General features: G+C 65.5%; 427 protein-coding genes, 4 tRNA genes, 1 other RNA gene, 55 pseudogenes and 2 riboswitches (1 of these 489 cut by a window edge). Of the genes and pseudogenes, 268 read left to right on the forward strand and 219 right to left on the reverse strand.

The annotated features are described in order from the left end of the window. The 5 genes and pseudogenes from KZO24_RS01400 to zwf all read right to left on the reverse strand — a co-directional run. Positions 1-156 (reverse strand): annotated as a pseudogene (locus tag KZO24_RS01400) (phosphoenolpyruvate carboxylase); it reaches 2656 nt to the left of the window's first position. Beyond that, on the reverse strand, positions 156-782 hold the full coding sequence (gene eda, locus KZO24_RS01405) for a bifunctional 4-hydroxy-2-oxoglutarate aldolase/2-dehydro-3-deoxy-phosphogluconate aldolase (RefSeq protein ID WP_271184555.1): 627 nt from the start codon (positions 780-782) through the stop codon (positions 156-158). The pseudogene KZO24_RS01400 and the gene eda overlap by 1 nt, the downstream one beginning before the upstream one ends. After that, positions 782-1759 carry a glucokinase gene (locus KZO24_RS01410; protein WP_271184556.1) on the reverse strand — a complete coding sequence of 326 codons (978 nt, stop codon included), beginning with the start codon at positions 1757-1759 and terminating at the stop codon, positions 782-784. Before KZO24_RS01410 ends, eda begins: the two co-directional genes overlap by 1 nt. After that, the gene (gene edd, locus KZO24_RS01415) at positions 1756-3570 is read right to left on the reverse strand and encodes a phosphogluconate dehydratase (protein WP_271184557.1); all 1815 of its coding nucleotides are present in this window, start codon (positions 3568-3570) and stop codon (positions 1756-1758) included. The genes KZO24_RS01410 and edd overlap by 4 nt, the downstream gene beginning before the upstream one ends. A 145-nt stretch (positions 3571-3715) precedes the next feature. Beyond that, a pseudogene (gene zwf / locus KZO24_RS01420) lies at positions 3716-5159 on the reverse strand (glucose-6-phosphate dehydrogenase). A gap of 313 nt (positions 5160-5472) precedes the next feature. On the opposite strand from zwf, the gene KZO24_RS01425 reads away from it, so the two are divergent. The 10 genes and pseudogenes from KZO24_RS01425 (at position 5473) to phoB (ending at position 13865) form a co-directional block, all read left to right on the forward strand. After that, positions 5473-6462 carry a sensor histidine kinase gene (locus KZO24_RS01425; RefSeq protein WP_271184558.1) on the forward strand — a complete coding sequence of 330 codons (990 nt, stop codon included), beginning with the start codon at positions 5473-5475 and terminating at the stop codon, positions 6460-6462. A 184-nt stretch (positions 6463-6646) separates the two neighbouring features. Beyond that, complete coding sequence (locus KZO24_RS01430) at positions 6647-7963, forward strand: porin (protein WP_486486745.1); 1317 nt, start codon at positions 6647-6649, stop codon at positions 7961-7963. Next, a complete protein-coding gene (locus tag KZO24_RS01435; protein WP_486487201.1) occupies positions 7845-8105 on the forward strand; it encodes a hypothetical protein in 261 nt (86 codons plus the stop codon). The genes KZO24_RS01430 and KZO24_RS01435 overlap by 119 nt, the downstream gene beginning before the upstream one ends. A 114-nt stretch (positions 8106-8219) precedes the next feature. Further along, a pseudogene (locus KZO24_RS01440) lies at positions 8220-9268 on the forward strand (substrate-binding domain-containing protein). Positions 9269-9432: 164 nt separating this feature from the next. Then, the gene (pstC, locus tag KZO24_RS01445; protein ID WP_271184561.1) at positions 9433-10806 is read left to right on the forward strand and encodes a phosphate ABC transporter permease subunit PstC; all 1374 of its coding nucleotides are present in this window, start codon (positions 9433-9435) and stop codon (positions 10804-10806) included. Then, positions 10799-10903 (forward strand): annotated as a pseudogene (locus tag KZO24_RS01450) (phosphate ABC transporter permease PstA); the annotation flags it as partial. The gene pstC and the pseudogene KZO24_RS01450, both read left to right, overlap by 8 nt. Before the next feature lie 21 nt (positions 10904-10924). Continuing rightward, on the forward strand, positions 10925-11686 hold the full coding sequence (pstA, locus tag KZO24_RS01455; RefSeq protein ID WP_486487202.1) for a phosphate ABC transporter permease PstA: 762 nt from the start codon (positions 10925-10927) through the stop codon (positions 11684-11686). Between the two features lie 4 nt (positions 11687-11690). Beyond that, on the forward strand, positions 11691-12452 hold the full coding sequence (gene pstB, locus KZO24_RS01460) for a phosphate ABC transporter ATP-binding protein PstB (protein ID WP_008828291.1): 762 nt from the start codon (positions 11691-11693) through the stop codon (positions 12450-12452). Positions 12453-12477: 25 nt separating this feature from the next. Continuing rightward, the gene (gene phoU, locus KZO24_RS01465; protein ID WP_271184563.1) at positions 12478-13179 is read left to right on the forward strand and encodes a phosphate signaling complex protein PhoU; all 702 of its coding nucleotides are present in this window, start codon (positions 12478-12480) and stop codon (positions 13177-13179) included. Then, a complete protein-coding gene (gene phoB, locus KZO24_RS01470; protein WP_008828293.1) occupies positions 13176-13865 on the forward strand; it encodes a phosphate regulon transcriptional regulator PhoB in 690 nt (229 codons plus the stop codon). The genes phoU and phoB overlap by 4 nt, the downstream gene beginning before the upstream one ends. A gap of 166 nt (positions 13866-14031) precedes the next feature. Here phoB and KZO24_RS01475 read toward each other — a convergent pair whose 3' ends face one another. The 3 genes from KZO24_RS01475 to KZO24_RS01485 all read right to left on the reverse strand — a co-directional run bounded on the left by KZO24_RS01475 (position 14032) and on the right by KZO24_RS01485 (position 19284). Beyond that, positions 14032-14607: a TMEM165/GDT1 family protein gene (locus tag KZO24_RS01475; RefSeq protein WP_036526437.1), complete on the reverse strand. Its 576-nt coding sequence runs from the start codon at positions 14605-14607 to the stop codon at positions 14032-14034. Positions 14608-14622: 15 nt separating this feature from the next. Then, positions 14623-14821, reverse strand: a riboswitch (yybP-ykoY riboswitch). Between the two features lie 98 nt (positions 14822-14919). Further along, entirely contained in the window at positions 14920-17595 is a 2676-nt protein-coding gene (locus KZO24_RS01480; protein WP_271184564.1) for a TonB-dependent receptor domain-containing protein, read from the reverse strand. A 90-nt stretch (positions 17596-17685) separates the two neighbouring features. Continuing rightward, positions 17686-19284 carry a hypothetical protein gene (locus KZO24_RS01485; RefSeq protein ID WP_271184565.1) on the reverse strand — a complete coding sequence of 533 codons (1599 nt, stop codon included), beginning with the start codon at positions 19282-19284 and terminating at the stop codon, positions 17686-17688. Between the two features lie 316 nt (positions 19285-19600). Here KZO24_RS01485 and KZO24_RS01490 point away from each other — a divergent pair, with 316 nt between their 5' ends. From KZO24_RS01490 to virB11, 8 genes and pseudogenes are all read left to right on the forward strand, one after another. Further along, positions 19601-19975, forward strand: a complete 375-nt coding sequence (locus tag KZO24_RS01490) for a hypothetical protein (protein WP_486486746.1) — start codon at positions 19601-19603, stop codon at positions 19973-19975. Positions 19976-20259: 284 nt separating this feature from the next. Next, positions 20260-20604 (forward strand): TrbC/VirB2 family type IV secretion system protein, encoded by a 345-nt coding sequence (locus KZO24_RS01495; RefSeq protein WP_008831074.1) that lies wholly within the window; start codon positions 20260-20262, stop codon positions 20602-20604. 18 nt (positions 20605-20622) lie between these two features. Beyond that, positions 20623-20904, forward strand: a complete 282-nt coding sequence (locus KZO24_RS01500) for a VirB3 family type IV secretion system protein (RefSeq protein ID WP_008831075.1) — start codon at positions 20623-20625, stop codon at positions 20902-20904. 31 nt (positions 20905-20935) lie between these two features. Continuing rightward, entirely contained in the window at positions 20936-23353 is a 2418-nt protein-coding gene (locus KZO24_RS01505) for a VirB4 family type IV secretion/conjugal transfer ATPase (protein WP_486486747.1), read from the forward strand. A gap of 5 nt (positions 23354-23358) precedes the next feature. After that, positions 23359-24604, forward strand: a pseudogene (locus tag KZO24_RS01510) (TrbL/VirB6 family protein). Then, positions 24601-25470: a TrbG/VirB9 family P-type conjugative transfer protein gene (locus tag KZO24_RS01515; protein WP_271184568.1), complete on the forward strand. Its 870-nt coding sequence runs from the start codon at positions 24601-24603 to the stop codon at positions 25468-25470. Before KZO24_RS01510 ends, KZO24_RS01515 begins: the two are co-directional and overlap by 4 nt. A gap of 3 nt (positions 25471-25473) precedes the next feature. Beyond that, positions 25474-26574 (forward strand): TrbI/VirB10 family protein, encoded by a 1101-nt coding sequence (locus tag KZO24_RS01520; RefSeq protein WP_008831079.1) that lies wholly within the window; start codon positions 25474-25476, stop codon positions 26572-26574. A gap of 6 nt (positions 26575-26580) precedes the next feature. Then, a complete protein-coding gene (virB11, locus tag KZO24_RS01525) occupies positions 26581-27630 on the forward strand; it encodes a P-type DNA transfer ATPase VirB11 (protein ID WP_271184569.1) in 1050 nt (349 codons plus the stop codon). Positions 27631-27748: 118 nt separating this feature from the next. Here virB11 and KZO24_RS01530 read toward each other — a convergent pair whose 3' ends face one another. From KZO24_RS01530 to KZO24_RS01545, 4 genes and pseudogenes are all read right to left on the reverse strand, one after another. Next, positions 27749-28816 (reverse strand): Ppx/GppA family phosphatase, encoded by a 1068-nt coding sequence (locus KZO24_RS01530; RefSeq protein ID WP_486487212.1) that lies wholly within the window; start codon positions 28814-28816, stop codon positions 27749-27751. Between the two features lie 42 nt (positions 28817-28858). Then, positions 28859-28924: pseudogene (locus KZO24_RS01535) on the reverse strand (hypothetical protein); the annotation flags it as partial. 80 nt (positions 28925-29004) lie between these two features. Further along, positions 29005-29256 (reverse strand): annotated as a pseudogene (locus KZO24_RS01540) (Ppx/GppA family phosphatase); the annotation flags it as partial. A 191-nt stretch (positions 29257-29447) separates the two neighbouring features. Continuing rightward, positions 29448-31619, reverse strand: a complete 2172-nt coding sequence (locus tag KZO24_RS01545; protein ID WP_008831082.1) for an RNA degradosome polyphosphate kinase — start codon at positions 31617-31619, stop codon at positions 29448-29450. 123 nt (positions 31620-31742) lie between these two features. Between KZO24_RS01545 and KZO24_RS01550 the strand changes: the two are divergent. The 3 genes and pseudogenes from KZO24_RS01550 to KZO24_RS01560 all read left to right on the forward strand — a co-directional run bounded on the left by KZO24_RS01550 (position 31743) and on the right by KZO24_RS01560 (position 38645). Further along, positions 31743-35110 (forward strand): annotated as a pseudogene (locus KZO24_RS01550) (transglutaminase family protein). 165 nt (positions 35111-35275) lie between these two features. Then, positions 35276-37764, forward strand: a pseudogene (locus KZO24_RS01555) (circularly permuted type 2 ATP-grasp protein). Further along, positions 37764-38645, forward strand: coding sequence for a transglutaminase family protein (locus KZO24_RS01560; RefSeq protein WP_271184572.1), 882 nt, complete (start codon positions 37764-37766; stop codon positions 38643-38645). The pseudogene KZO24_RS01555 and the gene KZO24_RS01560 overlap by 1 nt, the downstream one beginning before the upstream one ends. Positions 38646-38835: 190 nt before the next feature. On the opposite strand, the gene KZO24_RS01565 is transcribed toward KZO24_RS01560, so the two are convergent. From KZO24_RS01565 to ccmA, 6 genes are all read right to left on the reverse strand, one after another. Continuing rightward, positions 38836-39282 (reverse strand): hypothetical protein, encoded by a 447-nt coding sequence (locus KZO24_RS01565; protein ID WP_008831086.1) that lies wholly within the window; start codon positions 39280-39282, stop codon positions 38836-38838. A gap of 456 nt (positions 39283-39738) precedes the next feature. After that, positions 39739-40359, reverse strand: a complete 621-nt coding sequence (locus tag KZO24_RS01570) for a carboxymuconolactone decarboxylase family protein (RefSeq protein WP_271184573.1) — start codon at positions 40357-40359, stop codon at positions 39739-39741. Positions 40360-40373: 14 nt separating this feature from the next. Then, positions 40374-41186 carry a sulfotransferase family protein gene (locus tag KZO24_RS01575; RefSeq protein WP_486486748.1) on the reverse strand — a complete coding sequence of 271 codons (813 nt, stop codon included), beginning with the start codon at positions 41184-41186 and terminating at the stop codon, positions 40374-40376. Then, positions 41075-41500 (reverse strand): hypothetical protein, encoded by a 426-nt coding sequence (locus KZO24_RS01580; RefSeq protein WP_486486749.1) that lies wholly within the window; start codon positions 41498-41500, stop codon positions 41075-41077. The genes KZO24_RS01575 and KZO24_RS01580 overlap by 112 nt, the downstream gene beginning before the upstream one ends. Positions 41501-41621: 121 nt before the next feature. Then, positions 41622-42266 carry a heme exporter protein CcmB gene (locus KZO24_RS01585; RefSeq protein ID WP_271184782.1) on the reverse strand — a complete coding sequence of 215 codons (645 nt, stop codon included), beginning with the start codon at positions 42264-42266 and terminating at the stop codon, positions 41622-41624. A gap of 8 nt (positions 42267-42274) precedes the next feature. Next, positions 42275-42856 carry a heme ABC exporter ATP-binding protein CcmA gene (gene ccmA / locus KZO24_RS01590; protein ID WP_271184575.1) on the reverse strand — a complete coding sequence of 194 codons (582 nt, stop codon included), beginning with the start codon at positions 42854-42856 and terminating at the stop codon, positions 42275-42277. A 47-nt stretch (positions 42857-42903) separates the two neighbouring features. Here ccmA and KZO24_RS01595 point away from each other — a divergent pair, with 47 nt between their 5' ends. Continuing rightward, a complete protein-coding gene (locus tag KZO24_RS01595; protein WP_008831091.1) occupies positions 42904-43194 on the forward strand; it encodes a 4a-hydroxytetrahydrobiopterin dehydratase in 291 nt (96 codons plus the stop codon). Positions 43195-43686: 492 nt separating this feature from the next. Beyond that, positions 43687-44541, forward strand: a complete 855-nt coding sequence (locus KZO24_RS01600; RefSeq protein ID WP_486486750.1) for an OmpA family protein — start codon at positions 43687-43689, stop codon at positions 44539-44541. Between the two features lie 57 nt (positions 44542-44598). On the opposite strand, the gene KZO24_RS01605 is transcribed toward KZO24_RS01600, so the two are convergent. Next, positions 44599-45216: a DNA-3-methyladenine glycosylase family protein gene (locus tag KZO24_RS01605; RefSeq protein ID WP_271184576.1), complete on the reverse strand. Its 618-nt coding sequence runs from the start codon at positions 45214-45216 to the stop codon at positions 44599-44601. A gap of 108 nt (positions 45217-45324) precedes the next feature. On the opposite strand from KZO24_RS01605, the gene KZO24_RS01610 reads away from it, so the two are divergent. The 34 genes and pseudogenes from KZO24_RS01610 (at position 45325) to KZO24_RS01775 (ending at position 81781) form a co-directional block, all read left to right on the forward strand. Further along, complete coding sequence (locus KZO24_RS01610) at positions 45325-45642, forward strand: 2Fe-2S iron-sulfur cluster-binding protein (RefSeq protein ID WP_008831094.1); 318 nt, start codon at positions 45325-45327, stop codon at positions 45640-45642. Between the two features lie 64 nt (positions 45643-45706). Then, positions 45707-46733: pseudogene (locus KZO24_RS01615) on the forward strand (cysteine synthase A). A 39-nt stretch (positions 46734-46772) separates the two neighbouring features. Next, positions 46773-47156, forward strand: a complete 384-nt coding sequence (locus KZO24_RS01620; RefSeq protein WP_271184578.1) for a hypothetical protein — start codon at positions 46773-46775, stop codon at positions 47154-47156. 97 nt (positions 47157-47253) lie between these two features. After that, positions 47254-48015 carry a Gldg family protein gene (locus tag KZO24_RS01625; RefSeq protein WP_430097426.1) on the forward strand — a complete coding sequence of 254 codons (762 nt, stop codon included), beginning with the start codon at positions 47254-47256 and terminating at the stop codon, positions 48013-48015. A 354-nt stretch (positions 48016-48369) separates the two neighbouring features. Beyond that, positions 48370-48876, forward strand: a complete 507-nt coding sequence (locus KZO24_RS01630) for a division/cell wall cluster transcriptional repressor MraZ (protein WP_008831098.1) — start codon at positions 48370-48372, stop codon at positions 48874-48876. After that, positions 48873-49835, forward strand: a pseudogene (gene rsmH / locus KZO24_RS01635) (16S rRNA (cytosine(1402)-N(4))-methyltransferase RsmH); the annotation flags it as partial. The gene KZO24_RS01630 and the pseudogene rsmH, both read left to right, overlap by 4 nt. A gap of 448 nt (positions 49836-50283) precedes the next feature. After that, positions 50284-50439: a hypothetical protein gene (locus KZO24_RS01640; RefSeq protein ID WP_486486751.1), complete on the forward strand. Its 156-nt coding sequence runs from the start codon at positions 50284-50286 to the stop codon at positions 50437-50439. Further along, entirely contained in the window at positions 50436-52211 is a 1776-nt protein-coding gene (locus tag KZO24_RS01645; protein WP_271184580.1) for a peptidoglycan D,D-transpeptidase FtsI family protein, read from the forward strand. The genes KZO24_RS01640 and KZO24_RS01645 overlap by 4 nt, the downstream gene beginning before the upstream one ends. Further along, positions 52208-53669 (forward strand): annotated as a pseudogene (locus KZO24_RS01650) (UDP-N-acetylmuramoyl-L-alanyl-D-glutamate--2,6-diaminopimelate ligase). Before KZO24_RS01645 ends, KZO24_RS01650 begins: the two are co-directional and overlap by 4 nt. A 3-nt stretch (positions 53670-53672) precedes the next feature. Then, positions 53673-55128: pseudogene (locus KZO24_RS01655) on the forward strand (UDP-N-acetylmuramoyl-tripeptide--D-alanyl-D-alanine ligase). Positions 55129-55145: 17 nt separating this feature from the next. After that, entirely contained in the window at positions 55146-56216 is a 1071-nt protein-coding gene (mraY, locus tag KZO24_RS01660; RefSeq protein ID WP_036526256.1) for a phospho-N-acetylmuramoyl-pentapeptide-transferase, read from the forward strand. A gap of 13 nt (positions 56217-56229) precedes the next feature. Then, positions 56230-57582 carry a UDP-N-acetylmuramoyl-L-alanine--D-glutamate ligase gene (gene murD, locus KZO24_RS01665; RefSeq protein WP_271184583.1) on the forward strand — a complete coding sequence of 451 codons (1353 nt, stop codon included), beginning with the start codon at positions 56230-56232 and terminating at the stop codon, positions 57580-57582. Next, positions 57582-58772, forward strand: coding sequence for an FtsW/RodA/SpoVE family cell cycle protein (locus tag KZO24_RS01670; RefSeq protein WP_271184584.1), 1191 nt, complete (start codon positions 57582-57584; stop codon positions 58770-58772). The genes murD and KZO24_RS01670 overlap by 1 nt, the downstream gene beginning before the upstream one ends. Further along, positions 58769-60028 (forward strand): undecaprenyldiphospho-muramoylpentapeptide beta-N-acetylglucosaminyltransferase, encoded by a 1260-nt coding sequence (gene murG, locus KZO24_RS01675; protein WP_271184585.1) that lies wholly within the window; start codon positions 58769-58771, stop codon positions 60026-60028. The genes KZO24_RS01670 and murG overlap by 4 nt, the downstream gene beginning before the upstream one ends. A 121-nt stretch (positions 60029-60149) precedes the next feature. Beyond that, positions 60150-61572: pseudogene (gene murC / locus KZO24_RS01680) on the forward strand (UDP-N-acetylmuramate--L-alanine ligase). Further along, a complete protein-coding gene (gene murB / locus KZO24_RS01685; RefSeq protein ID WP_271184587.1) occupies positions 61569-62468 on the forward strand; it encodes a UDP-N-acetylmuramate dehydrogenase in 900 nt (299 codons plus the stop codon). Before murC ends, murB begins: the two are co-directional and overlap by 4 nt. Continuing rightward, positions 62465-62980, forward strand: a complete 516-nt coding sequence (locus KZO24_RS01690) for a DUF4262 domain-containing protein (RefSeq protein WP_008830199.1) — start codon at positions 62465-62467, stop codon at positions 62978-62980. The genes murB and KZO24_RS01690 overlap by 4 nt, the downstream gene beginning before the upstream one ends. Beyond that, complete coding sequence (locus KZO24_RS01695; protein WP_271184588.1) at positions 62977-63921, forward strand: D-alanine--D-alanine ligase; 945 nt, start codon at positions 62977-62979, stop codon at positions 63919-63921. Before KZO24_RS01690 ends, KZO24_RS01695 begins: the two co-directional genes overlap by 4 nt. After that, positions 63918-64856 (forward strand): annotated as a pseudogene (locus KZO24_RS01700) (cell division protein FtsQ/DivIB); the annotation flags it as partial. The gene KZO24_RS01695 and the pseudogene KZO24_RS01700, both read left to right, overlap by 4 nt. A 13-nt stretch (positions 64857-64869) precedes the next feature. Continuing rightward, complete coding sequence (gene ftsA / locus KZO24_RS01705) at positions 64870-66150, forward strand: cell division protein FtsA (RefSeq protein WP_008830196.1); 1281 nt, start codon at positions 64870-64872, stop codon at positions 66148-66150. Positions 66151-66330: 180 nt separating this feature from the next. Further along, the gene (ftsZ, locus tag KZO24_RS01710; protein WP_271184590.1) at positions 66331-67854 is read left to right on the forward strand and encodes a cell division protein FtsZ; all 1524 of its coding nucleotides are present in this window, start codon (positions 66331-66333) and stop codon (positions 67852-67854) included. Between the two features lie 247 nt (positions 67855-68101). Then, a complete protein-coding gene (locus tag KZO24_RS01715) occupies positions 68102-70054 on the forward strand; it encodes an SPOR domain-containing protein (protein WP_271184591.1) in 1953 nt (650 codons plus the stop codon). A 165-nt stretch (positions 70055-70219) separates the two neighbouring features. After that, complete coding sequence (locus KZO24_RS01720) at positions 70220-70738, forward strand: type III secretion system chaperone family protein (protein WP_285020092.1); 519 nt, start codon at positions 70220-70222, stop codon at positions 70736-70738. A 136-nt stretch (positions 70739-70874) separates the two neighbouring features. Further along, a complete protein-coding gene (gene proC / locus KZO24_RS01725) occupies positions 70875-71684 on the forward strand; it encodes a pyrroline-5-carboxylate reductase (RefSeq protein WP_271184593.1) in 810 nt (269 codons plus the stop codon). 161 nt (positions 71685-71845) lie between these two features. After that, positions 71846-72592, forward strand: a complete 747-nt coding sequence (locus KZO24_RS01730) for a Bax inhibitor-1/YccA family protein (RefSeq protein WP_008830191.1) — start codon at positions 71846-71848, stop codon at positions 72590-72592. A 163-nt stretch (positions 72593-72755) separates the two neighbouring features. Beyond that, complete coding sequence (locus tag KZO24_RS01735) at positions 72756-73526, forward strand: hypothetical protein (protein WP_156799823.1); 771 nt, start codon at positions 72756-72758, stop codon at positions 73524-73526. Between the two features lie 118 nt (positions 73527-73644). Further along, positions 73645-73720, forward strand: a tRNA-Ala gene (locus KZO24_RS01740). A gap of 168 nt (positions 73721-73888) precedes the next feature. Next, a complete protein-coding gene (gene obgE / locus KZO24_RS01745) occupies positions 73889-74947 on the forward strand; it encodes a GTPase ObgE (RefSeq protein ID WP_486486752.1) in 1059 nt (352 codons plus the stop codon). 185 nt (positions 74948-75132) lie between these two features. Next, a pseudogene (proB, locus tag KZO24_RS01750) lies at positions 75133-76273 on the forward strand (glutamate 5-kinase). Further along, positions 76270-77207, forward strand: a pseudogene (locus tag KZO24_RS01755) (NAD-dependent epimerase/dehydratase family protein). Before proB ends, KZO24_RS01755 begins: the two co-directional pseudogenes overlap by 4 nt. Positions 77208-77223: 16 nt before the next feature. Continuing rightward, positions 77224-78198, forward strand: coding sequence for a bile acid:sodium symporter family protein (locus tag KZO24_RS01760; protein WP_271184596.1), 975 nt, complete (start codon positions 77224-77226; stop codon positions 78196-78198). Between the two features lie 195 nt (positions 78199-78393). After that, on the forward strand, positions 78394-79566 hold the full coding sequence (locus KZO24_RS01765) for a hypothetical protein (protein ID WP_271184597.1): 1173 nt from the start codon (positions 78394-78396) through the stop codon (positions 79564-79566). Positions 79567-79577: 11 nt separating this feature from the next. Continuing rightward, positions 79578-80768, forward strand: coding sequence for a sulfotransferase family protein (locus KZO24_RS01770; RefSeq protein ID WP_271184598.1), 1191 nt, complete (start codon positions 79578-79580; stop codon positions 80766-80768). After that, positions 80765-81781, forward strand: a complete 1017-nt coding sequence (locus KZO24_RS01775) for an alcohol dehydrogenase catalytic domain-containing protein (protein ID WP_271184599.1) — start codon at positions 80765-80767, stop codon at positions 81779-81781. Before KZO24_RS01770 ends, KZO24_RS01775 begins: the two co-directional genes overlap by 4 nt. Positions 81782-81786: 5 nt before the next feature. On the opposite strand, the gene KZO24_RS01780 is transcribed toward KZO24_RS01775, so the two are convergent. Together KZO24_RS01780 and KZO24_RS01785 are read right to left on the reverse strand one after the other, a co-directional pair. Further along, positions 81787-82383 (reverse strand): hypothetical protein, encoded by a 597-nt coding sequence (locus KZO24_RS01780; protein WP_486486753.1) that lies wholly within the window; start codon positions 82381-82383, stop codon positions 81787-81789. After that, a complete protein-coding gene (locus tag KZO24_RS01785) occupies positions 82338-83147 on the reverse strand; it encodes an MFS transporter (RefSeq protein ID WP_486486754.1) in 810 nt (269 codons plus the stop codon). The genes KZO24_RS01780 and KZO24_RS01785 overlap by 46 nt, the downstream gene beginning before the upstream one ends. A gap of 300 nt (positions 83148-83447) precedes the next feature. Between KZO24_RS01785 and KZO24_RS01790 the strand changes: the two genes are divergently transcribed. From KZO24_RS01790 to KZO24_RS01810, 5 genes and pseudogenes are all read left to right on the forward strand, one after another. Continuing rightward, entirely contained in the window at positions 83448-84749 is a 1302-nt protein-coding gene (locus KZO24_RS01790; RefSeq protein ID WP_486486755.1) for a CaiB/BaiF CoA transferase family protein, read from the forward strand. A 9-nt stretch (positions 84750-84758) separates the two neighbouring features. Then, positions 84759-85285: pseudogene (locus tag KZO24_RS01795) on the forward strand (Csu type fimbrial protein). Next, positions 85285-85983, forward strand: coding sequence for a fimbrial biogenesis chaperone (locus KZO24_RS01800; protein WP_271184603.1), 699 nt, complete (start codon positions 85285-85287; stop codon positions 85981-85983). The pseudogene KZO24_RS01795 and the gene KZO24_RS01800 overlap by 1 nt, the downstream one beginning before the upstream one ends. Before the next feature lie 20 nt (positions 85984-86003). After that, positions 86004-88322, forward strand: coding sequence for a fimbria/pilus outer membrane usher protein (locus KZO24_RS01805; protein ID WP_370425127.1), 2319 nt, complete (start codon positions 86004-86006; stop codon positions 88320-88322). Positions 88323-88324: 2 nt separating this feature from the next. Continuing rightward, positions 88325-88804 carry a Csu type fimbrial protein gene (locus KZO24_RS01810; RefSeq protein WP_486486756.1) on the forward strand — a complete coding sequence of 160 codons (480 nt, stop codon included), beginning with the start codon at positions 88325-88327 and terminating at the stop codon, positions 88802-88804. Positions 88805-88932: 128 nt separating this feature from the next. Here the strand turns inward: KZO24_RS01810 and KZO24_RS01815 are convergent, their stop codons facing one another. The 4 genes from KZO24_RS01815 to KZO24_RS01830 all read right to left on the reverse strand — a co-directional run bounded on the left by KZO24_RS01815 (position 88933) and on the right by KZO24_RS01830 (position 91551). Continuing rightward, positions 88933-89706, reverse strand: coding sequence for a sulfite exporter TauE/SafE family protein (locus tag KZO24_RS01815; RefSeq protein ID WP_008830177.1), 774 nt, complete (start codon positions 89704-89706; stop codon positions 88933-88935). 157 nt (positions 89707-89863) lie between these two features. Then, positions 89864-90040 (reverse strand): YezD family protein, encoded by a 177-nt coding sequence (locus KZO24_RS01820; RefSeq protein WP_008830176.1) that lies wholly within the window; start codon positions 90038-90040, stop codon positions 89864-89866. A 102-nt stretch (positions 90041-90142) separates the two neighbouring features. After that, positions 90143-90595, reverse strand: a complete 453-nt coding sequence (locus KZO24_RS01825; protein ID WP_486486757.1) for an RrF2 family transcriptional regulator — start codon at positions 90593-90595, stop codon at positions 90143-90145. A gap of 209 nt (positions 90596-90804) precedes the next feature. Then, positions 90805-91551, reverse strand: a complete 747-nt coding sequence (locus KZO24_RS01830; protein ID WP_271184605.1) for an energy transducer TonB — start codon at positions 91549-91551, stop codon at positions 90805-90807. A gap of 150 nt (positions 91552-91701) precedes the next feature. Here KZO24_RS01830 and KZO24_RS01835 point away from each other — a divergent pair, with 150 nt between their 5' ends. The 4 genes from KZO24_RS01835 (at position 91702) to KZO24_RS01850 (ending at position 94651) form a co-directional block, all read left to right on the forward strand. Then, positions 91702-91971, forward strand: coding sequence for a GlsB/YeaQ/YmgE family stress response membrane protein (locus tag KZO24_RS01835; RefSeq protein WP_008830173.1), 270 nt, complete (start codon positions 91702-91704; stop codon positions 91969-91971). 129 nt (positions 91972-92100) lie between these two features. After that, a complete protein-coding gene (locus tag KZO24_RS01840) occupies positions 92101-92376 on the forward strand; it encodes a hypothetical protein (RefSeq protein WP_008830172.1) in 276 nt (91 codons plus the stop codon). Between the two features lie 256 nt (positions 92377-92632). Beyond that, positions 92633-93235: a superoxide dismutase gene (locus KZO24_RS01845; RefSeq protein ID WP_008830171.1), complete on the forward strand. Its 603-nt coding sequence runs from the start codon at positions 92633-92635 to the stop codon at positions 93233-93235. Between the two features lie 237 nt (positions 93236-93472). Then, positions 93473-94651, forward strand: coding sequence for an MFS transporter (locus KZO24_RS01850; protein WP_036527212.1), 1179 nt, complete (start codon positions 93473-93475; stop codon positions 94649-94651). Here the strand turns inward: KZO24_RS01850 and KZO24_RS01855 are convergent. Together KZO24_RS01855 and KZO24_RS01860 are read right to left on the reverse strand one after the other, a co-directional pair. Beyond that, entirely contained in the window at positions 94629-95177 is a 549-nt protein-coding gene (locus KZO24_RS01855; protein ID WP_008830169.1) for a sigma-70 family RNA polymerase sigma factor, read from the reverse strand. The genes KZO24_RS01850 and KZO24_RS01855 overlap by 23 nt on opposite strands. Further along, positions 95170-95262 (reverse strand): NepR family anti-sigma factor, encoded by a 93-nt coding sequence (locus KZO24_RS01860; protein ID WP_486486758.1) that lies wholly within the window; start codon positions 95260-95262, stop codon positions 95170-95172. The genes KZO24_RS01855 and KZO24_RS01860 overlap by 8 nt, the downstream gene beginning before the upstream one ends. Before the next feature lie 364 nt (positions 95263-95626). Here KZO24_RS01860 and KZO24_RS01865 point away from each other — a divergent pair, with 364 nt between their 5' ends. After that, positions 95627-97309, forward strand: a complete 1683-nt coding sequence (locus KZO24_RS01865) for a CHASE domain-containing protein (RefSeq protein ID WP_271184606.1) — start codon at positions 95627-95629, stop codon at positions 97307-97309. Between the two features lie 89 nt (positions 97310-97398). Continuing rightward, positions 97399-97746, forward strand: coding sequence for a PilZ domain-containing protein (locus KZO24_RS01870; protein ID WP_486486759.1), 348 nt, complete (start codon positions 97399-97401; stop codon positions 97744-97746). A gap of 158 nt (positions 97747-97904) precedes the next feature. Here KZO24_RS01870 and KZO24_RS01875 read toward each other — a convergent pair whose 3' ends face one another. Further along, positions 97905-98696 carry a response regulator gene (locus KZO24_RS01875; RefSeq protein WP_008832962.1) on the reverse strand — a complete coding sequence of 264 codons (792 nt, stop codon included), beginning with the start codon at positions 98694-98696 and terminating at the stop codon, positions 97905-97907. 456 nt (positions 98697-99152) lie between these two features. Between KZO24_RS01875 and KZO24_RS01880 the strand changes: the two genes are divergently transcribed. The 3 genes from KZO24_RS01880 to KZO24_RS01890 all read left to right on the forward strand — a co-directional run bounded on the left by KZO24_RS01880 (position 99153) and on the right by KZO24_RS01890 (position 100594). After that, on the forward strand, positions 99153-99818 hold the full coding sequence (locus tag KZO24_RS01880) for a sigma-70 family RNA polymerase sigma factor (RefSeq protein WP_008832963.1): 666 nt from the start codon (positions 99153-99155) through the stop codon (positions 99816-99818). 25 nt (positions 99819-99843) lie between these two features. Then, a complete protein-coding gene (locus KZO24_RS01885) occupies positions 99844-100254 on the forward strand; it encodes a response regulator (protein WP_036527291.1) in 411 nt (136 codons plus the stop codon). Between the two features lie 79 nt (positions 100255-100333). Then, the gene (locus tag KZO24_RS01890) at positions 100334-100594 is read left to right on the forward strand and encodes a hypothetical protein (protein WP_271184608.1); all 261 of its coding nucleotides are present in this window, start codon (positions 100334-100336) and stop codon (positions 100592-100594) included. 205 nt (positions 100595-100799) lie between these two features. Here KZO24_RS01890 and KZO24_RS01895 read toward each other — a convergent pair whose 3' ends face one another. Together KZO24_RS01895 and KZO24_RS01900 are read right to left on the reverse strand one after the other, a co-directional pair. Beyond that, positions 100800-101264, reverse strand: coding sequence for a pyridoxamine 5'-phosphate oxidase family protein (locus KZO24_RS01895; RefSeq protein ID WP_271184609.1), 465 nt, complete (start codon positions 101262-101264; stop codon positions 100800-100802). Positions 101265-101367: 103 nt separating this feature from the next. Continuing rightward, on the reverse strand, positions 101368-101850 hold the full coding sequence (locus tag KZO24_RS01900) for a hemerythrin domain-containing protein (protein ID WP_008833645.1): 483 nt from the start codon (positions 101848-101850) through the stop codon (positions 101368-101370). Between the two features lie 115 nt (positions 101851-101965). Here KZO24_RS01900 and KZO24_RS01905 point away from each other — a divergent pair, with 115 nt between their 5' ends. Further along, positions 101966-102964 (forward strand): DNA topoisomerase IB, encoded by a 999-nt coding sequence (locus KZO24_RS01905; protein WP_271184610.1) that lies wholly within the window; start codon positions 101966-101968, stop codon positions 102962-102964. 80 nt (positions 102965-103044) lie between these two features. Here KZO24_RS01905 and KZO24_RS01910 read toward each other — a convergent pair whose 3' ends face one another. After that, positions 103045-103473: a hypothetical protein gene (locus KZO24_RS01910; protein ID WP_486486760.1), complete on the reverse strand. Its 429-nt coding sequence runs from the start codon at positions 103471-103473 to the stop codon at positions 103045-103047. Beyond that, positions 103374-104243, reverse strand: coding sequence for an MFS transporter (locus tag KZO24_RS01915; RefSeq protein ID WP_486486761.1), 870 nt, complete (start codon positions 104241-104243; stop codon positions 103374-103376). Before KZO24_RS01915 ends, KZO24_RS01910 begins: the two co-directional genes overlap by 100 nt. Positions 104244-104501: 258 nt before the next feature. On the opposite strand from KZO24_RS01915, the gene KZO24_RS01920 reads away from it, so the two are divergent. The 5 genes and pseudogenes from KZO24_RS01920 (at position 104502) to KZO24_RS01940 (ending at position 109075) form a co-directional block, all read left to right on the forward strand. Then, positions 104502-104993 carry an asparaginase domain-containing protein gene (locus tag KZO24_RS01920; protein ID WP_008833648.1) on the forward strand — a complete coding sequence of 164 codons (492 nt, stop codon included), beginning with the start codon at positions 104502-104504 and terminating at the stop codon, positions 104991-104993. A 304-nt stretch (positions 104994-105297) separates the two neighbouring features. Beyond that, on the forward strand, positions 105298-106818 hold the full coding sequence (locus KZO24_RS01925) for a sensor histidine kinase (RefSeq protein WP_486486762.1): 1521 nt from the start codon (positions 105298-105300) through the stop codon (positions 106816-106818). Next, entirely contained in the window at positions 106808-107278 is a 471-nt protein-coding gene (locus tag KZO24_RS01930; protein ID WP_008831436.1) for a response regulator, read from the forward strand. Before KZO24_RS01925 ends, KZO24_RS01930 begins: the two co-directional genes overlap by 11 nt. 35 nt (positions 107279-107313) lie before the next feature. Next, positions 107314-108872 (forward strand): annotated as a pseudogene (locus KZO24_RS01935) (putative bifunctional diguanylate cyclase/phosphodiesterase); the annotation flags it as partial. Between the two features lie 50 nt (positions 108873-108922). Further along, positions 108923-109075 carry a hypothetical protein gene (locus tag KZO24_RS01940; RefSeq protein WP_486487213.1) on the forward strand — a complete coding sequence of 51 codons (153 nt, stop codon included), beginning with the start codon at positions 108923-108925 and terminating at the stop codon, positions 109073-109075. Positions 109076-109307: 232 nt separating this feature from the next. Here KZO24_RS01940 and KZO24_RS01945 read toward each other — a convergent pair whose 3' ends face one another. The 3 genes and pseudogenes from KZO24_RS01945 to KZO24_RS01955 form a co-directional block, all read right to left on the reverse strand. Beyond that, a complete protein-coding gene (locus tag KZO24_RS01945) occupies positions 109308-110318 on the reverse strand; it encodes an HWE histidine kinase domain-containing protein (RefSeq protein WP_486487131.1) in 1011 nt (336 codons plus the stop codon). A 111-nt stretch (positions 110319-110429) separates the two neighbouring features. Beyond that, positions 110430-111973 (reverse strand): annotated as a pseudogene (locus KZO24_RS01950) (GAF domain-containing protein); the annotation flags it as partial. Then, on the reverse strand, positions 111864-112457 hold the full coding sequence (locus KZO24_RS01955; protein ID WP_271184615.1) for a biliverdin-producing heme oxygenase: 594 nt from the start codon (positions 112455-112457) through the stop codon (positions 111864-111866). The pseudogene KZO24_RS01950 and the gene KZO24_RS01955, both read right to left, overlap by 110 nt. 263 nt (positions 112458-112720) lie before the next feature. Between KZO24_RS01955 and KZO24_RS01960 the strand changes: the two genes are divergently transcribed. Then, complete coding sequence (locus tag KZO24_RS01960; protein WP_271184616.1) at positions 112721-113473, forward strand: Crp/Fnr family transcriptional regulator; 753 nt, start codon at positions 112721-112723, stop codon at positions 113471-113473. Between the two features lie 139 nt (positions 113474-113612). Further along, positions 113613-116072, forward strand: a complete 2460-nt coding sequence (locus tag KZO24_RS01965; protein WP_486486763.1) for a PhoX family protein — start codon at positions 113613-113615, stop codon at positions 116070-116072. Between the two features lie 226 nt (positions 116073-116298). Here the strand turns inward: KZO24_RS01965 and katG are convergent. Continuing rightward, positions 116299-118579, reverse strand: a pseudogene (gene katG, locus KZO24_RS01970) (catalase/peroxidase HPI). Positions 118580-118827: 248 nt separating this feature from the next. Here katG and KZO24_RS01975 point away from each other — a divergent pair. The 3 genes from KZO24_RS01975 to KZO24_RS01985 all read left to right on the forward strand — a co-directional run bounded on the left by KZO24_RS01975 (position 118828) and on the right by KZO24_RS01985 (position 120652). Beyond that, positions 118828-119544, forward strand: a complete 717-nt coding sequence (locus KZO24_RS01975) for an aromatic ring-hydroxylating oxygenase subunit alpha (protein ID WP_486486764.1) — start codon at positions 118828-118830, stop codon at positions 119542-119544. Next, on the forward strand, positions 119466-120254 hold the full coding sequence (locus tag KZO24_RS01980; protein WP_486487132.1) for an SRPBCC family protein: 789 nt from the start codon (positions 119466-119468) through the stop codon (positions 120252-120254). The genes KZO24_RS01975 and KZO24_RS01980 overlap by 79 nt, the downstream gene beginning before the upstream one ends. 77 nt (positions 120255-120331) lie before the next feature. Beyond that, the gene (locus KZO24_RS01985; RefSeq protein ID WP_486486765.1) at positions 120332-120652 is read left to right on the forward strand and encodes a hypothetical protein; all 321 of its coding nucleotides are present in this window, start codon (positions 120332-120334) and stop codon (positions 120650-120652) included. 89 nt (positions 120653-120741) lie between these two features. Here KZO24_RS01985 and KZO24_RS01990 read toward each other — a convergent pair whose 3' ends face one another. Both KZO24_RS01990 and KZO24_RS01995 read right to left on the reverse strand, forming a co-directional pair. Further along, entirely contained in the window at positions 120742-121347 is a 606-nt protein-coding gene (locus KZO24_RS01990; protein ID WP_271184620.1) for a hypothetical protein, read from the reverse strand. Positions 121348-121676: 329 nt separating this feature from the next. Next, complete coding sequence (locus tag KZO24_RS01995) at positions 121677-122498, reverse strand: DUF7946 domain-containing protein (RefSeq protein ID WP_370424442.1); 822 nt, start codon at positions 122496-122498, stop codon at positions 121677-121679. Between the two features lie 80 nt (positions 122499-122578). On the opposite strand from KZO24_RS01995, the gene KZO24_RS02000 reads away from it, so the two are divergent. The 5 genes from KZO24_RS02000 to tuf all read left to right on the forward strand — a co-directional run bounded on the left by KZO24_RS02000 (position 122579) and on the right by tuf (position 128289). After that, positions 122579-123244 carry a hypothetical protein gene (locus tag KZO24_RS02000; RefSeq protein ID WP_271184622.1) on the forward strand — a complete coding sequence of 222 codons (666 nt, stop codon included), beginning with the start codon at positions 122579-122581 and terminating at the stop codon, positions 123242-123244. A gap of 499 nt (positions 123245-123743) precedes the next feature. Further along, a complete protein-coding gene (gene rpsL, locus KZO24_RS02005) occupies positions 123744-124115 on the forward strand; it encodes a 30S ribosomal protein S12 (RefSeq protein WP_007011879.1) in 372 nt (123 codons plus the stop codon). Between the two features lie 185 nt (positions 124116-124300). Then, a complete protein-coding gene (gene rpsG, locus KZO24_RS02010; protein WP_008828242.1) occupies positions 124301-124771 on the forward strand; it encodes a 30S ribosomal protein S7 in 471 nt (156 codons plus the stop codon). Positions 124772-124888: 117 nt separating this feature from the next. Next, positions 124889-126973 (forward strand): elongation factor G, encoded by a 2085-nt coding sequence (fusA, locus tag KZO24_RS02015; protein WP_008828241.1) that lies wholly within the window; start codon positions 124889-124891, stop codon positions 126971-126973. 125 nt (positions 126974-127098) lie between these two features. Beyond that, positions 127099-128289, forward strand: coding sequence for an elongation factor Tu (gene tuf / locus KZO24_RS02020; RefSeq protein ID WP_008828240.1), 1191 nt, complete (start codon positions 127099-127101; stop codon positions 128287-128289). A 194-nt stretch (positions 128290-128483) separates the two neighbouring features. Here the strand turns inward: tuf and KZO24_RS02025 are convergent, their stop codons facing one another. After that, positions 128484-128984, reverse strand: a complete 501-nt coding sequence (locus tag KZO24_RS02025; RefSeq protein ID WP_271184623.1) for a hypothetical protein — start codon at positions 128982-128984, stop codon at positions 128484-128486. 213 nt (positions 128985-129197) lie between these two features. Here KZO24_RS02025 and rpsJ point away from each other — a divergent pair, with 213 nt between their 5' ends. From rpsJ to KZO24_RS02200, 35 genes and pseudogenes are all read left to right on the forward strand, one after another. Next, positions 129198-129509, forward strand: coding sequence for a 30S ribosomal protein S10 (rpsJ, locus tag KZO24_RS02030; protein ID WP_007011873.1), 312 nt, complete (start codon positions 129198-129200; stop codon positions 129507-129509). Between the two features lie 334 nt (positions 129510-129843). Continuing rightward, entirely contained in the window at positions 129844-130599 is a 756-nt protein-coding gene (gene rplC / locus KZO24_RS02035) for a 50S ribosomal protein L3 (protein ID WP_008828238.1), read from the forward strand. 2 nt (positions 130600-130601) lie between these two features. Beyond that, entirely contained in the window at positions 130602-131228 is a 627-nt protein-coding gene (rplD, locus tag KZO24_RS02040) for a 50S ribosomal protein L4 (protein WP_008828237.1), read from the forward strand. Continuing rightward, complete coding sequence (locus KZO24_RS02045) at positions 131221-131529, forward strand: 50S ribosomal protein L23 (RefSeq protein WP_008828236.1); 309 nt, start codon at positions 131221-131223, stop codon at positions 131527-131529. The genes rplD and KZO24_RS02045 overlap by 8 nt, the downstream gene beginning before the upstream one ends. A 6-nt stretch (positions 131530-131535) precedes the next feature. Next, on the forward strand, positions 131536-132372 hold the full coding sequence (rplB, locus tag KZO24_RS02050) for a 50S ribosomal protein L2 (protein ID WP_008828235.1): 837 nt from the start codon (positions 131536-131538) through the stop codon (positions 132370-132372). Between the two features lie 6 nt (positions 132373-132378). Further along, complete coding sequence (gene rpsS / locus KZO24_RS02055; RefSeq protein ID WP_008828234.1) at positions 132379-132660, forward strand: 30S ribosomal protein S19; 282 nt, start codon at positions 132379-132381, stop codon at positions 132658-132660. Next, positions 132657-133034 (forward strand): 50S ribosomal protein L22, encoded by a 378-nt coding sequence (gene rplV, locus KZO24_RS02060; protein WP_008828233.1) that lies wholly within the window; start codon positions 132657-132659, stop codon positions 133032-133034. The genes rpsS and rplV overlap by 4 nt, the downstream gene beginning before the upstream one ends. 3 nt (positions 133035-133037) lie before the next feature. Continuing rightward, positions 133038-133733: a 30S ribosomal protein S3 gene (gene rpsC / locus KZO24_RS02065; protein WP_008828232.1), complete on the forward strand. Its 696-nt coding sequence runs from the start codon at positions 133038-133040 to the stop codon at positions 133731-133733. Positions 133734-133755: 22 nt separating this feature from the next. Further along, the gene (rplP, locus tag KZO24_RS02070) at positions 133756-134190 is read left to right on the forward strand and encodes a 50S ribosomal protein L16 (RefSeq protein WP_008828231.1); all 435 of its coding nucleotides are present in this window, start codon (positions 133756-133758) and stop codon (positions 134188-134190) included. Beyond that, on the forward strand, positions 134190-134393 hold the full coding sequence (gene rpmC / locus KZO24_RS02075) for a 50S ribosomal protein L29 (RefSeq protein ID WP_008828230.1): 204 nt from the start codon (positions 134190-134192) through the stop codon (positions 134391-134393). The genes rplP and rpmC overlap by 1 nt, the downstream gene beginning before the upstream one ends. Before the next feature lie 11 nt (positions 134394-134404). Then, positions 134405-134673, forward strand: a pseudogene (gene rpsQ / locus KZO24_RS02080) (30S ribosomal protein S17). A 195-nt stretch (positions 134674-134868) separates the two neighbouring features. Next, positions 134869-135237, forward strand: a complete 369-nt coding sequence (rplN, locus tag KZO24_RS02085; protein ID WP_008828228.1) for a 50S ribosomal protein L14 — start codon at positions 134869-134871, stop codon at positions 135235-135237. Beyond that, positions 135237-135554, forward strand: a complete 318-nt coding sequence (gene rplX / locus KZO24_RS02090) for a 50S ribosomal protein L24 (RefSeq protein WP_271184624.1) — start codon at positions 135237-135239, stop codon at positions 135552-135554. The genes rplN and rplX overlap by 1 nt, the downstream gene beginning before the upstream one ends. Further along, positions 135547-136128, forward strand: a complete 582-nt coding sequence (gene rplE / locus KZO24_RS02095) for a 50S ribosomal protein L5 (protein ID WP_008828226.1) — start codon at positions 135547-135549, stop codon at positions 136126-136128. Before rplX ends, rplE begins: the two co-directional genes overlap by 8 nt. Positions 136129-136154: 26 nt before the next feature. Beyond that, complete coding sequence (gene rpsN / locus KZO24_RS02100) at positions 136155-136460, forward strand: 30S ribosomal protein S14 (protein WP_008828225.1); 306 nt, start codon at positions 136155-136157, stop codon at positions 136458-136460. A 12-nt stretch (positions 136461-136472) separates the two neighbouring features. Then, positions 136473-136868 carry a 30S ribosomal protein S8 gene (gene rpsH / locus KZO24_RS02105; RefSeq protein WP_008828224.1) on the forward strand — a complete coding sequence of 132 codons (396 nt, stop codon included), beginning with the start codon at positions 136473-136475 and terminating at the stop codon, positions 136866-136868. Then, positions 136868-137401, forward strand: a complete 534-nt coding sequence (gene rplF, locus KZO24_RS02110) for a 50S ribosomal protein L6 (protein ID WP_008828223.1) — start codon at positions 136868-136870, stop codon at positions 137399-137401. The genes rpsH and rplF overlap by 1 nt, the downstream gene beginning before the upstream one ends. Next, the gene (rplR, locus tag KZO24_RS02115; RefSeq protein ID WP_008828222.1) at positions 137401-137739 is read left to right on the forward strand and encodes a 50S ribosomal protein L18; all 339 of its coding nucleotides are present in this window, start codon (positions 137401-137403) and stop codon (positions 137737-137739) included. The genes rplF and rplR overlap by 1 nt, the downstream gene beginning before the upstream one ends. Before the next feature lie 2 nt (positions 137740-137741). Further along, positions 137742-138476, forward strand: a complete 735-nt coding sequence (gene rpsE / locus KZO24_RS02120) for a 30S ribosomal protein S5 (protein WP_008828221.1) — start codon at positions 137742-137744, stop codon at positions 138474-138476. Between the two features lie 5 nt (positions 138477-138481). Next, positions 138482-138658 (forward strand): 50S ribosomal protein L30, encoded by a 177-nt coding sequence (gene rpmD, locus KZO24_RS02125; protein WP_008828220.1) that lies wholly within the window; start codon positions 138482-138484, stop codon positions 138656-138658. A 181-nt stretch (positions 138659-138839) separates the two neighbouring features. Next, a complete protein-coding gene (locus KZO24_RS02130) occupies positions 138840-140147 on the forward strand; it encodes an ankyrin repeat domain-containing protein (RefSeq protein WP_271184625.1) in 1308 nt (435 codons plus the stop codon). A gap of 398 nt (positions 140148-140545) precedes the next feature. After that, on the forward strand, positions 140546-141025 hold the full coding sequence (gene rplO, locus KZO24_RS02135) for a 50S ribosomal protein L15 (RefSeq protein WP_271184626.1): 480 nt from the start codon (positions 140546-140548) through the stop codon (positions 141023-141025). A gap of 242 nt (positions 141026-141267) precedes the next feature. Further along, positions 141268-142636: pseudogene (gene secY / locus KZO24_RS02140) on the forward strand (preprotein translocase subunit SecY). Positions 142637-142676: 40 nt separating this feature from the next. After that, on the forward strand, positions 142677-143324 hold the full coding sequence (locus KZO24_RS02145; protein ID WP_008831160.1) for an adenylate kinase: 648 nt from the start codon (positions 142677-142679) through the stop codon (positions 143322-143324). A gap of 172 nt (positions 143325-143496) precedes the next feature. After that, positions 143497-144195 carry an SRPBCC family protein gene (locus KZO24_RS02150; RefSeq protein WP_271184627.1) on the forward strand — a complete coding sequence of 233 codons (699 nt, stop codon included), beginning with the start codon at positions 143497-143499 and terminating at the stop codon, positions 144193-144195. 351 nt (positions 144196-144546) lie between these two features. Next, complete coding sequence (gene rpsM / locus KZO24_RS02155; protein ID WP_008831162.1) at positions 144547-144915, forward strand: 30S ribosomal protein S13; 369 nt, start codon at positions 144547-144549, stop codon at positions 144913-144915. 60 nt (positions 144916-144975) lie between these two features. Continuing rightward, entirely contained in the window at positions 144976-145365 is a 390-nt protein-coding gene (gene rpsK / locus KZO24_RS02160) for a 30S ribosomal protein S11 (RefSeq protein ID WP_008831163.1), read from the forward strand. Positions 145366-145470: 105 nt separating this feature from the next. Beyond that, entirely contained in the window at positions 145471-146538 is a 1068-nt protein-coding gene (locus KZO24_RS02165; protein ID WP_036527247.1) for a DNA-directed RNA polymerase subunit alpha, read from the forward strand. A 127-nt stretch (positions 146539-146665) separates the two neighbouring features. Beyond that, the gene (locus KZO24_RS02170; RefSeq protein WP_051586956.1) at positions 146666-147082 is read left to right on the forward strand and encodes a diacylglycerol kinase family protein; all 417 of its coding nucleotides are present in this window, start codon (positions 146666-146668) and stop codon (positions 147080-147082) included. 126 nt (positions 147083-147208) lie between these two features. Beyond that, on the forward strand, positions 147209-147631 hold the full coding sequence (gene rplQ / locus KZO24_RS02175) for a 50S ribosomal protein L17 (protein ID WP_036527248.1): 423 nt from the start codon (positions 147209-147211) through the stop codon (positions 147629-147631). Positions 147632-147836: 205 nt separating this feature from the next. Further along, positions 147837-149956 (forward strand): annotated as a pseudogene (locus tag KZO24_RS02180) (prolyl oligopeptidase family serine peptidase). Positions 149957-150043: 87 nt separating this feature from the next. Beyond that, on the forward strand, positions 150044-150622 hold the full coding sequence (locus KZO24_RS02185) for a hypothetical protein (protein ID WP_271184628.1): 579 nt from the start codon (positions 150044-150046) through the stop codon (positions 150620-150622). A gap of 160 nt (positions 150623-150782) precedes the next feature. Further along, positions 150783-152348 carry a class I adenylate-forming enzyme family protein gene (locus tag KZO24_RS02190; RefSeq protein ID WP_271184629.1) on the forward strand — a complete coding sequence of 522 codons (1566 nt, stop codon included), beginning with the start codon at positions 150783-150785 and terminating at the stop codon, positions 152346-152348. Positions 152349-152446: 98 nt separating this feature from the next. Next, positions 152447-153280: an IclR family transcriptional regulator gene (locus tag KZO24_RS02195; RefSeq protein ID WP_271184630.1), complete on the forward strand. Its 834-nt coding sequence runs from the start codon at positions 152447-152449 to the stop codon at positions 153278-153280. Positions 153281-153456: 176 nt separating this feature from the next. Beyond that, a complete protein-coding gene (locus KZO24_RS02200; protein ID WP_271184631.1) occupies positions 153457-154506 on the forward strand; it encodes a phosphotransferase family protein in 1050 nt (349 codons plus the stop codon). On the opposite strand, the pseudogene KZO24_RS02205 reads toward KZO24_RS02200, so the two are convergent. Then, positions 154503-155104 (reverse strand): annotated as a pseudogene (locus KZO24_RS02205) (trimeric intracellular cation channel family protein). The gene KZO24_RS02200 and the pseudogene KZO24_RS02205 sit on opposite strands and share 4 nt — an antisense overlap. A gap of 105 nt (positions 155105-155209) precedes the next feature. On the opposite strand from KZO24_RS02205, the gene KZO24_RS02210 reads away from it, so the two are divergent. After that, a complete protein-coding gene (locus tag KZO24_RS02210; protein WP_271184633.1) occupies positions 155210-156523 on the forward strand; it encodes a cytochrome P450 in 1314 nt (437 codons plus the stop codon). 39 nt (positions 156524-156562) lie between these two features. Here the strand turns inward: KZO24_RS02210 and KZO24_RS02215 are convergent, their stop codons facing one another. The 12 genes and pseudogenes from KZO24_RS02215 to KZO24_RS02270 form a co-directional block, all read right to left on the reverse strand. Beyond that, positions 156563-157525: a quinone oxidoreductase family protein gene (locus KZO24_RS02215; RefSeq protein ID WP_271184634.1), complete on the reverse strand. Its 963-nt coding sequence runs from the start codon at positions 157523-157525 to the stop codon at positions 156563-156565. 106 nt (positions 157526-157631) lie between these two features. Next, on the reverse strand, positions 157632-158516 hold the full coding sequence (locus KZO24_RS02220) for a TorF family putative porin (RefSeq protein ID WP_486486766.1): 885 nt from the start codon (positions 158514-158516) through the stop codon (positions 157632-157634). Then, positions 158410-158835 carry a hypothetical protein gene (locus tag KZO24_RS02225; RefSeq protein ID WP_271184636.1) on the reverse strand — a complete coding sequence of 142 codons (426 nt, stop codon included), beginning with the start codon at positions 158833-158835 and terminating at the stop codon, positions 158410-158412. The genes KZO24_RS02220 and KZO24_RS02225 overlap by 107 nt, the downstream gene beginning before the upstream one ends. A 109-nt stretch (positions 158836-158944) precedes the next feature. Then, the gene (locus KZO24_RS02230; RefSeq protein ID WP_271184637.1) at positions 158945-160411 is read right to left on the reverse strand and encodes a DUF4403 family protein; all 1467 of its coding nucleotides are present in this window, start codon (positions 160409-160411) and stop codon (positions 158945-158947) included. A gap of 68 nt (positions 160412-160479) precedes the next feature. Continuing rightward, positions 160480-160824 carry an endonuclease domain-containing protein gene (locus KZO24_RS02235; protein ID WP_271184638.1) on the reverse strand — a complete coding sequence of 115 codons (345 nt, stop codon included), beginning with the start codon at positions 160822-160824 and terminating at the stop codon, positions 160480-160482. 209 nt (positions 160825-161033) lie between these two features. Beyond that, positions 161034-162443 carry a dihydrolipoyl dehydrogenase gene (lpdA, locus tag KZO24_RS02240; protein ID WP_036527261.1) on the reverse strand — a complete coding sequence of 470 codons (1410 nt, stop codon included), beginning with the start codon at positions 162441-162443 and terminating at the stop codon, positions 161034-161036. A 115-nt stretch (positions 162444-162558) separates the two neighbouring features. After that, positions 162559-163790: pseudogene (gene odhB, locus KZO24_RS02245) on the reverse strand (2-oxoglutarate dehydrogenase complex dihydrolipoyllysine-residue succinyltransferase). An 8-nt stretch (positions 163791-163798) separates the two neighbouring features. Further along, a pseudogene (locus KZO24_RS02250) lies at positions 163799-166647 on the reverse strand (2-oxoglutarate dehydrogenase E1 component). Positions 166648-166975: 328 nt separating this feature from the next. Next, positions 166976-167866, reverse strand: coding sequence for a succinate--CoA ligase subunit alpha (sucD, locus tag KZO24_RS02255; protein ID WP_008832364.1), 891 nt, complete (start codon positions 167864-167866; stop codon positions 166976-166978). A gap of 136 nt (positions 167867-168002) precedes the next feature. Next, a complete protein-coding gene (gene mdh / locus KZO24_RS02260) occupies positions 168003-168965 on the reverse strand; it encodes a malate dehydrogenase (RefSeq protein WP_008832363.1) in 963 nt (320 codons plus the stop codon). A gap of 455 nt (positions 168966-169420) precedes the next feature. After that, on the reverse strand, positions 169421-169765 hold the full coding sequence (locus KZO24_RS02265) for a hypothetical protein (RefSeq protein WP_008832361.1): 345 nt from the start codon (positions 169763-169765) through the stop codon (positions 169421-169423). Positions 169766-169915: 150 nt separating this feature from the next. Beyond that, positions 169916-171094, reverse strand: coding sequence for a cell wall hydrolase (locus tag KZO24_RS02270; protein WP_271184640.1), 1179 nt, complete (start codon positions 171092-171094; stop codon positions 169916-169918). 287 nt (positions 171095-171381) lie between these two features. Then, positions 171382-171573, forward strand: a riboswitch (cobalamin riboswitch). Positions 171574-171679: 106 nt separating this feature from the next. Between KZO24_RS02270 and KZO24_RS02275 the strand changes: the two genes are divergently transcribed. The 4 genes and pseudogenes from KZO24_RS02275 (at position 171680) to KZO24_RS02290 (ending at position 176366) form a co-directional block, all read left to right on the forward strand. Beyond that, positions 171680-173524 (forward strand): TonB-dependent receptor domain-containing protein, encoded by a 1845-nt coding sequence (locus KZO24_RS02275; RefSeq protein WP_271184641.1) that lies wholly within the window; start codon positions 171680-171682, stop codon positions 173522-173524. A gap of 325 nt (positions 173525-173849) precedes the next feature. Further along, positions 173850-174383 (forward strand): annotated as a pseudogene (locus KZO24_RS02280) (helical backbone metal receptor); the annotation flags it as partial. Positions 174384-174657: 274 nt separating this feature from the next. Beyond that, positions 174658-175623, forward strand: coding sequence for a FecCD family ABC transporter permease (locus KZO24_RS02285; RefSeq protein ID WP_486486767.1), 966 nt, complete (start codon positions 174658-174660; stop codon positions 175621-175623). Continuing rightward, positions 175620-176366, forward strand: coding sequence for an ABC transporter ATP-binding protein (locus tag KZO24_RS02290; RefSeq protein ID WP_008833418.1), 747 nt, complete (start codon positions 175620-175622; stop codon positions 176364-176366). Before KZO24_RS02285 ends, KZO24_RS02290 begins: the two co-directional genes overlap by 4 nt. Before the next feature lie 3 nt (positions 176367-176369). On the opposite strand, the gene KZO24_RS02295 is transcribed toward KZO24_RS02290, so the two are convergent. Together KZO24_RS02295 and KZO24_RS02300 are read right to left on the reverse strand one after the other, a co-directional pair. Continuing rightward, positions 176370-176531: a hypothetical protein gene (locus KZO24_RS02295; RefSeq protein ID WP_327195323.1), complete on the reverse strand. Its 162-nt coding sequence runs from the start codon at positions 176529-176531 to the stop codon at positions 176370-176372. 46 nt (positions 176532-176577) lie between these two features. Continuing rightward, on the reverse strand, positions 176578-177165 hold the full coding sequence (locus KZO24_RS02300; protein WP_271184644.1) for a septal ring lytic transglycosylase RlpA family protein: 588 nt from the start codon (positions 177163-177165) through the stop codon (positions 176578-176580). A gap of 119 nt (positions 177166-177284) precedes the next feature. Here KZO24_RS02300 and KZO24_RS02305 point away from each other — a divergent pair, with 119 nt between their 5' ends. Beyond that, positions 177285-178820, forward strand: a complete 1536-nt coding sequence (locus tag KZO24_RS02305) for an ABC1 kinase family protein (protein ID WP_271184645.1) — start codon at positions 177285-177287, stop codon at positions 178818-178820. A 137-nt stretch (positions 178821-178957) separates the two neighbouring features. On the opposite strand, the gene KZO24_RS02310 is transcribed toward KZO24_RS02305, so the two are convergent. The 3 genes from KZO24_RS02310 to KZO24_RS02320 all read right to left on the reverse strand — a co-directional run bounded on the left by KZO24_RS02310 (position 178958) and on the right by KZO24_RS02320 (position 180522). Next, on the reverse strand, positions 178958-179350 hold the full coding sequence (locus KZO24_RS02310) for a hypothetical protein (RefSeq protein WP_309299004.1): 393 nt from the start codon (positions 179348-179350) through the stop codon (positions 178958-178960). 107 nt (positions 179351-179457) lie between these two features. Further along, complete coding sequence (locus KZO24_RS02315; RefSeq protein ID WP_271184646.1) at positions 179458-179865, reverse strand: hypothetical protein; 408 nt, start codon at positions 179863-179865, stop codon at positions 179458-179460. 114 nt (positions 179866-179979) lie between these two features. Continuing rightward, complete coding sequence (locus KZO24_RS02320) at positions 179980-180522, reverse strand: hypothetical protein (protein ID WP_486486768.1); 543 nt, start codon at positions 180520-180522, stop codon at positions 179980-179982. A gap of 609 nt (positions 180523-181131) precedes the next feature. Here KZO24_RS02320 and uvrA point away from each other — a divergent pair. From uvrA to KZO24_RS02340, 4 genes are all read left to right on the forward strand, one after another. After that, entirely contained in the window at positions 181132-183732 is a 2601-nt protein-coding gene (gene uvrA, locus KZO24_RS02325; RefSeq protein ID WP_486486769.1) for an excinuclease ABC subunit UvrA, read from the forward strand. Beyond that, positions 183726-184130: an ATP-binding cassette domain-containing protein gene (locus KZO24_RS02330; RefSeq protein WP_486486770.1), complete on the forward strand. Its 405-nt coding sequence runs from the start codon at positions 183726-183728 to the stop codon at positions 184128-184130. Before uvrA ends, KZO24_RS02330 begins: the two co-directional genes overlap by 7 nt. A gap of 454 nt (positions 184131-184584) precedes the next feature. After that, positions 184585-185910: an antiviral reverse transcriptase Drt2 gene (gene drt2 / locus KZO24_RS02335; RefSeq protein ID WP_486486771.1), complete on the forward strand. Its 1326-nt coding sequence runs from the start codon at positions 184585-184587 to the stop codon at positions 185908-185910. Positions 185911-186608: 698 nt separating this feature from the next. After that, positions 186609-187349, forward strand: a complete 741-nt coding sequence (locus KZO24_RS02340) for a hypothetical protein (RefSeq protein ID WP_486486772.1) — start codon at positions 186609-186611, stop codon at positions 187347-187349. Between the two features lie 60 nt (positions 187350-187409). Here the strand turns inward: KZO24_RS02340 and KZO24_RS02345 are convergent, their stop codons facing one another. The 6 genes from KZO24_RS02345 to KZO24_RS02370 form a co-directional block, all read right to left on the reverse strand. Continuing rightward, complete coding sequence (locus KZO24_RS02345; RefSeq protein ID WP_271184652.1) at positions 187410-187874, reverse strand: septal ring lytic transglycosylase RlpA family protein; 465 nt, start codon at positions 187872-187874, stop codon at positions 187410-187412. A 155-nt stretch (positions 187875-188029) separates the two neighbouring features. After that, entirely contained in the window at positions 188030-189250 is a 1221-nt protein-coding gene (locus tag KZO24_RS02350; RefSeq protein WP_271184653.1) for an argininosuccinate synthase, read from the reverse strand. A gap of 75 nt (positions 189251-189325) precedes the next feature. Then, positions 189326-190573, reverse strand: a complete 1248-nt coding sequence (locus KZO24_RS02355) for a class I SAM-dependent methyltransferase (protein WP_271184654.1) — start codon at positions 190571-190573, stop codon at positions 189326-189328. A 64-nt stretch (positions 190574-190637) separates the two neighbouring features. Continuing rightward, complete coding sequence (locus KZO24_RS02360; protein WP_271184786.1) at positions 190638-191375, reverse strand: SDR family oxidoreductase; 738 nt, start codon at positions 191373-191375, stop codon at positions 190638-190640. A gap of 288 nt (positions 191376-191663) precedes the next feature. Beyond that, entirely contained in the window at positions 191664-191990 is a 327-nt protein-coding gene (locus tag KZO24_RS02365) for a glycine zipper 2TM domain-containing protein (protein WP_008833099.1), read from the reverse strand. A 232-nt stretch (positions 191991-192222) separates the two neighbouring features. Then, complete coding sequence (locus KZO24_RS02370) at positions 192223-192645, reverse strand: glycine zipper 2TM domain-containing protein (protein WP_008833098.1); 423 nt, start codon at positions 192643-192645, stop codon at positions 192223-192225. Positions 192646-192808: 163 nt separating this feature from the next. On the opposite strand from KZO24_RS02370, the gene KZO24_RS02375 reads away from it, so the two are divergent. Next, positions 192809-193651: a PhzF family phenazine biosynthesis protein gene (locus KZO24_RS02375; RefSeq protein ID WP_486486773.1), complete on the forward strand. Its 843-nt coding sequence runs from the start codon at positions 192809-192811 to the stop codon at positions 193649-193651. A 134-nt stretch (positions 193652-193785) separates the two neighbouring features. On the opposite strand, the gene KZO24_RS02380 is transcribed toward KZO24_RS02375, so the two are convergent. The 3 genes from KZO24_RS02380 to KZO24_RS02390 form a co-directional block, all read right to left on the reverse strand. Next, positions 193786-194949 carry an FAS1-like dehydratase domain-containing protein gene (locus KZO24_RS02380; protein WP_271184656.1) on the reverse strand — a complete coding sequence of 388 codons (1164 nt, stop codon included), beginning with the start codon at positions 194947-194949 and terminating at the stop codon, positions 193786-193788. 8 nt (positions 194950-194957) lie between these two features. Then, positions 194958-195473 carry a nitroreductase/quinone reductase family protein gene (locus tag KZO24_RS02385; protein ID WP_271184657.1) on the reverse strand — a complete coding sequence of 172 codons (516 nt, stop codon included), beginning with the start codon at positions 195471-195473 and terminating at the stop codon, positions 194958-194960. 248 nt (positions 195474-195721) lie between these two features. Continuing rightward, positions 195722-196339 carry a TetR/AcrR family transcriptional regulator gene (locus KZO24_RS02390; RefSeq protein WP_430097389.1) on the reverse strand — a complete coding sequence of 206 codons (618 nt, stop codon included), beginning with the start codon at positions 196337-196339 and terminating at the stop codon, positions 195722-195724. A 65-nt stretch (positions 196340-196404) separates the two neighbouring features. Between KZO24_RS02390 and KZO24_RS02395 the strand changes: the two are divergent. The 5 genes and pseudogenes from KZO24_RS02395 to KZO24_RS02415 all read left to right on the forward strand — a co-directional run. After that, positions 196405-197127 (forward strand): annotated as a pseudogene (locus tag KZO24_RS02395) (TolC family protein); the annotation flags it as partial. A 169-nt stretch (positions 197128-197296) separates the two neighbouring features. Continuing rightward, positions 197297-197857, forward strand: a complete 561-nt coding sequence (locus KZO24_RS02400) for a TolC family protein (protein ID WP_486486774.1) — start codon at positions 197297-197299, stop codon at positions 197855-197857. Further along, complete coding sequence (locus KZO24_RS02405; protein ID WP_069708137.1) at positions 197850-198989, forward strand: HlyD family efflux transporter periplasmic adaptor subunit; 1140 nt, start codon at positions 197850-197852, stop codon at positions 198987-198989. The genes KZO24_RS02400 and KZO24_RS02405 overlap by 8 nt, the downstream gene beginning before the upstream one ends. Continuing rightward, on the forward strand, positions 198989-200539 hold the full coding sequence (locus KZO24_RS02410) for a DHA2 family efflux MFS transporter permease subunit (RefSeq protein WP_271184659.1): 1551 nt from the start codon (positions 198989-198991) through the stop codon (positions 200537-200539). Before KZO24_RS02405 ends, KZO24_RS02410 begins: the two co-directional genes overlap by 1 nt. Positions 200540-200705: 166 nt before the next feature. Then, positions 200706-201309, forward strand: a pseudogene (locus KZO24_RS02415) (DUF938 domain-containing protein). Here the strand turns inward: KZO24_RS02415 and KZO24_RS02420 are convergent. Both KZO24_RS02420 and KZO24_RS02425 read right to left on the reverse strand, forming a co-directional pair. Beyond that, positions 201296-202621 (reverse strand): MATE family efflux transporter, encoded by a 1326-nt coding sequence (locus KZO24_RS02420; protein ID WP_271184660.1) that lies wholly within the window; start codon positions 202619-202621, stop codon positions 201296-201298. The pseudogene KZO24_RS02415 and the gene KZO24_RS02420 sit on opposite strands and share 14 nt — an antisense overlap. Before the next feature lie 90 nt (positions 202622-202711). Beyond that, a complete protein-coding gene (locus KZO24_RS02425; protein WP_289357396.1) occupies positions 202712-202909 on the reverse strand; it encodes a hypothetical protein in 198 nt (65 codons plus the stop codon). Between the two features lie 249 nt (positions 202910-203158). Here KZO24_RS02425 and KZO24_RS02430 point away from each other — a divergent pair, with 249 nt between their 5' ends. Then, the gene (locus KZO24_RS02430; protein WP_271184661.1) at positions 203159-204043 is read left to right on the forward strand and encodes an alpha/beta fold hydrolase; all 885 of its coding nucleotides are present in this window, start codon (positions 203159-203161) and stop codon (positions 204041-204043) included. 4 nt (positions 204044-204047) lie between these two features. Here the strand turns inward: KZO24_RS02430 and KZO24_RS02435 are convergent, their stop codons facing one another. Continuing rightward, on the reverse strand, positions 204048-205253 hold the full coding sequence (locus KZO24_RS02435) for a cytochrome P450 (protein WP_486486775.1): 1206 nt from the start codon (positions 205251-205253) through the stop codon (positions 204048-204050). Positions 205254-205319: 66 nt separating this feature from the next. Continuing rightward, the gene (locus KZO24_RS02440) at positions 205320-205646 is read right to left on the reverse strand and encodes a 2Fe-2S iron-sulfur cluster-binding protein (protein ID WP_271184663.1); all 327 of its coding nucleotides are present in this window, start codon (positions 205644-205646) and stop codon (positions 205320-205322) included. A gap of 123 nt (positions 205647-205769) precedes the next feature. Between KZO24_RS02440 and KZO24_RS02445 the strand changes: the two genes are divergently transcribed. Next, entirely contained in the window at positions 205770-206177 is a 408-nt protein-coding gene (locus tag KZO24_RS02445; protein ID WP_486486776.1) for a TetR/AcrR family transcriptional regulator, read from the forward strand. Continuing rightward, a complete protein-coding gene (locus KZO24_RS02450; protein ID WP_486486777.1) occupies positions 206174-206413 on the forward strand; it encodes a hypothetical protein in 240 nt (79 codons plus the stop codon). Before KZO24_RS02445 ends, KZO24_RS02450 begins: the two co-directional genes overlap by 4 nt. A gap of 124 nt (positions 206414-206537) precedes the next feature. On the opposite strand, the gene KZO24_RS02455 is transcribed toward KZO24_RS02450, so the two are convergent. From KZO24_RS02455 to KZO24_RS02470, 4 genes and pseudogenes are all read right to left on the reverse strand, one after another. Further along, positions 206538-207215, reverse strand: coding sequence for a putative bifunctional diguanylate cyclase/phosphodiesterase (locus KZO24_RS02455; RefSeq protein WP_486486778.1), 678 nt, complete (start codon positions 207213-207215; stop codon positions 206538-206540). 151 nt (positions 207216-207366) lie between these two features. After that, a pseudogene (locus KZO24_RS02460) lies at positions 207367-208488 on the reverse strand (diguanylate cyclase domain-containing protein); the annotation flags it as partial. Positions 208489-209000: 512 nt separating this feature from the next. Next, on the reverse strand, positions 209001-209171 hold the full coding sequence (locus tag KZO24_RS02465; protein WP_008833082.1) for a hypothetical protein: 171 nt from the start codon (positions 209169-209171) through the stop codon (positions 209001-209003). Positions 209172-209395: 224 nt separating this feature from the next. Further along, positions 209396-210982, reverse strand: coding sequence for an isocitrate lyase (locus tag KZO24_RS02470; protein ID WP_069708130.1), 1587 nt, complete (start codon positions 210980-210982; stop codon positions 209396-209398). A gap of 148 nt (positions 210983-211130) precedes the next feature. On the opposite strand from KZO24_RS02470, the pseudogene KZO24_RS02475 reads away from it, so the two are divergent. Further along, a pseudogene (locus tag KZO24_RS02475) lies at positions 211131-212529 on the forward strand (helix-turn-helix domain-containing protein). 129 nt (positions 212530-212658) lie between these two features. Here KZO24_RS02475 and KZO24_RS02480 read toward each other — a convergent pair. The 5 genes from KZO24_RS02480 to KZO24_RS02500 all read right to left on the reverse strand — a co-directional run bounded on the left by KZO24_RS02480 (position 212659) and on the right by KZO24_RS02500 (position 218340). After that, positions 212659-213975, reverse strand: coding sequence for a cytochrome P450 (locus KZO24_RS02480; protein ID WP_271184666.1), 1317 nt, complete (start codon positions 213973-213975; stop codon positions 212659-212661). Continuing rightward, positions 213975-215174 (reverse strand): amidohydrolase family protein, encoded by a 1200-nt coding sequence (locus tag KZO24_RS02485; RefSeq protein WP_271184667.1) that lies wholly within the window; start codon positions 215172-215174, stop codon positions 213975-213977. The genes KZO24_RS02480 and KZO24_RS02485 overlap by 1 nt, the downstream gene beginning before the upstream one ends. A gap of 204 nt (positions 215175-215378) precedes the next feature. After that, positions 215379-216338, reverse strand: a complete 960-nt coding sequence (locus tag KZO24_RS02490) for a thiolase family protein (RefSeq protein WP_486486779.1) — start codon at positions 216336-216338, stop codon at positions 215379-215381. Positions 216339-216742: 404 nt separating this feature from the next. Further along, positions 216743-217132, reverse strand: a complete 390-nt coding sequence (locus KZO24_RS02495; RefSeq protein WP_271184669.1) for a Zn-ribbon domain-containing OB-fold protein — start codon at positions 217130-217132, stop codon at positions 216743-216745. Continuing rightward, a complete protein-coding gene (locus KZO24_RS02500) occupies positions 217132-218340 on the reverse strand; it encodes a CaiB/BaiF CoA transferase family protein (RefSeq protein WP_271184670.1) in 1209 nt (402 codons plus the stop codon). Before KZO24_RS02500 ends, KZO24_RS02495 begins: the two co-directional genes overlap by 1 nt. Positions 218341-218457: 117 nt before the next feature. Between KZO24_RS02500 and KZO24_RS02505 the strand changes: the two genes are divergently transcribed. Beyond that, complete coding sequence (locus KZO24_RS02505; protein ID WP_486486780.1) at positions 218458-219153, forward strand: hypothetical protein; 696 nt, start codon at positions 218458-218460, stop codon at positions 219151-219153. Next, a complete protein-coding gene (locus KZO24_RS02510; RefSeq protein WP_486486781.1) occupies positions 219150-219521 on the forward strand; it encodes a phosphotransferase in 372 nt (123 codons plus the stop codon). The genes KZO24_RS02505 and KZO24_RS02510 overlap by 4 nt, the downstream gene beginning before the upstream one ends. A gap of 231 nt (positions 219522-219752) precedes the next feature. Here the strand turns inward: KZO24_RS02510 and KZO24_RS02515 are convergent, their stop codons facing one another. Together KZO24_RS02515 and KZO24_RS02520 are read right to left on the reverse strand one after the other, a co-directional pair. Beyond that, positions 219753-222305, reverse strand: coding sequence for a TonB-dependent receptor (locus KZO24_RS02515; protein WP_271184672.1), 2553 nt, complete (start codon positions 222303-222305; stop codon positions 219753-219755). 337 nt (positions 222306-222642) lie between these two features. Next, positions 222643-223362: a dienelactone hydrolase family protein gene (locus tag KZO24_RS02520; protein ID WP_271184673.1), complete on the reverse strand. Its 720-nt coding sequence runs from the start codon at positions 223360-223362 to the stop codon at positions 222643-222645. Between the two features lie 118 nt (positions 223363-223480). On the opposite strand from KZO24_RS02520, the gene KZO24_RS02525 reads away from it, so the two are divergent. The 6 genes from KZO24_RS02525 to KZO24_RS02550 all read left to right on the forward strand — a co-directional run bounded on the left by KZO24_RS02525 (position 223481) and on the right by KZO24_RS02550 (position 228127). After that, on the forward strand, positions 223481-223774 hold the full coding sequence (locus KZO24_RS02525) for a hypothetical protein (protein ID WP_486486782.1): 294 nt from the start codon (positions 223481-223483) through the stop codon (positions 223772-223774). Positions 223775-223836: 62 nt separating this feature from the next. Further along, positions 223837-224205: a TonB family protein gene (locus KZO24_RS02530; RefSeq protein WP_486486783.1), complete on the forward strand. Its 369-nt coding sequence runs from the start codon at positions 223837-223839 to the stop codon at positions 224203-224205. A 91-nt stretch (positions 224206-224296) separates the two neighbouring features. Continuing rightward, positions 224297-225343, forward strand: coding sequence for a mannose-1-phosphate guanylyltransferase (locus KZO24_RS02535; protein ID WP_271184675.1), 1047 nt, complete (start codon positions 224297-224299; stop codon positions 225341-225343). A 10-nt stretch (positions 225344-225353) separates the two neighbouring features. Further along, on the forward strand, positions 225354-226190 hold the full coding sequence (locus tag KZO24_RS02540; RefSeq protein WP_271184676.1) for a class I mannose-6-phosphate isomerase: 837 nt from the start codon (positions 225354-225356) through the stop codon (positions 226188-226190). A gap of 18 nt (positions 226191-226208) precedes the next feature. Next, positions 226209-226649: a DUF2721 domain-containing protein gene (locus tag KZO24_RS02545; RefSeq protein WP_430097381.1), complete on the forward strand. Its 441-nt coding sequence runs from the start codon at positions 226209-226211 to the stop codon at positions 226647-226649. Positions 226650-226873: 224 nt separating this feature from the next. Next, the gene (locus KZO24_RS02550; protein ID WP_271184678.1) at positions 226874-228127 is read left to right on the forward strand and encodes an MFS transporter; all 1254 of its coding nucleotides are present in this window, start codon (positions 226874-226876) and stop codon (positions 228125-228127) included. Positions 228128-228180: 53 nt separating this feature from the next. On the opposite strand, the gene KZO24_RS02555 is transcribed toward KZO24_RS02550, so the two are convergent. Further along, the gene (locus KZO24_RS02555) at positions 228181-229941 is read right to left on the reverse strand and encodes a fatty acyl-AMP ligase (protein WP_271184679.1); all 1761 of its coding nucleotides are present in this window, start codon (positions 229939-229941) and stop codon (positions 228181-228183) included. A gap of 150 nt (positions 229942-230091) precedes the next feature. On the opposite strand from KZO24_RS02555, the gene KZO24_RS02560 reads away from it, so the two are divergent. From KZO24_RS02560 to KZO24_RS02580, 5 genes and pseudogenes are all read left to right on the forward strand, one after another. Then, complete coding sequence (locus KZO24_RS02560; protein WP_271184680.1) at positions 230092-230667, forward strand: regulatory protein RecX; 576 nt, start codon at positions 230092-230094, stop codon at positions 230665-230667. Beyond that, on the forward strand, positions 230668-231159 hold the full coding sequence (locus tag KZO24_RS02565) for a DUF192 domain-containing protein (protein WP_271184681.1): 492 nt from the start codon (positions 230668-230670) through the stop codon (positions 231157-231159). Positions 231160-231334: 175 nt separating this feature from the next. Continuing rightward, positions 231335-232081, forward strand: a complete 747-nt coding sequence (locus KZO24_RS02570) for an SDR family oxidoreductase (RefSeq protein ID WP_271184682.1) — start codon at positions 231335-231337, stop codon at positions 232079-232081. Between the two features lie 59 nt (positions 232082-232140). Beyond that, positions 232141-232548: an NADH:ubiquinone oxidoreductase subunit NDUFA12 gene (locus KZO24_RS02575; protein WP_008830824.1), complete on the forward strand. Its 408-nt coding sequence runs from the start codon at positions 232141-232143 to the stop codon at positions 232546-232548. Between the two features lie 241 nt (positions 232549-232789). Next, positions 232790-232972: pseudogene (locus KZO24_RS02580) on the forward strand (DUF2155 domain-containing protein); the annotation flags it as partial. A 35-nt stretch (positions 232973-233007) separates the two neighbouring features. Here KZO24_RS02580 and aat read toward each other — a convergent pair. Further along, a pseudogene (aat, locus tag KZO24_RS02585) lies at positions 233008-233773 on the reverse strand (leucyl/phenylalanyl-tRNA--protein transferase). A 158-nt stretch (positions 233774-233931) separates the two neighbouring features. Between aat and KZO24_RS02590 the strand changes: the two are divergent. From KZO24_RS02590 to KZO24_RS02625, 8 genes are all read left to right on the forward strand, one after another. Continuing rightward, positions 233932-234007, forward strand: a tRNA-Trp gene (locus KZO24_RS02590). 248 nt (positions 234008-234255) lie between these two features. After that, a complete protein-coding gene (locus KZO24_RS02595; protein WP_271184684.1) occupies positions 234256-235791 on the forward strand; it encodes a hypothetical protein in 1536 nt (511 codons plus the stop codon). Between the two features lie 133 nt (positions 235792-235924). After that, positions 235925-236119, forward strand: coding sequence for a preprotein translocase subunit SecE (gene secE / locus KZO24_RS02600; protein ID WP_008830820.1), 195 nt, complete (start codon positions 235925-235927; stop codon positions 236117-236119). A 28-nt stretch (positions 236120-236147) separates the two neighbouring features. Further along, complete coding sequence (gene nusG, locus KZO24_RS02605) at positions 236148-236684, forward strand: transcription termination/antitermination protein NusG (RefSeq protein WP_008830819.1); 537 nt, start codon at positions 236148-236150, stop codon at positions 236682-236684. Positions 236685-236838: 154 nt separating this feature from the next. Next, positions 236839-237852: an acyltransferase family protein gene (locus tag KZO24_RS02610; protein ID WP_486487133.1), complete on the forward strand. Its 1014-nt coding sequence runs from the start codon at positions 236839-236841 to the stop codon at positions 237850-237852. A gap of 168 nt (positions 237853-238020) precedes the next feature. After that, positions 238021-238452, forward strand: coding sequence for a 50S ribosomal protein L11 (rplK, locus tag KZO24_RS02615; protein WP_008830816.1), 432 nt, complete (start codon positions 238021-238023; stop codon positions 238450-238452). Positions 238453-238456: 4 nt separating this feature from the next. Beyond that, on the forward strand, positions 238457-239155 hold the full coding sequence (rplA, locus tag KZO24_RS02620; RefSeq protein ID WP_008830815.1) for a 50S ribosomal protein L1: 699 nt from the start codon (positions 238457-238459) through the stop codon (positions 239153-239155). A gap of 286 nt (positions 239156-239441) precedes the next feature. Continuing rightward, positions 239442-240290 (forward strand): TauD/TfdA dioxygenase family protein, encoded by an 849-nt coding sequence (locus KZO24_RS02625; RefSeq protein ID WP_271184686.1) that lies wholly within the window; start codon positions 239442-239444, stop codon positions 240288-240290. Positions 240291-240394: 104 nt separating this feature from the next. On the opposite strand, the gene KZO24_RS02630 is transcribed toward KZO24_RS02625, so the two are convergent. From KZO24_RS02630 to rimO, 4 genes are all read right to left on the reverse strand, one after another. Further along, positions 240395-240958 carry a hypothetical protein gene (locus tag KZO24_RS02630; RefSeq protein WP_430097377.1) on the reverse strand — a complete coding sequence of 188 codons (564 nt, stop codon included), beginning with the start codon at positions 240956-240958 and terminating at the stop codon, positions 240395-240397. After that, positions 240948-241709, reverse strand: a complete 762-nt coding sequence (locus tag KZO24_RS02635) for a competence/damage-inducible protein A (RefSeq protein ID WP_271184688.1) — start codon at positions 241707-241709, stop codon at positions 240948-240950. The genes KZO24_RS02630 and KZO24_RS02635 overlap by 11 nt, the downstream gene beginning before the upstream one ends. 244 nt (positions 241710-241953) lie before the next feature. Next, positions 241954-242616, reverse strand: coding sequence for a thiaminase II (gene tenA / locus KZO24_RS02640; RefSeq protein ID WP_271184689.1), 663 nt, complete (start codon positions 242614-242616; stop codon positions 241954-241956). Positions 242617-242906: 290 nt separating this feature from the next. Continuing rightward, a complete protein-coding gene (rimO, locus tag KZO24_RS02645) occupies positions 242907-244250 on the reverse strand; it encodes a 30S ribosomal protein S12 methylthiotransferase RimO (protein WP_486486784.1) in 1344 nt (447 codons plus the stop codon). A 166-nt stretch (positions 244251-244416) separates the two neighbouring features. Here rimO and KZO24_RS02650 point away from each other — a divergent pair, with 166 nt between their 5' ends. After that, positions 244417-244809, forward strand: a complete 393-nt coding sequence (locus KZO24_RS02650; protein ID WP_008833528.1) for a DUF1761 domain-containing protein — start codon at positions 244417-244419, stop codon at positions 244807-244809. Positions 244810-244973: 164 nt separating this feature from the next. Here the strand turns inward: KZO24_RS02650 and KZO24_RS02655 are convergent, their stop codons facing one another. The 4 genes and pseudogenes from KZO24_RS02655 to serS all read right to left on the reverse strand — a co-directional run bounded on the left by KZO24_RS02655 (position 244974) and on the right by serS (position 249302). Further along, on the reverse strand, positions 244974-245999 hold the full coding sequence (locus KZO24_RS02655; protein WP_008833527.1) for a potassium channel family protein: 1026 nt from the start codon (positions 245997-245999) through the stop codon (positions 244974-244976). Further along, positions 245996-247078 carry a LysM peptidoglycan-binding domain-containing M23 family metallopeptidase gene (locus KZO24_RS02660; RefSeq protein ID WP_271184691.1) on the reverse strand — a complete coding sequence of 361 codons (1083 nt, stop codon included), beginning with the start codon at positions 247076-247078 and terminating at the stop codon, positions 245996-245998. The genes KZO24_RS02655 and KZO24_RS02660 overlap by 4 nt, the downstream gene beginning before the upstream one ends. Then, complete coding sequence (gene surE / locus KZO24_RS02665) at positions 247078-247839, reverse strand: 5'/3'-nucleotidase SurE (RefSeq protein ID WP_008833525.1); 762 nt, start codon at positions 247837-247839, stop codon at positions 247078-247080. Before surE ends, KZO24_RS02660 begins: the two co-directional genes overlap by 1 nt. 181 nt (positions 247840-248020) lie before the next feature. Beyond that, positions 248021-249302 (reverse strand): annotated as a pseudogene (gene serS / locus KZO24_RS02670) (serine--tRNA ligase). A 177-nt stretch (positions 249303-249479) separates the two neighbouring features. Here serS and KZO24_RS02675 point away from each other — a divergent pair. The 3 genes from KZO24_RS02675 (at position 249480) to KZO24_RS02685 (ending at position 251606) form a co-directional block, all read left to right on the forward strand. Then, positions 249480-249683 (forward strand): hypothetical protein, encoded by a 204-nt coding sequence (locus KZO24_RS02675; protein WP_155986174.1) that lies wholly within the window; start codon positions 249480-249482, stop codon positions 249681-249683. Between the two features lie 242 nt (positions 249684-249925). Then, positions 249926-251056: a hypothetical protein gene (locus KZO24_RS02680; protein ID WP_486486785.1), complete on the forward strand. Its 1131-nt coding sequence runs from the start codon at positions 249926-249928 to the stop codon at positions 251054-251056. Next, the gene (locus tag KZO24_RS02685; protein ID WP_486486786.1) at positions 251034-251606 is read left to right on the forward strand and encodes a DUF1643 domain-containing protein; all 573 of its coding nucleotides are present in this window, start codon (positions 251034-251036) and stop codon (positions 251604-251606) included. Before KZO24_RS02680 ends, KZO24_RS02685 begins: the two co-directional genes overlap by 23 nt. Before the next feature lie 153 nt (positions 251607-251759). Here the strand turns inward: KZO24_RS02685 and KZO24_RS02690 are convergent, their stop codons facing one another. Then, a complete protein-coding gene (locus KZO24_RS02690; RefSeq protein WP_486486787.1) occupies positions 251760-252014 on the reverse strand; it encodes a hypothetical protein in 255 nt (84 codons plus the stop codon). A 123-nt stretch (positions 252015-252137) separates the two neighbouring features. Here KZO24_RS02690 and KZO24_RS02695 point away from each other — a divergent pair, with 123 nt between their 5' ends. Beyond that, entirely contained in the window at positions 252138-252626 is a 489-nt protein-coding gene (locus tag KZO24_RS02695) for a hypothetical protein (RefSeq protein WP_486486788.1), read from the forward strand. A gap of 140 nt (positions 252627-252766) precedes the next feature. Here the strand turns inward: KZO24_RS02695 and KZO24_RS02700 are convergent, their stop codons facing one another. Then, on the reverse strand, positions 252767-253162 hold the full coding sequence (locus tag KZO24_RS02700) for an SOS response-associated peptidase family protein (protein ID WP_486487134.1): 396 nt from the start codon (positions 253160-253162) through the stop codon (positions 252767-252769). Continuing rightward, complete coding sequence (locus KZO24_RS02705) at positions 253111-253395, reverse strand: hypothetical protein (protein ID WP_486486789.1); 285 nt, start codon at positions 253393-253395, stop codon at positions 253111-253113. The genes KZO24_RS02700 and KZO24_RS02705 overlap by 52 nt, the downstream gene beginning before the upstream one ends. Positions 253396-253510: 115 nt before the next feature. Here KZO24_RS02705 and KZO24_RS02710 point away from each other — a divergent pair, with 115 nt between their 5' ends. Then, the gene (locus KZO24_RS02710) at positions 253511-253777 is read left to right on the forward strand and encodes a hypothetical protein (protein WP_486486790.1); all 267 of its coding nucleotides are present in this window, start codon (positions 253511-253513) and stop codon (positions 253775-253777) included. Between the two features lie 311 nt (positions 253778-254088). Beyond that, positions 254089-254502, forward strand: coding sequence for a hypothetical protein (locus KZO24_RS02715; RefSeq protein WP_486486791.1), 414 nt, complete (start codon positions 254089-254091; stop codon positions 254500-254502). Between the two features lie 22 nt (positions 254503-254524). Here the strand turns inward: KZO24_RS02715 and KZO24_RS02720 are convergent, their stop codons facing one another. The 6 genes from KZO24_RS02720 to KZO24_RS02745 form a co-directional block, all read right to left on the reverse strand. Then, positions 254525-254707, reverse strand: a complete 183-nt coding sequence (locus tag KZO24_RS02720) for a hypothetical protein (protein ID WP_486486792.1) — start codon at positions 254705-254707, stop codon at positions 254525-254527. Positions 254708-254910: 203 nt separating this feature from the next. Continuing rightward, complete coding sequence (locus tag KZO24_RS02725; RefSeq protein ID WP_486486793.1) at positions 254911-255471, reverse strand: hypothetical protein; 561 nt, start codon at positions 255469-255471, stop codon at positions 254911-254913. Further along, positions 255468-255815, reverse strand: a complete 348-nt coding sequence (locus KZO24_RS02730) for a ubiquitination-like system serine protease family protein (RefSeq protein WP_486486794.1) — start codon at positions 255813-255815, stop codon at positions 255468-255470. Before KZO24_RS02730 ends, KZO24_RS02725 begins: the two co-directional genes overlap by 4 nt. Then, positions 255812-256519 carry a glycoside hydrolase family protein gene (locus KZO24_RS02735; RefSeq protein WP_486486795.1) on the reverse strand — a complete coding sequence of 236 codons (708 nt, stop codon included), beginning with the start codon at positions 256517-256519 and terminating at the stop codon, positions 255812-255814. The genes KZO24_RS02730 and KZO24_RS02735 overlap by 4 nt, the downstream gene beginning before the upstream one ends. A 46-nt stretch (positions 256520-256565) precedes the next feature. After that, complete coding sequence (locus KZO24_RS02740) at positions 256566-256949, reverse strand: hypothetical protein (RefSeq protein ID WP_486486796.1); 384 nt, start codon at positions 256947-256949, stop codon at positions 256566-256568. Positions 256950-256969: 20 nt separating this feature from the next. Beyond that, on the reverse strand, positions 256970-257725 hold the full coding sequence (locus KZO24_RS02745) for a hypothetical protein (RefSeq protein ID WP_486486797.1): 756 nt from the start codon (positions 257723-257725) through the stop codon (positions 256970-256972). A gap of 75 nt (positions 257726-257800) precedes the next feature. Between KZO24_RS02745 and KZO24_RS02750 the strand changes: the two genes are divergently transcribed. Further along, a complete protein-coding gene (locus KZO24_RS02750) occupies positions 257801-258322 on the forward strand; it encodes an SGNH/GDSL hydrolase family protein (RefSeq protein WP_486486798.1) in 522 nt (173 codons plus the stop codon). Here KZO24_RS02750 and KZO24_RS02755 read toward each other — a convergent pair. Genes KZO24_RS02755 through KZO24_RS02770 form a run of 4 tightly spaced genes read right to left on the reverse strand, consistent with a single transcriptional unit; the run spans position 258295 to position 263202 of the window. After that, positions 258295-260910, reverse strand: coding sequence for a hypothetical protein (locus KZO24_RS02755; protein ID WP_486486799.1), 2616 nt, complete (start codon positions 260908-260910; stop codon positions 258295-258297). The genes KZO24_RS02750 and KZO24_RS02755 overlap by 28 nt on opposite strands. Beyond that, entirely contained in the window at positions 260903-261289 is a 387-nt protein-coding gene (locus tag KZO24_RS02760; RefSeq protein WP_486486800.1) for a hypothetical protein, read from the reverse strand. Before KZO24_RS02760 ends, KZO24_RS02755 begins: the two co-directional genes overlap by 8 nt. Positions 261290-261307: 18 nt before the next feature. After that, entirely contained in the window at positions 261308-261700 is a 393-nt protein-coding gene (locus KZO24_RS02765) for a hyaluronate lyase N-terminal domain-containing protein (RefSeq protein ID WP_486486801.1), read from the reverse strand. 2 nt (positions 261701-261702) lie between these two features. Continuing rightward, complete coding sequence (locus KZO24_RS02770) at positions 261703-263202, reverse strand: hypothetical protein (protein WP_486486802.1); 1500 nt, start codon at positions 263200-263202, stop codon at positions 261703-261705. Between the two features lie 35 nt (positions 263203-263237). Between KZO24_RS02770 and KZO24_RS02775 the strand changes: the two genes are divergently transcribed. Then, a complete protein-coding gene (locus KZO24_RS02775; protein ID WP_486487214.1) occupies positions 263238-263564 on the forward strand; it encodes a hypothetical protein in 327 nt (108 codons plus the stop codon). Here the strand turns inward: KZO24_RS02775 and KZO24_RS02780 are convergent. Beyond that, positions 263493-263885, reverse strand: a complete 393-nt coding sequence (locus tag KZO24_RS02780; protein ID WP_486486803.1) for a DUF6950 family protein — start codon at positions 263883-263885, stop codon at positions 263493-263495. The genes KZO24_RS02775 and KZO24_RS02780 overlap by 72 nt on opposite strands. A gap of 53 nt (positions 263886-263938) precedes the next feature. On the opposite strand from KZO24_RS02780, the gene KZO24_RS02785 reads away from it, so the two are divergent. Continuing rightward, positions 263939-264274: an NINE protein gene (locus KZO24_RS02785; RefSeq protein ID WP_486486804.1), complete on the forward strand. Its 336-nt coding sequence runs from the start codon at positions 263939-263941 to the stop codon at positions 264272-264274. Between the two features lie 5 nt (positions 264275-264279). Here KZO24_RS02785 and KZO24_RS02790 read toward each other — a convergent pair whose 3' ends face one another. The 37 genes and pseudogenes from KZO24_RS02790 to KZO24_RS02970 form a co-directional block, all read right to left on the reverse strand. After that, positions 264280-264855, reverse strand: a complete 576-nt coding sequence (locus KZO24_RS02790) for a hypothetical protein (RefSeq protein WP_486486805.1) — start codon at positions 264853-264855, stop codon at positions 264280-264282. Further along, on the reverse strand, positions 264852-265520 hold the full coding sequence (locus KZO24_RS02795; RefSeq protein WP_486486806.1) for a hypothetical protein: 669 nt from the start codon (positions 265518-265520) through the stop codon (positions 264852-264854). The genes KZO24_RS02790 and KZO24_RS02795 overlap by 4 nt, the downstream gene beginning before the upstream one ends. Further along, positions 265513-267771, reverse strand: a complete 2259-nt coding sequence (locus tag KZO24_RS02800) for a phage tail protein (RefSeq protein ID WP_486486807.1) — start codon at positions 267769-267771, stop codon at positions 265513-265515. Before KZO24_RS02800 ends, KZO24_RS02795 begins: the two co-directional genes overlap by 8 nt. Beyond that, positions 267702-268982, reverse strand: a complete 1281-nt coding sequence (locus KZO24_RS02805) for a phage tail tape measure protein (RefSeq protein ID WP_486486808.1) — start codon at positions 268980-268982, stop codon at positions 267702-267704. Before KZO24_RS02805 ends, KZO24_RS02800 begins: the two co-directional genes overlap by 70 nt. Then, positions 268979-269158 (reverse strand): hypothetical protein, encoded by a 180-nt coding sequence (locus KZO24_RS02810; protein ID WP_486486809.1) that lies wholly within the window; start codon positions 269156-269158, stop codon positions 268979-268981. Before KZO24_RS02810 ends, KZO24_RS02805 begins: the two co-directional genes overlap by 4 nt. A 92-nt stretch (positions 269159-269250) precedes the next feature. After that, positions 269251-269580 (reverse strand): hypothetical protein, encoded by a 330-nt coding sequence (locus KZO24_RS02815; protein ID WP_486486810.1) that lies wholly within the window; start codon positions 269578-269580, stop codon positions 269251-269253. A gap of 110 nt (positions 269581-269690) precedes the next feature. Continuing rightward, entirely contained in the window at positions 269691-270122 is a 432-nt protein-coding gene (locus KZO24_RS02820; RefSeq protein WP_486486811.1) for a phage tail tube protein, read from the reverse strand. A 31-nt stretch (positions 270123-270153) separates the two neighbouring features. Next, positions 270154-270438 (reverse strand): hypothetical protein, encoded by a 285-nt coding sequence (locus KZO24_RS02825; protein ID WP_486486812.1) that lies wholly within the window; start codon positions 270436-270438, stop codon positions 270154-270156. Between the two features lie 13 nt (positions 270439-270451). Continuing rightward, positions 270452-270730 (reverse strand): DUF3168 domain-containing protein, encoded by a 279-nt coding sequence (locus KZO24_RS02830; RefSeq protein ID WP_486486813.1) that lies wholly within the window; start codon positions 270728-270730, stop codon positions 270452-270454. Continuing rightward, positions 270727-270870: a hypothetical protein gene (locus tag KZO24_RS02835; protein WP_486486814.1), complete on the reverse strand. Its 144-nt coding sequence runs from the start codon at positions 270868-270870 to the stop codon at positions 270727-270729. Before KZO24_RS02835 ends, KZO24_RS02830 begins: the two co-directional genes overlap by 4 nt. A 3-nt stretch (positions 270871-270873) precedes the next feature. Further along, positions 270874-271275, reverse strand: a complete 402-nt coding sequence (locus KZO24_RS02840; protein ID WP_486486815.1) for an HK97-gp10 family putative phage morphogenesis protein — start codon at positions 271273-271275, stop codon at positions 270874-270876. 8 nt (positions 271276-271283) lie between these two features. Then, positions 271284-271631, reverse strand: a complete 348-nt coding sequence (locus tag KZO24_RS02845) for a phage head completion protein (RefSeq protein ID WP_486486816.1) — start codon at positions 271629-271631, stop codon at positions 271284-271286. Continuing rightward, the gene (locus KZO24_RS02850; protein WP_486486817.1) at positions 271631-271912 is read right to left on the reverse strand and encodes a head-tail connector protein; all 282 of its coding nucleotides are present in this window, start codon (positions 271910-271912) and stop codon (positions 271631-271633) included. Before KZO24_RS02850 ends, KZO24_RS02845 begins: the two co-directional genes overlap by 1 nt. Continuing rightward, positions 271912-273054, reverse strand: coding sequence for a hypothetical protein (locus KZO24_RS02855; RefSeq protein WP_486486818.1), 1143 nt, complete (start codon positions 273052-273054; stop codon positions 271912-271914). Before KZO24_RS02855 ends, KZO24_RS02850 begins: the two co-directional genes overlap by 1 nt. Next, on the reverse strand, positions 273047-274429 hold the full coding sequence (locus KZO24_RS02860; protein WP_486486819.1) for a phage portal protein: 1383 nt from the start codon (positions 274427-274429) through the stop codon (positions 273047-273049). Before KZO24_RS02860 ends, KZO24_RS02855 begins: the two co-directional genes overlap by 8 nt. Beyond that, positions 274429-274623, reverse strand: a complete 195-nt coding sequence (locus KZO24_RS02865) for a hypothetical protein (RefSeq protein WP_486486820.1) — start codon at positions 274621-274623, stop codon at positions 274429-274431. Before KZO24_RS02865 ends, KZO24_RS02860 begins: the two co-directional genes overlap by 1 nt. Next, on the reverse strand, positions 274616-274912 hold the full coding sequence (locus KZO24_RS02870) for a hypothetical protein (RefSeq protein ID WP_486486821.1): 297 nt from the start codon (positions 274910-274912) through the stop codon (positions 274616-274618). Before KZO24_RS02870 ends, KZO24_RS02865 begins: the two co-directional genes overlap by 8 nt. A gap of 74 nt (positions 274913-274986) precedes the next feature. Beyond that, the gene (locus KZO24_RS02875; RefSeq protein ID WP_486486822.1) at positions 274987-276369 is read right to left on the reverse strand and encodes a phage major capsid protein; all 1383 of its coding nucleotides are present in this window, start codon (positions 276367-276369) and stop codon (positions 274987-274989) included. A 4-nt stretch (positions 276370-276373) separates the two neighbouring features. Continuing rightward, entirely contained in the window at positions 276374-276997 is a 624-nt protein-coding gene (locus tag KZO24_RS02880; RefSeq protein ID WP_486486823.1) for an HK97 family phage prohead protease, read from the reverse strand. A 14-nt stretch (positions 276998-277011) separates the two neighbouring features. Then, complete coding sequence (locus tag KZO24_RS02885; RefSeq protein WP_486486824.1) at positions 277012-278613, reverse strand: terminase TerL endonuclease subunit; 1602 nt, start codon at positions 278611-278613, stop codon at positions 277012-277014. 255 nt (positions 278614-278868) lie between these two features. Then, positions 278869-279273 carry a hypothetical protein gene (locus KZO24_RS02890; RefSeq protein WP_486486825.1) on the reverse strand — a complete coding sequence of 135 codons (405 nt, stop codon included), beginning with the start codon at positions 279271-279273 and terminating at the stop codon, positions 278869-278871. Positions 279274-279374: 101 nt separating this feature from the next. Then, positions 279375-279644 (reverse strand): hypothetical protein, encoded by a 270-nt coding sequence (locus KZO24_RS02895; RefSeq protein ID WP_486486826.1) that lies wholly within the window; start codon positions 279642-279644, stop codon positions 279375-279377. Beyond that, complete coding sequence (locus tag KZO24_RS02900) at positions 279626-279799, reverse strand: HNH endonuclease (RefSeq protein WP_486486827.1); 174 nt, start codon at positions 279797-279799, stop codon at positions 279626-279628. Before KZO24_RS02900 ends, KZO24_RS02895 begins: the two co-directional genes overlap by 19 nt. Positions 279800-280044: 245 nt before the next feature. After that, a complete protein-coding gene (locus KZO24_RS02905) occupies positions 280045-280449 on the reverse strand; it encodes a hypothetical protein (RefSeq protein WP_486486828.1) in 405 nt (134 codons plus the stop codon). 415 nt (positions 280450-280864) lie between these two features. Beyond that, positions 280865-281401, reverse strand: coding sequence for a hypothetical protein (locus KZO24_RS02910; protein WP_486486829.1), 537 nt, complete (start codon positions 281399-281401; stop codon positions 280865-280867). Continuing rightward, positions 281398-281724, reverse strand: a complete 327-nt coding sequence (locus tag KZO24_RS02915; RefSeq protein ID WP_486486830.1) for a hypothetical protein — start codon at positions 281722-281724, stop codon at positions 281398-281400. The genes KZO24_RS02910 and KZO24_RS02915 overlap by 4 nt, the downstream gene beginning before the upstream one ends. Then, a complete protein-coding gene (locus tag KZO24_RS02920) occupies positions 281721-282077 on the reverse strand; it encodes a hypothetical protein (protein ID WP_486486831.1) in 357 nt (118 codons plus the stop codon). The genes KZO24_RS02915 and KZO24_RS02920 overlap by 4 nt, the downstream gene beginning before the upstream one ends. Then, positions 282074-282424, reverse strand: coding sequence for a hypothetical protein (locus KZO24_RS02925; RefSeq protein ID WP_486486832.1), 351 nt, complete (start codon positions 282422-282424; stop codon positions 282074-282076). Before KZO24_RS02925 ends, KZO24_RS02920 begins: the two co-directional genes overlap by 4 nt. After that, complete coding sequence (locus KZO24_RS02930) at positions 282424-283419, reverse strand: TPM domain-containing protein (protein WP_486486833.1); 996 nt, start codon at positions 283417-283419, stop codon at positions 282424-282426. The genes KZO24_RS02925 and KZO24_RS02930 overlap by 1 nt, the downstream gene beginning before the upstream one ends. After that, complete coding sequence (locus tag KZO24_RS02935; protein ID WP_486486834.1) at positions 283416-283886, reverse strand: hypothetical protein; 471 nt, start codon at positions 283884-283886, stop codon at positions 283416-283418. Before KZO24_RS02935 ends, KZO24_RS02930 begins: the two co-directional genes overlap by 4 nt. Beyond that, a pseudogene (locus KZO24_RS02940) lies at positions 283865-284266 on the reverse strand (hypothetical protein); the annotation flags it as partial. The gene KZO24_RS02935 and the pseudogene KZO24_RS02940, both read right to left, overlap by 22 nt. Next, positions 284263-284499: a hypothetical protein gene (locus KZO24_RS02945; RefSeq protein ID WP_486486835.1), complete on the reverse strand. Its 237-nt coding sequence runs from the start codon at positions 284497-284499 to the stop codon at positions 284263-284265. The pseudogene KZO24_RS02940 and the gene KZO24_RS02945, both read right to left, overlap by 4 nt. Continuing rightward, complete coding sequence (locus KZO24_RS02950; RefSeq protein ID WP_486486836.1) at positions 284496-284933, reverse strand: hypothetical protein; 438 nt, start codon at positions 284931-284933, stop codon at positions 284496-284498. The genes KZO24_RS02945 and KZO24_RS02950 overlap by 4 nt, the downstream gene beginning before the upstream one ends. A gap of 15 nt (positions 284934-284948) precedes the next feature. Then, the gene (locus tag KZO24_RS02955; RefSeq protein ID WP_486486837.1) at positions 284949-285749 is read right to left on the reverse strand and encodes a hypothetical protein; all 801 of its coding nucleotides are present in this window, start codon (positions 285747-285749) and stop codon (positions 284949-284951) included. Continuing rightward, positions 285746-286114: a hypothetical protein gene (locus tag KZO24_RS02960; protein WP_486486838.1), complete on the reverse strand. Its 369-nt coding sequence runs from the start codon at positions 286112-286114 to the stop codon at positions 285746-285748. The genes KZO24_RS02955 and KZO24_RS02960 overlap by 4 nt, the downstream gene beginning before the upstream one ends. A 10-nt stretch (positions 286115-286124) precedes the next feature. Continuing rightward, on the reverse strand, positions 286125-286361 hold the full coding sequence (locus KZO24_RS02965; protein WP_486486839.1) for a hypothetical protein: 237 nt from the start codon (positions 286359-286361) through the stop codon (positions 286125-286127). After that, positions 286358-286870 (reverse strand): helix-turn-helix domain-containing protein, encoded by a 513-nt coding sequence (locus KZO24_RS02970; protein ID WP_486487135.1) that lies wholly within the window; start codon positions 286868-286870, stop codon positions 286358-286360. The genes KZO24_RS02965 and KZO24_RS02970 overlap by 4 nt, the downstream gene beginning before the upstream one ends. On the opposite strand from KZO24_RS02970, the gene KZO24_RS02975 reads away from it, so the two are divergent. Next, a complete protein-coding gene (locus KZO24_RS02975; protein WP_486487215.1) occupies positions 286784-287275 on the forward strand; it encodes a hypothetical protein in 492 nt (163 codons plus the stop codon). The genes KZO24_RS02970 and KZO24_RS02975 overlap by 87 nt on opposite strands. A gap of 5 nt (positions 287276-287280) precedes the next feature. Here KZO24_RS02975 and KZO24_RS02980 read toward each other — a convergent pair whose 3' ends face one another. The 4 genes from KZO24_RS02980 to KZO24_RS02995 form a co-directional block, all read right to left on the reverse strand. Continuing rightward, a complete protein-coding gene (locus KZO24_RS02980; RefSeq protein WP_486486840.1) occupies positions 287281-287733 on the reverse strand; it encodes a hypothetical protein in 453 nt (150 codons plus the stop codon). 128 nt (positions 287734-287861) lie between these two features. Continuing rightward, complete coding sequence (locus KZO24_RS02985) at positions 287862-288623, reverse strand: GP88 family protein (protein WP_486486841.1); 762 nt, start codon at positions 288621-288623, stop codon at positions 287862-287864. After that, positions 288620-288931: a hypothetical protein gene (locus tag KZO24_RS02990; protein WP_486486842.1), complete on the reverse strand. Its 312-nt coding sequence runs from the start codon at positions 288929-288931 to the stop codon at positions 288620-288622. Before KZO24_RS02990 ends, KZO24_RS02985 begins: the two co-directional genes overlap by 4 nt. Before the next feature lie 255 nt (positions 288932-289186). Further along, entirely contained in the window at positions 289187-289384 is a 198-nt protein-coding gene (locus KZO24_RS02995) for a hypothetical protein (RefSeq protein WP_486487216.1), read from the reverse strand. A gap of 26 nt (positions 289385-289410) precedes the next feature. Between KZO24_RS02995 and KZO24_RS03000 the strand changes: the two genes are divergently transcribed. Both KZO24_RS03000 and KZO24_RS03005 read left to right on the forward strand, forming a co-directional pair. Then, positions 289411-289659, forward strand: coding sequence for a hypothetical protein (locus KZO24_RS03000; protein WP_486487217.1), 249 nt, complete (start codon positions 289411-289413; stop codon positions 289657-289659). Then, positions 289652-289972 carry a hypothetical protein gene (locus tag KZO24_RS03005; RefSeq protein ID WP_486487218.1) on the forward strand — a complete coding sequence of 107 codons (321 nt, stop codon included), beginning with the start codon at positions 289652-289654 and terminating at the stop codon, positions 289970-289972. Before KZO24_RS03000 ends, KZO24_RS03005 begins: the two co-directional genes overlap by 8 nt. Here the strand turns inward: KZO24_RS03005 and KZO24_RS03010 are convergent. The 3 genes and pseudogenes from KZO24_RS03010 to KZO24_RS03020 all read right to left on the reverse strand — a co-directional run. Beyond that, positions 289939-290055 (reverse strand): annotated as a pseudogene (locus tag KZO24_RS03010) (LexA family protein); the annotation flags it as partial. The gene KZO24_RS03005 and the pseudogene KZO24_RS03010 sit on opposite strands and share 34 nt — an antisense overlap. Beyond that, positions 290052-290303, reverse strand: coding sequence for a hypothetical protein (locus KZO24_RS03015; protein ID WP_486486843.1), 252 nt, complete (start codon positions 290301-290303; stop codon positions 290052-290054). The gene KZO24_RS03015 and the pseudogene KZO24_RS03010, both read right to left, overlap by 4 nt. After that, positions 290300-290500 (reverse strand): hypothetical protein, encoded by a 201-nt coding sequence (locus KZO24_RS03020; RefSeq protein ID WP_486486844.1) that lies wholly within the window; start codon positions 290498-290500, stop codon positions 290300-290302. Before KZO24_RS03020 ends, KZO24_RS03015 begins: the two co-directional genes overlap by 4 nt. On the opposite strand from KZO24_RS03020, the gene KZO24_RS03025 reads away from it, so the two are divergent. Next, a complete protein-coding gene (locus KZO24_RS03025; RefSeq protein ID WP_486486845.1) occupies positions 290499-291197 on the forward strand; it encodes a S24 family peptidase in 699 nt (232 codons plus the stop codon). The two genes, KZO24_RS03020 and KZO24_RS03025, sit on opposite strands and share 2 nt — an antisense overlap. On the opposite strand, the gene KZO24_RS03030 is transcribed toward KZO24_RS03025, so the two are convergent. Further along, the gene (locus KZO24_RS03030; protein ID WP_486486846.1) at positions 291151-291570 is read right to left on the reverse strand and encodes an HIRAN domain-containing protein; all 420 of its coding nucleotides are present in this window, start codon (positions 291568-291570) and stop codon (positions 291151-291153) included. The genes KZO24_RS03025 and KZO24_RS03030 overlap by 47 nt on opposite strands. A 158-nt stretch (positions 291571-291728) precedes the next feature. On the opposite strand from KZO24_RS03030, the gene KZO24_RS03035 reads away from it, so the two are divergent. The 25 genes from KZO24_RS03035 to KZO24_RS03155 all read left to right on the forward strand — a co-directional run bounded on the left by KZO24_RS03035 (position 291729) and on the right by KZO24_RS03155 (position 308253). Further along, on the forward strand, positions 291729-292028 hold the full coding sequence (locus KZO24_RS03035; RefSeq protein WP_486486847.1) for a hypothetical protein: 300 nt from the start codon (positions 291729-291731) through the stop codon (positions 292026-292028). A 97-nt stretch (positions 292029-292125) separates the two neighbouring features. Further along, entirely contained in the window at positions 292126-292443 is a 318-nt protein-coding gene (locus tag KZO24_RS03040) for a hypothetical protein (RefSeq protein WP_486486848.1), read from the forward strand. Continuing rightward, entirely contained in the window at positions 292440-292721 is a 282-nt protein-coding gene (locus tag KZO24_RS03045) for a hypothetical protein (protein ID WP_486486849.1), read from the forward strand. Before KZO24_RS03040 ends, KZO24_RS03045 begins: the two co-directional genes overlap by 4 nt. A gap of 184 nt (positions 292722-292905) precedes the next feature. Continuing rightward, complete coding sequence (locus KZO24_RS03050) at positions 292906-293106, forward strand: hypothetical protein (RefSeq protein WP_486486850.1); 201 nt, start codon at positions 292906-292908, stop codon at positions 293104-293106. Positions 293107-293121: 15 nt separating this feature from the next. After that, positions 293122-293526, forward strand: a complete 405-nt coding sequence (locus KZO24_RS03055; protein WP_486486851.1) for a hypothetical protein — start codon at positions 293122-293124, stop codon at positions 293524-293526. Next, positions 293523-294617: a DNA polymerase III subunit beta gene (dnaN, locus tag KZO24_RS03060; protein WP_486486852.1), complete on the forward strand. Its 1095-nt coding sequence runs from the start codon at positions 293523-293525 to the stop codon at positions 294615-294617. The genes KZO24_RS03055 and dnaN overlap by 4 nt, the downstream gene beginning before the upstream one ends. A gap of 11 nt (positions 294618-294628) precedes the next feature. Next, entirely contained in the window at positions 294629-294991 is a 363-nt protein-coding gene (locus KZO24_RS03065) for a hypothetical protein (RefSeq protein WP_486486853.1), read from the forward strand. Then, complete coding sequence (locus tag KZO24_RS03070) at positions 294988-295326, forward strand: hypothetical protein (protein ID WP_486486854.1); 339 nt, start codon at positions 294988-294990, stop codon at positions 295324-295326. Before KZO24_RS03065 ends, KZO24_RS03070 begins: the two co-directional genes overlap by 4 nt. Continuing rightward, the gene (locus tag KZO24_RS03075; protein WP_486486855.1) at positions 295326-295832 is read left to right on the forward strand and encodes a hypothetical protein; all 507 of its coding nucleotides are present in this window, start codon (positions 295326-295328) and stop codon (positions 295830-295832) included. Before KZO24_RS03070 ends, KZO24_RS03075 begins: the two co-directional genes overlap by 1 nt. After that, the gene (locus KZO24_RS03080; RefSeq protein ID WP_486486856.1) at positions 295829-298123 is read left to right on the forward strand and encodes a DNA cytosine methyltransferase; all 2295 of its coding nucleotides are present in this window, start codon (positions 295829-295831) and stop codon (positions 298121-298123) included. The genes KZO24_RS03075 and KZO24_RS03080 overlap by 4 nt, the downstream gene beginning before the upstream one ends. After that, the gene (locus tag KZO24_RS03085; protein ID WP_486486857.1) at positions 298063-298215 is read left to right on the forward strand and encodes a hypothetical protein; all 153 of its coding nucleotides are present in this window, start codon (positions 298063-298065) and stop codon (positions 298213-298215) included. Before KZO24_RS03080 ends, KZO24_RS03085 begins: the two co-directional genes overlap by 61 nt. Continuing rightward, complete coding sequence (locus KZO24_RS03090) at positions 298212-300935, forward strand: DNA methyltransferase (RefSeq protein WP_486486858.1); 2724 nt, start codon at positions 298212-298214, stop codon at positions 300933-300935. Before KZO24_RS03085 ends, KZO24_RS03090 begins: the two co-directional genes overlap by 4 nt. Next, on the forward strand, positions 300932-301303 hold the full coding sequence (locus tag KZO24_RS03095; protein ID WP_486486859.1) for a hypothetical protein: 372 nt from the start codon (positions 300932-300934) through the stop codon (positions 301301-301303). Before KZO24_RS03090 ends, KZO24_RS03095 begins: the two co-directional genes overlap by 4 nt. Beyond that, entirely contained in the window at positions 301300-301638 is a 339-nt protein-coding gene (locus KZO24_RS03100; RefSeq protein WP_486486860.1) for a hypothetical protein, read from the forward strand. Before KZO24_RS03095 ends, KZO24_RS03100 begins: the two co-directional genes overlap by 4 nt. Then, positions 301635-302042 carry a DUF7694 domain-containing protein gene (locus tag KZO24_RS03105; RefSeq protein WP_486486861.1) on the forward strand — a complete coding sequence of 136 codons (408 nt, stop codon included), beginning with the start codon at positions 301635-301637 and terminating at the stop codon, positions 302040-302042. Before KZO24_RS03100 ends, KZO24_RS03105 begins: the two co-directional genes overlap by 4 nt. Before the next feature lie 14 nt (positions 302043-302056). Beyond that, positions 302057-302284: a hypothetical protein gene (locus tag KZO24_RS03110; protein ID WP_486486862.1), complete on the forward strand. Its 228-nt coding sequence runs from the start codon at positions 302057-302059 to the stop codon at positions 302282-302284. Further along, positions 302284-302784, forward strand: coding sequence for a hypothetical protein (locus KZO24_RS03115; protein WP_486486863.1), 501 nt, complete (start codon positions 302284-302286; stop codon positions 302782-302784). The genes KZO24_RS03110 and KZO24_RS03115 overlap by 1 nt, the downstream gene beginning before the upstream one ends. Next, positions 302781-303137, forward strand: a complete 357-nt coding sequence (locus KZO24_RS03120) for a hypothetical protein (RefSeq protein WP_486486864.1) — start codon at positions 302781-302783, stop codon at positions 303135-303137. The genes KZO24_RS03115 and KZO24_RS03120 overlap by 4 nt, the downstream gene beginning before the upstream one ends. Beyond that, positions 303134-303766, forward strand: a complete 633-nt coding sequence (locus KZO24_RS03125) for a phiTE_072 family protein (RefSeq protein ID WP_486486865.1) — start codon at positions 303134-303136, stop codon at positions 303764-303766. Before KZO24_RS03120 ends, KZO24_RS03125 begins: the two co-directional genes overlap by 4 nt. Then, positions 303763-304080: a hypothetical protein gene (locus tag KZO24_RS03130; RefSeq protein WP_486486866.1), complete on the forward strand. Its 318-nt coding sequence runs from the start codon at positions 303763-303765 to the stop codon at positions 304078-304080. Before KZO24_RS03125 ends, KZO24_RS03130 begins: the two co-directional genes overlap by 4 nt. Then, complete coding sequence (locus tag KZO24_RS03135; protein ID WP_486486867.1) at positions 304077-304427, forward strand: hypothetical protein; 351 nt, start codon at positions 304077-304079, stop codon at positions 304425-304427. The genes KZO24_RS03130 and KZO24_RS03135 overlap by 4 nt, the downstream gene beginning before the upstream one ends. After that, entirely contained in the window at positions 304424-305032 is a 609-nt protein-coding gene (locus KZO24_RS03140; RefSeq protein ID WP_486486868.1) for a hypothetical protein, read from the forward strand. The genes KZO24_RS03135 and KZO24_RS03140 overlap by 4 nt, the downstream gene beginning before the upstream one ends. Further along, on the forward strand, positions 305023-306078 hold the full coding sequence (locus tag KZO24_RS03145) for an SNF2-related protein (protein WP_486486869.1): 1056 nt from the start codon (positions 305023-305025) through the stop codon (positions 306076-306078). Before KZO24_RS03140 ends, KZO24_RS03145 begins: the two co-directional genes overlap by 10 nt. A gap of 35 nt (positions 306079-306113) precedes the next feature. Continuing rightward, positions 306114-306857 (forward strand): hypothetical protein, encoded by a 744-nt coding sequence (locus tag KZO24_RS03150; protein WP_486486870.1) that lies wholly within the window; start codon positions 306114-306116, stop codon positions 306855-306857. Positions 306858-306993: 136 nt separating this feature from the next. Further along, positions 306994-308253 carry a tyrosine-type recombinase/integrase gene (locus tag KZO24_RS03155; RefSeq protein WP_486486871.1) on the forward strand — a complete coding sequence of 420 codons (1260 nt, stop codon included), beginning with the start codon at positions 306994-306996 and terminating at the stop codon, positions 308251-308253. Here the strand turns inward: KZO24_RS03155 and KZO24_RS03160 are convergent. Beyond that, positions 308232-308306, reverse strand: a tRNA-Val gene (locus KZO24_RS03160). The two genes, KZO24_RS03155 and KZO24_RS03160, sit on opposite strands and share 22 nt — an antisense overlap. 78 nt (positions 308307-308384) lie before the next feature. On the opposite strand from KZO24_RS03160, the gene KZO24_RS03165 reads away from it, so the two are divergent. Beyond that, positions 308385-308714, forward strand: a complete 330-nt coding sequence (locus KZO24_RS03165) for a DUF3297 family protein (RefSeq protein ID WP_271184693.1) — start codon at positions 308385-308387, stop codon at positions 308712-308714. Positions 308715-308779: 65 nt separating this feature from the next. Here the strand turns inward: KZO24_RS03165 and KZO24_RS03170 are convergent, their stop codons facing one another. Further along, positions 308780-309448 carry a CHAP domain-containing protein gene (locus tag KZO24_RS03170; protein ID WP_271184694.1) on the reverse strand — a complete coding sequence of 223 codons (669 nt, stop codon included), beginning with the start codon at positions 309446-309448 and terminating at the stop codon, positions 308780-308782. A gap of 297 nt (positions 309449-309745) precedes the next feature. Here KZO24_RS03170 and der point away from each other — a divergent pair, with 297 nt between their 5' ends. Further along, entirely contained in the window at positions 309746-311125 is a 1380-nt protein-coding gene (der, locus tag KZO24_RS03175; protein ID WP_008833521.1) for a ribosome biogenesis GTPase Der, read from the forward strand. Positions 311126-311284: 159 nt separating this feature from the next. Here the strand turns inward: der and KZO24_RS03180 are convergent, their stop codons facing one another. The 6 genes and pseudogenes from KZO24_RS03180 to KZO24_RS03205 all read right to left on the reverse strand — a co-directional run bounded on the left by KZO24_RS03180 (position 311285) and on the right by KZO24_RS03205 (position 315839). Beyond that, a complete protein-coding gene (locus KZO24_RS03180) occupies positions 311285-311791 on the reverse strand; it encodes an AI-2E family transporter (RefSeq protein ID WP_486486872.1) in 507 nt (168 codons plus the stop codon). A gap of 115 nt (positions 311792-311906) precedes the next feature. Beyond that, positions 311907-312440 (reverse strand): annotated as a pseudogene (locus KZO24_RS03185) (AI-2E family transporter); the annotation flags it as partial. A gap of 234 nt (positions 312441-312674) precedes the next feature. After that, positions 312675-313163, reverse strand: coding sequence for a bacterioferritin (gene bfr, locus KZO24_RS03190; RefSeq protein WP_008829349.1), 489 nt, complete (start codon positions 313161-313163; stop codon positions 312675-312677). Between the two features lie 72 nt (positions 313164-313235). Continuing rightward, positions 313236-313430 carry a (2Fe-2S)-binding protein gene (locus KZO24_RS03195; protein WP_271184787.1) on the reverse strand — a complete coding sequence of 65 codons (195 nt, stop codon included), beginning with the start codon at positions 313428-313430 and terminating at the stop codon, positions 313236-313238. A 67-nt stretch (positions 313431-313497) separates the two neighbouring features. After that, complete coding sequence (locus tag KZO24_RS03200) at positions 313498-314793, reverse strand: DUF418 domain-containing protein (RefSeq protein WP_271184697.1); 1296 nt, start codon at positions 314791-314793, stop codon at positions 313498-313500. Next, positions 314772-315839, reverse strand: coding sequence for an SPOR domain-containing protein (locus tag KZO24_RS03205; RefSeq protein ID WP_271184698.1), 1068 nt, complete (start codon positions 315837-315839; stop codon positions 314772-314774). Before KZO24_RS03205 ends, KZO24_RS03200 begins: the two co-directional genes overlap by 22 nt. A gap of 218 nt (positions 315840-316057) precedes the next feature. Here KZO24_RS03205 and KZO24_RS03210 point away from each other — a divergent pair, with 218 nt between their 5' ends. Then, positions 316058-316777, forward strand: coding sequence for a ParA family protein (locus tag KZO24_RS03210; RefSeq protein ID WP_271184699.1), 720 nt, complete (start codon positions 316058-316060; stop codon positions 316775-316777). 15 nt (positions 316778-316792) lie between these two features. Beyond that, a complete protein-coding gene (locus KZO24_RS03215) occupies positions 316793-318079 on the forward strand; it encodes an SPOR domain-containing protein (RefSeq protein WP_271184700.1) in 1287 nt (428 codons plus the stop codon). Between the two features lie 172 nt (positions 318080-318251). On the opposite strand, the gene KZO24_RS03220 is transcribed toward KZO24_RS03215, so the two are convergent. Both KZO24_RS03220 and KZO24_RS03225 read right to left on the reverse strand, forming a co-directional pair. After that, positions 318252-319505: a dihydroorotase gene (locus KZO24_RS03220; protein ID WP_271184701.1), complete on the reverse strand. Its 1254-nt coding sequence runs from the start codon at positions 319503-319505 to the stop codon at positions 318252-318254. Beyond that, positions 319502-320481: pseudogene (locus KZO24_RS03225) on the reverse strand (aspartate carbamoyltransferase catalytic subunit). The gene KZO24_RS03220 and the pseudogene KZO24_RS03225 overlap by 4 nt, the downstream one beginning before the upstream one ends. A gap of 155 nt (positions 320482-320636) precedes the next feature. On the opposite strand from KZO24_RS03225, the gene sppA reads away from it, so the two are divergent. The 3 genes and pseudogenes from sppA to tig all read left to right on the forward strand — a co-directional run bounded on the left by sppA (position 320637) and on the right by tig (position 324801). Then, positions 320637-322535, forward strand: coding sequence for a signal peptide peptidase SppA (sppA, locus tag KZO24_RS03230; RefSeq protein WP_486486873.1), 1899 nt, complete (start codon positions 320637-320639; stop codon positions 322533-322535). A 541-nt stretch (positions 322536-323076) separates the two neighbouring features. Next, positions 323077-323161, forward strand: a tRNA-Leu gene (locus KZO24_RS03235). 76 nt (positions 323162-323237) lie between these two features. Then, positions 323238-324801, forward strand: a pseudogene (gene tig, locus KZO24_RS03240) (trigger factor). Positions 324802-324906: 105 nt separating this feature from the next. On the opposite strand, the gene KZO24_RS03245 reads toward tig, so the two are convergent. The 3 genes from KZO24_RS03245 to KZO24_RS03255 all read right to left on the reverse strand — a co-directional run bounded on the left by KZO24_RS03245 (position 324907) and on the right by KZO24_RS03255 (position 327947). Beyond that, the gene (locus tag KZO24_RS03245) at positions 324907-325551 is read right to left on the reverse strand and encodes a hypothetical protein (RefSeq protein ID WP_271184705.1); all 645 of its coding nucleotides are present in this window, start codon (positions 325549-325551) and stop codon (positions 324907-324909) included. Positions 325552-325694: 143 nt separating this feature from the next. Then, positions 325695-327158, reverse strand: coding sequence for an amidase (locus KZO24_RS03250; protein WP_271184706.1), 1464 nt, complete (start codon positions 327156-327158; stop codon positions 325695-325697). A 261-nt stretch (positions 327159-327419) separates the two neighbouring features. After that, a complete protein-coding gene (locus tag KZO24_RS03255; RefSeq protein ID WP_370424476.1) occupies positions 327420-327947 on the reverse strand; it encodes an RES family NAD+ phosphorylase in 528 nt (175 codons plus the stop codon). A gap of 338 nt (positions 327948-328285) precedes the next feature. Between KZO24_RS03255 and clpP the strand changes: the two genes are divergently transcribed. The 4 genes from clpP (at position 328286) to KZO24_RS03275 (ending at position 331682) form a co-directional block, all read left to right on the forward strand. Beyond that, positions 328286-328954: an ATP-dependent Clp endopeptidase proteolytic subunit ClpP gene (gene clpP / locus KZO24_RS03260; RefSeq protein WP_008828343.1), complete on the forward strand. Its 669-nt coding sequence runs from the start codon at positions 328286-328288 to the stop codon at positions 328952-328954. A 120-nt stretch (positions 328955-329074) separates the two neighbouring features. Next, a complete protein-coding gene (gene clpX, locus KZO24_RS03265; protein ID WP_008828342.1) occupies positions 329075-330337 on the forward strand; it encodes an ATP-dependent Clp protease ATP-binding subunit ClpX in 1263 nt (420 codons plus the stop codon). Positions 330338-330403: 66 nt separating this feature from the next. Further along, positions 330404-330736: a phosphotyrosine protein phosphatase gene (locus KZO24_RS03270; protein ID WP_309299005.1), complete on the forward strand. Its 333-nt coding sequence runs from the start codon at positions 330404-330406 to the stop codon at positions 330734-330736. A 94-nt stretch (positions 330737-330830) separates the two neighbouring features. Beyond that, on the forward strand, positions 330831-331682 hold the full coding sequence (locus KZO24_RS03275) for a VOC family protein (RefSeq protein WP_271184707.1): 852 nt from the start codon (positions 330831-330833) through the stop codon (positions 331680-331682). A gap of 1 nt (position 331683) precedes the next feature. Here the strand turns inward: KZO24_RS03275 and KZO24_RS03280 are convergent, their stop codons facing one another. Further along, entirely contained in the window at positions 331684-332643 is a 960-nt protein-coding gene (locus KZO24_RS03280; RefSeq protein WP_271184708.1) for a cation diffusion facilitator family transporter, read from the reverse strand. A 356-nt stretch (positions 332644-332999) separates the two neighbouring features. Here KZO24_RS03280 and KZO24_RS03285 point away from each other — a divergent pair, with 356 nt between their 5' ends. Then, positions 333000-335618: a TonB-dependent receptor gene (locus KZO24_RS03285; RefSeq protein ID WP_271184709.1), complete on the forward strand. Its 2619-nt coding sequence runs from the start codon at positions 333000-333002 to the stop codon at positions 335616-335618. A 448-nt stretch (positions 335619-336066) separates the two neighbouring features. On the opposite strand, the gene mtgA is transcribed toward KZO24_RS03285, so the two are convergent. Then, positions 336067-336732, reverse strand: coding sequence for a monofunctional biosynthetic peptidoglycan transglycosylase (gene mtgA / locus KZO24_RS03290; RefSeq protein WP_271184710.1), 666 nt, complete (start codon positions 336730-336732; stop codon positions 336067-336069). 252 nt (positions 336733-336984) lie between these two features. On the opposite strand from mtgA, the pseudogene KZO24_RS03295 reads away from it, so the two are divergent. Both KZO24_RS03295 and KZO24_RS03300 read left to right on the forward strand, forming a co-directional pair. Further along, positions 336985-337272 (forward strand): annotated as a pseudogene (locus KZO24_RS03295) (MFS transporter); the annotation flags it as partial. Between the two features lie 88 nt (positions 337273-337360). Then, entirely contained in the window at positions 337361-338155 is a 795-nt protein-coding gene (locus tag KZO24_RS03300) for an MFS transporter (RefSeq protein WP_486486874.1), read from the forward strand. A 57-nt stretch (positions 338156-338212) separates the two neighbouring features. On the opposite strand, the gene rpoH is transcribed toward KZO24_RS03300, so the two are convergent. Together rpoH and KZO24_RS03310 are read right to left on the reverse strand one after the other, a co-directional pair. Next, positions 338213-339118, reverse strand: a complete 906-nt coding sequence (rpoH, locus tag KZO24_RS03305; protein WP_271184712.1) for an RNA polymerase sigma factor RpoH — start codon at positions 339116-339118, stop codon at positions 338213-338215. A gap of 90 nt (positions 339119-339208) precedes the next feature. Then, a complete protein-coding gene (locus tag KZO24_RS03310; RefSeq protein ID WP_271184713.1) occupies positions 339209-340150 on the reverse strand; it encodes an RluA family pseudouridine synthase in 942 nt (313 codons plus the stop codon). An 18-nt stretch (positions 340151-340168) separates the two neighbouring features. Here KZO24_RS03310 and KZO24_RS03315 point away from each other — a divergent pair, with 18 nt between their 5' ends. The 4 genes and pseudogenes from KZO24_RS03315 (at position 340169) to rnpB (ending at position 342439) form a co-directional block, all read left to right on the forward strand. Next, positions 340169-340519, forward strand: coding sequence for a M67 family metallopeptidase (locus KZO24_RS03315; protein ID WP_486486875.1), 351 nt, complete (start codon positions 340169-340171; stop codon positions 340517-340519). A gap of 81 nt (positions 340520-340600) precedes the next feature. Then, positions 340601-341243: pseudogene (locus KZO24_RS03320) on the forward strand (histidine phosphotransferase family protein). Positions 341244-341264: 21 nt separating this feature from the next. Then, on the forward strand, positions 341265-341969 hold the full coding sequence (locus tag KZO24_RS03325) for an N-acetylmuramoyl-L-alanine amidase (protein WP_008828331.1): 705 nt from the start codon (positions 341265-341267) through the stop codon (positions 341967-341969). A gap of 9 nt (positions 341970-341978) precedes the next feature. Next, positions 341979-342439, forward strand: an RNA gene (gene rnpB / locus KZO24_RS03330) — RNase P RNA component class A. A 25-nt stretch (positions 342440-342464) separates the two neighbouring features. On the opposite strand, the gene KZO24_RS03335 is transcribed toward rnpB, so the two are convergent. Next, on the reverse strand, positions 342465-343253 hold the full coding sequence (locus KZO24_RS03335; protein WP_370424477.1) for a metallophosphoesterase: 789 nt from the start codon (positions 343251-343253) through the stop codon (positions 342465-342467). Between the two features lie 245 nt (positions 343254-343498). Between KZO24_RS03335 and KZO24_RS03340 the strand changes: the two genes are divergently transcribed. Continuing rightward, positions 343499-344263: a TorF family putative porin gene (locus KZO24_RS03340; protein WP_271184716.1), complete on the forward strand. Its 765-nt coding sequence runs from the start codon at positions 343499-343501 to the stop codon at positions 344261-344263. Positions 344264-344316: 53 nt separating this feature from the next. Here KZO24_RS03340 and KZO24_RS03345 read toward each other — a convergent pair whose 3' ends face one another. Beyond that, complete coding sequence (locus KZO24_RS03345; protein WP_271184717.1) at positions 344317-345072, reverse strand: SIMPL domain-containing protein; 756 nt, start codon at positions 345070-345072, stop codon at positions 344317-344319. A 95-nt stretch (positions 345073-345167) separates the two neighbouring features. Between KZO24_RS03345 and KZO24_RS03350 the strand changes: the two genes are divergently transcribed. From KZO24_RS03350 to KZO24_RS03375, 6 genes and pseudogenes are all read left to right on the forward strand, one after another. Beyond that, on the forward strand, positions 345168-345599 hold the full coding sequence (locus KZO24_RS03350; RefSeq protein ID WP_271184718.1) for a VOC family protein: 432 nt from the start codon (positions 345168-345170) through the stop codon (positions 345597-345599). A 136-nt stretch (positions 345600-345735) separates the two neighbouring features. Further along, positions 345736-347151 (forward strand): glycosyl transferase family protein, encoded by a 1416-nt coding sequence (locus tag KZO24_RS03355; RefSeq protein ID WP_486486876.1) that lies wholly within the window; start codon positions 345736-345738, stop codon positions 347149-347151. Between the two features lie 451 nt (positions 347152-347602). Next, positions 347603-348232 carry a hypothetical protein gene (locus tag KZO24_RS03360; protein ID WP_486486877.1) on the forward strand — a complete coding sequence of 210 codons (630 nt, stop codon included), beginning with the start codon at positions 347603-347605 and terminating at the stop codon, positions 348230-348232. A gap of 46 nt (positions 348233-348278) precedes the next feature. Continuing rightward, positions 348279-349193, forward strand: a complete 915-nt coding sequence (locus tag KZO24_RS03365; RefSeq protein ID WP_036523649.1) for a sulfite exporter TauE/SafE family protein — start codon at positions 348279-348281, stop codon at positions 349191-349193. Further along, positions 349190-349942, forward strand: a complete 753-nt coding sequence (locus tag KZO24_RS03370) for a TIGR02186 family protein (protein ID WP_008828323.1) — start codon at positions 349190-349192, stop codon at positions 349940-349942. The genes KZO24_RS03365 and KZO24_RS03370 overlap by 4 nt, the downstream gene beginning before the upstream one ends. 91 nt (positions 349943-350033) lie before the next feature. Continuing rightward, positions 350034-351694: pseudogene (locus KZO24_RS03375) on the forward strand (ATP-binding protein). A gap of 377 nt (positions 351695-352071) precedes the next feature. Here KZO24_RS03375 and KZO24_RS03380 read toward each other — a convergent pair. The 3 genes and pseudogenes from KZO24_RS03380 to KZO24_RS03390 all read right to left on the reverse strand — a co-directional run. After that, a pseudogene (locus tag KZO24_RS03380) lies at positions 352072-353136 on the reverse strand (MATE family efflux transporter); the annotation flags it as partial. After that, complete coding sequence (locus tag KZO24_RS03385; RefSeq protein ID WP_271184723.1) at positions 353133-353879, reverse strand: 7-carboxy-7-deazaguanine synthase QueE; 747 nt, start codon at positions 353877-353879, stop codon at positions 353133-353135. The pseudogene KZO24_RS03380 and the gene KZO24_RS03385, both read right to left, overlap by 4 nt. A gap of 381 nt (positions 353880-354260) precedes the next feature. Beyond that, a pseudogene (locus tag KZO24_RS03390) lies at positions 354261-356953 on the reverse strand (valine--tRNA ligase). 272 nt (positions 356954-357225) lie between these two features. Here KZO24_RS03390 and KZO24_RS03395 point away from each other — a divergent pair. The 5 genes from KZO24_RS03395 to KZO24_RS03415 all read left to right on the forward strand — a co-directional run bounded on the left by KZO24_RS03395 (position 357226) and on the right by KZO24_RS03415 (position 361685). Further along, positions 357226-358341, forward strand: coding sequence for an ABC transporter permease (locus KZO24_RS03395; protein WP_486486878.1), 1116 nt, complete (start codon positions 357226-357228; stop codon positions 358339-358341). Further along, complete coding sequence (locus KZO24_RS03400) at positions 358338-359246, forward strand: ABC transporter ATP-binding protein (protein WP_271184725.1); 909 nt, start codon at positions 358338-358340, stop codon at positions 359244-359246. The genes KZO24_RS03395 and KZO24_RS03400 overlap by 4 nt, the downstream gene beginning before the upstream one ends. Before the next feature lie 11 nt (positions 359247-359257). Further along, positions 359258-360196, forward strand: a complete 939-nt coding sequence (locus KZO24_RS03405; protein ID WP_271184726.1) for an MlaD family protein — start codon at positions 359258-359260, stop codon at positions 360194-360196. An 11-nt stretch (positions 360197-360207) separates the two neighbouring features. Next, a complete protein-coding gene (locus KZO24_RS03410) occupies positions 360208-360801 on the forward strand; it encodes an ABC-type transport auxiliary lipoprotein family protein (protein ID WP_271184727.1) in 594 nt (197 codons plus the stop codon). 335 nt (positions 360802-361136) lie between these two features. After that, on the forward strand, positions 361137-361685 hold the full coding sequence (locus tag KZO24_RS03415; protein WP_486486879.1) for an outer membrane protein: 549 nt from the start codon (positions 361137-361139) through the stop codon (positions 361683-361685). 84 nt (positions 361686-361769) lie between these two features. On the opposite strand, the gene KZO24_RS03420 is transcribed toward KZO24_RS03415, so the two are convergent. From KZO24_RS03420 to KZO24_RS03450, 7 genes and pseudogenes are all read right to left on the reverse strand, one after another. Beyond that, a complete protein-coding gene (locus tag KZO24_RS03420) occupies positions 361770-362477 on the reverse strand; it encodes an ATP12 family chaperone protein (protein WP_271184728.1) in 708 nt (235 codons plus the stop codon). After that, entirely contained in the window at positions 362474-362701 is a 228-nt protein-coding gene (locus tag KZO24_RS03425) for a hypothetical protein (RefSeq protein WP_008832571.1), read from the reverse strand. The genes KZO24_RS03420 and KZO24_RS03425 overlap by 4 nt, the downstream gene beginning before the upstream one ends. After that, positions 362698-363348 carry an HAD-IA family hydrolase gene (locus KZO24_RS03430; protein ID WP_008832570.1) on the reverse strand — a complete coding sequence of 217 codons (651 nt, stop codon included), beginning with the start codon at positions 363346-363348 and terminating at the stop codon, positions 362698-362700. Before KZO24_RS03430 ends, KZO24_RS03425 begins: the two co-directional genes overlap by 4 nt. Then, positions 363345-364626 (reverse strand): annotated as a pseudogene (locus tag KZO24_RS03435) (RluA family pseudouridine synthase). Before KZO24_RS03435 ends, KZO24_RS03430 begins: the two are co-directional and overlap by 4 nt. Next, positions 364623-365030: a fluoride efflux transporter CrcB gene (gene crcB / locus KZO24_RS03440; protein ID WP_069708082.1), complete on the reverse strand. Its 408-nt coding sequence runs from the start codon at positions 365028-365030 to the stop codon at positions 364623-364625. The pseudogene KZO24_RS03435 and the gene crcB overlap by 4 nt, the downstream one beginning before the upstream one ends. A gap of 41 nt (positions 365031-365071) precedes the next feature. Then, entirely contained in the window at positions 365072-365458 is a 387-nt protein-coding gene (locus tag KZO24_RS03445) for a type II toxin-antitoxin system VapC family toxin (RefSeq protein WP_069708081.1), read from the reverse strand. Next, positions 365455-365688 (reverse strand): type II toxin-antitoxin system Phd/YefM family antitoxin, encoded by a 234-nt coding sequence (locus tag KZO24_RS03450; RefSeq protein WP_008832566.1) that lies wholly within the window; start codon positions 365686-365688, stop codon positions 365455-365457. Before KZO24_RS03450 ends, KZO24_RS03445 begins: the two co-directional genes overlap by 4 nt. Before the next feature lie 223 nt (positions 365689-365911). On the opposite strand from KZO24_RS03450, the gene rpsU reads away from it, so the two are divergent. From rpsU to gatB, 8 genes are all read left to right on the forward strand, one after another. Then, positions 365912-366118 (forward strand): 30S ribosomal protein S21, encoded by a 207-nt coding sequence (gene rpsU, locus KZO24_RS03455; RefSeq protein ID WP_008832565.1) that lies wholly within the window; start codon positions 365912-365914, stop codon positions 366116-366118. Between the two features lie 165 nt (positions 366119-366283). Next, the gene (locus KZO24_RS03460; RefSeq protein ID WP_271184729.1) at positions 366284-366859 is read left to right on the forward strand and encodes an FKBP-type peptidyl-prolyl cis-trans isomerase; all 576 of its coding nucleotides are present in this window, start codon (positions 366284-366286) and stop codon (positions 366857-366859) included. Further along, a complete protein-coding gene (locus tag KZO24_RS03465; protein ID WP_008832563.1) occupies positions 366856-367344 on the forward strand; it encodes an FKBP-type peptidyl-prolyl cis-trans isomerase in 489 nt (162 codons plus the stop codon). The genes KZO24_RS03460 and KZO24_RS03465 overlap by 4 nt, the downstream gene beginning before the upstream one ends. A gap of 202 nt (positions 367345-367546) precedes the next feature. Next, complete coding sequence (gene gatC / locus KZO24_RS03470) at positions 367547-367849, forward strand: Asp-tRNA(Asn)/Glu-tRNA(Gln) amidotransferase subunit GatC (RefSeq protein WP_008832562.1); 303 nt, start codon at positions 367547-367549, stop codon at positions 367847-367849. Positions 367850-367983: 134 nt separating this feature from the next. Continuing rightward, complete coding sequence (gatA, locus tag KZO24_RS03475) at positions 367984-369468, forward strand: Asp-tRNA(Asn)/Glu-tRNA(Gln) amidotransferase subunit GatA (protein ID WP_271184730.1); 1485 nt, start codon at positions 367984-367986, stop codon at positions 369466-369468. Positions 369469-369504: 36 nt separating this feature from the next. Continuing rightward, on the forward strand, positions 369505-369828 hold the full coding sequence (locus tag KZO24_RS03480; RefSeq protein ID WP_271184731.1) for an AbrB/MazE/SpoVT family DNA-binding domain-containing protein: 324 nt from the start codon (positions 369505-369507) through the stop codon (positions 369826-369828). Next, positions 369825-370235: a type II toxin-antitoxin system VapC family toxin gene (locus KZO24_RS03485; RefSeq protein ID WP_271184732.1), complete on the forward strand. Its 411-nt coding sequence runs from the start codon at positions 369825-369827 to the stop codon at positions 370233-370235. Before KZO24_RS03480 ends, KZO24_RS03485 begins: the two co-directional genes overlap by 4 nt. Continuing rightward, complete coding sequence (gene gatB / locus KZO24_RS03490; protein WP_271184733.1) at positions 370228-371730, forward strand: Asp-tRNA(Asn)/Glu-tRNA(Gln) amidotransferase subunit GatB; 1503 nt, start codon at positions 370228-370230, stop codon at positions 371728-371730. Before KZO24_RS03485 ends, gatB begins: the two co-directional genes overlap by 8 nt. Positions 371731-372183: 453 nt before the next feature. Here gatB and KZO24_RS03495 read toward each other — a convergent pair whose 3' ends face one another. The 3 genes from KZO24_RS03495 to KZO24_RS03505 all read right to left on the reverse strand — a co-directional run bounded on the left by KZO24_RS03495 (position 372184) and on the right by KZO24_RS03505 (position 376030). Continuing rightward, a complete protein-coding gene (locus tag KZO24_RS03495) occupies positions 372184-372489 on the reverse strand; it encodes a hypothetical protein (protein WP_271184734.1) in 306 nt (101 codons plus the stop codon). Beyond that, a complete protein-coding gene (locus tag KZO24_RS03500) occupies positions 372486-375164 on the reverse strand; it encodes a M16 family metallopeptidase (RefSeq protein ID WP_486486880.1) in 2679 nt (892 codons plus the stop codon). The genes KZO24_RS03495 and KZO24_RS03500 overlap by 4 nt, the downstream gene beginning before the upstream one ends. Before the next feature lie 410 nt (positions 375165-375574). Next, complete coding sequence (locus KZO24_RS03505) at positions 375575-376030, reverse strand: nuclear transport factor 2 family protein (protein ID WP_271184736.1); 456 nt, start codon at positions 376028-376030, stop codon at positions 375575-375577. Positions 376031-376302: 272 nt separating this feature from the next. Between KZO24_RS03505 and clpB the strand changes: the two genes are divergently transcribed. After that, positions 376303-378882 carry an ATP-dependent chaperone ClpB gene (gene clpB / locus KZO24_RS03510; RefSeq protein ID WP_271184737.1) on the forward strand — a complete coding sequence of 860 codons (2580 nt, stop codon included), beginning with the start codon at positions 376303-376305 and terminating at the stop codon, positions 378880-378882. A 179-nt stretch (positions 378883-379061) separates the two neighbouring features. Here clpB and KZO24_RS03515 read toward each other — a convergent pair whose 3' ends face one another. From KZO24_RS03515 to KZO24_RS03525, 3 genes are all read right to left on the reverse strand, one after another. Beyond that, positions 379062-379847, reverse strand: coding sequence for a hypothetical protein (locus tag KZO24_RS03515; protein WP_271184738.1), 786 nt, complete (start codon positions 379845-379847; stop codon positions 379062-379064). A gap of 121 nt (positions 379848-379968) precedes the next feature. After that, a complete protein-coding gene (locus KZO24_RS03520) occupies positions 379969-383142 on the reverse strand; it encodes a TonB-dependent receptor domain-containing protein (RefSeq protein ID WP_271184739.1) in 3174 nt (1057 codons plus the stop codon). Positions 383143-383436: 294 nt separating this feature from the next. Then, entirely contained in the window at positions 383437-386442 is a 3006-nt protein-coding gene (locus KZO24_RS03525; protein ID WP_486486881.1) for a TonB-dependent receptor plug domain-containing protein, read from the reverse strand. A 468-nt stretch (positions 386443-386910) separates the two neighbouring features. On the opposite strand from KZO24_RS03525, the pseudogene KZO24_RS03530 reads away from it, so the two are divergent. The 4 genes and pseudogenes from KZO24_RS03530 to KZO24_RS03545 all read left to right on the forward strand — a co-directional run bounded on the left by KZO24_RS03530 (position 386911) and on the right by KZO24_RS03545 (position 389855). Beyond that, positions 386911-387697, forward strand: a pseudogene (locus tag KZO24_RS03530) (SDR family oxidoreductase). Positions 387698-387703: 6 nt separating this feature from the next. Then, positions 387704-388342, forward strand: a complete 639-nt coding sequence (locus KZO24_RS03535) for a TetR family transcriptional regulator (RefSeq protein WP_271184742.1) — start codon at positions 387704-387706, stop codon at positions 388340-388342. After that, on the forward strand, positions 388342-388623 hold the full coding sequence (locus KZO24_RS03540) for a hypothetical protein (protein ID WP_271184743.1): 282 nt from the start codon (positions 388342-388344) through the stop codon (positions 388621-388623). Before KZO24_RS03535 ends, KZO24_RS03540 begins: the two co-directional genes overlap by 1 nt. Before the next feature lie 8 nt (positions 388624-388631). Then, positions 388632-389855 carry an acyltransferase family protein gene (locus tag KZO24_RS03545; RefSeq protein WP_271184744.1) on the forward strand — a complete coding sequence of 408 codons (1224 nt, stop codon included), beginning with the start codon at positions 388632-388634 and terminating at the stop codon, positions 389853-389855. Between the two features lie 9 nt (positions 389856-389864). On the opposite strand, the gene KZO24_RS03550 is transcribed toward KZO24_RS03545, so the two are convergent. From KZO24_RS03550 to KZO24_RS03580, 7 genes and pseudogenes are all read right to left on the reverse strand, one after another. Then, entirely contained in the window at positions 389865-390878 is a 1014-nt protein-coding gene (locus tag KZO24_RS03550; RefSeq protein WP_271184745.1) for a type II secretion system F family protein, read from the reverse strand. A 10-nt stretch (positions 390879-390888) separates the two neighbouring features. After that, positions 390889-391860 (reverse strand): type II secretion system F family protein, encoded by a 972-nt coding sequence (locus KZO24_RS03555; RefSeq protein ID WP_271184746.1) that lies wholly within the window; start codon positions 391858-391860, stop codon positions 390889-390891. A 30-nt stretch (positions 391861-391890) separates the two neighbouring features. Then, entirely contained in the window at positions 391891-393159 is a 1269-nt protein-coding gene (locus KZO24_RS03560; protein ID WP_271184789.1) for a pilus assembly protein CpaE, read from the reverse strand. Between the two features lie 5 nt (positions 393160-393164). After that, positions 393165-393803, reverse strand: coding sequence for a CpaD family pilus assembly protein (locus KZO24_RS03565; RefSeq protein ID WP_271184747.1), 639 nt, complete (start codon positions 393801-393803; stop codon positions 393165-393167). A gap of 18 nt (positions 393804-393821) precedes the next feature. Then, on the reverse strand, positions 393822-395315 hold the full coding sequence (locus KZO24_RS03570) for a type II and III secretion system protein family protein (RefSeq protein ID WP_486486882.1): 1494 nt from the start codon (positions 395313-395315) through the stop codon (positions 393822-393824). Between the two features lie 47 nt (positions 395316-395362). Then, positions 395363-396374: pseudogene (gene cpaB / locus KZO24_RS03575) on the reverse strand (Flp pilus assembly protein CpaB). A gap of 102 nt (positions 396375-396476) precedes the next feature. Continuing rightward, a complete protein-coding gene (locus KZO24_RS03580; RefSeq protein ID WP_271184750.1) occupies positions 396477-397187 on the reverse strand; it encodes an A24 family peptidase in 711 nt (236 codons plus the stop codon). 97 nt (positions 397188-397284) lie between these two features. Here KZO24_RS03580 and KZO24_RS03585 point away from each other — a divergent pair. The 3 genes and pseudogenes from KZO24_RS03585 (at position 397285) to KZO24_RS03595 (ending at position 399609) form a co-directional block, all read left to right on the forward strand. Beyond that, a pseudogene (locus KZO24_RS03585) lies at positions 397285-398251 on the forward strand (alpha/beta hydrolase). A 5-nt stretch (positions 398252-398256) separates the two neighbouring features. After that, positions 398257-399342, forward strand: coding sequence for an NAD(P)/FAD-dependent oxidoreductase (locus KZO24_RS03590; protein WP_271184752.1), 1086 nt, complete (start codon positions 398257-398259; stop codon positions 399340-399342). Positions 399343-399425: 83 nt separating this feature from the next. Continuing rightward, positions 399426-399609, forward strand: a pseudogene (locus tag KZO24_RS03595) (YegP family protein). A gap of 3 nt (positions 399610-399612) precedes the next feature. Here KZO24_RS03595 and KZO24_RS03600 read toward each other — a convergent pair. From KZO24_RS03600 to ispH, 4 genes are all read right to left on the reverse strand, one after another. Then, positions 399613-400653: an FUSC family protein gene (locus KZO24_RS03600; protein ID WP_486486883.1), complete on the reverse strand. Its 1041-nt coding sequence runs from the start codon at positions 400651-400653 to the stop codon at positions 399613-399615. 202 nt (positions 400654-400855) lie between these two features. Beyond that, a complete protein-coding gene (rnhA, locus tag KZO24_RS03605) occupies positions 400856-401290 on the reverse strand; it encodes a ribonuclease HI (protein WP_271184755.1) in 435 nt (144 codons plus the stop codon). After that, the gene (thrB, locus tag KZO24_RS03610; protein WP_271184756.1) at positions 401287-402273 is read right to left on the reverse strand and encodes a homoserine kinase; all 987 of its coding nucleotides are present in this window, start codon (positions 402271-402273) and stop codon (positions 401287-401289) included. Before thrB ends, rnhA begins: the two co-directional genes overlap by 4 nt. Positions 402274-402276: 3 nt before the next feature. Continuing rightward, positions 402277-403251, reverse strand: a complete 975-nt coding sequence (gene ispH / locus KZO24_RS03615; protein WP_008830353.1) for a 4-hydroxy-3-methylbut-2-enyl diphosphate reductase — start codon at positions 403249-403251, stop codon at positions 402277-402279. 68 nt (positions 403252-403319) lie between these two features. Between ispH and KZO24_RS03620 the strand changes: the two genes are divergently transcribed. Continuing rightward, positions 403320-403979, forward strand: coding sequence for a hypothetical protein (locus KZO24_RS03620; RefSeq protein WP_008830354.1), 660 nt, complete (start codon positions 403320-403322; stop codon positions 403977-403979). A 130-nt stretch (positions 403980-404109) separates the two neighbouring features. Here the strand turns inward: KZO24_RS03620 and KZO24_RS03625 are convergent, their stop codons facing one another. The 6 genes from KZO24_RS03625 to KZO24_RS03650 form a co-directional block, all read right to left on the reverse strand. After that, entirely contained in the window at positions 404110-404874 is a 765-nt protein-coding gene (locus KZO24_RS03625) for a lysophospholipid acyltransferase family protein (RefSeq protein ID WP_271184757.1), read from the reverse strand. A 4-nt stretch (positions 404875-404878) separates the two neighbouring features. Beyond that, positions 404879-405322, reverse strand: a complete 444-nt coding sequence (locus KZO24_RS03630) for a Fur family transcriptional regulator (protein WP_008830356.1) — start codon at positions 405320-405322, stop codon at positions 404879-404881. A gap of 191 nt (positions 405323-405513) precedes the next feature. After that, positions 405514-405960, reverse strand: a complete 447-nt coding sequence (locus KZO24_RS03635) for a Ros/MucR family transcriptional regulator (protein ID WP_271184758.1) — start codon at positions 405958-405960, stop codon at positions 405514-405516. Between the two features lie 166 nt (positions 405961-406126). Continuing rightward, positions 406127-406585, reverse strand: a complete 459-nt coding sequence (locus KZO24_RS03640) for a GNAT family N-acetyltransferase (RefSeq protein ID WP_271184759.1) — start codon at positions 406583-406585, stop codon at positions 406127-406129. Then, positions 406582-407211 (reverse strand): tRNA (adenosine(37)-N6)-threonylcarbamoyltransferase complex dimerization subunit type 1 TsaB, encoded by a 630-nt coding sequence (gene tsaB, locus KZO24_RS03645; RefSeq protein WP_271184760.1) that lies wholly within the window; start codon positions 407209-407211, stop codon positions 406582-406584. Before tsaB ends, KZO24_RS03640 begins: the two co-directional genes overlap by 4 nt. A gap of 34 nt (positions 407212-407245) precedes the next feature. After that, complete coding sequence (locus tag KZO24_RS03650) at positions 407246-407821, reverse strand: NifU family protein (protein ID WP_271184761.1); 576 nt, start codon at positions 407819-407821, stop codon at positions 407246-407248. A 129-nt stretch (positions 407822-407950) separates the two neighbouring features. Between KZO24_RS03650 and KZO24_RS03655 the strand changes: the two genes are divergently transcribed. The 4 genes from KZO24_RS03655 to KZO24_RS03670 all read left to right on the forward strand — a co-directional run bounded on the left by KZO24_RS03655 (position 407951) and on the right by KZO24_RS03670 (position 414729). After that, positions 407951-408730 (forward strand): M16 family metallopeptidase, encoded by a 780-nt coding sequence (locus KZO24_RS03655; protein ID WP_486486884.1) that lies wholly within the window; start codon positions 407951-407953, stop codon positions 408728-408730. Beyond that, positions 408696-410909 (forward strand): insulinase family protein, encoded by a 2214-nt coding sequence (locus KZO24_RS03660; RefSeq protein ID WP_486486885.1) that lies wholly within the window; start codon positions 408696-408698, stop codon positions 410907-410909. Before KZO24_RS03655 ends, KZO24_RS03660 begins: the two co-directional genes overlap by 35 nt. Positions 410910-411190: 281 nt before the next feature. After that, complete coding sequence (locus KZO24_RS03665; RefSeq protein ID WP_036523741.1) at positions 411191-412564, forward strand: class II 3-deoxy-7-phosphoheptulonate synthase; 1374 nt, start codon at positions 411191-411193, stop codon at positions 412562-412564. A 272-nt stretch (positions 412565-412836) separates the two neighbouring features. Beyond that, positions 412837-414729: a CocE/NonD family hydrolase gene (locus KZO24_RS03670; RefSeq protein ID WP_271184763.1), complete on the forward strand. Its 1893-nt coding sequence runs from the start codon at positions 412837-412839 to the stop codon at positions 414727-414729. A 124-nt stretch (positions 414730-414853) separates the two neighbouring features. Here the strand turns inward: KZO24_RS03670 and KZO24_RS03675 are convergent, their stop codons facing one another. Further along, positions 414854-416605: a chloride channel protein gene (locus KZO24_RS03675; protein WP_370424749.1), complete on the reverse strand. Its 1752-nt coding sequence runs from the start codon at positions 416603-416605 to the stop codon at positions 414854-414856. Positions 416606-416779: 174 nt separating this feature from the next. After that, complete coding sequence (locus tag KZO24_RS03680) at positions 416780-417574, reverse strand: SDR family oxidoreductase (RefSeq protein ID WP_271184764.1); 795 nt, start codon at positions 417572-417574, stop codon at positions 416780-416782. Between the two features lie 182 nt (positions 417575-417756). Here KZO24_RS03680 and KZO24_RS03685 point away from each other — a divergent pair, with 182 nt between their 5' ends. Then, positions 417757-418554, forward strand: coding sequence for a transporter (locus tag KZO24_RS03685; protein WP_271184765.1), 798 nt, complete (start codon positions 417757-417759; stop codon positions 418552-418554). Positions 418555-418564: 10 nt separating this feature from the next. Here the strand turns inward: KZO24_RS03685 and KZO24_RS03690 are convergent, their stop codons facing one another. From KZO24_RS03690 to KZO24_RS03725, 8 genes and pseudogenes are all read right to left on the reverse strand, one after another. Beyond that, entirely contained in the window at positions 418565-419008 is a 444-nt protein-coding gene (locus KZO24_RS03690) for an Rrf2 family transcriptional regulator (RefSeq protein WP_271184766.1), read from the reverse strand. A 135-nt stretch (positions 419009-419143) separates the two neighbouring features. Next, positions 419144-419797, reverse strand: coding sequence for a YjbE family putative metal transport protein (locus tag KZO24_RS03695; protein ID WP_271184767.1), 654 nt, complete (start codon positions 419795-419797; stop codon positions 419144-419146). Further along, on the reverse strand, positions 419794-420120 hold the full coding sequence (locus tag KZO24_RS03700; RefSeq protein WP_486486886.1) for a hypothetical protein: 327 nt from the start codon (positions 420118-420120) through the stop codon (positions 419794-419796). The genes KZO24_RS03695 and KZO24_RS03700 overlap by 4 nt, the downstream gene beginning before the upstream one ends. Beyond that, positions 420090-420863: a hypothetical protein gene (locus KZO24_RS03705; protein WP_486486887.1), complete on the reverse strand. Its 774-nt coding sequence runs from the start codon at positions 420861-420863 to the stop codon at positions 420090-420092. The genes KZO24_RS03700 and KZO24_RS03705 overlap by 31 nt, the downstream gene beginning before the upstream one ends. Continuing rightward, positions 420856-421929 carry an AbrB family transcriptional regulator gene (locus KZO24_RS03710; protein ID WP_069708054.1) on the reverse strand — a complete coding sequence of 358 codons (1074 nt, stop codon included), beginning with the start codon at positions 421927-421929 and terminating at the stop codon, positions 420856-420858. Before KZO24_RS03710 ends, KZO24_RS03705 begins: the two co-directional genes overlap by 8 nt. Before the next feature lie 280 nt (positions 421930-422209). Then, positions 422210-423511, reverse strand: coding sequence for a CitMHS family transporter (locus KZO24_RS03715; RefSeq protein ID WP_271184769.1), 1302 nt, complete (start codon positions 423509-423511; stop codon positions 422210-422212). A gap of 41 nt (positions 423512-423552) precedes the next feature. Then, a pseudogene (locus KZO24_RS03720) lies at positions 423553-425036 on the reverse strand (porin). Further along, a complete protein-coding gene (locus KZO24_RS03725) occupies positions 425033-425941 on the reverse strand; it encodes an ABC transporter substrate-binding protein (protein WP_486486888.1) in 909 nt (302 codons plus the stop codon). Before KZO24_RS03725 ends, KZO24_RS03720 begins: the two are co-directional and overlap by 4 nt. A 284-nt stretch (positions 425942-426225) precedes the next feature. Here KZO24_RS03725 and KZO24_RS03730 point away from each other — a divergent pair, with 284 nt between their 5' ends. The 4 genes from KZO24_RS03730 to KZO24_RS03745 all read left to right on the forward strand — a co-directional run bounded on the left by KZO24_RS03730 (position 426226) and on the right by KZO24_RS03745 (position 430509). Then, complete coding sequence (locus KZO24_RS03730) at positions 426226-426903, forward strand: response regulator (RefSeq protein WP_271184771.1); 678 nt, start codon at positions 426226-426228, stop codon at positions 426901-426903. 78 nt (positions 426904-426981) lie between these two features. Then, positions 426982-428343: a sensor histidine kinase gene (locus KZO24_RS03735; protein ID WP_271184772.1), complete on the forward strand. Its 1362-nt coding sequence runs from the start codon at positions 426982-426984 to the stop codon at positions 428341-428343. Positions 428344-428447: 104 nt separating this feature from the next. Further along, complete coding sequence (locus KZO24_RS03740; protein WP_211150292.1) at positions 428448-429125, forward strand: response regulator transcription factor; 678 nt, start codon at positions 428448-428450, stop codon at positions 429123-429125. Beyond that, positions 429073-430509 carry a sensor histidine kinase gene (locus tag KZO24_RS03745; protein ID WP_486486889.1) on the forward strand — a complete coding sequence of 479 codons (1437 nt, stop codon included), beginning with the start codon at positions 429073-429075 and terminating at the stop codon, positions 430507-430509. The genes KZO24_RS03740 and KZO24_RS03745 overlap by 53 nt, the downstream gene beginning before the upstream one ends. A gap of 255 nt (positions 430510-430764) precedes the next feature. Here the strand turns inward: KZO24_RS03745 and KZO24_RS03750 are convergent, their stop codons facing one another. Next, complete coding sequence (locus tag KZO24_RS03750) at positions 430765-433263, reverse strand: TonB-dependent receptor (RefSeq protein ID WP_271184774.1); 2499 nt, start codon at positions 433261-433263, stop codon at positions 430765-430767. A 462-nt stretch (positions 433264-433725) separates the two neighbouring features. On the opposite strand from KZO24_RS03750, the gene KZO24_RS03755 reads away from it, so the two are divergent. From KZO24_RS03755 to KZO24_RS03765, 3 genes are all read left to right on the forward strand, one after another. Then, a complete protein-coding gene (locus tag KZO24_RS03755) occupies positions 433726-435048 on the forward strand; it encodes an MFS transporter (protein WP_271184775.1) in 1323 nt (440 codons plus the stop codon). 234 nt (positions 435049-435282) lie between these two features. After that, the gene (locus tag KZO24_RS03760; RefSeq protein WP_271184776.1) at positions 435283-436194 is read left to right on the forward strand and encodes a pirin family protein; all 912 of its coding nucleotides are present in this window, start codon (positions 435283-435285) and stop codon (positions 436192-436194) included. Between the two features lie 11 nt (positions 436195-436205). Continuing rightward, a complete protein-coding gene (locus tag KZO24_RS03765; RefSeq protein WP_271184777.1) occupies positions 436206-436589 on the forward strand; it encodes an OsmC family protein in 384 nt (127 codons plus the stop codon). 272 nt (positions 436590-436861) lie between these two features. Here the strand turns inward: KZO24_RS03765 and KZO24_RS03770 are convergent, their stop codons facing one another. From KZO24_RS03770 to KZO24_RS03780, 3 genes are all read right to left on the reverse strand, one after another. After that, on the reverse strand, positions 436862-437869 hold the full coding sequence (locus KZO24_RS03770) for an alpha/beta hydrolase family protein (protein WP_271184778.1): 1008 nt from the start codon (positions 437867-437869) through the stop codon (positions 436862-436864). Positions 437870-437946: 77 nt separating this feature from the next. Further along, on the reverse strand, positions 437947-438369 hold the full coding sequence (locus KZO24_RS03775) for an aldo/keto reductase (RefSeq protein ID WP_486486890.1): 423 nt from the start codon (positions 438367-438369) through the stop codon (positions 437947-437949). A 7-nt stretch (positions 438370-438376) separates the two neighbouring features. Next, positions 438377-438700 carry an aldo/keto reductase gene (locus tag KZO24_RS03780; protein WP_486486891.1) on the reverse strand — a complete coding sequence of 108 codons (324 nt, stop codon included), beginning with the start codon at positions 438698-438700 and terminating at the stop codon, positions 438377-438379. Positions 438701-438852: 152 nt separating this feature from the next. On the opposite strand from KZO24_RS03780, the pseudogene istA (KZO24_RS03785) reads away from it, so the two are divergent. The 5 genes and pseudogenes from istA (KZO24_RS03785) to istB (KZO24_RS03805) all read left to right on the forward strand — a co-directional run. Next, positions 438853-439809: pseudogene (gene istA / locus KZO24_RS03785) on the forward strand (IS21 family transposase); the annotation flags it as partial. Positions 439810-439990: 181 nt separating this feature from the next. Beyond that, entirely contained in the window at positions 439991-441496 is a 1506-nt protein-coding gene (gene istA / locus KZO24_RS03790) for an IS21 family transposase (RefSeq protein ID WP_486486538.1), read from the forward strand. Then, entirely contained in the window at positions 441493-442362 is an 870-nt protein-coding gene (gene istB / locus KZO24_RS03795) for an IS21-like element helper ATPase IstB (RefSeq protein ID WP_211152302.1), read from the forward strand. The genes istA (KZO24_RS03790) and istB (KZO24_RS03795) overlap by 4 nt, the downstream gene beginning before the upstream one ends. Positions 442363-442434: 72 nt before the next feature. Next, a pseudogene (locus KZO24_RS03800) lies at positions 442435-443002 on the forward strand (Mu transposase domain-containing protein); the annotation flags it as partial. Beyond that, positions 442992-443771, forward strand: a complete 780-nt coding sequence (gene istB / locus KZO24_RS03805) for an IS21-like element helper ATPase IstB (RefSeq protein WP_271184779.1) — start codon at positions 442992-442994, stop codon at positions 443769-443771. The pseudogene KZO24_RS03800 and the gene istB (KZO24_RS03805), both read left to right, overlap by 11 nt. A 159-nt stretch (positions 443772-443930) precedes the next feature. On the opposite strand, the pseudogene KZO24_RS03810 reads toward istB (KZO24_RS03805), so the two are convergent. Continuing rightward, positions 443931-445078 (reverse strand): annotated as a pseudogene (locus tag KZO24_RS03810) (IS3 family transposase). Positions 445079-445267: 189 nt separating this feature from the next. Beyond that, positions 445268-446027: pseudogene (locus KZO24_RS03815) on the reverse strand (IS5 family transposase). Between the two features lie 177 nt (positions 446028-446204). Between KZO24_RS03815 and KZO24_RS03820 the strand changes: the two are divergent. Beyond that, the gene (locus tag KZO24_RS03820; protein WP_059150834.1) at positions 446205-447416 is read left to right on the forward strand and encodes an IS256 family transposase; all 1212 of its coding nucleotides are present in this window, start codon (positions 446205-446207) and stop codon (positions 447414-447416) included. A 580-nt stretch (positions 447417-447996) separates the two neighbouring features. On the opposite strand, the gene KZO24_RS03825 is transcribed toward KZO24_RS03820, so the two are convergent. After that, a complete protein-coding gene (locus KZO24_RS03825) occupies positions 447997-448389 on the reverse strand; it encodes a tyrosine-type recombinase/integrase (RefSeq protein ID WP_271184195.1) in 393 nt (130 codons plus the stop codon). A gap of 222 nt (positions 448390-448611) precedes the next feature. On the opposite strand from KZO24_RS03825, the gene KZO24_RS03830 reads away from it, so the two are divergent. Then, positions 448612-449712 (forward strand): glycoside hydrolase family 43 protein, encoded by a 1101-nt coding sequence (locus KZO24_RS03830; protein ID WP_271184196.1) that lies wholly within the window; start codon positions 448612-448614, stop codon positions 449710-449712. Positions 449713-449736: the final 24 nt, after the last annotated feature.

Below are 449736 nucleotides of genomic sequence, written 5' to 3' on the forward strand. Positions count from 1 at the left end.
CATCTCGCCATTTTCCAGTGCCCGCGACAGTTCCAGCCCAAGCTGGAACACCGGGTTGAACAGCGGCGTCACCGCCGTGAGCTTGTGCAACTCCTTGAGGCGGGCGTCGAGAGCATCGACGGTGCCCAGCGCCAACTGGCCCGACCCGGCCGCCATCAGCGGGCGAGGCCCGCTGCGAGGCGTGCTTCGGCCTCGATCCTGGCGACGTCCGGCTTGCCCTTGGGGACCATCCAGCTGCCGCCGACGCAGATCACCGCGTCCAGCGCCAGCCATTCGGGCGCGTTCTGCGGAGTCACGCCGCCGGTCGGGCAGAACTTTGCGGCCATCAGCGGGGCCGAGATCGCCTTGAGCGCGGGCGGGCCGCCGGCTGCCATCGCCGGGAAGAACTTCAGGCGATCGAACCCGCATTCCAGCGCGAACATCACGTCGCTGGCGTTGGCGGTGCCGGGAAGGAAGGGGATCTTCGACTTGTAGGCGGCTTCGGCCAGGTTCGGCGTCAGGCCGGGCGAGACGATGAATTCGGCGCCCGCGTCGATCGAGCGCTTGAGGTCGTCCGGCGTCAGCACGGTGCCGGCGCCGACGACGGCGCCGGGAACCTGCTTCATGATCCTGATCGCCTCGATCGCGCATTCGGTGCGCAGCGTCACCTCCAGCGCGGGCAGGCCACCGGCGACGAGCGCTTCGGCGATCGGCAGGGCGTGCTCGATGTCCTCGATGACCAGCACCGGGATCACCGGGGCGAGGCGCATGACCTTTTCGACGGCTTCGGATACGGTAGTCATTACTGGAGGTGCTCCATTGCGAATGCTGCCGCCGCGCCGAACAGGCCGGGCTGCGGATGAGTGATGAGCTTGACGGGCAGGGTGGCCATCAGGCCGGCGAAGCGGCCCTTGGCGCGGAACCTTTCGGCAAAGCCCGAGGTCTTGATGGTCTCGCGGATGCGGTAGCCAAGGCCACCGGCGATGACGACGCCGCTCGCGCCCTGCGCCAGCGCGCAGTCGCCCGCCGCCGCGCCCAGCGCGAGGCAGAAGCGGTCCACGGCGGCGACGGCAAGGCTGTCCGTGCTCTCTGCGGCGGCGGTCCAGATCTGCACGTCGGTCAGTTCGTGGATGGCCTTGTGCTCCATCGCGGCAAGCGTCGCATAGATATCGACGATACCGGGGCCGGAGACAATGCGTTCCACCGAGACGCGGGTGTGGCGCTTGCGCAGGCGGGCGAGGATCGCGTCCTCGATCAGGTCGAGCGGGGCGTAGTCGGTGTGGCCGCCCTCGGTCGCCTGGACGTGGTAGTTGCCCTTTCCATCGCGGTAGAGGTGCGCCACGCCAAGGCCGGTGCCGGGGCCGAGGATGCTGAGCGTGCCCGATGCGGGCAGTGCCTCGTCCGGGCCGGTCAGATAGAGGAAGTCGCTCTCGTCCGCGCAAGCGACGGCGTGGGCGACGGCCGCGAAGTCGTTGATGATGGTCTGGCGCGTGGGGCCAAGCATCTCCTGGATCTTCGCGGGGCGCAGGATCCAGGGGTTGTTGGTGAACTTGATGACCTCGTTGCCGACCGGGCCTGCCACCGACATGGCGACGGCATCGGGCAGGGTGCCGCCGTTCATGGCGCGGAACGCCTCCCACGCCAGCTGGAAGCTGCCGTGGTCCTTGGTGTGCAGCGTGGCGGGTTCGCCAAGCGTGATCCGGCCGTCATCGCCGATGGTGGCGATGGCGAAGCGGGCATGGGTGCCGCCGATGTCGACGGCTACGATTTCCGTCGTCACAGCCCGGCAACCTCCAGCATCGACGAGCCGCCGTGTTCGGCGCTAGACGCGTTGATGCGGAACATCGCGAAGAGTTCGCGGCCGGTGCCCATCGCGGGCGGCGGGGTCGGCGCGGGTTCGCGGCCCGAAAGGTCGGCGGTGGTGGAGATCGTGCCGTCCTCTGCCGAGAGACGCACGATATCGCCATCGCGCAGGTACGCCAGCGGGCCGCCTGCGAAGGCTTCAGGGGTGACGTGAATGGCGGCGGGCACCTTGCCCGAAGCGCCCGACATGCGCCCGTCCGTCACGAGCGCGACCTTGTGGCCGCGATCCTGCAGGACGCCCAGCGGCGGGGTCAGCTTGTGCAGTTCGGGCATGCCGTTGGCGCGCGGGCCCTGGAAGCGGACGACGACGATCACGTCCTTGTCCAGCTCACCGGCCTTGAATGCCTTCGCCACGCCTTCCTGATCGTCGAACACGCGGCACGGGGCCTCGATCGTCCAGCGTTCGGCATCGACCGCGCTGGTCTTGAAGGTGCCGCGGCCCAGGTTGCCGTCCACCAGACGCATGCCGCCATCGGGCAGGAACGGGTTGGAGACCGGGCGCAGCATCGTGTCGTCGCCGCTGACCGCCGGGGCGGGGGTCCAGCCGAGTTCGCCGTCCACCATCACCGGTTCGTCCGCGTAGGCGCTCATGCCGCCTTCGGCCACGGTCAGGATGTCCCGGTGGGCGAGGCCGCTGTCGAGCAGCTCGCGGATCACCCAGGCCATGCCGCCCGCCGCGTGGAAGTGGTTCACGTCGCCCGAACCGTTGGGATAGGCGCGGGTGATGAGCGGGACTACCGACGAAAGCTCGTCCACGTCCTGCCAGTCGATCAGGATGCCGCCCGCGCGCGCCATGGCGGGCAGGTGGATCGCGTGATTGGTCGAGCCGCCGGTGGCGAGCAGACCGGCGATGGCGTTGACGATCGCCTTCTCGTCCACGACCTTGGCCATCGGGCGATAGTCCTCGCCCTTGCGGGTCATCGCCGCCAGACGGTGCGTGGCCGAGCGGGTCAGCGCGGTGCGCAGCGGGGTGTTCGGCGGCACGAACGCTGCGTTCGGCATGTGCAGGCCCATCATCTCCATCATCATCTGGTTGGAGTTGGCGGTGCCGTAGAAGGTGCAGGTGCCCGGCGAGTGATAGCTGGCGCTTTCGCTGGCGAGCAGTTCCTCGCGGCCGACCTTGCCTTCGGCGTAGAGCTGGCGGACCTTCTGCTTCTCCTTGTTGGAGATGCCGGTGGGCATCGGGCCGGACGGCACGAAGATCGCGGGCAGGTGGCCGAAGCGCAGCGCGCCGATGACGAGGCCGGGGACGATCTTGTCGCAGATGCCCAGCAGCGCCATGCCGTCGAACATCGCGTGGGACAGGGCGACGCCGGTGGACAGCGCGATGACGTCGCGGCTGAACAGCGACAGCTCCATGCCGTCGAAGCCCTGCGTCACGCCGTCGCACATGGCGGGCACGCCGCCCGCGACCTGGGCCGTGGCGCCCACTTCACGCGCGAACAGCTTCATCTGCTCGGGGTAGCGGCCGTAGGGCTGATGCGCCGAGAGCATGTCGTTGTAGGCGGTGACGATGCCGAGGTTGACCGCCTTGTTCCCGGCGATCGTCGCCTTGTCCTCGCCCGAGGCGGCGAAGCCGTGCGCGAGGTTGGAGCACGAGAGGAAGCTACGGTCGGAATGGCGGTCCGTCTCGCGGGCGATCATGTCGAGATAGCGCGCGCGGCTGTCCTTCGACCGTTCGATGATACGGTCGGTGACGCGCGCGACCACCGGGTGGAGGTTGGTCATGGTCTACTCCTGGTCTTTCGCGACATCCGGCTTCTTCCCGCCCCGCATGTGCGCGGGACGGTAACCGGTGTCAATCGCTATATTCCGGCCCGCATGGGCCTGCTCAAGCAAACTTCGGTGCTGGCACGAGGTCACTCGTGCCCACTCATTCGTGCCAAGTTACTCCGTCGCGTTCGGCGAGGGCGATCGCGGCGGACGGCCCCCAGCTTCCTGCAGTGTAAGTCTTGGGCTCCTGCGCCTGTTCCTCCCAGCCGGAGCGGATCGCGTCGATCCATTCCCATTGGGCTTCCACTTCGTCGCGGCGCACGAACAGGGTCTGGTCGCCTTCGATGAGGTCGAGCAGCAGACGTTCGTAGGCGATGCGGCGCTGGTGGTCGGCGAAGGCGTCGGGGCGGGTGATCGCCAGCGGCACCGAGCGCAGGCCGTAGCCGTCACGGTCCAGCCCGGGCACCTTGGCCATGAGCGAGAGGGTGATGTTCTCTTCCGGCTGGATGCCGATGACGAGGCGGTTGGGCACCGTCTTCGCGCCGCGGCCGTGGAAGATCGAGTGCGGCACGTCGCGGAACTGCACGACGATCTCGGTCGTACGCTTCGGCAGGCGCTTGCCGGTGCGCATGTAGAAGGGCACGCCCTGCCAGCGCCAGTTGTCGATGAAACCCTTGATCGCGACGAAGGTTTCGGTGTTCGAGATCCTTGCCGAGTTCTTCATCATAGCCGGGCACGGCCTTGCCGGTGATCGCGCCTGCGCGGTACTGGCCGGTGACGGTTTCCTCGGGCTTCACCTTGCGCAGCGAGTGGAGGACCTTGACCTTCTCGTTGCGGATCGAAGTGGCATTGTACGAAACCGGCGGCTCCATCGCCACGAGCGCGAGCAACTGGAGCATATGGTTCTGCACCATGTCGCGCAAGGCGCCGCTGTCGTCGTAGTAGGCGACGCGCGATTCGAGGCCCACGGTCTCGGCCACGGTGATCTGCACGTGGTCGATATGCGCGGCGTTCCACAGCGGCTCGAACATCAGGTTGGCGAAACGCAGCGCCAGGATGTTCTGCACCGTCTCCTTGCCGAGATAGTGGTCGATCCGGAAGATCCGGTCCTCGGGGAAGGCGCTGGCCACCGCATCATTGATGACCTTGCTCGATGCGAGGTCCACCCCGAGCGGCTTTTCGAGCCCGATGCGCACGTTGCCGCTGGCAAGGCCGCTCTTCTCCAGACCGTGGATGGTCGGTTCGAACAGGCTGGGCGCGGTGGACAGGAAGATCGACAGGCCCTGCTTCGGGGTGCCCACTTTCTCGGCCAGAGCGTGAAAGCTGTCGATGTCATTGGCGTCGAGCGGCTGGTAGCTCAGCCGGTTGAGGAACTGCGCCAGGCTGCCTCGGCGACCGGCGGGCAGGAACTGCTCCAGCGATCTGCGCGCGAAGTTGCGGAAGCCCTGGTCGTCCATGTCCGACCGGGCCGTGCCGATAATTTCGATATCAGGACCCAGCAGGCCTTCCGCGTCGAGCGCGCAAAGCGAAGGGAGGAGCATCCTGCGTGAAAGATCGCCCGTGGCGCCGAAGAGGAGCAGGCGATCGGAAGTGAATTGCGTCACGGTACCCTTTCCACCGGACGACCGCGCTCCTCCTCGCAGCCGTTGATGATTGTTCTCAAGGCTGCACGGCGTCATGTCCACTTGTGGGCGGACCGCCATGCGGTTGCGCCATAACAAAGGCCGCCGCCGAGCGCTAGGGCGCTGAAGGCATGCAAGCACGTTTTCCAAACTCGCCGAGGGGCGAATGGACACGGAAATGTCATTTCCGGCGTTGGTGAATACGAATGTTGCAACAATAGTGTCTTGGAACCATGTCACGCGCGGATTTGAATCTTCGGTGCACACCCACCGCGACCTCAGGAGCATTACAGGCATGAGCATCGAGGGCGTCCACCTCCTCGAACATCTCCAGACCCCCGCGATGATGATCGTGCGGGGGCAGGTGCGCTTCGCCAACAGCGCGGCGAAGGCACTGCTGGGCGCCCATATCGTCGGGCAGGACGTGCGCATCGCCATTCGCGAGCCGCGCGCGGTCGCCGCGATCCTCAGCGACGAGGGCGGCTCGGCGCGGGTGAAGGGGCTGTCCACCGGCGGGTCGGTATGGGAAGTCGACTGCAAGGTCGTCGGCCTCTACGAGCGGCTGGTCAGCCTCTACGACTTGTCCGAGCGAGTCAGCGTGGCCAAGTCCCACGCCGACTTCGTCGCCAATGCCAGCCACGAACTGCGCACCCCGCTCGCCAGCGTCATCGGCTATTGCGAGACGCTGATGAACCCCAAGGCGGGCGGCGACGAGGCCTTGCGCAACCGCTTCCTGGGCACCATCCGCCATGAGGCGCAGCGGATGCAGGCGCTGATTTCGGACCTCATGTCGCTTTCGCGCATTGAGGCGGTGAAGCACGAGGCGCCTTCGGACACCGTCGATGTCGTCGCACTGGCGCATGAAGTGGCAGGAGAGTTCAAGGGCACGATGGAAGTCCATGTCCGGGCCAACCAGTCCGAAGCGGTCATCGCGGGCGATCGCGGCCAGCTTTCGCAGGTCCTGCGCAACCTCATCGACAATGCGCGCAAGTATGCGAAGCCCGAAGGCCCCGTGGAAGTTTCTGTGGAGGCCGCCAGCACCGGCTGGGTGCTCGTCACCGTGCGCGACGAGGGCGAGGGCATCGGCCCCGAACACCTGCCGCGCGTGACCGAGCGCTTCTACCGCGCCGATACCAGTCGCAGCCGCGCGGTGGGCGGAACCGGGCTGGGCCTGTCGATCGTCAAGCATATCGTCGAGCGCCACCGCGGCCGCTTCGACATCGAGAGCCGGCAGGGCGTAGGGACGACCGCCTCGCTGATGCTGCCGCTGCGCGCGGAGGGCTGATCGCGCGGGGGCCGGTGTTGCCCCCATCCGGCTAACTCGCTTCGCTTGCAAGCTTTCCGCCCCTCCCGCTTGCCGGAGGGGTTGGAGTGGGAAGCTTGACGTCATCAAAGTGTCATTCGATGGACATATTCGCGTCATCGAAATGACGCGAATCCTGAACCCAATCGTGATGCAATCCGCAGCCATGCGAAGATTGCCCGTTTCCGCCATAGCGCTCGTCGTCGCCCTGGGCTGGGTTTCCCCGGTCCTAGCGCAGTCCGCCGATTCGGTCACCCAGGCCGACCTCGCCGCCATGCGCGCGCAGATGGAGGCGATGGCGCAGCGCATCACCTCGCTCGAAGGGCAGCTTGCGGCGGCGAAGGGCTCGGCGTCGCAGATCGCGACGCCGCTTCCGAATGCGGCCGCGACGCCGGTTCCGGCTCTCGCGGCAGGGCCGGCCACGCCCGCTGAGGCTCCTCCGCCCGCCCCGGCAGCCAGCTCGATCCCGGCGAAGCTCGCCAAGACCGCGAGCGGCATCAAGCTGCGCGGCTACACCCAGATGCGCTTCAACGAGATCATCTCGGGCGACAAGGACGCGCCTTCAGGCCGCTCGCGGCTGCGGTCGGTGCAGGACGGCAGCATCGGCCCGGACAGCAACTTCTTCTTCCGCCGCATCCGTCTCGTGATGCAGGGCGACCTCGGCCACGGCGTCTCGTTCTACCTGCAGCCCGATTTCGCCAGCGCAGTCAACAACCAGACTTCGGGCGAGCGGCGCGACAACTTCCTGCAGCTGCGCGATGCCTACGTGGACGTTGCGCTCGACAAGGCGCAGCGCCTCAAGGTGCGTTTCGGCCAGTCCAAGGTGCCGTTCGGGTGGGAGAACCTGCAGTCCTCCTCCAACCGTGTGCCGCTCGACCGCACCGACGCGATCAACGCCGGAGTGCCTAGCGAGCGCGATCTCGGCATCGTCGCCTACTACACGCCCGACCGCGTGCAGGCGATCTGGGACGAACTGGAAGCGGGCGGGCAGAAGCTTTTCGGCAATTACGGCGCCTTCGGCTTCGGCGTGTTCAACGGGCAGGGCGTCAACCGGCAGGAACGCAACGAGAGCCTGATGTCGGTGGCGATGGCGACATGGCCGATGCGGCTCGATGGTATCGGGCTGGACGGGCAGGTGCTCGAAGTGGGCGGCTCGCTGATGCACAACAAGGTGAAGCCGGAAGTGCGCGCGGGCGGGGTCACGGCGCAGAACTTCACCGAACGCCGCGCGGTGGCGCACGCGATCCTCTATCCGCAGCCCTTCGGCATCCAGGCCGAATGGACTTTCGGGCGCGGGCCGCAGTTCGATACCGGAACGCAGACGATCGAGATCGCACAATGCCAGCGGCGGCTACGTGATGCTGATGTACCGCGTGCCGGACTTCGGCGCGGGCCGGGTGATCCCCTATGCGCGGTGGGAACGCTACAAGGGCGGCTGGAAGGGGGCGGTCAATGCGCCGCGCCTCGATACCAACGACATTGAACTCGGCGTGGAATGGACGCCGGTGAAGCCGATCGAGTTCACGCTCGCCTATGCCCGCATGAAGCGCGCCGAGGCCGACGAACGCCGCGCCGGACAGGCCGAAGGCGACGTCCTGCGCGCCCAGATCCAGTGGAATTATTGAGGCCTGCGCGCAGGATTTTCGAGACACTCCCCATTTAGTCACGTTATTGACGCAAAAGTGTCATCAAAGACCAATAGGGGGCAGTTCAAGATCAAAGCCCAAGGGGGTTTACCAATGCGTTCGACCAAGACCTTCATTTTCGCCGCCGTCTCGCTTGCCGCGCTCAGCGCTTGTGGAGGTTCGGGCGGTTCCTCGGCCGGATCGCGCGATTTCGTGCGCGCCGTCGGTTCCTCGACCGTCTACCCCTTCGCCACCGCCGTGGCCGAGGGTTACGCGAAGGCGGCGGGCGTGAAGTCGCCGGTCATCGAGATCGACCGGCACCGGCGCGGGCATGAAGCTGTTCTGCGCCGGTGTCGGCGCCCAGCACCCCGATATCGAGGACGCCTCGCGCCGGATCAAGAAGTCCGAGTTCGAGGAATGCCAGAAGAACGGCGTCAAGGAGATCGTCGAGGTCCAGGTCGGCATCGACGGCATCGCCTTCGCCGAGATCGAAGAGCGGCCCCGGCTTCCAGCTGACCCCAACCGACATCTACAAGGCGCTGGCGGCCAACCCCTTCGGCAAGCCCAACACCGCGAAGACCTGGAAGGACGTCAATCCGTCGCTCCCCGCCGAGCCGATCCTCGTCTACGGCCCGCCCTCGACCTCGGGCACGCGTGACGCGCTCAAGGAACTGATCCTCGAGGCCGGTTGCAAGACCGATGCCGCCACCAAGGCGCTCAAGGACAGCGACAAGAACAAGTACGAGGCGATCTGCCACGACATCCGCGAGGACGGCCCTTACGTGGACGCCGGCGAGAACGACAACCTGATCGTCCAGAAGATCTCGCAGAACGCCAAGGCCATCGGCATCTTCGGCTACTCGTTCCTCGAAGAGAACCCGGACAGCCTGAAGGGCATCCCGATGTCGGGCGTGACCCCGACTTACGCGACGATCTCGGACTATTCCTACCCCGGCGCGCGTCCGCTCTACATCTACGTCAAGAAGCAGCACCTGGGTCCGATCAAGAGCCTGCAGGGCTACGTTGCCGAGTGGGTGAAGTCGTGGGGCGCCGACGGCCTCCTGCAGAAGAAGGGCATGGTCATCGCGCCCGAGGACGTGCGCAAGAAGAGCGCCGAAATCGTCGCGAACATGACCCCGCTCGATCCGTCCGAGCTGAAGTAAGAACCCACTACGGTGCTTCGATCCCTTGCATCGTCATTGCGAGCGGCGCAGCCGCGCGGCAACCCAAGGCAGGTGCAAACCGCCCTGGGTTGCTTCGGCCTGCGGCCTCGCAATGACGGCGTGGATGGAGCGCCCGGTATGAACAAGGGGCCGATGGGCCAGTCATGATACTTACCGGAGTTCTCCTGGCCGTCCTCGGCCTCGGCCTTGTCGGCTGGTTCGCCGCGCGCGGCCGGGCGCGGCTGCTCTATACCGGCCGGGGGTCGATGCACTCGATGCCCGCCTATCACGGCTGGCATCTGGCGCTGTGGATCGTCGTCCCGGCGCTGGTCGCCTGGCTGGTATGGCAGGCTGTGATGCCGGGCCTCGTCCAAGGCGCGGTCTTCGCCACCCCCGCCGCGCATGGCCTGCCTACCGATCCGTTCCAGTTGGGCGCCATCGTCGCCGAGGCGCAGACCATCGCCTCCGATCCGGGCGCCGTCGCCTTCAACCCGGAGGCGCAGGCGCTGGTCGAGCCGTTCCGCGCGGCGCAAGTGAAGTTCGGCCTGATCGGCGCGGTGATCGTGCTGATCGTCGCCTTTGCGGGCGGCGCCTTCGGCTTCACGCGCATCCGCCCGAACTTCAAGGCCCGCACCCATGTCGAGCGCTTGGTGCTGGGCGTGCTGCTGGCAGCCTCGCTGCTGGCGATCCTGACCACCTTCGGCATCGTCGCCTCGCTGGTGTTCGAGGCGGGCATGTTCTTCAAGGACGTGTCGCCGATCGCCTTCCTCACCGGCACCCACTGGTCGCCCGCGAGCACCATGGGCGACAACATCAACAACAACTTCGGCGCGGTGCCGCTGTTCTGGGGCACGATCTATATCGGCGCGATCATCGCCATGGTCGTCGCGATCCCGCTCGGCCTGATGAGCGCGATCTACCTGACCCAGTACGCCACGCGCGACGTGCGCAAGTGGGTGAAGCCGCTGCTGGAGATCCTCGCGGGCATTCCCACGGTGGTCTACGGCTACTTCGCCGCGCTGACCGTGGCGCCGCTGATCCGCGACTTCGCCGCCTCGCTGGGCATGGCCAACCCCTCGACCGAGAGCGCGCTGGCCGCTGGTCTGGTGATGGGCGTGATGATCATCCCGTTCGTCTCCTCGATGGCCGACGATGCGCTCGCCGCCGTGCCCCGCGCGATGAGCGACGGTTCGCTGGCGCTCGGCGCCACCCGTTCGGAGACGATCAAGAAGGTGCTGCTGCCCGCCGCTCTGCCCGGCATCGTCGCAGGCGTGATGCTGGCGATCAGCCGCGCCATCGGCGAGACGATGATCGTCGTCATGGCCGCCGGTGCCGCCGCCAACCTTTCGGCGAACCCGTTCGCCTCGATGACCACGGTGACGTACCAGATCGTCCAGATGCTGACCGGCGACCAGGAGTTCAACAGCCCCAAGACGCTGTCGGCCTTCGCGCTCGGCCTGGTGCTGTTCATCGTCACCCTCATCCTCAACATCGTCGCCCTGCGCGTCGTGAAGCGGTTCCGCGAAGCCTATGAGTAAGTCCGACTGGAATTCGCCCGAGGCGGTTCGCCGCCTCGCGAAGCGCCACGCCGCCGAGAAGCGCTTCAAGCTCGTTGGGCTCGGCGCGATCGTCCTGAGCCTCGGGTTCCTGGCGCTGCTGCTCGTCATCATGCTGAAGAACGGCGTCGCCGGGCTCGACTGGGACTTCCTGTCCGGGTCTGACTCGACCGATGCCACCACCGCAGGCGTGTGGGGCGCGGCCAAGGGCTCGCTGCTCACCATGCTGGTGACGCTGCTGCTCAGCTTCCCGATGGGCGTGCTCGCCGCGATCTATCTGGAAGAGTTCGCGCCGAAGAAGAAGTGGATCGAGTGGGTCGAGGTGTCGATCAACAACCTCGCCGCCGTGCCCTCGATCATCTTCGGCCTGCTGGGTCTGGCGGTGTTCATCAACACCTTCCAGATGCCGCGTTCCTCACCGCTGGTCGGCGGTCTGACGCTGGCGCTGATGACGATGCCGGTCATCGTCATCTCGGGGCGCAACGCGATCAAGGCCGTCCCGCCCTCGATCCGCGAGGCTGCGTACGGCATCGGCGCCAGCAAGGTGCAGACGACCTTCCACCACGTCCTGCCGCTCGCGCTGCCGGGCATCCTGACCGGCACCATCATCGGCATGGCCCGCGCGCTGGGTGAAACCGCGCCGCTGCTGATGATCGGCATGCGTGCCTTCGTCGTCACCCCGCCCGACAGCCTGACCGCCCCGTCGAGCGTGCTGCCGATGCAGATCTTCCTGTGGTCCGACGAGATCGACAAGGCCTTCGTCCAGAACACTTCCGCCGCCATCATCGTGCTGCTGGTCTTCCTGCTCGCCATGAACGGCATCGCCATTTACCTTCGAAACAAATTCGAAGTCCGCTGGTAGAACCATGACCGAAGCAAAAATCACGGCTCGCAACGTCGACGTCTTCTACGGACAGAAGAAGGCGATCAACGACGTCTCGATCGACATCGACAACGGGATCGTCACTGCCTTCATCGGCCCCTCGGGCTGCGGCAAGTCGACGTTCCTGCGCACCCTCAACCGCATGAACGACACGATCGCCGGTGCCCGCGTCGACGGCCAGATCCTGCTCGACGGCGAGGATATCTATGCGTCCACCATGGACTCGGTCGCGCTGCGCGCCCGCGTCGGCATGGTGTTCCAGAAGCCGAACCCGTTCCCCAAGTCGATCTACGAGAACATCGCCTACGGCCCGCGCATCCACGGCCTCGCCAGCGCGAAGTCCGACATGGACCGCATCGTCGAGAACGCGCTGACCAAGGCGGGCCTCTGGGAAGAGGTCAAGGATCGCCTGACCGACGCCGGCACCGCGCTTTCGGGCGGCCAGCAGCAGCGCCTGTGCATCGCGCGCGCCATCGCCGTGAGCCCCGAAGTCATCCTCATGGACGAGCCGTGCTCCGCGCTCGACCCGATCGCCACCGCGCGCATCGAGGAACTGATCGACGAGCTGAAGGAGAGCTTCGCCATCGTCATCGTCACCCACTCGATGCAGCAGGCCGCGCGCGTGTCGCAGCGCACCGCCTTCTTCCACCTCGGCAGCATGGTGGAGTACGGCGAGACCGACCAGATCTTCACCAATCCGCGCGAAACGCGCACCAAGGACTACATCACCGGCCGCTACGGCTGAGTGTTGGCATAAGCAGGGACACGCCATGGTAGACCATACCGTCAAGGCCTTCGACTCCGAGATCGGGCAGCTTCGCGGCCTCGTCGCCGAAATGGGCGGGCTCGCCGAAGTCGCGATCCGCGACGCCATCACCGCGCTCGTCCATCATGACGAGGAACTGGCCGCGCAAGTCGTCGCCGCCGACGCCCGGCTTGATGCGCTGGAGGCCGAAGTGGACCGTCTTGCGGTTCGCACGATCGCCCTGCGCGCGCCGATGGCCGACGATCTGCGCGACGTCATCGCCGCGCTCAAGATCTCGGGCGTGATCGAGCGCATCGGTGATTACGCCAAGAACATCGCCAAACGCGTCAATGCGCTGGAAGGCCGCACCAAGATCGATCCGGTCACGCTGGTCCCGGCCATGGCCGAGATCGCCGAGTCCATGGTGCGCGATGTATTGAACGCCTACGGCTCGCGCGATGCGCAGCTGGCGGTGGAGGTCATCAAGCGCGACCAGAAGCTGGACCAGTTCTACAACACGCTGTTCCGTTCGCTGCTGACGCACATGATGGAGAACCCGGCGACGATCACCAGCGCCGCGCAACTTCTCTTCATCGCCCGCAATCTTGAGCGCATCGGCGACCATGCCACCAACGTGGCCGAAATGGTCTACTACGCCGCGACCGGCGAATACTGCACGGAGCGCGACTCTTTGACGGATGATACCAGCTCGGGAATGCTGTCGTGAGCGCGGCCTCGATCCTCGTCGTCGAAGACGACGTCGCCCTCAGCGAACTGCTGACCTGGAACCTCTCGGCCGAAGGCTACGACGTGCGTTCCACGCCCGACGGTGAGGAAGCCCTCGTCATGGTGCGCGAGCAGACGCCCGACGCCATCGTGCTCGACTGGATGATCGAGCAGGTGCCCGGCATCGAGGTTTGCCGCCAGCTGCGCAAGGACAAGGAAACCGCCTCGGTCCCGATCATCATGCTCACCGCACGCGGCGAGGAAGAGGACATGATCCGCGGTCTCAAGACCGGCGCTGACGACTATGTCACCAAGCCGTTCTCGCCGCGCGAGCTGATGGCCCGCATCGAGGCGCTGCTGCGCCGCGCGCGCCCGTCGCTGGCGGGAAGTGTGCTGTCGTGGGGGGATATCGAACTCGACGCCACCAGCCACCGCGTGCGTCGCGGCGGCGAGGCGCTGCATCTGGGCCCGACCGAGTTCCGCCTGCTGCGCTACTTCATGGAGCGTCCGAACCGCGTGGTCTCGCGCCAGCAGATCCTCGACGGCGTCTGGGGTATGGACTCCGACATCGACGAGCGCACGGTGGACGTTCACATCCGCCGCCTGCGCAAGGCGATCAACCGCGACGGCGAGACCGATCCGATCCGCACCGTGCGTGCGGCGGGGTATGCGATGGACGTGGCCTGATCGCTCGACGTCCCGGACCTGTCCCGGGACGGGTGGCGGCGAGGCACTAGGATCGCCTGAATACTTTCGTCATTGCTTCGCTGCGCTCGCAATGACGATAGGGTGGCAATCGTGGCTGGGGTATGATGAAACGAAGGGGCCGCCTTGCCGCGGCCCCTTCGTCGTTTCAGCCCAGCAGGCCCGCCGTCTGTGCGAGCAGCCACAGGCCGATCACCAGGAACAGCAGCGCCGCCACCGTACGCACGACGTTCAGCGGCACCTTCTTGATGAGGGCATTGCCGAGGAACACCGCCGGCACGTTGGCGATCATCATGCCGATGGTGGTGCCCATCATCACCGGCACCACGCTCTGGAAGCGGGCGCCCAGCGCGATCGTGGCGATCTGGGTCTTGTCGCCCATCTCGACCAGGAAGAAGGCGATGGCGGTCGCCAGGAAGGGGCCGAAGCGGCTCGGCTTGGCCTCTTCGTCTTCATCGAACTTGTCGGGGATCAGCGTCCAGCCGGCCATCAGAATGAAGCTGGCGGCGACGAGGTAGCGGAACCACTGCCCGTCGAGGAAGGCGGCCGCCTGCTCGCCCACCAGTGCGGCAAGGAAATGGTTGGCGATCGTCGCCACGAAGATGCCCGCCACGATCGGCCAGGGCCGCTTGAAGCGCGTGGCGAGGACGATGGCGAGAAGCTGGGTCTTGTCGCCGATCTCGGCGAGGGCGACCACGGCGGTCGATGTAAGCAGGGCTTCCAAGGTCATGGTTCTTTCGGGCCGGGCGGAAACGAAACGCAACGACGCATTCGGTAATCCGCCCGGCCGAGCGAAACCGCATGCGTCATTGGTCTCGCCCGAACGGTATTCCCGTCCTCCTGCGCGCCATGGCCTCTCGACCAAGTGTGTTGACGGCAGGTCCCGCGAAATGCGCGGGCGGCTACTCCCCAGATGACTGACCCGCGCTTACCGGTGTTTGCCGACTTTGCAAAGGGCAAAGAAGGGCCCGGTCGCTGGGCGACCGGGCCATGAGGTTGCCGTCGGGAGGGCAGGTGCCTCCCCGGAAAAGACGGCTTAGAAAGTGACCGAAGCCGAAAGCGAGAACACGCGGCCCACGTCGTACGTATTGACCTGGATGCGGCCGCCTTCGAAGTCTTGGTATTCCGAGTGTTTACGCCCCGTGAGGTTGCGCGCCTCGAACTTCAGTTCGACCTCTGTACCCGCCAGTTCGATGCCCTGGCGCGCCACGAAGTCGATCGTGAAGCCGGGGTTCTCGAAAATGTCGTTCTGGCCCGACTGATTGAGGCCGCGGCTCGTCACGCGCTTGCTGGCGTAGTTGAACAGGAAGGTCTGCTGCGAGAGCCCGTCCTGCTGCTCGAGGCCGAGCTGCACGTTGGCGATATGCTCCGACTGGCCGGTGAGCGGCGCGCCGTCGCGGAAGTAGTCGAGCGCATTGTTGGTCGAGGCGCCGTACACCGCCGTCGTGTCACCCTGCTTCACGCTGAGCTTGGACTTGGTGTAGGTGTAGTTCGCCGCCAGCAGCAGGCGGCGATCGGCGAAGAGGTCGAAGTATTTCTGCAGTTCGACTTCGGCACCGTATAGGTTGGCCGAGGGCGCGTTGGCATACGTCGTCACGAAGTCGCTGCCCGGACGGACCAGGAACGTTTCGATCGGGTTTTCCAGACGCTTGAAGAAGGCGCCGACCGAGACCTTGTCCTTCGTGCTCATGTAATACTCGAAACGCGCCTCGGCGTTGTAGAGCTGGCTGTCCTTCAGCAGCGGGTTACCGCGATAGCTGCGGTTGCTGTCGGGGTCGAAGAAGGTTTGATAGAGCAGCTCGCGGAATTGCGGGCGCGCGATCGTCTTCGAACCGTTGACGCGCAGCTGCATGCCCGGCTGCAGCTCGTACGTGAGCGTCAGTGCGGGTAGCCAGTATTCGCGTTCGAGGTTGGTATCGGGGATGGCCGTGCCGGTGGCAGCGATGGGCACTACACCCGCGAACTGGGTGGCGTATTCCCAGCGTACGCCGAGATCGAAGCTGAGGGCGTCGGTGACCTGGCCGTTCAGCTTGGCATACCATGCATGGTTGTTCAGCTTGGCGTCGAATACCGCACCGGCATAATCGATCTCGTTGGTCAGCAGGTGGTAGTCCACCGCCCCGTCGGTCGCCTGGTCGATGAAGAACATGCCGGGCTGGAACAGCACGTCCGGCCGCAGCAGGCCGAAGGTGCTGATCAGGCGCGTATCGCCCTGCGCACGGATCTGGAACGAGCGGCGCGAGGTACGGCGATCGTTGAGCTGGTAGGCATAGCCCACCGTGCCTTGCCAGCCCGCACCGAAGGTGTGCGACAAGTCGGCACCCGCCGACCAGACGTCTTCGTCGAGGTTCGAGAAGTCGACCGTCGCGTCACCCTGGTTGCCGCCGTCGAGGCGGTTGATGAACTGGTCGCCGTTGGTGCCGCTGTTGAGGCGGACGTATTGCAGCGAGATCTCGTAAGGCGCCTTGCGCTTGGAGTTGGCGTAGCCGCCGCGCACGTCCAGCTCGGTGTCGCTGCCCAGCTTGAACTCGCCCACCAGCTGGGTGTCCATCAGCTGACGCTCGTACCAGCCGGTATCCTGGTACAGGTAGTCGATCGTCGGCGTGGCGTTCTGGTAGCCCAGCGAAAGCGAGGCGCGCTTGACCGTGTCGTGGATGTACACGTTGGTCCAGCGGATCTTGTTGTCGCCCCACTCGAGGCCGACGCCGAGCATGGCGTTGGCGACGATGCGGTTCTCGGTGACGACTTGCTGGAAGTCCTGCTCGCGCGTGTCGTAGTCGAGACCGGCGATGCGCTGGGTGGTGATGTCCTTGGTCTGCAGCTTGTTCGAGTAGCTGGCCGCTCCGATCACGCCGAGGCGGACCTCCCCGATATCGGCGTAAGTACCCGCCGAAAGGCTGCCCGAGAAGTTGACCGGGAGGTGATCGTCCCTCTGGACCACGGCGTTGCGGCCGTTGAACAGCGTGCTGCCGATGGCGCGCGCCTGGTCGCTCGTGCCGTCGAGCAGGGTTCCGCTGCCGAGATAGTCCTTCATCTCGACGGACTTGTTGCGGTTGCCGTTGTCGTAGCCCGTCCAGTCGGTCTTGCTGCCGTAGTAGGTGTAGCCGAGCTTGTTGGTCGTCTCGGTATCCCACGAGGCGCCGCCGCCGATCGTCAGGAACGGCTTGTCGGGCACGGCGCGGGTGGTCAGGTTGATGACGCCGCCGCCGAATTCGCCGGGGAAGTTCGCCGAGTAGCTCTTCTGGACGAGCGAGGAGGCGATGATGCTGGTGGGGAACAGGTCCAGCGGGACGACGCGCTTGAGCGGCTCGGGGCTGGGCAGCGGCGAGCCGTTGAGCAGGGCCAGCGAATAGCGATCGCCGAGGCCGCGCACATAGACGTAGCCGTTGCCGACCACCGAAAGGCCGGTCACGCGGCCGAGGGCGCCGGCGATGTCGCCTTCGCCGGTGCGCGCGATTTCCTCGTTCGAGAGGACCGAGACGACCTGCGGGGCATAGCGCTGCACATTGCGCGAGCGCTGGCCGGTGACGAGAATCTCGCCGCCCGGGATCGAGACGTCGGGGGCGTCGCCCTCTTCCGGATCCTGGTCGGCGGGCGCTGTGCTGCCGGTCGAGGTGTTGTCGGTCGTGGTGCTGTCCTGCGCCCATGCCATCGTTGGCATGGTCATCGCGCTGGAAAGCAGCAGCGCCGCTACGAGCCGCGGCTTGGTCATTTGGTGTCCCCCTAGAACAGAGAAATTGGATGCAAATGAGGGGACGGCCTTCGCGGACCGCCCCCTTTCGTTCGACTAAGGGCGGTTGCCTCAGGTGACCGGCAGGGCCGTGCAGGCGCTGTTCGAACCGAAGTTCGCGGTCGCGGTGTCGCAGGTCCAGCCGCGATACCAGATGTCGGCAGCGTCCTTGACGGCGCCGATGTAGGTTACGGCGTCGAAATAGCTCGAGAGCGACTTGATGTTGGCATAGGCCACCACACCGGCTTCGTTGGCGCCGTTCACGAACGTGCTCGCCAGCGTCGAGGTGAAGGCGGCGTTGTTGTTCGAACCGGCGTTGAAGGCGGCCTGGACGTCGGCGTTGGCGTAGCTGCCGGTGCCGAGGAACGCGCCCGAGCTGGCGCAGGTCATGACGACCGACTGCGCGGTCAGCGTCGCACGGGTGGCGGTGGTGCCGGTGCCGTTGACGCGGATGCACTCGTCCTGCGGCGCGTAGACCACACCGTTGACCAGGGTGAGGTCGGCGTTGCCGCGTGCGAAGATCGCCGCGTTGTTCGAGTTGTTGTTCACGCCGGTCTGGATGGCGGTGAAGTTGGCCACGACGGTGCGCTGGCGCGGCGTCTGGTCTTCGTTGTTGTTGCTGTCGACTTCCATCAGCGAGTCGCCGTCGGCCGCGCGCTGCGCGATGATGACGTACTGGAAGTTGCCCTGCAGGCCGGTGTCGATGTCGAGGCTGTCGTCGTCGGCGTTGACGGCGATGTAGTGCTTCATGTTGACCGCGCCGCCGAAGAATTCAGCGCCGTCGTCCGAGCTGTTCACGCTCTGGATGTATTCCAGCGTAGTGCCGGTGCCGGTGCCTTCGGTCGTCAGCGCCTGCAGTTCGGTGTTCGAACCCAGGACGTAGCCCGAGAAGCGGATCTGGACATACTTCATGATGCCCGCGTTGTAGGTGTTGTCCTTGCCGCCAAAGACAGCCGGGTTGGCCGAACCTTCGGTGTCGCGCTCGCAGGTTCCGGCAGTGGTGGAACCGCCCGCGGTGCAGTCGGTGATGATGCCGCGGCCCATCAGCACGATGCCGCCCCAGCGGCCGTCGGTGGCTTCGGTCGCAGTGCCGCGCACGTTCTCGTACGTGGTGAAGATGATCGGCTGCGCGAGGGTACCCTCGGCGTTGATCTTGTTGCCGCGGTTGACCGCGAGCCATGCCGGGTCGGCGCCGTTCTGGCCGTAGACGATCACGCCCGGCTCGATGGTGAGCGTGACGTTGGTGTCTGCGGTCAGCGAGCGGCCACCGCAGCTCAGCGTCGTGGTGGAGAACGGGGCACCCGTGGTCGGGGCGGTCAGGCCGCCGTCGCAGCCGACATCGACGCGGCCGTTCATGCGGTAGAGGACGCCGTCAACCTTGGGCAGCGTGGTGCTGGCGTCGATCAGCGAGGGCAGGGTGCAGACGCGCCAGGTGCCTTCCGGACCGCTGACGGTGCCGCTGTTGGTCAGGCCGCCGGTGGCGCCGATCGCCGGGCAGTCCGTCGCCGCCTCGACCAGGCCGGTGCCGGGGGTCGGAGTGGGGGTCGGCGTCGGATTGGTGATGTCGACATCGATCGAGCCGGCGCCCGGCGAGGAGATGTCGTCGGCGCCGCAGCCGGCGAGAGCGAGAGCGCTGCAGCCCATGAGCAGCAGACCGGAAATTTTCTTCACGATGAATCCCCGTGTGTTCAGGCGTGTTCAGGTCGAACAGATCGAACGGGGGCGATCACGATTCCGCCCCTCGCTGATCGAGGCCTCTAGGCCGCGCGAGTGACGCTTTGTTGGCATTACAATGACATTAATGTGCACTTACACGACGGTGATGTGACGTTGCGAATTAGCCGCAGGTTAGCTGCCCATCGAGTCGGTGGTGATTTTTGCGATCACAGGTTGATTGCAGTTTTATGACACTAGCGTCATTTTGTTGATGGGTGGCGATTTCCGGCAGACGATGACGGGGTCGACATAGTCCACGGGAGAAATCGCAATGTCCCTTACCGCACTCGCCGCCGCCGTTCTGATGGGTCAGTCTGCGTTTTCGCTCGTCGTCGAGCGGCCGGCATCGCAGGCCCATGACGTCGCCTATGCGGAACTCGCCTCGGGCCGCACGCAGCAGGCGATCACCAAGCTCGAGGCCGACGGCGGCGCCAGGTCGGACGATCCGGCCACGCTCATCAACCTCGGGGCCGCCTATGCCCGCACCGGAATGAGCGGCAAGGCGCTGTCCGCCTTCCGCGCGGCGGTATCGACGCCGGTGCGCTACGATCTCGAACTGGCTGACGGAACCTGGGTCGATCCGCGCTTCGCGGCGCGGCGTGCGCTCAGCGGCCTGCTGGCGGCGAACCGCATGGCCTCACGCTGACATCCGGTTTCCGGCGGGGATGAGGGGGCGTTCCGAAAGGGGCGCCCCTTTTCCTCGCCCTCTCCCGATCATTGGCTCGACGATCCCCGGTGCACAAGCCGGGTCCTTCGAGGTCGCAGCAGCCACGACGGCGTCCCCATATGTATAAAGCCAGTCGCCGCGTGGCTGCCCTGAAATAAAACCGTCATCCGTTCATCATCTGCGACGAGATTTGCGACGGCTTGGCAGCACTGTCGTCACACACCTGTCATCCTGCTAGCGCACTGCGCGCTCATACGGAGGGTATGGTGATTCGATACGCACATCTTCGCAGCCGTTTCGCGCGCTGCTTCTACGCAGTTTCAGCCGTGGTCGCGGCCCAGCTTTCGCCTTCGCTGGCCCATGCTCAGGCCGTTGCGGCCGATCCTGCCGGTTCCGGCCCCATCGTCGCGGCACTCGGCTGGCTGCAGGGTACGCTGCTCGGCAACGTGGCGACCGCGGTTGCCGTCATGGCGGTGGCGGCCGTCGGTTTCATGATGCTGACCGGCCGGATGAACTGGCGCTTCGGCGCGACCGTGATCATCGGCGTGTTCATCCTGTTCGGCGCGGGTGCGATCGTGACCGGCATCCAGTCGGCGGCAGTGGGCTGAGCGCATGAGCCCGATCCTATGACTTTGGCCCGCTATCCGGTTCACCGCGCGCTGACCCGCCCGCAGATGTTCGCGGGCGTGACTTACAGCTTTTTCATTATCAATTTCGCCGTGGTGACCGAGATATTCCTCATCACCAAGAGCTTCTGGACGCTGCCGGTCATGCTGGTGATCCACGGCATCGGCTATCTCGCGTGCCTGCGCGAGCCGCGGGTGTTCGATCTGTGGATCGCCAAGGTCAGCAAGTGCCCGCGCGTCGCCAACTGGCAGCGCTGGGGCTGCAACAGCTACGCGCCGTAAGCGACTGCGTGCGCGGGGGACGACAGTTTTTATGGCCAAGAGCTTCAAATCGCCGTTGAAGGGCTGGGGAGCCAAGGAAGTGCTCGCCGGCGACCGCCTGCCTTACGCCGGGCTCGTGGACGATAACGTCGTGCGCCTGCGCGACGGCTCGGTCATGCTCTCGCTCATGGTGCCCGGCCTCGCGTTCGAGACCGCCGACAGCGACGAACTCAACGCTCATGTCGCCACGCGCGAGGTGCTGCTGCGCTCATCGCTCGATGCGCGCTTCGTGCTCTATCACCACGTCATCCGCCGCCGCGTCGAGATCGAGATGGCGGCGCAGTTCGACGATCCGCTCGCCGCGCATATCGACGCGCGCTGGCGGGCGCGCACGGGTTCGGGCGCGCTGTTCGTCAACGACCAGTTCATTACCCTGGTGCGCCGTCCGGCGCGCGGCAAGGCGGGCTGGGCGGACAAGCTCAGCCGCTTCATGAAGAACAAGGGTGCGGAAAACGCCGAGGTCGATCCTGGCGACGTTCGAGCGCTCAAGGCCGCAGCTGCGGCGATGGTCGCCTCGCTTGGCGCCTATGGAGCGCGCCTGCTGGGCGACTACGATGCGCCTGCGGGCCGCTGCTCGGAAGTGCTCGAACTGCTCTCGGCGCTCTACAACGGCGAGATGCGCCCGGTGCGTCGTCCCTCGGACGAGACCGACATCGGCCACATGCTGCCTTACCGCCGCGTCAGCTTCGGCATGGACGCGCTGGAACTGCGCGGGGCGACCGGCGGTACCTTCGGCTCGATCGTTTCCCTGAAGGACTATCCCGATTCGACTGCGCCGGGCCTCACCGACGCACTGCTGCGCCTGCCTTGCGAAATGGTGCTGACCGAAACATACGCTCCGGCCGACCGCCAGATCGCGCGCGAACGCATCGACCTCTCGATCCGCCGCCTGCGCAGCGCCGATGAGGAAGCAGTGGCCGAGCGCCGCGAAATGTCCGCCGCGCGCGATGCGCTGGGCACCGGCTCGGTCGGTTTCGGCGATCATCACCTCTCGGTTCTGGTCCGCGCCGATCTGCTCGATGCGCTGGACGAGGTTACCGCGATGTGCGCCGCCTCGCTGGCCGATGCGGGCGCCGTCGCGGTGCGCGAGGAAGTGAACCTCGAACCCGCGTTCTGGGGCCAGCTTCCCGGCAACGAGAGCTTCATCGTGCGCCGCGCGCTGATCTCCAGCGCCAACATGGCCTGTTTCGGCTCCTTGCACGGTTTCGCGATGGGGCAGGCGAGCGGCAATCACTGGGGCGACGCGGTCACGCTGCTGTCCACCACCAGCTCGACGCCGTTCTTCTTCAACTTCCACCAGGGCGACCTCGGTAACTTCACCGTCATCGGTCCGTCGGGTTCGGGTAAAACGGTCGTCATGAACTTCCTCGCCGCGCAGGCGCAGAAGTTCGGCCCTCGCACCATCCTGTTCGACAAGGACCGCGGCGCCGAAGTGTTCCTGCGCGGTATCGGCGGCACCTACAGCCGCGTCGCGGCGGGCCATCCGACGGGGTTCAACCCGCTCGCGCTGCCCGATACCGCCCACAACCGCGCCTTCCTGCGCGACTGGCTCGGTGTCCTGCTCGCAGCCAAGGGACCGGAAGAACTCTCGACGATCGCCAGTGCGGTCGACGCGGCCTATCACAACGATCCGTCGCTGCGCCGCCTCTCGCACTTCCGCGAGCTGCTGGCGGGCGCGCGCCGTCCGGAACCGGGCGACCTCGCCTCACGCCTCGACGCCTGGCTGCAGGGCGGCGAGCATGGCTGGCTGTTCGACAACCAGCACGACCGTCTGGACCTGAGCCAGCGCGTGCTCGGCTTCGACATGACCGCGCTGCTGGAAAGCCCGCGCCTGCGCACGCCGGTCATGATGTACCTGTTCCACCGCATCGACGAGCGCCTCGACGGCGAGCCGACGATGATCCTGATCGACGAGGGTTGGAAGGCGCTCGACGATGAGGTCTTCGCCGCGCGTATCCGCGACTGGCTCAAGACGCTGCGCAAGCGCAACGCGCTGGTCGGCTTCGCGACCCAGTCGGCGCGCGACGCGCTGGATTCGAAGATCGCCACCGCCCTTGTCGAGCAGACCGCGACGATGGTGTTCATGCCCAATTCGCGTGCGCGGGCCGAAGATTATTGCGAGGGCTTCGGCCTGTCGCAGCACGAACTCGACGTCATCCGCACGCTGCCCGCGCATTCGCGCTGCTTCCTGATCCGCCAGTCGGACTCCTCGGTGGTGGTCCGCCTCGACCTTTCGGGCATGCCCGAGGTGCTCACCGTCCTGTCGGGCCGCGAGAGCACCGTGCGCAAGCTCGACACCCTGCGCGAACGCTACGGCGATGCGCCGGAAAGCTGGTATCCGGTGCTCACCGGCATGCAGTGGCCGGGGGAACTGGACGAAGACGCGCCCTGGACGGCGGCGGCGGAGTAAGCCTCATGGCGAACGCCTGCGAACAGCTCACCGAATACGCTTCCGCCGGGGTCGCCCCGGCGCTGCGCGCGGTCGATTGCGTGGCGAACGAGATGGCGGCGGGCGCCTTCGGGCGGCTGTTCGGGGCAGGGGCGCGATGGCCCCGGTGCTCACGATCGTGCTGACGCTCTACATCGCGTTCTTCGCGTTCTCGCTGCTGACGGGGCGTTCCAGCCTCGGCATCTCGGCACTGAGCCCACGCATGCTGCGGCTCGGCGTGGTGCTGACCTTCGCGACGAGCTGGGTTGCCTATCAGGGCGTCGTCTGGAACCTCGCGATCGGCGGGCCGGACTGGGTCGCCGGCATGCTGATGGGCGCCAAGGGCTCGGCGACGCAGCTGTTCGGCGACCGCATCGACATCGTCTTCTCCGCGATCAACCAGATTTCCGAAGCGACCTCGCAAGGCGCGCAGGCGGCCAAGGAGGGCGGCGAAGCTGCTGGCGGAGCCGCAGGCGCGGCCATCGCCGCCAAGGGCGCGGGCGGGCTGTTCACGCCCGAAAGCGTCATGTGGATGGGCGCGCTGTTGCTGCTGCTCGGCACCGTGGGCGTGCTGCTCACGGCGCGCATCGCGCTGGCGGTGCTGCTCGCGCTCGGGCCGATCTTCGTGGTCATGGCGCTGTTCGGCGGCACGCGCGGCCTCACCGCGGGCTGGCTCCGCGGCGTCGTGCTGACCGCGATCACGCCGCTCTTCGTGGTGCTCGGCGGCGGTATCACGCTGGAACTGCTGGTGCCGATCATCTCGGGCCTGGTCGAAAGCGCCAATGCGGGCGAGATCGACGGGCGCGGTGCGATGGCGTTCTTCCTCGTCGCCTCGGTCCACGTCGCGCTGATGGTCATGGTGGTGAAGGTCGCCGCGACGATGGTGACCGGCTGGCAGGTCTTCGGCCTTGGCGCTTCCGAGCGTGATCGCGACGCGCCGCAGGGCCACGCCGCTGCTCCGGCCCCGGCCGCCGCGCCCGCATCCTCTGTATCCGCCTACCAGAGCCGCACCTCGACCGTATCTGCCGCTGCCGCGGCGGCGGGTGCTTCGGTGACGGGTGGCGAGAGTGCAGCACGTTCAAGCGACCGGCGAACCGTGGTAACCCAAGTCGTGGGCGGGGAATCGAACCTCTGCGTCAGGGCGATTCGGCCACGCGCGCCAAGGGGATCGGCAGCCGGTTCCGCAGTGCCTCGAACGACACCGGCAAGTTGCCGAAGGAGAAGACACGATGACCCGCGCAACGCTGCGCAAGACCGTCCTTGCGGGCAGCCTGATGGCGCTCGCGCTGGCGGCTCCCGCCCGGGCGGACGACCGCTTGCTCGCCCACGCCTACAGCGAGAGCGAAGTCGTGCGCATCGACGGCAAGGCCGGCGTGCAGGCGACCATCGCCTTCGGCGAGGGCGAGGCGATCGAGAACGTCGCGGTCGGCGATTCGCAGGCCTGGCAGATCACGCCGAACAAGCGCGCCGACCTGCTCTTCGTGAAGCCGCTCGAAGCCACCGCGCGCACCAACATGACGGTGGTGACCAACCGCCACACCTATTTCTTCGACCTCGTCGCCTCGACTAAGGCGAGGCCGCTCTACATGCTGCGCTTCACCTACAAGGATGAGCCCAAGCCGCAGGCCGCGCCTGCCGCGGCAGGGCTGGATGCATCCGAGGCCGGGCTGGCGCTGGGCGACCCTTCCGCCGTGCCCGCCGATCCGGCTGCGCTGAACTTCGCATGGAAGCGCGTCGGTCCGGAAAAGCTGCTGCCTTCGCGCATCTATGACGACGGCCAGTCGACCTACCTGCTGTGGCCGGAGCAGACTTCGGTTCCCGCGATCCTCGTGACCAACGAGAAGGGTGACGAAGGCCCGGTGAACTATGCGGTGCGGGGCGCGACGATCGTGATCGACGACGTGCCGAACACGCTGATCCTGCGTTCCGGCAAGACCAAGGCGGAACTGGTGAACACGCTGCCGCTCTCCTCGCGCCCGGCCAAGCCCCAACCTGCGTCGGTCGCTCCAGCAACAGCGCCGACTGTCGCGGCGAATTCGCCTGCACCGCAAGCTGCGCCGACTGTCGCTCCCACTGCACCCACGTCACAGGGAAACTGATCCATGGCGCCGAATTCCTCGTCCAACTCGGCCTTTCGTGAGCGCTTTTCCGGCGATGCGGCTACCGACCCGCGTGAGGGCGAAGGTGCGCAGGTCATCGATCTGGCGACGCGCAACGTCCTGCCGCAAGTCACCCAGCGCAAGAAGGCCGACGGCCTCGGCCTTGCCGCCGGTGTGCTGATCGTGGCGGCGCTCGGCGGCCTGACGCTGTGGTCGATGGATTCGGCCCGCAACGGCACTGCCGACCTCAAGCCCGCCGCACCCGCGCCGCAGCCCGCAGCGCCCGTCGCCGTCCCCGCGGCCGTGGCGCCTGCCGTTCCGGCCCCGATGCCCGCGCCGCTTCCGGCCCCTGCGCCCGCCCCGGTGCTGGCCGCCGCGCCGGGGACCGAGATCGCACCTCAGGCCAACCGCTTCGCCAGCCCGACCGTCGTGTTCGACGCGGGCACCGGCGCTGCCGTGCCCGTCGCGGGTGTCGCCGGAGAAGTCGCCAAGGCAGGCGGCGGGACCGCCAACGACGACTTCGCTGCGCGCATCGGCGGCCCCGGCTCGACCGCATCGGCCGCACGTTCGTTCGATCCGGCCACCACGGTGACGCAGGGCACGCTGATCCCCGCCGTGCTGGAAACCGCGATCGACACCGACGTCCCCGGCTACGTGCGCGCCATCGTCTCGACCGACGTGCGCAGCTTCGACGGCAAGCGCGTGCTCGTCCCGCGCTCCTCGCGCCTGATCGGCCAGTACAAGAGCGGGCTGACGGCGGGCCAGAAGCGCGCCTACGTGATCTGGAGCCGCCTGATCCGTCCGGACGGCGTCTCGGTGAACCTCGGCTCGCCCGCCATCGCGTTCGGCGGCGAGACCGGCCTGCCGGGCAAGGTCAACACGCACTTCTTCGAACGCTTCGGCTCGGCGATGCTGCTCTCGGTAGTCGGCGGGCTGACGACGCTGGCGTCGAGCGGTTCCAACGTCGTCATCGGCGGCGGCACTTCGGCGGCCTCGGCGGCGGTGCAGAGCGGGTCGAGCATCGGCCCGACCATCCGCGTGCGCCAGGGCGAGCCGATCCGCGTGTTCACCGCCAAGGACTTGGACTTCAGCGCGGTTCAGTGAGCGATCATGGCCGAAGTCCTCACCTTGCAGCCTGCTGCTGCGCATGCGTCCGTGACTGTGGCGCCCATGGCTGACACGCCCATCCATGCGGAGCCGCGCAGCGTCTATCTCGACGCCTACCTCGCGCCGCTGCGCCCGTGGCTCGACAAGGAGACGGTGACCGAAATCCTCGTCAACCGCCCCGGCGAGATCTGGGTGGAAGACGCGGCGCTGTCCGGCATGCAGTGCATCGCGCTGCCGCAGATGGACAACCGCCTGCTGCAGCGTCTCGCGGAGCAGGTCGCGCGGATCAGCCACCAGGGCATCAATCGCGAGCATCCGCTGCTCTCGGCGACGCTTCCGGCTTATGGCGGGCACTCCGGCGCGCGTATCCAGCTGGTCGGGCCGCCCGCCACGCGCGCGAACTGGGCGCTGGCGATCCGTCGGCATCGATTGCTGGAACTGCCGCTCGACGCCTACGATCGCGGCCCGATCCCGCCGCATATCGAGGAACCCGCGCCCGACGCCATGCTGGAGCCGATCGCCTTCCTGCGCGACGCGATCCGGCGGCGTCGGACGATCCTGATCTCGGGCGGCACTTCGACCGGCAAGACGACGTTTCTCAATGCGATGCTGTCCGAAATCCCGCAGCATGAGCGCGTGGTGCTGGTGGAGGATACCGCCGAACTGCGCCTGCCGGGCGCGAACGGCGTCGGCCTCATCGCGGTGAAGGGCGAACTGGGCGAGGCCAAGGTCTCGGCCAACGACCTCCTGCAAGCGGCGCTGCGCCTGCGTCCCGACCGCATCGTGCTGGGCGAACTGCGCGGCACCGAGACGGTCAGCTTCCTGCGCGCCATCAACACGGGCCACCCGGGTTCGTTCTCGACCGTCCACGCGAACACTCCGCGCGGCGCGCTGGAGCAGATCGCGCTGATGTCGATGCAGACCGGTATCGGCCTGACCCGCGCGGAGACGCTGGAATATGCGTCCTCGGTGATCGACATCGTGGTGCAGCTCGACCGCAGCGGCGGCAAGCGCGGCATCTCGGCGATCGCGGAGAGCAAGACGCTGGTGTAAGCGGCAAGCGCTCGTCATTGCGAGCGTAGCGAAGCAATCCAGTGCAGTTGAACGCCGCCCTGGATTGCTTCGCTATGCTCGCAATGACGAAAGTGGGGGAGAAGGCGCTCGGGTGGGGTTATCCCTCGATCACAGCCCCTTGCGCATCCTGCACCCGGCATCCCAGCCCCAGCCAGTCGGCCAGCGCTTTCAGGTCCTTGCCGTTGCCCGCGCCGTAGAGCGGCCGCACGGCGTCCTGCACGGTCAGCACCAGCGTGCCCTGCTCCACGGCCAGCGAGGTCGCGGCAAGACCGCCCGCAACGCCGCCGGTCAGGCGTCGGCACAGTCGCACCGCGAGGCCCCAGCCGATCGCGCGGCGCAAGTCCTCGTCGCTGGCCAGCTTGGTGAACTGCGGCGGCACCTCGGTCTCGCCGGAGTTCGCAAAGACGGTCATCGCCATCATGCCGCGCCCGCGCATGTCGAGGCCGATCCAGCGCTTGCGCAGGGCCCAGGTAAGCGCTTCCTCGGTGCGCATGTTCGGTTCGGTGCGCATCGCTGCAAGGGCGAGCAGGCTGGCGGCCTTGCGCAAGTCGGCGTCGGCCCGGGCCTGCGTGCAGGCGGGGGCAGTCCATTCGGCGATGCGCACGGCGTCGTCGGCGCTGACGCGGGCGGTCTGCGCGAAGTCGGCGACGCTCGCCAGCATCGGGCTTTCCTGACGGATGCTCTCGGGAAGCTGCATGTGCAGCAGCCCTTCGCGCAGGCCCCACGACGAGAAGATCAGGCGCGAGGGATGCAGTTGCCCGACCATCTGCGCCATCAGCGCGGCGGCGTCGGGCAGGGTGGTAAGGCGCGAGGCGGAGATGCGCGGATCGGGGTTCTCGAGCTTGCCCTTGGCGAACTGCCGGGCGAGATGCATCGCCTCGGACGGGGCGAGTTCGAAGCCGTGCGGATCGTCCACCGGCCAGTCGAGCACGCGCATCGCCTGCAGCGCCAGCGCGCGCCACGAACCGCCGACGATGTAGAGCGGTATCCCGCGGCCGCCGTGGTGACCATTGACGCCCCAGCCCCGCGCGGAAAGGCCGTCGCGCACGGCAGCGGCGAACTTCTGCTGGCCCAGCGCGCGCAGGTCCGGCAGGCGCAGGGTGCCGAAGGGAAGGGTGATCCCGCCCGGAGCGATGCCCCCGGGCACCGCCGCGTCGATCTCCACCAGTTCGAGGCTGCCGCCGCCGAGGTCGGCCGCGATGCCGCGCGCGCCGGGGAAGGCGGCGATGACGCCGGTGGCGCTGGCGCGGGCTTCCTCCTCGCCGGAAAGCAGGCGGGGGAGAGACCGAAGCCGCGCACGGCCTCAAGGAATGCTGGTCCATTGGAGGCATCGCGCGCGGCGGCGGTGGCGACGCATTCGACGTCGTCCACCCCCTGCAGCCGCAGCAGCGTGGCGAATCGCGCCAGCGCGGCGAGGGCCGTGCGCATCGACTTCTCGCCGATCGCGCCGGTGCGGCCGAGGTCCTTGCCGAGTCGGGCGTTGACCTTCTCGTTGAGCACGACGACCGGCGAACGCGGCGGCCCGTTGTAGACGACGAGGCGTACCGTGTTCGATCCGATGTCGATGATGGCGCGCCGGGCGCTGGACTGGCTGATGCCGATCATTCTGGTCAATACTTACCACAAGGGCCCAAGGTTGCGAGGCGCTCTTTAGAGCGGCGCTGACGCAAGGTGAAGTGTGAGGGGCCACATTTGTCCCCTCTCTCGTCATCTTTGCGCGGGAATGTGAACCTGTCGTTCGTCATTGCGAGCGCGGCTTCGCTGCGCTCGCAATGACGAAGGGGCTGGGCATCGTGTCAGATGTTGCCACGCCTCAGCGACAGCTTCGGCACCTTTCGTCCACTGTCGAGTGCCGCGCCGCGTCCGGAGAGTGACGGGTTGGTCATGAAATAGCGGTGGAGATTGAAGGGGTTCTCCACTTCGCCGACGCGGTCGTAGGACCCGTCGGGTGCCAGATCCCACGACTGTTCGGAGTCCAGCAGGTTCGCCAGCATGACCTGGTCGAGCACCTGGTCGTGCACCGTCTTGTTGCGGATCGGCAGCAGCACTTCGACGCGGCGGTCGAGGTTGCGGCTCATGCCGTCGGCCGAGGTGATGAACAGCTTGGCGCGACGGTTCGGCAGGTAGGCGCCGTTGGCGAAAGCCCAGATACGCGCGTGTTCGAGGAAGCGGCCGATGATCGACTTGACCGCGATGTTCTCCGACAGGCCCGGCACGCCCGGACGCAGGCAGCAGATGCCGCGCACGACGAGGTCGATGTCCACGCCCGCCCGGCTGGCGGCATAGAGGCGGTCGATCAGGTCGGGGTCGGTCAGCGAGTTCAGCTTGGCCCAGATCGCCGCGGGCTTGCCGGCTTCGGCATTGGCGATCTCGGCGTCGATGCAGTCGTTGAGGGTCGAGCGCAGCGAGATCGGCGAGATCGAGAGCATTTCGAGGCTCTTGGGCTCGACGTAGCCGGTGATGAAGTTGAACAGGCGCACCACGTCGCGTCCCGCCGCCGGTTCGGCGGTGAAGTACGACAAGTCGGTATACACGCGCGCGGTGATCGGGTGGTAGTTGCCGGTGCCGAAGTGGCAGTAGGTCCGGTACGAACCGTTCTCGCGCCGCACCACCGCCGAGACCTTGGCGTGGGTCTTCCAGTCGACGAAGCCGTAGATCACCTGGACGCCCGCGCGTTCGAGCTGGCTGGCCCAGAGAAGGTTCTGTTCCTCGTCGAAGCGGGCTTTCAGTTCGACCACGGCGGTCACCGACTTGCCCTGCTCGGCCGCCTGGATCAGCGCCGAGATGATCGCCGACTGCTTGCCCGCGCGGTAGAGCGTCTGCTTGATCGCCACCACGTCCGGGTCGAGCGCGGCCTGGCGCAGGAAGTCGATGACGACCTCGAAGCTCTCGTAAGGATGCTGGACGACGATGTCCTTCTCGCGGATCGCCGCGAAGATGTCGCCGTCATGTTCCAGGATGCGCTCGGGGTAGCGCGGGGTGTAGGGCTCGAACTTCAGCTCGGGCCGGTCCTCGTCGCAGATCGCCGACAGGCCCGAGAAGCCGATGATGCCGTCGGTCTTCATGATGAGGGCCTTGTCGAGGCCCAGCTGCGTGCGCAGGATTTCCTCGGCGGCCGGGTCGAACTTGCCCTGCAACTGCAGCACGATGACGAGACCGCGGCGGCGGCGCTGGATCGCGGTGCGGAAGTAGCGCACGAGGTCCTCGGCGTCTTCCTCGACCTCGAGGTCGCTGTCGCGCAGGATGCGGAACACGCCGTGGCCGTTGAAGCGGAAGCCGGGGAACAGTTCCTCGGTGTTGCGGCAGATCAGGTCCTCGATCGAGATCCAGGATGCCTCGGCGCCCGGAATGCGCACGAAGCGCGGCAGCGGCGAGGGGATCAGCACCATCTCCATCACCGATGCCTCGTCGGCCTCGCGCGTCAGCGAGAACAGTACGCCGATGCCCTGGTTGGCGACGAAGGGGAAGGGGTGCGCCGGGTCGATCGCCTGCGGGGTGATCACCGGCATGACCTGTTCGATGAAGTATTCGCGCAGCCACTTCTCGCGCTCGCGGTCGAGCTTGTCATCCTCGCCGACGACGGTGATGCCTGCTTCGCCAAGCTGGGTCTTGAGGGTGGACCAGGTTTCCTGCTGGATTCGCTCCAGCTCCATCACCTTTTCGTGCGTGACCGCGATCGCCTGCGACGGGGTGAGGCCGTCCATCGAGATTTCCTCGATCTGGCGGCGCACCTGAGCGTGGAAGCCGGCAACGCGCACCATCAGGAACTCGTCGATGTTGTTGCCCGAGATCGACAGGAAGCGCAGTCGCTCCAGCAACGGATAGTTCGGGTTGCAGGCCTCGGCCAGCACGCGCTCGTTGAAGGCGAGCCAGCTCAGTTCGCGGTTGAAGTAGCGCGAAGGCAGGGTGGCGAGGTCTTCGGTTTCCTCCACGTCCTGCGCGGGTTCGTTGGCGGTCAGCATGTCCATGGTATTCACGAGAAGCCCTTTCGCACGCAAGAATGACACAAGTGCGACGGTGTGGGGAAGGTTTTACGCCCACTGTTGAACAATCGTTGCAGCGCAGCATTGAATCGCGCACACTCCGTTTCGATGATCAAGGCAGCCCTGCACCATCTCACCCGCTACCGCTATTCGCGGCGCATCCGTCTCGGCCCCCAGGTCATCCGGCTTCGCCCGGCGCCGCACAGTCGGACGGAGGTGCCCAACTACTCGCTGAAGATCAGCCCGCCCGAGCATTTCCTGAACTGGCAGCAGGACCCGCACGGCAACTGGCTGGCGCGCGTGGTGTTTCCCGATCCGGTCGATCATTTCTCGATCGAGGTCGATTTGCTGGCGGAACTGGCCGTCATCAACCCGTTCGACTTCTTCGTGGAGCCGGAGGCGGAGGAATATCCCTTCGCTTATTCGGAAGGCATGAAAGCGGACCTTTCCGCCTATTTCGAGGTCGAGGAGCAAGGCCCGCTGTTCGAGGCGCTGGTGGCCCAGCATGCCGACTACGAAGGCCGCACGGTCGATTTCCTCGTCGACATCAACAGCCGCCTGCAGCAGCGCATCGACTACGTGATCCGCATGGAGCAGGGCGTGATGACGCCCGAGGAGACGCTGAAGGTCGGCATCGGATCGTGCCGCGATTCGGCGTGGCTGCTGGTGCAGCTGCTGCGCCGCCTCGGCTTCGCGGCGCGGTTCGTGTCCGGCTATTCGATCCAGCTGGTCGCCGACGTGCTGCCCAAGGAAGGGCCGGTCGGCGTGCTGGAGGACGTCACCGACCTCCACGCCTGGGCCGAGGCCTATGTCCCCGGCGCGGGCTGGATCGCGCTCGACGCGACGTCCGGCATGTTCGCGGGCGAGGGGCATATTCCCTTGTGCGCCGCGCCGCATTACCGCTCCGCCACCCCGATCGAGGGCATGGCCGAGCCCGCCGAAGTCGATTTCGACTTCAAGATGAACGTCAGCCGCATCGCCGAAGCGGTGCGCATCACCAAGCCTTTCACCGACGAGCGCTGGGACGGCCTGCTGGCGCTGGGCGACAAGGTGGACGCGGACCTCACCGCCTGGGGCGTCAACCTGACGATGGGCGGCGAGCCGACCTTCATCGCCGCCACCGACTTCGAGGCGCCCGAGTGGAACAGCGCCGCGGTCGGCCCGACCAAGGCTGCCTATGCAGACAAGCTGATCCGCCTGCTGCGCGCGAAGTTCGCGCCGGGATCGCTGCTCCACCACGGGCAGGGCAAGTGGTATCCCGGAGAGACGCTGCCGCGCTGGGGCTACTCGATCTACTGGCGCAAGGACGGCGTGCCGATCTGGCATGACGACAGCCTGATCGCGGGGAGAAGCCGCTGGAGAAGGACGGCGATCCCGATCCGGTGCCCACCATCGACGTGCTCGCCGCCGCCAACCTGCTGGCCGGCGCGGCGCAGGGGCTGGGGCTGGAGCGCGGCTACGTCCAGCCGGTGTTCGAGGATCGCGGCGTCTGGATGCTGCGCGAGGACGAACTGCCGGTGAACACCACGCCGCTCGACCCTGCGATCGAGGACGAGGAACTGGCCCGCCGCTTCCGCCGCACGTATCGGCGCGGGGTGGAGCAGCCGGTCGGCGTCGTCCTGCCGGTGCAGCGCTGGAACGCGAAGGACAAGTCCGCGCCGCGCTGGAAGAGCGAATACTGGCGCGTGCGCAAGGGCGTGCTGACGGCGGTTCCGGGCGATTCCGCGCTGGGTTATCGCCTGCCGCTGGGCTCGCTGCCCTATGTGGCGCCGGCCGACTTTCCCTACATCCACCCGCGCGACACGGCAGAGCCGCGCCAACCCCTCGCCGATTTCCGTCTCCAGGCGATCGAGCGCGGCAATCAGGGGCGCGAGGTCGGCACGGCGCAGCGTTCCCAGGCGGTGCCGGAGCCGCACAGCTTTACCGGTCCGGCGGTCGATCAGGACATCATCGAGGGCGCCGTGCGCACGGCCGTCACGGTCGAGCCTCGCGGCGATTACCTGGCCGTGTTCATTCCCCCGGTTGAGGCGCTGGAGGACTACCTCGAACTCGTCGCCGCGATCGAGGCGGTGGCCGAGGTGCAGAAGCTGCCGATCCGGATCGAGGGCTATGCGCCGCCGCCGGACCCGCGCCTAATGGTGCTCAAGGTCACGCCCGATCCCGGCGTCATCGAAGTCAACATCCATCCTTCCGCCAGCTGGCGCGAGACGGTGGAGATCACCGAGACGCTCTACGACTGCGCGCGCGAGATCGGGTTGACCGCCGACAAGTTCATGGTCGACGGCCGCTCGATCGGCACCGGCGGCGGCAATCACATCGTGCTGGGCGGGCCGACCTTGCTCGACAGCCCGTTCATCCGCCGCCCGGACCTGCTCAAGAGCTTCGTCACCTACTGGCAGCGGCATCCCTCGCTCAGCTACCTGTTCTCCGGCCTGTTCATCGGCCCGACCAGCCAGGCGCCGCGCATCGACGAGGCTCGGCACGACGCGCTCTACGAACTGGAAATCGCGCTCTCGCAGGTGCCCGGTCCGCACATGCAGCAGCCCGCGCCGTGGGTGGTGGACCGCCTGTTCCGCAACCTTCTGGTGGACGTGACCGGCAACACCCACCGCACCGAGATCTGCATCGACAAGCTGTTCTCGCCCGATGGCCCGACCGGCCGCCTCGGCCTCGTCGAGTTCCGGGGCTTCGAGATGCCGCCCGAGGGCCGCATGTCCTGCGCCCAGCAGCTGCTTCTGCGCGCGCTGACGGCGTGGTTCTGGCGCGAGCCGGTGGAAGGCCCGCTGGTGCGCTGGGGCACGCAGCTGCATGACCGCTTCATGCTCGGCCATTACGTCTGGGCCGATTTCCTCGACGTGCTGGATGACCTGCGCCGCGCCGGGTACGACTTCGACCCGTCGTGGTTCGAGGCGCAGCGCATGTTCCGCTTCCCGGTCCACGGCGAGGTCGAGGGCGGCGGCGTCAACCTCCAGATCAGCCACGCGCTCGAACCGTGGAACGTGCTGGGCGAAACCGGGGCGATCGGTGGCACCGTGCGCTACGTGGACAGCTCCACCGAGCGCCTGCAGGTCAAGGCGACGGGGCTTGTCGAAGGCCGTCACGTCATCACCTGCAACGGCCGCCGCGTGCCGCTGACCAAGGTGGCGCACGGCGAAGGCGTGGGCGGCGTGCGCTACAAGGCGTGGTGGCCGTCGGAGAGCATGCATCCGATGCTGCCGCCGCATGCGCCGCTGACCTTCGACATCTACGACTTGTGGAACGGCCGCTCGCTGGGCGGCTGCGTCTATCAGGTCGCGCATCCGGGCGGGCGCAGCTACGACACGGTGCCGGTCAACGACTACGAGGCCGAGGCCCGGCGCAAGGCGCGGTTCCAGGATCACGGCCACTCTCCGGGGCCGCTGCCGGTGCCTGCGGAGGAACTGCCGAGTGAATTTCCCTACACTCTCGACCTCAGGCGGCCCTCGCGGCTAATGTAGGGGCATGTTCGAGGGGTGCAGCGCGCATAGATCATTCGTCGTCCCGGACTTGATCCGGGACCGCTGGCTGTCTTCAGGCAGGTGCCATCGGCAAGGCGCCCCGATGCCAAGCGGGCTGGTCACGGCCAGCGGTCCCGGATCAAGTCCGGGACGACGAGGTTTGCCATGGTGACCCGTCCTGCTTCCGGCCCCGATCTCGCCCCGACCGCGAGCTGGCTTGACGGCTATGCCGCGGAAGCCTCGCGCGGGGACCTGTTCGGCGATGCCAGCCGTCCGGTCGCCGACGTGTGGCGCAAGGTGGCGGCCGGGCTCGCCGCGGCGACCGATGGCGACCCTTCGGCGCTGCAGGATGCCACCGCGCGCCATGCCGCCGATCTCGGCCTCGCCTTCCGCCTGACCGGGGACGAGGACGAGCGTTCCTGGCCGCTCAACGCGATGCCGCTGATCGTCGGTGCGCAGGAGTGGAGCCAGGTCGAACGCGGGCTGATCCAGCGCGCCGAGCTGATGGAAGCGATCGCCACCGACATCTACGGCGAGCAGAAGCTGGTGGCGGACGGCCATCTTCCCGCCGCCGTCGTCGCCGGCAGCCCGTTCTTCGCGCGGCGCATGATCGGGCGCACGCCTCATGAGGGCCGCTTCATCCACGTCTACGCCGCCGACCTTGCACGCGGGCCGCGCGGGCAGTGGCGGGTGCTGCAGGACCGGGTGCGCGTGGCCGGCGGGATCGGCTATGCGCTGGAGAACCGCCTCGCGATGTCGCGCGCGATCGGCAACCTGCTGGCCGATGCGCATGCGCGGCGCCTGTCGGAGTTCTTCTCGGGCATGGTGGAGGGCATGGCCGCCGCCTGTCGCCGGGAGAATCCGCGCATCGCGCTGATGACGCCCGGTCGTTTCAACCAGACTTATGCCGAGCAGGCGCACCTCGCCCGCTACCTCGGCCTGCCGCTGGTCGAGGGGCGCGACCTCACCGTGCTCGACGAAAAGCTCTACGTCGGGACCATTGCCGGGCCCAAGCGCGTGGACGCGGTGTGGCGCTGGATCGATACCACCGCGCTCGATCCGCTGTCGTTCGACGCGAAATCGCAGCTGGGCGTGCCCAACCTGTTCGGGGCGTGGGCGGGCGGCGGCGTCGAGATGGTCAACTGGCCGGGCGTGGAGGTGCTCGAATCCGCGGCCTTCGCGGCCTTCATGCCGCGCCTGTGCCGCACCCTGCTGGGCGAGGCGCCGATCCTGCCCAACGTCGCGACATGGTGGTGCGGACAGGCGGTGGAAAGCTCCACCGTTGCCGCGCGGCTTGAGGAACTGGCGCTGGTTCCCGCATTCGGGCAGCCGGTGGAGGCGCTGGCGAACCGCAATCCGATCGCCGGGGCCGGGCTCGACGGCAAGTCCCGCGTCGCGCTGATCGACGCGCTGTGGCGCCGCCCCATGGACTATTGCGGGCAGGAGATCGTCCACCTCTCCACCACGCCCGCGATCATCGACGGGCAGATCGTGCCGCGCCCCTTCACCGTCCGCGCCTTCGTGGCGCGCACGGCCGACGGCGGCTGGACGGTCATGCCCGGCGGCTTCGCGCGCCTGTCTTCCAGCACCGCGCTGCCGACCTCGCTAATGGGCGACGGCGACTTGTCGGCGGACTTGTGGGTGGTGGACGACAAGCCCGCCGCCGCCCACCTCGGCAGCCGCGTGGCCGGAGAGCCGCCGATCTCGCGCGGGGGCGGCATCCTCGCCAGCCAGGCGGCGGACAACCTGTTCTGGTTCGGCCGCTACAACGAGCGCGCCGAGGCGATGGTGCGGGTGGTGCGCGCGATCCTCGCCAACCCGGCGGACAGCGACGGCAACGTCGATGCCGAAGGCGCCGCGCTGCCGCGCCTCGCCGCGCTCCTGGTCGAAGGCGGGGCGATCGAGGCGGCGACGGCGAAGCTCCCGATCGCGAAGATCTGCGCCCGCGCGCTTACCGAGACGCGGCTGGCCGGCGGCGTCGCCACGCTCATGCGCCGCCGCCAGCAGGTCGGCATGGCCCTGCGCGAGCGGTTCGCCCGCGATTTCTGGCGCATCGTCAGCCGCCCGATGCCCTCGATCAACGTCGAGCGCCCGCAGTCGATGCTGTCGAGCGCGCGCTGGCTGACCGAGCATTTCAGCGCCCTCGCGGGGCTGATCTCGGAGAACATGGTGCGCTCGGCCGCGTGGCGCTTCCTCGAGATCGGACAGCGGCTGGAGCGCGCGCAGGCGATCTGCCGCACCGCGCGGCAATTGACGAAGGCGGGCGACGTCACCTCGCTCGGCCTCCTGCTCGACTTGTGCGACAGCCAGATCATCTATCGCAGCCGCTACCTCACCGGGCCATCGCTCAACCCGGTGCGCGATCTCGTGCTGCTCGACCCCGACAACCCGCGCGCGCTGGTGTTCCAGGTGGCGCAAGTCGTCGCCCACCTTTCCGCGCTGCCGTCCTCCCGCGACGACAATATCCCCGAGCCCCCTTGCGCGCCGCCCGCGCGCTGCTGGGCGAACTGCAGGCGCTGCTGGCGACCGACATGACGCCCGAGCGGCTGGCGGCGATGGAAGCGCAGTTGCTGGCGCTGTCGGATGCGATCTCGCTGCGCTACTTCCTGCAGCTGGACAACGAGGACGCCGAACGCAGGACCCCGCTGCTCTGATGCGCTATTCCGTAAGCCATATCACCACGCTCAAGTACGCGCAGGCGGTCAGCATGGCGCAGTTCAACGTGCGCCTGAAGCCCGCCCCCTGGAACGGGCAAGTGGTGAGCGACTACAAGCTGACGCTCGATCCCTCACCTGCGCAAGTGGTGGAGGGGCAGGGCGGCTACCACGTCAACGAGGCGCGCTTCGCGCTGCGCGAGGTGACTTCGCAGGTCCAGATCGAGAGCCGCTTCACGGTGGAAGTCGAGCCGTTGCCGTTCTTCGTCGAGGATGCTGCCGGGCCGGGTCTTGCCGAACTGCGCGAGCGGGCGATGAAGAAGCCCGACCTCTCCGATCTCGCGCCCGCGTCGTACATCTTCGCCTCGCCGATCGCGCAGCCGCAGCACGAAATCGCGCGGTGGGCGGGGTCGCTGCTCAATGAGGCGATGCCGGTGATGGAGGCCGGGCGGGCGCTGATGTCGGCGATCCACGGGGAATTCACCTTCGATGCGGACGCGACCGAGACCGACACGCCGCCGATCGAGGCGTTCAACCGGCGGCACGGCGTCTGCCAGGACTTCAGCCACATCATGATCATCGCCGCGCGCGCGCACGGCATCCCGGCAGCCTACGTCAGCGGCTACTTGCGCACGCTGCCGCCGCCGGGGCAGGAGCGGCTGGTCGGCGCCGACGCCATGCACGCCTGGGTCAACTTGTGGTGCGGCGAGGAACTGGGCTGGGTCGGTTTCGATCCCACCAACGACAAGCTGGCGGACACCGACCACATCTTCCTCGGCATGGGACGCGACTATTCGGACGTGGCGCCGCTCGACGGCCGGTTCCGGGGCGCGGGGACGCAGGCGATGTATGCCTCGGTGGATGTCGCGCCGCTGGATTGAGCCACCCCGTTTCGTCATTGCGAGCGTAGCGAAGCAATCCAGGGCGGTTTGCTCGGCTCTGGATTGCTTCGCTACGCTCGCAATGACGGCGGGAGGGAGGAGGCTTCGCGCAAGAGTGAAGCCGGACCGCGTCAGCGCCTATCTAGCACGGCCCGACTCCACTCTTGCGCGAAAGGGTCAATGGCTGATTTCAGTGACTGCGGCCGGGATTGGCGACGGGCTCGCCTGGAAAGATCCCCGCAATGGCGAGCGCCGCGCCGATCTTCGACAGCGTTTCGAGCATGTCGCCCACGCTCTCCTCGGTCACCACCAGGTCCAGCGTCTCGCGAGTCGCGGTGGGGCCGCGATCGCGCAGCGAGGTGATCAGTTCGAGAATCACCGCCTCGTGTTCCGACACATGGCTGCAGCCCATCGGGCAGAACGCCAGCGTATCGAGCGCGTCGCGGTTGAGCAGCACCATGGCGCGGTGGAAGGGCTGCAAGCCCCCGATCATGCGCCAGCGCGCAAAAGCCGGGGCGAGAAGCTGCGCCGGGCACCGCTTGTGGCCGATCGCGGTGACCCACGCCCGCATGGACCAGACGAGGAACCGGCAGCCTTCGTCGAGGCTGCTGAGCGGGCGGTCGACGTACTTGTACATGGCGGGTCTCCTTTTAGGGCTTGCACATGCGAATGATTATCATTAGCTAGTGTTGCGCGGCTTGCTCCTCTCGTCAAGCCTGCACCAAGCCCGGAGAAACGCTTGTCATGGGGCGTTTCTCCCATCCTGTGACCTTGGCCGGGGCGGCTCCTTGCCTTGCCCGCCCCGGCCGTCTTTTCTTCAGGGTCACGGAGACGGCGAAAGGCCGCCAATTTCGCCAACATCGGCCAAATGTCGGCCGGATTATCGCCCAATTGCCGTCATCCCAGCGAAGGCTGGGACCGCTATCGGTCTTTAGGCGCGAACCGTCGTGAGAAGGATTACCACGCCAAGTGGGCTGTTCGCGGCCAGCGGTCCCAGCTTTCGCTGGGATGACGGTTCGATTATGCTCCGATTGTCCGCTGCTTATCCACAGGGGTTTCAACAGAATCGGCCACAGCGTCGCCCACCGCCGAATCAGCGGTAGTCGAAACCGCCCTTTGGCTGAATCTTGAGCGAATTCTGCTGCAGCGCCGTCATCAGGTACGAGCCGACGAGCAGCGGGAACTCCAGCATCTGCTTCTCGTCCCAGCTTTTCGCCAGCGTCGCCCATGTCGAATCGCTCAGGCAGTGGTCGGCGACCAGTTCCTCCACGCCGCGCAGGACCGCCGATTCGTGCTCGGTCCAGCCGGGCGCGGCGGAGCCTTCCAGCACGCGCTCGATTTCCTCGGCCGTGACCCCGAAGGCCTTGCCGATATCGACGTGCTCGCTCCATTCGAAGGGCGCGCGGGCGAGCCAGGCAAGGCGCAGGACTGCCAGTTCACGATCGCGCCCGGGAATCGCGCCCTTCGCCAGCTCGATGCCGAGTACCATCTGGCCCTTGAACATGCCCGGATGGCGCAAGGTGATGAGGCTGACGTCGGGGAAGGGGCGGCTGTCGGGGATGGAGAACGCGGCGCGGATGACCTGCACCTGCTCCATGCCCTCGGGGGTGACCTCCTCCAGCCGCAGCGGCGCGTAGCGTGGGCCATTGGCGACGGTCTGCGCCATGCGCGCGTCGGCGTCGAAGTCGTACTTGCCGGTGATCGGTTCGGGCATTCGGGTTCCTCTTGTCAAGCGGCCCACTGGTCCATGTGGTTCAGGTAATCGGCGAAGCGCGCGCGCACGGCCTGCGGGTCGAGGCCGAAGCGGGCGGGATCGGGCTTGGCCATGCGCTCGGCGGCGGTGTTGCTCTCCCACCATGCGGCCATGGCCTGCGCGAAGGCGGGCGAGATCGTCTCGCCCAGCCAGTCGTAAAGGCGGCGCACTTCGCCGAGCGGGTCGGCCTGCATGGCGCGGAAGTGGATGTCGAAGAAGCGATGGTCGTTGTCGGCCTCGCGAAAGGCGATGGCGCGGGTCATCGCCTCCGACCAGCACTGGACGTTGAGTTCGCCGATGTAGGCATGGTCGACATGGTCGGTGAACTTGCCGATGATTTCGGCATAGACGGTTGCGACCGAGAGCATCACGTCGGTCGGATCACGATGCGTCATCACGAAACGCGCGTCGGGATAGGCAGCGTCGAGCGCATTCAGATAGAGCATGTGCGTCGGCGCCTTGAGGCGCCATGGCCGCGCGGGCTCACCCCACTGCAGGAGCCTTAGGGTACGCTTATGGTACGCGTAGGTGCCGCTGTGTGCCGTCTCCAGCAGCCACTGCGAGTAACTGGGCACCTGGGCGAAGGCCTGGAAGATCTGGCTGCGGAAATCGAGCGCCATGAGGTCCTGGCACTCCATGGCCCCGTCGATTCCGGAAGGCGTGCGGCTGCCGCCCTTCAGCGTCTCGTCTGCGGCGCTGGCCGAGGCGCCCCGGCGCGGGTCCGGTCCATCGACCGTCGAAGGCGGCGGGCAGGGCTGCGAACTCTCCCAGACGCGCAGGTAACGCACCCCGGATCGCTGGAGAGCAGGTAGGACAGCGCCGAGGAACCCGTGCGCGGCAGGCTGACCCCGAACAGGGGGCTGCGAATGTCCTCGTCGTCGATCTCGGGGTGGCGGGCGTACCAATCCTCCACCATCAGGCGCTGGCGCAAGTGCAGCAGGATGCGGTCGCGCAGCGCATGTTCTCCGGCCGAGGTAAGCCGCGCCTCGGTGTTCAGCGCCAGGACCAGCCGTTCGAGGCCCTCGCGAAAACCGTCATCACCGAAATCGGCGAGCCCGGTCTGGCCTTGCGCGGCGGCCATCAACTCTGTGGCGATTTCCATGGCGCTCTCCCTCGGTGGGCCGATGTACTCGGCTCGGGGAGGCACTATGCGCGGGGTCGGAGAGAGCGCCAAACGCTGCGGCGATTTCGCCTCGTCGTCCCGGATCAAGTCCGGGACGACGTCAGCCGCGCGAGGCTCTGACCGCAGCCCCGCCCGCGAACGGCGCGATGGCGATCAGTACGAGGCTGGCTGCGGCAGTGAGGGCAAGGCCGCTCTCGCCGCCGGTGCCGAGACTTCCCGCGCCAAAGATCAGCACCGGGATGGCCATCGGGATGACCAGAAGGCCCGAAAGCGCCGCGCCTCCGCGCAGGCCGGACGTCAGTGCCGCCACCGTCACGCCGAGCGCCGCAAGGCCGGGAGTTCCCGCCAGCAGGCCGATCTCGACGATGCGCAGGCTATGGCCGTCCAGCCCCAGCAGGGCGGCGGCGGGAAGGGCGGCAAGCATCAGCGGCGGCCCGAAGCTCAGCCAGTGGGCGAGCACGCGCACCGCGATCACCAGTTCCTCGGAGATGCCGCGCAAGGGCCACTGGTCGAACAGGCCCTGTTCGATGTCGGGTTCGACCAGTCGGTCGAGCGGCAGGATCGCGGCGAGCAGCGCGGCGACCCAGATCACCCCGCCGCCGGTCTTCGCCAGCAGCGGTGCATCCGGCCCGACCGCGAAGGGGTAGAGCATCGACACCGAGAGGAAGAACAGCACCGGCAGCAGCGCCCCGCCACCGCGCCCGCCTAGCAGCAGCCGCGCAAGGTCGCGGCGCAGCAGCGCCATGCCCCGACTCACGCGGCGAACTCCGAGACGTGGAGCGTGCGCAGGCCCGGCAGGCGGAACGGCTGGTGCGAGGCAATCACCGCCACGCCGCCGCTCGCGCAGTGCTCGGCGGTGATGGCCTCGGCGAGTTCGACGGCGTGCCCGTCGAGGCCGTTGAGTGGCTCGTCCAGCAGCCAGACTTTCGCCCCCTGGCCAAGCAGACGTGCAAAGGCGGCGCGCTTCTTCTGACCGGTGGAGAGGTAGCGCACCGGCACGTCGAGCAGCGTGGTGAGGCCGAGCCGCCGGAGATGGTCCTCCCCGCCCGCTCCGTCGAGCCGCTGCCAGAATGCCAGCGCGCGGCCCAGCGGCAGTGCCGGATCGAGGGCAGGGCGCTCGTCGAGCAGGCCGACGGCGCCGTCCACCGCGATCGTTCCCTCGAACGCAGGCGCAAGCCCGGCGAGAATGCGCAGCAGGCTCGACTTGCCGATACCGTTGTGGCCGGCGATCTGCATGGCCTCGCCTTTGCCAAGCGCGAGCGAAAGCCCGGCAAACAGCAACCTGTCGCCCCGACGGCACGCGAGATCGGTTGCGCTGACCACTGCCCCTTGCATGGGCGGGAGCCTTAGGGGAAACGCTGCGGGCTGCCAAGGAGACCGAAATGGCTATTGTTCGCCTCACCGACGCCCAGCGCGATGCCGCGCTCGCCGAATTGCCGCGCTGGAACTTGCGGGCCGACGGCCTCGCCATCGAAGCCGAGCTTAAATTCGGCGATTTCAACGAGGCGTTCGGCTTCATGACCCGCGTGGCGATTTATGCCGACAAGGCCGACCACCACCCGGAGTGGTTCAACGTCTATTCCACCGTGCGCGTGACGCTGACCACGCATGATGCCGATGGCCTCAGCGAAAGGGACGTGGCGATGGCGCGTTTCATCGACAGTATTGCCTGAAGTCGCGGGTGCCGTCCGCCTCTCGTATCGGGCGGGTGGTCAGCAGTGCTGTCGATTTAATGGGGCGTGTCTCGCGATGCCGCACTATTCGTGAAAATCCAAAAGGTTGCATCATGAATAAAAAATATAATGCTCATCGGACTCGCTACTCGTTGAATCGACCTGCGAACCAGCGAAGCAATGCTGGCCAGATATAGTGATCGATAGTCCCGGGGCATGATCCGATGCTTGTCGGGACACAGTCTGCAACGGTTCGTCGCACGTTGCTCTCCCATTACCGGCCTCGCGCTGCTGTTGCGGCGCGCGTTCATCTGCCCGCAAGGTGAACCTGAACACGCAGAACATCCATGGTCAGGTGTCGCTCCGCCGCACATCTTACGAAGCTGAATGGACGGGTTCCGGCAACCCGGGGCGCTTTCAAGCGCTAGGTGGCCGGACGAGAAAAGCTGCGACCCCGCAGGCCCGATTGGTCGTGTTTGAAGGAGTAACGCAATGAGTGTCATTTCAAAGAGCCCCCGGTTCCTCCTGATGGCTGCCCTGCTGGGCGGCGCCGCGTCGGTCAGCGTTTCGGCGCAAGATTCCGATCTCGCGGTACAGGTTACCGATACCAGCCCCGAAATGGTCAAGGGGCCGGAAGTAAAGGGCATCATTTCCGCACGTAGCGGTGACCGCATGCAGGTCACCTCGGACGACGGCACCAAGACGGTCGTGACCATCAATGATGCCACCAAGATCAAGGCCAGCAGCGGCTTCCTGGGTCTGGGCGGCAGCCGCATCGCCGCGACTTCGCTGCTCAACGGCATTCCGGTCGAGGTCGAGACGCTGCAGGGCGGCGGCGGTCTGCTTGCCAGCAAGATCGATCTGAAGGGCAAGGACTTCAAGACCGCCAAGATGATCCACAACGGCACCGACCAGCGCTTCGCCTCGAACGAGGCGGCCACCGAAGGTCTGAAGGCCCGCATGGGTGACATCGACAAGTACAACATCAAGGGCACGACCAACGTGAACTTCGACACCGGCGTGTCCAAGCTGTCGCCGGAAGCGAAGGCGAACCTGTGTCAGGCTGCGACCCAGGCGGAAGGCATGGACAATGCCCTCCTGCTCGTCGTCGGCTACACCGATCTGACCGGTCCTGAGGAAGTGAACCAGGTGCTCAGCGAGAAGCGCGCCAGCGCAGTGGTCAATTATCTGCAGCAGGCCTGCCACTGGAAGCCCTATCGCATGCTGACGCCAACCGGCATGTCGATGGCCGATCCGGTCGCCGACAATTCGACCGAGGAAGGCAAGGCGCAGAACCGCCGCGTGGCGGTGAACATCATGGTCAGCAAGGCCGTCGACGGCATCTGACGAGGTGTGCGGGGCGGGCAGTGCGATGCCCGCCCCGTTTCGTTCAAGGTTACGGCGTCAAAGCGCCGGATTGTTGTAGCAGTGCCAGGTGAAGATCGCCGCCGCCCCGCGATGCGGGCGCCAGGCTTCGGCGAGTTCCCGCGTCTGTTTTTCGCTCGGCCGCTCCGGCAGGTCCAGCAGTTTCCCCAAGCCCACCTGCACCGCCAGATCGCCCGCCGGCCAGATGTCGGGGCGGCCTTCCGCGAAGAGCAGGTAGATTTCCGCCGACCACCGGCCGATCCCCTTGATCTGCACGAGATGCGCGATCGCTTCCTCGTCGTCGGCGGGAAGACTGTCGAAGTCGAGGCTACCCGCCACCACCAGTTCGCACAGCGAGCGCGCATAGCCCTGCTTCTGGCGCGACAGGCCGCAGCCGCGCAGGGCGTCGAACTCGGCCGCCAGCAGCGCTTCGGGTGCCATCGTCTCGCCCAGCAGGGCCTCCAGCCGGTTCCATACCGAGGCGGCCGCGGCGACGCTTACCTGCTGGCCGACGATCGTGCGCAGCAGCGTCGCATAGCCGGTCGCGCGGATGCGCGGTTCGGGGTAGCCCGCCATTGCGATCGCGCGCGCGATCGCGGGTTCCTTCCCGGCGATGGCGTCGAGGCCAAAGCGTAGTTCGTCTGCCGTCAAACCCATGATTTTCGCCACCTTGCAAAACGGGGTTGCAGCCTTTAGCAGCCTGCGGCAAGTCCGCATACAAAGACAATTACGATACAGGGTGTATCACAAGGGGAATCGAGAGCCATGCCGCAGATCATCGTCGTCAATCATGCTGGTGAAGAGAAGTCCGTAGACGCTGCCGAGGGTCGCACCCTGATGGAAGTGATCCGCGACGACGGCTTCGACGAACTGCTGGCGCTGTGCGGCGGCTGCTGCTCGTGCGCGACCTGCCATGTCTTCATCGACCCCGCCTTCGCCGACAAGCTGCCCGCGATGAGCGAAGACGAGAACGACCTGCTCGACAGCTCTGACCACCGCAACGAGACCTCGCGCCTGTCGTGCCAGGTGCCGGTTACCGCAGACCTTGAAGGTCTGCGCGTCACGATCGCTCCCGAAGACTGATTTTGTGGGCCAGCGAGGTGCAAATCATTTGCACCTCGCGCCTTGGCTTCCTAACTGTCGCGCCATGACCGCGACTTTGGCCACTGCCCCGCAACCCCGTGCTTCCACGCTCGACCTGATCGGCAATACTCCGCTGGTGCTCCTGGAGGGGCCGAGCGAGGCCGCCGGCTGTGAGATCTGGGGCAAGTGCGAATTCGCCAACCCCGGCGCCTCGGTGAAGGACCGCGCGGCGCTGTGGATCGTGCGCGACGCCGAGGAGAAGGGCCTGCTCGAGCCGGGCGGCACGATCGTCGAGGGGACGGCGGGCAACACTGGCATCGGCCTTGCGCTGGTCGCCAACGCGCTGGGCTACAAGACCGTCATCGTCATGCCCGAGACGCAGTCGCGCGAGAAGATGGATACCCTGCGTGCGCTCGGCGCCGAACTGGTGCTGGTTCCCGCCGCGCCGTTCTCGAACCCCGGTCACTTCGTCCACACCTCGCGCCGTCTGGCCGAGGAGACCGAAGGCGCGATCTGGGCCAACCAGTTCGACAACATCGCCAACCGCAAGGCCCACATCGAGATCGACCGCACCGGAAATCTGGGAACAGATGGGCGGCCGGATCGACGGCTTTACCTGCGCGGCGGGCACCGGCGGCACCATCGCCGGCACCGGCATGGGCCTGAAGGCCTTCGACGAGAACATCATCGTCGCCCTGACCGACCCGCACGGCGCGGCGCTCTACAACTACTACGCCAACGGCGAACTCAAGGCCGAGGGCAACTCCGTAGCCGAGGGTATCGGGCAGGGGCGCATCACCGCCAACCTCGAAGGCGCGCCGATCGACACCCAGTTCCGCATCTCGGACGAGGAGGGCCTCGAATGGGTCCGCCGCCTGCTGAGCGAGGAAGGGTTGTGCCTCGGGTTGTCGTCCGGCATCAACGTGGCGGGCGCGGTGGCGCTCGGCCGCAAGCTGGTGGAAGAAGGCCGCGAGGACCCGCGCGTCGCGACGATCCTGTGCGATACGGGTTTCCGCTACCTCTCGTCGCTCTACAATGCCGAGTGGCTGGAATCCAAAAGCTTGCCGGTCTTCCCTTGGCTGGCGAGGTGATGTAAACCTGTCACACACGGCAGGAAAACGTCCGCCTATATGATCGAGTCGCATTCAATTCTTGAGCCCTTGCAGACGGCGCAGCACTTCACGCCGCCCACTACCCGTGAACTGAGGTCGCAGGCCGTCTATCGGTTGCAGATCGGGCTGTTCGGTTTGTGCGCGATGCTGCTGATCGTCGGCCTTGCCAACGTGATTCGCGACAGGATTCGGCTCACCGATACGGTGGACCCGATCCAGGATGTGGTCGCGGTCGATGCCAAGCCGACGAAGACTGCCAGCGATCCGCTCGCGGACATCGGCGTGGTCCCGGCGGCCGATCCCAGCCCTACGCCGACGCCCACCCAGAATCCGGGCGCCTCGACGTCCCCGACGCCGGGTATGGACATGACCGGCTCACCCTCGGCGCAGACGTCGCCCTGACCATCTTCAGTCATTGCGAGCGCAGCGAAGCAATCCAGGGTATCGCAAGCCGCGCTGGATTGCTTCGCTGCGCTCGCAATGACGAAGGGGTGTTGGGATGAAGGGCTGGCGTGCGAGCCCTTTGATTGCGGGGCTTCTGCTTGCCGCATGCGGGCAGGGTGCTGTGCCCCGGCCGCAAGGCGAAGAGGTCATCGGCCTCTACTCCAGCCTGCCGATTGCGTGGAACGAGAGTAAGGACATCAAGGGGCTTCTTGCCGACGACAGCGCGCCGCACTGGGCGCTGGAGATCCTGCGTGCGCAAGGTCGCGCGATTCCGCTCGATACGCTGGCCAATGCGCAAGGCGGGCTGCCGCTGCCCGAGAATGGCGTGCTGGTGCTTGCCCAGCCGCGTCCACTGACGGCGCAGGAGAACGTCGCGCTCGATGCCTGGGTGCGTGGGGGCGGGCGAGTGCTGCTGTTCGTGGACCCGATGCTCACCGTGCATTCCCGGTTCGGCCCCGGTGATCCCCGGCGGCCGCAGGACATCGCCATGCTCTCTCCGATCCTTGCGCGCTGGGGACTACAACTGCAGTTCGACGACACGCAGGAGGCCGGAGAGCGGCTGGAAGGCGGCATTCCCGTCAATCTTGCAGGCCGGTTCAAACCTTTGGGGAAATCCGGGGGCGGCTCGGGGCAAGCCGGGGATGCGGTTGCCGAGTGCCGAATCGAGGCGCGGGGATTGCGCGCCGACTGCGTCTCGGGGAAGGGGCGCATTCTTGCGCTGGCAGATGCGGCCGTGCTCGAAAATCCTGATGAATCGGCAGATTTGGCCGCCAGGCAGGCGCTTCTGGCCGATTTTCTGCATCGTCTCGCCAAGTAGCAACCCGCCGGGAATATTGGGGACGAACTCCCTGAAACCGGGGATGGTGCGGGATCAGCGCGGGAAAGACGGAATCTTTCTGATTCTCAACGATATTGTGCGATAGTCGGCGCCCCGGATTCATGAAACGTTCCGCCACGGTTCGCCGCAAGTCCCACATTTCGGCGCAAAAGTGCCCGTTCATCCCCATATTTCCCTTTAATCCCCGACATTCCCGATATAGAACCACTGTCAATCGGAAAGGCTGATTCCTGCCGTGCCCGCCTTGGGTCACGGAAACCGGCGCGCATGCGTCGCCGGGCGAGGGGGTCTTCATGTTCCGGGACGGCAACTTAGGGGCGATTTCGGACAGTCATGGCGGGGCAGCCATACATCTACAGCGGACCGGGCTTCTCGCTTCTGCGCGACAAGAACCGCTTCGTGCTGCCCAAGGAGCTTCGCTCTCCCGTACGGGATTCGAGCGGCAAGGACGTTCTGTGCCTTGCCAAGCACGCCGACTGGAAGTGCCTCGTCGGTTTCGGCCTCTCCCGTGTCGAGGATTTCGAAACCCAGCTCGATGCCGAGCAGGTGCGTGCAGACACCGCCGGCAAGCCCTTCAATCGCGATAGCCGCGCGATGCAGCTCTACAACTTCCAGCAGGTGCCCTTCGACGGCAGCGGCCGCTTCACCATGCCCGAGGCGCTCGCCGGTCTCGCCGCCGTGGGGGAGCAGCTGTTCTTCCAGGGCATCGGCCGCACCGGCATCCTGATCTGGAACCCCGACGAACTCTACAAGCACGCCGAAGACCCTGCGTTCGAGGCCGCCATCGCCACCTGCCGCTCGTTGCAGGAAGCCGAAATCGCAAAGGCCAAGAAGTCGTGAGTGCCCCCGGAATTCCCCATATTCCCGTGCTCCTTGAGGAGGTGGTCGCCGCCCTGAACCCCCGGGGCGGCGACCTCATCGTCGATGCGACGCTGGGTGCCGGTGGCTATACCCGCCGCCTGCTCGACGAGGGCGCGACGGTGCATGCCTTCGATCGCGATCCCGATGCGATCGCCGCTGTGCAAAACAATCCGGGGAAATGGCCCGAACTCGCCAGCAATCCGCCGCGCCTCGTGTTGCACGCCCGCCGCTTCTCCGAAATGGTCGAAGGCCTTGGAGATGTGGGGGTCGACAAGGTTGACGGCGTGGTGATGGACATCGGCGTGTCCTCGATGCAGCTCGATCAGGCGGGGCGCGGGTTCGCGTTCGGTTCTGACGGCCCGCTCGACATGCGCATGAGCCAGGACGGCATGTCCGCCGCCGACTTCGTCAACGAAGCGGACGAGGCGCAGATCGCCGACGTGCTCTACCTCTATGGCGAGGAACGCCAGTCGCGCCGTCTCGCCCGCGCCATCGTGGCCGCGCGGCCGCTGGAGACGACCGGTGACCTTGCCCGCGTGGTCCGCAAGGCGCTGGGGTACAATCCCGCCTACAAGGGCAGCAATGCGCCCAAGGACCCGGCGATCCGCACCTTCCAGGCGATCCGCATCCATGTAAACGGCGAACTGGACGAACTGGACGCGGCGCTGGAGGCTTCCGAGACGCTGCTGCAGGGCGGAGGGCGGCTGGCGGTGGTGACGTTCCACAGCCTCGAGGACCGCAAGGTGAAGCGCTTCCTGCGCGATGCCAGCAGCGCCGGTCAGTCCACCTCGCGCCATCTGCCGCAGACGGCCACCGCGCCCGCACCTTTCGAGAAGGTGTCGAAGGGCGTGCGTCCCGGCGAGGCGGAGCTGGAAGTGAACCCGCGCTCGCGCTCCGCCACGCTGCGTAGCGCGGTCCGTACAAGTACCCCCCAGGAATCCAAGCTCACCCGAGCCTTATGGCACCCCCGGCCGAAGGAAAGTCGCATGAACCTTACCAGTGATCGGATCCGATCGATCGGCTGGGTCTCGGTCCTCGTTGTCTGCTTTGCGGGCACCGTGGGCCTGACGCTGCGCGTGAACGCGGTGAAGAGCCAGGTCCACGATACCGACAAGAAGATCGTCTGGGTCAAGCGCGACATCGACTTCCTCCAGACCGAGTTCCAGACCCGCTCCAACCAGCAGGCGCTGCGCGACGCTCAACGATCTGGAATTCGGCTACAAGGCGCCCACCGCCGGCCAGTACATCGAAGGCGAGCGCCAGCTGGCCGCGCTCGGCGTGCCCGCTGGGCCGGGTGCGCCGGCGCCGATCCGCTATGCCAATGCCGAAGTGCCGGGTGGCGCTTCGGGCGATGGTTCGAAGGGTGAGGGCGGCTCGCTGCTCGCAATGGTTTCGCCGGTCGCGGGGGCGACGGCGGCTGCCATTACCGACAAGCCGAAGTCGGAAACCCGCGACCCGGAGCGCGAGGCGATCGCGCGTGACGCCGCGGCGCTCGGCAAGCGCCTGGCCCGCATCGAAGTGGCGGAGGCTGCCCAGCAGTGAACGCCCCGGCGTTTCCCCTCGGGACGATCCCCACCACTGTCTCGGTCGGCCGCCGCCGCCTGGTGAACGTGCGCCAGCGCTCGCTGCTCACGGCGAAGGCGCGCATGCTGTGGATCCTGGCCGTCTTCATGCTGGTGACGGTGCTGGCGCTTTTCCGCATCGTCTATCTCGGCTTCACCGGCGTCGGCCCGCGTCAGGGCGATCTGGCCGACATGCTGATCCCCGCGCGCGGCGACATCGTCGACCGCAACGGCGTGCCGCTGGCGCGCGACTTCCGCGTCTATTCGCTCTGGTACAACCCCAAGGCGATGACCGAGGGCTCGGCGCTGATCCACTCGCCGGAAGAGGTGACCGCGGGCCTGCTGCGCATCTTCCCCGATCTCGACCGCGACGAAATCCTCGCCAAGCTGCGGGCCGGAAAGCCTGCGTACCTCCGCAAGTCGCTGTTGCCCGAGGACGCGAACAAGGTTCACGCGCTGGGCGAACCGGCGCTGGAATTCCCGCTGGAGGCGACCCGCTTCTACCCGCAGGGGTCGATGGCGGCGCACGTGCTCGGCTATGTCGACAGCTACGGCAAGGGCAAGGTCGGCATGGAGGAGGCCTTCAACGACCAGCTCATCAGCCCCGAAGGCCGCACCGGCCACGCGACGCTGTCGATCGACTTCCGCGTGCAGAGCGCGCTGGAGGACGAACTGGCCCGCGCGATGCAGCTCAGCGCCGCCAAGGGCGCGGCGGGCGTGGTGCTCGACGTGGACAGCGGCGAGATTCTCGCGCTGGCCTCGCTGCCCTCGTTCGATCCGAACCACGTGAAGCCGACCGACATGGTGATCTCCGCCGAGGAAGCGCGCAACGGCGACGTGCCGCACGGTTTCAACCGCGTGACCAACCAGGTCTACGAACTGGGCTCCACCTTCAAGCCGATCACCGTCGCCGCCGCGCTCGACGCGGGCGTGGTGACCGATCTTGGCAAGCAGTGGCCCGCGACGCCGCTGCATGTCGGCCGCTTCACCATCCACGACCTGCACAACTACGGCGCCTCGCTGAACGTGCCGGAGACGCTGATCCATTCGTCCAACACGGTGACCGCGCGCATCGCCGACGAACTGGGCGGCGTGCGGCTCAAGAAGACGATGGAAGCGCTGGGCATGAACCAGCGGCCTTACGTGGAACTGCCCGCGAAGGGCTTCCCGATCTGGCCGCGCGGTGAGTGGCCGCGTTTGCGCACGATGACCGTCGCTTATGGCCACGGCATCGCGGTGACGCCGCTGCATCTGGCCTCGGCTTATGCGGCGCTGGTCAACGGCGGCATCTGGCGTCCGGCCACGCTCAAGAAGCTCGCCCCTGCCGACGTGCCCGCGGGTCGCCGCGTGTTCACCGCCGCTACCAGCGCCCGCGTACGTCAGCTGCTGCGCATGATCGTGCAGTACGGCACCGGCCGCAAGGCGGACGCCCCGGGTTTCCGCGTCGGCGGCAAGACGGGTTCGGCCGAGAAGCCGGGCGTGGGCGGCTATCGCCATCACTCGCTGATCGCGACGTTCGCCTCGGCCTTCCCGATGGACAAGCCGCGCTACGTCGTGATCGCCATGATGGACGAGCCGCAGGGCACTGCCGCCACCTCGTACCAGCGCACCGCCGCCTGGAACGCCGCTCCGGTGATCCAGCGCGTGGTCCCGCGCATCGGGCCTTTGCTGGGCGTCATGCCCGACGAGACCCGCGACATCGACACTACCGATCTGCGGCCGCTGGTGCCGCAGGGGAGCGACGGAGAATGAAGCTTTCGGCCCTTTGTGCTGCAGCCGGACTGCCTGCGATTGACGGCGACGCCAACGTCACCGGTTTCGCGATCGACAATCGCAAGGTCGCACCGGGCACCGTGTTCGGCGCATTTCGCGGCACGAAGTTCAATGGCGAGGATTTCATCGCCGCCGCCGTCAAGGCAGGCGCGGTGGCGATCGTCGCGCATCCTGATGCGGTGGTCGAAGGCGCGATCCACTTCGCGGACGAGGAGCCGCGCCGTCTGTTCGCGCAGTTGGCAGCGCCGTTCTTCGCGCCGGTGCCCGATACGCTGGTGGCGGTGACCGGCACCAACGGCAAGACCTCCACCGTGGAACTCACGCGCCAGCTCTGGCGCATGGCGGGCGAACGCGCCGCCTCGATCGGCACGCTGGGCGTGACGACAGGGGACGAAACCGTCTCCACCGGCCTGACCACGCCTGACATCGCGACCTTCCTCGCCAACCTCTCGGGGCTGGCGCGCGAGGGTGTCACGCATGTCGCCTACGAAGCGTCGAGCCACGGGTTGTCGCAGTTCCGCATCGAGGGGCCGCGAGTGATGGCGGGCGCCTTCACCAATCTCAGCCGTGATCACCTCGACTATCATGCGACGATGGACGAGTACTTCGCCGCGAAGATGCGTCTGTTCGACGAAGTCGTGGTTGACGGCGGCACGGCGGTCGTCTGGGCCGACGATGTGTGGTCAGACAAGGCGATCGAGCATGCGAAGGCGCGCGGCCTCACGCTATTCACCGTGGGCGAGAAGGGTGAAGCGATCCGCCTCGTCAAGCGCACGCCCACGAGCCTCGGCCAGACGCTGGAGATCGAATTTGAGGGCAAGGCGCGCAAGATCGACTTGCCGCTGATCGGCGCTTATCAGGCCGCCAACTCGCTGGTGGCAGCGGGGCTGGTGATCGCCAGCGGCGGCGATGCCGACGCGACGTTCGACGCGATGAAGCGCCTCGTAACGGTACGCGGCCGGATCGAGCGGGCGGGTCTCAACACGAACGGCGCGCCGATCTACGTCGATTACGCGCATACGCCCGATGCTTTGGAAGCCGCCATCGCGGCGCTACGTCCGCATGTGACGGGCAGGCTCATCGCCGTGTTCGGCGCGGGCGGCGATCGGGATCAGGGCAAGCGCCCGGAAATGGGCAAAGTGGCGAGCGCGGGGGCGGACCTCGCCATCGTCACCGACGACAATCCGCGCGGGGAAGACCCGGCGACCATCCGGGCGATGATCCTTGCCGGGATGGAAGCGGGTGCGCGGGAAGTGGGCGACCGGCGCGAGGCGATCTCGTCTCGCTGTCGCCGAGGCCGGTGCGGGGGACGTCGTCCTCATCGCCGGCAAGGGGCACGAACAGGGGCAGATCATCGGCAGCGGGGACACTGTCCGCGTCCTGCCATTCGACGACGTCACCGTGGCCAGGGAAATGGCCGGTTCACTGGGAAGGTAGGACATGAACGCCATCACCCGGATACTCGACTGGCCCGCCGCGCCGCTGGAGGACAATCCGCTGGTCCTGTGGGACGCAGACGCCATCGCGCGCGCGGTGAAGGGGAGGCGAGCACGGACTTCACCGTTTCCGGCGTCGAGATCGACAGCCGCGACGTCCAGCCCGGCGACCTGTTCTTCGCGCTCAAGGGCGAGGCGATGGACGGCCACCGCTTCGTCGAGGCCGCCTTCGCCAAGGGCGCGGCCGCCGTGGTGGTGGACCGCCCGGTCGATGGCCCGCATATCCTCGTCGAAGACACGATGGAGGCGCTCGAACGCCTCGGCGCGGCGGCTCGCCTACGCGCGCGTGGCCCGATCATCGGCGTCACCGGCTCGGTCGGCAAGACGGGTGTGAAGGAGATGATCTTCGCCGCGCTCGACCGCTCCAGCCGGGGGACGCGCACCGTTCGGTCAAGAGCTACAACAACCACGTCGGCGTCCCGCTCAGTCTTGCTCGCATGCCCAGTCGCGCGCGCTACGGCATTTTCGAGATGGGCATGAACCACGCGGGTGAGATCGCCGCGCTGACCCGGCAGGTTCGCCCGAACGTCGCGCTCATCACCACGATCGCGCCCGCGCACATCGAGATGCTCGGTTCCGAAGAGGCCATCGCCGACGCCAAGGCGGAAATCTTCGAGGGACTGGAAGAGGGCGGCACCGCCGTCATCCCCGCCGACAGCCCGCACTTCCTGCGCCTGCGCGATGCGGCGCTGGCCTTGGGTGCGAAGGTCGTGTCGTTCGGCAAGGCGGCGGATGCGGACGTACGGCTGCTCGATGCGGTGCCCGCGATCGGCGGCGGCTCGCTCGTCACCATCGACATGGGCGACCGGCGCGTGTGCTACACCGTCGCCGCGCCCGGAGAGCATCAGGCGATCAACTCGCTGGCCGTCATGGCTGCGGTACGTGCCGTTAAGGGCGATCTGGGTGCCGCTGGGGTCGCGCTTGCCGAGATGGGCGGGCTGGCCGGTCGCGGCGCGCGGATGGAGATCGATGTAGAGGGCGGTAAGGCCCTGCTGATCGACGAAAGCTACAACGCGAACCCCGCCTCGATGCGCGCCACGCTGGCGCAGCTGGGGCGCACGCCCGCCCATCGCCGGATCGCCGTTCTCGGCGCGATGAAGGAACTGGGCAGCCACGGTCCCGACTACCATGCCGGCCTTGCCGAACCGATCCGCGAGGCGGGTGTCGACTACGCGATTCTGGTCGGCGACGAGATGACCGCATTAGCGGTGGAACTGGGGAAATCCGGGGCTTCCGGCCTTGGCAAACCGGTGGCATTCGCCCATTGCGCAAGTGTGCGGGAAGCTGTCGAAACCTTGCGCGCTTTCGGCCTCGAACGGGATGACGCCATCCTTGTGAAGGGCTCGAATTCGGTGGGTCTGGCAGCACTCGTGACGGCGCTAGGAAAGACGGAAGGGTAGGGGCGAAAGCCCGCAAGATGCTGTATCTCATCGCAGAATGGTTCCACTACGAGGGACTGTCCAACCTCTTCCGCTACCAGACGTTCCGTTCGGGCGCCGCCTTCATGACGGCGCTGGTGATCGGCCTGATCATCGGCCCCAAGTTCATCAACATGCTGCGAGTCCGCCAGGGCAAGGGCCAGCCGATCCGCGAGGACGGCCCGCAGAGCCACCTCGCCAAGCGCGGCACGCCCACGATGGGCGGGTTGATGATCCTGACCGCGCTGATCGGCTCGATGATCCTGTTCATGGACGTGACCAACCCGTTCGTCTGGGCCTGCGTGGCGGTGACGGTGGGCTTCGGCGCGATCGGCTTCCTTGACGACTACGACAAGGTGACCAAGCGCCACCACGCCGGATTGTCGAGCAAGATCAGGCTGCTGTTGGAATTCGTGGTGGCGGGCATCGCGTCCTACATCATCGTCAGCCAGCTGAATACGAACCTTTACGTGCCGTTCCTGTCGGGCCGCTACATTCCGCTCGGCCCGTTCTACTACGTCTTCGCCGCCGTGGTGATCGTGGGTGCGGGCAACGCGGTGAACCTGACCGACGGCCTCGACGGCCTCGCGACGATGCCGGTCATCATCGCGGCGGGCACTTTCGCGATCATCTGCTACCTCGCGGGCCGCGTCGATTACGCCACCTACCTCGGCATTCCGCACGTTCCGCGCGCGGGTGAACTGGCGATCTTCTGCGCCGGGATCATGGGGGCGGGCCTCGCCTTCCTGTGGTTCAACGCGCCGCCTGCGGCCGTGTTCATGGGCGACACCGGCAGCCTCGCCCTCGGCGGCGCTTTGGGGTGCATCGCGGTCGCCGCGCATCACGAGATCGTGCTGGCGGTGGTCGGCGGGCTGTTCGTGCTGGAAGCGGCCTCGGTCATCATCCAGGTCTTCTGGTTCAAGCGCACCGGCCGCCGCGTGTTCCGCATGGCGCCGATCCACCACCACTTCGAGCAGAAAGGCTGGAAGGAATCGACCGTCGTGATCCGCTTCTGGATCATCTCGATCGTCCTTGCGGTGCTGGGCCTCGCCACTCTGAAACTGCGTTGAGGAGGGCAGGCGCGTGATCGTCTCCCCCATCTTCGCCGGCAAGCGCTACGCGGTCCTCGGCCTTGCGCGTTCGGGCCTTACCGCCGTCGCCACGCTGGTGGAGAGCGGGGCGAACGTCATGGCCTGGGACAGCCGCGACGAAGCGCGCCAGCAGCTGTGCGAGTGGACCGACTGCGGCAAGGTGGAACTGGCCGACCCGGTCAGCGCCGACATTACCGGCTATGACGGCGTCGTCGTCTCGCCCGGCATTCCGCTGAACCGCCACCCCATCGCCGAAGCCGCAGAGCGGGCGGGCGTCCCAGTGATCGGCGACATCGAACTTTTCGCGCTGGCCCGCGCCAGCCTGCCCGCGCACCGCGTGGTCGGCATTACCGGCACCAACGGCAAGTCCACCACGACCTCGCTGGTCTGCCACCTTCTCGAAGTCGCGGGCGTTCCGGCGCGCGCGGGCGGCAATATCGGCGTGCCGGTGCTCGGCCCTGAGCCCTTGCCCGAGGGCGGCGTCTACGTGCTCGAACTGTCGAGCTACCAGATCGACATCACCCGCAGCCTCGACTGCGACGTGGCGGCGCTGCTCAACATCACCCCCGACCACCTCGACCGCTACGAGGGGTTCGAGGCTTACGCCGCCTCCAAGGGGCGCCTCTTCTCCATGCAGGGGCGCGAGCGGCAGGCCGTGTTCGGTGTCGGCGACAAGGAGACGCGGTCGATCGCCCATATCGAGGCCGCGCGCCGCGCGCCCGGTCTGGTTCGCTTCGCGGACGGGGCCGACCTCGTCGAGATCCAGAAGGAATGGCCCTCGCTGCAGGGGCCGCACAATCTCCAGAACGCCGCCGTGGCCGTCGCCATCGTCGAGGCGCTGGGGGTGAAGAAGGCGCAGTGGCGCAAGGGCCTGCGCACTTTCAGCGGATTGCCGCACCGCATGGAGCGCGTGGCCGTCGCGAACGGCGTCACTTACATCAACGATTCCAAGGCGACCAATCCGGCCTCCACCGCGCCCGCGATCGCGGCGTTTCCGCCCGATCCGGAGCCGCGCATCCACTGGATCGTCGGGGGCCTGCCCAAGGGCGACAACCTCGACGAATGTGCACCGTTCTTCGGCAATATCGCTGCCGCCTACACCATCGGTGACGCGGGGCCGCTCTTTGCGGAAATCCTCTCGCCCTACACGCAGGTCCATCGCAGCGAGATGATGGCCGAGGCGATCCGTCAGGCGATGGTCGCGGCGAAGCCCGGCGACGTCGTCATGCTGTCACCGGCCTGCGCCAGCTTCGACCAGTTCCGCGACTATGAGGCGCGGGGTGACGTGTTTCGCCAGATCGTCGAAGCGCTTTTGGCCGAAAACGCCAAAGGGGAGCAGGACTGATGGCCACCCTTGCGCAAGGCCCGAACGCGCAGCGCTACAATCGTAACCGTCGCAGCCAGATCGCGATCTGGTGGCAGGAGATCGACCGGCCCACGCTGGTCCTCGTGCTGATCCTGATGGCGATCGGCGCGGTGGCGGTGGCGGCAGGATCGCCCGCCAGCGCTAAGCGCCTGTCGACCTCGGCGGAGCAGCTGCGTTCGCTGCACTTCTTCTACCTGCACATGCGCTGGCAGTTGCTGGGGCTTGCGGCGATGTTCTGGGCCTCCAGCCTGACCAAGGAGAGCGCCCGGCGCTTCGGCATCCTGCTCGGCGCGGCGATGCTGTTCGCGCTGGTGCTGGTGCCGATCGTCGGGTCCGAGGTGAACGGCGCCAAGCGCTGGCTGCGGTTCGGCATCTCGCTCCAGCCGTCGGAATTCCTCAAGTGCGGCTGGCCGATCCTGCTGGCATGGATCGTCTCGTGGCGCGCGCGTGATCCGCAGATTCCGGTCGTCGGCATCTGCTTCGCGGTTATGGGTCTGCTTGGTGCGCTGCTGATGCTCCAGCCGGACTTCGGCTCGACGATGCTGTTTTCCGGCGCGTTTCTGGTGATGATCCTGCTGTCGGGCATCGACGTGAAGCGCATCGGCATGTTCGCGGGCGCAGGCATCGCGGGCCTTGTCCTGATGTATTTCACTTATGACAACGGCCGCAACCGCATCGACAACTTCCTGTTCGGCGGCTCGGCATTCGACCAGGTGGACCTCGCCCAGCGCACGCTGCTCAACGGCGGGTGGACCGGGCTCGGCTTCTGGATGGGCACGCGCAAGATGGCGCTGCCCGAGGCGCATACCGACTACATCTTCTCCGTCATCGGCGAGGAGTTCGGGTTGCTCGCCTGCATGGTCATCGTGGTGCTCTACCTCGCGATCCTGACGCGGGTGATCCTGCGATTGGTGGACGAGGAAGACCTGTTCACGGTGCTCGCCGCATCGGGCTTCGCCGCGCAGTTCGGCGGGCAGGCGTTCATCAACATCCTCGTCAATCTGCAGCTGTTCCCGTCCAAGGGCATGACCCTGCCGCTTATCAGCTATGGTGGTTCGTCCACCGTGGCGATGTGCCTGAGCATGGGCCTGCTGCTGGCGGTGACGCGGCGCAACCCGTTCATCCAGCGCGAGAAGTTCAGCCTGCGCGCCATCGGAGATATGTCATGAGTTCGGTTTCGCGCCACTACGTGCTTGCGGCCGGCGGCACTGGCGGACACCTGATTCCCGCCTTCGCGCTCGCCGCCGAACTGCACGCACGCGGCCACCACGTGGCGCTGGTGACCGACGAGCGCGGCGCCGCGATCCCCGGCAAGCCTGACTACCTGACCACCCACGTCCTGCCGCAGGGCCGCATCGCGGGGAAGAACCCGCTTGGCTGGCTCAAGGGCGCGAAGGGCGTGCTGGCCGGTCGCCGCATGGCGCTGCGCCTGTTCGAGAGCTTCGAGCCGACCGCCGTGGTCGGCTTCGGCGGCTATCCGGCGATGCCGACGATGCTGGCCGCGCGCGCCGCGAAGCTGCCGATCGTGCTGCATGAGCAGAACTCGGTGCTGGGCCGCGTGAACCGCTGGTTCGCCAAGAAGGTGGACGCTATCGCCACCTCGGCCGAGAAGACCGAGAAGCTGGATCCGGCGCTGGCCGGCAAGGTCACCGTCGTCGGTAACCCGGTGCGCGAGGACGTGCTGCGCCTGCGCGAGCAGCCGTACCCCGAGTTCACCGAGGACAGCCTGTTCCGCATCCTCGTCACCGGCGGCAGCCAGGGCGCGCGGGTGCTGTCGGACGTCGTGCCCGAGGGGCTGGCGATGCTGCCCCCGGCGCTCCGCTCGCGCCTTCAGGTGATCCAGCAGGCCCGCGCCGAGGACATCGAGCGCGTGCGCGAACGCTACGCCGCGCACGGCATTCCGGCGGAACTGGCGACCTATTTCGAGAACATGGCCGAGCGCCTTGCCGGTGCGCACTTGTTCATCGGCCGCTCGGGCGCCTCGACGATCGCGGAGCTGACCGCCGTGGGCCGTCCTGCGATCCTGATCCCGCTGCCTTACGCGATGGACGACCACCAGAGCGTCAACGCGCGCGAGATGGTCGCGGGCGGGGGCGCGCGGGTGATCCGCCAGCCCGCCGTCACCACCGAGAATCCCGACGCCTACAAGGGCGACAAGCGCAATGCGCTGCTCAGCGAACAGGCCGAGGTCCATCAGAAGATGGCCAAGGACTTGTGCCTGCAGATCCAGGCGATCGCCCAGCATCCTGAGACGCTGGCGAACGCCGCGCATGCCTCGTGGAACTGCGGCTATCCGAACGCCGCGCGTGATCTGGCCGACCTCGTCGAGAGCTTCGGCGCGGCGCCGATCATGGACGTCATTCGAATGGAAAAGGCTTCTGCGCCGCAAGGTGGCGAGGCTTTGGCGCGGGAGTCTGCGCTGTGATCCTTCGACAAGCTCAGGATGAGCGGAACTTTGTGTATTTGGCGGATATGAATATCATCCACGTTCTCTCCACCCCGCTCATGCTGAGCTTGTCGAAGCACCATCGGCAAGGCGCCCCCGCATGAAGGGCGTCGGCACCGAAATCGGGACCATCCATTTCGTCGGGATCGGCGGCATCGGCATGTCGGGCATCGCCGAGGTCATGCACAACCTCGGCTACTCGGTGCAGGGCAGCGACATTGCCGAGGGCTATGTCGTCGAGGGCCTGCGCGCGCGCGGCATCAAGGTCTCGATCGGCCACGCCGCCGAGAACGTCGAAGGCGCGGCGGTGGTCGTCACCTCCACGGCGGTGAAGCGTGAGAACCCCGAGGTCGTCTACGCCCTCGAACACCGCATCCCGGTGGTGCGCCGCGCGGAAATGCTGGCCGAGCTGATGCGCCTCAAGAACACCGTCGCGGTGGCGGGTACGCATGGCAAGACCACCACGACCTCGATGGTCGCGGCGCTGCTCGATGCGGGCGGCGTGGACCCGACGGTCATCAACGGCGGTATCATCAACTCCTACGGATCGAACGCCCGCCTCGGCGCCTCGGACTGGATGGTGGTCGAGGCCGACGAGAGCGACGGTTCGTTCCTGCGCCTCGACGGCACGATCGCCATCGTCACCAACATCGATCCCGAGCACCTCGATCACTACGGCTCGTTCGAGAGAATCAAGCGAATCCTTCGTCGAATTCATCGAGAACGTGCCGTTCTACGGCGCGGCGATGCTGTGCATCGATCACCCCGAAGTGCAGGCGATCATCCCCAAGGTGCGCGACCGCCGCGTGGTGACCTATGGCTTCTCCGCCCAGGCCGACATTCGCGGCGAGAACGTGACCCCGATCCCCGGCGGCAACCGCTTCGACGTGGCGCTGCGCCAGCGCGACGGCAGCTTCCGCCGGATCGAAGGCATCGAACTGCCGATGCCGGGCCGCCACAACGTCCAGAACGCGCTCGCCGCCGTGGGCGTGGCGGTGGAGATGGGCTGCTCGGATGCCTGCATCCAGACCGGCTTCTCCAAGTTCGGCGGCGTGAAGCGGCGCTTCACCAAGGTCGGCGAAGTGGAACTGGATGGCGGCTCGGTCACCGTGATCGACGACTACGGCCACCACCCGGTCGAGATCCGCGCCGTGCTCGCCGCCGCGCGCGAGGGCGTCCAAAACCGCGTCATCGCCGTGGTGCAGCCGCACCGTTTCACCCGCCTGCGCGACCACATGGAAGACTTCCAGGGCGCCTTCAACGACGCCGACGTGGTCTATGCCGCGCCCGTCTACGCGGCGGGCGAGCAGCCGATCGAGGGCGTGGACAGCGCGGAGATGGTCTCGGGCATGAAGGCGCGCGGGCATCGTTCGGCGCAGATCATCGCGGGCGCGGACGCGCTGGCGGAGGTGCTGGCGGGCTCGATCCAGCCGGGCGACATGATCGTGTGCCTCGGCGCGGGCGACATCACCAAGTGGGCCGCCGGCCTTGCCGACAGCATTCGCGTGCGGAGGGCGGGGTGACACTCACGTTCGATCAGACGGCGGTTCGGGGCAAGCTGACGGCCAATGCGCCGCTGGCCCCGCTCGTCTGGTTCAAGGCGGGCGGCCATGCGCAGTGGCTGTTCGAGCCAAAGGATCTGGCCGACCTGCAGGATTTCCTGCGCGCGCTGGACCCGGCGGTGCCGCTGATGGCGCTGGGGCTCGGCTCCAACATGATCGTGCGCGATGGCGGCGTCCCCGGCGTGGTGATCCGGCTGGGCAAGGCCTTCGCCAAGGTCACCAAGGTGGATGACGTCACGCTCGACTGCGGCGGCGGGGCGAGCGGCATCCTCGTTTCCTCCACCGCGCGCGATGCGGGAATCGCGGGCGTGGAATTCCTGCGCTCGATCCCCGGCACCGTGGGCGGTTTCGTGCGGATGAACGGCGGCGCTTATGGCGGCGAGGTCAAGGACATCCTGATCGACTGCGACGTGGTGCTGCGCTCGGGCGAACTGGTGACGCTGGGCAATGCCGATCTCGGCTATACCTACCGCCATTCGCAGCTGCCCGAAGGCGCGGTGGTCGTCTCCGCGCGCTTCAAGGGCCGCCCCGGCGAGCCTGCCGCGATCCAGGCCGAGATGGACCGCATCTCCGCCGCGCGCGAGGCCAGCCAGCCGCTGCGTTCCAAGACTGGCGGCTCCACCTTCAAGAACCCCGAGGGCCACGCCGCGTGGAAGCTGGTGGACGAGGCTGGCTGCCGCGGTCTGACCATGGGCGGCGCGCAAGTGAGCGAGAAGCACACCAACTTCCTGCTCAACACTGGCGAGGCCACCAGCGAGGACATCGAGAACCTCGGCGACGAAGTGCGCCGCCGGGTGAAGGACAAGTCCGGCGTCGATCTCGAATGGGAAATTCAGCGGGTAGGAACCCGCCCATGAGAGATGATCGCCTGTCCCGCCACGAACAGCAGATTCTCGACAACATCGAGGAATTCGGCTGCCACATCACCGTCGTCACCCCGCCCGACGAACCGGACGAGGACGACGAGGATGAGGGCGAGGAACGCTTCGCCTATTCGGTCGGCTTTCGCACCAGTGTCAGCCAGCCCGAGGTGATCGTCTTCGGTTTCTCGACCGAACTCTCCGCCGCCGTCATCAACGGCTTGCTCGACATGTGCCGCGAGGGCTTCGAGATGGAGGACTGGAAGGTCGTCGATGGTCTCCTCAAGGGCCACCGCTGCGTGCTGCGCGAAGTCGAGCCGGAATGCCTGATCCCGCACTACTTCAACTCGGCGATGTGGTACGCCGAGCATGAGGGCGAGGAAATGTCCCGCGCGATGCAGATCGTCTGGCCGGGCGTGGACGACGGCCTCTTCCCCTGGGACAAGGGCTGCTCCGAAGCCGTCCGCGACCTGCAAACCCCGCTTTACCGAACGAGTCTGAATTCATGAGCCTGAATCCCTTGCATGTCGCGGTCCTGATGGGCGGTTGGTCGAGCGAACGCCCGGTCTCGCTGATGAGCGGCGAGGGCGTGGCCAAGGCTCTGGAATCGAAGGGCCACACCGTCACCCGCATCGACATGGACCGCGATGTCGCGCTGCGTCTGGCCGAGGCGAAGCCCGACGTCGTGTTCAACGCCCTCCACGGCGCGCCGGGCGAGGACGGCACAGTGCAGGGCATGATGGACCTGATGGGCCTGACTTACACCCATTCCGGCCTCGCGACTTCGGTGATCGCGATCGACAAGGAACTGACCAAGCAGGCGCTGGTCCCGCACGGCGTGCCGATGCCGGGTGGCCGCGTGGTCAAGTCCGCCGACATTCACGTGGCCGATCCGCTGCCGCGTCCTTATGTGCTGAAGCCGGTGAACGAGGGTTCGTCGGTCGGCGTCGCCATCGTCACAGCCGAGGGCAACTACGGCAACCCCATCGCGAAGGACGTGACGGGGCCGTGGCAGGAGTTCGACGAACTTCTGGCCGAGCCCTACATCCGTGGACGCGAACTGACGACCGCCGTGATCGGCGACCGCGCTCTGCTGGTGACTGAACTCAAGCCCAAGTCGGGTTTCTATGATTTCGATTCCAAGTACACTGACGGCATGACCGAGCACGTCTGCCCGGCGGACATTCCTGACGAGATCACGCAGGCCTGCAAGGACATTGCGCTGCGCTCGCACCAGTTGCTGGGTTGCAAGGGCACCAGCCGTTCGGACTTCCGCTGGGACGACACGCAGGGGATCGAGGGGCTGTTCCTGCTGGAGGTGAACACCCAGCCGGGCATGACCCCCTTGAGCCTTGTGCCCGAGCAGGCGCGCGCCTGCGGTATGGACTATCCCGAACTCGTCGAGGCGATCATTGCCGAGGCGCTAAGCGACAAAGCAAAGGCCAAATGAGCCAGACCATCCGGCGCAAGGGCACCACCGCCCGCAAGGCCGCCGCGCAGGCGGGCGCGCAGCGCAAGGTGCGCGTGGCCAAGGCGCGGACCGGGTCGGCACTCGATCAGGTCATGGCCTGGCTGCCGTTCTCCGAAGGGCAACTGCACAAAATCTTCCTCGTTGCCATCCTCGGCGGCGCGGCGGCGCTCGTCTGCGTGGTGGCGAGCTTCGCCGGACTGCCGGGGCTGGCCGGGCACCAGATGGCGCTGGTCGCGGGCCAGACCGGCTTCGAGGTGAAGCGCGTCGAAGTGCGCGGCGTCAAGAACATCAACGAACTCAAGGTCTATGAGAAGGCGCTGGCGGAGCGTGATCGCGCCATGCCCCTGGTCGATATCGAAGCGCTGCGGCAGGATCTGCTGACACTGTCGTGGGTCAAGGACGCGCGCGTCTCGCGCCAGCTGCCCGATACGCTCGTGATCGATATCGTCGAGCGCGAGCCGCATGCGGTGCTCCGCAAGGCCGATCGCTTCGTGCTGATCGACGAGACGGGCCATGAACTCGAAGCCATCAGTCGCAAGGATGCGGGCGGCAAGCTGATCGTCTCCGGCCCCGGCGCGGGGCAGCAGGTGATCGCGCTCGGGCACTTGCTGGAGGCCGCGCCTGCGATGAAGCCGCGCGTCGCCGAGGCGGAATGGATCGGCAATCGCCGCTGGAACCTGACGTTCCAGTCGGGGCAAGTGCTTGCGCTGCCCGAGGGAGATCGCGAGTCCGCCGGGGCGCTGGTCACGTTCGCGCGGCTCGACGGCACCAACCGCCTGCTCGGCGGCAAGGTGACGGCCTTCGACATGCGCGCGAAGGACCGAATCTACATGCGCGTGCCGGAGCAGGACGGGCAGGAACTGGCCTTGAAGGCGGGCTCGGTTCCGCATACCGGCGCCACCGAAACGACGGCGGGGAAGAACAGTAATGGCCAACCAGCGCATCACCCGCGTGTTCGGCGCGGTCAACATCGGCTCCTTCCGCATCTCCGCGATCGTTGCGGGCATCAACGAGGTCGGCGACATGGTCGTGCTCGGCTCGGGGCACCGCGCCAGCCAGGGCATCAAGCGCGGCTTCGTCACCGACATGGCGGCCGCGACCTATGCCGTGCGCGACGCCATCGACCGGGCCGAGAAGATGGCCGACACCGCCGTCCAGAAGGTCTGGATCGGCTGCTCGGGGGCAGGGCTCGCCAGCCGTATCGACCAGTTCGACGCCGAAATCGGCGGCCGCCGCATCGAGCAGGAGGACATCGACCAGTTGCTCATCTCCGCCAAGGACGTGATCCAGCCGGACGGGCGCATGGTGCTGCACGCGCAGCCCGCGCAGTACCGCCTCGACGGCGCGCACGGGGTGATCGATCCCAAGGGCCTCCATGCCGAGCGCCTCGGCGTCGATATCCACATCATGCTGGCGGACGGCGCGCCGATCCGCAACCTGACCGAGGCGGTGCAGTCCGCGCACCTTGAGGTGGAGGCCGTTGTCGGCTCGCCCATCGCGGCGGGGCAGGCGTGCCTTTCGCCCGAGGAGCGCGATCTTGGCGTCGCCCTCGTCGAGTTCGGCGGCGAAGTCACCAATGTTGCGATCTACGAGCAGGGCATGCTCAAGGACATGATGTCGATCCCGATGGGCTCGGCGGATATCACCGACGCCATCGCCTCGGCCTTCGGCATCCGCCGTTTCCAGGCGGAGCGGCTTAAGTGCGTCAACGGCTCGGCCATCGCCAGCCCGCACGACCACCGCGAGATGATCCCCGTCAACGCCCCGGGCGAGGAAGGCACCGGCCCGATCGCGCGCCATGCCGACGACAAGAACCGCATCCCGCGCGCCGAACTGATCGGCGTCATCACCGGCCAACTCGGCATGCTGATGGAGGAGGTGAACAAGGCGCTCAAGACGATGCGCTTCACCGGCCAGCGCGGCAAGCAGGTGGTCTTCACCGGCGGCGGCGCGGAACTGGTGGGCCTGGCCGACTATGCGCAGGCCGCTATCGGCAAGCCCGTGCGCATCGGCCGCGTGGCGCACCTTTCGGGACTGGCCGAGGCGCATGTGAAGCCGGGCTTCTCGACGCTGGCAGGGTTGGTGCTCTACGCCGCTGCCGACCCGCAGGACATCCGCTCGCTGGGGCGCAGCCACCAGAGCACTGTTCGCCTCGGCAAGCTGGGCATGGTGGGCCGTGTCTATCAGGCTTTGCGCGAATACTTTTGACCGTTTCGAAGGCCTTGAAGACCAGCCGTGCAAACCGGACGACAAACGCGGAGGAAATGGCGGAATTGGCGGCTTTGGCTGTGGACAAAGGTTTATGATCCTTTGCCTAGACGAGATCGAAGCGTGCAATCAGAGTGGTCAAGGAATTTTCTTCGCGCGACGTGCCTGCAGGAGAGCGAAATGAGCATTAACATCGGACCGCCGGCTATCGAGGAGCTTCGTCCTCGCATTCTCGTCATCGGCGTCGGCGGTGCGGGCGGAAACGCGATCGCCAACATGATCGGCGCCCAGATCGAGGGCGTGGACTTCGTCGTCGCCAACACCGACGCACAAGCGTTGAACAACTCGATCGCGGAAACGCGCATCCAGCTCGGCCCCGAGATCACCCAGGGCCTCGGCGCCGGTGCCCGCCCCGAAGTGGGCCGTGCGGCGGCTGAGGAAACCCGTGAGGAGCTGGAGCGCCTGCTCGACGGCGTCCACATGGTCTTCATCGCGGCCGGCATGGGCGGCGGCACCGGCACGGGTGCGGCCCCGATCATCGCGCAGGCCGCGCGCGAGAAGGGCGTCCTCACCGTGGGCGTCGTCTCCAAGCCGTTCATGTTCGAAGGCACGCGCCGCATGCGCGCCGCCGACTCGGGCATCGAGGAACTGCAGAAGCACGTCGACACGCTGATCGTCATTCCCAACCAGAACCTGTTCCTGGTGGCGAAGGCGGAAACGACCTTCAAGGAAGCCTTCACGCTCGCCGACGAAGTGCTGCAGCAGGGCGTGCGCTCGATCACCGACCTGATGATCATGCCCGGCCTCATCAACCTCGACTTCGCGGACGTCCGCTCGGTCATGGGAGAGATGGGCAAGGCGATGATGGGCACCGGTGAGGGCGAAGGCCCCAACCGCGCGCTCGAAGCCGCCGAACGCGCCATCGCCAACCCGCTGCTCGACGGCGTGTCGATGCAGGGCGCGAAGGGCGTCATCATCTCGATCATCGGCGGCGACGACATGAAGCTGCTCGAAGTCGACGAGGCCGCGAACCACATCCGCGAACTGGTCGATCCCGATGCGAACATCATCTGGGGTTCGGCGTTCAACCCGGACCTGCAGGGCAAGATCCGCGTCTCGGTGGTCGCCACCGGCATCGAGCAGACCACGGAAATGGCCGAGATCGCCTCGCGTCCGCTTAATCTCGGTGCCTCGCGCGGGATCGCCCGTCCGGCGCTGCACTCGCCGCCGCCGGCTCCAAGCTATCAGGCACCCGCCGCTCCGGCGCCGGCGCCTGCTCCGGTCGCGCAGCAGCCGGCTCCGGAGCCCGCGCCCTTCGTGGCGCCGACGCAGGCTTTCGAGCCTTCGGCGGAGCTTGAACTCGGTGCCGAGGATGAAGCGCAGGCCGCACCTGCCGCGACCTCTGGCTTCGCTGGTCTGCGTGGCATCCAGAAGGAGCCGCTTGATCTCAGCTTCGAAGCTCCGGTCGAGCCTGCTCCGGTGCCCCGCCGCACGCAGGACGAATTGCTGCTCGATGGCGGCCAGGCCGCTCCCGCACCCGCCGCGCCGCGTGCCAAGCCGGTCGGCGGCGGCAGCACTTTGTTCGAGCGCATGACCAGCCTGTCGCGCCCGCGTCCCGGCGCCGAGCCGACTGCCGGTGAGGACGATGGTGATGCGGGGTCGATCAGCATCCCACGCTTCCTGGGCCGCCAGAACAACCAGTAAGTCGTGAGAGGCGGGGCATTGCTCCGCCTCTTGCTCCTTCGGGCCGCGTCGTCGAAGGAAGTCCGTCGCAGGGCGGGCATGTTCGCTTTAGGTTCATCTGCGCCGGGCCATGGCGCCAAGGGCGCGCATCCCTGCGCGCATGGAGTCGTTCGGCATCCCGGCCGCCGTTCGACTTTCCGGTTCGTAAAGCGTCGGCAGTCGTCGTGGGGAGGGCTGCCTGAGGGTTCGGGGTACAGAGGACTTGCGGGTGGATCACTTGGTTTCGCGGTTGCTCGGCGGTGTGGCGCTGGTCGGCGCTCTCGCGAGCGCGCCGGCATTGGCGCAAGGCGCTCCTGCCGCTTCGCATCCGGTGGTTCAGGCCGTTCCCGGCGAGAACAACAAGAAGCTCGGCACCGCGCTGGCACGTCTCGGCCGCGATTCTCGCGATGTCGCGGCGTTGATCGACGCCGGTGATGCGGCGCGGGCGCTGCAGGACAATGCCGCCGCCATCGGTTTCTATCGCCGAGCCGACGAGGTCAGCGCTGGCAATCCGCGCGTACAGGCGGGGCTTGGCAGCGCCTTCGTTCACAATGGCGACCCGGTGAGCGCGATCCCATGTTTCGATGCCGCTGAGAAGGCGGGCGCCACGCCCGCGCTGATTGCGGCCGACCGAGGGCTTGCCTACGACCTTGTTGGAGATAATGCCTTAGCGCAGCGATACTATGCCGCGGCAATGACAAGCGCATCGGGCGACAAGGCGGATGAACTGCGCAGCCGCCTCGCGGTCAGCCAGGCGATCGGCGGCGACGTCGATGCCGCTTATGCGACGTTGCTGCCGCTCCTCAACAAACAGGACAAGCCGGGTTGGCGCACCCGTGCGTTTACCCTCGCGATTGCCGGCGAGCCGGACAAGGCGGTGGAGATCACCAACACGATTCTCCCCGGCCAGCTGGCGCAGAGCATAGCGCCATACTTGCGCTACATGCCACGTCTGACCAAGGCGCAGCAGGCGGCCGCCGCGAATCTCGGTCGCTTTCCGCGCGCCTCCGAGATCGGGCGCGACGATGCGCGTATCGCCGCTTACGCTCCGCCGCGCGGTTCGGCCGCCGGGGCAGGGCTGATTCCCAAGGGCGAGCCGCTCGGAGGAGCGGGCGGCATCAGGCTGGCGAAGGCCGCCCAGCCCTCGCGCACCCGCACGACGCGGACGGATACGACGCAGGCAGGGCGGCAGGTGGCAGCGTCCGCGAAATCGACGAGCCTCGCATCGGTCGATCCCGATCGCGTCGCTCCGCCCGAGCCCAAACCCGCGATCGAGCGTGATAACGGCGAATTGCCGCCGGTCGGACGCAGTTCCGAGCCTCCGAAGCTCGCGGTGGCAACGCCGGCACCGGCACTGGCACTGGCACCGCAGCCTGCGCGAACGCCGGCTGTCGCACCGACGATCCGCACCGGGCAGGCGTCGACTTCCTCGGCGTCGGCCGAGAGGCCGGCGACGCCGGGCTTCGATCTCGGTCGGCTGCCTGCGTCTCAGGCACCTGCCGCTCCGCCGCCGACCAGCACGCTCGCAGCCAGGACTCCTCCGGCAGCGCCGCTGGTCTCCACTCCCGCAAGCCCGCCCCCGGTGCCGGGACCAGGGCAGCTCTCGCTTTCCGAGATTTTCGCCGATATCGGCAAGCCGACCGTTGACGTCCTGCCGGCGTCGGGTGCGGTCGACATCCGGCTGATTACTCCGGCTGCTCCGCCGCCACCCCGCGTCCAGTTGCCCAAGGTCGAAGAGGCCAAGCCCGTCGAAACGGATGCTCCGGCTACGGAGGTCAAGGACGCCAAGGCCTCGAAGGCGAAGACTGCCGCTGCCAGGGCCGCCGAGGCGAAAGCCAAGGCCAAGGCGGATGCCGAGGCCAAGGCGAAGGCCGAGGCGGCGGAAAAGGCGAAGAAGCCAACGCATCCCAGCCGCATCTGGGTTCAGATCGGGGTCGGGCGGGACAAGAGCGCCATCGCTTTCGACTGGCGGCGCTATACGCGTGAAAATGCGGCGTTGCTCAAGGGGCGTAGCCCTTACGTCAGCGAGATGGGCCGGACCAATCGCGTCCTGATCGGTCCTTTCGCGACACAGAAGGCGGCAAGTGCGTTCCTTGCCGACGCGAAGAAGCAGGGCTTCTCAGATGCATTGCCCTGGACCAGCCCGGCGGGACAGGTCGTGGATCCGCTTTCGGCCAAGTAATTCTGCGGGTTATGGGGCTTTGTCGGAGCCTTGTGTTAACGTGCATTCATATTTATCCACACGCTGTGAACAGGCTTGTGCAGTTATGCGCAGGCGATATCGGCGCGTGGATTGTGCTTCCCTACCTGCAGGCAGCATCCATGCACCCGTATTCTCGGAGGGCTGATGTCGCAGATTATGAGGACCGTTCAGGACGATATCGACCGGGACGACGAGGCTGCCCCCGTGGAAATGCTCGCCTCGCTTTTCGAAGCGCGCGACTGGCCCTTCGAATATGCCGGTGAGGACGAGATCTCGGCCGAGATCAAGGGCGCCTGGGCGACGTACCAGTTGCAGGCGATCTGGCGCCCGGAGGACCGGGTGCTGCAACTCCTGTGCCTTCCCGACATCCGCGTGGCCGATGCCAAGCGTTCCGCCGTGTTCGAGGCGCTGGCGCTCATCAACGAGCAGGTCTGGCTGGGGCACTTTGACATGTGGTCGAACGGCGGCGTCGTGCTCTATCGCCATGGGCTGATGCTCGGGCCGGACGGGCTGCTCGGACCGGGGCAGGCACAGATGGTGGTCGAGGCCGCGATCGAGGAATGCGACCGCTTCTACCCGGTGTTCCAGTTCATCCTGTGGGGCGACAAGACCCCGTCCGAAGCACTCGCGGCGGCCCTGGTGGACGCGGCCGGGGAAGCCTGACCCCTCGTCACTGCGTTTCGCAGCGTGGTTGGCTATGCCGCCTGTTGGTCCCGCTGCGCATGGCACGCATGGCCCTTGTGGCCTGTGATCGGCTCGCCTAAGTCGCGACCCGATCCAGTTTCGAGGGAATATGCGCATGGACCGGTTTCAGAACATCCTGCTCGTGGGCTGCGGCAACATGGCAGGGGCCATGCTGACGGGCTGGCTGGCGGGCGGCATTCCGGCCTCGCGCTTCACCGTCGTCGATCCGCACCGCGAGAGCGTGCCTGAAGGTGTCGCGCTGCTGTCCGAACTGCCTGCGGAAGGCCGCTTCGATGCGGTGATGCTGGGGGTCAAGCCGCAGGGCCTCGACGCTGTCGCAACGTCGGTGGGGGCGCTCGTCGGCCGTGAGACCGTGCTGTTCTCGATCCTCGCGGGTGTCGAATTCGACAGTCTTGCGGCGCGCTTCCCGCAGGCCGGCGCGCTGGTGCGGATCATGCCGAACCTCGCGGCCGCCATCGGCAAGTCGCCGATCGCACTCGACGCGCGCGGTCTCGACGAGACCGGCCGCGCGGCGGTGACGGCGCTGATGCAGCCGCTCGGCACGCCCGAGTGGCTGGCGGGCGAGCATCTGTTCGACGCGGTCACCGCGCTGGCCGGCTGCGGCCCGGCGTTCGTCTATCGCTTTATCGATTCTCTTGCCGCAGGCGCGGTGGCGCTCGGTCTGGATGCGGGCCAGTCGCAGCGGCTGGCGCTCGCGATGGTCGAAGGGGCGGCGCAGCTCGCCGGCGCTTCCGAGTTCTCGCCGGGCGAACTGGCGGACAAGGTCGCCAGCCCGGGCGGTTCGACCCGCGCGGGTATGAACGTGCTGGACGAGGGCGGCGCGCTGGCCGGCGTTCTGCTCGAAGCGATGACCGCCTCGCGCGATCGCAATGCCGAGATGGCAGCCGAGGCCCGGCGCGGCTGATCGTCGTGGTTTGAAGCCGGAGCCAAGAAGAAATAGGTCCGTTTTACACTTTGTCACAAATGGCGCGGGCCGGTTCTTCTTGAAACTTTCGCGTTCGAGCGCGATATTCCCTCCTGAGCGGGACCGCATTTGGCTGGCTTCTCCGCTAAAGGGAGTTTGAAATGGCGAATTGGAACGACCCCCAGCCCCGTCAGGGCTTCGGTGCGTCTCCGAGCCGTGACGGCAGCGATCTCGGTCGCACCGCCGGCCGGACCGCTTACGATGCGGGTCTGCGTCGGCACATGCTGTCGATCTACAACTACATGGCCTCGGGCGTGCTGCTTTCGGGCATCGTCGCGATGCTCTTCGCGCCTTACGCGATCGCTATGATGCAGTCGCCGATCAAGTGGCTGGTCATGCTGGCCCCGCTCGGCTTCGTCTTCGCGATCAGCGGCGGCGCGCAGCGCTTCAGCGAAGGCACGCTGAAGGTGCTCTACTGGGCTTTCGCGGCCGTGATGGGCGTATCGCTCTCGACGATCTTCGTGATTTACACGGCGACCTCGATCGCGACCACGTTCTTCGCGACGGCGGCGGCTTTCGCGGGCCTCAGCCTCTACGGTTACACCACGAAGAAGGACCTGTCGGGCTTCGGCACCTTCCTGATCATGGGAGTGGTCGGCATCCTGATCGCCTCGCTGGTGAACATCTTCGTGGGTTCGAGCGTGCTGCAGCTGGCGATCTCGATCCTCGGTGTGCTGATCTTCGCTGGGTTGACCGCCTATGACACGCAGATGCTCAAGAACCAGTACTACCACCTGCGCGGCACGGATTTCGTCGGCAAGGCCGTGATCCTCGGCGCGCTGAGCTTGTACCTGGACTTCATCAACATGTTCCAGTTCCTGCTGAGCTTCCTCGGCCAGCGGGACTAAGGGCGGCGGTTAATCGCAACCGGAATGGAGATAATTTTCCTCCGAAGCGATTAATCCACAGTGCAGTTTCACCTAAGCATGATGCCCGGTGCGTTTTATCGCACCGGGCATTTGCTTTATGACTCAGCGGGGTTAGACCGTTTGCCGCGATGGAGAACGATGCGTGTACCGAGGGCTTGAGATGATCGACAACGGGCAGGGGCGTCGTCGCCTTTCCTTGCTGGCGGGCTCGGCGGTGGCCGTCACGCTTGCCGCGCTGGCAGGCTGTGCGAAGCCGCCTCCGCCCCCGCCACCCCCGCCGCCGGTCGTGGTGATCCCGCCGATGCCGACGCCGCCGATGGGCGCGCCGCTCGAAATGAGGGTTCCGGCCAAGGCAGAGGATGGCACGCGCCAGACCGTGAATTATGGGATTTCCACGTCGCAGACGATCTGGAACTTCCGCTCGGCCTATAACGTGGCTGCGCTCAACTGCGTCGAGGTTCAGTTCACCCCGATCCTTGAGGGCTACAAGCGTTTCCTGAAGGTCTACGACAAGTCGCTCGACCGTGCGAGCAAGGAAATCGACGCGAGCTTCCGCACGCAGCATTCCGGTCGCGCCGCGATCGTCGCGCGCGAGACCTACCAGACGCAGGTCTACAACTTCTTCTCGCTGCCGCCGGTGGACTCCAGCTTCTGCCAGGCAGCGATGGAAGTGAGCGCCGAATTGAACACGGTGGAGCCGAGCCAGTTCGACAACTGGTCCTACACCGGCCTCGCCAAGCTCGAGGCGCCGTTCAAGGCGTTCTTCGATGCTTATGACCAGTACCGCGCCGATCTGGCCGCATGGCAATCGCGCTACGGATCGAACGGCCTCATCACCGTGCGCCCGAATGCGGAGCAGGTCATGGCCCAGCCCGTCGTCCAGCCTCAGGCGAGCGTGCCGCAGGCACAGTGACGTCGGCAGTGGGCGCGAGAATCTTCGCGCCCGCCCATTTTTCTCTTCCGCGCGGGAGGCGTCTTCGCTAAGGGGACGCTCCCGAGCGCGGTGACGCAATCGGACTTGATACTGGAACGGGGCCGTAGCTCAGCTGGGAGAGCGCGTCGTTCGCAATGACGAGGTCAGGGGTTCGATCCCCCTCGGCTCCACCAGTATCGCGCAATTCAGGCGTGTCCGGACGAACCGGGCATCACCCGGCCCGAGACACGGCCGGGTTTTTTGTTTATCTGCGGCCAGCGGCGTTCAGCGGAGGGAAAACCTCCGGCGACCGGGACCGGTCGCGAAAGGGCGCTTCATCAGCGCTGGAAGCGATAGGACCGATGCATTTTCTCGACCAGGCCAAGATCTACGTGCGTGCAGGCGGCGGTGGCCCCGGTGCGGTCAGCTTCCGGCGTGAGAAGTACGTCGAGTACGGCGGCCCCAACGGCGGCAACGGCGGCAAGGGCGGCGACATCATCTTCGAAGCCGTGCCCGGCCTCAACACGCTGATCGACTTCCGCTATACCCAGCACTTCAAGGCCCCGCGCGGCGGCCACGGCATGGGCCAGAACCGCAACGGTGCGGCGGGCAAGGACCTGGTCATCAAGGTGCCGATCGGCACTCAGGTCATCGCCGACGACGAAGGGCGCGACACCGTGCTGCTCGACCTCACCGAGCCGGGCCAGCGCGTCACCTTCATCGAAGGCGGCATGGGCGGGCGCGGGAACGCCAGCTACAAGACCAGCACCAACCGCGCTCCGCGCCAGCACCAGCCCGGCATGCCGCCGATCGAGCAGTGGGTGTGGCTGCGCCTCAAGCTGCTGGCCGACGTCGGCCTCGTCGGCATGCCCAACGCGGGCAAGTCCACCTTCATCAACGCGCTGTCGAACGCCAAGGCGAAGGTCGGCGACTACGCCTTCACAACCCTGCGTCCGCAGCTCGGCGTCGTCATGCACAAGCACCGCGAGTTCGTGCTGACCGACATTCCCGGCCTGATCGCAGGCGCGGCGGACGGCGCGGGGATCGGCGATCGCTTCCTCGGCCACATCGAACGCTGCCGCGTGCTGGTCCACCTCATCGACATCTCCAACACCGATCCGGTGGAGGCGATGCAGGTCGTCGAGGAGGAACTGGAAGCCTACAGCGAGTTGCTGGCCGACAAGCCCCGCCTCGTCGCGCTGAACAAGGTCGATCTGGTCGATGACGCACTGGCGGAGGAATACGCCAAGGAACTGCTCAAGGCCGGCGCGGACGAAGTGTTCCCGATTTCCGGCGCGACGGGCAAGGGCATGCCGCGCCTGCTCGACGCGGTGATCGACTACCTTCCGGCCGCCACCGTGACCGAACGTCCCACCGGCGAGCGCGAAGAGGCTGACGACACGCCCTGGTCGCCGATCTGACGGGTTGAAGGCCCACCCCGGCCCCTCCCGCAAGCGGGAGGGAGAAGAGGGTTTCGCCCTCTCGCTTGCGGGACGGCCGCGAGACTTGCCGAGCCTCAGGCGAGGTTAGTCGCAGCGGGGTGGGCATCGCCGCCCAACCTTGCGCTTTCCTCAACTGCACCTTTCCCCTAGAGGCTGGCACGCCCATGCCTATTGCCCGACTCTCAGACCTCGCCGATTCCTCCCTTGCGCCGCGCCTTGTCATCAAGGTGGGTTCGGCGCTGCTCGTCGGGCCGGAGGGCGTCCGACGCGCATGGATCACGCAGCTGGTGGCCGAGATCGCCGAGGCGCGCCGGCGGGGGCAGGACGTGATCGTCGTCTCCTCGGGCGCGATCGCGCTGGGCGCGGCGACGCTGGGGCTGGAGAAGGGGGCGCGGCAGCCTCGCCGACGCGCAGGCCAGCGCCGCCGTCGGCCAGATCGCGCTTTCGGGCCTCTGGGCCGAGCTTCTGGGCGCGCACGGCATCACCGCCGCGCAGATGCTGCTGACACTGGAGGATCTGGAGGACCGCCGCCGTTACCTCAACGTCACGGCCACGCTGAGCCGCCTGCTCGATGCGGGCGCGGTGCCGGTCATCAACGAGAACGATTCGGTGGCGACCCAGGAAATCCGCTTCGGCGACAACGACCGCCTCGCCGCGCGCGTGGCGCAGGCCGCGCAGGCGAGTGCGGTGGTGCTGCTTTCCGACATCGACGGCCTCTACGATCGCCACCCCAAGCAGCCCGGTGCGAAGATGATCCCGGTGGTCGAGGGTGTCACCGCCGAGGTGCGGGCGATGGCCAGCACCGAATCGAATTCCGGCATGGGCTCGGGCGGCATGGTCTCCAAGCTGCAGGCGGCCGAGATCGCGGAACTGGCGGGCATCTGCCTTGTCATCGGCAACGGCCAGCACGAACGCCCGGTGGCGCGCATCGTGGGCGCCAAGGATCGGGAGGGCATCGGCACCCTGTTCGTGCCCCGACGCAAGGCCGCCGCGCGCAAGGCGTGGCTGGGCGGCCGCCTGCGTCTCAAGGGTGAGATCGTGGTGGACGACGGTGCCGCTGCGGCACTCGGGCGCGGGTCCAGCCTGCTCGCCAAGGGCATCACGGCGGTCGAGGGCGTGTTCTCGCGCGGCGATCCCGTCGCCATCGTCGACGGCGCGGGCAAAGTGCTCGCCCATGGCCTTTCCGAATACGACGCCGCCGAATGCGCCGCCATCGTCGGCCTGCATTCGAGCGAGCAGGAACAGGTGCTCGGCTATTCGCCGCGCTCCGCTGTGGTCCACCGCGACCAGATGGTGCTGAAATGAACCGCCGCCGCACTCTCATCGACCGCCCGGTCATCGCGCTGACCGGCGCCACCGGCTTCGTCGGACAGGCCGTTCTGGAAGCGGCCATCGAGGCTGGCTTCGCCGTGCGCGCACTCACCCGCCGCAGCCAGCCCGAGCGCGAGCATGTCGACTGGATCGGCGGCGAGCTGGGCAATCCCGCCTCGCTGGTCGAACTGGTGCGCGGGGCCGAGGCGGTGATCCACGTCGCGGGCGTCGTCAACGCGCCCGATGCGGCCGGGTTCGAGGCTGGCAACGTCACCGGCACCCTCAACCTCATCGAAGCGACCGTGGGCGAGGGCGTGCGGCGCTTCGTCCATGTCTCCTCGCTCTCCGCGCGCGAGCCGGAACTGTCGGCCTACGGCGCTTCCAAGGCGCGGGCCGAGAAGATCGTCATGGCCAGCCCGCTTGACTGGACCATCGTGCGCCCGCCCGCGATCTACGGCCCGCGGGACAAGGAGATGTTCGAGCTGTTCCGCGTGGCGCGCTGGGGCTTCATCCCGATGCCGAAGCAGGGCCGCGCCTCGATGATCCATGTCGACGATCTGGCGCGGCTGCTCGTCGCGCTGGAGCCGGGCGGGCTGTCGGTGACCGGCAAGGTCTTCGAGCCGGATGACGGCAAACCGCAGGGGTGGGAGCATTTCGAACTCGGCCTCGCGATCGGCTGGGCGCTGGGCAAGCGGCCGCGCGTGATCGGGCTGTCTCCGGTGATGCTCCACCGGGCTGCGCGCATCGACAATTTTTGCGCGGCCCCCGTGCAAAAATGACGCTCGACCGCGCCGCCTACATCAGCCATCCGGACTGGGTGGTCTCGCCCGAGGCCGTGCCGCCGGGCAAGCTCTGGCGTCCCCGCATCGAGACGCGCGAAGGGCTGAAGGCCACGGCGCAATGGTATCGTGAGCACAAGTGGCTCTGAAGAGGTAACGCCCCGCATGAACCGCCTGCTCGCCCGCCTGAACATCGACCCATTCCTGCTGATGCTGCTGGGCACGGTGGCGCTGGCGACGGTGCTGCCGGCGCAGGGCGTGTGGGCGACGATCGCGGGCGGGGTGGCGGATGCGGGCATTGCGCTGCTGTTTTTCCTCCATGGCGCCAAGCTCTCGCGCGAGGCGATCCTCGATGGCGCCAAGGCGTGGAAGCTGCACCTGACGGTGGGCGCGACGACCTTCTTGCTGTTCCCGATCATCGGCCTTGGCGTGCGGGCGATCCCTGGTATCGAGCCTTCGCTGGCGACGGGCGTGCTGTTCCTGACACTGTTGCCCTCCACCGTGCAGTCCTCGATTGCCTTCACCGCGATCGCCGGGGGCAATGTCGCGGCGGCGGTGGTCAGCGCCTCGTTCTCGAACCTTGCGGGCATCTTCATTACCCCGCTGCTGACGGCGCTGTTCATTACCGGCCGGAGCCATGGGTTCTCGACGGACCCGATCATCGACATCTCGGTGCAGTTGCTGCTGCCGTTCCTGGCGGGGCATTTCCTGCGCCCGTGGATCGGCGGTTTCGTGACCCGCAACAAGAAGGTGCTGGGCTACGTCGACCGCAGCTCGATCCTGCTGGTGGTCTACACCGCGTTCGGCGCGGCGGTGCTCGAAGGGCTGTGGCACAAGGTGACGGTGGGTGAACTGGCGCTGATCGCGGCGATTTCGCTGGGCGTGCTGGCGGTGGTGATGGTGGTGTCGAGCTTCGTTGGGAAGGCCATGGGCTTCTCGCGCGAGGACAGGATCGTGCTGCTGTTCTGCGGCTCGAAGAAGAGCCTCGCGACTGGGGTGCCGCTAGCGGGCGTGCTGTTCCCGGCGGCGCAGGTGGGGGCGATCATCCTGCCGCTGATGTTCTTCCACCAGATCCAGCTGATGGTCTGCGCCGTGCTCGCACGCCGGTTCGCGGCGGCGGAGGAAAAGGCGGCAGGCTGACCGGCCGCCGCTTTTCGTCCCGTCACCTCTCGTCATTGCGAGCGTAGCGAAGCAATCTAGGGCCGCGTAAACCGCCCTGGATTGCTTCGCTACGCTCGCAATGACGAAGAAAGGGGGCTGAATTCGCCCGGGCGATGGGCCGCATCTCGTCAATCTAGATAGTGCGTACTATCAAATCGGCAGGGAGAGCCTGCCATGCACATCGAACCTGCCATCCTGCCCTATCTCGCCGACCTCGAAGGCGCGGTCGCGAACCTTGCGGAGACCTGGCGGCCTGACGATCCGGCCTACTGTGCCGACGTCTACCGCCAGACCATGGCGAGCCTGTCCTATTCCTACTTCATGTACTTCCACGCCGATGCCGAACATCCGGACTGGGCGCCGCTGTGGAACCCGGTCTACACGCTCCAGCCCAACCCGGACGACATCTACACGCAGTCGCCGATCCGGGGCGACCTGACCTACCGCGTTTCCGGCAACCGGGGGACATGCCGCATCCTGTCGTTCACCACGCAGGCCGCGCTGTCGGGCACGGTGGACGCCATGCCGCGCCCCAATGGCCACAACGAGTGCGACACCAACGACCTCGGCATCGCTCTGGGCGAGGACTTCTCCATCGTGTTCAGCGCCGAGCGGCCCGCCGGATACGAGGGCCACTGGGCGCCGATCGACCGCTCCGCGCGCGGCATGTTCACCCGCTTTCGCATGTACCACTGGGAGCGCGAGGTGGACCCGGTGCTGTCGATCGAATGCCTCGACCCGGTGCCGCCCAAGCCGCGCCTCGCGCCCGAGGAAATCCTGCGCCGCATCGGCGAGATGGCGAAGCTGCCGCGCCGCAAGACCGACCTATACTACCCCATGCAGAACGGGGTGAAGGACCGTGTCGGCTTCAACGTGTTCGAGCCGGTGCGCTATCCCGGTGCGCTGGTGAAGCAGACCTACTGGCCCGCCTGCTTCCAGCTGGAAGACGACGAGGCGCTGATCATCGAGACCGAGATTCCCGCCCGCGCGCCCTACTGGAACGTGCAGCTCAACGACCCGTACTTCAACGCGCTGGAATATGTTTACCGCCTCAGCAGCACCAACGGCGCGATGGCGCGGCTGTCGAGCGACGGGAAGTTCCGCGCCGTCATCGCGCTGACCGATCCGGGGGTGCCCAACTGGCTCGACCCCGCAGGCTACAACGAAGGCGGCATCTACGGCCGCTGGTACGATTGCGACAGCGAGCCGGTGCCCACGATCACCCGCGTCAGGCTGGCGGAGCTGCGCTCCCATCTGCCCGAGGACACTCCCGTGGTCACCCCGGCCGAGCGCTCCGAGGAGATCCGCCGCCGCGTCGCCGCGTGCCAGCGGCGGCGGCGCTGGTGAGAGGCTGAGCGATGGACCTCGGCTACGATCCGCCCGAAACCTTCCGCCATGCGCTCGGCCAGTTGCACGATACCGTCATCGCCGAGACCGGTAGTGACGATTTCGGTCCGGCCGACTACCTGCCGGGCCTCACCGTGCTGTTGCAGTCGATGGACTACGACCCGCGCTTTTCCGAACAGGGCAGGCGCGCGGCATGGGGCATGGTCGTCGGCGTGCTGCGCGGGCGGGCGCAGGCCGTGGCGGCGATGAAGGCGAACCCCGGCTTCGATGCGGCCCCGGTGCTGTCGCCGGTGGTCATCACCGGGGTGCCGCGCACAGGGACGACGGCGCTGCACCGGCTGCTCGCGGTCGATCCGCGCTTTCAGGGGCTGCAGACGTGGCTGCTCGACAGCCCGATGCCGCGCCCGCCGATGGCGCGCTGGGCGGAGTATCCGCAGTATCGCAAGACCCTCGCCGGGCTGGATGCGCAGTATACGGCGCTCCCCGATGCCAGGGCCGCGCATTTCCGCGCTGCCGAGGAAGTCCACGAATGCTGCATGCTGCTGCGGCAGTCTTTCGTCTCGAACTTGTGGTCGTGCGGCTGGTCGGCGGCGACTTACGATGCGTGGTGGCAGTGCCAGAGCGAGGCGGCGGCCTATTCCCACTTCGCGCGGTGCGTCCGGCTGATCGGCATGAATGATGCGGGCAAGCGCTGGCTGCTCAAGAACCCCGGCCATATCGCGCATCTCGACCTGCTGCTGGCGGTGTTCCCCGACGCCCGCGTGATCCAGACTCACCGCGATCCGGGCAAGGCGGTGCCGAGCCTCGTCTCGCTGCTGATGAACATGAACGGGCTGATGGAGCCCGACCGCAAGCAGCAGCGCGCGGAAAACCTGCTGCGCCGCGAAGTCGCCAAGTGGGCCAATGCGGTGGAGAAGTGCGAGGCGGTGCGCGCGCGGCATCCGGGTCAGGTGCTCGATGTGGTCCACACCGATTTCCACGCCCGCCCGATGGAGACGGTGGAGGCGATCTATCGCTTCATCGGCATGGACATTCCCGAGGAAACTCGCGCCGCCTTGCAGCACCGGATCGAGGAGAAGCCCGAACTCAGCCACGGCGTCCACCGCTATTCCATCACCGACTACGGTATGACCGCCGATGAGGCGCGCGAGCCGTTTCGCGCTTACATAGAGCGCTACGACCTGCTGGAGACGCGGGCATGAAGGCGGCGATCTATCCCGGCAGCGGCCGGCCGATCGTGATCGAGACGATCGCCGACCCCGAGCCCGGCCCCGGCGACCTGCTGATCCGCGTGGACCGCTGCGGCATCTGCGGCACCGACCTTGCGATGACGAGGGGCGGCGCGTGGGACTTCGGCGCCGGTGTCCAGTTCGGGCACGAGTTCGCCGGAACCGTGGTCGAGGTCGGCCGCGGGGTCGAGGGCTGGAAGGTCGGCGATCCGCTGGCGGTGCTGCCCTCGGTCGCCTGCGGGCAGTGCGAGACCTGCCGTGCGCACGGCAACAACGTGCTGTGCCGGGAGAGTCCCGCGCGGGCCTCGGTCGGCTTCGCGCAATACGCGCGGATACCGGCTAGCGTCGCCACTCCGCTGCCGAAGACGCTCTCCATGGCCGACGGGGCGCTGATCGAACCCTTGGCGATCAGCCTTTACGGCACGCAGATGGCGCGAATCCGGCCGGGCGAGCGGGTGCTGGTGCTCGGCGGCGGGACGGTGGCGCTCTACGCGATCTGGTGGGCGCGGCGGCTGGGAGCGGGGCGGGTGACCGCGATGTCGCGCTCGTCGCGGCGGCGGGACTTGTGCCTGCAGATGGGGGCGGACGCCTTCGTCGCCTTCGGGGACAACGAGGCGGGCGAAGTCGTCGAGGCGCTGGGCGGTGCACCGCAGGTGGTGCTGGAAGGCGTGGGCGCGCCGGGGATGCTTGGCCGCGCGGTCCAGCACGCTGCGCCGTTCGGGCGGATCGTCAGCCTGGGGTTCTGCACCGCGCCCGACCCGGTGATCCCGGCGATCGCGAGCTACAAGTGCGTGTCGATGCACTTCGCCGTCGGCTATTCCATGCGGGAGTTTCTTTTCATCGCCGACCTTCTGGGACGCGGCCATGTCCATGCCGATCCCAAGGCGATCGTCACCGACACCATCGCCTTGGAGCAGTTGCCTGCGATGTTCGAGACCCTGCGCGGCCCGAATGCGGAAACCAAGGTCCACGTGCGCTGCCAGTGATCGCGTCACCCTGAATCGTCATTGCGAGCGCAGCGAAGCAATCCAGGGCAGTCTTGAGCCGCTCTGGATTGCTTCGCTGCGCTCGCAATGACGAAGGGTGGTTTCATCGTGCTTTTAAGGAACACCCGCGACGACGTCAGGCCGGCACCGGCTCTCCCGACGCGTCTTCTTCTTCCTGTGGTTCCTTCCGCAGCGTCAGCAGCAGGAACGCGCCCATCACGACCGCAGTGCCCACCGTCACCAGGAACGTGTCGAAACTGCCGGTCCGCGCCAGCGTCCAGCTCAGCAGTGCTGCTCCCGAAGCAGCCGCCAGCGAGCACACCCCCGTCAGCAGCCCGAGCACGCTGGAATAGATTCTGCGTCCGGAAGTGCCGCGCGACGAGGAAGGCGAGGATATCCCCTTCCGCCCCCACCGCGAAGCCGAGGCTGAAGATCGCCGCGGTCACCACCGCCGGCGCGTCCCAGCTGCTCGCCAGCACGAACAGCCCGAGCCCAGGCAGAGCCAGCATCACGAACGAGACCACCTGCGGCGCGAAGCGGTCGAGCGCCACCCCGGTCACGAAGCGGCCAAGCAGCATCCCCACCGCCAGTGCGGTGAACATGATCGAGGCGCCTTCGCCGCTGATTCCTGGTCGAGCACCAGCATCTTGAGCTGCACGAGAATCAGCGTCAGTGGCAGGTTGCACAAGTACATCGCGCCGAACAGAATCCAGAACGCCCGCTCGCCGAAGATCTCGGGGTAGTCGTCGCGCGCGCGGCGCTTGGGCGCGGTGACGAGGGCCGCATGCGCTCGCCCGCTGGGGATGAGCAGGAACACGACGATGCCGGTGAGCACCGTGAACAGCGCCAGCATCCGGTACGTCGCCGACCAGCCGTGCGCCTCGACGAACTCGTTGATGACCGGCCCGCCGATCGCGGCGAACAGGGCCGGGCCGCAGGCGACGATCGCAAGGCCGAGGCCGCGCGCGTGCTCGACATGCTGCACCACGAGGCGGGTGTAGACCGTCGCGGTCGTCGTCACGCAAATGATGCTCTGGAAGATGAAGATCGCCAGATAGGCCTCGAACGAGCCGCCGATGAGGCTGAAGCCCAGCATCGTCAGCGGCATGGCGACGATCCCGATCAGCGCGGTCAGCTTGACGCCGAAGAGGTCGGCGAGGCGGCCGATGAAGGGCATCGACAGCGCCGTCAGCATCCCCAGCATGCCGGTCATCGCGAACTGCGCCTTGGACCACCCGGCATCGGCGACGAGCGAGGGCGCGATCGCGCTGGTGACGGTGCCGATGATTGACATGCCCGTACCCATGCCCAGCGTCGCCGCCAGCAGCGGGCGCCATGCGGCACCGATTTCCGATAGATAGCGCAAGGTCAGGTCTCTCCGGGGCGATTTTCGTTATGCCCGCCAGCTTGCCACCGGACCGGCCGGGGCAAAAGCGCAGGACCGCCCCGCACGGGCTATTTCACGCCGGGGCAATCGGAAATCGCCCGAGCGTTGGTTGTCGGTGCAGTCGTCATTGCGAGCGCAGCGAAGCAATCCAGCGCGGTTTACGCAGCTCTGGATTGCTTCGCTGCGCTCGCAATGACGAGCCTGAGGGAATTGACCAAGCGATTGCTTCGAATATATCTCGCAGCTATCTTCAGCCTCGCAGATGAAAGGGAGAAGAGGATGTTCGCGACGCAGGTATTCAAGGGTGTGCGGGTGCTGGAGCTGGCGCAGTTCGTCTTCGTACCGGCCGCAGGCGCGGTGATGGCGGACCTTGGCGCGGACGTGATCAAGGTCGAGATGACCGAGGGCGACCCGTACCGCCGCCTAAAGATCACCGACGGGCGCCAGACCGCCTCGGCCAACCTTGCGATGGAGCTGAACAACCGGAACAAGCGCTCGGTGGCGATCGACCTCAAGACAGAGGAGGGCCGCGAATTGCTGCTGCGGCTGGTCGAGACCGCCGACGTGTTCCTGACCTCCATCCGCCCGGCGGCGCTGCGGCGGCTGGGGCTGACGCTTGACGTGCTGCGCGCGCGCAATCCGCGTATCATCTACGCCCACGGCAACGGGCTCGGCTTCCGGGGCGAGCAGGCGGACCGTGCGGGCTACGATGCCTCGTGCTTCTGGGCGCGGGGTGGTTTCGGGCACATGCTTTCGGTGCCGGGACAGCGGCCGACGCGCCCGCGCCCGGCGCTGGGCGATCATGCGGGTGCGATGAACGTCGCCTTCGGGATCGCCAGCGCCCTGTTCCATCGCGAGCGCACCGGGGACGCGACGAGCGTGGAAGTCTCGCTGCTGTCCTCGGCGATGTGGATCCTCTCGGCCGACGTGACGATGGGGGCGGCCCTCTCGGACGAGCAACTGGCGAAGCTGGCGAACCCCGGCCGCCATGCCCTGACCAGCGCCTACCAGACGGCCGATGGGCGCTACCTGCAACTCATGTTCCTCGATCCCGAGCGCTACTGGCCCGAACTGTGCCGCCGCCTCGACCGCGAAGCGCTGCTGCAGGACGCCCGCTTCGCTTCGGCCGACAGCCGGGTGGAGCATGGCGAGGCGCTGCTCGAGGCATTGGACGAGGCCTTCGCCGCGCGGACTCTCGACGAATGGCGCGGCGTGTTCGCGGGCTGGGATGCGCCGTGGGAGGTCGTGCAGAACTTGCGCGAACTCGTCACCGATCCGCAGGGGGCGGCGAACGATTCGCTTTTCGATGTGGTGGTGGAGGACGGCACTCCGGTCACCGTGGTCTCGGGGCCGGTGTCGTTCGGGGTAGCCCGCTGCCGCCCGCGCCGCGCCGTGCGCCGACGATGGGGCAGGATACCGCGCAAATCCTTGCCGAACTGGGCCTGTCCGATGCGCAGATCGAGGGCTGGGCGCAGAGCGGTGTGGTGGCCGGAATCGGCCGAGGCTGAAGGCCGTTTTGCCGCCCTCCTAGGTGAACCACCGGGGAGGGCGTTGGAAGGCTGGGCAACCCTGTCTTGGTAAACGATTGCCATGAGTAACGTTCACCATGCCCGCGGCGCTCGCCGCCTCCGCCCGCTTGCCGCAGGGGTCGCCCTTGCCGCAGGTATCGTCCTTGTGCCCCAGGCCGCGTCCGCCGCGACGGTGACCGACACCATCACGGTGACGGCCAACGTGCAGTCGGCCTGCGTCGTCGCCGCCAGCCCGCTGGCTTTCGGCAACTACAACCCGACGTCGTCCTCGAACGTCGATGCGACCGCGACTGTCAACGTCACCTGCACGCAGGGCACCCCTACAACGTCGGCCTCAATGCGGGCACGACGACCGGCGGCACGACCACCCTGCGCAAGCTCAATTCCTCCGGCCATACCCTCAACTACGCGCTCTATTCCGATTCCGGCCGCACCACGAACTGGGGCAACACCGTCAATACCGACACCGTCGCGGGCACCGCCGGGACTTCCGCCACCGCCTACACCGTCTACGGCCGCATCCCCGGCAGCCAGAACACCACGGCGGGCGCCTACACCGACTCGGTGACCGTCACGGTGACCTACTGATGACCTTTCGGCGCGCTCCGGTACTGCTGGCGGCCCTGTTCGTTGCCATGTGGGGCGGCTTTGCCGCCCCGGCGCGGGCGGGATCGCTCAGCGTGATGCCGGTGCGCGTCGATGTACCTTCGGGCCGCCGCTTCTGCTCGCTGACGCTGGGCAACGATTCCGACCGCGCGGTGACCGTGCAGGTGCGCGGCTTCGCATGGAGCCGCGACGAGGGCGGTGCCGACATTCTCGATCCCGATACCGACTTCGTCGTCAATCCGCCGATCGCGACGATTGCGCCGCACGGCACGCGGCTGGTGCGCTGCAGCCTGCCCGCCGATGCAGGGGCGCAGACGGAAAGGCAGTGGCGCCTGATCGTCGACGAACTTCCCGATCCCACGCAGGCCCAGCCGGGCGTCGTGCAGACGCTGCTGCGCCTCTCGGTCCCGGTGTTCCGGGGCGCCGAGGGCGTGGCACCGCAGTTCACCGCCTCCACCTCGCCGCTGGGGCTGCGCCTTGCCAATACGGGCAGCGGGCACGCCCGGATCGTGGCGCTTACTCTGCAAGGGGCGAGCGAGACGGTAACGCTGGGCAAGCCCTTCTACCTCCTCGCCGGAGGGGCGCAGCTGATCCCGGCCGAGCGCCTGCCGCGGGGTCTGTCCTCCATCCACGTGCGTGCCGAGGAGGGCGAGTATACCGTCGCCCTCCCTGCGCCGTGAGCTGATGGTCGCCTCCGGTGATGCGCCTCTCCCGCCGCCTTGCGGCAGCCCTTTCGGCTGCGCTTGTCCTGTCGCCTGCGATCGGCGCCGGAACCGCCTGCGCGCAGTCTGCGGCCGAGGCGGCGCCCATGCCGGTCGGCGTCGTCCTCAACGGGCAGGCGATCGCCGAGCCCGGCCTGCTCATCGTGCATGACGGCCACCTCCTTGCGCGGCGCAGCGACATCGAGAGCTGGGGCCTCGCCGCCCATTCCATGACCGCGTCCGAGACGCTGGGCGGCGAAAGCTACGTCGCGCTGGACCGCGTGAAGGGTCTTGTCGCGCGGCTCGACGCGGACGGGGCGACACTGCTGGTCGATGCCGACGTCAGCCTGTTTCCGCGCTACACGTTCGATCCCGGCCGCCATGTCGTGCCGCTGGCGCAGACGATCCCGGCGCAGTTCCTCGATTACGACCTGACGCTGTCCGACTGGAACGGTCACGCGCGGCTTGGCGGGTTCGTCGATGCAGGCGTTTCCGGACCTTGGGGCGTCGCCGACTCCAGCTTTCTCGTCGATAGCGAGCGGGGAGGCGTCGTGCGGCTGGATACCGCGCTGCGCCGGGACTTTCCTCAGCAGCGGATGCGGCTGGTGCTGGGCGACACCGTCGGCATCGGCGCGCCGTGGAGCCGTCCGGTGCGGTATGGCGGGGTGTTCCTCGGCACCGATTTCTCGCTCGACCCGCAGAGCATCAACTTCCCGCTGCCGGTGATCTCCGGGAGCGCGCTGACGGCTTCGACCGTTGAACTTATGGCGCAATCGTCGCGCCAGTCGATGGACGTCGGGCCGGGCGCCTTCGACCTGACCCTCCAGCCGCGCCTTACCGGGGCCGGGCAGGTGACGATGAGCGTGCGCGACCTTGCGGGCAATACCCGGCAGGTGACGCGCAGCTTCTATGCGAGCCCGAGCCTGCTGCGCCCCGGCCTGTCCGAATTCGCGATCGAGGCGGGCGCGCTGCGGCGGCGCTTCGGCTTCGACAGCTTCGCCTATGGCCCTCTGTTCGCGGCGGCCGGACTGCGGCGCGGGATCACCAATGCGCTGACCCTTGAAGGGCGCGTGGAGGTCAGCGGTCGCACGCGCATGGCGGGCCTTGGCGCGGCGATGGTGCTGGGCGCGGTGGGCGAGGTCTCGCTTGCGGGGGCGGTGTCGCAAGGGTCAGCGGGGACCGGGACGCTGGTGCGCGCGCAAATGCAGCGCGTCACGCCGGTCTATACCTTCACCGCCAGCTACGAGCGCGCCGACGCGCAGTTCCGGCAGGTGGGCGAAGGCCGCCTCAACGGCGGCGGGCGCAGCGAACTGGCGGTCGCAGGAGGGCTTTCGCTCGGACGGATCGGCAGCCTCAATGCCAGCTATGCGCGGCTGACGCAGGGTATCGGCGGGGAAGGACAAACCCGCTACGATCTCGCCTCGGCCTACTACACGGCGAACCTGCGCGGCGGCTATCTCTCGGCGGGCGTGCAGTACACCGCCTATCGCGCGGGGCGGCGCGACGCGGGGCTGTTCGGCTCGCTGACCATTCCGCTGGGGCCGCGCCGCAATGCTTCGGTGATCGCCGAGCCGGGCCGTGCGGCCGCGACTTTCACGCAGAACCTGCCCGACCGCAGCGGCTTCGGCGCGCGGGCGCTGGCCGGGCGCGATGGTGGAGCGGCATGGCTGGAGGGCTGGCTCGGCTATCGCAGCGGCGCAGGCGACATCCGCCTCGACGCAGCGCAGCGGCGTGGGCAGCAGGGCGTGCAACTCAACGTGCGCGGCGGCCTGCTCAGGGTGGACGGAACGCTCGTCGCCAGCCAGCACATCGACGACGGCTTCGCGCTGGTCGACGTGGCCAGCGACGCCCCGGTGACCGTCACCGTCGAGAACCGCCCGAGGCCGACCAAGGCAGGACGCGGGCGCGGCGTGATCGTCACCGGCCTCCAGCCTTATGCCGAGAACCACATCGGCATCGACGCCGCCGAAGTGCCGATCGCGGACGACCTCGACACCGCGCAGCAGGTCGTCGCGCCGGGCTGGCGGCAGGCGGTGCGGGTGCGCTTCGGCACCGTGGGCGGGCGGGGCGTGCGGCTGCGGGTGCTCGATACGCAGGGAATTCCGCTCCAGACCGGATCGAGCATCGCTTGGGCAGGCGGGGTCGGCGTCGTTGGTTACGACGGCGAAGTCTGGCTCGAAGGCTATCGCGGCGGTGCGGGCACGCTCAGCGTCTCGGGTGCGGGCGGGACGTGCCTGGCGCCGATCCCGGCGCTGGGCGAGGACGCGCGGCTTGCGGCAACGCCGGTCACTTGCGTGCGCGGGAACGAAAGGACGTGACGATGCGGCTTGCCACTCGGTTCCTCGCGGCGCTGGGGGGACTGGCGTGCGGGCTCGCGCCCACTGCGGCGGCGGACGCGGCGGGGTGCCTCGTGTGCATCTGCTCGGTCTCGACCACCAATCTCAGCTTCGGGACGTACAACCCGGCCAATACCTCGCCGACCACGGCGACGGCGACGGTCACCGCCAACTGCATCTCGGTCAGCGTGCCGATGAACGCGACGGTCGATCTTGCGCTGAGTGCGGGCACGTCGGGCAACGCGGCGGCGCGGCAGATGGCGAACGGGGCCGCGCGGCTGAACTACAACATCTATCAGGATGCGGGCTACGCCACGGTCTGGGGGAACAACAGCAATGGCGGCTTCTCGCAGTCGATGCTGATCAACAACCTGCTGAATTTCAACGCGACCAAGACGGCCTATGGGCGGATTCCGGCGGGGCAGTACGCGAAGACGGGGGCTATTCGGACCCGGTCGTGGTGACGTTCACGTTTTGACGCAAAGCCTTGGTCGTCATTGCGAGCGCAGCGAAGCAATCCAGGGCGGCCTAAGACTGCCCTGGATTGCTTCGCTGCGCTCGCAATGACGAATGTGTAGGGTGCAAGGCGTCCTCAGAAGATCGGCCACGACTTCCAGATGCTGAACACGCTGGTGGCGATCAGCACCACCGAGACGGCCGCGAGCAGCGTGCGCGGCTTGATGCGCTTGGCGAAGAGGGCGCCGAAGGGCGCCGCCACGACGCCGCCGATGATCAGGCCGACCGTCGCCACCGTGAAGGCCGAAAGCCCGATGGTGGAGATGAACGCGATCGAGATCGAGGTGGTCAGCAGGAATTCCGCGGTGTTGACGGTGCCGATGGTCTTGGCCGGTTCGCCGCCCTGCACCAGCAGGTTGGAGGTGACCACCGGACCCCAGCCGCCGCCGCCCGCCGCGTCGAGGAAGCCGCCCGCCAGCGCCAGAGGGGCGGTGTACTTGGGGTCCGCGAAGCTCGGCTTGCGCATGCGGATGGCGCGGAACATCAGGTAGATGCCGATGCCGGTGAGGTAGATCATGACGTAGGGCTTGGCCACCGAGGCGTCGATGCTCGACAGCAGGTAGGCACCGGCGACGCCGCCGATGATGCCGGTCGGCACCAGCCGCAGGAACAGGCCCCAGTTCACGTTGCGGTGCAGGATATGGCTGATGCCCGAGGTGCCGGTGGTGAACAGCTCGACCAGGTGGACGCTGGCCGAGGCCGCTGCCGGAGGAACACCGACCACGCTGACCAGCAGCGTCTGGGTGATCACTCCGAAGGCCATGCCAAGCGCGCCGTCGACGATCTGCGCGGCGAAACCGATGGCGATGAAGGGAGCGATTTCGGCCAGTGTCGGCAGCGAATCGAGCATTCTTACTCCTCCTGGGGTGCAGGTTGGATCTGGTCGCGGCCTGTTGGCCCCATCTACTGGCTAGGCGAATGCCGCGCGGATGGGAACCACGCGGATTAATCTCCAGGCAGAAGCCGCCCGGTCGTCCGGTGTGCTCGGCTTCGCCAGGTCGGGTCGATCAGTGGTTGAAGCGGCGGCGCTCGGTGACGTCGACCTGCATCAGCTTGCCGTCGTGGACGGTCAGCTGGATCACGCCGAAGCGCAGGCGCTGCAGCGCCTCGATCACGTGCTGGACGCCTTCGTTGAGCAGCGGGTGTTCGGTTGCGGTCGCATCGGCGGGCTTGGCAATTCGCATGCGCATCTCCTCTCGCAGCGGGGCGGATGCGGGCTTGGTATTCTCTATCGTAAAAGTTGACAATGGGGTCGCGGGAGAAGGTTTGCTTTCAGCCGCTAAAGCTCAGACGTCCTCGACCGCTTCCAGTCCTTCGGCGGCGGGCACGGGGTCGATCTTGTCCGACAGCCGCATCCCGTCGAGGAGGCCCGCAGTGGCGTCGCGGACCTGCAGCATCAGCGCGCGGGTGCGGCAGTCCTTTTCCTCGACGCAGTTCTTGCAGGTCTCGTGCGCGAAGCGGCTGGCGCAGGGCACCAGCGCCAGCGAGCCGCGCATCACGCGGATGAGATCGCCATAGGTGATGTCGATCGGGGGCACGCCCAGCCAGTAGCCGCCGTCCTCGCCGCGCTGCGAGGCGACGATGCCGTAGCGCGACAGTTCCGACAGGATGACGGTGAGAAACTTCGCCGGGATGTTCTGGGTCTCGGCGATGTCGGTCAGCGGGATCGGACCCTGGCCGTACTTGTCCGCGAGGTGCTGCATGGCCCGGATCGCATAGCGTGTTTTTTGCGAAAGCATCGGTGCAATTCTCGCGAGGACTTCGACGGGGTGTCTTGGCTCCATTGGCGTGGGTGCGTCAACCCGTGCCGTGTCGGATTACGGGGGTAACGCGCGGGGGAGGGGTTGGTGTCCCGATCTTGCCCACCCCTGCCCCCTCCCGCAAGCGGGAGGGCCGGGAGGCTTGCGAGCGCAGCGAACTAGCCGACGGGGTGGGCGCCCCACCACTCTCAAGGCGTGTCCTCCGGCGGAAAATACCACCCGTGGGTCTCGACCATGATTGCAGCCACCGGCTCTCCCGCCCGGTTGCGCGAGGGCTTGAAACGGAACCGTTCAGTGATCAGCCGGCAGGTCGTCGCATCGAGGTCGGGGCGACCGCTTGAGGTGAGGATGCGGCAGTCGCTGACCCGCCCGTCCACGCCGATGCGGTACTGCAGCTTGAGTTCACCGCCGCTTTTGGCTTCGCGCAGGTCCGGCGGCAGGTCGGAGAAATGCAGGCGTCCGCGGATCTGGCGCGGGCGGGTGAGGGTATCGTCGCCTTCGCCCGCGCCGTCGCCGTTGCCGCCGCCGCCGTCACCATCGCCGATCCCGCCCGCGCCCTGTCCGGGGCCAAGGCGGTCCGAGGCGCCGCTTTGCGCGGCCGAACCGATACCGGCCTTCGGCGCGGTGACAATCGGCGGCGGCACGATCAGCGGGGGCAGCTTCGGCGGCGGGGCGACCACCTGCGTCGCCTTGTTGCGCAAGTTGGGAGGTGAGGGACGGCCCTTCGCGGCGGTGGAATCCGCCTTGGCCGGGATTTCCTTCGGCCGGGGTTTCTCCGGCTCCTCGCGCAGGGGAATGATCGCGGCGAGCGTCTCGCGGCGTTCCTGCGGTGTCATGCGCGCAGCAAGTCCCGCCATCATCGCCGCCAGCCCGCCCGCCACGATCAGCAGCGAGGCGAGGGCGGACGCCGCGCGGTTCCGGGCCGAAGTATACACGTCTCGCGCCTCCTTGCTGGCCAGAACCCGGCGGGCGCGCGGTTGGTTGCGGCAAAGTTCACGTTGCGACGAGGCGTTCGTATTGTTGCGGAACCTTGCGGGCTACTGCCCGTTATTAGGGTCAGCAAACTCAATTCGGAGACGGAAACCATGACCCTCCTTCTTATCCTCCTCGTCGGTGGCATCATCGGCTGGCTCGCTTCCATCCTGATGCGCACCGATGCGCAGCAGGGCATTTTCCTGAACATCGTCGTCGGCGTCGTCGGCGCGGTGATCGCCGGCTTCATCATCACGCCGCTCATCGGCGGTGCGCCGATCACCAGCGGTGCCTTCGACATCATGTCGCTGTTCGCCTCGTTCCTGGGCGCGGTCGTCCTGCTGGCGATCGTCAACCTCTTCCGTCGCGGCTCGGTTCGCTAAGAACCGCACGGCTCCGACGACCTCGAAGTGAGGCCCGCTTCGGCGGGCCTTGCGGCGGGAGGTGGCGCGTCCTCCCCTCGGCATCTTCAACGCGCCCGATACCATAAACAGGGAAAAGGATTCCTCGCCATGAAAGCCACTGCCACTTCGCGTCTTGCCATGATTGCCGTCGCTGCCGCTTCGCTGGGCCTTGCCGCCTGCAACAGCCCGCAGCAGGAAGCGACCGAGAAGGCGGCCGACGCCGTTGAGGCCCAGTCCGACGCCGCCGCCGACGCGATCGACGCGCAGGCCGATGCGACCACCGGAGCCGCCGAAGATGCGCTGGAAAACAAGGCCGACGCGGTCAAGAAGGCAGGCGACGCCAAGTCCGATGCGATGAAGGACGCTGCCGACAAGCAGAACTGACAAACCTGACGGCCGGATCACACGGCCGGTATGGGTTGGCTCGCCGGCGTTTGCTCCCCTTGCAGGACGACGGCGACCACGGGAGAGGATGGCGGCAACCCCGCCATCCTTTTTCGCATGAGAAATTCAAAATGCCGCGATTGCGCGCTTGAATTGTTGCGCTGCACGTCAGACATAGGCCGCGATCTTTTCTGCGCTTTTTCGGTTTCCCGCCGAAGTGCAGGCCAGCTTCAATAACCTGAAAAAGGACATGACCATGACCATCGCCCTCATGCCGCTGCCCTATGCGCAGGACGCGCTCGAACCGCACATCTCGAGCAAGACGCTGGAAATCCACCACGGCGCCCACCACAAGACTTACGTGGACAAGCTGAACGCCGCGATCGCCGGCACCGAGAACGAAGGCAAGTCGGTCGAAGAGATCGCCAAGTCGGCTTCCGGTCCGCTGTTCAACAACTCGGCCCAGACCTGGAACCACGGCTTCTACTGGCACTCGCTGTCGGGTGAGAAGACCGCGCCGAGCGAGAGCCTGGCCGCTGCCATCACCGCCGACTTCGGTTCGATCGACGCGCTGCTCGAAGCGCTCTCGAACGAGGCGGTGAACCACTTCTCGAACGGCTGGGCCTGGCTCGTCGTCGAAGGCGGCAAGCTCAAGGTGATCTCGACCCACGACGCCGACAGCGCGCTCGTCAAGGACGTCGTGCCGCTCCTGACCGTCGACGTCTGGGAGCACGCCTACTACATCGACCAGATGAACAAGCGTCCGGCCTACGTGAAGGCGGTCCTCGAGAACATCCTCAACTGGAAGTTCGCTTCGGACAACTTCGACCGCGGCACCGCCTGGACCTACCCGGCGTAAGCCGAAGGCCAGACAGGCTTTTCAAGGCCCCCGCATCCGGCAAGGGATGCGGGGGTTTTGTTTTTGTGGAGCCGTTTCATGCGGTCTTCCTCGCACCATCTCGTCATTGCGAGCGTAGCGAAGCAATCCAGGGCGGCGTAGGACTGCTCTGGATTGCTTCGCTACGCTCGCAATGACGATTGCGTTGATCGTGACCCGCTGCAACAAACCCGTCTTCCGACAAGGGGGACGGCTTCGATGAATCGCGCGTGGTTGACGCTGGCACTGGTCCTGTGCGGCACCATCATCGGCATGATGGGCGTCGATCTGGTCCTGCCCGCTGTGCCGCTGCTGCCCGAGGCGCTGGGCGGCGATCCCTCGCAGGCACAACTGGTGCTGGCCGCTTATGTCGGCGGAACCTGCATCGGCCTGCTCGGCTACGGCGCGCTGGGAGACCGGGTCGCGACCTCGCGGCTGATCGTGGGCTCGCTGCTGGCGACCGCCGCCGTCTCTCTGGCCTGTGCGATGGCCCCGAATATCGAGGCGCTCATCGGGCTTCGCGCGCTGCAGGGCATGGTCGCGGCCGGTCCCGCCGTCTTTGCGCCGGGCATCGTCAAGGCCATGTTCGACGAGACCCGCGCGGTCCGGGCGATCGGCCTGCTGGGCAGCATCGAGGCGCTGGGGCCGGCCCTTGCCCCCGTGGCGGGGGCGGGGCTGCTCGCGCTCGGCGGCTGGTCGCTGAATTTCGAGGTCATGGCCGCCGGAGCCTTCGCGGCGGCGGTGCTGGTCATGCTCACCGGCGGCTTGCCGCAAGTGGGACGGCGCGGGCAGGGCAGCTTCGTGGTGTTGCTGCGCGACCCGACGTTCCTGCGCTATGCGCTCAGCCAGGCGAGCGTGCTGGGCGGATTGCTGGTCTTCGTGTTCGGGATGCCCACCGTCTTCGTGCGCGTGCACGGCGGGACGCTGGCGGACTTCATCACGATGCAGATGAGCGGCGTCGTCACCTTCATCATCGCCGCCAACACCGCCGCGCACTGGGGCGACAGGCTAGGCGCGGAGCGCGTCATCGCCTTCGGCACCGGCCTCTCCGCACTCGGAGCGGCAGGGCAGTTCGCCTATGCGCTCTCGGGCGGGACTTCGGCGCTGGTGATCACGGCGCTGTTCATCCCCGTCAACACCGGCCTCGGCCTGCGCGGTCCGGCGGGGTTCTTCCGCGCGATCCTGGCGAGTCGCGGCGACGATGCCCGCGCCAGCGCTCTGGTGATCCTGTGCATCCTGACCGCCGCAGCGCTGGGCACGAGTATCGTCTCGCCGTGGATCGAGCGCGGCACCGTGCCGCTGACGGCAGCGGCGCTCGCGTTTCATCTGGCGGCTTTGGCATGCCTGGTCGTACTGCCGCCGTTGCGGCAGCCGGTCAGCCCGTCTTGCGCGCCTTGACCTCGACCTGCTGCGGCTGATCGCCGTCGAGCATCCGGGCAAGATCGGCGCGGGCACGGGCGACACGGCTCTTCATCGTGCCGATCGGGCAACCGGCGATCTCGGCCGCTTCCTCGTAGCTGAAGCCCGAGGCACCGACGAGCAGCACCGCCTCGCGCCTTTCGGGGGCCAGCTTCTGCAGCGCGGCCTCCATGTCGTCGAGGTGAAGCGGGCCTTCCTGATCCGCTTCCATCACCAGCATCTTCTCGACCACGCCTTCGTCGAGGTCGGTCTGGCGGCGGGAGCGGCGCAGCTCGGACAGATAGTGGTTGCGCAGGATCGCGAAAGTCCAGGCGCGCATGTTGGTGCCGGCCTGATAGCGCTCGCGCGCGGTCCACGCCTTGATCGCGGCTTCCTGTACGAGATCGTCGGCAAAGTCCGGCCGTCCCGACAGGCCTCGGGCAAATGCGCGGAGATGGGGGAGGACGGAGAGCAGTTCCTTGCGGAAGCCTTCGTCCGCGGCGCTGGGCGCTATCCGGTCAGGCATCGCCGTCGTCGTCCAGCTTCTTAAGGAGATCCTTGAAGCTGTCCGGCAGCGGCTCTTCCACCACGGAGTTGTAGAGCTTCCTCAACCCCCGGCCCAGCCGGGTTCTCCGTCTCGACGGACTTCGGGCGGCAAGCCGGGCACAGGGCCGGAGTCACCACGTCCATTGGGCTGATTCAACACGAACTCCCTTTCACCGAAAGCACACTTGCGGCGAGACCGGGGAGCGGTCAAGCCCGGCGCGCGGCCCAATGTCTTCGCGCGCAAGGCTGGCGGAAGGCGGGGCGCTGTCTCGGGCATCGTCCGGTCTGCAAGCCGAGCGGACGTCGTTTGCAGATGGAACAATCGATGCCGAGCATGGTTCCCCTCGGCGTAAAGTGTTGGCATAGCATGATGCTTGCGGTCATAAGTGAACGCAACGCGACGGAGTTTATGGTGCAGGACGTTGCCGGGTGATTGACCAGGCTCTGCTCGACAGGGTTCAGAAGCAGGCGTGGTTCCACAGGTATCCGCGCGGCTGGCCGTTCCTGCTGTTCCTCATCGCCAGCATGACCACGGCGGTCTCCGTCATGGCGATCGAGCGCGCGGACAAGCAGACGCGCGCGATCGAACTCGACCGTCAGCTCACCGAGATTTCTTCTGCCCTCCAGCGCCGCGTGACCGAGAATATCGCGCTCCTGCGGGCGGGCAGTGCACTGTTCGCGACGCAGGACGTCGTGTCGCCCCAGCAGTTTGCGGAATTCGCACGCGACCTGCAGGGCGACGGCACGCTCTATGGTTCGCTCGGCATGGGCTGGGCGCCGCTCATCCCGGTAAGCAAGCTGGCAGACTTCGAAGTAGCGGTGCAGAGCGGTGGGCGGCTCGACTTCAGTGTCGATCCGCGCCCGGAGCCAGGGCAGAAGTATGTGGTCCCGGTCTATTATCTCGAGCCGCAATCGCCGGGAAACAAGCGAGCGATCGCGTTCGACATGTATTCCGAGCCCGTGCGGCGACAGGCGATGGAGCGGGCCATGGCCCGGCGCGGACCGGCGGCGACGGGCGTGGTCCATCTTGCGCAGGACGGCTTCCGCTATCCGGCGCGAGATCAGCAGGCCGACGCGGCGTTTCTCATCTATATGCCGGTCACGATCGACCGGGGCGGGCGGCGCTGGGTCAAAGGGTTCGTCTATAGCCCGTTCAAGGCGCAGACCTTTCTCGGCTCGGCCAGCGAACTGTACCGCAACGACAGCATCGACATCGCCATCTACGACGACCACGTCGCGCCGGAGACATTGCTGGCGGAACAGCGCGGCGCCGACGGGCTGACCGGCCCCACCATCGAGCGGCGCATCGACGTTGCCGGGCAGGCCTGGATCGTCGAGGTCAGTGACCGGCAGGCCAATGCGCTCTCGCCGCTTTCGCGCCTGACGCTGTTCTTCGGGGCACTGGCCTCGCTGATGGTCATGGCGATCGGACGGCTGATCACCAAGCGCGCGGCGGAAGACCGCGTGGTGCTGGAGTGGCTGACCAACCAGGCGTCGATCCGCAACTCACTGACTCGCGAGCTGAACCACCGCGTCAAGAACACGCTGGCCAACGTGCTCTCGATCGCGGCGCTGACGCGGCGGCGCTCGAAGGGCATCGACGATTTCACCGAAAGCCTGACCGCGCGCATCCGGGCGCTTTCGGCGACCCATGACCTGCTCTCGCAGTCGGACTGGGGGCACGCGGCGCTGGGCGACATCGTGCGCTCGGAACTGGCGCCCTACATGGAGGGTAACGAGAGCCACGTTGTCATGGCCGGGCCGGGGATCAAGCTGGCGCCCAACGATGCCATGTCGCTGGGCCTCGCCATCCACGAACTGGCGACCAATGCCGCCAAGTACGGGGCGCTCAGCACGATCGAGGGGCGCATCCACGTGCAATGGACGCTGGCCGCGCCCGACCTCGCGGAAATCCATTGGCGCGAGGAGGGTGGGCCGCCGGTGACCGAGCCGACCAAGCGGGGCTTCGGGCGCGATCTGATCGAGAAGATCGTCGCGCACGAACTCAAGTCGGAAGTGGACTTGCGGTTCGAGCCGGGCGGCGTCGAATGCCGCCTCAAGGTGCCGGTGCGCGCTTCGCGCGAATTCGTGTTGCGCAACCAGCAGAGGTAAGGCGCTCCACAAGACGAAGCAGGGGCTATTATCGATTATTTAAACCGTGTCGCAGTAATGCCCTTGCGACATCATCGGGGGCAATTGCGATGGAAGCGCGTAACTGGAGCCGTCATATCGTCGAGCAGGACGTTACCTGCCTGGTCGACGGAGCGCGGGAGCAGGTCTTTCTCTACGACCTCTCGGTCGGCGGCTGCATGTTCGAGATGGCGTGCGAGCGCGACATGCGCGAGCGGTCGGCAACGCTGGAACTGCAGGGGCAGGGCACCGTGCAAGGGCAGGTGGTGTGGCAGGTCGGCCGCTGCATCGGCATGCGATCTGACACGCTGATCCCCGAGGCCGTCGTACGGCGGCTGGGCTTTACGCCGCCGATCGAGGATTTTCTCTTCCAGCCAAGGCGGGAGCCCAGCGGCCACGTCCCCCAGCCGCCGCTCTGATCCGGCAAACACCCAGGTCGTCATTCCCGCGACCCGAAGGGCAGCGCGAAGCGCTAATGCGGGAACCCATCTGACGGTCTCTCGTGTGGATCGGTCATCAGTTGGGTCCCCGCCTTCGCGGGGATGACAGACAGTTTTCTATGCAGACGGATGGCGCTTCAGGCCTGCGGGCGGGTCGAGTTGAAGAACAGCGCCTGGCTGATCGTCGCGCGCACGGTGGTTTCCTGGAACGGCTTGGTCACGAGGTAGGTCGGCTCCGGCCGCTCGCCGGTGAGCAGGCGTTCCGGGTAGGCGGTGATGAATATCACCGGCACTTCGCCGAACTTGAGCAGGTCTTCCACCGCATCGATGCCCGAGCTGCCATCGGCCAGCTGAATATCGGCAAGGACGAGGCCGGCGGGGTGCTTCTCGAAGATTTCGATTGCCTGCTTGTGCGTGGCGGCGGTGCCGACGACGGTATGGCCAAGGTCCGTTACGAGACCTTCCAGCTGCATCGAGATCAGCGGCTCGTCCTCGATGATGAGGACGCGGGTTGCGCTTTCCCCTTCGATCTCTGCAATCGCCTGGGAAACCAGCGCATCGACTTCCTCGACCTCGAGACCGAGGATCGTCGCGGTTTCCTCGCGCGTGAATTCCTCCACCGAGGTCAGCAGCAGGGCCTGGCGGTGCGTCGGCGCGACGGCGGCGAGGCGCTCCTGCGCGGCCTGCTCGTGCCCGCCGCCGATGTCGCCCGCGGGTTCCTCGACATGGCCGGTCGACCAGATGCGGGTGAAGGCCTCATACAGCGCGGCGCGGCTGCGGGCGATGGCATCGCGCAGCGAGCGGTCGGCGAGGGCCGCTTCCAGCGTCGCGCGGACATAGGCGTCGCCCGAGTGCTGCGAGCCGGTGAGGGCGCGCGCGTAGCGGCGCAGGTAAGGCAGCTGGATCGCAATCTGATCAGAGACGGACATTCAAGTTCCTCAAGGCCTATGGGGGAAGTTGGCTTCCCGATTGCACGTCGATGGGCGCCCTTTGCGCCTGAAGGCCGGTGTCGTTTGTCTGACTCCGCCGGGCGTATAGGGCAACCGGAAAATTTTTTGCGGTGAGACGCTTTTTCGGGAACCAACGAAGGGGCGCTACGTTCCCACAATATCACCACTGGCTCCCCCACCCCCCCGCAAACCGGTGGTGATCCGATCCCGGAGGCCCTCGCCCACTCAAGTGGACGGGGGCCTCAATTTTTATGGGCCATGATTGTTCCGCCGATCCTGCGGAAATACGGCAAAGTTTTTCGGGAAGTTTTTCGGTCTGGCGCTGATTTCTTTCGCTTCCGCAACGAAATGGGCGATTTCAGGACATTTCCGGGAACTATTTTCGCCGCACCGCCGTTAGCTATCCGACTGGTTTTCTCAGAGGAGGGTAACGCAATGTCGACTGTTGTCGAAGCAGGCGTCGAAGGGGTCCAGCCCGAAAAGGTCGCGCTCAGTGACCGTGATTTCCGCCGCGCGCTGGCAGAGGTAGCGCCGCACCTGCGTGCATTCGCGCGCGGTCTGTGCGGCTGCCGTGACCGCGCCGACGATCTGGCGCAGGAAGCCATGCTGCGGGCATGGGCGGCGCGTGAGCGCTATGCCGCCGGCACCAACTTCAAGGCGTGGACCTTCACCATCCTGCGCAACCACTTCTATTCCGAGGCCCGCCGCGCCCGCTTCCATGGCGAGTACGACGAACTGGCCGCGGAACGCATCCTGCGCGCCGAAGCCAGCCAGGAAAGCGCCGTCGAACTGGCGGACGTCCTGCGCGCGCTGACCGCCATTCCCGAAACCTATCGCGAGGCCCTCGTGCTCGTGGCGGCCGGCAACCTCTCCTACGAGGAAATCGCCGATATCTGCGGTATCGCGCTCGGCACCGTTAAGAGCCGCATCTGCCGCGCCCGCGCGATGCTCTCCAAGATCATCGAATCCGGCCAGCTGCCGGACTTCCGCCACAACTTCGTGCTTGGCGGCGAGGCGATCGACGCCTTCTTCGGCGAACTGGTGAAGATCGCCAACGTCAATGCCGACACCGCTCGCCTCGCCCAGCGCGTGGCTGCCTGAACCGGGACAACGTACCTTGGATGCGATGGTGGCCAACTCCGGGAAAATCCTCATCGTCGAGGACGAGTTCCTGGTAGCGCTGCAACTGGAAGATATCCTTGCCGATGGCGGCCATGCCGTCGTCGGCACGGTTCCGGACATGGCTTCGCTGGGCATGCTGGGTGATGTTCCTGATGTGGCGCTCGTCGATCTCAACTTGCGCGACGGGCTCACCGGCCCGGCCATCGCACGCGATCTCTCCGGCCGTTACGGCGTGCGGGTGATCTACGTCACCGCCAATCCCGGCCAGATCGACACCCCGGCGCCTACCGCGATCGGGGTCGTCCAGAAACCCTTTACACGACAGGCGATCCTCGCGGCGATCTCCTATGCCCTTGCCGGATGCCCCGACAGCGCCCGGCCACAGGAACTGGAGCCGCTGCAACTGCGCACCTGACGTTTCACGAGTAGGAGAGGGGCCGCAAGAGCCCGGGCCTGATGACAAACACAACAGGGCCTGAGAAGAAGGCGAGAGGATGAGCCAAGTCGTCCTGCAATGCCTGCAATACTATGGCGCCGCCACGGGAACCGTGGCGGCGCTTATCGTATCGCTCGACCTCGGCCGCAAATGGACCGGCTGGGGCTTCGTCATTTTCGTCACCAGTTCGATCGCCCTGGTGGCCTGGGGATTCCTCGACGACAAGGCCGAGGGGATCGGGCTGCAGAACGTGGCGCTGTTCGCGATCAACTGCGTGGGCGTGTGGAGGTATCTGCTGCGGCGAAAAAGGCCCGGCTGACCCTTATCATCCCTGTCGCGCAGCGATGGGGAGGTGGCGCCTACGAAGTCGGTGACGGAGGGGGTTTTGTATTCCCAGCCCCTCCACCACCCGCTGCGCGGGCGGTCCCCCTCCACATCGCTGCGCGACAGGGAGGACAAGCGCGAAGGGCGTGGCAGCCTGAACCGCCACGCCCCCGCTGCTCAGGCATCGGTCCTAGAGGGTCTCAGACCGCGCCGAGCGCGTGCTCTCCGGCCTCGCCCTGCTTGATGGGCTTGCCGGTTAGGAGCTTGAAGGCGCCCTTGAGGCCCATTTCCGAAGTCCAGACTTCGGCATCCTCGATCTCGAAACGCAGCATTACGACCGAAGCGTCGGCCTTGCCGCCGGGAAACCATGCCTCGACGGCGTTATTCCAGTGCTTGTCGCGCACGGCCGGATCGGTTTCCTCGACCAGCGTACCGTCGATGCAGGCGAAGACCTCGTGCCCCCGCGTCATCACCTGACCCATCGCCTTGCCGCCGCCGCCGATGCGGTTGTCACGCTTGGTGAAGAACCAGATCGCGTGATGGGCGTCCTTGTCGAGCTGTGCCGTCATCGGCTCGGCGTGGGCATGTCCGCCCTGAAGGCTCATCATGATGAACGGGCTGGTCTGGAACGCTTTCCAGAAATGCTCGCGGATGTCCTTGTCCATGGTCCTTCTCCGTTATGGTTGATCGAGAAGGCAACGCGCCGCCGGGGTCGGGCGTTCCCCCGCGTTCGCCGCAGGGGAGGCCCGAGCCGGCGTATTGCCGGTTTTATTCGCGCGCATCGCCGGGCAGTTCCTTTTCGGCCGTCGCCAGTTCCTTCGGCTTGCGCTTCTCGAACACTTCGGCGAGTTCCTTCTCGGTTTCGGCCGAGAGCTTTTCTGCGGCTTCGGGGAACATCTCCTCCTCTTCCTCGTCGATGTGGTGGAGGTAGCGGTGGCGCATTTCCTTGAACTTGGTCAGCCACGCGGACGAACTCATGTCGATCTCGAACAGTTCGCCGAGGAAGTCGTCGATTTCCTTGTGCTCGGACACCGAGTGGCGCGCTTCGTCGCGCAGGTCCGGGTTGCCCAGCATCGTCGCGTAGAGCGATTCCTCCTCGGCGGCGGCGTGGGCCTGGAGTTCCTTGCGCAAGGCTTCGAACAGGTCCTTGCGCTCGTCGCTGGCGCCCTGAGTCTCGCCGAGCTGCTCGAGGAGCTTGCGGTGCTTGTCGTGGTCGGCCTTGAGATCGCGGAAGATGCGTGCGTCTGCCATGGGTGTCTCCTGTGGTTTGTCTTTGCAGGAAGGAACGGCGGGATCGCGTTCCGGTTTCCGACAACCCGTTTGCCCCCCGTGCGTTCTCGAAAGGGAGAGGCAACGGACAGACCCCATGCTGATGACGCGCCAGACAGATATGCGCCTGAAATTCGCCGATGACGGCGCCCCCGGTATCACCCGCAGGCCGGTGCGCGGCAGCAAGTGGGCCTACTTCGACGCGGCCGGAGCGCGGATAAAGGATCGCGCCGAGATCGACCGGCTCAACGCCATCGCCCTGCCGCCCGCCTACGAGCGGTGCTGGTTCTCGGCCGACCCCGATGTCCACCTGCTGGCGACGGGCTACGACGCGCGCGGGCGCAAGCAGTATCGCTATCATCCCGACTGGCGCCAGTCGCGCGAGACGATGAAGTTCGACCGCTGCGCCCTGTTCGGCGAGGCGCTGCCGGTGCTGCGGGCGCGGGTGGACGCGGACATCGCTTCACGCAAGCTGACGCGCGAGCGGGCGATCGCCTCGGTCGTGGCGCTGCTCGATACCGGCGCGATCCGGGTGGGGAATGAGTGCTACGCCAAGGCCAACAAGAGCTTCGGCGCGACCACCCTGCGCAACCGGCACGCGAAGATAGAGCGCGGCGCGCTGATGCTGCGCTTCAAGGGCAAGTCGGGCAAGCTGCAGCAGATCACCTGCGACGATCCCGGCCTCGTGCGCTGTGTGCGCAAGATGCAGGACCTGCCCGGCCAGCACTTGTTCCAGTACGTCGACGAGGAGGGCGAGGCGATTCCCGTCCACAGCCACGACGTCAACGAATACCTTGCCGAGACGATGGGCGAGGGCTTCACCGCCAAGCACTTCCGGACATGGGCGGCGAGTACGATGGCCTTCGCGATGCTGGTCGGGAACCCCGGCCTGTCATTGCGGGCGATGCTGGACGAGGTTGCGCAGTGCCTCGGCAATACGCCCGCGATCGCGCGCAAGTCTTACGTCCACCCGGACGTGATCGTGGCGGCCAAGGGGGAACTGGACACGCCCGAAAGCCTGCCGCGCAAGACCCGCTGGATGAGCCGCGAGGAGCGCGGGTTGCTGGCGTTTCTCACTTCGTCGTCCCGGACCTGATCCGGGACCGGTGGCTGTCTTTAGGCGCGCGTCAAATGCGCGCGCGGTGAGGTGGGCTGGTCACAGCCAGCGGTCCCGGATCAAATCCGGGACGACGTCCTGTAAGCCCCAAGCGTCGCGATCAACACCAGCACGCCGACGAGCGCCACGCCCGAGCAAGCAAGCGCAAGATCGGAATTCCCGGTCGCGTCCACCATCCACCCGAACAGCGGCGGACCGAACGCGGCGCCGAGGCTGAATAGGCCCAGGATCGCGCCGTAAGTCGCGCCGTAGTTCTCCAGTGCGGCGTAGCGGCTGGTGAAATAGGCGAGCATGTCCACTTCCGCCCCGGCCGCAAGGCCGAGCAGCAGCGCGGCCGGGATCGCGGGGCCGTCGAGCCACAGGATCACGCATGCGATCACCGGCGAAGTCAGGAACAGTACCGCCACGCGCGGGGCGTGGAAGCGGTCGAACAGCCAGCCGACGAAAGCGCGGGCGAAGACCACCGCGATGCCGATGAAGGCGGCCACTCCGGCGGCCTGCGCGGGCGGCACCCCCGGTCCACCAGCATCGGCACGAGATGGACGATCAGAGCCGCGACGATGACGCCCAGCAGGAAGCCGATCAGGGCGATTTGCAGCGTCTTGCGGGTGATCTCGATGCTGCCGCGCTCGCGCCTGTCGTTGGCGACGCGCTCTCCGCGCCCCGTCAGGAGGCTGACGGGAATGCCGATCACGGCGATCACGATCGCTATGGCATGAAGGCCGGTGCGCCAGCCCTGCGCCGCGATCACCGGGCCGAGCAATGCGGGCGCGAGGATCGCGGCCATACCGGAGCCCGTCAGCATCAGCCCCAATGCGAAGCCGCGCCCGGCATCGAAGCGCAGCGAGACGACGCGGGCCCAGATCGCCGGGGTCGTTCCGCAGCCCGCCAGAGAGACGAGCAGCCACAGGCCGTACCACGCGGTCAGCGACGGCCCGGTCTCGGCCAGCGCCACCAGGGCGAGCGGCGTGGCCAGATAGCTGGCGATGGCGATGGTGCGGTTGCCGAAGCGATCGGCGAGGCGTCCCACGACAGGGGCGGAGAGGAAGATGCCCAGTTGCTGGAACGTCGCCGCGCCCGAGACTTCGGCGCGGGTCCAGCCGAACTCGGCCTGCAGCGGCGTCACGAACAGGCCCAGCGAGTAGAACCCCACGCCCATCATCCCCACCCCGATCGCCAGCGCGGCGGCAAGGACGGTCGGCCATCCGGCGGCCAGTTCGCTGCGGGCGGTAAGCGAGGGTGACGCAAGGGTGCTCATGGTCGCAGTGGTGCCATGGATCGGCGCGGTTGTGCAGATGCGAGATGGCGGGAGATCGCAGGGCGAACATCCGCGCGGCGTGTGCGGCGGGGGCTTTGACAGGCTCAGCCTGAGCGGAGTTGATAGGGCATTACGCTACTCCCGCTCACCCTGAGCTTGTCGAAGGGTTAGGCACAGCCTCTCGAAGCCCCATCGGCAAAGCGCCCCCTTACCTACGAAGGAATTGGAAACCCGCCCGTCCCGCAGTAAGGAACGCGCATGAACCAGGCACCCATTCTCGTCATCACCACCGGCGGCACCATCGACAAGCAGTACTTCGACGCGCTGAGCGAGTACCAGATCGTCGAGAGCGTGATCGGCAAGCTGCTGGCCACCGCCCGCGTGGCGCATCCGTTCCGCGTCGTCGAACTGCTGCGCAAGGACAGCCTCGAACTCACCGACGAGGACCGCGCGCTGATCGCCGCGACGGTCGCCGGGGCGCCGGAAAGCCATGTCGTCATCACCCATGGCACCGACACCATGACCGACACTGCCGCCGCGCTCGCCCATATCGAGGGCAAGACCGTCGTGATGTGCGGCGCCATGCAGCCCGCCCGTTTCGCCGAGAGCGACGCGGCATTCAACCTGGGGATGGCGTTCGGCTGCTGCCAATCGGCCGGGCCGGGCATCTGGATCACCATGAGCGGCACCGTGTTCGACGCGCTGAAGGTCCGCAAGGACCGCGAGGCGGGCAAGTTCGTCGCGCGCTGAGGGCAGTTCTTGCGTGTTTAACGTCGTCATTCCCGCGAAGGCGGGAACCCATCTCCTGACGTTTCGTGTTGCACTGGCATCAGATGGGTCCCCGCTTTCGCGGGGATGACGAAAGTGCTGCGCGCGGCCCCGAGCGCATGGACAGCGGCCGCTCTCACACAAATTTAACCACTGCAATCGTTGCGACAGGCCGGGTCTAGGGACAGCTCCCTAGGTCTGGCTTCGCAGGTCGATAACCGTCCCGGTGTACCCCTCGTCGGGTACGGGGGCCGCAGCGCGGTTTCCGGCGCTCCACCCGGAGGCCGTGGCTGCAACGAAGTTCAAGCTCGTTCGGCATCACGTCTCCCGCAGGACAGGACACGCGATGCTGGCGACGCCGATGACGACAACCGACATCCACGCGCCGCTGGTCCATGCCCCGATCGCCGCGCTGATCGTCGATGCGGCGGGCGTGGTCGCCTTCGGCAATGCCGCTGCCGCCTCGCTGCTGGCCGAGCCCGATGCCGAGGCGCTGCGCAACAGCCTGTTCTTCATGTGGTTCGCCGAAGACGATGCCGAGACGCTGCGGCAGATGTTCGAGGTCTTCTTCAAGGTTTCGATGGAGACGCGCGGCACCTGGTCGCGCCAGATGGTGCTGCACGGCGCCGACGGTTCGCGCCCGACGGTGACGATGACCCTTGCGCCCGTCGCGGGCGAGGAGGGCGACCGCGCGGTCGTCTACTTGCGCAACATGACGCGCGAGATCACCGCCGAGCGCCGCTTCACCCAGATGTTCGAAAGCATGCCGCTGGGCGTGGTGGTGGTGGACGGCAAGGGCCGGATCGCGCAGGCCAACGCCATTCTTGCGGTCCAGTTCGGATGGAAGGTGGAGCAGATGATCGGCCAGCCGATCGAGATGCTGCTGCCCGAGCGATACCGCGCAAGGCACGGCGAGCAGATCGCCGGATACGCGGCCGCCCCCAAGTCGCGCCTCATGGGCGGCGACCGCGACGTCACCGCGCTGCACCGCCACGGGCGCGAGTTTCCCGTCGAGATCGCGCTCACCAAATTCGAGAGCAGCGCCCAGCCGCTCTACATGGCGATCGTCAGCGACATTTCGCACCGCAAGCGCTCCGAACGCGCGCTGCAGCAGACCAATGCGCAGCTTGAGGAGTTCACCTATGTCGCCAGCCACGACTTGCGCTCGCCGCTGCGGGGTATCGCCGACCTGGTAAGCTGGATCCGCGAAGACCTCGAAGGCACCGAACTGCCCGAGGACGTGGTGCACAACTTCGACCGCATCGCCCAGCGCATCGAGCGTTCGGAGCAGATGATCGACGACCTGCTGGCTTACGCCCGCGCCGGGGTGCGCGATTCCCGGATGCACCGCATCGACCCGCACGAACTGGTCGAGGAGGCGCTGGAGCTGACGGCGATCCCCGAGGGGTTCGAGGTCGACGTGGACGTGCAGGGCGGCGACATCGTCGCCCCGCGTGCGCCGCTTTCCACTTCGCTGCGCAACCTGCTGTCCAACGCGGTCAAGCACCACGGCGGCAAGGAAGGCCACATCCGCATCGCCGTGCGCGAGGAGGGGCGCTTCACCGTCTTCACGGTGGAGGACGACGGGCAGGGCATTCCGCCGGGCAACGAGGACCGCATCTTCAAGCTGTTCCACCGCGCCTCGCCGGGGACCGACGGCGACGGGGTGGGGCTCGCCTTCACGCGCCGCATGATCAACGCCCACGGGGGCATGGTGACCGTCCAGGGCCGGGGTCCTCTCGGCGGCGCCAGGTTCGAAGTCCACTGGCCCCGCATACTTCTGCGAGAGAACGAAGATGATGATTGATCTGGTCGCACCCCGATCCGCACCAAAGAAAACTGCCAACTACAACGACGTGACCGTGCTGCTGGTGGATGACGACGACGTCGCGCGCGAAGGCGTGCTGCGCTCATTCCGCAAATACGAGGTGCCTTGCCGCACCGTCACGGCGGGTGACGGCGGGGAAGCGCTGGCGATCCTCACCGGCCGCCATCCGGACAAGCAGATAGAAACGCCGGTGATCGTCCTGCTGGACCTCAACATGCCGGGCATGGACGGTTTCCAGTTCCTCGACGCCCTGCGCGCCGACCCGGACCTGCGCCGCACGGTGGTCTTCGTACTCTCCACTTCGGCCCGCGATCAGGACCGCAGCCGTGCCTACGATGGGCACGTCGCGGGCTACATGGTCAAGTCCGCCGTCGGTCCGCAGTTCGCTCGCCTCGCCGATTTCATCGGCAAGTATGCCCGCACGCAGGAGCTGCCCTGACGGCGGCTCCTCTCACGCAAGGATCCCTTCCTCCCATGGACCACCTGCACAAAGGTACTCAGGACATTCACGCGCTGATCGTCGATGACGACGACGTCGACCGGGAGAAATTGCTGCGCCTGCTGCGCCGCGTTCCCCGCAACATCACCGTGGCGCAGGCCGCCTCGCAGGCCGAGGCGCTGGACATGATCCGCGATCCGCAGGCGCATTTCGACATCGTCTTCCTCGACTTCGGCCTGAAGGACGGCGACGGGCGCGACCTGCTGCCCGAGATCCGCGCCGAGATCGACCCCGACGTGCCGATCATCGCCGTCACCGGCCATACCGACGAGCAGATCGCGGCGGACTCGATCAAGTCGGGCATGACCGAGTTCCTGTCCAAGCGCTCGCTTTCTCCCGAGCGGGTCGCGGCCTCGGTCGAGGAGGGGATCGCCTGGCGCAAATACCGGCAGGACATGCGCCGCGCGGAAGAGGAACTGACGCACCGCTCGCTCCACGATCCGCTGACCGACCTGCCCAACCGCACGCTGTTCGCCGACCGGCTCTCGCAGGCCTGCGCGCGGGCGCGGCGCAGCGGCGATCCGTTCGCGGTGATGATGATCGACCTCGACCGCTTCAAGGAGATCAACGACAGCCTCGGCCATGCGGCGGGCGATGCGGTGCTGATCACGCTGGGCCGCCGGATGCGCGAGCACTTGCGCGAGGTGGACACGATCGCCCGCCTCGGCGGGGACGAGTTCGCGGTCCTGCTGCAGAACGTCGATGGCGACGAGTCCGCGCTGGCCGTCGCCACCAAGCTGACCGAGCTGATCGAGCAGCCGATCGTCCACGACGGGCGGCTGCTCTACGTCGGCGCCTCGATGGGCATCTCGCTCTGCCCGCAACTGGGCTATTCGCCCGAGGGGCTGGTGGAGGCCGCCGACGAGGCGATGTACGAGGCCAAGCGTGGGGCGGAAAAGGCAGTGATCGCGCGCGGCGAACAGCGCCGCACGGTGCGCGCCGATGAGCGCACAATGCTCCACGATATCGAGGACGCCATGGGCGCGCGGGCGTTCAACTGGCATTGGCAGCCCAAGGTGGACATGCGTTCGGGACAGGTTCTCGGCTTCGAGGCGCTGGTGCGCTGGACTCACCCGGACAACGGCCCGGTCGCGGCCGACGCGCTGATCGAGACGGTCGAGCAGTCGCACTTGCTGGAAGACTTCACCTACCTGACGCTGGACACGGTGCTGGGCCAGTACGCGCGGCTGGAGCCGGGGCTGGACGGCGCCGGTATCTCGATCAACGTCTCGGCGCGGATGCTGGAGCGGCCGGGCTTCGTCGGTCACGTCGTCGAGGCCATCCGCACGCACGGGGTCGATCCCGCGCATGTCGTGCTCGAACTGACCGAGACCGCGCTGATCGCTCACCCTCGCAGGCCAAGCGGGTGATCGAGCAGTTGCAGGACCACGGCGTTTCGCTCTCGATCGACGATTTCGGTGCGGGGTTCACCTCGTTCGGCTACTTGCGCGAGTTCGCGGTGCGCGAGATCAAGATCGACCGCTCCTACATCGCGCGCTTTACCGAAAGCCGGTTCGACCAGTCGCTGGTGACTTCGCTGGTGGTGCTGTGCGACTGCCTCGGCATCCCGCTGGTGGCCGAGGGGTGGAGAACCCGGAGACGCAGGCGATGCTGGTGGCGATGGGCTGCACCTGCGGCCAGGGCTACGGCATCTGCCGCCCGATGCCTTACGAGGACGTGCGCGGCTGGGTCGACGGCTGGAATGCTACGCACGGGGACCAGCGGCTGCGGGCGTGAGATCCTTTCTCACCTCCATCATCTCCATCCCCACCACCGTCATTCCCGCGAAGGCGGGAACCCATCTCCTGACGCTTCATGTTCCACAAGCATCAGCTGGGTCCCCACCTTCGCGGGGATGACGAACAAAGAAGGATGACCAGCTCTCGTCATTGCGAGCGTAGCGAAGCAATCCAGGGCGGCGTGAACCGGCGCTGGATTGCTTCGCTACGCTCGCAATGACCGGAGACGGTCAGCGCCCCTTGATCACCCGCCCGATCGCCGAGCGCACATCGCGTTCGCCGTAGGGTTTGGTCACCACCGGCACGCTCTTGAACGCGCCGGACTGCAGCGAGCGTTCGCCGTAGCCGCTGGCGAAGATGAAGGGGATCGCCCGCGCTTCCAGTTCGTGGGCGACCGCCTCGCTGGTATCCTTGCCGAGGTTCACGTCGAGCATCGCGAAGCTCACGTCGGAGCCTTCGAGAATGCCCAGCGCGGCGTTGACGGAGCCGGCGATGCGGCAGTCGGTGAAGCCGAAGCCGCGCAGCACGTCCTCCGCCTCCATGGCGATGATCACGTTGTCCTCGACGATCAGCGCCGCGCCGGAGCCCAGTTCCTTGGTGAACTCGGCGGGTTGCGGAGGCTCGCTCACCGGCTCGCGCAGGACCGCGCCGGGGGTCTCGAAGCCGGAGATATGGTCGGAGGGGATCAGGAACAGCGCGTGCAACCCGTCCACGGGGTAGATCACCGAGGCCGAGCCGCCCAGTTCGTGCGGAATCGTGCGCTCGATGATGGTCGAGCCGAAGCCGCGCCGGGTGGGTTCCCGGACCGGCGGACCGCCTTCCTCGCGCCAGTCGATCTCCAGCGCGCCGTCGTCGCTGCGGTTCAGCGTCACGGTGACCTGCCCGTGCGAATCCGACAGCGCGCCGTACTTGCACGAATTGGTCATCAGTTCGTGGATCACCAGCGCCAGCGTGGTGAAGGCGGCGGGGGCGATCAGCGCGTCCGGCCCATCGATCACCACCCGGTCCAGCGAGTGGCTGGCATAGGCGTCGGTCTCGGTGCGGATCAGGTCGTAGAGCGAGGAGGGCGACCAGTCCTTGCGCGTTACCTGATCGTGCGCGCGGGCGAGGGCGTGGATGCGGCTGCCGACGATCTCGGCGAATTCGTCGATCGTGCGCGCGCCTTCCTTGCTCTGGGCGACGAGGCCGCGGATCAGGTTGAGGATGTTGCGCACGCGGTGGTTCAGTTCCGCGATCAGCATGTCCTGCTGCTGGCTGGCCTGCTCGCGCTCGACGTTGGCGGCATCCGATAGGCGCAGCACGACTTCGAGCAGGGTGATGCGCAGCGCTTCGGCGGAAGAGACTTCCTCGTCGGTCCAGGGACGCGAATAGCCGCGCCGCTCCTCGCGCCAGATCTCGAAGCTCTTGCGCGGGGTCAGGCGCGCGCCGTTAGGGCCGAGTTCGATGGCCTTTTCGGGGTTGCCGGCCCACTTCACCTCACGCACCGCCTCGCCCCGGAACAGCACGATGTAGTCGCGGGGGATCGGCTGACCGGCAGGGCGAGGAGGCCCGATGCCTTGTCCGTCCATTCCGCCGCAGGCGGGTAGACCGCGGAAATGTTGTCCGAGGCCCAGACCGTGCTGGCCCCGGCGGTGTTGAGGAACCGCGCGAGGGTGGCGAACTGCGTCTGGTCGGGCACCGCGCCGTGGCCGATGAAGCGGCCGTCCACCCAGCCGACGACGCCGTCGAAGGGGATCACCTGCCGGATCGAATCGGTGAAGTCGTCGAAGGCTTCCAGCAGCGATCCGCCGCCGGCGACGCGGGCCATGATCTCGTCGTGGAGGCGCATCGATTCCGCGCGCTTCTCGGTCGAGAAATCGGTCTCCTTCTGCTCCAGCAGGTAAGAGAAGAATTCGCCGAACAGCTCGCTCGCGGTGCGTACCGAATAGGACAGCGTCAGCGGCGAATAGTGGTGGCAGGCCATCAGCCCCCACAGCTTGCCGCGCCGCATGATCGAGACCGACATCGACGCCTTCACGCCCATGTTGCGCAAGTATTCGATGTGGATCGGCGACACCGCGCGCAGGCCCGACATCGACAGGTCGAGCGGATCGCCGTTGGGATTGGTCGCGGGGATGATCGGCACCGTCGGGTCGTCGACGTCGCTGATGATGCGCAGCAGGTTGCGGGTGTAGAGCTTGCGCGCCTGCGCCGGAATGTCGGACGAGGGGAAGTGCTGGCCCTTGAAGCTGTCGACCATGCCGTTCAGGCTTTCGGCGATGACTTCGCCCGCGCCGTCGCCCTCGAAGCGGTAGACCATCACCCGGTCAAAGCCGGTGAGGCCGCGCAGATGGCGCGCGGCGCTGGAACACAACTGCTCGATGGAGGGCGACTGGCGGAGCCGCTCGATCATCGGGCGCACGTAGGAAACGAAGTCGCGGCGCTTGCCGCCTTCGTGGGGCTCGATTTCCAATATGAAAGAGCGGCCGGAATTGTGCACGGCGACGTCGAAGACGCGGCCGTCGCCGATCAGGTCCACCTCGAACATGCGCTCGACGGTGCCCGCGCTGCCGAGGATCTGCAGGCGCGTGCGGATGTCGTGCAGGGCTTCCTGCGACAGGAACTCGGTGGCGGAAAGGCCGACGAGATCGCGTGCGTCGCGGCCGAACAGGTCGGTGCAGTTCACCGAGACGTGGTTGATGATCCAGTCGCTGGAGAACGACAGCAGCCAGCCGAAGCTCTGGATGCGGCCGATGATGTGGATCGGCTCGAGGTCGCAGGTGGACAGGTCTACCTGGTGCATCGCGTCAGCCATCGACACGCGCCGCGAGGCCGGCACTGGCGGCGAACGCGCGCGAGAACGTCTCGAACGCGGCGAGGGCGGCGGTGCGCAGCGCCTCCGCCTGATCGGGCGCATATGTGCGGGTCCGCAGGACCGGGACGAGCGCCTTCCACGCGTCGTGGCCGCGCCCGTCGCTCATGTAGGCGGAGCGGAAGCCCTTCGACTCGCCCCAGTAGCCGCGCTGGCGGATGACCACGAGGCCAAGGCGCGAGCCGGAGACGACATAGGCGATGCCTGCCTCGCCGCCTGCCGCATCGAGCCCGGCAGGCGTCTCGATAGAGGGCACGGCATCGACGCCGAGAGCATCGAGATCGGCGCGCAGCATGGCCGGATAGTCCGGGCATTCGAGGCCGAGTTCGCTCTCCAGAAAGCCCCGGAACGCGGGGAACATCGGCTCCAGCCCGGCGGCGTGCGCGGCAAGGAAGCGCCCGAGCCCGTCGCGGGTCATCAGGTCCAGCGCGCCGAAGGATGCGTCCAGCCGCTCGTGAGAGGGGCCGGTCGCTTCGCGCAGCACGGTCAGCATGTCGGGCATTACGGGCGATCCGAGGGCGTCTTGCATGATTATCCGAATAGGGCCCCGGGGGCGTTTGCAAGCGAGCCGACAAAGCGCGCCTGGGACCGGGAACACATGATCCCGGTGAATGTTCCTGAGTAACACATACCATGTCGGAAACCTCCGGTCTGTTCACTTATGACCGCATCTTGGAACCGTAGTGCCTTGGCCGGGTTGTCGTTTCCGGACGGCGCAGGATCGCGACACTTTGCGTCGGCCCTTCCGGTCGTCACGCCGATGCGTCACGCCGAGCCGCCCAAGGAGCAAAAATGAGCACGATCCCGCAGACAAGCCCGGTTTCCGCCGCCGCGATCGCCGGCAGCGACCTGCTCACGGCGCTGCGGCAGGACGACCTCTCGCTGATCGAATCGAAGCTGGGCGAGTGCCGGTTGAAGTCGGGCGAAATCATCTACCAGCCCGGCGACAGCGTCGATTACTGCTATTTTCCCACCGGGGGCGCGATGTGTTCCTACTTCGTCGAGATGGAGGACGGCACGGCGGTCGAAACCATCCTCGTGGGCCGCGAAGGGGCGCTGGGCGGGATCGTCAGCCACGGTTCGCTCCCGGCCTATGCGCGGGCCAACGTGCTGCACGACGGGGTGTTCCTGCGCATCGCCTCGCGCGATATCGAGGCGGCCAAGGAGCGCTCGCCCGCGATCGCGCATCTTTTCGCGCGCTATGCCGATTGCGTGATGGCGCAGGTGTTCCAGTCGATCGCCTGCAATGCCGTCCACACGATCGAGCAGCGCGCGGCGAAGTGGCTCTCGGCGGCCGTGGATCGCATCGGGCGCAACGACGTGACGATGACACAGGAGCAGCTCGCCTCGATGATGGGCATCGGCCGCAGCTACGCCAGCCGCGTCCTGCAGCGCTTCAAGCGCGACGGCATGGTGCGCACCCGTCGCGGCGGCATCGAGGTGCTCGACCGCGAAGGGCTGAAGAACCGCGCCTGTGCCTGCAACGACCAGGTCGAGGGGCATTTCCGCCGCGTGCTCGGGGACGTCTATCCCAAGGAGGGTTGAACCCCGTCGCGACGGGCCGTTTCGGGTCATCGTCGCAATACGGTCAGGATAACGCCATCGATATGCCATCGAACTGGCACTTTCACGTCATGAATGGCCCCTAGCACTCGCCCTCGCGACCAATAAGGGGGCAATATCCATGACCGAGATGAATCCGGTCACCGCCTATACGGACGGTGACGTCGATACCAATGACACCACGCAGCGCTCGCTGGAGAGCATGGCGGCGGAGCGCTATTCGCGCCGCTCGGCGATGTTCCGCGGCGCCGGGGCGACCACGATGGCCTTCATGGGCACTAGCCTTCTTGCCGCATGCGGTGACGACGGCGAAGGCGGCAGCATCGGCGGCGCCGTCTCCGTCTCGGCGGGCAGCAGCGTCGCCACCAGCGCGGGCCGCGTCGTCACGCTGACCGGCACCGTCTCCGGCAACGGCCAGGATGCGGGCTGGAACCAGCGCACCGGACCCGAAGTCGCGCTGATGGGCAGCGGCGCGACCGTGACCTTCATCGCGCCTGCCGTTGCGGCCGCCACCGATCTCGTCTTCCAGTTCAGCGCCAAGCCGCTGATCGGCGAGCCCGTGACCGCCACCACCACCGTGCGCGTCTCGCCCGCGGTGCTCGGCTTCACCGCCGTCGCCCACTCGCTGAGCGACGTCGCGATGGTTCCGGAAGGCTACTCGGTCACGATCATGACCCGCCTCGGCGACCCGATCGCCGCCGGTGTCTCGGCTTATGCCAACGACGGCAGCGACGCCGACTTCGACAAGCGCATCGGCGACCACCACGACGCGCTGCACTACTTCGGCCTCTCGGCTTCGGGCACGCCTGACCGCAACAGCTCGACGCGCGGCCTGATGGTCCAGAACCACGAGAACATCACCGAAACCTACCTGCACCCGGCCGGTCCCAGCGCCGCGCCGCGCCCGCTGGCCGAAGCGCTCAAGGAGATCGAGTGCCACGGCGTCTCGGTCGTCGAGTATGTCGACGGCGGCAACCGCAAGTGGACCTACAAGCAGGACAGCACCTTCAACCGCCGCATCACCCCCAACACGCCGATGTCGTTCCACGGCCCGGCGGCGGGTTCGGCCTACCTCGTCACCGCGTACTCGAAGGATGGCACCGCCGGTCGCGGCACCATCAACAACTGCGCCAACGGCGTGACCGGCTGGAACACCAACCTTACCTGCGAAGAGAACTACGCGGGCTACTTCCGCCGCGATGCGGCTGACGACGCCAAGCGCACCCCGGCCGAACTGGCCTCGCTGCGGCGCAACGGCATCACCAGCCGCTCGGGCAACTACAGCTGGTCGACCGCGTCGAGCACCGACACGCGCTTCACCCGCTGGAACGCGACGATCACCGGCGCCGCCGCTACCGACGACTTCCGCTACGAGCCGAACCAGTACGGCTGGGTGGTCGAGATCGACCCGTACAACCCAACCTCGACCCCGCGCAAGCGCACCGCGCTGGGCCGCTTCGGCCATGAAGGCGCCTTCGTGCGTATCGCCGCCGGCCAGAAGCTGGGCGCCTACATGGGCGACGATCTGCGCGGCGAATACCTCTACAAGTTCGTCTCGAACGAGACCTGGGCCGCTGCCGATGCCGACGCCACCGACCGCCTCGCGGTGGGTGACAAGTACCTCGACGCCGGTACGCTCTACGTCGCCCGCTTCAACGCGGACGGCACCGGCACCTGGCTGCCGCTGGTCTACAGCCCGACCTTCCCGAAGCGTCCGGCAAGCGGCACCTACCCCGAGTATACCTTCACCAGCCAGGCCGACATCTGCGTCAACACCCGCTTCGCCGCCGACGCGGTGGGCGCGACGCCGATGGACCGCCCGGAATGGACCGTGGGCAACCCGGTCACCGGTGAAATCTACCTGACGCTGACCAACTCGAACAATTCGTTCCGCCCAGTCACCGGCACCAACGCCGCCAACCCGCGCTCGTACAACGACCCCAAGGGTCCGTCGAACTCGGCACAGACCGGCAACCCGAACGGCCACATCGTGCGCCTGCGCGAAGATGGCGACACCACCAGCGCCACGACGTTCAAGTGGGACATCTACCTCTTCGGTGCCGACTCCACCGACGCCGATCCCACCAACGTCAACATCTCGGGCCTCACCACCGCGAACGATTTCTCGAGCCCGGACGGCGCGTACTTCTCGCGTTCGACCAACCCCTCGGGCCAGATCAATCCGCTGATGTGGATCGAGACCGACGACGGCGCGCTGACCGACCGCACCAACTGCATGCTGCTCGCCGCGATCCCCGGCCACGTCGGTGACGGCGGCGCCTATACGGTGAACAACGCGGGCAACACGCAGAACACGTTCGTCGGTGCCAAGGCGACTGCGGCCAACCTGCGCCGCTTCCTCGTCGGCCCGGTCGAATGCGAGATCACTGGCATCGACCAGACGCCGGACGGCCGCACCCTGTTCGTGGGCATCCAGCATCCGGGTGAGGGCGGTTCCTACTCGGCGCCGACCAGCCACTGGCCGTACTCGCAAGACGGCAGCACGCCGGCCGCCAGCGTGCGTCCGCGTTCGGCGCTGATCGCGATCACCAAGAACGATGGCGGCGTGATCGGTCTCTGATCGAAGCTCCCCTTGGGGAGAATGCCCTGAGGGAGAATGCAGGGGAGGGGCGCCGGCGGGCGCCTCCTCCCTTGGCGTTTGTGCGGAATCCTCCCCGTTGCGCAGCAATGGGGAGGGGGACCGCCGCGAAGCGGTGGTGGAGGGGGCGAAGGCGCGCGGGTTCCCCTCCGTCAGTCGCGGCGCGACTGCCACCTCCCCATCGCTTCGCGACAGGGAGGATTTAGGGTCAGAACCGGTCGGCGTTCATCACTTTCGCCCAGGCCGCGACGAAGTCATCCACGAACTTCTGCTTCGCGTCGTCCGAGGCGTAGACCTCAGACACCGCCCGCAGTTCCGAATTCGACCCGAACGCCAGGTCCACCGGGCTCGCCGTCCAGCGCAGCTTGCCGGTCTTGCGGTCCTTGCCATCATAGAGCCCCGGCGCCGCACTCTTCGACCAGACCGTGTCCATCGACAGCAGGTTGACGAAGAAGGCATTGTCGAGACTGCCGGGCGTCGTGGTGAAGACCCCCGCGCTCGACTTGCCCGCATTGGCGCCCAGCGCGCGCATGCCGCCCACCAGCACCGTCATCTCCGGCACCGTCAGGTTCAGGGCGTCGGCCTTGTCGACCAGCGCGGCGGCCGGGTCGAGCCGGTAGTCCGCCGTGTAGAAGTTGCGGAAACCGTCGGCCTTGGGTTCGAGGTACGCGAAGGAGGCCACGTCGGTCTGGTCCTGCGCCGCATCGACGCGGCCCGGCGTGAAGGGCACCGTTACCGGATACCCCGCCTTGCTCGCCGCCTGTTCGACACCGGCATTGCCTGCCAGTACGATGAGGTCGGCCATCGACACCGCTTTTCCGGACTTCGCGAAGTCGGCCTGCACCGCCGTCAGCTTCGCCAGCACCTTGGCCAGTTCGGCCGGATCGTTGACCGCCCAGCCGCGCTGCGGGTCCAGCCGCAGGCGCGCGCCATTGGCGCCGCCGCGCATGTCGGTGCCCCGGAAGGTCGAAGCCGAGGCCCAGGCCGTGCGCACCAGTTCGGGCGTCGTCAGGCCGGAGGCGAGCACCTTGGCTTTCAGCGCGCTCTGGTCCGCTTCGCCCAGGGGTGCGAAGCTCGCCTGCGGCAGCGGATCCTGCCACGAGAACGTCTGGTTCGGAACGTCCTTGCCCAGATAGCGCGCCTGCGGGCCGAGGTCGCGGTGCGTCAGCTTGAACCACGCGCGGGCGAAGGCCTGCGCGAATTCCTCGGGATTCTCGTGCCAGCGCTGCGCGATCTTGAGGAATTCGGGGTCCTGCTTGATCGCGATGTCGGTGGTGAACATGATCGGCGCGTGGGTCTTGCCCTTGATGTGCGCGTCGGGGACCATGTTGGCGGCCGCCGGGTCGGTGGGAATCCACTGCGTCGCGCCCGCCGGGCTCTTGGTCTTAACCCACTCCATTCCGAGCAGGTTGTCGAGGTACTGCGAGGTGAACTTGATCGGATCTCGCCGACCACGCCCCTTCGAGGCCGCTGGTGATGGCATCCTCGGCATTGCCCTTGCCGCACGTGTTCTCCCAGCCCAGGCCCTGCTTCTCGGTCCCGGCGGAGGAGGGATCGGCGCCCATGCACTTGTTCGGATCATGCGCGCCGTGGGCCTTGCCGAAGGTGTGGCCGCCCGCGATCAGCGCCAGCGTCTCCTCGTCGTTCATCGCCATGTTGCCGAAGGCGCGGCGGATGTCGGCGGCGGCGGAGATCGGATCGTGGTTGCCGTTCGGGCCTTCCGGGTTGACGTAGATGAGGCCCATCTGCGTCGCGGCGAGCGGGCCTTTGAGGTTGCCCTTCGCGTCGCGGCGCTTGTCGGTCATCATCTTGGTTTCCGGCCCCCAGAACACAAGGTCCGGCTGCCATGCGTCGATGCGGCCGCCCGCGAAGCCGATGGTCTTGAAGCCCATGTCCTCCAGCGCGACGTTGCCGGTCAGCACCATGAGGTCGCCCCATGACAGCTTGCGGCCGTACTTCTGCTTGATCGGCCAGACGAGGCGGCGGGCCTTGTCGAGACTGACGTTGTCGGGCCACGAATTCAGCGGCTCGAAGCGTTGTTCGCCGCCGTCCGAACCGCCGCGCCCGTCGCCGACGCGGTAGGTGCCCGCGCTGTGCCAGGCCATGCGGATGAAGAACGGGCCGTAGTGTCCGTAGTCGGCGGGCCACCACGATTGCGAGGTGGTCAGCACCTTGCGGATGTCCGCCTTGACCGCGTCGAGGTCGAGCGTGGCGAACTCCTTCGCATAGTCGTAATCGGCACCGTAGGGGTTGGACTGCGCCTCGTGCTGGCGCAGCGCGGTGAGGTCGAGGGTGCTGGGCCACCAGTCCTTGTTGGACATGCCGCCGGGCTTGGTGCCGGCGGGAGGGGCGGGCTGTTCGGTGACCGTCTCCGCCTCGGTCGCGGCCTTGTTCGGCTTGGCCTGTTCGGCGGCCGACGCGGGCGCTGCGAGCGCGCAGCACGCGGCGCCGAGCATCAGCGCGAGCATGCGGTTTCCAGGGGTGTTCATGGCCTCTCTCCTCCTGTTGCTTTGGCCCTTGCAAGGGCGGCCAGAGGGTACGCCCCGAGGGACGGGACCGTTAGTGCGCTTCGTCGATGAGAGTGATCGGGCAGGGCGATCAAAATCGAAAGGTTAAGCGAGCTGCGCGATTTGTTGCCGCTCCATCGCCGGGGCGTTGCGCGCGGGCGGCTCTGGAAACGCGAGGCGAGCTGGCCTAATAGACAATCCTGTTGAATAGCGCGCATGGGAGAGACCGCGTGACCGAACCGGAGGCTTACGAGCCCAGCCGTCTGACCGCAGCGGACATGGACGCCGAAGTGCTCGCCACTTATCCGACCGAGGCGTTTCTCTCGAAGGACTACCTTGCGGCGGAGAAGACGCTGCTGTGGCCCAAGGTCTGGCAGATGGTCGAGCGCGAGAGCGACCTGCCGAACCCCGGCGACTGGCTGACTTACGACGTCGCCGACGAATCCGTGATCGTGCTGCGCAAGGACGACGGTTCGCTGAAGGCCTTCCACAACGTCTGCCCGCACCGGGGGCGCCAGCTCGTGTCGGTGCCGGACATGCTGCCGGGAAAGGTCCATGATGTCCGGGGCTCGAACCGGCGCAACTTCATCTGCGGCTTCCACGGCTGGACCTTCGACCTCGAGGGGCAGAACACCTACATCCTCGATCCGCAGGACTGGCAGAACAAGCTGACGGCAGAGATGACCTGCCTGTCCGAAGTCCAGGTCGATACCTGGGGCGGCTACATCTACATCACGATGGACCCCGACGCCGTGCCGCTGGCCGAGTGGATGGGCCGTGCGGGGAAATCCTCGGTCACTTCCAGCTGGAGAAGATGCACTACAAGTGGCGCCAGTGGGCGATCTACGACTGCAACTGGAAGACTGCGATCGAGGCGTTCCTCGAACCCTACCACGTCGCGGGCACGCATACCCAGCTGCTGGCCTATGGCGATTACTATGCGCTGAGCCGCCAGTACGGGCTGCACTCGGTCTCCAGCTACGACACGCGCGATGCCAAGTTCGAGATGAGCGAGAGCGCCGGCACCACCCGCGCCGGCAAGGGCGACGACCCGCGCGTTTCCACCTACGAGCTGATCCGCGAGAACTACGAGACGGTGAACTACTCCGCCTCCACCGAGACGCTGGTGAACGCCGCCGCTCGCCTCCAGATCGAGCTTCCGGAGGACGCCACCCCGCAGGAATGCATCGCCCACTGGCTGAAATCCGCCAAGGCCGACGACGCCGCGCGCGGGGTGATCTGGCCCGAGGTTCCGCCCGAGATCAAGAAGGAAGGCGGCCTCGCCTGGGGCCTGTTCCCCAACCAGAACATCCTCCACGGCGAGACCTTCGCGCTGTGCTACCGCGTGCGCCCCTACAAGGATGACCCGGACAAGTGCGTGTTCGAAAGCTACGCCCTCGAACGCTTCCCGGAAGGGGAGGCGCCGCAGACCGAGTGGACCTATGCCGACCCCATCGGCGAGAACTGGGGATCGGTGTTGGCGCAGGACTTCTCCAACATGCAGTTCGTGCAGAAGGGCATGAAGTCCAGCGGCTTTCGCGGACCCTTGCCCAACCCGCACCAGGAGCAGAAGGTCATCAACCTCCACCGCAACCTGGCGAACTTCATGGGCGGGCGAGGGGCGCCGACCAAGCTGGACGTCTGGCCCCGGAACTGAGCTGCATACTCGGGAGTTTTACGAGGGTTAACGGGCGCGCCGTCCATTTTTGACGCGCCTCCTCGAAAGGCTCGTCCATGAACACGAAGATTCTCGCCCTGGCCCTTGCCGGTTCCACCGTGGCGCTCAGCGCCTGCGCCACGGACGGCTATGGCGGCGGCTATGGCTACAGCTCGGTCGGCTGGGGCACGCCTTATGCCTATGACGGCTATTACGACGGGTACTACGGCCCGATCCACGACGGCTACTGGGGCAGCGACGACTACTTCTACTACCGCAACAACGACCGCGACCACCGCTACCGCCGGGGCGACCGCAACCACATCATGCGCGCACCCCTCAGGGCCAGCACAACTACCAGCCGTTCCGGGGCGAGATGCGCCCGCAGCAGGGCATGAAGATGCCGATGTGGCGCGGCGGCGGCGATCATGATGGCGGCGGACGCGGCGACGGCCGCCGACCGGGCCGCGGCCGCCGCTGAGGCGGCTCAGTCGTCCTCTTCCCGCGTGCGCCGTGCCTCGATGGTACGGCGCAGCTGCTCCAGCTTGGCGTCGATCACCGCGCGCGTCTCTTCCACGGTGGGCATCTGCGCCTCGATGTCGCGCCGGACCCGCTCGTAGAGCGCCGAGCCCGGCCGCGCGTCCTGCGTAGGCGGCGCGGCGTAGCGCTCCGGCATGCGCTGGCGCAGCAGGAACAGCATGAGCGCGGTGTCGTGGCGGGTATATGTGGCGACCACCTTGCCCTGGCTCGCCACCGGGCGTTCCTCGCCCAGGATCGCGCGTTCGAGCGCGCAGTCCTGCAGCCGCAGCATGCCCCGGTCGACCGCCTTGTCCCAAGCGGCCGAGAACCCTTCGGCGCCCTTCATCAGCCGCAGCTTGTAGAGCGCCTCGAGGCTCGCCCCGATCGCGCGGGCCGCCTGCGTGACGATCCCGCTGGCGGCGAGCGCGGCGATGAACATGCGCTGCCGGTCGGGCGTGATCGAGTTGCGGCGCGGACGGCTGTGCAGATAGGGCGCGAAGCCGAGCAGCGGATCGTCCGCCTCGGGCAAGTCCTCGAAGAAGGCCATGGCCGAAGTGCGCCGCGAAGGCCGCACCGACCGGCACCCCACACGTTCCTCCCCGAGCTTGTCTCGGGGAGGGGGACCGCCGACGCAGTCGGTGGTGGAGGGGGAAGACCGCGCACGAGATCGCCCGGCCTCACCGCCGGGCGCGGTATCGTCAGAAGATTTCACGCGAAGCCGCGAAGCCGCAAAGGATTTACCGCCGCGCCGGCGTCGAGCATGTGCCGGGGGCGTGGAGGATCGGTCCGTCATAAGGCGTGGAACTCCATGGGGTGTTGGAGTGGATGCCCCTCATGGCGGACCTATGTATCGCGGGCCGGGGTGTGTAGGAAAATGGTTTGTGATGCTAATCGGTAATAGCATCAATCAGCAGGTTTCGATGCTTTCACTATCTGGTAGCGTTTGGCGCGTTCATCCATCCAAAGTGTTCTGCTGAAGCAAACGTTTACCCTTCGACGGGTTTCATTTGAATATTGATCTAATCCCCATGAGAATACGTGCTTGTATTTCGCCAAATTTTCTCGGCTCATGGTGAATGCTACGGTGCGGCCTAGGTCGAAGTCAAACAGGCTTCCATATCCAGAGTTGGCGTTGAACGACGATATAGTCACATCTTTGCAAGTGACGCTATCGTCCTTATAGTCGCTCATTACGTATTGTTTTGTGCCTTCGTTTAATTTGTTAATCAAATTTACGCCTGAAATCACGTTTATATTTTGTACTCTGGCGTTGACCAGGTGGTGTGTTTGCCGGATTGGGGCTTCCGTAATAGCGACTAGGGTTTCTACGTCGCCTCTCCGTGCGCGCCCGAAATGTTCAAGATCTGTTTCGTCGACGTCTTGTCCGAGATTTTGCTTAAACACCCTATCTGTTAATCGGCGCAGGAGTTCGGCAGCTGAAATTCCAGCTGCGGCCGCCCCAATTGAAGCAAATGGCGTGCTCTCAATAATAGCGGCAAAGTCGGCTATTAAGCTTCCTTCGCGCATTGGGTTTGCGACTATTGAATGGCGCCCTTCAAAGTCGCCGCGTTGTCGGATTTTTCCTGTTTCAACATAGTTGGCGACTAAGGAAAGGGTTCTGGCAAAGCCTGCTAAGCCGGTGTAGCCGTCATAAGCTTCAAATTGATGCTTTTCTGCGAGATCGCCAGTCATATGAAGCTGAAATGGTACTTGAACTAAAGCCATCTTATGCCCCCTTATGGAGCGAAAGAGGAAAATTAGCGGGGTTTGTCAAGGATTGGTACGCGCAGGTTCCTGCTTAGGCGATGGGTGAAACGATGGGTGACTTGTCGGTTGGTGCAATTGGCGCGGCGGTTATCGCCGGCTTGGTGTCTTTAATGGGACTAATTATCAGCAAGGAATCCAAAATTTCCGACTTTCGTCAGGAATGGGTCAATAGTCTCCGTTCAGAAGTGGTCAATTTCCTCGTATCGTCTAACCAAATAGTTGACGCCTTTCAAGGTAATGAAAAAAATATCGATGAATTACAGAAAATAATTTCTCCGTTGTATTCAAAATTGAACGAATCATCATTTTTAATTTCACTACGATTGAACGCATCTGAATCTCAATCGCAGAAAGTGCTTTCCGCAATGCATGATCTCGTTTCGCTTCTTTCGAGCGGAGAGCGTTTTGGGGGTGATCGGGTGCGCCCTCTAGAGGCGGTTGTTCTTACGGAGGCTAAGTTGCTGCTAAAGGCGGAGTGGAAGCGAGTTAAAAGGGGTGAGTTTATATTCACCTTCACCAAATGGTCCTTGGTCGCTGCCTTGATGGCTGCGTCGTCATTTTTGATGATTGAACATGCTGGTGGAATTAGCCTTGGATTTCAAAAGCAGCGGATCATTAAGGATGTTGATAAGCGCGATCGTGCGCCAGCGGCTCATGCGCTCGAACCGTCCGCGAATTCCCAGACCTTATTGCGGCACAAATAGCTGTTCTTGACCCCATCCCCCCAATCCCCTAAAGGCGCGCATCCCTCGCGGGCTTGCTCGCGGTGGATATACAGAGCTGAACATTGCCGTTCCGGCGCGTTTCTCGCAGTTTTTCCGTGGCTTTCGGGCCTCGGCCAAGCGGGGAGACACGGATCGCTCTCTTCACCCGAATCGGGTGAGGGTGCATCCCTCGGGCGGGCGGCAAAGTAATCCGGCAGCGCTCATCGGCGGCCGGGTGGAGTGTTTTTCGGCTCACGGGTGCGGCCTTCCTCGTTTGAACGAGGGGGCAGGGCAAACCGATGGCGGTCCCAGTCCCCCAAGTTTTCTTGGCGCTGGGATGACGGCCTCGCGGTTTCCTTCCTGCATCGCGTGATCGTCTACTCTTCTCCCGTCATCGCAGTTGTGGCCCTCCCGGCCCGGTGACCACCGGGGTGCGACGGGTCGATACCGATGGTTTCGGTGTCGATCCATCGCACTCCCATTTGAAAGAAGAGTATAGATGCCCACTATCAACCAGCTGGTCCGCAAGGGCCGCGAACCGCAGAAGGCCAAGTCCAAGGTTCCTGCGATGGAGCAGAACCCGCAGAAGCGCGGCGTCTGCACCCGCGTCTACACGACCACCCCGAAGAAGCCGAACTCGGCACTTCGCAAGGTCGCCAAGGTGCGCCTGACCAACAGCCGCGAAGTCATTTCGTACATCCCGGGTGAAGGCCACAACCTGCAGGAGCACTCGGTCGTGCTCATCCGCGGCGGCCGCGTCCGCGATCTTCCCGGCGTTCGCTACCACATCCTGCGCGGCGTGCTCGACACCCAGGGCGTCAAGGATCGCAAGCAGAGCCGCTCGAAGTACGGCGCCAAGCGTCCGAAGTAAGCCACTCACAAGGCTCGCGGCGGGGCACCCGTCATCCCAGCGCAGGCTGGGACCGCTGGCAGCCTAGAAGCGGCCTTGAAGTACTAACACTTACCGAGCGCCCAGTGAGGCCAGCGGTCCCGGATCAAGTCCGGGATGACGTCTGAAGACCTCCGCTACGCTCCGGACCATTTGGAGTTTAAAAAATGTCACGTCGTCGTCGTCCCGAGAAGCGGGAAATCCTGCCTGATCCCAAGTTCGGGGATCTCATCCTGTCCAAGTTCATGAACAACCTCATGTACGACGGCAAGAAGTCGGTCGCCGAAGCGATCGTCTACGGTGCCATGGAAACCATGGAAACCCGCGCCAAGTCGGACCCGATCCAGCTGTTCCACGACGCCCTCAACAACGTCGCGCCGCAGATCGAAGTGCGTTCGCGCCGCGTCGGCGGTGCGACCTACCAGGTCCCCGTCGAGGTTCGTCCCGAGCGTGCGCAGGCTCTCGCCATCCGCTGGCTGATCACCGCCGCGCGCAACCGTCCCGAGACCACCATGTCGGCACGCCTCTCGGGCGAGCTGCTGGACGCCTCGAACAACCGCGGCAACGCGGTCAAGAAGCGCGAAGACACGCACCGCATGGCGGACGCGAACCGCGCCTTCTCGCACTACCGCTGGTAATGTGCTGAGTGTGCGCCCGGATGAGTTGGTCATTCGGGCGTCACACTTTTATTTCAGGGGGCGAGGGTCTATCTGAAGGCCGCTCTCGCTCCCGAAACCCTCGCTAAGGATTCTCCCATGGCACGCAGCCATCCGCTGAATATGTACCGTAACATCGGTATCATGGCGCACATCGACGCTGGCAAGACCACGACGACCGAGCGCATCCTCTACTACACCGGCAAGTCCTACAAGATCGGCGAAGTCCACGACGGCGCTGCGACCATGGACTGGATGGAGCAGGAGCAGGAACGCGGCATCACGATCACCTCGGCTGCCACCACCTGCTTCTGGACCGCAGAGGGCCAGGAATACCGCATCAACATCATCGACACCCCGGGCCACGTCGACTTCACCATCGAAGTCGAACGCTCGCTGCGCGTGCTCGACGGTGCGGTGGCATGCTTCGACGGCGTTGCCGGCGTGGAGCCGCAGTCGGAAACCGTATGGCGCCAGGCCGACAAGTACGGCGTCCCCCGCATGTGCTTCATCAATAAGTTGGACCGTACCGGCGCGAACTTCAAGTATTGCGTCCAGTCGATCATCGATCGTCTTGGTGCTACTCCGGCCGTGCTTTACATTCCTATTGGTCTGGAAGCCGACCTCAAGGGTCTCGTTGACTTGGTGCACAACCGCGCGATCGTCTGGAAGGACGAGTCGCTTGGTGCCGAATTCTTCTACGAAGAGATTCCGGCCGAGCTGGCTGACGAAGCCGCCGAGTACCGCATGAAGCTCATCGAACTCGCCGTCGAGCAGGACGACGAGGCGATGGAAGCGTACCTCGAAGGCAACGAGCCCGACGTCGCGACGCTCAAGAAGCTGATCCGCAAGGGTACGCTGGGCCATGCGTTCGTGCCGGTCGTCTGCGGTTCGGCGTTCAAGAACAAGGGCGTTCAGCCCCTGCTCGACGCCGTCGTCGATTACCTGCCTTCGCCGCTCGACATCGAAGACGTCCAAGGCGTCAAGGTCGACAGCGACGAGCCTGACAGCCGCCCGCCGGCCGACGACGCGCCGTTCTCGGCTCTCGCGTTCAAGGTCATGAACGACCCGTTCGTGGGCTCGCTCACCTTCGCTCGCATCTATTCGGGTACGCTCTCGAAGGGCACGTACCTGAACTCGGTGAAGCAGAAGAAGGAAAAGGTCGGCCGTATCCTCGAGATGCACGCCAACGAGCGTAAGGACATCGACGAGGCCTTCGCGGGCGACATCGTTGCTCTTGCCGGCATGAAGGAAACCACCACGGGCGACACGCTCTGCGCCGAACGCGCGCCGATCGTTCTCGAACGCATGGAATTCCCCGAGCCGGTCATCGAGCTGTCGGTGGAGCCCAAGACCAAGGCCGACCAGGAGAAGATGGGCATCGCGCTCAACCGTCTCTCGGCCGAGGATCCCTCGTTCCGCGTCTCGACCGACCACGAGTCGGGCCAGACCATCATCAAGGGCATGGGCGAACTTCACCTGGACATCATCGTCGACCGTATGCGTCGCGAGTTCAAGGTTGAGGCGAACGTCGGTGCGCCGCAGGTGGCTTACCGCGAATACCTCGGCAAGGCTGTGGACGTGGATTACACCCACAAGAAGCAGTCGGGCGGTACGGGTCAGTTCGGCCGCGTGAAGGTCAAGGTCACGCCGGGCGAGCGCGGTGCGGGCATCACCTTCAAGGACGAGATCAAGGGCGGTAACATTCCGAAGGAATATATCCCCGCGATCGAAAAGGGCATGCGCGAAACCGCTGCCTCGGGCTCGCTGGTCGGCTTCCCGATCATCGACTTCGAAATCGTCCTTTACGACGGTTCGTACCACGACGTCGACTCGAGCGCCCTGGCGTTCGAAATCGCCGGTCGCGGTGCCATGCGTGAAGTCGCCCAGAAGGCCGGCATCAAGCTGCTTGAGCCGATCATGAAGGTCGAGGTCGTGACCCCGGAAGAGTTCATGGGCGACGTCATCGGCGACCTCAACTCGCGTCGTGGCCAGATCCAGGGCACCGACAGCCGTGGTAACGCACAGGTCGTGGAGGCGAACACGCCGCTCGCGAACATGTTCGGCTACGTGAACTCGCTGCGCTCCTTCACCCAGGGCCGCGCGAACTACTCGATGATCTTCTCCCACTATGACGAAGTCCCGGCGAACGTCGCGGCCGAAGTCAAGGAGAAGCTCGCCTAAGGGCGGGCGGGATCAAGCATACTCTTGCCTGACGGCAGGATTGGTTATAGGGGCGGCGCCTGCATCCGCGGGCTCCGCTCCGATACCCCGCAGATCTGAAATCAAGACGAAAGAAGGTTTGAAAGATGGCCAAGGCTAAATTTGAGCGGAACAAGCCGCACTGCAACATCGGCACCATCGGTCACGTCGACCACGGCAAGACCACGCTGACCGCTGCGATCACCAAGGTGATGGCTGAAGCGTTCGGCGGCACCGCCGTCGACTTCGCCAACATCGACAAGGCTCCGGAAGAGCGCGAGCGCGGCATCACCATCTCGACCGCCCACGTCGAGTACGAGACCGACGCCCGCCACTACGCGCACGTCGACTGCCCGGGTCACGCTGACTACGTCAAGAACATGATCACCGGTGCCGCCCAGATGGACGGCGCGATCCTCGTCGTGAACGCTGCTGACGGCCCGATGCCGCAGACCCGCGAGCACATCCTGCTCGCTCGCCAGGTCGGCGTGCCGCAGCTGGTCGTGTACATGAACAAGGTCGACCAGGTCGACGACGAAGAACTGCTTGAGCTGGTCGAACTCGAAGTTCGCGAACTGCTCTCGTCGTACGACTTCGACGGCGACAACATCCCCGTCGTCAAGGGTTCGGCTCTGGCCGCTCTCGAAGGCCGCGACGACAACATCGGCAAGGAATCGATCCTTGAGCTGATGAAGGCCGTCGACGACTTCATCCCGCAGCCGCCCCGCCCGACCGACAAGCCCTTCCTGATGCCCGTCGAAGACGTGTTCTCGATCTCGGGCCGTGGTACGGTTGTGACCGGCCGCGTCGAGACCGGCATCGTCAAGGTTGGTGAGGAAGTCGAAGTCGTCGGCATCCGCAACACCCAGAAGACCACCGTCACCGGCGTCGAAATGTTCCGCAAGCTGCTCGACCAGGGTGAAGCCGGCGACAACATCGGTGCACTGGTTCGCGGTCTGAAGCGTGAAGACGTCGAGCGCGGCCAGGTTCTGGCCAAGCCGGGCACCGTGACCCCGCACACCGAGTTCTCGGCAGAAGTCTACGTTCTGTCGAAGGACGAAGGCGGTCGTCACACCCCGTTCTTCGCGAACTACCGTCCGCAGTTCTACTTCCGCACCACCGACGTGACCGGCGAAGTGATCCTCCCCGAGGGCACCGAGATGGTCATGCCGGGCGACAACGTCTCGCTGTCGGTCAAGCTGATCGCTCCGATCGCCATGGACGAAGGTCTGCGCTTCGCAATCCGCGAAGGCGGCCGCACCGTCGGCTCGGGCGTCGTTGCCTCGATCACGAAGTAATTCGTCGATCGGCCAACAACGGCTGAAGTGATTGGCCCGGCGTCTCGAAAGAGACGCCGGGCTTTTCGCGTTTATGGGATGCTTCGTCTCGTCATTGCGAGCGTAGCGAAGCAATCCAGGGCGGTGCAGCACTGCCCTGGATTGCTTCGCTACGCTCGCAATGACGGAAGGGGAGGGCGTTCAGACGGTGCGGCTCAGGGCTGCCGCAGTTCGCCCCGTGCGATCTTCCACGCATCCGACCCCTTGGGCGCCTCGGGAATGGACTTCAGGTCGATGTAATAGACGGGCTCCGGCACTTTGCCGAATGGTATGGTGATGCACGGGCCGAGGCAGCCCGGGAGGTTCCACAGGTCCGGCGGATGCAGCGCCCCTGTGCGCGTGCTCTCGTCGACGGATTTCGATGCGGGAACCCGCTCGCTGGAGCCGTCGCCGCCGTGGGAGCAGACGACGATCGTGCCGTCGTTGCCTCCATTGCTGGCGCGGGCTGCGTCGCGGCAGGCATCGTCTATCGGGCCGCCCCTTGGGTCGGGTATGTCGACGTGGGCCGTGAGAACGTCGGTGTCGTCGAGATCGATGGGAATTTCGCTTCCGGTGGGGCCGTAGGCAGAGCCTGCGGCGGCAGCGGGCGCGGAAGCAAGGCAAGCGAGGGTCAGCGCGGCAAGCACGCTGGAAATTGTCGTGGTAGTGGAGGGCATTGGCAGCGGCTTCTGTTAGGCGTCGCGATGCCAACCTAGGGAGTGCATCGGGCGCAGGGAAGGGCCGATGCGACGAACCGCGCTTCGTGCCGCCGAAAACCTGCCGATCCGCGTAAAATCAGGGCTTGCCCGACTCGCCCTTCACGTGTAGGGGCGCGGTTCGAATTTGACGGGACCTCGTGTCCTATGGCTCTTTCTCATCGGTAGTAGGTAATGGAAGCTCAGAACATCCGTATCCGCCTGAAGGCGTTTGACCATCGCGTGCTCGACCAGGCTACTGGCGAAATCGCTGACACGGCCCGCCGCACCGGCGCTCTGATTCGTGGCCCCATTCCGCTGCCGACCAAGATCGAGAAGTTCACGGTCAACCGTGGTCCGCACATCGACAAGAAGTCGCGTGAGCAGTTCGAAGTCCGCACCTACAAGCGTCTGCTTGATATCGTGCAGCCGAACGCCGCTACCGTTGACGCGCTGATGAAGCTGGACCTCGCGGCCGGCGTGAACGTCGAGATCAAGCTGGCCTGAAGCCGGTTTAACGGGGTGATCTGAAGAGGTCGCCCCGATGGTCCTTTCCGATCGGACCCTAACTAGATCGAGGACTATCTTGTCGGCTTCGCTAGCCGGCTTTGCGGGGAGAAACCCGCAGAGACAGCGCCCTGAGGGAAAAGCCCGAAGGGACACAAGGGATACCTCCGGCGACGCCTTCGGGTTTCGTTCGGGAATGCGTCCCCCGTCTCGCTTCCGTCAGTCCTTCGGGGCTTGCAGGGAGCACCTGACCCGGACGGGGTTCGTATCACACACAGGGTTGGACATGCGTGCGGGGGATGGTCCTGCGTACGCCTCTGTAAGGAGTAAGGTCATGCGTACCGGCGTGATCGCAAAGAAAGTCGGGATGACCCGCCTGTTCCAGGAGGACGGTCGCCACGTGCCCGTCACCGTCCTGGCGCTGGAGGATTGCCAGGTCGTCTCAGTCCGTACCGAAGAACGTGACGGCTACGTCGCCGTTCAGCTCGGTGCCGGCGAAGCGAAGCAGAAGAACGTTGCCAAGCCGCAGCGCGAACACTTCGCCAAGGCTCAGGTTCCCCTCAAGATGCGCGTCGCGGAATTCCGCGTCGCCGACGATGCCCTCCTCGAGGTTGGCGCGACGATTGCGGCTTCGCACTTCGTCCCGGGCCAGCTCGTCGACGTGGGCGGCCACACCCAGGGTAAGGGCTTCCAGGGCGCTATGAAGCGCTGGGGCTTCGGCGGTATGCGCGCCACCCACGGTGTGTCGATCTCGCACCGTGCGCACGGTTCGACGGGTAACCGTCAGGATCCGGGCAAGGTGTTCAAGAACAAGAAGATGGCCGGCCACATGGGCGACCGTCAGCGCACCCAGCAGAACCTCGAAGTCGTCCGCGTGGACGATGAGCGCGGCCTGATCTTCGTCAAGGGCTCGGTCCCGGGCGCGAAGAACTCGTGGCTGACCGTTGCGGACGCCGTCAAGGTCGACCGTCACGGCGAGGCTCCGTACCCCGCCGGCATCAAGTCGGTTGGCAACACCAACGACACGGCCGCTGCCGACACGCCTGCTGAAACCGCGGCGCCCGAAGCGACCGAAGGCCAGGAGGGCTAATCATGAAGGTTCAGGTCCTCAACATCGACGGTTCGACCGCCAACGGCGACATCGAGCTTTCGGACGACGTGTTCGGCCTCGAGCCGCGCGCGGACATCCTGCACCGCGTCGTCACCTGGCAGCTCGAGAACCGTCGCGGCATCGCCCGTGCGACCCGCGAGCGTTCGGAAGTCGCGCGCACCGGCAAGAAGTTCGGCAACCAGAAGGGCGGTGGTACCGCTCGTCACGGCGACCGCGCTGCTCCGGTGTTCATCGGCGGTGGTAAGGCTCACGGTGCCCGTCGCCGCGAGTTCAACATCTCGCTCAACAAGAAGATCCGTGCGCTCGGTCTGAAGATGGCCCTCTCGGCCAAGGCTCAGAACGGCCTCGTGATCGTCGACTCGCTCGACGTCGCCGACGCCAAGACCAAGGCTCTGGCCGGTCAGCTCGCCAAGGCGAACTTCGGCAAGAAGGTTCTCGTCATGGACGGCGATCAGGTCAACGAGGGCTTCGCCCTGGCGGCCCGCAACATCGTCGGCGTGAACGTTCTCCCGGCTGTCGGCGCGAACGTCTACGACATCCTGAAGCATGATACGCTGGTGCTGACGCGCGCCGCTGTCGAGAAGCTGGAGGCGCGTTTCAATGGCTAAGTCCGTCGACATTCGTCACTATGACGTGATCGTCGCCCCGCACATCACCGAGAAGTCGACCCTGCTTTCCGAGCAGAACGCAGTCGTCTTCAAGGTGGCCGACAAGGCGACCAAGCCCGAGATCAAGGCTGCCGTCGAGGCAATCTTCGATGTCAAGGTGACCGGCGTGAACACGCTCGTCGTCAAGGGCAAGACCAAGCGCTGGCGCGGTAAGGCTTACCGTCGCAGCGACGTGAAGAAGGCGATCGTCACGCTGGCCGAAGGCCAGTCGATTGACATCACCGAAGGCGCGCGGGGTTAATTTCCGATGGCACTCAAGCATTACAACCCGACCAGCCCCGCACGCCGCGGCCTGGTCCTCGTCGACAAGTCGTCGCTCTGGAAGGGCAAGCCCCTCAAGGCGCTGACCGAAGGCAAGAGCAAGACCGGCGGCCGCAACAACAAGGGTCACGTGACCTCGCGCGGCATCGCTGGCGGCCACAAGCAGAAGTACCGCTTCATCGACTTCAAGCGTCGCAAGTGGGACATGGAAGCCACCGTGGAGCGGATCGAGTACGATCCCAACCGCACCGCGTTCATCGCGCTGGTGAAGTACACGGACGGCGAACTGACCTACATCATCGCGCCGCAGCGTCTGGCAGTCGGTGACGTCATCGTCGCCGGCGAGAAGACCGACGTGAAGCCGGGCAACGCCATGCTTCTGTCGCAGATGCCGGTCGGCACGATCTGCCACAACGTCGAGATGAAGCCCGAAAAGGGCGGCCAGATCGCACGTTCGGCAGGGACCTATGTCCAGGTCGTCGGTCGTGACCGCGGCATGGTCATCGTCCGCCTGAACTCGGGCGAGCAGCGCTACCTGCGCGGCGATTGCATGGGCACGGTTGGCGCGGTCTCGAACCCCGACAACTCGAACCAGACCCTCGCCAAGGCCGGTCGCGGTCGCTGGCTGGGCCGTCGTCCGCTTACCCGCGGCGTCGCCAAGAACCCGGTCGACCACCCGCACGGTGGTGGTGAAGGCCGTACCTCGGGTGGTCGTCACCCGGTTACGCCCTGGGGCAAGCCGACCAAGGGTGCCCGCACCCGCAACAACAAGCAGACGGACAAGCTCATCATCCGTTCGCGTCACGCCAAGAAGAAGAGGTAAGTCACGATGGCACGTTCCGTCTGGAAAGGCCCCTTCGTCGACCTCTACCTTCTCAAGAAGGCCGAAGTCGCGCAGGATGCCGGCAGCCGCGCTGGTCCGATCAAGACCTGGTCGCGTCGCTCCACCATTCTCCCGCAGTTCGTTGGTCTCACCTTCCAGGTGTACAACGGGCACAAGTTCATTCCCGTTGCGGTCAACGAGGACATGGTCGGTCACAAGCTGGGTGAGTTCGCTCCCACCCGCTCGTTCCCCGGCCACGCCGCCGACAAGAAGGGCAAGCGCAAGTGAGCAAGCAAGCAGCACCCCGCCGCGTAGGTGACAAGGAAGCTCTTGCGGTCAACACGAACATTCGTGGTTCGGCCCAGAAGCTCAACCTTGTCGCCGCCCTGATCCGCGGCATGCGCGCGGAAGACGCGATGAACGTCCTGGCCTTCTCCAAGAAGGCCATGGCGGTCGACGCCCGCAAGGTTCTCGCCTCGGCGATCGCCAACGCGGAAAACAACCACAACCTCGACGTCGACGCTCTCGTCGTCGCCGAGGCGTCGGTCGGCAAGTCGGTGACCATGAAGCGTTTCCACGCTCGTGGCCGCGGCAAGTCCACGCGCATCCTGAAGCCGTTTTCGCGCCTGCGGATCGTCGTTCGCGAAGTCGAGGAGGCCTGATCCATGGGTCATAAGAGCAATCCGATCGGTCTGCGCCTGCAGATCAACCGTACCTGGGACAGCCGTTGGTTCGCCGAAGGCCGGGACTACGGCAAGCTGCTTGAGGAAGACCTCAAGATCCGCAAGTTCATCATCGAGACCCTGCCGCAGGCTGCGATCTCGAAGGTGGTGATCGAGCGTCCGGCCAAGCTGTGCCGCATCTCGATCTTCGCTGCCCGTCCCGGTGTCATCATCGGCAAGAAGGGCGCGGACATCGAGAAGCTGCGCAAGCAGCTGGCCGCGATGACCTCGAGCGAAGTGAAGCTGAACATCGTCGAAATCCGCAAGCCGGAAGTCGATGCCAAGCTGATCGCCCAGGGTATCGCCGACCAGCTGATCCGCCGCGTGGCGTTCCGCCGTGCGATGAAGCGCGCGATGCAGTCCGCCATGCGTCTGGGTGCCGAAGGCATCAAGATCATGTGCGGTGGCCGTCTCGGCGGCGCTGAAATCGCCCGTCTGGAGCAGTACCGCGAAGGTCGCGTTCCGCTTCACACGCTGCGTGCGAACATCGACTATGCCGCTGCCGAGGCGCTGACCGCCTACGGTATCATCGGCATCAAGGTGTGGGTCTTCAAGGGCGAGATCCTTGGTCACGACCCGATGGCGCAGGATCGACTGATGATGGAGGCTCAGACCTCCGGCGTCCGTCCGGCCCGCTGAGTCTCAGGATAGAGTTAGCACCATGCTGCAACCGAAAAAGACCAAGTTCCGCAAGGCCTTCAAGGGCCGGATCAAGGGCGACGCCAAGGGTGGCACCGACCTGAACTTCGGTTCCTACGGCCTCAAGGCCATGGAGCCCGAGCGGATCACCGCCCGCCAGATCGAAGCGGCCCGCCGCGCGATCACGCGTCACCTCAAGCGCCAGGGTCGTCTCTGGATCCGCGTCTTCCCGGACGTGCCGGTTTCGAAGAAGCCTGCCGAAGTCCGTCAGGGTAAGGGCAAGGGTTCGGTCGAATACTGGGCGGCCCGCGTCAAGCCCGGCCGTATCCTGTTCGAAGTGGACGGTGTTGCCGGCCAGCTCGCCGCCGAGGCTTTCAGCCGCGCCGCGATGAAGCTGCCGATCAAGACCAAGGTCGTCGCCCGCCTCGGTGACACCTCGCACCTGGGAGGCGAATAATGGCCAAGACCGAAGATCTTCGCGCCAAGACCGACGACCAGCTGACCGCTGACCTCGTCGATCTCAAGCGCGAGCAGTTCAACCTGCGTTTCCAGGCTGCTACGAGCCAGCTCGAAGCCCCGGCACGCATCAAGGAAGTCCGTCGCGACATCGCCCGCATCAAGACGCTCCAGGCTGAGCGTTCCGCCGCGGCGAAGGCGTAAGGAGAAACACGATGCCCAAGCGTATTCTTAGCGGGACTATCGTCTCCGACAAGACGGACAAGACCGTGACCGTGCTCGTCGAGCGCAAGGTGAAGCACCCCTCTACGGGAAGATCATCCGCCGCTCGAAGAAGTACCACGCCCACGACGAGGACAACGCCTTCAAGACCGGCGAGAAAGTCCGGATCGAGGAGACGGCGCCTTACTCGAAGACCAAGACCTGGAAGGTTCTTGACCGTCTTCAGGCGAGCAAGGGTACGGCACTCGAAGCCGAGGTTTGATCCTCCGCTGAGATCGAAGCCGGGGCTGCAAAGTCCCGGCTTTGGCCTTACCTGACACAAGTGTTGACCTTCGCGGGTGAATGCGGCAAAGGGCCGCCTTCGCCCGCGCAGGGCGACTCGGGCCTCTTCGGGGGCCTGTCTTTTTAGGAACTGCCGGACTGGTTCCGGCAAGCCAGATGAGAAGGACTCGGATCGATGATCCAGATGCAATCCAATCTCGACGTGGCGGACAACAGCGGCGCGAAGCGCGTCCAGTGCATCAAGGTACTGGGTGGCTCCAAGCGTCGTTTCGCCGGCGTCGGCGACATCATCGTGGTGTCGATCAAGGAGGCGCAGCCCCGCGCTCGCGTCAAGAAGGGCGACGTTCACCGTGCTGTGATCGTGCGCACCCGCAAGGACGTGCGCCGCACGGACGGCAGCGTGATCCGCTTCGACAGCAATGCTGCCGTGCTGATCAACAAGAACGAGGAGCCGATCGGCACCCGTATCTTCGGCCCCGTGGTGCGCGAACTGCGCGGCCGTGGCTTCATGAAGATCATCTCGCTCGCGCCGGAGGTGCTGTAATGGCCGCCGCTAAGATCAAGAAGGGTGACTCCGTCGTCGTCCTGTCCGGCAAGGACAAGGGCCGCACCGGCACCGTGCTTCAGGTTATCCCGAAGGACGGCAAGGTCGTGGTTGAAGGCGTGAACGTCGCTACCAAGCACCGCAAGCCGACCCAGCAGAACCCGCAGGGTGGCATCGACCGCGTTCCCGCTCCGATGGCGATCAGCAAGATCGCCGTTGCGGACAAGGACGGCAAGCCGACCCGCGTTCGCTTCGAAATCAAGGACGGCGTCAAGGTCCGCGTGGCCGTGAAGTCCGGGGAGACGATCGATGGCTGAGCAGTACACTCCGCGTCTGCGCACGAAGTTCGACGCTGAAATCGCGAAGGCGATGACCGAGAAGTTCGGTTACAAGAACGTGATGGAAATCCCGAAGATCGAGAAGATCACGCTCAACATGGGCGTCGGTGAAGCCAGCCAGGACAAGAAGAAGGTCCAGACTGCCGCTGCCGAGATGGAACTCATCGCCGGTCAGAAGCCCGTCATCACCAAGGCCCGCAAGTCGATCGCACAGTTCAAGCTGCGCGAAGGCATGCCGATCGGCTGCAAGGTGACGCTCCGCCGCGAGCGCATGTACGAGTTCCTGGATCGTCTCGTCACGATCGCGATGCCCCGCATCCGCGACTTCCGTGGCCTGAACCCCAAGTCGTTCGACGGCCGTGGCAACTACGCCATGGGCCTGAAGGAGCAGATCATCTTCCCGGAGATCAGCTACGACAAGATCGACAAGGTTCGTGGCATGGACATCATCGTGACCACCACCGCGAAGACCGACGACGAAGCGCGCGAGCTGCTGCGTCTGTTCGGTTTCCCGTTCCCGGCTGAAGAGTCGGAACAGCAGGAGGCGGCGTGAGCCGCTGAGGAAGAGAGCTTAAGTCCATGGCGAAACTGAGTTCCGTGAACAAGAATGAGCGTCGCAAGAAGCTCGTCAAGAAGTATGCAGGCAAGTACGAACGCCTCAAGGCGGTCGCTGACGATCAGTCGCTCGATGAAACCGAGCGTCTCATTGCTCGCCTGAAGCTGGCCGAGATCCCGCGCAACGCAAACCCCACCCGGGTTCGCAACCGTTGCGCCACGACCGGCCGTCCGCGCGGTTATTACCGCAAGTTCGGCCTGTGCCGCGTCGAGCTGCGTGATCTTGCCAACAAGGGCATGATCCCCGGCGTGACCAAGTCGAGCTGGTAAGGGTTAGAAGCAATGGCATTGACCGATCCCCTGGGTGATATGCTCACCCGCATCCGCAACGGCCAGCAGGCGAAGAAGGACTCCGTCCTGTCGCCGGCCTCGAAGCTGCGTGCGCGCGTCCTGGAAGTTCTCCAGCGTGAAGGCTACATCCGTGGCTTCTCCGACGACGCCACCGGCGCCCACCCGCAGCTGCGCATCGAGCTGAAGTACTTTGAAGGCGAAGCCGCCATCAAGCACATCGCTCGTGTCTCCAAGCCCGGCCGCCGCGTCTACTCGGGTTCCAAGGAACTCCCGGTTGTGCGCAACGGTCTCGGCATCACCATCGTCTCGACGCCGCGTGGCGTGCTCTCGGATGCCGAAGCACGTGCACAGAACGTCGGCGGCGAAGTGCTGGCGGAGGTGTTCTAATGAGCCGCATCGGTAAGAAGCCGGTGGCCGTTCCCAACGGCGTCACCGCCAACATCGACAACGGTGTTCTCTCGGTAAAGGGCCCCAAGGGCACCCTGACCCTGGGTCTGTCGGACCTCGTCACCTACTCGGTGGACGACGGTGCGATCGCCGTGCAGCCCATCGGCCAGTCGAAGCAGTCGCGCAGCCACTGGGGCCTTCAGCGCACCCTCGTGTCGAACCTGATCGAAGGCGTCACCAACGGCTTCACCAAGATCCTCGACATCAAGGGCGTCGGCTACCGTGCCGCTTCGCAGGGCAAGACCCTGAAGCTGCAGCTCGGCTACTCGCACGACGTCGACATCGCCGTGCCGGAAGGCATCGAGGTCAAGACCCCGGATAACACCACGGTCGAAATCTCGGGCATCGACAAGCAGAAGGTCGGCCAGCTTGCGGCCGAAATTCGCCGCTGGCGCAAGCCTGAGCCCTACAAGGGCAAGGGTATCGCCTACCGCGGTGAGTACATCTTCCGCAAGGAAGGGAAGAAGAAGTAATGGCAAAGCTGTCTCTCTTCGATCGCCGCGCGCGCCGCGTTCGCACCGCGCTCAAGGCCCGTTCGGGTGGTCGTCCCCGTCTGTCGGTGCACCGCACCGGCCGTCACATCTATGCGCAGATCATCGACGATGCGCAGGGCCACACCGTCGCTGCAGCCAACACGCTGGGCGCCAAGGGCACCGACCTCGACGCCGCGACCCGCGTGGGCAAGGAACTCGCCGAGGCCGCCAAGAAGGCGGGTGTTACCTCGGTCGTGTTCGACCGCGGTGGCTTCCTGTATCACGGCCGCGTCAAGGCGCTTGCCGAAGCCGCCCGTGAAGGCGGGCTGGAGTTCTGATCATGGCTGACGAAAACAACAACACGCAGCCGGTTTCGGCTGAAGCACCCCAGGGCGGCGCGCCGTTCGAGGGTAACCGCGAAGGCGGCCGTGGTCGTGGCGGCCGTGGCCGTGGCGGCAACGATCGCGGTGGTGAGCGCGGTGGCCGTGGCGGCCGTCGTGACGACCGTCGCGGCAACCGCAACGCCGACGAGGAGCAGGGTGAAGAGCTGATCGAAAAGCTCGTTCACATCAACCGCGTCTCCAAGACCGTCAAGGGCGGTAAGCGCTTCGGCTTCGCCGCGCTCGTCGTCGTCGGTGACGGCAAGGGCCGCGTGGGCTTCGGTCACTCGAAGGCCCGCGAAGTTCCCGAGGCGATCACCAAGGCGACTGCCTCGGCCAAGAAGAAGATGATCCGCGTCGCGCTGAAGGAGGGTCGTACCCTCCATCACGACGGCAAGGGCCACTTCGGCGCCGGCAAGGTGAACGTGCGTACGGCTCCGGCCGGTACGGGCATCATCGCCGGTGGTCCGATGCGCGCCGTGTTCGAGAGCCTGGGCGTCGCTGACGTCGTCACCAAGTCGGTGGGCACCTCGAACCCGTACAACATGATCCGCGCCACCTTCGACGCGCTGACCACGCAGACTTCGCCGAAGTCGGTGGCCCAGCGTCGTGGCAAGAAGATCGCCGACCTGCTTGGTCGCGGTGGTGCTACCGAGGTAGAGGCCGAGGCCGCTGCCGAAGCCATCGTGGAGTAAGCATCATGGCGAAGATCAAGATCCAGCAGATCGGTTCGCCGATCCGTCGCCCCGAGAGCCAGAAGAAGATCCTCATCGGTCTCGGCCTCGGCAAGATGCACCGTATCGTGGAGCGCGAAGACACCGCCGAAGTGCGCGGTGCCATCGCCAAGCTGCCGCACATGGTGAAGATCGTCGACTGAACCTTCACAGGTTCACGCTGAACGAGACAGAAGGGCCTCGGTGGAAACACCGGGGCCTTTTTGCGTGGGTGGCCGGCCCTTCGACAAGCTCAGGGTGACCCTTCGACAGGCTCAGGGAGAGCGGGGCTAAGTGCAAACCTCCCAATCCCGCTCAGGCTGAGCTTGTCGAAGCCCCAGGGGCATGGCGGGCCTTCCCGCAAGTAATGCTCTTCCAACCGCGCGCGGCTATGCTATTCGCGCCAGCTTCATCGGCGCCTCGGGCGCCACGGATTCCAATCGGGGACAGGTCTTGATCGGCAAGCGGCTTCTGACGGCCACCATCCTGTGCATGGGCGCGCTGACGACGGCCGCGTGCTCGGACGACGCGCCCAAGGGCAATCTCGGCGTCGAGGGCGCCTCGGTAACCCAATGCGGCGACCTGCGTGCGGATACCGCGTTCCTGGACAAGCTGCGCAAGGGTGACCGCTCGCTGCGCCGCAAGCTGAAGGACGGCAGCGCCAACGCCGTGGCGGAGGCACACAAGGCGCTCGACATGGGCGACTTTCGCCTGATTGCCGCGACGACGCCGACCGGCATCTCCACCGAGGCTTACGGCGTACAGTGCCGCATGCTTGGCGGCCTTTCGCCATGGACCGTGCGCGCGGTGGCCTTCGTGCCCGAGGGCAAGGTCGAGGGCGGGCAACAGAAGCCCGACGATACCGTCACCGGCTTCGGTCGCCGCTACAACGCCGCGATGCTGGCCGATCCGCGCTATCCTTATGCCGACGTGTGCCGGGCAGTGGACAAGGCGGGGCCGCAGCCTGCGCTTCCCGACAATTCCGATGCGGGCGTCGAGCAGCCTTATGGTTTCGCCGAACTGGGCGTCGCGCGCATGGAGCACGGGCTCGGCGCGGCGGCGCGGCGCGGCTCGATCCGGGATATCGGCATCCTGCTGGAGCGCGACCCCAAGGGCATCGACAAGCCCGATCTGTTCGGCTTGACGCCGCTCGCCTGGGCGGTCGCCTACCATCGCTGGCCTGCCGCGCAGGCGCTGCTGCGGGCCAAGGCAGACCCGATCGGCGGGACGTGCCAGACCACCATCGACCGCCAGTCGCCGCTGCAGATCGCGCGCGTGATGCGCTGGTACGGTGTCATCCGCGCGATGCGGCCGCTGGTGACCGAAGAGCAGTTCGCCAGTCTGCGCCAGAAGCCGCGCTGGGATGACGCCAGCCTCGTCGAGTTCAACCATGCGCTCACCGAACTCAAGGAGCGTTACGATACGCAGCTGAAAGCCAAGCCGTTCGGCCGCTACGACCTGAACTTCCAGGTGGACGAGCAGGGCAACACGACAGAGTGCAAGATGGATCCGGCATCCGTCTCGCCCGCGTTCGACAAGGAACTGTGCGGGCTGGCGGTGGAGATCGTGCGCTGGGCGCCTGCGCGCGACGCCTTCGGTACGCGGGTTCCGGAGAGCGCGAAGCTGCTGGTGGGCTTCGGCGGCGGCAGCTGAGGCTGTCCTACATCCCGTGATCCATGCGATAGCGGATGGGTGAGGGCAGCATCGCTCTCGCTCGCTTTTTCGTCATCCCCGCGAAGGCGGGGACCCAGCTGATGTTTTCGCAAGAGGCAATGTCAGGAGATGGGTTCCCGCCTTCGCGGGAATGACTGGTAGATGATACAGATGTGGATGGCGCTCCGAAGCGGGCAAGGGTGCACGCGAAAGGTCACAGGGAATGGTCGCAAGTCATTCTCTGTAAAGGAGCAATCTCGGGGTTTCGCAGGCTCTTCTGTGTAAACCCGGAAGGCGGTTGATCTGCTTTTCCCGAATCCGGGGTGACAAGCCTGCCCTCATCCGCTAGGGGCGCCGCTTCCTATCAGCGCGACTCAAAGCGAAAGCGAGTGCAGAACATGAAACTGAATGACATCCGTGACAACGCCGGCGCCCGTCACCGCCGCATGCGCGTCGGCCGTGGTATCGGCTCGGGCAAGGGCAAGACCTCGGGTCGCGGCCAGAAGGGTGCCAAGGCACGCTCGGGCGTTTCGATCAACGGCTTCGAGGGTGGCCAGATGCCGCTCCACATGCGCCTGCCGAAGCGCGGCTTCTCGAACAAGAAGTTCGCCAAGGACTTCGCGGAAGTGAACCTGGGCCTCGTCCAGAAGTTCATCGACGCTGGCAAGCTGGACATCGCTGGCGTGGTCGATCACGCGGCGCTCAAGGCCGTCGGCCTGGCCCGTGGCGGCAAGGACGGCGTGCGCCTCCTCGCCAAGGGTGAACTGACCTCGAAGGTCACCTTCAACGTTGCCGGTGCTTCGGCCGGTGCCGTTGCCGCGGTCGAAAAGGCCGGCGGTTCGGTGATCGTGCCCGCCAAGGAAGAGGCTGCGGCCTGATTTCCGGCGCGACACGCTAAGGCATAAGGAGAGGGCGGGCGCCGGGCGCTTCGCCCTCTCTTGCTGTAAGGTGTCGACAAATGTGATGCGCGAGCGGCACACTGGAGCCGATTCGTGCGGGACGGGTCTTCCCGACCTCGTTCCAATGTCTATATGGCCAGTTTCCTTCCCGGGTTCGACAAGGCAGGCATGAGCCGCTAAGGGCGAGTCCGATTAGATTCTTCGAGGCTTTTTAGAACGTCATGGCTTCACGCGCCGACAACATCGCCAGCACGCTCAGCCTGGCCAATTTCTCCAAGGCCACCGAGCTGAAGAACCGCATCTGGTTCACCATCGGCGCGCTCATCGTGTTCCGCTTTTTGAGCTTCGTTCCGCTGCCGGGTGTGAACCCGGTCGCGCTGCGCGATCTCTATCTGCAGACGCAGGGCGGCATCCTTGACCTGTTCAACACGTTCTCGGGCGGTTCGCTTTCGCGCATGAGCCTGATCGCGCTCGGCGTGATGCCGTACATCACCGCCTCGATCGTGGTGCAGCTGGCCGCCTCGCTCCATCCGGCGCTCGTCGCGCTGAAGAAGGAAGGCGAAGCCGGACGCAAGAAGCTCAACCAGTACACGCGCTACGGCACCGTGCTGCTGTGCATCGTGCAGGGCTACGCGATCGCCACCGGCCTCGAGGCGCTGTCGACCTCGCGCGGTCTTGGCGCCGTGGTCGATCCCGGCATCCCGTTCCGCGTCGGCGCGGTGATCTCGCTGATCGGCGGCACCATGTTCCTGCTGTGGCTGGGTGAGCAGATCACCTCGCGCGGGATCGGCAACGGCGTCTCGCTCATCATCATGGCAGGTATCGTCGCGCAGATGCCGACGTTCGCCAGCAACCTGGGCTCGGCCTACTCGGCGGGCGACACCGGTTCGATCCTTATCATCGCGCTGATCGCGCTGGTAGTGGCGATGATCCTGATGATCTGCTTCATGGAACGCGCCACGCGCCGCCTGCTGATCCAGTATCCCAAGCGCGCCACGCAGCGCGGCATGATGCAGGCCGACCGCAGCCACCTGCCGCTCAAGCTCAACACCGCCGGCGTGATCCCGCCGATCTTCGCCAGTTCGCTGCTGCTGCTGCCGCTGACGATCAGCCAGTTCGCCGGCAAGTCGCTGACGCCGGATCTCGACGATGGGCAAGATCGTGGTCTCGCTCAACCAGTACCTGGGCCACGGCAAGCCGCTCTACATGCTGCTCTACGCAGCGGGCATCATCTTCTTCTGCTTCTTCTACACCGCAGTCGTCTTCAATCCGGAAGAGACCTCGGACAACCTGAAGAAGAACGGCGGCTTCATCCCGGGCATCCGTCCGGGCAAGAACACCGCAGTCTATCTCGACTACGTTCTGACGCGTATCACCGTGATCGGTGCGGCCTACTTGGTCATCGTCTGCACGGTGCCTGAGTACTTCCTGTCGATGACGGGCTTGCCGCTGCTGTTCATGGGTGGCACGAGTCTGCTGATCGTCGTCAACGTGACCGTGGATACGATCACGCAGATTCAGTCGCACCTGCTGGCGCACCAGTACGGCGACCTCATCAAGAAGGCCAAGCTGAAGGGCCGCATGCGCTGAGGCGCGTGCCGATAACGTAAAACCGAGGGGGATTCAGGGCGTGAACATTATCCTGCTGGGACCGCCGGGGGCGGGCAAGGGAACCCAGGCGCAGCGTCTCGTCGACAAGCATGGCATGCGCCAGTTGTCGACCGGCGACATGCTGCGCGCCGCGGTCAAGGCGGGGACGCCGACCGGACTCGAAGCCAAGGCGGTCATGGAGCGTGGCGAGCTGGTCTCGGACGCGATCGTGTCGGCGCTGATCGGGGACGAACTCGACGCGATGGGCGTGGATACCGGCGCCATCTTCGACGGCTACCCGCGGACCGAAGCGCAGGCGGAATCGCTCGACGGCATTCTCGAAGCGCGCGGCCGCAAGCTCGATCACGTGATCGAACTGGAAGTGAACGAGGACGCGCTGGTCGAGCGCATCACCGGCCGCTTCACCTGCGCCACTTGCGGCAAGGGCTACCACGACACCTTCGAGAAGCCGAAGGTCGAAGGCACTTGCGACAAGTGCGGCGGGCACGAGTTCAAGCGGCGTCCTGACGACAATGCCGAGACCGTGCGCACCCGCATGGCCGAGTACCGCGCCAAGACCGCGCCGATCCTGCCCGTCTACGAAGCGCGCGGCATTGTCGCCAAAGTCGACGGCATGGCGGACATGGACGAGGTGACGGCGGCGATCGAGGCGATCCTCGCGGGCTGATTCTGTTCCAGAGTGAAACGAGTAACGAAACCCGGAAAGTGGCTCAGGGCATTTTCCGGGTTTTTCGTTTTGTCGGCGCGGCGCAGGGGTAGGGATGACGTCAGCCATGCGATCTGGCATGGACGGTGTCGCGACATTGACGGGGCCTTCGCGGCCGGGCAGGGGCAGCTTTATGAAGTCTTTCGCATTTGCGCTGGCGACGGCCGGCATGGCGCTCGTTCCTTCGGCGGCAAGCGCGAGCGTCGCGCAAGTCGAGGCCAATGGCTTCGTCGTGCGCCATGTCGCGCAAGTTTCGGCGACGCCCGAGGAAACCTGGGCCGTGCTGGTGAAGCCATCGGTCTGGTGGGACTCCGATCACACCTGGTCCGGCGATGCCGCGAACCTCACGCTCGATGCACGGGCGGGCGGCTGCTTCTGCGAAGTGCTGCCTAACGAAAGCTCGCCCAAGGCAACGCCGCGCGGCAGCGTCGAGCACATGCGCGTGATCTACGTGGAGCGCGGCCGCGCCCTGCGCATGAGCGGGGCGCTCGGCCCGCTGCAGTCGGACGCGGCGATCGGCACGCTGACCGTGCAGCTCAAGCCGGACGGGAAGGGCGGTACGCAGGTCCTGCTTGAATACGTCGTGGGCGGCTTCACCCGCACCCCGTTCGAGAAACTGGCGCCGGCGGTCGATGGCATGCTCGGCGGACAGCTCCAGCGCCTGACCGGAAAGCTGGGCGGCGCCTTCGCGGCGGCCTTCCCGAAGATCGAGACGGACGTTGCCGACCCGCCTGCCGAGGAGCATGCAGCGTCGGATCCTGCGGCCGGGCTCGACATCGTGCCGCTTTCGAGCAAGCCGACGACCAGTGACGGGCCGCTCGTCGGACGCTAGGTCCGATGCGTGCGGTGCCGCCATGGGACAGGGCCGGGTGCTACGCACTTTGACTGGCCTCGTGATTTGCGTTAAACAGGCATGACAGGCGCGACATCCGCCCCGTCGATCAGGCGGAGGGCGGCGCCCGGTCGATGCCGCAGGCGTTGACGCGGAACGTTGACTCTGCGCGCGAATCGTTTTAAGCGCCCCCTTCACTCGTCAGTAAACGGCAGTCCGGAAGGCCCATACCGCGTGTCCAAAGCACCCGCGTGTAACCGCCAACCGGGCCTTTTGCCATTTCACTTCCCCGAGTGTTTTCGCGATGAGATGGAGGTGCGCGCTCGCACCTCTGTGGAGCAGGAGAATTAAGTGGCTCGTATTGCAGGGGTAAATCTCCCCACCAACAAGCGCGTTATCATCGCGCTGACGTATATCCACGGCATCGGCCGTACCAAGGCTCTCGAGATCGCCGACAAGCTCGGTATCGATCACACCCGCCGTATCCAGGATCTCTCGGACGCCGAAGTGCTCCAGATCCGTGAGACCATCGACGCCGACCACACGGTCGAGGGTGACCTTCGTCGCGAGACCGCGATGAACATCAAGCGCCTGATGGACCTCGCCTGCTACCGCGGCCTGCGTCACCGCAAGGGTCTGCCGGTTCGTGGCCAGCGCACGCACACCAATGCGCGCACCCGCAAGGGCAAGGCCAAGCCGATCGCCGGCAAGAAGAAGTAAGCCGAGGGAGCCGTTAAGGCTTTCGGTTTCCCGCAGCGATAATTCGACAGGATATACGATATGGCACGCGAACCTCAGCGCATTAAGCGCCGCGAGCGCAAGAACATCACGAGCGGCATCGCCCACGTGAATGCTAGCTTCAACAACACCATGGTGACCATCACCGACGCCCAGGGCAACGCGATTTCGTGGTCCTCGGCCGGCATGATGGGCTTCAAGGGCAGCCGCAAGTCGACCCCGTACGCCGCTCAGGTGGCCGCGGACGACGCCGGCAAGAAGGCCGCCGAGCACGGCGTCCGCACCCTCGAAGTCGAAGTCAAGGGCCCGGGTTCGGGCCGCGAGAGCGCCCTGCGCGCCCTCGCTGCCGTGGGCTTCACGATTACCTCGATCCGCGACGTCACGCCGATTCCGCATAACGGCGTGCGTCCCTCGAAGCGCCGCCGCGTCTGATCGAGCTAATGCGGGCGGTGACCGGTCACCGCCCGTCTTCGGAACGTCCCGGGCCTCTCCACCAGGCCTTCGGGACGCAACCGCCATCACTCCCAGGGGAAGTCCATGACTGTCAACATCAAGAACTGGCAGGAACTCAAGAAGCCGAACAGCCTTGAGATCAAGCCGGGACCAGACCCCAAGCTGAAGGCGACCTTCGTCGCCGAACCTCTCGAGCGCGGCTTCGGCCTGACGCTCGGCAACGCGCTGCGTCGCGTGCTGCTCTCTTCCCTCCAGGGCGCGGCGATCACCTCGATCAAGATCGAGAACGTGCTCCACGAATTCTCGTCGCTCGCAGGCGTGCGTGAAGACGTCACGGACATCGTCCTGAACGTCAAGCAGATCGCGCTCAAGATGCAGGGCGACGGTCCGAAGCGCCTCCAGCTTTCGGCAACCGGTCCGGCCGCCGTCACCGCCGGCGACATCGCCGTCACCGGTGACATCGAGGTCATGAACAAGGATCTCGTGATCTGCCACCTCGACGATGGTGCGACGCTCAACATGGAGCTGACCGCCGACTCGGGCAAGGGTTACGTCCCCGCCGTGTCGAACCGTCCGGTCGACGCGCCGATCGGCCTGATCCCGGTCGACTCGCTCTACTCGCCGGTTCGCCAGGTGAGCTACAAGGTCGAGAATGCCCGCATCGGCCAGGAGCTGGACTTCGACAAGCTCAACCTGACGGTCGAGACCGACGGCACCGTGACCCCTGAAGATGCCGTGGCTTATGCCGCGCGCATTCTGCAGGACCAGCTGGCGCTGTTCGTCCACTTCGAGGACATCGCCCCGGTTGGCGCCTCGCCGATGATCGGCGTGGCTGTTGGCGGCGCGGCGGCTTCGGAAGAGAGCGACACCAACCAGCTCAACCGTTACCTTCTCAAGAAGGTCGACGAGCTGGAACTGTCGGTCCGTTCGGCCAACTGCCTCAAGAACGACAACATCATCTACATCGGCGATCTGGTCCAGAAGACCGAAGCCGAGATGCTGCGCACGCCGAACTTCGGCCGCAAGTCGCTCAACGAGATCAAGGAAGTGCTTTCCTCGATGGGTCTGCGCCTCGGCATGGACATCCCGGGCTGGCCGCCCGAGAACATCGAAGAGATGGCCAAGAAACTCGAGCAGGAACTGCTCGGCTGATTGGACCTTCGGGTTTCGAAATGAAGAGGGCCTCGCGGGTGACTGCGGGGCCTTTTTCTTTGGGGTACGATCTCCCGCATCGAACCTTTGTGCGTCATCCCCGCGATAATGCTCTACGTTTGACGGAATGATCGAATCGCCCAACGCATTGAAATCTGCAGGCCGCTTCACCATCGCGGCGCGGCTCAGGAGCTTCATCTTCGCATGGCGCGGCCTGCGCTGGCTGGTTTACAACGAGCACAATGCGCGGGTGCACCTGGCGGCGTCGATTGTCGCGATCGGGGCAGGGCTGTTCCTGAATATCTCCGCAAACGACTGGCGCTGGCTGTTGCTGGCGATAGGGCTGGTCTGGCTGGCCGAAGCCTTCAACACCGCCTTCGAGCAGATGTGCGACCGGGTCGAACCGAACTTTGATCCGGTCATCGGCCGGATCAAGGACATCTGTGCCGGAGCGGTGCTGATGGCATCGATCGTGGCCGCAGGTATCGGACTTCTGACGCTTGGCCCGCCGGTTTGGGCGATGCTCGACGGCATCCGCCCTTGACTCCCGCCCCGTTTTCGTATTGAGGGCGCGCTTCACAAATACGTGAACAGGCTTTGGGCGATGGTCTAACCACATCGCCCGGCAGGCAGTACCTTGAACGGCTGCCTGACGAACGGAGTAAAGAATATGCGTCATAAGATGGGCGGCCGCAAGCTGCAGCGCAAGTCCGGCCACCGCGCAGCCCTGCTGCGCAACCTGGCCGCAGCGCTGATCAAGCACGAGCAGATCCAGACCACCACGCCGAAGGCGAAGGAACTGCGTCCCTACATCGAGAAGCTGATCACGCTCGCGAAGAAGGGCGGCCTTTCGAACCGTCGTCTCGCGCACGCGCGCATTCTCGACGAAGCGCAGGAAAAGAAGCTGTTCGAAGTCCTCGCCGAGCGCTTCGCCGGTCGCGAGGGTGGCTACACCCGCATCATCAAGGCCGGCTACCGCGCTTCGGACGCCGCTCCGATCGCGATCATCGAACTGGTCGACCGCGACGTCGATGCCAAGGGCCAGGACTCCGGCCCGGTGCACACCGACGCCGAGGAATTCGCCGAGGCGTAAGCCACTCGGCGTCCCTGACGGGATAGAGAAGCGGTCGCGGACTTCGGTTCGCGGCCGCTTTTTCATGCGAGCTTTCCCCGGAACGCCGATGTGCTAGACAGCATGCTCAAAAGCAGGGTCGGGAGGATGTGTGAAGACTAGCGGTCTGCAGGTGCTGGCGGCGCTCTTGCTGTCGGGGGCGGCGACGCCCATCTGGGCAGGGCCTATGTCCGACATCAGCTATCCACAGACCCGCCGCGACACTGTCGTAGAGACCCAGTTCGGCGAGGCCATCGCCGATCCCTATCGCTGGCTCGAGGATGACGTAAGACATTCCTCCGAAGTCGCCGACTGGGTGAGCCGTGAGAACGCCGTCACCGAAGACTATCTGACCGCACTCCCCAGCGCGCGCAGTTCCAGCGCCGCATCCGCGCCTTCATGGATTACGAGCGCTTCGGCATCCCGGTGAAGGCGGGCGGCAGCTACTTCTACACCCGTAACACCGGCCTGCAGAACCAGGCGCAGTTGTTCGTACGCAAGGGGCTGGACGGCAAGCCGCGCTTGCTGCTCGATCCCAACGCCTGGGCGAAGGACGGGGCGACGGCACTCGATTCCTGGGAGCCCTCGCAGAAAGGCCGCTACCTGCTGTATAGCGTTCAGGACGGCGGCAGCGACTGGCGCATCCTGCGCGTGATCGACGTCAAGACCGGCGAGCCGCTACAGGACGAGGTGCGCTGGGCCAAGTTCACGGGCCTCTCATGGGTGGGCGAGGAAGGTTTCCTCTATTCGCGCTTCCCCGAGCCGAAGGAAGGCGTGGCGTTCCAGTCGCTGAACTACAACCAGGCCGTGTATTTCCACCGCATCGGCACGGCTCAGGACGCGGACGAACTGGTCTACGCGACGCCCGACGCGCCCGATCTGGGGCATGTGGCGGACGTGACGCAGGACGGGCGCCTGGCGCTCATCACCAGCCACGTCGGCACCGATGCGCGCTACGAAGTGCGGGTGATCGATCTCGACAAGCGCAAGCGCGACGGATGGAAGGCAGTGCCGCTCGTCTCCGGTTTCACCGATGACTGGAAGCTGGTCGAAGGTGCCGGGCGGAAGCTGTGGTACGTGACCAACCGGAACGCGCCGCGCTATCGCCTCGTCGGCATCGATCTCGATACGCCCAAGGCCGAGTGGACCGAGATCGTCGCCGAGCGCGAGGATATTCTGGAGCGCGCCGGGATCGTCGGGGACCGGCTCGTCCTCAACTACATGCGCGATGCGGCGAGCCATGCGGAAATCCTGGCGCTCGACGGCAGTGTAGGCAAGACGCTGTCGCTGAACGGCATCGGCACCGCTTCGGGCTTTCGCGGGAGGCCGGGCGATCCGGAGACGTTCTACGCCTTCACCAGCTTCAACTGCCCGGCATCTATCTACCGGATGGATCTGGCGACCGGGGTGACGACGCCCTTCGCGACGCCGAAGATGTGCTACGATCCGGGTGCCTACGTGGTCGAGCAGCGCTTCTTCACGTCGAAGGACGGCACCCGCGTACCGATGTTCATCGTGCGCAGCCGCGTGGTGGCCAAGGCGAAGCAGCCGGTGCCGACGCTGCTCTATGGATATGGTGGCTTCGACGTTTCGCTGACCCCCGGCTTCTCGGCGACGCGCATGGCGTGGCTGGAGGCGGGCGGGGCCTTCGCGCTGGCGAACCTGCGCGGCGGCGGCGAGTACGGGCGCGAGTGGCACGATGCGGGGCGGCGGCAGAACAAGCAGAACGTCTTCGACGACTTCATCGCGGCGGGCGAGTTCCTGGTGAGCGAGGGCATCGCGAAGAAGGATGGGCTCGCCATTCAGGGCGGCTCGAACGGTGGCCTGCTGGTGGGCGCGGTGGTCAACCAGCGGCCGGACCTGTTCGCGGCGGCGGTCGCGCAAGTGGGCGTCATGGACATGCTGCGCTTCGACCGCTTCACGGCCGGGCGTTACTGGACCGACGACTATGGGAGGCCGGACCGGGAAGACGACTTCAAGGTCCTGCGCGCCTATTCGCCCTACCACAACATTCGCGAGGGTGCGCAGTATCCGGCGATCCTGGTTACTACGGCGGACACCGACGACCGCGTGGTGCCCGGGCACTCGTTCAAGTACACGGCGGCGCTGCAGCACGCGAACCTCGGGGCCAGGCCGCGTCTCATCCGCATCGAGACCCGCGCCGGACACGGCTCAGGAAAGCCCACGGACAAGGCGATCGAGGAGGGTGCGGACATCCTTGCCTTCGTCGCGCAGTGGACGGGGCTGCGCCTTTCGGCCGAAGCCAGTGTCGCTCAGGCCGGAGAGCCGACCGCCGCGACGCCGTGAAGCGGTTCATGCATAGGACAGCATGAGCGGCGTACGTTCCGTGACTTGGGCGGCGCGGACCGTGCGCGCCGGATAGGGTTTCTCCCGATGAAGATGTTGCGTTCGCGTGCCGCCGTATCCCTTGCCGCGCTCGCGGTGCTTTGCGTCACCGCCACGCCGGTTCTCGCACACGGCCGGGACGAGTGGAGGGGCCATCGCCACTATCGCGGCGGCGGCATCGATGGCGGGGACCTTCTGGCCGGGCTGCTGGTCGTCGGCGGGGTTGCCGCGATCGCTTCTGCCGTCAGCAAGAACAGCGCCGACAAGCGTGGCGGCGAGCCCGCGCCCTATCGCTATCCGGGCGGCCCGGAAGCGGGGGACGATGCGGACTATGGCGCGCCGCCGGCCGACAATGGCGATACCGCACCATATCCGGGCGGCCCGGTGAGCGGCCGCGACTATTCGGACGAGCCTGCCGGGGCCGGATCGCTGGGCGGCGCGGTCGACGCCTGTTCTGCGGAACTCGAGCGCGGTGACAAGCGCGTCGAATCGGTGGACTCGGTACGCCGCATGGGCGAGCGCTACAGCGTCGAGGGGCGCCTGCAGGACGGCCGCCCGTTTGCCTGCAGCGTCGATGGCTCGGGGCACATTCGCTCGGTGGCCGTCGATGGGCATGGCATGATCTGAGCCGAAACGCCCGCGCGGTATCGACGCGCGCGGGCGTTGCGCTTCAGACAGTTTTCCGGAATATCGACTCCTGATTTGAAATGGCGAACTGCTTGAGCGGTTGCCAGTGGTCGTGCCCGGCGCCTTTCGTGTCGGCACGGCCGAGAGGAGAGCCGGGAACGTGAACACCGAGGCCGCCGCCGACACCGTTGCAGACCTTCCGGGGGATGCACAGACGTTCCCCAGCCTCATTCGGGCTGTCGCTGCCGCCTATGGCGATGCCGTCGCGGTGACGCTGGAGGAAGGCGAGGAGACGGTGGCCTGCGTCACTTATCGCGAGCTTGAGGCGCGTTCGGCCATGCTGGCGCGCGGGTTGCTGGCGCGCGGGATCGGCAAGGGGGCGCGGGTCGGCTTCATTCACGGCAACGGACCGGAATTCGCGGTGATGCTGGCGGCGGTGAGCAGGATCGGCGCCGTCGCAGTGCCGATCAGCACGATGATCCGCGCCAACGAACTGGTCCGCGTGCTGCGCCAGTCGGATGTGCACGGGCTCATCCTCCAGCGCACCATGCTCGGCAAGGACTACGTCGAGCGCGTGCTGGAGGCGCTCCCCGAACTGGACGGGCAGGAGAGCGGCGCGCTGCGGCTTGGCAGGGCGCCGTACTTGCGCTGGATCGCCTCGGACGGAGAGGGATTGCCTCCCGGCATCGCACCGCTCGACTGGCTGACCGAGGCCGCGCGGACGGTTGGCGAAGACCTGCTGCGCGAGGTCGAATCCGAAGTCCATCCTACCGACCAGATGGTCGAGATCTACACCTCCGGCTCGATGGCGCTGCCCAAGGGCGTGCGCCATGCCCATGGCCCGGTCTGCTTCCGCAGCCATACCATGCGCGAGATGATGGGCCATGTGCCCGGGAAGCGCGTGGCTTGCATCCTGCCGATGTTCTGGGTCGGCGGCATGATGATGTACCTCGTGCCCGGGCTGGAAGCAGGGGCGACTGTCGTGTGTACGGAGCGCACGCTCTCCAACAGCCGCTTCGCGATGGGCTCGGTGCTCGCCGAGGAAGACCTTGCGGCGATGCGCGGGCCGAAACCCTGGTGGGGCCTCGGCATGAGCGAGACCCTGGGACCCTATTCCTGGGGCGACGATTTCCGCGCGGCCGGTCGGCCGGTCTGCGCGCCAATGGACCATTTCGCCCCGGGTTACGAGATCCGCATCGCCGATGCCGATAACCGCCCCGTGGCGACGGGTGAGGTGGGAGAGATGCAGGTGCGCGGCTATCCCGTCGCGAGCGGCCTCCACAAGATCGAGCGGGCCGAGCATTACACACCCGACGGCTACTATCGCACCGGCGACATGTGCATGGTGGAGGAGCGTGCGGTGGGCAGCCGGGTCCACTTCGTCGGGCGCGGCGGGGACATGATCAAGGTGTCGGGCTCCAACGTGTCGCCCGCCGAAGTGGAGATGGAATTGCAGTCGCTCGACGGAGTGCATACCGCCTACGTGGTCGGTCTGCCCGATCGGGAGCGTGGCGCGCTGCTGGTTGCTGCGGTGATCGCGCGCGAAGGTGCCGAGCCGGACTTCGCCGTCATCGAGGCCGAGTTGCGTCAGCGGCTCTCCAGCTACAAGGTCCCGCGTGCCTATGTGCCGATGGGACGCGACGAGGTGCCGCTGCTGCATTCCAACAAGGTGGCCCGGCGCGAGCTGGCGCGAATGATGGAAGACCGGCTTGGCCGGACCCCATGAGAAAGGGCAGTACGTTCACCTTATTGAACAGGTGTGTCTATTGACGAACTGGGGGCGTTGCCCATAGGCCAAGGCAGTTCGAAATATCGAAAGCAGCCATGTCGCGTTCCTCTCCCGGTGTTGCCCGCGTGGCGGCCATCCTCAACTTCATCGCCGACCATCCCGGGCAGGCGTTCGCGCTGACGGATCTGGTGCGGGCACTCAAGTTGAGCCGGGCAACCTGCCATGCGCTGCTGACCGGGCTCGTCGACGTCGGCTATCTCTACCGCACGACCGACAAGACTTACGTGCTCGGCCCGGCGCTCGCGGCGATCGGGCGCACGGCGGCGGCGCACTTCTCGCCGCTTCAGGTCGCGCAGCCCGAGATGCGCAGCCTCGCTGACGAATTCGACGTGGTCTGCGGCGCCTACTTCCTCGAAGGCGACGTGATCCACTTACGCGAGCGTGCGGCCTCGCTCAGCCATATCGGTTATCCGGTCCCGCTGGGCACGCGCATGCCGCTGCGCTGGATCCAGGCCATGACCTTTTTCGCCCGCTCCGCCCGCGACGCTGATGCATGGGTGTCGCGCGCGGATCCGCCGCTGGGGGAGGAGCAACTCGGGCAGTTCCGTGCCGGGCTGGAGTTCGTCCGCACGCATGGCTACGTCGCGCTGCTGCGGCGTCCGGGCAGCGAGGAGGAACTGGGCGTTCGGTCGGGCACCGAAGACCCGCCGGTCGTCCCGTTGCTTGAGGTCGATGTGCAGCGGGTCTATCCGCTCGTGGCGCTGATGGCGCCGATCTACGACAGCCGAAACCGGGTGATGATGGCGCTCGTCATGGCGGGCTTCCACGGCGCGATGAATGGCACGGCGCTGGCGCAGGCCGGTTCGCGACTCGCCGAGGCCAGCGCCCGGATTTCCGGCTTCCTCGCCGGCGGCGGCGAGGACGACTGAATCCTGCACGGCGGGTTCGTTCGCGCGCTTTGGCAAAATCCTGATAATCAAACACCGCTTGGGCGAGGTTCACTTCGCTTGACCGCGTCTTGCTGTCCGCATATCAATTATCGCGAAAATAAATTCGCGATGTCGAACTTATCGATAATCAGGCATCGCCAGGCGGGAGAGAGGCTGTGTCTGACGTGATCGTTGCCCCGGAAACGCGGGATCTTGCCGAACTTGCCGGACGGCTCGAACGCTGGCTCGGTGGACGGCTCCCGGCGGCGAGCGCGATTTCGGTCACGGGCCTCGCCTACCCGCGCGGGGCGGGCCAGAGCCACGAGACGATCCTGTTCGACGCCCACTGGACCGAGGGTGGGCATCGGCACACGCAGGGCTGTGTCGTGCGCATCAAGCCGCAGGCCTTCACCGTCTTCCCCGACACCCTGTTCGACGAGCAGTATGCGATCATGAAGCTGCTGTCGGACGAGGGGCTGGTGTGCGTGGCAAGGCCGCTGTGGTTCGAGGAGGACCCGTCGATCCTCGGCAATCCGTTCTTCGTCATGGAGAAGAAGCAGGGCCGCGTTCCCGTCTCGATCCCGCCTTACGGCCGCGAAGGCTGGCTGCATGATGCCGCGCCGGAGCAACGCCGCCGTTTGTGGCGCAGTGCGGTGGAGCAGCTGGCTGCGATTCAGCGAGTGCCGGTGGCCAAGGCGGGGTTTCTCGGCGGCAAGGGTGCCGCCGGGCACGGGCTGGCTCAGGAATGGGACAAGTATCAGCGCTTCACCGCCTGGCTTGAGGAAGTCGCGCCGCAGCCGGTGCTGCGCGATGCTATGGCAAGGCTGGAGGGCGCTTGGCCGGTCCACGATCCGGAAGGGATCGTCTGGGGCGACGCGCGCATCGGCAACATGATGTTCGACGACGACTTCCAGGTCGTCGCGGTGATGGACTGGGAACAGCCTTCACTGGGCGGGGCGCTTCACGACCTTGCGTGGTTCTGCACTTTGTCCGAGACGATGCATGGCCGCAACTCGACTTACGGTGCCTGGCTCGAAGGTATGGGCACGCGCGAGGAGACGATCGCGCTGTGGGAGAAGATCAGCGGCAAGTCGGCTGCGGGCCTCGAATGGTACGAGGATTTCACGCACTTCAAGATGACCTGCACCGGTGTGCGCCTTGGGCAGCTGCGCGGCACGGCGATGATGGACGAGGCGGCGATGCGGCGGCGGTTGAAGGTCGCCTAATCGTCCTCGCCGGGGTGGAGGGGCAGGCCGAGCGACCAGTGGATCGCCGCACCACGCAGGCCGAACCCGGCGAGCACCGCGATTGCCCAGGTCGTCGGTGCCGGGAGCCCGGCGGCGATGCCCCCGCCGCGACCCCGGCGGCAAGGGCGGCTGCCGTGACGTAAAGCTCGGGTCGCATCAGGATCGACGGCTTGCCTGCCAACACGTCGCGCACGATACCGCCGATGCAGCCGGTGATTACCCCCATCAGCACGGCGGGAACCGGCGGCACGCCCCAGTGCAGCGCCTTGATCGTGCCGAACACCGCATAGACGGCGAGGCCCAGCGCATCGGCCCATTCGAGGATGCGGCCGCGCCACCAGCGCACCGGCGTGAACCACGCGAGCAGCGCAACGCCAAGGCACACCGGCGCGACCAGCGGATCGTGCACCCAGAACACCGGCGCGCCGATCAGCAGGTCGCGCAAGGAGCCGCCGCCGACGCCGGTGATCAGCGCGAAGAAGGCCACCGTCACGAAAGTCTGGCGCAGTTGCGCTGCGGCCAACGCGCCCGTCAGTGCGAACACGGCGATACCCAGAAGGTCGAGGGCGGGCGGCAGGGCAGGGAAGCCGGGATCATGGCTCGCCTCCTAGCACGCTGCGCGGTCCTTGACCCATGGCGTTTTTACGATACACAAAGGATCATAAAAACGGGGGAAGGGCACGTGTCCTACGAGAAGGCCGACTGGTACACCGACATTTCGCTGGTGGACGATCCGCACGCCTATTTCGACTATCTTCGCGCGCAGGGCCCGGTGGTGCCGTTGCCCTATCGGGGAGCAGTGGCGGTGGTCGGCTACGAGGAGACCGTAAAGGTCGCGCTCGACACCGAGCACTTCTCCGAGATCAATGGCGTGACCGGCGGCATGGTCGACCTGCCTTTCGTGCCCGAGGGCGACGACATCGGCGACCAGTTGGAGGCCCATCGCAGCCAGATCGCCTTCGCCGACCAGATCGTCTGCGAGCAGGGCGCCCGCCATGCCGATTTGCGCTCGATCCTCTCCCGCTTGTTCACGCCGAGCCGGTTGAAGCAATTGCAGCCCCAGCTTGCGGCGACGGCGGAGGGGCTGATCGACGAGTTCCACCGGGACGGGCGCGTCGACATGGTGCGCCAGTACGGAGGGCCTTACGGAGCGCTGGTGATCTCCGACCTGCTGGGGCTCTCGCAGGCCACGCGTGGCCGGTTCCGCAAGCTGCTGGAAGGCGCGATCCCCGTGCCGATGGACGCCACGCACGAGGAGATGATGAAGAATCCGCTTGTACCCGTGGGCAAGGAGCTGTTCGGGCTCATCGCGCGGCGACGGCTGGCCAATCACCGCCTGGTGCGCCCCCTGCTACGCCCGTTTCGCGTACTGCTGGCGCAGGAGGATATCCTCAGCGAACTGGCAAAGGCGACCTTTCCCGATGGTTCCAGACCGTCGCTCGTCGATGTGACCGGGCTCGCGGCATTCCTGTTCGGGGCCGGGCAGGATACTACCAATCGCTTGCTCGCGAACGGCTTCAAGGTCATCGCGACGCGGCCCGACATCCAGGCCGAACTGCGCCGCGATCCCGCGCGTATTCCCGACTTCATCGAGGAACTTCTGCGCTACGACGGCTCGGTAAAGAGTGCAGGACGGCTCTGCCGCAAGAGTACCACGCTCGGCGGCGTCGAGATCAAGGCCGGCACGCCCATTCTCATGAGCCATATGGCCGCCAATCGCGACCCGGCGCGGTTTCCCGACCCGAGCCGCTTCGACATGGACCGGCCGCGGATCAAGGAGCACCTCGCCTTCGGGCGCGGTCCGCACACTTGCATCGGCGCTCCGCTTGCCCGGCGCGAGGTCGCCGTCAGCATCGAACGCCTGCTGGCACGCATGGACAACATCCGGCTTTCCGGGGAGCAACATGGCCCCGAAGGCGCACGCAGATTCGAATATGAGCCGACTTACGTGTTGCGCGCGCTAAAGGCCCTGCACCTGGAGTTCGATCCGCTGTGAGCCGCCCCTCCCCGTCGTTTTTGGAACGGGGAGGAGATGCTAAACCCGCATTACGACCCGCCCGAACGGATGCCCTTCCGCGACGAAGCGGTGCGCCTCCACGGCGTCGGCCAGACCGAACTCTCGGTCGATCGGCATGGCCAGTTCGCCGGCGTGGGCTTTCGAAAATAGGTCTGCAAGCAGTGCGTGGACGCGCGGCGTGTGCATGTCGCGGCCGAACGAGATGCCGGTCACCTGCATGGCCTTGCGGATCAGTTCGAAGAATCCGAAGCTGGGCAGCGTACCTTCCGCCGCGCCGACCACTGCATAACGTCCGTGCCCGCGCAGAGCCTCGACGAGCGCGTCCTTGCCCGCCCCGCCTGCGAGGTCGAGAGCGAGGTCCACGCCCTTGCCCGCGGTGATTTCCCTGCAGCGCGCGGCAATGTCCTCGCGCCGGTAGTCGATACCGTGCGTCAGGCCGAAAGGGTCAATCCGCGCGAGGCGTTCGGGGCTGGATGCGGTGCCGATCACGATGGCGCTCGCCTGCGATGCAAGCTGCACGGCGGCAAGCCCGACGCCGCCCGCCGCGCCCTGGATCAGCACGGTTTCTCCCGCGACCAGTCCACCGTAAGTGAACAGCGCGTCGTAGGCCGTCCCGAAGGCGATCGGCACCACCGCGGCAAGGGTAAGGTCCATGCCGTCCGGAACCGGATAGGCGTAAGTCTCGGGCACCGCGAACAGTTCGGCGTGGCTGCCGTTCCAGTTGAAGCCGACGACGCGGTCGCCGGGCGCGAAGCGCGTCACTTCGGCGCCCACCGCCGCGACCGTCCCCGCCGCCTGATAGCCGGGCACGAAGGGTGTGCGGGCGGGCGGCGTGTGGATGCGGTTGAGCAGGTCGCCGCCTTCGATCGAGATCACTTCGACCCGGATGAGCACGGTCCGCGGACCTACCGCCGGATCGGGCTGTTCGCCGAAGTGCATGACCTCGGGGCCGCCGTTCTCTTTGTACCAGACTGCCTTCATCGTGCTCTCCCGTGTCTTGTCGGCTTCTCCTGCCAGTTGCGACGCATGGGGCGCATCTGGTCAATCGGAGAGGGTCGGAACCGCTGCCGGAAGCAAGCGAGGCGCATCACGGCGTGAAGCGGAAATAGGCCATCACGCGCGCGCCGTAGTGGCGGTCGGTCCAGCGAGTGAGCGGATCGACCTCGTCCTTCCCGATCGAGGTGCCGGAATAGCGCAGCCCCAATGCGTAGTTGGAGTCAGTGTACTCGGCCCCGACGTGGTGATCGAGGTAGTCCCCGCCCGGACGCAGGCGTAACGCGCGCGGATCGCCGTTGGAGGAGCCGCTGGTGTGGCCGACCCCGCCGTAAAGCGTCACCGGCGTGCCCGGAATGCTCGCCGAAAGCTGGGCGTCGAGGTAGAGGTTGCTGCCGCCGATGGCATCCTGCGAGGGCGCGAAGGCGGCGCCTAGCACCAGCTGCGCCGGGCCGAGCGTGCGCGCGACTTCGCCGGTCAGTTCGCCATAACTCGTCCCCGAATGGCCGACGAAGACATTGCCGCGCAGACCGGCGGAGAAATCCCAGCCCCCGCTGCGCAAGGTATAGCGCGGCGCGACCGTCAGGCCGAGATCGGCGCCGCCATGGCGTGCGGCATCGCGCAGGGTCACCGCGTCGAAGTCGATCCCAAGGTCGTATGTCAGCGGCACCGAGGCCGAGGCGCCGAGCGCGGCCTTGCCGCCGCTGCTGCTCAGGCCCCGGTCGCGGTGATCGGTTTCGGCCTCGAAGGACAGGGTGGAACCGGCTGACTGCGCATGGGCGTCAGAAAAACGAGGCCGCCGCAGATCGCGACGGCCAGGCAGAAGATATATCGCATGCGATTGATCTAGCAGTCTTTCCCGTGTCTGTCCGTCAATTCGCGGCGAAGTGATGCGCGGCGTCGATGGCGGCGAGGGCATGCTCGCGGTCGGTGCTTGCGGCTTCGGCCAGATGCGCGGCGATGGCGGGCGTCTTGTCATCGACGAGCCGCGCGAGCTGGGCGTCGCGGCTGCGGCAGTCGCCGGGTAGCTGGCGGGTGAAAGTCTCCTTGCCGGGCAGCGCTGCGGTCAGGGCATGGGCGCCATCGGCGATGACGCGTTCGACCGAGACACTTGCGGTCATCACGCAGCGCTGCGTGCTCTGGCGTGCGGGCGGGGCAATGCCGATGGTGCGCATGCTGGTCTCGACACGGGCGCGGTAGTCGATGCTGTAAGTGCTGCCGCGGTGGTCGAGGCTCACGCTATGGACGGGCGCGGCGGCGGTGGCGGCAGCGAAAGCGGCAAGGGCGATCAGGCTCATGGTTCCTCCCAAAAATGCCTAAATATTAGGCAATAATGCACAATCCTTGTGCAATCGGAGGTAGGAGGCAATTGCTGCCCGCTTGTTGCCGAACGGTGATGATCTCTGTTCAGCGCTTTACGGTAATCGAGGCGGTGCCGTCCGCCCAGACCGGCAGATAGAGGCCGCGGCCTGCCGCCTGGATACGTCCGGTGCGGGTGCGTGTCACCTCGGCGCGGACGACGAGGTCGCCTTCGCGCTTGTCCTCGATCGCGCGGCCGATCTTGCCGAGGAGTTTGCCATAATCCTTCTCGAAATTCTGCGCCAGCGCGCCCGCGATCGTCGCGCTCATGCCCGGCGTGTTGGCGAGGCGCAGGATCAGGTCGCCGCCGCGCATGTCGGTGGTGCCGCTGACCTCGAAATCCTCGAAGCCGATCCGGCGCGAATCCTCGGCATTGACGGGCACGCCGGTCATCCAGACGGTGCCTTTGGTTGCACCGAGCTTGCCCGCTTCGTCGCGCGCGGTGAAATCGAGGCCGACGGCGATGCGCCCGCCGGTGGTGCCGTAGATCGTGGCCTTGTGGAAATCGGTACGCACCGGGCCGACGCCGGGCACTGCGAAGGGGCGTGTGGAGCGCTTGCGCAGCGCCTTCATCAGCACCGGTTCCAGTTCATGGTAATCGGCGACGACCGGGATGAAGAAGGCGAGGCGACCGGCCTGTGCTTGCAACGGCTTGACCCGCGGCAGCGGGGTCGGCGCGGGGTCATCGGGCCGCCGACCGACGAAGGTTTCGGTCACCGCCTTCACGCCGAGGCGCAGCAGCATACGTTTGCCGTCGAGTTCGTAGCCGCCGTACTGCAGTTCGGTGGGTTTCACGCGCATCCACACCGGCGGGTTCTCGCGGTTGAGCGACAGGGTGGTGAAGGCCGAGTTCCACGCCTGCTCGACCTGGCGGCGCAGTTGCAGGCGGCCGAGCTGGCCGGGCAGTTCACGCTCCAGCTTGGCTATCACCGGGGCCAGCTTGCGGTCGGCCTTTTCGGTGAAGTCGATGCGCTGGCCGAGAAATTCCGCATGCGGGGAGTTGGTCCAGTCATAGCGGATGTCCACGGTCCCGCGCGGCGTCCAGTCGTCGGCGAGGGTGATGCGCACGGTGGCTTCCGCCACGGCGTCGGCGGTTGCGGTCTCGCGCTTGAGCATGCCGCCGATGTCCTCGGCGCGCAGGACGGCGTGGAGCGGCATCGTCAGGCGGATTTCCTTGCCGCGCCCGGCGAAAGTCATCGGGCCGCGGGTCACGTCCCCGACGATCCGGCACTTGAGCGCCGGGGTCTTGAGGGTGGTGATGCCAAGATCGACCTGCTTCGACTTCACGCAAGTCTGGCCGGGCTTGTCGATGGTCCAGAGGGTGCGGGGTATCTCCCGGTCGAGCGCGGCGGCGAGTTCGGTGAGGTCCGCCGTGACCGGGACGGTGATGAGCGACGCCTGCGGTTCGATCCGGATTTCGTCATGGGCGCGCGGCGGGGGCTGGAAGCGTTCGCGCTTGCAGGCGGTGAGTGCGAGGGTGCCCGCCAGAACCGGCAGGATAATGCGCAAGGCCATGCGTGAAACGCCCCGTGGAACCATAGTCGCGGTGAAATTCGCGAGCGGCGGGCGGGTTCCAATTCAGGTTATCGTCGGCAGGTGCTTACGAGTGCGGCGACGGCGGTTTCGGGCGCGCGCAGCACCTCGCAGGCGGGGATGCGGATGATGGCGATGCCGTGTTCGCACAGCCAGGCGTCGCGATGGAGGTCGTGCTCGGGGTTCTCGCCCATGTCGTGAACCGCGCCGTGGATCTCGATTCCGGTCTTTGCGGAGGGGCAGTAGAAATCGAGCACGTAAGGGCCGATCGGATGCTGGCGGCGGAACTTCAGACCCATTGGGGAGCGGCGCAAGTGTTGCCAGAGGATGACTTCCGGCGGGGTCATGGTGCGGCGGAGGTTGCGCGCATGGCGGATCGTCTGGATTGGCGGCATGCTGTCCCCTCCACCACCGACTGCGTCGGCGGTCCCCCTCCCCATTGCTTCGCAACAGGGAGGATTAGAAGTTAGAATGCCTTAATCCTCCCTGTCCCGCAGGGATGGGGAGGGGACCGCCCGCGCAGCGGGTGGTGGAGGGGGCCCAAGCGCAAACGAAAAAGGCCGGCGCTTTCGCACCGGCCCCTTCGCTCAGCCTGACGGCGCGATCACATGTGGATCGGCTTGCCCGTCACGGCCATCGCCGCTTCCTTGATCGCTTCCGAGTGGGTCGGGTGCGCGTGGCAGGTGTAGGCGATGTCTTCCGAGGTCGCGCCGAATTCCATGGCCTGCGCGGCTTGTGCGATCATCGTGCCCGCCACCGAGGCGATGCACCACACGCCGAGCACGCGGTCGGTCTCGGCATCGGCGATGACCTTCACGAAGCCGTCGGGCTCGTGGTTGGTCTTGGCGCGCGAGTTCGCCAGCATCGGGAACTTGCCGACCTTGATCGCACCGCGCTCCTTGGCGGCTTCCTCGGTCAGGCCCACGCCCGCGATCTCGGGCTGGGTGTAGACCACGCCCGGGATGACGTCGTGGTTCACGATGCCGGTCAGGCCCGCGATGTTCTCGGCGACGGCGATGCCTTCGTCCTCGGCCTTGTGCGCGAGCATCGGGCCGGGGATCACGTCGCCGATCGCCCAGACGCCGTCCACCTTGGTGGCGAAGTCGTGGTCGGTCTCGATCTGCGCGCGGGCGTTCAGCTCAAGGCCGATATTGCCGAGGCCGAGGCCTTCGGTGTTGGGACGGCGGCCGATCGAGACGAGGACGACGTCAGCCTCGATCACTTCGGCGTCACCGCCCTTGGCAGGCTCGACGGTGACCTTGGCGCTCTTGCCCCCATTCACTTCGGCCACGGTCACGCCGGTGACCTTGGTGCCGAGCTTCAGGGCCATGCCCTGCTTCTTGAAGATCTTGGCGGCTTCTTTGCGGACGTCGCCGTCCATGCCGGGGAGCAGCTGGTCGAGGAATTCGACCACGGTGACTTCCGCACCCAGACGACGCCACACCGAGCCCAGTTCCAGGCCGATCACGCCGCCGCCGATGACGACCATCTTCTTCGGCACCGAAGCCAGTTCCAGCGCGCCGGTGGAGTCAACCACCACGCCGCCTTCGTTGTCGATCTCGACGCCCGGGAGCGGGGTGACCGACGAGCCGGTGGCGATGACGATGTTCTTGGCGGTCACGGTCTTGCCCGCGACCTCGACGCTATGCGCGTCCTTGAACTGGGCGTAGCCCTTCAGCCAGTCGACCTTGTTCTTCTTGAAGAGGAACTCGATGCCGCCGGTCAGGCCCTTGATCGCGTCGAGGCGCTGGCCCTGCATGGTGGGCAGGTCGAGTTCGGGGGTGACCTTGATGCCCATCGCGGCCATCGCGCCGCCCTTGGCCGCTTCGAAGTATTCCGAAGCGTGGAGCAGGGCCTTCGAGGGGATGCAGCCCACGTTGAGGCAGGTGCCGCCCAGCGTCTCGCGCCCTTCGGCGCAGGCGGTCTTGAGGCCCAGCTGCGCCGCGCGGATCGCCGCGACATAACCGCCGGGGCCGGCACCGATGACAAGGACGTCGTAGTCGTAATCAGCCATTGTAGGCCTCCTCACGCTCGTGCTTCGCACAATCAGTCACGAGCGGTAATAATCGTTTCAGCGCAAGTGAAAACCCCGCCCGACCAGAGTTCGGGGCGGGCGGGGCTTGTCAGTCTCAGAGGTCGATCAGCAGACGGGTGGGGTCTTCGATCGCTTCCTTGATGGTCTTGAGCGCGGTGACCGCCTCGCGGCCGTCGATCAGGCGGTGGTCGTAGGACAGCGCGATGTACATCATCGGGCGGATCACGATCTCACCGTTGCGGACCACAGCGCGGTCCTCGATGCGGTGGAGGCCCAGCACCGCCGACTGCGGCGGGTTGATGATCGGGGTGGACATGAGGCCACCGAACACGCCGCCGTTCGAGATGGTGAAGGTGCCGCCGGCCATGTCGGCCATGGTCAGCGTGCCTTCCTTGGCCTTCTTGCCGAAGTTCGCGATCGCCTTCTCGATGCCGGCGAAGCCCAGCTTGTCGCAGTCCTTGACGACCGGGACGACGAGGCCGTTCGGGGCCGAGACCGCGATCGAGATGTCGACGTAGTCGTGGTAGACGATCTGGTCGCCGTCGATCTGCGCGTTGACGGCCGGAATGTCCTTCAGCGCCAGGACCGAAGCCTTGGCGAAGAACGACATGAAGCCCAGCTTGATGCCGTGCTTCTTCTGGAACACGTCCTTGTACTTCTCACGCGCCTCGATGACGGCCGACATGTCGACGTCGTTGAAGGTGGTGAGGAGGGCGGCGTTGTCCTGCGCGGACTTGAGGCGCTTGGCGATCGTCTGGCGCAGGCGCGTCATCTTCACGCGCTCTTCGCCGCGCGCGGCGGAGCGGCAGCAGCAGCCGGGACCGATGCGGCAGGCGCCGAGGCGGCGGGCTTGTTCTTGGCGGCTTCGAGGACGTCGTCCTTGGTGATGCGGCCGTCCTTGCCGGTGCCCTTGATCGACGCGGGGTCGATGCCGTGCTCCAGGATCGCGCGGCGCACGGCCGGCGAGAGGACCGATGCACCGGCCGAGGCTTCGTCAGCCGCAGGAGCGGCTGCGGGAGCCGGGGTCGTGGCAGGTGCCGAGGCAGCGGGAGCCGCAGCGGCGGGCTTGGCGGCTGCGGGAGCGCCTGCGCCCTCTTCGATCGTGGCGATCAGCGCGCCGACGACGACGGTGTCGCCTTCGGCAACCAGCTGCTGGCCCATGATGCCCGCGTGGGGCGCCATGACGTCGATCGCGACCTTGTCGGTCTCGAGGCTGGCGATGGGCTCGTCAGCGGCAACGGCTTCGCCGGGCTGCTTCAGCCACTGGCCGATGGTGGCTTCGGCGACGGATTCCCCAAGGACGGGGACCTTGACTTCGGTGGTCATGATTTATCTCAAGCCTTCTGCTTGCGACGGAGTTCGGAACGGACGGAAAGATGCAGCGCGTCGGCGACCAGCGCCGCCTGTTCGGCGGTGTGGCGCTTGGCGAGGCCGGTGGCCGGGGAGGCCGAGGCCGAGCGACCCGCATAGCGCGGACGCGGAGCCTTGACGCCCGCCTCGACGGCGGCGGCTTCGACCAGCGGCTCGACGAAGAACCAGGAGCCGTTGTTCTTCGGCTCTTCCTGGCACCAGACGATCTCTTCGAGGTTCGGCATCTTCGACAGACGCTTGGCCAGCGGTTCGCCCGGGAAGGGGTAGAGCTGCTCGATGCGGATGATCTGGGTGTCGTCGATCTCGGCGGCGTCGCGCGCTTCGAGCAGGTCGTAGAAGACCTTGCCCGAACACAGCACGACCTTCTTGGTCGCCTCGTCGGCCGAACCCTTGGGGTCGGAGAGGATGCGCTTGAAGTCGCCTTCGAGGAACTCCTTAGCCGAGGACTTCGCCAGCGGGTGGCGGAGCAGCGACTTGGGGGTCATGATGACGAGCGGCTTGCGGAACGGACGGCGCATCTGGCGGCGAAGAACGTGGAAGTAGTTCGCCGGGCTGGTGATGTTGCAGACCTGGATGTTGTCCTGCGCGCAGAGCTGCAGGTAACGCTCCAGACGGGCCGAGGAGTGCTCGGGTCCCTGGCCTTCGTAACCGTGCGGCAGCAGCATCACCAGGCCGTTCGCGCGCAGCCACTTGGACTCCGCCGATGCGACGTACTGGTCGATGATGATCTGCGCGCCGTTGGCGAAGTCACCGAACTGCGCTTCCCACAGCACCAGCGTCTTCGGATCGGCGCTGGCGAAGCCGTACTCGAAGCCGAGCACGCCGTATTCCGACAGCGTCGAATCCAGCACCTCGAAGCGGCCGTGCGGCAGCGTGGTGAGGGGCACGTACTTGCGCTCGTCGGTCTGGTCGGTCCACACCGCGTGGCGCTGCGAGAACGTACCGCGGCCGCAGTCCTGGCCCGACAGGCGAACGCCGTAGCCTTCCGAGACGAGGCTGCCGAAGGCGAGTGCCTCCGCCGTCGCCCAGTCGAAGCCTTCGCCCGACTTGAACATCTCTTCCTTGGCGGCGAGCACGCGGGCGAGCGTCTTGTGGACGGTGAGGTCCGCAGGAACGGTCGTCAGGGTACGGCCCAGGCTTTCGAACAGCTTGGGCTCGACCTTGGTATCGACGTTGCGGCGCGCGGTCTCGGGGTCGGCCGGCTTGTGGAAGCCGCTCCACTGACCGGAGAACCAGTCGGCCTGGTTGGCCTTGTAGGTCTTGGCCGCCTCGAACTGCTCTTCGAGATGCTCGGTGAACGCGGCCTCGGTCTGCGTCAGGAACGCATCGTCGATGACGCCTTCCGACTTCAGCTTGTCGGAATAGATCTTCGACACCGGCGGGTGCTGGCGGATCTTCTGATACATCAGCGGCTGGGTGAAGCCCGGCTCGTCGCCCTCGTTGTGGCCGAAGCGGCGGTAGCACCACATGTCGATCACGATGTCGCGGCCGAAGGTCTGGCGGTAGTCGATCGCCAGCTTGCAGGCGAACGTCACGGCTGCCGGATCGTCGCCGTTGACGTGCAGGATCGGCGCCTGGACGCCCTTGGCGACGTCCGAGGGATACGGCGAGTTGCGCGCGAACTGCGGGCTCGTCGTGAAGCCGATCTGGTTGTTGATGATGAAGTGGACGCAGCCGCCGGTGTTGTAGCCCTTCACGCCCGAGAGGCCGAAGCACTCCCAGATGATGCCCTGGCCCGCGAAGGCCGCGTCACCGTGGATGAGGACCGGCAGCACCTGCTTGTGCTTGGCGTTCGGGCCGACGTCGTCGCCGATGTCGTCCGCGATCTGCTGGTAGGCGCGGACCTTGCCGAGCACGACCGGATCGACGGTTTCGAGGTGCGAGGGGTTCGGCATCAGGCTCATGTGAACCTTGGTGCCGTCGAACTCACGGTCCGTCGACGTGCCGAGGTGGTACTTCACGTCGCCCGAGCCGCCCACGTCCTCGGGGTTGGCGGTCCCCCTGAGAATTCGTGGAAGATCACCTTGTAGGGCTTGGCCATCACGTTCGCGAGAACGTTCAGGCGGCCGCGGTGAGCCATGCCGTAGACGATTTCCTTCACGCCGAGCTGGCCGCCGTACTTGATCACCGCCTCGAGGGCAGGGATCATCGACTCGCCGCCATCCAGGCCGAAGCGCTTGGTGCCGACGTACTTCTTGCCGAGGAACTTCTCGTACTGCTCGCCGCGCACGACGGCCGCGAGGATCGCCTTCTTGCCTTCCGGCGTGAACTCGATTTCCTTGTTCGCGCCTTCCATCCGGTCCTGGAGGAAGCGGCGCTCCTCCGTGTCCGAGATGTGCATGTACTCGAGGCCGACCTTGCCGCAGTAGTTGGCGCGCAGGATCTGCACGATCTCGCGCACGGTCGTCCATTCAAGGCCGAGCGCGCCGCCGACGTAGACCTTGCGGTCTTGCGCGGCGCCCGCGAAGCCGTGGTATTCCGGCGTCAGGTCGGCAGGCAGCTTGCGCTGGTTGAGGCCGAGCGGGTCGAGGTCCGCCGCGAGGTGACCGCGCACGCGATAGGTGCGGATCAGCATCATCGCGCGGATTGCATCGGCCGCCGCTTCGTCTATGCGGGACTGGTCGATCGGGGCGCCGCCTTTCGCGGCCGCCTTCTTGATCTCGGCCTTCAGGACGGTGGGATCAAGTCCCTGCGTCCAGTCGTCCTCGGCATCGCCGCCGACGAGGGGCCAGTTGCCGCGCTGCCAGCTGGGACCGGCCTGAACTTCGTCCAGTGCCGCGTCCGGGGTGAAATCGAAACTCTCGTCGCCCATAGGAATCACCTATCGCCACGCCCGGACAGGGTTGTCCGACGTTTTCAGTTTGGCGGGCTGACGGATTTTTCCGGGGAGGGAGGGCCGCTAGTCCGCTAGGTACTCACGCCGGGACCGGATGCCCCTTGCGCGTCATGGTAAGCGCCACATCGCGATGCAGTTCCGTGAAACCACGCCGCGATGAGCACCTCAAGGCCGGATCACCAAACCCCCTTCGTCATTGCGAGCCCCGAAGGAGCGCGGCAATCCAGCGCGGCGTAAACCGCCCTGGGTTGCTTCGCTACGCTCGCAATGACGGGAGTGGTCACGATGATCCGTCCTCAATTCGTCAGGCGAAAGCCTTGATGGCTTCCACCAGCGTCTCGCCGAGCAGCGAGGGGCTGGCCGAAACCTTGATGCCGGCTTCTTCCATCGCCGCGATCTTTTCCTCGGCGCCGCCCTGGCCGCCCGAGACGATCGCACCGGCGTGGCCCATGCGGCGGCCCGGAGGGGCCGTACGACCGGCGATGAAGCCCGCCATCGGCTTGCGACGGCCGCGCTTGGCTTCGTCCTTGAGGAACTGCGCGGCTTCTTCTTCGGCCGAGCCGCCGATTTCGCCGATCATGATGATCGACTTGGTGGCTTCGTCAGCGAGGAAGAGTTCGAGCATGTCGATGAAGTTGGTGCCGTTGACCGGGTCGCCGCCGATGCCGACAGCCGTGGTCTGGCCGAGGCCCGCCGCGGTGGTCTGGAACACGGCTTCATAGGTCAGCGTACCCGAGCGCGAGACGACGCCGACCGAACCCTGCGAGAAGATGCTGCCGGGCATGATGCCGATCTTGCACTCGTTGGGGGTCAGGACGCCGGGGCAGTTCGGGCCGATCAGGCGCGACTTCGAGCCGGTGAGGGCGCGCTTCACGGGCACCATGTCGAGAACGGGGATGCCCTCGGTGATGCAGATGATCAGTTCGATCTCGGCGTCGATCGCCTCGAGGATCGCGTCGGCGGCGCCGAACGGCGGCACGTAGACGCACGAGGCGTTGGCGCCGGTGGCGGCCTTGGCTTCGTGGACCGAGTTGTACTGGGGCAGACCGATGTGGGTCTGGCCGCCCTTGCCGGGGGTCACGCCCGCGACCATCTGCGTGCCGTAGTCGAGCGCAGCCTGGGTGTGGAAGCTGCCGGTCGCGCCGGTCATGCCCTGGGTGATGACCTTGGTGTTCTTGTTAACGAGGATCGACATCGGTTTTCCTGTTCCTGATCGTGGAAGCAGCCGGATTGGGCCGGGGAGGTTCCAAGAAACTATTTTGCCCCCGCGCTACCCATCATTGTGAGAGTATCAACAATGAGGGGCAGTCGCGGGGGCGGTATTCAAAAACTCAGGCGAGGGTGCCGTCGATGCCCTTGCAGGCGACCAGCAGTTCCTTGACCGCGTCGACCGAGACCTGGAGGTTGCCCTTGGCTTCCTCGTCCAGTTCGATCTCGACGACTTCCTCGACGCCGTTCGCGCCGATGACTGCGGGCACGCCGACGTAGAGGCCGTCAACGCCGTACTGGCCATCGACATAGGCGGCGACGGGCAGGATGCGCTTCTGGTCGCCTAGGTAGGCTTCGGCCATGGCGATGCCCGAGGCGGCCGGTGCGTAGAACGCCGAGCCGGTCTTCAGCAGGCCGACGATCTCGCCGCCGCCCGAACGGGTGCGCTGCACGATCGCGTCGATCTTCTCCTGGGTGGTGCGGCCCATCTTGATGAGGTCCGGAACCGGGATGCCGTTGACGGTCGAGTACTGCACGACCGGGACCATGGTGTCGCCGTGGCCACCGAGCACGAAGGTGTTCACGTCGCGGATCGAGACGCCGAATTCCCATGCGAGGAAGGTCGAGAAGCGCGCCGAGTCCAGAACGCCGGCCATGCCGACGACCTTGTTGTGCGGCAGGCCCGAGAATTCGCGCAGCGCCCAGACCATCGCATCGAGCGGGTTGGTGATGCAGATCACGAAAGCGTCGGGTGCGTTGGCGGCGATGCCTTCGCCGACCGACTTCATCACCTTGAGGTTGATGCCGAGCAGGTCGTCGCGGCTCATGCCGGGCTTGCGGGCGACACCGGCGGTGACGATGATGACGTCGGCGCCGGCAATGTCGGCATAGTCGTTGGTGCCAGTGATCTTGGCGTCGAAGCCTTCGACCGGACCACACTGCGAGAGATCGAGAGCCTTGCCCTGCGGGAGACCTTCAGCGACGTCGAACAGGACGATGTCGCCCAGTTCCTTCTGCGCCGCGAGGTGCGCCAGCGTACCGCCGATGTTGCCGGCGCCGATAAGGGCAATCTTCTTACGAGCCATGATCCGTTCGTGTCCTTCCCGAGGGCGGGATTTCTCGGACTTCAAGGCGGCCTGCGCTAATCCCGCAAATGGCAGGTGCCGGTGTTTGCGAGGGCGGCCCTACGCCCCTTGGAAGACCATTGCAACCGGCAAAGGGGTCTTTGCATCAGCTTTTATCTGATAATAGTTCGCAATTGCAATAAAGGGGTGAAATGGCGGAAAATCGCCTGTTTGTTCACCTGTCGGCAATGTTGCGAAAGGGTTTAGCGGCGCTGGGGATGGTATCGAACGGGGATATGGCGAGCGCAAGTCGCTTTGGGTGCGACTCGTCGAAACTCTCATCCTCCCTGTCGCGAAGCGATGGGGAGGGGGACCGCCGACGTAGTCGGTGGTGGAGGGGATTGCAACCCACCCCTCCGTCAGTCGCTTCGCGACTGCCACCTCCCCATCGCTTCGCGACAGGGAGGATTAGGCGTTCAACTCGCGAGGCGCTTGGCCAGAGCGGCGGCCATGCGGCGGTCGAGGTGGCGGCATATGCTCAGCCAGCGGGCGCGTGCGGCGGTGTCGCCGCGTTCATGGGCGGCCTCGGCCTCGACGCGGGCCTGTTCGGCGGCGGAGAGGCCGTGGCGTGCGAAATGCATGAGGGCTTCGGCAATGCCGGCGTCGATCTCGGCGGCAGGCTTGCTCTCGATGGAGCGCAGGCTAGGGCGCGGGAGAAGGGGGCCGTTGTCGTTGACCGCGCCCAGCGGCGCGCCGGTGCAGAGCACTCCGGCAATGGCCGGCATCGTCCCGTTCATGGCGGCGGCGAAGCGGATGGTCATGGGCGGATAGTCTCTCTTCTTGGTGGGTGTCGACGGATCAACCCTCTACCCCGGCAGCGATGAACCCATCATGCAGGGACGTGGTTTCTCAAGTCTTGACGATACCACCTAGGGACATTCCCCGGGTGCCTCCGTTGCAATCGATTATCTTCAATTTGCGGGCTGGGTGATCCAGCGGCCGGAGTTTGCGTACTCGGCCTTGATGCCCTGCGAACCCGGCATATTCCGGGCGGTATAGAGCGAATCCCCGCCGCGCTGCTGCACTTCGCTGGAATAGGCGGGGCTGGGCTGGATGGGCATGGTCGGGCTGGTTGCCTGCGCGACCGGCTCTGCCTTCACGGGCTGGGCCGTGCCGAATGCGCGCTGGACGGCGAGCGGGTCGAGTGCCGCTGCTGCAGCGGCGGCATCGGCGCTGTCGTCATGGCGATGCGGAGCGGCCATCGGCTCGCCGCCGAGGTAGGCGAAGCGGAACGTCGCCGCGCTGCCCGCCTCGCCGCGCAGCGCGTAGAAGCGGTGCGCGCCGATGGTGGAAAGGTACTGCAGGCTCGGCGCCCAGTAGGGGTTCACCTGGACGGTATGATAATGCGTGGCGAGGCCGATCGGCGTGTAGACGTAGCCTGCCAGCGCCTGGCGCGCGACGTTTTCGGCGCGGTCCCAGAACATGCGCTGCGGGCGGCGGGCGAGCGAGCCGTCGCAGGTGAACGAGAACTGGCAGCCGGTCGAACGTTCCGACCCCTCGTAGACGACGCCGCAGACGGTCTTGGGATAAGCCGGGTGGGCCATGCGGTTGAGCACGACTTGCGCCACCGCGCGCTGGCCCGCGTCGGGCTCGCTCGCGGCTTCGTAGTAGATCGCGGCGGTCATGCACTGCAGCGCGCGGGTGCGGTCGACGCCGGAGTTGTCGATGTAGATCGGCCGCGCGGTAGCCAGCGGGCCGGAGACACTGTCGTCGGCGTCGGAGCGGATGCCTTCGCCGACCTGCAGCGGGGCCTTCTCGGCTTCGAGGTAATAGAAGGCCGAGCCGGGGAAACTAGCGCCCGCCTGCTCGAACGGCATGGGCAGTGCTTCGGCGCCTTGCGGGGCGGCGTCGGCGATGGCGAAGCTGTCCCAGCCTTCCGGCGCGGCGAAGGCGGGAAGGGCGACGGCGGCGAGTGCGGTCACGGCGAAAGTCCAGCGGCGGCGCAGGACGACCGGGCGGTGCCCGATAGAGCGGGCACGGCGCGGGTAGCGGCCGACGAAATCGCGCGGGCGTTCGAACGGAGCGCCTTGCGAATCCATCACCGGCGCCGGGGCGGCGTCTGGTCCGGGAATGGAAGGGGCAGGGCTCACTCGGTTCCTTTCGGCCGCAATTCGGCAGCACCGGCCTAGCCTGTGCCCGGTGCGCGCGCATCCGGGCATTCCGGGCCGTCCCGTTGCGGTACAGCCACGCTCTGTACGCTTAAGGGCTTAAGATTTGGCTGCACCCCGTCGTCCCGGACTTGATCCGGGACCGTTGGCCGTGAACGGCCGTCCTTGCGGCGTGGCGCCTTGCCCATGGCTCGCGTCTAAAGACAGCCACCGGTCCCGGATCGAGTCCGGGACGACGAATGCTTGCCAACCCCTGTATGCCGCACTATCCGCGCGGTTACGTCATGGGTTGCCCGCAAGGGCCTAAGAGGGAAGCCGGGTGCGAATACCGGCGCTGCCCCCGCAACTGTGACCGGGGAGGCCGCCTCCACCATGCCACTGGCCCGTATGAGGGCCGGGAAGGCGGATGGCGCGACTGACGATCCGGGAGCCAGGAGACCTGCCCGAGACGGTCGTTCCGCAGCCGGACGGGGTTCTTCCGGATGCAGCGAGTGTGACGCGCCATGAGGAAGGCGCGCATGCCTCCGCCGTGAACGGCACAAGCACGTTCAAAGGTTCGGAGGACATATGAAGTATCTGTTTCTGCTCGGCACCGCGCTTGCGGTGAGTACGCCTGCGCTGGCACAGGATGACGAGCCGCTGCTGCTCGACACGCATCCGCGCACGGACATCACGGTCACGGCCACGCGCACCCCGACGCCCCTTAGCCAGGTCGGCCAGTCCGTCAGCGTCGTCACCCGCGACCAGATCGAGCGCACGCAGGCGACCACCGCCACTGACGTGCTTGCCCGCATCCCCGGCATCTCGACCGTGCAGTCGGGCGGTTTCGGCCAGCCCGCGAGCGTTTTCGTGCGCGGTGCCGAGAACGCGCAGTCGCTGGTGCTGATCGACGGCGTGCGCATCAACGATCCCGGCGACGTCGGCGGCGGCTTCGACTTCGGCGCGCTGCCGATCGGCCAGTTCGACCGTGTCGAGGTCGTGCGCGGTTCCTCGGGAGTGCTGTGGGGCAGCCGCGCGGTGGGCGGCGTCATCAACTTCATCACCGCCCGCCCGACCGAACAGTGGACCGCGCGCGGCCAGGCCGAGTATGGCTGGCGCGACCGCAAGCAGGCGAGTGTCTCGGCGGCGGGTCTCGTCGGCCCGGTCGGGCTGACGCTGGGCGGCAACTGGCTCAAGGGCGACGGTTTCTCTGCCTTCAACGAGCGCCGCGGCGGCACAGAGAAGGACGGCTTCGAGAGCAAGAGCGCCAATGCCCGCGCCTCGATCGAGTTCGCGCCGGGCCTCTCGGCCGATGCGGGCGGGTTCTACACCAAGGCGAACTACGATTACGACAACACCGGCGCCGATGCCCTCAACGTCGGGATGAAGCGCGATACGCTGGGCTATGCGAACTTGCGCTATGCGGGCCTCGACGGAAGGCTGAACGCACGTGTCGGCTATGGCATCAACGACACGCGCCGCATCTCCGATGACGCGGTGTTCGGCCCCTACACCACCAACGGCCGCACCGAGCGCTTCGAGGGCCAGGTCAGCTTCGCGCCCATCGAGCAGGCCAGCGTGCTGGTCGGCGGCGAGACCGAGAAGCAGAAGTTCGACGACAACTATGGCTCGAAGGATTCGACCACCATCGACAGCCTGTTCGGCAACCTGACGCTGCGTCCGTTCGCCGGCCTGACGCTGAACGGCGGCCTGCGCTACGACGACAACTCGGACTTCGGCGACCGCACGACCTTCGCCGCCAACGGCGCCTGGGTGATCGGCGGCGGCGACAGCGCCCCGGTCCTGCGGGCCAGCTACGGCGAGGGTTTCAAGGCGCCCTCGCTCTACCAGCTCTACACCAACGCGGGCTTCCGCGCGCTCGATCCCGAGACGTCGAAAAGCTGGGATGTGGGCCTGGAGCAGCCCTTCGCCGAAGGGACCGGCCGCTTCACGCTGACCTACTTCGATCGCAAGACGAAGAACCTGATCGACTATGATCTCGCGAACTGGAACTACTACAACGTCGGCCGCTCGCGGGCGCAGGGTGTGGAACTGGGGATGCAGGTGACCGACTGGCAGGGCTTCGATGTGAACCTCGCCTATACCTACCTAGACGCCGTCAACGAGGACACCGGCGCGCAGCTGGCGCGTCGTCCGAAGAGCAATCTCTACGCCAGCATCGACAAGGCCTGGGCGGTCGGTCTGAAGCTCGGCGCGGACCTGCGCGTCGGCGGCGGGCGCTACGACGATACCGCGAACACGCAGTACGTTGGTGGCAACGTAGTCGTGGGCCTGCGCGGCGCCTTCGCGGTGACGCACAACGTCGAGGTCTATGGCCGCGTCGAGAACCTGTTCGACGAGCATTACGAAGTGGTGCGCACGTACGGCACGCCGGGGCGCTCGGCCTATGCCGGCATCCGCGTGAAGATGTGAGCGAAAGGGCGGTTCCCGGCAGGCGTCGTCCCGGACTTGTTTCGGGACCGCTGGCCGTGGACCGCCCTCCTTGCAATGGTTCCCTGACCCCTCGTCATTGCGAGCGCAGCGAAGCAATCCAGGGCAGTTTGCGCGGCCCTGGATTGCTTCGCTGCGCTCGCAATGACGAGGAGCACGAGCGCAAGCGGGCTTCGGGTGGCTTGCCGTTACCCCGCTGCTCCTGACGCTCGCCGCCTGCCAACCCTGGTCGGACCCGCCGGTCGAGGGATCGGTGCGGCCGCGCATCGTTTCGCTCAACCCCTGCACCGACGCGGTGCTGGCGGAGGTGACGTCGCCGGGGCAACTGTTGGCGATCTCCCACTACAGCCACGATCCCTCGGCCAGTTCGATGGATCTCGCCCGCGCCGCGCAGTTCGCCGAAGTGTCGGACGCGGTGGAGGATGTCGTCGCGCTCGAACCCGATGTCGTGGTGGCGAGCAGCTACACGCCGCCGGCCACCGCGCAGGCCCTGCGCGACATGGGGCTGGAGGTCGTGCTCGAGCCGCTTCCCGCCGACCTTCCCGAAGCGCTCGCGCAAGTGCGGCGGCTGGCGAAGCTGGCGGGCAATCGTTCGGAAGGGGAGGAACTGGCCGGGCGGATGGAGGCTGCCGTCGCCCGTGCCAAGCCGCCGACCGGCGTGCGGCCGGTGCAGGCGCTGCTGTGGGAATCCGGGGGCATCGTCGCAGGCGACCACACGCTGATCGCCGATCTCATGCGCCGCGCCGGGTTTGCCAATGCCGCTGCCGCGCGCGGGCTTGCTCAGGCCGATTACCTGCCGCTGGAACGCGTGGTGGCCGATCCGCCGCGCGTGGTCTTCACCGTGGGGTCGCCCGCCGGCGAGGAGGACCGGATGCTGCGCCATCCCGCTCTCGCCAAAGTCCGGGGCATGATCCGCGCGCCGCTCGACCGTTCGTTGATCTGGTGCGGCGGGCCGACCGTACCCAAGGCACTGGCCCGGTTCGCGCAAGTGCGGCGATCTCTCGATAACCCCAGGCCCTTCGACAAGCTCAGGGTGAGCGGGGATGGGGGAATCGCACAAGCTCCGCTCATGCTGAGCTTGTCGAAGCACCCGGCACAACGGCAGACCTTCATCCATGAACCGCCGCCTGATTCCGATCCTCGTCGTCCTGCTCGCGCTCGCCGTGCCGCTGTCGCTGCTGGCGGGGCGAGTGTGGATCGATCCCTTTGCGTCCGACACACACAATGCTTCGGTTATCCTGCTGTACTTGCGCCTGCCGCGCGCGTTGCTGGCGCTGATCGTCGGCGCCGGACTTGGCGGCGCGGGGGCGGCGATGCAGGGCTACTTGCGCAATCCGCTCGCCGATCCGGGCCTGTTCGGCATCGCGCCGGGCGCGGCGCTGGGTGCGGTGCTGAGCTTCTGGACCGGCTATGCCGCGTCGGTCTGGCTGCTGCCGGTCTTCGCTCTCGTCGGCGCGGGCGGGGCGATGGCGCTGCTGGCGTTGATCGCGGGGCGTGAGGCGGGCGTCGCACTGTTCACGATGGCGGGGCTGATGATCTCCAGCCTGGCGGGGGCGCTGACGAGCATTGCGATCAGCCTTTCGCCCACGCCGTTCGCGATGAGCGAGATCGTGACCTGGCTGATGGGCGCGCTGGCCGACCGTTCGTGGCGCGAGGTCGTCATTGCCGGGCCGCTGACGCTGCTGGGACTCGGCGTGCTGCTGGTGGCCGGGCGGGGGCTCGACGCGCTCACACTGGGCGAGGCGGCGGCGCGTTCGCTGGGCTTCGAGCCGAGGCGACAACAGGCGCTGATGATCGCGGGCGTGGGCCTGACGGTCGGCGCGGCGGTTGCGGTGGCGGGTGTGATCGGCTTCGTCGGACTGATGGTCCCGCATCTCGTTCGGCCGCTGACCGACCGGCGGCCGTCCTCGCTGCTGGTGCCGAGCGCGCTGGCGGGGGCACTCCTGCTGCTCGTTGCCGATGCCGGCTGCCGCGTCCTCCCGCTTGCGGGCGGAGAGCTGCGGCTGGGGATTGCGCTCGCGCTGATCGGCGCGCCGTTCTTCCTTGCGCTGCTGCTGCGCATGCGGCGGGGGCTGGCATGACCGGGACGCTGAACACGGTGGGGCTCGGCATCGCGGGACGGCTGCGCGACCTGACGATGACCATCCATGCGGGGGAAGTCACTGCGATCTGCGGACCGAACGGCGCGGGCAAGTCGACGCTGCTGTCCTGCCTGGCGGGACTGGTGGAGCCCGATACCGGCGTTGCCGCGCTGGGCGGACGAGTGATGCATGCGGTGCCGCCGCGGGAACGCGCGCAGTGCATCGGCTATCTTCCGCAAAGCCCCGAAGTGGCGTGGGACGTCACGGTCGAAGTGCTGGTCGGGCTCGGCCGCCTGCCCTGGCAGGATACAGGGACGGGCGGTGGGCGGACCGCGATCGATGCCGCGATCGCGACGATGGACCTCGAGGCATTCCGGAAACGACCCGTCTCGCAGCTGTCGGGAGGTGAGCGGGCGAGGGCGCTGATGGCGCGGGTGCTGGCGACTGGCCCGGCCTGGCTGCTGGCGGACGAGCCGCTGGCCAATCTCGATCTCGGCCATGCGCTCGCATTGATGGGGCGCCTGCGCGAGCAAGGCCGCCAGGGCCGCGGCGTGGTGCTGGTCCTTCACGACCTGGCGACCGCGATGAACTACGCCGATCGCGTCATGGTGCTGCACGAGGGACGGATCGCCGCTGACGGAGAGCCCGGCCACGCGCTGTCCGAAGACGTCATCCGGAACGTTTGGGGCTGTCCGGCCCGCTGGTTGGGCGAGCCGGGAGCGCGTGCGCTTTCGCTGGGGTGAGCGTCAGCTTTCGACGAAGTGGCCCTTCGACCAGATGCGCATGGGCTCTTCGCGCTTTTCCGCCTCGCGCTGGTGCATCTCGCGCTGGCGGTCGAACAGCAGCGATCCCGTGCCACGGGCGAAACGGCTGCGACGGAACGGAATTTCGGCGCCTGAAGTCATCATCTCTCTCCTTTGGAGAGATAACGCGCAGCGCTTGCGTCCGGTTCCCTCAGCGCGTGCCGACGCCGCGCGCGAACTGTTCCTGCAGATTGGACAGCGTGCGGGCCGGGACCGGGGCGAGCGACCTGGCGGTCTTGCCCTTGCGCAGCGCGGCGCGGTCCTTCTCGTCGGGCTCGATGGCGCGGACCCGCACCGCCGCCTTGCCCTGCGTGCGGATGCCCAGCTCCTCCGCTGCGCCGCGCGAAAGGTCGATGATGCGCGCACTCTCGCCATACGGGCCGCGGTCGTTGATACGCACGATGATGCGCCTGCCGGTGTCGAGCGAGGTGACTTCCACATAAGCGGGCAGGGGCAGCGTCTTGTGCGCGGCGGTGATCCAGCCGGGGCGGAAGCGTTCTCCGTTGGCGACCTGGTTGCCGCTTTCCGAACCATACCACGTCGCATAGCCGAGCATGTCGTAGCCGGGCTGCGCGGCGGGAGTATAGGTTACGCCGCGCACCTTGTAGGGAGGGCCGATGCGGACGGGCACGTCGCTGACGGGGCGGTACTTCACCCCGCCGCCGCATGCCGCGAGCATGGCGACGAGGGACAGGACGGCAATGTTCCGTAAGGGGGTGCTGCGGATGGGGCCGGGCATTCGGCGAGACTACCTCCCGAAGCCCTGCACTCCAACGCAGGCGGTGCGGCTTTCCACAAGCGAAGCCGGAACCGTCCGTCGCCGCCGCAGGTTTTGCGCCCTGCAACCAAGGAGCCACGATGCCGACCATCCTCGAAACCGTGACCGTCGCCGCCCGCGACCGGGCGCGCATGGCCGAAGTGAGCGCGGTGATCGCCCGCTTCGGGCTGGACTCGCTGCTCGCGCGGCTGGGGCTGGCCGGTAACCGGGACGGTGAAGCGCGCGAGGAGGCGGACCTGCCCGCCCGCACCCGCCGCGCGCTGGAGGCGCTGGGACCGACGTACGTGAAGCTCGGCCAGATCCTTGCGACCCGGCGCGACATGCTGACCGACGAATGGATCGCCGCCTTCGAGCAGTTGCAGAGTGATGCCCCGCGCCTTCCGTTCGAAGCCTTGCGCCCCGCCGTCGAGGCCGCGCTGGGAGAGCCTCCCGAGACCGCCTTCGCCGCCTTCGACACCGAACCGCTCGCCGCCGCCTCGATCGCGCAGGTGCACCGCGCGACGCTGCATGACGGGACGCAGGTGGTGGTGAAAATCCGCCGCCCCGGCATCCGCAAGGCGATGGAGGCGGACCTGCGCCTGCTGCGCCACCTTGCCGCGCTGGTCGAGGCCAGAAGCGCGATGGCCCGGCGCATGACGCCCGGCGCCATGATCGACCAGCTGGGACGCGAAATCCTCGACGAACTCGACTTCACCAACGAGGGCCGCAACGCCGACCTGCTGCGCGCTGATCTCGCCGCGATCCCCGATGCCATCGTCCCGCGCATCCACTGGCAGCACACCAGCGAGGGCGTGCTGGTGATGGACTACATCGACGGCACCGCACCTCGCGATCCGGCAAAGCTGCGCGCAAAGGGTATCGACCCGTCCGCCATCGCCCGGCTCGGCGCGCGGCTGGTGCTGGAGATGGTGCTCGTCAACGGCCGCTTCCATGCCGACCCGCACCCGGGCAACCTGCTGTGCCTGCCGCCCGCCGCGCCGGGTCAAAGCGATCGGCTGGCGCTGCTCGACCTCGGTTCGGTCGGATTCGTCAGCCCGCGCCGCCAGCACGAGTTCCTGACCTTCATCCTTTCCCTGCGCAGCAACGATCCCGGCGGCGTGGCGGACATGCTGGGGCTATGGTCGCAGGCTGGGGAAGTGCCGCGCGAACGCCTGCTGACCGCCTCGGAGCGGCTGGTCGCGCGGCATGGCACCGGGGCGCTGGTGCTAAACGCGATGGTGGCGGACTTCTTTCCGCTGCTGCGCAAGGAGGGCCTGGTGCTGCCGCCCGATCTGGTGCTGATCTTCAAGGCGATGGTGACGATGGACGGCGTGCTGGCGGGCATCGCCCCGGACTTCGATCTGTCCGAAGCGCTGACGGCGCTGCGCGGGAGGCTCGTCGCCTCGCGCCTGACGCGGCTGGCCGGGCCGGACCGTCTGGAAGCGCTGCTGCTGGAGGCATCGCGCCTGTCCGCCGATGCGCCGCGCCTGATGCGGGCGGCGACGGCGCGGCTGGAGCAGCGCGACGCCCCGGCCAAGGATGACGGCACGGCTCGGGCGATAAGCCGGGCGGGCGTGATCGTCGGCGGCGCGATTGCACTTCATGCGCTGGCGCTGGTGATCACCGCGCTGATGTAGCTTCCGAATCCTCCCTGTCGCGCAGCGATGGGGAGGGGACCGCCGCCGCAGGCGGTGGTGGAGGGGAGGGCAGGAAAACCCCTCCGTCACCGACTTCGTCGGCGCCACCTCCCATCCCTTCGGAACAGGGAGGAGGTTTACCTCGCGCAGTGTTCGTAATAGCCCGCTCGACAGGCGGAGACGTCCTCGCGCCATTCACGCATCTCACGTTCGTAGCGGCGGCGTTCTTCGGCATAGTCGGCGCGGGCGGTATCGTAGTCGCGGCGATCGGCGGCGTAGCCTTCGTCCTCGACATCCCGCCGACCGCGCGCCGAATCGTAATCGCGCCAGCCTTGCGCATACCCGGCATCGCGCTGGCGCACATAGTCCAGCTGATCGCGGTTCATGCGGCGGATCGTCGCGGCATAACGGGCGATCGCTTCGGGCGTCATGGTCGGATCGCGCGGATCGTCGGCAAGCACCGGCGCAGCCATGCCCACAACCAGCGACAGCGCCACCACGCGCCCGAACAGCTTTGCAGCCCCCATCATTCAAATCCCCTGAGCCTGATCGGCGCACCCGACGGGCGCTATCTGCCAGCAGGCTTGGGGGCATGCAAAGGACTTGCGACAAGCGGTTCGTCGCGTGGCGAGGGCGATCAGCTGCCGCCGGAGCCGGGCGCCTGCGGGTCGGCGGGGCATTTCACGGCATTGCCGTTCCAGCAAGCCGGGTTCCTGACCTCCCACTGCTTGCGGTCGGTGCGATAGTCCTGCTCGGCGGCATCGTGGCGATCGAGCGTGGCGTCGTAGGCGGCGGCATCGCGGGCGGTCTTCATGTCGTTGAGGGCGACGGCGGCGTCATGTTGGGAGCGGCTGGCTTCGTTGCGCGCCAGCTGTTCCTGTGCGGCGGCGGCCTGCTCGGCATTGAGCATCCGGCGCTTTGCTTCCGGATCGCCCGCTTCGGGTGCGCTGGCAGCGGGCCGCTCAGTCGTGTCCTGCGCGGAAGCGAAGTGCGGCACGGTGAGCGCGATCGCCGCCGCAGCGGCGAGTTTCGGGATATGGCGCATGGCTTTCTCCTGATCTGGTAAGCCGCGCGGAATGCGGCTTCGGTTCGTCGGAAGAAACGTGCGCGAAAGGGCAGGGTTTCCGGCTTGTCGCCCGGATGCCCCGCCCCGTCGTCTTCAGCGTGTGCCGATGAAGTGGCCGAAATATCTCGAACCGTCGCTGTCGCGGGAGAACTGGAAGACCACACCAAGCTCAGCACGGTCAGGTCCGTACATGCGCCCCTTGAACGTTCCAGAATACCCGTTGGTCTTGTCGGTGAGGGTGCCGCTCACGGTATTGGTCGCGCGGTCGAACGAGCCCTCGGCGATGAGCAGCCCGTCCTGGCGTTCGGACTGGTTGCTGACGACCACGAGCCGGATCGAGCCGCTGATCACATAGGGGGACGGGGTGTAGGCAGGCGGCGTATAGGACCAGTAGACCTTCGACTGGCCACCGCCGACCTGCGACATGTCGAACTCGCGCGAGCCGGGCGTGCCGCCGCGCACGATAGCCAGGCCGCCGTAGCTAAGGCCATCGGGCAAGGGATCGCTGGGCGAGGACGGGCTGCCGAAAATTGCCAGTTGGAAGTTGTAGGCCGGGGTCGAGATCGCGGTCGCCGTAGTGTTCGTCGTTTCGACCCGACGCAGCGCCGTGGTGGCGTAACGCGAGGGGTGTCCCAATCGAGTGCGACATAATCGCCGGGCTTCTCGAACAGCATGTAAGAGAGCGATCGCTGCCGGTCCGCCGCCGTGAATGACGTCGAGGTGTTCCGGTACGTGAAATCGACCGCTTCGGGATCGTGACGGTAACGCAGTGTGGCAGTTTCGCCTTCGCCCAGAAGTTGTCCGGCGTTGACGTAGTTGTAAAGGTACGGGCCGGACTGTTCGAGTGTGTAGTTGAGATTGTAGCCAAGAGCCGAATCGAACCAGAAGTCGCTCGTGAAGTCGGTCAGGACGTAGCTGGTGGTCGGCGTCGGCGTCGGAGCCGGGGTGGGGGCAGGCGTTGGCGCCGGTGTCGGCGCAGGCGTGGGTGTCGAGCCGCCGCCCGAACCGGAGTCGCCACCTCCGCACGCTGTAAGCGCCAGCGCGCTCGCCGCGAGGGCAAGATTCAGAAATCGCAATGGTATTCCCCCGTAGTCGCAGCGGGAACTAGACACCTCGTGAAGCGGCGCGCAAGTGGGCGCGGAGATGTCCACAAGACTTGCCTTGTGCGCCCCGCACCCCATCTACGGCAAAACCCGCGATGCGCCCCCTTGAAGCGCGCGAACAAATCTGGAACACGTGCCTCCCATGAGTCTCACCCACATCACCGTGCGCGGCGCGCGCGAGCACAACCTCAAGGGCTTCGACATTGCGCTCCCGCGTGAGAAGCTGATCGTCATCACCGGGCTGTCGGGCTCGGGCAAGTCGAGCCTCGCCTTCGACACGATCTATGCCGAGGGGCAGCGCCGCTATGTCGAAAGCCTCTCGGCCTATGCGCGCCAGTTCCTCGAGATGATGCAGAAGCCGAACGTCGAGCATATCGACGGCCTCAGCCCCGCCATCTCGATCGAGCAGAAGACCACCAGCCGCAACCCGCGCTCGACGGTGGCGACGGTGACCGAGATCTGGGACTACATGCGCCTGTTGTGGGCGCGCGTGGGCATTCCCTATTCCCCCGCCACGGGTCTTCCGATCGAGGCGCAGACGGTCTCCAACATGGTGGACAGGGTGATGGCGCTGCCGGAAGGCACGCGCCTCTATCTGCTCGCCCCGGTGGTGCGCGGCCGCAAGGGCGAATACCGCAAGGAACTCGCCGAGTGGCAGAAGGCGGGCTACACCCGCGTGCGCATCGACGGCGAGTTCTACGCGATCGAGGACGCCCCCGCGCTCGACAAGAAGTACAAGCACGACATCGAGGTCGTGGTCGACCGCATCGCGGTGAAGGAGGGCATCCAGACCCGCCTTGCCGACAGCTTCGAGCAGGCGCTCAAGCTGGCCGAGGGGCTGGCTTATGTGGACCTTGCGGATACTACGGTGGCGGAGCTTGGTGCAGGTGCTTCGACAAGCTCAGCACGAGCGGAGGTTGGAGATAAATCCAAATCTCCCAAATCCGCTCAGGCTGAGCCTGTCGAAGCCCCCGCCGCCCAGGCTGCCGCTACCAAGGGCATGAAGAACGCCGGCCTGCCCGCCAACCGCATCGTCTTCTCCGAGAAGTTCGCCTGCCCCGTCAGCGGCTTCACCATCGAGGAGATCGAGCCGCGCCTGTTCTCCTTCAACGCCCCGCAAGGCGCGTGCCCGGCCTGCGACGGCCTTGGCGAAAAGCTGCTGTTCGACCCGCAGCTGGTCGTGCCGAACGAGCACCTGACGCTCAAGCAGGGCGCCATCGTGCCCTGGGCCAAGTCCAACCCGCCCAGCCCCTACTACATGCAGGTGCTCTCCAGCCTGGCCGCGCACTTCGGCTTCAACCTGACGACGCCGTGGGACGAACTGCCCGGCGAGATCAAGCTGGTGATCCTCTACGGCACCGGCGGCAAGGCCGTGCCGCTCACCTTCAAGGACGGGCGCAAGGAATACACCGTCAACAAGGCGTTCGAAGGCGTCATCGGCAACCTCAATCGCCGCATGCTGCAGACCGACAGCGCCTTCATGCGCGAGGAACTGAGCAAGTACCAGACCGCGCAGCCCTGCGAGACCTGCGACGGCAAGCGCCTCAAGCCCGAGGCCCTCTCGGTCAAGATCGCCGGCAGCGACATCGCCGACGCCGCGCGCCTCTCGGTGGCGGACGGCTTCGCGTGGTTCGGGCAGCTGGAAGGCAAGCTCACCAACCAGCAGCAGCAGATCGCCAAGGCCATCCTCAAGGAGATCAACGAGCGCCTCGGCTTCCTCAACAACGTCGGGCTCGACTACCTCAACCTCGACCGCACCTCGGGCACGCTGTCGGGCGGCGAGAGCCAGCGCATCCGCCTCGCCAGCCAGATCGGCTCGGGCCTCTCGGGCGTGCTCTACGTGCTCGACGAGCCCAGCATCGGCTTGCACCAGCGCGACAACGACATGCTGCTCGAAACCCTCAAGCGCCTGCGCGATCTCGGCAATACCGTGATCGTGGTGGAGCATGACGAGGACGCCATCCGCACCGCCGACTATCTGGTAGACCTCGGCCCCGGCGCGGGCGTCCACGGCGGGCAGGTGGTTGCCGAAGGCACGCTCAAGCAGGTGCTCAAGAGCAAGGACAGCCTCACCGCGCAGTACCTCAACGGCACCCGCCGGATCGAGGTGCCGAAGGAACGCCGCAAGGGCAACGGCCACTTCGTCACCGTCGAGAACGCCCGCGCCAACAACCTGACCGGCGTGACCGCGAAGTTCCCGCTCGGCACCTTCACTTGCGTGACCGGCGTGTCCGGCTCGGGCAAGTCCTCGCTCACCATCGACACGCTGCAGGCCGGCGCCTCCCGCCAGCTCAACGGCGCGCGGGTGATCGCGGGCGCGCACGACAAGATCACCGGTCTCGAAAAGTGCGACAAGGTGATCGAGATCGACCAGTCCCCGATCGGCCGCACCCCGCGCTCCAACCCCGCGACCTACACCGGCGCCTTCACCCAGATCCGCGACTGGTTCGCCGGCCTCCCCGAATCCGAAGCGCGCGGCTACAAGCCCGGCCGCTTCAGCTTCAACGTCAAGGGCGGGCGCTGCGAAGCCTGCCAGGGCGACGGCCTGATCAAGATCGAGATGCACTTCCTGCCCGACGTCTACGTGACGTGCGAGGAATGCCACGGCAAACGCTACAACCGCGAAACGCTGGAAGTGAAGTTCAAGGGCATGTCCATCGCCGACGTGCTCGACATGACGATCGAGGACGCCGAGGAATTCTTCAAGGCCGTCCCCCCATCCGCGACAAGATGCACATGCTGAACGAAGTGGGCCTCGGCTACGTCAAGGTCGGCCAACAGGCGACGACCCTGTCCGGCGGCGAGGCGCAGCGCGTGAAACTGGCCAAGGAACTCGCCCGCCGCTCCACCGGCCAGACGCTCTACATCCTCGACGAACCCACCACCGGCCTCCACTTCGAAGACGTGCGCAAACTCCTCGAAGTGCTGCACCGACTGGTCGACCAGGGCAACTCGGTGGTCGTGATCGAACACAACCTCGACGTCATCAAGACCGCCGACTGGATCATCGATATGGGCCCCGAAGGCGGCGTCCGCGGCGGCCAGATCGTGGCGGAAGGCACGCCCGAAGAGGTGGTGAAGGTCAAAGGCAGCTTCACCGGAAGCTACCTCAAACCCTTGCTGGGAAGCTGGGCGAAGTAAACCGCACATTCCTCCCCGAGCTTGTCTCGGGGAGGGGCGCAGGCGGTTCAGGTGAAGGGGGAAGAAGAAAGTAGAAAGTAGAAATGCGAGGGCCATCGCCCTCGCGCTCCCGGAACCTTTGGTGGTGATTGGCGGCAAGACGGTGATTCAATATGCCCCAATATGGAGCATTTGTTTCTTCAGATGTGCAGAAGTGAATGGATGCCTTGTGTCATATCCGCATTTTGCCGTAAGAATGTACTGCCTCATGCGATTTGGTGTGAGGGGGCACTGTTAAGGACCGCAAGTGCGCTGATGCGCGCCGCGACTCCGGGAAGCTGGACCGAGATGGTCATGGTTACACGGACTCCGAGATAGAGCGTGGCTACGATATTCGCGACAGCGAGATCATACCACACGAGGTAAATAGCGAACCAACTTTCGAGTTGGGAGTCAGGTTAGTAACCCGGGGGATATGAGACGAACGGTATCCAAAGCCCCCGGGTGCGTACCACCTGATGATGATTTTGATCCGTTAATTGACGATTTCACAGTCAAGGAACGGAAATATATTCATTTTGATAGACCGATTTCAAAAAGTGATCGAGAGAATTTCTCTTTCTCGGCCGATAATCTTTTGAAGCACTCGTTTTGGCCGCTGTTAGGTTTTACTGCCAAAGAGCGTCGGGTCAAAAAAGTTGGTGGTCAGCTTGAGATTTCCCAAAAAGAACGAGAAATAAAATTCGGCTCTCACAAAGACGCTGCCGTATACGAATGGTATGCGAAAAATCTGTCTGTTCGCTATGAGCGGCTTCTGAAAAGATATGACTTATCCGAAGCGGTACTGGCGTATCGCTCGGGTGTTGGCGACAATATAAGTCAAGCGGGTAGCATTTTTTCCGAAATACGAAATAAGGGTGATTGCCGTGCAATCGCGCTCGATATAACGGGCTTTTTTGATCATATAGACCATTTGTGCTTACGGCGTAATCTAGTGGATGTTCTTGCTGTCGGCACCATCCCTGATCCTGATTTTCGTATTTTTAAGCGAATGACCCAATTTGAATGGGTGGATTCCGACGCCCTTCGAATAAGGTTAGGAAACCTATATGGGCAACGCGGCCGCATTTGTACTTCCGAACAATTTCGAAATATTGTCCGTTGTAAGAGCGGTAATCTTGTAAATAAAAATAAAAAGTCATGTGGGATACCCCAAGGTACTCCGTTATCTGGTTTATATGCAAACATCAGTATGATTGAATTTGATCGCCAGATGGTTTCGATACTGAATAATATTGGCGGTAGTTATCGCCGATATTCAGATGATATTGCAATCATAATGCCATGTGAGCATGACTATAATGATTTGATCGCGCTTGTGAGGAGTAAGCTTTCTGATATCGGCCTCTCACTTAGCGAAGGGAAAACCGAAGTATCGCAGTTTCGCCGAAATGAGCAGAATGTATCTACTGATAGGCGCTTTCAGTATCTTGGTTTCACATTTGACGGTGGAAAAATTCTGATACGGCCATCTTCGATCAGTCGTTATCATAAAAAGATGAGGGCAGGTGTTAAGGCCAAGATAAGGGCTGCAAAGATACAGGGAATAGCAAAAGATAGCATTTATATGCGTGAGCTATTCAAACGATATACACATTTCGGCCGTCAACGAAATTTTCCGCAATATGCGTACAGGGCTGCAAAGGTTCTCAATTCCCCCAATATTAGGTGGCAAATGCGAGGGCATATGGCGGCATTTAAGGAAGCAATTAGATATTATACTGCACGAGCTTATGAGTGAGCATATTTGCATATACTTGATTATAACTTTCCTACACTCCCCCACATACGATAACTAATCCGTCCCCCACGACGCGCCTGTCCGGGCTGTGTCGTGGTCTTTCGTGGCTTTCCTCTTGCGCGAGGTGGACGATGACGGACTTTTCCAGCAGCTTCGGTGTCGACGGTGGGGCGGGGATCGGCCTTTGCCCCTCCACCCTGTGCCCCTCCACCATCCTTCGGCCAAGGATGCGCTTGCGCATCCGTCTTGTCAGGCTCCCCCTCCCCGCAGGGGGAGGATCGGGGAGCGCCTCGGTTCGGACGGGGGTGGGTTCCCGCCTCGCGCGACATTGGTATTCCGGGCGAGCAGGCGGGCGCTTCGTCGGCCTCGGGCGCGACGGAAAGGGTCCGGGAGCGCGAGGGCGATGGCCCTCGCATTGTCTCTTCTCCTTCTCCCTATGTCTCGCACACGGCGTGGGACGCCGACCGCAAGGTGCGGTTTCTCGACCAACTCTCGCAGAAGGGCGACGTGCGAGCCGCGTGTGCTTTCGTGGGGATGAGCCGGACTTCGGCTTATCTGCTGCGGCGGCGCGATGCGGTGTTTGCGGATGCGTGGACGGCGGCTCTGGTGCTGGCGCGGCGGCATGTCGAGGAGGTGCTGGCGACGCGGGCGCTCGATGGGGTGGAGGAGGCGGTGTGGTTCCGGGGGAGCTGGTCGGGGTGCGGCGGCGGTATGACTCGCGGTTGTTGCTGGCGCATCTGGCGCGGCTCGATGTCGCGGGGGAGGGGCATGAGGCTCTGGCCGAGCGGTTCGACGAGGTGCTGGCGCTCGTCGCCGGGGAGGAGCCTTGCGCGGATGTGCCGGGGATGGAGGACGGTACGGCGCTGCCTCCGGAGCGGGCGGACTATGTCGCGGCGGCGGGGGAGGCGCGGTTCGGCGATGCGCGGGAGGCGTGGCTCGACGCGGTGGATGCGATCGATGCCGCGGCCGGGTACGTGCAGCCGCTGGACGAGGGGGAGATCGCGGGGGAGGACGCGGGGGCGGCGCCGGACTATCCGGAGGCGCCGGTGCGCGGGCCTTTCCTGCGCGAGAGCGGCGCGCAGTGGGATCGCTGGCAGTCGCGCGCTTTCGCCCGGGTGGACGGGGCGCTCTCGGGCGGGGAGGGCGCGGCGCCGATGGAGTACAAGTCGTTGGGAGGCAAGATGGAGGTCAGTGGCGGAGTTGCGGCTCTGGACCGTGTAAACCGTGTAAACCTGCTCGCGCCTCGTCGATGGGGAAGCACGGCTGGGCAAAAGTGTTCGGAGGCCGGGAACGCTTGTCCGGCTTCGCTGTTATCGAGTGTGAAGGCCGGCGCGGCGCTTCCCCACCCCCTCCCAGCTGCGTCGGCCGACCTTTTTCCTTCAGATCAGGCGGCGGTGCTATCCACCCTTCGACAAGCTCAGGGTGAGCGGTGTTGGTGATGGATGCTCTCAATTCCGCTCAGGCTAAGCTTGTCGAAGCCCCCGGCGGAATACCCAGCCTCAGTTGCCGAGGACGGCCAGTTCGACCTTGCCGCTGCCCATGCGGGTGATGCCGAGTTCGTCGGCGGCGGCGTCGGACAGGTCGATCACGCGGTTGCCGTGGAAGGGGCCGCGATCGTTGATGGTGACGACGACCATTTCGCCGTTGGCCGGGTTGGTGACCTGCACCTGTGTGCCAAAGGGCAGGGTGCGGTGCGCGGCGGTCAGTCCGTCGGGCGCGTAACGCTCGCCGCTGGCGGTGCGGGCGCCCTTGAGGTGGCGGCCGTAGAAGCTGGCGATGCCGCCTGCGATGGGGGTGACCTGGATGTCGTCGTCTTCGGGCGCGGTGAGGACGGCGGGAACTTCTGCGGCGGCGACGGCGTTGACGCCAGCGACAGGAGCAAGAACGAGAGCTTGCGAAGCTACCGGGGCTTCAGCCTGAGCAGGGCCTGCGAAGGGCAGGACGACGGCAGCGCACAGCGCCATCAGGCTTACGGCTCGAACTTGCAAAACTTACCCCGCTTCGTCGTTGACGATGGCGGGAGTCCTACCTGTGCGGTTCCCCGAAGGCCATATAGGCAAAAGCGGCCCGTCGCGCTTTGGCAACGGGCCGCCGGACTCTGTTAACCTAGGGGCAATGTTTACTTGGCGTCACGCTGGGCCAGCAGGCGCAGGCGAAGGGCGTTGAGCTTGATGAAGCCCGCCGCATCCTTCTGGTCGTAGGCGCCGGCATCGTCCTCGAAAGTGACGTGGCGTTCGGAGTAGAGCGAGTCGGCGCTCTTGCGGCCGACGACCGAGGCGTTGCCCTTGTAGAGCTTGAGGCGCACGGTGCCGTTGACGCGGGCCTGGCTGTGGTCGATCGCGGCCTGCAGCATCTCGCGCTCGGGGGCGAACCAGAAGCCGTTGTAGATGAGCTCCGCGTACTTCGGCATCAGCTCGTCCTTGAGGTGCGCGGCGCCGCGGTCGAGCGTGATCTGCTCGATGCCGCGATGGGCGCGGGCGTAGATCTCGCCGCCCGGCGTCTCGTACATGCCGCGCGACTTCATGCCGACGAAGCGGTTCTCGACGAGGTCGAGGCGGCCGATGCCGTGCTTGCGGCCCAGCTCGTTGAGCTGGGTGAGCAGGGTGGCCGGGCTCATCGCCACGCCGTTCAGGGCGACGCCGTCACCCTTCTCGAAGTCGATGGTGATGTATTCGGGCGCATCCGGCGCGTCTTCCGGGTTGACGGTGCGCGAGTAGACGTAGTCGGGGGTCTCTTCCCACGGATCTTCCAGCACCTTGCCCTCGGACGAGGTGTGCAGGAGGTTGGCGTCGGTGGAGAAGGGGCTTTCGCCGCGCTTGTCTTTTGGGACGGGGATCTGGTGCTGCTCGGCCCAGGCGATGAGGGCGGTGCGGCTGGTGAGATCCCACTCGCGCCAGGGGGCGATGACCTTGATGTTCGGGTCGAGCGCATAGGCCGAGAGTTCGAAGCGGACCTGATCGTTGCCCTTGCCGGTGGCGCCGTGGGCGACAGCGTCGGCGCCGGTCTCGTGGGCGATCTCGATCAGGCGCTTGGAGATCAGCGGGCGGGCGATCGAGGTGCCGAGGAGATAGTCGCCTTCGTAGCGGGCATTGGCGCGCATCATCGGGAACACGAAGTCGCGCACGAATTCCTCGCGCAGGTCGTCGATGTAGATGTTCTCGTCCGGCAGGCCCATCAGCTTGGCCTTGGCACGGGCGGGTTCGAGTTCCTCACCCTGGCCGAGGTCGGCGGTGAAGGTCACCACCTCGCAGTTGTAGGTGACCTGGAGCCACTTGAGGATGACGCTGGTGTCGAGGCCGCCGGAGTAGGCGAGGACGACCTTCTTGATGCTGTCGGACATGGGCACGGGCTTTCGCGGCATGAGCGGTGGAAGTTTGGGCGCGCGGCTAGCAGGTGCGCCCAAACTTCGCAACGTTTACGCGCCCAGCAGCACTTTCTCTCCTTCCGCAATGTAGTCGCGGGTGAGGGGCAGGGCGTGGCGGGAGCGGGTGTACTGGATCTGGTAGTTGCACATGCCACCGCTCTCGAAGGCCGCGGTGGCGCCGGAGAGGTAGAAGATCCACATGCGGTAGAAGCGCTCGTCGTGCAGCTTGACGATGGCCTCCTTGTTGGCGACGCAGCGCTTGTACCATTCGCGCAGGGTCTTGGCGTAATGGAGGCGCAGGTTCTCGACGTCGGTGGCGATGAGGCGGACCTTTTCGCTGGCCTCCACCGTCTCGCTCAGCGCCGGGATGTAGCCGCCGGGGAAGATGTACTTGCGGGTGAAGGCGTCGGTTGAGCCGGGCCCGCCCATGCGGCCGATGGTGTGCATCAGCATCACGCCCTCGTCGTCCAGCATCGTCGCGCAGTCGCGGAAGAAGCGGTCGAACTGGGCCTGGCCGACGTGCTCGAACATGCCGACCGAGACGATGCGCTCGAACTTGTCGCCGCGCGCGGCGAGGTCACGGTAGTCGATCAACTCGAAGTCGATGCGGCCCGAGACGCCCGCTTCCACGGCGCGCTGGCGGGCCAGCACCAGCTGTTCCTCGGAGAGCGTGATGCCCTTGACCGAAACGTCGAAGTGCTTGGCGAGATAGATCGCCATGCCGCCCCAGCCGCAGCCGATGTCGAGCACTTTCTGGCCCGGCTCGATCGCCAGCTTGGCGGCGATGTGGGCGAGCTTGGCGGTCTGCGCCTGCTCCAGCGTGATGTCGTCACTGGGCCAGTAGGCGCAGGAATACTGCATGTGCTCGATGTCGAGGAAGAGGTTGTAGAGGTCGTTGCCCACGTCGTAGTGGTGGGCGATGTTCTTCTTGGCGCTGGCGGCGCGGTTGATGCCGTCGACGAGGGTGACGGCCTTGCCAAGCACCTTCTTGAGCGCGGTCTGTTCCTTCAGTTCGCCGCCCTTGTCCCACCGCGCGTTGGCGCGCAGCAGGTAGACGAGGTTCATGATGTCGCCCTGCTCGACTTCGAGCTGACCGTCCATGAAGGCTTCGGCGGCACCCAGGCGCGGATCGCGCAGGATGCGGCGTTCGGCGCCCTTGTCGGTCAGGCGGATGCGGACGTGGGGAAAGCCTTCTGCGGGGGTTCCAAAGCGACGGAGGGAGCCGTCGGGGCGGGCCAGTTCGAGCACGCCCTGTCGGACGCCGCGCTCGAGGAAGCGGTCAAGTATGCCGAGTGCCATCAGGGGTTTGTGCGGGGGTAATTACCTGCATGCAAGGGGGCTTGTGTTGATAAATGCACAATCCTTACTCCCGCGCCAGAAACAGCACGTCACGTTCCTGGGCCAGCAGGTGCTGTCCGGAATCGACGTAGAGTGTCTGGCCGCTGTCGAGCCAGCCTCCGGCAAGGAACAGGGCTGCCCCCGCTACGTCTTCGGGCGTCGCACGGCGGCCCAGCAGGTTCATGCGGTGGGAGATTTCGGCTTCCGCCTCGTTCTGGTCGTGGCTGGCGAGGATGGCGCCCGGCGCGATGCCGTAGACGCGGTCTTCCTCTGCCCGCCGGGCCATGGAAAGCATCGGGATCGTCGCGGAAAGCGCGTGCTTGCTCATGGTGTAGGAGAAGAAATCCGGATTCGGATTGAGCAGCTTCTGGTCGGTAACGTGGATCAGGCGTCTGCCGGCGGAGGTGCGGGCATGGGCAAGGAACGTCTGTCCCAGCCGGGCGGGAGTGGCAGCGTTCACCCGCATCGCGGCGGTGAAGATATCCGGTTCCAGCGTTTCGGCGGTGTCGAGGTCGAAGACGCCCGCGCAGTTCACCAGCACCCGCCAGTCGTTCAGACGGGCAGCCAGCGCCTCGACCATGGCAGGGCCTTCATCCCAGTCGTTGAGGTCGCACGAGACGATCTCGGCGCTGGGCAGGCTCGCCGCGAGCGCTTCGGCCTGCGCCCGCGACCGGCCGTAGTGGATCACGACATGCCAGCCTGCCGCTCCGAAGGCGCGGGCGATGGTCGCGCCGATCCGCTTGGCGCCGCCGGTCACCAGCATGGCGGGGCGGCTCACTGCGCGGCCTCACAAGGTGACACATCAGGTTTACACGGTTTACACTGTCCTGAAGAGAAACTCCCGCCTCTCCGAAGGGGCTTTCCGTAGCGAGGACAGACGAGCCGGTCATGAATGCAAGTCGCTGAAACATGGCGGCATTGGAGCATAGCCAGCCGCTGTAGGAAAGCCGGGATGCACCGATCGCACCGGCGGAGGGCCACGGCACGGACAAAGCAAAAGGCGCGCCGCCTTTCGGACGACGCGCCTTTCGCAAGGGACCGGGGATAAGGATCAGCGGCAGCGCGGACGGTCGCCGCCACGGTCGATCTCGCGACCCAGGACGGCGCCGCCGGCAGCGCCGAGCAGGGTGCCGACGGTGCGGTCACCGCGGGTGTCGATCGCACGGCCGGCAAGGGCGCCGGCGACGCCGCCGATCAGCAGGCCGGTGGTGCCGTTCGACTTCTTGCAGTAGTAGCGGCCGTTGTTGCCGCGCCAGTACTTGACGCCGCGGTCGTTGTGGTAACGACGGTGATCGCGTGCTTCTGCCGGAGCGGTGAAAGCGACGGTCGCCGGAATGGTGAGCGCCATCATAGTGGCGGCGAGAATGGTCTTACGCATGATATGTGCCCTCATCGTAGCGTGGGAATGATCTGGTAACGCGGCTTTTCGTTCATTGATCCACAACGTCAGATGAACGAACGGCCGCTGCTGGAAATCCGTGACGAACTGCGCTGGTACAGCGATGAAGCGAGGGAAATGTTTCTTTCGGAAACAAAAATACCACCTCAACGCGAAAGCGCGCGGCCCTTTCGGACCGCGCGCTTCTCGTCTCAGGGCATGAAATCTCAGTTCAGCGGCACTGGATGTCGCCCTTGTCGATCTCGCGCCCCAGCGCTCCGCCGAGGACGCCGCCCAGGATCGTGCCGATGGTCTTGTCACCACGGCCGGCGATCTGGTTCCCCGCCAGCGCGCCCACGCCGGCGCCGATGATCAGGCCGGTCGTGCCGTTGTCGCGCTTGCAATAGTAGCGTCCGTCATTGCCGCGCCAGACACGGTCGTTGCGGGTAAGGCGGCGCGGTTCGCGGTAGCGGCCGCGCGAATCGTACATGTCGCGGCGGTCGTAGCGATCGTGACGGTCATTGCGGTCGTACCGGTCATGGTCACGGCGACCGTGCGCGGGCGCCCAGGGCGGCGGGTCGCCAAGCACCGGCGCGACGGGCAGGGCAGTGATGGTGGCGGCGAACGCAGCCATCGCCAGCAGGGACTTCTTCATGGTTCAAACTCCTGCGAAAATTCCTGTTCGAGAACCCGATCGGTCTGGACCCGCACTTCGCAACGCGCGATGAACCGCCGGGCAGGTCGGGAGCGCAAGGGACAAGATGGACCCGGACTGCGACGAAACGTTCAAAAGTGCAATTAGCTCCGAAAGGCATGCCATGTTTCTCGATCTCATCGACGTCTTCGGCTCCGGCCCGCTCAGTGGCAATCCTCTGGCGGTCGTGCGCGGCGGTGAGGGGATGAGCGACGCGCAGATGCTGCGGCTGACGCAGTGGCTGGGCTATTCGGAGACGACCTTTCTCCTGCCGCCGACCGACCCGGGGGCCGATTACCGGGTGCGTATATTCTACCCGGCGGGCGAACTGCCCTTCGCCGGGCACCCGACGCTGGGTAGTGCCCATGCGTGGCTCGCTGCCGGAGGAAAGGCGAAGGAGGACGGATGCGTGGTGCAGGAATGTGGCATAGGTCTCGTCGAGGTGCGCCGGGATGGCGAGCGGCTGGCGTTCCGCGCGCCGCCGCTGATCCGGTCGGGGCCGCTCGATGCCGAGGACCGCGCGGAAACGCTTCGCCTCACCGGGACAGACGAGGCGCAAGTCGTCGCCGCGGTCCATGCCGCCAACGGGCCGGGCTGGAAGCTGCTGCACCTTGCTTCGGCGGAGGCGGTGCTGGCGGCTGAGCCCGTCTCGCGTGCGCCGAAGGGGACCGACGTGGCGCTGCTGGGCCGGTGCGCTCCGGGTGGTGCGGCGCAGTTCGAGTTGCGGGCGTTCTTTGCCGATCCGGCAGGCAAGATGGTCGAGGACCCGGTGACCGGCAGTCTCAACGCGGCGGTGGCGCAGTACCTTTTCGCGAGCGGTCAGGCCGAGGGCAACTATGTCGCCGCGCAGGGCCGCAAGGTCGGGGCGGACGGGCTGGTCTATTGCTCCCAGGATGAGAGCGGCGACGTCTGGATCGCCGGGCGCGTGGAGACCGTAGCGACGGGCGGGGCGTTGTTCTCCGCGTGATCGCTCGTCATTGCGAGCGTAGCGAAGCAATCCAGGGCAGTTCTGCGCCGCCCTGGATTGCTTCGCTACGCTCGCAATGACGATTCAAGTGGCTTGCTTTCCCGCTCGGCGCTGTCGGTAACCGAAAGGGAGGTTCAGCCCGTCTTCTTCGGCAGGGCGACCTCCGCGCTGCCCGTGCACATTGTCGTGCCCTTCTGGTTCTTCATCAGGTGCTTGACGTGGATGAGATGGCGGCCGTCTGCGTCCACCGACTTCTCGGTGACCTCGGCGGACTGGATCGTCACGTCGCCGGTCAGCGCAGGGCCGCGGTAGTTGGCGACTGAGTGCACCACCATGCCGTGCTGCCCCGCCCAGCCCGAAAGGTAGTCGGTCACCCACGAGCCCATCGACGCGCCGTAGCCGTAGCCGCGCGGCATGCCGATGCGCCGGGCATACTTGGCGAACAGGTGCCCGCGCGAGGGGCCGTAATAAGCGCCGTCGGTGAGGAACGGGTTCACCTTGAGCATGTCGGGGTCGTTCTCATACCCGGCCATCTCGCGCGTGAAGCCGAGGCCTTCGAGGTCCTGCTTGCGCAAGTCGAGCGTGCCCCAGGTGTTGACGATATAGGCGCGCCACTCGGTTGCGAAGCTGGCGATGGAGTGGGGGCCGAAGACGCGCTCCGGCAACTGGTCGCCGACCGCGACGTCGTCCCACCAGCGTTCCTTGTTGCCGAGGTCATGGAGCATGCGGACCCAGGCGAAGCGGCGCTCCTCCATCTCCTCCAGCGCTTCGTCGGTCCATTCGGGCTCCTCGAAGTCGTCGGTCTTGACGTTGTCGCCGCCCGCCGCCGCGCGGTAGCGGATCGAGGTGGAGCGCTGGCGGGCGATCTCCTCGCCCTTCTGGTTGGAGTAGTTATTGTCGCCGCGCTGGAAGCAGGTGGGGCCGAAGCCGGTCTGCTTGACCGTGTAGTCGAACGGTATGCGGGTGTTGGTGATCACGTCGCCCGGCTCGATGCGCGGGCCGTAGAACCACCACTCGTCGCCGCCGAACAGGAGGTGCGAGTTTGCGATCTTGCCGACGCAGGCGGGCGCGGCGCCGTGGCCGTCGTCCGTCGCGATGGCGAAGCTCTGCGGCGCGACGAGGCGGCCCCATACGCTCGCCTCGGCATGACCGGGATCGAAGTGGGCGAGGTTGGGGTAATGCATCGCATGGACCCAGCGGCGGATGTCGTTGGGTGCGATGGCCTCACGCAAGGGCGAGAAGTCCATCGTCTTGCCGAGATGGTTGTCGATGTCGGAACAGTCGAAGTCGTCGCTCATGGTGTCTCTCAGAATTGCCTGATGCCGGTGGCGTCTTCGGCCTTGAATACGGGGATCGGCTCGATCGCCTTGAGCATGACCAGCGGGATCACGCGGTCCGTCGCCTTCTGGTAATCGGCGTAGAAGGGATGGCAGTCGGTCAGGAAGGCCCAGACCTTGTCGCGCTCGGCGCCTTCGGGTTCGCGCCATGTGGCGCGAAAGGCTTGCGTGGCGACCTGGAAGTCGACCGTCTCGGCCTCGCGGATGTTGAGATACCAGGCAGGGTGATGGTCGGCGCCGCCCTTGGAGGCGCAGATCACGACCTCGCCGCCGATGTCGGCGTAGCAAAGGGGCGTGATGAAGACCTTGCCGCTCTTGCGGCCGACGTACTTGACCAGGCAGTGCGTGGCGAAGGACCGGCCGCCGACAGGCGTGATGTCCATGATGTGACCCTGCGCGCCGCCTGACGACAGGTACATGTCGCGGTGTTCGACCACCCAGTCCTTGCGCGTGTCGCGGATCGCGGCCGACGTGTCGTCGCTCATGGGCTTCTCCTCTCCTCCCGAGCCGAGGCCCGAGGATGGGGAGGAGAACCGCGCGCGTCCAACCCCGAATGGGGACGCCGGGCAGTGATCGCCGGGGCGGTTGGGGAGTGGGCCGGAAGACCGCCACCATGGCCGAGGCTACCCCTGCATCGTCATTGCGAGCGGCGAAGCCGCGCGGCAATCCAGGGCAGTCGCAACCCGCCCTGGATTGCTTCGCTACGCTCGCAATGACGAATGTAGGCAGCCTTTCAGTCGGCGTCCTTCTCCGGCGGCCAGACGCTGTGCGAGAGCAGGTTGTCGACGAAGGCCTCGTGCTGGGCCTGCCCGACGGGGTCGGGGCGCAGCAGCACGTCGGTGCGATAGCCCGTAACCGCAGACATCGTGAGCTGTGTCAGCTGCTGCGCTTCATCGACATCGAAGCGCGTGGCGAAGAAGTCTGCGATGGCGCAGCGCAGCTTGACCGGGCCGCGCATGTAGAAGGTCTCCTTGATCTCGGGAAACCGCTCACCCTCGCTCACCACAAGGCGGTAGAGCATGACCGAATTGTCGCGCAGCAGGCAGTCGATGAAGCGCAGGCACGCCCGGCGCAGCGCCGGGACCGAGAAGGTCTGCCCGGTCAGCACTTCTTCAACATCGCGCGCGAACGTTTCGACGTGGAGGTCGACGACGGCGGTGAACAACTCTTCCTTCGAGGCGAAGTGCGCCCACAAGGTCGCCTTCGATCCGCCCACGGTATCGGCGATCGCGGACATCGTCGTCTCGGCGTAACCTTGTTCGAGGAACATGCCCGAGGCGACCTGCACGATCTCCGCGCGTTTGCGGGCCTTGTTCGCCTCGCGCTTTGAAATTCCGGTCTTTTCCATCATGGTGTACTCTCTAGTACAGTTTTTTATTGACAGAAACAAGCCGGCAAACGATTTGGACCGTACCGATGAGTACAAAATTCTCCCCCCGAGTCGCGACGGCCGCGCTGCTGATCGCCTCCAGTTCGCTCGCCGGGTGCGGTGCGCCCGACCTTGGGCCACGTCCCGAGCTGCGCCCGCCGTCGACCCTCGACAGCGCCGCCTCGATCCAGGGCACCGCTGCCGAATGGCCGCAGGAGCGCTGGTGGACCGCTTACGGCGATCCCCAGCTCGACGGTCTGGTGGACGAGGCGATCAAGGGTTCGCCCGATGTCGCCACAGCGCTGGCCCGCATCCGCCAGGCGCAGGGCGCGCTCGAATCCTCGCGCGCCGCGCTGCTGCCCAGCATCGGCGGGCAGGGCTCGGCCTCGGTCGAGAAACAGAGCTACAACAACGGCACTCCGGTCGCCGCGCTGCCCAAGGGCTGGAAGGACTATGGCATGCTTGCCTTGTCCGCCAACCTCAACCTCGACATCTGGGGCAAGAACCGCGCACTCCTTGCGGCCGCGACTTCGGCTGCCGAGGCCGCTGTCGCCGACGAGCGGCAGGCCGAATTGGTGCTCGCCTCGGAAGTCGTGTCGTCCTACTTCGACCTCGGCCGCCTGCTCGAACGCCAGAAGGTGCTCGACGAGACGCTGGCCGCGCGCGAAGGTTCGGCCAAGCTGGTCGGCCAGCGCGTGACGCAGGGCCTCGACAACCAGAGCCCGCTGCGCCAGTCCAACGCCGAAGCCGCCCGCGCACGGATCGACGTCGCCGCCAACCGCGAGCAGATCGAGAAGCGCCGCCACGCGCTCGCCGCGCTGCTCGGCGCTGGTCCCGATCGCACCCTGACGCTCACCCCCGTCGATCGCGACCATCGCCGCTACGCCGGTGCCGGCCGATGCGGGCATCGCGCTCGCCGGTCGTCGCCCCGACATCGTCATGTCGCGCAAGCTGGTGCAGGCGGCCGACAAGGGCGTCGAGTATGCGAAGAAGTCGTTCCTTCCCGACATCTCGCTGAGCGGCCTCATCGGCCTCAGCTCGCTGGGCATCTCGCACTTGTTCGACGGCGGTTCGGACTATGGCAGCGCGGGTGCGGCGGTGAGCCTGCCGATCTTCCAGGGCGGGGCGCTTTCGGGTCGCTATCGCCTGGCACGCGGCGGCTACGACACGATGGTCGCCAGCTACAACAAGTCGGTGATCGGTGCGCTGCAGGAAGTCGCCGACGCGCTTTCCACCCGCACTTCGGCCGGTGAGCAGGAGCGCCACGCGCTCGAAGCCCGGACCGAGGCGAACGCCGCCTACGGCCTCGCGCTCCAGCGCTACAAGGGCGGTTTGAGCACCTATATCGACGTGCTCAGCGCCGAAACCACCGCGCTCGACACCCGCCTCGGCGCGGTCGACGCTCACTTCGCCACGCTCGCCAGCGAAGTCGCGCTCAAGCGCGCCCTGGGCGGCGGATATGCAGACGATTCAGCCAAGAAGGCCACCCCCGATGAGTGACGAAACCCCCAACGACGCCGGTTCGAGCACCGTCGTGGACAAGAGCAAGCGCAAGAACCTTCTGCTCGGCCTTGGCGGCGCAGTCGTCGTGATCGGCGGCCTGTGGTTCCTCTACGCGGAGTTCATCGGCAGCCGCACGGTCTCGACCGACAATGCCTATGTCGCCGGTGAGAACGCGCAGGTCACCCCGCTGACTTCGGGCCGCGTGGTCGAGGTGCTCGTCACCGACACGCAGCCGGTGCGCAAGGGCCAGCTGCTGTTCCGCATCGAGGACTCCGACCAGAAGATCGCGGTCCAGCAGGCCGAAGCCAACCTTGCGATGATGCAGCGCCGCTACGGCCAGTCGATCGCCAACAACGCGGCGCTGGGCGCCGCCGCCGGGGCGAGCGACGCGCAGATCAACACTGCGCGCGCCGGGCTCGCCTCCGCGCAGGCGACGCTGACCAAGACCCAGGAAGACTACAAGCGCCGTGCGGCCCTTTCGGGCACCGGCGCGGTGTCCAATGAGGAACTGACGACCGCGCGCCAGGCGCTGGACTCGGCAAAGGCATCCTACCAGCAGGCCCAGGCCGCCGTCGCGCAGGCGCAGGAAAACGCCCGCAGCGCCCGCCGCCAGGAAGAGGCCGCCGTCGCGCTCACCAAGGGCACGACCCTGCAGACCGCGCCGGAGATCCTGCAGGCGCAGGCCCAGCTGGAGCAGGCGAAGCTCGACCTCGAACGCACCATCGTGCGCGCGCCGATCGACGGCGTCGTGTCCCGGCGCAGCATCCAGGTCGGCCAGCGCATCCAGAGCGGGCAGGCGGCGATGACCGTCGTGCCGGTGGGTGAACTCTACGTCGACGCGAACTTCAAGGAAGATCAGCTCGGCAAGGTCCGCTCGGGCCAGAAGGCTACGCTGACTTCCGACTTCTACGGCGGCAAGGTCGAATACCACGGCAAGGTCGTCGGCTTCTCGGGTGGCACCGGCGCGGCGTTCTCGCTGATCCCGGCGCAGAACGCGACCGGCAACTGGATCAAGGTGGTGCAGCGCCTGCCGGTGCGCATCCAGCTCGATCCCAAGGAGCTGAAGGAGCACCCGCTGCGCATCGGCCTGTCGATGGAAGCCGAGATCGACCTGACGGACAACGACTGATGGCCGGCGGCGCTCCGGCTGCAGCGGCGCAGGAAAGCGGACCACCGCTGACCGGCGCCAAGCTGATCCTGGCGGGCTTCGTGCTCGCCATGGCCAACTTCATCGTCGTGCTCGACACCACGATCGCCAACGTTTCGGTGCCGCACATTGCGGGCGGCCTTGCCGTCTCGGTGTCGAGCGGCACCTGGGTCATCACGTCCTACGCGGTCGCCGAGGCGATCTGCGTGCCGTTGACGGGCTGGCTCGCCAACCGCTTCGGCGCCTTGCGGGTATTCATGTTCTCGCTGGTCGGCTTCGGGATATTCTCGACGCTGTGCGGGCTTTCGGGGACGCTCTCGGCACTGGTCATCTTCCGTCTCGGGCAGGGCTTCTGCGGCGGGCCGCTGATGCCGCTGACGCAGACGCTGATGCTGAAGATCTTCCCCAAGGAGATGCAGCCCAAGGCGATGGCGATGTGGGCGATGACGGTCGTGACCGCGCCGATCGCCGGTCCGATCCTGGGCGGCTACATCTCCGACAACTGGTCGTGGGAGTGGATCTTCTTCATCAACGTGCCGATCGTGGCGCTGATCTTCTTCGGCGTGGCGGTGCTGCTGCGCGGGCAGGAGACGCCGACCCAGAAGCTGCCGATAGACAAGATCGGGCTGGCGCTGCTGGTGATCTTCATCGGCGCGTTCCAGATGATGCTCGACCTCGGGCGGGACGAGGACTGGTTCTCCTCCACCAAGATCGTCGCGCTGGCGTGCATCGCGGGCGTGTTCTTCATCGCCTTCCTGATCTGGGAGCTGACCGAGGAACACCCGATCGTGAACCTCAGCGTGTTCCGCTATCGAGGGTTCTCTGCGTCCACGGCCTCGCTGACGATCGCTTTCGGTACGTACTTCGCCTCGATCGTGGTCATCCCGCAGTGGCTTCAGACCTCGATGGGTTATACCGCCACGGAGGCGGGGCGGGCGATGGCCTTCTCGGGCGTATTGGCGGTGGTCGCATCGCCCTTCGTGCCGGCGCTGATGAAGCGGTTCGACCCGCGCCTGCTGGTGTTTATCGGCGTCTCGTGGATCGGTGTCTGCGCGCTGATGCGCATGACATGGTCTACCGACATCACGTTCTGGACGATTGCCATCCCGCAGCTGCTGCAGGGTGTCGGCGTCTCGCTGATGATCGTGCCGCTCACCACCATCAGCCTCAGTTCGGTGCAGCCGCACGAGACCGCCTCGGCCGCCGGTATCGCCAACTTCGGGCGAACCCTGGCAGGCGCGGTGGCGACGGCGATCATCACCACCGTGTGGAGCGACATGTCGCGTTCGCGCAGCGCCGACCTGTCGGGCGTGCTCAACGGGGCGGACGCGACCTCGCAGGCGCTCCAGCAGCAAGGCTTCAGTGCCGAGCAGGCGCGCGTGGCGATCGCGCAGATGGTCGAGAATCAGGGCACCGCGGTGGCCACGGGCGAGCTGTTCGTGATCAGCGCCATCGCCCTGTTCCTTGCCGCGATGACCATCTGGCTGGCTCCGCGCCCGCCCAAGAACGTGAAGCCCGCCGCAGGGCACTGAGTTACCAGACAGCCGGTGTCGCCGCCCCCGAACAGGCGGCACCGGCGCGTCGGCCGGACCGAAAGCACAGACAGCCCCCCAGTCCCCCCGCTTTCCGTCCGGCCGACGCACCCTTCGGGCGCAGGTCGCTCTTGCCGAACCGGGGCGGCGATCCCATTGCAAGGCAATGGAAAACGACGCCCGCCGAGAGGCTCCCGCCACTGCCCGCAACCGTGACCCGATCCTGTCGGTCCTGCGCGACGTGCTGCCGGTATCCGGCCATGTGCTGGAGATCGCCAGCGGCACCGGCGAGCATGCCATCCACTTCGCCGCCGCCTTGCCCGACCTCGTCTGGCAGCCGACCGATCCCGATGCCAACGCGCGCGCCTCGATCGCGGCATGGGGGGCAGGCGGAGCTGGCAAACTTGCGCGCGCCGCTGGAACTGGACGCGGCCTCGCATGAATGGCCGATCACGGAGGCACAGGCGGTCGTCTGCATCAACATGATCCACATCAGCCCCTGGACCGCGACGGAGGGCCTCATGGCCGGCGCCGCGCGGGTGCTGGAATCGGGCTACCCGCTGGTGCTGTACGGCCCCTATCGGCGAGAGGGGCTGACGCTCGAGCCCAGCAACGCGGCCTTCGACGAGGACCTCAAGCGGCGCAACCCGGAATGGGGCCTGCGCAGCGTGGAAACCGTGCGCGCCTGCGCTCTGGACAATGGCCTGGCGTTCGACAGTCTCGTCGAGATGCCCGCCAACAATCTGATGCTGGTCTTCAGGAAGCGCTGAAGCTGCGCCGGATCAGGCGCGGCAGGACCAGCGCCTGGCCCACCGCGCGGCCGCCGAACAACACCGCGAAAGCTACCCACAAGCCATGGTTGCCGAGCGGCTGAAGCGCCCACAGCAGGGCGAGGTAGGCTGCCATCGCCGCCGCCATCGTCCCCAGCATCGCCCGCGTCCATCCGGCGCCGACGAACACGCCGTCGAACACGAAGGACGACACGCCCAGCACCGGCAGCACTGCCAGCCACGGCGCATACTGCGCGGTCGCGGCGACTACGGCAGGGTCGGTGCTAAACGCCGCCGCGAGCCGGGCGCCCGCCAGCGCGTAAAGCGCCGCGACGGCAAGCCCGGTCACGCCGCCCCATACCAGCGCGGAACGTACGGCGGCGGTGAAACGCGCTCGCGACTGCGCGCCAAGCGCCTCGCCGCAGAGCACTTGCGCGCCGCTCTCGAACCCGTCGAGCAGGAGTGTCGCCAGCATGAAGATCTGGAACAGCACGCCGTTGGCAGCCAGCGTGACTGGCCCGGCGCGGGCACCGACGCGGGCGAACAGCAGGATCGAGCCGGTCAGCAGCAGGGTGCGCACGAACAGGTCGCGGTTGAGCGCGAAGAGCCGCGCGAGTTCGCTCCGTGCCCACGTCCCCTTGCGGCCGAGGGCCGCCAGCGCATCGCGCGCCGCGCCCTCGCGCACGACGATCGCGGCCAGCAGGAGGAATTTGAGGGCTTCGGAACTCACCGTCGCCGTCGCTACCCCGGCCACGCCCCAGCGCACGACGAGCACCAGCAGCAGGTCGAGGGCGATGTGGACGAGGTTCGCGATGATCTCGACCACCAGGACATGGCGAACCTTGCGTCGTCCGATCAGCCAGCCCACCAGCACGCAGTTCGCCAGCCACACCGGCCCCGCCCAGTAGCGCACCGCGACGTAGCTGCGGGCCGCCTCGCGCACCGGCCCCTCGGCGCCCAGCACGTCGAGGCCCAGCGGGATCGCGAGCGGCATGGCCGTGAGCAGCACCGCGCCGATGCCGAGCGCCACCGCCATCGCGCGTGCCAGCGTCTCGCCCCCGTCGCCGTCACCGCGCCCGCTACTTTGCGCGGTCAGCGCGACGGTGCTGGTGCGCAGGAAGTTGAAGACGTTGAGCAGACCGAGCATGAACTTGGCCCCCAGTTCGACCGCCCCTTGCGCCGGGGCGTCGCCGAGCCGTCCGATCGCCCACATGTCGGCAAGGCCGAACAGAGCGGTGGCCACGTTGGTCAGCATTGCGGGCAGGGCGATGGCCCAGAGCTGGCGGGCGGGAGAGGGCGGGGAGACGGTCACGGAACCGGGGTCTAGCCAAGCGCACCCGCAGGGGCAAACGAACCGGAGAATCGCCGCTGCGATCAGGACATATTGTCCCACCTTCGCGAATCACTCCAGGCGCAGGATCGGCGGTTTTCCTAAGGGCACGCCATGTTGCAGTGCGATACCCGGCTGAAGGTGCAAGGAAAGCGCACGCAATGAGGGCTTGCCAAACCCGCGTAAATCAGGGAGATTGTTGAAAGTTGGTGGATCAGGCAGCTTCTGCTGCATCTGCGAAGAAATCGGCGCGCCGGAGTGATTTCTCATCCCCGGCGCGCTCTCTCCCAACACCGGTAAGGTTACATGAACCTTTCACCGACCACATTGCACAAGAATCCGGCTTTGGCAAAGCGGGAAATGCATTTCATGCTGCGCAGCATGCAATTTTTCCTTCGCCCATTTCCCGCGCGTTTCTGCGGTGTTGCATGTCCTGCGCTGTCATCCCGGCGATGATTGCGGGGTGCCTGTTGCGCATCGTCTCCTGCGATGATCCGATGGGGATCGAAGGAGAGAGGCATGACCCAAATGGGCACCGACACCGGAAAATTCGAGCAGAATACCGGCCCGGCCATCTATCTTGATTCGCTCGAGTCGCAGGCGAGGCGGGTCGAAACTCCGTGCGGCGACGGGACGATGGCATGGCGAATCTGGGGCGAAGGGGCGCCGCTGGTCCTTGCACATGGCGCGCAAGGGTCCTGGACGCACTGGGTCCGCAACATAGAGCGACTGTCTCGCCACCGGCGGCTGATCGTGCCCGACCTGCCGGGCCACGGGGATTCGGCCATGCCCGCGAGCAACGACCATGCAGGCATCTCGGCCGCGCTTGCCCGGGGATTGTCTGCGATCCTCGGCGCGGAAAAGATGCCTGCCGATTTGTGCGGCTTCTCGTTCGGCGGCGTCGCGCTGGCGCATCTGGCGGCGCTGCATCCGGGCACGGCGCGCAGGCTGGTGATCGTCGGCTGCGGCGGGCTGGGAACGCCGATGGGGCACCCGCGCCTCGGCCGGATCAGCGGTCTGGTTGGGGAGGAGCGCCGCGCCGCTCTCAAGGCCAATCTGCTCGGGCTTATGCTCCATCACCCCGAGAGCGCCGACGACCTTGCGATTCACATGCTGCTGCCGACTGCCAAGGCTGCGCGGCTTCATGCACCGCCGCTGGTGCTTCCCGACAGACTGGTCAAAGTGCTTCCGGAGGTCCGCGTCGCTGTAGACGCGATCTGGGGCGCGTTCGACCTGCCGCATCCCGACCCGGCCACGCAGGAGGCGGCGCTGCGTACCGTCCAGCCCGACGCCGAGTTCCGCGTCGTCGAGGACGCCGGGCACTGGGCGATGTACGAGCGCCCCCAAGCGTTCGAGGCGGCCTTGCTGGATATTCTCGCAAGGCCGCCTCGCAAGGTGGGCTGACGGGCTACCAGACCAGCGGCAGGTGCTCTGGCCCGATCACGCCGCCGGGGCGGTACTCGATCCGCGTGCCCGGCTTCACCGAGAATGCCGGGATGCGCTTCAGCCATTCCTGCAGCGCGATCTTCACTTCCAGCCGGGCGAGGTGTGCGCCCATGCAACTGTGGACGCCCACGGTGAAGGCCAGGATCGTCTTGCGCGGGCGGTCGAAGTCCACCTCCTTGGGGTTCGGGAACACTTCGGGGTCGAAGTTGCAGGCGGGCAGGACAAAGGTGACGCGGTCCCCCTTCTTCATCTGCACGCCGCGCATCTCGTAGTCCTTGTCGAGGACCCGACCCGAGAACGTCACCGACCAGCGGCGCAGCAGTTCTTCGACGATCTTGTCGATGTCCTGCGGGCGGCTGTGGATTTCAGCGAGCTTGTCCGGATTCTCGGCAAGGTAGAGCCAGATATTGTTCAGCGTCGCGAACACGGTGTCGAGCCCGGCGATGAACAGGAAGCAGACGAAGCCGAAGATCTCCTTGTCCGACAGCGGCACGCCCTCGGGCGCGGAGTGGGCGATGCGGCTGACGACGCCGTCGTCGGGATTCGCCTTCTTCTCCTCGATCGCCTGGCGCAGATAGGCGGTGATCTTGCCCATCGTCTCGCCCATCACCGCGCGGTCGTTCGAATGGAGGAGTTTCATCGCCCAGTCCACGAACTCGTCGCGCATGTCCTGTGGCAGGCCCATGATGTCGAGGAACACCGTGACCGGCAGCGGGCGGCCGTAGTCCTCGGTGAACTCGCAAGTCCCTCCGGCGGCGACTTTCGCCTCGATCTCGTCGATCAACCCGTTGGCGCGCTGGCGGATCTGCTCCTCCAGCTTGAGCACGCCCTGCGGGCTGAACACCGGATCGACGATGTTGCGGTACTTGCGGTGGTGCGGCGGGTCGATCTCGATCGGGATGAAGTAGAAGTAGTCGTCCGGATCGCGCGGGAAGGGCGTGGCCCCCTCGTTCGAGAAGATGTCCGGGTGGCGCAGGCCGAACAGCGCGTCCTCATGCTTGATGAGGTGCCACATGTTCCCCATCGGGCTGACGTCGTAGTAGATCGGCGGCTGCTTTTCATGCAGCGCGGCCATGAAGTCGTGGGGGTTCGCAAGGAAGTCCGGCCCGACGGTGAGGCCCGACTGCCGGATCAGTTCGGGCGGAACGTGGGCGGGCACCTGGTCCATCCCGACATGGCGCGGGAAGCTGGGGGCACGGGATTGGCGGCGTCGATAGGCATGGCGTCCTCTCCCTCAGAACTGCGTTTCGGGCAGGTGGATGACCAGCCCGTCGAGCGCGGTGGTCATTTCGATCTGGCAAGAGAGGCGGCTGCTCGGCCGAAGCTCGCCGGCTACGGCTTCGAGCAGTTCGGCCTCGGTGTCGGACGAGGGACCGCCCACCGTGTTGACCCAGTCCTCGTCCACGTAGCAATGGCAGGTCGCGCACGAGAGGCCGCCGCCGCATTCGCCGACGATGCCCTCGATGCCGTTGTACAGCGCCCCGCGCATGACGTTCTCGCCAAGCGGTATGTCAACGCGCGTCTGGTGCCCGTCGTGATCGACGTAAGTGATCTGCGGCATGGTTTCCTCTCTCGTTGTCCTGTGAGAACATTGTTCTCATTCTTGTACGCGCTTGAGGGCGGCCAAGTCAATCGCATCGACGCAGGGCTGGACCGGGGCCCCCGCGGGCGTAGCGCTTCAAGGATGACGACCGCCTATCCGCCGCTGTTCACCGCGCCCGAAGCACCCGAAGGCGACCGCGCGTTGCTGCTCATCCGTGCCGCCTACGACCTGCTCGACGAATCGGGGCTGGAGGGCCTGACGATCCGCGCGGTGCTGGCGCGGGCAGGGTTGGCGCGGCGGGCGTTCTATGAACGGTTCCAGGGCAAGGACGACCTCGTGCTGGCGGTGTTCGACAGCTCGCTGCGGACGGCGGCACTGCAGTTCCGGGACATTACTGCGCGCTGCGAGGGGCCGGTGGAGGCGCTGCGGGCGATCGTGACGGGAATCGTGGTCGGCCAGCTCGGACAGGACCGGTTGGGCGCGAACCGGCGCGGGGCGGCGCTCAGCCGCGAGCACTTGCGGCTCGCCCAGACACGGCAGGGGAATTGAACTCGGCGCTGGAGCCGCTGCTCGACCTGATCGCCGGGCATGTCGCGGACGGCATCGCCGTCGGGGCCTTCCGGCGGGCCGATCCGCAACTGCAGGCACGGCTGGTCTACAACCTCGTATCGACCACCGTGCATACGGTGCTGCTTGCGGAGGAGGAGGGTATTCCCGACCGCACCGGGCGCGAGGAACTGGCGGGCGAATTGTGGGAGTTCTGCCGCCGGGCCTTGGCGGCGTGAGGTTCACCCAACCTTCGTCATTGCGAGCGTAGCGAAGCAATCCAGGGCGGCGTTCAACTGCCCCGGATTGCTTCGCTGCGCTCGCAATGACGAAATGTGGGAGACGAAGGGAGGCGGGATTACCTTAATTGGTCATCGCCGGCATCGCCTTGCCGAACAGATAGCCCTGTCCCTGCGTGCAGCCTTCATCGCGCAGGTATTCCCGCTCCATGTCGCTTTCGATACCCTCGGCCGTCACGATCAGGCCAAGACTGCGGCCGAGGCCGATCACGGCGCGGATGACGGCGCGTGAATTGGCTTCATGGTGCAGGTTCAGGATGAACGACTTGTCGATCTTGATCTTGGTGAAGGGGTAGTTGAGCAGGTAGCTCAGCGAAGAGTAGCCGGTGCCGAAATCGTCGAGCGAGATGCCGATGCCGAAGGCGCGCAAGTTGCGGATGATCGCTGAAGGACGCGGGCCTTTCTCCATCAGCACCGCCTCGGTGATCTCCAGTTCCAGACGCTCGGCGGCGAGGCCGGAGGTGGAGAGGGCGTTGATCACCGTGCTCAGCAGGTTGCCGTTGCGGAACTGCAGCGGTGAGACGTTGACCGCGACTTTGACGTGGTCCGGCCATTGCATCGCCGCGCTGCAGGCGCTGCCGAGCACGAAGCGGCCGATCTGGTCGATCAGGCCGATCTCCTCCGCGAGGGGCACGAAGACGTCGGGTGGCACCGCGCCGCGCTCGGGATGGTTCCAGCGCAGCAGCGCTTCGTAGCACTCGATCTGCCCGCTCTGGAGATCGACGATCGGCTGGTAGTGCACTGCCAGCCCCCTCGCGCACGGCGGCGCGCAAGTCGATCTCGAGGCGGTTCTTCTCCTGCGCGGCGGCGTCCATCCCGGCTTCGAAGCTGCGACATGTGCCGCGCCGCTCGCCCTTGGCGGCGTAGAGCGCAAGGTCGGCGTAGCGCAGCAGCGTCTCGGGATCGCGGGTATCGTAAGGCGCGGAGGCGAAGCCGATTGTTGCGCCGATGTGGATCATGTGGCCCTGCACGAAGAAGGGCTCGGACAGGGTGGTGATGATCGACTTGGCCACCAGTTCCGCCTGCGTCAGGCTGGAGCGGCGGAAGATCAGCGCGAATTCGTCGCCGCCGATGCGGCACAGCAGGGCCTCGGGCGGGATCAGCTCGCGCATGCGCCGCGCCGCTTCGGTCAGGACGATGTCGCCGAAGTGGTGGCCGTAGGTGTCGTTGACCGGCTTGAAATGATCGAGGTCGATCATCGCCAGCGTTGCCGTTTCCTGCGGGCCGGCGTTCGTCAGCAGGTCGTTGAGCTGGGCGCGGCAATGGGCGCGGTTGGCGAGGCCGGTCAGTTCGTCGTGGCGTGCCATGTGCGCCATGCGCTGCTCGATGCGGCGTCGTTCGGTGACGTCGAAGATCGAGACGATGGTGCCGGAAAAGCCCTCGAGGTCGGAGACGCGCGTGGCGATCACGGTCTCGATCGCGGTGCCGTCGCGCCGCAGCATCTTCCAGCTGTCGCCGGTATCGGCGCGGTCGGTGACGAGCAATTCCGCAGCGTGGGCGCGCGAAGTCTCGGGGAACAGATCACCGGCCGGGAGGTCCGCCATTTCTTGTGGGGTATAACCGAACAGGGCGCAGGCGGCCTCGTTGGCGGTGCGGATGCAGCCGCTTTCGGGGTCGTAGACGAACATCGCCAGCGGGTTGCGTTCGAACAGCAGGCGGAAGGCGTCTTCCTTCTGCTTGAGGTCGGTGATGTCCACGCGCACGCCGATCGAGCCGCCGCTTTCGAGGCGGCGCTCCTCGATCATGATGCAGCGGCCGTTCGACAGCCACTGCTCGTGGCGGTGCGAAGGCTGGCGCAGCAGTGCGAGGCGGCTGGCGAGCCATTCCTCCTCGCGCCCGGCCGCTTCGGGGTAGTCGCCCCGCGCGATGCCGATGCGCAGCGCGTCGCCGAGCTTGGCGCCGGGCACCAGCAGGTCGGCCGACTTCTCGTAGATCTGGGCGTACTGCTCGTTCCAGAGGATGTAGCGATCCTCCTCGTCAAGGAAGACGATGCCTTGCGGAATCGCCTCGATCACCTCGCGCAGCCGCGTCTCGGCGAGCGAGGCCGCCTGAAGCGCGGTGTCGAGCGAAGGCAGGTCTCCGCGCTCCGCGATGGCGAGCGCGAGTTCCTCGCCGGTTACGTCCTGTTTAAGCCCCAAATACAACGCAGATCCCCATCTGGTTTGGAGCAGGCTATGAGGCAGGTGGTTAATTTTCTGCCCTATGGCGACAAAGGTATGACGAAGCGGGGCGCGCAATTTCAAGGGTCTGGAGCATGAACTTTTGGTAACCGCGGGGCGCCGATCGCCCGGAATTCGGGCAGTCGGCTAACGCTGGAAGCGAACCTTCGCACTTCGTCGCATCCTTGATTCCGGTGACGTCGCAAGGCGCAGGTTAGGCCGATATGATTGACGCAAGCTGACCGGGCGCCTTCGCAGTTGCGCGAAGACGGCCGTTCGTGTCCCCCTCTTCGCTCCAATGCAAATGGCCCGCCGCACACGGGTGCGACGGGCCAAGCTTTCCTCCCCAGGAAAACTCTTGAGCTGCCTCAGCGGCGGATCGCGCTGCCGAGACGGTGATAGAGGTTGGAGTACTTGGACGAGATCGGATCGTCCTCGTGCGCCTTGAGGTAGAAGACGACGGCTTCCTGAAGGAGCTTGAAGTCCTCGTTCGAGAGCACCGCGCGAGCGCGGGTCGGTTCTGCGGTCATGGTGGTCATGCTATGTCCTTTCCTTGCTATGCGGGGGTGCTTCCCCAAGTGCCGCAGGGACTGTCCCGTTGGCTTCTTCCTAATTCTAAACTCGACCCCATCTTCGTCATCGCGAGGACCGAAGGCCCGTGGCGATCCAGGGCATTGTGACACCGCCCTGGATTGCTTCGCTACGCTCGCAATGACGAACGTGGGGGCTGCGCCTTACGCGGCGAACTGGTTCCCCCGCCGCCTCAGGCCGCGAACTGGTTCATCGTGTTGTGCGCGCCGCCGGCCTTCAGGGCGGCCTCGCCGGCGAAGTATTCCTTGTGGTCGTCGCCGAGGTCCGAGCCGGCCATATTCTGGTGCTTCACGCAGGCGATGCCCTGGCGGATCTCCTCGCGCTGCACGCCCTTTACGTAGCCGAGCATCCCGGCGTCACCGAAGTATTCCTTCGCCAGATTGTCGGTCGACAGCGCGGCGGTGTGGTACGTCGGCAGGGTAATGAGGTGGTGGAAGATGCCTGCCTCGCGCGCCGCGTCCTTCTGGAAGGTGCGGATGCGCTCGTCGGCTTCTGCCGCCAGCTCGGTGGCGTCGTAGTCGATGCTCATCAGGCGCGCCCGGTCGAAGGCCGAGACGTCCTTGCCCGCCGCCTGCCAGGCATCGAAGACCTGCTGGCGGAAGTTGAGCGTCCAGTTGAAGCTGGGCGAGTTGTTGTAGACCAGCTTGGCGTTCGGGATCACCTCGCGGATGCGGCTGACCATTCCGCCGATCTGGCCGATGTGCGGCTTCTCGGTCTCGATCCACAGCAGGTCCGCGCCGTTCTGCAGGGCGTGGATGCTGTCGAGCACGCAGCGGTCCTCGCCGGTTCCCGAACGGAACTGGTAGAGGTTGCTGGGCAGGCGCTTGGGACGAAGCAGCTTGCCGTCCCGGCTGATGAGAACGTCGCCGTGGCCGACCGTCTCGACTTCCTCGCAGTCGAGGAAGGCGTTGTACTGGTCGCCGATGTCGCCCGCTTCACGGGTGAAGGCGATCTGCTTGGTGAGGCCGGCGCCGAGCGAGTCGGTGCGCGCCACGATCAGGCCCTCGTCGACGCCCAGTTCCATGAAGGCGTAGCGGACCGCGCGGATCTTCGCGATGAAGTCCTCGTGCGGGACGGTGACCTTGCCGTCCTGGTGGCCGCACTGCTTTTCGTCCGAGACCTGGTTCTCGATCTGGATGCAGCAGGCGCCTGCCTCGATGAACTTCTTGGCAAGGAGGTAAGTCGCCTCCGCATTGCCGAAGCCCGCGTCGATGTCGGCGACGATCGGCACCACATGCGTCTCGTAGGCGTCGATGGCGTGCTCGATGCGCTTGGCCTCGACTTCGTCACCGCCCTCGCGGGCCTTGTCGAGATCGCGGAACAGGCCGCCCAGCTCACGTGCGTCGGCCTGGCGCAGGAAGGTGTACAGTTCCTCGATCAGCGCCGGAACCGACGTCTTCTCGTGCATCGACTGGTCGGGCAGCGGGCCGAACTCGCTGCGCAATGCCGCGACCATCCAGCCCGAGAGGTACAGGTAGCGCCCCTTGGTGGTGCCGAAGTGCTTCTTGATGGAGATCATCTTCTGCTGGCCGATGAAGCCGTGCCAGCAGCCCAGCGACTGTGTGTAGTTGGCGGGGTCGAGATCGTAGGCCGCCATGTCCTCGCGCATGATGCGCGCGGTGTAGCGGGCGATGTCGAGGCCGGTCTGGAAGCGGTTCTGCAGGCGCATGCGGGCGACCGATTCGGCCTCGATCCCGTTCCAGTGGGTCTCGGTGCCGATCGTATTACCGGCTTCGATGATCTTGCTCTGGTAGGTCACGCTTCAGTTCCTCTTCGCGGATGCGATTGCTTTCGATGGAGCCGAGGTAGTCGCGGTGACGGCGCGGCGGAATGCCTTGCGAGGTGCTGTTGTCAAACTTTACAGATGTTCCTTGTAAAGTTGTGTGGTTGTGACAGAATGCGCGGAAATGGCAGAAAACCGTCCCTTATACCTTGGTCCAAGATTGCGCCGTCTGCGCCGTGAACTCGGCCTGACGCAGCTGGCGATGGCCGATGATCTGGAGATCTCGCCCAGCTACGTCGCCCTGCTGGAGCGCAACCAGCGGCCGGTTACCGCTGATATGCTCCTGCGCCTCGCGAAGACGTACCGCCTCGACATCGCCGACATCGCCGGCGACGACGGGGAGGACTACGCGCGCCGCCTGACCGATGTGCTGCGCGACCCGATCTTTGCCGACATCGACCTGCCCAAGCTGGAAGTCGCCGACGTTGCCACCAGCTTTCCCGGTGTCTCCGAAGCGCTGCTGCGGCTGCATCAGGCCTATACCCGCGAGGCGCAGGCGCTGGCCGAGCAGCGCGCTGCCGGGCCGATGGCGGACGAGAACGAGCCCGTGCGTGAAGCGCAGCGCTTCCTCGCCGCCAACCGCAACTACTTCCACGCGCTCGACACCCGCGCCGAGGAACTGGCGGGCGAGATCGAAAAGGCGGGCGGGGCGACCGAGTGGCTCGCCGCCAAGGCCGTGCGCGTGCGTTTCCTGCCGCCTGACGTGCTCATGGATCTCGCTGCGCCGGTTCGACCGGCACAACCAGCAATTGCTGATCGCCGACACGCTCGACCATGCCAGCCGCGCGTTCCAGATCGCCACGCACATCGCCCACACCGCGCTGCGATCCGAGATCAAGCAGACGATCCGGGCCGACAGCTTTTCCAGCCGCACCACCGCGACGCTGCTCGCTGCGCGCGCTGGCGGGCTATGCGGCGGCGGCGATCGTCATGCCTTATGGCCGCTTCGCCCGCGCGGCGGACCAGCGGCGCTATGACATCGATGCCCTGTGCGCGCTGTTCGGCGCCAGTTTCGAGCAGGTGGCTCACCGTCTCACCACGCTGCAGAGGCCGGGGAGGAGCGCGTCGGCTTCTTCTTCATCCGCGTGGACGAGGCGGGCAATGTCTCCAAGCGGCTCGACGGCGCGGGCTTTCCCTTCGCGGCGCACGGCGGCGGGTGCCCCTTGTGGAGCGTCCATCAGGTGTTCCGCCGTCCGGGCGAGATCGTTCCGCAGTGGCTGGAATTGCCGGGCGGGGAGCGCTTTTTCTCTATCGCGCGCACGGTGACCGGTGGGGCGGCAGGCTACGGCGGTGCGCGGGTCGTGCGCGCGGTGGCGCTCGCCTGCGCGGCGGAGCAGGCGGGGCGGCTGGTCTATGCCGGGGGTGTGGACCCGGCGAGCGCGCCGACGACGCCGATCGGCGTCACCTGCCGCTTGTGTCAGCGCGCCGAATGCACCGCCCGCTCGGTCCCGCCGATCGGGCGTGACGTGCTGGCGGACGATTACCGCCGCGCCGCGCAGCCTTATACGTTCGCGGAGAGTTGAGCCGACCACCCAGCCCTCGTCATTGCGAGGCCGCAGGCCGAAGCAATCCAGGGCAGTTTAAGGCCGCCCTGGATTGCTTCGCTTTGCTCGCAATGACGAGGTGTAGGTGTGTGACGGGGTAAGGGGCGGTTACCGCAGCAACACCGGCAGCCCCGACACGCCCTGTTGCTCCAGCCCGCCGGTCATGAACGGCGCGGGCGCTTCGGGATCGAGCCGCAGGTTCGGGAAGTGATCGAGCAGCGCGTTGATGCCGCGATTGATCTCCACCCGCGCCACGTTCATGCCGAGGCATCGGTGCGTACCGAACCCGAAGGCAAGGTTGGTCTTCTTCGGCCGGAACAGGTCGTATTCGTCGGGCCGTTCCCAGCGCGCAGGATCGCGGTTGGCGGGGCCGAGGCCGAGTTCCAGCACCGCCCCCTTGGGGATCGCGTGGCCGTAAAGCTCGGTGTCCTCCATCACCATGCGGTAGAAGTACGGCGCCGTCGGATACCAGCGCAGGCTTTCCTCCACCGCATCGTCCACCAGCGAGCGGTCGGCGCGCACGGCGTCCAGTTGCTCGGGATGGGTGAGCAGGGCGTAGAGCGCGATGCCCATCTGCCGCCATGAGGTGCCGCCGCCCGCGACCATCACCAGCTTGACGTGCGCCATGATCTCGCGGTCGGTGAGGGCACGCGGTTCCTCGCCCGGCATCTGCAGCTTCATCGTGATGAGGAAGCTGACGAGATCGTCCTTCGGCTCCTGACGGCGGCGCGCGATCAGGCCTAGCACGGTGCTCTCGACGATCTTCGCGTTGGCCTGCCGCTGCTCCATCGTCACCGTCCGGCTCGAACTGGTGGAGTTGAGGTAGGCGTGACGGAAACGCAGCGCCTCATCGCCGTCGAGGCCGATGGCGGTGGTGATCGTGTAGACTGGGATGCGCGCGCAGTAGTCGAGGTTGAGGTCGGCGCGATCTGCCCGGCCCATGCGGGCGATCAGGCGTTCGATGATGGTGTCGATGGTGTGCTCGCGCCACCAGCCCATCGCCTCGGGCATGTTGAAGCGCGGCTGGATGGTGCGGCGATAGGCGCGGTGGACCGGCGGGTCCATTTCGAGAATGCCCATGGTCTTCTCGCCCGCCGGGTTGTCGTGCCCCTGCACCGAGTTCGAGAACACCGCGGCATTGCGCAGCGCGGCTTCCACCGCCTCGAACGACAGCACCGTCCAGTGCGGCCGCCCGGCCGCGCGCGCATGGCGCTCGTGCAGCGGCAGGCCGAGCAGTTCGCGCAGGCGTCCTTTCAGCACCGGGCCTTCATCGCGCAGCGCGTGGATGCGCGGCATGATCTCGGCCACTTCCACGAGGTTGCCGATCGCCTCCGCCTCGCGGCGCACGTCGTAGAGTTCCTCGTAGAGCGGGTCGTCGGCGGTGAGGACGTCGTCGTTCTCGGGCGCGGTGGGGGTGTCCAGCATCAGGCGATCCCCAGCAGCTTGCAGGCGTTGTCGTGGATGATCGCGCGCACGTCCGCCTCGGGCACGCCTTCGAAGTCGCGCAGGATGACCTCGCGCGATTTGGGGAAGGTCGTCTCCGAGTGCGGATAGTCCGAGGACCACATGATGTTCCGCGCGCCCGGCAGGTCGCGGTTGAGGATGCCGGTGCGGTCCTGGATGAACGAGCCGTAGACGTTGCGGTCCATGTAGTAGCTGGGCGGATGCTTGAGCTGGCTCTCGGTCCAGAAGCGCTGCCGTTCCCAGGTGCGGGTGATGTATTCGGTATACCACGCGAACCAGCCCACGCCGCTCTCCATGCTGCCGATGCGCAAGTCGGGGAAGCGGTCGAAGATGCAGTTGAAGATGAAGATGCCGATCGGTTCGGCCATCGCCATCTTGCTCATCGGCATGTCGGGCAGGAAGAACTCCTTCTGCCCGAAGCGCGGCACCCGCGCACCGAGGTGGAAGGTGATGACGAGGCCGTGGTCGCACACCGTCTTCCACAGCCTGTCGAACGCCGGGTCGGAATATTGCAGCGCGCCCTTGCTGTCGCCGGTCAGCGCCGAGACCTGGCCATCCTTCATCGCGGCGATGCCGGACGAGGTCTTCCAGGCGTCGGGGTTCTGCGGGAAGGCGGGCAGGTTGATGGCGCGAAAGCCCTTCTTCGCGAGCCGGGTGACATGCGCGCAAGTCTCGTCGATGTCGCGCATCGGCACGTAGCCGACGGGATATAGCCGGTCGGGCGCCACCGAGGCGAAGTCCATCACCCAGTTCTGGTACGCCTCGTAGCTGGCGACGTAGAGTTCGTTGTCGAAGGAGCCCAGCGGCCCGCCGCCGAACAGCAGCGCGGCATCCATGCCGTCGGCGTCCATGTCGGCGAGGCGGGTGGCGGGCTCCCATACCGTGCGCTGGTCTGCAAGGCGGCCCTTCATCTTGAAGTTCTTGCCCTCGCGACCGGCCTGGTTGTTGATCATCATGAAGGGGCGGCGATTGCCCTCGAAGCAGATGTAGTCCCCGTCCTCGGCGTGCTCGATGAAGGGCGCGCGGTCCTTGAGGTGGGCGGGGAGGTAGTCCTTCCACATGTCGTGCGGCGGATCGATGTGCGCGTCGGCGTCGAAGATCGGGCCGTACTGCCAGTCGGTGGCTGCGTTCGTGCGGATGGCGGGATCTGCTTCGCTCATGTCCGGTTCCTCTCGTCCCAATCTATTATTCTAAATTGCGAATTGATTATCGCATTAGTGAATGAGTCGGTCAAGCAGAGAGCAGACGCCACCGCCCGAGCGTATGCTCCCTTGCTTCGTCATTGCGAGCGCAGCGAAGCAATCCAGGGCGGGGTGATGCTGCCCTGGGTTGCTTCGCTGCGCTCGCAATGACGATAAGGTGGGTCAATCCCGCCGCAGGATCATCGCGCCGTAGCCATAGCCGCCGTTGGAGACGATGCAGGTCCGCGCGTCCCGCACCTGCCGTCCGCCGCCGCGGCCCCAGAGCTGGACGGTCGCCTCATGGATGTGGCCGTAGCCGTGGAACCGCCCGGCCGAGAGCTGGCCGCCGCCGGTGTTGAGCGGCAGTTCGCCGTCCAGCGCGATCCGCTGCCCGCCCTCGGTAAAGCGGCAGGCCTCTCCCTTCGGCACGAGGCCGAGCGCCTCCAGCCACATCCACACGTGGATCGAGAACCCGTCGTAGATCTGCGCGCAGTCCATCCCGGCGGGCGTGAGGTCGGTGCGCTCCCACAGCATCGCCCCGGCGCGGTGAGCGGCGGGCAGTTCGGTGAAGTCGCCCTCGTGGCGGCCGACCCACAGGCCGCCTACGGCCATGCCCATTGCCTCGATATGGAGCGGCGGATTGCGCAAGCCCTTCGCCGCATCCCGGTGCGACAGGACGATCGCGGTCGAGCCGTCGATATGGCTGTCGCAGTCGAACAGCCTCAGCGGCGAGGAGATCACCCGCGCCGCAAGATAATCGTCGAGGGTGAGCGGCTTGCGGTAGATCGCATTGGGATTGTGCGCGGCGTTGGCGCGGTTGTTGACGGCGATGGCGCCCAGTTGCGCCTCGTCGGCGCCGTACTTGTCGAAGTAGGCCTGCGCGTAGAGCGCGAAAGTGTTGATCGGCGAGAGCGCATTGTAAGGCACGGTCCAGGCGTTGTTGCCGTCCACCCGGTCGCGCGCGCCGGCCATCAGGGTGGAGGCGCGCGAGGCGATGCGCGCCTGCGCCTGCGCCACGCTGCGAAACACCACGACATGACGGGCGAGGCCGCAGGCGATCGCGGTCACCGCGTTGAAGATCGGCGCCATGTGGCTGAACCCCTCGGCGGAGGCGAGAATCCAGCGTGGCTCGATGCCGAGCACGGCGGCCGCTTCGGAGGGGCTGACGGGCGCGATCCCGCCGCCTTCGCTGCTCTTGCCGGGATATGTGGCGATCCCGTCGATGTCCGAGGGGAGAGCCCCGCGTCGGCAATGGCGGCGAGGCAGGCGTCGGCAGTCAGTTGCAGCGCGGTGCGGGGGAGGGACGGCCGACCTCGGACTGCGCGGCGCCGGTGATGCACACCTGCTTTTCGGGGAGAAGGGTCATGCCGGCGCGCTCATCCGTCCAGACACTCCGTCACCCTGAACTTGTTTCAGGGTCCATCGGGCAGTTAGTGCCGGAGCGTGGCGTGACCAGCGGCTTCCTCGGTTTACGGCCCCACAGCACGGTGTTTCAGGCACGATGGACCCTGAAACAAGTTCAGGGTGACGAGGTGAGGGGTGAAAGGTCATTCCCTGTCCTCCCGGAACATCGGCAGCCAGACATCGTCGTGGTGCTCGAACTCGACCGTCAGCGGCATGCCGATGCGCACCTCTCCTTCGAGGACATTGGTGAAGACGTAAAGCTGTGCCTGCTCCGCCAGCTCGACCACGCCGAACACGAAGGGCACGGCCAGCCCCGGCACCCACGCCTCATGGTTCACCGTGTAGCTGGCGAGGCGGCCCTTGCCGGAAACCGGCGCGGGGGCGACGGCCTCGCTGCCGCAATTCGAGCAGCGCGGAAAGGGCGGGTGCTGGTAGGTTCCGCAATGCCCGCAGCGCTGGATGCGCAAGCGCCCGTCCGCTCCGCAAGTCCAGTAGAAGGCGGTTTCCGGCTCCAGCTTCGGCAGCTTGCGCATCAGAACACCACGCCCTGCACCTTGAGGTCGATGATCTCGTCCTCGGAGTAGCCCAGGCTCTCCAGCACCGCGTCGCTGTCGGCGCCGAGGTCGGGCGAGCGGGTGGAGGACAGCGGCGTGCCGTCGAAGACCATCGGCAGGCCGATCATCGGGATCTGCGTGCCGTCGCCGTAGTCCACGCGCTTGAGGTAGCCGTTGGCCTGCGCCTGCGGATCGTCCTTCATTTCGCCGACGTCCTGCACGACGTCCCACTGGCCCGACTGGCGCGAGAGGATCGCCTTCCATTCGGCGAGCGTCTTGCCGGCGAACAGCGCCTTCACTTCGGCATAGCAGGCATCGATGTTCGCCTTGCGTGCGGCGGCGTCGGCGAAGCGCGGGTCGGCGGCGAGGTCGGGCCGTCCGGCGGCTTCGCAGAAGGGCGCCCAATACTTGTCGGCCTGCAGCATGCAGAGCGCGAGGAAACGCCCGTCGGTCGTGCGGTAGTTGCTGACGAGCACGTTGTTGGGCTTGTCGGCGGGCGGCTTGGGGAACTTCTGCACCCCGTCCGCCGTCGCCTGGCAGACGTAGCGCTGCATCGACCACAGGGCCGTGCCCAGCAGCGAGACGTCCACAGTCGAAGCCTCGCCCGTCAGCGCCCGCCTGGCGATGGCGGCGCAGATCGCGCCCGACAGCATCGCGCCCGATATCGTATCGCCGAATGCCGGTCCCGGCGGACCGACCGGATGCGGCGCCTCGGGCTCGGTCAGCGAGGAGGAAATACCGCCGCGCGCCCAGAAGGTGATCGCGTCGTAGCCGCCTTTCTCATGGTCCGGGCCATTGGGGCCGAGCGCGCTGCCGCTGGCGTAGATGATGCCGGGATACTCCGCCCGGATCGTCTCCTCGTCGATCCGCATCGCCCGCCGCGCCGGAGGCAGCAGGTTGGTGAGGAACACGTCTGCGTCCTTCAGCAACCGGTCCAGCACCGCGCGCCCGGCCGCCTGCTTGAGATCGAGCGTCACCGAGCGCTTGCCCCGGTTGTAGCTCTCCCACGAATAGTCGATTTTCCCGCCGCCAAGACCGCCGATCGAAAGCCCCCGCAGCGGATCGCCGGTCGGCGGCTCGATCTTGATCACGTCGGCGCCAAGATCCGCCAGCATCCCGCCGCAAGCCGGCACGAAGGCCCACATCGCGACTTCCACGACCTTGATGCCTTCCAGCGGCTTGCCCATCGGCCTCTCCCGTTCTGTTACCATCGCTTGACCGATGAAATTCTATATTGCGAAGGATGGACCGAAATGGCGAATTAGGTCAAGCCGAAGGAACAGATATCGGGAAAGGGAAAAGGCATGTCTCAAGTCCTCGAAAGGCCGCGCCCGGCGCAGCCGCAAGTCACGGTTCCGGCGACGCTGGAACAGGCGCTCGATCCGCAGTGGCTGGCGGGCGCGCTGTGCGAAATCGCGGCCGGGCGCGCCATCGCGCAGGTCGAAGAGGTGGAGGTGATCCGCACCGTCGCCACCAAAGTGCGCTTCGCGGTGACCTTCGAAGACGGCGAGCGGCTGGGGTTCTGCCTCAAGGGCCTGCTCGACGTGGACGCGATGACCGCGCGCGGCGGGCCGACCTGCGTGCTCGAATCGGACTTCTACAACAAGGTCGCGCCCGTGATCGCCGTGCGCGTGCCCGATTGCGTCGCCACCGTGATCGACCGGGAGGCGCAGCAGGCCGTGACGATCATGCGCGACCTCATCGCCGATGGCGCGCGGTTCTGCTCGGCGCTCGATCCCTTCACGGCGGACGACGCGCTGGAGAGCTTGCGGCAGTTGTCGTTGCTCCATGCGCGAAGCGATTTCCTCGATGGCGCCGACTGGATTCGGCCGCGCGCCGCGGAACTGGCGAAGATGAGCTACGTCACGCCCGAGGCCTTGCAAGACCTGCTCGACGGTCCGCGCGGCGACAACCTATCGCCCCGCGTGCGCAGCGCCGCCAATCTTGCGGCGGCGATCAGGAACTCGCCGCGCGCGACGGCGGCCGGCCGCAGTTCATGATCCATGGCGACGCCCATGCGGGCAACGTCTTCCGTACGCCCGAGGGCATGGGCGTGATCGACTGGCAACTGCTCCAGCGCGGGGGCTGGGCGCTCGACGTGGCCTATCACCTGAACGCGGTGCTGCCGACCGAAGTGGCCGAGGTCGAGGAGCGCCGCCTGCTGGGCGAGTACCTCGCGATGATGCGCGGGCACGGGATGGACATGCCGTCCGAAGCGGACGCCTGGATGCAGTACCGCGAAGGCGTGACCTACGGCTATTACCTATGGTCGATCACGCGCCGCGTAGATCCGCCGATCATCGTCCAGTTCGTCGATCGGCTCGGCAAGGCGGTGATGCGGCACGACAGCTTCGGATTGCTCGCGTAGGGGCACAGATCGAAGCGTGCACCGAACTTACCTTCGTCATTGCGAGCGAAGCGAAGCAATCCAGGGCAGTTTCAAGCCGTCCTGGATTGCTTCGCTTCGCTCGCAATGACGATCGGGAGTAAGTGTATTTTGCGGTTTTTGGAAACCGTGAAAAGGGCCACGCCGGTGACGGCGCGGCCCAAGGTCCGGCCGCGAAGGACCGTCAGGAACCGGGGTTCCCGTTATGAAAGGTCAGCGCCCGAAGGCGTACTTGAGGCGCACGCCGTACATGCGCGGCGGGCCGTACATGAAGTCGCCGATACCCGAAGAATCGTAGCCGCCGCCCGACGTGGTGCGATAGTGCTTGTTCGTCACGTTCTGCGCGAAGACGACCACGTCGAAGCCCGAGCCGCCCACGTCGGTGATGCCAGCATTGAGGTTCAGCAGACTGTAGCCGGGGATCTGCAGGTTTCCATCGACGAACTGCTTGGCGGTATACGTGAAGACCGCCCCGAAGTTCAGCTCACCGACGTTGTCGCCCAGTGGAACCGAGTAGTCGCCCGAGAGCGTCAGCTTGTGCTTGGGCGAGTAGGTCAGCGGACCTCCGATCCGCCCGCGCGGGATGATCTGCAGGAAGGGGCTGTCCGCCGAGAGCGTAGGCGTGATGAGCTCCTTGAGCTTGGTGTCGAGATACGTGTAGCCCGCCGAGAGCCGCAGCCCCTGGAACGGGGTCACCCCTGCATCGACTTCCACGCCCCTGATGACCGACCGGCCTGCATTGATGATCGCCGCGCCACCTGCCAGGCCGCTGTCCGGCTTGGCGATGAGCGCGCCGAACACTTGCTGGTCGGAGAAGTCGTTCCAGAAACCGGCGATGTTGAAATAGCCGGGCAGGGCGCCGCGGAAGGTCATCTTGGCGCCGACTTCATAGGCGTCCACCTTCTCCGGCTTCGCGGTTTCGAGGCCGGGATTGGTGAAGTTCACCGTGCCCTGACGATAGCCGCGTGCATACTTGGCATAGATCAGCGTGTCGGGCGTCGGTTTGAAGTCAAAATCGATGAGCCAGGTGGGCTTGTTGGACTTGTTGACGATGCGCGTGCCGCAGGCCGAGGTGTCGCCGCCGTTGGCAAGCAGGCTCACCGTCGGGTGGTTGAGGTTGTCGTTGCAGACCCAGCTTACCACACGCGTACCGACGCCGGGGATCGTCGCCATCGTGCGGCGATTGCTTTCCGAGTAGCCGTCGATCTTGTCGAAGGTCCAGCGTCCGCCGAGCGTCAGGGAGAGCTGGTCCGTGAACCGGTAGGTGGCCTGCCCGAAGACGCCGTGGTTGTTGAAGGCGAGCTTGGTGCGCGATTCCGAGATGATGTTGCCTGGTACCGTGACGCCCGGAGCGATGGGGATCAGCGGGATGCCGCCCACGCAATCCAGCGTCCCGGGGTCTACGCAGTTGCCGTAGATGCCGGTGCGCTGCTGGTTCCATCCGATCGGGCGACTGAATTCGAGGTAGCCGCCGACCACGAAGTTGAACTTGCCGTCGGTCGAGCGGCCCTGGACCTGCAGTTCCTCGGTCGTCGTGGATTCCGAAGCCGCGTCATATCCGGGCTGGGTGCCCAGTTGGATATTGTCGAAGCGCGAACCGACTGCGGGCCCACCCGCTGCCGCTGCGGCGCGCGTATAAGCCGTGTCGGGCACGAAGAAGTTGTCGCTGTAGAGCTGGAACTGGCTCTGCTCCCGATACTCGCCGTAGCTGGCGATGTTCTTGATCGTGATCGTATCGCTGGCCTGCCAGGTCGTCGTGTTGATGACCTGCCAGGTGCGCAGGAACATGCGCGGGTTGGGATTGCCCACCTCGACGTCGAGCGGTCCGTCGCCGCGTGCGGCCTGACGGTCGATCTGGTCGCAGGAAGCCAGCGACGTGTAGTAGAATGGGGCGCCGTAGGGGCGGCCGGTCGCCGGATTTATGTCGGTCGGCAGCGGGGGATTGCGGTTGCAGAACTCGTGCCGCGATGCATAGCCGTTGGTGTCCGACCGGCTGTAATGGGCCACCGTGTAGTTTTCGAGGTTGGGCGTCAGGTCGGCGACGACGCTGACGCGGCCGTAGAAGTAGTTGACGTCGTTGAAGTCCTTCGGGCCTACCCCCGACTGGTTCTTCATGTAACCGTCGCGCTCGTTGCGGTCGATCGCGACGCGGACCTTGAAGGTGTCGGCCAGCGGTGCGTTGAACATCGCCTGGACGCGCTTCTGATCGTAGTTGCCGTAGGTCCCCTCGACCGAAGCCTCGAGCAGGTCGGTCGGCTTGGAGGGCACGAGCAGCACGGCGCCGCCGGTGGTGTTGCGGCCCTGAAGGGTGCCTTGTGGGCCTTTGAGCACCTGCACGTTCTGCAAGTCGGTGAAGGCGCCCGCGCCCACCGTGTTGCCGCCCGCCGTGCCGCCCTGCGCGCGCACGCCCACGACGTCGGCGAAATACACGCCGACGGTCGGCGCGGTCGAGGCGTCCTGGTTGAAGCCGCGAATGGAGAAGGTCGATTTCTCAGGCCCGTAGCGGGTGTTGACCGAGAGCGAAGGCGTGAAGACCGCAAGGTCGGAGGCGACCGCGATGTTGCGCTTCTGGATCTGGTCGCCGCTGAACACGGTGATCGAGATCGGCACGTCCTGCAGGCGTTCTTCGGTGCGGCGGGCGGTGACGATGATCTCGTCCGGGTTGATGCCCTGCGCCATTACCGGCGTCGCCGTCAGCCCTGCGAAAGCGACCGCCGGGATCGCGACGCTGCTGGTGAGCCGGCTCCTGAAATTCCTTGCACTCATGGTCTCTCCTCTCCTCCGGAAACATTGTTCTCGTTATCGGCAGACGGTTCTGCGGGACGGCCGGCTCTTGCCGGTCCGCGCGGGAGATTTTCGGTTAATCGAAGTCGGGGAAGCGCGCAGACCCGGCATTGCCGACCTGCGGTTGACGCCCCCAAGCGCCTGTGTTCTCTCCCTGGTGCCGATGCCCGGCAGACCTTTTTGCCTGAGGGAAACACTACGAATCCCTCGCCTGTTTGCAAGGATAACTGCGAGGCATTCAGTTCACAATTGGGAACGTGATATCGAAAATGCGAATTTATCCGACATCGTTGCGAGATTGTAACACCTGTTCAGCCAATCATGCCGTGAGGGTCACATTCAGGAGAGCAAGAGTGCCGCTCCAGGCAATTCGATGTGCCGCCGCATCATAGGCTATCCCCTCGGCGATACCGTCGTGATCCGGGTCCGTGAAGGCGTGCCGGGCCTGCGCGAACTCGGTTGCGGAGTAGTTCGCGCCAGCGTGATCGAGTTCGGCGCGCAGGGCCTCGAAGTCGGCGCGCGGGACATAGGGGTCGAGTCCTCCTGTCCAGACGGCGATGCGTGCGGTAACGATCCCGGGTTCGGCCGGGGCATGGGTGAGCAGCAGTCCGTGGAAACTCGATACTGCCCGTACGGGTGCGCCGCTGCGGGCGAGTTCGAGGACGCACTTGCCGCCGAAGCAGTAGCCTATCGCCGCGACGCGCTCCGGATCGACACCGGGCAGGGTGCGAGTCGTTTCGAACCAGGTGACCACGCGGTCGCGAAGCACTTCGGGGCAGGCCATGAGTTCGGCAAAATATCGACCCGCAGACTGCGGCGTGGAGATGTCCGCACCGCGCCCGTACATGCTGGCGGCGACGGCGAGGTAGCCATGATCGGCCAGCGCGGCGAACGCCATTTCGAACGCAGGGCCGGAGCCGGTGGCGCCGGGGATCATCAGCACTGCGGGATGAGGCCCTTCACCGCATGGCCGGGCGACGAAGCCATCAAGAGCGACACCATCATGGTCGCAGGCGATCGGCTCAAATCTGTCGTCCATGCCTTTGTGCCCTCTCTGTAGTCTAAACTGCGAACGTTAAGTCTCCAGATGGAATGATCCGGGCTCTCAGCGTTGTCAAAGGTTGCACCGTCTTGCACGCCCGTGCGATCAGCGGGGCATGATGCGGACCGGATACAGGCAGGAGCGCAAGCCGCGCTGGAAGGTAGCGGCGGTGGTCCTGCTGATCCATGTCGTGGTCATCACCGGGCTGGTGCGGGCATTCACTCCGGACCTTGCAACGACGGTCGCGCGGTCGGTGACTCGGGCTTTCACGATCTCGGCGGAGCCACCGAGGCCCGAGGCCAGTCCGTCCCCCGCACCCGGCCGCACGCAGCAGATAGAGGGTGCGGCTGCTCCGGCCGGTCGCAAGGCCGACCCGAGGCCGGTCGCAGCCCCCGCGCGTCGGTCGTGATCCGCCCGACGCAGGCGCCTCCCGTCGCAGGAAAAGGTGCTGAGGATGCGGCTGGAGCCGCCGTGGCAGGCGAAGGTACGGGGGCTGCGGGTATCGGTTCGGGTACTGGAGCCGGCTTGGGCGGGGAGGGCGCCGGTGGAGGCGGTGGCGGCTTTCCCACGGTGAAGATCGCCGGTGATATCAATTCGGCAAAGGACTATGCGCGCAGGGGCCGTGACTTGCGCGTGGGAGCTTCGGTCACCATCGACCTTCGGGTCGGCACCGATGGCCGGGTGGTCGCTTGCCGGGTCGTGCAGTCGAGCCCGGACCCGGAAGCCGACCGCGTGACTTGCGATCTGGCGACGCGCCGTTTCCGCTTCCGTCCGGCCAGGGATACTACTGGAAAAACAGTAGAAGCGACCTATCGTTGGCGACAGCGCTGGTTTTATTGACGCATTACACAGCCTGTAACGTTGCATTGCAGCAATCGGTGGCTATGACCATCACACCGGTATCCGTCAGTTGACGAGCGAAGCTTCCTCTATGTCGATCCTTGTTCCTGTAATTCTCTGCGGCGGTAGCGGCACGCGGTTGTGGCCGCGCAGCCGGGCCGTGATGCCCAAGCCGTTCCTGCCGCTGGTCGGCGACAGTACCCTGTTCGAAGCGGCGCTGGCGCGGTGCCCCGGTTCCGAGGGTTTTGCGGCCCCGGTCGTGGTGACCGGTCACAAGCACCTGGCCCATGTCGAAGCGCAGCTCGGCGCGGTCGAGGGCGCGCAGGTCATCGTCGAACCCTCGGCGCGCAACACCGCCGCCGCCATTGCGCTCGCCGCCTGTCGCCTGCCCGAGGACGCGGTGATGCTGGTCTGCCCGAGCGATCACCACATCGGCAATACCGAGGCTTTCGCGGTCGCCGCAGCCGCTGCGGCGGGGTTGGCGCAGCAGGGCTGGCTGGTGTCCTTCGGCATCGAGGCGACGGCGCCCGAAACCGGCTTCGGCTACCTCAAGCGCGGCGAGGCAATTCCCGAGCACGGCGGTTTCCGCACCGCGCAGTTCGTCGAGAAGCCGGATCTGGAGCGCGCCAAGGCGTTCCTTGCCGAAGGGATCTACGCCTGGAACGGCGGCATCTTCGCGTTCCGGGTGAAGGACTTCCTCGCCGAACTGACCGCGCACCGCCCGGACGTTGCCACCAGCGTCGCTGATGCGGTGGCGAAGGGCGCCGAGGACGGCCAGCGCTTCCATCCCGATGCGGCGACCTTTGCCGAAGTGCCCAGCGTCTCGGTCGATTACGCGGTGATGGAGAACACCACCCGCGCGGCGATGGTGCCTGCCGACATGGACTGGTCCGACATCGGCAACTGGCAGGCGCTGCACGAGGCGCTGGAAAGCGATGAGCACGGCAATTCGGTACGCGGTTCGGGCACGGTCGAGATGGTCGATTGCCGGGGTGTGCTGGTCGACAGCGACGGTCCGCGCGTCTCTGTGATCGGGCTGGAGGACGTGATCGTCGTCGTCGATGGCGATGACATCATGATCACTACGGTTGCCGGCGTGCAGAAGGTGGGCAATCTTTCCGGCGCCAGGAATCAGTGAGTATTCGCCGATGACCGACGCCCGCGCTTCCTCCTCGCTGCCGATCCGACAGGTCGAGAAGCCCTGGGGCCTGGACGTCCTGCCTGCGCCGTTCGAGGCGCCCGAGGGCCAGCGCATCGGCGAAATCTGGTTCGAGCCGCCCGCCGCTCTGCCCGAGCTTCTGGTCAAGTACATCTTCGCCGGCGAGGCGCTGTCGGTGCAGGTCCACCCTTCCGACGCGCAGACGCTGGCCAAGGGCATCGGGCGGCAGGGCAAGGAGGAATGCTGGCTGATCGTCGCTGCCGAGCCGGGCGGCAAGCTGGGCATCGGCTTCGACCGGGAGATCGGCGAGGATGCGATGCGCGCCGCCGCGCTTGACGGGTCGATCGAACACCTGATGACCTGGCACGAGGTCGTGCCGGGCGACTTCTTCTACATCCCGGCCAATACCGTCCATGCCATCGGCGCGGGCGTCAGCTTGATCGAGGTGCAGCAGAACAGCGACATTACCTATCGCCTCTACGATTACGGCCGCCCGCGCGAGCTGCATCTGGAGGACGGGATGGCGGTATCGCACGGCGAGCCGTACTCGCGTGAGCAATGGTTCAAGCACGTGCCGCTGGACGGTTCGCAGGTGTTGGTCGATGGCCCGCTCTTCGTGCTGGACCAGATCGCGGGCGTGCCGTCGCAGGAGATCGCAATGCGCTATCCCGATGCACTGCTGGTGATCCCGCGCGAGGGCGCGGTCGAAGTCGCGGGCGAGTCCATCGCGCCCGGCAGCTGTGCGCTGGCGATGAGCCTCGCCGACGTGCGATTTGCGGAAAACGGCGTTTGCCTGCTGACGAGGCCCTGTAAAATCGCGTCCTGACGGTGCATGAAGGGGGACATGATCGTCCAGACCATCCAGTTGGCACTGACGCCGGTTTTCGTGCTCGTGGCCATCGGCAATATCCTCAACATCCTCTCGACGCGGCTCGGGCGCGTGGTCGATCGCGCGCGCATCCTGCAGGAGCGGCACGGCACCACGCAGGGCATGGAGCACGACATCGTCGTCAGCGAACTGCGGCTGGTGAACCGGCGCATGACGCTGATCACCCAGGCGGTGCGCTTCATGGTGCTCTCGGCGCTGGCGATCGGCGTGACGGTGGCGGTGCTGTTCCTGTCCGGCCTTGGCGGGATGGACTGGCATGCGGCGGCGGCGGTGACCTTCCTTGCGGCGATCGTGCTGCTGCTCGTCGCGCTCGTGCTGTTCCTGCGCGAGACGCAAGTGGCGGCCGACGCGCTGCGCATTCCCAGCGACTATCTGGAACTTCATCGCCACATCTGAGAATCCGTTTGGAAATTCGCCGCAGGCGAATTTCGCGGCACTCAGCCCACGCCCCACCCGGCCTCCCATCAAGTATACTTCCGTGGGAGGCCGGGTGGGGCGTGGGCCGGTGCCGCTAAGAAAATGCCCTCTTGGGCATTTTCCAAACAGACTCTGAAACGCTATCGCCGCCGCGATTGGAGTTCACGCGCTTTGCCCTAGTCTCTCCGGCGGGAGAGACAATCATGGGCGACGGCAGGGCACTACAGGAATGGAAGCGCGGCTGGCCGGTGGTCGTCGCGGCGATGGCGGGGTTCTCGTTCTTCTCGGTGCTGATCTCGGCGACCGGGCTGTTCATCGAGCCGCTGGAACGGGCTTTCGGATGGGACCGGGCGACGCTGTCGATGGGACCGGCGATCGCGACCGCTGTGACGGCGCTCCTGTCGCCTTTCTACGGTGCGCTGATCGACCGCTTCGGCTCGCGGCGGCTGGGACTGCCGGGGGTGGTCGTGACGATGGCGGGCACTTGCATGTTCGCCTTTGCCAGCGGATCGAAGCTGCAGTGGGTGGTGATGTGGATCGCCTTCGGGCTGATCCTGACGTCCATCAAGTCGACGATCTGGACGACGGCGGTAGCAGGCACGTTCGACAAGGGCAGGGGCCTTGCGCTCGGCCTTGCCGTGACCGGCCCGGCCATCGCGCAGACGCTGGTGCCGCCGCTCGGCAACTTCCTGATCGAGAGTTTCGGCTGGCGCGCCGCCTATGTGTGGTTCGGGCTCGGCTGGGGCGGGGTGACGCTGCTGGTATGCTGGCTGTTCCTGCGCGATGCCCACGATCGGCGGCCGAAAGCGGACGGAGCCGTGCGCGCCGTGCTGCCGGGCCTGCACAAGCGTGAGGCACTGCGAAGCCGGGCCTTGCTTCAGGTAGCGGTGTCGTCCTTCGTGGTGATGGCGATGACCATCGGGCTGGGCATCCACCTTTTCCCGATCCTTACCGAAGCGGGCGTAGCGCGCAGCGAGGCGGCTTGGCTGCTGTCGCTGGGCGGCATAGCGGGCATCGTCGGCAAGCTGGTGACCGGGGCGCTGCTCGACCGGTTCCGGCCGAACTGGACCGGCAGCCTGACGATGGGTGTGACGGCGGTGACGTTCGTGGTGCTGATCCGCTTCCTCGATTCGATGCCCGCGCTGATCGCGGCGCTCGTCATCAACGGCTATGCGGCGGGCTCCAAGACGCAGATCACCGCGTTCCTGACCGCCGGATATGCGGGGATGCGCAATTTCGGGATGATCTACGGCGTCATGTCGGCGCTGGTGGCGCTGGCTTCCGGGCTTGGCCCGTGGATCGCGGGGAAGGTCTACGATACCTCGGGCGGGTACGAGCCGTTCCTCTGGGCGGGTGCGGTCGGCTGCGTACTGGGCGGCGGGCTGCTGCTGGCGTTGCCGCCGATGCCGAAATGGGATCAGGCAGAGGCTGAGTCCTCCCTGGAACGCAGACAATAAAAAAGCGGGGCGCCTTCCGACGCCCCGCTTTCTGTTTCATTGTACCGGAACGATCAGGCCGCCAGCTTGAACGGCTCGATCTCGCCCGAGAGGTACAGCTTCTTGGCCTTGGCGCGGCTGAGCTTGCCCGAGCTGGTGCGCGGCAGGCTCTTGGGCGGCACCAGTTCGACCACGCAGTTCATGCCGGTGATCGAGCGCACCTTGTCACGGATCAGGTCGCGCAGTTCGACGCGCTTGACCGGATCGGAGACGCGGCAGTGGACGAGCACGGCGGGGGCTTCCTCGCCGTTGTCCGTCTCCACCGAGAACGCCGCGATGTCGCCGTGGTTGAAGCCGGGAAGCTGCTCCACGGCCCACTCGATGTCCTGCGGCCAGTGGTTCTTGCCGTTGATGATGATCATGTCCTTGGCGCGGCCGACGATGAACAGGTAGCCGTCCGTCATGTAGCCCATGTCGCCGGTGTCCAGCCATCCGTCGACGAGGCACGCGGCGGTCGCCTCGGGGTCGCGGAAGTAGGAATGCATCACCGACGTGCCGCGGCACCAGACCTTGCCGATCTTGTGGTCGCCCAGCGTGTCGCCGTTTTCGCCGCGGATCACCACTTCCATGTCGCGCACGGCCTTGCCGCAGTTGACGATGGCGCGGTAGCGGGCCGGGCGGTTGAGATCGCGCGGCGCGCCCGAGAGGCGCTCCTCCTCGACCAGTTCGACGCGGATGCCTTCGCCCGGCGGCATGACGGTGACCGCCAGCGTCGCTTCGGCCAGGCCGTAGCTGGGCAGGAACGCGGATGCCTTGAAGCCAGCATCGGCGAAGGCGTTGACGAAGCTCTGCATCACGTCCGGGCGGATCATGTCCGCGCCGTTACCGGCGATGCGCCAGCGCGACAGGTCGAAGCGATCGCTGACCGGGCTCTGGCTGGAGATGCGACGGGCGCAGATGTCGTAGCCGAACGTCGGCGAATAGGACGCCGAAGTGCCCTTGTTGCGGGTGATGAGGTCCAGCCATGCCAGCGGGCGACGCGCGAAATCCTCGGTCTTGAGGTAATCGGCGGAGACCTGGTTGGCGATCAGCGACAGGAAGCAGCCGACGAGGCCCATGTCGTGATACCACGGCAGCCACGAGATGCAGCGGTCGCTGTCCTGGAACTGCATGCCGTGCGCGTGGCTGGCAAGGTTCGACAACAGCGAGCGGTGAGTCACCGCGACGCCGTGCGGGAAGCGGGTGGAGCCCGAGGAATACTGCAGGTAGCAGATATCGTCCGGATCGGCCTTGGGCAGCGCGACTTCGGGCGCATCTTTCGCAGCGAAATCGGCCCAGGTGGCATGGGCACAGCCCTGACGCTCGGCCGCAGCGGCGGTCATCGTGGCGATCTCGTCCGGACCGATCAGCAGGATCGGGTCGGAGCTGGAGAGCTGCACGGCCAGCTGGTCGATGTAGTTGTCCTTGCCGCCGAAGCTGGTGGGCAGCGGCAGCGGCACCGGCCAGGCACCCGCGTAGACCGCGCCGCAGAACAGTGCCGCGAAGTCCTGCCCGGTTTCGGCGATGAGGGCGATGCGATCGTCCTTCTTCACGCCGCGCGCGATCAGCGCATAAGCGACCTTGAGCGCGTCTTCGCGCAGTTCCGAGAAGGGATAGACGCGCGTGAGCGTGCCGCGCGGATCGTGGAAATTGAACCCGCGTTTGCCTGTGGCGGCATAGTCCAGGGCGTCGCCGAAAGTGGCGAAATCGGCGAAAATGCGCGGCAGCGCATCCTCGTTGGGGGTGGGGATAAGTGCCTGCCCCGTATTCGGCACCAGTTCGATGGTGTCGGCCATATGATCTAACCCGTTGTAGTTATACCGTTACTCTCGCGAGACCGGCGCTTCTATCCGGTCCAATCTGAACCGGAGGTAGCTGTGTTGCGTCCCAGTACGGTCTCACGCACTCTCCCCATTTCCAGCCGAGTGTGGCACGAATAGGGCAGCATGTCGGACAAGCGTCGCAATCCACAGCGTGGACCACACCCACTCGACCCGAACCGTCTGGAGGAACTGGCGCTGGCCTATGTCGCGCGTTTCGCCACGACGCAAGCCAAGTTGCGCGGTTATCTGCAGCGCAAACTGAGGGAGCGCGGCTGGTCGGAAGAGGCCCAGTCGGAAGGACGGGGCCCCGATGTTGAGGCGCTGGTCGAGCGCTATGCACAGAAGGGCTACGTCGACGATGCCTCGTGGGCGCGGATGAAGGCGGGCAGCCTGCTGCGGCGTGGCTATGGCGCGCGCCGGGTCGGCGAGGCGCTGGGGCAGGCAGGGGTGGACGAAACCCTGCGCGCCGAGGCCCGGCCCGGCATTGCCGAGCAGCGCCGCGCGGCGCTGGTGCTGGCGCGGCGGCGCCGGTTCGGTCCTTTCGCCGTTCAGGTTGCGGAAGACCCCAAGGTGCAAGATCGGCAACTCGCCGCGATGCTGCGCGCCGGGCACCCGCTCGACATCGCGCGCCGGATCGTCGAGAGCGAGGACGCCGACGCGCTCGAGGAATGGTGCGAGTCGGAATTCGGAGACTATTGAATGCGCCTTACCCGCTCCACGCTTGCCGTTTCGCTGCTGCTGGCCTTCGCCGCGTGCTCGCAAGGGGGGCAGGAGGCCACGGCCAAGGCGTCACAGGCACAAGCTGCGGTGCATCCGATTTCGGGCCTGCCGGTCAAGGACCTCGAGGTGAAGTCTGCGAACGGCACCCACGCGTTCCGGGTGGAGGTCGCCTCGACGTTCAAGGAGCAGGAGCACGGCCTGATGTTCCGCTCCGAAATGGGCGCGGACGAGGGCATGATCTTCCCCAACAAGCCGCCGCGCCGTTCCGCCTTCTGGATGCGCAACACGGTGATCCCGCTCGACATCATCTTCATCGGCACTGACCACCGCATCCTCAACATCGCGGCGAACGCGGTGCCTTATGATGAGACGCCGCTGCCTTCGGACGGCATCGCTGCGGGCGTGCTGGAACTGAACGGCGGCCGCGCGGCGCAGCTCGGCATCAAGGCGGGCGACAAGGTCAGCTGGTAAGCCCACCCCCTTCGTCATTGCGAGCGCAGCGAAGCAATCCAGGACAGTCTTGAGCCGCCCTGGATTGCTTCGCTGCGCTCGCAATGACGAGGATGGAAATGCTGCCCAATAGGCGAGGTGCCTCCCGCGTCCCGTCTGCCTTAGCTTGCCTCCCGAACGACATGGGGAGAGACGGATGGGTTCGCTGACGGGAAAGACGGCGCTGGTGACCGGCGGTTCGCGCGGGATCGGCCGGGAGGTGGCGCTGAGGCTCGCGGCGGACGGCGCCCGGGTCTGCATCAACTACAACAACAATGCGGCCGCTGCCGAAGAGGTCGTCTCGGCGATCCGCGATGCCGGGGGCGACGCCTTCGCCCTGCAGGCCGACGTCGGTTCGGCCGGGGCTATCGCGGCGATGTTCGCGGCCTTCGATGCGCAGGCGGACGGCCTCGACATCCTCGTCAACAACGCGGGAATCGGCGAGATGGCGACGATCGCCGAGACGGACGAGGCGCTCTACGACGCGATGATGCGGGTGAACGCCAAGGGGCCGTTCTTCGTCACGCAGGCGGCGCTGTCCCGGCTGCGGGGCGGCGGGCGCATTGTGAACCTTTCGTCCATGGTCGCGCGCGCCGCTTATGCATCGTGCCTGGCCTATGCCATGAGCAAGGCGGCGGTGGAGCATTTCACCCGCTCGCTGGCGCAGGAGCTGGGCGCGCGCGGTATCACCGTCAACGCGGTGGCGCCGGGCGCGACGATCACGGATTTCGCGCCCGCGCTGTTCAACGATCCGGCGACGGTGGACTATCTCGCCTCGGTCGCGGCGCTCGGGCGGGTGGGGCAGCCGGGCGACGTCGCGCGGGTGATTGGCTTCCTGTGCGGGCCCGATGGCGCATGGGTGACAGGTCAGGTGATCGAGGCGAGCGGCGGGATGCATTTGTAGCACCCGAAGGTCCCTCTTCGCGCTTGCGTTGGGGGCGCTTCGGGGCTAGTGCGCGGCACATGGGAATCCTGTCCAAGATCTTCACCTGGTGGGACGGCGCCACCATCGGCACCTCGCTCTGGAGCTCGCGCAATGGCGAGCATGTCGGCACCGACGCGCAGGGGAACAAGTACTATCGTTCCAAGAACGCGAAAGTGAAGACGACCGAGGGCTGGGATCGCCGCTGGGTGATCTATGCCGGCGCCAACGACGCCAGCAACGTCCCCGCCGAATGGCACGGCTGGCTGCACCACTCGTACGATGGTGTGCCCGAAAGCCATCTGCCCGCGCCGCGCATCTGGGAAGTGGACTACACCCCCAACGCCACCGGCACCGCGACCGCGTATCGCCCGCAGGGCGCGCTGGAGCGTGGCGGCCGCCGTGCTGCCGCCACCGGCGACTACGAAGCCTGGTCGCCGGAAGCCTGAGGGCTCAAGCATGATTCGCTGGAGGGCTTTGACGGCACTCTCGTTGCTGTCGGTCCTGGCGGCCTGCGGTGGTGAGCCTGCGCCCGAGGCGCAGGACACCAGCGTCCCGGATGCCATCGCCGGAATGCAGGCCGGCCCTGCACAGGCCGCGAAAGGCCAGCAGATCGGCACGCCCAACAAGGACCGCGTGGTCACGCTGGGCGTCCTCAACAAGCGCAACAACCTGACGCAGGACCTGGTGATGAAGCCGGGCGAATCGCGCCGCCTCGGCAATCTCGTCGTGAAGGTCGCCACCTGCGAGAAGACGCTTCCCTGGGAAAAGCCGCAGGAAGAGGGCGCCTTCGTCCAGGTCTTCGTCGAACAGCGCCGCACCACCGAGGAAAAGCTGGCCTGGAACAAGGTGTTCTCCGGCTGGCTGTTCAAGAACAACCCCGGTGCCAACGTGGTCGAGCACCCGGTCTACGACGTCTGGGTCAAGAGCTGCGCGATGAGCTTCCCGGGCGAAGAAGCCAGTCCGCAGGACGACGCGTCGCCGAGCAGGGCTTCGAACGCCTCGGGCAGTGAGAGCACTCCGGCCCCTGCCGCGTCGCCGAGCGCTTCTCCGACGGCGGCCGATCCCGAGCCGGTCGAGGAACCCGCTGTCGAGCAATAGCCCGACTGGGCTGCCTGCAGCAGCGACAAATATTTTTTCTGCGGCATCTCCACCGCGCCCAGCGAGGCGAGGTGGGAGGTCATGAACTGGCAGTCGAGCAGGGTGATGCCGCCCCGTCGCAGCGCCGCCACCAGCCAGCACAGCGCGACCTTCGACGAGATCGCTGACGCGCGAGAACATCGATTCGCCGCAGAACACCCGGTCGAAGCCGACGCCGTAGAGGCCGCCGACCAGTTCGCCATCGCGCCAGACCTCGATCGAATGCGCGTGGCCGAGGAAGTGCAGGTTCTCGTAGCTGGCCTGAATGCGGTGGCTGATCCAGCTGTCTCCCCCGTCATCATTGGCATCCCCGTCGCGCGCCTGTCTCGGCGCTGCGCATTCGTCCATGACTTGCGAGAAGGCGCGGTTGCAGGTCACCTCGAACCGCCCGCGCTTGAGCGTGCGGGCGAGGGAGGAGGATACGCGAAGCCCATCGAGCGGCAGCGTCGCGCGCAGGCGCGGTTCGATCCAGAAGATCTCCGGATCGTCGCGCGCGTCGGACATGGGAAATATCCCGCTGCGATAGGCGAGCATCAGGAGTTCAGGCTCGATGATCGGATTTGAGCGGGGCGCGTGCACGAAAACGTCCTAGCAGATGGGGATAACGAGCGCAGATCGACATATTCGCTCCGCCGGTCCACAATCGCCGCTTGCCATCGCGCAAGTCCTTCATTAGAGGCCCCCGAGCCCGCAGGAGTGTAGCTCAGTTGGTAGAGCATCGGTCTCCAAAACCGAGGGCCGTGGGTTCGAGTCCCTCCACTCCTGCCAGCATCTTCCCAAGATCGCGATAATCTTCCCTTCGGGGAGATCCGGATGCGGGGCGCCGAAGTGTGCCTTGCACGCGGGTGCTTCGACAAGCTCAGCATGAGCGGAAACGGGAAGACGGCTTCCTCATTCCGCTCATGCTGAGCTTGTCGAAGCACCATCGTCGGGTCACGACGTTCAATTGCGGGCCAAGTTGCTTTACGAGAGCCCGTTCGCCGATTCGGGCTACTAGCGGGAAGACACAGTCGTACATGCACGCCAGCGCGCATCCTGACGCCGTGGAGGCCGAAGCGGCCACCTCCAACTCCGGCACCGACACTTACAAGCGCACGCGCCACGAAGCCTTGTGGATGGGCATCGTCCTGTCGCTGCTGGCGATGCTCCCCGCGATCGTCGCCTGGGCGCCGCAGATGACCGACTATCCTTCGCACCTGGCCGGGTTCAAGGTCATGCTCGATCACGGGCACGACCCGTTCCTGACGCGCTATTTCCTGTTCAAGTGGGAGTGGACCGGCAATCTCGGCGCCGAGCTGCTGATGGTGCCGCTCACGAAGATCATGGGGCTGGAAGCTGCGGGCCGCTTCATCGTCGCGGCCATTCCGTTCCTTACCGGCATGGCGATCATGGCGGTGGAATGGAGCCTCAGGAAGCGCATCGGTGTTGGCGCGATCCTGGCCTTCGCGATGATCTGGTCGCCCTCGTTCCTGATGGGCTTCCTCAACTATTCGCTGTCGATTGCCTTCGCGCTGTTCGTGCTGGCGGGCTGGGTGCGGCTGGAGAACTGGCGCTGGCGCTGGGCGGTGATGATCCCGGCGAGCTTCGTGGTGTGGCTGTGCCACGTCTCGGGCTGGGGCGTGATGGGCGTGCTGATCTTCGGCTATGAATGGTCGAAGCGTACAAGCTGGCGGGACTGGCGGCCGTTCCTTAAGCCCTGGCCGCTGATCTTCCCGCTGCTGCCGATGCTGCTGGGCGTGGGGTCCAACTCCAAGGTGTCCTACGGGCGCTTCGGCGTGCTCGAATACAAGTGGCAGATCCTCTACCGCGCGATGCGCAGCTACGACATGACCTTCGACATCGCCAGCCTGTGCGTGGTGGTGGCGGTGATCGTGGCGGCGCTGGCGATCCGCCGTTTCGACGGGCGCGTCGGCTGGGCGGCGCTGATCCTGCTGATCCTGACGCTGGTGGTGCCGCGCCAGATCTTCGGCGGCGACTATGCCGACTATCGCCTGAGCACCGCCGCGCTGCTGGTCGCGTGCCTCGCGATCGACTGGCCGGTGCCGCGCTGGGGCCTTGCGCTGGCGGGGCTGCTGTTCACCGCGCGCATCGCCGTCACCACGGTGGTCTGGTACGAGGATGCGCAGACCGCGCGCCAGCTCGTCACCGCGCTCGATTACGTTCCCGAAGGCTCGCGCGTGGCGACGGCGATCGCGATTCCGCGCCGCCAGTGGTTCTTCGGCCCGTTCGAGCACTTCGGCAGTTACGCCGTGGTTCGCCGCAGTTCGATGGAGAATTCCAACTTCGCGTTGCCCGACGTCCACATGCTGTCGATGCGCGAAACTCGCTACCGTTTCAACGATCCGACGCAGCGCATTCTCTACAGCGACAGCCAGCGGATCGACTTGCGCAAGTTCAAGCCCGCGCGCCATGCCGACTACCTCTGGTACATCGGCACGAAGGCGCCGGTGGCGATCCCGGACGGGGCGCGGATCGTCTTCGCGACGCCCAACTCGTTCCTTGCACGCCTGCCGGACTCGGTGGACCTTGCAAATCCGGACAGTGGAAGCTAAATCCCCGTTTCCTCCCGACAGGCGGACTTCATCAGCCCCTCCCGGCCTCGGCCGGGGTGGCGATGGCCCCTAGGCGGAAGAATCGCAGAATTTTCCGTGACCAAAGCGGCATAGCTAAGAGAGCGACGTTAAGATGGCCAAGATCACCCCCGGCGAATTCATGCGCCAGGTTCAGGCGGAAACGCGCAAGATCCACTGGCCCTCGCGCCAGGAGACGGTCACGACCGCGATCTTCGTCGGCCTGATGACGGTGCTGCTGGCGGTGTTCTTCCTGGGCATCGACGCGCTGTTCGGCTGGGTCGTCAGCGCTCTGCTGAACGCCCTTTGATCGCCAGAATACAGGACTGAGAGAACACATGGCCCGCTGGTACATCATCCACGCCTACTCCGGCTTCGAGAGCAAGGTTAAGGAAGCCATCATCACCGAGGCCGAGCGCATCGGTCTGTCGCAGCTCGTCGAGGACGTGCAGGTTCCTTCGGAAACCGTCACCGAGGTGAAGCGCGGCAAGAAGGTCCAGACCGAGCGCAAGACGATGCCCGGCTACGTCCTCGCCAAGCTGACGCTGAACGACGACGTCTACCACCTCATCAAGAACACCCCGAAGGTCACCGGCTTCCTGGGTGCCAACAACAAGCCGCAGGCGATCAGCGAGAGCGAGGCCTCGCGCTACTTCGGCGCCGCCGAAGCCGCTGCCGCCGCGCCGCGCAAGACGGTCTCGATCGATTACGAGATCGGCGATTCGGTCAAGGTGCTCGATGGCCCGTTCGCGAGCTTCAACGGCATCGTCGAGGAACTCGACTTCGAGAAGAGCCGCGTCAAGGTGGCCGTCTCGATCTTCGGCCGCGCCACCCCGGTGGAGCTGGAATTCGAGCACGTCGAACTCAGCAAGTAATCTGCCGTCGCCCCGAGCGACAAGGCGCACGACAAGAAACGCCCCGCCTCAGTGCGGGGCGTTTTGCGTTTCAGGAAACCGCGAATTAACCGGTTCTGGGCTAATCGGTTCGGATGGACAGGGGCGCCTTAGATCGCTGGACGGGCTGCGCGGCATCGCTGCGTGCGGCGTCGCGTTCTTCTACCACCCGCTGCTCGAGTTCAACGCGCATGCGATTGGACATGCGCCCGCCGTCCTTCTTTGGCTGCGCACCTGGGGCTGGACCCTGGTGGACCTGTTCTTCCTGATCTCGGGCTATGTCTTTGCCCAGGTCTATCTCGGGCGCACTGGTGGCCGTGCAGGGCTGGAGCAGTCGGCGCTTCCCGACTTCGCCATGGCCCGGTTCGCGCGCCTATATCCGTTGCATTTGCTCTTGCTGCTCGTGACGGCGGCGCTGTTCGCGTCGGAGCCGGCCAACACCGCAATAGCCTTCATGGCGCACCTGTTCATGATGCAGGCCTTCGTCGCGCCTGTCGGCCATACGTTCGATGGTCCGAGTTGGTCGCTGTCGGTAGAGGTTTTCTGCTACGCCATCTTCGCCGTCGCGGCGGCGCGTGGCGATCGGGTGCTAAGGCGCATCACGGTGGCGACAGTGGTGCTGGCGCTGGGCTACATCGTCGTGCTCGGCGGGCGCGAAGGTGGTCCCTGGGCCGCCGACTGTCTCCCACGCGGACTGCTGGGGTTTTTCCTGGGGCAGCTGTTGTGGCGCTGCAGGGAGCAGTTGCAGTCGATATGGACACCGTTTCTCGTCGTCGTCCTTGCCCTCGGTCTTGCGATCGACATGGGCGCGGCATGGAGCCCGCTGCCGCCGTTGTGCCTGCTGGCATGGCCTTGCGTCCTGGCTCTCGCGCTCCGTATCCCTGCGCTGGGGAGCCGGGCGATGGTCTGGCTGGGGGACCGCAGTTATACGATCTATCTCGTCCATTACCCGATCCTGCTTTGCTTCCGGCCGGACTTGAACGAGCAGCAGAACGTCTGGCTGGCGTCTGCCGGAACGCTGGGTTACGTGGCGATCGTTCTGGCGGCCAGCGCGGCTATCTATCGTTTCTTCGAGATGCCCGCCGGTCGCATGATCCGCGCTGCGTGGGGGCGTCGGCATTTGGCGGCGAACGCGGTGGCCACGGCCTGAAACGGGCTCTTCCCTTTCCTGCGCTTTTCCTATAGGGGCGCCCCCTTCGGACATGGCCTTGCCGTGCCCGATTCCCTGCGGGAGGGTGCTGATCACACGGCGCCCCGCCAAAACCGCTAGACATGAGCCTCGGGAAACCGGGGCGACAGTGTGAAAAGGAGCGGCCCCATGGCCAAGAAGATTACCGGTTACATCAAGCTGCAGGTTCCTGCAGGCAAGGCCAACCCGTCGCCGCCGATCGGTCCGGCTCTGGGTCAGCGCGGCGTGAACATCATGGAATTCTGCAAGGCGTTCAATGCCGCCACGCAGGAACTCGAGAACGGCATGCCGATCCCGACCATCATCACCGTCTACGCCGACCGCAGCTTCACCTTCGTCACGAAGACGCCGCCTGCCACCTTCCTCATCAAGAAGGCCGCCGGTCTGAAGTCGGGCTCGAAGGAGCCGGGCAAGATTTCCGCCGGTAAGATCGCGCGTTCGAAGCTGTCCGAGATCGCCCAGGTCAAGATGGCCGACCTCAATGCCAACGACATCGAGGCCGCAACGAAGATCATCGAAGGTTCCGCTCGCGCGATGGGCCTCGAAGTGGTGGAGGGCTGAGCCCATGAAGCAGACCAAGAACCAGAAGGCTCTCGCAGCCAAGCTCGGCGACAACATGAAGCTCTACGGCGTTGACGAAGCGCTGCAGACCCTGCGTGACGTCAAGGCCACCAAGTTCGACGAGACCATCGAAGTCGCGATGAACCTGGGCGTCGATCCCCGCCACGCCGACCAGATGGTCCGCGGCATGGTTTCGCTGCCCGCAGGCACCGGCAAGACCGTTCGCGTCGCCGTGTTCGCCAAGGGTGACAAGGCTGCCGAGGCTCTCGCCGCCGGTGCCGACAAGGTTGGCGCCGAAGACCTCATGGAAGACATGCAGGCCGGCAACCTCGACTACGACCGCGTCATCGCCACCCCGGACATGATGGGCGTCGTCGGCCGTCTCGGCAAGCTGCTGGGCCCCAAGGGCCTGATGCCGAACCCGAAGCTGGGCACCGTCACCCCGAACGTGACGCAGGCCGTGAAGGACGCCAAGGGCGGCCAGATCGAGTTCCGCGTCGAGAAGCAGGGCATCATCCACGCCGGCATCGGCAAGATGTCGTTCTCGGATGCCGACCTGAAGACCAACTTCTCGGCCTTCGTGGACGCCATCGTCAAGGCGAAGCCCTCGGGCGCCAAGGGCAAGTATGTCCGCAAGATCTCGCTCTCGTCCTCGATGGGCCCGGGCCTCAAGATCGACACCACCGAGATCGCCGGCGCCTGATTTCAGCGCTGACGTAAACGGACTTGAAGGGCCGGGAGGAAACCTCCCGGCCCTTTTCGTTTGTGTCCCATTGGCGGGCTCGGTCGCGACCCTTCGACAAGCTCAGGGTGAGCGGGGTTCGTGATATGTCGCGTTAGCTCCATGCCCCCGTTCCCCACGTCCGCTCAGGCTGAGCTTGTCGAAGCCCGCCCCGGCGGTGTGTTCTCCGCCCCGTTTACGCTCGCCGCGATCGGGTGTATTGGCGTGCTGTACATATGTTCAGCATAACGCCGGGAGAGACGGCCAGATGGCTATCCGTTTCGAAGACATCAAGGAATTCATCGGTTCGCGCGTGCTCTGGGACGACCGCGCCGACTTGTTCACGCCCGAGGCGGCCGCAGCGATTCGCGCCAAGGTGGAGGCGCGCACCGTTGTGGTGTTCCCGCAGGCGAACCTCACCGACCAGGAGCAGCTCGCCATCACCGAGGCGATGGGCGAGAAGATTCGCCTGACGGCGCGCAACAACGTGCAGAACAACGACCAGGACGTCTACCAGGTCACGCTGGACGAGAAGATCAACCCGCAGCCCGAATACGTGCTGGGCACCTTCTTCTGGCACATGGACGGCATCACGGTGGACATGCCGCCGCCCTTCGCGACGCTGCTGTCCTGCCGCATCGCGCCCGACAAGGGCGGCGAGACCGAGTTCGCCAGCACTTATGCCGCTTACGAGGGCCTTCCCGAAGAGGAGAAGCAGGCGCTCGAGGGGCTGAAAGCGGTGCATTCGGTGCGCGCGAGCCTCTCGCCGATCGCCGATGCCATCCCGGAAAAGCACCGCGAGAAGGTGCTCGGCATCGGCCTGATCAAGGAGCATCCGCTGGTGTGGACGCACGAGTCGGGGCGCAAGTCGATGGTCATCGGCACCACGGCGGACCACATCGTCGGCATGGAAGTCCCGGCGGGCCGCGCCATGCTGATCCGCCTGCAGGAATGGGCGGCGCAGCCCGCGTTCTCGCTGCGGCACAAGTGGACCAAGGGCGACTTCGTGATCTGGGACAACACCGGCGCGATGCACCGGGCGATCCCCTACGACAAATCGACCGGGCGCATGATGCACCGCACCTCGATCGCCGGGACCGAGGCGGTCGCGGCGTAACCGTGCTTTGAAGCGGTTCGTCATTGCGAGCGAAGCGAAGCAATCCAGGGCGGCGTAGTGCAGCCCTGGATTGCTTCGCTTCGCTCGCAATGACGTGGAAGAGTTTAACGAGTCGTGAGATTGGCCGCCGTGTAGCACTCGACAAGGTAAGCCAGCGGGCGTCCGTCGGGCAGGACCAGCATCGCCTGATGCGTCGAGATCGTGTTCGCCGGGCAATTCTCCGCCGGTCCCGCCACCGTCGCGAGCGGACGCCGCTTGAACCCGAGCGGGGCGACGACTTTGCCGAACGGCGTATTCGTCACGCGCAGAGCCTCGTTCATCGCGGGCGTCAGCCGTGCCGGGACGTACCAGTTCCACGCGACCGAAAGCACCGTGCCGCCGCAGCTCAGGCGCACATTGCGCAAGGCGAAAGTCTCGCCGTCCGCAAGTCGGAGATGCTCGCGCATCGCTGCGGGAGGAGCCTCGCCGCTGGTGGCCAGCGTCTGCGCGGTGATCCGCGGATCGGTGACGCCGCGCATGCCGCACCATTCCTCCAGCGCTAGGGTTGCGCTGTCGTGGCGGCGCAGGACCGTCTCGAACTGTTCCAGCGTGGCGGCGGGCATTGCCGGCGAAGTCGCGGATGCCATCACGGCCATGATCGCAGCAGACGCGGCAAGCTCAAATGCCACCGGGGATCGCCGGGCGGCCCATCGCCGCCAGTCCTTCGACGAGCGCGCGGGTGCAGGCGGCGAGATCCTCGGCGCTGACCGAACGGATCACGAAATTCGCGCCGGTGCGCCCTTCGCCCCAGAACGGGTAGGAGCCGATCTGGCAGGTCTCGAACGTCTTTTCGGTTTCGCGCAGCAGTTCGGCCACTTCGCTTTCACCCACCCAGCACCCGACCGTCTCGGACAGCAACGGCGCGCCGCCCTCAAGCTGGCCGGAAAGTGCGTCGAGCATGCCTGCGGTGATGCTGGGCACGCCGGCCATGATGAACACGTTGCCGCAGCGGATGCCCGGCGCGCCGGTGTAGCGATTGGGGATCAGGCTGGCACCGTCCGGCGTGCGCGCCATCCGTAGGCGTGCCTCGGTCAGGCCGCCGCGCGTTGTGTAGTATTCTTCCAGGATCGCGCGGGCTTCGGGATGGACGATGACCGGCACGCCCAGCGCCTCGGCGATGGCGTCCACGGTGATGTCGTCATGCGTGGGGCCGATGCCGCCGGTGGTGAAGCAGTAGTCGTTGCGCGCGCGCAGGGTGTTCACCGCCTCGACGATGGATGGCGTCTCGTCGGCGACGACGCGCACTTCCTTCAGGCGGATACCCTGGATCTGCAACCAGGTGGCGACCTGGGCGATGTTCTTGTCGTGCGTGCGGCCCGAGAGGATTTCGTCGCCGATGACGACGAGGGCGGCGGTGAAGATTCGCTGCTGGGAAGCCATGGCGGTATCGCTAGGGCAAATGGGCGCGCGGGGCTAGGGGGCTCGCAAATCTGCTCGCGGGCGCAAAAGAAAGGGCCGGTCCGAAGACCAGCCCTGTAGAAGTTTTGGGAGAGGATGCCTGAAAGGCGAGTTCCTTATGTTCGGAATCGCGCTTTGCTGCAAATGCGAAAAGATTGAGCAAAGTTGCAAGGAATGCAACTTGAAGCGTGTATCGTGGGAAACCAGGGCTTTCTGCGGCTGAGCGTCAGATCGGCCAGGTTGCGCGATGATAGGCGGAATCCCAGAACATCCATTCGAAGCGCGTTGCATTGCGGAAGGCGGTGACCATGGCCGCGCGCGTTGACGCCGTGGCGTTTTGCGCGGCTTCATCGACAAGGGCGCGGACGCGGTCGGTCGCTTCGCCGAACGCGGGCGCGGCGTACGTGTCGATCCAGGCGGCATAGGGATTGGGCGAGGCGGCGCGCGGCTTCACGTCGCAGCCGACCTCCCAGTAGACCCAGAAGCACGGGAGGATGCCCGCGATCAGTTCCTCGTAGCTGCGCGTCGCGGCCAGTGCGGAAAGGTAGCTGGTGTAGCCGAGGCATGCGGGCGTCGGCTCGCTGGCCGCCGCGATCTCGGCGGTGACGCCAAACTGGGCGAAGAACGCCTGGTGCAACGCTTCCTCGACTTGCACGGCGACTTTGGCTCCGTCGGAGAATTCGAGGCGGCCGCTCGCGGTCGGTGCGCGCGCCGCGGCGAGAGCGAGGGCGCGGGAATACTCGGCGAGGTAGAGGCTGTCCTGCACGATGTAATGCCGGAAACTTTCGGGCGCGAGCGTTCCGGCGGCCAGTTCGTTCAGGAAGGGGTGATCGAGGATCGCCCGGCGCAGCGGTGCGACGTCTTCCCAGACCGTTTGGCAAAAGCTCATGCGCGAAGTTCCCTCGGATGCGAAAGTCGGGCGCGCTTAAAGCAGGATCAATTGCGAATGACCATCTTCGTCGCTGCGATCGCAATGACGAAAGTGCCGGGGGACCATGCCTCGCGGGCGCGGAACGCAGGCAAAAGAAAGGGCCGGTCCGAAGACCAGCCCTGTAGAAGTTTTGGGAGAGGATGCCTGAAAGGCACCCCTCATATGCTTTCGGAGGGTGATTCCCGCAAACGCGAAAACCATTACATCAGTTGCATGTCTTGCAACGATCGCCCTCTGTGCGCTGAGCGTCAACTTTGCAAAACGGCCCCATAGAGGTCGTGCTCGTCCGCGTCCTCCACAAGAACCTCAACGATATCACCGACTTGCAAGCCGGCAGCATCGCGCAGGAAGACGTTGCCGTCGATCTCCGGCGCATCAGCCTGCGAGCGGCCGGTTGCACCGACGTCACCGTCTTCGTCCGCTTCGCCCACTTCGTCGATGATGACGGGCAGCACCCGGCCGACCTTGGCGGCGAGCTTCGCGGCGCTGATCGCGGCGGTCTTTTCCATGATTCGCTGGTAGCGCTCTTCCTTGACCTCTTCCGGCACCGGATCGGGCAGGTGGTTCGCCGAGGCCCCCTCGACCGGTTCGAAGCGGAAGGCGCCGACGCGGTCGAGCTGCGCTTCGTCGAGCCAGTCGAGCAGGTACTGGAAGTCGCTCTCCGTCTCGCCGGGGAAGCCGACGACGAAGCTGGAGCGGATCGCGATATCCGGGCAGATCTCGCGCCACTTGTGGATGCGGTCGAGCACCTTGGCCTCGTTCGCCGGGCGCTTCATCGCCTTGAGCACCGACGGCGCCGCGTGCTGGAACGGGATGTCGAGGTAGGGCGTGATGAGCCCCTCGGCCATCAGCGGGATGACGTTGTCGACGTGCGGGTAGGGGTAGACGTAGTGCAGGCGCACCCACGGCTTGCGGCCCTGCGCATCCTTCAGGCCGCCGAGTTCGCGGGCGAGGTCGGTCATGTGGGTGCGGACCGCGTGGTCCTTCCACATGCGTTCCTCGTGGCGCACGTCGACGCCGTAGGCCGAAGTGTCCTGGCTGATGACGAGCAGTTCGCGCGTTCCGGCCTGCACCAGCTTTTCCGCTTCGCGCAGCACCGCGTCGATGCGGCGGCTTGCCAGCTTTCCGCGCAAGCTGGGGATGATGCAGAACGAGCAGGCGTGGTTGCAGCCCTCGGAGATCTTGAGGTAGCCGTAGTGGCGCGGCGTCAGCTTCACGCCGGCGTCGTCGTAGGCCTGCGGGATCAGGTCGAGGTAGGGCGAGAGTTCGGGCGGGGCCGCCTCGTGCACCGCCTCGACGACCGCCTCGTACTGATGCGCGCCGGTCACCGCGAGGACTTGCGGGAACTTGGCGCGGATCGCTTCCGCCTCGTTGCCCATGCAGCCGGTCACGATCACGCGGCCGTTCTCGGCGATCGCCTCGCCGATGGCGGCAAGGCTTTCTTCCTTGGCAGAGTCGAGGAAGCCGCAGGTGTTGACGAGCACGACATCGGCGCCGGAATAGTCCGGGCTCATGTCGTAGCCGTCCGCGCGCAGGCGGGTGAGGATGCGCTCTGAATCGACGAGCGCTTTCGGGCAGCCGAGGCTGACCATGCCGACTTTCGGCGGGGAGGGAGTTCGATAGCCATGGGATTGGCGCGCCCGATACCCGCAAATGGCGTCCGAGTCACGAAAAACGAATTTTGCGGGTGATTCGCAAAACTTGCACAAGTGCACGGAGCCTGCAAGACAGGGCGCCGCACTTAGGGAAGGATTGGAAATGGGTCCGGTGAACTGGCTGGCGGTCGTGCTGGCTGCAGCGCTCGCGGTAGCGGCGGGCGTCGTGTGGAACACCGTGCTGTTCCGTGACGGACGCCAGATCGTCCCCGGCAGTTCCGAACGTGCGGGCGGTTACATCACCATGGCCGTGGTGTTCCTCATCAGCGCGGCGATGCTGGGGCATGCGCTTGCCCGGATCGGCGCCGAGACGCTGGCGGCGAAGCCTTGGCTCTACTTCATGCAGAGCGGCGGACTGGCGATCGCCTTCGTGATGCCTGCGGTGTGGCTGACGCACTCACGCAGCCGCACCGAACCGGCGCGGCGGGTGATCGACTGCGCGTTCTGGCTGGTCGCCTACCTGGCGATGGGGTTGGTGTTCTGGGTATTCGGGTAAGGTTGCTGCAAACACTGTCGTCATCCCAGCGCAGGCTGGGACCGCTGGCGGCTGTGCGCCCAACCCTCGTCAAAGCGCCCTCACGCTACGCAGGTTTTTTGCGGTTAGCGGTCCCAGCCTGCGCTGGGATGACGAGATTTGCTGCGATAACTTTAGAATAGACTTCAAGGCGTGACCGCGATCTCCACGATCAGATCGCCGGCCTCCAGCACTTTCGCGCCGGGCTCCCAGAAGCCGATGCACTGCTCGCCGCGATAGATGCGCACGCCTTTGCCGGTGGCCAGTTGATCCAGAGACTTGCCGACTTCCTCCGGGCGCACGGGCCGTTCGACCAGCTGCACCCGCCCATCCACCGAGGCGAGGTCGGACATGTACTCGGCGATATGCTGCCCCTCCGCCGAGCCTGCCAGCAGCAGGCCGGTGAAGCGCACGGGATTGATGACGTTGTCCGCGCCCGCCTGCCGCGCCAGCAGTTCGTTGTCGTCGGCGCGCACCACCACCGTGATCGGCACGCCGGGCGCGAGGTGGCGCGCGGTCAGCACGATCAGGATCGAGGTGTCATCGCGCCCCGCCGAGACGAGGATCGTGCGCGCAGCGTCGATCCTCACGGCGGCCAGCGTCTCGTCGCGGGTGGCGTCGCCTTCGAGCACGTTGCAGCCCTGCTGCTCGGCATGGCGCAGCCGTCCCGCCGAAGGATCGACGACGACGATGCAGGCCGGGTCGGTGCCGCGCGCGATCAGTTCCTGTACCGCCTGCGAGCCGCTGACGCCGAAGCCCAGCACGACGACATGGTCGGACAGGCGTTCCTGAATGCGCTTCATGCGCCAGCTCTCCCAGCTATGCTTGATGAAGTAATTGTAGGCGGTGCCCACGAAGATGAAGATCACCGCGAAGCGGATCGGCGTGACGATGACCGCCTCGATCAGCCGCGACTTGTCGCTGACCGGCGCAATGTCGCCGAAACCGGTCGTGGTGATCGAGATCATGGTGAAATAGAACACGTCGAGGAAGCTGACGGTCCCGTCGTGCGTGTCCTTGAGGCCGTCGCGGTCGATCCAGTGGAGCAGCACCACAAGCATCACCAGCGCGAAGGCGCCGCCCAGCCTGAGGCCAAGGTCCGCCCATACCGGCAGGTCGACCGCGCGCTTGAGCGGCTTCGCCAGCTTGGGAGGCAGTTTCGGCTTCTTCACGGAGCCTTGGGCAACTGGCCCAGCGGATCGACGGGCTGGCCGTCCTGGCGCACTTCGAAGTGCAGTTCGCTGCCCTTGGCGCGCCCGGTGTCACCGACCAGGCCCACGCGTTCCCCGGCGGCGACTTTCGCGCCTTCCTTCACCGTGACGCGGCTGAGGAAGCCGTAGGCGGTGAACCAGCCGTCGCCGTGGTCGAGCACGACGAGGTTGCCGAACTGGTTCTTCTCTGCCCCCGCGAACTTGACGGTTCCGGCAGCAGCCGCACGGACCATCGTGCCCTTGGCGGCAGGAATGTCGATGCCGTCGTGGTAGTCGGAACCCGTCATGTACCCGCGCCGCACGGTGCCGGTCAGCGGCCACGCGAACCGCGCGGAGCGAGGTGCCGGGGCCGCAACCACCGGCTTGGGTGCGGGCACGATGGTCTTCGCGACACCCTTGGGTGGTTCGATCAGGGTCGGGATCAGCAGGTTCTGGCCCGGCTTCACCGGCGAGGCCGGATCGAGGCTGTTGGCGAGCGCGATCTGATCCCATGGCACGGCCGTGTCCATCGAGATCGAGAAGCCGGTTTCCCCGGTCTTCACCAGATGGCGGCCGGTGCGCGGAATCCGCAGCTTCTGGCCGACGCGCACGTCATAGGGCGGCTGCAGGCCGTTGGCTTCGGCGATGAGGATGCGGGGCACCTTGGCGCGCGCGGCGATACCGCCGAGCGTTTCGCCGGTGGCGACGAGGTGTTCGGTCTCATACTCGGGCGCACCTGCGGCAGCCGGGGTGCGAGCCTCGATCACGCGGGCGGCGGTGGCGACCTTCTTCGCGGCAGGCGCTGCGGTGTCGGCAGCGCGGGCTACTTGCGCGGCTTTGCCGTCACGCGGGATTGCCAGCTTCTGGCCGACGCGGACCACGTAAGGTTCCTTGAGCGCGTTGGCCTTGACGATGGCGCTGGTCGAAACGCCCGCGCGGTTGGCGATGCCGTTCAGGGTTTCGCCGGACGCGACGACGTGGACCGTCTCTTCCTCTTTAGGAGCGGCGGCATAAGCGGGCGTGCTCGCAAGGGCGGCAGCGAGGAAGAGGGCGCGCTTCATCAGGCGAAACGCTCCGCCAGCGCCTGCATCGAGGCGTCGTGGGTAAGGTCGAGGTGCAGCGGCGTCACCGCAATGTAGCCCTCCGAGATCGCCTCGAGGTCGGTGTTGTGGCCCAGCGTGTGCTCGATGCCGTGGAGGCCGAACCAGTAATACGGGAAACCACGCGGATCGCGGCCCTCGACGACCGATCCGCGCGCGTAGTCGTGGAAGCCCTGACGCACGACGCGAATGCCCTTGATCGCATCGGCGGGCAGCGCCGGGAAGTTGACGTTGACCAGCGTGCGCGGCGCGAACGGCTGATCGAGCAGCGGGCGCAGCACTTTGGCGCCCCATGCCTCGGCGGCGGCGAAGTCCACGCCGTCGCCCATGTCCTCGCGCGAGGGGACCTGGCTGAGCGCGATCGAACGGATACCCGCCAGCGCGCCCTCCAGCGCGGCCGAGACGGTGCCCGAATAGGTCACGTCATCGCCGAGGTTGGCGCCGCGATTGACGCCCGAGAGGATCAGGTCGGGCGGTCCGGGCAGCGCCTTGCGCAGGCCCATCGTCACCGAATCGGTCGGCGTGCCGGTCACCGAGAAGCGCTTTTCCGCGTGCTGGCGCATCCGCACCGGGCGGGTGAGCGTCAGCGAGTGCCCCGCGCCGGACTGTTCCTCGCTCGGCGCGCAGATCCAGATGTCGTCGGAAAGCTGCGCGGCGATCTTCTCCAGCACATAGAGGCCGGGGGCGTTGATGCCGTCGTCATTGGTGAGGAGAATGCGCATATTCATGCCTTTAACCATAGTTGCGCAAGGGAGGCTACGCGAACCCGTTGCGGCACCGTATTTTCTTTCGTCATCGCGAGGGCCGCAGGTCCGTGGCGATCCAGGGCGGAATCGAGCTGCCCTGGATTGCTTCGCTATGCTCGCAATGACGAGGAAGGGTGGGACGAGGAAGGGTGCTCGCTCAGACCAGCGCTTCCAGCTTCTCGATCCCGCCCATCCACGGCTTGAGCACCTCGGGCACCAGAACCGAGCCGTCCTCCTGCTGATAGTTCTCCAGAACCGCGACCAGCGTGCGGCCGACCGCGAGGCCCGAGCCGTTGAGCGTGTGCACGAACTCGGTCTTCTTCGAGCCTTCCGGCTTGTAGCGCGCGTTCATGCGGCGGGCCTGATAGTCGCCGCAGTTCGAGATCGAGCTGATCTCGCGGTAAGCGGCCTGACCCGGCAGCCAGACTTCGAGGTCGAAGGTCTTGCGCGCCGTCGCGCCCATGTCGCCCGCGCAGAGCAGCACCTTGCGGTAGGGCAGGCCGAGTGCTTCGAGAATGCCCTCGGCGGCCTTGACCATGCGCTCGTGTTCGGCCTCGCTCTCTTCCGGCTTGGCGATGGTGACGAGTTCGACCTTCTCGAACTGGTGCTGGCGGATGAACCCGCGCGTGTCACGCCCGGCTGCCCCCGCTTCCGAGCGGAAGCAGGGGGTGAGGGCAGTCATGCGCAGGGGCAGTGTCTCGGGGTTCAGGATGTCGCCCGAGACCGCGTTGGTCAGCGAGACTTCGGCCGTCGGGATCAGCCAGCGGCCGTCGGTGGTCCTGAACAGATCCTCGGAGAACTTGGGCAACTGGCCGGTGCCGTAGACGGCCTCGTCCTTGACCAGCAGCGGCACGGCGCATTCCATGTAGCCGTTGGTCGCCGTCTGCGTGTCGAGCATGAACTGCGCGAGCGCGCGGTGCAGGCGCGCCATCTGGCCCTTGAGGAAGGTGAAGCGCGCACCCGACAGCTTCGCGCCCGTTTCGAAATCGAGGCCGAGTGCGGGGCCGAGGTCGGCATGTTCCCTGGACGTGAAGGCGAATTCGCGCGGCGTGCCCCAGCGCGAGACTTCGACGTTCTGCGATCTCGTCCTCGCCGTCCGGCACTTCGGCGACGGGAATGTTGGGCAGGCCCGCCAGCGCGTCCTGAAGCTGCGCGGAAAGTGCCTTCTCCTCGGCTTCGAGCGCGGGGAGGGTATCCTTGAGCGTCGCGACTTCGGCCTTGAGTGCCTCGGCCGTGGCGGTGTCGCCCGAACCCATGGCCTTGCCGATCGCCTTGGAGGCTTCGTTGCGGCGGTTCTGCCCTTCCTGCATGCGCGTCGCGACGGCGCGGCGCTGCTCGTCGAGGGCGACGAGGCTGGCGGCAACGGGCGCTACGCCCCGGCGGGCGAGGCCGGCGTCGAAGGCTTCGGGATTTTCGCGGATCTGGCGGATGTCGTGCATAGTGCCGCTGCCTATGCCGCGCGGGCGTTGCGCCCGCAAGACGCCGCGCCGGTTTATGACGCCGATCGGCCGTTGAAACGTGCTTATGGCCCGACATTGCAATCGGCAACAACGCGGCAAGGGGATCGTTGCACCGGTGACAGCCGCCGCAGGGCTGTCGGACCCGGAGTGCGTGAATTGCTCGAAGAAGACCCGAACGATCCGATGAACGAACGCCACGCCTCGCCCGGCACGCGCAAGGGCGTGCGAAAGATCGTCTGGATGGCGGCGGGGCTTGCCGTGATGTTCGTGATCGCGGCGGGAATCGCCGCCACCTCGATCGGTGTCCTGCAGCGTCCCGGTGCCGATCCGGGCGCCGTGCAGAAGGCACCGGCCGACTAGGACGCAAGATCAGTTTCAGGAAGATCGCCGGAGGCGAAGTCACCATCCTTGGAGAAGGATGGTGGGCGCGACAGGGATTGAACCTGTGACCCCACCCGTGTGAAGGGTGAGAAACCGTGAATAACGGCACAAATGCGTCCGGTCAATCTGGAACGTCAGGCGATCAGATCGCGAACATATCGGCATCCGCTGACCATTTGCTGACCACGCCTGTTCACGAGGCGTTCTCGTGGGCGCCGGATATGGTCATATATCATGACAAGTGCGCCGATGGAATTGTTGCCGCCTGGGCATGCTGGCGACGCTGGGGCGACACCCCGAACTACGTCGCATCGAACTATGGCTTCCAGCCGCCGAGCGATGTCGCGGGCAAGAACATCCTCATGGTGGACTTCTCGTTCCCGACCGATGATCTCGGTGCGATGGTCACAGCGGGCGCGCGGTCAATCATCATCCTCGATCATCATAAGACGGCGCGGGAAGCACTGGCGCATTTCCAGGTACCAGCCGCCGACTTCAATCTCGGCGACGTTCCCCAGATGCTGCGCGCACTGGGTGATTCGGGATTGCCTCCGGTCATCGCTCTGTTCGACATGGATCGCAGCGGCGCGCGCCTGGCATGGGACTTTGCATTCCCGGAGTTCTCCGCACCGCGTCTGGTGGACGCCGCTGAGCGCTACGACCTCTGGCAGTTCGCGCCCGGCACGTCCGATCCTGCGGAACTGATCCACCTCGTCATCCAATCGACGGACATGTCGATCCTGGCGATGGATGACCTGGCCAACGATCTCAAGCACGATCCAACCAGCATCATCCGCCAAGGTGAGGTGATCTACGGGTGGCGGGCTCGGTTGATTGCCGAGATCGCGGGGAGGGCGCACGTCCAGGCCATCGGCGGCGTGGGAGGGGCGATTGCCGTCGAATGCCCTTACTCCCTGGTGTCGGCCGTAGGCCACCACCTGCTCGACAAGCATCCAGCCGCGCCGTTCGCTGCCATGTCGGTTACCAGCGAGACGGCCGTAACATGGTCGCTTCGCAGCTGCGATGAGCGCGGCGACGTGAGTGAGGTGGCAAAGGGGCAGGGCGGCGGCGGGCACCGCAATGCGGCCGGGTTCCGCGTCGCGCGTGAGGCGATGGCGGACCTGTTCGCCGACAAAGCGCGGCTGGATTATCTCGACCGATGCAATGCAGCGCTCAATGCGCAATACGGCACGGACTATCGTTGGGAGTTGATCCTCAACCGCAACGTCAATCGCCTGATGCTCGGACATCTGGAGGTCGACCTCAATGACAGCGCCGCGAATGGTCTGCCGTCATGCCGCGACGCGATCGACAGGCGCCTGCGCGAGAGTGAAGCTGCACGCCGTGCGTGACCTGTTCACGTCAGGATCCGTGGAGTTCGCTTTCGACGGGCTGTGCCGGCTTTCTGTCTCCCACATCTGGGACGATCGAAAGCCGCTGGCCGCGTGGCTCCAGTGCAACCCGTCGACCATGAATGCAGATGATCTTGACCAGACCGGCCGCCGCATGCGGCATTTTAGCATGGTGGTGGGGGCTGGCGGCTTCATCGGCGTCAACGTCTGGCCATGGATCACTCCATATCCAGCCGAACTATGGCCAGCGATTAAGGACGGCCGACTGACCGAGAAAATGATGGTCGAAAACGACCGAGCGATTTCCGAGGCGGCTACCAGAGCGGGTATATGGTTCGTAGCAACTGGTGTGGAAGCGCCGCGCCGCCATAATCAGGAATTTCAGCGAGCATTGGCGAAGTTCGGCACGCCGGGGCGATCATTACTGTGCCTTGGGGAATCTCCGGATGGTTGGCCGCTGCACCCGTTGGCCAGAGGTAGGCAAGCGATCCCGAACTCTCGGCCCCCGACCGGGTGGAGCCGTTCTCAGCCGAAAATCGCTCTGCCGTAATAAAGAGCCAAAGCGGAAGTAAGTTTCCGAGTAAAACTCCTGTTTCCGCTCAATATGCTTGGAGACAGGTCTTGACCGGTTCATTCTTCTCTTTACTCGCGGCTGATCCGGGTGTTGGATAAGCAAGGCGGAAGAATTGGGTTCGAATCGACATCAGAGGCGAGCCCAGGTCGCCGCCAATAGGAAGAAGGTGGCGGCCGAACCGTCGCCGTTTTCCTTGCGCGCCATCGGCGCGGCGACGGTATGGTATTTTGTCGTGATCGGGGGTTCGGCGCGTGCAAAGATGTCTGGAAGCCAATCAGCGACATCGTCACATGGTCGTACCAAAACACTGCTGCATTCCCGTGCGGTTGGCTCTTGGCGGTGGCCGCCAAAATTTTCATCATCGATCGTGAGATCGGCCGGCAACGGCGATCGCTCAACGCTATCCGTTCAGCGAGTGGAAAGAAGCGGCGCCGTTAACTATATCGATTGCAACCTTAGTAGCAGTCTACTTGTTAAAAACATAACGAATCGCTAGGAGCGCGAACGATGGAGCAGGAAACACCCTTAGGATTGGCCGCTGTTGCCGCCGTTCTTTTCGGTGGCATCCTTCTATATGGCTGGCTCGTGCGTAAGGCTTACCCCATGCGCGTGGTTCTGTTCGAACGCGCGCGTGATATGCTGGATCGCCCTGACTGCACGCATCAAGAGCGGCTTTTCATTAACCGGGTGCTCGACACTGCCCTTTCCTTCCATGCAGGTTGGATAGTGCCGTATGCGATGCTCCGCGCCATTTTCAAGAAGGTACATGGGCAATCTGCTCCCAAGTCGCCAATGGTGGAACGCACTATTGGTCTCATGCCCCGCTATTTCCTGTCGGTGCTCATTTCCAATCCCATCGCATTGATCTGCACGGTATTCATTTTCCCTGTACTGCTGATTACCGCGTGCCTTCGTGAACACGAAAAGCCGAAAGACGCTTTCCGGGATGCCGCCCGTGAGGTGAACCCTCGAGGCTTCCGTGAGCTAGCGTTCTGACCAGGCCGACTGCGAGGTCGTTAACGTTTACATCGCAATGTGACCCAAGAAGGCCCGGCGCTGGTGAGTGCCGGGCCTTCTTGCATGTAACCAAGTTGCATTCCTCTGGTTCACGTTGACCGGAGCCATCTGCGAAAGCTCTACTTCGCCCCGGCGGCGGCGCCCTTTCTCTGAAACCACGGCTCGTCCGTCCGATCCACCATAAGCGGCCCATCCCAAGTGCGCAGGAGAGCGAAGGCATCGTCTGGGGCGCCATCGGTCCATTGTGACCAGTCGTCGCGCCGAAGGATGGTCGGCATGCGATCGTGGACGTCGGACATCTGCTCGCTGCCTGGGACCATGACCATGGAATAAGCATCGCCCCACTCATCGGTCGGTCGCCAGATGCCCGCGACGGCGAACACTTCCGTATCCGGCAGCGAATACCATGTGCGGGTGTTGCGCCGATCCTCTCCCTCGGGCTCGCACCACTGCGTCACAGGGATCAGGCAGCGCCGCTCTCGGAAGCTGTCTTTCCAGATCGGGTAGATCCGCAGCTTGTCGTCTCGGGCGTTGTTGACTGGGGAGGGCTTGAGCGGCTTGCCCGTCTTCTTGCTGACCGCATGGCGGGGAAGCCCCAGGACATAGCCCGCAGCTCGCCCCCTTCGATGACGAGGCCGGTATAGCCTGGCCAGACTTCGGCGGCGTGGTTCGTGCCGCTGGTGAAGCGCGCGCCGAACAGCTTGGCCGTTTCGGCTTCCTTCGCGTTCATCCTATAGAGGTTGCACATCGGGCGATGATGCCCCGGGCATCGCGGAAGTCAACGCCAGCCGATTCGCACCATATGAGAACAAATAAGGAACATGCTATAAGCGCGGCCTGATGATTCGCGAAAGGCATTCCCCATGGGCTACCCCACGCTCGGGCACCCGTTACCCGATGATACCCTGATCGAATTGGCCCAGCAGCGCTGGCGTATGGCCGATCGAGAAGGTGCGAGCGATGCGGACCAAGCGTCGTTGCGCGACGTCGTTCCTGCACTCCTGCACCGCCTGCGCGACAAGGCCGAGATGACGCGCGATGTTGCTGACATCCCGGTCCTCGACCTGCGGTTCTGCGGCGTCGAAGTAGATGACGATCAGATCGAACTCGCGCTGCCGCCGCCCGAGTAATGTGGAAGCATGCCGCGGATGACGAGGGTGGGCTCTCTGGAGCCCACGAGCATCTTCGAATGCGCCACGCTCAATCGGTCAGTCCTGGTCACTTGCAAGTGCGGGAACGTGGCGCGCTTTCAGGCGCACTGCCTTTGGTGGCATTTCCACCGGCGGCGCTGGGACGACCGGTTTCAGCCGGCACGGCGGCGGTTCTGGTGCAGGGTGTGCCGGTCGAACTTCTACCTGCGCAAGATCGTGCGACCGATCTCGGTCGGGCCGACAGATCGACGGCAGGGTGATTTCGAGCTGGCGCCGCCAGACGAGCATGCATGGAAGCAGGCTTGCAGGCGCGTGAGATGAGCAAGGAGACGACGATGCAGAAGCAATCGCTGGACGACCTTCGGCGCGAGGTCGGGAAAATTTGCGCTGGGGCAGGGCGCTGGCAGGACATCACCAAGACGCCGGTCGACCATCGCGCATTCACACCGGCACCCAAGGATAGCCGGTTGCGTGACACGGGCAGCACGCAAACGGCGGCAGAGCGTGGGCCGTTCGGGCGATGGCTGCTGCGCCAGCCTGAACGGGGACTGCTGACGAAACTGATACGCGCTGCCCGGCAGGATCCGAAATGGCCGCTGGATGGCACGCCAGAGGAAGCAGCCGCACGCCTGCGAGAGTGCGGCGCCGATGGTGACATGTTCGCGGCGCTGGAAGAGGCCGAACTGGACTTCGTCAGCTACTGACCGGGCGACCGGCCGTCCTCGTCTACAGGTCGATGTTGCGCCGCTCGATTTCCGCCAACACTTCTTGCTCGATCACCGTCAGGTTTTCAGGATCCGTGACCGAATCCCAGGCGGTGATGAGCTGTTCGTCGGTCATGCCAGTAACGACCTCTTCGGCGGTCACTGCGTCGACTTCGGGATGCTCGTGCGGGGTGTCTTCGGTCATGGCTCTCTCCCGGCCGGGTGCTTGAACGCCCCGGCGTACCGACATAAACTCAGCAGGTTGCGGTTGGTTCACCGACGCAAGAAGGCCCGGCGCTCAGGTGAGGTCCGGGCCAGTTAGTGCAAGGGCTGCAGAGCCCTTCGGGTCGCAGGGGTGTCGTACACGATTGTTTACGGTGGGATTATGACAATGACGGTCACCTGCCTTCAATCCTCCGCCTTAATCGCCCACCCTTCGGCAATCCATCGCTCTCCCAGCGCATGGAGCCGCAGCAGCCGGTCGGTATTGCCCGTCAGGGTGTCGAAGTCCCGGCGGCTGAGCCAAACGAGGGCAGGGGCACCGGATCGATCATCGCCCGGGGCAGGGCCAGCTTCGCCTGCGGCTCCGGCTCGGCCGGGCGCACCTGCAGCGGAGATTCGGTCGCTGTCTGGCAGGCCCCCAGCATCGGCGAACCGGCGAGCAGCAGTGCGCCACCGATCAGCTTCATCATTCGCATGGTCGATTTCCTTGGCTAGGGCAGCGGAGTGCCGCTCGGTTTCTAGGCGCCGTGCGCGGGCTGCAGCAGCTGCGGCATCCTGCGCGGCACGAAAGTTCGCCTTGGTCGCGCGGTGATTGTCGCGCTCGGCGATTGACTTCACCTGCCAGGCGTCGGCGCGGGCACTTTCGGCGCGCCCCCAGAAGGTCAGGCAGATGCAGGCGACCAGCAGCGCGGTGGCTATGCCCGCCAGCACCTTGGCGGCGGCGGGGGTGAGAAGGCGGCCGATCATGATTTCCACTCCGGAATGTCGACGGTCTGACCGGCGAGATGGTGGGTGCAATCGTCGAGAAACTGAATGCGCCCGTCGGTCACGAAGGAGTGGCAGACGGCTGGAGGAGCCTTGCTGCCATCGCCGCGATCCTGTCCCGCATCAGCGCCGTTGTACGTTACGTTGACCGAAGGGGTGAGAGTGGGCCGGTCCAGGCTCCCGCTCCACTGCCAAGTGTTGTTGCCATTCACGCTGCAAACATGCTGGCTCTGGCATCCTGGGCAGCGGAAAGCGATGCGCTCGCGGCCATCATCGTACTTCATCAGCACAGCTCGGCCGCCGTAGGTGTAGGCAGGAACGCTCATGCGGCGGTCAGGAACTGATCGTTCACCCAGGCTTCCTTGCCCTGGTAGACGAAGCGGACCCAGTCGCCGGTATCCTGCAGCACCGTCACGCTGGCGCCGCGCGGCAGCGATCCGAGCTTCGCGGCGGACGCAGACGGCTTCGCGCGCACATTCAGGCCAGAGCCCGCATTCACCACGCGCACGTCGACGGTGGGCGCAGGGAGCGGCTGCTTCACGGCGGCCGGGATCGCGCTCTCGTACAGCGCAGCCTCGTCGGCGCGGCGCGACTTCAGGCCGTTCATCGGCTTGCCATCGTTGTAGATCCAGCGCCCGAACTGATCCGCCGCATCGTCGAAGCGGGCGGCCTTGTGGAGCTTGCCCAGCTGCGAGGATGCGATGGCTCCGGTATTGTAGTGGAAGGAGACCAAGGCATCGAACTGGTTCTGCGTCGTCGGCGCGCTGCCGAGGAAGGCTGCGACCTCCCTGACGTACTTCACGATCTCCACGTCGAAGCGCGCATCGCACTGCGCCTGTGTCCAGATCACGCCGGGCTTCACGTCCGGGCCGGTCGATCCCCACCCGATGGTCCACGGCTTGCCGTCCGCGCTGCCGGGGTCGGGATAGGCGTCGAAGCGGCCATCGGCGCGCTTCTTGGCGCACCCCTCCCACTTCTTGATGAGCTTCGCGCCAGGCACGCCAAGTGCGCGGCCGGTGATGGTCGCCATAGTCTGTCTCCTGTTGGGAATGAGGTGCGCGTCGCAGCGCGGGGTGTCAGTTGTTCGGCTCGTCGCCGAACGTGGGTGTGTTCCTCTTCACCCAGCTGAGCGCGAGCGTGATGATGCCCGCGCCTAGCGCGCCCATGCCGGTGCCGATCATCAGACCCTCGATCGGGATCGGGCGCCGCGCCATGACGGTGCCGGCGGTGAACATCAGCGCCAGCAGGTGAACAGGGATATCGACGGTCCAGCGGTGCTTCTCACGCTCTGTCTGGACGGCATAGAAGCGCACCGCGAGGCACGCGCACAGGGCAGCGATCATGCTGCCCGCTTCGAATGGATAGCCCAGCAAATGCCAGATTACCGGCGCGGAGGTGGCGACGGTCGCGCCCTTTTCCTCCACGACTGCCGCTGCCATGACCGGAAGAACGGCCCCCATAGTTATTGCCCCCTTGGCGATCATCGGGTGGATACCACGCCCACGGATGCGACCAGCGCCAACAGGGCAATCATGGCGGGTCGGTAGAGCAGCCGCAGGCGCGGCCACATGCGGAGAGGGAACGGTTGCTTTCGCAGATGAGCGATCATGGCCGGTTCGGCGAGAACGTAGAGGCCGATCCACCCGAAGGTGAAGAACCGGCCGAACGGGGCGACAAGGCGCTGGGCAGTCAGGAACCAGGCTGTGCCCACCGGATCGCGGGGATTCCAGCCCCACAGTGTCAACGCCTCCATCCCGCAGACGATAAACACCGCGAAGGAGCCGAAGATACCCAGTGCCCGGTAAATCGCGGTAGGCGTAGGCCAGCCGTCATCTGGCCGATTTCGCAACCAGTCCTTGATGAGCTTTCCAGCGAGCATGAGAGCAAGGATGGCGGCCGTCGTCGTCAGCATCATATTGATGACGACAAGCCAGCCATGCCCCTCGAAGCTGGGCGGCGCGAGTGTTCGCGGCCCCTTTGCGATTGCCTGAACGGCAAAGCTGTCGAAACTCATGGGGTACGCCCCCTGAAATGGCAGTTCCAATCCGGGAATTTTACGGATTAACAAACCGCAGGTAATTTTCACTTTGCCGCACGTAAGATGCAGAATATCGAGAGAATCATGGCTCGGAAGATCATCGGTGCGGCAATGGCCGTGGTAGTTGTTGCAGCTGTCGGGGCTGCGGGTGGATTTACCGTGGCCCGGGAGCGGTGAGCGTCGGCGGAGGCTGCGCATCTTGGATCGCGCTCTAAAGCGATTCTCTCGCAGGCGAAGCAGCGGGATTGGAAGGTAGTCGTGCTGGGTGATAGCATGACCGAACTCTCGCTCTTGAACGACGTTTGCGGCCAACAGGCCCTCAATGCGGGCGTATCTGGCGCACAGGCGGGGCAGCTTATCGGCCTGGCTCGCGACCTCGCAAAGACGGTTAAGCCTGACCAGTTCATCATTGCCGTCGGGACCAACGATAGCCGTTTCGCCGATCCGACGGAGCCTGCAGACTTCGATCGCAGCTACCAAGAGCTCATTGCTATCGCGAAATCTACCGGTGCGCGGGTGACCCTGTTGGACATTCCTCCGGCAGGGAAGTTCGACAAGGCCGCGTTGTTCAATCCGGCTCTGATCGCCGAGCATAACCAACAAATCCATGCGTGGGGCTTGCCGGTCGGCGAGACGTGGAAGAGCATGGCTGGCGCAGACGGTCGATTGCCGAACTCCATGACGGATGACGGAGTGCATCCGAATGCCGCAGGATATCTGCCGTGGCATAAGGCGCTCGACAGCGTGGCGTGCTCGCCGGCGGGCGCTCACGTCACCACCTCCCCAACAGCATAGCCTGCGGAGGGCATCACCTTCCTGACGGCGCGGATTGCGATTGCGGCCAGGACAGCGCGACCAGCCACATTCAGGTGAATACCGTCATCCTCAAGATCGGGGTTCAGTATCTCCTGCCCGTTGGCATCGAGCCCGCCGGAAACAGCAGCCGCGAAGTTGGGTTGAGTGACGCCGTTCCCGGCAATCGCTTCCGCGCTGTCCGCGTCGTTATAATTGCGCCGAACGATGTCCGTGGCGCCGAACTCCTTCTGTGGAGGAGTAACGGTCGGATTGACCGGCAGCACAGGCCAGCACAAAGCCTGCCCGCCACTTCCCAACACGGTCGAGATGATCGTGTCCGCAACGGCCCGCTGCGGTGTCATTTGCGCGGTCGTAAGCGGCGCGATCATAGAGTTCGGCGAGGCGTTTGGCGTGAAGAACATGTTCGGCACGGGCAGTGCCTGAGCTTTGACGAACGCATAAAAGTCCGCCGCAATGTCGCCAATACTGGGCATTTGCTTGCCCGACCAACCAAGCATAACCGGCGTAACGCCGCGACGCTTCGTGTTGAGTGTGTAGGCCATAAGCTCGACCCAACCGAGGCCGAGCTGTTGAACCCCGCTGACGGCCGTGCCGGCGCCGTTGGTGTTGCTGTCGCCAACGGCGCCGACTGTCATCAACTCGCCATCGTCGCATTCGATCTCAAGGCCAGCGATCGGCGTTCCGGCGCGCAGGTTGGTAGTCGACGTGAAATTCGCCGGGGTGGTGACGCAATCTCCCGCCATCCGGCGCATGACCATCGGGAAGTCGCTGCGGGCCTCCCAGTTGGTCCGATAGTCGTCGGTGTCGCCGGCACTGCCCAGCAAGATCGGGGAACCGCCACCGCCCATGTACGCCGAGACCACGACGAGCTTTGCCGCCCCGACCACGTCTGTACGCGGAAGCAGTTGGACCGGATTCCGAAGGGATGCCAGATATCCAAACCGCTGTGCTCCCGGCGCTGCAGGCATCACGCCGCTGGCGCCGCCGGCGAAGGACAGCGTGGTCCAACTGGCCCCCGATGCGGCGAAGTTCGCCGCAGAGGCGAGCGGCGCAATCGCTGCACGGGTGATGGTCTGCGCCGTAGTCGTTGCATGGGCGAAGATCACGCGGGTCACCCGCTTCGCGTTCGCCGGAAGCGCGAACACGCGCCGATGGGTGTAGAGCGGGCCGTTGTCGAGCGTGTATTCTGCTCGGCCGAGCATGAGCAGCAAGGCCCGTTTCTTACTCGGGAGATTTGCGCCGCCAATATCATCCGGCAGCACGCTCGCCTTGATTTTCATTGAGGCGGTTTCAACCCGGATCGCGAGCGACTGAGTGGCGCCGACAGACTGCCAGTTCAGACCAGCCGGCTCCATGAAGAAGCCACGCTGCAACTGGTTGTAGGCAGCTCCGCTACCGGAGCTGCCGCCGCCGAAGTCAATGGAGGCCCCGCCGCTATCCCTTGCGCGGATGCACATGTAGTAGCCATTCGCGTGCGAATTGACGACTTCGACCGGAGAGGGGAACCTAACCTCGCCGTACGTGCCCGATGGGATCGCTGCGGCATCGACCACGACCGGGGTCGGCCACAAGAGCGTGTCGGCACCGTCGGGTACCGTCAGCTTAGTGGATGCTCGCCGGTAAAGCTGCGCCTCGAAACTCACCGCCCCGGCCGGGCGGTGCACTGCGCCAGTCAACGCCGCGATCGGCGCACCGTCTTCGGCCTCGCTGCCAAGGAAACCCGGAGCCCAGATTTTGCAGGACGGCGCGCCGGTGGAGAAGTTCGTGTAGGTCGTCTGGGTCCTGTTCACCGCCACTGAAGTATCCAGTTCGGTCAACGTCGTGATCTTCGCCGCATTGGCGATGGCAAGGGTATTGGCCGCACCCGCCGTCCCAGCGGCTGCGCCGATCGAAGGCGTCAGCGCGGCGATGGCGTCGCCGTAGGCCAAGCTGAAGTCGGCGAGAATGCCGAATTGCAGCTGGATGCCGGTCTGCAGCCCTCCTGACGGGACGAAGGCGCCCACCGGACGGGGCGTGCTGTGGTAGTAGTATCCACCGCTGTCGCCGGGAAGTGACGTGTTGATCGATGGGCCTACCGAACCCGTTGGAACGGATAGGGCAAGGTACTCCCCACGGGCGCGATACATCGCAATCGCTGCGTTGAGCGATGCAGGGCCGGTGATCGTAACGTCCGTCCAGGGAGTGTCCGGAACCTGCTCAAACTGCCCCACCGTGCTGGTCGCTCGGAAGCGCCCGGCGCTATACGTTGCAGATCCGCTCCCACCCTTGCGGACGAGCAAGGTATGGGCGATGCCGGAATGCGCCACCGGGTTCGCGAAGATGAACAGGCCCGATGCCGAAGTGGTGTTGCTGGTATCTGTAATCGAAGGGCGGCCGGTGGCTTCAATACCTTGAGATGCGCGAACCTTCACCACATCTCCGGCGGTTTGGATTGCCGCCCCTTCCGCCGCTTCAACCAGGCCCTCCAGATCACCAATCACGCCACCGGCAGCGCCTTCAGCCCGCTTCGCGGCGGCCAGCGCCAGACGGGCGCCGGGGCCGACGAAATCCAGTTCAATGTCAGCCATTCACTTCGCCCTTCATCACATAGTTGCCGTAGAGGATGGTGGTTAGGGCGGCAGTGCCCGCGTCGCCCGGCAGACTGCTGAACCTGAGCTGGTAGAAGAGCGTCACAGGCTCGTTGCCGGGTAGGCCGCCAACCGACGTAATCCCGGAGCGCACCGACGCCGCCGAGGCGAAAACTTGGATTAGCGACGTGGCAACACCGTCGTCGTCAGTATCGACGTCGAGTAGAGTGCCGGCGCCGGTGATGATCGCAGGTTGCTCGGGGCCAGCAGCGATCTCGAAAGTGATCGCCACACTCGTCAGATCGAACCCGACAACCGCGAGCACATGCTTGATGTCGTCGCCGAGTATCCCGGCGAGCGATACATTCTGAGCTTCCATCGTGTTTCCTGTGGTGGATTAAGCGATGTTCACGATCAGGCCCTTGGCCGTCGTGATGGTGATGCCGCCGACCGTGTGTGCGCCGTCAGCAATAGGGGTCACGCCTGCAAGCTCTGTTAGGGCGTCGTCGGCTTGCTGCGCGGCAATGGCCGCGCGCCACGCGGTCTGGTCTGGGCTGGCAATGATCGAGAGCGTGAATGAACTGGGCATCTCGCCATCGGCGTAAGCAGCAAGGACCGCCGGCAGGTTCAGCGCGGCGTAGGGAAGGTCATTCCATGCGCTTGTACCGTCGCCGTACTTCACCAGCATCGTGTCGGTTTCGAGGGCTGGCTCTTTGGCCTTGAGGATAGGATTGATACTCGCCCAGTTGGCAGCGGTGTCGCCGCGAAGCTGAAATCGGACCGTGGCCATCGTCAGGCTTCCGTAGTGGCGTCGCCGCCATCCAGAACGACTTCGTCGTTGTCGTCGATCGGCTCTGCTTCCGCCAGCTGCCCTGCATCATCAGGCTCATGGTAGGATTCGGGATCGAACTCGAACAGTTCCGGGCCGTGCTCCTCCAATTGAAGGCCAACCGAGAAATCCTGGCTTAGCCCCCAACTGTTGACCTGAAATGCATAGTTGCTGAGGCCGTATCGGCTCGTGGCGAGCTGCACAGTATCGAGGGTCGAAATCGCGATGCCCATGATGTTCATCGGCCACGTCACCCGGCGCTCGGCGAGAGACTTGCGCAGGTAGTATTCCAGGATCCTTTGCCCGCGATAGTGCGAGGTGATGTGCGGCAGGTCGTACGAGAGTTGCCGAACGTCGGCGGCCGGGATCTCTCGGGTGGGAACATCTGCCGGCTGATAGGCCTGCGGCTCCACGTAAGTTCCGGTGACCTGATTGCCGATCTGGTCACCTTCGAGCAGTGCCGGGACCGTGATCGGGCCAGCAAGGTCGCGTTCCTCCAGCGTGGCGGACACCGGCACATAGTAGCCTGGACGCATCAGCATCTTGCCTCCGCTGTACGTGAATTTGCCCGCGCAGCAGGTGACGAACGTGTCGCGGACCTCGCTTGGGGCCGCGCCCGTCTGGATGTAGCTATCGAACTCGTAACGGCGCTCGAGCCCCGCAGGTGTGGTCACCATCTCGTCGCTCACTCCGGCCTGAGCGGCGACCCAATCCCAGTCGATCTCATCATCGTAACATCCGAATCCGCCTTCCTCGCGCGGGGTCCGCATCCAGTCGTAGAAGACAAGGCTGGCATTGCGGGTGTAGCCCTGCGCTTCGGTGCGCGGATCAAGGATGTCGTCCTTGCCTTCGACCTCGGCGGTGATGTTCGGCATGCCCGCCTGCACGATGTCGTTCGTCAAATGGAACTTGGCGTAGATCAGCGCAGTATCCCGGCCCCGATGCGCAGTGGTCCACTTGCCGTCCGTTTCCGCGACGAACGTCGGGTGCGCGACCTGGTCAGGGGTGCCCCGGTAGAACCAGAGCCATGCATTGTTGGCGTACTTCCCGCTGGTGACCATGCCAGCGCCGTTGACGGTGACGACCTCATCTCCAAGCCACCAGCGCGTCACGCCTTTGCACTGGTGCCCAGCGACGGCAATCACGAAGTACCGATCACGCTTCCCGCGCGGGTGGAAGAAGATCATCAGGCCGCCCACGCGGCGCTTACCGTAGATGATGAAGCTGTTCGAGATTGACTGCCGGAACATTGAAGGGCCAGCCGACGCGGGCTTTCCGGCCAGCAACGACATCCCGGCGGAAACACCTGCGGAAATTGCTGTTGCCACGACAGCAGAGGTGATTGCTGCGGCGGTTGTGGCTGAAAGGCCAGCCGAGACAAGAGCTGCGGAAATCTGGGGCGCGAAGTAGGCAATCGCGACGGCAACGGCAATGATGGCGATCGCCTTGACGACTTTGCCCATATAGTCTCCATCTTGCGTGAGATTTGGAGGGTAAGATGAAGATTTGCAGGCAGATCGGGATTGCTCTGCTGCTGGTCGGAGCGACCGCCGCCAAGCTCCCGGAGAAAGAGGCGCGGTCGCCTAAAGCGACATTTCAAACGACGAAAACAGCGCCTGAAGCGATATCCTGCCTCGTCCCTGCCGTGAGTTGGATGAGTGTCCCAAGTGTCTCACCTGCCGGTGAAGGACAGACAAGGATCGTCAGCGACGTGTCCGGCGTGATCGTGTTGGCAATGATGGTGGTGGAGGGGTCACCGACGAAAATAGAGGTCCGGACGAAGGTTCCTGGACGACTGCGCCGAAGCATCGAGGGTTGCCTGTAAAGGCCAAGCACCATCGACGTCGCGCATCGGCGTGAAATCTCCGCCGTAGAACTTTGCGCGATCACCGACGCATATGCCGATAGCCCAGCCACGCTGGACGATGTCGCCTCGCCTGGCCTGACGGTATGGGATCGCAGCGCCGTGTACAGCGCTTACCACCCCTGCCATGTCCCTCACGCCCAACCGTCGCATCATCGCGACCCAGTCGGCGGTGCGCCGCGGCGACGGCCCGACGAGGTCGCAGATGTCCCGTCCCGTCTCCGCGAGCACGTGCGCGCGCCAGTAGTCTCCGCAATGATGCTGCCAATCTGGGTTCAGCATCGCTCGACTTCGCCAATAAGAAAATTTACGTATCCCTTTAAATAGGGGGACATATGGCAACTCATATTGATTCGGGGCTGGATATTTCTCAGCGTAAGTTCTGCTCGGGGTGCGCGGCGCCCCTCCATATTTCGGCCGGAAGCTGTCCGCATTGCGGCGCGCGGCAATCCGGTACGAGCGCTCAAGGCAATAAGAGCCGCATCGCAGCAGCGCTGCTGGCATTTTTTCTCGGCGGGTTCGGCGCCCACAAATTTTACCTCGGGCGCGTGGCCGCTGGGTTCCTTTACCTGATCTTCTTCTGGACCTTCATTCCAGCGGTCGTCGCCTTCATAGAATTCATCATTTATCTCACGATGAGCGACGAAGCATTCGCTGAAAAATACGGCTAACCCGCTCATAGGACCGCATCCTGTCGGGCTTTAGCCCACAGGATCGGCACCTCGACCATGCGAGTGACATATTCGAACGCGCGGTCGCCCGGATACCGGCGCTGCTGCCACCAGTCCGTGAAGCGGCGGATAGCCGGTCGCCGTTGATCGCGCATCCGGCTTTCGCCGCCCGCCGTCACGGTGATCGTGTCCCCGGCATCGACGATCTCGTAGGTATCGAGCCGCCCTTTCCAGATGCTCTTGAAGCCGATGACGTTGCGATAGCTTGCATCCAGAGCCCCGACGAAAATTTCGAAGAGACTGCCGCGCGTCGCTTGGTCCGCAATGTCATCACGGAACTCCGAGGGGACTTGATAGAGCGTCGCCTTCGCGCCTACCGCCGATCCATCGGTGCCCTCTCCGACCATGTCAATCTGCCCAAGGCCGCCGATCGCAGACCAGATTTTACCGTTGTACGTGATCGTGGCGTTGCCGGTGACAGCGAACACAGGATCCGGCAGATCGATGTGCACGCCAAGAAACGGTCGAAGTTCCGGCTTCTCAATTTCGGCCTGAAGCGGCGGGGCCAGATCGCGGCTCATGGCAACACCTCCTCGAATTCCAGCACGTACTCAATGGGGCTGCCGTGCTCGCCTTCATTCTGTCCCGCGTCATCACCTGAGACCAGGCGGAACGGGGCGGATACCTCCACGCACTGCAGGGCAGATCCCGCCGCGATCGGCGCGCCGAGCGGAGGCTTGAAGTTCACCGTGATCGCGCCGCTGGGCGGTGTGACGGAAATCATTGCGTCGCCGGTCGACAGGCCTGTGACAATATGAGGGCGGCCGTCCCCGCCGATGTAGTCCCCGATCGATGGGCCGATGGCTTTAGCGGGCTTGCGAACCACGATAGACGACGCCCCCGCCGCCGCCGCGTCAACGGTTGGCATCTGGTAGGCCGAGCGGAAGTTCTGCGGACGAGGGCGGCGGAAGTCGTGGATGCGGACGCTGTGGAGCCCGCCCTCCATCTCCGCGATGAACGCATCGAGGCGAGCCGCGAAAAACGCCGGGTCGTCGGCATTGGGGCCAGTTGACCCTTCGTAACCGAAGCCGGCGCGAAAGGTCAGCTTGGCGATCCACATCGGCGCCGACAGACCATAGACCTTTCTCGTGCGCGTAAGGGGGCTCTGTTGCCCGCCGATGTGGGGGCGCAGGTAGAATGCCGTCTTGTACGGGAAAAGACCCTTGGGCCATGCGATCTCAGCCACGGCGGCGGTTTGCCTCGTTGATAGCGTTGATGGCCGCTTGGCGACCCGCATCAGCGAAGCGGATCGCTTCCTCCTTTGTGGCGAGATCCATCGCACCGCTGAAGGTGATTTCCTGATTCACGGTCACTCCGCCCGACCCGCCGTTGTCATTGCCCGGCTTCTGAATATCGACGATCTCGCCAGCGGTGGCCCGGAACGAGACGACGTTCCTGTCGATGCCCGGGTTACCGCCCACCCGGAACGAGCCGCCCGTCTTGAAGCCTGGGAGATTGTTCCAGTCGATGCCCTGCGCAGCGGACGATGCCGAAGAGTTGCTGCTGAGGGTCGATCCGCCTCCAAACACGCTTCCCACCACGCTGGTGATCGCGCCCAGGATACCGCCGCCGCCGCCAGAACTGCCAATTTTCGAGAACAGCTGTGAGATGAGGTCGGCGAGGCTGTTAAGGGCCTCCTCCATCCCCTTCGCAACACGGTCTCGCCACCAGTTCTTGAGCCAGCCGCCAAGATCGCCATCGAGAGCAGCGCGCACGCCGGACTTGAACGTGTCGCGGAACACGCCCGTCTGACGGGCCTTCTCCATCTCGTCCCACTCGCGAGATGCCTTGTCGAGCGCGTCCTGATCGCCCAAGTCGGCATCATCGCGCTGCAGCTGCCGGATGCGCTTGCGAATATCCACTTCGCGCTGGAGTTGCCGGATGCGTTCGTCGCTATCGCCGCGCGCTTTCGCGAGTTCAAGCTGTCGGTCCTGCTCGTCCTCGGCGAGCAGCCGAGCACGGATCTCCGCGCGGGCTTGGTCGACGTCGAGTTGCTGCCGAAGCGCGCGGGCGGTGGCCTCCTCGATCGACAGGCCATCGCGCTGGAAGCCCGCAATGGCCGCCTTCAGATCCTGCTGGCGCTGCAGCGTCTCCTCTAGCGACCGGTTCTCAGTAATCCGTGCCAGGTCGATCTGATGAGCCGCCTCGTCACGCTCAAGATCCTTCGCCAAACCTTCGCGGCGGGCGGCCTCGAGCGTTGCCATGTCGCGCTTGGCCGCCGTGGTGGCGGCTTCAAGCGACAGGCCGGTGCGCTGGTAAGCCTCGATCTGCTTGCTAAGCTCCAGCCGCGTGCGGATCGCGCGCTCAGCTTCGATATCACCGCGCAGCCGCGCAGCCTCAAGCTCGAGGTCATCCTGCAGCTGCTGGCGGTTGCCAGCATCATACGTCGTGTTCCGCCCCTTCGAGCCCCCGCCCTTCTTCTTCGAGGACGGATCATCGTCAAAGTTCACGGTTTTCTTGGGTGCGGGGGCCGGTTCCGCTCCAGTCGCAGGCTTTGCCGGAGGCGCACCGGTATTGTCGTTGGCGCTGCTGCCGAGGCCCAGCCGCTCCTGGAGCGCAGCATACTTGTCGCCGATCCACTTCGCGGCGTTACCGATCCAGGTCATCAGGCCGCCGAACTTGTCGACCAGCCATGCCTTCACGCCCTGATAGACGCCCTTCGCTGCCGCCACCACGTTGGGAAAGGCGTTGGACACGAAGTTGACGCCGGACTGCACGGCGCCCGTGAACCACCCGACGATCGTCTGGAAGCCGTCAGCCAGCCACTTCTTCGCGGCGGTCCACGCTTGCTGCAGCGGGGCACTGATTTCCGGCACCAGTGCCGAAATCACGTTGACAATCGTGTCGTAAACGGCCTCGACGACGCGCGCCGCTGCCTCCCATGCACCGGAAAAGTCGCCGCTCAGGAGCGCGCTGACGACATCGACCACACCGCTGATGATGTCCACGACACCCGAAAACGCGGCGATGCTGCCCGCAAGCAAACGTTCGATCGCTTCGCCAGCAAGGACAATGGCGCCCACCAGGACAGTACCGACAACATCCTTCAAGCCGGACAGAAGGGAAATGATGCCTTCAATGGCCGATCCGATAGGACCGCCGGACAGCTTCGCGAACAGGTCCGTCAGCTTCGCGAACAGGGCCTGCACCGGAGGGCCGAGCGTTTCCGTCATGCTGGCCCACACCGCGGACAAAGCAACAGCAATCTGGTCTTTGAACAGTAGCAGAGCGCTGATCGCGAGCCCCACCGGCCCCATGAAGGCGAGCAAGCGCCCGCCGATCATCGTCAGTACGCGGGCAAGGCCCATCTCGCCCAACAGACCGATGACCGTCGAGATAGGCGCGATGATCAGCGCGATCGCGCGGCCTATGAGGCCGAACTTCGACGCTGCAAAATTCGCGAGCAGGAGCGCGCCCACATGGCCAATGACAACCATGAGCGGTCCGAGCGCAGCGCCAAAAGCTGCGAAGGCAGCGCCCACCTTTTGACCGATGCGGGCGCATTGGCGATGGCTTCCAGCATATTCGCGAAGCCGTTCTTCAGGGCGGTCGTGAACTTGAGCAGGCCGGTATCGAGCCCGAGGGAAATCTTGACGGCTTCCCATGCAGCGGAGATCCGCTTCCCGGCGGCTTCCGAGCCTTGCATCATCACGTCGATCTTGCCGCTGACATCGCCGTTGGCAACGGCGTCGCGGTACTTCTCGAATCCCTCCCGCCCCTGGTTCATCAGACCGATCGCGGTGCGCGCAGCGTCAGCGCCGAAGATGGGTGTCAGCGCGTCCTGCTTGCTCTTGTCGGTCAGACCGCCAAGTGCGTCCTGCAGGATCTGGGCTTGTTCGTTGAGGGGCTTCAGCGCACCGGTCTGATCGTAGAACGAGATGCCGAGCTTGCTCAGCGCCTTCTGCGCCTCTTTGCTCTTCCCCGTCAGCGTCTGGATGTAAGTTTTGAAGGACGTGCCCGCGTCGGCGCCGCTCGCGAACATGGTGCTGGTCGCGGCAATGGCAGTCGAGAAGTCCTCGAAGCTGACGCCGGACGCGGCGGCAATGGCGCCGCCTTGACCTACGGCCAGCCGGAAATCATCGAAGCCCATCTTGGACGCGTCCAAGGCGCCAACGATGTTCGTCATGACGGCCGGCAGATCGCCAGCTGTCTTTCCGAACTGACCCATCACATCGGTGACGAGCGCGGCGGACGATTCCGCGTCGGTCATACCTGCTGCCGACAGCTTGAGCGTGGCATCGAGCGCGCCGCCGAGAATGTCTGCGGCGGACACGCCCGCGCGCGCCAGTGCATCAATGGCCCCGGCCGCCTCTGTCGCGCCGACGCCGACAGCGGGGCCCATCTTCCGGGCCGCCGCCGCAAGGGCATCGATCTGCTCGGGCGAAGCGTCCATGAGCGCCGCTCGGACCTTGTTCATCTGGCCTTCGAAGGAACCGGCACCCTTGTCGATCGACTTCACCATTGCGGCGAAGGGGACGGTGATGCCCAGCGTGATGCCGGTCCCGATGCGCTTCAGCCTGCTCTCCACATTCTCAAAGCGCTCGATCAGGCGGCCGAGGATACCCTCGACGCCCTTCGCACCCGCATCAAAATCCGAGGTGTCAGCGCCAAACACAACACGTGCGGCGCCGACGACTGCCGTATTCATGCAGGTTGTCCTTCCGGCAAGATTTCACCAGCCGAGCCCGCCCAATAGGCGCACGCAGCGTACATCGTTTGCCAGCTTTGACGCTTTGGCTTGCGTTCAGGCGGCGACAGCAGGTTTTTGAGAGGGACCGGCTTTTTGACACGGCCGAGCATGGCCGTTGTCCATGCCGCTTCCATGCGTTCGTCGTGTCGCAGCCGAGCGGCCCGCGCCTTCCCTTCGAAGACGCGGGCCACCTCGCGCGGGGTGAGAGACCAGTATTGAACCGGGTCTAGGTCTTCCGCCTGGCACCAGCTGACGTGGAGTTCCGCCCAGTCCCACGGCCGCTCGGCGCTTTCGGCGCCGCCTGCTGAGGGTCCGCGTTGCCGCCCTTGGCCGCCTCCGGGAAGGCAGTGGTCAGGGCGCGCATGATCATCTCCAGCGACGGTTCGAGGCCGCCCATTGCGTCGATGATCTCACCTGCCTCCATGTCGGTCATGTCGGGGTGGCAGTCGGTCAGGCCGATGCGGAACAATTTGCGGATATTGCGGAGCGACGGCTTCTCGCCGAGGATGGCCTGGAGCTCGCTGATATTGTCGAGCCCGAATTCCTCCTCCAGCACGCACAGCGCGTTCGTGGAGAAGGCGAAGACGTAGCGGCGTGGCTCCGCTTCGCCTTCGAAGGGTAGATCGAACCCAAGGCGGCCCCGATGCGTATTCGCAGCCGTCATAATCAGGCAGCCGGGGTCAGGACAGGCTTGCCGGTGACCTTGAAGGTCACAGAGCCGGTCATGCGGTCATCGAGCGGCGTTGCGCGGCCATGCGCCGTAGCAAAACCGCGGAAGTTGAGCGCTGCGCCGTTCGGAAACACGATGCACCAGGGCTCGACGATGCGCGATGCGAGGTGCGTCGCGATCACGGCGTCGTCGTACAAACCTGGCACCAGGTTGTAGACGATGCTGACTTCGCCGCCATCGGTCAGGCCGGGCTTGAACTCGTGATGAGCGTCCGGGCTGCCGTGATGGGTGAACTGCACGCTATCGCGCGCCGATTCGGGCGGGTTGATCTCGGTCGCCTCTGCGAACGGGACATAGCCCACGCCGCTGGGGCCTTTGCCGAAGGTGGTCAGCAGACCGATGTCGGTCGCCGCGTTGGTTTCTGCCATTATAGCCTCCTAATCAGGCGCAGCGCCTGGGTCAGTCGTCGGGGGTGTCTTCGGCGACCGGATGGCCGTCGACCGGCCCGGAGCTGCCGGGCGCGATGGGGTCACTGCCAAGGGCGGCAGCGTTCGTGGGCGCAGCCTCGGGCGTTGGGTTGTTGCCCTTCGGCGCGTCGGTATCGCTGGCTTCCGCCAGGCCGAGGTCGATCAGTTCCCGACCGCGATCTGCAGTGACGTTCATCTTCTTGCCCGCCGGAACTTCAGCGTCCTTGGGATCTTCGGCTTGCTTGTCGATGAAGGGGCTGATGATGACGATCCACATGGGTTTTCTCCCGTCAGAGGTAGGAGTTGCTCCAGACGACCACGTCGATGCTGGAACGGTGAACGGGGCCTTTGCTGTCGCTGTCGGAATCCGACCGGCGGCCGACGATGAAAGTGCGCAAACGCAGGCCCAGCCGCTCGCCGCGGTAGCCGACAAGCACGCCGACCGGTGTAGAGGGGCCGCCCGGGCTGGCGAGCACCAGAGCGGCGTCTTTCGCCGCCTTGTAGGTTCTTCCCCAGCACTCGATCTGGACGCGATCCACTTCCCAGCCGCTCGGTGCATTCGAGTTCATCTGGACGTCGCCAGAAATGCGCTCGAGCGTGATAGCTGGAAGGGCATCGCCCTGTGGCCGCACCCCCAATCGACGCGGCGAACGACCATGTCAGTGAGGGCCGCCGTTCCCAGCAGCAGATCCCGCAGCGCCTCTTCCATGGGTCAGTCCTTTTTGACCGCGCCGAGGATCGCCTTCACCCCATCCTCGGCAATGCCCAGCATGGCCTTGTCGGCGCCGCGATCGAATGCAGGGCGAATGAACGGCCGGGGAGACTGGCGGAAATTGCCGAACTCTTCCTGGATCACCTGCGGCAGTGGCCCGGGCCCCACGTACATCTCGATCGGCGCGATGCGCTCGAGCTTGGAGCGCTGCGTCTTCGAAAGGCGGTTAGTCACACGGACGCTGGTGGCCATCTCCCCTGATCCGCGCGCCGCATGATCGCGCATATCCTCTGCCAAGGGTTGAAGGTTCTCACGCAGGATCGGCGTCAGCGTCTTGCGCGTGAGCGCCTTGCCCATGGCCTGCAGGTTGCTTCTGAGGTTCTTTGAGACCACGAGCTTCATCGTCGGCTTCATGAGCGTGCATCCGGCCGTGAGGCGGTGGTGATCTCGATCTCGTCTTCTCGCTCGCGGCCCTCTTTCGTGCCCGTCACCTCGTAAACCACGCCCTTGTGCCGCAGAGCGTCGCCGCCGGTGATGGTGCGCGTCAGGCTGTCGGAGCGGACGGTCCAGCGGGTCGTGAGATCTTGCGCGTTCTCGCCCGCACGCATGCGCTCGCCGTCGCTTATGTCGGACTTCTTGGCCCAACGCTTACCAATCTCGGCAGGCTCTCCGGGGACGGTGGCGGTGCCATCGTCCACGAGCTCGGAGCGCCAGATGGAAATGCGGCGGTCGAACGCGCCAGCGGGAGTTCGGTGCATCAGGCGAGGGCCGGATCGCGAGAACGTCCGAGGATGTTCTTGATGGCAGTGGAAATCGTGGCGTTCTCGCGATCGACGTACAACTGGCCGAGCATCAGCAAGATCGCGGCCTTCACCACGAACGGGACCGTCTCAAGCGTCCATTCGTTATCCGGCTGCTTCAGGTAATCTACGATCAGTGCGGTGGCGAGGAGGGCCTTGTCGGCCACATCCACGTCATCGTCGTCGCTATCGACCTTGAGGTGTCGCTTCGCATCTGCAAGTGAGATCAGCGCGATCATCAGGCCTTGTCCTTCCCGTCGCGGCCTTTCTTCACCGCGAGGCGCCAGCCGCTGTCGGCCGTGTCGGGCTTTGCGCTGGTGGCGCGCTGGGCGATCCAGAGAGAGCCGCCCCAGGTCACAGCGTCGCCTTGCTCGTAGGCTCGCTCGGCGGTGTAGACGCCGCGGTCGAGGATGACGGGGAAGCCGACCTCGAAAGAGTGCATGACTTCGCCCTTGGTGAAGCCCAGCTTCAGGGTTCGGCCGTCCTCGTATTGCACGATGTCGAAGTCATCGAGGGTGAAAGTAGTGCCGGGGTCACCGTCCTTGCCAACCACGGTGCCGAGGTTCTTCATGCGGCCGTCCGTAAAGGTCGCGACCAGCGCGCCATCCCGGTCGATGAGCAGATCGGCGATACCCGCACCGTCCTTCGCGACGGGAAGGGCCGTCACCGCGCGTTGCAGTTCCGCATCGATGCGAGCGAACGCGGCGTCCATGTCCGCATCCTTGCCTTGCACGGCCGGCGGCAGCGCGGCGACCGAAGCCGCAACCTGCTCATCGACCATGGCGCGCACCACGACCGGATCGACGCTCTCGCCATCCTTTGCGGGTGGGATTGCGGCGACGGCTGTAGCCACCATCTGCTCGACCTCGACCATGTCGATCGACTTGCCATCCTGAGGGACGGGGAGGGCGGCAACGGCTTCCGACACCATCGCCCGGACCTCCTCAGGATCGATGCTCTCGCCGTCCTTTGCGGGCGGGATGGCGGCAACTGCAGCGGTCACCATCTGCTCAACCTCCGCCATGTCGACGGACTTACCGTCCTGAGGGACGGGGAGGGCAGCAACCGTCTCCGAGACTATCACCCGGACCGCCTCCGCATCGAGGCTGTCGCCATCCTTTGCGGGCGGCAGAGCGGCAACTGCAGTGGCGATAAGCTGCCTCACTTCTGCCGCGTCAGCCGATGGTGGCAACGCCGAAATGCGGTCATCCAGCATGACGGTGAGCTTCGAGGTGACTTCGTTCGCGACATCGCGCGCCTCGAGGACGTCGATGCGCGCCCGCAGTGCCTTGTTCTCGGCAACATGAGGCGCGATGGCGAGAGCCACCTCGTCTGCGACGATCGCAGCGATTTCGCCGGCAAGAACCGCCATATCAAGCATCAGCAGTCCTCTTCTCCCGCAGCGCTTTGCGGATCGCGCCGCTCAAGGCCAGTGCCTGGAGCTCCGCCTGATTGTCGTTTGCCTCACTCCCAGCCGGAGCATCCGGCGAGGCGGAAGCCGCCGATGATGCGGATTTTCCGAAGGGATCGTCCTGAGCATCGCGCTTAGCGAGTGCGGCAAGGCTGTAATTCTGCTGTTGCAGGTAGACAGCGTCGCCGCCTTCGGTGGGCTTCCTGTCCAGTTTGGCGCGCATCTCATTGATTTTGAGAATGCCGGCACTCTCCTTGAGCACCTGCATCTGCGTCACGCTGTCCATGCGCAGCAGATTGTCGACGTCGAATTCCGTGCCCAACACTTCTCCGGTGCCAAGCCCCTCATCAAGGCACAGCTCCATTGCCTCAATAAGCACCTGCAGACATTGCGAATAATACTCTGTGTTGAGAGCCTGAACGTTGTTGTAGGTCGGTTGCGCACCAATCCCGACCTTGTACGGGGGGACGTGATAGGTCGAGCACACTACCTCGGCGGACCACTTCAACGTCTCGACGACCTGGGCATCGACGGATTTCATGGTCAGCTGCTCGAACTTCAGACCGTCGCCAAGAACAGCGACCTTGCCAGCGTTCGCGCCGTTGAAATTCTTATCCCAGTAATCCTTCGCACGCTTTGCTGTATCGTCGCTGATTTCGCCTGGGGCGCTCAACACGCCGCTAGGTCGGGCACCGTTCTGGAACAGCCGGGTGCTCGCATTCTGAGCCGACAAGCCCTGTGTTGCGGCGAGGCCATTCGCGAAGATCGGTGAAAGGCCGACCAGCGGATGAAACAAGCAGTTGAAGCGGTCGTGGATGATGTCTCGGGCAGGCACGATAATCTGCTCGGGCACGCCGGACAGGTGATCCGTGAAGAGCTCGTAATAGACCGCGCCGCTCTCCGAGACGAGCGGCTTGGCCCGGTCCGGGTTGAGGATATAGAGCGCCTTTACGACACCCCGGTTGTCCCTCTCTTTCAGGACGTAGGTGTTCCCCGACTGCAGCTTGCTGAGAACCCATGTCTCGAAGAACTGGATACGGGTCTGGAAGTGGTTGGGCTTGCGCAGGACGGGAGAGTAGGCGGGGTTTCTGACCTCGGACCAGATGCCATCCTCATCCTGGGCAACCAGCTTGCAGCGTAGCTTGGCGATATCGGAGGCGATCAGCGTCTGGCATGAGAAAACGGCGTGATGGGCAACGACGTTCGCTGCCTTGACCTCGACATCCTGCTGCCATGCGCCAGCAAACGTCTCCAGTATGATCGGCCACCAGCCGCGGTTGTCCACGCCCGACAAGCTGCGATCAGGCGCGGCCTTGCGGCCGATGTTCATTCCGAAGAGGCGCATCAGGTCTCTCCGTTGATCTCGCGCCGGCCCGGGCGTGCCAGGATCTGCGTCTGTGCTGCGTGTATCGCGAGGCGAAATTCGGCGTTGTCGTCGGCATGTTCCTGCGGAAGCAGGATGTAGGCGTTCCAGGCCGCGACAAGCTTCATCACGACGTCCCGCTCCTGCTCGGTCAGTCGATGCGTGCCATCATGCACCGGCGCGCTTTTCCTTGATCTTCACGATCAGCGTCGCGGCGTCCCATCCCATGTAAGGGCGAGTGCCGATCTCCTGCTGGTAGAGGGCGCGAAGATTGGTGATCTCCGTCGGAAAGCCGTCCGTGCCGCTCGGCGCCGGGGTGGGCTCCGCTGGCACATCCTTCCCGTACGCGGCTCGCTTGGCGGCGACCAGGATACGGGCATGCTTGGGATTGCGCGCCGTGAAGAGGTCGCCAGCTTTCAGGCGACGCGTGGCATAAGTCATCCGCCTCGATGCGATCAGCTTCATCCGCTCTCTCCAGATGTGCCGGGGACAGCGCCCTATACGCTGCCCCCGACTATTGGGACCGATGGCCCTAGGCCTTACGGCGTTTCGTCGACCGGGGTGCCGTAGTCGGCATCACCGATGTAGGCGACGGCCGACGCGCGGCGCTTAGCGTAGTTGAGCGGACGCACCACCTTCACCGCGACAGATTCCGTCTGGAACATAGAAACGACGCTCGCGTTCGCGGTCGGCGTGTCGCTCGCACCATCGGGGTTGTCGGCCATCTGGATAGCCGCTTCGGTGGAAAGCGAGACCTCCACGCCGCGATCGCCGATCTTGTAGATGTCGGACGGCTTCAGGAGGATCATGTCGCCGGCGCCGACATTGCCGCCAGCGGACAGCTTGTCGCCGAGCAGCGCGCCGCCATTCGCCGAAATGCCCGGGAAGGCGAAGTTGCCCATCACGTTCTGAACCAGCCCCAGCGCCTTCGCGAGCGACTGCGTGGTGACAAACTCCAGCCCTTCGGCGTTGTTCGCAGCGATGAAGGGCGCGTAGAGCGCCTTCACGTCGGCGATCACTCCCTCGACGTCCGCGCCGGCGCTGGTGCCTGCGGTCAGACCATTGAGAATGCCAGCCGGAGATACGCCCGCGACGGCAGCCGCATTGCTGAAGAACGTTTGATCGACGCGCTGGGCCGAAGCGTTCACGAGCGCGTCGCGAACCAGCAATTCCGCAGACGGCGAAGCATCGCGCAGGAGATCCTTCGAGATGACGGCGATCGCGGCAACCTTCAGGCGGGTCAGGTTGATGTCCATGAAGTCGGCCTTGGTGACCGGGATCGACTTCGACTGACCGACCCAGTAGGCCGAAGCGGCGCCGTCCTGGCCCGCGATGTTGACGTTCGCCGGAACCTCGCGGAACGGCAGCTTGTCGAACACCGTGCGCGCGTAGAGGAAATCGATGAAGTCGCCGGTGTAGCGATCGAGGTGCACGAGCTCAGCACCCCATTCCCCGGTTTCCGTGCCGCCGCCAGCGACGGCCGCACGGACGACCTGGACGAACTGCGGGTTGCTCTTGCCCCAGCGCTGCTGGGCAATGCCGGCTGCGGATTCGCCATCGAGGCGCGCCAGCAGTTTGGCGATGACCAGACGGGTGTAGTTCTGGCCCGCGAACTTCTCGTCCGGGTCGCCCTTGACGATGATCGTGGGACCGCCGCCGCCACGCGAGTTCGAACCTTCCTCGGCAGTCTTGCCGACGATGGTCTTGGTGGTGGAGGCGTCGGTAGCTTCTGCAGCGCGAAGGCGCTTCAGGTGCTTGTCGATCGCGTCGATGTCGGCCTGATTGCCGTCGAACTCTTCTTCCTGCGCGGCATCGAGCGTCGAACCGGCCTCGGCAGCCTTCGACATGATGGTTTCATTGGCGCCCGCGAGAGCGGCGCGCTTCTGCTCATAGGCAGCGATCTGTTCTGCGTACTTGGCCATACTATTATTCCTGTCCCGTCCGCACGATGCGGTTGATGACGAAGGGTGTCGCCCGGGCGCGGGCAGGGGCATCCAGCTTCACGACATGCCCTTTGCCGAGCGCGGCAGGCTTGTCGGGGCGTGGAATTTCAGGGTCGGGTACACCGGCGGACTTCCGCAGCCCGGCGTCGATGGACTTCACCGCGTTGATGGTGGCATCGGCCTGGCAAGGAATGGTCACGGCGCTGAGCTCGAACCATTCCCATTGTTCAAATTCGATGCCGCCATCGGCGATGAAGGCGTACTTGAGCGGCCGGAAACCGATGGACACGGCCGCGACCAGCTTCATCTTGATGCACTGCCAGGCGAAGTCGAGCAGCTCCTTGAGCTTGCCCGGTTCGTCTGTCTTGGCAATTTTCGCCTTGAAGCGGATACCCTTCGCCGTGGGAGTGGCCTCGATCACATGACCGATCGGCTCCTCATGGTTGTGCTGCCAGAGGAACGGCAGGGGCAGCTTGAATTCGGCGCCCATCGGCTGAACCACGTCCCCGACGCGGTCGGGATTCGGGGTGCTTGCGATGCCTTCAATGATACGCTGTTCTTCGTCCACCGCCTTGATTTCGATGAACGAATAAGCCCGGCTTTCCATGGGCGCTCCTGCAATTAGGTTGGGGACGAGGAGGGTGCCGACCGGGTCAGAAGATGAGCACCTGGTATTTCTTCTCCCGCTTGAGCGGGACTTTCAGAGCCGCACCGATGGCCATGCAAAGGGCGACCGCGGCGTCGATCTTGTTGGTGGACCGCTCCTTGGCGAGCCAGTAGTTTTCCCACTTGTCCGCCTCGGTGACGGCACTCATGATCGCCGAGATCAGCACCGGGTTGCGGCGGAGGCGGATCCTGCCTTCGAGCATTGCGCTCTCGAGCTCGCGAACGGAGCCTGGCATCCATAAGCCCTCCGGCTCGACTTTCCTCGCCTTCGCTTCGGCGATCATCGAGATCGGTAGGCTTACCCTTCTTCACGCCGCCCTGAGGGTGCTCGACGAACTGGATATTCAGGCCGAGCTCGTTGCATTCGGTTTCGAACTGGCGGAACGCGTACCGATCATATGCGACGGCCAGAACGTCGAAGTTGCGATCGTCGTCAGCAAGGGCCTGCGCGACATGGTCAAACCGTATGCTCTGACCTTTAGGTGCATGCAGGTGACCCTGCTTGATCCATACCTCATACGGCGCCTTGTCCTGCACCGCACGGGCCGCGACGGTGTCCCCCGGCGTCCACGCTTCGATCCACGCATCGTAGGTGGGCTTGGAAACCACCTTCTTTTCGCCGTTGACCTCGACCTCGACCTCGACGCTGCCGGTAACGACCACGCTCGCCTTGGCAGTGATGTCCCGGTTCTGCGAAAGGTCGAGCCCGATTGCTACCTGCTTGTCGTGGTGCTCCGCGGGATCGAAGTCCGCGAGGCAGGGTTCCAGTACCGCCCTCGACATCCAGGCCGCCTCGGCATCGGTCCAGATGCAGAAGTGCAGCCTGAGGATTCCGTTCAGCTTGCCGGGGATCGAGTTGGCCTGATCAACGACACCTTGGAGATAGTCGTATGACAGGATCGTCCCGAGTAGCGGGTTTGCCTTGATCCAGCAGCTCGGATCCTTGAGGGGATCATCGCCAGGGTCGAGCCCGCAGACGTACGAGAATGTCGTGTCGTCTATGACCTCGCCGACATAGGCGAAGTCCTCGCCCGGCGTCATCGTGCCTGCGGCCACCCGAACCGCGTGTTCATGCTCCTCGTAGCAGATCGAATTGCGGTCGGTTCCGCTGTTCGTGATCATCAGTAGCAGGGGCTGCAGACGGAATTTGAAGCCTCGCTCGATCATCTCGACCGCGTCGCGGTTCGGATGCTCGTGGAGCTCGTCGGCAAGCCCGATATGTGGGCGCAGACCGGAGCCGGATTTGCCCGCGCTGCGGCTCAGCGGCCGGAAGAATGAGCCTCGGGCAAGCCATGCCAGGTTGAACACGCGGCCCGGCCCGCCGCTCTGCTTGATCCGCTTCTCGAGGTCCGGCGACTGGTCGACCATCGCGACCGCGTCGTTGAATAGAATTTTCGCCTGGTCGCGATGGGCGGCCACGGCGTAGATTTCGGCGCCCGGTTCGTCGTCGGCCATCATGCCATAAAGGCCGATGCCGCCGGCGAAAGGGCTCTTACCGTTGCCCTTGCCTTCCTCTATGTAGGCCCGCCGGAACCGCCTTTTTCCGTCAGACTTCAACCATCCGAAGATGTTGCCGAGCTTGAACGCCTGCGACGGATGAAGGTTGAACGGCTTCCCTCGAACTGACCGCCGTTAAGCCGCAACTTGCGCTCGAAGAAGCGGAAGACCCGTTCCGCTTTCTCGACCGAGTATGTGAGACCACGCGCATGACCGCACTTGAGATCGTCTAGATGCCTTCGGCAGGCATTGCGCACGTGCGGGCCAGCGACGATCCTGCCGGCAACGACGTCCAGGGCATATTGGGTTCCGCGGTCAGTCGGAACCGAAGAACTCGTCTTCGTCCTTTTTCTTGCCGCCATGGTCCCCGCGATTGCGCTCGTCGGTGAGGCCGAGCTCGCTCATGTAGGCGCGCATCTGACCGTGCTTCGACGCCGGGAACCCGGCCGGGTTAAACGTGAATTCCTTCCACAGCTCGCAGAATGCGACAGCGGCAGGTTCGCGGGAGCCGTCCAGCCAGCTGGCGGGCTCAATATACTTCTTCCACGCGGCGGCGGCCGGCCCTTTTACCGAGGAGGGCTTTTTCAATTTTCCGAACGCTGCGATCGTGGCTTCCGTCGCCTCGATGGCCTTGTCGGTTTCGCCGTGCCTGGCGCTGCGATGTGTGCCGTCGACCAGGCGCAGCTTCGCCGCCTTCGGCTTCGCTCCCCTGGTTGCCATATTGGACCTCTCAGGAAATCAATGTGGTTTTGCGAAAATTTCAGGTCACCATCGGTGTCCGGATGGAACGGTTCTGACTTTCAGACTACCCCCGGGGGCGGCTATTCCGCTTCGCCGCTCGTGATCGTCACCGTAACGACGCCGCGAAGCGTTTCGCGGACGATCTCTTGCTTTTCAAGGTCGATCTCAACTCGTCCGTAGGCATCGACCTTATGGCAGACGATGAAGCCTCCGGGAATGTCGTAGGATTCGACGTTCTTCCTGATTTCACCGTCGAGCGAGATCCGCAGTCGGTGCGCGAGATCGGCGTCGAAGTCATCGTCGAAGACGGACATGCGCTCCGGAATGCAGATTAGCTCGCCGCTGGCCATCCATCATCTCCTATAGCTGTCCGCTGGCGCTGACCGAACTGTTCCGCGGTAACTTCATCGTGGCACGGCTGGCACAGGCAACGGATGTTGTCGTCGGTGTCGGTGCCGCCAAGCGCGAGCGGCTGAATGTGGTCGGGAACGGTGGCCTCGGTCACGAGACCTTTCTCCTTACACCTGCGGCAGAGCGGTTCCTTTGCAAGCCTGCGCTTGCGCATCTCCACGCCGCGCCGTCCTCTGACCCGCTCGCCCATGATGATGTTCCAATCGGAAGCGCTTCGCGCGTCCCCCAAAAGCGAGGCGCTTTCGTGAAGTGAGGCGTAGGAGAACCAGTCTCTAGCGAACGCCTTGCTGCTCCTGGCAGCGTTGAAGCCCGAACAATAGGTGAACGATGCCCATCACGTCAAGCGGCCAACCGTGCCGGAAGTAGACTGGTTGCAACGATTTTCACTGGCACGGAAAAGCCGGGAAACTCGACGATGGCATAACGGCCCTGCATTCGCTCCACGCGCGCGGTCAGACCCTCAAACCCAGCGTCTGCAAACATGACCGCAGCACCCGGGGCGAACTGAGGGACCGCAACACTCGGGCGTCCACGCTGCTCGGCCAAGCGAAGAGCATCGAGCGCGTGATCAGCAATGCGCGGGAACATGTCTGCATGCTTGAACAGGTGGAAGTTGGGAAGTGCGCGCTGCACTTGGCACTGCATCTCTTCGTCCCACACAGAGCATGATGGGGAAGGCATACGAGACAGCGCGCGGAGCATCGGCAAGCGCTCGTACTCAGCGAAGACGATGGTGGGCATCATGGGCGCAGGCACCTCCTTCGGAACCCGCGCGCGACCAACTCGCGTCGTGCGCGTTTCCTGGGGTGTCCACGCGGGATAGCCGACTGAATTGAGCGCGGCCGCCAGTAGCAACGTGCGGCTGGGAGCCGTGCGGAGAATACACCAATTGCTCACGACTTGCCGTCCTTGATTGAGAATCCTGTCGCGCACGGGTCAGAACAGGTCCATGGCGCCTGACACCATCCATGCGCGATGGCGGGGCATTGTGTCGGCGCTGCATGGAACTCGCATGCCGTGACATGCGGCGATCCCATAGGAACGCCGCAGCAGGCGCGAACATATTGCGGATCGGCGCCGCGACCGGCGGCAGCGAGCGAGAGGGCTGCAACCGTCGCGAACGCGGACCGGTTCACCCTGGCTTCGTTCCTGCTGATCATCACCCCTCTCCACGTGTGGCGCGGAGGGCGGCAACGATTTCCGCGAACTGATCCCAGCCCTCATCGTTAAGAAAATCGGCCGCATCGTCCGTCATGGGCAACGCTCGATCGGCCCAGGACAGTAGGCGATCCAAAGCCCCGCTCGTCGCGGGCGCTGGCGGGGCAGCATAGAGGGGCTTGTTAAAATTACCCGCCAGCGACTTTCGGATCGGGAGGTACTCGCCACCAGTATCTTGGGGACGATCCGCGATGGCGTCCAATTGCAAAGGGCTTACCCATGCGACCGCCTCGACTGCCGTGGCTTTTTCAATCTCACCAGCGCTAAATTTGCCTTCCTCAATCGATGTTTGGGAAAAGCGCGCGATCGTCGCCGCGCCCAGCAGAGAGGCGAGGGCTAATCGATGCCGCGCGATGATTCTTAGTTCATGGTAGCGATTACCGCAGGTAAACCCGAGTGCCTCGGCAAGATCGCGGTCAGCATCCGTGACTTGCACCTCTGCCTCCTGCGGCGGCGCGCGATCGTCGTTTGTGCTCATGCCTTGGGTTCCTTCTGTGAGGCATGGAGGTCCGCGACCTCGGCCTTGCTCAGGCTCTCGCAGTGACGGCGGCTGACCTCGAGTGTGCCCGCCTGCAATTCCGCCAGAACCGCCGCTGCACCTTCCGGTGTCGAAACATCGTGAGGGATGCCGAAGATGCGATTGCACCGGCCACGTTCGCCGCGTTCCAGATCGACCAGCGAGTACAGGTATGTCTTGCGGGCGTTGAACGGCTTCGTCAGGACGACATACCGATTGTCGCGGGCCATGACGGTGTATCGCTGGCGCTCATCGTCGAACTTGATCTTGTCGCCGATGCTCATGCGGGAAGTTCCTTCAACGCTCGGATCTGTGCCATCAGCTCGTTCGCTGCATGGTACTTTGACGAATGGATGAGGCTGAGGTTCTGGTGGTTTTCAGAGCGCGCCATATTCTCGGCGGTGAAGCCCTCTCCGCGCAGGACCGGATCGAGGATGATGTTGTCCCCGCAGATTTCCATGTTCACTTCGCCGTAGACCTCGCAGACCTTTGCGGCCTCCTCGATCGCGGTGCCGCGGGCGGCGGCGAACCGTTCGGCCAGCGTCGCGGTGCAGCGGAAAGCGGACGATAGGTAATCGTTCGCCATGTCGATGTCGGCCTGCGTCACAGCAGCCTCGCTCGGTGTGGCGGCGATCATGCTCGCTTACCCCTGAGACGGCGGCGCTGCCGCTTGGTCAGCGGCGGAGCGGTGATGGTGACGTGATCCGCAGCAGCGACCGGGTTGAAAAGCCGCTGATGGATCGGATCGCGGAAAGACTGGCGCGCGTCTCGGGCTGTTGTGCGCGGCTGATGTGCATCGAGCATCGGTCCCGGCTCCCGCGAAAGGGGGTGCACCAGCCGATCCAGGTCGACCTCCTCGAACGGTTCCGAGACGTGGACCGGTCTGATACCCGCGACCAGGATGCTGGCTAGAGCCACGGCTCCCAGCCGCTCGCCACCGGCGATTATGGCAATGCGTTGCCTGCTATCATCGGGGCCGGGCATCAGTAGCTGCTGTCCGAGCCGCCACCACCGAACGAACCGCCGCCACTATCGTAGCCGCTCGACGATGAACTGTCCGAGCCGCCCCAGCTGGAGCCGCTGTCCGATGAGCTCGACGACGATGAGCCGAAGCCATATCCAGCCGCGAAGGACGTCGCCGACGATCCGAAACTATCATCCGAGGATCGGCGTTCCGGCTCACGCTTGGCGGCTGACGCCGCCGGCCGAACTGGCGGCCGTAATGCGCCGCTGCTCTGCTTCGGAGGTGTCCGGACTTCACTGCGCGGAGGAAGCGGACGTTCGCGCGGAACTGATCCGGGATGCATGCGCATCCGATCGATCCGCTCGCGTCGCTCTTCCATCCGCTGAATGGCGAGGCGGCGCTCGGCATTGATCTTGCGGAGCCAGAGCAAGGTCCAGCCGATCAGCGACAACACGACGGCGGTCACTAGCCATGCCCAGAAGCGCGAACCATCGTTTTCCACCACTCCCGGCGCAGCGGCTGGCAGCGGCGGGGTCGCGGCTTCCATGATCGCATCCGCACCATCGCTCAGCGCCATGGCTGTCTCGCCCGCCTTCAACTGCGGCACGATCCGATCGCGGATGATCTGTGAGGTGAGGCCATCGGTCAGGACAGGCTCCAGCCCATACCCGACCTCAATGCGCACCTTCCGCTCCTTGGGGGCGAGGAGAAGGATTACGCCATCGTTCTTAGCCTTGTCGCCAAGTGCCCAGTCGCGACCGAGCTGGTAGCCGTAATCCTTGATGTCGTACCCCTGCAGGCTCGGCACCGTCACGACGGCAAGCTGATGGCCGGTCTTCTGCACCCAGCCGACGATGCGGGTGTTGAGCTGATCCTCTTCCGACTGCGGGATCACTCCAGCGGCATCGACCACGGCGGCGCGCCCGCGATCGGGGAATACCGGAGCTGCAATGGCGGGCTGTCCGAGAAGGGCGGCGGCGAGTAGCGCGCAGAGCGCGAAGACAAGGCGCTTCATGCCGACGCCTCCGTCTTCTCGACCGGGCCGACATAGGTCAGGCCCTCCTGCGCGCAGTACCGCTTGAAGGCATCCTCGTGGAGCTCGCCGGGCAGCATGTTGATCGAATGCCCCACGGTCCCGCCCTTCCAGGATCCTTTGCGCTTCCCGACCTCGGAGGAGAAGCGCAGGTCGAGCGAGCGGCGGACCAGGTTCGGCCAGAACAGCGAGAGCCACTTGAACTTGCCCTCGCCCTTCTTCCACTCGCGCTCTTCGATCCTGGTGACGGCCGTGATCCGCTCGCCGTCGAAGTCATCGAACGCGAAGGACGCGGTCGGGCAGGCATCCTTGATGGCGCGCTCGACCCCCAGTGGTTGCGCGAGGCTGCTTCGCCGATCTTCACGAGGCTGCCGCGCTCTGGGATCGTCGCGAAATGCTCGCCCCCTAGGTCGTAGAGGCTCGACCGCACAATCCGCCAAGCCCTCCACGGGAAGAACCAGATCTTCGACTTGGTGCTCTCGCTGCTATGCGTCTGGGCACCGTAATGCCAATGCACAGCGCCCTCGACGGCCGAGAAGCCGAATTCGCGCTCATGCTCGTCCCAGTAGAACGGCTCGCGGCCTTCCGCCTTCGCGCGCTCGATCATGTCGGCGGACGAGAAGTGAACCTTCTCGCGATGCGGCTTGATGATCGCGGGCAGGGCGATGATCAGCGTGTGCGCACCGATCGCCAGCCGCAGGCGGCAGCCGGAGTATTCGTCGTGGCCACTGCCGAGCATGATGCACAGCTTCGGATACCGAGGCTCATGCGCATACGTGAAGCGGCCGAAATAGCGGTCGTTGTCCGACCAGCGAATTGCCTTGGTCATACTTCCTCCGATACGGGGTGCATCAACCGCCAGTTGAACCGGCGACGTTCGTCTTCTTGCTGCCGCGCCTGCTGCTCAGCGCGGCGCGCGGAGAATTCCTCATCGTCGACGAGGCGGGGTGTGTTCCCGTTGCCGACGATCCACTTCACGTCGCGGCGGCGCAGTTCGCTGTTGCGCCAGTCGCACCACGCCTGCGGATCGTCGTAATCGACGGGAGAGCGATCGGCCGTCATGCCGCGTCCTCGCCTTCACCCTTCGTCCAGACGAGACGGCCATCCTCGCCGCGCGCCAGCCATCCCCGGGAAAGGCCCATCTTCCGGAACTCCGGCCACATGGTTTCCGGGTCAGGCAATGGCCGCTCGGGCAGGGGCGGCAGCGGGTCGGTGGAACCGACCAACTGCAGCACCGGCGGGGTACGGGGCCGGTTGCGCCAGGCGACGTCATCCTTCGTTTCGGCGAAGATGGTCGGGATGATCTGGGCATGGTGCGTGCAGCGGGTCCGCGCGATGCGGGCGCCGCGCTCGACGATGTCGGCGGGGATTTCGTCGAGGGTGTCGGCGGCGACGTTAAGCCAGTCCTCGGTTTCCTCTTCGGTCATGCCGACAGGGCGAACCAGTGACAGGCATGCCGACACCGCGGCGATGCGGATTTGACGGTCAACGGACACCGTTGGCGATCCTTTTCACTTCGGGTTCGGGGTTTCCGCAGCGAGGCGCATGCCGATCTCGCGAACGGAACGGCGGGCAGGGCGCTGCAGGGGTTCAGGCGCAGTGCCGAGGGCGCGTTGCCGCTCGAACTGCATGGCTTTGGGCATCCATTCCACGGGGTCAGACGGCTGCTCGGTTTGGCAGCGGGAGAGCGCGCAGACGATGATGCTGTCGGAATAGGTCTTGCGCCAGCGACCGACGATCGAGCGGGCTTGGCGGGTGGAATGACCCGCAGCCGTGAGGATCGCCGCGCCGGTATCGAACGCGCATTTCGTGAGATCAGAAGCTGAAGGGCCGGGCGGCGGCGAAGTCCGCCCAGAAGCGTTAGCTTCTGGTATATCTGTCTCTGTCTCTGTCTCTGGGGCGTTACCGCCTGTTACATCGGCCGTTACGGTAACGTTACATGCGTCAGTGGTAGTATTTCCGCCATTCTTGACGGCTTTCTTCTCCGCGCGGTGCTTCGCGACGCGGTCGTTGGAGCGGTCGGACTTGTACTGCCTGTTGCTCCATTTCAACACTCGGCCATCAGCTACATGGCCGCCTTCTTCCATCGCCTTGTGAATGGCGACGATGTTCTGTTCGTCGGTGCGCAGGAAATATGCGATCTCGGCGGTGTCGATGTCGTACCTGCCGTCATCGTCGATCTCGGCGGCGCTCTCCAGGATGACACCCCAGAGCCAGCACACGCGCTCGATCGGCTGGCGGACGCGGACGGTGATCCGCACCAGCTTATCGTCGCGCATCATGCCCGCGTAATGGCGGAACCAACGGCTCATCCGCGCGCGCCGATCTGGATGATGAAGCCCTCACCGCAGGGCGCCACGAATTCGACAGTCGGCGCCGCGAACTGCCGGTCGTTGACCTTCAGGCGCTCGGCGATGCCGTCGAGGTATGACTTGCACGCGGCGACGACGTTATCCTCGTCCGGGTACGGACCGCTGCTCTTGCGGCTGACGACGATGTGCACAGGGATGCGCTGGTCGGGTACGAAGGCGATGCGGCGACGGCCGACAGCTTCGGCGGTGCCGACGATGGCCCAGTGACGATGCTCCTGCACCTTGGCCGCGCGGCCATTAACCGACCGCGTGCGGCCGTTGGGCCACAGCATCTTGTGGGGGAAGGGCAGACGGACGTTGATCATTCTTCTGCCCTCAGAGGATCGAGTACTGCGGATCGGGATTGGCGGTGATGAAGGCTGAAAGGGCGTCGCGCCGCGCCTCCAGGCATTCGGCCGCGCGGTGATACTCGGCATCCGCCACAGCGAGCTTGCCGCCCGCGCGCTGGAGACGCTGCTCGGCGAACTGCAACTCCGCTTCCAGCCGCTCCCGGGTCGGTGCGGGCGGCGTCATTTTCTCGCGAATCTGCGCAAGCGTGAGTTTCCTGCTCATGCAGCCCTCGCGATCTGGATGGCTTTGAACAGAGCTGCGGAGCCAGCCGCGATCCCGGCATGGAAGCGGTGGCTATCGTCTTCGTCATCTTCCGCGCGGAAGTCGTTCCGAGCTCGGACCGGTCGAGGCCGGGCGGCTATCCTCTCCTCAATGCGCGCGAGGATGCCCTGGCATACCTCGCCGACCGTCTGAGGCTCGGCAATACCGGCTTCGTCAGGCTCTTCTGCTATGACCAGGCCGGGGCACTCGGGGACCGGCGGCGGTGTGATCGTATCCAGCCCCCGCCGCCGCACGCGCCGCACGAGTTTGACCAGTTCAGCGAACTCCGGGTCGCGCTTGACGCGCTCCTCGGCTGCGCAGCGACCGTGATGGATGGTGGCGTGGTCGCGTCCACCAAGCGCCCGGCCTATCGTGGGTAATGAATGACCCGCCTGGGCCCCGATCAGGCAGATGGCGTGTCGAACCCGAACGAACCGAGGCTTGCGGGACTTTCCGGTGAGCTCCTCCATCGTGATCCCGGCGAGCGTGATAGCTGTCGTGATGATGTCGGCGAGAAGGCGCTTGGGGCGGGGAGCGGCGAATTCGCGCGCGAGGGCGTGCACTCGATGCCGCTTGATACCCAGCTTTTCTGCGACCGCCCGAGCATTCTTCAAGGCCTTGAGTTCGGCCTGGACGCGCAGCGCCATTTCGGTGCGAGCTTCTCTCTGCCGCTGATGGCGATGACGATCGCACACGTCATTTACGGCAGAGAAGTGCAGGACGGTGCGGCACCCTTCGACGGTGCAGCGCCTTTGCGCGTTCTCGCGAGCGGCAGCGCGCTTCTCGTTCAGGTGAATGCGGCAAAGACCTGTGACGCCGTCGAACCGGACCCGCCGGGGGCAACCAGCCGCTGCGCAGTATTTCGTGTTGCGTGAGTCCCTCATGCTGCACGCACGAGCTTGGAGAGCTGCGCCGAGATCGCCGCCTGCGCCCGCTCGAGGGTGGCGCGGCAATCGCGGACCTCCTCGGGCGAGATGGCATCGTCGTCTTCGAGGGCCTGCGACAGGGCAAGCGCCGCCTCGAGCACGAGCGACTGCGCCTTACGGTCGTGCATCAGCGGGCCGCCGGGGCGGCTGTCCACGCACAGGCGCTGGAGGGAGCCGGTGAAGCGGCCGTTCCATTCGCGCTCACCAGCCGCGAAGGCGACGATGCCCATCTCGGCCATGCCCTTGCAGTACTTCTCGGCCTGGTCACCGCTCTTGCCGAGCACGCGGCCGATGTCGGCATAGGTGAGGCCATCCTCGTCCTTGATGGTCGAGAGATCGTTGGCGACGGCGTCCAGCACCTTGGAAGCGGAAAAAATGGTGCGCTGCGGCGTAGATTGTCGGTTCATGGGTGAACTACCTCGGGAGCATGACAGGGGCTCAGATCATTCGCCGGTGCCGGGCAGCGCACGCAGTGGTGTCGCAGGTGCGTGACGGCAGCGGTCCAGACGATCGCGCGATGGAAGGCGGGGCGCATTCAGTGCCTCACGAATTCAATGGGGCGGCGGGCAGTCCAGCACAGCCCGCAGGTGCCGCAGCAGTCGGTCTTGCCCGTCTGGACGGGGCACAGGATGTGCTTGCTGTCGGCTGGGGTATCGATGACGGCAGTGCCGAACGAACCGAGATGCGGCGCGCCGCTGAAACGGATGCGGCAACGGTTGGGGAAGCCGAGGTTCAGCCCGGCGACGGCAGCGCCGATCTCGCTGGCGACCGGGTGGGCGGTGAAGCCGAACACATGCAGCTGCTCGACCTCGCCCATCAGCATGCACCACAGGTCGGCATAGGCCGCGCTGTAGAAGTCACCGAGGATGTGCAGCCGCACGGCGAAACCGCCGGGGTGCTTCTCGCCAAGGTCGACGATCTCGCTGATGAGACGCGCTTCGAGGTCCAGCCCGGCGCGGTGCCGCCGGGAGTAGTGCATGTTGTTGCCGTAGCAGGTCGACCATTCGAGGCAGGAGCGCGGGCAGGTGGCGCGTTCCTCGAGGGTCAGGGTGTAGAGCGGGAAGCCCTTCCACCGCCCCTTGGTGATCATGCGACCGATCTTGCGCTGGTTGACGCCGGAGACGAGGAGCCGTGGACTGTCCTTCGCATCCACCACGGTGCTGGGGAACAGCGTCCGGCCGTCTCGGGTCGCGGGATGATCCGGCAGCAGTGCAATGCGGGGGCCATGGCCGCTGATGGGCTTGTTCGCGACGCGATGGAGCGGGCCGCCGTACTCGACGGAGCGAAGGGGCTTCATGCCGACTTACTCCAGGCGAAGCCGCGACCGGTGACGGTGCGGATGGGCAGGGTGTCGCCGAACGTGCGCCGCAGGGCGCTGACATGACCGGCAAAGGTCTGCGCGGTCATGTTCGGCATGTCGCGGTGCGAGACGGTCTCCCCGTTCGCCCACGCGATCGCGTACAGGACGCGCACGAGGTAACGGGGCAGGGCGATGCGCTGGTGGTCGTAATGGACCTCGGTCATGCCGATCCACCACTTGCCGCGGGTGACAGGTGTGCCGGTGACGGTGTTGCCGCCGCAATGCGGGCAGGGGACGTGGCTCACAGCGCCGCACCTCGGCGGCTGGAACTTGACGCCCCAGCCGCTTCGGTCATCGTGCTTGCTCCGACACGAGCACGAAAGGAATCAGTATGGCGGATGAAACTGACAGCCTCCAACCGACAGCGAGCCCCCTTGCGGTTGGGGTCGCGGTCGACCTTTGGCGTGGTATCAGGCAGCGGTTCCGCAGCCAGCAGGCAACAATCGACGACGAGATTAAGCTCTACCTCCGCTGCCGCGCGGCAGTTCTGGACGGAGAGTTCAAGGCAGAGTGAGTGGTTCTTCGGCGGCGGGCTTTGCATCTCCGTCGCCGAAGCCCTCGGTCGCATCCCAGTTGCGGTCGCCACTTGCTGGCTCGCTGCCGCTGACGAAGGCAAGCATGGTTCGCGCCTCTTTGATGTTGCCACCGGCCAGCTTGAGGCATTCGAGGGCGAAGTACCGCTCTTCGGGTTCACGCATGTAACTCTCCGTTCAAGAGGTGGGAAATGGACTACGCAACGAACCTGGCGCTGCGCGCTATCGTCTCCGGGCTGCATCACGCCGGGACCATCGATCAGCGACACGTCAGCAAGATCGTCGAGGCGCTTGCCGACGCCGACGAACAGGCGCGCCGAGCGGGAGAGCTCTACGAGCGCACGGCAATACGGCGCCTGTGCATGGATATTGCCCGGGACGGGCAGGTTGAGTGCCCGATCAAGCATGCGGTTGCCTCGGAAGACGGAGAGATTGGGTAAGGCCCGCAAAGTCGAGATCGGGATGATCGCAAACTGCTTCGCCGCAAACGGCGCAGGTGGCGACTTCCGCGCGATCGACGACCTGCCGGTCGCGCATGTACACGACGCCCACGAGGTCGGATCCGGGGCCGGACAGGTCGAGCCCGATGCCCATGAACACTGGCGCGGCGGCTGGCGCTGGGAGGGGGCGTCGAGCACCTGCCAGCCATCGGGAAAGCAGCGGCGGATACGGCCGCGCGCTTCCAGCAGCTTGAGCATCGCATGGATGCTAGACTTCGCCGCCAGCCGCATATGCCCCTGCATGACGCGGTAGCTGGGAGCGATACCGCTATGCTCCGCGGTGTAGTCGCGGATGAAGTCGAGCAGCTTCTGCTGACGAGGCGTCAGGCCAATCATGCGTCTTCTCCCTCGGTGCGGCAGCCGAACTCGGTCTCGCGGACGATCCGCCAGCCGCCGTTGCGTTCGATGGTGATCTGCCCGGCCGCCTCCAGGCGCCGGAGGCAGTCGGCTCCAGCCGCTGCGCCGCGCGCGCCGATAGCGGCTGCGATGGCGTCGTTGCTGGGGCACGGCATCCGGCGCGCGGCGGCGTTGCCGATCAGGCGCAAGGCCGCGCCGTCAGTCGTATCCTGTGCGCGCGACCTCATGCGGCTGCGCTCTCAGAGCTCTCGGCGTAGCCTTCCATGAAGGCGCGAACCTTCTCTTCCGTCTCGGGCCACAGCCGGCGTCCTGCACGAAGTTGCCGAACTAGGTGGCGATCTCGCAGTGCGAGCTGCCCAAACGCCGTTGCAGAAAGGTTGTGAGAGGCCATGAACGCCTCGATGTCTTTGATGAGCTGCGCCATGCTCAAAAGCACTAAGTGTGAAAAGTCCCACCGTCAAGGTGTGAACTTTCCCCTCTATGCCATTCCGGCGCCGCCGTGTGATATGTCACACATGGATGAGCGTTCAGAAGTTGCCCGGGTTAAGGCCAGACTAAAGCGCCTGATGGAAGAAAAGGGCATCAAGGCGAAGCCGCTCTCCAAGAAGGCAGGCAAGGGCGAGACGTTCGTCCGCGACCTATTCGACGGTGAAGACGTGAAGGTGGGCAACCTTCACCGCCTCGCTCAAGCTCTGGACGTCACCATTGCTGACATTATCGGGTCAGAAGGCGTTCCCCTCTCAGGTCGGGTTGGAGCTGGGGGCGAAATCATCTTCGAGGAAATAGCGGGCGAGACCGCGCCGCGCCCGCCGGGTTTGCACGGCGAGGTTGAGGCGTTGGAAGTGGAGGGTTCGTCCATGCTCCCTCGGTATTCATCGGGCGATGTGGTCTACATCGCCCGTACGCATGACGGCGTAAGCAACGAGGACGTTGGGGAGTACTGCGCCGTGCGCTTGGTCACCGGGGAAACTTATGTGAAACAGCTGGCGTTCGGCTCAAAACCAGGCTTTTTCACTCTCCGTTCACTGAATGCCGAGGACATTGAAGATGTCGAGCTTGAGTGGGCAACGCCTATCATCTTCGTGCTGCCGCGAGCCGCGCGACGTCGGATGGGCTTCTGATCCAATAGCGAAACCCGCCTCGGGGAGCCTCTGGCGCGATCTGCCCGCAGTGATAGGATTCGACTGCCGGATCGTCGTCTGAAAGCACCGCGCTCAATCTCGCGCCGAGCAGACACGACCTGCTCATACCTATGCTCGAGATGATGGCCGACACGCCGCGTCCATGTTGGTGGATTGCGATGTGTACCCAGCTGCCCCGGGGAAGGTATCCAATGGTCTCGCCGGCAAGCGATACGACCCGAAGCGCAGTCTCGTCATAAGGGTTATCCGGCTCGTGAACGAGCCTCACGGATTGCCCCTCAGCACACCTCGACAGAGCCTCCTGGTAATTCGAAACTCCCGCCACGCGGATCAAGCCACCATCATCCAACATCGAATCACCTCCGTCGCTTTGAATCACTGACGAGAGAGAACATTACAAGAACGATGTGAGAAATCACATTTCCTTCTTGACGAGGTGGGAAAAGTCACACTATCAAGTTTCCAACAGCCCAGCAGTGAGCCGCAAGCGCAGACCTGCCGGGAGCTTTGTTGGAGATCCCGATGCTCATTGCATCCCCCGTCACCATCACCCGAGACGCACCGCGCGGCGCCGAACAGGTAACGTTCGTTGACCTGCGCGCCGTCGAAGGGCTGATCGGAAACTTCATTTCCGCTCTCGCCGCGCCGCCGCATCTGCAGGCAGCGTCGCTGAACCTCGCTCGGGCCCTTGCTGAGGTCCGGTTGATCGAGTGGGGCGGGCGCCTGCCCACTCCTGCGACGGACGCTCAGCCCGGCTCGGATGCTTGGCTCATGCAGTCGCCGCATTTCCACCCAGGCGACGTCGCATGATCCGGCTGGCTCTGGCCGATGGCGGCTTCGCCTACTTCGACAACGCCATCGACATGATGGATTTCGTGCTGGAGCGCATGCTCCGGGCCGGTGACCTGTGAGCCGATCCGATCTGATCACGCGTGGTGAAGTAATGGACGCTGCCTGCACTGCCGTGGCGGATGCGTGGGAAGCAAAGAACGTCAGTGTCGCGGGCGCGTTGATCGATGCAATCAATGGCGTCGCTGTCGCTGGAGCGACCGACCTCGCGACCCCTGATCCCCGCAGCGCATTCGAGTTCCTTCTGCCGCATCTGGCGGAACTGGATCGCGCAGAGCGTCATCGCAATCGCGACAATCCCACGGCCGTGCTGCACGCGCAGATCTGCATCAACACCGTGCGGAACGCCCTTGCCAAAGCACGAGGTGAAGCATGAAGCGCCTCCCCATTTACGCGCTGACGCTGATCGTCGGCACCGCAGGCTTGCTCAGCGTGGAAGCCTGGTCGCGCTTTATCACCGCCAAGGACGGCCCGGCACGCGCTTTCATCCTGTCCGACCGCTTCTGGCCTACTGTGGCCGGCGGAGCGGCGGTCTCGCTCGCGGCGCTGATCGGCATGGTCCTGCTCCTCTCTCACATCCCGAGCCGTTCGGGTCGCACCGGGCCGGGAGGTCACAACGAGATGGCCCCCGGCCCGCTCTCGAAGGACTTCTGATGCCCCGCTCCATCATCATCTCCGCCACCTTGCTCATCGCGGCAATTGTCGCCTTCGCGGTGGTCAAGGCGATCCTTCCCCTCAAGCGCCGGCCGGAAACCACTCCCCCTCGCCGTTTCCGGAACCCTCCCAACCGCCCGCGGCGACCGGCGCCGTCGCGGGCAACCCAGAGGAGCGAGGCCGCATGCCGCCCGATCCGCAATCTCTTCACCTCAGTTTCGATGAAGCCGAAGTCGTGGCGCAGGACATCCAGGGTGTCTGGCGCGGCCTCACGGGGCTGAGCGAAATCCCCAAGATCGAAACGCTCGGCGACCTGGTCCAGCGCACCTTGCGCAAGACCCGCGAGATCATCGCGGCCCGGACCGACGCCTCCGACAACTTCTAACCAAGGACGCCGCACATGGGCGACAAGACCGCAAAGCAGGGCTGGTGGGCCAGCCGCGATGCCGAATTCTACACCGAAGGCCCGTTCGATACCCGCGACGAGGCTATCCGCGCCGGTCAGGAGAACTTCGACGGCGACAGCTTCTACATCGTCGAGGCCGGCACCCAGTCGATCAAGTTCGATGCGGGCCGTCTGCTGGACGATCAGTTCTTCGAGAACGATGATCTGGTGTCCATCTGCGAGCACGGCGAACTGGACCGCATCGGCGATACCACTGCGGCTGATGCCGAGTTGCAGCAGTTGCTCGATGCTTGGCTCGACAAGCACGCGGCGACGTTCTCGACGCCCACGAAGTTCGCCTGGTCGCATCACGAGGAGTTCTTCCCCGCCGGCTCCGTTAATGCGGAGGAGGCAGCGTGAGCGTCACCATCGAATCCGCCGTGCTCGCCCGCGCCATGAAGTCGGCCGCGACGATCGTCGAGAGCGCGAACACCATCCCGATCCTGTCGAACGTGCGGCTGCAGGCCGATGGCGACCAAATGGAGATCATCACCAGCAACCTGGACATCGAGTATCGCCAGAACGTCCCGCTCATCGGCAGCGGCCTGCTCTTCACCACGGTCAGCGCGGCGAAGCTCGCGGCGATTGCCGGGGCCGGGGCGGGCGCCCAGATGAACCTCGAGGTCAAGGACGGGCGGTTGACGGTCAAGATGGGCCGCAACCGCACCACGCTGCCAGTCCTGCCTCCCGAGGACTTCCCCGCCATGCCATTCGATACCCATCGGGTTTCGGTTGAGGTTGGCGGCCGTCAGCTGGCAGGCTTCATCAACCGCACGGCATGGTCCGCGAGCACCGAGGAGACGCGCTACTACCTGTGCGGCATCTACCTCGACCCGGAAGACGGCAAGATCCGCTTCACCACGACGAACGGGCACACCATCGCTTGCCTGACGACTGAGCTCGAATGGCCGGAAGACGCCCCGGTGGCGATCGTTCCGAGCAAGTTCTGTCGAACGGTCGAGCGCGTCGCCTCGGAAACAGAGACGGTCTCTCTCCAGTGGGGTGACGCCAAGGTTCGTCTGATTGCCGGGAGCGTCGTGCTGACTGGCAAGCTGGTGAGCGGCACATTCCCCGATTACCGCCGCGTCATCCCGGCGCCGGGCGCCCAGCCGACGCTGGTTGATCCGGAGAACCTGCGCAAGGCGCTCAAGCGCATCGAGATCGTCGGTAGCGACAAGACGCGCTCCATCGCGATGGAGCGCCAGGTCGGCGCACTGGAGATCGTCATGGCCGATGCGAGCGGCGGCGGACATGCCGTCGAGAACGTGCCAGCCGACTGCGCCGCGAATGGCGAGCGCATCGGCTTCAACGCCGGATACCTCGGGAGCGCCCTTGAGGCGATCGGCGGGGATACGGTCGAAATCCATCTCGCAGCGGCCAACGAAGTCGCCCTGATCCGCCGGGCGGTGCCCGATGGCGCGATCTGCGGCGTCATGCCGATGCGCGTCTGAGGGAGCGAGCTATGCACTTCTCCATCACATGTCCGAAATGCGGCGACCTCTTCCAGTTCGAGGCCGTTCAGATTGAGGGGCTGCAGAGGCATATTGACCGAGAGGTCAGGGACGAAGTCGGCACTCTCCGGATCAGTGCCGACGATAAGTACGACGAAGGCTTTCGGGATGGCGAGGAAAGCGCGCGCCCCGTCGAGCCCAACATTGCGCACAACGCGGAGCGACCGTTCCGTGAACTGGCCATCGCCATCCGTCGCGGCGACCGTTCCAACGCGGAGCGTCTGCTCGATCTGATCGCCGACGAGCTCGGTGATCGCGTGACCGAGGACGTCCAGCAGGGCCGGTTCAGTCCGGAAGCGAAGTCGGACGCATGATCACGCCAGAAACCGCAACCGACATCGCCGTCATGTACCGCGATATCGAAGCTGCCGAGAAGCTGCTCGACGACGTCCGCAAAGCGATCGACAACTTCGGGCAGGTCGACATCCGCGACGTGTTCGGCCGTCGCCGCCACACGTTGGAGATGGGCATTCCGAGCGGCGAACAGAGCCGCCGGATCCTGCACGTCCCCTACCAACTCGCCATCCCCGTCATCGAAGCGACGATCGCCAGCCACAGGGCGCGCCTAGCCGCCCTCTCCGAGAAGGCCAAAGTCGAGCTGTTCGGCACCACTGGCGGCCTCGGCGAACCTCTCCCCGGAGCAGACTGATGAAACTCAACTACGCCACGCTTCCCGACATGCAGGCATGGGCCTCCGGCATCATGCAGAGGGAGCCCGATTTCGTCATCGGCGATGACTACCTGCGCCGCTGGTGGGTCATTCCCCGCAATGAGCAGGTGAACGTCTACCTGCACGAGATCGTGAAGTCCGACGACGATCGCGCGATGCACGATCATCCCTGGGCAAACACCAGCTACCTCATCTCCGGCAGCTACCTCGAGCACACGCCGGAAGGTTCCTTCCTGCGCGAGGCCGGGCAGGTCGTAACGCGCCAGGCTGAAGCGCTGCACCGTCTCGAGGTGATCCCCGGCGAGCGCGCAATCTCGCTCTTCATCACCGGCCCCAAGGTTCGGGAGTGGGGATCTGCCTGCGATCATGGCTGGGTCCACTGGCAGGATTTCACCAACCCGGACGACAGCAGCCGCACCGGTCGCGGCTGCGGCGAGCACGACGTGCTTTCGCGCATCACTCTCGCAGGATCGGTCCCCGCATGATGCTCAAGCCCATCTCGCACGTCCGCGAAATCCGCCACGCGCATATGTTCTGCGGCATCGGGGGCGGTGCCCTCGGCTTCAACCGCGCCGCGCCCCGGGTCGGCAACGTCCAGGCGAAGTTCGTCTGCGTCGGCGGCATCGATGTCGATCCCGGCGCGATCCGGAACTTCGAACGCATGGCAGGCTGCAAGGGCACGGTCATGGACCTGTTCGACCGCCAGCAGTATCTCGCATTCCACGGTCGCGAACCCGCCAACGACTGGCGCGAGGTTGGCCCGGCCGACGTGCGCGACGCCTTCGGTCCCGTGGTCGACGTCGCGTTCCTTTCCGCGCCATGCAAGGGCTTCTCCGGGCTCCTGTCATCCACGCAGTCGAAGACGGACAAGTACCAGGCGCTCAACCGGCTGACGCTGCGCGGCGTGTGGCTGATGTTGGAGGCATACAAGGACAGCCCCATCCCGGTGGTGCTGTTCGAGAACGTCCCCCGCATCCTGACACGCGGCAAGTGGCTGCTCGACCAGATCACCGCGCTGTTCCGCGGCTACGGGTACAGCGTCAACATCGACACGCACGACTGCGGCATCATCGGTAACCTGGCGCAAAGCCGGAAACGAGCGCTGCTGATCGCGCGGCATATGGAGAAGGTCCCGCCCTTCATCTACCAGCCGCGCGAGCACAGCCTCCGGGGCGTCGGCGAGGTCATCGGCAAGCTGCCGCTTCCGGGCGATCCGATTGCCGGGGCCATGCACCGCGTGCCGTCGCTGCAGTGGAAGACGTGGCTGCGCCTGGCGCTCGTGCCTGCCGGTAAAGACTGGCGCGCGCTCAATGACCTTGCGGTGGTCGACGGCAACCTGCGCGACTTCGGTATCGTGCCGGAGGTCGCCCTGCGCGAGAATGCGTTGGGCGTGAATGGATGGTCCGACACCGCGCCCGTCATCACCACGCACCGCGCGCCGGGGCAGGGGCGTTTCTCGGTCGCTGACCCCCGGCCGGTCGATGACTGGCACAACGAAGCTCTGGGCATTCGGGGCTGGGAAGATGCCGCGCGCGTCGTCGCCGGTGCCAGCCGCCCCCATAACGGCGCGCATAGCGTTGCCGATCCGCGCTACGGTGCCCGCGACCGGGCCTCGACCTATGGGGTTAAGGGCTGGGAGCAACCGGCCGGGACTGTCCAGGGCGAGAGCTTCCCGACGAATGGCGCATTCTCGGTTGCCGATCCCCGCCCGGGCTATGGAGATGCGACCCATCGCCATGTGCTGGGCGTCAACGAGTGGGACGGAAAGCCGACCGGGACCATCTCGGGTGATCCGAAGCCGACGACGGGCGCCTATTCGGTGGCCGACCCGCGCCCGCCGGCGGATGCCAACCAGACCTACCAGCAGTACGGCGTGAATCAGTGGGATGAGAGCGTTGGCACGGTTTCCGGACAGTCGCTGCCGGGCGGTGGTTCGCACTCTATCGCGGACCCGCGCATTCCGGGCAAGCCGCGCTTCAACAACGTCTTCCGCATCGTCCCGTTCGACGCCGCATCTCCGGCAGTCGCAGGCCCCGGCGGCCCGGCAGGTGGCGTAGCCGTTGCTGATCCCCGGCCGGAGGGTAAGGACTATGTGACCACGAAGTACATGGTCACGCCCTACGACCGCAACAGCCGCACGGTGATCGGGGCGAGCACCACGGGTGATGGTGCATTCGCGGTTGCCGATCCGCGCCCGAGCTGGGGAAACCAGCGCCACCAGAACATCCTGCGGGTGACGCCGTACGAAGAGCCGACCGGGACCATTCCCGCTGGCGTGCATAGCGTGACCGGCGGGCAACCCTGTGTCGCTGACCCGCGCCGTGAGCATTACCAGACCGGCGGGCACTATGGCGTAGTCGACTGGGATCAGACGGCCTACGCCGTCAGCGGCTCGGCTTGCCATGACAATGGCTTCAACTCGGTCGCGGACCCGCGCGAGGCGGTGCTGGACGCAAAGCCGGTCGAACTCCCGAAGCCGGAAGATCGCCTCATCTGCCGCATCATCGCAACCGATGGCACGTGGCATCGGCCGTTCACCACGCTCGACCTCGCGTCCCTGCAGGCGCTCTTCAATCCGGGGAGATCTTCTACCAGGAAGAGACCGAATTCGGGCTGGAATGGCGGTGCCGCACGCCGTTCGATCTCGTCAACGGCAGCGACGTCACCAAGCGCGAGTGGATCGGCAACATGGTGCCGGGCGACGCTGCGACGGGGATGGCCGAGACGATCGGCGAAACCATCCTCCTCGCGGAGCAGGGAGAGACGTTCTACCTGAGCACGCGCGAGATTTGGGCCAAGCCCGGCGCGCTCGCGCTGGCGGTCGACAACGACCAGGTCGCCTTCCGGATCGATGGAGCGGCGGCATGACCCTTCCATTCTCGCAAACCTCGGTCGATGCCATCGTATGGTCGGATGTCGACTATCGCGCCTTCCTCGAAGCGAAGGCACCTATCGCTCAACCGGCAGGGCTGCCGTGCTCGCTCGATGACATCCCTACGCACCTTAAGACCGGCGACGAGATCAAGCCGCATCAGCGCGCCATCATCCGTTGGGCGGTGGAGGGCGGGCGCCGTGCGCTGTTCGAGGCGTTCGGACTGGGCAAGTCGATCCAGCAGCTGCTGATCCTCGACATCATCATTGAGAAGGTCGAGCGGCTCCGGATCGATCAGAATGCTCCCGTGTGTCCGAACATGGGGCTGATCGTCGCGCCGCTCGGTGTTCGCCGCGAATTCATCGCGGACGCCAAGAAGCTCGGCATCCCCTTGCATTTCGTCCAGTCCGATGCGGAGATCGATGCGATCGGCGACGACTGCGGGTTGCACCTGACGAATTACGAGAGCGTGCGCGACGGGAAGATCGACGTCAGCCGGTTCACCGTCGTGAGCCTGGACGAAGCGAGCATCCTGCGCTCGTACGGATCGAAGACCTTCCAGGAGTTCCTGCCGCGCTTTGCCAGCGTGCCCTACCGGTTCGTCGCCACGGCAACCCCGAGCCCGAATCGCTACAAGGAATTGATCCACTACGCCGGGTTCCTCGGCGTGATGGACACCGGGCAGGCCCTGACCCGCTTCTTCCAGCGCAACAGCGAGAAGGCGAACGACCTCAACCTCTATCCCCATAAGGAAGACGAGTTCTGGCTATGGATGAACAGCTGGGCCGTGTTCCTGCAGAAGCCGAGCGATCTGGGCTTCAGCGATGAGGGCTACGACCTGCCAGCTCTCACCGTGCGCTGGCACGAGGTGAAGACTGACATCGCGGGCGAGGGCGTGGACAAGTTCGGGCAGGCAGCGCTGTTCCGGGACAAGGCGGTGGGCGTCGTCGGTGCCAGCCGCGAGAAGCGCCGCACGCTCGACCAGCGCATCGCCAAGGTCGCCGAGATCATTGGCGAGGATCCTGACGCCCACTATCTGCTCTGGCACGACCTCGAGGACGAGCGGAAGGCGCTGCAGAAGCTGGACGGGGTGGAGGCGGTCTACGGCACGCAGAAGCTCGACGATCGCGAAGGCATCATCGAGCGGTTCGCGGACGGCCGTCTCGCGCGCCTAGCGGCCAAGCCGGTCATGCTCGGCAGCGGCACGAACCTGCAGAGGCATTGCCACCGCGCGATCTTCGCGGGCGTGGGTTTCAAGTTCAACGACTTCATCCAGGCGATCCACCGGCTGCACCGCTTTCTCCAGCCGCACGCCGTCGTGATCGACATCATCTACGCCGAGACGGAAGACCAGGTCCGGCGGGAACTGCTCGCCAAGTGGGAGCGCGACGATGAGATGAAGGCCCGCATGTCGGAGATCATCCGCAAGTACGGCCTCAACCACGCCGCTGCCGCAGACGCCATGAAGAGGAGCATCGGAGTGGTACGGACCGAAACCGTCGGCGCCGGGTGGAAGCTCGCGCACAACGACTGCGTCGAAGAGGCGCGGCTTCTGGAAGAGGGTTCGCTGGACCTGATCGTCACGTCGATCCCGTTCAGCAACCACTACGAGTATACGCCCAGCTACAACGACTTCGGGCACACCGACGACGACGCGCATTTCTTCGCGCAGCTCGACTTCCTGACCCCCGAACTCCTGCGGGCCTTGGCGCCCGGCCGGATGGCCTGCATCCACGTCAAGGACCGGATCATGTTCGGCAACGTGACGGGCGAGGGCGTGCCCACGGTCAACCCGTTCCACGCGAAGTGCATCGAGCATTATCTGCGCCACGGGTTTCAGTACATGGGCATGATCCACGTCAACACCGACGTGGTCCGGGAGAATAACCAGACCTACCGCCTGTCCTACAGCGAGATGCTGAAGGACGGGACGAAGATGGGCGTCGGATCGCCCGAATACGTCCTACTGATGCGCAAGCCCCAGAGCGACCAGAGCCGTGGCTATGCGGATACGCCTGTGCGCAACAGCAGGCCGGAGTACATGGGCGCGGACGGCAACATCGTGCCCTACGATGCGAATGACCGGTCGCTGCGCCCCGTGCCGGGCACCGGGTACAGCCTCGCGCGCTGGCAGATCGATGCGAACCCCTTCTGGCGCTCCAGCGGCGAGCGCCTGGCACTGCCTGCTGAGTTGCGTGACGCCGTCCAGCAGTATGGCGAGATGGAAGTGGGCGCGCTGGTGAAGGCATTCACAGTGGGCAGCCGCGATCAGGTTTATGATTTCGACGCCCACGTTGCCATCGGCGAGAACATCGAGGCTCGGGACGCAAACGACATGCGGGGGCACTTGCCTCGCACGTTCTCGAGCCTCGCCCCGGGTGCGACCGATCCGAATACCTGGGATGACGTGGTGCGGATGCACACGCTCAACGCCGAACAGGTAGCGAAGGGCCGCGAAAAGCACGTTTGCCCACTTCAGTTCGACATCGTCGACCGCCTCATCGAGCGGTACAGCATGGCCGGGGAACTGGTCTATGACCCCTTCTGCGGCCTTGGCACCGTGCCGATGCGCGCGGTCCTCAAGAAGCGGCGCGGCGCGGGCAGCGAACTGAACCCGGACTACTACCGGCACAGCTTGCTCTACCTGCAGGAAGCCGAGCGGGAGGCTTCGGTGCCGACGCTCTTCGGGCTCCTCGGACTGGAGGATGCCGCGTGAAAAAGCCATTCAACGCTGATGTCCTGGCGGGAATGATTGCCGTCGCTACGCAGGCCGAGTTGCACCGGACTGGTGAATATTTCTCCGACCTTGAAGCGGAGAACTTCAACGACCTGACGCAGTGCCCTCACGGGGACAAAGGTAAGTATCGCGACCGTTATGATGGTGAGCTGATTGCCTACCTGTGGAATAATGCCAGCGAGATTTCGGATCGCTGGGAGGCCATGGAAAATGCGCTGAAGGCGGCGCGCGAGCAGATGGCTATCGTCTTCGCTGACCCCGAACGACTGATCAAGAGCGCGGTCGCCATGAACAGCTTCGCGCTTGCCATGGAGCAGGTGCGCGAAGTTCTGGGAGATGCCGCGTGAGCCGGACGTTCGGATACGAGGTTCAGGCTCACCGCAGCGGTGCGCCGACGATGATGCTCGACTTCTGGCTGACCATCGCCCGCGCGCCGGGTGGCAATCCCGGGGTCAAGGTCACCGCCGGGTATCCGGCGCTGGCCCGCAACGAGCGCGCCATCAACCTGAAGATGCAATTGCCCCTCGCGCTGTTCGAGACGCCCAGCCTTTCGGCATCGATCGTCGTCGAGCACCCTCAACAGGCAGTCGTGATCGACGCGACGGCCGTGGCCGAAGCGGTGCGGCAGGTTGTCGGCATGGACGTCAGCATCACCGTGGGCGCGCCCGGAGGTGGCGAATGAACCGCCAACAGGCCAGGCATGCGGCGCTGCTGGAACGCAGGGCCCTGAAAACGGGCGAATGGGGTAGCTGGCAGGTCACCTATATGCCCAACGGTATTCCAGGCGGCGGAGGATGGTGCCGCGACGTTCGCGCGGTCCACAAGAACGACCTTTACGTGGTGCTTGTTCGGCCGCTCATGACGGTGTGGGGCAAAGTCCTCCATTGTGCGATCCGGACCGCGAGCAGCCTTGAGCCGCCGTGGCGCGACAAGCAGCGGATGAAGAACGAGCTGTTCGGCCCGGACTTCACAGCGGTCGAGGTCATGCCGCCAGCCGACGAGGTCGTGGACGAGGCGGACATGTATCACATGTGGGTGCTCCCGCTCTCCGCTCCGCTTCCGTTCTCCCTTCAGAATCCCGAGTGAAAGGCAATCGCGGCATGAGCAGCTACAAGCCCAGCTTTTTCATTGTCTGGAACCCGAACGGTGCGTGGTCACCCCGTGTTCGGCACGAGGAACTCGCCCGCGCGAGGACCGAAGCGTCGCGCCTCTCCACGTTGAACCCCGGACAGGAATTCTACGTCATGGAAGCGCGCCTCATGGCCGTTCGCCCCGATCCGGTGGTGATCGAGGAGTTCGAGAACTATGAAGACGGGATACCCTTCTGATGAGTTACGCAACCATGGACCACGCCCGCTGGGCGGAGAGCAACAACGCGGCCTGCAATCGCCTCAATGCAAATCGGCGTGCGTGGAAGCCGGTTCCTGAAAGCCTGAGCCCATTCCAGGCCAAGGTCATCGATATCTGCGGCATGATCGGCAACGGCATCTACAACGCGCCGATCAACTGGGACAAGATCAACTGGGGATCGGGTGCGTGGGAAGGCTGCGGGGTCATGACGGTGCCCTGGCGCGACGGCACCATGTCGACCTACGACTTCATGCCGCTGACTAGGCTCGTCCTGCTCTGCCACGAGGCGCGCATCCGGTGCGAGATCCGCGCGAAAGCGTCCGGGCATTTCGAGCTGATGTTCCACGAGCGCGCGGCGCACGAAGATATGGTGCTCAATCATCCGAGCATTGACGAGGCGGTAGCCGCATTCCGTCAGTACCTGCCCGAAGATCATCGCATCCGCTACCGGATGCCAGCCGATGAGGCCGTGGCATGAGCAAGATGATCGACATCCTGCAGCACAGCCTCGGCGTCGACCAGTTCGGACGAGGTCAGCACTACCGCAACCACTTCGTCACCGCCGAAGGATCGAAGGACTATCCCACCTGCATCCTCGCCGTTGCGCTCGGCCTGATGACGATGAGGCCCGGCAACGATCTGACCGGCGGGGATGACCTGTTCTTTGTCACCGACGCCGGTCGGCAGTGCATGGCCGAGAACAGTCCCGCGCCGCCCAAACTGACGCGCAGCCAGCGCCGGTATCGGGATTACATCAACGCCGACAGCAGCATGACCTTTCGGCAATGGATGAGCTACTGGCGAGATACGCCGGAAAGGCGGGCAGCATGAGCGCGCTCGCTCTCGGCCCCCACGCGCAATGCGCCGCCGTCGCTGGCCCAGCCGCATATGAGGTGCGCTCGGGCGACCGCTTCCTGCAGAGCCTTGAGGACGGCGAGATCCGTTCCTGGCAGGAACATCACTTCATCATGATCGACGAGCGCACCGGCTATCTCATGATCGAGGGCGGGTACGGCACGTTCAGTTATGGCTGGCCCAGCTATGGGCGTGGCGAGCGCAGCCTGCATGCCTTCCTGTACGGCCTTCACTTCGATTACTTCATGGAGAAGGCCGCGCGCCAGCCGCACCGTGTCGCCGATTTCGATGCGACGGTCGCCAGCCTCAAGCGCGAGATCATCGAAGATCGGCGGCGGGGCTGGATCGATCGCGAGGCCGCGCGCGATCTGTGGGACACGCTCGACAGCGCTCAGATGGATGGCGGCACCTCTGACATGATCCGGCGCCTCTATGATGACAGTGAATGGTCAGCACGCCTCGACTGCTCGGACCCGTCCGTCATGCGCGATGCGCCTACCGCCCGCCGGTTCTGGAACGAGGTGTGGCAGCCGTTCTGTGAGGATGTGCTGCGTCCGCACTGGATAGCGCATCAAGGGCGCAAGGCACAGGAGCAGGCGGCATGACCGACCGGATCGAATTCCACGTCGACGGCAGCATCATTGCTTGGTTCGACAGCAGCCATGCGCCAGCGCCTGGCGAGCTCGTCAACATCCGTAAGAAGACGTGGCAGGTCTATTCTCGAACCTACACGCTGGACCATGCGGACAATCACCGTGAGCGCTCGCTGTGCTGCGTGGTCACCCTATCGGAGCTGTACGCAACGCCGCCTGCGAGAACCCCCTACCACATGGTGGAGGACATGTTGATGGGGCAGCGCTGGACACGCGAGCAGGCGGACAAGCTCATCAACCTGATCGAGATCGGAGCGGCGGCATGAACGCACACGATCTCGCCACCCATCTTCGCCGCGGCCGGTATCGTCAGGGAGACGAATACCTTCTCCATGCCGACCTCGCGGCTCATCTGGCACGGGGGAGCATCGCCTTCGAACGCGAAGTCCGCCTGAGCCCCGGCAACCGCATCGATTTCCTCTGCCAGTATGGCATCGGGATCGAGTGCAAGGCCCGCGCCCGTAAGCGCGAGGTCTTCCGCCAGCTGGAGCGCTACGCCGAGGAGGATCGCATCACTGCGCTGTTCCTCGTGACTGCCACCGCCATGGGCTTGCCAGCCGCGATCAACGGCAAGCCGCTCTTCTACATCCCCCTTGGACGGAGCGCCCTGTGAACGGCCGCCTTCAATTCAGACCGGAAATCCAGCGCTGGCAGGTTTCCGACCTCCAGCCGCATATCGCCATATCGTTCAAGCGCCTCTTTCCTCGCGTGAGGAAGGAAGCGGAGCAGATGACGCTGCTCGATAGCGACGAGGTGCGCGCCGACCTGGAATGGTTCATGCTCCGCTTTCCGCTGGAGCATGACGAGAGCGCGCGCATCGCGGAGGGCGCGGAGCGGATCCGGGATCGCATCGCCGAGCGTGATCGCATTCTGTTGCCGGACTGGCAGCCGGGCGAGTTGCCTGCCTTCAAGCCGGAATGGTCGCCCTACCTCTACCAGTCGCAGGCGGCGCGGATCGCGGTCGCGAACGGCGCCCTCCTGCTCGGCGACGAAGTCGGCCTGGGCAAGACGATCAGCACCTTCGCGGCGGCCGCCATGGGGGCACCGCTGCCTATGGCAATCGTCGTCCAGCCGCACCTTGCCGCGCAATGGAAGAAGCAGGCGGAGAAGTTCACGAATCTGCGCGTCCACGTCATCAAGGGGCGCACGCCCTATGACCTGCCGCCTGCCGACCTCTACATCTTCCGGTACTCGAACATCGGGGGTGGGTGCAGGTAATCGCTAAGGGCGTTTTCAAGTCGGCAGCGTGGGACGAGGTACAGGAGCTCCGGCATGGGCGCGGGACGGCGAAGGGGTCGGCGTCGGAAGTTCTCCGCCATCACACCCAGTTCCACCTCGGGCTGACCGCGACTCCCATCTACAACATGGGCAACGAAATCCATGCGGTGATGGAATTCATCAAGCCGGGGCTTCTCGGCGACATCTACGAGTTTCAACGCGAGTGGTGCGGCAACAGCGTTGCGGTCAAGGATCCTGACGCGCTCGGCTCATACCTGCGCAGCACCGGCTACTTCCTGCGCCGGCGCGAGGATGATGCCACGGTGGACGCGGCGATGCCGCCTGCCAACGTGCTCGACTATCAGGTCGAGTTCGATCAGCGCGCCGTGGACGATGAGGAGCAGTTGCTCCGCACGCTGGCCATGGCCGTCATCGGCGGATCATTCACCGAGGCGGGCTCCGCGGCGCGCGAGCTCGACCTCCGCTTGCGCCAGCTCACTGGCATCGGGAAGGCGAGGGCGGTTGCCGCCTACATCAAGCTCCTGCTCCGTGGCAGCAAGCGCGTCCTGGTGACGGGCTGGCACCGCGAGGTCTACGCGATCTGGAAGGAGGCTCTGGCCGAATTCAATCCGGTGCTGTTCACCGGCTCGGAAACGAGCGCCGGCAAGGCCAAGAGCGTCGAGGCATTCTGCGGCGGGGATTCTCGCGTGATGATGATCTCGCTGCGGTCAGGCGCGGGCCTGGATGGGCTGCAATACCACTGTAGCGACATCGTCTTCGGCGAACTCGACTGGTCGCCGCAGGTTCATCATCAGCTCATCGGTCGTCTGCGCCGGCCGGGACAGGCTGAGCAGGTGACCGCTCACTACCTCCACGCCGATGGCGGCAGCGATCCGGTGCTTATGGAGCTTCTGGGCCTCAAGGCCGACCAGGCGCGTGGCATCAACGATCCGGGCCTGCTCATGGCCGAACGTCATGTCGATGAGAGCCGAGTGAAGAAGCTCGCCGAGTTCGTTATCGGCGCGACGGAGGCGAAGGCAGCATGAACCTACCTACACCGGCCCGCTGGGCGTTTGAGCGAGTGGAACACTACCGCGCGGCGGCATTGGGTGTCGTGCCCAATCCCGACAACATCGATGTTTGGATAAGCAATCAGCAAGGTTGGCATATCTACCACATATTCGCGGCGTACATCGAAGAAAGCGAGGGCGAAACAGCCGAAAGCATCCGCGCTGACCGTGACGAAGCCGACCGCAGGGCCGGTGCTGCAGAACGTCGGATCGCTGACCTGCAGGATTCCGCCAGCAAGCGCGCTGCCTGGTTGGCAAAGGCGAAGCAGGATGCAGGATACAGCCACCTGACGTCGTTCGATCGCGTTTGGGCCGATGCCTTGCCGCTGTTGCTGGATGCACGGAACAACAAGCAGCCGCCCGCGATGGACGGAATGCCGGTCCTCGACAATGGTCTGAACACGCTCATCGGCGGCGACTGCGGCGTGCTCGACCTTGTGCGAAAGCACGATGGCGGCCGCCATGGCCTCATCATGAACCTCGTGCGCCTGCAAGAATGGCTCGACCTGTATGTCGCGCGGGCGAAGACGCAAGCCGATCCGCGCGAGGCATGGGATTGGCTCACCAGCCAGACCACCCTCGAACTGAAGTATCATCGCCCGGTCTACGGCGATGATGACGATTTGTCGGAGGGATGGCGGGTTTACCGTTGGAGCGGACCGATCAACGACCGCGAGCGGGAACTCGTTGGGGACGGCCTCTCGCCTCTGCTCGCGATCGAGAATGCGCGAGCGAATATGGAGCAGTCAGTATGACTGCCCACACTATCGCATCCAAGTTCCGCCGCGCGCTGCGCAATGGCACAGGCGCGACCTTCACCCTTGAGCAACTTCAGGAAATGGCCGGGTACGGCTTCCTGGTAGACCTATCGAAGATTGAAGCGAACGAATTATGTCCCGTGAAACCAGCCCCTATATCGTCGGCGACTATTGGCTCGACACCCGCCGTGACGGCAAGGCGCCCGGCATCTGGCAAATTGCCACCGCCCGTGGACGGACGATCGTATATCGCAGCACTCGCAAGAGGGAACTGACTGCCGCCAAGGCAGTAATGGACGCTCACGTCGACGAGTTGAAGGCGCTGAACACGAGGCAGGCGCCGACCGACGCCGCGGTGGCCGTGATCCTGACCACTTATTACAAGGAGAAGGGGCGCAAGTCCGTCAACAGCGATCAGACCAGCCGCTCCCTGCGCACCTTCCTTGCGTTCATCTGGCAGGATCCGGTGGGCGTGACGGCCGTGGTTACCGATCTGACCCCAGCTCTGTTTGAACGGTTCCGGGAATGGCGCATGGGGCCGCATAGCTTCGAACTGGAATGGTTCGGGGAGACCTACCCCTATGAGAGCGAGGAGGGCGTCGCCGGGGCTACCGTCCAGCGCAACATCAACGATATCCGGGCGGCCGTGCACTACGCGGCCGACAATATGCGAATCACCCACGCACCCCGTATCCCGGACCTCGACGCGAAGTATCAGTCCCAGCCGCGCGAGCGCGTGCTCTCCATCGAAGAGATGGCCAGAATCGCATGGTACGCCGCGCATAGCCCGGACCTGTTCCGATACGTGGCGCTCCAGTTCGCGACGGCCGTGCGGCCGATGGCGGCCGCCAAGTTCAATCCGCGCGATCAGTTCAGCGAGCGGTTCGGCTTCATCGACCTCCAGCCCGGGGCGGCGCCCCAGACGCGCAAGCGCAATTCGATCCTACCGGCGATCTGGCCGCTGCGGGGTGTGCTGCGCCGCTGGGCGGCAGAGGATTACGATCCGGCCGGGCGGCGCACCGCATGGCGGATCATGAAGCGCACGCTCGGCTTCGGCGACGATGTCCACCCGAAGACGATCCGGCACACGATCGCGACGCTGCTCTATGAGGATGAGAGCGTCCCGGAACGTGAAGTTGTGGAAATGTTGGGGCACGAGGGCAAGCTCGCGCGCACCACGAAGATCTATGCCAAGTACCGTCCCGAGCGGATGCGGAACGTCACGCGGGCGCTGAGCAGCCTATGGCGTGCTGTCCACCGCGAGGCGCTGGCATTTGATGCTGACCATTTGCTGACCACTGAGGGTCAGGGCGGTCAAATCGTAGTGGTTGGGAAACTCGCTTTGAGCGAGGGAACCAGCCTTGTTGAGGCTGGTGGGCGCGGCAGGGTTTGAACCTGCGACCCCACCCGTGTGAAGGGTGTGCTCTACCGCTGAGCTACGCGCCCGCTCCGTTAGCGGAAGCGCGCCTTTAGACAGGCCGGATCGAATTGACAAGCGGGGAATGCAAGATAAATCGCTGCGACATGACTGAAGATAACACCACGCCCGAATCCGCCCCCGTCGCCTCCGGTACGCCCAATGCCGGTTCCGACGTGCCGCCCGATCACCTCGCGATCAATCCGCGCAGCCCGTTCTTCGATCAGGACAAGCTGCAGCGCGGCGTCGGCATCCGCTTCAAGGGCACCGTGCGCACCAATGTCGAGGAATATTCCATTTCCGAAGGCTGGGTGCGCGTTCAGGCGGGCAAGACGCTCGACCGCAAGGGCAATCCGCTTACCGTCAAGCTGATGGGGCCGGTCGAGGCATGGTACGAAGACCTCGGAGAGAACCCGCCGGTCGCGAAGAAAGACTGAACTCCCGGAACGAAAAGCGCGCCGTCGCATAGGCGAGGGCGCGCTCTTCCCGGGGGATGAGAGGGTTAGAATTTCCCGGCGATAATGTCGCCGATAGGGTCGCTGCGGCGGCCCTTTTTCTTTGCCGGACTGCCATCGCGGGCAAAGGCAAGGCGAACTTCGCCGCGATCGGGCTCTGCATCCCTGAACTTCGTGCCGGGCTTGGCGTTGTAGATGAAGCCCGAGACCGGCCAGTGCGTGTTGCCCAGATTGCGTGACGGCCCGTACCAGATGCGCACTTCGCTCCAGTCGTTGTTCGGCGAGACGTCGAGCGCGGTGACGTTGCGCTCGATCTCGCCCGGCACCGACCAGTTGGCGTGGCTGAGCAGCACTGTGCGCGCATCGACGATGCGGCTGACGGTGGCGACGTGGCCGAGCTTCGAATTGTTGAACGGCTTGATCGCCATTACCGCGCCCACGCGCGGCGATCCGCCGGTGGCGTAGCGGCCCTTGGCCTGACCCCACCAGGTCCACGCATCGCCATAGAGTTGGATGCCCGAAGTGGTGCGCGCATAAGGCACGCATTCGAGGTGGCCGGGGGTATTGGGCACGCTCACGGCCGAGCCCGCGCCGCCGTCGCGCGCGCCGTCCGCGTCGATGACGGTCGCGGCCATGGCGGTTGCGGCCATGGCGGTTGCGGGAAGCACGCTCGCCAGAGCCAGCGCTGCAACGGTGATGTATCGAAAAGCCCTCATGAACGCCGTTTTGCCCTCGGAACATTGCCATGCGTCTTCCGGGGTTGGTTAACGACGAGCGGCCGAAAGGTTCCGGTCGAGTTGCTCAAATCGGCTCGAATATTGAGCATCAATCGATTGCATCGACGTTAACGCGGATTTTCGTCCTTTTCCTGATGTCTTTGTAAATGCAGGTAATCGGCGTGCTTTTCGCGAAGTGGCCGGGGCTGACGCCGACGCGTCCTGCTCTTGGCAGGGCAGCGCGAGATCACCGCAAAGCTTGCTAAATTCGCCGGAAATCCCCAAGCGGTGGGAATCATGCTTCCCCAAGTTATCATCATAGGCCGACCCAACGTCGGCAAGTCCACGCTGTTCAACCGACTCGTCGGCAAGAAGCTGGCGCTGGTCGACGACCAGCCCGGCGTCACGCGCGACCGTCGTTTCGGCGATGCCGAGCTTATCGGCCTGAAATTCCAGATCGTCGACACCGCCGGCTGGGAGGACGACGAGGCCGAGACGCTGCCCGGCCGGATGCGCAAGCAGACCGAGGCCGCGCTGGCGACCGCGGATGTCGCGCTGTTCGTGGTCGATGCGCGCGCGGGGCTCACCCCGCTCGACGAGGAGATCGGCAACTGGCTGCGCGCCTCGCCGGTGCCGGTGATCCTGCTTGCCAACAAGGCCGAGGGCCGTGCGGGCGAAGGCGGGCTGCTGGAAGCCTATTCGCTGGGCCTCGGCGATCCGATCGGTGTCTCCGCCGAACACGGCGAAGGCATGGCGGACCTGTTCGAGGCGCTGTTGCCGCACCTCGATCCGCTGCAGCCGCCCGAAGACGAATTTCCCGAGGAAGAGGACGAGGAAGCGCGCCTGCTCGCGCCGCTCAAGCTGGCGATCGTCGGCCGTCCGAACGCGGGCAAGTCCACGCTCATCAACAAGCTGCTGGGCGAGGACCGCCTGCTCACCGGGCCGGAGGCGGGGATCACCCGCGATTCGATCACCATCCACTGGAACTGGACGGACCCCAAGACGCAGGACACGCGTGAGGTTCACCTGATCGACACGGCCGGCATGCGCAAGCGCGCCAACGTGGTCGAGAAGCTGGAGCGCATGGCCGTGGCCGACGCGCGCCATGCGATCGATTTCGCCGAAGTCGTCGTGTTGCTCCTCGATGCCACGCGCGGGCTGGAGCACCAGGACCTGACGATCGCGTCGAAGGTGCTGGAGGAGGGCCGCGCGCTGATGATCGCGATCAACAAGTGGGACGTGGCCGAGGATGCCTCGGGCCTGTTCAACGGCATTCGCGCCGCGCTGGATGATGGACTGGCGCAGGTTCGCGGTCTGCCGCTGCTGGCGGTCTCCGCGCGCACCGGCAAGGGGCTGGACGAGATGATCGCCGCGGCCTTCTCCATCCGCGAGGCGTGGAGCAAGCGCGTGCCGACTTCGGCGCTCAACCGCTGGTTCGACGATGCGCTGGGCGCCAACCCGCCGCCGGCGCCGGGCGGCAAGCGCATCAAGTTGCGCTACATCACCCAGGCGAAGACCCGCCCGCCGGGCTTCGTGGTCTTCGGCACCCGCCTCGACCTGCTGCCGGAGAGCTACAAGCGCTATCTCATCAACGGGATGCGGCGTGAACTGGGCTTCGAATCGGTGCCGATCCGCCTGAACCTGCGCAGCGCAAAGAACCCGTTCAAGAAGGACTGAGGGCAAGGCCGGGGTATAAACTCCGGCCTTGTCGTTTCCGTTGTCCCGGACTTGATCCGGGACCGCTGGCCATGAGCGGCCCACGTCGCTGCGTGCGCCTGCGGCCTATCGCCTCAAGATGTGCCAGCGGTCCCGGATCAAGTCCGGAACGACGGGGCGTCATGAAGGATGCGCCACTGCTTCCTCGATGGCCTTTGCCGCACCCGCTTCGGTCTGCACCGGGATCGGCGAGCCTTCCGCCACAGAGGCTTTGGCTTCGCGCCGGTCGCGATGCTGGTTCCACACCGCGATGAACAGGGCGGCGATGACCGGGCCGATGATGAAGCCGTTGAGGCCGAACAGTTCCAGCCCCGAAAGCGTCGCGATCAGCACCACAAAGTCGGGCAGGCGGGTGTCGCGGCCGACGAGGATCGGGCGCAGCACGTTATCGACCATGCCGATGATGAACACGCCGCAGAACACCACGATGCCGCCGTGCACAGTGTTGCCGGAAGCGAAGAGGTAGATCGCGGCAGGCACCCAGATGATGCCGGTCCCGACGGCAGGCAGCAGCGAAAAGAACCCCATCAGCACGCCCCAGATCACCGCGCCCTCGATGCCCAGCACCGAGAACAGCAGCCCGCCGAGCAGCCCTTGCACCACCGCGACGACCACGGTGCCGCGCATCGTCGCGCGCACCACGAGCAGGAAGTTCTGGATCAGCAGAATCGCGCGTGTCGGCGTGGAGCGGCATGCTGGTGCGCACCATTTCGCCGTAGCGGTCGCCGTCACGCAGCAGGAAGTAGCTGAGGTAGAGCATCACGCCCAGTGCCGCCACGAAGCTCAGCGCGCCCTGACCGACCGACAGCACCCGGCCTGCGACCGTCTGCAAGCCGCTGGTGATGCTGGAGCCGAACTGGCGGCGGATCGTCTCGAAATCGTTGAGGCCGAATTCGGCGACCATGCTGCGCACGCGGTGCGGCAGAGCGCCCTGGACCTGCTGGACGATGCGGCCGAAGTCGATCTGGCCGGTGGTGATCTTCTGGTAGAGGACCGTCGCCTCGTTGACGATGCTGATGCCAAGCAGGATCGTCGGCACCACGAACAGTGCGATCAGGCCGAACAGAACGATCGAGGCGGCAAGGTTCTTGCGTCCGTCCAGCCGTTCGGCGAGCTTCGCGGTCATCGGCTGGAACATGATCGCGGCGACCACGCCCCACAGGACAGCGCCGAAATACGGGGCGAGCAGATAGGCCCCGGCCAAGGAAATAAGCACCACGAGGACGGCGAAGCCGACATCCTCGGTCTGTAACCCACGCTTTTCGTCAGATCCCATTACCACCCCTTACAACGCAAAACCGCCGCTGCCATCCGATAAACGACGGCAGCGGCGGCGGTTCCCGTTGGGGTCTGTCGGTAAATCCGCCGCAGGCGTATTTTGCGGCACCGGCCCCAAATGCGAGCATCCGGCCCACCCGACCTCCCACGAGCGTACCATAGATGGGAGGTCGGGTGGGGGCGTGGGCCGGTGCCGCATGAGAATGCCCCGCAGGGCATTCTCACAAGCAAATCAGGATTCCGATTCGCCGGCCGGCTTGCTCTGGAGCTGGCAGTAGTTCTGGATGCCCATGCGGGCGATCATGTCGAACTGCTTTTCGAGGAAGTCGACGTGCTCTTCCTCGCTCTCGAGGATGCGGGCGAAGATCTCGCGGCTGACGAAGTCGCGCACGGTCTCGCAGTGGGCGATGGCTTCCTTGAGCATCGGGATCGCGTCGTATTCGAGCGCGAGGTCGGCCTTGAGGATTTCCTCGACCGTTTCGCCGACGCGCAGCTTGCCCAGGTTCTGGAAGTTGGGGAGGCCGTCGAGATAGAGGATGCGATCGGCCAGCACGTCGGCGTGCTTCATTTCGTCGATCGATTCGTGGCGCTCGTACTCGGCGAGCTTCTTGATGCCCCAGTTGTCTAGCATGCGATAATGCAGCCAGTACTGGTTGATTGCGGTGAGCTCGTTGAACAGCGCCTTGTTCAGAAACTCGATAACCTTGAGGTCGCCCTTCATCGCGCGGAAACTCCTATTCTGGAGCCGCGGCCTATATCCGGCAATGTCGAGTCGGGCAAGTCAGGTCATGAATTACGCGGCGGCAGCTATTCCCATTCCGGCGGACGAAACTTCGTCGGCGATGATGTCTTCGGCTTCGTCCAGGCACTGGCGGCACTGCGGGGTGCGACCGATCGAGCCGTAGATCGCTTCGGCATTGCCGCGCACACGGCGGGCTGCGCAGCGAAGTTCGGTCTCTCGGATGGCATTGCAGATGCACACGTACATGAGCAGAATCCTTGTGTTCTTCGCTCAATATATGCGAGTGCGAATAGATCGCAATAGCGAAAATGCATCAGGCTATGCGATTGTTCAGCGGGCGATTGTCAAGCAAGCGGTGCTCCACGAGCGAGCGCCAGAGCCATTCCAGCGGCCCGCGCCGGAAATGCCGCAGCCAGACCGGGCTCCACGCCAGCATCAGCGCCCAGCCGCCCAGCACGAACAGCCATTGCCGTGCAGGCGGGACCTGACCGTAGAGCCCGAGGCCCCAGCCGTAGAACACGAAAGTCATGACGAGGCTGGTGGCGATGTAGTTGCTGAACGCCATTCGTCCGGCGGCGATCAGGCGGCGGCCGAGCCACGTCGGCGCGATTCGGGGCGCGGCGAGCACCAGCAGCCCGGCATAGCCGACGCCGCCCAGTACGTGTGGCATGGCGAGCCCCCATACGAGCGCGGCCTGCATGGCGACGGCCGGGAAATGGCGCGGCCAGGCCCAGCCGAGGAACATAACGGTCAGGGCCATCCCCGCGAACGTGCAGGCGAGCGAGACTTCGATCAGGCGCTTGCGGCGCAATGTTCCATCGAACAAGCCGGCCCGATAGAGCGCCATGCCGATCAGCATCAGCGGCAGCGTTTCGGAGAACGAGCCCGATATCATCTGAATCTGCCAGAAGGGGCGTTCGACCAGCTTGACCCGCAGGAGGTCGAGCCAGCCAAGCCGGGCCTCGTGCATTTCCTGCGCTGCCCAGTCGTACATCGGCTGCAGTCGGGCCGCGAGCAGGCGCAGTTGCTCCGTCGTGGCGACGTGGTCGCGCACGGCGTGTTCGGCGTCGATGGCGGTCGCGGCGTCGAACATCCCCCAGATGTGCCAGGCGTAGTAGAGGGCAAGGGCGATCCACAGCAGCATGCGGTCGCTGAGCGGGCGCATCAGCAGCGCCGCGATGCCGCAGGCGGCGTAGAGGAACAGGATGTCGCCCCACCACAGCAGCAGGTAATGCGCGATCCCCAGCAGCAGCAGCCAGCCGAGCCGTCGCAGCTGGATCTGGTCGCCGTCGCGCCCTGCCGCCTCCGCGCGTTCGTGGAACAGCACCAGCCCGGCGCCGAACAGCAGGGTGAACAGCGCCCGCATCTTGCCCTCGAAGAACAGGAAGCTGAACGCCCATGCGGCCTCGTCCAGCGGGCTGACGGGATGGAGGAGCGTCGGCGTCGTCGTGCCGATCATCGGTCCGGCGAACCCGGCGATATTGATCGCCAGGATGCCGAGCACGGCGACGCCGCGGATCAGGTCAAGCGTTTCCAGCCGCGCCGGGGCAGCGGCGGGCGCATCCTCTTCGGCGAGGTCGGAGAAGGTCAGTCCCTGCTCGCCAGACACCCGAAGCCACCGGCGGTCAGGCGGGCACAGGCAGCGTCGGCCTCGGCCTTCGAGGCGAAGCCGGTGGCCTGCAGCTTCGTCAGCCGTCCTGCGGGCACCAGCGCGCGCGGATGACCGGCGAGTTCGGGGCGGCCCTTGATCTTGCCCCACAGCGCCTCGGCATTGCCGGGAACGCCGAAGGCGCCGAGCTGGACGCGCCACGGGCCGGAGGCTGCGGGTTTTGGTGCTGGGGGCTTGGGTGCAGGTGCCGGTTGCGGCCCAAGTGGCTTGACCGGCGCGGCCTTGACCGGCGCAGGAGCGGCGCTGCGGGGCAGGGTATCGCTCGTTCCGGCGGCGCGGGCGGCTTCGGTGACGGCGCGCTTCGCCTCGGTCACCTCTGGCGCGCGGACCGGCTCGGCCATGGCGAGGCGGGTGCCGAGTTCGGCCGAGGCGCTCTGGCGCTGGAGGTTCGCCTGCGTTTCGGCCGCGATCTTCTGGGCGAGGACGACGCTCTTCTGACGGTCCGCCAGCGGGATGTTGCGGTCCATCTGCTCCAGCGCGCTCTTGGCCTGCGGGAGCCCGGCGGCCTGCGCGAGACTGGCCAGCGCATAGGCGCGCACCCAGTCCTTGGGCACGAGGTCGCCGTTGAAGTGCGCGACGCCGAGAATGTATTGCGCGCGCGGATCGCCGCGAGCGGCCGAGTTCTGGATATAGGGCAGGGCGCGCTGGCGCTCGCCGCGCTGGAACAGCAGCAGGCCGTAGGCGTCGGCGGCCTGCACATGGCCCTTGGCAGCGGCCTTGCCGTAAAGATCCTCGGCGCGGGCCAGGTCGAGCGGCTCGCCGCGTCCCAGCTTGTAGGCCTGCGCCAGGTTGAACTGCGCGTCGGGGTCGCCCTGGTTGGCGAGCGGCTGCCAGATGCGCACGGCGTCGTCGTAATTGCCGCTGGACCACGCATCGACGCCGTCCTTTACACTGGTTCCGGCCATGTCGGCGGCGAGGCCCGCGCTCCATGCGGGCACGGCGAGCGCCACCATGGCGGCGGTGAGTATCGGGAGAATCTTGCTCACGTCGTCGGTGTTCCGGTGCTGCCCCGTAGAAGGTCCAGGATCCCCATGAACCACGGATTGTGGTAAGCTAAAAGCGTTAACGTGGGGTGCACTCTGAATCGTCACACTTGCGCCGGTGAACGCCCGGTTTCGCCCCTCTAAGCAATTAACCGTAAATTAGGAACGATCTGGCACTCCCATCGGCAGGGCACGGCGCCCGCCGTATAGAGGAATCGGTTTTGCGCGTTTTGGCTTTGGCATCGCAGAAGGGCGGATCGGGCAAGACGACGCTGTCCGGCCATCTTGCCGTGCAGGCGCAGCGCGCCGGAGCCGGGCCGGTCGTGCTGATCGACATCGACCCGCAAGGCTCGCTTTCCGACTGGTGGAACGAGCGCGAGGCGGAGATGCCGGCCTTCGCGCAGACTACCGTGGCGCGCCTTGCCGCAGATCTTCAGGTGCTGCGCCAGCAGGGTTTCAAGCTGGCGGTGATCGACACCCCGCCCGCAATTACCCTCGCGATCCAGAGCGTCATCGCCGTCGCCGAACTCATCGTCATCCCGACCCGCCCCAGCCCGCACGACTTGCGCGCGGTGGGCGCCACCGTCGACTTGTGCGAGCGGTCGGGCAAACCGCTGGTCTTCGTCGTCAACGGCGCCACGCCCAAGGCGCGCATCACCGCCGAGGCCGCCGTCGCGCTCTCGCAGCATGGCACCGTGGCGCCGGTCACCGTGCACCAGCGCACCGATTTCGCGGCCTCGATGATCGATGGCCGCACCGTCATGGAGATCGACCCGAACGGTCGCTCCGCCGCCGAGATGGCCGCCTTGTGGGCCTATGTCGCCGACCGTCTCGAAAAGAATTTTCGCCGCACGATCTTCGCCACGCCTGCTGTCGGACAGCCGGTGCAGGGAGGCGTGCTGCGTCCGGTGGGCGGTTTCGGCCGCCGTGTTCCGGCCTGATTTGGGGTAGATGCAATGAAGAACCGCCACAACAACAGCGCCCGTAACGCAGGCTTCACCTTGTGCTCGGCCATGGTCGCGGCGCTGCTCGCGGGCTGCGCGGGTGGGCCGCACGGTGTCGCCAGCGCGGGTGACACGCGCGTCGCCGAGGGGCAGGTCGCCGGAGTGGACGAGGGCGCCCTTTCCAAGGTCGAGGCGCGCGTCGCCAAGTCGCCGCGCGACATGGGCGCCCGCTCGGCACTGGCGCAGGGCTATCTTGCCGCGGGTCGCTTCAATTCGGCCGCCACGACCTTCGAGGACGCGCTGGCGCTGGGCGACCGCAGCCCGCGCACGGGGCTCAGCCTTGCGCTCGCCTACATCGGTTCGGGCCGCAAGGCCGAGGCGCTCGACGTGCTGCAGCGCTTTGCCAACAAGCTCCCGGCGAGCGACTACGGCCTCGCCGTGGCGCTGGCGGGCCAGCCTGCGCAGGGCGTCGAGGTGCTTTCGCAGGCCGTGCGCGGCGGCGAAAACAACGCCAAGACGCGTCAGAACCTTGCCTATGCTTATGCCCTCGACGGCCGCTGGGCCGAGGCGCGGGTGATCGCGTCGCAGGATGTCTCGGGCGATGAACTCGAAGCGCGCCTGCAGGATTGGGGCGCGAAGGCGAGCCCCGAACAGGGCCGCGCACGCGTCGCAGGCCTGCTGGGCACGCCGCTGCGCCTCGATCCGGGCCAGCCGACGGCGCTGGCACTGAACGGTATCGATCATACCCCGCGCGTGATGATGGCTGCGGCCGAGCCGGTTGAGCCTGTCGCGGAACTTCCTGCAAGCGAAGAGGCAGCGCCTGCTCCGGTCTTTGCCGAAGCACCTGCGCCGGTCGCTCCGGCGATGGCGTTCGCGGACGAGGCGCCGCGTCGCTTGATCGAACGTGCTTTCGACGGCAGCCTCGCGCGCATGCAGAAGCCGCAGGTGAAGAAGGCGGCGGTGAAGGTCGCTCCGGTTAAACAGGCCGTGACTGGCCAGTCGGGCAGCCATCTGGTGCAGCTCGGCTCGTTCAGCACGATGGACGGCGCCAAGCGGGCCTGGGCGATCTTCCAGAAGCGCGACCCCTCTCTGCGTGGCCATGCGCTGCGGATCACCGAGGCCGACGTCAACGGGCGTCGCTATTACCGCGTTGCCGCCGAAGGTTTCGCGCGCGGCGTGGCGCAGTCGATGTGCTCGACCGTCAAGGGACGCGGCGGCGAATGCCTCGCCTATGAGGACGGCCGCTCGCTGCCGGGCGCGGTCGCTGCGCGTGGCAGGCCGATGCTGGCGAGCCGCTGAAGCTTCAAAAGTTCCATGTGAACCTTTGCACGGCCCTTTCGTCCTGCGGGACGGAAGGGCCTTTTCTTTGACCCCATGCTTCGTCATTGCGAGCGCAGCGAAGCAATCCAGGGCCGCGTAAACCGCCCTGGATTGCTTCGCTGCGCTCGCAATGACGAAAGGAAAGGGCGGTTTACCCGCCGATCTTCTTCATTCGCACCGCGACGCCGCCCTTGAACAGCGCGAGGACGCGGCCCTGAACGGGCTGGCGGTCGAACGGGGTATTGCCCGCCGCCGCTGCCATCTTGTCCGAATTGACGATCCACGGCCGCTCGGGATCGAGCACGGCGATGTCGGCTTCGGCGCCGACCGCCAAGCTGCCTGCGTTCACGCCCAGCAGCTTCGCCGGGTTGGCGGCGATCAGCTCGAAGGCGCGGGCCATGTCGATCACGCCGTCGCGCACGAGGCTCATCGTCAGCGGCAGCAGCGTCTCGGCGCCCGCCATGCCGGGGGCCGAATCGCTGAACGGCAGGCGCTTGTCCTCCGGTCCTCGTGGATCGTGGCCCGAGGCGATCACATCGATGGTGCCGTCGGCGATGGCGGCGACCACGGCGCGGCGGTCCGCCTCGCAGCGTAGCGCGGGCGAGAGGTGGGTGAAAGTGCGGAACGCCCCGATCGAAAGGTCGGAAAGCATGAAGTAGGCCGGGCTCACCCCCGCCGTCACCTTCAGCCCGCGTGCCTTGGCCGCGCGCACCAGTTCCAGACCGGCGGCAGTCGTCACGTTGCGGAAGTGGATCGCAGCATTCGCCATCTCGGCCAGCGCGATGTCGCGGGCGATCGCGAGAGCCTCTGCCTGCGCAGGTGCGCTGGGGAGGCCCAGACGGGTCGCCATCTCGCCCGCCGTGGCGACGGCATTGCCGACGATCCCGGCGTCCTCGGCATGGGCGATGACGACCATGCCCAGCATCCCGGTGTACTGCAGCAGCCGCAGCATAGTGCCCGAATCGCCGATCCAGCGCCGCCCGGTGCAGACTGCCCGCGCGCCCGCATCGCGCATCATCGCGATCTCGGCGAGCGCCTTGCCCTCCAGCCCCTGCGTCGCGGCGGCGAGCGGATGGACCCAGAAGTCCGGCTTGCCCGACTGCGCTGCGAACCGCACCCGCGCCGAGACGTCGAGCGGCGGGTTCTGGTCAGGCATCAGCGCCGCGCGGGTGATCCCGCCGAAGTGGAACGCGGGCTTGTCGATCGCGAAGACGCCGATGTCGACGAGGCCCGGCGCAACGATCTGGCCGCGCGCGTCATGCACGGTGTCGCCGTCCTGCGCGGCGACTTCGGCGCCGATCGCGGTGATGAATCCGCCCTCGCAGCGCACCGCGCCGCTCTGGATCGATCCGTCGGCCAGCAGCAGGCGGCCGCCCGTGACGGTCAGGGGTGCGTGAAGGCTCATGCCCAGCCCTCCATCTTGCGACCTTTTCGGGTGAGGACATCGAGGCAGGCCATGCGGATCGCCACGCCCATCTCGACCTGCGTGGTGATCATCGAGCGCTCCACATGGTCGGCCACGTTGCTGTCGATCTCGACGCCGCGATTCATCGGGCCGGGGTGCATGACCAGCGCGTTCGATTCGGCCAGTTCCAGCCGGTCGAGCGTCAGCCCGTAGAGGTGGCGATATTCGCGCGGGGAGGGATGAACTGGCCTTCCATGCGCTCCATCTGCAGGCGCAGCATCATGACGACGTCCGCGCCCTTCAGCGCCGCGTCGAAGTCATGGAACACCGTCACGCCCATCTGCTCGATATCTGCGGGCATCAGCGCGGGCGGCGCGCAGACCCGCACGTCGGCGCCCAGCGAGGCGAGGCACAGGATGTTGGAACGCGCCACGCGGCTGTGCAGGATGTCGCCGCAGATCGTCACGCGCAGCCCGTTGAAGGCGCGCTTGGCCTGCCGGATCGTCAGCGCATCGAGCAGCGCCTGCGTCGGGTGCTCGTGCTGGCCGTCCCCGGCGTTGAGCACCGGGCAGTCCACCTTGTCCGCGATCAGCTGCACCGCGCCCGAGGAGGCGTGGCGGATGACGATGGCATCGGCGCGCATGGCGTTGAGCGTCATCGCCGTGTCGATCAGCGTCTCGCCCTTCTTCACGCTGGAGGTGGCGACCGCCATGTTCACGACGTCGGCGCCGAGGCGCTTGCCCGCGATTTCGAAGCTCAGCAGCGTGCGCGTCGAGTTCTCGAAGAAGGCGTTGATGATGGTGAGACCGGAAAGCAGCTCGACCCGCTTCTGCGCGCCCCGGTTCATTTCGACCCACTGTTCCGCCTCGTCGAGCAGGAACCAGATCTGGTGCGGGGCTAGCCCTGCGATGCCCGTGAGGCCGCGATGCGGAAAGGCGAGAGCGCCTGCCGGATAGGTGTATTCTGGAGGTGTCATTAAAGACCACGCCATAGGCGGGGAGCCGGGGGTGAGCAAGGGCGATCCAGCCATTCCTCCCCCGATGCGAAAAGGAATGGAACCGCTTTGGTGCCCGCCCCTTTCCCATTCCGCACCGCAGCAGGTAAGGCTGCATGCGAAAGGCAGGTCGATACATGAGATCTGCGCGCAAGGTCTGGAAGTTGCTGGTCGCCGTGAAGGATGCGCTGGCGCTGCTGTTCCTGCTGGCTTTCTTCGGGGTGATCTACGCCGCGCTCTCGGCGCGGCCGGTCGGCGGCAAGGTGGAGAACGGGGCGTTGCTGCTCGAACTCGACGGCACCGTGGTCGAGGAGAAGAGCAAGGTCGATCCGCTTCAGCTGCTCACCTCCGGGGGCGAGCAGGTCCATGAATTCCAGGCCCGCGACGTCGAGCGGGCGCTGCGGCTGGCGGCGAGCGACAAGCGGATCAAGGCGGTCGTCCTCGACCTCTCGCGCTTCATGGGCGGGCGCTACGTCCACCTGCATGATATCGGCGCGGCCATCGACGAAGTCCGCAAGGCGGGCAAGCCGGTGCTGACTTTCGCCAACCTCTATGCCGATGACGGCGTGCAGCTGGCGGCCCACGCCAGCGAGGCCTGGGTCGATCCCATGGGCGGCGCCTTCGTGGCGGGACCGGGCGGCAACCTGCAGTTCTACAAGGGGCTTTTCGACAAGTACGGGGTCAACGCGCATGTCTACCGCGTCGGCACCTACAAGTCGGCGGTCGAGCCCTACATGCGCACCGACCTCTCGCCCGAGGCGCGCGAGGACTTCAAGCTGATCCTCGATCTGCAGTGGAACGCCCTGCGCGCCGAGATCGCGAAGGCGCGGCCCAAAGCGCAGCTCGATCGCATGGTCGCGGACCCGGTCGGCTGGAACAAGGCCCACGGCAACGACATGGCCGAGGCCGCGAAGGCGGCAGGCCTGATCGACCGCATCGGCGACCAGACCGAGTTCGAGGCCCGCGTCGAGAAGCTGGTGGGCGAAACCACGATCGGCCATTCGGACAAGGATGCGCCGGACTACGCGCATACCGGGCTGGCAACCTGGCTGGCGGCGAACCCGGTGAAGGGGGAGGGCGCCAAGATCGGCGTCGTCACCATCGCCGGAGAGATCGTCGATGGTGAGGCTGGTCCCGGCACGGCGGGCGGCGACCGCATCGCCGCGCTGCTCGACGAGAACCGCGAAGAGGGCATGAAGGCGCTGGTCGTGCGGATCGATTCGCCGGGAGGCTCGGTCATGGCGTCGGAGCGCATCCGCCGCGCGATCCAGCGCTGGCGCGATGCCAAGATCCCGGTCGTGGTGTCGATGGGCACGATGGCGGCGAGCGGCGGCTACTGGGTCTCGACGCCCGGCCAGCGCGTGTTCGCGGAGCCCGCGACGATCACCGGCTCGATTGGCGTCTTCGCCTTCGTGCCCAGCTTCGAGAAGACGCTGGCGGACTTCGGCGTGACCAGCGACGGGGTGCGTTCGACGCCGCTGGCGGGGCAGCCGGACATTCTCGGCGGCTTCACGCCCGAGGTGGAGGCGATGCTGCAGGGCTCGGTGGAGAGCATCTACGGCAAGTTCCTCGGCATCGTCGGCAAGGCGCGCGGCAAGACGCCGCAGCAGGTCGACGCGATCGCTCAGGGCCGGGTGTGGCCGGGTGCGGACGGGCAGCGGCTCGGCCTCGTCGACCAGATGGGCGGGCTGGATGATGCGCTGGCCTATGCGGCGAAGCTGGGCGGCGTGGGCAACGGCAAGTGGCAGGCGGTCTATCTGGAGGAACCGGAGGATTCGTTCAGCGCCTTCGTGCAGAGCATGACGTCCGGTTCGCAGGAGCAGGCGGCAGCTTACGACTTCGCCGGGCTGGTGGCGCAGCGCCAGCGGCTGCAGATGGCGCAGGCGGTGGCGCGGCTCGACGGTGTGCTGGGCGCGCAGGGCGTGCAGGCATATTGCCTCGCCTGTGCGGCGGGGCCGGACTATCGCGCTGTGGTGAAGCCGGTGGGCGAGGGTTCGACCGTGGCGATGCTCGCGCGGCTGGCGGGATGGAAGTAGGCTGACAGGGCGGCGCGCGGCCCTTCGACAAGCTCAGGGCGAGCGGGGTTGGGTAATGCCTTTTCCCGCTTACGCTTTCCTCTCCCCGCTCATGTCCGAGCACGAGCGGAGGCACCCACACATCATTCATTGCGAGCGCAGCGAAGCAATCCAGGGCGGCGTTCAACTGCCCTGGATTGCTTCGCTGCGCTCGCAATGACGATGTGTAGCTCGATCCGGTGACGAAATGAGCCTCAATCCGGCGGCGGCAGTTCCACCGGCGCCTCATCGGGCTGGTCGAAGTCCGGACCCTGCGGCGGCGTCTCATCCGGACCGCCGGGAACGCCGGGGTCGTTTCCGGGGTCGGGATTTCCGCAGGCGTGTCGCCGGGGCTGTAGACGGGTGGCTGGGTGGCCATGGTGATCTCGCTCCTCTCGCCCCCTCGCACACATAACCCGGCGTGGAGGCGATCCGTTCCGTGACACCATAGCGACTCGTCGCACTTGCCCTTTTCTCCGGCTGCCATTAATGGCCCGTCCCTTGAGTTTCAGGCTACACTCATGCGGGCGTGGCGGAATTGGTAGACGCGCTGGTTTTAGGTACCAGTATCGAAAGATGTGGGGGTTCGAGTCCCTTCGCCCGCACCAATCCGTCACCTGTGCGAGGGTAGGCCACGGTAATGCTGGCCGAGAGGCCCTTTGGATTGCACAGGAAGGCATCGAAATGCAGATTGTCGAGACGACCAACGAGGGCCTGAAGCGCGCCTACACGGTCACCATCCCCGCCGCCACCATCACCTCCAAGGTCGAGGGTGAGGTCAAGAAGATCGCTCCGCAGGTGCGCATGCCCGGCTTCCGCGCCGGCAAGGTTCCCGCGAACCTCGTCAAGAAGCTGCACGGCCCGGCGATCCACCAGGAAGCGCTGAACACCTCGATCCGTGAAGCCATGGACAAGCTGGTGGCCGACAACGCCCTGCGCCCCGCCATGAACCCCGACGTCAAGCTGACCGACGGCTATGAAGAGGGCAAGGACGCCGAGCTGACCGTCAGCCTCGAAATCCTCCCCACCATCGCCGCGCCCTCGCTCGACGGCCTGAAGCTCGACAAGCTGACCGTGCCCGTCTCGGATGAAGCCGTGACCGAAGCGGTCGCGAACATCGCCAAGCAGCAGCAGCGCTTCGAGACCAAGGACGGCGAGGCCGCCGAGGGCGATCAGGTCATCATCGACTTCACCGGCAAGCTCGACGGCGTCGAGTTCGACGGCGGCAAGGCCGAGAAGGCCCCGCTGGTGATCGGCGCTGATCGCTTCATCCCGGGCTTCGAAGAGCAGCTCAAGGGCATCAAGGCCGGTGACGAGCGTACGATCACCGTGACCTTCCCCGAGGACTACCCGGCCGAGAACCTCGCCGGCAAGGAAACCACCTTCGACATCGTCGCGCACGAAGTGAAGGCGCCCGCCGAGATCGAAGCTCGACGACGACTTCGCCAAGGAACTGGGTCTTGAGAGCCTGGAGCAGCTCACCGGCCTGCTGCGCGGCCAGCTGGAGCAGGAAACTGCCGGCCTGACCCGCACCGCCATGAAGCGCTCGCTGCTCGATCAGCTGGCCGCCGGCCATGACTTCGACGTGCCGCCGACCATGGTGGAAGCCGAATTCTCGCAGATCTGGCAGCAGCTGATCCAGGAAGCGCAGAACGAGGAAGACCCGGCCGCCGCGCTCGAAGAGATCGAGGCCGAGAAGGACGACTACCGCAAGATCGCCGAGCGCCGCGTGCGTCTGGGCCTGCTCCTGTCGGAAATCGGCCAGGCCAACGGCGTCGAAGTGACCAGCCAAGAAATGGGCATGCTGATGCAGCAGGCTGCGCAGCAGTACCGCCCGGAAGACCGCCAGCGCTTCTTCGAATACGTCCAGCAGGACCCGATGATGGCCGCTCAGCTGCGCGCCCCGCTCTATGAGGACAAGGTCGTCGACTTCCTCATCGAGAAGGCCGAAGTCACCGAGCGCGAAGTGACCCGCGACGAACTGCAGGCCGCGATCGAGGCCGACGCCGACGGCGAGAAGCCCGCTGCGGCCGCGAAGCCGAAGAAGGCTCCCGCCAAGAAGGCTGCGAAGAAGGACGAAGCGGAAGCCGCTCCGGCTGATGAAGCTGCCGCCGAGGAAAAGCCGAAGAAGGCTCCGGCCAAGAAGGCTGCCGCCAAGAAGGACGACGCTGAAGAGGCTCCGGCTGATGAAGCCAAGCCTGCCAAGAAGGCCCCGGCCAAGAAGAAGGCCGCAGCCAAGGAGGATTGATCCCTCCCTTGCGGTTTGACCGATAACGAAAAAGCCCCGGTGCATCGCTGCACCGGGGCTTTTTCGTTTCCGTCGTCCCGGATCAAGTTCGGGACGACGATAGGTTTAGTCCCCGATCTTCCCGAACGGCACCAGCTTGCGCGCCAATGCCGCCGCACCCTTGCCGTCGTTGGCGCGCAGCGAGGGTAGCACCGAGAGCGCCGCGCGCTTCATCAGGGCGTCGAGCGGGGTGGCCGCCTGCCCGGTCGCGGCGGCTTCGGCCCAGCGCCTCGCCTGCGCGATGTCGCTCGGGTCGTTGCGGATCTGCAGCAGCGCGGCGAGGCCGGGATAGAACGCCCGATCACCGCCGAGTGCAACCGCCTTGGCCAGCGCCGTCTCCCCCGCCGCAGTCCGCGCGCCGAGCGCCGTGCGCGCCAGGAACCCGCCGAGTTCATCCACCGCGCCGAGGTGCCATCCGGCGATCACGATCTGCGCCTCCGGATCGCGCGGATTGGCCGCCGCCAGCTTCTGGAACACGTCGAGCGAGGCCCGCACGTCCGAGCGGCTACGGGTCAGCTTGCCGCGATAGCCGATGGCGATGGCCCGCTGCAGCGTCGCTTCGTGATCGCCGGGACGCGCGGCGAGTATCTTGTCCGAAGCCGTGATCGCCAGCGCTACCAGCTTGAGGGCTTGGGCCTTGGTGGCGGTCTGGAAGGCGGCCGTCGTCAGCAGTTCTCGAGGGGTATCGGCCCGGGCGGCCGCCGGCGCCATGGAAACGATTGCACTCACGGCTAGCAAAGTCGATCGGTACACAGGGTCTCCTGCGATGCGGGAAAGGGCCACGATGGCCGAAGACGAGCGCGCCCGCCAGTCACTATCGTCGCGGCGCGCGCCCCGATCGTCCCGTTTTCGGGCTACTGCGCCCAGTTGCGCAAGGCCGGAGCGGTCAGTTTCGCGCTGCGCGACCGTTCGTAGGCGGCGCCGATACGCAGCACTTTGGCATCGTCCCATTTCCCGGCCATGAACGAAATGCCCACCGGCAAGCCCTCGACCGTGCCCATCGGCACCGAGAGGTGCGGATAGCCTGCCACGGCCGCCAGTGAGCCGGCGCCGACATCGACGAAGTTGTCTCCCAGCACCGGGTCGATCGGCCAGGCCGGGCTGGTTGTCGGCGCGACGAGGATGTCGACGTCATACTTCCTGAGCAGAGCGTCGATCCCCTCGGCTCCCGCGAGACGCTGCGCGTCCGCGCGGGCGACGGCGTAAGCGGCGTCGTCAGTGGCGGCGAGCGCCTTTTCGAACAGTTCCTGCCCGTACCAGCGTAGTTCCCCGGCGGCATGGGCCTGGTTGAAGGCGATGAGCCCGGCAAGGTCGCGCGCCGGGATAGTGGCCGGTGTCCCGGCCAGATAAGCGTTCACGCCCTCACGGAATTCATGGAGCATGATCGCTAACTCGGCCTTGCCCAGCCGCGCTTCGGGCTGAAAGTCGATCTCGACGACTTGCGCGCCGTTGCGCTTCATGTCGGCGAGCGCGGTTTCGAACAGCGCGGTGAGAGCCGGCATGTTGCCCACCTGACGGCGCAGCACGCCGATGCGCACCGCCTTCAGGCTGACCTTGCCGAGGCCTACCGTGAAATCGGGCTTGTGCCGGTCGGCATCGGCGGTGGCCGGATCGGCGGGGTCGCTGCCGGCGATCGCGTTGAGCAGCAGCGCGGCGTCGGCCACGGTCCATGCCATCGGTCCGGCGGTGTCCTGGCTCGAACTGATCGGCACGATATGCGTGCGGCTGACGAGCCCCACCGTAGGTTTGAACCCGACGAGGCCCATGACCGAGGCGGGGCAGGTGATCGAGCCGTCGGTCTCGGTGCCGATCGCCGCCCAGGCCATGCCCGCCGCCACCGCCGCGCCGCTCCCCGAGGACGAGCCGCAGGGACTGCGGTCGAGCGCGTAAGGGTTCTTCGTCTGCCCGCCGACCGCGCTCCAGCCGCTGGAGGAGTGCTCGCCGCGAAAGTTCGCCCATTCGGAGAGGTTGGTCTTGCCCAGGATCACTCCGCCTGCGCCGCGCAGTCTGGAGACCAGAGGCGCGTCGCGGCCGGTGGCGTTGTCCTTCAGCGCGAGGCTGCCTGCGGTCGTGGGCATGTCGCGCGTCTCGATGTTGTCCTTCACCAGGATCGCGCGCCCGGCGAGCGGGCCTTTGCCCTTGATGGCCAGCGATTCCGGCGGGGCTACCGCGACGACCGCATGGATCGCCGGGCCGCTGTCGTCGATCGCCTCGATGCGCTGGAGATACGCCTCCGGCGTTTGCTGTGCGGCGGCGGGGCAGGAGAGAGGGCAGGCGGCGGCGAGAATGCCGAGAACGAGAGTCGAGGGGCGGTACACTTCAAGGCTCCGGCAGGATAGAGCCCGGCACGATGGCGGAACCTGCAGCGAGGCGCCAGAGCGTTACTGCGAGCGTGTTGTTGGATTTGCGCGAGGGCCGATCGTCATTCCGCGGAAGACCGCGTGCGCTTTGGCCCCATCCACCGTTCATACTGAGCGGGGAGGGTGGGGCAGCTTTGGTTGGATAGCTGCCGTTGAAACGGCTTGAACTTAAACACCGCCTTCGCGGGAATGACGATAGATGGATGGCGGACGTGATCGTCAACGGGCAGCATAGCGTTCGAGCATCGGGGGCCGGTGAAGGCAATCGGCGAACCTGAAGGGTCGAGTGCATAGCGGAGCTACGTCCGACGCGTCGGGATGGAGTGGGTTCATCAAGATGATGTCCGCCTCTGGAAGAACCGCCGATTGTACCGCCACGATCAGGGACCGCCTTTCTGCTGCCCAGGCATCAACGAAGGCAACCTTACCCTCATCCGTAAGCTCATGGGGGACACGCTCTGCTTCCTGGCTTATCGTGGTCCACCCCAGAACAAAGTCAGCGTCAAACGTCTCAGGGGTCGCCTGTGCGTACCGCAAGGCCACAAGCACCGCCAGCCCGGCGTCGCTGGCGAAGTTCACCAGAGGCGTGCCCGGAGAAGAGTAGCGGCCGCCCAGCTTCGCTGCTCCTGCGCCATTGAGCGCGACGTGTTCTGGACGCGTAAGCCGCCATACCTTCATCATTTGAGGATTAGCAGGCCACTCACCAGTTTCAACCGTGGCAAGCGGGCTCCTGGGCATGAGCCGCATGTCCGCGAATGCCGAAACGGGGCGCTTCCCGAAAGCCAGCTTTCCTACACGCGGCCTACTCCGATACTTTGCGCCGATGCCCAGTCTGATCACCTCACACCGCACAAGGTTACACCGCAAGGTGACACTTCCGCCTCATAAGGTGACACCTTCCCGGCCCAAGGTGACACCGTTTCTCCCTGGACAGTGTAAACCGTGTAAACCTGCGTCACCTTGTGCACCTCGGGCAGCGCGCCCGGCGGCTTCTCCCCGTCCATTCACGCCTGATAGGTTAACCCCCTTGAACATCGCGCATTGCCACGCGACATAGGCGAGGCAAAATCGCAAAGAGGACTCCCATGCTCGACCTGTTCGGCGCTTCGAACGCCCAAGGAAAGTTCACCACCGATCCCGTGACGGGCGCACTCGTGCCGATGGTCGTCGAGCAGACCAGCCGCGGCGAACGTTCGTTCGACATCTACTCGCGCCTGCTGCGTGAGCGCATCGTGTTCATCACCGGCCAGGTGGAAGACCACATGGCCTCGCTCATCGTCGCGCAGCTGCTGTTCCTGGAATCGGAAAACCCGACCAAGGACATCTCGATGTACATCAACTCGCCGGGCGGCGTGGTGACGGCCGGCATGGCGATCCACGACACCATGCAGTACATCAAGCCGCGCGTCTCGACCGTGTGCATCGGCCAGGCCGCCTCGATGGGCAGCTTCCTGCTCGCCGCAGGGGAACCGGGCATGCGCATCGCGCTGCCGAACGCGCGCATCATGGTCCATCAGCCCTCGGGCGGCGCGCAGGGCATGGCCAGCGACATCGAGATCCAGGCGCGCGAAATCCTGCGCATGCGCCGCCGCCTGAACGATCTCTACGTGAAGTACACCGGCAAGTCGCTCGACGAGATCGAGAAGGCGATGGACCGCGACACGTTCCTCGAAGCTGACGAAGCGCTGGCATTCGGCCTCGTCGACAAGGTCTTCGAGACCCGCCCCGACGGCGACAAGCCGGCGGAAGCGTAACGTCCTGAAGCGGGACCGGCGCCTTCAGTCTCCGTCAAGCATTTGGCGGTAGGATTGCAAAGCCGGTCCCGGGCAGGCTAGAGTGAGCGAGTCGCCTCGGTTGGAGGCTAAAGACGGAAAATGACGAAATTGAGCGGATCTGACGCGAAAAGCACCCTATACTGCAGCTTCTGCGGTAAGTCGCAGCATGAAGTGCGCAAGCTGATCGCGGGCCCAACGGTGTTCATCTGTGATGAATGTGTCGAGCTTTGCAACGACATCATCCGCGAAGAAACCAAGGCGGGCATTGCCGGTCGCAAGGAAGGCGAGATCGTCTCCCCGCGCGACATCTGCGAGATGCTGAACGACTACGTGATCGGCCAGGAACGCGCCAAGCGCGTCCTGTCGGTGGCTGTCCACAACCACTACAAGCGCCTCAAGCACAGCGGCAAGCAGGGCGACGTCGAGCTGTCGAAGTCGAACATCCTGCTGGTCGGGCCGACCGGTTCGGGTAAGACGCTGCTCGCGCAGACGCTCGCGCGCACCTTCGACGTGCCGTTCACGATGGCCGACGCCACCACGCTGACCGAAGCTGGCTACGTGGGCGAGGACGTGGAGAACATCATCCTCAAGCTGCTGCAGGCGTCCGACTACAACGTCGAGAAGGCGCAGCAGGGCATCGTCTACATCGACGAGATCGACAAGATCAGCCGCAAGGCCGAGAACCCGTCGATCACGCGCGACGTTTCCGGCGAGGGTGTGCAGCAGGCGCTGCTCAAGCTGATGGAAGGCACCACCGCCTCGGTTCCGCCGCAGGGTGGCCGCAAGCATCCGCAGCAGGAATTCCTGCAGGTGGACACGACCAACATCCTGTTCATCTGCGGCGGCGCTTTCGCGGGCCTCGACAAGATCATTGCCGACCGCCTGCAGAAGCGTTCGATCGGCTTCGGCGCGCATGTCGCCGATCCGGACAAGCGCCGCGTGGGCGAACTGCTCCAGAAGGCGGAGCCGGAAGATCTCCTCAAGTTCGGCCTGATCCCCGAATTCGTCGGCCGCCTGCCGGTGATCGCGACCCTCAACGACCTCGACATCGAGGCGCTGGTCAAGATCCTCAAGGAACCGAAGAACGCGCTGATCAAGCAGTATGCGCGCCTGTTCGAGCTGGAAGACGTGGAGCTGACCTTCACCGACGACGCGCTGGAAGCGATCGCCAAGAAGGCGATCGAGCGCAAGACCGGCGCGCGCGGCCTGCGTTCGATCGTGGAAGGGCTGCTGCTCGACACCATGTTCGACCTGCCGACCGAGCGCGACATCGCCGAAGTCGTCGTCGACAAGGACGTGGTCGAGGGCCGCAAGGAACCCGTCCGCGTGCTCAAGGGTGACAAGGCGGAAGCTGCGGCCTGACGGCTCCGGTCCCCGCATCGCGAATACCACAAGGCCCGGTCGGTTCGCTGACCGGGCCTTGTGTCGTTGGGGGTCTTTGTCGAGCGGGCGGAGCCAGGTGAAGCGCTATCTCTTCATCTGCAGCCAGAACCGACTGCGCAGCCCGACCGCAGAGCAGGCACCAACGCCGACGCCGAGGAACCGCTGACCGGAGAGCTGGTGACCTGGGCCGACGTCATCGTGGTTATGGAGAAGGTCCATCGCACCAAGCTGCAACAGCGTTTCCGGCGCTTCCTAAACGGGCAGCGCGTCATCTGTCTCGACATTCCGGACGACTTTGCCTTCATGGATACCGACCTGATACGGCTGCTTGAACGCAAGATGGCGCGCTACCTGCCGACGACTGCCGATCGGACCTAGATCCTCGCACGGATATCGCCCGGACGGGTGCCCGCTTGCTTGGCAACCCGCGATGGCCGCCCCACTCTGCGGCAAACACATTGGGGAGAGAGCCATGGCCGCGCGCGTTCCGGTTTCGCGGGTGATCCACACCATTCACGCCGTCGCCGACATTCATGCCGCCCGCGCACTCTATCAGGATGCGCTGGGCGGACTGGTCTTTGCGGAGAACTACTTCCCCGCCGAGGACCGCGACGCCGCGCTGCTCTACGTCACCGACCACATGGTCGAACCGATGGCGCCGCGCCGCTTGGACGACCTCACCAAGCCCTTCGCCCGCCAGTTCGCCCGGATCGGGCAGGCGTTCCACTCGTTCGAGATCAAGGTGGCGGACGGCAAGGCAGCCAGCGCCGCCTTCCGGGAAGCGGGCTGCACCGTCGCCGCCGACTACGGCGTGTTCTTCTTCGTGAAGCCCGAATCGACCGGCGGCGTCCTGCTGGAAGTCTGCGAACTGCCGATGCCAAATGACCCTTGGGAACGCGGCAACTGGAACCCGCAAGTCGGTGCAGGGCACCACTGCACCGTTACCGGCCTCGACCACATCGCCTGCGCCACCGCCGATATCGAGACGGCGCTGCGCTTCTTCACCGAGGTCGTCGACGGCGAAGTGCTGGAGGACGCCCGGACCGAACTACCCCAACCCGCGCGCCGGGTCCTGCTGCAGGTGGGCGACACGCGGGTCGCCTTCGTGCAGCCGAACGATCCTGCCGGTGGCCCGCTCGGTGCGTTCCTGCAAAGTACGCAGAACGGCATCTATGCGCTCGTCTGGAAGATCGCCGATGCGGGCAGGGCGCGGGCGCATTTCGCGGACAAGCTGAAGCTGCGCGTGACGGGCGAGGGCTGCATATCATCCGGCTTCGCCATTGTCCCCGAGGACTTCCTCGGTGCGCGGCACGAATTCGTATAGCCTAGACGACGGCCTCGCTCTCCAGCGCGCAGGGGTTGTGGTCATCGGTCTCGACCTGGATGGTTGGGTGGCCGATGCCGAACTCATGCTCGAGGTCATGGGCCAGGGCATGCAGGAATCCGTCGCCCGGCTGTCCGCCGGGCATGACGAGGTGCGCGGTGAGAGCGGTCTCGGTCGTGCTCATCGGCCAGATGTGCAGGTCGTGGACGCGCGCGACGCCCGGCCGCGCCTCGAGGAAGGCGCGCACGCGCGGGCCGTCGATGCCCTCCGGTACACCCAGCATGCCCATGTGCAGCGAATCGCGCAGCAGGCCCCAGCTCGACCATGCGATCACGACGGTGATGACCAGCGAAGTCACCGGATCGACCAGCCCCCATCCGGTATACGTGATCAGCAGGCCCGCTGCCACAACGCCGACCGAGACCAGAGCGTCCGCCATCAGGTGCACGAACGCCCCGCGCAAATTGAGGTCGGACTTCGAGCCCTTTGCGAAGAGCAGCGCGGAAAGGCCATTAACCGCGATGCCGATCCCGGCGACGATCATCATGGTCGTGCCGCCAACCGGCGCGGGATCAGCGAGGCGCCGCACCGTCTCGACCAGGATCGCGCCGATCGCCACCCATAGCAGCGCTGCGTTGGCGATCGCGGCGAGGATCGACGAACTCTTCAGCCCATAAGTGAAGCGCTCTGAAGGCGGGCGGGCGGAGAGCACCGCTGCCGCCCAGGCAAGTGCCAGCGAGAGCACGTCCGACAGGTTATGTCCGGCATCCGCCAGCAACGCCATGGACCCGCTGAGGAAGCCCGCAATCGTCTCGGCCACGACGAAAACGAGGTTGAGCGAGACCGCGATGGCGAAGGCGCGTCCCGGGTTGGCCGGTGCCGCATGCGCGTGATGATGGCCATGCCCATGGTGATGTCCATGTGCATGCTGATGCCCGTGATGATTGTGACCTGCGCTCATGACCGACGAGTGGCACGAGTGCCCGACAGTCATCAAGCTATGACGTAACATCACGCCCGCATTACGTTTTTGCAGTGTTGCAGGTGCAGCAACACTTTCCCTTCCCCGTGACATTTATGCCGCAGCGCGATATTGAGCGCGTATCGCAATATGTTGAAATATATGCAATTTTTTGCCGTAAAGCGTGTTGTGTTACGCTAGTGTCACAAAATTTCACGTTTGCGCACGCAATTGAGTCCTCACCGTCAGAAAGTTGTCATATCCCGCTGCTCTTAGCAGCCGCAGCAAATGCGGCGTGGCTCAAGCGTTCGTCGCACATTGTGACCACTCCAGTCTGACAAGCTCAGGGGCATAAAATGAAACTCACCTCCCTCCTCTCCTCGGCGACCAGCACGATCGCCGTCGGCGCCGCCTTCCTTGCGGTTCCCGCTTTCGCGCAGTCGACCGGTTCGGCCGACTTCGACAACACCATCATCGTCACCGGCACGCACATCGGCGAAGGTATCGCCGGCGTCCGTACGCCCGATTCCCCCAAGGCGAAGGTCGAGATCGGCCAGGAAATCATCGGTTCGCAGCGCGCGGGCCAGTCGGTCAACGAGATCATCAACCTGGTCCCGGGCGTCAGCTTCACCAACAACGATCCCTGGGGTTCGTCGGGCGGTTCGTTCACCATTCGCGGCTTCGATTCCAGCCGCATCTCGCAGACCTTCGACGGTATCCCGCTGAACGACTCGGGCAACTACGCGGTCTATTCGAACCAGCAGGTCGACGGTGAGATCATCGAGCGCGTTAACGTCAACCTCGGCTCCACTGACGTCGACAGCCCGACCGCTGCTGCCGTCGGCGGCACCGTCAACATCAACACCAAGGTTCCGGACCAAGAGTTCGGCGTCATGACCAGCACGTCCTACGGCGATATCGTGGCGAAGGATTCGGGCGGCGAAGACCGTTCGTACCAGCGCTTCTTCGCCAAGGTCGAAACCGGTGAACTGAATTCGAGCGGCACGCGCGCCTATTTCACCGGCTCGTTCGCCCGCAACGGAGCCACCTTCGCCAATTACGGCAAGGTCCAGAAGAAGCAGTTCAACACCAAGATCTATCAGCCGCTCGGCGACAACGGCGACTTCATCTCGATTGCCGGCCACTACAATGAGAACCGCAACAACTTCGGTGGTTCGCCGTTCACCGCCGGGGCTTTCTCTGGCGACAAGTCGACGCGCTTCTATGATATCACCGGCGGCTACCCCTGCACCGTCGCTGCAGCAACGCCCGGCGTCGCCGACGCGACCAACAGCTGCGGCACCTCGTTCGAGCGTCGCTACAACCCGTCGAACACCGGCAACGTGCGCCTTGCTTCGCTGTTCCACCTGACCGAAAAGCTGACCCTGTCGGTCGACGCTGCCTACCAGTATACCAAGGCCAACGGCGGCGGCACGACCGGTGCTTACGAGCGTGAATACACCGCGAACGGTTTCACCGGCACCGGTAACTACGGTGGCAGCTTCTACTTCGGCCGTGATCTCAACGGTGACGGCGATCTGCTCGATCGCGTGACCCTGCTGCAGCCGAGCCAGACCAAGACCAATCGCTACGTCGCGATCACCAACCTGGCTTACGAGATCAACGACACGAACCGCATTCGTCTGTCGTACTCGTTCGATCGCGCACATCACCGCCAGACCGGCGCAGCCGGCTTCCTGAAGGCCAACGGCGAGCCTTTCGACGTGTTCCCGATCAACGATCCGCTGACCGATGATGCGGGTAACGTCCTGCAGAAGCGCGATCGTAATTCCTACGCGACGCTTCACAAGGTCGCCGCGGAATACCTCGGCCGCTTCTTCGACGAAGCCCTGACGGTTCAGCTTGGCGTTGCTGCCCCGTTCTTCAAGCGCGACCTTAACCAGAACTGCTTCACCACCAGCACCGGCGGCAGCTCGGGCGCGTTCGTGAACTGCGTTCCCGCCGACCAGGCCGCAGCCTACGCCGCTGCCAATCCGTACGTCTACAATGCGACCACGGGCAAGGCCACTGGCGCCGCTCTGCCGCAGTCGCGCAAGCTGAACTATGACAAGATCCTGCCCAACGTCGGCGCCACCTTCCGCATCACCCCGGAAGTCAGCATCGCGGGCAGCTACTCGAAGAACCTTTCGGTTCCGAGCACCGACACGCTGTACAACTCGTTCTACTTTCCGGCGAACGATCCCTCGTCGTACCGCACCCCGGAAACCTCAGACAGCTTCGACCTGAGCCTGCGTTACTCGACGCCGGTGGTCCAGGCCGCGCTGACCGGCTGGTACTCGTCGTACAACAACCGCCTCGTCACCGCGTATGACATCGACGGCAACGCGACCGACACCAACCTGGGCAAGGTCAAGAAGTACGGCGTCGACGCCAGCGTCTCGGTCCGTCCGGTCGAGCCGTTGTCGCTCTATGCCTTCGGTTCGTGGATCAAGTCGGAAATCCAGGACGATGTTGTTACGAGCGCCTGCTCGCCGACCAGCGATATCGGTCGCGCCGGCCTTTGCTACACACAGGATGGCGTGAACTACCTGCGTACCGCCGGCAAGCGTGAGCGTGCCGCTCCCGAATGGCTGTTCGGCGGCCGCGCGCAGCTTGACCTGGGTGACTTCCAGTTCGGTGCCCAAGCCAAGTACACCGGCTCGCGCTTCCTGAACGACATCAACGGCGAGATTCAGACTGTGAACACCGGGACCGACGCCGCGCCGGTCACGACCACGATCTATCCGGGTGCCAAGTTCAAAAGCTATACGGTGGTTGATCTCAACCTGCGCTACAAGCTGGAGAGCCTGGGCCTGGCCAAGAGCGAGATCCAGCTCAACGTAACGAACCTGTTCGACAAGTATTACGTCGGTTCGTTTAGCGGCGGTCTCGACACCCTGTCGAGCTCGACCAATGCGTTCGTGAACTTCGGTTCGCCGCGTGCGGTCAGTGCCACGCTGATCATGGGCTTCTGATAAACCTGATTCGGCGAAGGAAACAGGAAGGGGGAGGAACCGTTGGGTTCCTCCCCTTTTCCTTTGCCTGTCGTGGATTTGTGGGTTTTCCGGCAATGGTGTGCTGCCTCGCCTGGAGAGAGGTTCAGGCGCGATCCGTTTTCCTACATTGGCGAGCGGGCGTAGAACGCTCGCATGAAAAATCGCCTGTCGATCTGCCACATGTGCGCGATGGAACGCGCCTGTAGCAAGTTCGAGTGCTCTGGCGGAGCGCCGAGCCGTGGGCAAGGTGACGCTTCACCCTCGCAAGGTGACAGATTCTGCGCCTCAAGGTGACACCTTCTCGGCACAAGGTGACACTTTCCGGGGTAAGGTGACGCCTTTTCTCCCTGGACTGTGTAAACCGTGTAAACCTGTCACCTTGCAAGGCGCCGCCGGACACGCGCGCGCCGATGCAGTAGGGGTGGCCCTATTCGTAGACGCAGGAGTCGTAGCCGCCGCGCTTAACGGTGCCGATGCGGGCGGCGATCGTGTTGCCGTAGCGGCGCGTGAAGCCCGCCGGGTTCTTGACCGAGCGCGTCTTGGGGCTGGGCAGGGCGGCAGCCATGCGGCCCGCCTCGGCAGGGGAGAGGTTCGCGGCCGACTTGCCGAAGTACCGCTGCGCCCCGGCCTCGACGCCGTATGTGCCGATGCCGGTCTCGGCGACGTTGAGGTAGACTTCCATGATCCGGCGCTTGTCCCAAAGGTTCTCGATCAGGAACGTGAACCAGACCTCGAAGCCCTTGCGCAAGTAGCGGGTCCAGCCTTCGCCCTGCCACAGGAACACGTTCTTGGCGGTCTGCTGGCTGATCGTGGAACCGCCACGGATGCGTCCGCCGCGGGCGTTGCGCTCCATGGCCTTTTCGATCGCGTCGGTGTCGAAGCCGTTGTGCGTACAGAACTTGCCATCCTCGGCGGCCACGACGGCGGCGACCATGTTGCGGTCGATCCGGCTGAGCGGCACCCAGTCCTTGGTGATCCCGTTGCCATCGACCAGCATCGTCACCGTCACCGGCGGCGGCACGAAGCGATAGAGCATCGTCAAGCCCACGCTGATCGCAATGAACCACACGATGATCTTGGCAAGGAGACGCATGGACGCAGGGAGCCTCTGAAACGGTCGGGAAGCTTCTCTCTAGTCGAAATGCCCGGCATTGCGCCAGCATCGGCGCGCGCAACGCCCCGCCGATGCATGTATTCGTAATATCGACGTTTCATTTGCAGTATTGACAGTTCTCCCGGATACATCGTCGCATAAGAGGAACGGGAGAACAGGCGCATGGCGGCATCCTTCGGGTTGGGATGGAGGCAGGTCGCGGTCGGTTTCATGCTGCTGGCGGCGACGGGCATGGTGGCCGCGACCTATTCGATCGTCGCAGTGCCGCTGGCGCGTGAGTTCCGGCCGAGTCGCACTGTGCTCATGCTGGCTATGACGGTGATGTCGGGCACCAGCGCGGTACTCGCGCCGCTGCTGGGTATGGTGATGGACCGGTTTCCGCTCCGCCGCCTGATGGTGGCAGGCGGAGTGCTGCTCGCGTCAGGCTATTTGGCGATCTCGCTGGCGACGTCGTTCATGCACGTTCTGGTGGTCTTTGCAGTGCTGATCGCGCCCGCCAACGTGCTGACCGGCCCGGTGGCGATCACGGTGTTGCTCTCGCGTTGGTTCGCGCAGAAGCGGGGAGGGCGGTGGGCATTGCAATCGCCGGGATTTCGGCGGGGGATTCGTGTTCCCGTTGGTGCTCTCGGGGTTGATGGCCGCTTTCGAATGGCGCGTGGCGCTGCGGGCGCTGGCGGTGGTGCTGCTGCTTTGGATGATCCCGATGGCGCTGCTGGTGGTCGATCGGCCGTCGGACCGTGGGCTCAATCCCGACGGTGCGCAGGAGCCGCCGCCGCAGGCCCGCGAGGAACTGGCGCGCGCACCGATCTCGGCCCGCGCGATCCTGACCGATCCGGCATTTTGGATGATCGCTTTGACCGTCTCGATCGTGACGGCCGGGATGAAGGGAATGGTCACCAACCTCGCGCCGCTTGCCATCGACACGGGTGCGACGGCCGCGCAGGCAGCGCCGCTGATCTCGATCTACGCGGCCTGCGCCTTCGTGGCGAAACTGGGCTTCGCGGCTCTGGCCGACAAAGTCGGTCCGAGGGCGCTGATGCTCTGCGCGCTCGGCGGCTTCGCGGCCGGGATGGCTTGCATGACCCAGGCGCACGCCGGCTACGAGGTCATCGCCCTGGGGGTGGCGGTGACCGGGCTGTTCGGCGGGATGATGGTCCCGGCCGAAAGCTACCTCGCCCCCCGCATCTTCGGCCAGCGCGGCGTGGGCAGGGCGATGGGGTTGCTGTCGGGCGCGATCCTGCTGGCGATGCTGGCGACGCCGCCGCTGTACGGCCTGATCTACGACCTCACCGGCAGCTACACGGGCATGTTCTGGGCGTTCGCCGGGATCGCGCTCTTGGCGCTGCTCTGGGTGCCCATGCTGAGATTGCATCCTCGGCAAATGGCTAGAGAGGCGGCATAAAAAACCGGGCCATCCTCGCGGACGGCCCGGCCTCTCGTTATGACTTGATGCTGCGGATCAGGCCGGAAGCAGGCGCTTCTCGCCGGCGATGCGGTTCATCGCCTTCTGCAGCTTCTCGAAGGCGCGCACCTCGATCTGGCGCACGCGCTCGCGGCTGACCGAGTAGACCTGGCTCAGTTCCTCCAGAGTCTTGGGATCGTCGGTCAGGCGGCGCTCCGTCAGGATGTCGCGCTCGCGCTCGTTGAGCGAACCCATGGCCTCGACCAGCATGTCGTGACGCACCGAGGCTTCCTCGGCGTCCGCGACGGTCTCGTCCTGCAGCGGGCGGTCATCCTGCAGGATGTCCATCCACTGGCCTTCGCCTTCCTCACGCAGCGAGACGTTGAGCGAGGCATCGCCGCCCATCATCATGCGGCGGTTCATGTTGACCACCTCGGTCTGCGAGACGCCCAGCGTCGTCGCGATCTTGGCGACGTCGTCGGGGTGCAGGTCGGTGTCCTCGTAGGCGTCGAGGTTCTTCTTCATGCGGCGCAGGTTGAAGAACAGCTTCTTCTGCGCGGCGGTGGTGCCCATCTTCACGAGGCTCCACGAACGCAGGATATATTCCTGGATCGAAGCCTTGATCCACCACATGGCATAAGTGGCAAGGCGGAAGCCGCGTTCGGGCTCGAACTTCTTGACGCCCTGCATCAGGCCGATGTTCCCTTCGGAAATCAGCTCGGACACAGGGAGGCCGTAGCCGCGATAGCCCATGGCGATCTTCGAAACGAGTCGCAGGTGGCTAGTGACTAGCTGCGCTGCAGCTTCCGGATCCTGATGTTCCGAATAGCGCTTCGCCAGCATGTATTCCTGCTCAGGAGCCAGGATCGGGAACTTGCGGATCTCCGACAGGTAGCGGTTGAGGCTTTGCTCACCGCCCAGAGCCGGGACACTCGGCAGGTTTCGATTATTGCTCACGATCATCCGTCCTTTCTAGGTCGGTACACGGTCTAGGACCCTTCATAGGCGTCTTAGCTTGTGTCCACCTCTATACGTTAGCATGGATTTGCGATTTCAGTGTCGCAGTTCGTCGATCAGTGTCCGCATGTCGTCGGGCAGTGAGCTGGCGAAATGGACCCTTTCTTGTGAAACGGGGTGAACGAACCCGAGTTCCGCAGCGTGGAGCGCCTGGCGGGAAAAACCGAGTCGGGAGAGAATCGGTCGAAGCGGAGAAGGAGTTCGCCCATAGACAGGGTCTCCCAATAGCGCATGACCGATTGACGCCATGTGAACACGGACCTGATGGGTTCGTCCCGTTTCCAGCCTGCATTCGACGAGAGTGGCGCCGCGCAGCGCCTCCAGCGTGCGGAAATGGGTGACCGCGTGCTTGCCGCGCCCGTCCTCCACCAGCGCCATCTTCTTGCGATCGTGCGACGAGCGGGCGATCGCGCCGCGCACGGTTCCGGCCACCGGCACCGGCCTGCCGCCGACGACGGCATGATAGGCGCGTTCGATCGAGTGGTCGGCGAACTGGGCGGCCAGCCCTTCGTGCGCCTTGTCGGTCTTGGCGACGACGAGCAGCCCCGAGGTGTCTTTGTCGATGCGATGGACGATTCCGGGGCGCGCCACGCCGCCGATGCCGGACAACTGGCCCCGGCAGTGGTGGAGCAGGGCGTTCACCAGCGTTCCGTCGAGATTGCCCGCGGCCGGGTGGACGACGAGTCCGGCGGGCTTGTCCACGATGATCAGGTGCTCGTCCTCGTAGACGACGGCGAGGGGGATGTCCTGCGCCACCGCTTCGGCGGGCGCGGCCTCGGGCACGTCGATGGCAAACGGTGTTCCGGCATCCACTTTCAGAGATGCCTGCGCTACGGGCTTTCCGGCGAGCGAGACGCGGCCTTCACCCATCAGCGCCTTGATGCGTTCGCGCGACAGGCCGCTGACTTCGGCCAGGGCCTTGTCGATCCGGCCGCCACTGGCGACTTCGCCTTCGATGATGTTTGTAAGCGCCCCCATTGCGCGTAGGATTTGGGGATGATCGTCGAACTGACAAGTGGTGTTCTTGCAACATTGCATGAAGATGCGCGCAGGGCTGCTCCCGAAGAATGCTGCGGACTGTTGCTTGGGCGCGGTCAACGGATAGACGAAGCGCGGGCTGCGGCGAATCTGGCGGAAAATCGCCATGTTCACTTCGAGATCGACCCCGTCGTGCTGCTGGCGGCGCACAAGGACGCGCGGGCGGGTGGGCCGGAAGTGATCGGCTACTATCACTCTCATCCTACGGGGATTTGCGTGCCTTCGGCGACCGATCGGCAACATTCCACCGGGGATCTCGCGCATCTGGGCGATCATCTCGGAGAGCGAGGTTGCTTTCTGGCGCGATAACGCCAATGGATTCGAGGCCCTGCCGTTCCGCGTCGTCGAATAGTGGGCCGCGTCAGAAGTACGAAAGAGCAGTCCAAGCCCATGACCACGAGTTCGATCGAACTTGCCAGCCTCCTGTGTTCGCGCCTTTGCCATGATATGCTCAGCCCGGTCGGTGCGCTGACCAATGGCCTTGAACTGCTCGCGGACGAGAAAGACCCGGAGATGCGCCAGCGCTGCTTCGAACTTCTCGACCAGAGCGCGCGGATTTCCACCGACAAGCTCAAGTTTTTCCGCCTCGCCTTCGGTGCGGCGGGCGGCTTCGGCGAGATGGTGGCGGTGAGCGAGGCCAAGGTTCTCGTCGATGCGCTGGTGGCGAACAATCCGCGCGTCACGCTGGCCTGGGCATTGCCGAGCGATCTCGCTGCCAAAGGCGGCGATCAAGACGCTGCTGAACTTCGCACTGATTGGTCTAGAGGCACTGCCGCGCGGCGGTACGCTGGAAATTGCGGCCGAGTATCGCGACAATCACAGCGAACTGGTGGTGCGTGCTGCTGGTCCGCGCATCGCCTTCGACCGTTCGGTCGGCGCAGCGCTCGAAGGCGCTCTGCCTGAAGGCGAACTTTCGAGCCGTACCGCGCCTGCGGCGATGCTGCGCCAGTTGGCCGTGGAATTGAAGGGCAAGCTTCAGTTTGCGCTGGCGGACGATGCGCTGGTGCTTGGCGCGATGCTGCCAAGGGCCTGACGGGAAGGAGGCGCGACGAAGATGAACCGTTGGCTCGTCAATCGCACCGTCGCCTCCCCCAACTGGAACGAGCGCAAGCTGCCGATCACTATGGTCGTGCTGCACTATACCGGTATGAAGTCGGCCGAGGAGGCACTGGAGCGGATGTGCGATCCGGCCGCCGAAGTCTCTGCCCACTATATGATCGACGAGGAGGGGATGATCACCTCACTCGTTCCTGAGGACAAGCGGGCCTGGCACGCGGGCCGTTCCTACTGGCGCGGCGAGACAGACGTGAATTCGGCCAGTATCGGCATCGAACTGGTCAATCCCGGACATGAATGGGGCTATCGTCCGTTTCCCGAACCGCAGATGGACGCGTTGCTACCGCTGCTGGCGGATATCATGGACCGGCACGACATTCCCCGGGCCAACGTGGTCGCGCACTCCGATATCGCGCCTGCCCGCAAGCAGGACCCGGGCGAATACTTCGACTGGAACCGCCTTGGCGAACTCGGCCTTGCGCTGGAGATTCCCCAGGCGAAGATGAACCTTTTCTACGACAACCCCGGCGCCTTTTATCTGGCGCTGGAGCGGTTCGGCTACGACATCACCGACGGGCGCGCCGCCGTCACCGCATTTCAGCGCCGCTGGCGGCCGATCTTCATGGATGGCGAGATCGATGGAGAAATCGGCGGCATCCTGTTCGAACTGCTGTTGGAACGCGATACCGGCCGTGCTAGGTGACCGCCCGCGCCGGGGAGCCGGGCAGCCGCGGGGTCGCCAAGGAAACTTGGATGACCGCGAGGAAAGTCCGGGCTCCACGAAACAAGGGTGGCAGGTAACGCCTGCCGGGCGAGGGCGGTTTTCAGACCGTCCGAAGCCTAGGGAAAGTGCCACAGAGAGCAAACCGCCGATGTTTTCCTCGGAAAGCAGGTAAGGGTGAAAGGGTGCGGTAAGAGCGCACCGCGCTGCCGGTAACGGTAAGCGGCTTGGTAAACCCCACCCGGAGCAAGACCGAATAGGGGCTGCGCGCCGGCGTCTCGCGAAAGCGGGGGAGATCGGCGGGTTCGTTTCGAACCCAGGCAGCCCGGGTTGGTCGCTTGAGCGAGGCAGCGATGTCTCGCCTAGAGGAATGGCTGCCGCCGCGGCGTAAGGTCCCTCTCTTTGGGAGACCACGCCAGGAACAGAACCCGGCTTACAAGCTCCCCGGCGCGTTCAGGGCCTTGAAATTCCGGCTATTCAGGCAGCTTCGCTGCAGCCGGCGGCATTGTCGCTCGCGGTCAGGAACCAGCGGTCGGTTCCTTGCAGGCCGAGGGCAGTCAGCGTGCCGTGAAGGAATGCGCCGGTGTCGATGCCGATGCGATTGCCGCGCTCGTCCGGTTCCGGCGTGATCGTATGCCCATGCACCACGAAGCCCCCGAAATCGCCGCGATGGCTCAGGAAAGGCTCGCGAATCCAGCGGCAGTCGCGGCCGAGCTGGTGTTCGAGCGGTGTGTCGGGGCGGACACCTGCATGGACGAACACGTAGTCGCCTACGCGGTGCATCTTCTTGAAGCTGTCGAGGAAGTCGAAGTCGTCCTGCGGAATCGCCTTGTTCATCAGGCGCTGCATCTCTTCGGCATCGGCTGCGAGCAGTGTGTCCTTGTCGATACCGTAGGACAGGATCGTCTCCAGCCCGCCGAACTTGAGGAAACCGCGCATGGCATCGGCATCCTTGCTGGCAACCAGCAGCATTTCCTCGTGATTGCCTTGGATGAACTCGACCTCGCGCTCCTGGCCCCACTGGCGTGCGCGCGCCACGACCCCAGCACTGTCGTCGCCCCGGTCGATGAGATCGCCCAGCAACACGACGGTCGTGTGGGCACGTCCCCGTGCTGCATCGTCCCGCTCGATGGTGTGGATGAGATCTTCGAAGAGATCCGCACGGCCGTGGATGTCGCCCACGGCATAGACCCGTTCACCTGAGGGGATCGAAGGGGCTCGCCGTTGGTCGGCCCGGCCCATGAGCTTTCGTATCGTGTTCAGCATTTATTGCACTGCGGTATAAACCGCACCCTTCAACTGCACAACCCGTAGGAACCACCAGAGGTTGCAGTGACAAAAAATCCACACATCATTTCCTGAATGTTTCTGAATTGAAATTTTTCTTGTACCTCGTCTAGCTGCAGTGCAGCAATATTGTGCCGCTGCAATCGAAGTCCGGAACGAGGCTCCATGCAGCGGACGCAGGTGGGACGAAGCATCAAAGACAATAAATTTGTGAGGGAAACACCATGCTCTTGTCCGTCCGCGGCGTCGTCGCCGCCTCTCTCCTTGCGGGCACTGCGCTTTCCGCAACTTCGGCATTTGCGCAGGACGCCGAGGCGCCCAAGGAAATCACGATCACCGGCAGCGCGGCCCTGACCAGCGACTACCGCTTCCGCGGCGTCTCGCAGTCGGGCGGCGACATTGCGATCCAGGGCGGCATTACCGTGTCGCACGCCAGCGGCTTCTACATCGCAACCTGGGGCTCTTCGATCGACCTCGGCTCCACCTACGGCAGCACTGAACTCGACATCTTCGGCGGCTGGACCGGCGAAGTAACGCCCGGTCTTACGCTCGATGCGGGTCTGCTCTACTATGCCTACCCGAACGGCCACGTCGGTAGCGCGGAGTTTTTCGAGCCTTACGCATCGGTATCCGGCCAAGTCGGCCCGGCCAAGGTGAAGGTCGGCGCCAACTACGCCTGGAAGCAGACGGCACTGCCGAACTTCGCGGGCACGGCCAAGCATGACAACCTCTACGTCTACTCCAACGTCGATATCGGCATTCCGAACACGCCGCTGACGGTTTCGGGCCATGTCGGTTACACCGACGGCGCGCTGGCTCCGTGCTACTACTGCAACGCCGACAAGACCGGCATCGACTGGTCGATCGGCGCTTCGGCCACAGTCTACGGCCCGCTTTCGGTGAGCCTGTCCTACGTTGGCGTCAGCGGTCCGAGCATCGACAGCTACACCGACGACACCGTCGTCGCGACGCTGACCGCAGCGTTCTGATCGTCAACGCATAGCAGGAGGGGGCCCGTCCGGAACGATTCGGGCGGGCTTTCTCATTTCAGGTAGAAGTCGATCGTCGTGACGACGCGCACCTTTTTGTAAGGCGTGTCGGACTGCCCCCAGCCACCACCCGAATCGCCGTCCCGCGCCTCGATCGAGAAGTAGCCTTGAGCCGCGTTCTTGATCGCGCCCACTTCGGCGCCGCTGTCCTTGGCGAACTGTTCGGCGGCCGAGCGCGCATCCCGGGTCGCGGCGGCGACCATCTCCGGCTTGATGCCGTTGAGCCGGGTGAAGGTATACGCCATGCCCGAACCTTCCTCGAGCATCACGCCGCGCCGTACGAGGTCGAACTGGCGGCGCACGGCATTCTGCGCGCGCTTTATGTCGGTGGTGCGCAAGCTCACACGCTGGCGCACGGTGAAACTGACGACGCCATTGTCCTTGGTCTGGTTGACGTTGACGCCGGTGGGCTGGAGCGCGTCGGCCGGGAAGCCGAGTTCCCGGAAGAATGCGCCGATCTGCACGGTGTCGCGGTCCACGCTCGCCTGCGCGGTGGCAAGATCGGGTGCGGTCGCGGAATAGCTGATGGTCCAGGTGGCGAGATCGGCGGTGACGTCACGTTCGGCGAGGCCCTTGACCGTGACCGCACGGTCCGCGCGCTGCGCCCGTTTGATGCCGTCACCCAATGCGAAGCCGCCGATGATGATGCCCACCGCCAGGATCGTCGCGCTCGCCAGCCATCGACCGGTTATACCTCCGAGGCGGGCAATGCCCTTGTGCTGATTTTCGACGGAACTATCTTCGCTCATCGCACTCTCCCTGATCGCCGCCGCGTCATGCAGGTCGGCGACTGTATGTGCGATGAATTGCTCCATAACGTCGATGAAATGAAGAAGGCCCTTCCATGACCCGTTATCTCCACACCATGATCCGCGTGACCGATCCGGAAGAGACCATCCGTTTCTTCGAACTCGTCGGGCTCAAGGAAACGCGCCGGTTCTCCAGCGAACAAGGCCGTTTCACGCTGATCTATCTTGCCGCGCCGGGGCAGGAAGAGGCAGAGGTCGAACTGACCTACAACTGGCCTGCAGAGGATGGATCGGCTGAGGCTTACCCCGGCGGTCGCAATTTCGGTCACCTCGCGTTTCAGGTGTCCGATATCTACGAGACCTGCCAGCGGTTGCAGGACGGCGGCGTGACCATCAACCGCCCGCCGCGCGACGGGCACATGGCTTTCGTGCGCACCCCGGACGGCATTTCGATCGAACTGTTGCAGGATGGTCATCTCGAACCCGCCGAGCCCTGGGCGAGCATGCCTAACGTGGGGGCGTGGTAAACGGCTTCAAGGTTCTGTTAACTTTGTGAAACGTCGCGCCTTCGCATTTGCGAAGAAGGCATCCCTACTCATAAGCTGCATCCAGAGGTCGACCGCAGGGGACAGGTCGACTTCTGGCTTTTCAGCCGGGGAAAGTGTGCGGGGATCGCAGGCATTCATTGATGTCGTCGGCTATGTGCAGGCGTTCGAGCAGGAACTGCTGCTATTCGTGGCGTTTTGGCTTGTCGTCGGTGCGCTGGATGAATTTGCGATCGACCTGCTCTGGATCGGCTTGCGGCTGACCGGCCGCTTACGAGATTCGCACATCGCCAAGGCAGAGATGGTTGTGCCACTCTCCGGTCGTGCCGCCATCATGATCGCCGCATGGCGAGAGGCGGAAGTGATCGGCCACACGATCCGTCATGCGCTGGCCAGTTGGCGACAGCAGGAATTTACGCTTTACATAGGTTGCTACTGCAACGACCCTGACACGATTGCCGCGGTAATCGACGCTGCCTGCGGTGATCCTCGCGTCCGGGTGGTGGTAGGTGACCGACCGGGTCCGACGACCAAAGCAGACTGCCTTAACCGGATTTACGCTGCCCTTTGCGCCGATGAGCATCGCTACGGATGGCGTTATCGGTCCATCGTCCTGCATGACGCCGAGGACATGGTACATCCGGCGGAACTCGCTGTCATCGACCGGACGTTGTGCTATGCGGATTTCGTGCAACTGCCTGTTCGACCCGAACTGCAGCCAGCCTCCCCATGGGTGGCGGCACACTATGCGGATGAGTTCGCCGAGTCGCATGGCAAAGTCATGATCGTGCGCGATGCGCTGGGTGCGGCGATGCCAGCTGCGGGCGTAGGATGTGGCTTTTCGCGGGAGATGATCGGCCGCATCGCCCGGCGCCGGGGACGAGATGGCGGTCCTTTCGCAGCCGAATGTCTCACTGAAGACTACGAGCTTGGGCTTCTGGTGCGCCGGGAGGGTGGAACTTCGCGCTTTTTACGGGTCCGGGACGAAACCGGCAAACTCGTTGCCACGCGCGCTTACTTTCCAGCTCAGCTTTCCGATTCGGTCCGGCAGAAATCGCGCTGGATTCACGGGATTTCGTTTCAAGGGTGGGATCGGCTGGGCTGGGGGCGGGGACTTGTCGACCAGTGGATGACCGCACGGGACCGGCGGGGTCCGCTTACCGCGTTGGTGCTTGCCTGCAGTTACATACTGTTGTTGATCGACGCCGCATTGCACCTGCTCGAATGGCAAGGGTTCGTCGAAGGCGAGCAGGTGCCGCCGTTGCTGCAATGGTTACTGGCGATCTGCATGGCAAGCTTCATGTGGCGGATCGGTTTTCGCTGCTATTTCACCACTCGTGAGTACGGGTTGGTCGAGGGGCTTGGCGCAATTCCCCGCATCGTCGTAGCCAACGCAATCGCGATTCTGGCCGGACGGCGTGCTCTCATCAGTTACGTGCTGACCTTGAGGGGAGGTGCGGTGCGCTGGGACAAGACCGAACATGTGGGGCACCCGACGCTGCTGGATTCTCATGCGCGAGCAGTCGCACTGTGAGCGGAGGCACCATTTCTCGCGGGCATCCGTTGCTGGCGTTGCTGGCCCTGCTCGGCGGTTGGGTCGGAGGACGGGCAGCCACTTGGGAGCCGGCGGTATCGAACGCAGCACCCGCGGCCTTGGCAGCGACGCAGGGGGCGCCGTGTTCCAGTCTTTGCCCGGTTACGCGGATTTCGAGCCCCAGGCCCCTCAGGCGGCGCCTTATGCTGCACCGAACGTGCCGCTCGTTCGCTACGCCGTGACCTATCCGGCGGCGGTCGGGCTCGCCCCTTCATCCGGTGCCGACGAGGCATCGGATTTTCCGCATTTGCGCAAGGATTTCGCTGCCTTGCAGCCTCTTCCGCGCTTTTATGCACCCGAGGGGTCGGGGGGCGTCGCTACATCCCCAGCGGCGGATTTACCCATGGCACCCCAGCGGCCACGCCGTTGGTCGATGGATGCGTGGACACTGATGCGGCGTGACAGCGGCATTGCTCCGGCGTCCGTCGGGGCACTGCCGGGAACTTACGGCGCAAGTCAGGCAGGCGGAATCCTGCGGTACCGCCTCGCATTGGCAAGCCCTCATCGTCCGACGGCCTACTTGCGCAGCACTTCGACGACCGGGCGGATTCGCGAGACCATGGCGGCGGTGGGGCTTTCGGCCCGGCCTTTCGCGGCCTTTCCGGTCATCGCGGCGCTGGAGGGGCGCATGACCGACCAGATGGGGCAGCGCAGGGTGCAGGGCGCCGCCATGGCCATCACCGAACTGCCGCCATTCCCCCTGCCGGCAGGCTTTCGGGCAGAGGCTTACGGGCAAGCTGGCTATGTCGCCGGTCGCTACGCGACGCCGTTCGCGGACGGACAATTCCGCGCCGACCGTGGCCTACTGACCTTGGGCGCGGCGGACATGCGGATCGGCGGAGGGCTCTGGGGTGGGGCGCAGAAGGGTGCGGCACGACTCGATGCGGGGCCAACGACCGCGATTACCATGCCGATTGGGCGCGGCATCAACGGCCGGGTCGCGGTGGACTGGCGCTTCCGACTTGCGGGTGACGCCGTGCCCGGCTCCGGCCCCGCCCTCACGCTATCCGCAGGATTCTGAAACGCGCCTTTTCCGCGACGCCATGCTGCGGTAGCGAGTGGGGGCAATGGACGTCTACCTCCCCATCGCCAACCTTTCGGTCAACGGCCTCATCATCGTCGCGCTGGGGGCGCTGACCGGCGTGCTTTCGGGCATGTTCGGCGTGGGCGGCGGGTTCCTGACGACGCCGTTGATGATCTTCTACGGTATCCCGCCTACGGTCGCTGCAGCATCGGCAGCCAGCCAGGTGACCGGCGCCAGCGTCTCGGGCGTCTTCGCGCATACCCGGCGGGGCGGCGTGGACTACCAGATGGGCGCGGTCATGGTAGCCGGCGGCATCATGGGCACCGGGCTCGGCTCGCTGTTGTTCAACCTGCTCGAGCAGTTGGGCCAGATCGATACGGTCATCAACATCCTCTACGTCGTGCTGCTCGGCTCGATCGGCGGCTTGATGGCCAAGGAGAGTATCCAGTCGATCCGCGCCGAGCGGACCGGGATTCCCATCGCCGCCAGGAAGCGCCGCCATCACCCGATGGTCGCCAGCCTGCCGATGCGCTGGCGGTTCTACCGCTCGGGCCTCTACATCTCGCCGCTGGCGCCGCTGCTGCTGGGGATCGGGACCGGCATCTTGACGATGCTGATGGGCATCGGCGGCGGCTTCGTGCTGGTCCCGGCGATGCTCTATATTCTCGGCATGAGCGCCAATGTCGTCGTCGGCACCTCGCTGTTCCAGATCCTCTTCGTGACGATGGCGACGACGATGATGCACGCGCTGACGACTCACGCCGTCGATATCGTGCTGGCCTCGCTGCTGCTGCTGGGCTCGGTGTCCGGCGCTCAGGTCGGCGCGCAGTTCGCGCAGAAGGCCAGCCCGGTGAAACTGCGCCTGATCCTCGCCGTCATCGTGCTGCTGGTCGCCGGGCGCATGGCGCTGGGCCTCGGCTATCGGCCTGACGAGATCTATACGGTCGCGCCGCTGTGAGGGTGTGGCTCGCACTGCTGGCGCTCGTCGCGCTGACCGGTGCGCGCGACCCGATCCTCGTGCCCGAAGTCTCGCAGCATGAAGTCGATCTGCAGCAGGGCTTCACCGGCACCGAACTGCTGCTTTTCGGGGCGGTGCTGACACCGGAAGGCTCCCGCGCGGCGCAGGACTACGACATCGTCGTCGTGCTCAAGGGGCCGACCCAGTCAATCGTCCTGCGCGAAAAGCAGAAGGTCGCGGGCGTCTGGATCAACGCCGCCAGCACCGAACTGCGAAGCGCGCCGAGCTACTACGCCATCGCCTCGAGCCGGCCGATCGCCGACATCGTCGATGATAAGACGGCGGCGATCTATGAGCTTGGGCTCAAGTGGCTGCAGTTGTCGCCGATCGGCGCGATCGATCCGGACGAACAGGCGCGTTTCTCCTCGGGGCTGGTCGATCTCAACCGCCGGATCGGGCTCTACCGCGAGGAGGAGGGCGGCGTCACGGTCAAGGAGCAGGTGCTTTACCAGGCGCGGATCGAACTGCCCTCGCGCGTGCCGACGGGCATCTATACCGCAGAAACTTTCGCCATTTCCAAGGGTAGGGTAGTCGCGTCGGCGAGCAGCCAGGTTGAAGTGCGTAAGCTCGGTATCGAGCGCGCCATCGCCAATTTCGCGGAGGATTACGGCTTCGCCTATGGCCTGCTGGCGGTATTCGTCTCGGTGGCAATGGGCTGGCTGGCCGGCCGCCTTTTCGCGCTGATCTGATATACGATGCCGTCTTTAGGCGGAAATTAACCTCGTCGCTGGTAGCCACCGCAATCGGTTGCCATACAAATGCGATGGGTTGACGAAGCGGATGCATCTCGACGGTCTCGACAGATTTCAAGACCCCCGGACCGATGCGGAGCCGGCCGTCGCGCTTGGGCTCGAGCCGATCGGCGTCGTCCTCGACGTGAGCGGCGCGGGTAGTCGCATCGCCTTCGATCTTGAGCGTCTGAACGAGATTACCGCGGCGGATGATCCTTCGGTGGCGATGTCCGGGCAGGTGAGCAGCCAGGTCAAGATTCGCGTCGGCACCGGCTGGCTGCTGGCCAGCGTCCGTAACCAGAAGCAGGACGGCCGCGTGGCGGGCGTGCTGTCCGAAGTCGATTTTCTCGGTGAGGGTTTAGAGGAGCGCCAGACCGGCCGCATCCACGGGTTCCGGCGGGGCGTCACGCGCTTCCCGATCCCGGGCGCGCTGGTCTACCCGGCGACCAGCGACGACCTTCGGCAGATCTATGCCAGCGACGGACGCTCGGCGATCCAGGTTGGCAACGTCTATCCCACCCGCGACATTCGCGCGGGGCTTTACGTCGATGCGCTGCTGGGCAAGCACTTCGCGCTGCTCGGTTCGACCGGCACCGGCAAGTCGACCAGCGCCGCGCTGATCCTCCACCGCATCTGCGAGCATGCGCCCGAAGGCCACATCATCATGGTCGATCCGCACGGCGAGTACGCGGCGGCGTTTCGCGATACCGGCGTGATCCTCGACGTTTCGAACCTGCAGATGCCGTATTGGCTGATGAACTTCGAGGAGCACTGCGAAATCCTGCTGACCTCTCGCGGGGACGAGCGGCAGCTTGACGCCGAGATCCTCGGCAAGGCGCTGCTGGAGGCGCGCTCGAAGAATCGGCTGGCCGAGCAGATGGGCAAGATCACGGTGGATTCGCCGATCCCTACCTGCTGTCGGACCTCGGCAATATCCTGAACAACGCGATGGGCAAGCTCGACAAGGGCCATACCAGCGCGCCGTACCTGCGCATCCGCAACAAGCTGGACGAGATGAAGTCCGACCCGCGCTATCAGTTCATGTTCTCCGGCATGCTGGTGGGCGACGTGATGGCGGACTTCATTTCCAAGCTGTTCCGCCTGCCGTCGCGCGGGCGGCCGATCTCGATCATCGACGTCTCCGGCGTGCCGACGGAGATCACCTCCACCGTCGTCGCGGTGCTCAGCCGCATGGTCTTCGACTTCGCCGTATGGGCACGCGAGGAGGAGACGCGGCCGATCCTGCTCGTCTGCGAGGAAGCGCATCGCTACGTTCCGAACGAGCGGAATGCCGATGGCTCGTCGGTGGGTCGCATCCTCTCACGCATCGCCAAGGAGGGGCGCAAGTACGGGATCTCGCTGGGCCTCATCACGCAGCGGCCGTCCGATCTGGCCGAGGGCGTGTTGTCGCAGTGCGGCACGATCATCTCGATGCGCCTGAACAACGAGCGCGACCAGGCTTTCGTGCGCGCCGCCATGCCCGAGGGGGCGCGCGGGTTCCTCGATTCGATCCCGGCGCTGCGCAACCGCGAGTGCATCGTCTGCGGCGAGGGCGTGGCGATCCCGATGCGTGTCTCGTTCGACGACCTCGAGGAGAACAAACGGCCGGCTTCGGCGGACCCCTCGTTCACGCAGCTGTGGAACCGCAGCGGCGGCGAGGAAGAGATGGTCCTGCGCACCGTGCAGCGCTGGCGCGCGCAGGGGCGTTGAACTAACCCTTGAAGGCCCTGCGCCACCGGCCGGAACTGTAATAGGCCAGTGTCAGGATCACCGTCAGCGACGAGCCGACCGGATAGGCCCACCACACCGCCTCGCTGCCGATGAAGGGGCGGGCGAGTGCATAGAAGCCAAGGCGCCCCGGGTAGAGACCGAGGAACAGCAACACCAGCGGCGCTACCACCGCACCATAGGCTCGCATCGTGCCGGTCAGGATCATGGTGATTGACACGATCACGAACGAGGCGGTGCAGACCACCTGGATATGCTCGGCGATGGGCAGGGCGGGGCTCTGGCCGCCGAGGAACAGTGCCAGCAGCGGCCTGTCGAGATCCGACGATCAGCGCGGCCACGGCGGTCGACATGACGAGATTGGTGCCCATGCCAGTCAGCGTCACCTTGCTGACGCGGCCATGGTCCCCGGCGCCCAGCGACTGCGCGACCATCGCGCTGACGGCCGAGCCGATCGCGAAGGCGGGCATCTGCAGGTAGTTCCACAGTTGCAGCGAAGCGCCGTAGGCGGCCGCCGCGTCCAGCCCCTCGCGGTTGACGAGGCTCACCATGATGAGGCCCGCCGAGGACACGATCAGCATCTGCGCGCCCATCGGCAGACCCTTGGCCAGCACATAGCGAAGGTCCTCCCCGCGCGGGGTCAGGTAGCCAAGTTCGGGGCCGCGCAGGCGCAGCGGCAGATCCTTGCGGTAGATCACCCAGATCTGCAGCACCATGCCCGCCGTGTTGGCTATGGCGGTGGCGATGGCCGACCCTGCGACGCCCAAGGTCGGCAGCGGGCCGACGCCGATGATCAGCAGCGGGTTGAACACGATGTCGAGCACCACCGCCAGGATCATGGCGTAGAGCGGCGTCTTGGAATCGCCGACGCCGCGCATGCCCATCGAGACGATCATGTTCACGCTCGCCAGCGGGATCGTCACGAAGATCACCTGCAGGTAAGCGAGCGCATCGGCGCGGCTGGCGGCAGGTGTGCCGAGCTTGTCGAGCAGTGCTCCCGCACCGAACCAGCCGATCACGCCGGTCGCGATCGAGATCAGGATGCAGAAGCCGACGCCGGTGCCGAACGTGCGCCGCGCCGCGACGATGTCACGCGCGCCGAAATGCTGGCCCACGCGCACCGTCGTCGCCATGCCGAAGCCGAAGACGGCGGCGAAGACGAGGAACATCACGATGTTGGCGTTGGCTGTCGCCGCCAGCGCGCTCTCGCCCAGCAGGCGCCCGACCCAGATCGCGTTGACCGAACCGTTCAGCGTCTGCAGCACGTTGGACAGCAGCATCGGGATCGAGAAGAACAGCAGCGTCTTCAGGATCGGGCCTTTGGTGAGATCGCCGCGCATCGCCGGGCGCGCGGGCGCTTCGACCTGCGGAGTGTCGGCGGTCGAGCTGTCCTCGCACAGCGGGATGGGCGATGCTTCGTTCATGTGCCTCTCGTGTCGCCCCAAAGATGGATGTGCAAGCGGTCCGTGAACCGCAAGCCATGCTGCGAGCAGAAATCCGCCAGCCAGCCCGACCGTTCCCGGATGACATCGCTGGAGCGGCCTTCGGGCATCAGGAACAGGCGGGCGCCGGGGATGGCGTAAGTCTGTTGCAGGGCCATGACTTCGTCGAGGTCGTCGCGGGTAGCGACCACGAACTTGAAGAAGGCGCGCGGTTCAGCGGCCCAGGCGGCGAGGCGGTCGGGCAGGAGCGCGAGTTCGGCGGGGTTGCCGCTGTGCGCCAGCTTGGGGCTGACGTTGTACTGGTCGATCCGGGCGTCGAGCGCGGGGTGCGGCGCGACGGTGGAGTTCGTCTCGACCTCGACGTGCATGCCGGGGCGGATTTCGTCGAGCGCCTGGACCATGCGGGCCAGCGCCGCGCCCTGCAGCAGCGGCTCGCCGCCGGTGATGACGAGGCGGTCGGGCACCAGATCGGCGACCGCTTGCGCGAGGTCCGCTTCCTCCATCGTCACCTGGTTCTCGCGCCGTTCGAAGGCGAGGTCGTCGCGGTGGAAGCGGTTGTCGCCGGTGAAGCGCCAGGTGTAGGCGGTGTCGCACCACTGGCACGCGAGGTTGCAGCGCGAGAGGCGCACGAAGGTGCTCGGTCGGCCCATCGAGGGGCCTTCGCCCTGCAGCGAGGCGAAGATTTCCGGCTGGCCGGGGGTGGTGGTGGCTAAGGTGAGGGTCATGGTTTCAGTGTCGTAAGGTGACGCAGGTTTACACGGTTTACACGGTCCAGAGGGAAAAGGTGTCACCTTGTGGCTGAAAGTGTCACCTTGCAGGCGAAACCTGTCACCTTGCGGCGAAAAATTGTCACCTTGTGCGGGGAAGGTGTAACCTTGTGAGCGAAGCTGGGCATGGCGCGATCATGGCAGAGGCCGTCGTTGTAGGACAGCGCATCCTCCCCGGTACGGGGAGGGGACCACCCGCAGGGTGGTGGAGGGGCACAGGCGGCATCGCCGGACTTCGCTGCGCGCACTGCCAAAGGCGCTAGCCTTCGAGGGCACGCGATCCCGCGCGTGCCCCTCCACCATGCTTCGCATGGTCCCCCTCCCCCGATGGGGGAGGATTCAGCCCAGCCGCGCCAGTGCCGCCGCCAGACGCTCCGCCTCGGCCGAGTGCGCGGCGTGGTCGGCGCGGGCCTTCTCGACCGCCTCGGGCTTGGCCTTCTGCGCGAAGGCCGGGTTATCGAGGCGCTTGCCCAGCAGAATCCCGCTCCTTGATCGAGGCGGCATGCGCCTTTTCCAGACGGGCCTTCTCGGCGGCGATGTCGATCACGCCTTCGAGCGGGATCGCCAGCATTGCGTCGCCCGCGCCGACCTGCATCGCCGCGCCCGCAGGGGCCGCCTCGAAGCGGATGCCGTCGAGACGGGCGAGGCGGTCGACCACCGCCGGGTTGCGCTCGATCACGGCGCGCGTCTCGGCGGAAGGGTCGGCGAGGTAGGCGGTCAGGCGCGCGCCGGGCGAGATCCCCAGTTCCGCCTTGGCACCGCGCAAGTTGCCGACCAGCGCGATCAGCCACTCGACTTCGGCCTTGGCCTCGGCGTCCACCGCGGCCTCGGGCGCGGGCCATGCGGCGACGATCAGTTCGGCCTCGCGGGTGCCGGTCTTGCTCCACAGCTCTTCGGTGACGAAGGGCATGAAGGGGTGCAGCATGACGAGGATCTGGTCGAGCACCCAGCCGGCGACGGCCTTGGTCTCGTCATCGAACGAACCCTTGATGAGTTCGATGTACCAGTCGCAGAACTGGTTCCAGACGAAGTGGTAGATTGCGTTTGCGGCCGCGTCGAAGCGCAAGTCGGCCATCGCCTTGTCGAGCGCGGCGACGGTCTCGACCACTTCGCCGATGATCCAGCGGTTGACCGCCGAAGTCGCCTTGGGCGCGGCGACCGAAGTGCTGCCGACGATGCCGTTGGACTGGCAGAAGCGCGCGGCGTTCCACAGCTTGGTGGCGAAGTTGCGGTAACCCTCGACGCGCTTTTCATCCATCTTCACGTCACGGCCCTGGCTTTCCATGGCGGTCATGAAGAAACGCAGCGCGTCGGCGCCGTATTGGTCGATGAGGCCCAGCGGATCGACGACGTTGCCCTTGGACTTGGACATCTTCTGCCCGTCGGCTGCGCGCACGAGGCCATGGAGGTAGAGCCGCTTCCACGGCACTTCCTTCATGAAGTGGATGCCCTGCATCGCCATGCGCGCATCCCAGAAGAACAGTATGTCGAAGCCGGAAACGAGCAGGTCGTTGGGGTAGTGCTTCTTGAGCAGCGCCGAGATCCTGATCGGGCCAGCCCAGCGTCGCGAATGGCCACAGCGCCGAGGAGAACCACGTATCGAGCACGTCGTTGTCACGGGTCAGCGCCTTGTTGCCGGCAAGGGCCTGCGCCTCTTCCTCGGTCTCGGCGACGAAGATCTCGCCGTCTTCGGTGTACCACGCGGGGATGCGGTGGCCCCACCACAGCTGGCGGCTGACGCACCACGGCTGGATGTTCTCCATCCAGTTGAAGAAGGTCTTCTCCCAGCTCTTGGGCACGATCTCGATCGAGCCGTTGCGCACGGCTTCCATCGGCGGGATGGCGAGCGTGGCGGCATCGACGTACCACTGGTCGGTCAGCCACGGCTCGATCACCACGCCGCCGCGGTCGCCGTAGGGCGTAGCGATGGTGCGCGGCTCGGCGTCGTGCTCGACTTCGTTGCCTTCCTTGTCCTTGGTCACGTGCGGGATCAGGAGGCCCAGTTCCTTCATCGCCTCGACCACGGCGGCGCGGGCGTCGAAGCGGTCCATGCCGAGGAAGTGGTGCGGGATCAGGCCGTCCGCCGTCTGGCAGACCTTCGCTTCGGCATCGAGCATGTTGAGCATGTCGCGCGCCTCGATCCCGGCGCGCTTGCCGACCTCGAAGTCGTTGAAGTCATGCCCCGGGGTGATCTTCACCGCGCCCGAGCCCAGTTCCGGATCGGCATGCTCGTCGGCGACGATGGGGATCTCGCGGCCCGTGATCGGCAGGGTGACGGTGGCCCCGCGCTCCAGCAGCGGCTTGTAGCGCTCGTCGGCGGGGTTCACCGCGACCGCCATGTCGGCCAGCATCGTCTCGGGGCGCGTGGTGGCGACCTCGATATGGCCCGAACCGTCCGAGAGCGGATAGTTGAAGTGCCAGAAGTGTCCCTGGATCTCGCGCGTCTCGACCTCGAGGTCGCTGATCGCGGTCTTGAGCTTGGGGTCCCAGTTCACCAGCCGCTTGTCGCGGTAGATCAGGCCCTGGCGGTGCAGGTCCACGAAGACCTTGACCACGGCCTTGGTGAAGTGCGGGTCCATGGTGAACTGCTCGCGGCTCCAGTCCATCGAGCAGCCGAGGCGGCGCAGTTGGCCGGTGATGGTGCCGCCGCTCTCGGCCTTCCATTCCCAGACCTTCTCGATGAAGGCCTCGCGCGTGTAGTTGGTGCGCTTGTCCTGGCGCTGCTCCATCTGGCGTTCGACCACCATCTGGGTGGCGATGCCGGCATGATCGGTGCCGACCACCCACAGCGCGTCCTTACCGCGCAGGCGCTCGTAGCGGATCACCACGTCCTGCAGCGTGTTGTCGAGCGCGTGGCCGATGTGCAGCGAGCCCGTCACGTTCGGCGGCGGGTTGACGATGGTGAAGGGCGCGGCGTCGGGGCGCTCGGGGCGGAACAGGTTGTTCTGTTCCCAGTGGGCGTACCACTTGGCCTCGATCCCGGCGGGGTCGAAAGTCTTGTCGAGAGCGGGTTCTGCGATTTGGTCGGTCATGGCGTCGGTCATGGCCGGGGCCATGCCAAAGGGCGGGTTTCGGCGCAAGGACGATTCCCCGTCATCCCAGCGAAGGCTGGGACCGCTGGCCGCGTAAAGCCCACCCCTCGGCAGGGCGTACTGACGATAGGTGGCATTAACAGGCCAGCGGTCCCAGCCTTCGCTGGGATGACGAAGTGTGTTGGGTGACGGGGTGCAATCAAAGTGACACATCTCGTCGCCAGCATGGAACATCTTGCCGGTCCATGGTTTTTCCCCCAAAGCGAGCGAACATGCGGGAATGGGCTGAATTCACCCTGTCGGAAAACGACCAAGGCGCCGACCATGTCCTGGCGCTGAAGGGACCGCTTTGCGTTCATTCGCTGGGCAATCTTGACGCCAAGCTGCATGGCCTGAGCGGGAATTTCACCCGCGTGGACATGTCCGGCGTCACCGACATCGACACCACCGGCGCCTGGCTGGTCACGCACTACGCCAACCAGCGCGGGCTGGAGATCACCGGAGAAAACGAGCAGGCGCGCCGTCTCTTTGCCGCCATCGGCAACATGCACGAGCATGAGGCCGAGCCGGAGCCGAAGCTGCCCTTCATCACCCGCCAGTTGGACGAACTCGGCGACCTGATGGCGAACTGGGGGCATGGCATCGTCAAAGTGCTCGACTTCCTGGGCGAACTGATCCTCGCCCTCGGCGCGGTGATCCGCCGGCCGTCGAAGCTGCGCGGCACGGCGCTGGTGTTCCACATGCAGTACGTGGGCATCAACTCGCTGTGGATCATCGGGCTGATGAGCTTCCTCATCGGCATCGTCATCGCGCAGCAGGGCGCGGTGCAGCTCGCGCAGTTCGGCGCGGAGTTCTATACGATCAACCTGACCGGCCGCCTGTCGATGCGCGAACTGGGCATCCTGATGACCTCGATCATGGTCGCGGGTCGTTCGGGATCGGCCTTCGCCGCGCAGATCGGCACGATGAAGCTGACCGAAGAAGTGGACGCGATGCGCACCATCGGCGTTTCGCCGGTGCAGGCGCTGGTGGTGCCGCGCGTGCTCGCCTCGATGCTGATGATGCCGCTGCTGGGCTTTTATAGCTCGGTCCTTGCGATCATCGGCGGCGCGACGATCGGCGGCCTTGCGCTCGACATTCCGTTCTGGACCTTCCTGCAGCGCACGCGGGAAGTGGTGCCGATCACCGACGTCTACATCGGCCTGATCAAGGCACCAGTCTTCGCGCTGATCGTGGCGCTCGCGGGGTGCTATCAAGGCATGCAGGTGACCGCCAACGCCGAGGAAGTCGGCGCGCGCACGACGCAGGCGGTGGTCACCGCGATCTTCACGGTGATCGTGCTCGACGCCTTCTTCGCCATCTTCTTCACGAAAATCGGTTGGGCATGACGGACCTCTCGGACGATTATCAGGGCGAATACCCGATCCTCGTCGAAGGGCTGCGCAGCGCCTTCGGCGACCACGTGATCCACGACGACCTCGACCTCAAGGTCAGAAAGGGCGAGATCCTGGGCGTCGTCGGCGGTTCGGGCACCGGCAAGTCGGTGCTGATGCGCTCGATCATCGGGCTGCAGCAGCCGGCCGAGGGCAGCATCACCGTGCTCGGCCACAAGATGGGCGAGGCGACCGAGGACGAGGATATCGACTTGCGCTCGCGCTGGGGTGTGCTGTTCCAGGGCGGCGCGCTGTTCTCGACCCTGACCGTGGGCGAGAACGTGGAGGTCCCGCTCAAGCAGTTCTTTCCCGAGATCACCGACAGCTTGCGGGCCGAGATCGCCCGCTTCAAGGTGCGCCTTTCGGGGCTCCCGGAAAACGCCGCGTTCAAGTTCCCGAGCGAGCTTTCGGGCGGCATGAAGAAGCGCGCAGGGCTTGCCCGCGCACTGGCGCTGGACCCCGAACTGCTGTTCCTCGACGAGCCGACCGCGGGCCTCGACCCGATCGGCGCTGCCGCGTTCGACAGCCTGACGCGCGAGCTGAAGGAAACGCTGGGGCTCACCGTCTTCCTCATCACCCACGATCTCGACACGCTCTATGCGATCTGCGACCGCGTGGCGGTGCTGGCCGACAAGAAGGTCATCGCGGTGGGGACGATCCCGGAACTGCTGGCGCTCGACCATCCGTGGATTCAGGAATACTTCAACGGCCCGCGTGGTCGTGCGGCGCTTGCCGCGAAGGACGATCCGCCAATGTCCGAACAGGCATTGCCGGAACACATGAAATCGGAACATGGGGCCGCCGAGGCGGTTCAAGCTAGTTCGCCGTCCGACACGGACAGCAAGAAGTCGGAGGCATAGGGGCGCAGGCGATGGAAACCAAAGCCAATCACGTCTGGGTCGGAGTCGTCACGCTCGTCCTGCTGGCGGCGCTCGCGGCGTTCGTCATCTGGATCGCGCGGCTCAACGAAGGCGCCCAGAACGAATACGACATCTTCTTCAAGCAGTCGGTCGACGGCTTGGCCAAGGGGTCGGAAGTCGGCTATGCGGGCGTGCCTTCGGGGCAGGTCACACAGATCGAGCTATGGCCGCAGGACCCCAGCTTCGTGCGCGTGCGCGTCAAGGTCGATGAGAAGGTGCCGATCACGGTGGGCACCACCGCGACCATCCAGGGCAGTTTCACCGGCGTTTCCGACATCCAGCTGGAAGGCGCCGTCAAGGGCGCGCCGCTGCTGACCGAGCCCGGGCCGGAAGGCGTGCCGGTCATCCCGACCAAGCGCGGCGGCTTCGGCGAACTGCTGACCAACGCGCCGCTGCTGATGGAACGCCTCGCCACGCTGACCGAGAACCTCAACCAGCTGATGAGCGCGGAAAACCGCAAGTCGATCACCGGCATCCTCGCCAATACCGACAAGATGACGAAGGACTTGTCGCAGGCGACGCCGCAACTGCGCGCGACGATGAGCGAGCTGCAGGCGACGCTCAAGCAGGGCACTCAGACCCTCGCCGCGTTCGAGGGCGTGGCGCACAAGGCCGACGACCTGCTGGGCGACGAAGGCAGTTCGCTGGCCGAACAATTGCGCAAGACTCTGGCCTCGGCGCAGAAGTCGATGGACCAGCTCGACAAGACGATGGCCCATGCTCAGCCCGCGCTGGATCAGGTGTCCGAGCAGACGCTGCCTGCCGCCGAAAGCGCGATCCGCGACTTGCGCGCGACCAGCAAGGCGCTGCGCAGCCTGACCGAGAAGATCGACGAGCAGGGCGCCGGAGCGCTGCTCAAGGGGCAGAAGCTGCCCGACTATAAGCCGTGAGGGGTATCGCGATGAACCGTTTTGGCCATGGACTGATGGCGGCCGCTGCCGCGCTCACCCTGTCGGCTTGCGTGAGCCTCGGCACCAAGCCGCCCGACGAACTACTCAAGCTCACCGCGCAGGACGGCGCGCCGGTCGGGGCGACTGCGAGCGGCCAGTTGTCGGATGCGATCGTCGTGCTCGATCCCGAATCCGATCGCGGCCTTGACGTGCTGCGGGTGCCGGTGACGGTGGACAGCTCCAGCGTCGCCTATCTCAAGGACGCGTTGTGGGTGGAGAAGCCCACGCGCCAGTTCCGCTCGCTGCTGGCGGAGACCCTGCGCGCGCGCACCGGACAACTGGTGGTCGAGGGCGGCGACTTCGAGGTCACCGGCAAGACGCTGATCGGCGGTCGGCTGCTGCAGATGGGCTATGACGCGCAGCGCAGCGCCGTAGTGGTGCGCTTCGATGCGGTGCGCTCGGAACGCGGCACCGGCCCGCTCCAGACGAAGCGCTTCGAAGCCGTGGTGAACGGCGTCGAGGCCAAGGCCAAGCCGGTGGGTGCAGCACTCAACCAGGCGGCGAACGACGTCGCGCGGCAGGTGGCGGACTGGGTCAAGGGCTGACCGCTTCGCTGCGTGGAGCGCGGCCGGAGTTTCGCGAAGGGCCAGGATTAATTTAAAAAGTCCATGGGAAGCGCCTTCGCGATATAAAAGAGACGAAGGTAAAAAGTTTTCATTCGCATATTGCGCTTAAATCACGGCAAACGAATGAATTGACGGGAAACGGTTGAAAATACCGTTTATCGACATTTGTTTCTGTTGCTTGTCGGCAACAGTGACGCTTTGATGACAATCCAGAAACAACTCTTTGGTTTGACGGCAATTTCGCTCCCGCTAAGGGGCGCCTCCCTGCTGCCGGTAACGGTGCGGGTGCGACAAGAATATTGCAGGAGCATACCATGAAGAAGTTCGTCCCGGTGGCCGTTGCCGCCGCGCTGTTCGCCGTTCCGGCCGCCGCCCAGGCACAGGCTTTCGTGCAGGTGGAAACCGGTCTCGACTCGATCTCGGTCGGTGGCAGATCGGACGAGGGCGTCGCCTACGGCATCAGCGCCGGCTACGACATTCCCCTGTCGAACGGCCTGTTCGTCGGCATCCAGGGCACTGCCGCCGACAGCACCACCAAGGAATGCGCGTCGGCCGGTGCCGAGCGTCTCTGCATCAAGACCGGCCGCGATCTCGCCGCTGTCGTGCGCCTCGGCACCCAGGTCGGTGAGCGCAGCAAGATTTACGTGCTCGGGGGTTACACCAACGCCCGTCTGCGCGTGACTTACACCGATGGTGTCGACAGCTACGGCGAAGGCGCCAATGGCGACGGCTTCCGTCTCGGCGCAGGCGCTCAGTACGACCTGTCGGACCGCCTTTTCGTGAAGGCCGAGTACCGTTACTCGAACTACGAAAGCGATTTCAGCCGCCACAACGCGCTCGTCGCGCTGGGCGCCAAGTTCTGATCTCAGGACATGGGGCGGGCGCCGTAGGCGTCCGCTCTTGCCAAAAGACCCGCCCGGCTCTCGCCGCGGCGGGTTTTTTCCGTTTCAGCGGGAGAGTGCGGCCAGTGCGATCGCCAGCCTGAACGCCTCGAACCGGGCGGCGCGGCGTTCGGTGGCTTCCCAGTCCTCGCCCCAGAGTTCGACCTGCCAGTCGGCCTCCAGTTCGGCGGCCTTCCACAAGGCTTCGGCATCGGCGCCGGGACGGATCGCCTCCAGCGCGATGACCAGCGAGGCGGAGAGGCTCGACAGCATCTTGAGCGCGGCCAGTTCGAAATCGCTGCAGGCGTCCAGTTCGCTGCGCAGACACGCCAGCGTCGGTTCCGGCTGCGGCTTGTGGATGATGCCGGAGATGCGTGTGAAAGTGACGCCAAGCCGCGCCTCTGCGGATGAGAGCACGGGCTCCCACATTTCCATCTGCCGCTTGTAGAGCGCCTCGTCCGGGTCGGCGCGGTAGCACAGGGTATCGGTTTCGGCGTAAGGCAGCAGTTCGGCGATGACGGTGCCGCGCGCGGGCGCGACGGCGTCGATCGCGAAGTCGGCAAGGTCGCGGTAGTGGAAGGTCGCGGTGTCGATCTCCTCGCCCTGTCTGGCCCATTCGGCGGCCAGCGCCCGCGCCAGCGCCTGCGTCGGCACGACTTGCGGGCGGCCGCCTGCGGTGCGGATTGGGCGGCCGTCGAGGACCGCGCGCCAGCCCGAGTCTTCCGGGCCGTTTTCGGTCTGCTCGGCGGTCGCTTCCTTGTAGAAACGCTTCATTTGGGTGTGCGCCACTTTCTGATGAGAATCGCGGGCAGGACGAAGGCGTCGATCAGCCCGTTGGCGAGGAGGAGATAGGCGACCCATGCCGGTGCGCCGGGAAAGATACGGCCTTGCGTCATCAGCAGGCCGAGCACGACGAAAGCGACACCGGCGATGCGCACGATATTGATGATCGCGAAGCGCAGCGCTGCGGGATCGCGATCGGGTTTCGGCTGGCTCACCTGAGCAAGTGCTCCAGCAACTGCGCCGGGGTCTCGGCGACCATTTCGGCGCCCGCTTCGGACAGTTCGCGCGGGTGGTGATAGCCCCAATCCACGCCGACCGCGCGGACTTGCGCGGACGTCGCCATCTGCATGTCGTAGGCCGTGTCGCCGATCATCACGGCTTCCGACGCCTGCGCGCCCGCTTCGAACAAAGCCTCTTCCAGCATCGCGGGGTGGGGCTTGGAGGGATGACGGTCGGCGGTCTGGAGCGTCACGAAGAGGTCGGCGATGCCGTTCGCCTCAAGGCAGAAGCCGAGGCCGCGATCCGACATGCCGGTGGCGACGCCCAGCGTCCAGCCATTCGCATGAAGGGCGCGCAAGGTGTCCTCGATCCCCGGGAACAGCGGCTGGGCGACACGGCCCTGTTCGCGCGCGGTGCGGAACGAGAGCTTGTAGGCCTCGGCCATGGCGTGTTGCTGCTCGGCGTCCGAATCGGGCAGCAACTGGCGGATCGCCTGAGGCAGCGAAAGCCCGACCGCACGCCGGATGCTCCCGCGCGTCGGTGAAGGCAGCGAGAAGGCGGCGAAGGCCGCCTCCATCGCCTCGCAGATCGGCGCCTGCCCATCGACGAGGGTGCCGTCGCAGTCGAAGACCGCCAGTTTCACCGGGACCTGCCTCGCGGCGCGCCGCCGGGCTTGGGGCCGGAGCGCGCTGCGCCCGTGCGCGGACCGGAAGGCTTGCCACCGGGACGTGCGGGCTTGCCGCCCGGCTTCCCGAACGACTTGCCCGCAGGCTTTCCGGGCGCCTTTCCGCCGGGCTTGCTGCCGGGCTTGCTCAGCCGCGTCTGGCCCGAGCCGGGGCCATCGCTGCGCTTGCGGCGCTCGCCCCGGCGTTCCTTGCGGTATTCCTTGGCGTGCTGCTTGGCGGCCTTCTTCTGGTCTTCCTTGGTGAACTCGGCCGGAGCCTCGATCTCGGTGTCGCCTTCCGATCTCGACGAAGCCCAGCTGCTCCAGCGAATTGGCGAAGTGCTCAGGGAGAGGGGCGGTGACGTCCAGCGGGGCGCCGTCCGGGTGCTCGATCAAGAGGCGGCGTGCGTGGAGGTGCATCTTGCGGCTGATCGATCCGGTCAGGAATGCCTCCTGGCCGCCGTACTTGCCGTCGCCGACGATCGGGTGGCCGATCGCCGCCATGTGGACGCGCAGCTGGTGGGTGCGGCCGGTCAGCGGGTGAAGCTCGACCCAGGCGGCGCGGTTGCCGGCGCGGTCGATCACGCGGTAGCGGGTGCGGGCGGTCTGGCCTTCCTTCTCGTCCACGTGCATCTTCTCGCCGCCGGTGCCCGGCTGCTTGGCGAGCGGCAGTTCGATCATGCCGTCGTTGATGCTCGGCACCCCGACCACCAGCGCCCAGTAGATCTTCTTGGCGGTGCGGCCGGAGAACCGCTTGGAGAAGAACGCCGCGCTGCCCGGGGTGCGCGCGATCAGCAGCACGCCCGAGGTGTCCTTGTCGAGTCGGTGGACGAGGCGCGGGCGCGGGCCTTTCTCGACATAGGCGTCGAGCAGGCCGTCGACGTGCTCCTTCATGCCCGAGCCGCCCTGCGTGGCGAGGCCCGGCGGCTTGTTGAGCACGATCGCGGCCCGGTCCTGCGTCAGCACCATCGAATCGGCGAGTTCGATCTCGGCCTCGGTCAGTTCGCGGCGCGGGCGTTCGCCGCTCGCCGAAGCCTTCTGCTCGCCGCCGGGCGGCACGCGCAGGGTCTGGCCCGCTTCCAGCCGGGTGTCGACGTCGGCGCGCTTGCCGTCGACGCGAATCTGGCCGGTGCGCGCCCAGCGCGAGACCATCGCGAAGCCCACCTTGGGCAAGTGCCGCTTGAACCAGCGGTCGAGGCGGACGCCGTCGTCATCCTGACCGACGGTGAATTGACGGACGATATCGATATTGCTCATGCCACGCTCCGCATAACAAAAAGGCCGAGGAACAGGCCGCCGAATCCGGCGAGCAGTGACAGGGCGGTATAAAAGGCAGCGGTGGCGATCTCGCCCCGCTGGATCAAGGTGGCGAAATCGAGGCTCATCGACGAGAACGTCGTGAAGCCGCCGAGCACGCCCACGGTGACGAACAGGCGGGTGCCTTCGCCGGTATTGCCATGACGGGCGAACCAGCCGGTCACCAGTCCCATCAGCAGGCTTCCCACGACATTGACGGTCAGCGTGCCATAAGGAAAGACGCCCGCGCGCACCGGGCCGAGCGCAGCGGTCCAGCCGCGCCCGACGAGGAAGCGCAGCCACGAGCCGAACGCGCCGCCGAGGGCCACATAAAGAGAGGCCAGTATAAAGGAAGATTGGGGCATGGCGCCGCCTTAGCCGCGAATCGCCGGAATTCCAATCCGCCCTACCAGAGCCGCTGCACTGCAAATCCGTCGAACAGCGCTTCGTAGGAAATGAGCACCATGTCTTCGGCCTGCGCCTGTGCAATCAGCAGGCGGTCGAACGGGTCCTTGTGAGCGATGTTCATCTGCCCGGCGAGGCGGGCATGCGTGATGCTGATCGCCAGTTCGTCGAACCCTTGCGCCGCGATGATGCTTTCGAAATCCCGCGCGAGCACGGCCGCGCCGTCCAGCTTGCCGATCCGGTGCTTGGTGGCGATCTCCATCGCGGAAGCCGCGCTGATGGCTACAGTGTTGGTGGTATCGGCGATCGCCTCGCGGGCGCGAACCGACAGATGATCGTCGCCCGCCAGCCACCAGATCAGTGTGTGCGTGTCGAGCAGCAGCCTCAATCGAGGTTCCAGGCGCCGAGTTCATCAGCGGGAAGTGGCTCGAAGAAGGCATCGTCCACGCTGATCGCGCCCTTGAGCGCGCCGAACTTGCGTTCGCCGATCGGATTTATCGGGACCAGACGCACGGCAGGAACGTTGCCGCGTGCGATCACCACTTCTTCGCCCGCCAGCACGCTGACGATCAGGCGGGATAGGTTGGTCTTGGCCTCGTGGACGGAAACCTGAGTCATCGTGATGCTCCTTAGCCAGATATATAGCTAAGGAGATGCATTGCGGCAAGCTGCAGGCTTTGCGGGTGATTGGTCTTGTCTTCGAGCCGTCACTTTGCTAACGGGCCGCTCAATCAGCTGCCTCCGAGTCCGGCGGCGGCCTTTTATTGGCTCTAGATTCGCAGCACGCCGCGCCGAACCGGATGCGTGGCGGCTTCGTCTGTTTTGTGAGGTGTTTCGGTTTATGCAGATTCTCGTCCGCGACAACAACGTCGATCAGGCTCTTCGTGCGCTCAAGAAGAAGCTGCAGCGTGAAGGCGTGTATCGTGAGATGAAGCTGCGCCGTCACTTCGAGAAGCCGTCGGAAAAGCGCGCTCGCGAAAAGGCTGCCGCCGTTCGCCGCGCTCGCAAGCTTGAGCGCAAGCGCGCCGAGCGCGACGGCTCGAAGTAAGAGCTTTCCTGCGCTTTTGCGCAGGGCATCTTTAAATCTGGATCAGCGGCTTGAATGCCGCGCCGGGTTGAGCCATGAGGGCGCGGAATCACCATTCCGCGCCCTTGGTGCATCTGCAAGGGATGCCAGCCCGGGCGCTTCAAAAGAATACGAGGGCCACAGACGATGACAGAGATCACCCGCGTTGCGCTGCAGCCGATCGAAAAGGGCGCTGTTTCCAAGATCTGGATCGGTGTCGTCGCGATCGCTCTGGCCTCGGCCGGTGTGGCCTATGCCGCGCTGCCGCCCGCGCCCACCGTCAAGACGCTGACCGCCGGCACCGGCGCCTCGCCGACGATGGAAGACGTCGTGCTCATCAACTACAAGGGCATGCTGACCGACGGCAAGGTGTTCGACGAGAACAAGAACTACCCCAACCCTGTCGCGCAGTTCGTGCCCGGCTTCTCCAAGGCGCTGATGAAGATGCAGCGCGGCGGCAAGTACGACGTCACGATTCCCGCCGAGCTGGCTTACGGCGCCAACCCGCCCGCCGGTTCGCCGATCCCCGCAAACGCCGACCTCAAGTTCGAAGTCGAACTGATCGACTACAAAAGCCTCGCCGAAATCCGCCAGCAGCAGCAGATCCTGCAGCAGCTCCAGCAGATGCAGGGCGGCGCTGGTGCTCCGGGCGGCGTTCCGGGTGCACCGGGCGCGATGCCTCCGGGCGTCGAAGCACCGGCTGCTCCGGCTCCGGCGCAGTGAAGGCAGCGATCGCGGCGCTGCTCCTCGTGGCAGCGCCCTCGGCCGTGTTCGCGCAAGCTGCCCCAAAGCCCGCTGCCCCGGCGGCGACGCCTGCGGCTCCGCAGGTCAAGGTCGAGGCGATCAAGGCCGGGACCGGCGGCAAGCCGCCCGAGCATGGCTATGTGCTGATCAACTACAAGGGCATGCTGCAGGACGGCACCGTGTTTGACCAGAACGAGCAGATGCCGATGGCGCTGGACGAAGTCGTCCCCGGCTTTGCGCAAGGGTTGCTCCAGATGGAGCGCGGCGGGCGCTACCGCCTGACCATTCCGCCTGAACTCGGTTACGGTGCGCAGGCGTCCGGCCCGATCCCGGCGAATTCCACGCTGGTCTTCGAGATCGACCTGCTGGATTTCAAGACGCCTGAGGAAATCCAGGCGATGATGGCGCAGATGCAGGCTCAGGCGGCCCAGCAGCAGGGCGAGGCAGCCAAGCCTGCGCAGTGACACACCGCTCGTCATTGCGAGCGTAGCGAAGCAATCCAGGGCAGCGCTCACCGCCCTGGATCGCCACGGCCCTTCGGGCCTCGCGATGACGAAGGTGGGGCAGGGAACTTGAAGCCGCAGCGCCCCGCTGCTAGCGCACCGCTATAGAATTTCCGCCCGCCGTGCTTCCATGCGCGGCGGGCTCAACTGTAAAGGGAAAGCCATGTCGGTCGATACCGCAACCGTGGCGAAGATCGCCAGCCTCGCGCGCATCAAGGTGAGCGAGCAGGAACTTGAGGCCATGGTGCCCGAGTTGAACGGCATTCTCGCCTGGGTGGAGCAACTCGGGCAGGTCGACACCGACGGTGTCGAGCCGATGACCGCCGTGATCCCCAACACCCTGCGCCTGCGCGACGACGTGATCGACGCCGACCCGCTGACCGGCGGCGACAAGCGCGACGCGGTGCTGGCTAATGCGCCCGCCGCGCAGCACGGCTTCTTCGGCGTGCCCAAGGTGATTGAATAAGCCTTTGGATTATCCCGATCCTTCGACAAGCTCGCAGATGAGCGGAGTTGGGGGAGAGAGACTTTGAATCTATCCCCGCTCATGCTGAGCTTGTCGAAGCAAGCACGGGCAGCACACAAAATCTGGAATGCAGCATGACTGACATTACCGACCTTGGCGTAGCCGCCATCCGCGACGGCGTCGTCGCCGGAACTTTCTCCGCCGTCGAAGTGGCCGAGGCGTTTAACGCCAACGTCGCGGCGGCGCAGGACGCGCTGAACGCCTTCATCGTCGCCACCCCCGATCACGCGGTCGCCGCCGCCAAGGCCATCGACGCCAGGCGCGCCGCAGGCGAGGCACTCGGCCCCATGGGCGGCGTGCCGATCGGCATGAAGGACCTGTTCGCCACCAACGGCGTGCAGACCACCGCCGCCAGCCACATCCTCGAAGGTTTCGTGCCGCAGTACGAATCGACCGTCTCGCAGAAGTTGTGGGATGCGGGCGCGGGCCTGTTGGGCAAGCTCAACCTCGACCAGTTCGCGATGGGCTCCTCGAACGAGAGCAGCCACTTCGGCTCGGTCGTCTCGCCCTGGCGTCGCCCCGGCAGCAATGCGCCGCTGACGGCGGGCGGTTCCTCGGGCGGCTCCTCGGCGGCGATCGCGGCGCGGCTCGTGCCTGCCGCCACCGGCACAGACACCGGCGGCTCGATCCGCCAGCCCGCCGCCTACACCGGCACCACCGGCATCAAGCCGACTTACGGGCGCTGCTCGCGCTGGGGCGTGGTGGCTTATGCCAGCTCGCTCGATCAGGCGGGCGCGATGGCGCGCGACGTCACCGACTGCGCGATCATGCTGGAAAGCATGGCCGGGTTCGACCCCAAGGACGCGACCAGCCTGAACCTGCCGGTGCCGGACTGGACCGCCGCGCTCTCGGGCGACCTCAAGGGCAAGAAGGTCGGCATCCCGAAGGAATACCGCGTCGAGGGCATGCCCGCCGAGATCGAGGCGATCTGGGAGCAGGGCATCGCATGGCTCAAGGACGCGGGCGCCGAAGTGATCGAAGTCTCGCTGCCGCACACGCAGTACGCGCTGGCGACCTATTACATCATCGCGCCTGCCGAAGCCTCGTCGAACCTCGCCCGCTATGACGGCGTGCGCTACGGCCTGCGCGACCTGCCCGACGGCGCGGGCCTGCAGGACATGTACGCAGCCACCCGCGCCGACGGCTTCGGGGCCGAGGTCAAGCGCCGCATCCTGATCGGTACGTATGTGCTGTCGGCGGGCTTCTACGACGCCTATTATACGAAGGCGCAGAAGGTCCGCGCGCTGATCTCGCAGGATTTTGCCAAGGCCTTCGAGCAGGTCGACGTCCTCCTGACCCCGACCGCGCCGAGCGCTGCCTTTGCCCTTGGCGAAAGCAACGAAGACCCGATCGCGATGTACCTCAACGACGTGTTCACGGTCCCGGCCTCGCTGGCGGGCCTGCCTGCCATGTCGGTGCCGGCCGGCCTCGACGCGCAGGGGCTGCCGCTGGGCCTCCAGATCATCGGCCGCCCGCTGGACGAGCAGGGCGTGCTGAACGCAGGGCTAGCCATCGAAGGCCGCGCAGGCTTTGCGGCGAAGCCGGAGAAGTGGTGGTGATTGACGGTATTACCGTCAAAAGGTAATACTTGCGTCATGAAGCATGAGAGCAACCTCACCATCAAGGGGCAGGTCACGGTGCCCAAGGACATCCGCGATGCCCTTGGGTTGCTGCCGGGTCGCCCGGTGCGCTTCGAGATGGATGCGGACGGCAATGCTCGCATCCTTAAAGCGAATGATGCTGCTGAAATCGAGCGGCGCCGGGCAGATTTCAGGGAGCGATTGAAGAAGGCACAGGCCATCTTCAAGGCGAACGATACCATGCCCGGTGTTTCCGTGGACGAATACATGGCGATGATCCGTGAACCGATCCAGCCGTTCGAAATGGACCCGAACTTCAAGTTGAACCCGGATTCGTGATCCTCGTAGACAGCAATATTCTGATCGATGCGATCGAGCCGCATTCGCCGTTTCACGATTGGTCGTCCGGCCAGTTGATGGACGCGGTGGAAGAAGGCGCATTCATCAATCCGATCGTGGTGGGGGAGATCGCACCTCGCTTTTCCGCTTTCCCCGATCTGGTCGAAGTGCTCGATGGTTTTGCTCTGCCGGTGAAGGACATCAGCCTGCAGGTGTCGTGGGCGGCCGGACGCGCGCATCTGGCTTGGATCCGCAATGGTGGACGCCGTGGCTCGCTTCTGCCCGATCTCCTGATCGGGGCGCATGCCATCGTCGAGCAGGCCAGCATTCTGACGCGCGATCCGCGTCGATTTCGCACTTATTTTCCCGAATTGAACCTCATTCTGCCGGAACAGACCGATGACTGAATCAACCTATCGCATCCAGGGCGCCACCGGGGACTGGGAGGTCGTGATCGGCCTTGAAGTCCATGCGCAGGTCACGTCCAATTCCAAGCTGTTCTCCGGCTCGGCGACGGCGTTCGGCGCGGAGCCGAACACGCAGGTTTCGTTGATCGATGCCGCGATGCCGGGCATGCTGCCCGTGCCGAACCGCGAGTGCATCCGTCAGGCTGTGCGCACCGGCATGGCGATCGACGCGCAGATCAACAAGTGGTCGCGCTTCGATCGCAAGAACTACTTCTACGCCGATCTTCCGCAGGGCTACCAGATCAGCCAGCTCTACCACCCGCTCGTCGGCGAAGGCTCGCTGACGATCGAGGCGGACGAGAAGGCGGGTATCCCCGAGGACAAGGTCATCGGCATCGAGCGCATCCACGTCGAGCAGGATGCGGGCAAGCTGATGCACGATCAGCACCCGACGATGTCCTATGTCGACCTCAACCGGTCAGGCGTGGCGCTGATGGAGATCGTCAGCCGACCGGACATGCGCTCGCCTGCGGAGGCCGGGGCCTATGTCGCCAAGCTGCGCACGATCCTGCGCTATGTCGGCTCGTGCGACGGCAACATGGACCAGGGCTCGATGCGCTGCGACGTCAACGTCTCGGTGCGCAAGCCCGGTGACGAGTTCGGCACCCGTACCGAGACCAAGAACGTCAACTCGGTGCGCTTCGTCATGCAGACGATCGAGCACGAGGCGAACCGCCAGGTCGATGTGATCGAGGGCGGCGGCAAGATCGTGCAGGAAACCCGCCTGTTCGATCCGAACAGCGGCACCACCCGCTCGATGCGCTCGAAGGAAGACGCGCACGACTATCGCTACTTCCCCGATCCCGACCTGCTGCCGCTGGAACTGGACGATGCGTTCCTGGAGGCGTGCCGCGCCTCGCTGCCCGAACTGCCGGACGCCAAGCGCGCGCGCTATGAAGGCGAACTGGGGCTTTCGGCCTACAACGCCGCGGTGCTGACCACCGACGTCGACACGTTCCAGTGGTTCGAGGCGCTGCTGGCCGAGACCGCTTCGGCGCAGGGCAAGGCGCCCGCCGAAGTCGCCAAGCAGGCGGCGAACTGGCTGATCTCGGAATTCTTCGGTGCGCTCAACAAGCTGGGCAAGAGCCTCGAGGATTCGCCGGTCAGCCATGCGCAGGCCGCCGAACTGCTGGCGCTGGTCGGCAAGGGCACGATCTCCGGCTCGATCGCCAAGCAGGTGCTGGAGATCATGCTGGAGACCGGCGACGGCGCGGGCGTCATCGTCGAGCGCGAGGGGCTCAAGCAGGAATCGGACACCGGCGCCATCGAGGCCAAGGTCGACGAGATCCTCGCCGCCAATGCCGACAAGGTTGCGCAGTACCGCGAGGGCAAGGTCGCGCTGTTCGGCTTCTTCGTCGGCCAGACGATGAAGGCGATGCAGGGCAAGGCCAACCCGCAGGTCGTCAACGAGATCTTGAAGGCGAAGCTCGGCTGACGCTTAACAAGCCTCACGAAAAAGCCGCCGTGCCGTTTCTTCGGTCCGGCGGCTTTTTTGTGTCCGCTGTGCAACTCTTGTTGTCCCGGGAAGGGACTGTTCGCAATAATCCGCTTGTATTCGCAATTCGCGGTGCTATCGATTGCGCGAAGACCGGGGGGTCTTTCCAACAATTTCGCGCTGGCGTGCCTAAGGGGCATCGTCCGCGCATTCGGCGAAGCGGGGCATCTGGCTCCGCGCGCTGCACGAGCTCACCTGGGGGTGAGGGGGCCCGGCATTGCGCCACAGTGGAGCGCGCGGTGTCGGGCCTTTGCAGTTTTCCGGAAGTATTCGCACCCATCTTCGTCATTGCGAGCACAGCGAAGCAATCCAAGGCCGCGTAAACTGCCCTGGATTGCTTCGCTGTGCTCGCAATGACGAGGGGAAAGTAGGGGACGAGTGTGGTCTGATAGCTCAGCCCGCGCGCCGCGTTCCCGTCAGTTCCATCGCGCCGAACATCCCGGCTTTCACCGTGCCGGTCAGCGCATCGCCCTCGACCGTCGCGGAACAGTCGAGGTCCATCGGCATCGGCACGGTCATCTTCATCGACCACGTCAGGGTCTGCCCGGCAATGCGGCCGTTGGTCACGACCATGCTGCCAAGGTCGCCGGTGATGTTCCCGGAGAAGCTGTCGCCTGCTCCGGGCTCGATGGTGAGGACGCCCTTCTGGCGGCCCAGCGGGGTATTGGTGACGCAGTCGTACGTGCCGGCAACGGTCATTCGGAAGCTCCTTCGCTCTCGTTCTCGCCCGCGACGCTGGGTGCGGGGCGGACCTCTACGGGCAAACCCAGGGCCTTGAGCTGCGGTTCCACGATCTTGCGGTCGCCGACGATCACCCAAGTCAGGTCGGCGGGCTGAAGATACTGCGCCGCCGCGCCGCCGATCCGCTTCGCGTCGATGCCGCGATAGGTCTGCGCGAGCTTCACATAGTAATCCTCGGGCCGTCCCAGCCGGTCGTTCTTGACGATGGCGGCGAGCACTTGCGCATTCGTCTCGAAGTCGTTGGGCAAGCTGCGGATCGCGCCGTCGGTGACGCGCTGGTACTCCTCGGCCGAGATCGGCTGCTTCGTCGGCAGGGCGCTCATGTCGGCGATGATGGCGCGGATCGAATCGCCCGTGCGGTCGGCCTGCACGGGTGCCATGACCTGCATCGTCACCGGCCCCGTCGCCTGGCTGATGCCCGAGCGTACGCCGTAGCTCCAGCCCTTTTCCTCGCGAATGTCGAGGTTCAGGCGCGAGAGGAAGCCGTTGCCGACGACGTCGTTCGCCAGCATCAGCGATTCCTCGTTCGGCGTGCGGCCGGTCAGCGGCAGCACCCGCCCGGCGAGGATCACCGACTGCGGCGAGTTCGGCCGGTCGATCAGCACTACGCGCGATGCGGGTGCGGGCGTCGCGGTGTCGAGCGATTTCACCGGCTTGGGTGCGGCCGGGGCCTTCCAGCCGCCGAACGCCTTTTCCAGCAGCGGCTTGAGCTGCTCCATGGTCACGTCGCCGACCACGGTGATCCGCGCGAGGTCGGGGCGCAGCCACTTGGCGTGGGCGGCGCGCAGCGCCTCGGGCGTGAGGGCGGCGAGCGCGGTATCGCTGCCGAGGCCGTCGCCGGGCTGGGCATAAGGATGGGTGCCGAAGAGTTCGCCGCTCATCGTACGCGAGGCCAGCGCGCTCGGCGTCGATTGGGCCTGCGCCAGTTCGGCCTGCGCCTGTCCGCGCGCGCGGTCGAAGTCGGCCTGCGCGAAAGCCGGATGCAGCAGCACGTCGGAGGCCAGAGCCAGCGAGGGCGCGAGATTGTCGCTCAGTGCGCTCAGCGTCAGGCTGCTGGTGTCGAGGCTGGCACCGGTGCCGATCGAGGCGCCGAGGCGCTCCTGTTCCTCGGCGATCTGGGTGGCGTTGCGGGTCTTGGTGCCTTCCTCGAGCATGCCGAGCATCAGCCCCTGCGTGCCCGGCGTGTCGAGCGCATCGGCCGCGTACCCGGCGTCGAAGTCGATCGACAGGACCAGCTTGGGCACCGTGGTCCGCCGCGCCAGCGTGACGGGGATGCCGTTCGAGAGCGTGGTGCGCTCGATCGCCGGGAAGGCGAGGGCGCTGACCGGCGCGACCGGCGGCGCGGTGCGCCTGGGCGCGGGGGCGAGCTTCGCGGCCTTGGCGGTCTTGCCTGCCGCTGCGGGCGGATTGGCGGCTTCGTCACCCCAGCCGCCCATCTTCGCGCCGTCCTCGGTGCGCGCGCCCGGCACCACGGCGATCTTGTAGACCGGGCGGCCGAGCCACCTGGCCATCGCGGTGCGCACGGCGTCGGGCGTCAGCGCGGCGATGGCCTGGAGGTCCGCCTTGTACTTGGCCGGATCGTTCGAATAGACCTGCCCTTCGGCCAGGGTCGCGCCCTTGCCGGAGAAGCCGCCGACCTGTTCAAGTCCGCCGATCTCGCTCGACAGGATGGAGGTGACGGCGCGGCGCACTTCGTCCTCGCTCGGCCCCTTGGCGACGAAATCGGCGATGACCTTGTCGAGCGCGGCTTCGGCCTTGGCGCGCTGGACGCCGGGCTTCACGTCCATCGAGGCGTCGAGGAAGCTGGCCTGCTCGAACGTCTGGGCAGAGGCGGTGACGGAGACGGCAAGCTGCTGCCCGCGCACCAGTTCGTTGTCCAGCCGCGAACTGGCAAGGCCGCCGAGGATGTGCATGCCGATGCGCAGCGCGGGGGCGTCCGCATCGTTGAGCCCGGGGCCGCTCCAGTCGCGGCTGAGGCGCAGGGTCGGCACCTGGTCGGTCAGATCGCGCGAGATCGGCGCGGGCAGGGTGACCGGCCCGGCCGCGACGGGGGCGACTTCAGGCCCCTTCGGGATCGCGCCGAACCACTTCTCGACCTTGGGTTTCGCGGTCGCCGCGTCGATGTCGCCCGAGAGGACGAGGACGACGTTGTTGGGGCCGTAATGGTCGGTGAACCACTTGCGCACGTCGGTCAGGCTGGCGGCGTCTAGGTCGGCCATCGAGCCGATCGTCGAGTGGTGATAGGGGTGGCCGACCGGGAACAGGCCCTCGGCCACCGCATATTCGGCGAGGCCGTAGGGCTGGTTGTCGCCCTGCCGCTTCTCGTTCTGGACGACGCCGCGCTGCTTGTTGAGCTTGTCCTGCGTGACGGCCGGGAGCAGCGCCCCCATGCGGTCGCTCTCCATGAACAGCGCAAGGTCGAGCGCGCCGGTCGGCACCGTCTCGATGTAGTTGGTGCGATCGTACCAGGTGGAGCCGTTGGTCGAGGTGGACCCGGCCGCTTCCAGCGGAATGTCGAAGTTGGGCACGTTGGATGAGCCGCCGAAGAACAGGTGCTCGTACAAGTGCGCGAAGCCGGTCTTGCCGCGCGGCTCGTTCTTGGAGCCGACCTTGTAGTAGAGCGTGACGCCCACGATCGGCGCCTTGCGGTCGGTGTGGACGATGGTGGTGAGGCCGTTGGCGAGGACGAACTTGTCGTAGGGGATGTCGACCTTCGCGACCAGTTCCTGCGGCGATGCGGCGGCGGGCCTAGGCGGTGCGGCCTCCGGTGCAGGCGGCGCCGTCGGCGTGCTGGCGACAGGCGTGCCGGAGGGGCGGCAGCGCAGGCGGAGAGGAGGAGGGCGGCGGCGAGAGCGCTCAGGCTCGACGTGGATACGGATCGCATGAGCGGGAGGTTAGCAGCTTGTTTCGGCGTGGCCAGCGGCAAACGTTAAACGATATGTTCGCCCATAATTTCGTCATTGCGAGCGAAGCGAAGCAATCCGGGGCAGGTCTACGCCGCCCTGGATTGCTTCGCTTCGCTCGCAATGACGAGGCGGGAAATTTACCCCCGCTTGAAGATCTGCCCCGAATCGAACAGCGAGATTCGCCATTCGCCATCGGCATCGCGGCGGCATTCCATCTTCACGTCGGCCACCGCGAGCGGGTCGCAGTACTTGTCGAAAGGCCCGTCGCCCAGCGCCGCGAAGAACACCAGCAGGTAGCCGACTTTCGCATGGTCCTCGCCCTCGAAACCGACCCGCAGCGAGGTGATGATATGCCGCATGGTCATGAGGCCCGCGCCCGCCTTCATGGTCTCGGCGCGGCCCTTGTAGAACGCCTCGACCGCCGCCAGCCCCTCGCGCCACTGGCCGCCGACGTTGTAGCGGACATCCTCGGCGAGGCAGTCGGTCTTGCGCATCTTCAGGCCGTTGTGGATGTCGAGTTCGTCGCCCCACTCGTAGATCACCTGCTTGATCGCGAGGACGTCTGCCGCCTGCTGGGGTGTGAATTTCGCCATTGAGCCTCTTCCCGTGGGGTTATCGCGCGAAGGCTAGGGCAGGGCTTCGGGCGGGGCTAGGCCGGCGGGTGCTTTACCGCCCCGGCGAAACGCCCTCTGGCAAAACGGCAACGGGCACCCATCTTTGCCTCGGCAGCCGGCTCCGGCCTGCTCCTGTTGCGCCCGATCAACGACTTCGGGCATTTCACCGACTAAGGAAAAATTCGGGCGCCCAGCCCTTGTGTTGCATATAAGCAACACCATATGAGCGGGATCAGGAGGCACATTCCACAATGAATCTCGAAAAGTTCACTGACCGCGCCAAGGGTTTCCTGCAGGCCGCGCAGACCGTCGCGATCCGCCTGAACCACCAGCGCATCGCGCCCGAGCATATCCTCAAGGCCCTGCTCGACGATCCCGAAGGCATGGCCGCCGGGCTCATCAAGCGCGCCGGTGGCAACCCGGTGTTCGCGACGCAGGAACTCGACAAGGCGCTGGCGAAAATCCCCGCCGTTTCGGGCAGCGGCGCGGCCGGTTCGCCGGGTCTGGACAACGACGCCGTGCGTGTGCTGGACGCCGCCGAGCAGGCTGCGACCAAGGCGGGCGACAGCTTCGTTACCGTCGAGCGGCTGCTGCTGGGCCTCGTGCTGGCGACGACCACGGCGGCGGGCCAGGCGCTCAAGGCGGGCAATGTCACGGCGCAGGCACTCGAAGCCGCGATCACCGAACTGCGCGGCGGCCGCACCGCCGACAGCGCGGGCGCGGAGAACGCCTACGATGCGATGAAGAAGTACGCCCGCGATCTCACGCAGGCGGCGAAGGACGGCAAGCTCGACCCGGTCATCGGCCGCGACGAGGAGATCCGCCGCACCATCCAGATCCTCGCGCGGCGCACCAAGAACAACCCCGTGCTGATCGGCGACCCCGGCGTCGGCAAGACCGCCATCGCCGAGGGGCTCGCGCTGCGCATCGCCAATGGCGACGTGCCCGACAGCCTCAAGGACCGCAGCCTGATGTCGCTCGACATGGGCTCGCTGATCGCGGGCGCCAAGTACCGCGGCGAGTTCGAGGAGCGCCTGAAGGCCGTACTCGACGAGGTGAAGGGCGCTGACGGCCAGATCATCCTGTTCATCGACGAGATGCACACGCTGATCGGCGCGGGCGCTTCCGAAGGCTCGATGGATGCGGGCAATCTGCTCAAGCCCGCGCTGGCGCGGGGCGAACTGCACTGCATCGGCGCGACCACGCTCGACGAGTACCAGAAGTACGTCGAGAAGGACGCCGCCCTGCAGCGCCGCTTCCAGCCCGTGTTCGTGGGCGAGCCGACGGTCGAGGACACGATCTCGATCCTGCGCGGGCTCAAGGAAAAGTACGAGCTGCACCACGGCGTGCGGATCACCGACGGCGCGATCGTGGCGGCGGCGACGCTGTCCAACCGCTACATCACCAACCGCTTCCTGCCCGACAAGGCGATCGACCTCATGGACGAGGCCGCCAGCCGCATCCGCATGGAAGTGGAAAGCAAGCCCGAGGAGATCGAGAAGCTCGACCGCCGCATCGTCCAGCTCAAGATCGAGGAAATGGCGCTCGGCAAGGAGAGCGATTCCGCGTCGAAGGACCGGCTTGCCGCGCTGCGCGTGGAACTCAGCAACCTCGAACAGCAGTCGAGCGAACTGACCACCCGCTGGCAGAACGAGCGCGACAAGATCGCGGCGGAAGGCAAGCTCAAGGAACAGCTCGACGCCGCGCGCATCGAACTGGAGCAGGCCCAGCGTGGCGGCGACTACGCCAAGGCGGGCGAGTTGTCCTACTCGACGATCCCCGCGCTGGAGGCGAAGCTGGTCGAGGCGCAAGTCTCCGCCGGGAACGCCCTGCTGCGCGAGGAAGTGACCGAGGACGACATCGCCGGCGTCGTCAGCCGCTGGACCGGGGTTCCGGTCGACCGCATGCTGGAAGGCGAGCGCGAGAAGCTGCTCAAGATGGAGCAGATCATCGGCGGCCGCGTGATCGGCCAGACCGATGCCGTCGCCGCCGTCTCCAAGGCGGTGCGGCGCGCGCGCGCTGGCCTGCAGGACCCGAACCGGCCGCTCGGCTCGTTCCTGTTCCTCGGCCCCACGGGCGTCGGCAAGACCGAGTTGACCAAGGCGCTGGCGGGCTTCCTGTTCGATGACGACACAGCGATGGTGCGCATCGACATGTCGGAGTTCATGGAGAAGCACGCGGTCGCCCGCCTGATCGGCGCGCCTCCGGGCTATGTCGGCTACGAGGAAGGCGGCGTGCTGACCGAGGCGGTACGGCGACGGCCCTATCAGGTCGTGCTGTTCGACGAGGTGGAGAAGGCGCATTCCGACGTCTTCAACGTGCTGCTGCAGGTGCTCGACGACGGGCGCCTGACCGACGGGCAGGGCCGTGTGGTGGACTTCACCAACACGCTCATCATCCTGACCAGCAACCTCGGCAGCCAGTACCTTGCCGGGCTTGACGAGGGCGTGGACGTCTCCACCGTGGAGCCGCAGGTGATGGAAGTGGTGCGCGGGCATTTCCGGCCCGAGTTCCTCAACCGTCTCGACGAGATCGTGCTGTTCCACCGGCTGGGCCAGGAGCACATGGCGCCGATCGTCGATATCCAGGTGGCCCGCGTGCAGAAGCTGCTCAAGGACCGCAAGATCGTGCTCGACCTGTCGGACGCGGCGAAGCGGTGGCTGGGGCGTGTCGGCTACGACCCGGTCTACGGCGCGCGGCCATTGAAGCGCGCGGTGCAGCGCTACCTGCAGGACCCGCTGGCGGAGAAACTGCTGGCGGGCGAGGTGCCCGACGGCTCGCACGTCCATATCGAGGACGGCGACGGCGCGCTGGCGATCACCGTAGAGTGATGCCCATCCTCCCCGTCGCGGTGCGGCGGGGAGGATTATGAGCGGGCAATGACCTTAAATTGGATCGTCATTGCGAGCGAAGCGAAGCAACCCAGGGCGGTCTTGAACTGCCCTGGGTTGCTTCGCTTCGCTCGCAATGACGAGGGATATTACGATCCGAAGTCATCGCGTTCCCAGTATCAGTAATACCCGAGAAGCGCGCGAAGCCCGGGGGCGTTGAAGTCGACAAGCGCCTTCTGCTGCGCGTTCAATTCGTCGGGAATCTCGGCGGCGGCATTGAGGTTCTCGCGCGCGGTGCCGCTTTGCTTGCGGTCGGCGCCGATGCGGACCCGCTCGCGCCAGTCCTCGGGCACTTTCGCGAGGCCAGCCGCGTCGAACAAGCCCATGAAGAAGGCCTCGGCACGGCGGCTGTCGAGATCCTTCACCGCCTCGACCATGTCCTCGTAACGGATCACGGTGGTATCGCGCCCCATCCAGCCGAGTGCGTTGAACATGTACATGTCCTTGAGGCCCATCGATTTCTGGTGGATGCCGGTGATCATCAGGTTGATCAGGGCATCGACGCTCAGCCCCTCGTCCTTCACCAGCACGGCATTGTCGCCGAACTGTTCGGAAACGAAGAAGCGCGCGCGGGCCAGCACCCAGGTGTAGGGATCGCGCACCAGGATGATCTTGCGCGCGGGCGCGGCTTCCACCGCCGAGGCGTCGGAGAACAGCAGGTGCCCCCAACTCAACATATTACGCGAGGCGTCGAAGGCGCCGAGGTGGTCGAACAGGTTGCCCCACTGGATGAACGTCGCCTTGTAGTGGTCGGCAACGGGCACGAACATGCGCATGACATTGCGCAGCAGATGCGTGCCGGACTTCGGCACGGAATTGAGGAACAGCGGGCGAGGGAGCGCGACCTGCTCGAAGCGAGCGTTCTCTTCGTCGAGGGTATCGGGCTTGAGGCGGATGCGGGTCATCGGATGCCTGTGCTGTGGGATCGGAAGGACAGATAAAGCACAGGGGCGGGGAGCCGTCACTCCACCGCCCCCGTCGAAAGGTTGGTCGGGGCGCGCATGCGCGCCCCGACTGGGGAAACCCTCAGTACTTGGCCTTCACGCTCGCGAAGAAGCGGCGGCCGACCATGTCGTACTGCGAGTAGAACACGCCGTTGCCCAGGATGTCGGCACCGTTGCCGCCGACCACGGAAATGCGCGGCGGCTTGGCGTTGGTGAAGTTGGTGACGCCCAGGGTGAAGGCATATTTGTCCTCGTCGAGGTTCCAGGTCACCGATGCGTTGTGCTGGAACCACGCCGGGGTCGTCAGCCTGACGCAGCGGCCGTCCGGATAGGCGGTGCTGGTGTCGCAGATCGAGCCGCCGTCATCCAGAAAGTCCGGACGGTTATCGGTGCCGCCGATCATCGTCAGGCCATAGAAGAAGCTGACGTTGCTCCAGTCGAGGATCGCCTTGAAGTCGCCGGTCCACTTGGGATCGCCCGCTTCGCCGTTCGAGCTTTCGTAGAGGCCGCTGAACAGCGCGGTGGTATCCTTGAGCTGCCAGGTGATCTCGCTCTGCAGCGTCAGCTTCACGTCGGGCGTGAACTCGTGCGTGATGCGCAGCGTGGCGTCGATGCCCCGGTTGCGCTGGCTGTTCACGTTGATGAAGCTGTCGCGCACCGTGTTCACGTTCGAACCGTTGCCCTGCGAACCCGGAACGTCGTCGTTACGGGTGAAGTACGAGCACAGCGGATCGGTCGGATAGAAGTCCGAGTTGTAGCACTGCGACAGGATGTTTCCGGCGCCGAGCTGCGCGATCTCGCCGTTGACCTCGATGTCGAAGTAATCGACTGCAAGGCTGAAACGGGTATCGGGCAGGAAGCTGAAGCGCGGGGTCAGTATGACGCTGCCGGTGAAGGCCTTCGAGGTTTCCGGCTTGAGCAGGCCGATGCCGCCGCCGGTCACGATGGTCGCGCCCGTGCCCGCACCGGTGTAGTTCGCCGCGACGCCATCGGCCGCACAGTTGTCCGCGAACTGCTGCGAAATCGCGCCGTCAGCCAGTTTCGTGCCCCACTGGATGCAGGGGTCAATCTGGCGCTGGCTGAGGAACGAGGTCTGGTCGGCCAGGAACTGCTCGAACAGCGCCGGCGCGCGGAACGAAGTGCCGTAGGTGCTGCGCAGGCGCAGCCAGTCGTTGACCTGCCAGTTGAGGCCCAGTTTGTAGGTCCAGTTGCCGTTGTCGCTGTCGGAGAAGCCATCCGAAGACCGGATCGCCTTGACGTTGGTGACGCGCGCCGCGCCCGAGAATTCCAGGTTCTTGAAGAACGGAATGTCGGCGAGGATCGGGATGCGAACTTCGCCGAAGGCTTCGGTCGTCTGGGTCTTGCCGGCGGTGATACCCGCGCCGGTGCTGCCCCAGGCATTGTCGGCCAGCGTGATCGCGCCGGGCGTGTCGTTGATGCGGTCCTCGCGGTACGTCGCGCCGATCGCGATGCCGACCGGCCCGGCGGGCAGGGTAAGCAGTTCGGGGTTGGTGACGATCGCCTCGACGTACTTCTGCGTATAGGTGGTCTTGCCTTCCTCCCAGTCGGACAGGAAGTTGACTTCCTCGGGCGTCAATTCGCCGGCGAGGAAGTAAGGATCGTACCAGCGCACGTCCACGCATTGCTTGCCGCCGATCGGGGTGACCGGGTTGCCCATGTCGGCGCAAGTCGCATCGCGGCTGTCGCCGTAGGGATAGGCCATCGAGTCGGCGAGAATCTGCTGCGAACGGTAGATGCCCTTCGACTTCGAGTACTGGCCGTAGACGTCGTAGCTGAAGCCCTTGCCGATGTCTCCGCGCACGCCGAACAGGCCGCGGTAGTAGTCCACCCGCTGCGAGTTGTCGGAAAGGTTGGTGTAGCCGGTCGGGCTGAACAGTGCGGCGCCGCCCCAGCCTTGCGCCAGCGGGTTGCCCGCGAAGCCGCCTTCGTTGCCATCGGCATCGACATAGTCGAAGTATTCGCCGTAACCGAACTGCCAGATCTGGCGCGAGCCGTTCTGGTAGGTCTTGCGGCGGTTGAACAGGAACTCGCCGTAGACTTCGACCGCGTCGCTGACCTTGAAGGCACCGTCGGCATAGAGCGTGTAGCGCTCTGTCTGCGGGATGACGGTGTCCTGGTTGACGTAGGGGTGGTAGCTGTTCTGGACCGCGATCGATGCGGGATCGTAGCCGACGGGATACCAGCCCTCGGGGACGGCGATCTGGCCGGCGGTGGTGCGCGGTCCGATGCCGGGGATGTAGCGGCCCAGGTTGCTGCCCGGGTAATTGTACTGGAACAGCGTCACGTCGCCGACGCCCTGGCTTCCGGGGATGTTGGAGCCGTTGGGCGAGTAGTAGTAGCTGTAGTCGTAAGTCCAGACCTGGCCCCAGGGCAGGCCGCCGCAGCGATACTCGCCGGTGCGCGGATCGACGAGGTCGGCGCGGGTCTTATGGCTCTCGTCGGTGAAGACGTAGTCTTCCTCGCATTGCAGGTACTTGCGCTGTCCGCGCGCAAGTTCCTTGCGCTTGTAGTAGTCACCCGCGAGCAGGATGTGGCCGCGATCCCACGATTTGCCCCAGGTGAGCGAGCCGTTGTATTCCTCGCCGCCGCTGCGGGTGGGGACCGAGGTGAAGCCGTTGGCCTCGATGCCGTTGGTGTCGGTCTTGGTGATCAGGTTGACCACGCCCGCGACGGCGTCCGACCCGTAGATCGACGAGGCGCCGTCCTTCAGGATGTCGACGCGCTCCATGATCGAGGAGGGCAGCACGTTGAGGTCGAACGATGACACGCCGCCGCGCGTACCGGCGGGACCGGCACGGCGACCGTTGAGCAGGACCAGCGTGCGCTCGGCACCCAGGCCGCGCAGCGAGATCGTCTGGGCGCCGGAACCGCCGTTGGTCACGAAGTTCGACGAGATCGCCGAGGTGATCTGAGAGGAACCGCTGGCGATCGGCGAGCCCTGGATCATCGCGGCCGTATCGATGAGGCCCATCTTCTTCGACAGTTCGGGATCGACGATGGAGATCGGTGAAGGGCTACGGAACACATCGCCGCCCTTGATGCGCGAACCGGTGACCATGATGGTCCCTTCGTCGGCTGGCGGCGGGGTGTTGGGCGCCCTGAGATCCGGCGAGACCGGCGCGGTCTGCTCGGGCGCGGGGTCGCTGTCCTGTGCGAAGGCCGTGAACGGGGTGAGAAGTGCAATGGCTGGAAGGAACGCGGCACTGCGAAGCAGTCCGCCCTTGGTCCTGATCATGGTGTGTCCCCTGTATGCGTCTGCGGGCTCTGCCTGCCCGCGACCCGGCCGGAAATCCGGGTCATGGCCCCATCCTGCCCGGGCCGTTCGCGACTGCAACAAGGAACTGAAATGTTAGTGAAATAAATGCGTAATGGGTTGTAACATTACAACAGTTAGCGACCTTTAGTTGTCGATGGACGCATCATGTGTGTGCAAGTGTACATATCTTGTTTGGTGTGACGATGCGTGGTGCAAAAGAAAGGGGCGGTCTCTTGCGAGACCGCCCCCATCCTTTGGTTGTAACGACTTGGCTTAGAAGTCGACCTTCGCGCCGACGCGGAGGTAACGGCCCATGAACAGGCGGTCCGACCATGCCGGGTTGAACTGGTACAGACCATAAGCCGCGTTCGGGTCGTACTTCGGCTTGGTGTCCAGGATGTTCAGGACGTCGAAGTACAGCTTGAACTTGTCGGCAACCTTGACTTCGCCGTGACCGTCGAAGTTCAGGATACCCTTCGAGTGGCACTGGACCGGATCGCCGTTGTCGTAGGTGACCAGCTGGCCGTTCTCGGCACTGGCGGCGCAATCCTTGTACACGCCGCCGGCATCGGCCGAGGTGCTGGAGTAGCCGCTGGTGTAGCTGGTGGTCAGGGTGAAGCTGGCCTTGTCGTTGAAGTCCAGCGTGTTCTGCCAGGTCAGACGGAAGCGCGGGGCACCCGAGCACGAGGTCAGGTTACAGCCGCCGAGCGAACCGTCGTAGCGCCACACCGAGCCGTCCTCGTTTTCCTGCTCCAGACGGATCAGGTACGAAGCGGTCGCCTTGGTGTGCAGCGACACGGTGTTGGTCAGGCCGAACTGGGCATCGGCCGAGAAGTCGATGCCGCTACCCTTCATCGAGTTGGCGTTCTTGAACGAGCTGATGATCTGGCCAAGCAGCGGCAGCGCGTTCGGGTTCTCCGGATCGGCCACGCCCGGGGTGACGGTCACGCCCGGAATGTTCACGACACCGTTGTTGGTGTAGTACTGCGTGTAGAGGTCTTCCGAGGCGCTTGCCGACGTGATGACGTTCCTGATCTTCGTGTGCCAGTAGTCAAGCGTCAGCGTGATGTTGCGCTTGGGCTGCAGCACGACGCCGAAGGTGTACGAGGTCGACTTTTCAGGCTTCAGTTCGGAGTTGCCCGACGACGTGATGCCCGGCGAGTACGTGCCCGCGTAATAGTTCGGGTTGCTGGCATGCGCTGCGCAGAACGCCGTGTAGATCGGGCTGTCGCAGTTGATCTGGGCGCTTGTGTAGCCGGTTGCCGGCAGCTGGAACGATTCGTTCAGGTTGGGTGCGCGGAAGCCCTTCGAGAAGGTACCACGAACCTTGATTTCCTCGATCGGCTTGAACTCGGCCTCGAACTTAGGCGAGAAGTTCTTCTGGCCGGTCGAGTAGTGGTCGTACGACCCGTCCGCCTTGAAGCGCAGCTGGTCGAGGACTGGGATCGAGATTTCGTAGGATGCCGACCAGATGTCGCGGTTGCCCTTCACGCCCACGGCGTTGATGCCGTAGTAGCGCTCGGTCGGATTGTCGTTGTTCGGCGCGTTCGAGCTCGGGTTGTTGATCGACTCGTAGCGATACTGGCCGGCAACGGCGATGTTCACGAAGCCGCCCGGCAGCTCGAACACGTCCTTGTTGAGCGTCGCGATGACTTGGGCCAGCTTCGAGGTCGCCCGCTTGTTCTGGTCGGGGAAGACGAGCTGATCAGCTTCAGCCGAGTTGGCCGAGGGATCGACGAAGTTGTAGGTGCCCTGGGCGATGGCGTCCATCAGGCCCTGGAGATAGATGTAGCCGGTGTTCTTGACGTCCAGCGTGACCTTCGAGGCGGTCGCACCGAGCGAGAAGTTCCAGCCGTCGCCAACGGTGCCGTTGACGCCGCCTGACAGACGGTAGGTCTTGGCGTCGGTGAAGGTTTCACGCGGCTTGTCGGGCAGGCCGATGAGACGGGCAAGCTGGCCGTTGGCCGCATAGGGGTTGTTCGGGTTGAGCGTGCCGTTCGAGGCATCGCAGCCCGATGCCGTCAGCACACCGCCGGTGATCGACGAAGTGCCGTTCGAGCAAACGTAGGTCGGCAGGTAGATCTGGCTGACGGTAACCTGCTCACCACCGGCCGCGGTCTGGCCGACCCAGCCCGCATTGCTGGTCGAGTTGGCCGTCTTCACGTTGTAATAGTTGAACATCGCGAAGGCTTCGACGTTGTCGCCAAGCTTCACCGTACCGCGCAGCGTTCCGCCCTTGCGGGTCATTTCCGCATTGTACATGCGGTAGTCGTTCACGAGGTCCTGCTGGCAGACTACCGAAGGCGCACCGGCGGTCACCGCCTGCTGTTCGGGGGTCAGCGTGACCGAGTTCAGGCGGCCGCAACCTGCTGCGGGGTTGAGCAGTTCGTAACCTCCCTGAGCGACCAGACCGGTGCTGTAGGGGCGGACGAAGTTTACGACGGTCGACTGGAAGCCGTTGTAGCTGCCGTCGGCCTGGATGCCGTTGCGGATGCCGTTGGTGAGGCAGCCCTGTTCAGCGGTGCCGCAGATGCCGCTCTGGTCGGCAGTGCTCCACGGGCCGCTGCGGTCGCGCAGGTACAGCGAGTCGTTGTGCTGGTACTCGGCGGTGGCGTAGATGTTGAAGCCCTGGTCTTCCAGGTCGCCGTAGCCGTAGGTCGCGTTGATGCGCTGCTCGCCGCCGTCACCGCGCTGCGAGATGCCCATCGAACCGTCGAGGTGCAGGCCGGTGATCTGGCGCTTGGTGATCACGTTGACCACGCCGGCGATGGCGTCCGAGCCGTAAGTGGCCGAAGCGCCGTCAAGCAGGGTGTCGATGCGATCGACGACGGTGCCCGAGATGCTGTTGACGTCGACGATGTTGCGCTGGGTGTCGTCCGCCAGCGGGTAATACGCGGTGCGCATGCCGTCGAACAGCGTCAGGGTGTAGGCGTTGTTGAAGCCGCGCAGCGACGGTGCGGTCGCACCGGTGGTGAAGCCGAAGGCCGACCAGCTCGCGGGAATGGTGCCGGCGTTGTTTGCGGTCAGGGTCTGCAGTGCGTCGGCAACGGTGGTGATGCCGCGCTTGGTCAGGTCGTCCGAGGTCACCGAAACGACCGGCGAAGCGGTGGCCGCTGCCGGGTTGCGGGTGATCGAGCCGGTGACGATGATAACGTTATCGTCGCCGTTGTCGGCCGCCTGGGGTGCTGCGTCCTGCGCGTGCGCGGTGCCGCACAGCAGTGCGAAAGCCGTGAGGCTCGTCGCGCCGCGCAGTGCGGCCTTCTGAATTGTGGTTTTCACTTTTGTGTCCCTTGTTGCTTCGTTCAGCAGGCGAATGCGTGACCAAGTTCGCCTGATGACCCGTTGCCGGCTTTCGGATGCGCGCACGCATCGTGATGCCATGTGAAATGTTGTTGCGCCGTAGGGTTCTCCTTTCAACGGAATTTGCCGCCATGGGGAAAATGGGTTGGCGATTGTGGCAATGACGCAACAGGCATTCGCGACGAACCGTTGCCAGTGTGCAACCGCACAAGGATTCCAGCCGATTAAGCGGAACAATAGACCTGTTGCATATGCGCATTGTCCACATGATTTCTTGCGCGGGGCATCGCCGTGGTGAAATCCTGTTGCGTTGTTGTAAATCCCTTCCGCGCAGTGGATTGACCGGCCGCCGCGACGCATTTAACCGATTGATTAAATAAGCTCGCACAAAACGTGTTGTTCGCTTCGTCTGATCGATCGCGAACGCGACAGAGAAAGGAAATCGGCATGGAACTCGGCAGTTCTGTCGCAGCAGTAGTCACGGGAGCGGCTTCTGGGCTTGGTGCGGCTACGGCGCGGGCGCTCGCAGGAAGAGGCGTGAAAGTCGCGATCTTCGATCTCAATGCCGATGCCGGTGAGGCGCTGGCCGCGGAAATCGGCGGGGTGTTCTGCGCCGTGAACGTTACGGATGAGGAAAGCGTAATCGCCGGATTCGCGAAGGCGCGCGCGGCGCATGGGCAGGAACGGGTACTGGTCAACTGTGCGGGCATCGCGCCGGCCGCAAAGACGGTCGGCAAGAATCGCGAGACGGGCGAGCCGAGGGCGCACGACATGGCGCTGTTCGAGAAGGCGATCGCGATCAACCTCGTCGGCACTTTCCGCTGCATCAGCAAGTCGGCAGCGGGCATGGCGACGTTGGAGCCGATCGATGCGGCCGGCTCGCGCGGGGCGATCGTCAACACCGCCAGCGTCGCGGCGCAGGACGGGCAGATCGGGCAGGCCGCCTATGCTGCATCCAAGGGCGGCGTGCTGGCGATGACGCTGCCGGTGGCACGTGATCTCATGAGCGAGGGGATTCGCGTCAACACGATCCTGCCCGGCATCTTCGAGACGCCGATGATGGCGGGAATGCCGCAAGGCGTGCAGGATGCGCTGGCGGCGATGGTGCCGTTCCCCAAGCGCCTCGGCAAAGCGGAGGAGTATGCGAAGCTGGCGCTGTTTATGTTGGAGCACGACTATCTCAACGGCGAGATCGATCCGTCTCGACGGCGCCATCCGCATGGGACCTAAGTAAACGCCGATGAAGGACCGTCCGGTCTCCGCTCTAGACGTAGCGCCTCCCGGTGCGCGTGCGATGCTGCTCGATACGGCGAGCGCTATCATGCGCGACGGCGATGTGATCGACATCTCGCTTTCCGAACTGAGCCTTCGCTCCGGGCTGAACTCGGCGCTGGTGAAGTACTACTTCGGCAACAAGGCGGGGCTGCTCAAGGCGCTGCTCGACCGTGACTGGGAGGCAATCGTCGTCAGCGTCGATGCGCTCGTCGCCAAGGACGGGTGGGAGCCGGAGGCCAAGCTGCGGCGGCACTTGTGGAAGGTGGTCGATACTTTCTACGAAGTGCCTTACCTCAACCGCCTGACCATGCGCATGGTGCGCGAGAGCGACGATACCGAGGCGCGGCGCATCGCCGACTGCTACCTCTCGCCGATCTACCGCGCTTACGAGCAGTTGATCGGCGACGGGGTGCGGGCAGGGGTGTTCCGCGAGATCGACCCGCAGTTGTTCTACTTCACGGTGACGGGGGCGGTGGACCGCTTCTTCTCGGCGCGGCTGGTGCTCAAGCATTGCTTCGATCAGGACAGCCTGACCGAGGAACTGCGCGACCGTTACCGCGAGCATACCATCGACATCATCATGGCAGGCATTCTCGCGCACTGATGGCCCGCAAGAAGAAGCGTTACCTCACCGCGACGATGGCGGACGGCTACGTCAAGACCATCGGGCCGACGGCGGATACGTTCACGCATTACTGGCGCGTGGTGGCGGAACTGCAGAACGGCAAGACCGAGGTGTTCTGGGGGCATGCGCGTTCGCTGGCGGAGGCGAAGAAGAAGCGCCTGCCGCTGGACGAGGCAGCCAGAATGCGCGGCTGGAAGGGGTTCGCCTTCGAGATCGCCGAGCTTGTCGAGACGGATAGCGAGTCAGGTCACGAGGACTGACGAGACGCTTGACAGCCGATGCCATCGGATTGATTTCACAGGGCGATGGGGCTCGGTTGGGGGCCTGTACCGGGGAAATCATGGCGGCTTCGGGAAGCGAGGCAGGCGACTTGCGTGCCGGCAGTTACCGACTCACGCAATTGGAGGCGGTGCGTGGAATCGCTTCGCTGGTCGTGGTGTTTCATCATTTCGCGCTGGGTTTCGTACCGGCGATACGCCTGCGTTTTCCGGATGGGATCGCCGGGACGCCGTTGTTCTGCCTGATCAACGGTTCAGCGGCGGTGACGTTGTTTTTCGTGCTGTCCGGCTTCGTGCTGACGCGCCGCTATTTCGATCGAGGCCGGGCAGGAGGTGAACTGGCAATAGCGGCGGCCAAGCGCATGCCGAGGCTATGGGTTCCGGCGACCGCTTCAGCAATCCTCGCGTGGCTGGTGATCAGCCTGGATCTGACATGGAACGTCGAGGCGGCGCGATCGACTGGCAGCGACTGGCTGAGGCTCTATGCCAACGCCGGATTTCCAGCCGTTTACCGGCCGGACTTTGCAACCGTCATGGGGCAGAGCGTCACGCTCTTCTTCCACCCTGCCAATCCGGGGCTCGTCAACACGAACCTCTGGACGATGTATTTCGAGCTGTTCGGCAGCATGCTGTGCTTCGCCATCGTCTGGCTGTTGCTTGCAATGGAAGCGCGCCGCTGGTGGCCGGTCGTGCCGGCCGGAATGACGGTTCTGGCCCTGATCGCGGTGCTGGGAGCGGCGGCGCTGCCGTTCCTGCTGGGAGCATGTCTCGCCAGGTTCTATCGACATGGGGGACTGTCGTTGTCGAAGATCGGCGGTATCGGGCTCATGCTGGCGGGGCTGGCACTGTGCGGCATGGACGGTTTCGTCCCCGAGAACATCGGCGCTGTCATAATCCTGCTCGCGGTTCTCGCATGCCCATCGCTGGCGCGAGGGCTGTCCGGGCGTTTCGGCAACTTTCTGGGGCGCTATTCCTTTCCCGTCTATCTGGTCCACCTGACCGTCATCCTGTCGGCATCCAGCTTCGTGTTCGTGAAACTCAATGACCGGGGATGGGACGGGGCCCTCGTGTTGCTGGGCACGGGGGTAGTGACGCTGGTACTGACCTTCCTGGCAGCGTGGCCCTTCGTCGCGCTCGAGGATTGGTGGGTGCCGAAACTCAATCGGATTGCCGGTATCGTGCAGCGCGGGTTGTCGCCGTCGCGGCCAGCCTAGGCTTTGGCGTCACCCCGCCTTGCCCGGCCCGGTGCCCGAGAAGGCATCGCCGATCGAGCACGCCGCAGGGCCGAGGATGACGACGAACAGCGTCGGCAGGATGAACAGGATCAGCGGCACGGTCATGATCGCGGGCAGGCGCGCGGCCTTTTCCTCGGCGCGCATCATACGTTCGTTGCGGAATTCGGCCGAGAGCACGCGTAGCGCAGAGGCCAGCGGGGTGCCGTAGCGTTCGGTCTGCACCATCGTCGTCACCACGCCCTTCACCGCGTCGAGGTTGACGCGATAGGCGAGGTTCTCGAACGCGGCGCGGCGTTCGGTGAGGAACGAGAGTTCGATCGAGGTCATCGAGAACTCGTCGCCCAGTTCCGGGTAGGCGCGGCCCAGTTCGCGTGAGACGCGCTCGAAGGCGGCGTCCACGGTCAGGCCCGCTTCGGCGCAGATGACGAGCAGGTCGAGCGCGTCGGGCAAGCCCTTGCGGATCGCGTCGGTGCGCTTGGAGACGAGGTTCTGGATATAGATGTCCGGACCTTTGTATCCGGCTAGCACCATCGCGGCGAAGCCCATGAACTTCTTGAAGCTCGACCAGTCGGGGAAGTAGTCGATCCCGTAGATCACCAGTGCGGCGAAACCGCCCAGTACGATCGGCGCGACGAGGCGCGCGAGGACGACCGCGACGGCCCATTCCTTGTTGCGGATGCCGGCCTGCGCCAGCTTCTGCTGGATGGTCTTGATCTGGCTGTCCTGCAGCATCCGCGCCTTGCCGAGGAACGCACCCATCTTGTCGGTGGTGTCGTTGCGGCGGATCAGGCTCTGGCGCTTGCGGGCGGTGGTTATGATGCCCGCCTTGAGCTGCTCGCGCCGGGCGTTGAGCGCCTTGACGCGCTTCTGCATCGGATCGCGGATGGTGATCGCGGTGTAGATCGCGAAGAGCACCGCGGCGGCCGCGACGATTGTGAGCAGGGTGCCGACGTAAGTGACGTCGAAACCGAGGAGGGTGGGACCGGCGGGTTGTTCGAGCATGTGCTGGTCCTCAGATCTCGAAGCTGACCATCTTGGCCATGATGAAGGCACCGATGCCCATCCAGATAGCGCCGCCGATGCCGGCGACCATCAGGCGCTCGTCGATGAAGAACTGGCCGATGTACTGGGGGCTGATCCACCAGATCATGAAGAAGACGATGAAGGGCAGCGAGCCGACGATATAGGCCGAGGCCTTGGATTCCGAGCTCATCGCGCGGATCTTGAGCTTCATCTGCGCGCGCTTGCGCAGCACGTCCGACAGGTTCGCCAGCGTCTCCGCCAAATTACCGCCGGTCTCGCGCTGGATGGCCAGGGTGATGCAGAAGAAGTTGAATTCGGGCATGTTCAGGCGGTCGGCGGTTTCCTGGAGGGCGTCCTCCATGGTCTTGCCGACTTTCATGCGGTCGGTGATGAGCTTGAATTCCTCGGCGACGGGGCCGGGGATTTCCTGCGAGACGATGGTGAGCGTCTCCGACACCGGCAGACCCGAACGCAGACCGCGCACGAGCAGATCGATGGCGTCGGCGAACTTCACGGTGAAGGCGTTGGAGCGGCGCTTGATGAAGTGGCTGACGACCATGTGCGGCAGCCCCGCGCCGACGAACACGCCGAATGCGAGCGCGAGAAACATCGCGCCGGACTTCATGAAGATGAGCAGCGTTATCACCGCACCGAGGCCGATCGAGCCATAGAGGTACTGCTGCATCGTCCAGGGCAGGCCCGAACGGTGCAGGCGCAGCGCCAGCGCTTCCGCGCGCGAGGCAGAGCCGGCGATCTGGTGGATTCGCGGCTTGCGGGCGGCGACGGCGCGGCGCATCTGCGCCTCCAGCCGATCGCTGGCATTGCTCGAGTGACGGAAACGCACCGACTTCAGGCGCCGGGTCGATTCCTTCTTGGGCGACGGCCCGGAAAGCAGCGCCCAGATGAGCAGCGCGAAGCCCGTGAGCCCCGTCGTTACCATGATGACCTGAAGGAAGTTCATAGCCGTTACCGAACCTTGAGAAGCATCGCCTTACGAGGACGCCGGGGCCTTCTTCTTCGCCTTGGGCATTATCGCCTTGAGGTCGAACTTACCGAGCAGGGAAGGCTTGGCGGTGGCACCGGCTTCATCGCCGATGTCGGCGATGTCGCGGGCGAGATCGCGCAGCACCGCGCCGGACTTGGCCGCGCGGTTGGCATCTGCGAACGTCTGGCCCAGCTTCGCGGCCATCGACGCGGCCTTGAGGTCATAGGGAATCGACACGTCGATCTTTGTCTCGATCGAGGCTTCGAAGTCGGCCTTGCTGATCTCGGCAAGCGTCGCCTGAACCTTGTTGGCGACGATGATCACGCGGGTCTGCGGGGCATTGGCCTTGAACCAAGACAGCAGGCGGATGGTGTCGCGCGCCGAAGCCAGCGTCATCTCGGTCACCAGCACCGCGACGCCGAGGTCTGCTATGAGCTGCGGGAAGTTGATCAGCATGTTGCGCGGCATGTCAATCACGGTCATCTCGAACGCGGCGCGGAACTCTTCGGCCAGCTGCTGGAAGGCGGAGCCGTCGGTCAGCAGCGGCGCGTTGATCGGTGCCTCGGCGGAAAGGATCGCAAGGTTGTCGTTCGCACGGATCATCGCACGTTCGATGAACAGGCCGTCGATGCGGCTGGGGTTCTCGATCGCGTCGGTCAGGCCGCGGCCCGGCTCTAGGTCGAGGCACAGCGCCCCGGTGCCGAAATGGATGTCGAGGTCGAGCAGAGCGGTGGGCAGCTTGTGGTCAGTGCTGAACAGCCATGCCAGCGACGTGGCGATGGTCGAGGCGCCGACGCCGCCGCGCGTGCCGATTACGGCGGTCGAGACATGATGCTTGCCCGCCGCCACGTCATGCGTGCGCGGGGTCGAGAACACCGACTGCGCCTGCGCCAGCGCATCGCGCAGGGCGGCGGGCTGCAGCGGCTTGAGCAGGTAGTCGTGGATGCCGCTGGCGATGAGATCGCGGTAGAGGCGCACGTCGTTGACCTGGCCAACGGCGACGACGACCGTGCCCGGCTCGCAGACTTCGGCCAGAGCGTTGATGTCGCTCAGCGGGTCGCCGCTCTCCGACAGATCGACGAACAGGATGTTCGGGCTGGCCGCAATCGACAGCGACTGGACGGCATTGCGCAGGCCGCCCTTGTAGCACTTCTCCGGCTGCCAGCCCATCTCGATGGCGATGGGGCGCAGCACGTCGAGCGAAGCCTCGTCGCAGAGGAACGCGGCGAACTGGTCGCGGCCACTTGGACCGCCTGTCTTCCAGGGAGCGTTCATGGCCATCAGTTTTCCTTGCTGCCGGTCTGCGAGACCGAGTTGCCCTTGCCGGTCGTCCCGGCGGCGCGATAGGCACCGATCGCCTTGTTCGACGTCATCACTGCGGTCGATCCGGTGTCGGTCTGGCCGTGGATCAGGTCTTCCGGATTGGCGACCATGGCGGCGAGGTTGGAATTGACTGCGCAGCCGTAGTTGGTCGAGGTGGCGTTGCCGGGGTTGAAGTCGCTCTTGGCCGACCAGTCCGGGCAACCCGGGACATAAGCCTTGGAACGGCTGATGGTGATGCGGGCTGTGCCTGCCGGCACGGTGCCGGATGCCGCCGTGACTTCATCGAGCACGACGCCGTAGCGATCCGCGACCGCCGCGATCGCGCCGCGGGTGGCGGCGCTCATATTCGGATCGTCGACTGCGATGCGATCGCCATACTTGAGGCCCATGGCGTCGAACCAACCGGCAAGGCGGGCCTGTTCACCATAGGCGAGGCCGGAGCCGCTGCTGGTCACGTCGATGCTGTAGTCCGATTTCTCGACCACCGGCTGGTGGACCGAATAGACCGAACGATTGGTCGGTACGCCGCCGCAGGCCGCCAGTGCGAGGCCGAGGCTGAGGCAGATTGCGGTACGGGCGAGAGTAGACTTGCGCATGATGGTCACCTTTCTCGCTTAGAAGCTGAAGCCGGGCTTGGCGGAGTTGTCGGAGCTGCGGCGGGTGCTACCGCCCTGGCTGGACGAGCCCGAGGGCGCGTTGGTCGCCTCGGGACGCTTCGCACCGCTGGCGCCGTCGCTGTCCATGTTGCCAAGCAGACGCTGCAGTTCGTTGGGCGAGTTGAAACCATCGGTCGGCAGCGCGATCTGCGAGGACGAATTCATCGGATTGACCAGATAGGGCGTCACGATGATGACCAGTTCGGTCTCGCCGCGCTTGTAGCTGGTCGAGCGGAACAGCGAGCCGAGGATCGGCAGGTCGCCCGCGCCCGGCATCTTCTGGATGGTGTTGGTCGCGCTGTTGCTGAGCAGGCCCGCGATCATGAAGCTCTGGCCCGAGCCCAGTTCCACGGTCGTCTCGGTGCGGCGCACGGTGAGGGCCGGGATTTCGTAGCCGTTGAGCGTAACGGCGCCTTCGCTAGAAAGCTCGGAAACCTCGGGGCGCACGCGCATCGAGATCCGGCCGTTGGCGAGCACCGTCGGGGTGTAGCTCAGGCTGACGCCGTAATTCTTGTACTCGATCGAGGTTGATCCCAGGCCCTGGCTAAGAGGAATCGGGAATTCGCCGCCCGCGAGGAAGTCTGCCGTCTCGCCCGAGAGCGCGGTGAGGTTGGGCTGGGCCAGCGTGCTGACGAGGCCGATCGTCTCGCCCGCGTCGAGCGCGCCGAGCAGGTCGATGCCGAGCAGCTTGCCGCCGAGGCCCAGCGTGGTGCCGGTGGCGTTGGGCGTTATGGACGAGGCGCCGGTGCTTGCTTCGTCGCCAACGATGATCGGGCCGCCGTGCGTATACTGCGGGAACTTGCCCGAGCCCTGGCCGATCACGAACTTGGCGCCGGTAGAGGCGTCTGAGCTAGTGATGTTGACGCTCATCGATTTCACCAGCGAGCGGCTGACTTCGGCGATGCGGACCTGCAGGTTGACCTGCAGCGGCGTCGCGATGCGCAGGCGGCTGATGACGTTGGCTTCCTTGCCCGCGTAAGCCGTGACGAGGCGTTCGGCCTCTGCGGCGTCTTCGGGGTTCTTGATCGTGCCTGTCAGCAGAAAGGTGTTCGAGCCCATCGTCGAGACGCCGATCCGGGCGTCCGGTATGGCGAGACGCAGCATCAGATCGACGCTGTCGAGGTTGGAGCCCACGCGTACCGTACCCGACCAGACGACCGCGCCCGCCGCATTGCTGGCATAGACCGTGGTGGTGCCGCCGGCCTTGCCGAACACGTAGAACTGCTTTGCCGACTTCACCTGGACATCCGCGACCGCGTCGTTGGCGACGAATACGTCGGCCATCGAACCCGGTACGTTGACGAGCTGGCCGCTGCCGATCGACAGGCTGACGTCCTGCGCCGGGTGAACGACCGAGGCGGTCTGGGCCTCGGCGGACGCGACGCTCACGGCGGCCAGCGACGGGACGGCAGTGGCGGCGATCAGTGCGGACTTGAGAAGACGCTGCTTCATCGAGATGCCCTCAAAGGGTGACGGACGGTGCGTGGAGGCGGTCATCGTTACTTGCCCACCGGTTCTACGGTGGTTTCCTTGCCGCGAGTTACGCGGACCACGGGGCCAACATGGACCGGCGCTGCGGCCACCTGCGGCGCGGCACCGACGGCGGGAGCGGCCGGGGCAGGGGCGCTGCCGCCCTGTGCCGGGCGGCTCGAACGCTGGAAGCGCGAGACGTCGGCGCCGGTAACGTACGTGGTGGCGCCGTCCATCGGGCGGTTCATGGCCTGGCTCATGAACTTCTCTTCCTGCTCGCGGGTCGCACCCTCGGGCAACTTCACGTCGCCGCTGGCGAGGATGCGGTCGAATTCGCCCTGGTTGTCGGAGATCGCGCGCAGCGACAGGCTGAGCGTGCCGATGGTTTGTGCGACGGCGACCTTCTCGGCGATGCGCGGGGTGACTTCGAGGGTGACGGTGCGGAAGCCCTGCACGACCGTCTTGCCGTCCTCCACCGTGCTGGCGGTCGCCTGGTCCGTCGCGAGGACCCGCAGGTTGCGCAGGATCGTCTCGGCGGTGCGCAGCGAGTCGCCTTCGCCCTTCACGTCCTGCGTGAGGACGAGGTCGATGCGGTCGCCCGGGAAGACGAAGCCGCCGACGCCGGTGTCGGCCGAGACCGAGATGGTGACGGCGCGCATGCCCGGTCCGAGCGCGGCGGCAAGGAACCCGCGATCGCCCGGCGCGACGAGCGCTCCCTGGGTCAGCGGCTGGCCGGCGGTGATCGGAAAGCGCACGACGGTGCCGAGCAGCTTGGTCATGTCGGCCTTGCCGTCGACGTAATAGGCGTCCTGGACGAGGTTGTCCGGCCAGCTCTGGAAAGAGACCGAGATCGGCGGTGATGATCGTGCCCACCGGCAGCGCGCGCTGGGCGACCAGCACTTTGGGGCCATTCTGGTCGGCGGCCGGAACGGCTCCGGCCTGCGGCGCGCCCCCGCCTGCGAACATCGTCCTCGCAGCAAATGCGGTGAAGGCTGCGACGAGCAGCGCAACCGCGAGCAGCACCACTTTCTTCCTGTCCATGGCTTGGAAAGCCCCTTAGCAAAATCCCCGAACTGTTCGGACTTATGAGGTAAATTGGTTAAGAACGGGTTCACCCCGTTGCTTGCGTAAACCGCGTTAGCTTCAGCCTGCGATTCCGGCGGAATGCGCGGCGCTGAGCGTCTGCGAACCCATCACCCACAGCGATGCGGCGGCGATGGCGATGCCGTAGGGCACCTCGATTCGCGACTTCTGGCGGCGCATGATGTGGCGCATCCCGAAGAGGAACAGGCCCAGCACCACGATCGCGGCGAGGGGGATCGCCCAGAGGCCCGGCAAGACCCCGGCGACGGCCTCCATGGTTGCGGGCTCCACCACCGGGCGATGCGTCGCGATGGCGAAGACGATGGCGCCCGCGCACCACACCCAGGCGAAGGCGACGAGCCCGGCGAGGGCGTCGCGCACCATCTCCTTGCGCCCCGGTTGCATGTTGAATGCGGCCATTGCCAGCGAGGCGCCGCCGCCCAGCACCGCCATCAGCACGACCAGTTGCAGGAACGCGGCAGGCGAGAACCACAGCGCCAGCGCGGTCAGCAGCTTGACGTCGCCGCCGCCCATCTGGCCGATGGCGAAAAGCACGCAGGCCACCGCGAACGTCGCCGCCGCCAGCCCGATCTGCACGCCGATGTCGAAGGGGCCGAGCCCCATCGCCAGCCACCACAGCGGCGCGGCGACCGCGATGCCCAGGTTCAGCCAGTTGTCGATGTGCCGCGCGCGCAAGTCGGTGAACGCCGCGACGAGCAGCGCCGTTGCCAATGCGGCCAGCAGTGCGTAGGAAAATACAGCGCCCGTCATGCTTTTCATCCTATCGGATCGAGAGCGCTCTACCTCGGCAACCGCTACCAAATAGTAACCACGACATATCGATCACGAACCGGGGCTTCCCATCATAGTGACCTCCGCCGTCGAAAGTCTCGTCAAGTCCCCCGCGCGCCGGGCGATTCCCGCCGAAGCCCGCGAGATCGCGCTGGGCCTTGCCCGATGGCCACCTGCTGCGCCGGATCGACTGGCAGGGCGGCAGGCGCGGCTCGATCCTGTTCATGCCCGGGCGCGGCGATGCTTACGAGAAATGGCTGGAAACCCTCGACGGCTGGCACCGCGAAGGCTGGAACGTCACTTCGGCCGACTGGCGCGGGCAGGCGGGTTCGGGCCGCCTCGGCCGCGATGCGGCGACGGGCCACGTGCCCGATTTCGCGCTTTGGGTGAAGGATTACGCCGCGCTCTATGCCGACTGGGCCGCCTCGACGCCGGGACCGCACATTGCCATTGCGCATTCGATGGGCGGGCAGATTGTGCTGCGCGCGGTAGCCGAAGGCGTCGTGCGGCCCGATGCGCTGGTGCTCTCCGCACCGATGCTGGGCATTCATCCGACGTGGATTCCGGCAGGCGTGCTGCACCGGGTCGCGCGGGGCATCGTGCGGCTCGGCGATCCGCGCCGCCCGGCATGGAAAGGCGGCGAGAAGCCCGGCGCCCAGCCGAAGGCCCGCAGCCTGCTGCTCACCCACGACGAGAGCCGCTACGACGACGAGGACTGGTGGCGCCGCCAGCGCCCCGTCATCGGCATGGGCGCGGCCAGTTGGGGCTGGATCGAGCGTGCGCTCGCCTCGATCCGTTCGCTGGAGCGGCCCGGCGTGCTGGAGGCGGTCGAGGTGCCGGTGCTGCTGCTGGGCACCAGTATCGACGGCCTCGTCTCCTGGCGCGCGATCCGCCGCGCGGCCGCGCGCTTGCCGCATGGTGAACTCGTGGCCTTCGGGTCCGAGTGCCGCCACGAAATCCTGCGCGAAGTCGATCCGGTGCGCACTCGTGCGCTCGATGCCATCAGGGACTTTCTCGATCGCCGTGCCCCCGCTAGGGGCTGACCGCGATGGAAGCAGCGTTCGATATCGTCGTCGTCGGGGCCGGCATGGCCGGGGCATCTCTGGCCGCGGCCACCGGCACGCGCGCAAGGGTGCTCATGCTGGAAGCCGAGGAGCGGCCGGGCTATCACGCCACTGGCCGTTCCGCTGCCTTCTGGACCGAGAGTTACGGCGGTCCCGGGGTCCAGCCGCTGACTACCACCTCCGGGCCGGCCCTGCGCGAACTCGGCGTCCTGACCCCGCGCGGCGCGCTGACGCTCGGCCGGGCCGGGCAGGAACGGGAAGTCGAACTTTTCGCCGAGCGCTACCGTGCCGCAGGGGTGGAAATACACCTGCTGAGCTGTGCGGAGATCGTCGCCCGCGTGCCCGGCCTGTGCCCCGAATGGACTTGCGGTGCACTGGAGCCGAGCACGTGCGACATCGACGTGGCCTCTCTTCATCAGCACTACCTTGCTGCGGCACGCCGCGCAGGTGTCGAGTTATGGTGCCGCGCCGGACTGACGGCGGCGCAGCGCAATGCCGATGGCTGGGCGCTGACGCTCGCGGACGGGCGGCAGGTTCAGGCGGGCGTGCTGGTGAACGCGGCCGGAGCCTGGGCGGACGGCGTGGCAAGGCTGGCGGGCATCTCCCCGCTCGGCATCGCGCCCTATCGCCGCACGATCGCGCAAGTCGCCGTCGCCGCCGATGTGCCTGACGACCTGCCGCTGGTCCTCGACGTGGCGGAGACGTTCTACTTCAAGCCCGAGAGCGGCCGCCTCTGGCTCAGCCCGCATGATGAGACGCCGAGTGCGCCGTGCGACGCCGCGCCCGAGGAGATCGACGTGGCTCTCGCGGTCGACCGCTTCGAGCATGTCGTCGACTGGGCAGTCGAGCGGGTGGAGCATCGCTGGGCGGGCCTGCGCTCGTTCGCGCCGGATCGCCTGCCGGTCTACGGCTTCGCGCCCGGTGACGGTGCGTTCTTCTGGTTCGCCGGGCAGGGCGGGTTTGGCATCCAGACTGCGCCCGCCGCCGCCGATCTGGGCGCGCGGCTGCTGATGGGCGAGGCGCCGGGCGAGGTCGATCCGGCTCCGTTCGCGCCGGGTCGCTTCGGCTGAGTTCGACCTTCGCGGCGCTTGCGTCCATGCGCGCAAATTGCTCATCTGCGGCTGGGAAATGACACCCGCATGGAGAGTCGCAAATGGCCCATCGTTTCGAAATCCGGAAGAACAAGGCCGGAGAGTTCGTCGCCTACTTCTGCTACAATTCCGAGACCATGTTCTGGACCGAAGGCTATTCCAGCAAGGCCAGTGCGAAGAGCGCGATCGAGATCGCTCAAGAAGAACGGTCCTGGTGCCGACGTGGTCGATACGACCACCGAATAACCGTCACTCCGCGTTCGGGGCGTCCGGGGAGCCTTGCGGCACCTTGCGCCCCGGCGCGACGAAGTGCCATGCGAGCAGCACCGGTTCCAGTACCGCCATGCCGACGAACACGCTCAGCAGGCGCTGCGCAGCGGGGCCGGCAGCGGCATGCTCGTAGCTGTCGGGCACCAGCACGACCAGCACCGCCAGCGTGAACTGCAGGCCAAGGTAAGTGACCTTGGGCAGACCGTTCTCGATATGACGGCCGATGATGATGCCGAGGCAGGTGCCGGCGATGAGCACCGGTGCGCTTCCTTGCGCCAGAAGCAGCACGACCAGCGCCAGCCCGCCACCTGCGATACACCCGAGCGCGCGCTGGAACAGCCGCCGGGATACGGGGACGAAGCCGCTGGCGCCGATCCCGGCGACCGGCACGATCATCACTGCCATGATCGTCACTGCTGCCTGCGGTAGCTCGGGCAGGTCGAACAGCGCGTGGAGCAGGGGCAGCATCGCGATCGCAAGCCCCGCCTGCGAGGCATGGCGCGCCGCGTGAGGGTGCCAGCGCATCCGTTCCGGCGGGGCCTTGCGATCCATCCACCAGGGCTTGCCCGTCAATGCGCCCGCAGCGAGGCTTACCAGCGTGCAGGCGACGGTGCCCGCGACGACTTCCAGCAGGCGCGTCTGGGCGAAGTGGATAGTGTCGAGGTCCGGCCGCTCGATCTTGTCGAACAGGATCATCTCGAAGGTCAGGCCGAACAGCAGCCAGGCGTAAGCGCGCCGCGCCGTCAACATCCCGTAGAGACCGATCGCGCCGACCAGTTCGGCTGCGATCATCGCCAAAGGCAGCGAGCGCGCGGCATAAGGCACCACCAGCAGTGCCAGTCCCGAGCCTATCGCCGTGCCGACGATCCGCATCACCCCGCGCACGAGCGTCTCCGCCACGTCGCTCTTGAGCAGGACGAAGGCGCTGAAAGCCGCCCATGACACCATCTCCGCGCCGATGGCACGGGCGATGACGATCGCCAGCAATACGGAGGCGACGCAGGCCCACTCGTCCGCCATGCGCGGGCCGGGGGTGACGAGCGCGCGGATTTCGGTCTTCAGGATCGGGGAAGAGAGAGCATCGCGGTGACCTTAGAAAACCCACCCCGCTGCGACTAGGCGATAAATCGCCAAATCTCGCGACCCTCCCGCAAGCGGGAGGGCAAGTTCATGTCTCCCCTCCCGCGAGCGGGAGGGGCCGAGGATGGGCCTTCGCTTTGCGTTAAGCCGCCGCCTTCGCCGCGTCGCTCGCCAGCTTGTCCACGCGCTCGTTCTCGGCATGGCCGCTGTGGCCGCGCACCCATTGCCAGTCGACCTTGTGGCGACCGGCGGCCTCGATCAGATCGTGCCACAAGTCGGCATTGCGGACCGGCTGCTTGCTGGCGTTGACCCAGCCCTTCTTCTTCCAGCCGTGGACCCACTTGGTAATTCCGTCGATGACGTACTTGCTGTCGGTGAAGAGGGTGACGTCGCAAGGCTCGATCAGGGCGCTCAAGCCCTTGATCGCGGCCGTCATCTCCATGCGGTTGTTGGTGGTGTCCGGCTCGCCGCCCGACATCTCCTTCTCGTGCGGACCCATGCGCAGCAGCACGCCCCAGCCGCCGGGGCCGGGATTGCCCTTGCAGGCGCCGTCGGTGAAGATCTCGACCTGCTTCATGCGAATACTCCCGCATTTTCCGGGTTCGCGTAGAAATCCAGACGCCGGGCGAAGGCCATCGGGTCCTTGGGCGTCACGAGCGCATCGGCAGGCGTATTGAGCCAGTCGTAGGCTCGCGTCGCCAGGAAACGCATCGCCGCGCCGCGCGCGAGCAAGGGCAGCGCCGCGCACTCGGCCTCGCTGAGCGGGCGCACCGCGGCATAGCCCTCGAGGAGAGCGCCGGAGAGCGCCGGGTCGAACCGGGCGCCGTCGGAACTGAAGCACCATGCCGCGTGTGTCACGGCAACGTCGTAAGCGAACAAATCGGTGCAGGCGAAGTAGAAGTCGATGAGTCCTGTAACCTTGTCGCCGAGCATCAGGACGTTGTCGGGAAACAGGTCGGCATGGATCACGCCACGCGGCAGATCGGCGGGCCATTCGGCGGCCAGCAGCGCCAGTTCGCGCTCGACGATTCGGCCAAGTTCAGGGTGGATCGATTCGAGCGCCTCGCGCCCGCAATCCTTGAGCAGTTGCTGCCAGGCCGGGAGCGCCAGCGAGTTCTCGCGCGATGCGGGGAAGTCAGCCGCCGCCAGATGGATCTGCGCGAGCGCTCCGCCGACCGCACGGGCTTGCTCGGGCGTTGGCTCGGAGACTGGGACGCCGGGCAGGAACTCGATCAGCGCGAGCGCCTTGTCGCCCTCGGGCGTGCGGTGCAGGCGGTGGCTGGCGCCCTCGCAGTCGTGCATGGTGCGGGCGACGGGCGCGCCGTGCGCGGCGAGGTGATCGAGCAGATCGAGGAAGAACGGCAGGTCCGCGATCTCGGTGCGGCTCTCGAACATCGTCAGGATGAAGCGGCGCGCGGTTCCGGCCTGCTCGGTCTCGATCAGCCAGTTGCTGTTGGAGACGCCCTCAGCGATGCCCTTGGCGGACGTCAGCGTGCCAACTTCGAATGCCGCGATGATCCCGGCCATCTCTTCGGCGCCGAGCCTTGTGTAGACTGCCATGGATCAGCGAGCCAGCTGGCGGGGAAGCTTGAAGGTCATGTGCTCGCGTTCGGTCACGATTTCCTCGGCCGCTACGGTGCGCAGCTCCTTGATGCGGGCGATCACTTCGTTGACCAGTTCCTCGGGCGCGGAGGCGCCGGCGGTGAGGCCGACGGTGGCGATGCCTTCCAGCCATGCCGGATCGATCTCGGTCGCGCGCTGGATCATGTGCGCAGGCGTGCCGCAACGCTCGGCGACTTCGACGAGGCGCAGCGAGTTGCTGCTCTTGGGCGAGCCGATCACGATCACCAGTTCGCACTGCGGCGCGATCTGCTTGACCGCCGCCTGCCGGTTGGAGGTGGCGTAGCAGATGTCCTCGGCCTTGGGCGCGACGACCTGCGGGAAGCGGGCCTCGATCGCCTTGATGATGGCGTGGGTGTCATCCACCGACAGCGTCGTCTGCGAGAGGTAGGAAAGCTCGGTGCCGGGCGCGAATTCCAGCGCGGCGACGTCCTCGACAGTCTCCACCAGCGTCATGTTGCCTTCGGGGACTTGGCCGAAGGTGCCGATGACCTCAGGGTGCCCGGCGTGGCCGATGAACAGGATGTGGCGCCCGGCCTCGATCTGGCGCTCGGCCTGGCGGTGGACCTTGCTGACCAGCGGGCAGGTGGCGTCGAGCCATTCCAGCCCGCGCGCACTGGCGGCTGCCGGGACCGACTTGGGCACGCCGTGAGCGCTGAAGATCACCGGCACGCCGTCCGGGACTTCGTCCAGTTCCTCGACGAAAACGGCGCCCTTGGCCTTCAGGCTGTCGACCACGAACTTGTTATGGACGATCTCGTGGCGCACGTAGACGGGCGCGCCGTAAAGCTCGATCGCACGTTCTACGATCTCGATGGCGCGGTCCACCCCGGCGCAGAAGCCGCGCGGGGCGGCGATCAGGAGGCGGATCGGGCTATCGGCGGCACTCGCCGTCGTGGACTGAAAGGGCGCGTTCATGTTCGTCCCCCTAGCGCTTTGCCGCGCGCCTCGCTAGGGCAAGCGCACGCCATTCGAGGAAGTTCACGATGAATGCACGCCGCCTGACCGCTACTGTCCTGTGCTCCGCCGCCGCGATGACCGCGCTGAGCGGGTGCAAGACCAAGGGCGAGATCGTGGTCGATCAGGGCGTCGGCATCACCGCCGTGCGCTCGAAGTGCCCGGCGGTCGGCATTCCCGACTACACCGGCGACATCACCACCTTCCGTGGACCGGCAAAGACTGCCGACGCGATCGACGTCACTGCCTCGATGACCCAGGTGCGTGCGCAGTGCGACGAAGCCGTGGGCGAGAAGGTGACTTCGACGGTGACGTTCCAGGTGCTCGGCCGCCGCAGCGACACGGCCGGGGCGCGTCAGGTGACGCTGCCGTTCTTCGTGAGCGTGCTGCAGGGCGGCACTTCCGTGATCTCCAAGCGCGTGGGCAACGTGACGCTCAGCTTCGCGGACGGGCAGGCCCGTGCGCAGGCGAACGTGAGTACCAACGCCTTCATCGATCGCGCCGCCGCGACGCTGCCCGACGAGATTCGCGACCGCATCACCCGCAAGCGCAAGGCCGGCGACACCGACGCTGCCGTCGATCCGCTGTCCGAGCCCGAGGTCAAGGCTGCGGTCGCCCGCGCTTCGTTCGAGGTGCTGGTCGGCTTCCAACTCGACGAAGGCCAGCTGGCTTACAACGCCACGCGTTGAGGGTGTGGCTGGGGCGTGTGCCCCGCCTGTTTCGTCATTGCGAGCGAAGCGAAGCAACCCAGGGCAGCGCCACGCCGTCCTGGGTTGCTTCGCTTCGCTCGCAAATGATGCACTTATGGCGATGGATCGTTTACGACCCCGACCGCGCCGTTTCTATCGCTGTCCGTGCGGCCGCAGCCATGCGCTTGCGGTCGGTGCGATCCTCGGATGAGAGCGGTGGCAGGAAGTGAAGCGTCAGGTCCACCGGCCGCCAGCGCGCCAGAATGGCGAGAGCATTATCGAGCCCCGGCTCTTCGCCCACCCAGGCCACCGCGCGGGTTTCCACGCCGTAGTCGAGCCACACCGGCTGGACGGGAATATCCGAATCGCCCTCGATCGCGGACAGCAGCGAGGACTTGAATGCCAGCGTGCCGGTTCCGTCCGAAGTCGTGCCTTCGGGGAAGATCGTCAGTGCGCCGGTATCGCTCAGCGCGGCGCGAACCTGCTCGATTTGAGCGGAGACACTGCGGCGTTCGTGTCGGGCGACGAAGACGGTGTCGTTCATTTCGCACAGCCAGCGCAGCGGGCCGATCTGCGCGAGGCCGTCATGGGCGACGAAGGCGCTGCCGGTGCGCCCGGCGATGGCGAGGATGTCCAGCCAGCTGACGTGATTGGCGAGGAAGAAGGTGCGCCGGGCCGGCCGGGCGCCGCGAACCTGCACGCGCAGGCCGGCGATGGCGCCCACCCCGCGAAGGAACTGGCGCGGGACAGGGTTGCGCGCAGTGAACGGCGCGAAGGCATAGTAAAGCGCCACGCTCGCCACCAGCAATGCCAGCATGGCGGCGAGGCGCAGCGCGATCAGCGGCCAGCCCCAGGCCGCGATACGGCGGTCGGCGAGGGGCATGGCGGTAGTCATGGGATCAGCGGCGCGGAGTGGTCTCGCCATCCTCGCGGTCGAGGCGGACGCCGTAGAGTTCCATGCGATGGTCGACGAGGCGGTAGCCCAGGCGCTCGGCGATCTGGCGCTGCAGGGCTTCCAACTCGGGATCGACGAATTCGATGACCTGGCCGCTCTCGACGTCGATCATGTGATCGTGGTGGGCCTCGGGCGCGGCTTCATAGCGGGCGCGGCCGTCGCCGAAGTCGTGGCGATCGAGGATGCCTGCCTCTTCGAACAGGCGCACGGTGCGGTAGACCGTGGCGATCGAGATGCCGGGGTCGATCGCGGTCGCACGTTCGTGCAGCTTTTCGACGTCGGGGTGGTCGGTGCTTTCCGAAAGGACCTTGGCGATCACGCGACGCTGTTCGGTGATGCGCAGGCCACGCTCGGCGCAGAGGGCTTCGATGTCGATGGGTTGGTTCACGGTGGACCTGTAAGTAAAGAAGAAGGCGCACCGCCTAGATAAGGCGATGCGCCTGCAATCACAACCGAGTTGGACGGTCGGTTACCGGGCCCTGGCAATCGATCGCACCCTTTGTCCCCGGAAAATCGAATTTCCGTAACGCGAGTGCGGGTGCGTCGGAGGTCAGGCCTCGGGTGACCGCCTGGAAAACGTCAGGCTGCGGCGGTCTTGGGCTTGCGGCCGCGACGCACGTTCGACTTGCGGCCCAGGCCGATCTTCTTCGCCAGTTCGCGGCGCTTTTCGGCGTAGTTGGGGGCGACCATCGGATAATCGGCGGGCAGGTTCCAGCGCGCGCGGTAGTCTTCCGGGGTCATGTTGTAGTGCGTCATGAGGTGGCGCTTGAGCATCTTGAGCTTCTTGCCGTCTTCAAGGCACACAATATAGTCGGGCTTGACCGAGGCGCGGATCGAAACGGCGGGCTCGGGCTTCTCTTCCTCGACCACCGGGGCGCCGCCGAGGCCGGCGAGGGCACCGTAGACGTTGGTGATAAGAGTGGGAAGATCTTCGACCGAGACGCTGTTGTTGCTGACGTGCGCGGCGACGATGTCCGACGCGAGCGTGATCAGCGTCTCGTTCAGGTCGGTCTGGATGGTTTCCATTTCTTCTACGTCCTTTGGTGCGACCAAGTTATTCATACGGCAAACCTTTGCAGGTCTCCTGTGCGACGCAATGAACGATTTTCACGACGAGTGCAAGTTCGATTCAAAGTTGCACGTGACTTGCATTAATCGATTTCTGAATGAAAAGGGTCGCTTCGGCCCTATTTCAACCGATGTCGCAGGCAAATGTAACAGCGTCGAGCCGCTGACCGCTTGGGGTGCGATAGTATTCGCGTCTTTCGCCAATTGGGTAAAAGCCGAAATTTCTGTAAAGTGTTTCGGCGGGATTACCTCTTCTCATTTCCAGAAGCAGCCGATGCGCGCCGCGACTGATAGCACCGATGCGAAGGTTTTGGAGAAGTGCACGCCCAAGTCCTTGCCCACGACTTTCGGGGGTAACGGCAAGGAGCAGAAGTTCTTCTTCTTCAAATCCGGTGCGCGACAAGAAAAAACCCGCAGCCGATTCGCTTTCGTCCGGTGTGTGACCTTGCGCACACAAGACTTCGTAATGGCAGTTCCCGAACTTCAGCGCGTCCTCGACTTGGCGGCGATTCCACGCTTCGCCGTAGACCGGGTCGAACGATGCGGTCATTACCGCCATGATCCGGTCGATATCGTCGATCATGCCGCCCCCGCAGGCAACTTGGCATCGGGCCCGCGTCCGTAGAGCGGATGAGTCTCCGTCAGCAGCGCCGTCTCGGGCAGGAGCAGAAAAGCGCGCGCGTCGGGAAGTAGGGGCAATGCCCGCCCGGAGCCTCGCGCCGCGATCAGTGCCTGCGCCTGGCTGCCGACGACGAGTTCTTCGGTCACCGAAGCGGCGGCGGCATCGGGGCGCAGCGAGGCGAGGGCGTGTATGCCGGTGCCGTCGGCGGCGAAGCTCTCGACGAACCATTCGCCGTGCCCGCCCGAGGTGGCGACGGCGAGCGGCCGGTTCCCTTCGCTGCCGCGGGCCATGGCTGCGATGAGGGCCAGTGTGGGATAGCCGACCGTGTGCGCTCCCCATGCCAACGCCAGTGCGCGAGCGGCGGCGAGGCCGACGCGTACGCCGGTGAAGCTGCCGGGGCCTAGCGCGACGGCGATGCGGTTCGCGCGGCCCTTGCCGGGCAAGGCAGCGATCATCGGTACCAACGCTTCGGCATGGCCGCGCCCGAGCAGGCGATACTCACCCGCGACGAGGGTATCGCCCGAGAAGAGCGCGACCGAACAGGCGTCGGTCGCGCTGTCGATCACTAGGGTGGAGGCGGCCGTCACGCGAATATCCCGCGCCGCGTTGTCATCGCGCCGTTCAGGCCGCGCGGACTTCGCTGACTTCGGGGACGTAATGCTTGAGCAGACTTTCGATGCCATGCTTGAGCGTCGCCGATGAGGACGGACAGCCCGAGCAGGCGCCCTGCATCGAGAGGTAGACGATGCCTTCGCGGAAACCGCGGTAAATGATGTCGCCGCCATCGTTGGCGACGGCCGGGCGCACGCGGCTTTCGATCAGGTCCTTGATCTGGGCGACGATGTCGGCGTCGGCCGGGTCGTCGCCATAATCCTCGTCCTCGGCCGGCACCGAGAAACCGCTGGCGTCGCCGCCGGTGAACAGAGGGGCTTCCGAAACGAAATGGTCGAGCAGAATCGCGACCACCTGCGGGCGCAGCGAGGGCCACTCGACGCCGGGCGCCGCCGTAACCGCGATGAAGCTGCCGCCGAAGAACACGCTGACCACGTCACCGAGGTCGAACAGCGCCTGTGCCAGCGGCGAGGTTTCCGCATCCTCGGGCGAAAGGAATTCGCGCGTGCCCGAAGTCATGACCTGCCGGCCGGGCAGGAACTTGAGCGTCGAGGGATTGGGCGTTGTTTCGGTTTCTATGAACATGGTGATTGCGATTTAGGTGAAGTGTCGGGAGGGTCAAGGGTACAAGGGCCATGAAAGCGGCGAAACGAGCGCCGAAATGACGGCGCTATTCACTGGCCCTTAAGGAGAGGCCTCCCTATACCTTGCGTAATGACGACCTCCCCGCGCGCCGCTCGCTCGCTCGCCTGCCTGCTTCTCCTTGCCCAGGCTCCGATTCCGCTCCTGCTGGTGCCGGAGGCGGAGGCGCAGGCGCAAACCGCGCAGCCTCAGTCGGTGCCCGATACTGCGCCGATCGTGGCCCCCTCGGTCGGCCAGGCCGATCCGTGGCTCTATCGCGGCAGCGACATTCCGCATGATCCGGAATGGCACTTCGGCGAACTGCCCAATGGCATCAAGTATGCGGTGCGCAAGAACGGGGTGCCGCCGGGCCAGGTCTCGATCCGCATCCGCGTCGATGCCGGTTCGCTCTACGAGACCGATGGCGAGCGCGGTTATGCGCATTTGCTCGAACACATGCTGTTCCGCCAGTCCAAGTACATCCCCGAGGGCACTGCGATCGCGGCGTTCCAGCGCCTCGGGGCGACTTTCGGCAGCGATACCAATGCGGTGACTTCCACCACGCAGACCGTGTTCAAGCTCGACCTGCCCAATGCCACGCCGACTTCGCTGGACGAGACGTTCAAGCTGATGAGCGGCATGGTCACCGCGCCGACGCTCTCGGCCTCGAACCTCAAGCAGGACCTGCCGATCGTGCTGTCGGAAATGCGTGAGCGGGGCGGTGCCTCCAAGCGTGTGTCCGACGCGATGCAGAAGGTGCTCTATGCCGGGCAGCCGCTGGCCAACCGGGAGCCGATCGGCACGCTCGAGATCGCTGACTTCGGCGACGCCGCAAAGTGTGCGGGCGTTCTATTCGCGCTGGTATCGCCCTGACAACGTGGCGGTGATCGTCGCCGGTGACGTCGATCCTGCGATGCTGGAAAGCTACGTCAAGAAGTGGTTCACCGACTGGAAGGTGCCCGGTCCCAAGGCTGTGGCCCCCAGCTTCGGCGATCCCGAGGCACCTGCGGGCGCCGATCCGAAGAACCCGGTGGGCGAGACTCGCGTGCTGGTCGAACCCGACCTGCCGCCCTCGCTGATGTACGCGGTGCTGCGCCCGTGGCGGCAGGTGATCGACAACATTCCCTACAACCAGGGCCTGATGACCGATGCGCTGGCTCAGGCGATCATCAATCGCCGCCTTGAATCCAAGGCGCGGGCAGGGGGCAGCTTCCTGTCGGCCTCGGTCAATCAGGACGATGTCGCGCGCTCGGCGGACGCAACCTTCGTGTCGGTAACGCCGCTGGGTGATGACTGGCAGGCCAGCCTTCGCGACGTGCGCGCGGTGATCGCCGATGCACTCACCCGTGCGCCGACGCAGGCGGAGATCGACCGCGAGGCGGCCGAGATGGAAGTCGCTTTCCAGGTCCCGGTCGAGCAGCAGCGCATCCTGCCCGGCAGCAAGATCGCCGACGACCTCGTCAACGCGCTCGACATCCGCGAGACGGTGGCCGCGCCGCAGGACGTGCTGGACATCTTCCGCAAGTCGAAGCCGTTGTTCACCCCGCAGGCAGTACTGGAGCACACTCGCAAGCTGTTCACCGGCAACGTCACCCGCGCCCTGTTCACCGTGCAGAAGGACGGCGCCGCCACCGACAAGGCGCTGCAACTCGCGCTCTCCGAGCCGGTCAAGGCCGACGCCAGCGTGCGCGCGGCACTCAAGCCGATCTCGTTCGAAAAGCTGCCCGCGATCGGTGCGGCCAAGAAGGCCGTCAGCGACGTGCCGACCGGCCTCCTCGAAATCGAGGAACTGACTTTTGCCAACGGCGTGAAGGCGATGCTGTGGCCGGTGGTCGAGGAGCCGGGCCGCGTCATGGTCAAGGCGCGCTTTGGCGGCGGCTACCGCTCGATCGACCCGAAGGACGCAGCTTACATCACGCTGGGTAACTATGCGCTGGTCGGCTCGGGCCTTGCCACTTTGGGGCAGGACGATCTCGATCGCATCTCCACCGGCCGCAAGATGGGCTTCGACTTCGAGGTGCAGGACGCCTCGTTCCAGCTCTCCGCAGAGACGCGCCCGTCCGACCTTGCCGATCAGCTCTACCTGTTCGCGGCCAAGCTGGACCTGCCCAAGTGGGACGTCGCGCCCTTCACCCGCGCCAAGGCCGCGGCGGCGATCCAGTACGCCACGTTCAACACCTCGCCGCAGGGCGTGCTGAACCGCGACCTGCAGTTCTACCAGCGCGGTCAGGACAAGCGCTTCGCCACCCCCACGCCCGACCAGATCGAGGCGACGACGGCGGACGGCTTCAAGCGCGTCTGGAGCAAGGCGCTCAAGGAAGGCCCCGTCGAAGTCCAGATCTTCGGCGACTTCGACAAGGCCGCCGCCATCGCCGCGCTGGAGAAGACCTTCGGCGCGCTCAAGTCGCGCCAGCCCGCGCCGGTCAGCGCGGTGCAGGCGAAGATCGACGTGCCGCAGCCGTCGGACAAGCCGATCGAGTTGATCCACCACGGCGACCCGGATCAGGCGGCGGCGGTGGTTTCCTGGCCGACCGGCGGCGGCGTCATGGGCATCCGCAGATCGCGCCAGCTGGAAATCCTCACGCAGCTGTTCACCAACCGCCTGATGAACGCGGTGCGTGAGAAGCTGGGCGTGTCCTACGCGCCTTACGTCTACTCGCAGTGGCCGGTGGACCTTGCCGCAGGCGGCTCGATCACGGCGGTGGCGCAGGTCGATCCCAAGTCCGTGCCGGTGTTCTTCCAGACCGCCGACGAGATCGCGCAGGACCTCATCGCCAACCCTCCCACGGCGGACGAACTGGCGCTCGTCACTGAGCCGCTGCGCCAGCAGGTGACCCGTGCGGCGTCGAGCACCTCGTTCTTCATGAGCCAGCTCGAAGGCGCGACGACCGATCCCACCCGCATCGGCACCGTCCGCTCGGTGCTGAGCGACTACACGGTCACCACCCCGCAGGCGATGCAGGCGTTGGCGGCGCGGTATCTCGGCCGTGACCATTCGTGGCGGCTTGAAGTGATGCCCGAGGGCAAGGAAGGCGGCGTGGCGGGGAAGTAGGAAGAGCCCACCCCAGCCCCTCCCGCTTGCGGGAGGAAGCAGAACGTAGCGCCCTCCCGCTTGCGGGAGGGCCGCGAGACTTGGCGATTTATCGCCTAGTCGCAGCGGGGTGGGCCTTTCTCATACCCATCACGCAACCGATCACCATGATCGCCAAACCCGGCTTTGCAAAAATTGCCGACAAGCGCTAAAGGCCGCGCCTTGCTTGCGCTGCCCGGGAGGACCTGCAGCGCTTGGAAAAGCCCACACAATCAGGTGACGGGCCAGAGGAGTACGATACAGTGGCTACCAACTGGACACCGGAGAGCTGGAAGACGCAAGAGGCGCGCCACCTCCCGGTTTATGGCGATCAGGCGAAACTCAGCGAGGTCGAGGCCACGCTTGCGAAGTTTCCGCCGCTCGTCTTTGCCGGTGAAGCCCGTGCTCTGAAGGCCGACCTTGCCGAAGTCGCCGCCGGTCGCGGTTTCCTGCTCCAGGGCGGTGACTGCGCCGAGAGCTTTGCCGAATTCAGCGCCGACAACATCCGCGACAGCTTCCGCGTGCTGCTGCAGATGGCGGTCGTGCTGACCTTCGCCAGCAAGCAGCCGGTGGTGAAGCTGGGCCGCATGGCCGGCCAGTTCGCCAAGCCGCGCTCGGCCCCGACCGAGATGGTCGGCGGCGTCGAGATGCCCAGCTACTTCGGCGACATCATCAACGGCATCGAAGGCAACGCCGAGGCGCGCCGCAACGATCCCGAGCGCATGCTGCGCGCCTATGGTCAGTCGTCCTCGACGCTGAACCTGCTGCGCGCCTTCGCGCACGGCGGCTATGCCAACTTGCGCCAGGTCCACCAGTGGACGCTCGACCACATCGGCCGCAGCCCCTGGGGCGAGAAGTTCTCGCAGATGGCCGATCGCATCGGTGAAGCGCTCGACTTCATGGCGGCTTGCGGTGTCGAACCCAGCTCGGTTCCGCAGTTGCAGGGCACCGACTTCTACACCAGCCACGAAGCGCTGCTGCTTCCTTACGAGCAGGCGCTGACCCGCCGCGATTCGCTGACCGGCGACTGGTATGACTGCTCGGCGCACATGCTGTGGATCGGCGACCGCACCCGCTTCGAGGGCTCGGCCCACGTCGAATACCTGCGCGGCGTCGGTAACCCGATCGGCATGAAGTGCGGTCCGTCGCTTGAGCCGGACGCGCTGCTGCGGATGCTCGACACGCTGAACCCGGGCCGCGAGCCGGGCCGCATGACGCTCATCAGCCGCTACGGCCACGACAAGGTCGAAGCCGGCCTGCCCAAGCTGGTGCGCGCCGTAAAGCGCGAAGGTCATCCGGTGGTGTGGTCGTGCGACCCGATGCACGGCAACGTCATCAAGTCGGACAGCGGCTTCAAGACCCGTCCGTTCGACCGCATCCTCGCCGAAGTGCGCGGCTTCTTCGCGGTGCACCGCGCGGAAGGCACGCACGCTGGCGGCATCCATATCGAGATGACCGGGCAGGACGTGACCGAATGCACCGGCGGCGCCATCGCCATCACCGACGAGGCGCTGAAGGACCGCTACCACACGCACTGCGATCCGCGTTTGAACGGTGCGCAGTCGATCGAACTGGCGTTCGAGATGGCGGACCTGCTGAACCTTGAGGCTACTCAGGGGCAGAAGCAGGCGGCTTGAAGTTGAAGGGGAAGGCAGGGGTTTACCACCCCTGCACCCCGTGAAATGGCTTCGGTGTGCGCGCAGTTATGGCCCACACCGAAGCCCAAACTTCGTCATTGCGAGCGAAGCGAAGCAACCCAGGGCCGTGTAGTGCTGCCCTGGGTTGCTTCGCTTCGCTCGCAATGACGGATTGGGGAGGTGATGCCGATATACGGGGCCTGCGGAACGTAAACCCCTGCGTCTCTCTTCCCGTCTTGACCCCAGGAAATGCACGGTCCACCCATGCGACCATGACAAAGCATTTCCGCCCCCTCGGCTATACTGCCGCCGCCGTCGCGGCCCTCGCTCTTGCCTCGTCGCTTTCCGCGCAGGCGCCCACCGACACCATGATGAACGAGCAGGTGAAGTCCTACGACTGGGTTCGCCCTCAGGCGGACTACGTGCGCAAGACGGTGATGATCCCGATGCGTGACGGGACCAAGCTGTTCACCGTCATCATCTACCGCAAGGGCACGCAGGGCGGCCCGATCCTGCTCAGCCGCACGCCGTACAATGCGGACAAGATGAGCAGCCGCAACCGCAGCCAGAAGATCGAGGAAATCCTGCCCGTCGCCGACGCCGAGTTCGTCAACGATGGCTACATCCGCGTCTATCAGGACGTGCGCGGGCTGGACGGGTCGGAGGGCGACTACGTCATGAACCGCCCGCTGCGTGGGCCGCTCAACAAGACCAGGGTGGACCACGCCACCGACGCCTACGACACGATCGACTGGCTGGTGAAGAACGTGAAGGAGAGCAACGGCAAGGTCGGCATCACCGGCTCGTCGTATCTTGGCTTCACCTCGCTGATGGCGCTGATCGATCCGCACCCGGCGCTCAAGGCCGCCGTGCCGCAGAGCCCGATGGTCGATGGCTGGATGGGCGATGACTGGTTCCACAACGGCGCCTTCCGCATGTTCGGCTTCGATTACGACCTCGGCCAGACGGTGAAGAAGGGTGGCGGCGATGTTCCGCGTGGCGGCGGTGACGATTACACCGCCTACCTCGAAGGTGGCTCGGCGATGGACTACGCCCGGGCTTATGGCCTGCTCGATCTGCCGGTGGTGCGCAAGGTGCTGGAGCACCCGAGCTATGATGCATGGTGGCAGGGGCAGGCGGTCGACAAGCTGCTCGGCGCGCGCAAGCTGACGGTGCCGACGATGCTGGTGGTCGGCCAGTGGGACCAGGAGGACAGCTACGGCGCTCCGGCGGTCTATCAGGCGCTGAAGGCGGGCGGCAACGACAACGTCAGCCTCGTCATCGGTCCGTGGCGGCATTCTCAGGTGAACTACGAAGCTCGCGAACTCGGCCCGCTGAAGTGGGAGGGTGACACCGGCCTGCAGTTTCGCACGCAGTACATGAAGCCGTTCTTCGACTGCCACCTCAAGACGAACGCGCCTGCCTGCGATACGCCGCCGGTGCTGACGTACGCCACTGGTGCAAACAAGTGGGAGGTGTCGCAGGCATGGCCGGCGGGCGCCTATACCCCGCTCTACCTCGGCGTGAATTCCTCGCTGTCGTGGACCAAAGGCGAGTCGGGTTCCGACAGCTACGTCTCGGACCCGGCCAAGCCTGTGCCGATGCTGCCGCGCCCGATCTCGATGAAGGGTGATGAGTGGAAGACCTGGTTGGTGCAGGACCAGCGCTTCGCCGACGGCCGTACCGACGTGCTGAGCTACCAGACCGGCGTGCTCGACAAGCCGGTCCACATCAAGGGCGCGCCCAAGGTGGACTTGCGTGCGGCGACGTCCGGGCAGGACAGCGACTATGTCGTCAAGCTGATCGACGTCTACCCTCAGGAGAACACCGCCGATCCGAAGATGGCGGGCTACCAGCTGGGCATCGGCATCGAGATCTTCCGCGGCCGCTACGTCGGCGGTTTCGACAAGCCGCAGGCGCTGGAGCCGGGCAAGGTCTACGACTTCAAGTGGGCGCTGCCCAACGTCGATCATGTGTTCCTGCCGGGGCACAAGATCATGGTGCAGGTGCAGTCGAGCCTGTTCCCGCTCTACGATCGCAATCCGCAGAGCTGGGTGCCCTCGATCATGGATGCCAAGCCCAAGGACTACGTGAAGGCGACCGAGACGGTGCACTTCGGCGGCGATCAGGCCAGCGCGGTGTGGCTGCCGGTGGCTCAGGACTGATCTGAAAGGGACACCTCCTGCCAGCGGGAGGTGTCTCTCCAACTCAAAATTACGTTGTCACCCCCGCCTTCGCGGGAATGACGAGGTAGGAAGACGACGGACCGGCCGGGCGCACCCCGCGCCCTCAATTCTCCCCGAACAGTTCCCGCTGCGAGGCTTCGATTTCCTCGAAGTAGCGTCGCCTCGCGTGCCGTTCGGTCACCACGCCCACGACGTTGCCGACGCCGTCCACCACCGCCAGTTCGTCCGCCACGGCAAGGTCGAAGGCTTTCAGCATCGCCCGGATGTCCGTGACCGGCGATAGGGTGTTCGCCTGCAGCGTCGCCAGCGTGCCCACTTGTGTATCGGGCGCCAGTTCGGGATTGTACGCCGAAGCCGTCGCCACGATCCCGGCGTAGTGCCCCTCGTCATCGAGCAGGATCGCCTTGCTCGTCGAACCCAGCGGCACTTGCGCGCGGAAGTCTGCGACCGAGAGGCTGGCCGCTGCGCTCTTCCAGTCCTTGCGCATGATGCGCCCGGCCGTCAGCGCCAGCATCCAGCCGATATCGCGCGGGGACCGGATGATCGAGCCGCGCACGTGCAGGCGCCAGGTGGAGAACGAATAGCCGAAGGTCTCGCGGGTCAGCGCGCTCGACACCAGCGAGGCGGTCAGCACAACGCCCATCAGCGCGAAGTCGTGGGTGGTCTCCAGCATCAGCATGGCGAGCGTCATCGGGCCGCCCACCACCGAGACCGCGAGCGCCGACATGCCGACCAGCGCGGCGTCGTTGATGTCGAGCGCGATACCCGCCATCGATGCGAGCGCGGCGAAGATCAGCCCGACCAGCGAGCCGATGAACAGCGAGGCGAAGAACAGGCCGCCGCGAAATCCGAAGGCGATCGAGATCGCGGAGGCCAGCACCTTGAGCACCAGCACGGTGACGAGGAACTGCAGCGCCGGTTGCATCGCGATGTTGAGGTGCATCGCCCCGTGCCCGGCGGAAAGCGTCTGCGGGGTCACCATGGCGAGCGGCATCAGCAGGAACCCGCCGATCACCGGCTTCCAGCGCGCGATGCGACCGCTTGCGCCCTGCATCTTCTGCTCCGCGAAGGTGACGAGACGCATCATCGCGATGCCCACCAGCGCGCAGGCGAGGCCCAGGATGGTGTAGATGAAGTAGTCGCCGGTGGTCAGCGTCCGGTCGGCGGCGGTGGCGATGAGGTAGGGCTCCACTCCCAGCGCCCGCGTCACGAAGGCGGCGCCCAGCGCGGCAGCCACGACCGGAGCGATCGCGGCGGGCGTATATGTTCCGATGACGATCTCGAAGGCGTAGAACGCGCCCGCCAGCGGCGCTCCGAACGCGGCGCCGACCGCTGCGCCCGCGCCCGCGCCGACAAGGGTGCGCATGTCCGAGCGGCGCAGCTTGAACCACTGCCCCAGCACCGAGGCGACGCCGCCGCCCATCTGCGCATAAGCCGCCTCCAGCCCCACCGATGCACCCGCGCCATTGGAGAGGATCGTCTGGACCGAGATCACCAGGTTGTCGACGAAGGGAATGCGGCCGCTGTGCAGCGCGTTGGCCTCGACGACGTCGATCGGGGCGCGGCGGCGGGCTTTCAGGAAATGCGTCATTGCCACCAGCACCAGCCCGCCCAGCGGCAGCGCCAGTAGGCGCCACCAGTTGCGGATCTCGCCGAGCGCGCTCAGCCGGTTGTCGCCGATGCCGTAGAGCAGTCGCTGGATGCCGTGGGCGATGAAGCCCTGCAGGTTCGTTAGCCAGCCCGCCGCCAGCCCGGCGACGAGGGCCAGCACGATGAAGGCCATTTCGCTCGACCGCAGCCGCTGGCGCTGCCGGATGGCCAGGGCCTTGAGAGCGTGAATCCCCATGCGTCGCATCGGGCCGATTGGGCCGGGCAGGGAGGGGGAGTCAAGCGGAAGTAAGATGGGAAAAGACCCACTCCCAGCCCCTCCCGCAGGCGGGAGGGAGAAACAGCGGCACGCCCTCCCGCCTGCGGGAGGGCCGGAAGGCTTGGGAGCGCAGCGACCTAGCCGTACGGGGTGGGTGTTCGCTTACTTCGGCGGCATGCGGATCGCGCCGTCGAGGCGGATGCATTGGCCGTTGAAATAGATGTTGCGCACCAGTTCGAGCACCAGCGAGCCGAACTCCTCCGGATTGCCGAGACGGCGCGGGAAGGGCACCGCCTTGCCGAGGTTCTCGTACACTTCGGGCGCATGTTCCTTGACGCGCAGCATTGGCGGCGTCGCGAAAGTGCCGGGCATGATCGCGTTGACGCGGATGCCGAGGTCCATGAGGTCGCGCGCCATCGGCAGGACCATCGCGTTCACTGCGCCCTTGCCGCCGCCGTAGGCGACCTGACCGATCTGTCCGTCCTCTGCGGCGGCCGAGGAGGTGAGGATGATCGTGCCGCGTTCGCCGTCATCGTTCAGGGTCTCGGCCGTTGCCATGCCCAGCGCCGCGATCGAGGCGACGCGGTAGGAGGCGGTGAAGATTCCTTCGGCCGACTTGGCGATCTGCTCGGTCGGCGTGCGCTTGTAGCCGCCGGTCTTCTTGTCGAACGAGACGGTCTTGCCGCCGCCCGCGACGATTGCGCAGTGGACGACGATGCGCTCCTGCCCATGGGCCTCGCGCGCCTTGGCGAAGCCGGCCTCGACGCTCTCCTCGCTGGTGATGTCGACGTTGCAGAACACGCCGCCGATTTCCGCCGCGAACGCTTCGCCCGCGTCCTCGCTGATGTCGAAGATGGCGACCTTAACGCCTGCATCGGCCAGCGCCTTCGCACTCGCCCGGCCAAGGCCCGAGGCGCCGCCGGTGACCACGGCGGCAAGGGTGTTGTCGATCTTCATATTCATCTCCCCAGATCGTATCGAGGGTCTGGCTAGCGCAGCCCGCTCCGCCGTGTCGCGGCGGCGATGCTAACCCGGCGCAAGTATCGCTCGGGCGTCCCGGACCACGGGCTTTGCGGTCGCGGGGAACCGAGTATGGCGCGGCGTATTCTGCCTGATGCCCTGCCGTGAGGAATTCATCATTGCGTAACCGCCTGCTCGTCTTCCTCTGCCTGACCGCGCTGCCGTCGATGGTGCGGGCCGAGGACCGCGACTACTGCCCCGATCGTCCGGGCATTTCCACGCCTGCATGCACGCTCGGGCCGGGCGAATGGTCGGTCGAGGTGGGCGTGGGCGACTGGACCCTGAACCGGGATACCAGCCAGCGGCAGGACGTGATCCTGCTCGGCGATACCCTGCTGCGCCGTGGCATCGCCGAGCATGCCGAACTGCAGGTGGAGTGGTCGGCGCTCGGCCTCGCTCGTACGAGGGATCGGGCAAGCGGGGGCGTCGATCATGTGACGAGCGTAGGTGACGTGACGCTGGCGTTGCGCCGCAATCTGATCAATCCGGACGGCTCCGGCTTTTCGATTGCGCTGATGCCCTTCGTATCGCTCCCGGTCGGACGCGAGCCGGTCGGCGCCGGGGACTGGGCGGCGGGTCTGCAGGTGCCGCTGTTCTACGAACTTACTGATGCGGTGAGCCTCGTCACCACCACGGACTTCGAGGCTGCCGTGGACGAGGATGGCCACGGGCGGCACTTCGCGTTCGACGAGGCAGTAGGCGCTGCGCTGAAGCTCGACGACAGCCTGACCGCTACGGCCGAATACCAGCTGACGGCGGATCGCGATCCGCAGCATCGCCATGTCGAGCATCTCGCCGGATTGTCGCTCGGCTGGCAGCCGGCGGACGATCTTCAGCTGGACGTCGGTGCCAATGCCGGACTGGATAGGGATGCACCCGACATGGAGGTGTACTTCGGGGTGTCGCGGCGGTTCTGACGCCCGTGGGTCAGAGTGCCTGATCGGCCGGGGCAAAAGTGCGGAAAATCTGCCGCAGATCGTCGCGGCGGGTAAGTGCATCGGCCAGCGTGTAACGATCAAGCACGTCGAGAAAGGCACGTGTCGCCTCGTTGAAGACGCGCGGAAGGGTGCAGGCGGTGTGCACTATGCAACTCGTGCAGTCGACCAGCTGGAAGCCGGTTTCGGTATGGCGTACAACCTCGCCGACGGTGATCTCGTTCGCCTGGCGACCCAGCCTCAGCCCGCCGCCACGACCGCGTACGGTTTCTAGAAACCCGGCCTGGCCAAGATCCTGCACCACTTTCATAAGATGATTGCGTGAAATGTCGTAAGTCTGCGCGATCTCGGCGATCGAGGAGAGGTCCCCTTCGTCCCTCGCACCGACATGCAGCAGGACGCGCACGGCATAGTCGGTGTAACGGGTCAGTTGCACGCAGGCGTTCCGAAGCTGTTCATCGGATACTCATGCCGTGCAAGTGCAGTGCGATGCAACCCGTGCCGATACAATGTCTCATCACGGGGCGGTCGGACGGCAGGCGGTTCGTCGCCTGCCGTCCGCATTTATCGTTCAGAACAGGGCAATGATTCCGCGCGAAGGGTCGACGAGGCCCTCCCAGATCATCTTGCCCGCGACCCACAGGATCACCATAAGACCGACGTAGGCGAGCCAGCGATAGCGCTCGATCACGCGGGCGAGCACGTTGGCGGCAATGCCCATCAGCGCAACCGAGAGGATCAGGCCGACGGCAAGGATGCCGGGGTGATCGCGGGCCGCGCCCGCGACTGCCAGCACATTGTCGATGCTCATGCTGACGTCGGCGACGGCGACGGCCCATGCCGCGCCGGCGAAGCTGCGTGGGGCGACCTTGGCGATGGTCGAATCTGGGTGCTCGTCGGTGTGGTCCTCGCGCAGTTCGCGCCACATCTTCCATGCCACCCAGACGAGCAGGAGCCCGCCCGCGAAGACGAGGCCGACGATCTGCATCAGCTGGCTTACCACGAGCGCGAAGGCGACGCGCAGCACCAGCGCGGCGATCACGCCGATCATGATGACCTTGCGGCGCATCGCGGCGGGAAGCCCGGCGGCGAGGGCGCCGACGACGATCGCGTTGTCGGCGGCCAGCATGATGTCGATCAGCACCACCTGCCCGAAGGCGGACAGCGCGGCCGGGCTGGTGATGTTGGAGAAGTCGGCAACGATGTGCTGCCACAAGTCGGTCATGCGGTATTGTCCCTGTTGGTCCACGCGCCGCGGATGGCCGCGACGAGGAGGTCTGCGTAGCGCCAGCCTACAGCGGCGGCGGCGATTGTGGAAAGGCTGTCCTCATGCTCGCGGCCGGGTCGGCCCGCGCCGGTGAGGTTGGGTTTGATGTTGACGTCGAACAGCAGGTAGGCGCCGGTCACGTCCTGGCGGCAGTCGATCCGCATCGGGGTGCGGATGCCGATGATCGCGGCGGCCTGCTCGCAGGCGGCGGTGACCACGACGATGGCCGGGTCAGCGCATTCCTCGCCCGTCATCGCGGCGCTGTTGGTGCTGACGGGCACGTCGCCGTTGTAGGGCGCGACGTCGTCATGCTGGTCGAATCGGCGGACCGGGGGAGGGCGAAGGGGCCGGTTGCCCCCTCTCGTCCCGCTGCGGGCATGACGGTGATCGTGATTTCCTGACCCGGCAGGAACTGCTCGATCATGATTGCGGTGCCGAATTTGCCGCCTGCGACGATGGCGCGGGTGCTCGCGATCATCTCTTCAATGCTGCGCGCGACGCTGACGCCCTGACTGCCGCGCCCGCGCAAAGGCTTGACCACCAGCGGGAGGTGCCCGGCGAAGGCGGCAAGCTGCGCCTCAATATCGGGCGCGGCGCCGTCGACCACCCAGGAACCGGCGACGGGCAGGCCCTCGGCGGCGAGGCGGGCGTTGGTGGCGGCTTTGTCGTCCACCTCTTGCATGGTGCGCGGATCGGCGCTGACCACCCATGCGCGGCGGCTGGCGGCTTCGATCGGGTGGCCGTCGAACACGACGGTGTTGGCCCAGAGCAGCGTCGCGCCTGCTGCCAGCGCGGCGTCGATGCCGTCGGGCGTGTCGGGCCAGACCCAGTCGAACACCGATGTGGGATCGGGATCGGCCACCGGCGTCACCAGCGTGCAGCCGACCGAGCGCAGCGCGACGCCCATGTCGGCGCCGCTGTCAGAATAGCCGCCGGGCTTGGCGTCCTTGCGCTGGCCGTCGATCACCGGCGGTTCGATCGCCTGGTAGAGGATGGCGATCTGTTCGCGGAAGGGATCAGGCATCTGGCGACCTCATGAACGTGAACGCGGCGGGCGCGCCGATGATGACCAGCACCACGCGGACGAGGTGGTGGACGACCACGAAGCTTGCCTCCAGTGCGAGGCTGAGGGCCACCATGCTCATTTCCGCCACGCCGCCGGGCGAGTAGGCCAGCGTCAGCAGCGCCGGGTCCAGTCCGGTAGCCCAGCCGATGCCGAATGCCCAGACGAAGGTTATGACCAAGAGGATCGCGGTCGATCCCGCCGCCAGCATCAGCGTGCGCAGCAGCGTCGGCAGGTCCAGCCCTACGAAACGGCAGCCGATCGTCGCGCCGAGGCCGACCTGCGCGGCGGCGATGGCCCATGCCGGGATGTGGAAGTCGCTGAGGCCCGTCAGGTGGACGGCGGCGCTGACGAACAGCGGCCCCATCAGGTGCCACGCGGGGAGTTTCAGCGCGCGGCCGATCACGCTGCCGACGATCATGCAGCCTAGCGCCCATGGCAGCAAGGTCCAGTCGGCCACGCCCGAAACCTGGGGAGGAAGCGGGGCGTGGCCGGTCTCCGCCTCGAACAGGCGGATGAGGAAGGGGAGGATGAAGACGACGAGGAATATCCGCGCGCCGTGTATCAGGCCGATCGTGCGCTCGTCCGCGCCGCGCTCGGAGCCGAGGACGACCATCTCGGCGATGCCTCCCGGCATTCCGGCGAAGTAGGCGGTGGGCGGGTCGAACTTTGCGATCTTGCGGAAATAGAAGACGCAGGCGATGGCGGCGCTGGTCAGGAACAGCGGTAGCAGTGCGATCGGCACGATCCACTGCGCCGCCTGCGCGGCTATGCCGGGGTGGAACGCACTGCCCAGCACGACGCCGAGCACGGCCGACATCGGCCTGCGGGTGGCGGAATTCGCGGCGATCGGCAGGCGCGCGATGCTGCCCGCCGCGCACGCGGTCATCGATCCCAGCACCCACGGCAGCGGGGCATGGATCGACCAGAAGAAGGCGCCGCCGCACGCGCCGACGGCGAGTGCGGCGATGAAGCGCAGGATGACGCCCAGCGTCCCCGCGTCACCGATGATCCCCCGCACCGTCATTGCGAGCCCCGCAGGGGCGCGGCAATCCAGAGCGGTGTGAGGCCGCCCTGGGTTGCTTCGCTATGCTCGCAATGACGAAGGGGGAGATCACTTCGAAGTACATCCATCGTCACCCTGAACTTGTTTCAGGGTCCATCCCCGGTTTGCGCCGGAGGGTCGTTTCGCCGGCGGAACCGGCGGCTTGCGGCCCGACGCTCCGGCCCACGGGGCCCGATGGACCCTGAAACGAGTTCAGGGTGACGGGGCGTGTGGAGAGAGGTCGGGCGCGCGAGGATCATGCTTAGCCGACGAACGGGAAGGCCAGCACCGCCATGCCCACCACGGTCATGACGAGGCAGCACAGCGCCGCCGGGACCAGCGTGAACTTCTGGTGGTCGGCCAGATCCACACCGGCAAGGCTCACCAGCAGGTAGGTCGAGGGCACCAGCGGGCTCAGCAGGTGGACCGGCTGGCCCATCAGCGAGGCGCGGGCGATCGCCATCGGCTCGACGCCGTAGTGCGCACCGGCTTCGGCGAGGATCGGCAGCATGCCGAAGTAGAAGGCGTCGTTCGAGATGAAGAACGTGCCCGGCAGGCTGATGAGCGCGGTGATCGGCGCCATGTAGGGGCCGAGGACCGGCGGGATCAGGCCGACGACTTCCTTGCTCATCGCCTCGACCATGCCGGTGCCCGACAGGATGCCGGTGAAGATGCCCGCCGCGAAGATCAGTGAGACGACCGAAAGGACGTTGCCCGCATGCGCGCTGATGCGCTCCTTCTGCGACTTGGTGTCGGGGTAGTTGGCGATCATCGAGATGGCGAAGGCCAGCATCATCAGGATCGGCAGCGGCAGCACGCCCCAGACCAGCAGCACCAGCAGCGCGATGACGAGCGCGCCGTTGAACCAGATCATCTTCGGGCGGCGCGCTTCGGGCCACTGCGAGACGGCGAGGTCGCTGGCTTCCAGTGCGGCGAGGTTCTCCACCTTGCCGATGCGGCGACGCTCCTTGCGGCCGAAGTAGATGGCGAGGCCGACGAGGAACGCGAGGCCCGCGATCATGCCGGGGATGAGCGGCAGGAACAGCGCGGCGGGATCGAGCTTCAGGGCGCTGGCGGCGCGGGCGGTCGGCCCGCCCCACGGCGTCAGGTTCATCACGCCGCTCGTCACCATCAGCAGGCAGACGAGGTAGAGGCGGTTCATGTCGTAGCGCTTGTAGAGCGGCAGCATGGCGGCCATCGTGATGATGTAGGTGGTCGAGCCGTCGCCATCGAGGCTGACGAGCGCGCAGAGCACCACCGAGCCGATCAGGATCAGCATCGGGTCGCCATGGACCAGCCGGATCAGCTTGCCGACCAGCGGGTCGAACAGGCCGGTGTCGGTCATCGTGCTGAAGAACAGGATCGCGAACAGCAGCATGACGCCGGTGGGCGCGAGGTTCTTGACGCCGTCGATCATCATGTCGCCGAGGCCCGCATGGAAGCCGGCGACGAGGGCGAAGAGGGTGGGCACGACGCTCAGCGCGACCAGCGGGGTCATCCGCTTGGTCATGATGAGCGTCATGAAGGTGGCCACCATCAGGAAGCCGATAAGGGCGAGACTCATTGTTGGTCCCCGGTTCTGGTCATGGTTTGAAAGGGAAAGGCTTAGAAGGTGACGCCGACGCGCGCGGTGAGCGTCTCGCCGTCATCCTTGCCGGTGTAGATTCCGGCGGTGTTCTCGGTGTTCCAGTGGATCGCGTTGACCTGGAAGCGCACGAAGCTGTTGAGATACCAGTTCGCGCCCAGCGTCGCCGCCCAGCCCTGAGCAGGCGTGGCGATGTCCTTGAATTCCAGGTTCTCGTAGCGCGCGGTCAACTCGATCGCGCCCGGGCCGCCGTCGAAGACGGGGCGCAGCACCTTGGGCTGGCCGAAGCTGCCGAGGCGCGGGTTGTAGGGCGGCAGGTCGCCGGTGATGAAGAACCCGCCCGAGACGCTCCATGCCTGAGTGACGAAGTCCGGGCGTCCGTTGTCGAGGCGCGCATGGCGTTCGCCCGCCTCGGCCATGACCCACAGCGGGCCGGTGTAGCCGCCGAGTTCCGCGCCGTAGCCGGTGGTGCCGGTGCCGCCGATGATGTCGCCGGTCGAAAGCCGCAGCGCGCCGTTGAAGCGGCCGCCGATCACGGTGCTCCGGCCCAGCGAGTTCTTGCCCGGCTGGAGGTGCTCGTCGAAGCCCCAGATGCCGAGGTGGAGCACCTGACGCGGGCTCTTGATCGGGTTCCAGTGCGCGCGCGCGATCACGGTGCGGTTGTCCGAGGTGGACTGGTCGCCGTCGATGCGGTCGCCGGTGACGGTCAGCGAGGCGTGGCCGGTCTTCCAGAACAGGCGCGGCATGATGCCCAGACCATAGAAGGCGCGCTGCGGGATGATCGCGGTGGCGACCACGGTGCGCTCGGCGAACGGGGTAGAGTCCGAACCGGTCGAGCCTTCGAAGCTGCGGTCGTTGAACAAGTGGCCGACGCGCACGTCGTAGTCGAGGCCGGGCGCGATCTTGTTCTTCCAGCCGATGAAGGCGGTGACGACATCGACCGCGTTCTCGGAGAAGTCGCTTTCGAACTGGTAGAACAAGTGGCTGCCGACAGTGCCCTCAAGGCCCATGCGCAGGGCGCGCATGCCGGTGGTCGTCAGGTTGCGGCCGTCGTATTTGGAGCCACGGGTGGTGCTGACGTCGGTGATGATGCGGCCGCGCGGCTTGAAGCTGAAGGTGCCGTCGCCCGAGTGGAATACCGGCAGGCCCTGACCCCATTCGGTGGTCACGTCGGTCGCGGCGACGGCGGTGGCGCGCACGCGCTCGATATCGCGCTCGGCCGGGCCGGGGGAAGGAGCTGTGCCGCATAAGGCTGGGTTGAGAGGATGGTCGGCGCGGCCTGCTCGGGTTCCGCGGCAGCGACTACGGGAGCGCTTTGCTGCGGCGCTGCTGCAGTGGTGCGGGTGGCTTCCAGCGCATCGACGCGCTGGCGCAGCGAGGCGATCTCGGCGGCCTGCGCGCGCACCAGATCGGCGAGTTCGTCGCGCGTCGGCGCTTGCGCCAGCGCGGGGTTGGCAACTGCCAGCGCAAGGAATGCTGCACTGGCCATCAGAGTACGGGTCATGGTTTTTGTTCTCTCCCTGTGACCAGAGCGGCGTTCCATTCGCGCAGGAATCGCTGCCGGGTCAGGTGATCCAGATTGACGAGAAGTTGAGGGCCGACGCGCACTACGCGCGTCTGCTGCGTAGGCAGGCGGCGGGCGGGTACGTCGGTGCGCACCGGCCACAGACTGTGCCGGGCAAGCTGGGCCTGCCCGGCGCGCGAAAGAAGGAAATCGAGGAACAGTTTCGCCGCCGCCGGATGGCGCGCGTCCCGTCCGATGAAGGCGATGCGCGAAGTGACGAGCGTGTAGTCCTTGGGGAACACCACACCCAGCTGCGGACTGCGGCGCGCCTGCTCGAGCGCGTAGGAGCCGATGACATTGTACGCGATCGCCAGCTTGCCGGAGGCGACGCCTGCCAGCATCGGCTGGGTGCTGATTTCCAGAACGGGGCGCGTCGCGCCGATCGCCTCGACCAGCGAGCGGGTGTCGCGCGTCGCGAGGAAGTCCTGTGAGAGATAGAGATAGCCGGTGTTGGAGCGGGCCGCATCGAACGTCGCGACCTTGCCGGTGAATTCGACGCGGCGGCGGCGCAGCAATTCCTCGAGTGCCTGATGCGTGCGCGGGGCCTGTGCGTCGGATATGATCCTGCGGTTGTAGACGAAGCCGATCGGCTCGGCGGTGACGCCGTAGCCCATGTTCTTCCACACCGCCGTTTCGGGCAGGGCGGGCTTCTCGGGGCTGGCGTACTGCTGCGCGTAGCCGTCGTTGATGAGCTTGATCTGCTGGTCCATCGCCGAGGACCACACGATGTCGGCCGAATACTGGCGGCTGCGCGTCTCGCGGGTGTAGCGCTGGTACATCTCGGTCGAGCCGATGTCGGCGTAGTAGACCGCGATGCCGGGGAAGAGCCGTTTGAACTCCGCCACCACCGGCACCATCTCGGCGCGGTCGGCATTGGCGTAGATGCGTACCTTGCCGTCGGCGCGGGCGTCGGCGATCAGCGTGTCGTAGCTGCGCGGATAACCGGAGGGCGCTGCGGCGCCTCGGGCTTCTGCGCAGCTGCGGGTCCGGCCAGAAGGACCGCTAGTGCCAGAACAGGGGTGAAAGAACGCATTGTCGACTCCTCTCGCTTTCCGCCTCTATGTTCGGATAAGCAGCGCTCGATGATGTACGTTTTCAACCTGTCACTGACCTTTCATGGATTTCGATCGTGAGAATCCTCATCGTTGAAGACGACGCGGCACTGGCACGCGGCATCCTTTCGCTGCTGCGCGCGGCGGGACACGCGGTCGATCACGTGGCGGGCGGGGAGGAAGCGCTGTCGGTTTCGGCGACCGAGCCGTATTCGCTGGTGATCCTCGACGTCGGCCTGCCCGACATCGACGGGTTCCAGGTGCTCGCTCGCCTGCGCGCGCGGGGCGACCAGTCGCAGGTCCTGATGCTGACCGCGCGTGACGGCCTCGACGACCGGGTGCGCGGCCTCGACCTCGGCGCCGACGATTACTTGCGCAAACCCTTCGAGGTTGAGGAACTGGAGGCCCGCGTGCGTGCGCTGGGCCGCCGCCGGGGCGGCGACGCCGCGCCCGAGATCGCCATCGGGGCGATGACGGTGAACCGCTCTACCGGCCGCGTCGAGGTGGCGGGGCGTCTGATCGAACTGCGCCGCCGCGAATGGGCGGTGCTGGAGGCTCTGGCGGCGCGGGCGGGCCAGATCGTCAACCGCGAGACCCTGCAAGCCGAGGTCTTCGGCTTCGACGATCCGGTCGGTTCCAACGCGCTGGAGGTCAACGTCACCCGCCTGCGCAGCAAACTCGCACCCGACGGCCCAGCGATCCGCACCGTGCGCGGGGTGGGTTACATGCTCGACCCTTCGACAGGCTCAGGGTGAGCGGATGTTGCGCCAAACTCCCAAAACCGCTCAGGCTGGGCCTGTCGAAGCCGCCTCCTGCATACGCCAGCTGAGCCCATGAAAGGCGCGATTTCCCTGCGCTTCCGCCTGCTGCTGGCGATGTTCGGGCCGCTGGCGGCGCTGGCGCTGGTGCTGGGGCTACTCGGCTGGGTACTGATTTCCGACGTCGTGCGCCGCACCAACGACCGCGTGCTGGGCGGTGCGCTGGGCGCCATTGCCGAAACCGTGCAGGTGGAGCGCGGCGAAGTCACTCTCGACCTGCCGCCCGCCGCTTTCGGCATGCTGGAGAACTCCGAGCGCGACAACGTCTATTACCGGATCGCGGTGGGGCGCACGCTACTGACCGGCTACGCGGACTTGCCCGCGCCCGACATTTCCGTGCTCTCCGTCGATGAGCCGCGCTTCCGTTTCGCGCAGTTTCGCGGCCAGCGCATCCGCATAGCCGAGATCCGCCGCAACTTGCCGCGCATCGATGAGCCTGTGGTGGTGCAGGTGGCCGAGACTCTGCAGAACCGTAATTCCCTGCGCGACAAGCTGATGATCGCGCTGCTGATCGGCGAGTGCGTGCTGGTCGGCATCGTGCTCCTGCTGATCCGCCCCGCGCTCGGGTGGAGCCTGCGGCCACTCTCGGACCTGCGCGGCGTGATCGAGGCGCGTGATACCCGCGCCGCACCCGATCTCTCGCCGCTGCGCACCGGACCGTTGCCGACCGAACTGCGCCCGCTGTCGCGCTCGTTCGACCGGCTTCTGGCGCGGCTTGACGACGCCACCACCGGCATGCGCCGCTTCACCGCCGATGCTTCGCACCAGATGCGCACGCCGCTCTCGGTGCTCAAGGTGCAGGTCGCGCTGGCGCGGCGCGGCTCGGGTGAGGCGCTGCACGAGATCGAGGAGGCGACCGACCGCCTCGAACGCCTACTGACGCAGCTCCTCACGCTTGCCCGTGCCGACGAGGCGGGGGTGCTGCCGCCTGACCACGAGATCGATCTCAAGGAACTGAGCCAGCACGTGATCTCCCGCCGCATCCGGCAGGCGATCGAGGCGGACGTCGAATTGCTGCTCGAGGCCGGAGACGGGCCTTACCGCATCCACGGACATCGCACGCTGGTGTTCGAGATGCTGTCCAACCTCGTCGACAACGCGATCCGCTACAATCGCCCCGGTGGCATGGCGCAAATCGAACTGAGTGCGGAAGCGGGCGTGGTCCGGCTCGCGGTGGTCGATACCGGCCCCGGCATTCCGGCCGAACTGCGCGAGATGGCGATGTCGCGCTTCGCCCGGCTGCAGGGCGAGCGCGGGCCGCCCGGCAGCGGCCTCGGCCTGGCCATCGTCAAGTCCACCGCCGAGCGCATGGGCGCACAGCTCGAACTCGGCGATGCGACGCCGGGCCTGTGGGTGACGGTGACTTTCACGGTTTGACGATCGCTGCCATCTCGCTGGTGGTCATGCGGAAATCCGGGCACTATGATGGGACAATTCACCCTCGCGCTTTCATGGAGCGCAATTTCACGGGGCACGTCCGCATGAGCCTGCAGATCCTCCTGGTCGAGGACGATTCCCACCTTCGCCGCCAGCTTACCGAGCAACTCGGGCATTTCGAGCACGAGGTGCAGCCGGCCGGGGACGGGCAGGAGGCGCTGTCGCTGCTGGGCAGACGGCCCTTCGACGCGGTTGTGCTCGACTGGATGCTGCCGACGATGGACGGCGTCACGCTGCTGCGGGAGATGCGCGGCCAGGGCATGACCATGCCGGTGCTGATGCTGACCGCGCTTGGCCAGACGCTCGACAAGGTCGAGGGGCTGGAGGCGGGCGCCGACGACTACGTGGTGAAGCCGGTCGATCCGCTCGAACTGAACGCGCGGCTCAATGCCCTCGTGCGGGCGCGGCGTACGACCGAGCAGCCCAGTGATACGATTGCTGCGGGCGATATCGTGATCAGCCCCTCGCGCCTCATGGTCTGGCGCGGCGGACAGCCGCTGGCGCTTTCGCAGACCGAGTTCCGGCTACTGCTGGCCCTCGCACGCGATGCCGGCGAAGTGGTGACGCGGCCCATGCTGATCGAGCGGATCTGGGGGCAGGACTTCGAGACCACGACCAACATCGTCGATGCCCATATACGCCAGTTGCGCGTCAAGCTGTTGCAGCACGGTGACGATCCGATCGCCACCGTGCGCGGCATGGGGTACGTGCTGCGGGCATGAGGCCGCTCCCCGATCCCTGCGCGGCCTCACCGTGGTGTTCCTCGCGCTGTTCCTGACGGTGACGGCGCTGGCGGGGTTCGGAACCTTCTTCGCGACCGCCTCGATGGTGCGGGTGCTGGTGGATGAGCGCATCGAGTCGGAGAGTGAGACGCTGGTGCCCAAGGGGACCACGCCCGATCGCGGGGAACTCAGCCGTCATATCGTGGAGATGGCACGGCAGCGCGATACCGGCGACCTCGGCGTGCTGCTGAGCGATGCGCAGGGCAACCCCATCGTCGGCAACGTCCGGCTGAACCGGGAACTGCCGCTGGGCTACTCCTCGCTCGGACGGGACGACCGTATCGAGGGCCTGAGTGCGGGCCGCGTGTGGGTGCGCGAGATCGGCGGCGGGATGCGCCTTGCCGTCTTCGCCGAGACCGAGCCGGTCGACAATTACTTCGCCATGCGTCGGCGCATCTACTTCGCCGGGTTCGGCGCCATCGTGCTGGTGGTGCTCGCCGGACTGCTGGCGTTTCGGCGGCTGGTCGGCAAGCGTATCGATGCGGTGCGCCAGACGGCGGAATCGATCATCGAGGGCGATCTGGCCCAGCGCGTCCCGATGCCCGGCGATGGCGGCGAGTTCGATCAGCAGGCGGGGGCCTTCAACCGCATGCTCGACCGCATCGGCCAGCTCATGGGCGAAATCCGCAACGTCTCCAACGATATCTCGCACGAGATGCGCACTCCGCTGGCGCGGCTCCGCAACGAACTCGCGCTGCTGGAGCAGAGCGCCGCTGCCGAGCCGGTGCGGGAGCGGGTGGCCATGGCGCGCATGCAGGCGGACGAACTGCTCGGCATGTTCTCCGCGATGTTGCGGATCGCCGAGATCGAGGACGGATCGCGCCGGGCCGGTTTTCGGCCGCTCGACATGGGCGAACTGGTAGCGGAGATCGTCGAGATGGTGCAGCCCGTCGCGCAGGAGCGTGGCCAGCGCGTGCTGATGGAACGCGCCGACGAGGCGAAGCTTGTCGGCGACCGGCAACTCCTGTCGCAGCTGCTGGTCAACATGCTGGAGAACGCCGTCCGGCACACACCTTCGGGCACGCGGATCAGGGTCTCGGTTGCGCGCGAAGCGGAAGCGGTGATGCTTGTGGTCACTGACGATGGCCCGGGAATCCCGGCAAGCCAGCGCGAGCATGTGATGCGCCGGTTCGGGCGCGTCGAGCGGGCGGGGCAGGCCGGTGGTCAGGGCGGTGGCCATGGTCTGGGTCTACCGCTGATGGAGGCGATCGTGCGCCTCCACCGGGGGCGCTGGCGCTGGAGGACGCCGGGCCGGGCCTGCGCATCGTGGCGAGATTGCCGGTTTGAGCGCATTCCTCCCTGTCGCGCAGCGATGGGGAGGTAGCAGCGACGCAGTCGCTGACGGAGGGGCCTTGCAACCCCTCCACCACCCGCTGCACGGGCGTCACCCTCCCCATCGCTGCGCGACAGGGAGGATGCTGACAGCGCAAAAAGACCGGCGTGACACGGGGGAGGCGTCACGCCGGTCCAGTAGCTGATCGCGCGGGGGCTGTTTGAGCGGCTATCCCATCGTGAAAGGGCAGATGCTCGCCCGCGCGATCCGCAATGTCCCCCCGGCCCGCGAAAGCCGGGGAAATCGTCAGAACGCGATGCTCGCGTCGAGGCCGAAGGTGCGCGGCGCGTTGAAGTTGCCGTAGTCGCCTAGGATATTGTTCACCGAGCCGGTGGTCACGCTGGTGGTCGGCGCGCCGGGCAGGCTGTTCGACGGGTCGCGGCGGAACACGTACTGTTCGTTGAAGATGTTGCGGCCCCACACGCCCAGCGTCAGCTTCTGGTTGCCCACGCCGATGTCGGCCAGCGAGATGCGTCCGTTGAAGATCAGCGAGGCGTCGTTCTTGGTGGCGAACTGGTCGAAGGCCTGGGTCGCCTGCGAGTAGTTGCCGTCGAAGTGGAACTTCAGCTTCGTGTCGTTGCCGCCGATCGGCAGCACGTAATCGATCGAGCCGCTCGCCGCGTTGCGCGGGGTGAACACGATGTAGAACTGCTGGTCGACCGTGGTGCTGGCGCCGTTGGTGCCGGTGTAGGTGATCGGTACAAGCGGGATGTGCGTGTAGGTGTAGGCGTAGGACGCGTTCAGCGTCAGGCCGTCGATCGGCTCCAGCGTCAGGTCCGCTTCGATGCCGCGGATCTTGGTGGTCCCGGGTGCATTGATGGTCACCAGGTTGTTGTAGTTCGAGCCGTTGAACGACTGGATCGAGCTGATGTCGACCTGGCTGTTCTTGCGGTCCATGATGTAGCCGGCCAGATTGAAGCGGGCGCGGTGATCCCAGAAGTCGCTCTTGAGGCCGATTTCGTAGGACTTCACGTCCTCCGGATTGAACGCCTGGTAGTTCGCGGTGCGCGAGGATGCGCCGCCTGCGCGGTAGCCGGTTGCGTACTTAGCATAGACATGCAGGTCGTCCGACACGTCGTAGGCGAGGGTCGCCATCGGGTTGAAGCGGTTCCACTTCTTGTCGAGCGGCGAGTATCCCGCGGCTGCGGCAGCTGCAGTGTTGGTGTCGTAGTTGACGTTGCGCGAGAAGTGCAGGACGCCCTTCTTCTCGTCATGCGTGTAGCGGCCGCCGACGGTTAGGTGGAGCTGCTCGGTGGCGTTGTAGGTCAGCTGGCCATAGGCGGCGTAGCTCTTCGACCACACTTCCGAGGCGCGGTCGATCGAGCGGCAGCCGACGTCCGAACCGAACCCGCTCGAGCCGGTGCACGAGTCGAGGATCGTGTAGACCGCCTGGCCGGCGCTGTTGAGGTAGACGCCGTTCGAGTTCGGCGTCGCCGCGTCGTCGCTGACGTGCTCGTTGAAGTAGAACAGGCCGGCGACGTAGTCGATCTTGCCCACGGTGCCGACGGCCTGCAGTTCCTGGCTGAACTGGCGCTGGCGCAGGTCGGCAAGGCTGTAGCGGCTGAAGCCGCAGGGCTTGGCCTCGGTGCAGGCGGAGGTCAGGGTGACGACCGGCACGCGGTGCGCGCCGCCCGAGTTGTCCCACTGCGTCGCATCGACGCCGCGCCAGGCGGTGATCGCGCGGATCTCGATCTCGGGCGAGGCCGCCCACTTGAGGGTGTTGGTGAAGCCGTGGGTCTTGTCGACGCTGGGCTGCTGCGGCACGCCGATGTCGGCGGTCTTCATGCGGGTCTTGCCGTTGACGACAACGCCGGGAAGCAGCGGCTTAACGGTGCCGGTCAGGTTGGTGTACTGGGTGCCGGGCAGGGTGCACGCCGCGCTGGCGGCCTGGGTGCCGGCGACGCAGCCATTGGGGTTGTAGTTCAGCAGCTGGCTGTAGAACGGCGTGTTGGCATCGCGCGCGACGTCGTACGAGAAGTCGTCGGTGATGCCGTCGATCGGCTGCCAGCGCACGGCGACCCGGCCGCCCTTGCGGTGGTACTGGTTGAAGCCGGCCTGGCCTTCGAGCGGGTTCTTGGTGGTCGGGTCCTGGTGCTGCAGCACGCCGTCCAGCTTGACCGAGAAGCCGGCCATTTCCGGCAGGTCGAGGTGGATGCTGCCGTTGTAGGCGCCGTAGTTGCCGACGCCGCCATCAATGCGGCCGCCGAACTCGCCGGTGGGGGCCTTCGAGACGATGCTGAGCGCGCCGCCTTCGGTGTTGCGGCCGAACAGGGTGCCCTGCGGACCCTTGAGAACTTCGACGCGCTCGACGTCGAACAGCGCGGCGTTGAGGCCGTGCTGGCGGCCCATGTAGACGCCGTCCACGTAGATGCCGACGCCCTGTTCACGCGCGGGCTGGTTGGCGTCGAGCGGCACGATACCGCGGATACCGATTGTCAGCGCGCTCTGGCGCGCCTCGAAGGTCGCAACGCGCAGCGACGGCACGCCGCCGTCGGCGAGGTCATAGAGGCTCTGGACGTGGCGGTCCTTGAGCGCTGCCTGGCTGACGACCGCGATGGCGATCGGGGTTTCCTGAAGATTGGTCTCGCGCTTGGTCGCGGTGACGACGATGTCGCCGAGGCCCGAATCCGCTGCTGCGTCCGCCGCAGCGTCGGCTGCGGGAGCATCGGCCCAGGCGCTCGAGGCGTTCATGCTGGCGAGGATCGAGCCGGCGAGCAGCGTCGCGCGGACAACCTTATTCATCATGTTGAATTTCCACCCTTTTTTGGCAGAATTTGTCTGCCTCGGGGCGGCTAATATGGCTGCATCACGACAGTTGTATGGAAGTTCGATGACATCTGAGTCGCGCGACCTTCATCTTCGTCTCATGTTCGAGGCAAGTGCTTGGAAGACCGGCGTAATATACGGCGGCAACATTTTGAAAAAATCTCTGCGGCCGGGCTATTGCAAGGATTTGGCCGCTGCCAACTCGTGATTGTCCAGCAGCTTGATAGCTGAAGGCGAGCGAGGCGTTATCTCTCGCCTCTGCCTCTTCAGCCTGCCTCGTGGGTGAAATTTCACCCGGCGCGCCGTAAGTTATTGCAGCAAGTGCGAATCAGTTGCAACAAAGAGCGGTGTTTCGATGGGTTTTCGGACCAATTCTGGGGAAGCGTGACACGATGGTTAATTCGGCTGCTGGCATGATGCTGACCTCGGAGAAAGGCTGAGGTGGCTGCGGTCATTTCCGGCACCGCACATATCGATCACCCGGCGCCCGCTGCCTGGACGACCGGCGGCCTGTTCACCGTCGGCTTTCTGGGGGTGACTGCGGGCATCCAGATGAGTGATCGAGGGCTGCAGGCGATCGTGCTGTCGGCGATCCAGCACAGTTTCGCTGTGAGTGACGCGACGATCGGCGCTCTGCAGGGACTGGCGGGAGTACTTGTGGGAAGTGCCGTCGCGGTGCCGGTCGCGCGGCTGGCTGACCGTTTTTCGCGCAAGCTGGTGCTGCTGGGCCTGATCGTCGCCTGGACGACACTGATGGTGGTGAGTGCGGTGGCACCTGATTTTCCCCTGTTTTTCGTGGGGCGCGCCGCTGCGGGGGTTACCGAGTTCGCGATGATCCCGATTGTCTATTCGCTGATACCGGATCTTGCGCCGGAGCGGTACCGCGTTGCCGCCAACCTGACTTTTGCGGCCCTGATGGCGGCAGGCGCCAGTGCGGGGTTCTACTTCGGGAGTGCCATCGTCTCGATCGGTGAGGCTTTGATTCCCGGCGACATGGAAGCGTGGCGCAAGGCCATGCTGCTGCTGTCGTCCGCAGGGTTGCCCCTGTTGCTGCTGGGCTTGCTGGCAACCGACCCGCCGCGCCATATCGCGGTGGCCAATGTGCAGGCGCAGGGCTCGCTGCCAGCGTTCCTGCGTGAGCGTTGGCAGGCGGTCGGGCTGTTCGTGGGCGTGGCCGGCAGCCTGATGATCGCAGTGCAGGCGCTCAATCCACTGATCGCGCTGGCGCTGGAGCGCAGGTTCAACGCAGGCATGGGGCCGATCGGTCACGCTCTGGGGGTAGTGACCTTGGCGACCAGCATCGGATGTTTGCCCGTGGCGGGGGTGCTTGATCGTTTGTTGCGCAAACGAATGGGCCTTGCTGCCAGGCCGCTGATCATGGGCTTAAGTGCGCTTGCTGCCGTGCCTTGCGCGGCTTTGCTGTTGGCAGCGTCGGACATCGATCAGGCGCTGTTCGCGGTAGTCCTTTTCCTGTTCCTCACCTGCACCGCCAATGCGCTCGTCCCCACGATGCTGCAGGACCTGACACCGGCTTCGCTGCGCGCCCGCAGTTTCGCGATCTGGAGCTTCGTCGTTTCGGTGTTCTGCGCGGTCGGTCCTCTGGTGGCGGGCATGCTTTCCGACCTGCTGCTGAACGGGCGGCTGCTGTCGGCCATTGCGATCACTGCCGTGCCTGCGTTGATCGTGTCATGCGGTTGCGCGGTGCGTTCGGTGATCGTTCAGGGCCGAGTGATTGCGCGCTGGACTGCCTGCTCGGACCGGTAAGTAACCGCCGGGGGCACGGTCATCGTCATCGCGTCAAAGGCTAGCATCGTCGCGGCACCCGGCGGCAGTTAGCTTCAGACGGCATGTCGGCGCTGAAATGATGGCAAGGCTTTTCGGATTTGTTGAATGATCCGTGCGAGATTTTTCGGCTGATTGAGATTTTTGGATCAAGGTAACGACGAATGGACAGGGAAACTCCCTTACAGCATCCACCGTGACCAAGGACCGAACGCCATGACCATTCATTCCTCGCTTAGCCCGGAGTACGACGTTGAAGGCGTCGAGCAGGTCATTCTGCCTCCGGTGCGTGATCTGGGAGACGGTTTCCAAGTGCGCCGGGCCTTGCCGAGTGCGCAGCGCCGCATGGTCGGTCCTTTCATCTTCTTCGACCAGATGGGCGAGGCGGTGTTTCGTAGCGGCGAAGGGCTTGATGTCCGTCCTCACCCACATATTGGCCTTTCGACGGTCACCTACCTCATCGAAGGCGAAATCCTTCATCGCGACTCGCTCGGCTCGCTGCAGACCATCCGGCCGGGCGAAGTGAATTGGATGACGGCAGGCAGCGGCATCGTGCATTCCGAACGGACCTCTGCAGACAATCGCGCCAAGGGCGGCAAGCTGTTCGGTCTGCAAACCTGGGTTGCTCTGCCGAAGGAAGCGGAAGAAACCGCTCCGGCCTTCTCGCATCACAAGGCTCACGAGATTCCCGTCACCGAAGATACAGGCACACGCCTGACCCTGATCGCGGGCAGTTCGGACGGCATGACTTCGCCGCTCAAGACTTGGTCCGACATGGTCTATGCCGACATCCACATGCAGGACGGTGCGCGCTATCGCGTCAAGGCCGAGCATATCGAACGCGCGATCTACGTGGTTTCCGGCACCGTCGAGGTCGAAGGCCAGACCGGGACTTTCGTGGCGGGTCAGCTTGTGGTGTTCAAGCCGGATGCCGAAGTAGTCCTGCGTGCCCGGGCAGGTGCTCGCCTGATGCTCCTGGGTGGTGAACCCCTGCCTGAAAAGCGGCACGTCTTCTGGAATTTCGTTTCGTCATCGGCCGATCGGATCGAGCAGGCCAAGGAGGACTGGCGCGAACAGCGGTTCGCTTCCGTCCCGCACGAGCACGAATTCATTCCCCTTCCGGCATAAGGACAGCGATCATGGCACATGGAACCGCACATATCGGCGATACGCCCTGGCGCACCGAGATCGTCGTCGGTGGCCACCGGATCACAGCAGACGAACCAGCAGCATTGGGAGGGCAGGGCGCCGGGCCAGCCCCTTATGATCTTCTGCTTGCCAGCCTCGGCGCCTGCACCGCGATCACGCTTAAGATGTATGCGGCGCGAAAGGGCTGGCCGTTGCAGGCGCTGGATGTCGAATTGCATCTGGCCGGCGGGAAGGACACCATGCGGATCGACCGCAAGCTTGTGATCGCGGGCCTGGATGACGATCAGAAGGCCCGGCTTGCCGACATTGCAGAACGCACGCCGGTGACCCTGACGCTTAAGGCGGGCGTACCGATCGACACCACGCTCGCCTGAGGCCTCGCACTTCCGGCTTGTCTGCGAAGCCGCTCAGAAGTTCTTTCGCAGTTCGACGAATGCGGTGCGTGGCCGTCCGACGAACGCGCCGCGGATCTCGTCCAGGGTCGATACGGCATAGGTCCGATCGAAATGTTCTCGACCCGCAGTATGACCTCGGCAAAGTCCAGCCTCTTCGTGATCGTCCCGTCAAAGATGGCATAGCCGTCGATCCGGTTCCCGCGCCGATCCGACTGCTTCGAAACGGACCTGGCACCTGCATCAACGAGAGGTCAGGCACCAGCCGCGCGTGTTTCCATCCAGTCAATAATCAGGTCTGCGATCTGCAGGTTGTTTCGATCCTGCATCATGAGATGTGTATTGCCGTGAATGCCCAGTTCCGGAGGATGGAGCATCTCTGCTTGGCCGCCTGCCTTCTTCAATCTGGCGATCAGTCGCTTACATTCCTGGAACCGTTCGGGCCAGTCCGACCCCTTGTTTCCGGTCGGCGTGTCGAGGTGATCGCCATATACGACCAATAGCGGGATCGTTGCGAGTGTAGCGATCTGGTCGGCTGTATAGATTTCGGCGTTGCATCGGCCGGGTTCGACCAGGACCATTGCCCTGACCGCCTTGGGATCGAGAAGAGCTGCTTCGAGCGGATAATCTCCAGCCTGCGAATGGCCGAGAAGGATCGCGCCGTTCAGCTTCTTCGCGAGCGCAGCAAGCGCCTTGTAGTTTGGATTTGGGGAGGGAAGCGATGCGATCAGGTCCGGCACGCCCTGGCGGGACAGGGCACTGACCGCTTCGATAGGATACTGGGTATCCGGATAGGGCTTGGTTGCGTCGGGGCCGATACGAAAGTTGATCCACGATGCGATGCGGTCACCCATGCGAGTGATCTTTGGCTGCTTGTCGGGGCTCGCCTGGCCTGCGCCGACACGATTGAAGATGGACTGGTCGAAGCCGGAGCGTCCCCGACCCACTTGATCGACCACATAGGTTGGATGGGAGCGACGCACGAAATACTCGAACCAACCCATCCGGCCGTCGGGTGTGGTATCAAACCCGGCTCCGCTTTGGCCCGCACCGTGGATCAGGACGATTGGCGCCTTGGTCGCACCGACCGGCTCCATGTATTCGACATACATCTGGCCGATCGTCACACGATCCGCTGCCCGCTGACTTCCGAGCTCGACGAAGGTTTGCTCTATACCTTCACCACCGACGAAAAAGCTTCCTCGAGCCTTCAACTGAAGGGGCTGTTCATTGATATTCGGCGTTTCGATTTCATTTGCCATCACAGGTCCCGCTACCATCGCCAAACTCAAGGCCACGACCGGCAGCCGGTGACTGCCCCGCCACCGGTTGCGCATGATTAAGCCCTACCCGTAGGATGTTCGGAGCCGCCCCATACCGGCAGACCGGGGGCTGGCACGCCATCATGAAGGTCGCGGTTGCGTTGACCTTGGCCGAAAGCGCCATAGGGGTAGCCGCCGGGCGTTGGGCGGCTGACGGCCTCAAGGGCTGCCGAAGCGGCATCGTCCAATGTCAGCTCGGCCGCAGCGATCGAATCCTTCAACTGAGCCATGTTGCGCGCGCCGAAAATCGGAGCCGTCACGCCGGGCCGGTCCGCGATCCAGCTCAAGGCCACCTGCGATGGCGTCGCGCCGATCTCGTTCGCAATACGCATGACCTCGGCAATCGTTGCCCAATTGCGGTCGATGTTGGCGTATTCCTCGCACACCCATTGATAAAGCTTGTTGTCCGAGCCCGCACGGGTGCCGACCGCGGGTTTCAAACCGCGTTTATATTTGCCGCTCAGGAAGCCGCCTGCGAGCGGTGACCAGGGAGCATGCCCAGACCATTGTGGACGGCCGCAGGCACAATCTCATATTCGCATTCCCGTGAAAGAAGGCTGTACTGTGGTTGCAGGCTGACGGGCAGGGGGCGCCCATAGCCTTTGCGATCGACACGAAGAGCTGCAACTCCCAGCCGGTGAAGTTGGAAATGCCGATGTAATGAATCTTGCCTGCCTGGACCGCGTCGGCGAGAAATCCGAGCGTCTCCTCCATCGGCGTCTTCATGTCGGAGGCATGCAATTGATAGAGGTCGACGTTTTCGACGTTCATGCGCTTGAGTGATGCGTCCAGCGCACGATGAAGGGTCCTTCGCTGTTGATTGCCACTGAGAAGTGACCCGGGGGCGTATAAATTACCATTGAGAATTGACCCATGTTTCCCTCGCCTCCGGCTGCCAGTCGGAGGGTCTTGGAGTGATCAACATGGACTTACTCAGTGTGATCCGCCGTTGGCATTTCCGGCAGAAGATCCCCATTCGGGAGATCAAGCGCCGGACCGGCCTATCCCGCAACACCATCCGTAAATATCTGCGTTCCGATGTGGTTGAGCCCAGCTTCAAGGTTCCGTTGCGGCCCAGCAAACTCGATCCCTTCGCGGACAAGCTAACCGCTTGGCTGCGGGTGGAATCCAAGAAATCCCGCAAACAGAAGCGGACCGCCAAGCAGTTGCACGCCGATCTGGTAAAGCTGGGATATGATGGCTCTTACAACCGGGTTGCGGCTTTTGCCCGACGATGGCGAACCGAACTGCAGTATGAGCATCAGACCAGCGGGCGTGGGACATTCGTACCTCTGGTCTTTCCGCCTGGCGAGGCGTTCCAGTTCGACTGGAGCGAGGATTACGCCGTGCTGGGCGGCAAGCCCACGAAGCTGCAGGTCGCTCATACCAAGCTGGCACATAGCCGCGCCTTTATCGTGCGAGCCTATCTGCTTCAGACCCATGAGATGCTGTTCGACGCGCTGACGCAGGCATTCCGGGTGCTGGGCGGCGTGCCCCAGCGCGGGATCTTCGACAATATGAGGACCGCTGTCGACAAGATCGGGACCGGGAAGGCACGGCAGGTCAACGCGAGGTTTGCCGCCATGGCCAGCCATTATCTGTTCGAGACCGATTTCTGCAATCCGGCTTCAGGCTGGGAGAAGGGACAGGTCGAGAAGAACGTTCAGGACGCTCGGCGCCGGTTGTGGCAACCGATGCCCAGCTTCCGCGATCTGGCTGAGTTGAACGCCTGGCTGGAAGAACAGTGCATCGCCCAATGGGGCGAGATCCAGCATGGTGTCATGCCCGGCACCGTGGCTGATGTGCATGCCGAGGAAGTTTCCTGCCTGATGCCGCTGGGCCGGCCCTTCGATGGCTTTGTCGAGCAGATCAAGCGCGTGTTGTCGCGCGGCGATCTGGATGAGAAAGCGCGACAATCAAGATGAGAATCCGGTGTGTCGGGATCGGCGTAGGGCGTAGCCCGTAGCCGGTCCCGACACACCGGAGGCACTCTTTGCCGGGTGCCTGTGATGGTCGTGGTGGCCGCTATGCATCGGTTTTCCGGGGAGGAGGACTGGGCGTGTGGCCGGCCGACACATCAACGATCATCAAGTGAGGCTTTTCATGACCAACAGACGTTATGACCCCGTCGCGCTGGCGGCGGCGAAGGCCGGGTTCAGTCCGGCGACGGGCTATCGGGTTCTGCAGGACACCCGGCTGCCATCACAGCGGCAAACACCGCGCAGCCGGCGCCGACCCGATCCGCTTGCCGGTATTTTCGATGAAGTTGTCGTGCCGATGTTAGAGGCTGCCCCGGGCCTTCGGCCCATAGCGATCTTCGAGGAGCTGCGGCGCCGATATCCCGAGACGGAGTTCGGCTCCCGGCGAACCCTGGAGAGGCGCATTCGCGACTGGCGCGCCATGAACGGGCAAGATCGCGAAGTCATTTTCCGGCAAGTGCATGAGGCCGGGCGGCTCGGCCTGTCCGATTTCACGTGCATGGACGATCTGGGAGTTTCCATCGCCGGACAGCCCCTGGACCATCTGCTCTATCACTTCCGGCTTCCTTGTGGCGGCTTCGAACACGGGCACATCATCCTGGGCGGCGAGAGCTTCGTCGCCTTGGCCGAAGGGCTGCAGAACGCGCTCTGGTCCGCAGGTGGTGCGCCGAAGCTTCATCGTACCGACAGCCTCTCGGCCGCCTTCCGCAATCTGGACGCTGATGCCAGGATCGACCTGACCAAGCGTTATGACGCGCTCTGTGACCATTATGGAATGGAGCCCACGAGGAACAACCGGGGCGTTGCCCATGAGAACGGCGCGATCGAGAGTGCCCATGGCCATATCAAGGCTGCCATAAGGGATGCGCTGCTGCTGCGCGGCAGTGGCGACTTCGCCGACCTTGCCGACTATCGCCGCTTCATCGACGAGGTCGTAAATGCGCGCAACCGGCGGCACGGCCCCGGGATCGATGCCGAACGCAAGTTCCTGCGGCCGCTGCCGGACGTGCGCACCACCGATTACGAGGAGATCCTCGTGACGGTCACATCCTCGGGCGGCTTCACGTTGCGCAAGGTGTTCTACACGGTCCCATCCCGCCTGATCGGGCACCGTTTGCGGGCTCGCCTGTATGATGACCGCCTCGACCTCTTCATCGGCGGCACGAGACTCATGACCCTGCCGCGCGGACGCGCAGGCATGAACGGGAAGCACGGCCACGTTGTCGATTACCGTCACGTGATCCATTCTCTGCGCCGTAAGCCCATGGCACTGCTAGGGCTGGTCTATCGCGATAGCCTGTTCCCGCGAGAGGCCTATCGCCTGATGTTCGACCACCTGCTGGAAGTTCAGGGCGAGCGGGAAGCCTGCCGCACCACCGTCGAACTTCTGGCCATGGCTCACGAGCGTGCATGCGAAGCTGAACTCGCGGGGCTCCTGACCGAGGACCTGGCGGCGCGCCGAACGCCCTGCCTGACAACCTTGCGGGCCCGGTTCTGTCCGGACCCTGCCGATCTGCCCGAAGTCGTGGTCGAACTGGTGCCGCTCTCGATCTACGACGGACTTATCGAACAGGGAGAAGCCGCATGAACGCAACTCCCATGATTGATGCACAGCGTCTCAGCCTCATGCTCAACGAACTGCGCTTGCCCACCATCAAGCACATCTGGGGGGACTTCGCCGCCCAGGCAGACAAGGAAGGATGGCCCGCCAGCAGATTCCTCGCCGCGCTGGCCGAGCACGAACTTGCCGAACGCGATCGGCGTCGGATCGAACGCCACCTGGCAGAGGCACATCTACCCGCAGGCAAGACCCTCGACTGCTTCGCCTTCGATGCCGTGCCGATGATCTCCAAGGCCCAGGTCATGGCCCTGTGCGCTGGCGATGGTTGGCTCGAGCAAGGTGCCAACCTCATCCTGTTCGGTCCGCCCGGCGGCGGCAAAACCCACCTCGCCGCAGCTATCGGCCTAGCGCTGGTAGAGCGGGGCTGGAGGGTTTTGTTCACCCGGACCTCCGACCTCGTGCAACGCCTGCAGGTCGCGCGGCGCGAACTCGCGCTCGAATCCGCGATGGCCAAGCTCGACAAATACCACCTGCTGGTTCTCGACGACTTCGCCTACATCTCGCGCGACCAAGCCGAGACATCGGTGCTCTTCGAGTTGATCAGCGCACGCTACGAGCGACGGTCGTTGCTGATCACCGCCAACCAGCCCTTCGGCGAGTGGAACAGGGTCTTCCCCGATCCCGCGATGACGCTCGCCGCTGTCGACAGGCTCGTCCACCACGCCACCATCTTCGAGATGAACGTCGAAAGTTACCGGCGGCGCACCGCTCAGGCCAGACGCGCCGGTGCCGGGCGGCCCGCCGCATACACTACGCCAAAGGTTCTCGAGACCATCCGCGTCAATCAGGATGAGAACGACGAACTTGCCAGCGACAATCTAAACAGGCACTGATCGACGCGCCGCGACAATCACATTCTCATCCTGATTGACGCGCAATCATCATCCAGTTTGTCGCGCTACAGCGTGTCGCCAACCTGCCTCATCGCCTTCGACCGCAACCGCTATTCGGTGCCTGCTTCCTTCGCGAACCGGCCGGTCAGCCTGCGGGTCTACCCGGATCGCCTTGTCATTGTGGCCGAAGGCCAGATCGTGTGCGAACATCCCCGGCTCATCGACCGATCCCATCACAAGCCGGGACGCACAATCTATGACTGGCGGCATTATCTGGCGGTGATCCAGCGCAAGCCCGGTGCCTTGCGCAATGGCGCCCCCTTTCTCGAGATGCCCGAAGCCTTCCGACAATTGCAAAGTCATCTGCTCAAGCGCCCAGGCGGCGACAGGGAGATGGTCGAGATCCTGTCTCTCGTTCTGCATCACGACGAGCAGGCTGTGTTGAGCGCGGTCGAGTTGGCTCTGGAAGCCGGTGTCGCCACCAAGACCCACGTTCTCAACGTGTTGCATCGCCTTATCGACGGCAAGGCGCCTCCAGCTTCGCCGATCGATGCACCTCAGGCCCTGCGCCTGACCCAAGAGCCCGAGGCCAATGTCGTGCGCTATGACATGCTCAGGGAGATCTCGCCATGCGTCATGACCCCGCCAGCGCCGCGGTCATCGTCATGCTGCGCAGCCTCAAGATGTTCGGCATGGCTCAAGCCGCCGACGAACTGATCGAGCAGGGGGCGCCTGCCTTCGATGCTGCCTTGCCGATACTGGCTGGGCTCCTGAAGGCAGAGATGGCCGAACGTGAGGTCAGGTCCATCGCCTATCAGATCAAGGCGGCCCGCTTCCCGGCGTACAAGGATCTGGCTGGCTTCGACTTTGCCGCCAGCGAGATCAACGAAGCCCTCGTGCGCCAGCTTCACCAGGGTGACTTCATGGAAAACGCCGACAACGTCGTGCTGATTGGCGGCCCCGGAACCGGCAAGAGCCATATCGCCACCGCCTTGGGCGTGCAGGCTGTCGAGCATCACCGCAAGAAGGTCCGCTTCTTCTCCACGGTCGATCTGGTCAATGCGCTTGAGCAGGAAAAGACCTCGAACAGATCCGGCCAGCTGGCAGAGCGCCTGCTACGCCTCGACCTGCTCATCCTCGATGAACTGGGCTACCTGCCCTTCAGTTCATCGGGCGGCGCCATGCTCTTCCATCTGCTCAGCAAGCTGTACGAGCGCACCAGCGTCGTCATCACCACCAACCTGAGCTTCAGCGAATGGTCCGGCGTGTTCGGCGATGCCAAGATGACAACCGCACTGCTCGATCGGCTTACTCACCACTGCCACATCCTGGAAACCGGGAACGATAGCTTCCGCTTCCGCGCCAGCACCGCTGCACCCAAATCCAGAAAGGAGAAGTCAGCATCTTGAACCTGCCGGGAAACGGCAGCACATAAACCACGCCCACCCGGGTCAGTTCTCAATGGAAACCCCGGGTCACTTCTCAGTGGCAATCAACACCCGCCGCCGTCCGAGCGCTTGCAAGGCGTAGCTTTCTTCTTCTTGACGTTCTCCCCTGATTGTTACCAGTCAGAGGTAGAGTCCGGCTCCTTCATGATGGTTGGTTGAGGTGATGGCAACCTTTCCGGGGCATGCCCCGGAAAGGTTGGCCGGCTTTCTCGGCGGGGGTTCTCCCGCCCAGTTTCGAGTGTGGCCTGACGTAGTTGTAATCGTGCCGCCAGGCATCGAGCACGAAGCGAGCATGCGGCAGCGACGTGAACAGGGTCTCGTTGAGGCATTCGTCGCGCAGACGCCCGTTGAAGCTCTCGACGAAGCCGTTTTGCATCGGCTTGCCGGGTGCGATATAATGCCACTCGACCCGCCGTTCCTGCGACCAGCGCAGGATGGCTGACGAGGTCAGCTCGGTGCCGTTGTCGCTGACCACCGTATGCGGCTTGCCGCGCATCCCGATCAGCCGTGTCAGCTCCCGCGCGACCCGCACACCCGACAGCGACGTGTCGGCCACCAGCGCCAGGCATTCCCGCGTGTAGTCGTCGACCACGCACAGGATGCGGAACCGCCGGCTGCACGTCAGGGTGTCGGAGACGAAGTCGAGCGACCAACGCTGGTTCGGCCCGTCCGGCAGCACCATCGGCGCCCGCGTGCCCAGGGCGCGGTTGCGGCCACCACGGCGACGGATCCGCAGGTTCTCCTCGCGATAGACCCGCAGCAGCTTCTTGTGGTTGGGCGTCATGCCCTCGCGAGCCAGAAGATACCGAGACGCCGATAGCCGAAGCGGCGACGCTCGGCCGCCAGCTCGCGCAGACGCTGTCGCAGCGGACCATCGTCCGGACGCGACGATCGATACCGGATCACCCGCCGGCTCACGCCAACCAGGTTGCACGCCCGACGCTCGCTCAGCCCGTGATGCTCACGGGCATGGGCGACGGCATCCCGCTTAGCGCCGGGCGTCACCATTTTTTTGATGCCAGATCCTTCAGCACCACGTTGTCGAGCATGGCTTCGGCCAGCAACTTCTTCAGCCGGCTGTTCTCTTCCTCGAGCGTGCGCAGGCGCCGAGCCTCCGACACCTCCAGACCGCCATACTTCGACTTCCACTTGTAGAACGTCGCTGAGCTGATCCCGTGGCGGCGGCACACATCCGCTGTCGCCATCCCGGCCTCCTGCTCCTTCAAGATCGCGATGATCTGCTCTTCGCTGAACCTGCTGCGCTTCATTCCGTCCGACTCCTTCTCGTCGGACTCTACTCAAAATCGGTCACATTTCAGGGGAGCACGTCATTCTTCACGGCTCGGATGCCGATGTCGACAAGCATGTTGATGTGTTTCCATCAGATACGCAGGTTCGACTCCCGGTGCGTTGAAATCTACCATTGCGGGGTGATTTCGTACTAGGGCGTAGACTCATTACCCGTTGCACCAGAGACGTGCGCAAATGAGCTTGATGGCCGCGAGATAGTTGGCAGCGTCCTTGTCGTATCGCGTGGCGATGCCCCGGAACTGCTTGATCCGATTAAAGAAGCGCTCGACGAGATTACGCTGGCGGTAGAGCCATGACGAGAAGCCGAAGCGCTGCTTACGGTTGGAGCGGTTGGGAATGTTGGCCCAGATGTTTCGGGCCGCCGCCGCCTCGCGAATGGTGGTGCTGTCATAGCCCTTGTCGCCGAGCAGGGTAGCGCCCTCGGGGATGGCCTCTATCAGCGCTTCAGCTTCGCACGCATCATGGACCTGCCCACCCGTCAGTCGCAGGCCGACAGGACGTCCATCAGCGTCGACAAAAGCGTGGAGTTTGGTCGTAAGGCCGCCCCGGGAACGTCCCATGCCATGATCGCTGCATTCCCTTTTTGCCCGTCGCACCGTGCTGGTGGACGCGCATGCAAGTAGAATCGATCATCACCAACTCGCCGTTGAAACCGGCGGAAACCGCCGCCAACAATCGGTCCCACACTCCGGCCTTTCGTCAGCGGATGAACCGGTTGTAGCAGGTCGTCGATGGACCATAGCGCTCAGGGACCTCTGCCCACGGCGCACCAGAACGGAAACGCGAGAGTATCCCGTTCAGCACCCGGCGGTCATCGACGCGGGGTACTCCACGCGGCTTGTTGGGCAGCAACGGCTCGATGATGAGCCATTCCTTGTCCGTCAGTTCATACCGCCGCCGCGTCATACGCCCTCCCGTTTCCGAAGTTAGCGTCCGCGCTCGTGGTGTAATTTCCGGTGTAGATTGAGGCGATCGCATGGGTGGGGCATGCCCCACCCATGCGAATTCGATCTCGGTGGCCACCGGGCTCATCGGTAAGGTGGAGTTACCACACTTCACACGCCCACCGAGGAGTTGATCCCGATGACCGACGATAGATTACCGCTTGCCGAGCTGATGGCGAAGACCGGAGATGGAGATTTCCTGCGCACGATCGCCGAGAACGTATTACAGATCATCATGGAGGCCGACGTCGATGGCTTGGTCGGCGCCGGCCGGCACGAGCGTTCCGGCGATCGCACGACCTGGCGCAATGGCTACCGCGACCGCAGTCTCGACACCCGGCTCGGCACGCTCAATCTCAAGATCCCCAAACTGCGGACCGGCGCCTACTTTCCCGGCTTTCTGGAGCCAAGGAAGACCGTCGAGAAGGCGCTGGTCGCGGTGATCCAGGAAGCATGGATCGCCGGCGTCAGCACCCGGCGCGTCGATGAACTGGTGCAGGCGATGGGCATGACTGGCATCTCCAAGTCCTCGGTATCCAAGCTGTGCAAGGACATCGACGAGCGGGTCCACGCCTTCCTCAAGCGGCCGCTCGCCGGCGACTGGCCCTACCTCTGGCTCGATGCTACCTATCTCAAGGTGCGCGAGGGCGGGCGGATCGTCAGTGTCGCCGCGATAATCGCTGTGGCCGTCAACACCGAGGGCAAGCGCGAGATCGTCGGCCTGCACATCGGTCCTTCCGAAGCCGAGCCGTTCTGGTCGAGCTTCCTCAAGGACCTCGTCCGGCGCGGCCTGACCGGCGTGAAGCTGGTCATCTCCGATGCCCACGAGGGGCTCAAGGCGGCGATTACCCGCGTCATGGGCGCGACCTGGCAGCGCTGCCGCGTCCACTTCATGCGCAACGCCCTGGCCTATGTGCCCAAGGGCCAGAATACCGTCGTTGCCGCTGCAATCCGTCAGGTCTTCCTTCAGCCCGACCATGCCGCTGCGACGCAGGTCTGGCGGCAGGTCGCTGATCAGTTGCGCGCCCGCTGGCCAAAGCTCGGCGCTTGCATGGACGATGCCGAGCACGACGTGCTCGCCTACATGACCTTCCCCGAGCAGCACCGGGTCAAGCTCCACAGCACCAATCCGCTGGAACGCCTGAACAAGGAAGTGAAGCGCCGCGCCGATGTGGTCGGCATCTTCCCGAACGAGGACAGCATCATCCGCCTCGTCGGCGCCGTCCTGCTCGAGCAGAATGACGAATACCAGCTCCAGCACCGCTACATGCAGATCGAGGGCATGGCCGCCCTTGCCACACCAATGATCGAGGAGGCACAGCCGCTACAGATTACACCCAAGGCCGCCTGAAAATGCAGCCCAGTGGCCACACCCGATTTTACACCACATTGACGGACGCGACCGTTTCCGAAGGCCGCCTGAATCTCGCCAAGGCCGACAACTCAACCTGATTTATGAGTTCACGCCCTAACAAATTGACTGATTAGCGGCGGGCTACAAAACGTCCTCCTGGGACGTCGGGGGCCGTAAGCGACACGAAGAATGTCGGAAAATAGCCATTCCCATGATCGCCATGGGACGTCGCAGGACCCTCTGGAATGAAATGCTGGCTGGGGCGGCAGGGTCAGAAAAATTCATATAAGCAAATGTAGTTGTTGGAATAATTTGGATGTTTGGGCGAGAATACCTTCATTTTTACCGAAGAAAATCGAGGATGTTTTGGTGCCTCATGAGACGAATTGAGATTTTTCGATGAGCCGTGGGCTGAAATGAAGCGCTTTGGCGAGCGCTCTGGCCTTTCGAGAACTGGAAGATCTCGGGTACCAACCCGCATGCCTGGCTGCCGGCGAACGCCGTCGGCGAACTTATGCCGTGGACTGCGGTGACCTGAGCACAGCGCTTACGGTCGAGGGCCACATGGTCTGTGCCATCAAGAGGTTCGGCTAGCCGCTCGCGACGAGGAGTTGAGCCGCGCGAAGAATTCCGGGAAATCCTTGATTTCGACCTTGGCGCGGTGGCGGACCGGTGCGGGCTTGATCATCGCGGCCGACAAGTCGCGACAGGGGTCGCTTTCGCAGCGCCCGTCCGGAATGCCGAAGCGGAAGATCTCGCTGCAGTGGTTCTTGATGCGGTGCGCCATCTCGTACGAGCCGCGTGCCTCGATGAGGCGCAAGGCTTCGAGCATCGTACGCGGCAGGCTGGAGCGGACGGGCTTGTCGCCGATGATAGGCAGGATGTCGCTCTTGAGGCGCCCCTCGATGAGGCGCACATAGCGCGGCGACCAGTCAGGCCGGCGCGCCTCTATCCATTCTCGCGTCAGCATCGAAGGTCATCCTGTCGGCTGCGATCTGAAATTTCGCCTCTTTCCTGTACGCGATCGGATCGGTGCCTTGTGCGACTCGCTCTTTTACGACCATCGGAAAGGCGGTCGAGCCGGTAATGGTCTACGCCCTCTATTCTCCACGATGCTCGATAAACGCTTGCAAAATCCCAAGGTTAAATGATAGCGCTATCTTATTGTAATAATTATCTTGCGGGAGATTGTATGCCAAGGAAATTCAGCTTATTGCCTTTGCTCGCGCTAGCATCGTGCATTGCCATCGTAGGCTGTTCGAAAGAAGCGCCTTCCAACGACGCTGCGAAGCATGTCGAGTCGGACAAGTCGAAGTACCTCTCGCAGCCGCTCGTCAGCGAGATCTACACGGCGGACCCGTCCGCGCATGTGTGGAACGGCAAGATCTACGTCTACCCCAGCCATGATATCGACGGGCCGACGCCCGAGGACGACCTCGGCAGCCACTTCGAGATGCGCGACTATCGCATCCTATCGATGGACAAGATCGGCGGCCCGGTAACGCTTGGGCCCGTCGCGCTCGACGTCAAGGACGTGCCGTGGGCCGAGAAGCAGATGTGGGCGCCGGACGCGGCCTTCCGCGATGGTACTTACTACCTGTACTTCCCGGCCAAGGACAAGGCGGGCGCCTTCCGCATCGGCGTTGCCACCTCGAAAAGCCCGACCGGTCCGTTCAAGGCGCAGCCGGAGCCGATCAAGGGCAGCTACTCGATCGATCCGGCGGTGTTCACCGACGACGACGGCAAGAGCTACATGTACTTCGGCGGCATCTGGGGCGGCCAGCTTCAGCGCAATGTCGGCGGCAAGTACGATCCCAACGGCTCGAAGACCGATCTGCAGGCGGACGACAGGCCGGCGCTCCTGCCCCGTGTCGCGCGCATGAGCGACGACATGCTCGAATTCGCCGAGGCCCCGCGCGAACTGCGCATCGTGGACGAGAAGGGCAAGCTGCTGCTGGGCGGCGACCACGACCGGCGCTTCTTCGAAGCTTCGTGGATGCACAAGTACAAGGGCAAGTACTACTTCAGCTACTCGACCGGCGACACGCATTTGCTCGCCTACGGGATCGGCGATTCTCCCTATGGCCCGTTCACCTACAAGGGCCGCATCCTCGAGCCGGTCGAGGGGTGGACGACGCATCACTCGATCGTGCAGTGGGACGGGCGCTGGTGGCTGTTCTATGCCGACACGCAGCTTTCGGGGCAGACCCGCCTGCGCAACGTGAAGGTGACCGAACTGCACTACAATGCCGACGGGACGATCAGGACGATCGACCCGATGATCCGGCGGTAAAACGAAAAAGGGGCGCCCGATCGG

It is taken from the genome of Novosphingobium sp. NFX11, from assembly GCF_057376415.1.

Excerpts from the sequence above, each read along its gene's own strand:
- eda (WP_271184555.1), bottom strand. The coding sequence starts at position 782 with ATGACTACCGTATCCGAAGCCGTCGAAAAGGTCATGCGCCTCGCCCCG.
- edd (WP_271184557.1), bottom strand. The coding sequence starts at position 3,570 with ATGACCAACCTCCACCCGGTGGTCGCGCGCGTCACCGACCGTATCATC.
- KZO24_RS01425 (WP_271184558.1), top strand. The coding sequence starts at position 5,473 with ATGAGCATCGAGGGCGTCCACCTCCTCGAACATCTCCAGACCCCCGCG.
- KZO24_RS01430 (WP_486486745.1), top strand. The coding sequence starts at position 6,647 with ATGCGAAGATTGCCCGTTTCCGCCATAGCGCTCGTCGTCGCCCTGGGC.
- KZO24_RS01435 (WP_486487201.1), top strand. The coding sequence starts at position 7,845 with ATGTACCGCGTGCCGGACTTCGGCGCGGGCCGGGTGATCCCCTATGCG.
- pstC (WP_271184561.1), top strand. The coding sequence starts at position 9,433 with ATGATACTTACCGGAGTTCTCCTGGCCGTCCTCGGCCTCGGCCTTGTC.
- pstB (WP_008828291.1), top strand. The coding sequence starts at position 11,691 with ATGACCGAAGCAAAAATCACGGCTCGCAACGTCGACGTCTTCTACGGA.
- phoU (WP_271184563.1), top strand. The coding sequence starts at position 12,478 with ATGGTAGACCATACCGTCAAGGCCTTCGACTCCGAGATCGGGCAGCTT.
- KZO24_RS01480 (WP_271184564.1), bottom strand. The coding sequence starts at position 17,595 with ATGACCAAGCCGCGGCTCGTAGCGGCGCTGCTGCTTTCCAGCGCGATG.
- KZO24_RS01490 (WP_486486746.1), top strand. The coding sequence starts at position 19,601 with ATGTCCCTTACCGCACTCGCCGCCGCCGTTCTGATGGGTCAGTCTGCG.
- KZO24_RS01495 (WP_008831074.1), top strand. The coding sequence starts at position 20,260 with ATGGTGATTCGATACGCACATCTTCGCAGCCGTTTCGCGCGCTGCTTC.
- KZO24_RS01500 (WP_008831075.1), top strand. The coding sequence starts at position 20,623 with ATGACTTTGGCCCGCTATCCGGTTCACCGCGCGCTGACCCGCCCGCAG.
- KZO24_RS01505 (WP_486486747.1), top strand. The coding sequence starts at position 20,936 with ATGGCCAAGAGCTTCAAATCGCCGTTGAAGGGCTGGGGAGCCAAGGAA.
- KZO24_RS01515 (WP_271184568.1), top strand. The coding sequence starts at position 24,601 with ATGACCCGCGCAACGCTGCGCAAGACCGTCCTTGCGGGCAGCCTGATG.
- KZO24_RS01520 (WP_008831079.1), top strand. The coding sequence starts at position 25,474 with ATGGCGCCGAATTCCTCGTCCAACTCGGCCTTTCGTGAGCGCTTTTCC.
- virB11 (WP_271184569.1), top strand. The coding sequence starts at position 26,581 with ATGGCCGAAGTCCTCACCTTGCAGCCTGCTGCTGCGCATGCGTCCGTG.
- KZO24_RS01545 (WP_008831082.1), bottom strand. The coding sequence starts at position 31,619 with ATGGACATGCTGACCGCCAACGAACCCGCGCAGGACGTGGAGGAAACC.
- KZO24_RS01560 (WP_271184572.1), top strand. The coding sequence starts at position 37,764 with ATGCGCTATTCCGTAAGCCATATCACCACGCTCAAGTACGCGCAGGCG.
- KZO24_RS01565 (WP_008831086.1), bottom strand. The coding sequence starts at position 39,282 with ATGTACAAGTACGTCGACCGCCCGCTCAGCAGCCTCGACGAAGGCTGC.
- KZO24_RS01570 (WP_271184573.1), bottom strand. The coding sequence starts at position 40,359 with ATGCCCGAACCGATCACCGGCAAGTACGACTTCGACGCCGACGCGCGC.
- KZO24_RS01580 (WP_486486749.1), bottom strand. The coding sequence starts at position 41,500 with ATGGAAATCGCCACAGAGTTGATGGCCGCCGCGCAAGGCCAGACCGGG.
- KZO24_RS01585 (WP_271184782.1), bottom strand. The coding sequence starts at position 42,266 with ATGGCGCTGCTGCGCCGCGACCTTGCGCGGCTGCTGCTAGGCGGGCGC.
- ccmA (WP_271184575.1), bottom strand. The coding sequence starts at position 42,856 with ATGCAAGGGGCAGTGGTCAGCGCAACCGATCTCGCGTGCCGTCGGGGC.
- KZO24_RS01595 (WP_008831091.1), top strand. The coding sequence starts at position 42,904 with ATGGCTATTGTTCGCCTCACCGACGCCCAGCGCGATGCCGCGCTCGCC.
- KZO24_RS01600 (WP_486486750.1), top strand. The coding sequence starts at position 43,687 with ATGAGTGTCATTTCAAAGAGCCCCCGGTTCCTCCTGATGGCTGCCCTG.
- KZO24_RS01605 (WP_271184576.1), bottom strand. The coding sequence starts at position 45,216 with ATGGGTTTGACGGCAGACGAACTACGCTTTGGCCTCGACGCCATCGCC.
- KZO24_RS01610 (WP_008831094.1), top strand. The coding sequence starts at position 45,325 with ATGCCGCAGATCATCGTCGTCAATCATGCTGGTGAAGAGAAGTCCGTA.
- KZO24_RS01620 (WP_271184578.1), top strand. The coding sequence starts at position 46,773 with ATGATCGAGTCGCATTCAATTCTTGAGCCCTTGCAGACGGCGCAGCAC.
- KZO24_RS01625 (WP_430097426.1), top strand. The coding sequence starts at position 47,254 with ATGAAGGGCTGGCGTGCGAGCCCTTTGATTGCGGGGCTTCTGCTTGCC.
- KZO24_RS01630 (WP_008831098.1), top strand. The coding sequence starts at position 48,370 with ATGGCGGGGCAGCCATACATCTACAGCGGACCGGGCTTCTCGCTTCTG.
- KZO24_RS01640 (WP_486486751.1), top strand. The coding sequence starts at position 50,284 with ATGGTTTCGCCGGTCGCGGGGGCGACGGCGGCTGCCATTACCGACAAG.
- mraY (WP_036526256.1), top strand. The coding sequence starts at position 55,146 with ATGCTGTATCTCATCGCAGAATGGTTCCACTACGAGGGACTGTCCAAC.
- KZO24_RS01670 (WP_271184584.1), top strand. The coding sequence starts at position 57,582 with ATGGCCACCCTTGCGCAAGGCCCGAACGCGCAGCGCTACAATCGTAAC.
- murG (WP_271184585.1), top strand. The coding sequence starts at position 58,769 with ATGAGTTCGGTTTCGCGCCACTACGTGCTTGCGGCCGGCGGCACTGGC.
- KZO24_RS01690 (WP_008830199.1), top strand. The coding sequence starts at position 62,465 with ATGAGAGATGATCGCCTGTCCCGCCACGAACAGCAGATTCTCGACAAC.
- KZO24_RS01695 (WP_271184588.1), top strand. The coding sequence starts at position 62,977 with ATGAGCCTGAATCCCTTGCATGTCGCGGTCCTGATGGGCGGTTGGTCG.
- ftsA (WP_008830196.1), top strand. The coding sequence starts at position 64,870 with ATGGCCAACCAGCGCATCACCCGCGTGTTCGGCGCGGTCAACATCGGC.
- ftsZ (WP_271184590.1), top strand. The coding sequence starts at position 66,331 with ATGAGCATTAACATCGGACCGCCGGCTATCGAGGAGCTTCGTCCTCGC.
- KZO24_RS01720 (WP_285020092.1), top strand. The coding sequence starts at position 70,220 with ATGTCGCAGATTATGAGGACCGTTCAGGACGATATCGACCGGGACGAC.
- proC (WP_271184593.1), top strand. The coding sequence starts at position 70,875 with ATGGACCGGTTTCAGAACATCCTGCTCGTGGGCTGCGGCAACATGGCA.
- KZO24_RS01730 (WP_008830191.1), top strand. The coding sequence starts at position 71,846 with ATGGCGAATTGGAACGACCCCCAGCCCCGTCAGGGCTTCGGTGCGTCT.
- obgE (WP_486486752.1), top strand. The coding sequence starts at position 73,889 with ATGCATTTTCTCGACCAGGCCAAGATCTACGTGCGTGCAGGCGGCGGT.
- KZO24_RS01760 (WP_271184596.1), top strand. The coding sequence starts at position 77,224 with ATGAACCGCCTGCTCGCCCGCCTGAACATCGACCCATTCCTGCTGATG.
- KZO24_RS01765 (WP_271184597.1), top strand. The coding sequence starts at position 78,394 with ATGCACATCGAACCTGCCATCCTGCCCTATCTCGCCGACCTCGAAGGC.
- KZO24_RS01770 (WP_271184598.1), top strand. The coding sequence starts at position 79,578 with ATGGACCTCGGCTACGATCCGCCCGAAACCTTCCGCCATGCGCTCGGC.
- KZO24_RS01775 (WP_271184599.1), top strand. The coding sequence starts at position 80,765 with ATGAAGGCGGCGATCTATCCCGGCAGCGGCCGGCCGATCGTGATCGAG.
- KZO24_RS01780 (WP_486486753.1), bottom strand. The coding sequence starts at position 82,383 with ATGTTCACCGCACTGGCGGTGGGGATGCTGCTTGGCCGCTTCGTGACC.
- KZO24_RS01790 (WP_486486755.1), top strand. The coding sequence starts at position 83,448 with ATGTTCGCGACGCAGGTATTCAAGGGTGTGCGGGTGCTGGAGCTGGCG.
- KZO24_RS01800 (WP_271184603.1), top strand. The coding sequence starts at position 85,285 with ATGACCTTTCGGCGCGCTCCGGTACTGCTGGCGGCCCTGTTCGTTGCC.
- KZO24_RS01805 (WP_370425127.1), top strand. The coding sequence starts at position 86,004 with ATGCGCCTCTCCCGCCGCCTTGCGGCAGCCCTTTCGGCTGCGCTTGTC.
- KZO24_RS01810 (WP_486486756.1), top strand. The coding sequence starts at position 88,325 with ATGCGGCTTGCCACTCGGTTCCTCGCGGCGCTGGGGGGACTGGCGTGC.
- KZO24_RS01815 (WP_008830177.1), bottom strand. The coding sequence starts at position 89,706 with ATGCTCGATTCGCTGCCGACACTGGCCGAAATCGCTCCCTTCATCGCC.
- KZO24_RS01820 (WP_008830176.1), bottom strand. The coding sequence starts at position 90,040 with ATGCGAATTGCCAAGCCCGCCGATGCGACCGCAACCGAACACCCGCTG.
- KZO24_RS01825 (WP_486486757.1), bottom strand. The coding sequence starts at position 90,595 with ATGCTTTCGCAAAAAACACGCTATGCGATCCGGGCCATGCAGCACCTC.
- KZO24_RS01835 (WP_008830173.1), top strand. The coding sequence starts at position 91,702 with ATGACCCTCCTTCTTATCCTCCTCGTCGGTGGCATCATCGGCTGGCTC.
- KZO24_RS01840 (WP_008830172.1), top strand. The coding sequence starts at position 92,101 with ATGAAAGCCACTGCCACTTCGCGTCTTGCCATGATTGCCGTCGCTGCC.
- KZO24_RS01845 (WP_008830171.1), top strand. The coding sequence starts at position 92,633 with ATGACCATCGCCCTCATGCCGCTGCCCTATGCGCAGGACGCGCTCGAA.
- KZO24_RS01850 (WP_036527212.1), top strand. The coding sequence starts at position 93,473 with ATGAATCGCGCGTGGTTGACGCTGGCACTGGTCCTGTGCGGCACCATC.
- KZO24_RS01855 (WP_008830169.1), bottom strand. The coding sequence starts at position 95,177 with ATGCCTGACCGGATAGCGCCCAGCGCCGCGGACGAAGGCTTCCGCAAG.
- KZO24_RS01870 (WP_486486759.1), top strand. The coding sequence starts at position 97,399 with ATGGAAGCGCGTAACTGGAGCCGTCATATCGTCGAGCAGGACGTTACC.
- KZO24_RS01875 (WP_008832962.1), bottom strand. The coding sequence starts at position 98,696 with ATGTCCGTCTCTGATCAGATTGCGATCCAGCTGCCTTACCTGCGCCGC.
- KZO24_RS01880 (WP_008832963.1), top strand. The coding sequence starts at position 99,153 with ATGTCGACTGTTGTCGAAGCAGGCGTCGAAGGGGTCCAGCCCGAAAAG.
- KZO24_RS01885 (WP_036527291.1), top strand. The coding sequence starts at position 99,844 with ATGGTGGCCAACTCCGGGAAAATCCTCATCGTCGAGGACGAGTTCCTG.
- KZO24_RS01890 (WP_271184608.1), top strand. The coding sequence starts at position 100,334 with ATGAGCCAAGTCGTCCTGCAATGCCTGCAATACTATGGCGCCGCCACG.
- KZO24_RS01895 (WP_271184609.1), bottom strand. The coding sequence starts at position 101,264 with ATGGACAAGGACATCCGCGAGCATTTCTGGAAAGCGTTCCAGACCAGC.
- KZO24_RS01900 (WP_008833645.1), bottom strand. The coding sequence starts at position 101,850 with ATGGCAGACGCACGCATCTTCCGCGATCTCAAGGCCGACCACGACAAG.
- KZO24_RS01905 (WP_271184610.1), top strand. The coding sequence starts at position 101,966 with ATGCTGATGACGCGCCAGACAGATATGCGCCTGAAATTCGCCGATGAC.
- KZO24_RS01915 (WP_486486761.1), bottom strand. The coding sequence starts at position 104,243 with ATGAGCACCCTTGCGTCACCCTCGCTTACCGCCCGCAGCGAACTGGCC.
- KZO24_RS01920 (WP_008833648.1), top strand. The coding sequence starts at position 104,502 with ATGAACCAGGCACCCATTCTCGTCATCACCACCGGCGGCACCATCGAC.
- KZO24_RS01930 (WP_008831436.1), top strand. The coding sequence starts at position 106,808 with ATGATGATTGATCTGGTCGCACCCCGATCCGCACCAAAGAAAACTGCC.
- KZO24_RS01945 (WP_486487131.1), bottom strand. The coding sequence starts at position 110,318 with ATGCTGATCGCGGAACTGAACCACCGCGTGCGCAACATCCTCAACCTG.
- KZO24_RS01955 (WP_271184615.1), bottom strand. The coding sequence starts at position 112,457 with ATGCAAGACGCCCTCGGATCGCCCGTAATGCCCGACATGCTGACCGTG.
- KZO24_RS01960 (WP_271184616.1), top strand. The coding sequence starts at position 112,721 with ATGAGCACGATCCCGCAGACAAGCCCGGTTTCCGCCGCCGCGATCGCC.
- KZO24_RS01965 (WP_486486763.1), top strand. The coding sequence starts at position 113,613 with ATGACCGAGATGAATCCGGTCACCGCCTATACGGACGGTGACGTCGAT.
- KZO24_RS01985 (WP_486486765.1), top strand. The coding sequence starts at position 120,332 with ATGAACACGAAGATTCTCGCCCTGGCCCTTGCCGGTTCCACCGTGGCG.
- KZO24_RS01995 (WP_370424442.1), bottom strand. The coding sequence starts at position 122,498 with ATGGCTTTAGTTCAAGTACCATTTCAGCTTCATATGACTGGCGATCTC.
- KZO24_RS02000 (WP_271184622.1), top strand. The coding sequence starts at position 122,579 with ATGGGTGAAACGATGGGTGACTTGTCGGTTGGTGCAATTGGCGCGGCG.
- rpsL (WP_007011879.1), top strand. The coding sequence starts at position 123,744 with ATGCCCACTATCAACCAGCTGGTCCGCAAGGGCCGCGAACCGCAGAAG.
- rpsG (WP_008828242.1), top strand. The coding sequence starts at position 124,301 with ATGTCACGTCGTCGTCGTCCCGAGAAGCGGGAAATCCTGCCTGATCCC.
- fusA (WP_008828241.1), top strand. The coding sequence starts at position 124,889 with ATGGCACGCAGCCATCCGCTGAATATGTACCGTAACATCGGTATCATG.
- tuf (WP_008828240.1), top strand. The coding sequence starts at position 127,099 with ATGGCCAAGGCTAAATTTGAGCGGAACAAGCCGCACTGCAACATCGGC.
- KZO24_RS02025 (WP_271184623.1), bottom strand. The coding sequence starts at position 128,984 with ATGCCCTCCACTACCACGACAATTTCCAGCGTGCTTGCCGCGCTGACC.
- rpsJ (WP_007011873.1), top strand. The coding sequence starts at position 129,198 with ATGGAAGCTCAGAACATCCGTATCCGCCTGAAGGCGTTTGACCATCGC.
- rplC (WP_008828238.1), top strand. The coding sequence starts at position 129,844 with ATGCGTACCGGCGTGATCGCAAAGAAAGTCGGGATGACCCGCCTGTTC.
- rplD (WP_008828237.1), top strand. The coding sequence starts at position 130,602 with ATGAAGGTTCAGGTCCTCAACATCGACGGTTCGACCGCCAACGGCGAC.
- KZO24_RS02045 (WP_008828236.1), top strand. The coding sequence starts at position 131,221 with ATGGCTAAGTCCGTCGACATTCGTCACTATGACGTGATCGTCGCCCCG.
- rplB (WP_008828235.1), top strand. The coding sequence starts at position 131,536 with ATGGCACTCAAGCATTACAACCCGACCAGCCCCGCACGCCGCGGCCTG.
- rpsS (WP_008828234.1), top strand. The coding sequence starts at position 132,379 with ATGGCACGTTCCGTCTGGAAAGGCCCCTTCGTCGACCTCTACCTTCTC.
- rpsC (WP_008828232.1), top strand. The coding sequence starts at position 133,038 with ATGGGTCATAAGAGCAATCCGATCGGTCTGCGCCTGCAGATCAACCGT.
- rplP (WP_008828231.1), top strand. The coding sequence starts at position 133,756 with ATGCTGCAACCGAAAAAGACCAAGTTCCGCAAGGCCTTCAAGGGCCGG.
- rpmC (WP_008828230.1), top strand. The coding sequence starts at position 134,190 with ATGGCCAAGACCGAAGATCTTCGCGCCAAGACCGACGACCAGCTGACC.
- rplN (WP_008828228.1), top strand. The coding sequence starts at position 134,869 with ATGATCCAGATGCAATCCAATCTCGACGTGGCGGACAACAGCGGCGCG.
- rplX (WP_271184624.1), top strand. The coding sequence starts at position 135,237 with ATGGCCGCCGCTAAGATCAAGAAGGGTGACTCCGTCGTCGTCCTGTCC.
- rplE (WP_008828226.1), top strand. The coding sequence starts at position 135,547 with ATGGCTGAGCAGTACACTCCGCGTCTGCGCACGAAGTTCGACGCTGAA.
- rpsN (WP_008828225.1), top strand. The coding sequence starts at position 136,155 with ATGGCGAAACTGAGTTCCGTGAACAAGAATGAGCGTCGCAAGAAGCTC.
- rpsH (WP_008828224.1), top strand. The coding sequence starts at position 136,473 with ATGGCATTGACCGATCCCCTGGGTGATATGCTCACCCGCATCCGCAAC.
- rplF (WP_008828223.1), top strand. The coding sequence starts at position 136,868 with ATGAGCCGCATCGGTAAGAAGCCGGTGGCCGTTCCCAACGGCGTCACC.
- rplR (WP_008828222.1), top strand. The coding sequence starts at position 137,401 with ATGGCAAAGCTGTCTCTCTTCGATCGCCGCGCGCGCCGCGTTCGCACC.
- rpsE (WP_008828221.1), top strand. The coding sequence starts at position 137,742 with ATGGCTGACGAAAACAACAACACGCAGCCGGTTTCGGCTGAAGCACCC.
- rpmD (WP_008828220.1), top strand. The coding sequence starts at position 138,482 with ATGGCGAAGATCAAGATCCAGCAGATCGGTTCGCCGATCCGTCGCCCC.
- KZO24_RS02130 (WP_271184625.1), top strand. The coding sequence starts at position 138,840 with ATGGCGGGCCTTCCCGCAAGTAATGCTCTTCCAACCGCGCGCGGCTAT.
- rplO (WP_271184626.1), top strand. The coding sequence starts at position 140,546 with ATGAAACTGAATGACATCCGTGACAACGCCGGCGCCCGTCACCGCCGC.
- KZO24_RS02150 (WP_271184627.1), top strand. The coding sequence starts at position 143,497 with ATGAAGTCTTTCGCATTTGCGCTGGCGACGGCCGGCATGGCGCTCGTT.
- rpsK (WP_008831163.1), top strand. The coding sequence starts at position 144,976 with ATGGCACGCGAACCTCAGCGCATTAAGCGCCGCGAGCGCAAGAACATC.
- KZO24_RS02165 (WP_036527247.1), top strand. The coding sequence starts at position 145,471 with ATGACTGTCAACATCAAGAACTGGCAGGAACTCAAGAAGCCGAACAGC.
- KZO24_RS02170 (WP_051586956.1), top strand. The coding sequence starts at position 146,666 with ATGATCGAATCGCCCAACGCATTGAAATCTGCAGGCCGCTTCACCATC.
- rplQ (WP_036527248.1), top strand. The coding sequence starts at position 147,209 with ATGCGTCATAAGATGGGCGGCCGCAAGCTGCAGCGCAAGTCCGGCCAC.
- KZO24_RS02185 (WP_271184628.1), top strand. The coding sequence starts at position 150,044 with ATGAAGATGTTGCGTTCGCGTGCCGCCGTATCCCTTGCCGCGCTCGCG.
- KZO24_RS02195 (WP_271184630.1), top strand. The coding sequence starts at position 152,447 with ATGTCGCGTTCCTCTCCCGGTGTTGCCCGCGTGGCGGCCATCCTCAAC.
- KZO24_RS02215 (WP_271184634.1), bottom strand. The coding sequence starts at position 157,525 with ATGAAGGCAGTCTGGTACAAAGAGAACGGCGGCCCCGAGGTCATGCAC.
- KZO24_RS02220 (WP_486486766.1), bottom strand. The coding sequence starts at position 158,516 with ATGACAAGACGCCCGCCATCGCCGCGCATCTGGCCGAAGCCGCAAGCA.
- KZO24_RS02225 (WP_271184636.1), bottom strand. The coding sequence starts at position 158,835 with ATGAGCCTGATCGCCCTTGCCGCTTTCGCTGCCGCCACCGCCGCCGCG.
- KZO24_RS02230 (WP_271184637.1), bottom strand. The coding sequence starts at position 160,411 with ATGGCCTTGCGCATTATCCTGCCGGTTCTGGCGGGCACCCTCGCACTC.
- KZO24_RS02235 (WP_271184638.1), bottom strand. The coding sequence starts at position 160,824 with ATGCCGCCAATCCAGACGATCCGCCATGCGCGCAACCTCCGCCGCACC.
- lpdA (WP_036527261.1), bottom strand. The coding sequence starts at position 162,443 with ATGGCTGATTACGACTACGACGTCCTTGTCATCGGTGCCGGCCCCGGC.
- sucD (WP_008832364.1), bottom strand. The coding sequence starts at position 167,866 with ATGTCGATCCTCGTTAACAAGAACACCAAGGTCATCACCCAGGGCATG.
- mdh (WP_008832363.1), bottom strand. The coding sequence starts at position 168,965 with ATGGCTCGTAAGAAGATTGCCCTTATCGGCGCCGGCAACATCGGCGGT.
- KZO24_RS02265 (WP_008832361.1), bottom strand. The coding sequence starts at position 169,765 with ATGACCATCCGCTTCGCCGCCGCCATGAACGGGACGATGCCGGCCATT.
- KZO24_RS02275 (WP_271184641.1), top strand. The coding sequence starts at position 171,680 with ATGAAGTATCTGTTTCTGCTCGGCACCGCGCTTGCGGTGAGTACGCCT.
- KZO24_RS02285 (WP_486486767.1), top strand. The coding sequence starts at position 174,658 with ATGAACCGCCGCCTGATTCCGATCCTCGTCGTCCTGCTCGCGCTCGCC.
- KZO24_RS02290 (WP_008833418.1), top strand. The coding sequence starts at position 175,620 with ATGACCGGGACGCTGAACACGGTGGGGCTCGGCATCGCGGGACGGCTG.
- KZO24_RS02295 (WP_327195323.1), bottom strand. The coding sequence starts at position 176,531 with ATGATGACTTCAGGCGCCGAAATTCCGTTCCGTCGCAGCCGTTTCGCC.
- KZO24_RS02300 (WP_271184644.1), bottom strand. The coding sequence starts at position 177,165 with ATGCCCGGCCCCATCCGCAGCACCCCCTTACGGAACATTGCCGTCCTG.
- KZO24_RS02305 (WP_271184645.1), top strand. The coding sequence starts at position 177,285 with ATGCCGACCATCCTCGAAACCGTGACCGTCGCCGCCCGCGACCGGGCG.
- KZO24_RS02310 (WP_309299004.1), bottom strand. The coding sequence starts at position 179,350 with ATGATGGGGGCTGCAAAGCTGTTCGGGCGCGTGGTGGCGCTGTCGCTG.
- KZO24_RS02315 (WP_271184646.1), bottom strand. The coding sequence starts at position 179,865 with ATGCGCCATATCCCGAAACTCGCCGCTGCGGCGGCGATCGCGCTCACC.
- uvrA (WP_486486769.1), top strand. The coding sequence starts at position 181,132 with ATGAGTCTCACCCACATCACCGTGCGCGGCGCGCGCGAGCACAACCTC.
- KZO24_RS02330 (WP_486486770.1), top strand. The coding sequence starts at position 183,726 with ATGCTGAACGAAGTGGGCCTCGGCTACGTCAAGGTCGGCCAACAGGCG.
- drt2 (WP_486486771.1), top strand. The coding sequence starts at position 184,585 with ATGAGACGAACGGTATCCAAAGCCCCCGGGTGCGTACCACCTGATGAT.
- KZO24_RS02345 (WP_271184652.1), bottom strand. The coding sequence starts at position 187,874 with ATGGCGCTGTGCGCTGCCGTCGTCCTGCCCTTCGCAGGCCCTGCTCAG.
- KZO24_RS02350 (WP_271184653.1), bottom strand. The coding sequence starts at position 189,250 with ATGTCCGACAGCATCAAGAAGGTCGTCCTCGCCTACTCCGGCGGCCTC.
- KZO24_RS02355 (WP_271184654.1), bottom strand. The coding sequence starts at position 190,573 with ATGGCACTCGGCATACTTGACCGCTTCCTCGAGCGCGGCGTCCGACAG.
- KZO24_RS02360 (WP_271184786.1), bottom strand. The coding sequence starts at position 191,375 with ATGCTGGTGACCGGCGGCGCCAAGCGGATCGGCGCGACCATCGCCCGC.
- KZO24_RS02365 (WP_008833099.1), bottom strand. The coding sequence starts at position 191,990 with ATGCGTAAGACCATTCTCGCCGCCACTATGATGGCGCTCACCATTCCG.
- KZO24_RS02370 (WP_008833098.1), bottom strand. The coding sequence starts at position 192,645 with ATGAAGAAGTCCCTGCTGGCGATGGCTGCGTTCGCCGCCACCATCACT.
- KZO24_RS02375 (WP_486486773.1), top strand. The coding sequence starts at position 192,809 with ATGTTTCTCGATCTCATCGACGTCTTCGGCTCCGGCCCGCTCAGTGGC.
- KZO24_RS02380 (WP_271184656.1), bottom strand. The coding sequence starts at position 194,949 with ATGAGCGACGACTTCGACTGTTCCGACATCGACAACCATCTCGGCAAG.
- KZO24_RS02385 (WP_271184657.1), bottom strand. The coding sequence starts at position 195,473 with ATGAGCGACGACACGTCGGCCGCGATCCGCGACACGCGCAAGGACTGG.
- KZO24_RS02390 (WP_430097389.1), bottom strand. The coding sequence starts at position 196,339 with ATGATGGAAAAGACCGGAATTTCAAAGCGCGAGGCGAACAAGGCCCGC.
- KZO24_RS02400 (WP_486486774.1), top strand. The coding sequence starts at position 197,297 with ATGTCGCGCAAGCTGGTGCAGGCGGCCGACAAGGGCGTCGAGTATGCG.
- KZO24_RS02405 (WP_069708137.1), top strand. The coding sequence starts at position 197,850 with ATGAGTGACGAAACCCCCAACGACGCCGGTTCGAGCACCGTCGTGGAC.
- KZO24_RS02410 (WP_271184659.1), top strand. The coding sequence starts at position 198,989 with ATGGCCGGCGGCGCTCCGGCTGCAGCGGCGCAGGAAAGCGGACCACCG.
- KZO24_RS02425 (WP_289357396.1), bottom strand. The coding sequence starts at position 202,909 with ATGAGAAATCACTCCGGCGCGCCGATTTCTTCGCAGATGCAGCAGAAG.
- KZO24_RS02430 (WP_271184661.1), top strand. The coding sequence starts at position 203,159 with ATGACCCAAATGGGCACCGACACCGGAAAATTCGAGCAGAATACCGGC.
- KZO24_RS02435 (WP_486486775.1), bottom strand. The coding sequence starts at position 205,253 with ATGGACCAGGTGCCCGCCCACGTTCCGCCCGAACTGATCCGGCAGTCG.
- KZO24_RS02440 (WP_271184663.1), bottom strand. The coding sequence starts at position 205,646 with ATGCCGCAGATCACTTACGTCGATCACGACGGGCACCAGACGCGCGTT.
- KZO24_RS02445 (WP_486486776.1), top strand. The coding sequence starts at position 205,770 with ATGACGACCGCCTATCCGCCGCTGTTCACCGCGCCCGAAGCACCCGAA.
- KZO24_RS02465 (WP_008833082.1), bottom strand. The coding sequence starts at position 209,171 with ATGACCACCATGACCGCAGAACCGACCCGCGCTCGCGCGGTGCTCTCG.
- KZO24_RS02480 (WP_271184666.1), bottom strand. The coding sequence starts at position 213,975 with ATGCTGGACACCCCCACCGCGCCCGAGAACGACGACGTCCTCACCGCC.
- KZO24_RS02485 (WP_271184667.1), bottom strand. The coding sequence starts at position 215,174 with ATGAGCGAAGCAGATCCCGCCATCCGCACGAACGCAGCCACCGACTGG.
- KZO24_RS02495 (WP_271184669.1), bottom strand. The coding sequence starts at position 217,132 with ATGCGCAAGCTGCCGAAGCTGGAGCCGGAAACCGCCTTCTACTGGACT.
- KZO24_RS02500 (WP_271184670.1), bottom strand. The coding sequence starts at position 218,340 with ATGGGCAAGCCGCTGGAAGGCATCAAGGTCGTGGAAGTCGCGATGTGG.
- KZO24_RS02505 (WP_486486780.1), top strand. The coding sequence starts at position 218,458 with ATGTCTCAAGTCCTCGAAAGGCCGCGCCCGGCGCAGCCGCAAGTCACG.
- KZO24_RS02510 (WP_486486781.1), top strand. The coding sequence starts at position 219,150 with ATGATCCATGGCGACGCCCATGCGGGCAACGTCTTCCGTACGCCCGAG.
- KZO24_RS02515 (WP_271184672.1), bottom strand. The coding sequence starts at position 222,305 with ATGAGTGCAAGGAATTTCAGGAGCCGGCTCACCAGCAGCGTCGCGATC.
- KZO24_RS02520 (WP_271184673.1), bottom strand. The coding sequence starts at position 223,362 with ATGGACGACAGATTTGAGCCGATCGCCTGCGACCATGATGGTGTCGCT.
- KZO24_RS02525 (WP_486486782.1), top strand. The coding sequence starts at position 223,481 with ATGATGCGGACCGGATACAGGCAGGAGCGCAAGCCGCGCTGGAAGGTA.
- KZO24_RS02535 (WP_271184675.1), top strand. The coding sequence starts at position 224,297 with ATGTCGATCCTTGTTCCTGTAATTCTCTGCGGCGGTAGCGGCACGCGG.
- KZO24_RS02540 (WP_271184676.1), top strand. The coding sequence starts at position 225,354 with ATGACCGACGCCCGCGCTTCCTCCTCGCTGCCGATCCGACAGGTCGAG.
- KZO24_RS02545 (WP_430097381.1), top strand. The coding sequence starts at position 226,209 with ATGATCGTCCAGACCATCCAGTTGGCACTGACGCCGGTTTTCGTGCTC.
- KZO24_RS02550 (WP_271184678.1), top strand. The coding sequence starts at position 226,874 with ATGGGCGACGGCAGGGCACTACAGGAATGGAAGCGCGGCTGGCCGGTG.
- KZO24_RS02555 (WP_271184679.1), bottom strand. The coding sequence starts at position 229,941 with ATGGCCGACACCATCGAACTGGTGCCGAATACGGGGCAGGCACTTATC.
- KZO24_RS02560 (WP_271184680.1), top strand. The coding sequence starts at position 230,092 with ATGTCGGACAAGCGTCGCAATCCACAGCGTGGACCACACCCACTCGAC.
- KZO24_RS02565 (WP_271184681.1), top strand. The coding sequence starts at position 230,668 with ATGCGCCTTACCCGCTCCACGCTTGCCGTTTCGCTGCTGCTGGCCTTC.
- KZO24_RS02570 (WP_271184682.1), top strand. The coding sequence starts at position 231,335 with ATGGGTTCGCTGACGGGAAAGACGGCGCTGGTGACCGGCGGTTCGCGC.
- KZO24_RS02575 (WP_008830824.1), top strand. The coding sequence starts at position 232,141 with ATGGGAATCCTGTCCAAGATCTTCACCTGGTGGGACGGCGCCACCATC.
- KZO24_RS02595 (WP_271184684.1), top strand. The coding sequence starts at position 234,256 with ATGCACGCCAGCGCGCATCCTGACGCCGTGGAGGCCGAAGCGGCCACC.
- secE (WP_008830820.1), top strand. The coding sequence starts at position 235,925 with ATGGCCAAGATCACCCCCGGCGAATTCATGCGCCAGGTTCAGGCGGAA.
- nusG (WP_008830819.1), top strand. The coding sequence starts at position 236,148 with ATGGCCCGCTGGTACATCATCCACGCCTACTCCGGCTTCGAGAGCAAG.
- rplK (WP_008830816.1), top strand. The coding sequence starts at position 238,021 with ATGGCCAAGAAGATTACCGGTTACATCAAGCTGCAGGTTCCTGCAGGC.
- rplA (WP_008830815.1), top strand. The coding sequence starts at position 238,457 with ATGAAGCAGACCAAGAACCAGAAGGCTCTCGCAGCCAAGCTCGGCGAC.
- KZO24_RS02625 (WP_271184686.1), top strand. The coding sequence starts at position 239,442 with ATGGCTATCCGTTTCGAAGACATCAAGGAATTCATCGGTTCGCGCGTG.
- KZO24_RS02635 (WP_271184688.1), bottom strand. The coding sequence starts at position 241,709 with ATGGCTTCCCAGCAGCGAATCTTCACCGCCGCCCTCGTCGTCATCGGC.
- tenA (WP_271184689.1), bottom strand. The coding sequence starts at position 242,616 with ATGAGCTTTTGCCAAACGGTCTGGGAAGACGTCGCACCGCTGCGCCGG.
- rimO (WP_486486784.1), bottom strand. The coding sequence starts at position 244,250 with ATGGTCAGCCTCGGCTGCCCGAAAGCGCTCGTCGATTCAGAGCGCATC.
- KZO24_RS02650 (WP_008833528.1), top strand. The coding sequence starts at position 244,417 with ATGGGTCCGGTGAACTGGCTGGCGGTCGTGCTGGCTGCAGCGCTCGCG.
- KZO24_RS02660 (WP_271184691.1), bottom strand. The coding sequence starts at position 247,078 with ATGAAGCGCGCCCTCTTCCTCGCTGCCGCCCTTGCGAGCACGCCCGCT.
- surE (WP_008833525.1), bottom strand. The coding sequence starts at position 247,839 with ATGCGCATTCTCCTCACCAATGACGACGGCATCAACGCCCCCGGCCTC.
- KZO24_RS02680 (WP_486486785.1), top strand. The coding sequence starts at position 249,926 with ATGGTCATATATCATGACAAGTGCGCCGATGGAATTGTTGCCGCCTGG.
- KZO24_RS02695 (WP_486486788.1), top strand. The coding sequence starts at position 252,138 with ATGGAGCAGGAAACACCCTTAGGATTGGCCGCTGTTGCCGCCGTTCTT.
- KZO24_RS02705 (WP_486486789.1), bottom strand. The coding sequence starts at position 253,395 with ATGTGCAACCTCTATAGGATGAACGCGAAGGAAGCCGAAACGGCCAAG.
- KZO24_RS02710 (WP_486486790.1), top strand. The coding sequence starts at position 253,511 with ATGGGCTACCCCACGCTCGGGCACCCGTTACCCGATGATACCCTGATC.
- KZO24_RS02715 (WP_486486791.1), top strand. The coding sequence starts at position 254,089 with ATGGAAGCAGGCTTGCAGGCGCGTGAGATGAGCAAGGAGACGACGATG.
- KZO24_RS02720 (WP_486486792.1), bottom strand. The coding sequence starts at position 254,707 with ATGACCGAAGACACCCCGCACGAGCATCCCGAAGTCGACGCAGTGACC.
- KZO24_RS02725 (WP_486486793.1), bottom strand. The coding sequence starts at position 255,471 with ATGATCGGCCGCCTTCTCACCCCCGCCGCCGCCAAGGTGCTGGCGGGC.
- KZO24_RS02730 (WP_486486794.1), bottom strand. The coding sequence starts at position 255,815 with ATGAGCGTTCCTGCCTACACCTACGGCGGCCGAGCTGTGCTGATGAAG.
- KZO24_RS02735 (WP_486486795.1), bottom strand. The coding sequence starts at position 256,519 with ATGGCGACCATCACCGGCCGCGCACTTGGCGTGCCTGGCGCGAAGCTC.
- KZO24_RS02740 (WP_486486796.1), bottom strand. The coding sequence starts at position 256,949 with ATGGGGGCCGTTCTTCCGGTCATGGCAGCGGCAGTCGTGGAGGAAAAG.
- KZO24_RS02745 (WP_486486797.1), bottom strand. The coding sequence starts at position 257,725 with ATGCGCAGCCTCCGCCGACGCTCACCGCTCCCGGGCCACGGTAAATCC.
- KZO24_RS02750 (WP_486486798.1), top strand. The coding sequence starts at position 257,801 with ATGACCGAACTCTCGCTCTTGAACGACGTTTGCGGCCAACAGGCCCTC.
- KZO24_RS02755 (WP_486486799.1), bottom strand. The coding sequence starts at position 260,910 with ATGGCTGACATTGAACTGGATTTCGTCGGCCCCGGCGCCCGTCTGGCG.
- KZO24_RS02760 (WP_486486800.1), bottom strand. The coding sequence starts at position 261,289 with ATGGAAGCTCAGAATGTATCGCTCGCCGGGATACTCGGCGACGACATC.
- KZO24_RS02765 (WP_486486801.1), bottom strand. The coding sequence starts at position 261,700 with ATGGCCACGGTCCGATTTCAGCTTCGCGGCGACACCGCTGCCAACTGG.
- KZO24_RS02770 (WP_486486802.1), bottom strand. The coding sequence starts at position 263,202 with ATGGGCAAAGTCGTCAAGGCGATCGCCATCATTGCCGTTGCCGTCGCG.
- KZO24_RS02775 (WP_486487214.1), top strand. The coding sequence starts at position 263,238 with ATGAAGATTTGCAGGCAGATCGGGATTGCTCTGCTGCTGGTCGGAGCG.
- KZO24_RS02780 (WP_486486803.1), bottom strand. The coding sequence starts at position 263,885 with ATGCTGAACCCAGATTGGCAGCATCATTGCGGAGACTACTGGCGCGCG.
- KZO24_RS02785 (WP_486486804.1), top strand. The coding sequence starts at position 263,939 with ATGGCAACTCATATTGATTCGGGGCTGGATATTTCTCAGCGTAAGTTC.
- KZO24_RS02790 (WP_486486805.1), bottom strand. The coding sequence starts at position 264,855 with ATGAGCCGCGATCTGGCCCCGCCGCTTCAGGCCGAAATTGAGAAGCCG.
- KZO24_RS02800 (WP_486486807.1), bottom strand. The coding sequence starts at position 267,771 with ATGGTTGTCATTGGCCATGTGGGCGCGCTCCTGCTCGCGAATTTTGCA.
- KZO24_RS02805 (WP_486486808.1), bottom strand. The coding sequence starts at position 268,982 with ATGAATACGGCAGTCGTCGGCGCCGCACGTGTTGTGTTTGGCGCTGAC.
- KZO24_RS02810 (WP_486486809.1), bottom strand. The coding sequence starts at position 269,158 with ATGGAAGCGGCATGGACAACGGCCATGCTCGGCCGTGTCAAAAAGCCG.
- KZO24_RS02820 (WP_486486811.1), bottom strand. The coding sequence starts at position 270,122 with ATGGCAGAAACCAACGCGGCGACCGACATCGGTCTGCTGACCACCTTC.
- KZO24_RS02825 (WP_486486812.1), bottom strand. The coding sequence starts at position 270,438 with ATGTGGATCGTCATCATCAGCCCCTTCATCGACAAGCAAGCCGAAGAT.
- KZO24_RS02830 (WP_486486813.1), bottom strand. The coding sequence starts at position 270,730 with ATGAACTCGAATGCACCGAGCGGCTGGGAAGTGGATCGCGTCCAGATC.
- KZO24_RS02835 (WP_486486814.1), bottom strand. The coding sequence starts at position 270,870 with ATGGAAGAGGCGCTGCGGGATCTGCTGCTGGGAACGGCGGCCCTCACT.
- KZO24_RS02840 (WP_486486815.1), bottom strand. The coding sequence starts at position 271,275 with ATGAAGCTCGTGGTCTCAAAGAACCTCAGAAGCAACCTGCAGGCCATG.
- KZO24_RS02845 (WP_486486816.1), bottom strand. The coding sequence starts at position 271,631 with ATGCACCGAACTCCCGCTGGCGCGTTCGACCGCCGCATTTCCATCTGG.
- KZO24_RS02850 (WP_486486817.1), bottom strand. The coding sequence starts at position 271,912 with ATGATCGCGCTGATCTCACTTGCAGATGCGAAGCGACACCTCAAGGTC.
- KZO24_RS02855 (WP_486486818.1), bottom strand. The coding sequence starts at position 273,054 with ATGCTTGATATGGCGGTTCTTGCCGGCGAAATCGCTGCGATCGTCGCA.
- KZO24_RS02860 (WP_486486819.1), bottom strand. The coding sequence starts at position 274,429 with ATGCGCCTCTTCGGAATGAACATCGGCCGCAAGGCCGCGCCTGATCGC.
- KZO24_RS02870 (WP_486486821.1), bottom strand. The coding sequence starts at position 274,912 with ATGAAGCTGATCGCATCGAGGCGGATGACTTATGCCACGCGTCGCCTG.
- KZO24_RS02875 (WP_486486822.1), bottom strand. The coding sequence starts at position 276,369 with ATGGCCAAGTACGCAGAACAGATCGCTGCCTATGAGCAGAAGCGCGCC.
- KZO24_RS02880 (WP_486486823.1), bottom strand. The coding sequence starts at position 276,997 with ATGGAAAGCCGGGCTTATTCGTTCATCGAAATCAAGGCGGTGGACGAA.
- KZO24_RS02890 (WP_486486825.1), bottom strand. The coding sequence starts at position 279,273 with ATGGCAACCAGGGGAGCGAAGCCGAAGGCGGCGAAGCTGCGCCTGGTC.
- KZO24_RS02895 (WP_486486826.1), bottom strand. The coding sequence starts at position 279,644 with ATGGCCAGCGGCGAGCTAATCTGCATTCCGGAGCGCATGTCCGTCTTC.
- KZO24_RS02905 (WP_486486828.1), bottom strand. The coding sequence starts at position 280,449 with ATGATGCCCACCATCGTCTTCGCTGAGTACGAGCGCTTGCCGATGCTC.
- KZO24_RS02910 (WP_486486829.1), bottom strand. The coding sequence starts at position 281,401 with ATGAGCACAAACGACGATCGCGCGCCGCCGCAGGAGGCAGAGGTGCAA.
- KZO24_RS02915 (WP_486486830.1), bottom strand. The coding sequence starts at position 281,724 with ATGAGCATCGGCGACAAGATCAAGTTCGACGATGAGCGCCAGCGATAC.
- KZO24_RS02920 (WP_486486831.1), bottom strand. The coding sequence starts at position 282,077 with ATGATCGCCGCCACACCGAGCGAGGCTGCTGTGACGCAGGCCGACATC.
- KZO24_RS02925 (WP_486486832.1), bottom strand. The coding sequence starts at position 282,424 with ATGCCCGGCCCCGATGATAGCAGGCAACGCATTGCCATAATCGCCGGT.
- KZO24_RS02930 (WP_486486833.1), bottom strand. The coding sequence starts at position 283,419 with ATGAAGCGCCTTGTCTTCGCGCTCTGCGCGCTACTCGCCGCCGCCCTT.
- KZO24_RS02945 (WP_486486835.1), bottom strand. The coding sequence starts at position 284,499 with ATGACGGCCGATCGCTCTCCCGTCGATTACGACGATCCGCAGGCGTGG.
- KZO24_RS02955 (WP_486486837.1), bottom strand. The coding sequence starts at position 285,749 with ATGAGCCGTTGGTTCCGCCATTACGCGGGCATGATGCGCGACGATAAG.
- KZO24_RS02960 (WP_486486838.1), bottom strand. The coding sequence starts at position 286,114 with ATGATCAACGTCCGTCTGCCCTTCCCCCACAAGATGCTGTGGCCCAAC.
- KZO24_RS02965 (WP_486486839.1), bottom strand. The coding sequence starts at position 286,361 with ATGAGCAGGAAACTCACGCTTGCGCAGATTCGCGAGAAAATGACGCCG.
- KZO24_RS02975 (WP_486487215.1), top strand. The coding sequence starts at position 286,784 with ATGACCCGCCTGGGCCCCGATCAGGCAGATGGCGTGTCGAACCCGAAC.
- KZO24_RS02970 (WP_486487135.1), bottom strand. The coding sequence starts at position 286,870 with ATGGAGGAGCTCACCGGAAAGTCCCGCAAGCCTCGGTTCGTTCGGGTT.
- KZO24_RS02980 (WP_486486840.1), bottom strand. The coding sequence starts at position 287,733 with ATGAACCGACAATCTACGCCGCAGCGCACCATTTTTTCCGCTTCCAAG.
- KZO24_RS02985 (WP_486486841.1), bottom strand. The coding sequence starts at position 288,623 with ATGAAGCCCCTTCGCTCCGTCGAGTACGGCGGCCCGCTCCATCGCGTC.
- KZO24_RS02995 (WP_486487216.1), bottom strand. The coding sequence starts at position 289,384 with ATGCGTGAACCCGAAGAGCGGTACTTCGCCCTCGAATGCCTCAAGCTG.
- KZO24_RS03000 (WP_486487217.1), top strand. The coding sequence starts at position 289,411 with ATGGACTACGCAACGAACCTGGCGCTGCGCGCTATCGTCTCCGGGCTG.
- KZO24_RS03015 (WP_486486843.1), bottom strand. The coding sequence starts at position 290,303 with ATGAGGTCGCGCGCACAGGATACGACTGACGGCGCGGCCTTGCGCCTG.
- KZO24_RS03025 (WP_486486845.1), top strand. The coding sequence starts at position 290,499 with ATGCTCAAAAGCACTAAGTGTGAAAAGTCCCACCGTCAAGGTGTGAAC.
- KZO24_RS03020 (WP_486486844.1), bottom strand. The coding sequence starts at position 290,500 with ATGGCGCAGCTCATCAAAGACATCGAGGCGTTCATGGCCTCTCACAAC.
- KZO24_RS03030 (WP_486486846.1), bottom strand. The coding sequence starts at position 291,570 with ATGTTGGATGATGGTGGCTTGATCCGCGTGGCGGGAGTTTCGAATTAC.
- KZO24_RS03045 (WP_486486849.1), top strand. The coding sequence starts at position 292,440 with ATGAAGCGCCTCCCCATTTACGCGCTGACGCTGATCGTCGGCACCGCA.
- KZO24_RS03050 (WP_486486850.1), top strand. The coding sequence starts at position 292,906 with ATGCCGCCCGATCCGCAATCTCTTCACCTCAGTTTCGATGAAGCCGAA.
- KZO24_RS03055 (WP_486486851.1), top strand. The coding sequence starts at position 293,122 with ATGGGCGACAAGACCGCAAAGCAGGGCTGGTGGGCCAGCCGCGATGCC.
- KZO24_RS03065 (WP_486486853.1), top strand. The coding sequence starts at position 294,629 with ATGCACTTCTCCATCACATGTCCGAAATGCGGCGACCTCTTCCAGTTC.
- KZO24_RS03070 (WP_486486854.1), top strand. The coding sequence starts at position 294,988 with ATGATCACGCCAGAAACCGCAACCGACATCGCCGTCATGTACCGCGAT.
- KZO24_RS03075 (WP_486486855.1), top strand. The coding sequence starts at position 295,326 with ATGAAACTCAACTACGCCACGCTTCCCGACATGCAGGCATGGGCCTCC.
- KZO24_RS03080 (WP_486486856.1), top strand. The coding sequence starts at position 295,829 with ATGATGCTCAAGCCCATCTCGCACGTCCGCGAAATCCGCCACGCGCAT.
- KZO24_RS03085 (WP_486486857.1), top strand. The coding sequence starts at position 298,063 with ATGGCCGAGACGATCGGCGAAACCATCCTCCTCGCGGAGCAGGGAGAG.
- KZO24_RS03090 (WP_486486858.1), top strand. The coding sequence starts at position 298,212 with ATGACCCTTCCATTCTCGCAAACCTCGGTCGATGCCATCGTATGGTCG.
- KZO24_RS03105 (WP_486486861.1), top strand. The coding sequence starts at position 301,635 with ATGAACCGCCAACAGGCCAGGCATGCGGCGCTGCTGGAACGCAGGGCC.
- KZO24_RS03110 (WP_486486862.1), top strand. The coding sequence starts at position 302,057 with ATGAGCAGCTACAAGCCCAGCTTTTTCATTGTCTGGAACCCGAACGGT.
- KZO24_RS03115 (WP_486486863.1), top strand. The coding sequence starts at position 302,284 with ATGAGTTACGCAACCATGGACCACGCCCGCTGGGCGGAGAGCAACAAC.
- KZO24_RS03120 (WP_486486864.1), top strand. The coding sequence starts at position 302,781 with ATGAGCAAGATGATCGACATCCTGCAGCACAGCCTCGGCGTCGACCAG.
- KZO24_RS03125 (WP_486486865.1), top strand. The coding sequence starts at position 303,134 with ATGAGCGCGCTCGCTCTCGGCCCCCACGCGCAATGCGCCGCCGTCGCT.
- KZO24_RS03130 (WP_486486866.1), top strand. The coding sequence starts at position 303,763 with ATGACCGACCGGATCGAATTCCACGTCGACGGCAGCATCATTGCTTGG.
- KZO24_RS03135 (WP_486486867.1), top strand. The coding sequence starts at position 304,077 with ATGAACGCACACGATCTCGCCACCCATCTTCGCCGCGGCCGGTATCGT.
- KZO24_RS03155 (WP_486486871.1), top strand. The coding sequence starts at position 306,994 with ATGTCCCGTGAAACCAGCCCCTATATCGTCGGCGACTATTGGCTCGAC.
- KZO24_RS03165 (WP_271184693.1), top strand. The coding sequence starts at position 308,385 with ATGACTGAAGATAACACCACGCCCGAATCCGCCCCCGTCGCCTCCGGT.
- KZO24_RS03170 (WP_271184694.1), bottom strand. The coding sequence starts at position 309,448 with ATGAGGGCTTTTCGATACATCACCGTTGCAGCGCTGGCTCTGGCGAGC.
- der (WP_008833521.1), top strand. The coding sequence starts at position 309,746 with ATGCTTCCCCAAGTTATCATCATAGGCCGACCCAACGTCGGCAAGTCC.
- KZO24_RS03180 (WP_486486872.1), bottom strand. The coding sequence starts at position 311,791 with ATGCGCGGCACCGTGGTCGTCGCGGTGGTGCAAGGGCTGCTCGGCGGG.
- bfr (WP_008829349.1), bottom strand. The coding sequence starts at position 313,163 with ATGAAGGGCGACCTCAAGGTTATCGAGTTTCTGAACAAGGCGCTGTTC.
- KZO24_RS03195 (WP_271184787.1), bottom strand. The coding sequence starts at position 313,430 with ATGTACGTGTGCATCTGCAATGCCATCCGAGAGACCGAACTTCGCTGC.
- KZO24_RS03215 (WP_271184700.1), top strand. The coding sequence starts at position 316,793 with ATGAAGAACCGCCACAACAACAGCGCCCGTAACGCAGGCTTCACCTTG.
- KZO24_RS03220 (WP_271184701.1), bottom strand. The coding sequence starts at position 319,505 with ATGAGCCTTCACGCACCCCTGACCGTCACGGGCGGCCGCCTGCTGCTG.
- sppA (WP_486486873.1), top strand. The coding sequence starts at position 320,637 with ATGAGATCTGCGCGCAAGGTCTGGAAGTTGCTGGTCGCCGTGAAGGAT.
- KZO24_RS03245 (WP_271184705.1), bottom strand. The coding sequence starts at position 325,551 with ATGGCGCCGGCGGCCGCCCGGGCCGATACCCCTCGAGAACTGCTGACG.
- KZO24_RS03255 (WP_370424476.1), bottom strand. The coding sequence starts at position 327,947 with ATGCGGCTCATGCCCAGGAGCCCGCTTGCCACGGTTGAAACTGGTGAG.
- clpP (WP_008828343.1), top strand. The coding sequence starts at position 328,286 with ATGCTCGACCTGTTCGGCGCTTCGAACGCCCAAGGAAAGTTCACCACC.
- clpX (WP_008828342.1), top strand. The coding sequence starts at position 329,075 with ATGACGAAATTGAGCGGATCTGACGCGAAAAGCACCCTATACTGCAGC.
- KZO24_RS03275 (WP_271184707.1), top strand. The coding sequence starts at position 330,831 with ATGGCCGCGCGCGTTCCGGTTTCGCGGGTGATCCACACCATTCACGCC.
- KZO24_RS03280 (WP_271184708.1), bottom strand. The coding sequence starts at position 332,643 with ATGAGCGCAGGTCACAATCATCACGGGCATCAGCATGCACATGGACAT.
- KZO24_RS03285 (WP_271184709.1), top strand. The coding sequence starts at position 333,000 with ATGAAACTCACCTCCCTCCTCTCCTCGGCGACCAGCACGATCGCCGTC.
- mtgA (WP_271184710.1), bottom strand. The coding sequence starts at position 336,732 with ATGCGTCTCCTTGCCAAGATCATCGTGTGGTTCATTGCGATCAGCGTG.
- rpoH (WP_271184712.1), bottom strand. The coding sequence starts at position 339,118 with ATGATCGTGAGCAATAATCGAAACCTGCCGAGTGTCCCGGCTCTGGGC.
- KZO24_RS03310 (WP_271184713.1), bottom strand. The coding sequence starts at position 340,150 with ATGGGGGCGCTTACAAACATCATCGAAGGCGAAGTCGCCAGTGGCGGC.
- KZO24_RS03315 (WP_486486875.1), top strand. The coding sequence starts at position 340,169 with ATGATCGTCGAACTGACAAGTGGTGTTCTTGCAACATTGCATGAAGAT.
- KZO24_RS03325 (WP_008828331.1), top strand. The coding sequence starts at position 341,265 with ATGAACCGTTGGCTCGTCAATCGCACCGTCGCCTCCCCCAACTGGAAC.
- KZO24_RS03335 (WP_370424477.1), bottom strand. The coding sequence starts at position 343,253 with ATGCTGAACACGATACGAAAGCTCATGGGCCGGGCCGACCAACGGCGA.
- KZO24_RS03340 (WP_271184716.1), top strand. The coding sequence starts at position 343,499 with ATGCTCTTGTCCGTCCGCGGCGTCGTCGCCGCCTCTCTCCTTGCGGGC.
- KZO24_RS03345 (WP_271184717.1), bottom strand. The coding sequence starts at position 345,072 with ATGAGCGAAGATAGTTCCGTCGAAAATCAGCACAAGGGCATTGCCCGC.
- KZO24_RS03350 (WP_271184718.1), top strand. The coding sequence starts at position 345,168 with ATGACCCGTTATCTCCACACCATGATCCGCGTGACCGATCCGGAAGAG.
- KZO24_RS03360 (WP_486486877.1), top strand. The coding sequence starts at position 347,603 with ATGCGGCGTGACAGCGGCATTGCTCCGGCGTCCGTCGGGGCACTGCCG.
- KZO24_RS03365 (WP_036523649.1), top strand. The coding sequence starts at position 348,279 with ATGGACGTCTACCTCCCCATCGCCAACCTTTCGGTCAACGGCCTCATC.
- KZO24_RS03385 (WP_271184723.1), bottom strand. The coding sequence starts at position 353,879 with ATGACCCTCACCTTAGCCACCACCACCCCCGGCCAGCCGGAAATCTTC.
- KZO24_RS03395 (WP_486486878.1), top strand. The coding sequence starts at position 357,226 with ATGCGGGAATGGGCTGAATTCACCCTGTCGGAAAACGACCAAGGCGCC.
- KZO24_RS03400 (WP_271184725.1), top strand. The coding sequence starts at position 358,338 with ATGACGGACCTCTCGGACGATTATCAGGGCGAATACCCGATCCTCGTC.
- KZO24_RS03405 (WP_271184726.1), top strand. The coding sequence starts at position 359,258 with ATGGAAACCAAAGCCAATCACGTCTGGGTCGGAGTCGTCACGCTCGTC.
- KZO24_RS03410 (WP_271184727.1), top strand. The coding sequence starts at position 360,208 with ATGAACCGTTTTGGCCATGGACTGATGGCGGCCGCTGCCGCGCTCACC.
- KZO24_RS03415 (WP_486486879.1), top strand. The coding sequence starts at position 361,137 with ATGAAGAAGTTCGTCCCGGTGGCCGTTGCCGCCGCGCTGTTCGCCGTT.
- KZO24_RS03420 (WP_271184728.1), bottom strand. The coding sequence starts at position 362,477 with ATGAAGCGTTTCTACAAGGAAGCGACCGCCGAGCAGACCGAAAACGGC.
- crcB (WP_069708082.1), bottom strand. The coding sequence starts at position 365,030 with ATGCCCCAATCTTCCTTTATACTGGCCTCTCTTTATGTGGCCCTCGGC.
- KZO24_RS03450 (WP_008832566.1), bottom strand. The coding sequence starts at position 365,688 with ATGACTCAGGTTTCCGTCCACGAGGCCAAGACCAACCTATCCCGCCTG.
- rpsU (WP_008832565.1), top strand. The coding sequence starts at position 365,912 with ATGCAGATTCTCGTCCGCGACAACAACGTCGATCAGGCTCTTCGTGCG.
- KZO24_RS03460 (WP_271184729.1), top strand. The coding sequence starts at position 366,284 with ATGACAGAGATCACCCGCGTTGCGCTGCAGCCGATCGAAAAGGGCGCT.
- gatC (WP_008832562.1), top strand. The coding sequence starts at position 367,547 with ATGTCGGTCGATACCGCAACCGTGGCGAAGATCGCCAGCCTCGCGCGC.
- gatA (WP_271184730.1), top strand. The coding sequence starts at position 367,984 with ATGACTGACATTACCGACCTTGGCGTAGCCGCCATCCGCGACGGCGTC.
- KZO24_RS03480 (WP_271184731.1), top strand. The coding sequence starts at position 369,505 with ATGAAGCATGAGAGCAACCTCACCATCAAGGGGCAGGTCACGGTGCCC.
- gatB (WP_271184733.1), top strand. The coding sequence starts at position 370,228 with ATGACTGAATCAACCTATCGCATCCAGGGCGCCACCGGGGACTGGGAG.
- KZO24_RS03495 (WP_271184734.1), bottom strand. The coding sequence starts at position 372,489 with ATGACCGTTGCCGGCACGTACGACTGCGTCACCAATACCCCGCTGGGC.
- KZO24_RS03505 (WP_271184736.1), bottom strand. The coding sequence starts at position 376,030 with ATGGCGAAATTCACACCCCAGCAGGCGGCAGACGTCCTCGCGATCAAG.
- clpB (WP_271184737.1), top strand. The coding sequence starts at position 376,303 with ATGAATCTCGAAAAGTTCACTGACCGCGCCAAGGGTTTCCTGCAGGCC.
- KZO24_RS03515 (WP_271184738.1), bottom strand. The coding sequence starts at position 379,847 with ATGACCCGCATCCGCCTCAAGCCCGATACCCTCGACGAAGAGAACGCT.
- KZO24_RS03520 (WP_271184739.1), bottom strand. The coding sequence starts at position 383,142 with ATGATCAGGACCAAGGGCGGACTGCTTCGCAGTGCCGCGTTCCTTCCA.
- KZO24_RS03535 (WP_271184742.1), top strand. The coding sequence starts at position 387,704 with ATGAAGGACCGTCCGGTCTCCGCTCTAGACGTAGCGCCTCCCGGTGCG.
- KZO24_RS03540 (WP_271184743.1), top strand. The coding sequence starts at position 388,342 with ATGGCCCGCAAGAAGAAGCGTTACCTCACCGCGACGATGGCGGACGGC.
- KZO24_RS03550 (WP_271184745.1), bottom strand. The coding sequence starts at position 390,878 with ATGCTCGAACAACCCGCCGGTCCCACCCTCCTCGGTTTCGACGTCACT.
- KZO24_RS03555 (WP_271184746.1), bottom strand. The coding sequence starts at position 391,860 with ATGAACTTCCTTCAGGTCATCATGGTAACGACGGGGCTCACGGGCTTC.
- KZO24_RS03560 (WP_271184789.1), bottom strand. The coding sequence starts at position 393,159 with ATGAACGCTCCCTGGAAGACAGGCGGTCCAAGTGGCCGCGACCAGTTC.
- KZO24_RS03565 (WP_271184747.1), bottom strand. The coding sequence starts at position 393,803 with ATGCGCAAGTCTACTCTCGCCCGTACCGCAATCTGCCTCAGCCTCGGC.
- KZO24_RS03570 (WP_486486882.1), bottom strand. The coding sequence starts at position 395,315 with ATGAAGCAGCGTCTTCTCAAGTCCGCACTGATCGCCGCCACTGCCGTC.
- KZO24_RS03580 (WP_271184750.1), bottom strand. The coding sequence starts at position 397,187 with ATGACGGGCGCTGTATTTTCCTACGCACTGCTGGCCGCATTGGCAACG.
- KZO24_RS03590 (WP_271184752.1), top strand. The coding sequence starts at position 398,257 with ATGGAAGCAGCGTTCGATATCGTCGTCGTCGGGGCCGGCATGGCCGGG.
- KZO24_RS03600 (WP_486486883.1), bottom strand. The coding sequence starts at position 400,653 with ATGGCGGACGAGTGGGCCTGCGTCGCCTCCGTATTGCTGGCGATCGTC.
- rnhA (WP_271184755.1), bottom strand. The coding sequence starts at position 401,290 with ATGAAGCAGGTCGAGATCTTCACCGACGGCGCCTGCAAGGGCAATCCC.
- thrB (WP_271184756.1), bottom strand. The coding sequence starts at position 402,273 with ATGGCAGTCTACACAAGGCTCGGCGCCGAAGAGATGGCCGGGATCATC.
- ispH (WP_008830353.1), bottom strand. The coding sequence starts at position 403,251 with ATGAACGCGCCCTTTCAGTCCACGACGGCGAGTGCCGCCGATAGCCCG.
- KZO24_RS03620 (WP_008830354.1), top strand. The coding sequence starts at position 403,320 with ATGAATGCACGCCGCCTGACCGCTACTGTCCTGTGCTCCGCCGCCGCG.
- KZO24_RS03625 (WP_271184757.1), bottom strand. The coding sequence starts at position 404,874 with ATGACTACCGCCATGCCCCTCGCCGACCGCCGTATCGCGGCCTGGGGC.
- KZO24_RS03635 (WP_271184758.1), bottom strand. The coding sequence starts at position 405,960 with ATGGAAACCATCCAGACCGACCTGAACGAGACGCTGATCACGCTCGCG.
- KZO24_RS03640 (WP_271184759.1), bottom strand. The coding sequence starts at position 406,585 with ATGATCGACGATATCGACCGGATCATGGCGGTAATGACCGCATCGTTC.
- KZO24_RS03650 (WP_271184761.1), bottom strand. The coding sequence starts at position 407,821 with ATGTTCATAGAAACCGAAACAACGCCCAATCCCTCGACGCTCAAGTTC.
- KZO24_RS03655 (WP_486486884.1), top strand. The coding sequence starts at position 407,951 with ATGACGACCTCCCCGCGCGCCGCTCGCTCGCTCGCCTGCCTGCTTCTC.
- KZO24_RS03670 (WP_271184763.1), top strand. The coding sequence starts at position 412,837 with ATGACAAAGCATTTCCGCCCCCTCGGCTATACTGCCGCCGCCGTCGCG.
- KZO24_RS03675 (WP_370424749.1), bottom strand. The coding sequence starts at position 416,605 with ATGCGACGCATGGGGATTCACGCTCTCAAGGCCCTGGCCATCCGGCAG.
- KZO24_RS03680 (WP_271184764.1), bottom strand. The coding sequence starts at position 417,574 with ATGAAGATCGACAACACCCTTGCCGCCGTGGTCACCGGCGGCGCCTCG.
- KZO24_RS03695 (WP_271184767.1), bottom strand. The coding sequence starts at position 419,797 with ATGACCGACTTGTGGCAGCACATCGTTGCCGACTTCTCCAACATCACC.
- KZO24_RS03705 (WP_486486887.1), bottom strand. The coding sequence starts at position 420,863 with ATGCCTGATCCCTTCCGCGAACAGATCGCCATCCTCTACCAGGCGATC.
- KZO24_RS03710 (WP_069708054.1), bottom strand. The coding sequence starts at position 421,929 with ATGACGGTGCGGGGGATCATCGGTGACGCGGGGACGCTGGGCGTCATC.
- KZO24_RS03715 (WP_271184769.1), bottom strand. The coding sequence starts at position 423,511 with ATGAGTCTCGCCCTTATCGGCTTCCTGATGGTGGCCACCTTCATGACG.
- KZO24_RS03735 (WP_271184772.1), top strand. The coding sequence starts at position 426,982 with ATGAAAGGCGCGATTTCCCTGCGCTTCCGCCTGCTGCTGGCGATGTTC.
- KZO24_RS03740 (WP_211150292.1), top strand. The coding sequence starts at position 428,448 with ATGAGCCTGCAGATCCTCCTGGTCGAGGACGATTCCCACCTTCGCCGC.
- KZO24_RS03750 (WP_271184774.1), bottom strand. The coding sequence starts at position 433,263 with ATGATGAATAAGGTTGTCCGCGCGACGCTGCTCGCCGGCTCGATCCTC.
- KZO24_RS03760 (WP_271184776.1), top strand. The coding sequence starts at position 435,283 with ATGACCATTCATTCCTCGCTTAGCCCGGAGTACGACGTTGAAGGCGTC.
- KZO24_RS03765 (WP_271184777.1), top strand. The coding sequence starts at position 436,206 with ATGGCACATGGAACCGCACATATCGGCGATACGCCCTGGCGCACCGAG.
- KZO24_RS03770 (WP_271184778.1), bottom strand. The coding sequence starts at position 437,869 with ATGGCAAATGAAATCGAAACGCCGAATATCAATGAACAGCCCCTTCAG.
- KZO24_RS03780 (WP_486486891.1), bottom strand. The coding sequence starts at position 438,700 with ATGAACGTCGAAAACGTCGACCTCTATCAATTGCATGCCTCCGACATG.
- istB (WP_211152302.1), top strand. The coding sequence starts at position 441,493 with ATGAACGCAACTCCCATGATTGATGCACAGCGTCTCAGCCTCATGCTC.
- istB (WP_271184779.1), top strand. The coding sequence starts at position 442,992 with ATGCGTCATGACCCCGCCAGCGCCGCGGTCATCGTCATGCTGCGCAGC.
- KZO24_RS03820 (WP_059150834.1), top strand. The coding sequence starts at position 446,205 with ATGACCGACGATAGATTACCGCTTGCCGAGCTGATGGCGAAGACCGGA.
- KZO24_RS03825 (WP_271184195.1), bottom strand. The coding sequence starts at position 448,389 with ATGCTGACGCGAGAATGGATAGAGGCGCGCCGGCCTGACTGGTCGCCG.
- KZO24_RS03830 (WP_271184196.1), top strand. The coding sequence starts at position 448,612 with ATGCCAAGGAAATTCAGCTTATTGCCTTTGCTCGCGCTAGCATCGTGC.